The sequence below is a fragment of the Chelatococcus reniformis genome (assembly GCF_014640075.1).
GTDB classification, from domain to species: domain Bacteria; phylum Pseudomonadota; class Alphaproteobacteria; order Rhizobiales; family Beijerinckiaceae; genus Camelimonas; species Camelimonas reniformis.
On record NZ_BMGG01000002.1, the window covers coordinates 286,990 to 748,362 of the forward strand.

General features: G+C 67.9%; 387 protein-coding genes, 9 tRNA genes, 5 pseudogenes and 1 riboswitch (2 of these 402 cut by a window edge). Of the genes and pseudogenes, 207 read left to right on the top strand and 194 right to left on the bottom strand.

What is annotated here, in order from left to right; translation table 11 throughout:
* The 7 genes from IEW34_RS05845 to glgX all read right to left on the bottom strand — a co-directional run.
* A protein-coding gene (locus IEW34_RS05845; RefSeq protein WP_188608217.1) for an AAA family ATPase crosses the window boundary here: on the bottom strand, window positions 1-770 show its 5' end (the start). 3,145 nt of this gene lie to the left of the window's left edge; only the first 770 of its 3,915 coding nucleotides appear in the window; its start codon is at window positions 768-770; the stop codon falls past the left edge of the window.
* Window positions 771-1,580: 810 nt separating this feature from the next.
* Window positions 1,581-3,827: a 1,4-alpha-glucan branching protein GlgB gene (gene glgB / locus IEW34_RS05850; RefSeq protein WP_188608218.1), complete on the bottom strand. Its 2,247-nt coding sequence runs from the start codon at window positions 3,825-3,827 to the stop codon at window positions 1,581-1,583.
* Window positions 3,824-7,123 (bottom strand): maltose alpha-D-glucosyltransferase, encoded by a 3,300-nt coding sequence (treS, locus tag IEW34_RS05855; RefSeq protein ID WP_188608219.1) that lies wholly within the window; start codon window positions 7,121-7,123, stop codon window positions 3,824-3,826. The genes glgB and treS overlap by 4 nt, the downstream gene beginning before the upstream one ends.
* A gap of 182 nt (window positions 7,124-7,305) precedes the next feature.
* Window positions 7,306-10,713, bottom strand: a complete 3,408-nt coding sequence (locus IEW34_RS05860; protein ID WP_188608220.1) for a maltotransferase domain-containing protein — start codon at window positions 10,711-10,713, stop codon at window positions 7,306-7,308.
* Between the two features lie 7 nt (window positions 10,714-10,720).
* Window positions 10,721-15,640, bottom strand: coding sequence for a malto-oligosyltrehalose synthase (locus IEW34_RS05865; RefSeq protein WP_188608221.1), 4,920 nt, complete (start codon window positions 15,638-15,640; stop codon window positions 10,721-10,723).
* A complete protein-coding gene (treZ, locus tag IEW34_RS05870) occupies window positions 15,637-17,469 on the bottom strand; it encodes a malto-oligosyltrehalose trehalohydrolase (protein ID WP_188608222.1) in 1,833 nt (610 codons plus the stop codon). The genes IEW34_RS05865 and treZ overlap by 4 nt, the downstream gene beginning before the upstream one ends.
* A complete protein-coding gene (gene glgX, locus IEW34_RS05875) occupies window positions 17,469-19,574 on the bottom strand; it encodes a glycogen debranching protein GlgX (RefSeq protein ID WP_188608223.1) in 2,106 nt (701 codons plus the stop codon). Before glgX ends, treZ begins: the two co-directional genes overlap by 1 nt.
* A 334-nt stretch (window positions 19,575-19,908) precedes the next feature.
* Here glgX and IEW34_RS05880 point away from each other — a divergent pair, with 334 nt between their 5' ends.
* Complete coding sequence (locus IEW34_RS05880; protein WP_244641817.1) at window positions 19,909-22,101, top strand: glycoside hydrolase family 3 N-terminal domain-containing protein; 2,193 nt, start codon at window positions 19,909-19,911, stop codon at window positions 22,099-22,101.
* 34 nt (window positions 22,102-22,135) lie between these two features.
* Complete coding sequence (locus IEW34_RS05885; protein WP_188608225.1) at window positions 22,136-22,600, top strand: nucleotidyltransferase family protein; 465 nt, start codon at window positions 22,136-22,138, stop codon at window positions 22,598-22,600.
* A 119-nt stretch (window positions 22,601-22,719) separates the two neighbouring features.
* On the opposite strand, the gene IEW34_RS05890 is transcribed toward IEW34_RS05885, so the two are convergent.
* Window positions 22,720-23,019, bottom strand: a complete 300-nt coding sequence (locus tag IEW34_RS05890) for a hypothetical protein (protein WP_188608226.1) — start codon at window positions 23,017-23,019, stop codon at window positions 22,720-22,722.
* Window positions 23,020-23,562: 543 nt separating this feature from the next.
* Here IEW34_RS05890 and IEW34_RS05895 point away from each other — a divergent pair.
* Window positions 23,563-23,832, top strand: coding sequence for a hypothetical protein (locus IEW34_RS05895; RefSeq protein ID WP_210324458.1), 270 nt, complete (start codon window positions 23,563-23,565; stop codon window positions 23,830-23,832).
* A 93-nt stretch (window positions 23,833-23,925) separates the two neighbouring features.
* Here IEW34_RS05895 and IEW34_RS05900 read toward each other — a convergent pair whose 3' ends face one another.
* Both IEW34_RS05900 and IEW34_RS05905 read right to left on the bottom strand, forming a co-directional pair.
* A complete protein-coding gene (locus IEW34_RS05900; protein ID WP_188608228.1) occupies window positions 23,926-24,156 on the bottom strand; it encodes a hypothetical protein in 231 nt (76 codons plus the stop codon).
* A gap of 11 nt (window positions 24,157-24,167) precedes the next feature.
* Entirely contained in the window at window positions 24,168-24,326 is a 159-nt protein-coding gene (locus tag IEW34_RS05905) for a DUF3309 family protein (RefSeq protein WP_188608229.1), read from the bottom strand.
* A gap of 348 nt (window positions 24,327-24,674) precedes the next feature.
* Between IEW34_RS05905 and IEW34_RS05910 the strand changes: the two genes are divergently transcribed.
* The 4 genes from IEW34_RS05910 (at window position 24,675) to otsA (ending at window position 28,522) form a co-directional block, all read left to right on the top strand.
* Window positions 24,675-24,875, top strand: a complete 201-nt coding sequence (locus IEW34_RS05910; protein ID WP_188608230.1) for a hypothetical protein — start codon at window positions 24,675-24,677, stop codon at window positions 24,873-24,875.
* 638 nt (window positions 24,876-25,513) lie between these two features.
* Entirely contained in the window at window positions 25,514-25,996 is a 483-nt protein-coding gene (locus IEW34_RS05915) for a YciE/YciF ferroxidase family protein (RefSeq protein ID WP_188608231.1), read from the top strand.
* Between the two features lie 133 nt (window positions 25,997-26,129).
* Window positions 26,130-26,873 (top strand): trehalose-phosphatase, encoded by a 744-nt coding sequence (otsB, locus tag IEW34_RS05920; RefSeq protein ID WP_188608232.1) that lies wholly within the window; start codon window positions 26,130-26,132, stop codon window positions 26,871-26,873.
* Window positions 26,874-27,100: 227 nt separating this feature from the next.
* Window positions 27,101-28,522: an alpha,alpha-trehalose-phosphate synthase (UDP-forming) gene (gene otsA / locus IEW34_RS05925; RefSeq protein ID WP_188608233.1), complete on the top strand. Its 1,422-nt coding sequence runs from the start codon at window positions 27,101-27,103 to the stop codon at window positions 28,520-28,522.
* Between the two features lie 24 nt (window positions 28,523-28,546).
* On the opposite strand, the pseudogene IEW34_RS05930 reads toward otsA, so the two are convergent.
* The 9 genes and pseudogenes from IEW34_RS05930 to IEW34_RS05970 all read right to left on the bottom strand — a co-directional run bounded on the left by IEW34_RS05930 (window position 28,547) and on the right by IEW34_RS05970 (window position 39,614).
* A pseudogene (locus tag IEW34_RS05930) lies at window positions 28,547-29,807 on the bottom strand (SfnB family sulfur acquisition oxidoreductase).
* Between the two features lie 5 nt (window positions 29,808-29,812).
* Window positions 29,813-31,072 (bottom strand): SfnB family sulfur acquisition oxidoreductase, encoded by a 1,260-nt coding sequence (locus IEW34_RS05935; RefSeq protein ID WP_188608234.1) that lies wholly within the window; start codon window positions 31,070-31,072, stop codon window positions 29,813-29,815.
* Window positions 31,073-31,484: 412 nt separating this feature from the next.
* Window positions 31,485-32,270 (bottom strand): ABC transporter ATP-binding protein, encoded by a 786-nt coding sequence (locus tag IEW34_RS05940; RefSeq protein ID WP_188608235.1) that lies wholly within the window; start codon window positions 32,268-32,270, stop codon window positions 31,485-31,487.
* Between the two features lie 19 nt (window positions 32,271-32,289).
* Entirely contained in the window at window positions 32,290-33,639 is a 1,350-nt protein-coding gene (locus tag IEW34_RS05945; RefSeq protein ID WP_188608236.1) for an ABC transporter substrate-binding protein, read from the bottom strand.
* A 92-nt stretch (window positions 33,640-33,731) separates the two neighbouring features.
* Window positions 33,732-34,844 carry a branched-chain amino acid ABC transporter permease gene (locus IEW34_RS05950; RefSeq protein WP_188608237.1) on the bottom strand — a complete coding sequence of 371 codons (1,113 nt, stop codon included), beginning with the start codon at window positions 34,842-34,844 and terminating at the stop codon, window positions 33,732-33,734.
* Window positions 34,845-34,847: 3 nt separating this feature from the next.
* Window positions 34,848-35,729 carry a branched-chain amino acid ABC transporter permease gene (locus IEW34_RS05955; protein ID WP_188608238.1) on the bottom strand — a complete coding sequence of 294 codons (882 nt, stop codon included), beginning with the start codon at window positions 35,727-35,729 and terminating at the stop codon, window positions 34,848-34,850.
* Between the two features lie 7 nt (window positions 35,730-35,736).
* Entirely contained in the window at window positions 35,737-36,519 is a 783-nt protein-coding gene (locus IEW34_RS05960; protein WP_188608239.1) for an ABC transporter ATP-binding protein, read from the bottom strand.
* Window positions 36,516-37,943: an LLM class flavin-dependent oxidoreductase gene (locus IEW34_RS05965; protein WP_188608240.1), complete on the bottom strand. Its 1,428-nt coding sequence runs from the start codon at window positions 37,941-37,943 to the stop codon at window positions 36,516-36,518. The genes IEW34_RS05960 and IEW34_RS05965 overlap by 4 nt, the downstream gene beginning before the upstream one ends.
* 432 nt (window positions 37,944-38,375) lie before the next feature.
* A complete protein-coding gene (locus IEW34_RS05970; protein ID WP_188608241.1) occupies window positions 38,376-39,614 on the bottom strand; it encodes a DUF6386 family protein in 1,239 nt (412 codons plus the stop codon).
* Between the two features lie 206 nt (window positions 39,615-39,820).
* Between IEW34_RS05970 and IEW34_RS05975 the strand changes: the two genes are divergently transcribed.
* Window positions 39,821-40,192 carry a VOC family protein gene (locus IEW34_RS05975; RefSeq protein WP_188608242.1) on the top strand — a complete coding sequence of 124 codons (372 nt, stop codon included), beginning with the start codon at window positions 39,821-39,823 and terminating at the stop codon, window positions 40,190-40,192.
* Between the two features lie 206 nt (window positions 40,193-40,398).
* On the opposite strand, the gene IEW34_RS05980 is transcribed toward IEW34_RS05975, so the two are convergent.
* The gene (locus IEW34_RS05980) at window positions 40,399-41,745 is read right to left on the bottom strand and encodes a DEAD/DEAH box helicase (RefSeq protein ID WP_373288186.1); all 1,347 of its coding nucleotides are present in this window, start codon (window positions 41,743-41,745) and stop codon (window positions 40,399-40,401) included.
* A 425-nt stretch (window positions 41,746-42,170) separates the two neighbouring features.
* Window positions 42,171-43,640, bottom strand: coding sequence for a peptidoglycan-binding domain-containing protein (locus tag IEW34_RS05985; protein WP_210324459.1), 1,470 nt, complete (start codon window positions 43,638-43,640; stop codon window positions 42,171-42,173).
* A 135-nt stretch (window positions 43,641-43,775) separates the two neighbouring features.
* Here IEW34_RS05985 and paaX point away from each other — a divergent pair, with 135 nt between their 5' ends.
* The 15 genes from paaX to IEW34_RS06060 all read left to right on the top strand — a co-directional run bounded on the left by paaX (window position 43,776) and on the right by IEW34_RS06060 (window position 62,474).
* Window positions 43,776-44,675, top strand: a complete 900-nt coding sequence (gene paaX / locus IEW34_RS05990; protein WP_188608245.1) for a phenylacetic acid degradation operon negative regulatory protein PaaX — start codon at window positions 43,776-43,778, stop codon at window positions 44,673-44,675.
* A gap of 112 nt (window positions 44,676-44,787) precedes the next feature.
* Complete coding sequence (gene paaA, locus IEW34_RS05995; RefSeq protein ID WP_188608246.1) at window positions 44,788-45,777, top strand: 1,2-phenylacetyl-CoA epoxidase subunit PaaA; 990 nt, start codon at window positions 44,788-44,790, stop codon at window positions 45,775-45,777.
* A 14-nt stretch (window positions 45,778-45,791) separates the two neighbouring features.
* Window positions 45,792-46,079: a 1,2-phenylacetyl-CoA epoxidase subunit PaaB gene (gene paaB / locus IEW34_RS06000; RefSeq protein WP_188608247.1), complete on the top strand. Its 288-nt coding sequence runs from the start codon at window positions 45,792-45,794 to the stop codon at window positions 46,077-46,079.
* A gap of 30 nt (window positions 46,080-46,109) precedes the next feature.
* Window positions 46,110-46,886: a 1,2-phenylacetyl-CoA epoxidase subunit PaaC gene (gene paaC, locus IEW34_RS06005; RefSeq protein ID WP_188608248.1), complete on the top strand. Its 777-nt coding sequence runs from the start codon at window positions 46,110-46,112 to the stop codon at window positions 46,884-46,886.
* A gap of 50 nt (window positions 46,887-46,936) precedes the next feature.
* Complete coding sequence (gene paaD / locus IEW34_RS06010) at window positions 46,937-47,407, top strand: 1,2-phenylacetyl-CoA epoxidase subunit PaaD (protein ID WP_188608650.1); 471 nt, start codon at window positions 46,937-46,939, stop codon at window positions 47,405-47,407.
* A 23-nt stretch (window positions 47,408-47,430) separates the two neighbouring features.
* Window positions 47,431-48,570 (top strand): 1,2-phenylacetyl-CoA epoxidase subunit PaaE, encoded by a 1,140-nt coding sequence (gene paaE, locus IEW34_RS06015; RefSeq protein WP_188608249.1) that lies wholly within the window; start codon window positions 47,431-47,433, stop codon window positions 48,568-48,570.
* Window positions 48,571-48,662: 92 nt separating this feature from the next.
* Window positions 48,663-49,130 carry a hydroxyphenylacetyl-CoA thioesterase PaaI gene (paaI, locus tag IEW34_RS06020; RefSeq protein WP_373288187.1) on the top strand — a complete coding sequence of 156 codons (468 nt, stop codon included), beginning with the start codon at window positions 48,663-48,665 and terminating at the stop codon, window positions 49,128-49,130.
* A 45-nt stretch (window positions 49,131-49,175) separates the two neighbouring features.
* The gene (paaK, locus tag IEW34_RS06025) at window positions 49,176-50,510 is read left to right on the top strand and encodes a phenylacetate--CoA ligase PaaK (RefSeq protein WP_188608250.1); all 1,335 of its coding nucleotides are present in this window, start codon (window positions 49,176-49,178) and stop codon (window positions 50,508-50,510) included.
* A gap of 54 nt (window positions 50,511-50,564) precedes the next feature.
* The gene (locus IEW34_RS06030) at window positions 50,565-50,876 is read left to right on the top strand and encodes an EthD family reductase (RefSeq protein ID WP_188608251.1); all 312 of its coding nucleotides are present in this window, start codon (window positions 50,565-50,567) and stop codon (window positions 50,874-50,876) included.
* 94 nt (window positions 50,877-50,970) lie between these two features.
* Entirely contained in the window at window positions 50,971-52,236 is a 1,266-nt protein-coding gene (locus IEW34_RS06035) for a cytochrome P450 (RefSeq protein ID WP_188608252.1), read from the top strand.
* Between the two features lie 35 nt (window positions 52,237-52,271).
* Window positions 52,272-52,700 (top strand): PaaI family thioesterase, encoded by a 429-nt coding sequence (locus tag IEW34_RS06040; protein ID WP_188608652.1) that lies wholly within the window; start codon window positions 52,272-52,274, stop codon window positions 52,698-52,700.
* 263 nt (window positions 52,701-52,963) lie between these two features.
* A complete protein-coding gene (locus IEW34_RS06045) occupies window positions 52,964-54,163 on the top strand; it encodes an ABC transporter substrate-binding protein (RefSeq protein WP_188608253.1) in 1,200 nt (399 codons plus the stop codon).
* Window positions 54,164-54,314: 151 nt separating this feature from the next.
* Window positions 54,315-59,582, top strand: a complete 5,268-nt coding sequence (locus tag IEW34_RS06050; RefSeq protein WP_188608254.1) for an alpha-2-macroglobulin family protein — start codon at window positions 54,315-54,317, stop codon at window positions 59,580-59,582.
* A complete protein-coding gene (pbpC, locus tag IEW34_RS06055; protein WP_188608255.1) occupies window positions 59,579-61,711 on the top strand; it encodes a penicillin-binding protein 1C in 2,133 nt (710 codons plus the stop codon). The genes IEW34_RS06050 and pbpC overlap by 4 nt, the downstream gene beginning before the upstream one ends.
* Window positions 61,712-61,943: 232 nt before the next feature.
* Complete coding sequence (locus IEW34_RS06060; RefSeq protein ID WP_188608256.1) at window positions 61,944-62,474, top strand: PRC-barrel domain-containing protein; 531 nt, start codon at window positions 61,944-61,946, stop codon at window positions 62,472-62,474.
* 97 nt (window positions 62,475-62,571) lie between these two features.
* Here the strand turns inward: IEW34_RS06060 and IEW34_RS06065 are convergent, their stop codons facing one another.
* On the bottom strand, window positions 62,572-63,714 hold the full coding sequence (locus tag IEW34_RS06065; RefSeq protein WP_188608257.1) for a DNA topoisomerase IB: 1,143 nt from the start codon (window positions 63,712-63,714) through the stop codon (window positions 62,572-62,574).
* Between the two features lie 202 nt (window positions 63,715-63,916).
* Window positions 63,917-64,369, bottom strand: a complete 453-nt coding sequence (locus IEW34_RS06070) for an acyl-CoA thioesterase (RefSeq protein WP_188608258.1) — start codon at window positions 64,367-64,369, stop codon at window positions 63,917-63,919.
* A gap of 192 nt (window positions 64,370-64,561) precedes the next feature.
* Here IEW34_RS06070 and IEW34_RS06075 point away from each other — a divergent pair, with 192 nt between their 5' ends.
* Window positions 64,562-66,352: a DUF4153 domain-containing protein gene (locus tag IEW34_RS06075; protein ID WP_210324460.1), complete on the top strand. Its 1,791-nt coding sequence runs from the start codon at window positions 64,562-64,564 to the stop codon at window positions 66,350-66,352.
* Window positions 66,353-66,370: 18 nt separating this feature from the next.
* On the opposite strand, the gene IEW34_RS06080 is transcribed toward IEW34_RS06075, so the two are convergent.
* Together IEW34_RS06080 and IEW34_RS06085 are read right to left on the bottom strand one after the other, a co-directional pair.
* Entirely contained in the window at window positions 66,371-67,225 is an 855-nt protein-coding gene (locus IEW34_RS06080; protein ID WP_188608260.1) for a LysR family transcriptional regulator, read from the bottom strand.
* A gap of 305 nt (window positions 67,226-67,530) precedes the next feature.
* Entirely contained in the window at window positions 67,531-68,223 is a 693-nt protein-coding gene (locus IEW34_RS06085; RefSeq protein ID WP_188608261.1) for a TetR/AcrR family transcriptional regulator, read from the bottom strand.
* 56 nt (window positions 68,224-68,279) lie between these two features.
* On the opposite strand from IEW34_RS06085, the gene IEW34_RS06090 reads away from it, so the two are divergent.
* A complete protein-coding gene (locus tag IEW34_RS06090; RefSeq protein WP_188608262.1) occupies window positions 68,280-70,436 on the top strand; it encodes an alpha/beta hydrolase fold domain-containing protein in 2,157 nt (718 codons plus the stop codon).
* A gap of 46 nt (window positions 70,437-70,482) precedes the next feature.
* On the opposite strand, the gene IEW34_RS06095 is transcribed toward IEW34_RS06090, so the two are convergent.
* From IEW34_RS06095 to IEW34_RS06130, 8 genes are all read right to left on the bottom strand, one after another.
* Window positions 70,483-71,670 (bottom strand): ABC transporter permease, encoded by a 1,188-nt coding sequence (locus IEW34_RS06095; RefSeq protein WP_188608263.1) that lies wholly within the window; start codon window positions 71,668-71,670, stop codon window positions 70,483-70,485.
* A gap of 6 nt (window positions 71,671-71,676) precedes the next feature.
* On the bottom strand, window positions 71,677-72,693 hold the full coding sequence (locus tag IEW34_RS06100) for an ABC transporter permease (protein WP_188608264.1): 1,017 nt from the start codon (window positions 72,691-72,693) through the stop codon (window positions 71,677-71,679).
* Entirely contained in the window at window positions 72,690-74,636 is a 1,947-nt protein-coding gene (locus IEW34_RS06105; RefSeq protein WP_188608265.1) for an ABC transporter substrate-binding protein, read from the bottom strand. Before IEW34_RS06105 ends, IEW34_RS06100 begins: the two co-directional genes overlap by 4 nt.
* Window positions 74,633-76,507, bottom strand: coding sequence for an ABC transporter ATP-binding protein (locus tag IEW34_RS06110; protein WP_188608266.1), 1,875 nt, complete (start codon window positions 76,505-76,507; stop codon window positions 74,633-74,635). The genes IEW34_RS06105 and IEW34_RS06110 overlap by 4 nt, the downstream gene beginning before the upstream one ends.
* Before the next feature lie 190 nt (window positions 76,508-76,697).
* Window positions 76,698-78,662 carry a glycosyltransferase gene (locus IEW34_RS06115; protein WP_188608267.1) on the bottom strand — a complete coding sequence of 655 codons (1,965 nt, stop codon included), beginning with the start codon at window positions 78,660-78,662 and terminating at the stop codon, window positions 76,698-76,700.
* A complete protein-coding gene (locus IEW34_RS06120) occupies window positions 78,659-79,765 on the bottom strand; it encodes a glycosyltransferase family 4 protein (protein WP_188608653.1) in 1,107 nt (368 codons plus the stop codon). The genes IEW34_RS06115 and IEW34_RS06120 overlap by 4 nt, the downstream gene beginning before the upstream one ends.
* Before the next feature lie 14 nt (window positions 79,766-79,779).
* On the bottom strand, window positions 79,780-81,075 hold the full coding sequence (locus IEW34_RS06125; protein WP_188608268.1) for a glycosyltransferase: 1,296 nt from the start codon (window positions 81,073-81,075) through the stop codon (window positions 79,780-79,782).
* 54 nt (window positions 81,076-81,129) lie between these two features.
* Window positions 81,130-82,350, bottom strand: a complete 1,221-nt coding sequence (locus IEW34_RS06130; protein ID WP_244641822.1) for a glycosyltransferase family protein — start codon at window positions 82,348-82,350, stop codon at window positions 81,130-81,132.
* Between the two features lie 379 nt (window positions 82,351-82,729).
* Between IEW34_RS06130 and IEW34_RS06135 the strand changes: the two genes are divergently transcribed.
* Window positions 82,730-85,489 (top strand): ABC transporter ATP-binding protein/permease, encoded by a 2,760-nt coding sequence (locus tag IEW34_RS06135; RefSeq protein ID WP_188608270.1) that lies wholly within the window; start codon window positions 82,730-82,732, stop codon window positions 85,487-85,489.
* Entirely contained in the window at window positions 85,486-85,923 is a 438-nt protein-coding gene (locus IEW34_RS06140) for a Crp/Fnr family transcriptional regulator (protein ID WP_188608271.1), read from the top strand. The genes IEW34_RS06135 and IEW34_RS06140 overlap by 4 nt, the downstream gene beginning before the upstream one ends.
* Window positions 85,924-86,022: 99 nt before the next feature.
* Here IEW34_RS06140 and IEW34_RS06145 read toward each other — a convergent pair whose 3' ends face one another.
* Entirely contained in the window at window positions 86,023-86,796 is a 774-nt protein-coding gene (locus tag IEW34_RS06145; protein ID WP_188608272.1) for a hypothetical protein, read from the bottom strand.
* 172 nt (window positions 86,797-86,968) lie between these two features.
* A complete protein-coding gene (locus IEW34_RS06150; RefSeq protein WP_188608273.1) occupies window positions 86,969-87,181 on the bottom strand; it encodes a DUF2842 domain-containing protein in 213 nt (70 codons plus the stop codon).
* Window positions 87,182-87,294: 113 nt separating this feature from the next.
* Here IEW34_RS06150 and IEW34_RS06155 point away from each other — a divergent pair, with 113 nt between their 5' ends.
* Window positions 87,295-88,407, top strand: a complete 1,113-nt coding sequence (locus tag IEW34_RS06155) for a COX15/CtaA family protein (protein ID WP_188608274.1) — start codon at window positions 87,295-87,297, stop codon at window positions 88,405-88,407.
* Between the two features lie 72 nt (window positions 88,408-88,479).
* Here the strand turns inward: IEW34_RS06155 and IEW34_RS06160 are convergent, their stop codons facing one another.
* Window positions 88,480-88,776 (bottom strand): hypothetical protein, encoded by a 297-nt coding sequence (locus IEW34_RS06160; protein ID WP_188608275.1) that lies wholly within the window; start codon window positions 88,774-88,776, stop codon window positions 88,480-88,482.
* A 258-nt stretch (window positions 88,777-89,034) separates the two neighbouring features.
* Between IEW34_RS06160 and IEW34_RS06165 the strand changes: the two genes are divergently transcribed.
* Window positions 89,035-89,202: a hypothetical protein gene (locus IEW34_RS06165; protein ID WP_188608276.1), complete on the top strand. Its 168-nt coding sequence runs from the start codon at window positions 89,035-89,037 to the stop codon at window positions 89,200-89,202.
* A gap of 140 nt (window positions 89,203-89,342) precedes the next feature.
* Here the strand turns inward: IEW34_RS06165 and IEW34_RS06170 are convergent, their stop codons facing one another.
* Window positions 89,343-90,626: an O-acetylhomoserine aminocarboxypropyltransferase gene (locus tag IEW34_RS06170; protein ID WP_188608277.1), complete on the bottom strand. Its 1,284-nt coding sequence runs from the start codon at window positions 90,624-90,626 to the stop codon at window positions 89,343-89,345.
* 178 nt (window positions 90,627-90,804) lie between these two features.
* The gene (locus IEW34_RS06175; RefSeq protein WP_188608278.1) at window positions 90,805-91,071 is read right to left on the bottom strand and encodes a DUF2277 domain-containing protein; all 267 of its coding nucleotides are present in this window, start codon (window positions 91,069-91,071) and stop codon (window positions 90,805-90,807) included.
* 608 nt (window positions 91,072-91,679) lie between these two features.
* Between IEW34_RS06175 and IEW34_RS06180 the strand changes: the two genes are divergently transcribed.
* Together IEW34_RS06180 and IEW34_RS06185 are read left to right on the top strand one after the other, a co-directional pair.
* Window positions 91,680-92,243, top strand: a complete 564-nt coding sequence (locus IEW34_RS06180) for an NADPH-dependent FMN reductase (protein WP_188608279.1) — start codon at window positions 91,680-91,682, stop codon at window positions 92,241-92,243.
* 189 nt (window positions 92,244-92,432) lie between these two features.
* Complete coding sequence (locus IEW34_RS06185; RefSeq protein WP_188608280.1) at window positions 92,433-93,284, top strand: TylF/MycF/NovP-related O-methyltransferase; 852 nt, start codon at window positions 92,433-92,435, stop codon at window positions 93,282-93,284.
* On the opposite strand, the gene IEW34_RS06190 is transcribed toward IEW34_RS06185, so the two are convergent.
* Window positions 93,256-93,897, bottom strand: coding sequence for an HD domain-containing protein (locus IEW34_RS06190; RefSeq protein ID WP_188608281.1), 642 nt, complete (start codon window positions 93,895-93,897; stop codon window positions 93,256-93,258). The genes IEW34_RS06185 and IEW34_RS06190 overlap by 29 nt on opposite strands.
* Before the next feature lie 217 nt (window positions 93,898-94,114).
* On the opposite strand from IEW34_RS06190, the gene IEW34_RS06195 reads away from it, so the two are divergent.
* Window positions 94,115-95,080: a GlxA family transcriptional regulator gene (locus IEW34_RS06195; protein WP_188608282.1), complete on the top strand. Its 966-nt coding sequence runs from the start codon at window positions 94,115-94,117 to the stop codon at window positions 95,078-95,080.
* A gap of 82 nt (window positions 95,081-95,162) precedes the next feature.
* On the opposite strand, the gene katG is transcribed toward IEW34_RS06195, so the two are convergent.
* From katG to IEW34_RS06210, 3 genes and pseudogenes are all read right to left on the bottom strand, one after another.
* A complete protein-coding gene (gene katG, locus IEW34_RS06200) occupies window positions 95,163-97,325 on the bottom strand; it encodes a catalase/peroxidase HPI (RefSeq protein ID WP_188608283.1) in 2,163 nt (720 codons plus the stop codon).
* Complete coding sequence (locus IEW34_RS06205) at window positions 97,322-97,792, bottom strand: Fur family transcriptional regulator (protein ID WP_188608284.1); 471 nt, start codon at window positions 97,790-97,792, stop codon at window positions 97,322-97,324. The genes katG and IEW34_RS06205 overlap by 4 nt, the downstream gene beginning before the upstream one ends.
* 185 nt (window positions 97,793-97,977) lie before the next feature.
* Window positions 97,978-98,103 (bottom strand): annotated as a pseudogene (locus IEW34_RS06210) (LysR family transcriptional regulator); the annotation flags it as partial.
* Between the two features lie 412 nt (window positions 98,104-98,515).
* On the opposite strand from IEW34_RS06210, the gene IEW34_RS06215 reads away from it, so the two are divergent.
* Together IEW34_RS06215 and IEW34_RS06220 are read left to right on the top strand one after the other, a co-directional pair.
* Window positions 98,516-99,568: an AI-2E family transporter gene (locus IEW34_RS06215; protein WP_188608285.1), complete on the top strand. Its 1,053-nt coding sequence runs from the start codon at window positions 98,516-98,518 to the stop codon at window positions 99,566-99,568.
* 435 nt (window positions 99,569-100,003) lie between these two features.
* On the top strand, window positions 100,004-100,966 hold the full coding sequence (locus IEW34_RS06220; protein ID WP_188608286.1) for a pirin family protein: 963 nt from the start codon (window positions 100,004-100,006) through the stop codon (window positions 100,964-100,966).
* 321 nt (window positions 100,967-101,287) lie between these two features.
* On the opposite strand, the gene IEW34_RS06225 is transcribed toward IEW34_RS06220, so the two are convergent.
* Window positions 101,288-102,235 carry a ring-cleaving dioxygenase gene (locus IEW34_RS06225; protein WP_188608287.1) on the bottom strand — a complete coding sequence of 316 codons (948 nt, stop codon included), beginning with the start codon at window positions 102,233-102,235 and terminating at the stop codon, window positions 101,288-101,290.
* A gap of 138 nt (window positions 102,236-102,373) precedes the next feature.
* On the opposite strand from IEW34_RS06225, the gene IEW34_RS06230 reads away from it, so the two are divergent.
* From IEW34_RS06230 to IEW34_RS06240, 3 genes are all read left to right on the top strand, one after another.
* The gene (locus tag IEW34_RS06230; RefSeq protein ID WP_188608288.1) at window positions 102,374-103,288 is read left to right on the top strand and encodes a LysR family transcriptional regulator; all 915 of its coding nucleotides are present in this window, start codon (window positions 102,374-102,376) and stop codon (window positions 103,286-103,288) included.
* Between the two features lie 341 nt (window positions 103,289-103,629).
* Window positions 103,630-103,887 (top strand): type II toxin-antitoxin system Phd/YefM family antitoxin, encoded by a 258-nt coding sequence (locus IEW34_RS06235; RefSeq protein WP_188608289.1) that lies wholly within the window; start codon window positions 103,630-103,632, stop codon window positions 103,885-103,887.
* Window positions 103,884-104,270: a type II toxin-antitoxin system VapC family toxin gene (locus tag IEW34_RS06240; protein ID WP_188608290.1), complete on the top strand. Its 387-nt coding sequence runs from the start codon at window positions 103,884-103,886 to the stop codon at window positions 104,268-104,270. The genes IEW34_RS06235 and IEW34_RS06240 overlap by 4 nt, the downstream gene beginning before the upstream one ends.
* A 434-nt stretch (window positions 104,271-104,704) precedes the next feature.
* On the opposite strand, the gene IEW34_RS06245 is transcribed toward IEW34_RS06240, so the two are convergent.
* The 4 genes from IEW34_RS06245 to IEW34_RS06260 form a co-directional block, all read right to left on the bottom strand.
* On the bottom strand, window positions 104,705-105,379 hold the full coding sequence (locus IEW34_RS06245; RefSeq protein WP_188608291.1) for a response regulator transcription factor: 675 nt from the start codon (window positions 105,377-105,379) through the stop codon (window positions 104,705-104,707).
* A 226-nt stretch (window positions 105,380-105,605) separates the two neighbouring features.
* Entirely contained in the window at window positions 105,606-106,709 is a 1,104-nt protein-coding gene (locus IEW34_RS06250) for a helix-turn-helix transcriptional regulator (protein ID WP_188608292.1), read from the bottom strand.
* Between the two features lie 139 nt (window positions 106,710-106,848).
* Entirely contained in the window at window positions 106,849-107,271 is a 423-nt protein-coding gene (locus tag IEW34_RS06255) for a DNA ligase-like domain-containing protein (RefSeq protein WP_188608293.1), read from the bottom strand.
* A gap of 381 nt (window positions 107,272-107,652) precedes the next feature.
* Window positions 107,653-107,727: transfer RNA gene (locus IEW34_RS06260), tRNA-Asn, on the bottom strand.
* Between the two features lie 229 nt (window positions 107,728-107,956).
* Here IEW34_RS06260 and IEW34_RS06265 point away from each other — a divergent pair.
* The 6 genes from IEW34_RS06265 (at window position 107,957) to IEW34_RS06290 (ending at window position 115,339) form a co-directional block, all read left to right on the top strand.
* A tRNA-Cys gene (locus IEW34_RS06265) sits at window positions 107,957-108,030 on the top strand.
* Between the two features lie 52 nt (window positions 108,031-108,082).
* Window positions 108,083-108,751 (top strand): protein-L-isoaspartate O-methyltransferase family protein, encoded by a 669-nt coding sequence (locus IEW34_RS06270; RefSeq protein WP_188608294.1) that lies wholly within the window; start codon window positions 108,083-108,085, stop codon window positions 108,749-108,751.
* A gap of 418 nt (window positions 108,752-109,169) precedes the next feature.
* Window positions 109,170-110,459: a TolC family outer membrane protein gene (locus tag IEW34_RS06275; RefSeq protein WP_188608295.1), complete on the top strand. Its 1,290-nt coding sequence runs from the start codon at window positions 109,170-109,172 to the stop codon at window positions 110,457-110,459.
* Window positions 110,460-110,864: 405 nt separating this feature from the next.
* The gene (locus IEW34_RS06280; protein ID WP_188608296.1) at window positions 110,865-111,518 is read left to right on the top strand and encodes a PopZ family protein; all 654 of its coding nucleotides are present in this window, start codon (window positions 110,865-110,867) and stop codon (window positions 111,516-111,518) included.
* A 309-nt stretch (window positions 111,519-111,827) separates the two neighbouring features.
* Window positions 111,828-114,590: a valine--tRNA ligase gene (locus tag IEW34_RS06285; protein ID WP_188608297.1), complete on the top strand. Its 2,763-nt coding sequence runs from the start codon at window positions 111,828-111,830 to the stop codon at window positions 114,588-114,590.
* Window positions 114,587-115,339 carry a DUF2459 domain-containing protein gene (locus tag IEW34_RS06290; protein ID WP_188608298.1) on the top strand — a complete coding sequence of 251 codons (753 nt, stop codon included), beginning with the start codon at window positions 114,587-114,589 and terminating at the stop codon, window positions 115,337-115,339. The genes IEW34_RS06285 and IEW34_RS06290 overlap by 4 nt, the downstream gene beginning before the upstream one ends.
* A 63-nt stretch (window positions 115,340-115,402) precedes the next feature.
* Here IEW34_RS06290 and IEW34_RS06295 read toward each other — a convergent pair whose 3' ends face one another.
* Window positions 115,403-116,752 (bottom strand): Nramp family divalent metal transporter, encoded by a 1,350-nt coding sequence (locus IEW34_RS06295; RefSeq protein ID WP_188608654.1) that lies wholly within the window; start codon window positions 116,750-116,752, stop codon window positions 115,403-115,405.
* Between the two features lie 590 nt (window positions 116,753-117,342).
* On the opposite strand from IEW34_RS06295, the gene IEW34_RS06300 reads away from it, so the two are divergent.
* Window positions 117,343-118,170, top strand: a complete 828-nt coding sequence (locus IEW34_RS06300) for a tetratricopeptide repeat protein (protein WP_188608299.1) — start codon at window positions 117,343-117,345, stop codon at window positions 118,168-118,170.
* Between the two features lie 116 nt (window positions 118,171-118,286).
* On the opposite strand, the gene IEW34_RS06305 is transcribed toward IEW34_RS06300, so the two are convergent.
* Window positions 118,287-120,425, bottom strand: coding sequence for a CHASE2 domain-containing protein (locus IEW34_RS06305; protein ID WP_188608300.1), 2,139 nt, complete (start codon window positions 120,423-120,425; stop codon window positions 118,287-118,289).
* Between the two features lie 183 nt (window positions 120,426-120,608).
* Complete coding sequence (gene xth / locus IEW34_RS06310; protein WP_188608301.1) at window positions 120,609-121,391, bottom strand: exodeoxyribonuclease III; 783 nt, start codon at window positions 121,389-121,391, stop codon at window positions 120,609-120,611.
* Window positions 121,392-121,497: 106 nt separating this feature from the next.
* Here xth and IEW34_RS06315 point away from each other — a divergent pair, with 106 nt between their 5' ends.
* Window positions 121,498-122,262, top strand: a complete 765-nt coding sequence (locus IEW34_RS06315; protein WP_188608302.1) for a ceramidase domain-containing protein — start codon at window positions 121,498-121,500, stop codon at window positions 122,260-122,262.
* Between the two features lie 394 nt (window positions 122,263-122,656).
* The gene (locus IEW34_RS06320) at window positions 122,657-123,706 is read left to right on the top strand and encodes a transglycosylase SLT domain-containing protein (RefSeq protein ID WP_188608303.1); all 1,050 of its coding nucleotides are present in this window, start codon (window positions 122,657-122,659) and stop codon (window positions 123,704-123,706) included.
* Between the two features lie 540 nt (window positions 123,707-124,246).
* Here the strand turns inward: IEW34_RS06320 and IEW34_RS06325 are convergent.
* From IEW34_RS06325 to IEW34_RS06335, 3 genes are all read right to left on the bottom strand, one after another.
* Entirely contained in the window at window positions 124,247-124,645 is a 399-nt protein-coding gene (locus tag IEW34_RS06325) for a hypothetical protein (protein WP_244641824.1), read from the bottom strand.
* Between the two features lie 184 nt (window positions 124,646-124,829).
* Window positions 124,830-125,393, bottom strand: coding sequence for an NUDIX domain-containing protein (locus IEW34_RS06330; RefSeq protein ID WP_188608304.1), 564 nt, complete (start codon window positions 125,391-125,393; stop codon window positions 124,830-124,832).
* Between the two features lie 108 nt (window positions 125,394-125,501).
* Window positions 125,502-125,720, bottom strand: a complete 219-nt coding sequence (locus IEW34_RS06335) for a hypothetical protein (protein ID WP_188608305.1) — start codon at window positions 125,718-125,720, stop codon at window positions 125,502-125,504.
* 199 nt (window positions 125,721-125,919) lie between these two features.
* Here IEW34_RS06335 and IEW34_RS06340 point away from each other — a divergent pair, with 199 nt between their 5' ends.
* Window positions 125,920-126,318 carry a hypothetical protein gene (locus tag IEW34_RS06340; RefSeq protein ID WP_188608306.1) on the top strand — a complete coding sequence of 133 codons (399 nt, stop codon included), beginning with the start codon at window positions 125,920-125,922 and terminating at the stop codon, window positions 126,316-126,318.
* A gap of 130 nt (window positions 126,319-126,448) precedes the next feature.
* Here the strand turns inward: IEW34_RS06340 and IEW34_RS06345 are convergent, their stop codons facing one another.
* Genes IEW34_RS06345 through IEW34_RS06365 form a run of 5 tightly spaced genes read right to left on the bottom strand, consistent with a single transcriptional unit; the run spans window position 126,449 to window position 132,454 of the window.
* On the bottom strand, window positions 126,449-127,906 hold the full coding sequence (locus IEW34_RS06345) for an NAD-dependent succinate-semialdehyde dehydrogenase (protein WP_188608307.1): 1,458 nt from the start codon (window positions 127,904-127,906) through the stop codon (window positions 126,449-126,451).
* A gap of 16 nt (window positions 127,907-127,922) precedes the next feature.
* On the bottom strand, window positions 127,923-128,801 hold the full coding sequence (locus tag IEW34_RS06350; protein WP_244641826.1) for an alpha/beta fold hydrolase: 879 nt from the start codon (window positions 128,799-128,801) through the stop codon (window positions 127,923-127,925).
* On the bottom strand, window positions 128,798-129,166 hold the full coding sequence (locus IEW34_RS06355; RefSeq protein ID WP_188608308.1) for a hypothetical protein: 369 nt from the start codon (window positions 129,164-129,166) through the stop codon (window positions 128,798-128,800). The genes IEW34_RS06350 and IEW34_RS06355 overlap by 4 nt, the downstream gene beginning before the upstream one ends.
* Window positions 129,163-131,307 carry an acetate--CoA ligase family protein gene (locus tag IEW34_RS06360; protein ID WP_188608309.1) on the bottom strand — a complete coding sequence of 715 codons (2,145 nt, stop codon included), beginning with the start codon at window positions 131,305-131,307 and terminating at the stop codon, window positions 129,163-129,165. The genes IEW34_RS06355 and IEW34_RS06360 overlap by 4 nt, the downstream gene beginning before the upstream one ends.
* Window positions 131,288-132,454, bottom strand: coding sequence for an acyl-CoA dehydrogenase family protein (locus tag IEW34_RS06365; protein ID WP_188608310.1), 1,167 nt, complete (start codon window positions 132,452-132,454; stop codon window positions 131,288-131,290). Before IEW34_RS06365 ends, IEW34_RS06360 begins: the two co-directional genes overlap by 20 nt.
* 183 nt (window positions 132,455-132,637) lie before the next feature.
* Here IEW34_RS06365 and IEW34_RS06370 point away from each other — a divergent pair, with 183 nt between their 5' ends.
* Entirely contained in the window at window positions 132,638-133,546 is a 909-nt protein-coding gene (locus tag IEW34_RS06370) for a LysR substrate-binding domain-containing protein (RefSeq protein ID WP_188608311.1), read from the top strand.
* A gap of 30 nt (window positions 133,547-133,576) precedes the next feature.
* On the opposite strand, the gene IEW34_RS06375 is transcribed toward IEW34_RS06370, so the two are convergent.
* The gene (locus tag IEW34_RS06375; protein WP_188608312.1) at window positions 133,577-134,815 is read right to left on the bottom strand and encodes an ABC transporter substrate-binding protein; all 1,239 of its coding nucleotides are present in this window, start codon (window positions 134,813-134,815) and stop codon (window positions 133,577-133,579) included.
* Between the two features lie 301 nt (window positions 134,816-135,116).
* Here IEW34_RS06375 and IEW34_RS06380 point away from each other — a divergent pair, with 301 nt between their 5' ends.
* Window positions 135,117-135,593, top strand: a complete 477-nt coding sequence (locus IEW34_RS06380) for a hypothetical protein (RefSeq protein WP_188608313.1) — start codon at window positions 135,117-135,119, stop codon at window positions 135,591-135,593.
* 138 nt (window positions 135,594-135,731) lie between these two features.
* On the opposite strand, the gene IEW34_RS06385 is transcribed toward IEW34_RS06380, so the two are convergent.
* From IEW34_RS06385 to IEW34_RS06395, 3 genes are all read right to left on the bottom strand, one after another.
* On the bottom strand, window positions 135,732-135,920 hold the full coding sequence (locus IEW34_RS06385) for a hypothetical protein (protein WP_188608314.1): 189 nt from the start codon (window positions 135,918-135,920) through the stop codon (window positions 135,732-135,734).
* A 283-nt stretch (window positions 135,921-136,203) separates the two neighbouring features.
* Window positions 136,204-136,605 (bottom strand): hypothetical protein, encoded by a 402-nt coding sequence (locus IEW34_RS06390; RefSeq protein ID WP_188608315.1) that lies wholly within the window; start codon window positions 136,603-136,605, stop codon window positions 136,204-136,206.
* A gap of 342 nt (window positions 136,606-136,947) precedes the next feature.
* On the bottom strand, window positions 136,948-137,688 hold the full coding sequence (locus IEW34_RS06395; protein ID WP_188608316.1) for a response regulator transcription factor: 741 nt from the start codon (window positions 137,686-137,688) through the stop codon (window positions 136,948-136,950).
* A gap of 829 nt (window positions 137,689-138,517) precedes the next feature.
* Between IEW34_RS06395 and IEW34_RS06400 the strand changes: the two genes are divergently transcribed.
* Window positions 138,518-139,411: a Hint domain-containing protein gene (locus tag IEW34_RS06400; protein WP_188608317.1), complete on the top strand. Its 894-nt coding sequence runs from the start codon at window positions 138,518-138,520 to the stop codon at window positions 139,409-139,411.
* Between the two features lie 146 nt (window positions 139,412-139,557).
* Here IEW34_RS06400 and IEW34_RS06405 read toward each other — a convergent pair whose 3' ends face one another.
* The 3 genes from IEW34_RS06405 to IEW34_RS06415 form a co-directional block, all read right to left on the bottom strand.
* A complete protein-coding gene (locus IEW34_RS06405; RefSeq protein ID WP_188608318.1) occupies window positions 139,558-139,863 on the bottom strand; it encodes a hypothetical protein in 306 nt (101 codons plus the stop codon).
* Window positions 139,864-140,084: 221 nt separating this feature from the next.
* Entirely contained in the window at window positions 140,085-140,297 is a 213-nt protein-coding gene (locus IEW34_RS06410) for a hypothetical protein (RefSeq protein WP_188608319.1), read from the bottom strand.
* 960 nt (window positions 140,298-141,257) lie between these two features.
* Window positions 141,258-141,333 (bottom strand) — tRNA-Lys (locus tag IEW34_RS06415).
* A 321-nt stretch (window positions 141,334-141,654) separates the two neighbouring features.
* On the opposite strand from IEW34_RS06415, the gene IEW34_RS06420 reads away from it, so the two are divergent.
* From IEW34_RS06420 to IEW34_RS06430, 3 genes are all read left to right on the top strand, one after another.
* Entirely contained in the window at window positions 141,655-142,833 is a 1,179-nt protein-coding gene (locus tag IEW34_RS06420) for an ABC transporter substrate-binding protein (RefSeq protein WP_188608320.1), read from the top strand.
* Window positions 142,834-142,897: 64 nt separating this feature from the next.
* Window positions 142,898-143,767: a beta-keto acid cleavage family enzyme gene (locus IEW34_RS06425; protein WP_188608321.1), complete on the top strand. Its 870-nt coding sequence runs from the start codon at window positions 142,898-142,900 to the stop codon at window positions 143,765-143,767.
* Window positions 143,764-144,489 (top strand): haloacid dehalogenase type II, encoded by a 726-nt coding sequence (locus IEW34_RS06430; protein ID WP_188608322.1) that lies wholly within the window; start codon window positions 143,764-143,766, stop codon window positions 144,487-144,489. The genes IEW34_RS06425 and IEW34_RS06430 overlap by 4 nt, the downstream gene beginning before the upstream one ends.
* 76 nt (window positions 144,490-144,565) lie before the next feature.
* On the opposite strand, the gene IEW34_RS06435 is transcribed toward IEW34_RS06430, so the two are convergent.
* From IEW34_RS06435 to IEW34_RS06445, 3 genes are all read right to left on the bottom strand, one after another.
* Complete coding sequence (locus IEW34_RS06435; protein ID WP_188608323.1) at window positions 144,566-144,733, bottom strand: hypothetical protein; 168 nt, start codon at window positions 144,731-144,733, stop codon at window positions 144,566-144,568.
* 200 nt (window positions 144,734-144,933) lie between these two features.
* Window positions 144,934-147,117: a glucans biosynthesis glucosyltransferase MdoH gene (mdoH, locus tag IEW34_RS06440; RefSeq protein WP_188608324.1), complete on the bottom strand. Its 2,184-nt coding sequence runs from the start codon at window positions 147,115-147,117 to the stop codon at window positions 144,934-144,936.
* Entirely contained in the window at window positions 147,093-148,649 is a 1,557-nt protein-coding gene (locus IEW34_RS06445; RefSeq protein ID WP_188608325.1) for an OpgD/OpgG family glucan biosynthesis protein, read from the bottom strand. Before IEW34_RS06445 ends, mdoH begins: the two co-directional genes overlap by 25 nt.
* A 279-nt stretch (window positions 148,650-148,928) precedes the next feature.
* Here IEW34_RS06445 and glmU point away from each other — a divergent pair, with 279 nt between their 5' ends.
* The 3 genes from glmU (at window position 148,929) to IEW34_RS06460 (ending at window position 153,376) form a co-directional block, all read left to right on the top strand.
* Entirely contained in the window at window positions 148,929-150,302 is a 1,374-nt protein-coding gene (gene glmU / locus IEW34_RS06450; protein WP_188608326.1) for a bifunctional UDP-N-acetylglucosamine diphosphorylase/glucosamine-1-phosphate N-acetyltransferase GlmU, read from the top strand.
* Window positions 150,303-150,713: 411 nt separating this feature from the next.
* Entirely contained in the window at window positions 150,714-152,540 is a 1,827-nt protein-coding gene (glmS, locus tag IEW34_RS06455; protein ID WP_188608327.1) for a glutamine--fructose-6-phosphate transaminase (isomerizing), read from the top strand.
* Window positions 152,541-152,626: 86 nt separating this feature from the next.
* Window positions 152,627-153,376 carry a DUF502 domain-containing protein gene (locus tag IEW34_RS06460; RefSeq protein WP_188608328.1) on the top strand — a complete coding sequence of 250 codons (750 nt, stop codon included), beginning with the start codon at window positions 152,627-152,629 and terminating at the stop codon, window positions 153,374-153,376.
* Between the two features lie 21 nt (window positions 153,377-153,397).
* Here the strand turns inward: IEW34_RS06460 and recG are convergent, their stop codons facing one another.
* Window positions 153,398-155,494 (bottom strand): ATP-dependent DNA helicase RecG, encoded by a 2,097-nt coding sequence (recG, locus tag IEW34_RS06465; protein ID WP_188608329.1) that lies wholly within the window; start codon window positions 155,492-155,494, stop codon window positions 153,398-153,400.
* A 127-nt stretch (window positions 155,495-155,621) separates the two neighbouring features.
* On the opposite strand from recG, the gene IEW34_RS06470 reads away from it, so the two are divergent.
* Both IEW34_RS06470 and mfd read left to right on the top strand, forming a co-directional pair.
* The gene (locus IEW34_RS06470) at window positions 155,622-155,918 is read left to right on the top strand and encodes an FAD assembly factor SdhE (protein ID WP_188608330.1); all 297 of its coding nucleotides are present in this window, start codon (window positions 155,622-155,624) and stop codon (window positions 155,916-155,918) included.
* Between the two features lie 161 nt (window positions 155,919-156,079).
* Entirely contained in the window at window positions 156,080-159,604 is a 3,525-nt protein-coding gene (mfd, locus tag IEW34_RS06475) for a transcription-repair coupling factor (protein WP_188608331.1), read from the top strand.
* Window positions 159,605-159,765: 161 nt separating this feature from the next.
* Here the strand turns inward: mfd and IEW34_RS06480 are convergent, their stop codons facing one another.
* On the bottom strand, window positions 159,766-160,455 hold the full coding sequence (locus IEW34_RS06480) for a DsbA family oxidoreductase (RefSeq protein WP_188608332.1): 690 nt from the start codon (window positions 160,453-160,455) through the stop codon (window positions 159,766-159,768).
* A 303-nt stretch (window positions 160,456-160,758) separates the two neighbouring features.
* Window positions 160,759-162,579, bottom strand: coding sequence for an extracellular solute-binding protein (locus IEW34_RS06485; protein WP_188608333.1), 1,821 nt, complete (start codon window positions 162,577-162,579; stop codon window positions 160,759-160,761).
* 511 nt (window positions 162,580-163,090) lie between these two features.
* Here IEW34_RS06485 and IEW34_RS06490 point away from each other — a divergent pair.
* Window positions 163,091-163,867, top strand: a complete 777-nt coding sequence (locus tag IEW34_RS06490) for an invasion associated locus B family protein (RefSeq protein ID WP_188608334.1) — start codon at window positions 163,091-163,093, stop codon at window positions 163,865-163,867.
* A gap of 189 nt (window positions 163,868-164,056) precedes the next feature.
* On the opposite strand, the gene IEW34_RS06495 is transcribed toward IEW34_RS06490, so the two are convergent.
* The 7 genes and pseudogenes from IEW34_RS06495 to IEW34_RS06525 form a co-directional block, all read right to left on the bottom strand.
* Window positions 164,057-165,307 (bottom strand): adenylate/guanylate cyclase domain-containing protein, encoded by a 1,251-nt coding sequence (locus IEW34_RS06495; RefSeq protein WP_188608335.1) that lies wholly within the window; start codon window positions 165,305-165,307, stop codon window positions 164,057-164,059.
* Window positions 165,304-165,702 carry a response regulator gene (locus IEW34_RS06500; protein WP_188608336.1) on the bottom strand — a complete coding sequence of 133 codons (399 nt, stop codon included), beginning with the start codon at window positions 165,700-165,702 and terminating at the stop codon, window positions 165,304-165,306. Before IEW34_RS06500 ends, IEW34_RS06495 begins: the two co-directional genes overlap by 4 nt.
* Window positions 165,699-166,610: pseudogene (locus IEW34_RS06505) on the bottom strand (sensor histidine kinase); the annotation flags it as partial. The gene IEW34_RS06500 and the pseudogene IEW34_RS06505, both read right to left, overlap by 4 nt.
* Window positions 166,611-166,700: 90 nt before the next feature.
* A pseudogene (locus IEW34_RS30465) lies at window positions 166,701-167,330 on the bottom strand (Tll0287-like domain-containing protein); the annotation flags it as partial.
* A 106-nt stretch (window positions 167,331-167,436) separates the two neighbouring features.
* Window positions 167,437-167,766 carry a heat shock protein HspQ gene (gene hspQ / locus IEW34_RS06515; RefSeq protein ID WP_188608337.1) on the bottom strand — a complete coding sequence of 110 codons (330 nt, stop codon included), beginning with the start codon at window positions 167,764-167,766 and terminating at the stop codon, window positions 167,437-167,439.
* Between the two features lie 180 nt (window positions 167,767-167,946).
* Window positions 167,947-168,987, bottom strand: coding sequence for an HpcH/HpaI aldolase/citrate lyase family protein (locus tag IEW34_RS06520; protein ID WP_188608338.1), 1,041 nt, complete (start codon window positions 168,985-168,987; stop codon window positions 167,947-167,949).
* A gap of 163 nt (window positions 168,988-169,150) precedes the next feature.
* Window positions 169,151-170,368 carry a UbiH/UbiF family hydroxylase gene (locus tag IEW34_RS06525; protein ID WP_188608339.1) on the bottom strand — a complete coding sequence of 406 codons (1,218 nt, stop codon included), beginning with the start codon at window positions 170,366-170,368 and terminating at the stop codon, window positions 169,151-169,153.
* Between the two features lie 112 nt (window positions 170,369-170,480).
* Here IEW34_RS06525 and IEW34_RS06530 point away from each other — a divergent pair, with 112 nt between their 5' ends.
* Together IEW34_RS06530 and IEW34_RS06535 are read left to right on the top strand one after the other, a co-directional pair.
* Window positions 170,481-171,245: a TerC family protein gene (locus tag IEW34_RS06530; RefSeq protein ID WP_188608658.1), complete on the top strand. Its 765-nt coding sequence runs from the start codon at window positions 170,481-170,483 to the stop codon at window positions 171,243-171,245.
* A gap of 18 nt (window positions 171,246-171,263) precedes the next feature.
* Window positions 171,264-172,238, top strand: coding sequence for a quinone oxidoreductase family protein (locus IEW34_RS06535; RefSeq protein WP_188608340.1), 975 nt, complete (start codon window positions 171,264-171,266; stop codon window positions 172,236-172,238).
* A gap of 79 nt (window positions 172,239-172,317) precedes the next feature.
* Here IEW34_RS06535 and rimO read toward each other — a convergent pair whose 3' ends face one another.
* Both rimO and IEW34_RS06545 read right to left on the bottom strand, forming a co-directional pair.
* Window positions 172,318-173,631, bottom strand: a complete 1,314-nt coding sequence (rimO, locus tag IEW34_RS06540; protein WP_188608341.1) for a 30S ribosomal protein S12 methylthiotransferase RimO — start codon at window positions 173,629-173,631, stop codon at window positions 172,318-172,320.
* A 189-nt stretch (window positions 173,632-173,820) separates the two neighbouring features.
* The gene (locus tag IEW34_RS06545) at window positions 173,821-174,597 is read right to left on the bottom strand and encodes an outer membrane protein (protein WP_308424367.1); all 777 of its coding nucleotides are present in this window, start codon (window positions 174,595-174,597) and stop codon (window positions 173,821-173,823) included.
* Between the two features lie 586 nt (window positions 174,598-175,183).
* On the opposite strand from IEW34_RS06545, the gene IEW34_RS06550 reads away from it, so the two are divergent.
* The 12 genes from IEW34_RS06550 (at window position 175,184) to IEW34_RS06605 (ending at window position 187,188) form a co-directional block, all read left to right on the top strand.
* Entirely contained in the window at window positions 175,184-176,131 is a 948-nt protein-coding gene (locus IEW34_RS06550; protein ID WP_244641831.1) for a diacylglycerol/lipid kinase family protein, read from the top strand.
* Window positions 176,128-176,952, top strand: coding sequence for a metallophosphoesterase family protein (locus IEW34_RS06555; RefSeq protein ID WP_188608342.1), 825 nt, complete (start codon window positions 176,128-176,130; stop codon window positions 176,950-176,952). Before IEW34_RS06550 ends, IEW34_RS06555 begins: the two co-directional genes overlap by 4 nt.
* A gap of 91 nt (window positions 176,953-177,043) precedes the next feature.
* Window positions 177,044-178,468: an amidase gene (locus IEW34_RS06560; RefSeq protein WP_210324461.1), complete on the top strand. Its 1,425-nt coding sequence runs from the start codon at window positions 177,044-177,046 to the stop codon at window positions 178,466-178,468.
* Between the two features lie 105 nt (window positions 178,469-178,573).
* Window positions 178,574-178,882, top strand: coding sequence for an FtsB family cell division protein (locus IEW34_RS06565; RefSeq protein ID WP_244641833.1), 309 nt, complete (start codon window positions 178,574-178,576; stop codon window positions 178,880-178,882).
* 149 nt (window positions 178,883-179,031) lie between these two features.
* Complete coding sequence (gene pdhA, locus IEW34_RS06570; RefSeq protein WP_188608344.1) at window positions 179,032-180,183, top strand: pyruvate dehydrogenase (acetyl-transferring) E1 component subunit alpha; 1,152 nt, start codon at window positions 179,032-179,034, stop codon at window positions 180,181-180,183.
* A gap of 45 nt (window positions 180,184-180,228) precedes the next feature.
* Entirely contained in the window at window positions 180,229-181,632 is a 1,404-nt protein-coding gene (locus tag IEW34_RS06575) for a pyruvate dehydrogenase complex E1 component subunit beta (protein WP_188608345.1), read from the top strand.
* A gap of 54 nt (window positions 181,633-181,686) precedes the next feature.
* Window positions 181,687-183,009, top strand: coding sequence for a pyruvate dehydrogenase complex dihydrolipoamide acetyltransferase (locus IEW34_RS06580; protein ID WP_188608346.1), 1,323 nt, complete (start codon window positions 181,687-181,689; stop codon window positions 183,007-183,009).
* Between the two features lie 91 nt (window positions 183,010-183,100).
* Complete coding sequence (locus IEW34_RS06585) at window positions 183,101-183,676, top strand: nucleoside 2-deoxyribosyltransferase (protein WP_188608347.1); 576 nt, start codon at window positions 183,101-183,103, stop codon at window positions 183,674-183,676.
* A gap of 75 nt (window positions 183,677-183,751) precedes the next feature.
* Window positions 183,752-185,209, top strand: a complete 1,458-nt coding sequence (gene lpdA / locus IEW34_RS06590; protein ID WP_188608348.1) for a dihydrolipoyl dehydrogenase — start codon at window positions 183,752-183,754, stop codon at window positions 185,207-185,209.
* A 96-nt stretch (window positions 185,210-185,305) separates the two neighbouring features.
* The gene (locus IEW34_RS06595; RefSeq protein ID WP_188608349.1) at window positions 185,306-185,590 is read left to right on the top strand and encodes a GlsB/YeaQ/YmgE family stress response membrane protein; all 285 of its coding nucleotides are present in this window, start codon (window positions 185,306-185,308) and stop codon (window positions 185,588-185,590) included.
* Between the two features lie 126 nt (window positions 185,591-185,716).
* A complete protein-coding gene (gene lipA, locus IEW34_RS06600; protein WP_188608350.1) occupies window positions 185,717-186,700 on the top strand; it encodes a lipoyl synthase in 984 nt (327 codons plus the stop codon).
* Window positions 186,701-186,729: 29 nt separating this feature from the next.
* A complete protein-coding gene (locus IEW34_RS06605) occupies window positions 186,730-187,188 on the top strand; it encodes a type II toxin-antitoxin system RatA family toxin (protein ID WP_188608351.1) in 459 nt (152 codons plus the stop codon).
* Window positions 187,189-187,321: 133 nt separating this feature from the next.
* Here IEW34_RS06605 and IEW34_RS06610 read toward each other — a convergent pair whose 3' ends face one another.
* The gene (locus tag IEW34_RS06610) at window positions 187,322-187,834 is read right to left on the bottom strand and encodes a CinA family protein (RefSeq protein ID WP_188608352.1); all 513 of its coding nucleotides are present in this window, start codon (window positions 187,832-187,834) and stop codon (window positions 187,322-187,324) included.
* Window positions 187,835-189,043, bottom strand: a complete 1,209-nt coding sequence (locus IEW34_RS06615; RefSeq protein WP_188608353.1) for a bifunctional 2-C-methyl-D-erythritol 4-phosphate cytidylyltransferase/2-C-methyl-D-erythritol 2,4-cyclodiphosphate synthase — start codon at window positions 189,041-189,043, stop codon at window positions 187,835-187,837.
* 321 nt (window positions 189,044-189,364) lie between these two features.
* Between IEW34_RS06615 and dusB the strand changes: the two genes are divergently transcribed.
* The 8 genes from dusB (at window position 189,365) to hflX (ending at window position 199,935) form a co-directional block, all read left to right on the top strand.
* Window positions 189,365-190,363 carry a tRNA dihydrouridine synthase DusB gene (gene dusB, locus IEW34_RS06620; RefSeq protein ID WP_188608354.1) on the top strand — a complete coding sequence of 333 codons (999 nt, stop codon included), beginning with the start codon at window positions 189,365-189,367 and terminating at the stop codon, window positions 190,361-190,363.
* Window positions 190,360-191,508, top strand: coding sequence for a two-component system sensor histidine kinase NtrB (locus IEW34_RS06625; protein WP_188608355.1), 1,149 nt, complete (start codon window positions 190,360-190,362; stop codon window positions 191,506-191,508). The genes dusB and IEW34_RS06625 overlap by 4 nt, the downstream gene beginning before the upstream one ends.
* A 4-nt stretch (window positions 191,509-191,512) precedes the next feature.
* A complete protein-coding gene (gene ntrC, locus IEW34_RS06630; RefSeq protein ID WP_188608662.1) occupies window positions 191,513-192,955 on the top strand; it encodes a nitrogen regulation protein NR(I) in 1,443 nt (480 codons plus the stop codon).
* Between the two features lie 456 nt (window positions 192,956-193,411).
* A complete protein-coding gene (locus tag IEW34_RS06635; protein ID WP_244641834.1) occupies window positions 193,412-195,601 on the top strand; it encodes a sensor histidine kinase NtrY-like in 2,190 nt (729 codons plus the stop codon).
* Window positions 195,598-196,968: a nitrogen assimilation response regulator NtrX gene (gene ntrX / locus IEW34_RS06640; protein ID WP_188608356.1), complete on the top strand. Its 1,371-nt coding sequence runs from the start codon at window positions 195,598-195,600 to the stop codon at window positions 196,966-196,968. Before IEW34_RS06635 ends, ntrX begins: the two co-directional genes overlap by 4 nt.
* Entirely contained in the window at window positions 196,965-197,846 is an 882-nt protein-coding gene (locus IEW34_RS06645; RefSeq protein ID WP_188608357.1) for a D-amino-acid transaminase, read from the top strand. The genes ntrX and IEW34_RS06645 overlap by 4 nt, the downstream gene beginning before the upstream one ends.
* A gap of 155 nt (window positions 197,847-198,001) precedes the next feature.
* Window positions 198,002-198,253, top strand: coding sequence for an RNA chaperone Hfq (gene hfq / locus IEW34_RS06650; RefSeq protein ID WP_188608358.1), 252 nt, complete (start codon window positions 198,002-198,004; stop codon window positions 198,251-198,253).
* A 326-nt stretch (window positions 198,254-198,579) separates the two neighbouring features.
* Complete coding sequence (gene hflX, locus IEW34_RS06655) at window positions 198,580-199,935, top strand: GTPase HflX (protein ID WP_505625268.1); 1,356 nt, start codon at window positions 198,580-198,582, stop codon at window positions 199,933-199,935.
* A gap of 183 nt (window positions 199,936-200,118) precedes the next feature.
* Here hflX and mazG read toward each other — a convergent pair whose 3' ends face one another.
* Together mazG and uvrA are read right to left on the bottom strand one after the other, a co-directional pair.
* On the bottom strand, window positions 200,119-200,952 hold the full coding sequence (gene mazG / locus IEW34_RS06660) for a nucleoside triphosphate pyrophosphohydrolase (RefSeq protein ID WP_188608360.1): 834 nt from the start codon (window positions 200,950-200,952) through the stop codon (window positions 200,119-200,121).
* Entirely contained in the window at window positions 200,949-203,921 is a 2,973-nt protein-coding gene (gene uvrA / locus IEW34_RS06665) for an excinuclease ABC subunit UvrA (RefSeq protein ID WP_188608361.1), read from the bottom strand. The genes mazG and uvrA overlap by 4 nt, the downstream gene beginning before the upstream one ends.
* A 374-nt stretch (window positions 203,922-204,295) precedes the next feature.
* Here uvrA and ssb point away from each other — a divergent pair, with 374 nt between their 5' ends.
* The 8 genes from ssb to IEW34_RS06705 all read left to right on the top strand — a co-directional run bounded on the left by ssb (window position 204,296) and on the right by IEW34_RS06705 (window position 213,569).
* Complete coding sequence (gene ssb, locus IEW34_RS06670) at window positions 204,296-204,790, top strand: single-stranded DNA-binding protein (protein ID WP_188608362.1); 495 nt, start codon at window positions 204,296-204,298, stop codon at window positions 204,788-204,790.
* Between the two features lie 68 nt (window positions 204,791-204,858).
* Window positions 204,859-205,995 (top strand): E22 family MetX-like putative esterase, encoded by a 1,137-nt coding sequence (locus tag IEW34_RS06675; RefSeq protein WP_188608363.1) that lies wholly within the window; start codon window positions 204,859-204,861, stop codon window positions 205,993-205,995.
* A gap of 271 nt (window positions 205,996-206,266) precedes the next feature.
* Complete coding sequence (gene gyrA / locus IEW34_RS06680) at window positions 206,267-209,032, top strand: DNA gyrase subunit A (RefSeq protein WP_188608364.1); 2,766 nt, start codon at window positions 206,267-206,269, stop codon at window positions 209,030-209,032.
* 166 nt (window positions 209,033-209,198) lie between these two features.
* Complete coding sequence (gene yajC / locus IEW34_RS06685) at window positions 209,199-209,534, top strand: preprotein translocase subunit YajC (RefSeq protein ID WP_188608365.1); 336 nt, start codon at window positions 209,199-209,201, stop codon at window positions 209,532-209,534.
* A gap of 122 nt (window positions 209,535-209,656) precedes the next feature.
* A complete protein-coding gene (gene secD, locus IEW34_RS06690) occupies window positions 209,657-211,270 on the top strand; it encodes a protein translocase subunit SecD (protein WP_188608366.1) in 1,614 nt (537 codons plus the stop codon).
* 68 nt (window positions 211,271-211,338) lie between these two features.
* Entirely contained in the window at window positions 211,339-212,313 is a 975-nt protein-coding gene (secF, locus tag IEW34_RS06695) for a protein translocase subunit SecF (RefSeq protein WP_188608367.1), read from the top strand.
* Window positions 212,310-212,699, top strand: a complete 390-nt coding sequence (locus IEW34_RS06700) for an Mth938-like domain-containing protein (protein WP_244641837.1) — start codon at window positions 212,310-212,312, stop codon at window positions 212,697-212,699. The genes secF and IEW34_RS06700 overlap by 4 nt, the downstream gene beginning before the upstream one ends.
* Before the next feature lie 9 nt (window positions 212,700-212,708).
* The gene (locus tag IEW34_RS06705) at window positions 212,709-213,569 is read left to right on the top strand and encodes a phytoene/squalene synthase family protein (RefSeq protein WP_188608368.1); all 861 of its coding nucleotides are present in this window, start codon (window positions 212,709-212,711) and stop codon (window positions 213,567-213,569) included.
* A gap of 139 nt (window positions 213,570-213,708) precedes the next feature.
* Here IEW34_RS06705 and trmFO read toward each other — a convergent pair whose 3' ends face one another.
* Together trmFO and IEW34_RS06715 are read right to left on the bottom strand one after the other, a co-directional pair.
* A complete protein-coding gene (trmFO, locus tag IEW34_RS06710) occupies window positions 213,709-215,166 on the bottom strand; it encodes a methylenetetrahydrofolate--tRNA-(uracil(54)-C(5))-methyltransferase (FADH(2)-oxidizing) TrmFO (RefSeq protein ID WP_188608369.1) in 1,458 nt (485 codons plus the stop codon).
* A 356-nt stretch (window positions 215,167-215,522) separates the two neighbouring features.
* Window positions 215,523-215,678, bottom strand: a complete 156-nt coding sequence (locus IEW34_RS06715; protein WP_188608370.1) for a DUF1127 domain-containing protein — start codon at window positions 215,676-215,678, stop codon at window positions 215,523-215,525.
* Between the two features lie 317 nt (window positions 215,679-215,995).
* On the opposite strand from IEW34_RS06715, the gene IEW34_RS06720 reads away from it, so the two are divergent.
* From IEW34_RS06720 to IEW34_RS06730, 3 genes are all read left to right on the top strand, one after another.
* A complete protein-coding gene (locus IEW34_RS06720) occupies window positions 215,996-216,379 on the top strand; it encodes a HesB/IscA family protein (RefSeq protein WP_188608371.1) in 384 nt (127 codons plus the stop codon).
* Between the two features lie 2 nt (window positions 216,380-216,381).
* The gene (locus tag IEW34_RS06725; RefSeq protein ID WP_188608372.1) at window positions 216,382-216,762 is read left to right on the top strand and encodes a TfoX/Sxy family protein; all 381 of its coding nucleotides are present in this window, start codon (window positions 216,382-216,384) and stop codon (window positions 216,760-216,762) included.
* A 221-nt stretch (window positions 216,763-216,983) separates the two neighbouring features.
* On the top strand, window positions 216,984-217,769 hold the full coding sequence (locus IEW34_RS06730) for an NUDIX hydrolase (RefSeq protein ID WP_188608665.1): 786 nt from the start codon (window positions 216,984-216,986) through the stop codon (window positions 217,767-217,769).
* Between the two features lie 30 nt (window positions 217,770-217,799).
* Here IEW34_RS06730 and IEW34_RS06735 read toward each other — a convergent pair whose 3' ends face one another.
* The 6 genes from IEW34_RS06735 to IEW34_RS06760 form a co-directional block, all read right to left on the bottom strand.
* A complete protein-coding gene (locus tag IEW34_RS06735) occupies window positions 217,800-219,320 on the bottom strand; it encodes a DEAD/DEAH box helicase (protein ID WP_188608373.1) in 1,521 nt (506 codons plus the stop codon).
* Window positions 219,321-219,510: 190 nt separating this feature from the next.
* Complete coding sequence (locus tag IEW34_RS06740; protein ID WP_188608374.1) at window positions 219,511-219,771, bottom strand: hypothetical protein; 261 nt, start codon at window positions 219,769-219,771, stop codon at window positions 219,511-219,513.
* Window positions 219,772-219,841: 70 nt separating this feature from the next.
* Entirely contained in the window at window positions 219,842-221,893 is a 2,052-nt protein-coding gene (parE, locus tag IEW34_RS06745; protein ID WP_188608375.1) for a DNA topoisomerase IV subunit B, read from the bottom strand.
* Window positions 221,894-222,032: 139 nt separating this feature from the next.
* Window positions 222,033-222,506 carry an MgtC/SapB family protein gene (locus IEW34_RS06750; protein WP_188608376.1) on the bottom strand — a complete coding sequence of 158 codons (474 nt, stop codon included), beginning with the start codon at window positions 222,504-222,506 and terminating at the stop codon, window positions 222,033-222,035.
* Between the two features lie 240 nt (window positions 222,507-222,746).
* Window positions 222,747-224,159, bottom strand: coding sequence for a type I glutamate--ammonia ligase (gene glnA, locus IEW34_RS06755; RefSeq protein ID WP_188608377.1), 1,413 nt, complete (start codon window positions 224,157-224,159; stop codon window positions 222,747-222,749).
* Between the two features lie 59 nt (window positions 224,160-224,218).
* Window positions 224,219-224,557 carry a P-II family nitrogen regulator gene (locus IEW34_RS06760; protein ID WP_188608378.1) on the bottom strand — a complete coding sequence of 113 codons (339 nt, stop codon included), beginning with the start codon at window positions 224,555-224,557 and terminating at the stop codon, window positions 224,219-224,221.
* Between the two features lie 232 nt (window positions 224,558-224,789).
* Between IEW34_RS06760 and IEW34_RS06765 the strand changes: the two genes are divergently transcribed.
* Together IEW34_RS06765 and IEW34_RS06770 are read left to right on the top strand one after the other, a co-directional pair.
* Window positions 224,790-226,289 (top strand): NAD(P)H-hydrate dehydratase, encoded by a 1,500-nt coding sequence (locus IEW34_RS06765; RefSeq protein ID WP_188608379.1) that lies wholly within the window; start codon window positions 224,790-224,792, stop codon window positions 226,287-226,289.
* A gap of 111 nt (window positions 226,290-226,400) precedes the next feature.
* Window positions 226,401-226,748: a hypothetical protein gene (locus IEW34_RS06770; RefSeq protein WP_188608380.1), complete on the top strand. Its 348-nt coding sequence runs from the start codon at window positions 226,401-226,403 to the stop codon at window positions 226,746-226,748.
* A gap of 193 nt (window positions 226,749-226,941) precedes the next feature.
* On the opposite strand, the gene IEW34_RS06775 is transcribed toward IEW34_RS06770, so the two are convergent.
* Entirely contained in the window at window positions 226,942-228,441 is a 1,500-nt protein-coding gene (locus tag IEW34_RS06775; RefSeq protein ID WP_188608381.1) for a multicopper oxidase family protein, read from the bottom strand.
* 241 nt (window positions 228,442-228,682) lie between these two features.
* Here IEW34_RS06775 and IEW34_RS06780 point away from each other — a divergent pair.
* From IEW34_RS06780 to IEW34_RS06810, 7 genes are all read left to right on the top strand, one after another.
* A tRNA-Leu gene (locus tag IEW34_RS06780) sits at window positions 228,683-228,767 on the top strand.
* A gap of 69 nt (window positions 228,768-228,836) precedes the next feature.
* Complete coding sequence (gene tig, locus IEW34_RS06785) at window positions 228,837-230,201, top strand: trigger factor (RefSeq protein ID WP_188608382.1); 1,365 nt, start codon at window positions 228,837-228,839, stop codon at window positions 230,199-230,201.
* A gap of 337 nt (window positions 230,202-230,538) precedes the next feature.
* Window positions 230,539-231,162 carry an ATP-dependent Clp protease proteolytic subunit gene (locus IEW34_RS06790; RefSeq protein ID WP_188608666.1) on the top strand — a complete coding sequence of 208 codons (624 nt, stop codon included), beginning with the start codon at window positions 230,539-230,541 and terminating at the stop codon, window positions 231,160-231,162.
* A gap of 298 nt (window positions 231,163-231,460) precedes the next feature.
* A complete protein-coding gene (gene clpX / locus IEW34_RS06795; RefSeq protein WP_188608383.1) occupies window positions 231,461-232,723 on the top strand; it encodes an ATP-dependent Clp protease ATP-binding subunit ClpX in 1,263 nt (420 codons plus the stop codon).
* A 293-nt stretch (window positions 232,724-233,016) separates the two neighbouring features.
* On the top strand, window positions 233,017-235,443 hold the full coding sequence (gene lon, locus IEW34_RS06800) for an endopeptidase La (RefSeq protein ID WP_188608384.1): 2,427 nt from the start codon (window positions 233,017-233,019) through the stop codon (window positions 235,441-235,443).
* 290 nt (window positions 235,444-235,733) lie between these two features.
* Complete coding sequence (locus IEW34_RS06805) at window positions 235,734-236,009, top strand: HU family DNA-binding protein (RefSeq protein ID WP_188608385.1); 276 nt, start codon at window positions 235,734-235,736, stop codon at window positions 236,007-236,009.
* Window positions 236,010-236,427: 418 nt separating this feature from the next.
* Window positions 236,428-236,503: transfer RNA gene (locus tag IEW34_RS06810), tRNA-Val, on the top strand.
* Window positions 236,504-236,650: 147 nt separating this feature from the next.
* Here IEW34_RS06810 and IEW34_RS06815 read toward each other — a convergent pair.
* Both IEW34_RS06815 and IEW34_RS06820 read right to left on the bottom strand, forming a co-directional pair.
* Window positions 236,651-237,844, bottom strand: a complete 1,194-nt coding sequence (locus IEW34_RS06815) for a GGDEF domain-containing protein (protein ID WP_188608386.1) — start codon at window positions 237,842-237,844, stop codon at window positions 236,651-236,653.
* A gap of 214 nt (window positions 237,845-238,058) precedes the next feature.
* A tRNA-Asp gene (locus tag IEW34_RS06820) sits at window positions 238,059-238,135 on the bottom strand.
* Between the two features lie 530 nt (window positions 238,136-238,665).
* Here IEW34_RS06820 and IEW34_RS06825 point away from each other — a divergent pair.
* The 29 genes and pseudogenes from IEW34_RS06825 (at window position 238,666) to tgt (ending at window position 269,757) form a co-directional block, all read left to right on the top strand.
* Window positions 238,666-239,031 (top strand): NADH-quinone oxidoreductase subunit A, encoded by a 366-nt coding sequence (locus IEW34_RS06825; RefSeq protein WP_188608387.1) that lies wholly within the window; start codon window positions 238,666-238,668, stop codon window positions 239,029-239,031.
* Entirely contained in the window at window positions 239,022-239,603 is a 582-nt protein-coding gene (locus tag IEW34_RS06830; protein WP_188608388.1) for a NuoB/complex I 20 kDa subunit family protein, read from the top strand. The genes IEW34_RS06825 and IEW34_RS06830 overlap by 10 nt, the downstream gene beginning before the upstream one ends.
* Before the next feature lie 156 nt (window positions 239,604-239,759).
* On the top strand, window positions 239,760-240,389 hold the full coding sequence (locus IEW34_RS06835; RefSeq protein WP_188608389.1) for an NADH-quinone oxidoreductase subunit C: 630 nt from the start codon (window positions 239,760-239,762) through the stop codon (window positions 240,387-240,389).
* Between the two features lie 17 nt (window positions 240,390-240,406).
* Complete coding sequence (locus tag IEW34_RS06840; RefSeq protein ID WP_444542157.1) at window positions 240,407-240,820, top strand: GFA family protein; 414 nt, start codon at window positions 240,407-240,409, stop codon at window positions 240,818-240,820.
* 2 nt (window positions 240,821-240,822) lie between these two features.
* Window positions 240,823-242,013 (top strand): NADH-quinone oxidoreductase subunit D, encoded by a 1,191-nt coding sequence (locus tag IEW34_RS06845; protein ID WP_188608391.1) that lies wholly within the window; start codon window positions 240,823-240,825, stop codon window positions 242,011-242,013.
* Between the two features lie 38 nt (window positions 242,014-242,051).
* Window positions 242,052-242,972, top strand: a pseudogene (gene nuoE / locus IEW34_RS06850) (NADH-quinone oxidoreductase subunit NuoE); the annotation flags it as partial.
* 18 nt (window positions 242,973-242,990) lie between these two features.
* Window positions 242,991-244,292 carry an NADH-quinone oxidoreductase subunit NuoF gene (gene nuoF / locus IEW34_RS06855; protein WP_188608393.1) on the top strand — a complete coding sequence of 434 codons (1,302 nt, stop codon included), beginning with the start codon at window positions 242,991-242,993 and terminating at the stop codon, window positions 244,290-244,292.
* 101 nt (window positions 244,293-244,393) lie between these two features.
* The gene (gene nuoG, locus IEW34_RS06860) at window positions 244,394-246,481 is read left to right on the top strand and encodes an NADH-quinone oxidoreductase subunit NuoG (RefSeq protein ID WP_188608394.1); all 2,088 of its coding nucleotides are present in this window, start codon (window positions 244,394-244,396) and stop codon (window positions 246,479-246,481) included.
* 11 nt (window positions 246,482-246,492) lie between these two features.
* Complete coding sequence (gene nuoH / locus IEW34_RS06865; protein ID WP_188608395.1) at window positions 246,493-247,545, top strand: NADH-quinone oxidoreductase subunit NuoH; 1,053 nt, start codon at window positions 246,493-246,495, stop codon at window positions 247,543-247,545.
* Window positions 247,546-247,586: 41 nt separating this feature from the next.
* On the top strand, window positions 247,587-247,895 hold the full coding sequence (locus tag IEW34_RS06870; RefSeq protein WP_188608396.1) for a hypothetical protein: 309 nt from the start codon (window positions 247,587-247,589) through the stop codon (window positions 247,893-247,895).
* Between the two features lie 13 nt (window positions 247,896-247,908).
* On the top strand, window positions 247,909-248,397 hold the full coding sequence (nuoI, locus tag IEW34_RS06875) for an NADH-quinone oxidoreductase subunit NuoI (RefSeq protein ID WP_188608397.1): 489 nt from the start codon (window positions 247,909-247,911) through the stop codon (window positions 248,395-248,397).
* Window positions 248,398-248,582: 185 nt separating this feature from the next.
* Window positions 248,583-249,197: an NADH-quinone oxidoreductase subunit J gene (locus IEW34_RS06880; RefSeq protein WP_188608398.1), complete on the top strand. Its 615-nt coding sequence runs from the start codon at window positions 248,583-248,585 to the stop codon at window positions 249,195-249,197.
* 11 nt (window positions 249,198-249,208) lie between these two features.
* Complete coding sequence (gene nuoK / locus IEW34_RS06885; protein ID WP_188608399.1) at window positions 249,209-249,517, top strand: NADH-quinone oxidoreductase subunit NuoK; 309 nt, start codon at window positions 249,209-249,211, stop codon at window positions 249,515-249,517.
* 162 nt (window positions 249,518-249,679) lie between these two features.
* On the top strand, window positions 249,680-251,758 hold the full coding sequence (gene nuoL, locus IEW34_RS06890; protein WP_188608400.1) for an NADH-quinone oxidoreductase subunit L: 2,079 nt from the start codon (window positions 249,680-249,682) through the stop codon (window positions 251,756-251,758).
* Window positions 251,758-253,269 carry an NADH-quinone oxidoreductase subunit M gene (locus IEW34_RS06895; RefSeq protein ID WP_188608401.1) on the top strand — a complete coding sequence of 504 codons (1,512 nt, stop codon included), beginning with the start codon at window positions 251,758-251,760 and terminating at the stop codon, window positions 253,267-253,269. The genes nuoL and IEW34_RS06895 overlap by 1 nt, the downstream gene beginning before the upstream one ends.
* Before the next feature lie 7 nt (window positions 253,270-253,276).
* On the top strand, window positions 253,277-254,722 hold the full coding sequence (gene nuoN / locus IEW34_RS06900; RefSeq protein ID WP_188608402.1) for an NADH-quinone oxidoreductase subunit NuoN: 1,446 nt from the start codon (window positions 253,277-253,279) through the stop codon (window positions 254,720-254,722).
* A gap of 56 nt (window positions 254,723-254,778) precedes the next feature.
* Window positions 254,779-255,609, top strand: a complete 831-nt coding sequence (locus tag IEW34_RS06905) for a biotin--[acetyl-CoA-carboxylase] ligase (RefSeq protein WP_308424368.1) — start codon at window positions 254,779-254,781, stop codon at window positions 255,607-255,609.
* A gap of 1 nt (window position 255,610) precedes the next feature.
* Window positions 255,611-257,284, top strand: a complete 1,674-nt coding sequence (locus IEW34_RS06910; protein ID WP_188608403.1) for a ribonuclease J — start codon at window positions 255,611-255,613, stop codon at window positions 257,282-257,284.
* 148 nt (window positions 257,285-257,432) lie between these two features.
* The gene (gene mce, locus IEW34_RS06915) at window positions 257,433-257,837 is read left to right on the top strand and encodes a methylmalonyl-CoA epimerase (RefSeq protein WP_188608404.1); all 405 of its coding nucleotides are present in this window, start codon (window positions 257,433-257,435) and stop codon (window positions 257,835-257,837) included.
* Between the two features lie 16 nt (window positions 257,838-257,853).
* A complete protein-coding gene (locus IEW34_RS06920) occupies window positions 257,854-258,084 on the top strand; it encodes a DUF1467 family protein (protein ID WP_188608405.1) in 231 nt (76 codons plus the stop codon).
* Window positions 258,085-258,161: 77 nt separating this feature from the next.
* Complete coding sequence (gene proS / locus IEW34_RS06925; protein ID WP_188608406.1) at window positions 258,162-259,484, top strand: proline--tRNA ligase; 1,323 nt, start codon at window positions 258,162-258,164, stop codon at window positions 259,482-259,484.
* 353 nt (window positions 259,485-259,837) lie between these two features.
* The gene (locus tag IEW34_RS06930; RefSeq protein WP_188608407.1) at window positions 259,838-261,118 is read left to right on the top strand and encodes a lipoprotein-releasing ABC transporter permease subunit; all 1,281 of its coding nucleotides are present in this window, start codon (window positions 259,838-259,840) and stop codon (window positions 261,116-261,118) included.
* A gap of 5 nt (window positions 261,119-261,123) precedes the next feature.
* Window positions 261,124-261,816: an ABC transporter ATP-binding protein gene (locus IEW34_RS06935; RefSeq protein ID WP_244641840.1), complete on the top strand. Its 693-nt coding sequence runs from the start codon at window positions 261,124-261,126 to the stop codon at window positions 261,814-261,816.
* A gap of 351 nt (window positions 261,817-262,167) precedes the next feature.
* Window positions 262,168-265,626, top strand: coding sequence for a DNA polymerase III subunit alpha (gene dnaE / locus IEW34_RS06940; protein WP_188608409.1), 3,459 nt, complete (start codon window positions 262,168-262,170; stop codon window positions 265,624-265,626).
* 115 nt (window positions 265,627-265,741) lie between these two features.
* Window positions 265,742-266,239, top strand: coding sequence for a pantetheine-phosphate adenylyltransferase (gene coaD / locus IEW34_RS06945; protein ID WP_188608410.1), 498 nt, complete (start codon window positions 265,742-265,744; stop codon window positions 266,237-266,239).
* 184 nt (window positions 266,240-266,423) lie between these two features.
* Window positions 266,424-266,975, top strand: a complete 552-nt coding sequence (locus tag IEW34_RS06950; RefSeq protein WP_188608411.1) for a peptidylprolyl isomerase — start codon at window positions 266,424-266,426, stop codon at window positions 266,973-266,975.
* 82 nt (window positions 266,976-267,057) lie between these two features.
* A complete protein-coding gene (locus tag IEW34_RS06955) occupies window positions 267,058-267,525 on the top strand; it encodes a peptidylprolyl isomerase (protein WP_188608412.1) in 468 nt (155 codons plus the stop codon).
* 13 nt (window positions 267,526-267,538) lie between these two features.
* Window positions 267,539-268,636, top strand: a complete 1,098-nt coding sequence (gene queA, locus IEW34_RS30470; RefSeq protein ID WP_244641841.1) for a tRNA preQ1(34) S-adenosylmethionine ribosyltransferase-isomerase QueA — start codon at window positions 267,539-267,541, stop codon at window positions 268,634-268,636.
* Entirely contained in the window at window positions 268,633-269,757 is a 1,125-nt protein-coding gene (gene tgt, locus IEW34_RS06960) for a tRNA guanosine(34) transglycosylase Tgt (RefSeq protein ID WP_244641842.1), read from the top strand. The genes queA and tgt overlap by 4 nt, the downstream gene beginning before the upstream one ends.
* 106 nt (window positions 269,758-269,863) lie before the next feature.
* On the opposite strand, the gene IEW34_RS06965 is transcribed toward tgt, so the two are convergent.
* From IEW34_RS06965 to IEW34_RS07010, 10 genes are all read right to left on the bottom strand, one after another.
* A complete protein-coding gene (locus tag IEW34_RS06965) occupies window positions 269,864-270,373 on the bottom strand; it encodes a DUF4864 domain-containing protein (RefSeq protein ID WP_244641867.1) in 510 nt (169 codons plus the stop codon).
* Between the two features lie 185 nt (window positions 270,374-270,558).
* Entirely contained in the window at window positions 270,559-271,644 is a 1,086-nt protein-coding gene (locus tag IEW34_RS06970; protein ID WP_188608415.1) for a hypothetical protein, read from the bottom strand.
* Window positions 271,645-271,714: 70 nt separating this feature from the next.
* The gene (locus IEW34_RS06975) at window positions 271,715-272,053 is read right to left on the bottom strand and encodes a hypothetical protein (RefSeq protein WP_188608416.1); all 339 of its coding nucleotides are present in this window, start codon (window positions 272,051-272,053) and stop codon (window positions 271,715-271,717) included.
* 158 nt (window positions 272,054-272,211) lie between these two features.
* Window positions 272,212-273,411 carry an MFS transporter gene (locus IEW34_RS06980; protein ID WP_188608417.1) on the bottom strand — a complete coding sequence of 400 codons (1,200 nt, stop codon included), beginning with the start codon at window positions 273,409-273,411 and terminating at the stop codon, window positions 272,212-272,214.
* A gap of 359 nt (window positions 273,412-273,770) precedes the next feature.
* A complete protein-coding gene (locus IEW34_RS06985; protein ID WP_188608418.1) occupies window positions 273,771-274,553 on the bottom strand; it encodes a thioesterase family protein in 783 nt (260 codons plus the stop codon).
* Window positions 274,554-274,689: 136 nt separating this feature from the next.
* Window positions 274,690-275,430, bottom strand: coding sequence for an SDR family NAD(P)-dependent oxidoreductase (locus IEW34_RS06990; RefSeq protein WP_188608419.1), 741 nt, complete (start codon window positions 275,428-275,430; stop codon window positions 274,690-274,692).
* A 164-nt stretch (window positions 275,431-275,594) separates the two neighbouring features.
* Window positions 275,595-277,247: an ankyrin repeat domain-containing protein gene (locus tag IEW34_RS06995; protein ID WP_188608420.1), complete on the bottom strand. Its 1,653-nt coding sequence runs from the start codon at window positions 277,245-277,247 to the stop codon at window positions 275,595-275,597.
* A 225-nt stretch (window positions 277,248-277,472) separates the two neighbouring features.
* Window positions 277,473-278,519 carry a sensor histidine kinase gene (locus IEW34_RS07000; RefSeq protein WP_188608421.1) on the bottom strand — a complete coding sequence of 349 codons (1,047 nt, stop codon included), beginning with the start codon at window positions 278,517-278,519 and terminating at the stop codon, window positions 277,473-277,475.
* A complete protein-coding gene (locus tag IEW34_RS07005) occupies window positions 278,516-279,955 on the bottom strand; it encodes a DUF7125 family protein (protein ID WP_188608422.1) in 1,440 nt (479 codons plus the stop codon). Before IEW34_RS07005 ends, IEW34_RS07000 begins: the two co-directional genes overlap by 4 nt.
* A gap of 308 nt (window positions 279,956-280,263) precedes the next feature.
* Window positions 280,264-280,338, bottom strand: a tRNA-Glu gene (locus IEW34_RS07010).
* A gap of 230 nt (window positions 280,339-280,568) precedes the next feature.
* Here IEW34_RS07010 and IEW34_RS07015 point away from each other — a divergent pair.
* The 3 genes from IEW34_RS07015 (at window position 280,569) to IEW34_RS07025 (ending at window position 282,534) form a co-directional block, all read left to right on the top strand.
* Window positions 280,569-281,288: an SIR2 family NAD-dependent protein deacylase gene (locus IEW34_RS07015; protein ID WP_188608423.1), complete on the top strand. Its 720-nt coding sequence runs from the start codon at window positions 280,569-280,571 to the stop codon at window positions 281,286-281,288.
* Window positions 281,289-281,423: 135 nt separating this feature from the next.
* Window positions 281,424-282,038 carry a cold-shock protein gene (locus tag IEW34_RS07020; protein ID WP_188608424.1) on the top strand — a complete coding sequence of 205 codons (615 nt, stop codon included), beginning with the start codon at window positions 281,424-281,426 and terminating at the stop codon, window positions 282,036-282,038.
* Between the two features lie 25 nt (window positions 282,039-282,063).
* Window positions 282,064-282,534 (top strand): DUF192 domain-containing protein, encoded by a 471-nt coding sequence (locus IEW34_RS07025; protein WP_188608425.1) that lies wholly within the window; start codon window positions 282,064-282,066, stop codon window positions 282,532-282,534.
* Here IEW34_RS07025 and IEW34_RS07030 read toward each other — a convergent pair.
* Window positions 282,513-283,493 (bottom strand): sensor histidine kinase, encoded by a 981-nt coding sequence (locus tag IEW34_RS07030; RefSeq protein WP_188608426.1) that lies wholly within the window; start codon window positions 283,491-283,493, stop codon window positions 282,513-282,515. The two genes, IEW34_RS07025 and IEW34_RS07030, sit on opposite strands and share 22 nt — an antisense overlap.
* Before the next feature lie 283 nt (window positions 283,494-283,776).
* On the opposite strand from IEW34_RS07030, the gene IEW34_RS07035 reads away from it, so the two are divergent.
* On the top strand, window positions 283,777-285,321 hold the full coding sequence (locus IEW34_RS07035) for an acetolactate synthase large subunit (RefSeq protein WP_188608427.1): 1,545 nt from the start codon (window positions 283,777-283,779) through the stop codon (window positions 285,319-285,321).
* Between the two features lie 50 nt (window positions 285,322-285,371).
* On the opposite strand, the gene IEW34_RS07040 is transcribed toward IEW34_RS07035, so the two are convergent.
* The 3 genes from IEW34_RS07040 to IEW34_RS07050 all read right to left on the bottom strand — a co-directional run bounded on the left by IEW34_RS07040 (window position 285,372) and on the right by IEW34_RS07050 (window position 288,226).
* Window positions 285,372-287,390, bottom strand: coding sequence for a M3 family metallopeptidase (locus IEW34_RS07040; RefSeq protein WP_308424369.1), 2,019 nt, complete (start codon window positions 287,388-287,390; stop codon window positions 285,372-285,374).
* A gap of 82 nt (window positions 287,391-287,472) precedes the next feature.
* Window positions 287,473-287,790 (bottom strand): hypothetical protein, encoded by a 318-nt coding sequence (locus IEW34_RS07045; protein WP_188608429.1) that lies wholly within the window; start codon window positions 287,788-287,790, stop codon window positions 287,473-287,475.
* Between the two features lie 109 nt (window positions 287,791-287,899).
* Window positions 287,900-288,226, bottom strand: a complete 327-nt coding sequence (locus IEW34_RS07050; protein WP_188608430.1) for a hypothetical protein — start codon at window positions 288,224-288,226, stop codon at window positions 287,900-287,902.
* Window positions 288,227-288,495: 269 nt separating this feature from the next.
* Between IEW34_RS07050 and IEW34_RS07055 the strand changes: the two genes are divergently transcribed.
* Together IEW34_RS07055 and IEW34_RS07060 are read left to right on the top strand one after the other, a co-directional pair.
* A complete protein-coding gene (locus IEW34_RS07055) occupies window positions 288,496-288,804 on the top strand; it encodes a hypothetical protein (protein WP_188608431.1) in 309 nt (102 codons plus the stop codon).
* 265 nt (window positions 288,805-289,069) lie between these two features.
* Entirely contained in the window at window positions 289,070-289,345 is a 276-nt protein-coding gene (locus tag IEW34_RS07060) for a hypothetical protein (RefSeq protein WP_188608432.1), read from the top strand.
* A gap of 248 nt (window positions 289,346-289,593) precedes the next feature.
* On the opposite strand, the gene IEW34_RS07065 is transcribed toward IEW34_RS07060, so the two are convergent.
* Window positions 289,594-290,946, bottom strand: a complete 1,353-nt coding sequence (locus IEW34_RS07065; RefSeq protein WP_188608433.1) for an MFS transporter — start codon at window positions 290,944-290,946, stop codon at window positions 289,594-289,596.
* Between the two features lie 471 nt (window positions 290,947-291,417).
* Between IEW34_RS07065 and ppk2 the strand changes: the two genes are divergently transcribed.
* Together ppk2 and IEW34_RS07075 are read left to right on the top strand one after the other, a co-directional pair.
* Window positions 291,418-292,338: a polyphosphate kinase 2 gene (gene ppk2, locus IEW34_RS07070; protein WP_210324462.1), complete on the top strand. Its 921-nt coding sequence runs from the start codon at window positions 291,418-291,420 to the stop codon at window positions 292,336-292,338.
* Window positions 292,339-292,553: 215 nt separating this feature from the next.
* Window positions 292,554-292,844, top strand: a complete 291-nt coding sequence (locus IEW34_RS07075) for an antibiotic biosynthesis monooxygenase family protein (protein ID WP_188608435.1) — start codon at window positions 292,554-292,556, stop codon at window positions 292,842-292,844.
* A gap of 50 nt (window positions 292,845-292,894) precedes the next feature.
* On the opposite strand, the gene IEW34_RS07080 is transcribed toward IEW34_RS07075, so the two are convergent.
* Entirely contained in the window at window positions 292,895-293,740 is an 846-nt protein-coding gene (locus IEW34_RS07080) for a helix-turn-helix transcriptional regulator (RefSeq protein ID WP_188608436.1), read from the bottom strand.
* A 95-nt stretch (window positions 293,741-293,835) separates the two neighbouring features.
* Here IEW34_RS07080 and IEW34_RS07085 point away from each other — a divergent pair, with 95 nt between their 5' ends.
* On the top strand, window positions 293,836-294,726 hold the full coding sequence (locus IEW34_RS07085) for an SDR family oxidoreductase (RefSeq protein WP_188608437.1): 891 nt from the start codon (window positions 293,836-293,838) through the stop codon (window positions 294,724-294,726).
* Window positions 294,727-294,985: 259 nt separating this feature from the next.
* On the opposite strand, the gene IEW34_RS07090 is transcribed toward IEW34_RS07085, so the two are convergent.
* From IEW34_RS07090 to IEW34_RS07100, 3 genes are all read right to left on the bottom strand, one after another.
* The gene (locus tag IEW34_RS07090) at window positions 294,986-296,218 is read right to left on the bottom strand and encodes an MFS transporter (protein WP_188608438.1); all 1,233 of its coding nucleotides are present in this window, start codon (window positions 296,216-296,218) and stop codon (window positions 294,986-294,988) included.
* Window positions 296,219-296,273: 55 nt separating this feature from the next.
* Window positions 296,274-297,308, bottom strand: coding sequence for an amidohydrolase family protein (locus IEW34_RS07095; protein ID WP_188608439.1), 1,035 nt, complete (start codon window positions 297,306-297,308; stop codon window positions 296,274-296,276).
* A gap of 202 nt (window positions 297,309-297,510) precedes the next feature.
* Window positions 297,511-298,641 (bottom strand): extracellular catalytic domain type 1 short-chain-length polyhydroxyalkanoate depolymerase, encoded by a 1,131-nt coding sequence (locus IEW34_RS07100; RefSeq protein ID WP_188608440.1) that lies wholly within the window; start codon window positions 298,639-298,641, stop codon window positions 297,511-297,513.
* A 274-nt stretch (window positions 298,642-298,915) separates the two neighbouring features.
* Here IEW34_RS07100 and IEW34_RS31040 point away from each other — a divergent pair, with 274 nt between their 5' ends.
* Window positions 298,916-299,311, top strand: a complete 396-nt coding sequence (locus IEW34_RS31040) for a helix-turn-helix domain-containing protein (RefSeq protein ID WP_188608441.1) — start codon at window positions 298,916-298,918, stop codon at window positions 299,309-299,311.
* 229 nt (window positions 299,312-299,540) lie between these two features.
* Here the strand turns inward: IEW34_RS31040 and IEW34_RS07110 are convergent, their stop codons facing one another.
* The 3 genes from IEW34_RS07110 to IEW34_RS07120 form a co-directional block, all read right to left on the bottom strand.
* Entirely contained in the window at window positions 299,541-300,794 is a 1,254-nt protein-coding gene (locus IEW34_RS07110; RefSeq protein ID WP_188608668.1) for a DUF5996 family protein, read from the bottom strand.
* A gap of 94 nt (window positions 300,795-300,888) precedes the next feature.
* Complete coding sequence (locus IEW34_RS07115) at window positions 300,889-301,824, bottom strand: pirin family protein (RefSeq protein ID WP_188608442.1); 936 nt, start codon at window positions 301,822-301,824, stop codon at window positions 300,889-300,891.
* A gap of 511 nt (window positions 301,825-302,335) precedes the next feature.
* Window positions 302,336-303,589, bottom strand: a complete 1,254-nt coding sequence (locus IEW34_RS07120; RefSeq protein WP_188608443.1) for an MFS transporter — start codon at window positions 303,587-303,589, stop codon at window positions 302,336-302,338.
* Window positions 303,590-304,622: 1,033 nt separating this feature from the next.
* Between IEW34_RS07120 and IEW34_RS07125 the strand changes: the two genes are divergently transcribed.
* Complete coding sequence (locus IEW34_RS07125) at window positions 304,623-305,849, top strand: ABC transporter substrate-binding protein (RefSeq protein WP_188608669.1); 1,227 nt, start codon at window positions 304,623-304,625, stop codon at window positions 305,847-305,849.
* A 488-nt stretch (window positions 305,850-306,337) separates the two neighbouring features.
* On the opposite strand, the gene IEW34_RS07130 is transcribed toward IEW34_RS07125, so the two are convergent.
* The 7 genes from IEW34_RS07130 to IEW34_RS07160 form a co-directional block, all read right to left on the bottom strand.
* The gene (locus IEW34_RS07130) at window positions 306,338-306,793 is read right to left on the bottom strand and encodes a hypothetical protein (protein WP_188608444.1); all 456 of its coding nucleotides are present in this window, start codon (window positions 306,791-306,793) and stop codon (window positions 306,338-306,340) included.
* A gap of 76 nt (window positions 306,794-306,869) precedes the next feature.
* Window positions 306,870-306,959 (bottom strand) — tRNA-Ser (locus tag IEW34_RS07135).
* Window positions 306,960-307,083: 124 nt separating this feature from the next.
* The gene (gene recQ / locus IEW34_RS07140; RefSeq protein ID WP_373288191.1) at window positions 307,084-308,922 is read right to left on the bottom strand and encodes a DNA helicase RecQ; all 1,839 of its coding nucleotides are present in this window, start codon (window positions 308,920-308,922) and stop codon (window positions 307,084-307,086) included.
* A gap of 2 nt (window positions 308,923-308,924) precedes the next feature.
* The gene (locus tag IEW34_RS07145; RefSeq protein WP_188608446.1) at window positions 308,925-309,929 is read right to left on the bottom strand and encodes a GDP-mannose 4,6-dehydratase; all 1,005 of its coding nucleotides are present in this window, start codon (window positions 309,927-309,929) and stop codon (window positions 308,925-308,927) included.
* A 3-nt stretch (window positions 309,930-309,932) separates the two neighbouring features.
* Window positions 309,933-310,913, bottom strand: coding sequence for a GDP-mannose 4,6-dehydratase (locus IEW34_RS07150; protein WP_188608447.1), 981 nt, complete (start codon window positions 310,911-310,913; stop codon window positions 309,933-309,935).
* A gap of 146 nt (window positions 310,914-311,059) precedes the next feature.
* A complete protein-coding gene (locus IEW34_RS07155; RefSeq protein ID WP_188608448.1) occupies window positions 311,060-312,262 on the bottom strand; it encodes a glycosyltransferase family 2 protein in 1,203 nt (400 codons plus the stop codon).
* The gene (locus IEW34_RS07160) at window positions 312,259-312,579 is read right to left on the bottom strand and encodes a hypothetical protein (protein WP_188608449.1); all 321 of its coding nucleotides are present in this window, start codon (window positions 312,577-312,579) and stop codon (window positions 312,259-312,261) included. Before IEW34_RS07160 ends, IEW34_RS07155 begins: the two co-directional genes overlap by 4 nt.
* A 332-nt stretch (window positions 312,580-312,911) precedes the next feature.
* Here IEW34_RS07160 and IEW34_RS07165 point away from each other — a divergent pair, with 332 nt between their 5' ends.
* The 12 genes from IEW34_RS07165 (at window position 312,912) to IEW34_RS07220 (ending at window position 326,138) form a co-directional block, all read left to right on the top strand.
* Window positions 312,912-313,853, top strand: coding sequence for a septal ring lytic transglycosylase RlpA family protein (locus tag IEW34_RS07165; RefSeq protein ID WP_244641844.1), 942 nt, complete (start codon window positions 312,912-312,914; stop codon window positions 313,851-313,853).
* Window positions 313,854-313,896: 43 nt separating this feature from the next.
* Window positions 313,897-315,129 (top strand): D-alanyl-D-alanine carboxypeptidase family protein, encoded by a 1,233-nt coding sequence (locus IEW34_RS07170; protein WP_188608451.1) that lies wholly within the window; start codon window positions 313,897-313,899, stop codon window positions 315,127-315,129.
* Window positions 315,126-315,818 (top strand): dTMP kinase, encoded by a 693-nt coding sequence (gene tmk, locus IEW34_RS07175; RefSeq protein WP_188608452.1) that lies wholly within the window; start codon window positions 315,126-315,128, stop codon window positions 315,816-315,818. Before IEW34_RS07170 ends, tmk begins: the two co-directional genes overlap by 4 nt.
* The gene (locus IEW34_RS07180) at window positions 315,811-316,875 is read left to right on the top strand and encodes a DNA polymerase III subunit delta' (RefSeq protein ID WP_188608453.1); all 1,065 of its coding nucleotides are present in this window, start codon (window positions 315,811-315,813) and stop codon (window positions 316,873-316,875) included. The genes tmk and IEW34_RS07180 overlap by 8 nt, the downstream gene beginning before the upstream one ends.
* A gap of 174 nt (window positions 316,876-317,049) precedes the next feature.
* A complete protein-coding gene (gene metG, locus IEW34_RS07185; protein ID WP_188608454.1) occupies window positions 317,050-318,609 on the top strand; it encodes a methionine--tRNA ligase in 1,560 nt (519 codons plus the stop codon).
* Window positions 318,609-319,415 carry a TatD family hydrolase gene (locus tag IEW34_RS07190; protein WP_188608670.1) on the top strand — a complete coding sequence of 269 codons (807 nt, stop codon included), beginning with the start codon at window positions 318,609-318,611 and terminating at the stop codon, window positions 319,413-319,415. Before metG ends, IEW34_RS07190 begins: the two co-directional genes overlap by 1 nt.
* Complete coding sequence (locus IEW34_RS07195; RefSeq protein WP_188608455.1) at window positions 319,412-320,215, top strand: MBL fold metallo-hydrolase; 804 nt, start codon at window positions 319,412-319,414, stop codon at window positions 320,213-320,215. The genes IEW34_RS07190 and IEW34_RS07195 overlap by 4 nt, the downstream gene beginning before the upstream one ends.
* 54 nt (window positions 320,216-320,269) lie before the next feature.
* Window positions 320,270-321,223: a hypothetical protein gene (locus IEW34_RS07200; RefSeq protein WP_188608456.1), complete on the top strand. Its 954-nt coding sequence runs from the start codon at window positions 320,270-320,272 to the stop codon at window positions 321,221-321,223.
* Between the two features lie 185 nt (window positions 321,224-321,408).
* A complete protein-coding gene (locus IEW34_RS07205) occupies window positions 321,409-322,632 on the top strand; it encodes an ABC transporter substrate-binding protein (RefSeq protein ID WP_188608457.1) in 1,224 nt (407 codons plus the stop codon).
* Window positions 322,633-322,744: 112 nt separating this feature from the next.
* A complete protein-coding gene (locus IEW34_RS07210; RefSeq protein WP_188608458.1) occupies window positions 322,745-324,631 on the top strand; it encodes an ABC transporter permease in 1,887 nt (628 codons plus the stop codon).
* Window positions 324,598-325,443, top strand: coding sequence for an ABC transporter ATP-binding protein (locus IEW34_RS07215; protein ID WP_210324464.1), 846 nt, complete (start codon window positions 324,598-324,600; stop codon window positions 325,441-325,443). The genes IEW34_RS07210 and IEW34_RS07215 overlap by 34 nt, the downstream gene beginning before the upstream one ends.
* Window positions 325,410-326,138 (top strand): ABC transporter ATP-binding protein, encoded by a 729-nt coding sequence (locus IEW34_RS07220; RefSeq protein WP_188608460.1) that lies wholly within the window; start codon window positions 325,410-325,412, stop codon window positions 326,136-326,138. The genes IEW34_RS07215 and IEW34_RS07220 overlap by 34 nt, the downstream gene beginning before the upstream one ends.
* Window positions 326,139-326,173: 35 nt before the next feature.
* Here IEW34_RS07220 and IEW34_RS07225 read toward each other — a convergent pair whose 3' ends face one another.
* From IEW34_RS07225 to IEW34_RS07235, 3 genes are all read right to left on the bottom strand, one after another.
* Window positions 326,174-327,265, bottom strand: a complete 1,092-nt coding sequence (locus IEW34_RS07225) for a Zn-dependent alcohol dehydrogenase (RefSeq protein WP_188608461.1) — start codon at window positions 327,263-327,265, stop codon at window positions 326,174-326,176.
* Window positions 327,266-327,394: 129 nt separating this feature from the next.
* Window positions 327,395-328,003, bottom strand: a complete 609-nt coding sequence (locus tag IEW34_RS07230; RefSeq protein WP_188608462.1) for a leucine-rich repeat domain-containing protein — start codon at window positions 328,001-328,003, stop codon at window positions 327,395-327,397.
* Between the two features lie 190 nt (window positions 328,004-328,193).
* Window positions 328,194-328,952 carry a potassium channel family protein gene (locus IEW34_RS07235; RefSeq protein WP_188608463.1) on the bottom strand — a complete coding sequence of 253 codons (759 nt, stop codon included), beginning with the start codon at window positions 328,950-328,952 and terminating at the stop codon, window positions 328,194-328,196.
* A gap of 211 nt (window positions 328,953-329,163) precedes the next feature.
* On the opposite strand from IEW34_RS07235, the gene IEW34_RS07240 reads away from it, so the two are divergent.
* Genes IEW34_RS07240 through IEW34_RS07250 form a run of 3 tightly spaced genes read left to right on the top strand, consistent with a single transcriptional unit; the run spans window position 329,164 to window position 331,165 of the window.
* Window positions 329,164-330,000 carry a hypothetical protein gene (locus tag IEW34_RS07240; protein WP_188608464.1) on the top strand — a complete coding sequence of 279 codons (837 nt, stop codon included), beginning with the start codon at window positions 329,164-329,166 and terminating at the stop codon, window positions 329,998-330,000.
* A 7-nt stretch (window positions 330,001-330,007) separates the two neighbouring features.
* Window positions 330,008-330,637, top strand: coding sequence for a chromate transporter (locus IEW34_RS07245; RefSeq protein WP_188608465.1), 630 nt, complete (start codon window positions 330,008-330,010; stop codon window positions 330,635-330,637).
* Between the two features lie 3 nt (window positions 330,638-330,640).
* Window positions 330,641-331,165, top strand: a complete 525-nt coding sequence (locus IEW34_RS07250) for a chromate transporter (protein WP_188608466.1) — start codon at window positions 330,641-330,643, stop codon at window positions 331,163-331,165.
* 218 nt (window positions 331,166-331,383) lie between these two features.
* Here IEW34_RS07250 and IEW34_RS07255 read toward each other — a convergent pair whose 3' ends face one another.
* The 8 genes from IEW34_RS07255 to IEW34_RS07290 all read right to left on the bottom strand — a co-directional run bounded on the left by IEW34_RS07255 (window position 331,384) and on the right by IEW34_RS07290 (window position 338,927).
* Window positions 331,384-331,680: a hypothetical protein gene (locus tag IEW34_RS07255; protein WP_188608467.1), complete on the bottom strand. Its 297-nt coding sequence runs from the start codon at window positions 331,678-331,680 to the stop codon at window positions 331,384-331,386.
* Window positions 331,681-331,770: 90 nt separating this feature from the next.
* Window positions 331,771-332,199, bottom strand: coding sequence for a VOC family protein (locus tag IEW34_RS07260; RefSeq protein ID WP_188608468.1), 429 nt, complete (start codon window positions 332,197-332,199; stop codon window positions 331,771-331,773).
* Between the two features lie 7 nt (window positions 332,200-332,206).
* Window positions 332,207-332,545, bottom strand: a complete 339-nt coding sequence (locus IEW34_RS07265; protein ID WP_188608671.1) for an SUF system Fe-S cluster assembly protein — start codon at window positions 332,543-332,545, stop codon at window positions 332,207-332,209.
* An 85-nt stretch (window positions 332,546-332,630) separates the two neighbouring features.
* Window positions 332,631-333,881 carry a cysteine desulfurase gene (locus IEW34_RS07270; RefSeq protein WP_188608469.1) on the bottom strand — a complete coding sequence of 417 codons (1,251 nt, stop codon included), beginning with the start codon at window positions 333,879-333,881 and terminating at the stop codon, window positions 332,631-332,633.
* A 141-nt stretch (window positions 333,882-334,022) separates the two neighbouring features.
* Window positions 334,023-335,339 carry a Fe-S cluster assembly protein SufD gene (gene sufD, locus IEW34_RS07275; RefSeq protein ID WP_188608470.1) on the bottom strand — a complete coding sequence of 439 codons (1,317 nt, stop codon included), beginning with the start codon at window positions 335,337-335,339 and terminating at the stop codon, window positions 334,023-334,025.
* On the bottom strand, window positions 335,339-336,088 hold the full coding sequence (gene sufC / locus IEW34_RS07280) for a Fe-S cluster assembly ATPase SufC (protein WP_188608471.1): 750 nt from the start codon (window positions 336,086-336,088) through the stop codon (window positions 335,339-335,341). Before sufC ends, sufD begins: the two co-directional genes overlap by 1 nt.
* Before the next feature lie 109 nt (window positions 336,089-336,197).
* Window positions 336,198-337,667 (bottom strand): Fe-S cluster assembly protein SufB, encoded by a 1,470-nt coding sequence (gene sufB / locus IEW34_RS07285; RefSeq protein ID WP_188608472.1) that lies wholly within the window; start codon window positions 337,665-337,667, stop codon window positions 336,198-336,200.
* A gap of 84 nt (window positions 337,668-337,751) precedes the next feature.
* The gene (locus IEW34_RS07290) at window positions 337,752-338,927 is read right to left on the bottom strand and encodes a cysteine desulfurase family protein (RefSeq protein ID WP_188608473.1); all 1,176 of its coding nucleotides are present in this window, start codon (window positions 338,925-338,927) and stop codon (window positions 337,752-337,754) included.
* A 213-nt stretch (window positions 338,928-339,140) separates the two neighbouring features.
* Between IEW34_RS07290 and IEW34_RS07295 the strand changes: the two genes are divergently transcribed.
* A complete protein-coding gene (locus tag IEW34_RS07295; RefSeq protein WP_188608474.1) occupies window positions 339,141-339,803 on the top strand; it encodes an alpha/beta hydrolase in 663 nt (220 codons plus the stop codon).
* 18 nt (window positions 339,804-339,821) lie between these two features.
* On the opposite strand, the gene IEW34_RS07300 is transcribed toward IEW34_RS07295, so the two are convergent.
* Complete coding sequence (locus IEW34_RS07300) at window positions 339,822-340,925, bottom strand: anhydro-N-acetylmuramic acid kinase (protein WP_188608475.1); 1,104 nt, start codon at window positions 340,923-340,925, stop codon at window positions 339,822-339,824.
* 74 nt (window positions 340,926-340,999) lie between these two features.
* On the opposite strand from IEW34_RS07300, the gene tyrS reads away from it, so the two are divergent.
* Window positions 341,000-342,253, top strand: a complete 1,254-nt coding sequence (tyrS, locus tag IEW34_RS07305) for a tyrosine--tRNA ligase (RefSeq protein WP_188608476.1) — start codon at window positions 341,000-341,002, stop codon at window positions 342,251-342,253.
* A gap of 51 nt (window positions 342,254-342,304) precedes the next feature.
* On the opposite strand, the gene IEW34_RS07310 is transcribed toward tyrS, so the two are convergent.
* Window positions 342,305-345,682 (bottom strand): AsmA-like C-terminal region-containing protein, encoded by a 3,378-nt coding sequence (locus tag IEW34_RS07310; protein ID WP_188608477.1) that lies wholly within the window; start codon window positions 345,680-345,682, stop codon window positions 342,305-342,307.
* Between the two features lie 360 nt (window positions 345,683-346,042).
* Here IEW34_RS07310 and IEW34_RS07315 point away from each other — a divergent pair, with 360 nt between their 5' ends.
* Window positions 346,043-346,507 carry a peroxiredoxin gene (locus IEW34_RS07315; RefSeq protein ID WP_188608672.1) on the top strand — a complete coding sequence of 155 codons (465 nt, stop codon included), beginning with the start codon at window positions 346,043-346,045 and terminating at the stop codon, window positions 346,505-346,507.
* A 60-nt stretch (window positions 346,508-346,567) separates the two neighbouring features.
* Here the strand turns inward: IEW34_RS07315 and prfB are convergent.
* The 3 genes from prfB to IEW34_RS07330 form a co-directional block, all read right to left on the bottom strand.
* A protein-coding gene (prfB, locus tag IEW34_RS07320) for a peptide chain release factor 2 (protein WP_188608478.1) occupies window positions 346,568-347,696 on the bottom strand; the annotation gives its coding sequence in 2 pieces (ribosomal slippage) (window positions 346,568-347,626 and window positions 347,628-347,696; 1,128 coding nt in all).
* A gap of 134 nt (window positions 347,697-347,830) precedes the next feature.
* Complete coding sequence (locus IEW34_RS07325; RefSeq protein ID WP_188608479.1) at window positions 347,831-350,260, bottom strand: penicillin-binding protein 1A; 2,430 nt, start codon at window positions 350,258-350,260, stop codon at window positions 347,831-347,833.
* 157 nt (window positions 350,261-350,417) lie between these two features.
* Window positions 350,418-351,635 (bottom strand): N-acetylmuramoyl-L-alanine amidase, encoded by a 1,218-nt coding sequence (locus IEW34_RS07330; protein WP_244641845.1) that lies wholly within the window; start codon window positions 351,633-351,635, stop codon window positions 350,418-350,420.
* Window positions 351,636-352,289: 654 nt separating this feature from the next.
* Between IEW34_RS07330 and IEW34_RS07335 the strand changes: the two genes are divergently transcribed.
* Entirely contained in the window at window positions 352,290-355,268 is a 2,979-nt protein-coding gene (locus IEW34_RS07335; protein ID WP_188608480.1) for an Rne/Rng family ribonuclease, read from the top strand.
* Window positions 355,269-355,475: 207 nt separating this feature from the next.
* Here the strand turns inward: IEW34_RS07335 and IEW34_RS07340 are convergent, their stop codons facing one another.
* Together IEW34_RS07340 and IEW34_RS07345 are read right to left on the bottom strand one after the other, a co-directional pair.
* The gene (locus IEW34_RS07340) at window positions 355,476-356,978 is read right to left on the bottom strand and encodes an MDR family MFS transporter (RefSeq protein ID WP_505625269.1); all 1,503 of its coding nucleotides are present in this window, start codon (window positions 356,976-356,978) and stop codon (window positions 355,476-355,478) included.
* 174 nt (window positions 356,979-357,152) lie between these two features.
* Window positions 357,153-358,262 carry a pyridoxal phosphate-dependent aminotransferase gene (locus IEW34_RS07345; protein ID WP_188608674.1) on the bottom strand — a complete coding sequence of 370 codons (1,110 nt, stop codon included), beginning with the start codon at window positions 358,260-358,262 and terminating at the stop codon, window positions 357,153-357,155.
* Window positions 358,263-358,540: 278 nt separating this feature from the next.
* On the opposite strand from IEW34_RS07345, the gene IEW34_RS07350 reads away from it, so the two are divergent.
* The 5 genes from IEW34_RS07350 (at window position 358,541) to aat (ending at window position 362,809) form a co-directional block, all read left to right on the top strand.
* Window positions 358,541-359,338: a DsbA family protein gene (locus tag IEW34_RS07350; RefSeq protein WP_188608482.1), complete on the top strand. Its 798-nt coding sequence runs from the start codon at window positions 358,541-358,543 to the stop codon at window positions 359,336-359,338.
* Between the two features lie 354 nt (window positions 359,339-359,692).
* The gene (gene aroQ, locus IEW34_RS07355; RefSeq protein WP_188608483.1) at window positions 359,693-360,157 is read left to right on the top strand and encodes a type II 3-dehydroquinate dehydratase; all 465 of its coding nucleotides are present in this window, start codon (window positions 359,693-359,695) and stop codon (window positions 360,155-360,157) included.
* Window positions 360,154-360,633: an acetyl-CoA carboxylase biotin carboxyl carrier protein gene (accB, locus tag IEW34_RS07360; RefSeq protein ID WP_188608484.1), complete on the top strand. Its 480-nt coding sequence runs from the start codon at window positions 360,154-360,156 to the stop codon at window positions 360,631-360,633. Before aroQ ends, accB begins: the two co-directional genes overlap by 4 nt.
* A gap of 3 nt (window positions 360,634-360,636) precedes the next feature.
* Window positions 360,637-361,998 (top strand): acetyl-CoA carboxylase biotin carboxylase subunit, encoded by a 1,362-nt coding sequence (accC, locus tag IEW34_RS07365; protein ID WP_188608485.1) that lies wholly within the window; start codon window positions 360,637-360,639, stop codon window positions 361,996-361,998.
* 115 nt (window positions 361,999-362,113) lie between these two features.
* Window positions 362,114-362,809: a leucyl/phenylalanyl-tRNA--protein transferase gene (aat, locus tag IEW34_RS07370; RefSeq protein WP_188608486.1), complete on the top strand. Its 696-nt coding sequence runs from the start codon at window positions 362,114-362,116 to the stop codon at window positions 362,807-362,809.
* 132 nt (window positions 362,810-362,941) lie between these two features.
* On the opposite strand, the gene IEW34_RS07375 is transcribed toward aat, so the two are convergent.
* The gene (locus tag IEW34_RS07375) at window positions 362,942-363,523 is read right to left on the bottom strand and encodes a DUF2155 domain-containing protein (protein ID WP_373288192.1); all 582 of its coding nucleotides are present in this window, start codon (window positions 363,521-363,523) and stop codon (window positions 362,942-362,944) included.
* Between the two features lie 275 nt (window positions 363,524-363,798).
* Between IEW34_RS07375 and IEW34_RS07380 the strand changes: the two genes are divergently transcribed.
* Window positions 363,799-364,194: a PaaI family thioesterase gene (locus tag IEW34_RS07380; RefSeq protein ID WP_188608488.1), complete on the top strand. Its 396-nt coding sequence runs from the start codon at window positions 363,799-363,801 to the stop codon at window positions 364,192-364,194.
* Window positions 364,195-364,393: 199 nt separating this feature from the next.
* Here IEW34_RS07380 and IEW34_RS07385 read toward each other — a convergent pair whose 3' ends face one another.
* From IEW34_RS07385 to IEW34_RS07395, 3 genes are all read right to left on the bottom strand, one after another.
* A complete protein-coding gene (locus tag IEW34_RS07385; RefSeq protein ID WP_188608489.1) occupies window positions 364,394-364,795 on the bottom strand; it encodes an NADH:ubiquinone oxidoreductase subunit NDUFA12 in 402 nt (133 codons plus the stop codon).
* 122 nt (window positions 364,796-364,917) lie between these two features.
* Entirely contained in the window at window positions 364,918-366,501 is a 1,584-nt protein-coding gene (locus IEW34_RS07390) for a CYTH and CHAD domain-containing protein (protein WP_188608490.1), read from the bottom strand.
* 103 nt (window positions 366,502-366,604) lie between these two features.
* A complete protein-coding gene (locus tag IEW34_RS07395) occupies window positions 366,605-366,946 on the bottom strand; it encodes a GNAT family N-acetyltransferase (RefSeq protein WP_188608491.1) in 342 nt (113 codons plus the stop codon).
* A 560-nt stretch (window positions 366,947-367,506) separates the two neighbouring features.
* Between IEW34_RS07395 and IEW34_RS07400 the strand changes: the two genes are divergently transcribed.
* From IEW34_RS07400 to IEW34_RS07410, 3 genes are all read left to right on the top strand, one after another.
* Window positions 367,507-367,674 carry a hypothetical protein gene (locus tag IEW34_RS07400; RefSeq protein ID WP_188608492.1) on the top strand — a complete coding sequence of 56 codons (168 nt, stop codon included), beginning with the start codon at window positions 367,507-367,509 and terminating at the stop codon, window positions 367,672-367,674.
* 174 nt (window positions 367,675-367,848) lie between these two features.
* Entirely contained in the window at window positions 367,849-368,547 is a 699-nt protein-coding gene (locus tag IEW34_RS07405; RefSeq protein WP_188608493.1) for a fumarylacetoacetate hydrolase family protein, read from the top strand.
* A 52-nt stretch (window positions 368,548-368,599) separates the two neighbouring features.
* On the top strand, window positions 368,600-370,147 hold the full coding sequence (locus IEW34_RS07410; RefSeq protein WP_244641846.1) for an acyl-CoA synthetase: 1,548 nt from the start codon (window positions 368,600-368,602) through the stop codon (window positions 370,145-370,147).
* Window positions 370,148-370,319: 172 nt separating this feature from the next.
* On the opposite strand, the gene IEW34_RS07415 is transcribed toward IEW34_RS07410, so the two are convergent.
* From IEW34_RS07415 to IEW34_RS07430, 4 genes are read right to left on the bottom strand one after another with little or no spacing between them, the layout of a single operon-like run.
* The gene (locus IEW34_RS07415) at window positions 370,320-371,432 is read right to left on the bottom strand and encodes a CaiB/BaiF CoA transferase family protein (RefSeq protein WP_188608494.1); all 1,113 of its coding nucleotides are present in this window, start codon (window positions 371,430-371,432) and stop codon (window positions 370,320-370,322) included.
* A 38-nt stretch (window positions 371,433-371,470) separates the two neighbouring features.
* A complete protein-coding gene (locus IEW34_RS07420) occupies window positions 371,471-371,821 on the bottom strand; it encodes a DUF6285 domain-containing protein (protein WP_188608495.1) in 351 nt (116 codons plus the stop codon).
* Window positions 371,822-371,823: 2 nt separating this feature from the next.
* Entirely contained in the window at window positions 371,824-372,855 is a 1,032-nt protein-coding gene (locus IEW34_RS07425; RefSeq protein ID WP_188608496.1) for a phosphotransferase family protein, read from the bottom strand.
* Window positions 372,856-374,184 (bottom strand): acyl-CoA dehydrogenase family protein, encoded by a 1,329-nt coding sequence (locus tag IEW34_RS07430; protein WP_188608497.1) that lies wholly within the window; start codon window positions 374,182-374,184, stop codon window positions 372,856-372,858.
* Between the two features lie 512 nt (window positions 374,185-374,696).
* Here IEW34_RS07430 and IEW34_RS07435 point away from each other — a divergent pair.
* The 5 genes from IEW34_RS07435 to IEW34_RS07455 all read left to right on the top strand — a co-directional run bounded on the left by IEW34_RS07435 (window position 374,697) and on the right by IEW34_RS07455 (window position 379,139).
* Complete coding sequence (locus IEW34_RS07435; RefSeq protein ID WP_188608498.1) at window positions 374,697-375,869, top strand: acetyl-CoA C-acetyltransferase; 1,173 nt, start codon at window positions 374,697-374,699, stop codon at window positions 375,867-375,869.
* 125 nt (window positions 375,870-375,994) lie between these two features.
* Complete coding sequence (locus tag IEW34_RS07440; protein ID WP_188608499.1) at window positions 375,995-376,990, top strand: NADP-dependent oxidoreductase; 996 nt, start codon at window positions 375,995-375,997, stop codon at window positions 376,988-376,990.
* Window positions 376,991-377,747: 757 nt separating this feature from the next.
* Window positions 377,748-378,107, top strand: coding sequence for an SPW repeat protein (locus IEW34_RS07445; protein WP_188608500.1), 360 nt, complete (start codon window positions 377,748-377,750; stop codon window positions 378,105-378,107).
* 68 nt (window positions 378,108-378,175) lie between these two features.
* Complete coding sequence (locus tag IEW34_RS07450; RefSeq protein ID WP_188608501.1) at window positions 378,176-378,628, top strand: hypothetical protein; 453 nt, start codon at window positions 378,176-378,178, stop codon at window positions 378,626-378,628.
* Between the two features lie 352 nt (window positions 378,629-378,980).
* Entirely contained in the window at window positions 378,981-379,139 is a 159-nt protein-coding gene (locus IEW34_RS07455; protein ID WP_188608502.1) for a hypothetical protein, read from the top strand.
* Window positions 379,140-379,394: 255 nt separating this feature from the next.
* Here IEW34_RS07455 and IEW34_RS07460 read toward each other — a convergent pair whose 3' ends face one another.
* Both IEW34_RS07460 and IEW34_RS07465 read right to left on the bottom strand, forming a co-directional pair.
* Complete coding sequence (locus tag IEW34_RS07460) at window positions 379,395-380,051, bottom strand: CoA transferase subunit B (RefSeq protein WP_188608503.1); 657 nt, start codon at window positions 380,049-380,051, stop codon at window positions 379,395-379,397.
* Between the two features lie 14 nt (window positions 380,052-380,065).
* Window positions 380,066-380,767, bottom strand: a complete 702-nt coding sequence (locus IEW34_RS07465; RefSeq protein ID WP_188608504.1) for a CoA transferase subunit A — start codon at window positions 380,765-380,767, stop codon at window positions 380,066-380,068.
* Between the two features lie 238 nt (window positions 380,768-381,005).
* On the opposite strand from IEW34_RS07465, the gene IEW34_RS07470 reads away from it, so the two are divergent.
* Together IEW34_RS07470 and IEW34_RS07475 are read left to right on the top strand one after the other, a co-directional pair.
* Entirely contained in the window at window positions 381,006-382,826 is a 1,821-nt protein-coding gene (locus tag IEW34_RS07470; protein WP_188608505.1) for an AsmA family protein, read from the top strand.
* Window positions 382,827-382,993: 167 nt separating this feature from the next.
* Entirely contained in the window at window positions 382,994-383,308 is a 315-nt protein-coding gene (locus IEW34_RS07475; protein WP_188608506.1) for a hypothetical protein, read from the top strand.
* 242 nt (window positions 383,309-383,550) lie between these two features.
* Here IEW34_RS07475 and IEW34_RS07480 read toward each other — a convergent pair whose 3' ends face one another.
* The 6 genes from IEW34_RS07480 to IEW34_RS07505 all read right to left on the bottom strand — a co-directional run bounded on the left by IEW34_RS07480 (window position 383,551) and on the right by IEW34_RS07505 (window position 391,576).
* Window positions 383,551-385,113: a hypothetical protein gene (locus IEW34_RS07480; protein ID WP_188608507.1), complete on the bottom strand. Its 1,563-nt coding sequence runs from the start codon at window positions 385,111-385,113 to the stop codon at window positions 383,551-383,553.
* A 339-nt stretch (window positions 385,114-385,452) separates the two neighbouring features.
* On the bottom strand, window positions 385,453-386,301 hold the full coding sequence (locus IEW34_RS07485; RefSeq protein WP_188608508.1) for an ABC transporter permease: 849 nt from the start codon (window positions 386,299-386,301) through the stop codon (window positions 385,453-385,455).
* The gene (locus IEW34_RS07490; RefSeq protein WP_188608509.1) at window positions 386,301-387,239 is read right to left on the bottom strand and encodes an ABC transporter permease; all 939 of its coding nucleotides are present in this window, start codon (window positions 387,237-387,239) and stop codon (window positions 386,301-386,303) included. Before IEW34_RS07490 ends, IEW34_RS07485 begins: the two co-directional genes overlap by 1 nt.
* A gap of 5 nt (window positions 387,240-387,244) precedes the next feature.
* Window positions 387,245-388,408: an ABC transporter ATP-binding protein gene (locus tag IEW34_RS07495; protein ID WP_188608510.1), complete on the bottom strand. Its 1,164-nt coding sequence runs from the start codon at window positions 388,406-388,408 to the stop codon at window positions 387,245-387,247.
* Between the two features lie 107 nt (window positions 388,409-388,515).
* On the bottom strand, window positions 388,516-390,123 hold the full coding sequence (locus IEW34_RS07500) for a DHA2 family efflux MFS transporter permease subunit (RefSeq protein WP_188608511.1): 1,608 nt from the start codon (window positions 390,121-390,123) through the stop codon (window positions 388,516-388,518).
* Between the two features lie 46 nt (window positions 390,124-390,169).
* On the bottom strand, window positions 390,170-391,576 hold the full coding sequence (locus tag IEW34_RS07505) for an HlyD family secretion protein (RefSeq protein WP_244641847.1): 1,407 nt from the start codon (window positions 391,574-391,576) through the stop codon (window positions 390,170-390,172).
* A gap of 258 nt (window positions 391,577-391,834) precedes the next feature.
* On the opposite strand from IEW34_RS07505, the gene IEW34_RS07510 reads away from it, so the two are divergent.
* Window positions 391,835-392,494 carry a TetR/AcrR family transcriptional regulator gene (locus IEW34_RS07510; RefSeq protein ID WP_373288193.1) on the top strand — a complete coding sequence of 220 codons (660 nt, stop codon included), beginning with the start codon at window positions 391,835-391,837 and terminating at the stop codon, window positions 392,492-392,494.
* Between the two features lie 34 nt (window positions 392,495-392,528).
* On the opposite strand, the gene IEW34_RS07515 is transcribed toward IEW34_RS07510, so the two are convergent.
* The 7 genes from IEW34_RS07515 to IEW34_RS07545 all read right to left on the bottom strand — a co-directional run bounded on the left by IEW34_RS07515 (window position 392,529) and on the right by IEW34_RS07545 (window position 398,937).
* Entirely contained in the window at window positions 392,529-393,236 is a 708-nt protein-coding gene (locus IEW34_RS07515; RefSeq protein WP_188608512.1) for a glutathione S-transferase N-terminal domain-containing protein, read from the bottom strand.
* Between the two features lie 479 nt (window positions 393,237-393,715).
* On the bottom strand, window positions 393,716-395,203 hold the full coding sequence (gatB, locus tag IEW34_RS07520; RefSeq protein WP_188608513.1) for an Asp-tRNA(Asn)/Glu-tRNA(Gln) amidotransferase subunit GatB: 1,488 nt from the start codon (window positions 395,201-395,203) through the stop codon (window positions 393,716-393,718).
* A gap of 56 nt (window positions 395,204-395,259) precedes the next feature.
* Window positions 395,260-395,628 (bottom strand): 6-pyruvoyl trahydropterin synthase family protein, encoded by a 369-nt coding sequence (locus tag IEW34_RS07525; RefSeq protein ID WP_188608514.1) that lies wholly within the window; start codon window positions 395,626-395,628, stop codon window positions 395,260-395,262.
* Window positions 395,628-396,260 (bottom strand): 7-carboxy-7-deazaguanine synthase, encoded by a 633-nt coding sequence (gene queE, locus IEW34_RS07530; protein ID WP_188608515.1) that lies wholly within the window; start codon window positions 396,258-396,260, stop codon window positions 395,628-395,630. Before queE ends, IEW34_RS07525 begins: the two co-directional genes overlap by 1 nt.
* A 19-nt stretch (window positions 396,261-396,279) precedes the next feature.
* A complete protein-coding gene (gatA, locus tag IEW34_RS07535) occupies window positions 396,280-397,761 on the bottom strand; it encodes an Asp-tRNA(Asn)/Glu-tRNA(Gln) amidotransferase subunit GatA (protein ID WP_188608516.1) in 1,482 nt (493 codons plus the stop codon).
* Window positions 397,762-397,828: 67 nt separating this feature from the next.
* A complete protein-coding gene (gene gatC, locus IEW34_RS07540) occupies window positions 397,829-398,116 on the bottom strand; it encodes an Asp-tRNA(Asn)/Glu-tRNA(Gln) amidotransferase subunit GatC (protein ID WP_188608517.1) in 288 nt (95 codons plus the stop codon).
* A gap of 122 nt (window positions 398,117-398,238) precedes the next feature.
* Entirely contained in the window at window positions 398,239-398,937 is a 699-nt protein-coding gene (locus tag IEW34_RS07545) for a metal-dependent hydrolase (protein WP_188608518.1), read from the bottom strand.
* A 296-nt stretch (window positions 398,938-399,233) separates the two neighbouring features.
* Between IEW34_RS07545 and ruvX the strand changes: the two genes are divergently transcribed.
* Both ruvX and IEW34_RS07555 read left to right on the top strand, forming a co-directional pair.
* Complete coding sequence (gene ruvX / locus IEW34_RS07550) at window positions 399,234-399,746, top strand: Holliday junction resolvase RuvX (RefSeq protein ID WP_188608519.1); 513 nt, start codon at window positions 399,234-399,236, stop codon at window positions 399,744-399,746.
* A 100-nt stretch (window positions 399,747-399,846) separates the two neighbouring features.
* Window positions 399,847-400,038 (top strand): hypothetical protein, encoded by a 192-nt coding sequence (locus tag IEW34_RS07555; RefSeq protein ID WP_188608520.1) that lies wholly within the window; start codon window positions 399,847-399,849, stop codon window positions 400,036-400,038.
* A 50-nt stretch (window positions 400,039-400,088) separates the two neighbouring features.
* Here IEW34_RS07555 and dprA read toward each other — a convergent pair whose 3' ends face one another.
* The 5 genes from dprA to IEW34_RS07580 all read right to left on the bottom strand — a co-directional run bounded on the left by dprA (window position 400,089) and on the right by IEW34_RS07580 (window position 405,272).
* A complete protein-coding gene (gene dprA, locus IEW34_RS07560) occupies window positions 400,089-401,270 on the bottom strand; it encodes a DNA-processing protein DprA (protein WP_188608677.1) in 1,182 nt (393 codons plus the stop codon).
* 42 nt (window positions 401,271-401,312) lie between these two features.
* A complete protein-coding gene (gene plsY, locus IEW34_RS07565; protein ID WP_188608521.1) occupies window positions 401,313-401,912 on the bottom strand; it encodes a glycerol-3-phosphate 1-O-acyltransferase PlsY in 600 nt (199 codons plus the stop codon).
* A 109-nt stretch (window positions 401,913-402,021) separates the two neighbouring features.
* Window positions 402,022-403,317 carry a dihydroorotase gene (locus IEW34_RS07570; RefSeq protein ID WP_188608522.1) on the bottom strand — a complete coding sequence of 432 codons (1,296 nt, stop codon included), beginning with the start codon at window positions 403,315-403,317 and terminating at the stop codon, window positions 402,022-402,024.
* Between the two features lie 8 nt (window positions 403,318-403,325).
* Window positions 403,326-404,276: an aspartate carbamoyltransferase catalytic subunit gene (locus IEW34_RS07575; protein WP_188608523.1), complete on the bottom strand. Its 951-nt coding sequence runs from the start codon at window positions 404,274-404,276 to the stop codon at window positions 403,326-403,328.
* A 105-nt stretch (window positions 404,277-404,381) separates the two neighbouring features.
* Complete coding sequence (locus IEW34_RS07580; protein ID WP_188608524.1) at window positions 404,382-405,272, bottom strand: SDR family NAD(P)-dependent oxidoreductase; 891 nt, start codon at window positions 405,270-405,272, stop codon at window positions 404,382-404,384.
* A 193-nt stretch (window positions 405,273-405,465) separates the two neighbouring features.
* On the opposite strand from IEW34_RS07580, the gene IEW34_RS07585 reads away from it, so the two are divergent.
* From IEW34_RS07585 to IEW34_RS07625, 9 genes are all read left to right on the top strand, one after another.
* The gene (locus IEW34_RS07585) at window positions 405,466-407,139 is read left to right on the top strand and encodes an acyl-CoA dehydrogenase family protein (RefSeq protein WP_244641849.1); all 1,674 of its coding nucleotides are present in this window, start codon (window positions 405,466-405,468) and stop codon (window positions 407,137-407,139) included.
* A 222-nt stretch (window positions 407,140-407,361) separates the two neighbouring features.
* Window positions 407,362-410,100 carry a type I DNA topoisomerase gene (gene topA / locus IEW34_RS07590; RefSeq protein ID WP_188608525.1) on the top strand — a complete coding sequence of 913 codons (2,739 nt, stop codon included), beginning with the start codon at window positions 407,362-407,364 and terminating at the stop codon, window positions 410,098-410,100.
* A gap of 405 nt (window positions 410,101-410,505) precedes the next feature.
* On the top strand, window positions 410,506-411,474 hold the full coding sequence (locus IEW34_RS07595; protein ID WP_188608526.1) for an ABC transporter substrate-binding protein: 969 nt from the start codon (window positions 410,506-410,508) through the stop codon (window positions 411,472-411,474).
* Window positions 411,475-411,570: 96 nt separating this feature from the next.
* Entirely contained in the window at window positions 411,571-414,051 is a 2,481-nt protein-coding gene (rnr, locus tag IEW34_RS07600) for a ribonuclease R (protein WP_188608527.1), read from the top strand.
* Window positions 414,052-414,059: 8 nt separating this feature from the next.
* Window positions 414,060-414,482 (top strand): DUF983 domain-containing protein, encoded by a 423-nt coding sequence (locus IEW34_RS07605; protein ID WP_188608679.1) that lies wholly within the window; start codon window positions 414,060-414,062, stop codon window positions 414,480-414,482.
* A gap of 83 nt (window positions 414,483-414,565) precedes the next feature.
* Window positions 414,566-415,306: an NUDIX hydrolase gene (locus tag IEW34_RS07610; RefSeq protein ID WP_244641851.1), complete on the top strand. Its 741-nt coding sequence runs from the start codon at window positions 414,566-414,568 to the stop codon at window positions 415,304-415,306.
* Window positions 415,303-416,526, top strand: coding sequence for an MFS transporter (locus tag IEW34_RS07615; RefSeq protein ID WP_244641852.1), 1,224 nt, complete (start codon window positions 415,303-415,305; stop codon window positions 416,524-416,526). The genes IEW34_RS07610 and IEW34_RS07615 overlap by 4 nt, the downstream gene beginning before the upstream one ends.
* 149 nt (window positions 416,527-416,675) lie before the next feature.
* A complete protein-coding gene (gene rpmG / locus IEW34_RS07620; protein ID WP_188608529.1) occupies window positions 416,676-416,843 on the top strand; it encodes a 50S ribosomal protein L33 in 168 nt (55 codons plus the stop codon).
* Window positions 416,844-416,916: 73 nt separating this feature from the next.
* Window positions 416,917-417,201 carry a YARHG domain-containing protein gene (locus tag IEW34_RS07625; protein ID WP_244641853.1) on the top strand — a complete coding sequence of 95 codons (285 nt, stop codon included), beginning with the start codon at window positions 416,917-416,919 and terminating at the stop codon, window positions 417,199-417,201.
* Between the two features lie 226 nt (window positions 417,202-417,427).
* Here the strand turns inward: IEW34_RS07625 and IEW34_RS07630 are convergent, their stop codons facing one another.
* Window positions 417,428-417,634, bottom strand: coding sequence for a hypothetical protein (locus tag IEW34_RS07630; RefSeq protein ID WP_188608530.1), 207 nt, complete (start codon window positions 417,632-417,634; stop codon window positions 417,428-417,430).
* 433 nt (window positions 417,635-418,067) lie between these two features.
* On the bottom strand, window positions 418,068-418,439 hold the full coding sequence (locus IEW34_RS07635; protein WP_188608531.1) for a response regulator: 372 nt from the start codon (window positions 418,437-418,439) through the stop codon (window positions 418,068-418,070).
* Window positions 418,440-418,642: 203 nt separating this feature from the next.
* Between IEW34_RS07635 and IEW34_RS07640 the strand changes: the two genes are divergently transcribed.
* Complete coding sequence (locus IEW34_RS07640; RefSeq protein WP_188608532.1) at window positions 418,643-418,948, top strand: DUF3572 domain-containing protein; 306 nt, start codon at window positions 418,643-418,645, stop codon at window positions 418,946-418,948.
* Window positions 418,945-420,243, top strand: a complete 1,299-nt coding sequence (locus IEW34_RS07645; RefSeq protein WP_188608533.1) for a DNA polymerase IV — start codon at window positions 418,945-418,947, stop codon at window positions 420,241-420,243. Before IEW34_RS07640 ends, IEW34_RS07645 begins: the two co-directional genes overlap by 4 nt.
* A 10-nt stretch (window positions 420,244-420,253) precedes the next feature.
* Here IEW34_RS07645 and IEW34_RS07650 read toward each other — a convergent pair whose 3' ends face one another.
* Window positions 420,254-421,162, bottom strand: coding sequence for a cell envelope integrity EipB family protein (locus IEW34_RS07650; RefSeq protein WP_188608534.1), 909 nt, complete (start codon window positions 421,160-421,162; stop codon window positions 420,254-420,256).
* Between the two features lie 96 nt (window positions 421,163-421,258).
* On the opposite strand from IEW34_RS07650, the gene IEW34_RS07655 reads away from it, so the two are divergent.
* The 4 genes from IEW34_RS07655 to IEW34_RS07670 all read left to right on the top strand — a co-directional run bounded on the left by IEW34_RS07655 (window position 421,259) and on the right by IEW34_RS07670 (window position 424,420).
* The gene (locus IEW34_RS07655; RefSeq protein WP_188608535.1) at window positions 421,259-421,729 is read left to right on the top strand and encodes a RidA family protein; all 471 of its coding nucleotides are present in this window, start codon (window positions 421,259-421,261) and stop codon (window positions 421,727-421,729) included.
* Window positions 421,730-421,732: 3 nt separating this feature from the next.
* Window positions 421,733-422,482 (top strand): glycerophosphodiester phosphodiesterase family protein, encoded by a 750-nt coding sequence (locus IEW34_RS07660; RefSeq protein ID WP_188608536.1) that lies wholly within the window; start codon window positions 421,733-421,735, stop codon window positions 422,480-422,482.
* Window positions 422,483-422,591: 109 nt separating this feature from the next.
* Entirely contained in the window at window positions 422,592-423,833 is a 1,242-nt protein-coding gene (locus tag IEW34_RS07665) for a GNAT family N-acetyltransferase (protein ID WP_188608537.1), read from the top strand.
* A 161-nt stretch (window positions 423,834-423,994) separates the two neighbouring features.
* Window positions 423,995-424,420, top strand: a complete 426-nt coding sequence (locus IEW34_RS07670; RefSeq protein ID WP_188608538.1) for an HIT family protein — start codon at window positions 423,995-423,997, stop codon at window positions 424,418-424,420.
* 90 nt (window positions 424,421-424,510) lie between these two features.
* Here IEW34_RS07670 and IEW34_RS07675 read toward each other — a convergent pair whose 3' ends face one another.
* The 5 genes from IEW34_RS07675 to IEW34_RS07695 form a co-directional block, all read right to left on the bottom strand.
* Window positions 424,511-425,494 carry an NAD-dependent epimerase/dehydratase family protein gene (locus tag IEW34_RS07675; protein ID WP_188608539.1) on the bottom strand — a complete coding sequence of 328 codons (984 nt, stop codon included), beginning with the start codon at window positions 425,492-425,494 and terminating at the stop codon, window positions 424,511-424,513.
* A gap of 59 nt (window positions 425,495-425,553) precedes the next feature.
* Window positions 425,554-425,763, bottom strand: coding sequence for a hypothetical protein (locus IEW34_RS07680; protein ID WP_188608540.1), 210 nt, complete (start codon window positions 425,761-425,763; stop codon window positions 425,554-425,556).
* 14 nt (window positions 425,764-425,777) lie between these two features.
* Window positions 425,778-428,261: an ATP-dependent Clp protease ATP-binding subunit ClpA gene (gene clpA, locus IEW34_RS07685; protein WP_188608541.1), complete on the bottom strand. Its 2,484-nt coding sequence runs from the start codon at window positions 428,259-428,261 to the stop codon at window positions 425,778-425,780.
* A 20-nt stretch (window positions 428,262-428,281) separates the two neighbouring features.
* Complete coding sequence (gene clpS / locus IEW34_RS07690) at window positions 428,282-428,611, bottom strand: ATP-dependent Clp protease adapter ClpS (RefSeq protein WP_244641870.1); 330 nt, start codon at window positions 428,609-428,611, stop codon at window positions 428,282-428,284.
* 346 nt (window positions 428,612-428,957) lie between these two features.
* A complete protein-coding gene (locus tag IEW34_RS07695; protein WP_188608543.1) occupies window positions 428,958-429,344 on the bottom strand; it encodes a phasin family protein in 387 nt (128 codons plus the stop codon).
* Window positions 429,345-429,637: 293 nt separating this feature from the next.
* Between IEW34_RS07695 and IEW34_RS07700 the strand changes: the two genes are divergently transcribed.
* Entirely contained in the window at window positions 429,638-431,191 is a 1,554-nt protein-coding gene (locus tag IEW34_RS07700) for a serine hydrolase (protein ID WP_188608544.1), read from the top strand.
* A gap of 67 nt (window positions 431,192-431,258) precedes the next feature.
* Here IEW34_RS07700 and IEW34_RS07705 read toward each other — a convergent pair whose 3' ends face one another.
* The gene (locus tag IEW34_RS07705) at window positions 431,259-431,957 is read right to left on the bottom strand and encodes a DnaJ domain-containing protein (protein WP_188608682.1); all 699 of its coding nucleotides are present in this window, start codon (window positions 431,955-431,957) and stop codon (window positions 431,259-431,261) included.
* A 261-nt stretch (window positions 431,958-432,218) separates the two neighbouring features.
* On the opposite strand from IEW34_RS07705, the gene panC reads away from it, so the two are divergent.
* Window positions 432,219-433,067 (top strand): pantoate--beta-alanine ligase, encoded by an 849-nt coding sequence (gene panC, locus IEW34_RS07710; protein ID WP_188608545.1) that lies wholly within the window; start codon window positions 432,219-432,221, stop codon window positions 433,065-433,067.
* On the opposite strand, the gene IEW34_RS07715 is transcribed toward panC, so the two are convergent.
* The 4 genes from IEW34_RS07715 to IEW34_RS07730 form a co-directional block, all read right to left on the bottom strand.
* Complete coding sequence (locus IEW34_RS07715) at window positions 433,068-433,343, bottom strand: hypothetical protein (RefSeq protein WP_188608546.1); 276 nt, start codon at window positions 433,341-433,343, stop codon at window positions 433,068-433,070.
* A gap of 183 nt (window positions 433,344-433,526) precedes the next feature.
* Window positions 433,527-433,961 carry a DUF1489 family protein gene (locus tag IEW34_RS07720; RefSeq protein WP_188608547.1) on the bottom strand — a complete coding sequence of 145 codons (435 nt, stop codon included), beginning with the start codon at window positions 433,959-433,961 and terminating at the stop codon, window positions 433,527-433,529.
* 92 nt (window positions 433,962-434,053) lie between these two features.
* Entirely contained in the window at window positions 434,054-436,057 is a 2,004-nt protein-coding gene (locus tag IEW34_RS07725; RefSeq protein ID WP_188608548.1) for an ATP-binding protein, read from the bottom strand.
* 168 nt (window positions 436,058-436,225) lie between these two features.
* A complete protein-coding gene (locus tag IEW34_RS07730) occupies window positions 436,226-436,981 on the bottom strand; it encodes an SDR family oxidoreductase (RefSeq protein WP_188608549.1) in 756 nt (251 codons plus the stop codon).
* Between the two features lie 217 nt (window positions 436,982-437,198).
* Between IEW34_RS07730 and IEW34_RS07735 the strand changes: the two genes are divergently transcribed.
* From IEW34_RS07735 to IEW34_RS07755, 5 genes are all read left to right on the top strand, one after another.
* Window positions 437,199-437,465, top strand: a complete 267-nt coding sequence (locus IEW34_RS07735; RefSeq protein ID WP_188608550.1) for an usg protein — start codon at window positions 437,199-437,201, stop codon at window positions 437,463-437,465.
* Between the two features lie 97 nt (window positions 437,466-437,562).
* Window positions 437,563-438,165 carry an exopolysaccharide biosynthesis protein gene (locus IEW34_RS07740; protein ID WP_188608551.1) on the top strand — a complete coding sequence of 201 codons (603 nt, stop codon included), beginning with the start codon at window positions 437,563-437,565 and terminating at the stop codon, window positions 438,163-438,165.
* A gap of 115 nt (window positions 438,166-438,280) precedes the next feature.
* A complete protein-coding gene (locus tag IEW34_RS07745; protein WP_188608552.1) occupies window positions 438,281-439,546 on the top strand; it encodes a CoA transferase in 1,266 nt (421 codons plus the stop codon).
* Window positions 439,543-440,754, top strand: a complete 1,212-nt coding sequence (locus tag IEW34_RS07750) for a CaiB/BaiF CoA transferase family protein (RefSeq protein WP_188608553.1) — start codon at window positions 439,543-439,545, stop codon at window positions 440,752-440,754. Before IEW34_RS07745 ends, IEW34_RS07750 begins: the two co-directional genes overlap by 4 nt.
* 176 nt (window positions 440,755-440,930) lie before the next feature.
* Window positions 440,931-441,251 carry a polyhydroxyalkanoic acid system family protein gene (locus IEW34_RS07755; protein WP_210324465.1) on the top strand — a complete coding sequence of 107 codons (321 nt, stop codon included), beginning with the start codon at window positions 440,931-440,933 and terminating at the stop codon, window positions 441,249-441,251.
* Window positions 441,252-441,302: 51 nt separating this feature from the next.
* Here the strand turns inward: IEW34_RS07755 and radC are convergent, their stop codons facing one another.
* Both radC and map read right to left on the bottom strand, forming a co-directional pair.
* Complete coding sequence (gene radC, locus IEW34_RS07760) at window positions 441,303-442,007, bottom strand: RadC family protein (protein WP_188608555.1); 705 nt, start codon at window positions 442,005-442,007, stop codon at window positions 441,303-441,305.
* Entirely contained in the window at window positions 442,004-442,834 is an 831-nt protein-coding gene (map, locus tag IEW34_RS07765) for a type I methionyl aminopeptidase (RefSeq protein WP_188608556.1), read from the bottom strand. The genes radC and map overlap by 4 nt, the downstream gene beginning before the upstream one ends.
* A 212-nt stretch (window positions 442,835-443,046) precedes the next feature.
* Here map and IEW34_RS07770 point away from each other — a divergent pair, with 212 nt between their 5' ends.
* A complete protein-coding gene (locus IEW34_RS07770; RefSeq protein WP_188608557.1) occupies window positions 443,047-443,907 on the top strand; it encodes an FkbM family methyltransferase in 861 nt (286 codons plus the stop codon).
* Here IEW34_RS07770 and IEW34_RS07775 read toward each other — a convergent pair.
* The 3 genes from IEW34_RS07775 to IEW34_RS07785 all read right to left on the bottom strand — a co-directional run bounded on the left by IEW34_RS07775 (window position 443,897) and on the right by IEW34_RS07785 (window position 447,955).
* Window positions 443,897-445,504, bottom strand: coding sequence for a carboxyl transferase domain-containing protein (locus IEW34_RS07775; protein ID WP_188608558.1), 1,608 nt, complete (start codon window positions 445,502-445,504; stop codon window positions 443,897-443,899). The genes IEW34_RS07770 and IEW34_RS07775 overlap by 11 nt on opposite strands.
* A 154-nt stretch (window positions 445,505-445,658) precedes the next feature.
* Window positions 445,659-446,846: a serine hydrolase domain-containing protein gene (locus IEW34_RS07780; RefSeq protein WP_188608559.1), complete on the bottom strand. Its 1,188-nt coding sequence runs from the start codon at window positions 446,844-446,846 to the stop codon at window positions 445,659-445,661.
* Window positions 446,847-446,998: 152 nt separating this feature from the next.
* On the bottom strand, window positions 446,999-447,955 hold the full coding sequence (locus IEW34_RS07785) for an arsenic resistance protein (RefSeq protein WP_188608560.1): 957 nt from the start codon (window positions 447,953-447,955) through the stop codon (window positions 446,999-447,001).
* Between the two features lie 32 nt (window positions 447,956-447,987).
* Window positions 447,988-448,048, top strand: a riboswitch (Fluoride riboswitch).
* Between the two features lie 258 nt (window positions 448,049-448,306).
* Between IEW34_RS07785 and crcB (IEW34_RS07790) the strand changes: the two genes are divergently transcribed.
* Entirely contained in the window at window positions 448,307-448,699 is a 393-nt protein-coding gene (gene crcB / locus IEW34_RS07790; protein WP_188608561.1) for a fluoride efflux transporter CrcB, read from the top strand.
* Between the two features lie 6 nt (window positions 448,700-448,705).
* A complete protein-coding gene (gene crcB / locus IEW34_RS07795) occupies window positions 448,706-449,122 on the top strand; it encodes a fluoride efflux transporter CrcB (protein ID WP_188608562.1) in 417 nt (138 codons plus the stop codon).
* Window positions 449,123-449,148: 26 nt separating this feature from the next.
* On the opposite strand, the gene lipB is transcribed toward crcB (IEW34_RS07795), so the two are convergent.
* Window positions 449,149-449,901 carry a lipoyl(octanoyl) transferase LipB gene (lipB, locus tag IEW34_RS07800; protein ID WP_244641872.1) on the bottom strand — a complete coding sequence of 251 codons (753 nt, stop codon included), beginning with the start codon at window positions 449,899-449,901 and terminating at the stop codon, window positions 449,149-449,151.
* A 221-nt stretch (window positions 449,902-450,122) separates the two neighbouring features.
* On the opposite strand from lipB, the gene IEW34_RS07805 reads away from it, so the two are divergent.
* Window positions 450,123-450,208: transfer RNA gene (locus IEW34_RS07805), tRNA-Leu, on the top strand.
* 208 nt (window positions 450,209-450,416) lie between these two features.
* Complete coding sequence (locus tag IEW34_RS07810) at window positions 450,417-450,725, top strand: putative quinol monooxygenase (RefSeq protein ID WP_188608563.1); 309 nt, start codon at window positions 450,417-450,419, stop codon at window positions 450,723-450,725.
* Between the two features lie 32 nt (window positions 450,726-450,757).
* Here IEW34_RS07810 and IEW34_RS07815 read toward each other — a convergent pair whose 3' ends face one another.
* Window positions 450,758-451,708, bottom strand: a complete 951-nt coding sequence (locus tag IEW34_RS07815; protein WP_244641854.1) for a dihydrodipicolinate synthase family protein — start codon at window positions 451,706-451,708, stop codon at window positions 450,758-450,760.
* A gap of 325 nt (window positions 451,709-452,033) precedes the next feature.
* On the opposite strand from IEW34_RS07815, the gene IEW34_RS07820 reads away from it, so the two are divergent.
* The gene (locus IEW34_RS07820; protein ID WP_188608564.1) at window positions 452,034-453,959 is read left to right on the top strand and encodes an SDR family NAD(P)-dependent oxidoreductase; all 1,926 of its coding nucleotides are present in this window, start codon (window positions 452,034-452,036) and stop codon (window positions 453,957-453,959) included.
* 170 nt (window positions 453,960-454,129) lie between these two features.
* On the opposite strand, the gene IEW34_RS07825 is transcribed toward IEW34_RS07820, so the two are convergent.
* From IEW34_RS07825 to IEW34_RS07840, 4 genes are all read right to left on the bottom strand, one after another.
* On the bottom strand, window positions 454,130-456,529 hold the full coding sequence (locus tag IEW34_RS07825; protein WP_188608565.1) for a xanthine dehydrogenase family protein molybdopterin-binding subunit: 2,400 nt from the start codon (window positions 456,527-456,529) through the stop codon (window positions 454,130-454,132).
* Between the two features lie 201 nt (window positions 456,530-456,730).
* The gene (locus IEW34_RS07830; RefSeq protein ID WP_188608566.1) at window positions 456,731-457,177 is read right to left on the bottom strand and encodes a (2Fe-2S)-binding protein; all 447 of its coding nucleotides are present in this window, start codon (window positions 457,175-457,177) and stop codon (window positions 456,731-456,733) included.
* 19 nt (window positions 457,178-457,196) lie between these two features.
* On the bottom strand, window positions 457,197-458,057 hold the full coding sequence (locus IEW34_RS07835) for an FAD binding domain-containing protein (RefSeq protein WP_188608567.1): 861 nt from the start codon (window positions 458,055-458,057) through the stop codon (window positions 457,197-457,199).
* Window positions 458,058-458,188: 131 nt separating this feature from the next.
* Window positions 458,189-461,373, bottom strand: the 3' portion of a protein-coding gene (locus IEW34_RS07840; RefSeq protein WP_188608568.1) for a translocation/assembly module TamB domain-containing protein. 1,129 nt of this gene lie beyond the right edge of the window; only the last 3,185 of its 4,314 coding nucleotides appear in the window; its start codon lies off the right edge, out of view; the stop codon is at window positions 458,189-458,191.

The following is a 461,373-nucleotide window of genomic DNA, read 5'->3' on the forward strand; positions in this document are numbered from 1 at the left end:
ACTTTGTGGACCACGCCATCAAATCTATGGGCGACGCGCTGGATCTCTAGAACTGCAGCCTGAAGTATTTTCGCAAAGGTTTCGTCAAAGGAGAGATCGACCAATTGAATGTACACGATCGTTACATTACGAAACTCGGCCAGCCACGTTCGCTCGCCGAGGCGCAGATGATCGACGACAAAGCTGGGAATTAGCTCTTCAATATTGAGATCGGCTGGCATCTGGCCAGCAGGCATTTGGGACGGCAGTATATCTTTCCGCATCCTGTCGAGGATGAATAGTCCGTTGGAAAATATACCTTCGCAATGATGTCGGACGACATTGTGCAATGCGCTGCACAGCACCACGTCGCCGACTTTTGCCTTCCGGTATGCATCGCCCAACCGCTCAAACGGCGATCCGACAACAACGAAGCACCACTGACCGTAAAGGCCGCCCAGTTTGCAGCGATGAATTTCACCGATATCAGTCGAGATGCGCAAGTGAAGTTTCTGCGCCGACCCCGCCCGCTCGTTCATCTCGCGTTTCAGCGCCAGAGCGCACTGGGCCGCAAGTCGGGCCGCCTCATCCATCTCGAATGCATCGTCCCAGACTGCCAGTATTGCGTCCCCGGCAAATGCGATTATATCTCCCCCGTATCTGTCGATAATGTCGGTAAGCGGTCCAAAACATTGATTAAGAAGAATTGATACTTCCTCGGCGCCGCCCGGGCCGTGTCGCGCCATGCGGTTCGTCATCTCGACGAATCCGGCGATGTCCAACAGCAGCACTGCGGCAACCGCAGATTCGACAACGGGTTCGTTGAAAGGGAAGCGGCGGCCTCCGCGTGCGGTCCTAACCCATCTTGGAACGTATGCGCTGACGTCCCCCGTGAGTCTGTCCATCGACGAGACCTCGCATTTTACGCTGGCGTGATCCGCAGCGAGGTGTTCACGGGTGCGCGCAGAGCCGACTACGTTGCCATTCCGCAACGTTCGCGCCCCAGAACTTTCCTGCGTCCATCTAATAGGACTCCCTGGAAAGCTTCAACCATCAATTCGATGTGCGCCGGCGATCGAACGCTTCATTAGAGCGTTTTCGAGCGAAGTGGACGCCGGTTCGCGTGAAGAAAACGCGATGAATCAAACAGATAGAGCACTTCGGCGTTTCGAAGAAACGCGGAAATGCTCTAGGCCGATGGGCAGCGCGGACCGCGCGACGGGCTCGTTCGGTTGCGTCCGGCCGATCAGCGGCGGATAGGATCTTTGCTACTTGTAGAGACGGACGTTGGTGAGCCCCGTCCGCAGGCCGTAGGGTCGAGGGCTGCCCGGGCCCGCGGTGGCGGAGTGCCGAGATCTCGCTGCAAGGGCCTTTTGGCGCAATCTTTCCGGGTCGCGGCCGCCCGACCTGGTGTCCCACGTGTCGCGCAGTGGGGGACACCAGGGGCGCTGCTTCAGACCAGGGGCTTCGGCTCACGGCCGGGTGAAGCCGTCAGCGGGCGTGTGGCGCGGGGCTCGCCGCATGGGCTGCAAGGGATCAACGCGCCAAGTGCCCCTATGGGGAGCCGCGGGGCGGCAGCGAGGCGCCCGGCTCCAATCCGCTCACGGCTCGCGGGCGAGGATCACTGTCGCCAGCGGCGGCAACGTCAGCGCCAGCGATTGGTGCTGGCCGTGGCTGGCAATGGTGTCGGTGGTGACGCCGCCCTGATTGCCGACGTTGCTGCCGCCGTAGACGGCGGCATCGGTGTTCAGGATCTCCCGGTAGAAGCCTGGCAGCGGCACCCCGAAGCGGTAGCCCTCGCGCGGCACCGGCGTGAAGTTCGACACCACGAGGACGATCTTGTCCGGGTCCATGCCTTTGCGCGCCCAGATGATCACCGAATTGTCGCGGTCGTCGGACACCAGCCATTGGAAGCCGGCCGGCTCGGTGTCGCGCTCGTGCAGGGCAGGGTAGTCGCGGTAGACGCGGTTGAGATCCCGCACCAGCGTTTGAACCCCCCGGTGCTCGGGCTGATCGAGCAGATGCCAGTCGAGGCTGGCGTCGTGGTTCCATTCGCGCTCCTGCCCGAACTCGCAGCCCATGAACAGGAGCTTCTTGCCGGGATGGCCCCACATGAAGCCGAGGTAAGCGCGCAGATTGGCGAAGCGCTGCCAGGCGTCGCCGGGCATGCGGCCGATGAGCGATCCTTTGCCGTGCACGACCTCGTCGTGGGAGATCGGCAGAACGAAGTTCTCGGAGAAGGCGTAGAGCAAGCCGAAGGTCAGGTCGTCGTGGTGATAGCGACGATGCACGGGGTCGTAGCCGATGTAGCGGAGAGTGTCGTGCATCCACCCCATGTTCCACTTGAAGCCGAAACCCAGGCCGCCCGTATAGGTCGGGTGCGAGACACCCGGCCAGGCTGTCGATTCCTCGGCGACGGTGATGACGCCTGGATTGTGGCCGTAGGTTACCTCGTTCATGCGACGCATGAAGTCGATGGCGTCGAGATTCTCGTTGCCGCCATAGCGGTTCGGCACCCATTCGCCGGGCCGGCGCGAATAGTCGAGGTAGAGCATGGAGGCGACTGCGTCGACACGCAGCCCGTCGAGATGGTAGCGCTCGAGCCAGAAGCGGGCGTTGGCGATGAGGAAGCTCGCGACCTCCTGGCGGCCGAAGTTGTAGATGTAGGTGCCCCAGTCCTGGTGGAAGCCTTGGCGCGGATCAGCGTGCTCGTAGAGATGGGTGCCGTCGAACAATGCAAGGCCGTGGGGATCGTTCGGGAAATGCCCCGGCACCCAGTCGAGCAGGATGCCGATGCCCTCCCGGTGCGCCACCTCGACGAAATGCGCGAAATCCTCGGGCGTGCCGAAACGGCTGGTCGGCGCGTAGAGCGACACCGGCTGATAGCCCCACGAGCCGTCGAACGGGTATTCGGTGATCGGCAGCAATTCGATATGGGTGAAGCCCATGTCCTTGACGTAGGGGATCAGCCGGTCGGCGAGCTCCCGGTACGTCAGGTACCGGTGGCCTTCGTCGGGGACTCGGGCCCACGAGCCCAGGTGGCATTCATAAATGGTCATGGGCGCGCGACGCGGCTCGGCGCGCGCGCGCGCCGCCATCCATTCGCTGTCGCGCCAGGCGGGCAGCGACGTGCCGCTCAGCACGGAGGCGGTGGCCGGCGGCCGCTCGGCGGCGAGGGCGACCGGGTCCGCCTTCAGGCGCAGGCCCCCGTCGGCCCCCTTGATCTCGAACTTGTAGCGCTGCCCGTTGCCGAGCTCCGGCACGAACAGCTCCCAGGCGCCGGCGCTGTGGCGCAGCCGCATGGGATGGACCCGCCCGTCCCAGCCGTTGAAGTCCCCCACGACGCTGACACGGCGCGCGTTGGGAGCCCAGACCGTGAAGACGATGCCGGCGACGTCCTCGGCGGTGCGCGCATGGCCGCCGAAGACGGCCGCGACCGCGTCGCCGCCGACGTCCCGCGTGCCGGCGAGATCCGCGTCGCTCCAGACGGGGCCGAAGCGATACGGATCATGGCGGATGACGCTGCCTTGGTCGGTCTCGACGCGCAGGCGGTAGGCGGGCGTTTCCCGCGCCGACAGCCGCGCAACGAAGAAGCCGGCGTCGTGGCGGCGTTCCATGGCCTTAATGTCGGCATCGCGGTCCCGCTCGATCAGCGTGACAGTGCGGGCGCCGGGAAGCAGCACGCGGATCTCCCAAAGCCCCGGGGCGATGCGGTGCGGGCCGAGGACCGAGAACGGGTCGCCGTGCTCGGCTCGCACCATGGCGTCCACGACCGCCTGGGCCAGCGCCGCTCTCGCGGGGGGCGGCGGCGCAGTTTCGTTGCGAGGCGGTGCCTGGTCCGTCTTCATTGGGCGTTCGTCTCCTGGTCGAGAATGGAGAGAACGCCTCGGATCGGGATTTCGATCCAGTCGGGCCGGTTGTTGGCTTCGTAGTTGATCTCGTAGAGCGCCTTGCCGATGAGCGCGAGGGCGAGAAGGCGCTGCTGCGTCGCCGCGTCTTCCGTCCACACCGGGCTGCCGCGACAGGCGGCCTCATAGGCATCGAGGAACGAGCGGCTGCCGAGCTGTTCCCATTCCGCAGCGATGGCGCGGGCGCGGGCGCCGGTCTCGGGGAGGGTGGTGGCCAACTGACGCACCGCCGTTTCGGCCATGTAGGAGAACGAGCGCAGCATGCCGGCAACGTCGCGCAGCGGCGTCGTCTTGCGCCGCCGCTCATCCGCTGGGCGCGACGGCTCCCCCTCGAAGTCGACGATCGTCACGTCGTCGGCGACGATGAGCACCTGACCCAGATGATAGTCGCCATGAACCCGCGTCTTGAGGGCGCCGACCGGCGCCACGTCGAGCCGGCTGATCAGCGCGAAGCAATCGGCCTCGCGCTGCAGCAGCGCCTCGATCAGCGCAATCGCCGTGTCGCTCAGGGGGCGGTCGGCGTTGGGGTCGGCCGCCTCGGCCAAAGCGTGTTTGAGGGCGGAAAAGGCGCGGGCGGCCTGGCCGCGGGCGTCGGCGGCCATCGCGCTCACATCGTCCCCGGCGAGCGGCTCAGCGGCGAAGGCGGCATCCGTCGTCGGTGTGGCGAACGCAAGATGCATCTCAGCCGTGCGCTGGCCGATGATGACCGCATAGTGGCCGATGATGCCGAAAGCCTGGGTGATCGACGGCATCTCGTCGGGAGGCAGGATGACGAGCTGGTCGATCTCGCGCTTGGTGGCTTCGACCGCCAGGCGCCAGGCGTCGCCCTGGTTGCGCACGAAGCGCTGTAGCACGGCCAGCGCGGTCGTCGTGCCCTCGCTGTCGATATGCTCCATCCAGCCGAGCAGGGCCGGGGTGTTGGCGAACCCCGCTACGTCGGTCAGGAAGTGGCCGACCTCGATCTCCGGATGGGGCCCATCCTGCAGCCGCCGGTACAGCTTGAGCACCATGCGCGAGCCGAGCGCAATGGACGTGTTGCTCTGCTCGGCGCCGAGCCGGGCCACATCGAGCGGATCGATCGAGCCGTATGCCTCGAGCCGCCGGGTGCCAACGAAGCGGATCTCACCGCCCTGCTGTGTCGCGACGGTTTGGCCGCGCTTCATGGCCGCCACGACCGTCAGTGCGAATTCCGCCGAGGAGGCAGCGCCGAAGAGCAGGCCCATGCGCGGGCCGCGCCGCAGTCGCGCCACCGCGTAGGGCAGCAGCGCCTCGTCCTCGTCGTCCTCGTCGATCGCCAGCGGGGTGAAATAGTCCTGGGTCTGGCCATCGCGCAGCTTCACGTCGAGGCGCGGAAGCAGGAACTTGTCCTTCCCGTCGCGGCTGTCGATCACGGCGGTATCGGCGATGGTGGCAGAGACGATCCGTGTGGTCTTGCCGCCGAACCAGCGCCGGCTGGCAACGTAAGGCGGCATGACGTTGCGCTCGAAGGCGACCCGCTCCCGTCCCGTGAGCACGTCCTCCGGCGGCCCTGCCAGCACCAGCGTGAACAGCTCCGGCGCCGCCCGCGGGCCGAAGCGATCCTCGTCCGTGCTCGGCGAATCCAGCTTGAACCAATAGAAGCCGTAGCCAGGCAGGGTGAGCAGGTAGGACAGATCGCCGATGCGGGGGAACACGGAGCCCGCGGTCATCTCGACGGGGCGGATGCCCTTGTAGTCCGACAGGTCGAGCTCGACCGCCTGGGGGCCGCGCGACAGATTGGCGACGCACAGCACGCGGTCGTTGCTATCCAGCTCGCGAACGTAGGCGAGGATCTTGCGGTTCTCCGGATAGAGAAAACGCAAAGTGCCGCGCCCGAAGGCACGGCTGTTGTGCCGCACGGCAATCAGGCGCTTCAGCCAGTTGAGCAGGCTCGACGGGCTGCGCCGCTGGCTCTCGACGTTGACGGCGTTGAAGCCATAGATCGGATCCTGGATCGCCGGCAGGAACAGGCGGGCCGGATCGGAGCGGCTGAACCCGCCATTGCGGTCGGGGGACCATTGCATGGGCGTGCGCACGCCATCGCGGTCGCCCAGGTAGATGTTGTCGCCCATGCCGATCTCGTCGCCGTAATAGAGCACGGGCGTTCCCGGCATGGAGAGCAGCAGGCTCACCAGCAACTCGGTCTTGCGACGGTCGTTCTCCAGCAGCGGCGCCAGGCGGCGGCGGATGCCCAGGTTGATGCGGGCGCGGCTGTCGGCGGCGTAGAACTTCCAGAGGTAGTCGCGCTCCTTTTCGGTCACCATCTCGAGCGTTAGCTCGTCGTGGTTGCGCAGGAAGATGGCCCACTGGCAGTTGGCCGGAATGTCCGGCGTCTGCCGCATGATGTCGGTGATCGGGTTCCGCTCCTCCTGAGCCACGGCCATGTACATGCGCGGCATCAATGGGAAGTGGAACGCCATGTGGCACTCGTCGCCGTCGCCGAAGTAGGGAGCGGTGTCCTCGGGCCACTGGTTGGCTTCGGCGAGCAGCATGCGGTCGGGATAGCGCTCGTCCAGCGCGGCGCGGATCTTCTTGATCACGTCGTGCGTCTCGGGAAGGTTCTCGCAATTGGTACCTTCCCGCTCGATGATGTAGGGAATGGCGTCCAGGCGCATGCCGTCGACGCCCATGTCGAGCCAGAAGTGCATGGTGTCGACCACCGCCTCCAGCACGCGCGGATTGTCGAAGTTGAGGTCGGGCTGGTGCGCGTAGAAGCGGTGCCAGTAGTAGGCCTGGGCCACCGGGTCCCACGACCAGTTCGACTTCTCGGTGTCGAGGAAGATGATGCGCGTGCCGGCATACTGCTGGTCGGTGTCCGCCCAGACGTAGAAATTGCGGGCGGCCGAGCCCGGCTTGGCGCGCCGGGCGCGCTGGAACCAGGGATGCTGGTCGGACGTGTGGTTGATGACCAGCTCGATGATGACGCGGATGCCGCGCTCATGCGCCTCGCGCACGAACTTGCGAAAGTCGCGCATACTCCCGTAGCTCGGGTTCACGCTGCGGTAGTCGGCGATGTCGTAGCCGTCGTCCCGTAGGGGCGAGGGATAGAACGGCATCAGCCAGATCGCGGTGGCGCCGAGCTCCTTGATGTAGTCGAGCTTCTCGGTGAGGCCGATGAAATCACCCATGCCGTCGTCGTCGGAATCGAAAAACGACTTGACGTGGACCTGATAGATGATGGCGTCGCGGTACCACTGGGTGTCGCTGCGGTCGATCATGGAGACCTCGTCGAATGAGGGGCGGCGGCTCCGGTGCGGGTCTGCGCGCTGCCGGCGAATCCGGCTAGGCGAACCCGCTCAGTGACGCATAAGGGGAACAAGCTTCCGGGCACAAGAGCGGCGGAAAGGTGCGGAAAACCGGCGCCTTGTCCGCTGCGCCGGCCGCGGCGCAGGGCGGCGCCTCAAGCCGCCGCCGGCGGCTTGAGGCGCCAGACCACGACGGGCCGGCTGTCCGGTTCCAGCGCGATGCGGTGGGTCTTGCCGTAGAGCGTGAAGCTGCCACCCGCCAACAGATCTTCGGCATCGATCGAGGCGTCGTCGGGCAGGCCGAACTGCCACAGCGGCACCTCGTAGGTGCACTCCTGTCGGTTGTGCGGGTCGAGGTTGATCAGCACCAGCACGCAGTCGTCCCGCTCCGGCGTGATGCGGGCGAAGGCCAGGATGTTGTCGTTCCAGGCGTTCAGGAACAGCACGTTGCGGAAATCCTGCAGCGCCCGGTTGTCGCGCCGGATGGCGTTGAGGCGGGTGATGAAGTCGCGGATGTGGCCGGGCCGGGCCAGGTCCCACGCCTTGATCTCGTACTTCTCGCTGTTGAGATACTCCTCCCGGCCCGGCAGCGGCTCGGCCTCGCACATCTCGAAGCTCGAATACACGCCCCACACCGATGACAGGAGGGCGCCGAGCGCCGCCCGCACCCTAAAGCCGGCCGGTCCGCTGGTCTGCAGGTAGAATGGATTGATGTCGGGCGTGTTGACGAAAAAGTTCGGCCGGTAATACTCGGCCATCTCGCTGGTCGACAACTCGACGATATAGTCGATGATCTCCTGCTTGCCGGTGCGCCAGGTAAAGTAGGTGTAGGATTGCTGGAAGCCGGCCTTGGCGAGGGCGCGCATCATCTTGGGCCGGGTGAACGCTTCGGCCAGGAAAATCGCGTCCGGGTGCCGGTCGTTGACGCTGCGGATCAACCAGCGCCAGAACGGCAGGGGCTTGGTGTGGGGGTTGTCGACGCGGAAGATGCGCACCCCCTGGTCGCACCAGAACAGCACGACGTCGCGCAGCGCGACCCACAGCGACGGCAGGCCGGCGCGGTAGAAGTCGACGTTGACGATGTCCTCGTATTTCTTCGGTGGGTTTTCGGCGTATTTCAGTGTCCCGTCCGGCCGCCAGTCGAACCATTCGGGATGCTGCTTGATCCACGGATGGTCGGGCGAGCACTGGATGGCGAAATCGAGGGCGATCTCCAGCCCGTGGTCGAAGGCCGCGGCAACGAGGGCGCGGAAGTCCTCGATCGAGCCCAGCTGCGGGTGTACCGCGTCGTGGCCGCCGTCGGGCGAGCCGATGGCATAGACACTGCCGACGTCGCCCTCGACGGCCGTCAGCGAATTGTTCCTGCCCTTGCGATGGCTCGTGCCGATCGGGTGGATGGGCGGGAAATACAGCACGTCGAAGCCCATGTCGCGCACGTAGGGCAGGCGGCCGATGACGTCGCGGAAGGTGCCGTGGCGCCCGGGGTCGCCGGATTGCGAGCGCGGAAACAGCTCGTACCAGGAGCTGAAACGCGCGGCGAGGCGGTCGCCAATGAGCTCGAGGGTGGGGTGAGTGGAGAGCTGGGCGCGCTCGGCGTTGCGGGCGACCAGGGCCGCGTTGCGCTCATCCGTCAGGGCGGCGAGCTGCGCCGGCGCGCCGTCCGCATGCCGCTTCAGCTCGGCGAGCAGGGCGGTCAGAGCTGGCGCGTCCGCGCTGCCGCCGGCAGCCGCCGCGGCGGCTGCGTGCTCGGCCATGTGCACGCCCTCGATGGTCTCCAGCCGCACGTCCTGCCCGGCGCCGTGCTTGCGCTCCACCTCCCACAGCCAGGAAGCGAAGGGGTCGCGCCAGGCTTCGATCGTGTAGAGGTAGCGGGTGTTCTCCTCGACCGGGAAGTGGCCGGCCCAGCGGTCGTTGTCGACGAAGGCCATGGGCGCGCGCCGCCACTCCGCCTCAGCGGCCGTCCGAAAGAGCACCTCGGCGGCGATCTTGTCGTGGCCGTCGCTGAAGATGTCGGCGCTGACCTCGACGACCTCGCCGACGACGCGCTTGACCGGGGTCGCGCCGCCGTCCACCTGCGGCGCCACGCGCTCGATGATCACGCGGCCGCCGCCGTCGGGCGCTTCGCCTGCGTCCGCCGACCGCGCCGGCTTGGCGGCGCTGAGCACCACCACCTCACCGGGCGCGAGCACGAGCTGCTGCGCCGCGTCGACGGCCTCGGCTGCGGCCGCCGGTTCGGCGAAGCGCAGGGCCGTGAAGCGCGAGAAGACGCCGCCGACGCGGCTCATCAGCGGCCCCACGCCGGCATGAGCCTCCTGCCCGCCCGGGTTGGCGACGATGATGGCGACGCTTTCGGCCACCAGCGGATGGGCGCCCTCGTAGCGGGCCAGCACCAGCAGCGGCTCGTCCGGCGCCGAGAGGCGCACGAGCGCACCCTCCGTATTGAGCGCCGGCACCGTCGGGCGCAGGCGGTTGAAGGCGCGAATGAAGGCGGAAATGTCGATGCCCGTAGTCTCCGCATCGCCAGGGCGGGTCTCGACCACGTGCAGGGGCCGGCGATAGCCCCATTCATAGCCGATGGGCATCAGCACGCCGGTCGAGAAGCAGCCGGCCAGCGCATAGCGGAGCTTGAGGTAGCGTGCGATGCCGGCGATGTCGCCGGGATCGTGCTCGCTCGCCAGCCGCGCCATGTCGTGGTTCTCGGGAAAGGCGATGGATGGCGCGAGCGTGCGCAGCGCCTGGTACTGCTCGATCGCCCAAGGCTCGCGCAGGTCCCACCAGGCGAACGAGTTGAAGAGGTAGTCGAAGCCGGCGGCGGCGATCCGCCTGGTCTCGTCGAACGTGCAGCCGAGCGTCTCGGCGGCGAAGACGGCGGCTCCATCGCGGGTCTTGGCGTCGGCGATCAGCTCGGCCCAGACTTCGGCGGGGACCTTGTAGGCCGCGTCGCAGCGGAAGCCTGTGACGCCGAGGCCCTGCATATGGGCCACATAGCGCTTCCAATAGGTCAGCAGGTCGGTGCGGGCGGCCTCGTTCTCGTAGTCCAGCTCGGCCAGATCCGTCCACTCGGTGCGCACGCTCGGATCGACCGGATCGACGGCGAACGGGCTCACCAGCTCGCCGTCCGCGGTCCGCCGGAAGGCATGCGGCAGCTCCTGGGTGAGCAGCGCGTCCCTGGCCGTATGGTTGATAACCAGGTCGATCATCACCTTGAGCGACTGGCCGGCCGCATCGGCAACGAAGCGCGCGATCTGGGCGTCGTCGTCGGCGCCGTCCGCGTCGCGGAAGCGGGCGTCGAGGCGCCGGGGGTCCTTGATGGCGTAGAGGCTGCCGGAGGATCCGGACTGATGGAAGGGGTTGAGATAGACCCAGTCGAAGCCCATGGCGGCGATGCGCGGCAGCTCGCCGCGCCAGGCCTGGACCGTGCCGACGAGCAGCGGAAACAGGTTGTAGATGCGCGGCCCGGCGGGCGTGCATGCGGCTACGGCTGTTGCCCTCCGGTCTCCGGGGGATGGGGAGGCGGCCGCCCGGTCGCGGCCGACGGGACGGATGTCGCTGCTGATGTTCATGGCAGGCTCAGCCTTCATCGATCGTCCTCAGCACAGCAATCGGCAGGGTTTGGACAAGTTCCCCGACGGCGATGCCGCCGTCCGGGCCCGGCAAGGCCTCACGCCCGGTGAGCACGTCGCCCCAGCGACCCGGCGGCAGGATGAGCCGCGTGTCGCTCCAGACGTCGGTGCCAAGGGGCAGCGTGCCCTCCGCCGTCAGTGTGGCGACCAGCCGTGGCACGACGACGACACGATGGTGGCCGCCCGACGAGCGGCGGAAGGCGAGGCAGTGGCGCGCCTTGGCGCCGGTCGCCGGCAACGGGTGATAGTCGCCGTCGGCGTAGAGCTGCGGGGCGGCGGCCCGATCGGCGAGCAGGCGGGCGAGCAGCCACTGCTTGATGCGCCCGTCCCGCCAATCGGCGAGGAGCGCACCCGCATCGGCGCCCTCCTCGAGCGCGTCGAGCGCCCGCAGGCGGGCCGTGTAGTCGATCGGCCGCCGGTTGTCCGGGTCGACCAGAGCGAGGTCCCAGAACTCCGTGCCCTGGTAGATGTCGGGCACTCCCGGCACGGCGCACTTGAGGACCGTCCGCGTCAGTCCGTTGACCATGCCGATGGCGGCGAGCCGCGTCAGCAGCGGGGTGAAGGCGCGGACGAACGGGCCGTCGGGGACGACGACGCGGCGCATCAGCTCCAGGGCGGCGCGCTCGTAGTCTTCGTCCGGGTTGACCCAGCTGGTGTAACGCTTGGCCTCGCGCAGCGCCTTGACGATGAAGCCGCTGAGGCGTTCCCGAAGGGCTTCCCAGGCCTCGGAGCCGCTTCCGCGTGCGGGCGCCAGCAGCTCCAGCGGCCAGGCGCCCAGCAGCGCCTGGAGCAGCAGCACCTGATCATTGTCGTCGGGCTGCGAGCCCTCGTCGGTCTCGGCGACGAACGGCCGGGCGATGGCCCGCCAGTCGGCGAGCGCCTGCTCCCAGGCTTCGGGCAGCTCCGACAGGGCGAGCAGCCGGGAGCGTGCGTCCTCGCCGCGCTTGGTGTCGTGGGTCGCCGTGGCCACCAGCGCATCCGGCCAGGCGCGGGCCCGGTCTCGGTTCTGCTCGTGGAAGCTCGCCACGCTGATGCCGAAATGGCCGGGATCGCCGCCCACCTCGTTGAGGGCGAGCAGCCGCCCGTACCGGTAGAACAGCGTGTCCTCCAGGCTCTTGGCCATCACCGGGCCGGTGAGCTGCTGGAAGCGCAGGCAAAAGCGGCGGATCAGATCAGGATCGGGCCGACCCGGTCCTTCGACGTCGATCTCGCCGAGCAGGGCCGAGCGCACGAAGTCGTGCACCGAGCGGTCGGGGAGCGCGCTACGGCGCTTGGCGGCATCGACGCTGTCGTCGATCAAGGCCCGGTCGTCGGGCGTCGGCTCCTCGTCGGTGAGATAGGTGCGATAGACGGGAAAGCGGGTGATGATCTCGGTCAGCGCCAGGCGCAGGGCCGTCGCCGGATAATCGCGCGTACGCCGATCCGCGTCGGCGGTGCGCTTCAGGTCGGAGACCAGGCCTTCCAATTCGCTCGCGAACGAGTTCTGGATGACCTCGCGCTTGGCACGGCGCAGCAGCCGGTCGTAGGGCCCCTCCAGGTCCGAATGGGCACGGTAGATCCGGCTGAAGCGCTCGCCGTTGGCCTCCGCGACGAGCACGCCGTCGAGCGCGTTGAGCGCGTCGTAGCCGGTCGTGCCGGCGATCGGCCAAGGGCGCAGGCTTTCACCAGGCTCGAGAATCTTCTCGACGACGATGTAAAAGCCCGGTCCGACCGCCCGCTGCAGCGCGCGGGCATAGCCTTCCGGGTCCGCGAGCCCGTCGATGTGGTCGATGCGCAGACCCTGGATGCGGCCTTCGTGGATGTAGCGGAAGACGGTGGCGTGTGTTGCCTCGAAGATGTCCGGCTTCTCGATCCTGAGCCCTGCCAGGCCGTTGATGTCGAAGAAACGGCGGTAGTTGATGTCGCTGGCGGCTACCCGCCAGTGGGCGAGGCGGTAGGACTGCGTCTCCAGCAGCCGGTGCAGGGTGCCGAAGCTCTCCGGCACGCCGGGGACGCCGTTGATCAGGGTCACGGCGCGACCGATCGCCCGGGTGAGCGCGGGCGAGGCGGCAGCAGCGGCCGCGAGCCGCTGTTTCAGCTCCTCCGCTTCCGCCGGAAAGGCACGGCGGCGCTCCGTACCGCTCTCCTCGCCCATGGCGCGCAGGCGCTCGCTGATGGCGAGCATGTCCGGCGGCACCTCGCCGGCCGCGGCCGCCAACGCACGGTCGAGGATCACCGGAAAGTCGAGGGGCCGGATGGGAAAGCGGTGCTCGAAGTGCCAGACGCTGAAGCTGCCTTCGCCAGCATCGAAGGCGAGCTTCAGATCGCCCTTTTCCAACGCCTCGCCATAGCGGTCGCCGAGGAAGGGCACGACGAGACGGCCGCCAGCCCCGAGCCGCTGCCAGTCGATGTCGAAGCTGTCCGCGTGCGGCGAGAGTTCGCCCCACTCCAGCACCGAGAGCCACCAGCCGTTGTCGGCGCCGCCGACGCCCATGTGGTTGGGCACGATGTCGAGCACGAGCCCCAGGCCGTGCGCGGCCAGCGCGTCGGTGAGCCGCACGAAGCCCGCCTCGCCGCCAAGCTCCGGGTTGATCGTGGCGTGGTCGACGATGTCGTAGCCGTGTGTCGAGCCGGGCCGGGCCGTGTGGATCGGCGAGGCGTAGACGTGGCTGATGCCGAGGCGCGCAAGGTAGGGGACGATGTCGGCGGCATCGTCGAAGGTGAAGCCCTTGTGGAACTGGAGGCGGTAGGTGGCGCGCGGCGGCGGCGCGGCGAGCACGCCCGGGCGGGGCTTGGGCCCGCGACCCTCGGCGGCGATGGCCGAGGCGAGCTTGGCGAGTTCGCCGCCCGGGCCGGCCAACGCCTCGACGGCGATGGCCAGCCTGCGCCGCCAGTTGGGATGCCCCTGATCGAGGCCGGGCAGGTTGGCCTGATTGAGCTCGAGCGCCACATCCTCCAGCTGCACGCCCATCAGGGACGACTGGGTGCGCGCCAGGTAGCGCACCGCCGCCTCGATCGGCGGTTCGCTGGGCGGCTCGGCGTCAGGCAGCAGTCTTGCTTCGGCCAGCGCCTGGGCGAAGGCCCTGATCTCGCTGTCGCGGCTGGCCCGCGCCTGTTCCGCGGTGTCGCGGTCGAAGAGCGCCAGGGTCTGGCGCAGGTCGATGTCGAGCCCCCGCCACCAGCCGGCGAAGGTGGGCAGGTCGTGAGTGGTGAGCACCGAGAGGGCGCGCGGCGGGTAGTCCTGCGGCGGGCAGAAGCGCCCCTCGCCCTCGCGCTCGAACCACAGCACGCGGTAGCTGAAGATACCGGCGTCCATGATGGCGTCGGAAAAGCCGGGCGGGCCGTTGCCCAGGTCCTCGGCGATCACCAGGCAGCGATGGCGATGGCTCTCCAGGCGCAGCACCGCCATCATCGCGTCGAACGGGAAGTCGACGTAGGTGCCCGCCGAGGACGGAGCCCCCTGCGGGATGAGGAACAGGCGCCGGAGCTGGAAGGCGTGGTCGATGCGGATGGCACCGGCGTGGCGCATGTTGGCGGCGACCAGGGCGCGGAAGGCGGCAAGGCCTTGCGATGCGAGCGCCATCGGATCGAAGGGCGGCAGGCCCCAGTTCTGACCGCCGACGGCGATCGGATCGGGCGGTGCGCCGATCGACAGCGTCGGGCCGAAGCGCTCCGGCGCGCTCCACACCTCCGAGCCGCCGCGATCGGCACCGACGGCCAGGTCCCGGTAGAGGCCGATGCCCATGCCGGCGGCCTGCGCTCGCTCGGCCGCATCGGCGAGCTGGAGGTCCGCCTGCCATTGCAGCCAGGCCCGGTAGGCGATCTCGTCCGCGTGCTCGCGGCGAAAGGCCGCGACCTCTTCGGAGGCGGCGGTGCGAAGGCCCTGCGGCCACTCGCCCGACCACATCTCGCCCGCCGCGAGACGGGCGGCGAAAATGGCCTCGAAGGTGGCGTGAGCCTCCAGCAGCTCGCCCTGGGCGCGCCGGAAGGTCGCGAAGGCGCGGGCACCGGGGCCCGCGCGCGGGCCGGCCTCGCGCCACAGGGCCTCGAGGAGCGGCGCCTTGATCGCCCACACCGCCGCGTGGTCGATCAGCGGCGCGGCCCGCTGGGCGGCGATCGCGGCGGCCATGTCCGGCTCGGCGGCCAGCCGTGCGGCGTCCGAGCCGACGAAGCCTTCGATGGCCGTCGGGTCGATGTAGAGCGGGTCGATGAACAGCCGCGACGACGGCGCGTAGGGGGAGATCTTGCTGCGGTCGTCGGCGAATAGGGCATGCAGCGGGCTGAGGCCAAGGAACGAGGCGCCGAGCTTGCCCGCGGCGGAGCCCGCATCGCCCACATCGGTGAACGCGCCGATGCCCAGGTCATGCTCCGAGCGCAGGCTGTAGATCTGGGCCGTGATGCCCCACAGCTTGGCGCCGTCGGCCAGGTCCGGCGCCTCGAAGCACCGGCGCGGCGCGGAGATCACCGTGGCTTCGTGGCGTGTGTCCGCGACGTCGACGGCCAGATGCCAGTAGCCGCTGGCGAGCGCGGGCAGGGTGAGCGTCCCGCCTCCGGCACCGCCGCCGACAAGGGTGCGGACCTCGTGCACGGCACCGCGCTCGTCAGTCAGCCGGCAGATCACGGTGGTGCCGGCCGCATAGCGCACCCGCACCATCGTGGGCCGGGCCGCCACCGTGGGGATCAGCGCCGGCAGCGGGCCGCGCAGGAGCTGTTCGGCGCGCGCCAGGCTGTCGCGCGCCTGCGCCTCGGTTGCCGTCGGCAGGCCGAAATCCGCCAGGATGTCGCGCTGCGTCTCGACCGGTGCGGCATTGGATCGGCCGAAGGCGTCGTCGTATTGCGGCCAGATGCCGACGAGCTGCGCCAGCTGCGCGACGATGGCGTCACTCATGCCGCCGGTTCCACCAGCACGAGTCCGCCCCAGGGCGCCATCGTGCTGCTCGTCAGATTGTGTCCGTGCCCGGGCGTCGTCGTCGCGTGCCGCGACCAGATGGGCCTCGCGGTGCCCACGGCGACCGTGATCGGAAACGAGCCCACATTGGCCAGGAGGCGGAGCATCCCGGCGTCGAAACGCCAGGTGACGTCGAGCATGTCGGGCACGGTGAGGTCTTGTTGCGAACCGCGGAAGCCCGAGGCGATGAGCGGCTCGACATGCCGCTGCCGCAGGCCGAGCAACTCCCGCACGTCCTCTCGCACTGCCCGATGGGCGGGCTGGTCCGCCTCGCTCCAGTTGAGTACGGAGCGGTGGAAGGTGTCCTCGCTCGTCGGGTCAGGCACACGCTCGCGCGCATCGGGATCGCTGAACGCCTTGAACTTCGCAAACTCGGCCCGCCGGCCTTCGCGCACCGCGTCCGACAGGGTGGGATCGTCCGCAAAATCGACGAAGAACTGGAACGGCGTGGATGCCGACCAGTCCTCGCCCATGAACAGCAGCGGCACCTGCGGGCCGAGCAGCAGCGCAGCCCGCGCCAGCGCCAGCTTCTCCTCGGGGACGAGGCGGGACAGGCGCTCGCCGAAGGCCCGGTTGCCAACCTGGTCGTGGTTTTGCAGGAAGGCCACGAACGCCGTCGGCGGCAGGTGGGCGGACGGTTCGCCGCGCGCTGCGCCACCCTTGTGCGCCGAGGGATCGCCCTGATAGGCGAAGCCTTCGGCCAGCGCCCGCGACAGCCGCTCGAGCGGCCGGTCGGCGTAGTCCTCGTAGTAGCCCTCGGCTTCGCCGGTCAGCAGCGCGTGCCAGGCGTTGTGGATGTCGTCCGCCCATTGCGCCGTGTGCAGCACCGGCCGGGCGCGGTCATCCCGTTCGAGCCAGCGGGCCTGGTTGGCATCGTTCTCCAGCACCAGATGCACATGACGGCCGCGGATCGCGTCGCGGATGCGGTTCGCCAGCTCGTCGATGAAGTGCGGCCGGCCGTCGTCCAGGATGGCGTGCACCGCATCGAAGCGAAGCCCGTCGAAATGGTACTCCTCCAGCCAGTACAGGGCGTTGTGGACGAAGTAGTCGCGCACGATGCCGCTGGTGGCACCATCGAAGTTGATGCCGGCGCCCCAGGGCGTGCGGTGCCGGTCCGTGAAGAAGGATTCGGCGTAGGCGTGCAGGTAGTTCCCGCTCGGCCCGAAGTGGTTGTAGACGACGTCGAGGATCATCATCAGGCCGAGCCCGTGCGCGTGGTCGACGAGGCGCTTGAGGTCCTCGGGGCCGCCGTAGGCACTATCCGGGGCGAACGGCAGCACGCCGTCGTAGCCCCAGTTGCGGCGACCCGCGAAATCGCCGATGGGAAGCAGCTCGATTGCGGTGATGCCGAGCTCCTTGAGCTCGGCGAGCTTGGGCATGAGCGCCGCGTAGGTGCCCTCCGGCGTCGCCGTGCCGACGTGCACCTCATAGAGCACCGTCTCGCTCCAGGGCCGGCCGGTCCAGCGTGCGTCGGTCCAGGTGTAGGCGCGGGGGTCCACCACGAGGCTCGCCGCGTGCACGTCGTCCGGCTGGAAGCGCGAGGCGGGGTCCGGCACCTCGAGGCGGTCGTCGATGCGAAAGGCGTAGCGGCTGCCGGCTGCGGCGCGGGCGGACGCCAGACGATGCCAGCCCTGCTCGGCTGCCGTCATCTCCTGGGCCTCACCGTCGACGACGAGCTCGACCTTGGCGGCGTTCGGCGCCCACAGGGCAAAGCGGACGCCCTCGTCGGACAGCTCGGCCCCGAAGGGCATGGCGTGGGTGCGGTACATCAGTGCGTCTCGCCGGCCGCGTGCTGCATCAGGAGAAACGAGCGTGGCGGTAGTTTGATGGTCTCGCCGGCAGCGAGGATCTTTGGTTCCTTGACGAGGCCGGTGGCGACCATGGTGTCGAAGATGCCCACCCAGCGTTCACCCGGCAACGTCTCGTCCAGCGTGAAGGGGATCTCGCGCTCGTCGGCGTTGAGCAGCAGCAGGAAGCGCTTACCGTCGCGGGCATCGTTGCCGAGCTGGATGCCGATCGTGCGACGCAGGCCGTCGTTCCAATCGTCGAGCGTCATCTCGCGGCCGTCCGGCGCCAGCCAGTAGACGTCGCGCAAGCCGTGGTTGCGGGCGACCGGCTCGCCGGTGAGGAACTTGCGACGGCGAAAGGCGTCGTTCTGCCGGCGCAGGCGAACGAGTGCCTGAGTGAACGCCAGCAGGTCCGGATCGACCTTGGCGTCGCGACGCCAGTCGAGCCAGCTGATGTCGTTGTCCTGGCAATAGGCGTTGTTGTTGCCGTCCTGGGTGCGCGAGAGCTCGTCGCCCATCAGCAGCATCGGCACGCCTTGCGACAGCATCACCGTGGTGAGCATGTTGCGCTTCTGGCGGGCGCGCAGGGCGTTGATCTCAGGGTCATCGGTCGGCCCTTCGACCCCGCAGTTCCACGACAGGTTGTGCGAATGGCCATCCTTGTTGTCCTCGCCGTTCGCCTCGTTGTGGCGCTCGTTGTAGCTTACCAGGTCGTGCAGCGTGTAGCCGTCATGGGCGCTGATGAAGTTGACCGACGCCCAGGGATGCCGCCCGGTATGCTCGAACAGCTCGCGCGAGCCGGCCATGACCCGGGCGAGGGCGGGCAACTGCCCCGTATCGCTCTTCCAGAAGCTGCGCAGCACGTCGCGGAACTGATCGTTCCACTCGCTCCAGCCGGGCGGGAAGCCGCCGAGGCGGTAGCCGTCGGCGCCCACGTCCCATGGCTCGGCGATGAGCTTGACCCGGGACAGCACCGGATCCTGTCCGATGGCGCGCAGGAAGCCGGCGCGCTCGGAGAAATCGTGCGGATCGCGGCCCAGCACCGGCGCCAGATCGAAGCGAAAGCCGTCGACGTGGTAGGTCTCGACCCAGTGGCGCAGCGAATCCATCACCATTTGCAGCACGCGAGGATGGCTGACGTCGACCGTGTTGCCCGTCCCCGTCGTGTCCCAGTAGAAGCGCGGGTTGTCCGGCGAGAGCTTGTAGTAGCTGGCATTGTCGATGCCCCGGAACGACAGCGTCGGTCCCAAGTGGTTGCCCTCGGCCGTATGGTTGTAGACCACGTCGAGGATCACCTCGATGCCGGCGTCGTGCAGGGTGCGGATCGCCGCCTTGAGGCCGACGGTCCCGTCGACGCCGAGATAGCGGGCATCCGGGGCGAAATAGCCGTAGGTGGAATAGCCCCAGTAGTTCTTGAGCCCCTTCTCCACCAGGAAACGGTCGTCGGCGAAAGCGTGGATGGGCAGCAACTCCAGCGAGGTGACGCCGAGCTTCACCAGATGCTCGACGACCGCGGGATGACCCAGGGCCGCGTAGGTGCCCCGCTGCATCTCCGGCACGCGCGGATGACCTTGGGTGAGCCCCTTGACGTGGGCCTCGTAGATCAGCGTGTCCCGCCACAGGTGGCGCGGTGGGTGGTCATCACCCCAGTCGTGGGAGGCATCCACTACGACGCATTTTGGCATCATCGGCGCGCTGTCGCGGCGATCGGCCGTCAGATCGCCGCGCTGGGCGCCCGTACGATAGCCGAACACGGCGTCGTGCCAGCGGATGCTCCCCTGGAATTGGCGCGCGTAGGGGTCGAGCAGGAGCTTGTTGGGGTTGAAGCGGTGCCCCTGGGCCGGGTCGTAGGGGCCATGCACGCGGTAGCCGTAGAGCTGTCCGGGCCTGAGGCCATCGACGTAGCCGTGCCAGACCTGGTCGGTGCAGCAGGGGAGCCTGACGCGCCGGATCTCGCGCCGCCCCTGGGAGTCGAACAGGCACAGCTCCACGCCCGTCGCATGGGCCGAGAACAACGCGAAGTTGACGCCTCGACCATCCCAGGTCGCGCCGAGCGGCTGCGGCGAGCCGTCCTCAAGGTCGTGCATGGCTATTGATCTCGACGTGAGAAACGGACCGCCGCAGGGTGTCCGGCGCGGTCAGCCGTCGTGGGGGGAGGGGGCGCGGCGGGCGCCGTCACGGCGCTGCCTGCGTAAGACGCGTCCGCCCCATAGCACTTGGCCCGGGCTCCCGCCACGGCACAGCGCCACGCCCGCGCCGCGGCTGCCCGCCGGCGCGCGTGTTCCTCCATCGCCATGAGCAGCCCCCACATGCCCGCATGCGGACAAAAGCCATTGCACTTCTGAAATGTTCCCGAGAAGCTCGCTTCGAGTTGAGCGGTGATTAACACGAGAGGGTACGATGCGGCGCGGGGGTAGACCGGTGCGGGGGCAGACTGCCGGCGCGGTCGCGCTGCTGGCGCTCGGGCTGGGGCCGCCCTCGGCAGCGGCGGTCGAACTCGGCCCCCGTGCCCGGGCGCTGTTCGAGCGCATGACGGTGGCCGAGAAGGTCGGCCAGCTGACCCTGGTGTCGGCCGGCCCCGGCTATGACGCCGCCATGCTCCCGGCCGGCCGCGTCGGCGCAGTCATCAACTTCGACGGGGCCGATGCCATTGCCGCGGTGCAACGGGCGGCCCGGCGCGCGCGGCTCGCCGTCCCCGTGCTGGCCGGCCTCGATATCCTGCACGGCTTTCGGACCATGTTTCCGGTGCCGCTGGGCGAGGCCGCGGCCTTCGATCCGGATCTGGCCGAGCGCGTGTCCGCGTTCGCCGGCGCCGAGGCACGGGCCGTCGGCATCCGCTGGACCTTCGCACCGATGGCCGACCTGGCGCGCGATGCACGCTGGGGCCGCGCCGTCGAAGGCTTCGGCGAGGACCCGCTTTTAGGCGCGGCGCTGACGGCGGCGCGCGTGCGCGGGCTGCGGGCTGCGGGCATCGCCACCTCGGTCAAGCATTTCGCCGGCTATGGTGCGCCCGTCGGCGGCCGCGACTACGACAATGCCGAGATCCCGACGGCCCTGCTGTGGGACGTCTATCTGCCGCCGTTCGCGGCAGCGGTCGCGGCGGGCAGCGAGACCGTGATGGCCAGCCTCAACGCGCTGAACGGCGTACCCGCCACCGCCAACCCGCTGTTGCTCGATACCATCCTGCGCCGGCGCTGGGGCTTCGATGGTTTCGTCGTGTCCGACTGGAACTCGATCGGGGAACTGATTGCCCATGGCGTCGCCGTCGACGGGGCCGAGGCGGCGCGCAAGGCGATCCTCGCCGGCGTCGACATGGACCTGGCGAGCGGGCTCTACGACCGGCATCTGGCGGATGAAGTCGCGGCCGGCCGCGTGCCGCAGGCAGCGCTGGACGAGAGCGTGCGGCGCGTGCTCCGCGTCAAGGAACGACTGGGGCTTCTCGACGAGCATCCGGTCGCGGCCCAGAACCCGCCGGGCCAGCCGGCTCAGCTCACGGCGGCCGGCCGGGCGTTGGCGCGGGAGGCGGCGCGCGATGCGATCGTTCTGCTGGCCAACCGGGGCGCCACGCTGCCGCTCGGCGGGGACGGCGGCCTCGCCGGGCGACGGATCGCGCTCATCGGTGGACTGGCGGCCAGTGCTGTCGACCAGATCGGCCCGCATGGGGCCGACGGGCGTGCTGAGGACGTGGTAACGCCGCTCGCGGGCCTGCGGCGGCGGGCCGAGACGGCGGGCGCCGCGCTCGCCTACGCGCCGGGTTGCGATCCGCAGTGCGGCTCGACGGACGGCTTCGACGCAGCCGTCGCCGCGGCCGCGGCTGCCGACGTGGTCGTCGCCATGCTCGGTGAGCCGCAGGAGATGACCGGGGAGGCGGCGTCGCGCACGACGCTCGCCCTGCCGGGACGGCAAGCCGAGCTGCTCGATCGCCTGATCGCCACCGGCCGGCCGGTGGTGCTGCTCCTGGCAGGCGGCCGGCCGCTGGAGCTGGGTCGCGCCGCCGACCGGATCCAGGCCCTGCTGATGACGTGGTTCCTCGGCTCCGAGGCGGGCAACGCCATCGCCGATATCCTGTTCGGCGACGTGGCGCCCAGTGCCAAGCTGCCGCTTACCTGGCCGCGGCACGTGGGGCAGTCGCCGATCTATTACAACGCGTTGCCGAGCGGCCGGCCCTACCAGCCAGGCAATCGCTTCACCATGCAGTACCTGGACGGCGAGCATACACCGCTGTTCCCCTTCGGCTGGGGTCTGAGTTACGGCGCCGTCCGCTATGGCGAGCTGCACCTGGACCAGAGCGAGCTCTCGGGTGCGGACACCCTGCGCGCCACCGTGACCGTCACCAACACGGGGCGTAGGACCATTCGGGAGGTGGTCCAGCTCTACGTGCACGATGCCGTGGCGAGCCGCAGCCGTCCGGTGCGCGAACTCAAGGCCTTCGCCAAGGTCGCTCTCGCCCCGGGCGAGAGCCGGGACGTGGTGCTCTCGGTGCCGGTCGTAGCGCTCGGCTTTCACGACGACGCCGGAATCTATCGGGTCGAGCCCGGCGCCTTCGATGCCTTCGTCGGCGGCAGCTCACTCGCCGAGCTGACGGCCCGCTTTTCCGTGACATCGATGCCCTGAGCCGGGCGAGCGCCGCCCCACGGGATTGCGCCCCTTGGTCGAGGAAGATTTCGACGAGCCGCGGCGTGGCGTGAACGCTCGCCGCAGCCGGCACGTCTTGCGTTCGGGCTCACGGGCGTCGAACGTGAGCGGGATCATGAGTCGCGCCCCTCGCCCTCTTGGCTTCGCCGTGACCGAACGGCAGATCGGGATCATCCGCGCGTGGGCGCGCTCCAAGCGGCGGGTGGAACAGGTCAGGCTGTTCGGAAGCCGCTGCAAGGGCGTCCACCGTCCTGACAGCGACCTCGACATCGCCCTCACCGTTTCGGACGATCTACGGCATACGCGGGCCGCGATCTGGTTCCTCGACGTGCCGCAATGGCGGGCTGAACTGACGGCGCTGCTTGGCATCCCGGCCGACCTGCGCATCACCGATCTCGGCGATCCGTGCCGGGTCCGGCAGTTCTGCGCCGAGGCGGGGGACACGCTGATCTACGACGTGGCCGGTCACCCCACCTGAGGCAACGCCCGCGCGGAGATTCACACCTGTGCGGGACGAGCCGGAGCCGTGCGATGGGGCGGAATCGCCCGATCGCACGCGCGCCCTGACTCGGGGCGTCAGGAGCGAGCGCCTGGCTATCACCTGTTCGGGTAGGCCCGCGGAGCCCCGGGCCGGCCGGCCGCGTTCGAGTCGATGCCCTGACCGTCCGGCTGCATGCGCCGCCCGGCGTCGTCCTCGATGATGACGACCGAGCCCGTGCGATCGTCGGGCGCGATGACCGGCGAACCTTGGAGCGGGCCTCCCTGATTGGTCCCGTCGGACGTCGGGCTGTTGGCGCTTCCGCCCCACGTGCCCTGTCCGCCCGGCGCCTGCGCCGATGCGAGTGTAGTGGTGGCAGCCAGGAGAGCCGCGGCGAATGGCAGCGCATACTTGGTCATAACGATCTCCTTGTGATGGCGGGAGAACGGCTCCTCGATCCCATTGTTCCGAGCACCGCCTAAAAGGATCACACGAAGATCGTATTCTTAACTGTATCTCCGTCATGTTCGAACGGATGGCCGCGCTTGATGAATAACAGGAAGAATAAGATTTGCAAAAAGGGGCAAAGGGGCCAGATCTAGACGATATAAATAGAACCTAAACCTCAGCGGAATCGGCGGCGACGGGCCGCTGGCGGCGTGTTGTTCATCCTGGCGCCTTAAAGCCCCGCGCGGACGGGATGCGCGTGGCCGCCGGGGAAAGGCGGGTCTGGTCGTCTGCGACGACGACCCACTGGTCGGCCGGGCAGTGTTGTGGCTGACGCTGAGCACATCTGCGAGGCCGGCAGTGCTCCGGCAGGCCGCTTGGGTGTATCGGCAGCCCCTTCCGCTCAGGCCGGCCGATCTGCGCACAGGTGGCGGGACGCGAGGCAAAGGGCGTTGCGGCGAGACATACAACAGCAGAGCTTGCAACAGCAGAGCTTGGCAGAAACGATCGGAACCATGGTCAACGCAGGGCTGCTCCACGCCTACAGCGACCTGGCCGCCGCCGCATTGCGGGGGCCCCTGACCAACGCGGAAATTGGCCATATCGAAGCCCGCGTTATCGCGCAGATCGGTGAAAGCGGCTCACTGTCCGGTCTTCCGGGCGAGCTGATGCAGCTCGCGATGGAGGCAGCCGAGGACGGTCTGCGGCGGTTCTTCGTCGCGTGTTGCGCGGTCAGGCAAGCGACGCCTTCCAACGCGCCGGCCAGCGTCCACTTCAAGAATTGAGGCGGGAGGGGCGATCAGCCGCCCAACCACGCCCGATCTGTTTTGGTCCACCCTGCTCGCCGGGTGGACCCGCCCTTCGCCGTAGTTGGGCCGTCACCCGTTTCGCGCGCCAGGCATGGGGCCATGAACGCGGGCGTCGTCTTGCGTCTTCCTCGGTGCGGGCGCGATCGTCTGTCGATCGAGCAGCGCAGCAATAGCCGTGAGCTGCTCGCGCAACGCGGCCAGTTCGGCCATGACGTCGACGAGCGCCGGCTCGGGCCTGGGCGCGGGCGCGGCTTCAGCGGCAGCTTCGGCCGCACGGATGTGCTCGGTCAGGTCCTGCATGGTCGCCGCTCCTATAGCCTGCCCATCAGGAGCAAGATGAGCACGACGACCAGCAGAACGCCGATGATGCCCGACGGATAGTATCCCCATCCTGCCGAGTACGGCCACGACGGGAGGCCGCCGACCAGCAGAAGAATGAGGATGATAAGGAGGATGGTGCCGAGACCCATGGGGCGTGTCCTTGTCGTTGAGGGCTCGCTCATAACGCGCGAGAAACGATCCAGGTCCGCCCAGCGCGTGGGTGTCATGGCATGGGGCGCCCACCTGACCGTCGATGCGGCGACGTATTGAGAGCCAGATTGGAAATGTCGGGCGGGTCGGTCCGATGGGTCTTTCACGCTCTGGTGCGTCGGCGATCTTTGCCGATACCGGCTGAGATCGCTTGCCGCCGGACCGCGAAAATCCCTCGCCGGCCGTCCGCCGCCGAATTCCCAAACAGGCTCATAGGAACAAGCCGGTGTTGGCAGCCGTTGGATACCTGCGCCGGGCTGCGCAACGCGCCGGGTGAGGAGTTCGATATGGCCGACCTTGAACCCAGCGTGCCCCTGGCCGAAAATGTGAATAACGTGCCACCGGGATTGGATGCGTCCGAGCAGATGCTGCTCTACAGCGCCGCGCTTCAGAGGATCGCCGGTGGTGTCTACGATCCTGCCCTGGTCGCCAAGCAAGCCCTGGCGGCGGCCGAGAGGCACGTGCGGGGGCTGCCGCACGGTGCATAGGTCCTGGCGCAGCACAGAGACGGCGCCCGTGTGGGCCCTCGCGACGCGCTCGGGCTTTCAGTTGGATGAGGTCAAAGGTCAACCCACGAGGCTGAGCTAGCTCCAGGCAGCTCTGCCCGTCGAGAGCCGACCTGGAACCGCGCTCTCCGCCCATCGTTGGTCCAAACAATGGAGACCGCGATGAGCCCTCAGCCTAATTCCCCGTACGACCCGCAGCCGGTGCCGCCTCAGCCGACGCCGCCACCGTCTCCGCCCGGCCACACGCCGCAGGAGGTGCCAGCGCCACAGCCGGTCGAGGTGCCGGCGACTGAGCCGGACCGACCCCCGGCCGTGCCGGGTCCGGGACCTGCGCCCGGGCCCGGGCCGGGGACGCCGTCGGCCGGGCAAGGCGGCGAGGACCCTGGTGCCTCGTTGACGCGTCCCGCCGCGTTCGCGCGCGGCCCGGGCGCCATGCCCATCCTACGCGGAACATAAGCCATCCCAGTCGCTTTAGCCCGGGCAGGATAGGGCGGGCCGACAGGTCGCGCCGCTGCCGCCGTCCTTGATCGTCGTTTCACACGCGGCACCGCGCAGTGTCGCGTTGCAGGCGGTTGCGCCCGTGGTCCTGCTTGTCAAACCGGTCAAACGAGGAGGCTGACTTGAAAGATCTCAACGAACTGTTTCTGCATACGCTCAAGGACATCTATTACGCGGAGAAGCAGATCCTGCGGGCGTTGCCCCGCATGGCGCGTTCCGCCGCGTCGCCGGAGCTGAAGAAGGCGCTGGAACATCACAAGGAGGAGACCCAGGGCCAAGTCGAACGCCTGGAGCAGGTTTTCGAGAGCCTAGACAAGCGCGCCCGCGGCGTGCCCTGCGAGGCGATCCAGGGCATCATCGAGGAGGCCAAGAGCGTCATGGACGAGGCCGACGATCCCGCTGTGCGCGACGCGGGCATTGTCGCCGCGGCCCAGGCGGTCGAGCACTACGAGATCGCCCGCTACGGCACCTTGTGCGAGTGGGCGGCCCAACTCGGCCACACCGACATCAAGGCGCTACTCGGCCAGACGCTCCAGGAGGAGAAGAATGCCGATGCGACGCTGACGAAGCTGGCGACCACCAAGGTCAACAAGAAGGCAGCCTGACCGGCGGCGGCGCGCAAGGCGGGGCGTTGTGCGATCGTCGACGATCGGCGATGCTCCGCCCGTCGCCGCAAGGGGCGCCCGGACCTGTCCGGGCACCCTGGCGGCGAGTCTGTGAGACGCTGGAAGAGGCTGCATGACGCAGATTGCCTACGACATGGATGCCGTCGGTTTGTTTCTCGATATCGACGGCACCCTCCTGGATATTGCTGCCAAGCCGCACGAAGTGGTCGTTCCCGACGAGCTGGTCGCCGACCTGGCGGCCCTGTCCAAGCAGCTGGACGGGGCACTGGCACTGGTCAGCGGCCGCACCATCGCCGACATCGATTCGCTGTTCGGCTCACTGAGGCCGCGCGCATCGGGCGGCCACGGAGCTGAATTGCGCGCCAATCCGGGCGGACACGTCGAGCTCGCGACCGAGCCGGTGCCGGACACCGTGCGGGAGGAGCTGGAGGAACTGGCTTCGCGAAACAAGGGCGTGATGGTCGAGGACAAGGGGGTGTGCATCGCCGTGCATTATCGGGAGGAGCCAACGATCGGTACGGCGCTCCATCTGGAGCTGGCGGCCATCCTCGACGGCCTCGGCGATCGCACCCTCGGCATCCTGCCCGGCCGCTTGGTCTACGAGATCAAGCACGTCAGCCACGACAAGGGCACAGCCGTCCGGGCCTTCATGGCGACACCCCCGTTCCACGGTCGGCGTCCGATGTTCATCGGCGACGATGTCACCGACCAGGCAGGATTCGCCGCAGCCCAGGCCGCGGGGGGCTTCGCATACTCGGTGGGCCGCGACTATCCGGGCGTGAAGCGCGGCTTCGATACCCCGGCCGATGTGCGCGCCTGGATCGGCGCCACCGTCGGAAAGGCCGAGGCCGCTTGACGAAAATCGTGCAGGATGGGGCCGCCGAAAGGAAGCCCGTGACAATGACGGCACAACGGGGGCATCATCGCGTCACTCCGATGTTGCATTGCGGTGGAACTTTGATCGCGAGACGACGTTGGTATCGTGGAGGGGTGGGCGGCGCACAGGCTCGGTGAGCCTCGGCGGCTGGTCCGATCCGAGGCAACGCAGGCTGGCCACCCCCGTCGCAGGACAGGAGAGTGGCATTGTCGCGCCTCATCGTGGTGTCTAATCGCGTCGCAATGCCCTCACGGGGCAAGCCTCAGGCCGGCGGTCTCGCCGTTGCCGTCAACGCAGCCCTCAAGCACAGATCGGGAATATGGTTTGGTTGGAGCGGCAACGTCGTCGATCCGCCGGACTCGCGGCCGAGGCTGCTGACGCGCGGCGAGATTACGTATGCCGTCACCGACCTCTCCACCGCCGATCTCCAGGAGTATTACAGCGGGTTCGCCAATCGGGTGCTGTGGCCCATCCTGCACTACCGGGTCGACCTCGCGGAGTTCACGCGCTCCGATCTGTCCGGCTACATCCGCGTCAACGAGACGTTCGCCAACCAGATCTCCACCATCCTGGAACCGGACGACGTCATCTGGGTGCACGACTACCACCTGATGCCGCTGGCCCGGTACCTGCGGGCGCGAGGCCACACCAACAAGATCGGCTTCTTCCTCCACATTCCGCTGCCGCCGCCCGACATTCTGCGCGCATTGCCCCACCACGCCGAGATCGTCGGTGCCATGGCGGACTATGACGTCGTCGGCTTCCAGACGGAGAACGATCGCGACAATTTCGCCCGTTACCTGATGGTCAACGGGGGCACGGTAAGTCCCGACGGCAACACCTATGACGTGCATGGCCGCAGCGTGTCGCTCGGCGCCTTCCCCGTTGCCATCGATACGGCGAGCTATGCCAAGACGGCCCGGCGAGCCAGCCGCTCGCAGTTCATCTCCACCATGAAGGGGAGCCTCGGCCAGTCGCAGCTGATCATGGGCGTCGACCGCCTGGACTACTCCAAGGGTATCGGCAATCGGCTCGACGCCTTCGAGACCTTCCTGGAGGACAATTCGGACTGGCTGGGGCGGGTCAGCTACCTCCAGATCACGCCCAAGAGCCGTTCGGACATACCCGAGTATATTGAGATGGACCGGATGGTCAGCACCCGCGTCGGGCAGATCAACGGCACCTACGGCAACGTGTCGTGGACGCCGATCCGCTACATCAATCAGACCTACTCGCGCACGGCGCTGGCCGGTCTCTACCGCCTCGCCCGCGTGGCGCTGGTGACGCCGCTGCGCGACGGCATGAACCTGGTGGCCAAGGAGTTCGTCGCCGCGCAGGATCCGGAGGATCCCGGCGCGCTGGTCCTGTCGCATTTCGCTGGCGCGGTGTCCGAGCTGAGGGATGGTGCGCTTGTGGTCAATCCGCACGAGACGGAGGGCATGGCCGCAGCCATTCGCCGAGCCTTGGAGATGCCGCTGGAAGAGCGCAAGGTGCGCCACGCCCGCATGATGCGGGCGCTGCTGGCCAACAACATCGACTGCTGGGCCAAGAGCTTCCTGAAGGCGCTCGAGGACGCTCGGCCCCGTGCCACGCCGGTGAACAACATCCGCACGTTGTTCGCGCTGTAGGCCGGCGCGGCCCGGTTGCCGAGCCTACAGCGCCCGGTGACGGGGCGGCCTGACGCCGTTCAGATAGAAATTGCCTACGTGGTGGTACTTCCAGCGCACCGGATCGTGCAGCGTGTGGGTGCGCGTTGCGCCAGTGGCGGTCGAGTCCGAGTTTTTGCGAGGTCGAGCGGGAGCCGGCGAGCTCGAAGAGTTTGCTCGCGACGTGCAGTGACGTGGCGGTCGCATAGGCCTTCGCTTCGGCCACCGCGATCGATGCTTCGGCCACGCTGTCCTCGGTTGGATCGGCGCCGGCGATATCGGTGAAGCGGCCGGCCCTGGCGAGCAGTGCATCTGCGGCGTTCACGCGGATGGCGAGTTCGCCCACCGCGTGGATGATATGCGGATCCTCATAGCCGTGTTGGTAGGTCGTTTCGAACCACGGCCGCGCGAAGCCGCGCACGTGGGCGACGGTGTCATCGAGTGCCGCTCGTGCGATGCCGACATCGACGGCCGCATGAATGAGCTGGGCCACGGGCCCCTGAGGCGTCGGTGCCTCGAAGACCTGCTCATGTGGCACCACCTGGAACGCGGACCCCTCGATGCGGTCGAAATAGGTGGAACCAGAGACTGTGGTCCGCTGGCCGAAGCCTGACCAGTCGTCGATCAGCGTCAGCCCTGGGGTATTGCGCTCCAGGAAGACGATGTGCTGGCGCCGCGCGTCGTCGATCGCCACGACGACGATCACGTGGGCAAAGAGTGCGCCGGTCGAATAGAATTTCTGGCCGTTCAGCACAAATCCGTCGCCAGCCCTGCCGAGCTTGGTCTGGTAGTCCACGGGCGTGCGCGTCCCGATTTCGGTGAAGGCGTTGCCGAGGCGGTCGCCATCGAGCACGCGCCGGAAGTAGCGCCGCTTCTGTTCCGGCGAACCGCCGAGCCGCAGCGCCTCCACCATGTAGAAATGGTTCTGGGGGATCTGGCCGAGGTTTGCGTCCGCCGCCGAGATGACGGCGACGACCTCTGCGAGCGTGACGTTGGAGACACCGGCGCCGCCGAACTCCTTCGGCACCGTGATGGCCCAGAGTCCGCTCTGAGAGAAGCGGTCGAGTTCGGCCAGCGGCAGGCGCCGCTCACGGTCTCGCTCGGCCGCGCCGACGCGAAATTCGGCGGCGAGCGTGCGGGCCGCGGCGATGGCGGCCTCGTCGGAGCCGATGCGCAGGGCGGGCTCGCGTCGCGGCGGAATATGCGGCGGCGGCCGGCCCCGCTCGGGGGCCGCGGCCTGGTGCCGCTCGCGGTCGAGGCTCGTCATCGCCGTCAGAGCCAGGGATGACGGGCCGGCTTGATCCCGTTCAGGTAGTAGTCGCCGACGTGAAAATACTTCCAGCGCACCGGATCGTGCAGCGTATGGGTCCGCGCATTGCGCCAGTGGCGATCCAGACCGTGCGCGGCCAGGGTCGAGCGGGCGCCGCCCAGCTCGAACAGCTTGTTGGCGGCCTGGATGGCGACTTCGGTGGAGAGCACCTTGGCTTCCGCCGTCGCCACGGCCGCCTCGGCCACCGTCTGCTCGTCGGGAGCGATGAGGGCGGCGTCGATCAGCCGTGCGGCCTTCTCGAGAATGGCCTCGGCTGCGTGCAGGCGGATTTCCAGATCACCGATGGCAGCAATGGTAAAATGATCCTCCCACGCTTTGCTCTGCCCAGAATCCACCCACGGCCGCGCGGTGGTGCGCACGAAGGCGATGGTGTCGACGATCGTGCCCTTGGCGATGCCCGTGTCGACGGCGCCTTGGATGATCTGCGAGATCGGCCCGGCCGCCGTCGGCCGGTCGAAGGCACGGTGGGCCGGCAGCACCCGCTCGGCCGGCACGCGGACATTGTCGACGATGACCGTTCCGGATGCGGTGGTGCGCTGGCCGAAGCTCGACCAGTCGTTGACGATGGTGAGGCCCGGCGCATCGCGATCGGCGAAGGCGAGGTGGGGTTGGCCCTGCGCGTCGACGGCCACGATCGGTACGATATGGGCGAGCAGAGCGCCCGTCGCGTAGAACTTTCGGCCGTTGACCACGTAGTCGTCGCCGCTCTTCGTCAGCTTGGTTTCGAACTCCGTGACCACGCGGCTGGCCGCCTCGGAAAAGGCGTTGCCGAAGCGCACGCCCCGCAGCACCTCGCCGAACAGGAAGCGCTTCTGCTCATCGGTGCCGTCAGCCACGATATGCTCGACAATGGCGAGGTGGTTCTGCGGGATCTGGCCAAGGGAGGGATCGGCGGCCGAGATGATCTTGATCACCTCGGTCAGGGTCACGTAGGACACGCCAGCGCCACCGTAGGCCTTCGGCACGGTGATGCCCCAGAGCCCGCTCTGCGAGAAGGCGTCCAGTTCGGCGAGCGGGAGCAGGCTCTCGCGGTCGCGCAGTGCGGCGTCCTTGGCGAACTCCTCCGCCAGTTGATGGGCGATGCGGATCGCCTCCGCATCGGTCTCGATCACATGGGCGGGAATGGCGGGGCGCGGCCGGGCCGGAAACGCTACATCGGGCGTGTTGACGCGCGGCGCCTTGTGCAGATCGTGGACGGTCATGGGAGCTCCCGCTGGATCGTTGATCGAATGCCGGCCGCTGACCGATGCCGCATGGTAAGGGCGACCGGATACTATACTTTTATAAAAGTTGATTATATTATAAAACGTTGTCAATTTCGTTTATGTAGAAAATTTAGCATAATATTATCTATTGGTTTTGCTGTGCAGATATTCTGAGTCTTTGAGTAGGATGGAGAGTCGGGTCATGACGCTGCTGGAACGGAAAAGCCCTTAACCTCCAACGTCATGGCCGGGCTTGACCCGGCCATCCATCCACTCAGGGAACGCAACGGCTAGAGCACTTCCGCGTTTCTTCGAAACGCCGAAGCTCTATCTGTTTGATTCATCGCGTTTTCTTCACGCGATCCGGCGTCCACTTCGCTCGAAAACGCACTAGCGACGAACCAACCTGTCAAAATTGCTGTGCAGAGCTACTGGTTGCGGCTGCCGCGCCGGGAGCGTCGCCGAGGTAGAGCGCCTCGACCCCCTGGGCGGCGAGGTCCGCCGCCGTGCCGGCGGCGGCAAGGCGGCCGGTCTCCAGCACGTAGGCATGGTCGGCATAGCGCAGCACCAGCGCCGCATTCTGCTCGGCCAGAAGGAAGCTCACCCCTTCGTCCTCGTTCAGGGTCCGGATGATCTCGAAGATCTCCTGCACGATGATCGGCGCCAGGCCCATGGACGGCTCGTCGAGAAGCACCAGCGTGGGGCGTGTCATGAGGGCCCGGCCGATGGCGATCATCTGCTGTTCGCCGCCCGAGGTAAGGCCCGCGCGGATCCGGCGCTTCTCCTTGAGGCGCGGAAACCACGTGTAGATCCGCGCCAGATCGTTGCCGACCTCGGCGCGGCTGGGGCGGCGCAGATAGCCGCCGGTCAGCAGGTTCTCCTCGACCGTCAACTGCGGAAACACCCGCCGTCCCTCGAGCACCTGCACGATGCCGCGGGCGACAAGCTCGGCCGGGTCGAGCCGTGCCGTCGACCTGCCCTTCCAGATGACGCTGCCGCGGGTGAGGGCGCCGCGCTCGGACGCCAGCAGGTTGGAGATCGCCTTGAGCGTCGTCGTCTTGCCGGCGCCGTTGGCGCCGAGCAGGGCGACGATCGCACCTTCCTCCACCCGGAGCGACACCCCGCGCAGGGCGAGGATGACGTCCTCGTAGGTGGCTTCGATGTCGTCGACCTCGAGGAAAGGCGCAGCGGCCATGGCGATCTCCCCTGCGCGCTCAGTTCGACGTCGGGTCGGGCCGGGGCGTGATGCGCTTCTCCTTGGCGTAGGCGGCCGCCCGTTCGTAGATCAGCGGCAGCAGCAACTCACGGTCCGACTTGACCCAGCCGTCGCTGACGATGGCCCACGCCTCGCCGTCCCATTGCAGCACCTTGCCGGCGCCCCCGCCCTCGTGGTCCCGGACCGAGAGCTTCAGCGGCTGCTGGAGGCCGTAGGCACCGATCTCCTTCAGCCGCGCGTCGTCGAGGTTGAGGTTCTCGAGGCCCCATTGGCCCTCTTCGCCGTTGATCGGACGGGCGCCGAACTTCTTCTGCGCGGTGCGGATGGCCTCCACCGCGATGATCGCCTCGTTGACGCCGGAGTTGTAGTAGACGGAACCGAAGCTCTTGAGGTCCTTCAGGTCGCTCTTGCCCTTGTCGACGATGTGCTCCTTGATCTTCTTGAGGATCTCGAAGTCGGCCCCGGCGGGAAATGGCGTGATCGCGAGATAGCCTTTGCCCACCTTGCCGGCGGGCCGCACGTCCTCCTCGGACCCGGACCAGACGCCGCCGATGATGCGGTCGACGGGGAAGCCCACCTTGGCCGCGGTCTTGATCGCCACCGGCGTCATCACGCCCCAGCCGCGCAGGAACACCCAGTCGGGCTTCAGCTGACGGATGCGCGCCCATTGCGCCGACTGGTCGTTGCCCGGGTGCGGCACGGGGATCTGGATGTCCTCGAAGCCGTAGGTCTTGGCGAGCAGCGCCAGCGGCGTCTGCGTCTCCTTGCCGTAGGGACTGTCGTGATAGACGGTGGCGATCTTGAGGCCCTTGAGCTTGTCCTTGCCGCCCGCCCGCTCGGCGATGAAGTTGATGGCCGAGGAGGCCTCGCTCCAGAAGGTGAACACGGCCGGAAAGCTGTAGGGGAAGACGCGGCCGTCGATCGCTTCGGTGCGGCCGTGAGCGATGGTGACGAGCGGGATCTTGTCGGCCACCGACTTCTCCGTCAGCGCCTTGGTGATCGGGTCACCGTGCGGCAGGAAGATCGGCACCGGCGAACCGTTCTTGCCGCCCTTGACGCGCTCGTAGCACTCGACGCCCTTCTCCACCGCCCATTCGGTCTCGCACTCGTCCCAGAACAGCTTGACGCCGTTGATGCCGCCTTCGACCTCGTTGATGTAGCGGAGGTAGTCGATGGTGCCGGCCCACACCGGAATGCCGCTCGACGCATAGGCACCGACGCGGAACGTGGCCAGCGGGAAGTATTGCTGCTTGGCATCGTCCGCTGCGGCTGGGAGGGCTGCGCCGACGCCGGCCGCGACGGCGAACAGCGCTGCCGCTCGCCTGATCCTCTGTCTCAGAATGTTCATGGATGTGTCCCCTCGAAAAAGCCCCGTGAAGATGTCGTGATCAGCAGGATGTCTCAGTCAATTTGATGCACGTTCTTGGAACAACGGAATATTCAGAAGATCTTTCCTGTATTTCCCGGACGAGAGCCGCGTTCCGGCCCGGCGGTTCCGCTCGGGCGCAGGCGCCGCCAGCCGCGCTCGGCCAGCGCTGCCAGGCCGGCCGGCTCCTTGATCAGGAACCAGATGATCAGCGCGCCGAAGGCGATGCGCTGGAGATTGGCGAGCTGGCCCGCGTCGACGGTGCCGCCGAACAGGCGGTCGGAGACCTGGGAGAGCAGGATCGGCAGCAGCACGATGAAGGCCGAGCCGATGAAATTGCCGGCGATGCTGCCCATGCCGCCGACGATGATGATGAACATCACCTGGAAGGAGCGATCGAGGCCGAAGCTGCGCGCATCGACGGTACCGAGGTAGGCGAAAGCCCAGAGCGCGCCGGCCACGCCGCAGACGGCGGCACCGACGAAGAAGGCGCTGAGCTTGCTGCGCGCCACGGGCACGCCGATGACGGCAGCCGCCGTATCCATGTCGCGGACCGCGCTCCAGGCGCGGCCCGTCTGGCTCTTCACCAGCCGTGCCGCCACGGCGGCGATCGCCACCACGGCGGTCAGCGTCATGAGGTAGCGGCCGACCGGCGAGGACAGGTCCTGGCCGAGGATCGCCAGCTTCGGTGCCGAGATGGAGCTCGACGTGGAATAGTTGGAGAACCAGCCGTACTGGTTGAAGATCCACTCCAGCAGGAACTGAGCCGCCAGAGTCGACGCCAGCAGGTAGAAGCCTTTGATGCGCAGGCTCGGCAGCCCGACGACGACGCCGACGGCGCCGGCGATCAGGCCGCCGAGCACGAGGCTGATCGGCAGTGGGATATCCGGCAGCCGCAGCAGCAGGTTGTAGGTGGCGTAGGCCCCCGTCGCCATGAAGGCGCCGGTGCCGAGCGACGCCTGCCCGGCATAGCCCATGAGCAGATTCAGCCCCAGCCCGGCCAGCGCCATGATCAGGAAGGGGATCAGGATGGCGTTGAACCAGTAATCGGTGCCGGCCAGCGGCACGATGACGAAGGCGACAGCCAGCAGCAAGCCAAGCGGCAGCGCCCGTCTGAGGCCGCGCCAGTCGCGTGCGGCACCTGGCGCGACGAAATCCGCGGCGGCTTCCGTTTCGGCCGACGACATGGGTCACACCCTCTCGATGGCGCGTTCGCCGAACAGTCCGGCAGGGCGGATGAGCAGGAAGGCAACGGCGAGCACGTAGACGAACCAGGTGGAGACGCTGCCACCGAGCAGTGGGCCGACATAAATTTCGGCGAGGGCGTCCGCCGCACCGACGATCAGCCCGCCGACGATCGCGCCGGCGATGGAGGTGAAGCCGCCGATGATCAGCACCGGCAAGGCCTTCAGCACCACGAAGGTCAGCGAGAACTGGACACCTTGCCTGGAGCCCCAAAGCAGGCCGGCGACGAGAGCGACGAAGCCGGCGACGCCCCAGACGATGCGCCACAGCCGTTGGAGCCGGATGCCGATGGACAGAGCCGCCTGCGGATCGTCGGCGATCGCTCGCAGCGAGATGCCGATGCGTGTCACGTTGAAGAACACCGACAGGGCGAGGACCAGGATCCCAGCCGCCGCGGCGGCGACCAGGTCGAACTGACTGACCAGGATCGGTCCGACCTCGACGGGCGTGTCGACGATGCCGAGATCCAGCTCGTGAACGCTCGCGCCCATCACAAGCTGCGACATGCCTTCTATGACGAAGCTCAAGCCCAGCGTCGCCATGAACAGCGTGATCTGCGACTGGTTCATGAGCGGGCGCAGCACCACGCGCTCCACCGCGATGGCCAAAACCACCATGATGGCGAGGGTGACGAGGGCAGCAAACCAGAAGGCGAGGCCCTGGTCGCGCAATGTGACGAAGGTCAGCGCGGCGCACAGGACCATGGCGCCCTGGGCGAAGTTGAAGACGCCGGACGCCTTGTAGATCAGCACGAAACCGATGGCGACGAGGGCGTACATCACGCCTGACAGCAGGCCGCCGATCAGAGTTTCGATCAGGAAGGCCATGGCCGGCTCAATGGACCGTGCCGAGGTAGGCGGCGATGACGTCCGGATCGTTGCGCACCTGCCGGGGCGTCCCGTCGCCGACCTTTCGGCCGTAGTCGAGCACGACGACGTGGTGCGAGAGATCCATGACCACGCCGATGTCGTGCTCGATGAGGACCACCGTCGCGCCGAGCACCGCATTGGCCTCGGTGACGAACCGGCTCATCTGGCGCTTCTCGTCCTGGTTCATGCCGGCCATCGGCTCGTCGAGCAGGAGCAGGGAGGGGCGGCCGACGAGCGCACGGGCGAGATCGACGCGCTTCTGCACGCCGTAGGGCAGCGTCGACACCACCGTGCCGCGGTGGGGCGTCAGCTCGAGATGCTCGATGATGTCTTCGGCTCGCGCCCGGAGCGCGCGCGACTCGGCCAGGTCCCGCGGCAGGCCGAAGGCGTGCTCGACGAGGGTGGTGCGGCTGTGGCGGGTCAGTCCGGCGAGCACGTTGTCGATGACGCTCAGCCGCTTGAATAGCGCATTGTGCTGAAAGGTGCGGCCGATGCCGCGCCGGGCCGCCTCGAGCGGGCGAATGCGCCGAAACGGGGCACCGTCGAACACCACTTCGCCCTCGTCGGCGCGATAGACCCCGTTGATGATGTTGAGCAGCGAGCTCTTGCCGGCCCCGTTGGGGCCGATCAGCGCGCAGATCTCGCCGCGCGCAACGGCGAAGCTCAGGGCGTTGAGCGCCTTGACCCCTTTGAACGACAGCGAGACGTCGCGCAGCTCGAGGATCGGCCCGGCCGATGAAGCGCTCACTCGCCGACGGCCTCGAGCCGACGGGGCTCCACCTGGCGCGCCACCGCCTCGGCACGCTTGACCGCCTCGATGTCGCGAAAGAGGGCGGCCGGGTGGTTCGCCGGCAGATGGGCGCCCGCGCCGAACAGCTTCTCCCGCAGGGTGCCGGGGCGATAGGCCGTCGGGTAGACGCCGCGCCTCTGGAGCTCCGGGACCACAAGGCCGACGATACTTTCGAAGGTCTCCGGCGTGACCGCGTAGGCCAAGTTGAAGCCGTCCACGTCGGTCTCGTCGACCCATTCCTCGAGGATGTCGGCGACGGTCGAGGGCGAGCCGACGAACACGGGTCCCAATCCGCCGATGCCGCCGAATTGCGCCAGCTCCTCGATGGACCACGCCTTGCCGCCGCCGGCCAGATGCTCGACAGCCGAGACGATGGCGTTGGTCTCCACCCGCCGCACCAGGTCGGTCGGCGCATACTGGCCGAAATCGATGCCGGTCCAACCGGACATGAAGACCAGTGCGCCGTCATAGGACGCGTAGGATTTGTACTCCTCGAACCGCGCCTGAGCCTTGGCGTCGGTCTCGTCGACGATGATGGTGACGAGGTTGTAGGTGAGAATCTTGCGCGGATCGCGCCCGGCGGCCTCCGCCAGCCGCCTGATGTCGGTGACATAGGACTTCAATACCGGCTTGATCGGCGCCGCAACGAACACGCATTCGGCGTGCCCCGCCGCGAATGCCTTGCCCGGTCCCGACGCGCCGGCTTGGTAGAGCACGGGGGTTCGCTGCGGTGAGGGCTCGCACAGGTGGTAGCCGGGCACCTCGAAGTAGCGGCCCTTGTGGCCGATCTCGTGCACCTTGGCAGGGTCGGTGAAGATGCGCCGGGCGCGATCGCGCACGACCGCCCCGTCCTCCCAACTGCCCTCGAACAGCTTGTACAGGACCTCCACGTATTCGGCGGCAACGTCGTAGCGGTTGTCGTGCTGCTTGAGGCCGCCCTGGCCGATGTTCTTCGCGCCGCTCTCCAGGTAGGACGTGACGATGTTCCAGCCGACCCGGCCCTTGGTGTGGTGGTCGGCGGTCGAGAGGCGCCGGGCGAAAGTGTAGGGGTGCTCGAACGAGGTCGAAGCGGTGATGCCGATGCCCAGATGCTCGGTGGCGAGCGCGATCGGAGCGGCGAGCTGGAGCGGATCGTTGACCGGAATCTGCGCGGCCTGATGAATGGCGTGGTGGTTCGAGCCCTTGTAGACGTCGTAGTAGCCGATCACGTCGGCGATGAAGATCCCATCGAAGACGCCGCGTTCGAGCGTGCGCGCCAGATCCTGCCAATAATCCAGGTCCTTGTAGGTCCAGGATCGGTCGCGCGGATGGGCCCACAGGCCGGGGGACTGGTGGCCCACGCAATTCATGTCGAAGGCGTTGAAGTGGATCTGCCGGGCCATTCGCGTCTCACCTCGGTTTCTTCGATATGCGTATGCTGACCAAATAACAATTTAATCTATCGGACCAAATAGTATTGAAGACGCCTATCCGCGTCAAAAATAGCTATTTTCCGGCAGAATTATCTGATATTGAAAGTAAAATAGATCGGAAATTTCGCCATTGGCCGCCGTTATATTTATTTGCGGCCACGATCGTCACGCATTAACGTAACGATGAATACGATGGAGCTCTTGTGCTTGTCAACGCGTCAGCATTCGAAAGAAATAAATAACCACAATAGATGGAGCTCGGGTTATCTATCACCCGTTTTCGTTAGCAACAGAGAAAAACGTCCTGTATTCTCTAAGCTTCCGCGGATATCCTTACTCGCGGCGGGTCGGCCACACGCCCCGGCGCAGGCAAGCGGGCACGCACGGGCCGAGAAAGGCGTGTCAGCGACGCCAGAGGCGATCGAGCAGCGAGGGGCGCCGCGGCGCGGTGGGTTCAGCGCCCAGAAGCCGCTCGATCCGGCCCATGCGCACGGCCGCCGGGCTCGCATAGGTCTCGAGCCGCTCGGCGAAGGGCCAGTCGAGGTTCATCAGCGCCCACGCGGTGATCGCCTCCGGCGAACGAAGCCAAGCCAGTTGCTCCAGATCGAAGGCCGCGTATCGCAGCCGCTCGCGCGCGGCAGCGTTGTCTTCGAAATAGCGGGCGAGCTTCTCCTTCAGCGCGTCTGCCGCTCCGGGCGCGCACGCCATGTCGGGCTTGGCGATGGGGACGACCGCGACCGGCTCGAGTGTCTGCCGCTGGCCGCCTTTGACGATGCGGACGACGTGCTTGGCCTGCAGACCGAGCCGCGCCTGGTCGCGCATGCGAGAGAGGCCGTTCGCCCTGCCGAGGGCGGCGAACCCGTTGCTGCGGAATGATGGTGCCGCCACGAACATTTCGCTGCGCTGCTGCCGGGCGCTCCGGTCCGACGGGAACGCCACCTCCGCCACCGCCTCGGCGACCGGCAGCCGCACCTGCTGGCCGGGCAGAAGGGCGACCGTTTCTTCGACGACGAGGACCGGCAGCGAGGCCGCCGCTTCCGGCGCCGTGGCCGGCCAGGTGAAGGCCCGGTCGCCATCGCTCGCCGGCAGCATTCGCGCGGTCCAATCCCGTCGGCCGCGCAGATCCGGGGGGGCGTGGGCAACGGCGATGCTAGCGATGTCGGTGACCGGCGCGAAGGTGACCACATAGCTGGGCAGCGCCGCGGGCGAGCTCTTGCCGTTGTCGACTGCGTCGGGCTCGGCGGCCCACTCGAGGGGGTGCACCGTGACACGGTAGGGGCCGTTGGCGACCTCGTACCAGTCGTCGGACGACGCCGGATCGGTCATCTGCTCCTGGCCCGGCAGTGCGTCGGTGTTGTCGAGCAGGACGCGGCCGTGGCGCACGATCAGCGGAAAGTCCCACGGCGGGCAGGCATACGCCGCCTCTCGCGGCGTCAGCGCCCCGGTGGTGAGCCGCACCGTGTAGCCGCCATCGGCGCCGGTGCCGAAGGCGACGAGGCGGCCAGAGGCCGATTCCTTGCGGTAGATGAAATCGTAGCTGTACCAGGCGATGGGATCGGAGTCGCGGTGGGCGAGATCCTCGGGGTGGAAGAGGACGAGCGTGGCAACGTCGGTGCCCAGTCTGATCGTCTTGCTGCTCATGCCGCTCCTGCCGGGTGCCGAATTGAACATTGGGCCATGATCGTGCCGCCGCGTGCATCGGCGATGACAGCGTCATCGGTGCGGTGCAGGCGGCCCGTCAAGCGGCGGCCGGCTCCGGCAGACGCGCCGCTGCTTCACGAGGTTGCGTGGATCGTCAGAACGCCTTTTGATCAACGCCACGTGTTTCCCGAACTTGGAGCGCGGGAATGTTGGATCACGTCACCGTCGGCGTCGACAACCTGGAGCGCGCCAAGGCGTTCTACGACACGGCATTGCGCCCGCTCGGGATCGAGCGCTTGGCCGGCGACGACGAGTCGGCAGGCTATGGGATCGGGCCGCGGGCGTTCTTCTGGATCGGGCTGCGGCGGCGGGGAGGGCGATCGGGCGTGCATGTGGCCTTCGCGGCCCGTGATCGCGCAGCCGTCGACCAGTTCCATGCAGCCGCGCTACGGGCCGGAGGCGTCGACAATGGTGCCCCCGGGCTGCGGCCCCGATATCACCCGGATTACTACGGCGCCTTCGTGCTCGACCCGGACGGACACAACATCGAGGCCGTCTGCCGCACATCTGCGGGGTGAGGGGCCCGCGCCGGCGACCGTGGAATTGCGTCCCCAGGGCGACAACGGCCCAGGGAGACATCGGGAGCGCTCGCCGATCGGGTGCCACGACCCGATCGGCGAGACGGCTCCCGAGGCGGATGGATGAGCCTGTTCATGCGATCGGACGGGCTACCCGATCGAGTTGGGCTCAAGGCCGCACGGCCGACACGCCGTGCGGCGCGCGCCTACCGCGACCGCGGCGGACGGCCTCGGCCGGCCCGCATGAACGACACCTGCGACAGGTCCGCGCTGCCGGCCTCGGCCGGAGCGCTACCGTGCGGGCGCTGCGCCGGACGCCGGCCTGGCGGGCGGGCGCGGCCCCTGGCCTGCTCGCCGTCGTGCTGCCGGGCCGGATGGGCACCGCGCGGCGCCGGGCGACGCTGCTGCTGCTGGGGCTGCCGGGGCGGCTCGGCCGGCGCGTCCGGACCGGACGATTGGCGCGGCACGACGTCGATCTTCTGGCGAATCAGCCGCTCGATGGCGGTGAGCAGCGACCGCTCCTCGCTGGCGCAGAACGAGATGGCGGCGCCGCTGGCGCCAGCCCGTGCCGTGCGGCCGATGCGGTGGACGTAGGTCTCGGGCACGTTCGGCAGGTCGAAGTTGACGACGTGGGTGACGCCGTCCACGTCGATGCCGCGTGCCGCGATGTCGGTCGCCACCAGGATGCGGGTCGAGCCGTCGCGGAAGCCGTCGAGGGCGCGCTGACGCTGGGACTGGCTCTTGTTGCCGTGGATGGCGGCGGCCGTCAGGCCCACCTGCTCCAGGTGCTTCACCACCCGGTCGGCGCCATGCTTGGTGCGGGTGAACACGAGCGTGCGGCCGTCGGTGTCGTGGGCCAGTACGTGGGCGAGCTCGTTGCGCTTCTGTGCCGTCTCGACGTGGACCACGCGCTGCGCGACCTTCTCGGCCGTCGTCGCCACCGGCGTCACGGCGACACGCTCGGGCTTGTCGAGCATCTCGCCGGCCAGCGCCGCGATCTCCTTGGGCATGGTGGCCGAGAAGAACAGCGTCTGCCGCGCGCGGGGCAGGGCCCGCACGACGCGGCGGATCGCGTGGATGAAGCCGAGGTCAAGCATTTGATCGGCTTCGTCGAGCACCAGGATGCGGACGCCGTCGAGGCGCAGAGCACCGGTCGACATGTGGTCGAGGAGGCGGCCCGGGGTCGCCACGAGCACGTCGACGCCGCGGTTGAGCTGCTGCGCCTGAGGCCCGGTGGAGACGCCGCCGAAGACGACGCACACCGAGAGCTTCACATGCCGCGCATAGGTGCGGAAGGAATCGGCGATCTGGCCGGCGAGCTCGCGGGTGGGCGACAGGATCAGCGTGCGGCAGGTGCGCGGCTGGGCCTTGACGTTCTCCTCCGCCAGCCGATGGATGATCGGCAGCGCGAATGCCGCCGTCTTGCCGGTGCCGGTCTGCGCGATGCCCATGAGGTCCCGGCCGGCCAGAACGAACGGGATCGCCTGGGCCTGGATCGGGGTGGGCGTGGTATAGCCCTCGTCGGCCAGCGCCGTGAGGATGGGCGCGGACAAGCCGAGTTCGGTAAACTGTGTCAAAATGGATACTTTCGCCGCCGGCTCGGGACGATGACGCCGGCCTTTGCGGAGCGCCCTGCGTGTCGGGGCCCCCAGGTTCTCTTGGGCGTCGGCGGGGTGGAGCTGGTCGCTCCGCACGCGCGGCACGCACGCCATCGGCGCGCCTGTCCGTCCGGGTCGGAGTGACCGATTCCCGAACGATCTTCTCGACCGCCGTGGCGGCATGTGCGCGTTCAAAGCGGCGAAGTCAAGGCTGATGTTGCATCGCACCGCTCGTCCTGCGCCGGTACCTTAGAGCGTTTTCGAGCGAAGTGGACGCCGGTTCGCGTGAAGAAAACGCGTAAATCAAACAGATAGAGCATTTCGGCGATTCGAAGAAGCGCGGAAATGCACTAGGAAAACGCAACCGCGAGCGGCGCCGCTCACGGCGATCCTGTCGGCCCGCACTCTACGGCGACGAGCGCCGGCGCCCATGCGGCCGCGATCGTGCCGGCGGTGAGCCCGTCCGCGGTGGCCTCCGCAGCCGCGGGCGCTACGCCTGCGGCGGTGAGAAAGGCTGCGATGGTGGCCGCCGGCACCACCGCATAACTCGTCTGCGGCACCACGCCGGCGATGCGCCGCGGCGCAGCCGCGGCCGCGACGATACCGACGAGTTGCCCCCTGCGGTCGACGACCGGGCTGCCGCCGGCCTGGGCCTGCAGGGGGGCGATGATGCGGAGCGCCGGCTGCTCGGTGGCGACGGTCGCGCTGGCGACGCCGAGCGTCGGCACCGAAGGGCCCCCGCTCGCCGCCGCCGGCGCTTCGGCGAAGCCTGCAACGGCGAGACTGTCGCCGGCCGCCGGCTCGCGGCTGGCCGGTGCCACCGGCGCGGCCTTGGCCGCGCCCGCCTCCAGGAGGGCGAGGCCGCTCTCCGCGGAACTTCTGAGGATCTGCGCCCTGGCGCGCCCGATCAGCGGGGCAGGGCATTCGGCCGCAGCCGCGGCGGTGGTGAGCACGCGCCCGGGCGCGACGATGAGACCGGTGCCGACGAGGCGCGGGCCGGCAGGCGTCTGCGCCACCGGCGCCGGGGGCGCGGCGGGCGTGGGCGCCGTGCCCCCGCTCGGGCGGGCCGGGAAGGGGTCGAAGCTGTTGGTGATGGCAATGGTCAGCTTATCGAAGGCGGCACCCGCGTCGTCCGGATAAGTGAAGGTGAAGCCACGCAGACCGGCCTCTCCCTTGGCGATGCGGGTGAAGAAGCGGCGACCGGAGTCGGTCCCGGTGACGACGAGGAAATCCGGCCGCAGCACCTTGTAGCTGACGCGGCGCGTCGGCGGCCCGTCTACGCCCAGCTTGTCGAATAGCTCCGGCAGGGTCGCCGCGGGGTCTGCGACGAAGAGGGCGAGCGCCGTGCGATCGCGGCTGCTGGCATAGACGGTGCCGGATCTGGCCTGGGATGACTTGTCCAGGACCCGCGTCGGCAGGCCGATGCGGATGCCGCTCACCGGGTCGGTCACCAGCCTGAAGACGACGGCTTCGCGCGCCCGCGTTGCGGCGTGGGCCAAGTGGGCGCGCTCTTGGGGGGCGAGGATGCCGTCGGCGGTCAACTTCGCGCGGGTCTCGAAGGTCGTGATGGCGTCGTAGGTGCGCTTTCCGAACGAGCCGTCGGTGACGCCGTTGTAGGTGCCGGCCCACACCAGCGCATCCTGGATCGATTTGCGCTCGGTCTCGGGCAGCGCCTCGAAGGCCTTGCGAGACGCCTCCAGCTTCGGGTTCGGCCCCGTCGGGGCTGCCGCCGGGATCTGGGCCCCCGCCACGCCGCCGGCGAGAACCAGCATGGCGCAGGCCAGGGCGCCCCTGGCGACGGTGCGCCTGGGCCGGCCGGCACCGGCCTGTGCGGCGAGGGCGGTCATCATGCGATCACCGTCATGTGCGGGGCCCCCTCTACACGCCCATTCGGGGGCAATGGTAGGCGGGTTGCCGACGAACTTCCAGAAATCGTCGCGGCGAGGCGGGTTTGCGCGCGGCACGGCTGGCCTTAAACAGTCGCTATGCCGCCTCTTCTCACCGACGATGCAGCGGGTCCGGACGCGCTGGGCCCGATTCTGGCGCAGCTTCGGGCTGCGCCCTCGCGCACCTGGTCGATCATCATCACCGTCTATGGCGATGCCATCGTGCCGCGCGGCGGCAGCGTCTGGCTCGGCACGCTGCTCGCTTTCTTCAAGGCTCTCGGCGTGGGCGAGGGGGTGGTGCGGACGGCCATGTCGCGCCTGGCCTCCGACGGCTGGCTGGAGCGGCGGAAGGTTGGGCGCAACAGCTTCTATCGACTGGCCGACAAGGGACGGGCGACCTTCGCCGAGGCGACCCGCCATATCTATGGCGCGCGCCCGCGCCCGTTCGCCGGCCATTTCGATCTCGCTCTGCTCGGCAACGGCGCCGAACGGGCGGTCAGGGCGGCGCTCGAGGAGGCCGGCTTCGGAACGCCGGCGCCCGGCGTCTGGGTGGCCCTGGCCGGGCAGCCGCTGCCCGCGCCGGCAGACGCTGCGCTGCGGCTCGAGGTCCATGGGGAACTGGACACGTTGCGCCGGCTCGCCGCCCGCAGTTGGCCGCTGGCCGCGACGGCCGACGCCTACCGGCGGTTCGTCGCCACGTTCGCGCCCATGCGCGCAGCCCTCGGCCGCGACGCCGCGCTGACCGATGCCGATGCCCTGGTAGCGCGCGTGCTGCTCATCCACGAGTACCGCCGTGTGGTGCTGCGCGATCCCCTGCTGCCGGCCGACGTGTTGCCGGCCGATTGGCCCGGCGAGACGGCCCGCACATTGTGCGCCAGCCTCTATCGGGACCTCGTCGCTCCCTCCGAGCGCTGGCTCGACGCCCACGCCGTGGACGAGACGGGTGCGCCGCTGCCGGCCGCCGCCGCGGTGTTCCGGCGCTTCCAGGACGGCGCGTAGAAGGGGAAGGTCAGCGCCGCTCGTCGCTCTCTGTGCAGCGCAACATGTTACAGAATTTTGTTGTCATCCAGTTTTGTGTTACATATAATCATTCAAAATGTGGGAGGAGCCGATGTACACGCAGGCTCTCAATGCCGGTGCAGTCGGAGCGGGCCAACCGCCTGGCGAGGATGCGGCCTTGCTGGCGCGCTTCCAGGAGCGCGTCGACGCGGACCAACGCATCGAGCCCAACGATGCGATGCCGGAGGCTTACCGCCGCACGCTGATCCGGCAGATCTCGCAGCACGCTCATTCCGAGATCATCGGCATGCAGCCGGAGGGCAACTGGCTCACCCGTGCCCCGTCCTTGCGGCGCAAGGCGGCCCTCCTTGCCAAGGTGCAGGACGAGTGCGGGCACGGCCTCTACCTCTACGCTGCGGCAGAGACGCTCGGCATCGCGCGCGAGGAACTGGTCGACCAGCTGCTCACCGGAAAGGCCAAGTATTCGTCCATCTTCAATTACCCGACGCTGAGCTGGGCCGACATCGGTGCCATCGGCTGGCTGGTAGACGGGGCGGCGATCATGAACCAGATTCCGCTCTGCCGCTGCTCCTACGGGCCTTACGCGCGCGCCATGATCCGCGTGTGCAAGGAGGAATCGTTCCACCAGCGCCAGGGCTTCGAGATCATGCTGACGCTGGCGCGCGGCACGTCGGCGCAGAAGGCGATGGCCCAGGACGCGCTCGACCGCTGGTGGTGGCCATGCCTGATGATGTTCGGTCCGCCCGATGCCGCCAGCCAGCATTCCGACACCTCCACCCGCTGGAAGATCAAGCGCTTCTCCAATGACGAGCTGCGTCGGAAGTTCGTCGACGCGACGGTGCCGCAGGCCCATTTCCTCGGTCTGACGCTGCCGGATCCGGATCTGCGCTTCGATGCCGACAGCGGGCACTGGGAGTTCGGCGCCATCGACTGGGATGAGCTGCGCCGCGTCATCGCCGGCGACGGGCCGTGCAACGCCGACCGCATCGCGGCCCGCCGCTGCGCGCACGAGGACGGCGCCTGGGTGCGTGAGGCAGCCCTGGCCTTTGCCGCGAAGCGCCAGGCCAAGCAGGCGGCCTGAGGGGGAGGGTGCTGATGACCGAACCGAAGATTCCGCTGTGGGAGGTGTTCATCCGGTCGCGCAACGGCCTCGCCCACAAGCACGTCGGGTCGTTGCACGCGAGTGATGCCACGTTGGCCTTGCAGGCGGCGCGCGATCTCTACACCCGCCGCGGCGAGGGGCTGTCGATCTGGGTGGTGCCGTCGCACGCGATCACCGCCTCGGATCCGGCGGACAAGGGCATGATGTTCGAGCCTGCCGCCTCGAAGATCTACCGCCATCCGACCTTCTACGACGTGCCCGACGAGGTCGGACACATGTGAGCGGGCCGCGCGCCCCGGGAGGAGAACGCCATGGCTCCGGGCCCTATCCGTGTCGCCGAGACGCCGCTGGTGTCCTACCTGCTGCGACGGGCCGACGACGCGCTGGTCCTCGGCCACCGCCTGTCGGAATGGGCGGGGCGGGCGCCGACCATGGAAGAAGACATGGCGCTCGCCAACATGGGCCTCGATCTCCTGGGCCAGGCGCGGATGCTCTATGCCCACGCCGGCGAGGTGGAGGGCCGCGGCCGCGACGAGGACGCCTTCGCCTATTGGCGCGACGAGCGCGGCTATCGCAACCTGCTGCTGGTCGAGCAGCCGAACGGCGATTTCGCCGTCACCATCGTGCGCCAGTTCCTCTACGCTGCGTATGCCGAGCCCTATTGGCGCGCCATGATGGCCTCGGGCGACGCGACCCTGGCCGCGGTCGGCGCCAAGGCCGAGAAGGAGATGGCCTACCACGTGCGCCATTGCGCCGAGTGGGTGGTGCGCCTCGGCGACGGCACTGCCGAGAGCCGGGCGCGGGCGGCAGCGGCGCTCACCGAACTCTGGCCCTTCACCGGCGAGCTGTTCGAGGTGGATGGGACCGACCGGACGCTCATCGCCGCCGGCATCGCCGTCGATCCGCAGACGCTCCGCGAGCCGTGGCAACGCACGGTCATCCAGGTCCTCGCCGAGGCGACCCTCGAGGCGCCGCCGGCGGGCTTCATGCGCCGCGGCGGGCGTAGCGGGCGGCACAGCGAGCATCTCGGCCATCTGCTGGCCGAGATGCAGCACCTGCAGCGCTCCAACCCGGGAGCGGCCTGGTGACGGTCCGTCGATCCCCGCCGCCGACCCCGGCCGCCGCCTCGTCCGCTCGGCTGACGGCGGCCCGGCGCGCGGCGGCGACCGTCGTCGATCCGGAGATCCCGGTATTGACCATTGCCGACCTCGGCGTGCTGCGCGACGTGCGGCTCGGCGACGAGCGGGTCGAGGTCGACATCACGCCGACCTATTCGGGGTGTCCGGCCATGAACATGATTGCGCTGGAGCTCGAGGTTGCGCTGGCGCGTGCGGGCTTTGCCGCCGTCAAGGTCAACACCATCCTGGCGCCGGCCTGGACGACGGATTGGATGAGCGAGGAGGGGCGGCGCAAGCTGCGGGACTACGGTATTGCGCCGCCGCGCCGGGGTGCCGGCCGCCGCGCCCTGTTCGGCGTGGAGGAGGTTGCCTGCCCGCGCTGCGGGTCCGAGGACACGGCCGAGATTGCCGCTTTCGGCTCGACCTCGTGCAAGTCGCTCTGGCGCTGCCGGGCCTGCCGCGAGCCGTTCGACGCCTTCAAATGCCACTGACCGGCGCATCGACAGGTGAGGCCATGACCCCCCAGTTCGTCACCGCAGCGCCGGACCAGCCCCCGCCTCCCCCGCACCTGCCGGCCAGCGCCGCCCCGCGCTTCCACCGCCTCCTCGTCGCCGACGTGCGGCGGGAGACGGCCGACGCCGTCTCCATCGCCTTCGACGTGCCGCCGCCTCTCGCGGATGCCTTCCGCTTTGTTCCCGGCCAGTATCTCACGCTGCGCACCACCCTCGACGGCGAGGAGGTGAGGCGGTCCTATTCCATCTGCTCGGGCCCGGGGGACGGCGAATTGCGCATCGCCGTGAAGCGCGTCGACAGTGGCCTGTTCTCGGCGTGGGCGAACGGGGAGCTCACCACGGGCGACGCGATCGAAGTGATGAGCCCGGCCGGCCGCTTCGGGCTCGCCGCCCTTCCGGGCGACGGCCGCATCCACATCGCCTTCGCGGCAGGCTCCGGCATCACGCCGGTGCTGTCGATCCTGCGTGGCGTTCTCGCCTGCGAGCCGACGAGCCGCTTCTTCCTGTTCTACGGCAACCGCTCCACCGCCGACGTGCTGTTTCGCCGTGAGCTGGAGGAGCTCAAGGATCGCTTTCTCGGCCGCCTGTCGGTGTTCCACGTCCTGAGCCAGGAGGAGCAGGACCTGCCGATCCTCAGCGGCCGGCTCGATGCGGACAAGGCGCGTCGCCTGCTGACGGCGCTGGTGCCTGCCGCGGCCGTCGACCACGCCTTCCTCTGCGGCCCCGAGACGATGATCGACGATCTGACCACGGCGCTGACCGATCTCGGCATGTCGCCCGAGGCCATTCACGTGGAGCGCTTCGTCTCTGCCTACGGGGGGCAGGCGCGGGCGCACGCGCCGCTGCGGCCGGACGCGCCGGCGAAGTGGCACGCCGACCTGATCATCGACGGCAAGCGCCGCAGCGTGCCGGTCGCGGACGGCGAGACGATCCTCGACGCGGCCCTGCGCGCCGGCCTCGATATGCCTTTCGCCTGCAAGGGAGGCATGTGCTCGACCTGCCGCGCCAGGCTCGCCGAGGGGGAGATCGAGATGGACGTCAATTATTCGCTGGAACCGTGGGAGCTGGCGGCCAATTTCGTGCTGACCTGCCAGTCGCGGCCGCGCAGCGCACGGGTGCTCGTCGACTTCGACCAGATGTGAGCGCCGGCCGGCCCTTTTTGCCCCGAGGAGATGCCCGATGCGATCGCGCTGCTTGCGCCCGGAATTGAACGGTCGGCCGCGAGGACTGCGGCATGGCGCGTGACGCCATGACTGATGCGCCCGAGCCGCAAGCGACTCTCGCGCATACGGCCCAGCGCAGCGCCCGCGAGATGTGGGCGAGCGACCGGGCGAGCCACGCCCTCGGCATGACGCTGGAGCGCATCGGGCCTGGCGAGGCGGTGATGGCGATGCCCGTGCGCGAGGACATGACCAACGGCCACGGCATCTGCCACGGCGGCTTCATCTTCACGCTGGCGGATTCGGCGTTCGCTTTCGCCTGCAACTCCCATGGCCAGCGCACCGTCGCGCAGCATTGCGCGGTCACCTTCATCCGGCCGGTCATGGGCGGCGAATTGCTGCGCGCACACGCGGTCGAGCGGTCGCGCCAAGGGCGCGGCGGCATCTACGACGTCACGGTGCGCGATGGCGGCGGCGAGACCGTCGCCGAGTTCCGCGGCCATTCTCGCACCATTGCCGGCCGCTTGGCCGGGGAGGGCTGACGCCAAGCCAAAGCAGAAGAACAACAAGACAAACGGGAGGATGAGATGTTGGACATTCCTCTGCGCAAGCTCGAGGAGCTGGCGCCGCGCCCCGTGGACCTCGATCCGTTCGAGATCTCGTCCGTGGACCGCCTCAGGGCCCACCAGCTCGAGCGGCTGCTGTGGACGTTGCGGCACGCCTACGACAACGTCCCGCACTACCGCGCCGCCTTCGATGCCGCCGGGGTCCACCCCGACGACCTCAGGTCGCTGGATGATCTCAAGCGGTTTCCGTTCACCAGCAAGGCGGACCTGCGCGACAACTATCCCTTCGGCATGTTCGCCGTGCCGCGCTCGCAGGTGCTGCGCATCCACGCCTCGTCCGGCACCACCGGCAAGCCCACCGTCGTCGGCTACACCCGCGCCGATATCGATGCCTGGAGCGACGTCGTGGCGCGCTCCATCCGGGCGGCCGGCGGCCGGCCGGGCATGATCGTGCACGTGGCCTACGGCTACGGGCTGTTCACGGGCGGGCTCGGCGCCCACTACGGGGCCGAACGGCTCGGTTGCACGGTCGTGCCGGTCTCCGGCGGCATGACAGAACGGCAGGTGCAGCTGATCAACGACTTCAAGCCGGACATCATCATGGTGACGCCGTCCTACATGCTCGCGATCCTCGACGAATTCCGCCGACAGGGGCTCGATCCGCGCCGGTCCTCGCTCCGCGTCGGCATCTTCGGGGCCGAGCCGTGGACCAACGCCATGCGCGAGGAAATCGAGGAGGCGTTCGATCTTCATGCCGTCGACATCTATGGGCTGTCGGAGGTCATGGGCCCGGGCGTCGCCAGCGAGTGCGTGGAGACGAAGGACGGCTTGCACGTGTGGGAGGATCACTTCTACCCCGAGGTGATCGATCCGATCAGCGGCGACGTGTTGCCCGACGGCGAGCTGGGCGAGCTGGTATTCACGTCGCTGGCCAAGGAAGCGATGCCGGTGGTGCGCTATCGCACGCGGGACCTGACGCGGCTGCTGCCGGGCACGGCGCGCCGGCTGCGCCGCCTGGAGAAGGTCACCGGCCGCTCCGACGACATGATCATCGTCCGCGGCGTCAACGTCTTCCCGACCCAGATCGAGGAAAAGCTCCTGGGCATACCGGAGCTGTCGATGCACTATCAGATCGTGCTGACGCGCACCGGGCGGTTGGACGAGATGGAGGTGCACGTCGAAGCCAGGCCCGAGGCCATCGAGCTCGCGGCGCGCGAGGCGGCGGCCCGTCGGCTGGAACGCATGGTGAAGGACACGATCGGCGTCTCGGCGAGCGTGCGCGTGCTCGATCCCGAGAGCATCGAGCGCTCGTTGGGCAAAGCCAAGCGGATCGTCGACCGCCGGCCGAAAGAATGATGCGGCGGCGGTCGATAGTGGTGCATAGAACACATAATTTACAAGGAGGAAGCAATGATCCAGGTAACGGTGATGTACCCGGCCGACGATAAGACCAAGTTCGATCTCGATTATTACATGAAGACACATATTCCGTTGCTCAAGGAGCGTTGGACCGAATTCGGGCTCAGCAACGTGCAGGTGCTGCGCGGCGCCGGCAAGCCCGACGGCAGCCCGCTGGACTATCGGGTGATTGCGCTGCTGACCTTCGGCTCACTTGACGATTTCAAGAATGCCGGCAAGGCTCACGGCCGCGAGATCTTTGCGGATATTCCAAAGTTCACCGACGGCCAGGCCGTTGTCCAGATCAACGACGTCGTCGGCTAGTGGCGCATGGCGAATCTGGCGGCGGCGAGACCGCCTCAGCCGTCGTGGCCGGGCTTGACCCGGCCATGACGTCGCTCATGTGAAGGCAACGCTCATGATCCCGCAGCAACATTCCGCCTCGGCCGCAGTTCGGGCGGGTTCGGGCGATGGTGCCGCGTCGGCGGCCTTTTCCCTGCAGGACCTGCCTGCGTCGTTCTACGATGATCCCTATCCGACCTATCGCGCCTTGCAGGAGAACGACCCGGTCCACCGCATGCCGGACGGAACGCTGTTCCTCACCCGCTACCGGGACCTGGAGGCGATCTACAAGGATACGGTCCGGTTCAGCTCCGACAAGAAGGTCGAGTTCGCCCCGAAATACGGGGTGGGCTCGCGGCTGTTCGAACACCATACCACCTCGCTGGTCTTCAACGACCCGCCGCTGCACACCCGCGTGCGCCATCTGATCGCCGGCGCGCTGAGCCCGCGGGCCATCGCCGAGATGGAGCCGGGCCTGACCGAGCTGGTCGACCGGCTGCTCGATCGCATCCAGTCGCGCGGCGAGGTCGACCTTATCGAGGATTTCGCGGCGGCCATCCCCGTGGAGGTGATCGGCAATCTTCTGAACATCCCTCATGAGGAGCGAGGCCCCCTGCGCGGCTGGTCGCTGGCCATCCTGGGCGCGCTGGAGCCGGTGCTGAGCGACGAGGTGCAGCAGGGCGGGGAGCGCGCCGTGGCAGATTTTCTGGATTATCTGCGCCGCCTGGTGGCCGACCGCCGCCGCCGTCCCGGCGATCCGGAGCACGACGTGCTGACACGCCTCATCGCCGGCGAGAGCGATGGCGGCCACCGCTTGAGCGAGGTCGAGCTGCTGCAGAACTGCATTTTCATCCTGAACGCGGGCCACGAGACGACGACCAACCTGATCGGCAACGGGCTGGAGCTGCTGCTGCGCTATCCGGGCGAACGGCAGCGCCTGATCGACGACCCAGCCCTGATCCGCACCGCCATCGAGGAATTCCTGCGTTTCGAGAGCTCCAACCAGCTCGGCAACCGGCGCGTGGTCGAGGCAGCCGAGATCGGCGGCACCGCCGTCGCGGAAGGCACGCTGGTGACGCTCTGCATCGGCGCCGCCAATCGCGACCCGGAGCAGTTCGCCGCGGCAGATCGGCTGGATGTCGGGCGCACGCCGAACCGCCACCTCGCCTTCGCCTCGGGGCCACACGTCTGCGCCGGGCTGAACCTGGCCCGGCTCGAGGGGCGGGTGGCGATCGGACGGTTTCTGGCGCGCTTCCCCGCCTTCACCGCCGCGGCGCCGGGGCGGCGGGCGCGGAGGGCACGGTTTCGCGGCTTCGTCGCGCTGCCCGCGCGGCTGGCGTGATCGACATCAATGGGGCGAAGGGCGAGGGGATGTTGATGGGGGCTTTCGACAAGGCGGCCGGCGACGAGTTGCTGGCGACGGTGTTTGCCGGCTGGGTGCAGGATCTGGCATTGACGGTCGAAGAGCTTCGATCGGATGGTGCCGTGCTGCGCCTGCCGTTTTCCGACAAGCTGTGCCGCGACAACGGCGTCGTCTGTGGCCAGGCGCTGATGAGCTTCGCCGACACGGCCATGGTCCTGGCGATCTCGGCCGCCGCGGGCGGCTACCTGCCGATGACCACGGTCGACCAGACCATCCACTTCCTGCGGCCGGCTGCCCGGGTCGACCTCCTCGCCGCTGCGCAGGTCGTCCGCCTGGGCCGCACCATGGCGTTCGGCAGCGTGTCCATCACGGCTGCCGACGGGGACCGGAAACCGGTGGCACTGGCACAGACGGCTTACGCGCTGATGCGGGACGGTAAGTAGCGTGCAGCGCAGATCTGCGCCAGCTCGCGGTGGCGAAAGAATAAACCGTTGAGGTTCAAATAGTTGGGGGATCTATCTCGGCGATGGATGAGGCCCCCGTTGCACAGAGAGCAGCTCCTTATTGACGCCCGGTTCGGTACCGGGTGCGGCGCCGCGACGCTGCCATGATCGCGCTCGATCCATGACAATCGCTATAACGTGTTATAGGTTGCCCCCAACCGTCCGCCACGAAACAGGGCGGAGCAGCCGGGAGGAACACGAATATGCGCGCACACGCTCTTGCCGTTGCCGTCGCCCTGACGATCGGCGCGGCCGGCCCTGCCGCGGCCGCCGAAAAGAAATACGACCAGGGCGCCAGCGATACGGAGATCAAGCTGGGCCAGACCATGCCCTACAGCGGCCCGGCCTCCTATGTCGGCATGGTCGGCCGCACGCAACTGGCCTATTTCCGCATGATCAACGAGAAGGGCGGCATCAACGGGCGCAAGGTGGAGTTGATCTCCCTCGACGACGCCTACAATCCGGCCAAGACCGTGGAGGCGACGCGCCGGTTGGTCGAGGGTGACGGCATTCTCGCCACCATGTCCTCCAACGGCACCGTGACCCAGGCGGCAGTCCAGAAATACCTCAACAGCAAGGGCATCCCGCAACTGCTGATCGGCTCGGGCTCATCGCGCTGGAACGAACCCAAGACCTTCCCGTGGTCGACCGGCGCGCTTTCGCTTTATTTGACCGAGGGGCGGATTTTCGGCCGTTGGCTCTTGGCCAACAAGCCCGACGCCAAGCTCGGCATCCTGTCCCAGAACGACGACCTCGGCCGCGACTTTCTGCGCGGTATCAAAGAAGGTCTCGGCGACAAGGCTGCCACGATGATCGTCGCCGAGCAGACCTACGATCTGACCGAGCCGACCGTCGACTCCCAGATCGTCACGCTGTCGAAGTCGGGGGCAAACGTCTTCTTCAACATCACCACGGGCAAGTTCGTCACCCAGTCCGTCCGCAAGGTGAAGGAGCTCAACTGGCCGGTGCTGCACTACCTGATGAGCGCCTCGGCGACCTATTCGCTGCTGGCGGCGGCCGGGCTCGAAAACGCCAAGGGCCTGATGACCGTCCAGACGGTGAAGCGCCTCGCCAGCCCGGAATGGAACAACGACCCGGAGGTCAAGACCTACGAGGCATTCCGCGCCAAGTATGCCGCCGACATCCCGGCGCAAGAGGAAGTGGGCTTTTATGCCTATTCCAGCGCGGTGATCATGCATCGCATCCTCGAGGCCTGCGGCGATGACCTGACGCGCGCCAACATTCTCAAGCACGCCACCAACCTCAAAGGCCAGACGAGCCCGATTTTGCTGCCGGGCATCACCCTCAATACGTCCCCGAGCGACTACGAGCCCGTCACGGTGTTCTACATGGGTGTGTTCAACGGCACCGGTTGGGAGATCTCGAAGGATCCCATTCGCTAGGAAGTAGGTGGGCGGAGGACGCCCGCCCGTCACGGGCGGGCGTCCTCATCCGCCTCACACGCGCGCGTGTGGCCGGTCCAGGTCGCTTCGCGTATGATCCGCCGAAGGTCCCGGACGCTTCGCGTCGTCCGATTGCCGGCGGGAGGATTCGATGCGCGGCCTGCGTCTCACATGTCTCAACGGCCCGGCTGTTCGAGCCGTTGCGGCCGCCGCGGCCCTGGCCTTTGCCTGCCTCCTCGGCCAGCAGGCGCGCGCGGAGAAGAGCTTCGTCCGCGAAGAGCTGGCCAGCGGCGCCGTGCGCCTCGAGACGACTCTCAGGAGCGAGAGCGGACGCACCGCGCAAGCCGCGCTCGCCGCCGGCCGCGATGCGGATCTGCTAAAGCGCGAGTCCGCCGCGCAGCTCGGACGCGATCCCCGCGTCGCCCTAACGCGGGCGTCTGAAGCCATCGCGCTGGCCGGCAAGGATCCCGGCGCCTGGATTGCCTACAGCAAGGCCGCGCTCCAGGTGCAGCGCGAGGGCGTCCGCGACCGCTATCTGCTGCGCGAACGGGCCACCATCGCCGCCTATGCCGCCTATCAGGCCGCGACGACCAAGGCGGACGAGGCCGCGGCGCTCGCCCAACTGGGCGCCGCCTTCGAGACCCGCGAGATCTGGCGCCCGTCGCTCGATGCCTACGCGGCGTCGCTGGCTCTGGCCGACAACGGCCGGTTGCGCACCACCTACGAGGAGCTGCGCTCCAAATACGGTTTCCGCATCACCGACTATAAAGTCGATTCCGACTCGGCGAGCCCCCGCGTCTGCTTCGAGTTCTCCGACCCCCTGGCGCGCAAGACCGATTTTGCGCCTTACGTGGCTCTCTCGGGCGCTGCCAACGCCGCCGTCTCCGGCGAGGACCGGCAGTTGTGCGTCGACGGGCTCAAGCACGGCGAGCGCTACGCCATCGTGCTGCGCCAGGGCTTGCCGTCGTCCGTCGGCGAGAGCCTGCTCAAGAGCGCCGACTACGAGATCTACGTCCGAGACCGCTCGCCCCAGGTGCGCTTCACAGGCCGCAACTACGTGCTGCCGCGAGCCGGGCAGGAGGGCATCCCGGTCATCACCGTCAACACCCCGAAGGTGAAACTGGACATCGCCCGCATCGGCGACCGCAGCCTGCTGCCGACCGTGCGCTCCGAGGATTTCCTCGCCCAGCTCAGCCAGCAGGGCATCGACGCCATCCTGACCGAGAAGGGCTTCAAGGTCTGGAGCGGCACCCTCGATGCGAAGTCCGAGCTGAACAAGGACGTCGTCACCGCCTTCCCGATCGTGGAGGCGGTCAACGGCAAGCTCGATCCGGGCGTCTACGTGATGACGGCGCTGCCGGCGAACGCCGACGGCACGGCCGACGGCGGCGACGACTACAGCCAGCGCGCCACCCAGTGGTTCGTCGTTTCCGACATCGGTCTCACGGCCATGAGCGGCAAGGAGGGCGTCGACGTCCTCGCGCGGTCGCTGGCGAGCGCCGAACCGCTGGCGGGCATCGAGATCAAGCTGGTGGCTCGTAACAACGAGGTGCTGGCCACCAGGGCGACCGACACGGCCGGCCGGGTGCGCTTCGATCCCGGGCTGGCGCGCGGCGAGGGAGGTCTGGCGCCCGGCCTCGTCGTCGCCAGCGGGCCCGAAAGCGACTACGGCTTCCTCGACCTGCAGCAGAACGCCTTCGACCTCACCGATCGGGGCGTCAGCGGCCGGGCGGCGCCGGCGGCGCTGGATGCCTTCCTGTTCGCCGAGCGGGGCGTCTACCGGTCGGGAGAGACCGTCCATCTCACCAGCCTGCTGCGCGACGGCAAGGGCATAGCGGTGCCCCGGGTGCCGCTGACGCTCGTGGTCAGGCGTCCGGACGGGGTCGAGTACCGGCGCTCCCAGGTCGAAGACCAGGGGCTCGGCGGCCGGGCACTCTCCATACCGTTGCTGTCGGGCTCACAGTCGGGCACCTGGCGCGTGCTGGCCTACACCGATCCCAAGGGCAAGCCGGTCGGCGAGACCAGTTTCCTGGTCGACGACTACGTGCCGGAGCGCCTGGAGGTGAAGCTGACGCCCAAAACGGCGGTGCTGCGCCCGGGCGAGCCCGCGACCATCGCGGTGGAGGCGCGCTACCTGTTCGGCGCCGCCGGGTCGGACCTGGCGGTGAGCGGCGAGGTGGCGGTCTCCGAGGCGGACGGGACGGCGGTGCCCGGCCTCGACGGCTACGAGGTCGGCGTTGCCGACGAGGACTACGAGGACGGCAGTTCCGAGATCGAGGCCGGCGTCAAGACCGATGCCAAGGGGCACGCCTCCATCGACGTGCCGATGGAGGAACTGCCGCAGGACAGGCCCTTCCAGGCGACCCTCACGCTGCGCGTCGGCGAGGAGGGAGGCCGTGCCGTGGCGCGCTCGGTGACGCTGCCGATCCTGCCGCGCGATCCGGTCATCGGCGTCAAGAAACTGTTCTCGCAACTGGCCGAGGGCAGCGCCGCAAGCTTCGACGTCGTGGTGGCGGATCCGGACGGCCGGCGCCTGGCCAAGCCCCTGCAATGGAGCCTCTACCGAATAGACCGCCGCTACCAATGGTACAGCAGCGACGGCCGCTGGACCTCCGAACCGACCGAGCAGCGCCGGCGCGTCGCCGACGGCACCGTCGACGCGCCAGCCGATGCGCCGGCCCGCATCAGCAGCCCGGTGGAGTGGGGCTCCTACCGCCTCGATGTGGCCATGGCGGGTCAGCAACCGGCGCTGACCAGCGTCTCGTTCACGGTCGGCTACTCCGGCGAGGTGGCGGCCGATGCCCCCGACGTGCTCGACGTGAAGCTCGACAAGGCCGCTTACCGGGCGGGGGACGACCTCACCCTGCACATCAACTCGCGCTTTTCAGGCAGCGCCACTGTCGCCATCGTGGGTGATCGTGTCTACCAGGAGCGTACCGTAGCGCTTGCGGCCGGAGGCACGACGGTGAGCCTGCCGGTCGAAGCCGGCTGGGGCGCGGGCGCTTATGCCATGGCCTTTGCCTACCGACCGCTCGACAGGGCCGCCAACCGCATGCCGGGCCGGGCCATGGGGCTGTCGTGGTTCTCGATCGACCGGGAAGCGCACGAGCTCAAGGTGGCGCTCGATGCGCCGGCCACCATGCGCCCGCGCGGCAAGCTCGCCATCCCCGTCAGCGTCACGGGCCTGGCTCCGGGGGAGGTGGCCTTCATCACCGTCGCCGCCGTTGACGTGGGCATCCTCAACCTGACCCGCTACGAGGCGCCGCAACCGCAGCAGTTCTATTTCGGGCAGCGCCAGCTCGCGACCGACGTGCGAGACCTCTACGGCTTCCTCATCGATGGCATGCAGGGCGCCCGCGGCGCCATCCGCTCCGGCGGCGATTCCGGCATGAGCCTGTCGGGCGATGCGCCGACCCAGCCGCCGCTGGCCCGCTACTCCGGCGTCGTCAAGGTCGGGCCTGACGGCAAGGCCACCGTCTCGTTCGACATCCCCGACTTCAACGGCAGCGTCCGCATCATGGCCACGGCCTGGGCCGGTGGGAAAGTGGGCAGCGGCACGCAGGACGTGACGGTGCGCGATCCGGTGGTGCTGACGCCGACGGCGCCGCGCTTCATGGCTATCGGCGATCGCTCACGCCTTTTCGTGCAGGTCGACAATGTGGAGGGCCCGGCGGGCGACTACACATTCGACCTGGACATGCGCGGTCCGATCGTCGTGCCGGCGGACGCCGCGCACAAGCAGATCAGGCTCGCCGCCGGCGGCCGGGCCGCGATCGCCATTCCGCTGACGGCGGCCGGCACCGGTACGGCGAGCTTCGAGGCGCGTCTTAGCGGCAACGGAGTCGACTCCCGTCAGACGGTTCAGTTCAGGGTACATCCCGGCACGCCCGCGCTGGTGCGCCGTACCGTGCGGCCGCTGCCGGCCGGCGCCAGCGTTGCCCTGTCGAGCGACCTATTCGCCGATATGATCCCCGGTTCCGGCCGCCTGTCGGTGACGGTCGCCTCAAACGCGGCCTTCGACGTCCCGGCGCTGCTTCAGGCGCTCGACCGCTATCCCTACGGCTGCACCGAGCAGACGGTCAGCCGCGCTCTGCCGTTGCTCTATGTCAATCAGTTGGCCCAGGCCCAGCAACTCGCCATCGATCCGGACGTCACCCCCCGCATCACGGATGCGATTGCCCGCGTGCTGTCGCGGCAGGACGGCAACGGCTCGTTCGGCCTGTGGTCGGTGGGCGGTGACGACATCTGGCTCGATGCCTTCGTGGGCGATTTCCTGACGCGGGCGCGCGAGCGGGGGTTCGCCGTGCCGCAGCGGTCGCTCGACCTGGCGCTGGAGCGGCTGCGCAACACCGTGGCCAACGCGGGCGACTTCACGGCCAGCCAGTCCGAAGGGCTGGCCTATGCGGTCTACGTGCTGGCGCGAAACCGCCGTCCGGTGATGGGGGACCTGCGTTATTTCGCCGACACCAAGCTCGGCGATTTCGCGACGCCCCTGGCGCGCGCCCAGATCGGCGCAGCGCTGGCGCTGCTCGGCGATCGCGGCCGGGCGCAGACGGCGTTCGGGGCGGCGGCCGACGCCCTGGCTGCGGCGCGCGACGGGGGCGTCTCACGGCCCGACTACGGCTCGCGCCTGCGGGACGGCGCCGCCCTGATTGCTCTGGGCGCCGAGGCCGGCGTCGCGCGTGATACCATCCAGAAGGCAAGTTTCGTCGTCGAGCAGGCGCGCGCGGCCGTGCAACACACGAGCACCCAGGAGAATGCCTGGATGGTGCTCGCGGCCGAGGCCGCGGGCCGCGATGCCAACGCCCTGTCGGTCGCCGTCGACGGGCAGGCGAACTCCGGGCCGCTGTTCCGCAGCTTCGGTGAGAGCGACCTCGCCAAGCCGGTGACGATCGCCAACGCGGGCCAGGAGCCGGCGCAACTGGTGATGTCGGTCGGCGGCAACCCGGCGACGCCGGAGGGCCCGGCCGCCCAGGGCTATACGGTGGAGCGCAGCTACTATCGGCTCGACGGCAGCAAGGTCGATCCGACCAAGGTGCAGCAGAACGACCGGCTTGTGGTGGCGCTGAAGATCACCGAGGCGACGGCCGCCTATGCCCGCTTGCTCGTCGTCGATCACCTGCCGGCGGGCTTCGAGATCGACAATCCGAACCTGGTCGACGGCAGCTCGATGGAGGCCTTCGCCTGGCTCAAGCAGGACGGGGTTGCGCCGGTCGCCACCGAATACCGGGACGATCGCTTCGTCGCGGCCTACAACCGCGACAAGGGGCAGCCGGCGTTCATCAACGTGGCCTACATCGTGCGCGTGGTCTCGCCCGGACGGTTCATGCATCCGCCGGCGACTGCCGAGGACATGTACCGGCCCGACCGCTATGGGCGGACCGGCTTCGGCGTCGTCGAGGTGGCGAAGGCGCCATGACCGGGGTCGAGCCGCGCGCACCGACGCCCGGCGCGCGGCCGCGACGGCCTTGGCGGTGGCTTGTCCTTGGCGGCGCCGGCCTCCTCGTGGTCGGCGCGATCGCCGCGGCGCTGACGTTCGCCCGCTTCGTCGAGGCGATGGGGCCGCTCGACCTCGTCGCGCTGGAACAGCGCTCCACGGTGGTGCTCGACCGCGATGGGCGCCTGCTGCGGCCGTTCACCACCGCCGCTGGGCGCTGGCGCCTGCCGGTCACGGCGGCGGAGGTCGACCCGCGTTATCTCGCCATGCTCGAGGCCTTCGAGGACGGCCGATTCCGCGCTCATCCCGGCGTCGATCCCTTGGCGCTGCTCCGCGCCGCGGGTCAATGGCTGAGCCATGGCCACGTCGTGTCCGGAGCGTCGACGCTGACGATGCAGGTGGCGCGCCTGCTCGAGCCGCGTGAGGACCGCACGCTGGGGGCCAAGCTGCGCCAGATGGTGCGCGCCGTCGAGCTCGAGCGGCGGCTTTCGAAGACCGAAATCCTCTCCGCCTATCTCACGCTGGCGCCCTACGGCGGCAACATCGAGGGGGTGCGAGCGGCGAGCTTCGTCTATTTCGGCAAGGAGCCGCGGCGGCTCTCGGTGGCCGAGGCGGCGCTGCTGGTGGCGCTGCCGCAGTCGCCCGAGACGCGCCGGCCCGACCGCGGTCCCCGTCTGGCCCGCGCTGCGCGCGACCGGGTGCTGGCGCGGGCGGTCCGTGCCGGCGTACTCGGCGAGGCGGAAGCTGCGGCGGCGCGGCTCGAGCCGGTGCCGCGGGCGCGCCGGCCGCTGCCCATGCTGGCGCCGCACCTGAGCGAGCAGGCCCTTGCCGCCGACCCCACGAGCCGGGTGATCCGCCTGACGCTCGACGGCCGGCTGCAGGCGAGCCTTGAGGCGCTGCTCTCTGAGCGGGTCGCCGCCGCCGGCCCGCTGCTGTCGGGCGCGATCGTCGTCATCGACAACGCGACCGGCGAGGTTCGGGCTCACGTCGGATCGCCCGATTACTTCGCCGCAGAGCGAGCTGGCGCGGTCGACGCTGCGCGCGCCCTGCGCTCGCCGGGGTCGGCCTTGAAGCCGTTCATCTATGCGCTCGCCTTCGAGAACGGCATCGCCCATCCGGAAACCATGATGGACGATCGGCCTTCGCGCTACGGCGGCTACGTGCCCGAGAACTTCGACATGGCGTTCCAAGGCACGGTGACGGCGCGCAAGGCATTGCAGCAGTCGCTCAACCTGCCGGCGGTGGAATTGCTGTCGGAACTCGGGCCGCCCCGGCTGCTGGCGCGCCTGCGGGGCAGCGGCGCGGCCGTCGCCGTGCCCAAGGACAGCGCGCCGGGACTGGCCATCGGGCTGGGCGGGGTTGGCATTCGCTTGGTCGACCTGGCCCGCCTCTACGTGGCGTTTACCCGTGGCGGGTCGGTGCCGCCTCTGCGCTGGCGCGCCGACCGGGTGGCCGAGCCGGGGACCGAGAGGCGCCTATGCGATCCGGTGTCCGCCTGGTACGTCGCCGACATCCTGCGCGGTGCGCCGCCGCCGCTCAACGCCGCACCCGGACGCATCGCCTACAAGACCGGCACGTCCTACGGCTACCGCGACGCCTGGGCGGCCGGCTTCGACCGTCGCCATACCATCGCCGTCTGGGTTGGCCGGCCGGACAATGGCGCCGTTCCCGGCCTGGTGGGCCGTCTGGTCGCCGCGCCGGTCCTGTTCGACGCGTTCTCCCGCATCGGCAGCGATCCGGAGCCGATCCCCGCGCCGAAGGGCGCGCTCATTGCCACCAACGCCAATCTGCCGCCGCCGCTGCGCAGCCTGCGCAAGGACGAGTCGAAGTCCGCCGGCGCGTCGCTGGTGGGGCCGCTGCGCATCGCCTTCCCGCCCGACGGGGCGCGCGTGGATCTCGGGGCATCGCGTCCGGGGCGTGACGTGGCGGCGCTGGCGCTCAAGGCGACGGGTGGTCTTCCGCCGCTGATCTGGCTCGTCAACGGCGTTCCGGTGGGTGGGCCGCAGCCGCGGCGTCGATCGGAATGGATGCCGGACGGCGCTGGGTTCGCACGCGTCTCGGTCATGGATGCCCGCGGGCTCACCGACAGCGTCTCGGTGCGGATCGATTGAGCCGGCCGCAACGGTCGGCCGCAGCCGCCTGTCAGCAGTCTCGGTAAGCGCAATCGTCCGCATCAAGCGGAGGCTGAAGCATAATGTCACTCGCCTAAAATAATGGTTCGCCGTATCTCCCATAAACGGCCGATGGCCACCACAAGCTATGCGGAACAATTGCGCGAACTCGTGGATTATTTCTGCAAGCGTGACCCTGCGCTTACGATTTTGCATTCGACGGAGCATGAACATGCGTAAACATCTGATTCTGGCAACGGCGATGCTGACGCTAGCGGGCGCTCCTGCGTTCGCTCAGACGACGATGACGCCGGCTCCCTCCGAGCCCAAGCCGGCTGAGCCGAGCACGGCCCCTGCGGCGCCGGGCCCGAAGGCCGGCGTCGGTCATATGTCGGAGCAGGGGGCCAGCCAATGGATGGCATCCAAGGTCATCGGCGCGTCGGTGGTCGGCCCGGACGGCAAGACCGTCGGCGACATCAACGATATCGTGCTCGAGCAGAGCGGCTCCGCGCAAGCGGCGGTGATCGGGGTCGGCGGCTTCCTGGGCGTCGGCGAGAAGCGGGTCGCCGTGCCGTTTTCGCAGCTCCAGGTGGCGCGCGACGGCAATGGTGAGATCGACAAGATCACCCTCGGCATGACGAAGGACGAGCTGAACAACGCGCCGACCTTCCAGACCATGGCGGAGAAGAACGCCGCGACCCGGTCGGCAGCCAAGCCCGACTCCTCCGGCATGACGACGGGCTCGACGCGCCCGGCGCAATAAGTCGGCCGCTTCGATTGGTGTCCGATCGAAGGAATATCCGATCGGCGTGAAGGGGCCCGCTCCGGCGGGCCTCTTTTATTGTGGGCTTGCGTGATTGCTAGCTCTGGGCGGCGGCGCGCACCACGCAGAGCAGCAGCCGTTCGCGCCGCGGCGAAAATGGCTTGGCCTTCATGCGCTTTCGCAGCCGCATCAGGCGGCCGGCTTCGAACGCGTCGATGACGCTGGCGTGGATATAGCTCTTGCGCGCCACTGCCGGCGTGTTGGACAGCCCATCGGCCACCTGTCGCACCGCCTCAAGGATCTGCGATTTCCGGCGCCGCTCGCTTGGTGCCGGAGCCATCTCGGACAGCGCCTCGACCGCCTCGGAGGACGCGATCAGGGTGCGGAAATCCTTGAGCGAGATGACGCGGCCCGCGGCCTGGCGCAGATAGGTGTTCACGTCGCCGGGGTCTAGCGGGCGCACTTGCTCCCTATCGTCGAGATATTGGAATATGCGCTCGCCTGGCAGCTGCATCAGGCCGCGCAGTGAGGCCGCCAGCACATCGTCCTCGAAGCTGCGCTCCGTCGCCTTGCCGCCCTTGCCGCTGAAGCTGAGGCTGATGCGCTGCCCGCGCAGCCGGATGTTCGACTTGCATAGGGTCGTGGCGCCTCGGCTACCGCTGAGGCGTTCATAGCTCTGGTTGCCGGCACGTATGGCGGTTCGCTCGACCAGTCGCACGATGCTCGCCAAGGCTCGCTCGCGGCTTGGCCTGATGTCAGCGATATCACGCAGTATTTGCCGGCGGATCGCCGGCAAGGCCTCGACCAAATGCACGAGGCGGCGGGCCTTCAGGGCTTCGCGAACGTCGGTCCAATCCGCATGGTAACGGTATTGTAGGCGTCCCGCCGCATCGGTGCCGATGGCCTGGATATGGGCGCGCGGATCTGCGGCATAGAATACGTTGGTGTAGGCCGGCGGCACGGCGAGCTTGTCGAGGCGCCGGCGGGCCGAGCGGTCCTTAAGTGACGCATCGCCCAGATGGCGCCCGGACTTCAGCACGTAGACGAAGCGATCGCCGTCGCGGAGCCGCTCGATGGTCAGATCTCCGGGCGTGACGAGTTTTAGGCCGGCCGCGGCAGCGAGCCGGGCAATGAGATTCTTGCGCGCTCGGGCGGAGGCGCTGTCGCGGCTCGGGGCTGGGGGAACGCCGCGACGCCGAGACGTCGCCTCTGTGGTGCCAGCAAATGCACTGTCGGACATGCCGTGACCTCGATGCTGCGCCGGGGAACGTAACGATGCCGGGGCAGAGGACAACGCGGCGACCCGCCTTCGGTTCGGTCATCCTCGGAGGCTGGTTTTCGGGCTTCGGAACGGGCAGTGTGCCCGTGGTGACGAACCAAAGCGAAAGCCGTGATCCCCGCTCGCCACCGAATGCCAGGATGTCACACGCGCCCGGCCGGCGTCAGGCGCCCGCCAACGCCTCCGACAGGTGAGGCTCCCGTTCGATCAGCACCTGGCGCAGGGCTTCGCCGACCGGCACTGTCTTGTGGGTGCGCTGGTCGGTATAGACCCAGACGATCTCTCCCGTCGTGTAGAGGTCGTCGGTGCCCTTGCCGAAGATGGCGAGATCGAAGCTAAGGCTGGAGCGGCCGATGCGGCCCGTGCGCACGGCGACGTCGATCTCCTGGTCGAACACGACGGGCGCCTTGTACTCCACGAGCGACTTGACGGTATGAAAGTCGATGCCAGTCTCCCGCGCTTCACCGGTGATGTCGTGGTCGAGTTCACGAAAGTATTCAGTGATGGCGGTGTCGAAGAATGTCAGATAGTGGGCGTTGAAGACGACCATCTGGCCGTCGATTTCCGAATAGCGGATTCGGAATGGATGCCAGAACGTGAAATCGGAACGCTTCATAAGTCCTCCCGCCGCCGGCCTGACGCCGCGCCGTCTGCTTGAACCACAATTGTGCGTCGATTCACGTCGGAATCAAGTCGGTAGGTTGAGACGCCAGATGCGTCTCGGACAGCCGCGCGGCCAGGTTGCGCAAAGCCGAAAGGGCTGCGAAGAGGCAGCTGAGCCGCGTCACGTCGATCTGCGGCGCAGAGGGTGCCGGTGCTCAGCTTCTCCTCCTTCGGTCGTGGTGCGCGCGACGCAGCCATCCGTTTTCCGGTTCCCATCCTCATCGCCGCCGCCTTTGCCGCCGCCGCCGTTGCGCGCGAGGCGGGCTGGTCGGGCGGCGTCGGGGCGCCATGGAGTAAGCTGTTCGCCGCCCGATTTCCGAGCGACTACCAGGCGGCGTTCTTGGCCACTGTTGCATCGACCCTTTGGGCAGAGGGGCGCGGCTGGCCTGCGGCGGGCCGCATCGCCGTCTCGGTGGTGGCGGCCGCCGCCACTTTCGCTCTGCTCTGGTTTTCCGAGGCGACGCAGCCTTCGCGCGTCCTGGTCTTCGTGGGCTTCGGCCTTGCGGTCGTGGTCGCCCCGTTCGGTGTCCGGCGCGCCGACGGGTCCGCGGTGTGGGCCTTCGGTGCGGGCGCCGCGAGCGGCGCCGTTGTCGCGCTGCTCGGCTTTCTGGTCCTCGTCTCCGGCGCTTTCGCCATCGAGCAGGCGATCCGCGTCCTGCTGCTGGACGGCGTGTTGCGCTTCGGCTCGACGACCACGCGCTTCGGCATACCGGTCTTCCTCGCGCTGGCGCAGATGGGCTGGCTGCGGACGCTGCCGCGCCACGATGCGCAGCCCGCTCCGTCGCTGCCCCTCACCGCACCGGTGGTCATCGCCAAATGGGTGCTGGTGCCCGTGCTTGCAGTGTATGCGCTGGTGCTGCTCGCCTACGCCGGCCGGCTGGCCGTGGCAGGCTCACTTCCCAAAGGGCAGATCGGAACCATCGTGCCCTGGTTTGGTGCCATCGGCACCGTCGTTTTCCTGGGCTTGCAGCGGGAGCGCGATCGTGGCCAACGGGTAGCCGATTGGTTTTGCCGGCTCTGGTTTCCATCACTGGTGATCCCGGTCGGCTTGCTGGTGATCGCGCTGGGGCACCGCATCGAGCCGCTCGGACTCACCGAGCGGCGTGGTATCCTGTTGGTTTTCACCGTTTGGCTCGTCGTGCTGGTCGCGCTGTTCGCACCGCGCCTCGGCCGCGGCGATATCCGTCTGATCCCCGGCGTGCTGCTCGTCTTGTCCGTGGTGTTCGCGGCGGGCCCCTTCGGCCTCGTTGCGCTGGGCAACAGGGATCAGGCGGCGCGGCTGACGGCCGTGCTGGAGCGCGAGGGGATGATCGAGGGCGGCCGTATTCGGCAGGCTGGCGACGGCATGCTCGGGGCCAAGGTCAGGGTCGAGGCGATGTCCATCATCCGCTACCTGGGCCGCCATCATGGCCTGACCTATCTGGCACCCTTGTTTGCGGGGCGCGGCGACGATCCGTTCAGGCAGGGCAAGGAGGTTGCCGCCGCCGACGTGGAGCGCCGCATAACCGGCTTTCCCAACGATGCGGGACGGGCCGACGCGGCGGCCGATCCCACCCTGGTGTTCTCGATCAAGCAGGAGCCGGCGGTGCTGCATGCGGGCGCGGTGCGCGTTCTCGGGCCGTTCCGCATCGGTTTCGGCAGCCAGGACGTCGCCCGAAGCATCGGTGGGATCACGGCCAGCACCGACGGCAAGACGGTGACGGTCACGGCAGGTGACGGCCGCAGCGCTCGTTTCGAGCTCATCCCCGCGATCCAGAAGCGTGCGGGCGAGTCCGCCGGCCGGCAAACCGTCATCGAGCAGCCGGTCGAACTCGACGCGCCGTTCGGCTCCGAGCGTCTGAGGATCCTGCTGCAGGGCGGCGTGCTGACCGTGCGGCGGAGCGAAAGCACCTACAGCGGTGGCAGCTTCTACGTCGTGATCGAGCCCGCGGTGTAGGCGCCCGAAGGCATGGGGTCACGGCGATGCGGTCGCGCGGATGGCGGCGGTCAGCGTCCTGAGCGAACTGCGGGCCTGCCGATCGGCGAGGTTGGTGTAGAGCATCACGTCCCGTTCGGGCAGCGGCGGCAGACCCAGCCGCGGCCCCACGTCGACCGTTCCCCGCGGCGCTACGCGCCGGCCCAGTGCCGCCACCGCGAGACCGGCCGAAACGGCAGCGCCGATCGTCGCGACGCCGCCGCCGACGAACACCTCCGTCCACGCGATGGCGGCGCCGTCGAGCGCGGCGACGGCCATGGCGCGGACGCTGCAGGGCTCGGCCTGCGTCGCCAGGCGCAGGGGCTCTCCCGGCCGGCGCTCGAAATCGGGGGCGGCCATCCACCCAAACGCCTCCTGGAGCACGATCTCGCCGTCGCGGCGGTCATGATCGTGGCGCAGCACGATCGCCGCGTCGAGGCCGCCGCGCTCGAAATCCGCCACTACCTCGCGCGAGGTGGCGACGTGGAGCTCCACCACCAGGCCGGGTTCGGCCTGGCTCATGCGCTTCAGCAGGAGGGGCAGCTCGGCGCCGACGATGTGGTGGCTGATGCCGATGATCAGGCGCCGCTGCTCGATGTCGAACGCCGCCACGGCGCTCTGGTGCGCCGCAACCAGCGCCCGGGCCGGTCCGAGGAACACGGCACCATCGGCAGACAGCCGCACCAGGCGCGGGGTCCGCTCGAACAGGCGGCGGCCGAGAGCATCCTCCAGGCGCTTGATCTTCAGACTGATGGACGACTGCGTCGTGGCCATCGCCTCGGCGGCCCGCGTGAAGCTCTTCAGGTCGGCGACCAGCACGAATGCCTGCACCGAGTCCGTATCGACGGCCTTCATCGATCTACCATTTACGTTTGCGATCGCTGAAATATCCTCGCATCTGATTTTTTCATGATCAATGGCGGCCTACCTTCCCCTTGAGTGAAGGAGGTGAAGCCATGACTTTTGCTGGCCACAGTTGTCGATCGACGCATGGGGCCGCGTTGCGGAGTGCCACTCGGGAGGCGTGCATCAATGAGGGGGACGCCTTGCGTGCCCATCTGTTCGGCCTCGCCTTCGCCGCCGTCCTCATCATCGGCCTTACGGGGGTGGTCGCCCTGGCACTGCGGGCGTTCGTTTGAGGGTGCAGGGGCACACCGTTCTCAGGGTTCGCTCGCGTTCAGCATCGCGAGAGTCTCGGTCGAGGGTGCACACGTGATGGTGCCTTCCAAGGTATCGAGGATGTTCTCGACCGTGAAGCGCTGGTCCCACAGCCGGTTGCGCCGGCGGGGGCGCGCCTCCAGGGCCGCGTCCTGGGCCGAGAGGATGGCGTTGGCGTAGATCGACACGATCGACAGCCGCTGCTCGACCAAGGGCGCCGGCAGGGGCAGCAGGCGCTTTAGGTGATCGAAGCAGGCGACGTAGCCCGCATTCCAACGGCCGCCCAGGGCTTCGCGCAGCGCCTCCCGGTGGGACGCCTGGAGGCTCGCGATGAAGCGGATGTAGCCACGCCAGCGCTCGTCGTTGCTGAGCTCGACGACGGGCATCACCAACACGAGCAGCACCTCGCGCACGGTCGCCGGGCCGCCCCGCGCATCGAGCACGCGCAGCATCTCCTGCCGGCGCTCGTCGAGCACGGCCGCACCGTCGACGACGAGCTGGCGGATCAGCTCCTCCTTCGAGCCGAAGTGGTAGTGCAGCGCGGCGTTGTTGCGCTGGCCGGCCGCGGCGACGATCTGCTGGATCGTCACCGCGTCGACGCCGTGCCGCGCGAACAGCAGCCGGGCCGCCGTCTTGATCTGACTCTTGGTGTCCGCCGGCGCAGCACGCGCGGCCGATCGGCCCCTGCTTGACATGGTTTCGGCGCCCGTCCAGTTTAAGCGAAATCACTTAATCGGGGAGGAGATACGACATGCGTGTTCTGGTCGTCGGCGGTGGCATTGGTGGGTTGACCGCTGCGATTGCACTGCGCCGCCACGGTATCGACGTGCTGGTGCTGGAACAAGCCGAGGTCATGGCCGAAGTCGGTGCCGGCATCCAGATCGCCGCGAATGCGGCGATCGTGCTGCGGGAGATCGGCGTCGAGGACGCGATCCGTGCCGTCGGCGTCAAGCCGCTGTCGTACGACTACCGCGACCTGCATAGCGGTCGCCTGCTCTACCAGGCTCCGCTCGGCGACGAGGCGGCCGCGCGCTATGGCGCGCCGATGTACAATGTTCATCGCGCGGATCTCCTCGATATCCTGTCCGCCGCGCTTCCGGCGCGAGCGGTGCGATTTGGCGCACGATGCGTCGGCGTCTCACAGTCCGACGACGGCGTCGAGGTCCGCCTCGATACCGGCGAGACGCTGCGGGCGGATGCGCTCGTCGGCTGCGATGGCATCCATTCCCTCGTGCGCGAGCATCTGCGTGGGCCGGAGGAGAAGCATTTCGCCAACATCCTGATGTGGCGCTCGCTGATTCCGGCCGCGCGCCTGGATGGCCTGGGGCTCGAGGAGCGGGGCAACTATTGGTTCGGTCCGGGGCGGACACTGATCACGTATTGGGTACGGCCGGCGAATCTCTACAGCATCCTCGCGTCCGTCCCGGCCGACGAGGTCCACCGCGAATCATGGAGCGAGAGCGGAGATATCGAGGAGATGCTCCGCTCGTTCGAGGACGCCGAGCCCCGCGCCCGCGCCATGCTCGAGCAGGCGCAGACCGCGTTCGTCACCGGCATGTACTACCGGGACCCGATCGACAGCTGGACCGCGGGGCGGATCACGTTGCTCGGCGATGCGGCGCATCCGATGGTGCCTTTTCTGGCCGCAGGAGCCGGCCAGAGCATTGAGGACGCCTGGACGCTGGCGCGCGTGCTGTCGCGGCGACAGAATGACGTCCCCGGCGCGCTGCTGGAGTACGAGCGTCGACGCCTGCCGCGCACCACCCGCATCCAGGCCGGCGCGCGCGCGGTCGTCAAGCTCGTGCATGAGAGCGAGCCGCGGCGCCTGCGCGACCGCAACGCCCGCTGGAAGGGCATGGCGCGCATCGACCCGATGGCCGAGACCAGTTGGGGGCTCGCCTGGGACTACGATGTCGTCAGGGCGACGGAAGGGCCTCCGGGCGAAGTACTCAACGTGACCGGCCTGCGCGAGGGCAAGCGATTGCGCCGCCCTGAGGCGCAGCGCGCTTTCGATCTCTGGAAGTACGCGTTCCGACCGGAGGATGTCGCGCGCGGGCACGACGGCCTGCGTGAGGCTTACGACCGGTTCCTGGCCACCAACTTCCCGCTGCCGGACGCCGTCAGGGCGACGGAGCTTGAACTCGGCGACGTGAGGGCCTGGCGGGTTGCAAGCCCCGGCGCCGACAGCGCGCGCGTGGTGCTTCATTTCCACGGGGGCGGCTATCTGATCGGTTCGGCCAAGGGCTCGCTCGAATATGCCAGCCGTCTGGCGGCAGCGATCGATGGTACCTGCTACACGGTCGACTACCGGCTGGCTCCGGAGCATCCCTACCCGGCGGCGATCGACGATGCAGTCGCTGCCTATCGGGCGCTGTTGCGGCAGGGGATCGGGGGCGCGTCGATCCTGCTGTCGGGGGAATCGGCCGGCGGTGGCCTCGCACTGGCCTTGGCGCTTGCGCTCCGCACCGCCGGCGATCCGCTCCCGGCGGGGATCGTCGCCGCAGCCCCCTTCACCGACCTCACACTGTCGGGTGCAAGCGTGCGCGCGTTCAGCGGGGAGGACCCCGCCGCCAACCGCGACCTGCTCACCTTCATGGCCGCATCCTACTTCCAGGGCCACGAGCCGACCGATCCCCTGGTCTCGCCGCTGTTCGGGGACTTGAGCGGGCTGCCGCCCCTGTTCCTGACGGCGGCGCAGGGCGAGGTGCTGCTGGACGACACGACGCGGCTGGCGGAGAAGGCGAGCCGAGCGGGCGTCGACGTGACCCTCAGACTCGTCGAGGATTCCGTCCACGTCTACACGATCTTCCCGTTCCTGCCGGAGACGGTGAGCACCATGGAAGCGGTGGCCGCATGGGCACGGCATCGGCTGGGACGCCCCGGTGCAGGCGCCCGGGCCGCTGGTTAGATGTCGCTGGGATGATGGCCGGGCCTCGCCAGCCCATCCTCCCGCTCTAATGATAGGGGTCGGCCGCATCTCGCAGGCCGTCGCCCATGAAGTTGAACGCCAGGACGACGATGACCACCGGCGCGATCGGCGCCAGCAGCCAAGGATAGAGGTTCACCGACGCCAGATTCTGCGCCTCGTTGAGCAGCACGCCCCAACTGGTGATCGGTGGCCGCAGCCCGAGGCCGAGGAACGACAGCGCCGTCTCGCCGAGGATCATCGACGGGATCGACAGGGTCGCCGAGGCGATGAGGTGGCTCATGAAATTCGGGATCAGGTGCTTGCCGATGATGCGGGCGCGTGAGGCGCCCATGAGCTCCGCCGCTTTGACGAAATCCTCCTCGCGCAGCGCCAGCAGCTTGGAGCGCACGGCCCGGGCCAGCCCCGGCCAGTCGAGCAGGCCCAGGATGATGGTGATGCCGAAGAAGACCAGCAACGGGCTCCAGTTCGCCGGCAGTGCCGCCGACAGCGCCAGCCACAGCGGCAGCTCGGGCAGCGAGCGCAGGATCTCGATGACGCGCTGGATGACGTTGTCGACCCAGCCGCCGAGGTAGCCGGCAAGGCCGCCGAACAGCAGGCCGAGCGCGAACGACACCGCGATGCCCAGCAGGCCGACGGTGAGCGAGATGCGCGCACCGTAGATGATGCGCGACAGCACGTCCCGGCCCAGGCGGTCGGTGCCGGCGAGGAACATGGTGCCGCCCTCCGGCGCGCAGACCAGGTGGAAGCTGGCGTCGAACAGGCCCCAGAAGCTGTAGGTGTCGCCCTTGCAGAAGAAGCGGATCGGCTGCGGCGTGCTGCGGTCGACCTCGTAGTCGCGCGTGAAGGTGTCGAGGTTGAACTTGAAGCTGTAGGGGTAGACGAAAGGCCCCACGAAGCGGCCTTCGTGCATCAGGTGCACAGGCTGCGGCGGCGCATAGAGAAAGTCGCCATGGCGCTTGGTGAGCGGGTAGGGTGCCACGACCTCGACGAACGGCAGCATCGCATAGAAAACCAGCAGCACGATGGCCGAGGCGAGGGCGACGCGGTGGCGCTTGAATTTCCACCAGATGAGCGTGAGGGCCGAGGCGCGCCAATAGCGCTCGTCCTCATTGGCCATCGGCTCGCTGGCGCCGGGATCGAATGGCCGCGGGTCGACGAAGTGCGGCGTGCTGCCGGCGTCCGCCGGGGCTTTGGTGTGGGTGATGACGTTCATCGCGACCTACCGTGCCCCGAGCCGGATGCGTGGATCGAGCCAGGCCAGCAGCAGATCGGAGATCAGCATGCCGATCACGGTGAGGATCGCCACGAACATGAGGATGAAGGCGGCCAGGAACTGGTCCTGGCTGCGCAGCGCGCCGAGCAGGATCGGTCCCACCGTGGGCAGGCTCAGCACCAGCGACACCAGGATCGAGCCCGAGACGAGATGGGGCAGGATGTTGCCGATGTCGGCGACGAACGGATTCAGCGCCATCCGGAAGGGGTATTTGAGCAGCGCCTTGGTCGGCGGCACGCCCTTGGCCTTGGCCGTCACGTAATATTGCTTGCTGAGCTCGTCCAACAGGTTGGCGCGCATGCGTCGGATCATGGCGGCCGTGCCGGAGAGCCCGATGACGAGGGTCGGCACGATCAGGTGCTGGCCGAGCGACACCACCTTGTTCCACGACCACGGCGCGTTGGCGTATTGCGGGTCATAAAGACCGCCGATGGAAATGCCGAACCAGCGGTTGGTATAATAGAGCAGGATCAAGGCCAGCAGGAAATTCGGCATTGCAAGGCCGATATAGCCGATGAAGGTGGCCAGGTAGTCGCCCCACGAGTATTGACGTACGGCCGAGAAGATGGCGATCGGGATCGACACGACGTGGACGAAGATGAGCACGGCGATGTTGACCAGCAGCGTCAGCCAGAGTGTGTCGCCGACGACCTCGTTGACCGGCCTGTCGAATTCGAACGACCAGCCCCAATCCCCTTGCAGCAGGCCAGAGAAGCCGTTGGGGCCGGGCCACACGCCGATCCACACCAGGTATTGCTTCCAGACCGGCAGATCGAGGCCGTACTGCTTGATGAGGAACGCCGCCTTGGTGGCGGCGGCTTCGCCGCCCTGGGAGCGCAACTCGGCGATCTGGTTGGTCAGGAAGTCGCCCGGCGGCAACTTGATGATGACGAAGACCAGCGCGCTGATGATCAGCAGCGTGCCGGCCATGGTGAGCAGGCGGCGAGCGATGTAAGCGATCATGGGGCTTTGGCGATCCGGCGGTCCTGGCGATCCCAGAAGATTTCGTCGATGCGGTAGATGCCGAGGAGGGACGTGGGGGCCCAGCTGTAGAGCGCCTCGGCCGGCAGGTTGGCGAGGCCGTCGCGCAGCACGATCGGCTGGAGGGCGCCGGCGACGGTGCCGATGATCCACTGGTTGTCGGCGTGCAGCGCCAGCATGGCATGCCAGGCCGCCGCCTGCTGGGCGGAATCGGTGGAGCGAAGCCAGGCGGTGTACGCCTCGAGGAGCTTTTTTGCCTCCGGCATGTCCACCGGCTCGCCGCTGGTGCCTTTCGTCTCGACGTACTGGCCCCACCGCGGCCAGGCGAGATTGTCCTGATGCACCGGCGCGAGCTCGCCCGGCACCATCCCGGCGGTCGGGATGGCGTTGTCGAGCCCTTGGCTGGCCACCATCACCGTCTGCCCCTCGTAGGCCCGATTGCGCAGGATGGTGCGGTCCTGAGGCTTGATGAACAGCTTGAGGCCGACCTCACGCCAGAACTCGGTGATCAGCTCGAGCGTGTCCACGGCAAGCCCGGTGTCGCCGTCGACCTCGACGACGATTTCAGCCGGGCGCCCGTCGGGCAGGTTGCGGATGCCGCCGCTCCCCTTGGCGAGCCCGACATCATCGAGCAGCTTGGCGGCCGCGGCACTGTCGTGTTGCGCCCACTTGCTGCGGTACGACGGCTCGAACAGGGCCGAGCCCTCGCGCACGGTGTTGTTGCCCTCCTGGCCGAGACCGAAGAGCAGCGCATTGTTGATGGTGTGGCGATCGATGGCGAGCGAGAGGGCGCGCCGAAAGCGCACGTCGCGGTTCAGCTGGCGCCAGACCGGATCGACCGTCGTGAGATTGGGATAAAGCGCCACCTCGGAGCCCCGGGCCAGCCGCCACAGCAGCGTCTTGTAGCCCTGCGCCCCCTCGCCCTGCTTCAGCACCGGGATGTCGTTCATGACGAGCCCGCGGGCGAGGAAGTCCACTTCGCCGGCGTTCGATTTGGCCGCGAACAGGCTGGCGGAGGCGACGTCGGCGAGCACCTGGTCCACATAAGGCAGCTGCTGGCCGGCGGTGTCGATGCGATGGAAATAAGGGTTGCGCTCGAACACGATACGGGCGCCCGAGCTTGCCGGCACGGCGCGCCAGGGAAACAGCGTCGGCAGCTCTGGATTGGAGTTTTCCAGCATGCTGTCCATGCGGTTGTGAAGCGGGGCCCACGAGCGCACCTTGGCCTTCGCCACCAACTGGTCGAGCTTGTCCTTGTCGGCGTATTTTCCGTGGTAGTTCCTGAGAAAGTGGGCCGGCCGGTAGATGAAGGGGTCCTGCGGGGCGGCCATCGTCGGCAGGAACAGCGGGTTCGGCGTCGCCCAGGTGTAGCGCACCGTATGCTCGTCCAGCACCTCGAAGGTCGGCGGCTTGCCGTCGGCGAGCATGTAGGTCGGCACGCCCGCCGGACTGAGCTGCTTGTTGTTGACGATGTCTTCCCAATAGTAGCGAAAGTCCTCCGCCGTGAAGGGATACCCGTCCGACCAGCGATGGCCTTCACGCAGACGCAGCGTGAAGACCCGGTTGCCCTCGTTGTCGAGGGCCGAGAGAATATCCGGCCGCAGCACGAGCTTGTCGGTGTAGCCCACCAGGCGGGTGTAGGCGTTGGCCGAGAGGTAGCGCACGTCGCGCAGCTTGGCGATCAGGGTGGTCATCGAGCCCCCCGGCTTGCCGATGACGCGGCCGTTGGCGGCCAGATCGGAGACGAAGGGCTGCTTGGGCAGCCGCTGGGCGATCGGCGGCAGCTTGCCGGCCGCGACCTGCTCGGCGAACAGGGGCGCCTCCTGCAAGGCGATGTCGGCCAGCGCCCGGGTCGCCAGCGGCAGCACCGCGAGCGTGGCACCCGCCTGAAGCAAAAGCTCGCGCCGGTTGAGCACACGGGTCATGCGGCGGCCCTTTCGCTGGTGGTGGTGCGGACCCAGTGGTCGGGCTCGATTTCCTCCATCTGGCTCGGCCTGTCATTGCCGAGGCCGAACGGGTGCGGCCAGGCGGTCGGATCGGAGAAGCGGCCGGTGCGCAGGGTGTCGAAGTCGAGCGGATGGTCGAGGTCGGGGTCCGGAACCGCCGCCAGCAGCGCCTGCGTGTACGGGTGCACCGGGTTGCGGAACAGCAGCGCCTTCGGCGCCTGCTCCACGATGTGGCCGCGGCACATGACGGCGATGGTGTCGGCGATATAGTCGACGACTGCGAGGTTGTGCGACACGAACAGGTAGGAAAGCCCCAACGCCGCCTGCAGGTCCTTGAGCAGGTTGAGGATCTGTGCCTGGACCGAAACGTCGAGCGCCGACACCGGTTCGTCGCAGAGCAGCACCTTGGGCGACAGCGCCAGGGCGCGGGCGATGCCGAGGCGCTGGCGCTGGCCGCCGGAGAAGGAGTGCGGGTAGCGGCGCAGGTGGCGCTTGTCGAGACCCACCATCTCGATCAGCATCTTGGCCTTGGCGAATTTCTCCGCCTCGCTGATCTGCTCGTGGATGCGCAGCGGCTCGGTCAGCAGCTGATAGACCGTCATGCGCGGATTGAGTGACGAGAACGGGTCCTGGAAAATGAACTGGACGGCACGCCGGTAGCGCAGCAGATCCTCGCCCTCGAGCGATTGGACGTCGCGCAGGCCGGTGCCGTCGTCGAAGCGGATGCGACCCTCGTCCGGCTTCAGCGCCCGCATGATCATCTTCGAGACGGTGGTCTTGCCACAGCCCGACTCGCCCACCAGTCCCAGCGTCGTGCCCGGCATCAGTGTCAGGTTCACGTCGGAGACGGCGCGCACCTGGCGCAGGTTGCCCGAGAACCAGCCGGCGCGGAGCGTGAACACCTTGGAGATGCCGGTGACGTCGAGCACCGGGCCCTTCGGGGTGGGGCCGACGGTGATCGGGGCCGCGGCGATCAGGTCGGCGGTAGCGATCTCGCGCAGCGGCGTCAGCCGTTCCCCCGGCTCCATGTCGAAGCGCGGCACGGCCCGCATCAGCGCCTTGAGATAAGCATGCTGCGGGTCGCGGAAGATGGCCTCCCGCTCCCCCGATTCGACGATGCGGCCGCGGTACATCACCACGACCTCGTCGGCCATGTTGGCGACGACGCCCAGGTCGTGGGTGATGAGCAGCACCGACATGCCGGTTTCGGCCTGCAGGTCCTTGATCAATTCGAGGATCTGGGCCTGCGTGGTCACGTCGAGCGCCGTCGTCGGCTCGTCGGCAATGAGCAGGGCCGGCTGGCAGATCAGCGCCATGGCGATCATGGCGCGCTGGCGCATGCCGCCGGACAGCTCGAACGGATAGGTCACGAAGACGCGTGCCGGATCGGGCAGCCCGACGCGGGCGAACACCGCCTCGGCCGCCCGGCGCGCCTCGGCTCGCGAGCCGCCCTTGTGCAGCAGGTAGGCCTCCGTGACCTGGTCGCCCACGGTGTGGAGCGGCGACAGCGAGCTCATCGGCTCCTGGAAGATCATGGCGATGCTGCCGCCGCGCAGGCCCAGCATCTGACGCCCGGAGGGGTCGAGCCGCGTGATGTCCACCGCCTCGCCATCCTGCGTCTCCTGGAAGACGATCGAGCCGCCGGCGATGGTCGCGGCCTTCGGCAGGATACGCAGGATGGCCTGGGCGGTCACCGATTTGCCCGAGCCGGACTCGCCCACCAGCGCCACGGTCCTGCCGCGCGGAATGGTGAAGGACACGCCGTCGAGGGCCCGTGTCGTCGTGCCGTGACTCGCGAAATTGACCGCAAGATCGCTGACGGCAAGCAGCGCGGGGCCGCTCACACCCATGGGCCTCTCCCTGACCGACCATGCCGCCGGCCGTCGCAGCCCGCAGCGTCGTTTCTCTTGTCCTGCGCGCGCGGCCACCACCGCGTGCTCGCGTTTGTCGTTGCCGCCCGCCGCTCCGAGCGGCCGAGCACCGTCACGCCGGTCGACCGGACGCGCGCCATACTACATCGGCTATCCGCAAGATGGATCATCAAAAAAGCCTACTCCGGCCGTCATCGACAGGGCCCGGTCCGGGCAGGGGCGCCGCGAACATGGACGGGGCGCTAGCAATCCGCGCGCCAGCGTGACCGGCGAGGGTGGCGAGCAACTCCTCGACGAAGGACCAGATCATATCGTCGTGCACCAGATGGTGGGTGAGCAGGCCGATCGGCTCAGGCTCGGCGGCGCCGGCGCGGTGCGCGACGGCCCGCGCCAGATCGGCGACGATCCGCTCGGGGTCAGCCAGGCTGCGCGTGCCGTGCCAGTCGATGGGGTCGATGTGGGTGTTGACCTGGCGCAGCCCCGGCACCGGCTCGGGCGCGGTGCGATCGTTGGCCGTGGACAGCCCGCCGTAGCCGAGGCCCGGCAGCCGCTCGACCAGTGCGGGCGCCACCCGGTTCCACGGTGGCACGAACACCGGCAGCAGGGCGGCGCCGAAGCGCCGGCGGGCCAGGTTCAGGGCGCCGGCGGCCTCGGTGGCGAGCTCGTCGATGCCGCGGTGGGCGCCGAACTCCGCCTTCTTCTGATCGGGGGGCGCGTGATTGGCGTGGGTCAGCCCGTGCACGAGCACGGTCACCATGGGCTTCCCGGCGAGCGCCTCGGCTAGCTCCGCCTGCGCACGGCCCGGGATCGAGGCGACGGCGAGCGGCGCGGCGTAGCGCCGGGCGACCGCAATGAGCCGCGTCAGCGCCCGGGTGGTCACGATGGCGTCGTCGTCGCGCCACCAGAACGGCAGCGGGCCGGTGCCGGGATGGCGCTCGATCGCCGCCACGAGGGGGGTAAAGTCGAAGCGGCGCAGGCGCGCCGGCGCCCGGGCCGGGCGGGCGGCGACCCATTTCTCCACGATCTCGGCCGTACGCGTGGCGCCGTCGATAGCGATGCCGGAGGCGTCGGGGGCAGGACGGCGCAGCGCCGCATCGACGCCAGCAAGCAGCGTCCCCGGGTCGAGGCTGGCGCCATCGAGCGCCGTCACCAGGCCCCGCGCGGCGAACAAAGCGGCGCGCTCGCTCTGTTCCGTCTCGCCACCGTCGGCGAAGGGCACGACAACGGCCCGGGCGCGGGTGGCGATCAGGTCCAGTGCCGTGTTGTAGCCGAACTGGCTTACCGAGACGGCGCAACGTGCCAGCAGGGCGCGGAAATCCGGCCGGGCGCGCTCGACGGCGACGTTGGCCGCTTGCGCCTGCCAGGCGGCGAAGAGATCCGCGCCGACCCCCTGGCCGACGAGCAGGCGCCAGCGGCGGGCGGGGTCGCGCGCCGCCGCCGCGAGCGCCGTCGCAAAGAGCGTCTGCCCCGCCGCGCTGCCGCCCCCCGAGACGACGATTTCGCCGCTGGGCACCGGCTCTGCGGCCATGCCCGGCGGCGGGTCGTCGACATAGCCGGTGTAGCGCAGGCGTTCGGCAAGATCGGCGGCGACGGGCCAGGACGCGGTGAGCGGCACCACCGCCGGATCGGCGTGAACGAGGACACCGTCGTAGAAGCTGCGCAGAATGTCGTGGGCCTGGACCAGCCGGGCGGCCTTGCTCGGAGCCGCCAGGATGTCGCGCACAGAGGCCAGCACCAGCGGGCGCACGGCGGATGCCCGCGCCGCCTCCAGCAGAACCGTGAACTCGTCGGCAAGCACGCGCCGGCCCAATGGGTATAGCTCGGTGATGACGACGTCGGGCTGCACGGCGTCGTAGGTGGCCCGCAGCACCGCACGCCGGCGCGCGGCCGCGGCGGCCGTGAGCGGGGTACCCGCCGCGTCGAGGAGAGTGGCGAAAGCGGTGCCGCGGACCTGCACCGGCTCGAGCTGCACCAGCCGCAGCCCGTCCGTGCGCACGAGGGGCGCCGGGCGTCCGCCCGATACCAGCGTCACCGCATGGCCGCGACCGGCGAGTCCCCGGCCGATGGCCGCCGCACGGGTCAGATGACCGACGCCGAGGAGGTGCGTGACGGCGATCAGGATCCGGAGGCTCATGACGGGCTCCCGCCGAGGAGGCCGAGCAGGCTCTCGCGCAATATGCCGGCCGTGGCCTGGAGGCTGCGCTCCTGGACGACGAAGCGGCGCGCGGCGACGCCCATGGCTCGCCGCTGGGCCGGCGCGGCGATGAGGGCCGCCGTGGCGGCGGCGAAGGCCGGCGCGTCCCCGGGGGGCGTCAGCCGTCCGGTTATGCCGTCGCGGACGACGCCGGCGACGCCGCCGAAGTGCCCGGCGACAACCGGGCATCCGGCCGCCTGGGCCTCCAGCAGCACCATGCCGAAGGCCTCGTTGACCGCCGGCCAAAGCAGCAGGTCGTGGCTTGCATAGGCGGCATCGAGCGCAGCACCGCTCATCGCCCCGCACAGCGCGACGCGCGCGCCGAAGGCGGCAAAGAGGCGTTCCACCTCGGGCTTGGCTGGTCCATCGCCGACGATGTCGAGGGTCCAGCTCGCGGGCTCGAGGTGACCGAGGGCATCGGCGAGCAGCCGGTAGGAAGCGAGCTTGTCGCCCTCGCGCATCATCGCCACCGCGAGCAGCCGCGCCGGCCCCGCCGCCGCGGTTCGGGCCACCGGCTCGGCGGGGAGGGTAGTGACGAACGGCGGCAGCGCGACCAGCCGCTGGCCCGGCGGCCGGGCCCGCGCCAGGCCGTCGCGGTCGGCTTCGTTGAGCACGAACACCAGCGCCGCCTGATCGAGCGCCGCTTCGGCGCCAGCGTGGCCCAGTCGCCAGGGGCTGGCTGCGCGCTTGCCGGCCCGAGACCCCTCGGCGACCACGTAGGGCAGCGCCATGGCACGCGCCACGGCGGGGCCGATCCAGTCAGGCGCCTTGTAGTAGACGTGATAGGTGAACCACAGCCGCGGCCGGGCATGCTCCGGCGCCGCTCGGCAGCGGGCGACGATGGCTCGCGCCTCGGCTTCCGCCTCGACCTGGATGGCGTGCTGCCGGTCCCCGTCGCCGGCCGGATCGTGCGAGCGCAGGCGCGAGAAGACCTCCGGAGCGAAGCCGGCCGCCGAGAGCCCACGCAGGAGATTGCGCGCCACCGTCCTGTCCCCGGAGGGCACCGGATGGTCCGGCGCCTTGAGCGGCGCATAGAAGGCCATGGGGATCGGCCCGGTCACGGCGCGGCGCCATGGGCGCGGCGCGCCGCCGGTGCCGCCGCGGCCGGCGATCCCAGCGCTGTCCTGAGCCTGGATTCGATCAGGTCGATCCCCTCGGCCATGCCGAACCGGCCTTCCAGCCGGGCGAAGGCCGAGCGCCCGAGCGCTTCGCGGCGCTCGGGCTCGCGCGCCAGGAGATTGACGGCGTTGGCGAGCGCCTCCCAGTCTTCGGGCGGCACCAGCACGCCGTCTTCGCCGTCGCGCACGAACTCGGGAATGCCGGCAAAGGCGGTGGCGACGATGGCCAGCGCCTGGCTCGCCGCCTCCATGACGACGTTGGGCAGGCCGTCTTGGTCGCCGGAGCGCGCGCGCTTGGCCGGCAGCACGAAGATGTCGGCCTCGCGCAGCAGGGCGACCACGTCCGGCTGCGGGCGCGCCCCGAGGAACGCCGTTCGGCCCGCGATGGCGAGCTCCGCGGCCTGTGCCTTGAGCTCGCCGAGCATCTCGCCACCGCCCACATGGGCGAACTGCCAGTGCAGGTCGGGCGGCAGGGCCGCGAGCGCCCTCAGCAGGTCGCCGAACCCCTTCTTGGCGACCGCTCGCCCCACCGACACGATCCGCACCGGATCGGCCGGCTCCGCGCCCGTGCGCGGCGGCCGTGCCTCCGGCGGTGCGGGGAAACGCGTGAGGTCGAGGCCGTGATAGGCGAGCGCAACCCGCTCCGGCTGCGGCGCCAGCGCGGCCAGCACGCGGTGGCCGGCCGCCGTGCAGGTCACGCCGAAGGTCGAGGCGGCAATCTTCTCCCGCTTTTCCCAGTCCGGCGTGGTCCAGATGTCTTTGGCATGGGCCGAGAAGCTCCAGCCGAAGCCGCGCAGCAGGGCTGCGTAGCGAACCACCGAGGCGGGCGTGTGCAGATAGTGCACGTGCACGTGCTGCGCTGTCGCCGGCAACTCGCGGGCGAAGACGAAGGCTTGTCCGAGCCGCCGCACCCGATTGACGGTGAAATCGCGCCGCAGGTCGGCGAGGAAGGTGCGCAGCAGCGTGCCGAAGCCGGGCCGGCGGACCGACCAGGCCGTCCCGCGCAGCACGCGCAGGGGCGCCCGATGCAGGTACTCCGGCAGGTAGGTCACGGGCGCTGTGATCTGGCGGTGCATGGGATGCACGGCCTTGTCCGTCGGCCGTCGCAGCGACCAGATCGCCAGCGCCAGCCCGCGCCGCTCCAGCTCGAGCAACTCCTGGGCGATGAAGGTCTCGGACAGGCGCGGATAGCCCTTGACGACGACGGCGACGTGCGCCCCGGCTGGTGTGCGCATCTCAGTGTGCGGCCCGCGCGCCAAGCGAATGTCGGCTCCGCCCCATCGGCTGGGTCACTCCGCCGCGTGGCTGCGCGCGATCGGCGGCTGGCGATGGTCGAGCCATCGGGCGAAGTCCCGCCGCACCGCGTCGGTGCCGTCGAGCAGCCCCGGCACGATGGCATCGCCGGGGCGGCGCTGGTTCGGCAGCCGCAGCAGGGCCTCGGCCATGCGCAGGGGGTCGCGGCGCCCGCCCTGCTCGACGATCATGCTGACGAGGCCGAGCCGCTCGGCCGCCACGGCGCGGATGTACTGTTCGAGCCGCGGCTTGCATCGTGGCACGATCAGGGCCGGCTTGTTGAACGAAAGCACCTCGCAGAAGGTGTTGTAGCCGCCCATGGCGACCACGGCGGTGGCCTTGTTCATGAGGGTTTCGAGCTTGCTGTCGAACGACAACGCCTCCAGGCAGGGGTGCCTGGCGATGCGCTCCATGAACGCCTTGCAGCGCTCCCGCGCCATGAACGGGCCGAACACGATGAGGGCGGGCACGGAGAGCCGGGGATCGGCTTCGTAAGCGCTGATCACCCAGTCCAGCATGTCCTCGCCGTCGCCGCCGCCGCCGCTGGTGACGAGGATGAACGGGCGCTTCGTGATCTTCGGGTGCGGGTTGAGCTCGGGGTCGCGCGGCAGTCCGCGGCGCAAATAGCCGGTGTAGGTGATGCGGTCGAGGATATGCCGGGGCAGGTCGAAGGCGGCGAGCGGCTCGTAGATGTCCTTGAGGCCATAGACCCAGATGTCGTCGTAATAGGCCTTCAGCGCCTCGACCGCCCCCTTGCGCTCCCATTCGGGCACCAGGCGCGACGGCTCGTCCATGATGTCGCGGATGCCGAGCACGATACGGGCGCCGCGCGCCTTGGCCCGGTCCAGCGCGCCCATGACCTCGCCGCGGAAGCCGGTCGGCTCCTTGTCGATGATCACCATGTCGGGCCGGAAGCTCTCCACCGTCTGGCGAATGATGTCGCCTCGCAGCGCGGCCGCTTCGTCGATGCCCATGCCGAGGTTGAGCGTGCGGTAGTCGCCGTTGGCGAGCTTCACGACGCCCGGGATGCGGACATAGTCGACACCCGAGCGGAACTCGAAATTGCCGATGACCGGCGAGCCGGAAATGATGATGACCGAGACGTCGGGTTGGCCCGCGACGAGCGCATTGGCGATGGCACGGGAGCGTCGCAGGTGGCCCAGCCCGAAGGTGTCGTGGCTGTAGATCAGAACGCGGGCAAGACTCGTTGCATCCACGGGAAACTCTTCGGGCAAGACGAACGGAGCTCTTTGGTTACGGCGTGCGGACCGGACGCAAGCGTGCATGTCGACGCATGATCGCCGCCGCATGAAAGACCGGGCCGGGCCCTGCGGGTCCGAGCGCACCGGCTTCGGCATGGCAGGGCATATGCCATGTCCGATGGCTCGGACACGTCCACCCGAGCGCAAGCGCTCCTTGTCGGCCGTCCGTCATCGCGCCCCCCGCGTGTGTTCGGATCGTGGAAGCATCGGCTTCCCTCACGCTCCACGTTAGCACGTCTCCCGACCGGCGCATCCCCCCGACAGGGCCCCCTTTGCATTCGCCCATTTTGCCTTTAACTCAGCCAGTCGGCTGTCGAAACCCGCGGAGAGGGCTTTGGAGCGAAGCCTGTTCCGGTACATCTGGCGCCACTCCCGCCGCGATCAGCTCGTCATTTTCGCGGTCGTGCTCGCGTCGTTGCCGTTCTACTACTGGTCGCTGGATCTGCCCAAGCGCATCGTCAACGAGGCGATTCAGGGCGGCGCCTTCAAGAGCGGCAAGACCTCCACCACGTTCTTCGAGATCAGCTTCGATCTCCCGGGGTTTCTCGGCGGCCGTCACGTCGAGCTCTTTCACGGCCTCGACGTGGGCCAGCTCGGGTTGCTGTTCGGCCTGTCGAGCCTGTTCCTGTTCTTCGTGCTGATCAACGGCGCGTTCAAGTATTGGATCAACGTCGCCAAGGGCGCGCTGGGTGAGCGCATGTTGCGCCGGCTGCGCTTCGACCTGTTCGCCATCACGCTCCGGTTTCAGCCGGAGACGCTGCGTACGGTCAAGTCGTCGGAAACGGCGACGATGATCAAGGACGAGGTGGAGCCAGTCGGCGGCTTCATCGGCGATGCCCTGGTGGCGCCCATGCTGCTGGGCTCGCAGGCGCTCACTGCGATGGCCTTCATCCTGATGCAGAACCTCTGGCTCGGCATCATCGCGGGCAGCATCGTAGCGGTGCAGTTCACGGTCATTCCGCGGATGCGCCGCATCCAGCTGCGCCTCGGCAAGCAGCGGCAGCTGCTCTCGCGGCGCCTTGCCGGCAAGGTCGGCGAAGTGGTGGACGGGCTGGAGGCCGTCCACGTGCATGATGCCACCGCCTGGGAAAAGGCGGACATGGGGCAGCGCCTCTATGAGCTTTTCGACCTGCGCTTCCGCATCTATAAATGGAAGTTTCTGGTCAAGTTCCTGAACAACCTGCTGGCGCAGATCACGCCGTTCTTCTTCTACGCGGTCGGCGGTTACTTCGCGCTCAAGGGCACGCTCGACATCGGCCAGCTCGTCGCCGTCATCGCCGCCTATCGCGATCTGCCGCCGCCGCTCAAGGAGCTGATCGACTGGGATCAGCAGCGTCTCGACGTCCAGATCAAATACGACCAGGTGGTCCAGCAGTTCTCGCCGGACCGGCTGTTCCCGACGGAGATGTTCGAGCCCGCCGAGGAGGCGCCACACCTCACCGGCCCGGTCAAGGCCGAAGACCTCCAGATCACCGATGCGCACGGGACTCCCATCCTCGAGCATCTGAGCTTCGAGCAGCAACTGCCCGTGCATCTGGCCCTCGTCGGTGACGGGACGCTGGCAGCCAGTGCCGTGGCGAGGGTGCTGGCGCGGCGCATCACCGACTACCGCGGCCGCATCCTCTATGGCGGTCAGGATCTCTCCCGCATCCCCGAATCGGTCATCGGCCGGCGCCTGGCCTATGCCGGTCCCGACCCGGTGCTGTTTCCCGGATCGCTCCGCGACAACCTGATCTACGGCCTGCGCCGCCAGCCCAAGTCCGGCGGCGACGCTGACAGCGCGGCGGAGCGCATCCGCCGCAGCGAGGCCCTGCGAACCGGCAACCCTCTGCCTACGCCCGGCGCGGAATGGGTCGACTTCGCCGCGGTCGGCGTCTCCGACGAGGAGGAGCTCGACCAATATCTGATCAACATCCTCAGCATGGTCGGGCTGCACGACACGCTGTTCCGGTTCGGTCTGCTCGGCCGGGTCGATCCGCACCGCTATCCCGAGCTTGCCGAGCGCCTGATCGAGGCGCGCCATCAACTGCGCGACCAGATGGCCGACGCCGGCGTCGCCCATCTCGTCGAGACGTTCGATATCGACCGCTACAACACGCAGGCGACGATCGGCGAGAACCTGCTCTTCGGCGTGCCGCTCGGGCAGCCGTTCAAGGGACGGGGCCTCGCCGCCAATCCGGTCGTTCGCAAGGTCCTCGATGCCGGTCGGCTGACCCCGGACCTGCTGCGCATCGGCGCTCGCATCGCCACCACCATGTCGGAGATCTTCCGCGACCTGCCGCCCGGCCATCCGCTGTTCGAGCAGTTCTCGTTCATCGCCGCCGACGAGCTCGACGAGTATGACGAGATTGTGCGCCGCTGGACGGTTCGGGGCGAAGCTGGCCTCGTCGGCGACGACCGCAGCCGGCTGATCGCGCTGCCGCTCGACTATATCGAGCCGCGCCACCGTCTCGGCATGCTCGACGACGGCCTGCGCGAGCGCATGCTCCAGGCCCGCCATGCCTTCCACGAGGCGCTCGAGGACAGCATCTGGAAGGGCATGGTCGAATTCTACGACGACCAGGCCGTCTGCGGCGCCGCGCCCTTGCGCGACAATCTGCTGTTCGGCCGCGCCGCTTACAACGTCGCCGACGCCCAGCCGCGCGTGACGGCCATGATGACCACCCTGATCGACGAGCTCGGGCTCAGGCTCGACGTGGAGCGCGTCGGCCTCGACTATCAGATCGGGCCGGCCGGCCGGCTGCTGTCGCAGCCACAGCGCGCTGCGGTTTATCTCGGCCGCTGCCTTGCCAAGCAGCCCGACGTGCTCATCCTGGACGGCGTGTTCTCGGCTTTCGGTGATACACAGATCAAGCCGATGCTCGAGGCGATCGTGGAGCGTTTCCGCGACAGGTCGATCGTCGCCGTGCTGCGTCGCGAGGATCAGGCCGATCCACGTCACTTCGAGATGCTCGTGCGCTTCGAAGGGACACAGCCGCATATCGTCCGCGGAGGCCGTGCCGGCGCGAACGGGCAGAGCGAGCCCGATGATCAGGACGGGCAGGAGCGGGGGGGCGCCGAGCGCGAGCCCGCCATTGTGGGGAATCGGATATGACCCTCGAAACGGAAGTGCAGACGTTGCGTCTGGTGCCGATGTTCAAGGACATCGATGCCGCGCGCCTCAAGCTGCTCGCCTTCACCAGTGAGCGGGTGAACTTCGCCCCGGACCAGCGCTTCTTCTCGCAGGGGGATGCGGGCGATGCCGCCTACGTGATCCTCGACGGTGTCGCGCACGTGCTGCTGGAAACGCCGAACGGTCAGCTCAAGGTGGCCGAGTTCGGCCGCAACGACCTGGTCGGCGAAATGGCGGTGCTGGCCGAAACTCCTCGCTCGGCGACGGTGACGGCCCAGGGCGAGGTCATCGCTTTGCGCATCGACAAGCACGTCTTCATCGAGCTGCTCAGCCAGTTCCCGCAAATGGCCATCGCCGTGATGCGCGAGCTCGCCAAGCGCCTGGAGCGCACCAACGCCCGCCTGGCGCGGCAGTAGACGGCGCCGTCCCCGGTCTGTCCGACTGACGGTGTCGTGCCCGCCCGGTGCGTCCCTCAAATCGAGGGGCTTGATCCGATCGCGACGCGCACAAGCCGATCAGTCGAGCAGCCCGGCGATCAGCCGATCCGAGGTCTTGCCGACCTCGCGCAGCGTAGCCAGCCCGGAATCGACGAGCGCGCGGGGTGACACCGCATCGAAGTTCACCCGGAAGCCGCCGTCGCGGGGGCGCTCCCGCTCGGCGACGGCGAGCGGGCTGGGGATCGGCCGCGGCGGCCTGAGCGCGGCATTCGTTCTCCCGAGCGTGATCCGGGTCGGCTCGACTGCCCGCTGCGGCGCCGGCTTACCGGAGCCGATCTGGTCGTCGATCATCGCCAGCATGCGATCGCTGAAGCTGGTCAGGCTGTCGGGCTCGGGCGCCGGCGGCGATATCGGCGTCCGCTGTGGGGGAAGCGGCGCCAGCGCCGGCGATGAGGCGACGACCGGGGCCGCAGCAGGCGCCCGCGCCGGCGCGGGCTTGGGGCCCAGTGACACGGCCGCGGCCTCCACAGACCTTCTCGCCACCGCCACCCGCACGGCCTGGGCGGGAAAATCTCGGCCCCCGAGATCGCCGGCGAAGCTGAACGTGGTCGGTGGCTGGGGCAGGAGGTTCAGGCCCCGCCCCACGTCGAAGGCGAAGGTGCCGTTGGAGCGGGCCTCGAACTTGCCGTCGGCCGCAACCGAGGTGAACGACGGCAGCGTCCGCGGCGGCTTTCCCGCGCGGGCGAGGTTGTGCTGCACCATGGCGGCCGCGAACAGCGCCGAGGCGCCGATGAACAGGTGCACGGCAAACCGCGGCGTCTCAACCTGAATTCGGCGTGCCAGTTCGAGCACGGGGCCTCGCAAGCGGATACCACGTTGGGTTGTCCGCTACTCTGCCGAGCTTTCAGGCAGAAATCGGGCCTGTCCGAGGCGGCAAGGGGCCATGTGGCGGGCCGTTTCGGGCCTCTGTCCCGAGCGGCTGCGGCAGGCATCCGCGGCCGCCGTGCCACTGCGGCTCGGCGCGTCATCCGTCGCGGTCGGCGCGCTCCATCCAGCGGATGAGCGGCAGCAGCGGGACGATCCAGATGAGCCCGGCGACGAGGAAGAACGCCGTCTGTGCCAGCTTGGGCGCCTCCTGGATGCGGCCCTGGGCGACCACCATCACGACCAGGGCGTAGACCACGACGAAGATGATCATTCCGATCGAGCCGATGAGTTTGCGCTGGCTGCGGGGCATGGCTTCTCCTGCTGATGCTGCTGGCGCGCCGGGCCGCTGCCTCGAACCGCTCCGATCCGGCTGCGGCGGTAGCACGCGTTGCCCTGGGTGCGCCACAGACCTAAGTCGGGCGCATGACCATCTCCGCCCTGTCCCAGCCGCCCGCGGCGCCCGCTGCCGCAGCTCCCGCCGCGGATCGGATGGCGGCGGTGCGCGCCTGGCTTGCCGTGGTGGCGCTGCTCGTGGTCGCCATGGTGATCCTCGGTGGGGCGACGCGGCTCACCGGATCAGGCCTGTCGATCACCGAGTGGAAGCCAGTAACCGGCGCCATCCCGCCCTTGTCGGACGCCGCCTGGGCCGAGGAGTACGCCAAATACCGGGCGACGCCGCAATACAAGCTGCTCAACGCCGGCATGGCCCTGTCCGAGTTCAAGTTCATCTTCCTGTGGGAGTGGACGCATCGCCTCCTCGGGCGCCTGATCGGGCTGGTCTACATCCTGCCGCTGGTCGTCTTCGCCGTGCGCGGCACGGTTCGCGGCCGACTGCTCTGGATTCTGGCTGGTATCGGCATGCTCGGCGGGCTGCAGGGGGCGATCGGCTGGATCATGGTCCATTCGGGCTTGCAGCCCGGCATGACGGCCGTCGCTCCGGTGAAGCTGATGCTGCACCTCCTCGCCGCCTGCCTGGTGCTCGCCGCGGTGCTGGCGGTGTGGGTCGGACTGCGGCCGCGCGCCGAGCCGGCGGCACCCACCCGCCTGCGGGTAACCGCCTGGCTGCTCGTCGGGCTCAGCTTTATCCAGATCGGGCTCGGCGCGCTCGTCGCCGGTCTGCACGCCGGCCTGATCTACAACACCTGGCCGCTGATGGACGGCCAGCTGGTGCCGGGGCCGCAGGTGCTGTGGCCGCTCACCCCTTGGTGGCTGAACCTCTTCGGCACCGTGGCTACGGTACAGTTCGACCATCGGGTTGGCGCCTACGCACTGCTGGCCCTGGCGCTTTCCCATGCGGTCGATGCCGCGCGCCACGCCGGCGGCCGGCCGGCGGCTCGCCGGGCGGCAATGCTCGCCGTGATCGTCGGCCTCCAGGCGGTGCTCGGCATCTTGACGTTGCTGCTCCAAGTGCCGCTCTGGGCCGGGCTCTTGCATCAGCTCGGCGCCGTGGCGGTGCTGGCGGTGGCGGTGATCCACGCACGCCGCATCGGTCTCGCCGCCGCTCCGCTGCGCGCGTCGGCCGCGCTGGCGCGTTGAAAGGCGCGCCATTCAGCGTGCGCGGAGCAGCTTGATCCGCGGTTGTGCGCCGGTGGCAGCCTTGACCGTGGCTCAGCGGTTGTCCGGGCCGGGCTGACTGAGATTGCCGTTGGCATAGCTGTCGGGGCAGACCGTCGTCGGCTCGCCGTAGCCCGCGTAGACGACGCGGACCGGCCTCGTCGGGCAGGGCGCGGAAGCTGCTGTGCGTTGCACCGTCGCCGGGCCGACGTAGAGCTCGTGCACGGTGGCGACGCGATCGGACGGTCGAATCGGCTGTCCCAGCGCTGATGTCGCGGCGAATGTCAGCACTGCGGCCGCAGCCAGCCCTCGCCGCGCACCGCGCCGGCTCCATCCATCATGCATGGTCACGTGTCGATCCCCGCCCATCTGCTCGGCGGTGGCCCGCTGAGCTTTTCGACCTAGTTCTAACAGTACGGGGAACCTAGAGGAACGCTCCGGCCCTTCGCGTGTGCTCGGACACCGCAACGGGGCCGGCGCGGTGCCATCGTTCGGGTGCGTCGGCGGCGGCGCCGGCAAGGGGAGGCCAGGCTTCGAGGAGCCGGCTACACCGAGCTGCAACTGCGCGAGGGCTAGGGTTCGCCTGAACGCATGTGCTTGGAGCACGTCATGGTAACGATCATCCAGCCGGCTGGCGTTCCGATCGGGGTTGTCGCCACGGCAATCGTGTCGGCGACCGTCGCCCAGAAATCCTCGCCAGCGGCGGTGCTTCGCCACCTGTTCAAGGCCCCGGCGCAGGAACAGCGTCTGGTGGCGCAAAATCGCCGCCGCGTGTGATCTGCCTGGAGCTTTGCGCCATTGGATAAGACCATCCAATGGCACAGAGATGCTCTAGCTCACTGAATCTCGAGCGCTTCCGAGCGCAAGGGGGTTCCATCCAATCGCGGGCGACTGAAGGGGAGTTCCCCCGTCGGAGATCAGCCGTCGCTCAGCGCCCGGTCAAGGTCGGCGATGAGGTCGGCGGGCTCTTCCAGGCCGATCGACAACCGGACCACGTCGGGGCCGGCGCCTGCGGCGATCTTCTGGGCGTCGGCCAGCTGCCGATGCGTCGTGGACGCGGGATGGATGACCAGCGAGCGGGTGTCGCCGATGTTGGCGAGGTGGGAGAACAGCTCCAGCGCCCCGACCAGCTTGACCCCGGCGTCGTAGCCACCCTTCAGGCCGAATGTGAACACGGCGCCGGCGCCCTTGGGCACGTACTTGCGCGCGAGCTCGTGGTAGGCGTCACTGGCGAGGCCGGGATAGCTGACCCAGGACACCGCCGGGTGACGGGCGAGATGCTCGGCGACGACGAGGGTGGAGTCCGACTGGCGCTGCATACGCAGCGGCAGGGTCTCGATGCCCGTGAGGATCTGGAAGGCGTTGAACGGCGACAGCGCCGGGCCGAGATCGCGCAACGACAGCACGCGCGTCGCGATCGCGAAGGCGAAGTTGCCGAAGGTCTCGCCCAGGACCATGCCGCCGTACTCCGGACGCGGCTTCGAGAGCATGGGATAACGGTCGTCGCCGGCCCAATCGAAGGTGCCGCCGTCGACGATCAGGCCGCCGATCGAATTGCCGTGGCCACCGAGGAACTTGGTGGCCGAATGGACGACGATGTCGGCGCCGTGCTCGAACGGCCGCCACAGGTAGGGCGTCGCCATGGTATTGTCGACGATGAGCGGCACCTTGGCCTTCTTGGCGATGACGGCGATCGCCTCGATGTCGACGATGACGCCGCCCGGGTTGGCGATCGACTCGACGAAGATCGCCTTGGTGCGGGGGCTGAGCGCGCGTTCGAAGGCGGCCGGATCGTCGGGATCGGCCCACACGACGTTCCAGCCGAAATTCTTGTAGGAGTGGTTGAACTGGTTGATCGAGCCGCCGTAGAGCTTGGTGGCGGCGATGAACTCGTCGCCGGGCTGCATCAGCGCGTGCATGGTGAGAAATTCGGCGGCGTGGCCGGAGGCGACGGCGAGCGCCGCGGTGCCGCCCTCCAGCGCCGCCACGCGCTCCTCGAGCACGGCATTGGTCGGGTTGCCGATGCGCGTGTAGATGTTGCCGAACGCCTGCAGGCCGAAGAGCGAGGCCGCATGGTCCACATCGTCGAACACGAACGAGGTGGTCTGGTAGATCGGCGTGGCCCGCGCCCCGGTCGTCGGATCCGGCTGGGCGCCGGCGTGGACTGCGAGCGTGGCGAAGCCCGGGCCTTGTTGCGACATCTGTGGTCCTCCCATTGCCAGCCGCGGCAGCCGCGTGCCGGAGGCGCCGTCTTAGAGCATCCGGCGCGACGCGGAAACCGGGTTGTGCCTTGAGCCGGCCGATGCCGGCGAGGGCCTCGCTGTTGATAACGCGGCGCTCCCGCCAGCCCAGGGTGAGGGCGCGAGCGCGTCGGGCACGTCAGGCGTAGCGCGCCCTGGCTTTGGCCCGCGCCTTGGCGGCCTCGGTGGCGCGGTCGCGGGCCGGCTGGGAGGTCTCCAGCGATGCCAGCAGGCGGCGGGCCGCCTCCGCGACCTCGTCGACGGCGCGGTCGAAGGCCTCTTCGTTGACCCTCGAGGGCCGTGCGAAGCCGCTCAACTTGCGTACGAATTGCAGCGCGGAGGCGCGGATCTCGTCCTCCGTCGCGCCGGGCTCGAAGTTAAAGAGCGTGCGGATGCTGCGGCACATGGTGAGCTCCAGAGACGGCGGCCTCGTTCCACCGACGGCCGCGTCGGCTACCTCATGCGGGGGCCTCGCCGCGCACGACGAGGTCGCCCTCGAGGGTCAGACGCCCAACTCCGCTTGGTGATCCATCCGGTCGGAACGGACCGTGCGGAGCCGGGTGCGGATGGCCGAGAAGCCGAACAGGCGCGAGACGGCGCCGCCGAGCTGCTGTCGCCGGGACGCCGCCGTTCGTCGACGGCGCGGGTAATGGCGGCGTCGATCTCGGTGGTCGGCAGCATGTCCGGTTTGCGGAGCCTTGGCGAGCCCCGAGCCCTGGGCACGACGACCTTCCCGCCCAAGCGTTCGGTAAAAGGTCGGCTTGCCGTGAGCACGGGGCGCGCTCGCGAAGGCCGCCCGGCATCATCCAACACGGCGGCGCGGCCGGCACTGTCTGGCCGATCTCCAGCGGGGCCGGCTCAGCAGGCCGTCCGCCTGCGCCGCCCAATCGAGACGCTGGCCTCGCCACCGCCGCCGCAGTACCAGAAGCAGTCAGGACGCCTGGAAGCGAGGCGGCGGATAACGGCGGACGCCGCCAGCGTGGCCTGGCGGCCCGCATCGCAAGGAGGACGACGATGGTCCACATACTCGGCCTCTCCGGCAGCCTCCGGCGCCAGTCGTTCAACACCGGCCTGCTGCGGGCGGCCGTACCTCTCGTGCCGGAGGGCTCAAGCCTGTCGGTGCTCACACCCGAGGGCATCCCGCTCTACAACGCCGATGTCGAGGCAGCCGAAGGCCTGCCGCCGGCGGTCGTGGCGCTGAAGGACGCCGTCGTCGCGGCCGACGGCGTGCTGCTGGCGACGCCGGAATACAACAATGGCCTGCCCGGCGTGTTCAAGAACATGATCGACTGGGCCTCGCGCCCCGCCGACGACATCGGCCGGGTCTTCGGCGGCAAGCCGGTGGCAGTGATCGGCGCTTCGCCTGGCGGCTTCGGCACCATACTGGCGCAGGACGCCTGGCTCGGCGTGCTCAGGACCCTCGGCACCCGCCCGTGGTTCGAGGGCCGGCTGCTCGCCTCGCGGGCCGGCAGCCTGTTCGACCATGACGGGCAACTGACCGACGAGCCGACTCGGGAGCGGCTGCGGGCTTTCCTCGCCGGCTTCCTGAGCTTCGTCGAAGGCGCGCGGGCAACCTGACCCGACCATCCCGGCGGTTCTGGCCGCGGGCGGAAGGGCGGCAGCGGCGGTCTGGCCGCCGGCCTCTGTCTCTTTGGCGATGATGCGTACGTCTTATGACGGAACGGGGTGCGACCTTTGCGCCCTAGGATGCGGGCCGACCTCATCGAACCATGATGGGATCCAACATCGATCGGTAGAGGCGCCGGCATGATCGAAGGGGTCTTGTTCTTCGACGAAGCTTCGATCCTTGTGGACGGCTTCGAGGCGTGGGGAGCAGTCCTCGGCGGCAGCGTACGGCGCTCCCGCGAGGCATTGAACGTCCAGGTGCGGCGGCTGAAACGTGCCGTGAAGGCGCGGGTGTTGTGGCGTTGGGCGCCGCTCGTCCCGGAGGACGATTTCACCGCGTGCTGCCGGCAAGCCATCAACGAGCTCAAGCTGCGCGGCTCGGGTCGGATCATCGGCGACTATCTCGAGTTCGGCGTCAGCCGGGGGACGTCGCTCGCCTGCATGCATCACGCATTGGCGGCGGAACAGCTGGGGGATGTCCGCCTCATCGGCTTCGACTCGTTCGAGGGGCTGCCGCCGGAGGCAGCCGAGGAGGGCGGCAGCATGTGGGAGCCGGGCGCCTATGGCTCCGCGCTCGGCACCACGCGCACCTATCTCAAGCGCAAGGGTGTCGATCTGCGCCGGGTCAATTTGGTGAAAGGCTGGTTCAAGGATACGCTCACCGCGCAGACGCGGCGTGCCCTGAAGCTCGAGCAAGCCAGCCTCATCATGGTCGACTGCGACATCTATTCGGCATCGCGCGACGCCCTGTTCTTCTGCGAACCGCTGATTGGCGATGTCGCCGTCATCTTCTTCGATGACTGGGGATGGCGATCGGACATCGGCGAGATCGGCCAGAAAGAGGCGTTCGACGAGTTTCTCGCCGCCTTCCCTGAGCTGTCGGCCACGCCGCTGCCGGCCTACCTGCCGCAGGCGCGGGTGTTTCTGGTGACGCGCGGCGGGGCGAAGCACGGCGAGAAGCGCGTCACGTCGGCCATGGCGACCCCAGGATGATGTTGCAAAAGTTCATCCGTCTGTAGCTCGGGTCCTTGAGCGCCAGCACGTCGGCCTTGACGTTGCCGAACGTCGTGAGCGGCTTCTTGATGATGCCGTTCGCGAAGTGATCGATGACGTTCTCCTTGAAATTGTGCTCGCGCGGGTGGTGGGCGCAGACGTGGTCACGCTGCATCGGCGTGAAGTCGTCATAGGCCATGCCGAGCACGTCCATCTCCACGCCCGCCGTCAGCAGCGCGACGGTGGGGCGCATGTGCTCGGGTATGCCGGGCGTGGTGTGAAGCGCGATCGCCGCCCACACGTCCTCGATGTCGCGCTCCACCACGCCATAGCCCGTTAGGAATTGACGGGCCGCGTTGGCGCCGTCGACTTCGAAGCGCAGGTCAGGGCTCGCGTAAGCTTCCGTCAGCCCCATGTCGTGGAACATCGCTCCGACATAGAGAAGCTCCGGGTCATAGCTGAGGCCGCGTCGCTCGCCGGCCAGCGCGCCCCACAGGAACACGCGGCGGCTATGGTTGTAGAGCAGATCGTCCTCGCTATCGCGGACGAGTTGAGTCGCGGCCCGGGTCAGGGCGCTGTCGGGGACACGTATGCCGGCGATGATCTCGGTCAATTGACGACACTCCTTCATTTGGCAAGACGGGGCCGCGGCGTGAATCCACGCGCACGGGGCTGCCGTCGTCCGGGGTTCATCGGCGTCGCGCTCAGGGGACGAAGCTCGATCTGCCGGTCCTTTTGTGGTTGTTCGCAGCCGCCGTCGCAACGCGGTCTGTCCGCCGGATCGCGCCAACCGCACGGCAATTCGCGCCAGCGGCGGATTGGGGGGTGGCATGGCGGTTCAGAGAGTGGCGGTCGCGATCCACGAGGGCGTCCAGGCGCTCGACGTGGCTGGTCCGCTCGACGCGTTCGCCGAAGCCAACGCGTTCATTGCGCCCGATGACAGGTACGAGACCGTGTTGGTCGGGCCCGGCCGGGAGCCTTTGCGCGCCTCCAACGGCATGCGCATCGCCGCCGATACCAGCTTCGCGGAGGCGCAGGGCGAATTCGCGATTGTACTGGTCGCCGGAGGCCCCGCCCTTCCGCAGTCGGCGCCGGAGCCGGGGTTGACGCAATGGCTGCGCGGCGCCCCAACGCGTGCCGGCCTCTACGGCTCCGTCTGCACGGGGGCCTTCGCGCTCGGCGACGCCGGACTGCTGGACGGCCACAGGGTAACCACCCACTGGCAGAATGCGCAGCTGCTTGCATCACGGTTTCCTGCCGCCCTGGTGGAGCACGACCGTATCCATATCCGTGACGGCCGGCTGGTGACCTCGGCCGGCATCACCGCGGGGATCGATCTGGCGCTGGCGCTCATTGGCGAGCGGCATGGGCCGCAGGTCGCCGTCGCCGTGGCCAAGCGGCTGGTCGTCGTCGCCCAGCGGCAGGGCGGCCAGTCGCAGTTCAGCCCCTACCTGACGGCGCCCGTCCACGGCGAATCCCCGATCGCCCGCGCGCAGGCCTACGTGATGGCCCACGTGGGTGACCGGCACACGCTCCGGTCTCTGGCTCGCGAGGTCGGCATGAGCACGCGCAACTTCGCGCGTCACTTCGCGCAGGCCACCGGGGTCACGCCGCACGAGTTCGTGGACCGCGCCAGGGTCGACGCGGCGCGGTATCTGCTGGAAGCCAGCGATCAACCGCTCAAGGCCGTGGCCCATGCGTGTGGCTTCGGGTCGGCGGACCGCATGCGCATCGTATTCGGGGAACGGCTCGGCGTGTCGCCGGCGCAGTACCGCGCCAGCTTCAGGTCAGCCTGAGGTTGGTGCGAGACCTTCAGCAGATCGAGCCGCCTCCGAGCCGTTCCCGGCCCGGAGGCGGCTGCTTGACCCCCCGAGCTGGTCAGGCCGCCAGATCGAAGCGATCGAGGTTGGTCACCTTGGTCCAGGCCGCGACGAAGTCGTTGACGAACTTCTCCTTCGCATCCGAGCTGGCGTAAACCTCCGCCAGGGCTCGTAGCACCGAGTTCGAGCCGAACACGAGGTCGACTCGGGTGCCGGTCCATTTGGTCTCGCCGGTCTTGCGATCGCGCCCCTCGAACACGTCATTGGCGTCGGAGACGGGCTTCCACTGCGTCGCCATGTCCAAGAGGTTGACGAAGAAGTCGTTGGTCAGCGCGCCGGGGCGGTCGGTGAGCACGCCATGGGCTGACCCGTCGGCGTTGATGTTGATCGCGCGCAGGCCCCCGATCAGCACGGTCAGTTCGGGCGCCGTCAGGGTGAGCAACTGCGCCTTGTCGATCAGGAACACCTCGGCGGGCGCGGCGAGCCCCGCCTTCTGGTAGTTGCGGAAGCCGTCCGCGACCGGCTCCATCCCGGCAAAGGAAGCGGCGTCCGTCTGATCCTGCGAGGCATCGGTGCGGCCGGGCGTGAACGGCACGGTCACATCGTAGCTGGCCGACTTCGCCGCCTGCTCGACACCGGCATTGCCGGCCAGCACGATCAGGTCGGCCAGGGAGACCTTCTTGCCATCGCTCGCCTTGTAGTTGAAGTCGCGCTGGATGCGCTCCAGCTCCACCAGCACCTTGCCCAGTTGTTCGGGCTGGTTGGCCTCCCAGTCCTTCTGGGGCGCCAGGCGGATGCGCGCACCGTTGGCGCCGCCGCGCTTGTCGCCGCCGCGGAAGGTGGAGGCCGAGGCCCAGGCGGTGGCGACCAGCTCGGACACGGTGAGACCCGTGGCCAGGATCGTGGCCTTGAGCGCGGCGGCGTCCGCCTCGTCGATCACTGGATGATCGACAGCGGGCACCGGATCCTGCCAGACGAGGACTTCCCTGGGCACTTCCGGGCCCAGATAGCGCTCGCGCGGGCCGAGATCCCGGTGGGTCAGCTTGAACCAGGCGCGCGCGAACGCCTCGGCAAAGGCCTGCGGGTTTTCCAGGAAGCGGCGGGAGATCTTCTCGTAGATCGGGTCGACGCGCAGCGACAGGTCGGTCGTCAGCATGGTCGGCTTGCGCTTCTTCGACGGATCGTGCGCGTCGGGAATGACGGCCTCGGCGTCCTTGGCCTCCCACTGGATGGCACCGGCCGGGCTGCGCGTTTGCACCCATTCGTACTTGAACAGGTTCTCGAAGAAGAAGTTGCTCCACTGGGCCGGCGTCTGTGTCCAGGTGACGTCCAGGCCGCTGCCGATAGCGTCGGCGCCGCTACCGGAGCCATAGGCACTGATCCAGCCCAGGCCCTGCGCTTCGAGGCCGGCGCCTTCCGGATCGGGTCCTTTGTGGGACTCGGCCGAGGCGCCGTGGGTCTTGCCGAAGGTGTGGCCCCCGCCGATCAGCGCGACCGTCTCCTCGTCGTTCATCGCCATGCGCGCGAAGGTCTCGCGGATGAACTTGGCGGCGGACAGCGGGTCGCCGTTGGCGCCGGGGCCCTCCGGATTGACGTAGATCAGGCCCATCTCGGTGGCGCTCAACGGCGCATCGAAGCTCTCGAGCGTGCGGTGGGTCAGCCAGGCCGTCTCGGAGCCCCAGTTGACGTCCAGGTCCGGCTCCCACGTGTCCTCGCGGCCGGCGCCGAAGCCGAAGGTGCGAAAGCCCATGGTCTCCAGCGCCACGTTGCCGGTAAGGATCAGCAGGTCCGCCCAGGAGATCTTCTGGCCGTACTTCTGCTTGATCGGCCAGAGCAGGCGGCGTGACTTGTCGATGTTGACATTGTCAGGCCAGCTGTTGAGCGGAGCGAAGCGCTGCTGGCCACGGCCGCCGCCGCCCCGGCCATCGGCCAGGCGGTAGGTGCCCGCGGCGTGCCACGACATACGGATGAACTGGGGTCCGTAGTGGCCGAAGTCGGCAGGCCACCAGTCCTGCGAGTCGGTCATCAGCTTGCGCAGGTCGTTCTTCAGCGCCTCGTAGTCGAGCTTCTTGAACTCCTCGCGGTAATTGAAGGTCGTGTCCAGCGGGTCGGACTTGGTCGAATGCTGGTTCAGCAACTCGACGTGCAGCCGCTTGGGCCACCAGGCGCTGCTCTGAGTGCCGCCGGCGATAGAAAACGGGCATTTGGCTTCAGTCGTCACAGATGTTCATCCTTTTCTTCGAATTCAGCGTCACAGCTTTGGCAAACGCCGCGAAAGACGATGCTGGCTTCGATAATCCGCATGCCGTGATTGTCATGTGGCTCGAGACACGGAGCGTGCCCAACAATACAGTCAACGTCTTCAATACGCCCGCATCGGATGCATTGAATGTGGTGGTGGTTATCTTCAATGCGTGTCTCATAACGGGCGCTGGCCGAATCCGGCAGGCTGATCCGACGGATCAGGCCCTTGCCTGAAAGGTCCAGCACGATGAGATGGACGGCCTGAAGGGAAATTGTCGGCAGCGAGCACCGGACGGCCTGAAAGATGGCCTCGGCGTCCGTGTGCGGATGATGGTGCAGAAATTCGAGCACCGCCATGCGCTGAGCCGTGGCGCGCAGCCCTTTGGCTCTCAGGGTTTGCGCCCAGTCATCGTCGTGGGAGGGATGGCCCGGTGACTGCTGCATAGCTACAGCATAGCTTCTAATTTTACTAATTCAAGATAGCTAGTGACTAAAATTTAGGGCATCCACGGCGCGGACGAAAAGCTTGGCTGGGGTCGGGGAGATGCGGGCGACAGCTTGGCAGGGGCGAACGACGCCTTCATGAACCTGCGCGCGGCGGGCAGGGCGAGAAACGGCGCGAGCGCGGCTCACGGCCGGTAGAACAGGGCCTCGACGAGGAGCCTGAAGGCAGGGGACGTGTGCCGGCGGCTCGGATAATAGAGATAGTGGCCCGGAAAGGGCGGACACCAGTCCTCGAGGACGCGGACGAGGCGGTGCGGCTGCTGACGGCCCGATGGTGCATTTCGCGGTTGCTGAAGCGCGCGACGGGAGCGTGGTGACTTGGATGAACAAGGTCTCCGACGACGAGTATCGCGGCGGCGGGCCGCAACCAGAGTAGGTCGCCAGGGCCGGGGCCGGTCATGGGGTGGGGCGGGGAGGGCCGTCCGGCGACCGCCGCTCGGGCTTCTCCCACGATCGACGATCGTCCGATACGCGACCTCGCGGCATGCTCTCCTTGGCGCCGCGCCGGCCTTGGGCGCTCGCAAGCCCCTCTGGACAACGAATGCCGATGGGATGATGGGTGTGGCATAACCGACGAACGCCGGTGGGGGCCCTGCCACCGTCCGTCGGCGTCTGCTTTCGGCGAGGGGAGCGTGAGACCGTGACAGCGCGGACGGCGGCCTGATGCAGGCACCCACCATCCAGAAAGCAAGCTTCGTCGCGCTGATCGTCCTGGTGACGGCGGCCTTCGTCTGGCTGCTCCTGCCGTTCTACGGCGCGATCTTGTGGGCGGTCATCCTGGCGATCCTGTTCCATCCCCTCCAGCGCAGGCTTGAGAGGGCTTTCGGCGGCCGAGCCAACCTGGCCGCCGCGGTGAGCGTGCTGGCCTGCATCTGCATCGTGGTCATTCCGGGCTCGCTGGTGCTCGGTTCCCTCGCCACGGAGGCCACCAGCCTGTACGGCCGCGTCAGCTCGCGGGAATTCGATGCGGCCGCGATGGTGGATCAGATCCGCGGTGCACTGCCGTCCTTCGTAATCGATGCCTTGTCTGCACTCGACCTGGGCAGCATCGAGGAGATCCAGAGCCGGCTTACATCCTTCCTCGGCCAGGCCGCTCAGGCGATCGCCACGCGGGCGGTGGCCATCGGCCAGAACACGGCGCAGTTCGTCATCAGCCTCGGCGTGATGCTCTACGTCCTGTTCTTTCTGTTCCGCGACGGCACACGGCTGGCGGTCACGATCCGTAACGCAAGTCCGCTGAGCCGGCACCACACCGACCACATACTGGCCAAGTTCGCGGAGGTCGTGAAGGCGACGGTCAAGGGCAACGTCATCATCGCGATGATCCAGGGCGCGGTCGGCGGCGTGACGTTCTGGCTGCTCGGCGTCGATGCGCCGTTGCTGTGGGGCGTCCTCATGGCGGTGCTGTCGCTGTTGCCTGCGGTCGGTGCCTTTCTCATCTGGGGTCCGGTGGCCCTCTATCTGCTGCTGTCGGGCGCCTACCTCAAGGGCGCAATCCTCTTCGCGGTTGGCATCTTCATCATCAGCACCATCGACAACTTGCTGAGGCCGCCGCTCGTCGGCAGGGGCACCCGGCTGCCGGACTATGTGGTGCTCGTCTCCACGCTCGGCGGGATCGCGGCCATCGGCATGAACGGCTTCGTCCTCGGCCCGCTCATCGCCGCCTTGTTCATCGCCGTCTGGTCGCTGTTCGCCGCCGACCGGATGCGCCCTTGACCCCAAGGGCAGGGCCGCGGCGACGGGACGGTCCGCGACGGCGAGCGAGGTCATCGGGGCGGGTGCCGGTGATGTCGGTTGGGCGAGGCATGCGCGGCGCGCCCAGGCTTCGTCTCGACCTCGGTGCGGCGGGGGACGACCGGCTTTCGCGCGGCGCGTGGTGGAACGTCACCAGGCGCGTCCGCTGCGCAAGCCATGTTCCGTTCGCAGATTCAGAACGCCGGATTTCCTGGCACCGGGTTGGGGGCGCGGCGCAAAGCATGCGAGCATCTGGGTGCGCTTTCGCGTGATCGCGCGGCGCTGGACTGAACCGCACGGGATGCCGGCCTCCACATATTCTGCATCGCCTCCGCCACCGCGACGGAGGGTTCCGCAAACTGATCAGCGAGGGCCACGCATGGCCCGCCGCGACGTTCATCGAGGAGAAGACAGACCGTGAGCTGGAGCCCATGCCCCGACCCCACACTCGGCGATCGCGCGACAGCCGAGGCGGTCGAAATCCTGATCGTGCCGCGCGCCGTCGATCTCGGCGAGATGGAGGTCCGCCGTGCCCTGCCGTCGATCAAGCGCCAGATGGTCGGACCCTTCATCTTCTTCGATCAGATGGGACCGGCCGAGTTCCTCACCGACCAGGGCATCGATGTGCGTCCGCATCCGCATATCAATCTGGCGACGCTGACCTACCTCTTCGAGGGCGAGATCTTGCATCGCGACAGCCTTGGCACCGAACAGACGATCCGGCCCGGCGCGGTCAATTGGATGCGGGCCGGCCGCGGCATCGTCCATTCTGAACGCACGAGCGTTGAGCGCCGGCGAAATGGTCAGCGCCTGTTCGGCATCCAAACCTGGATGGCGCTGCCCGAGGATCGCGAGGAAGATGATCCCGCGTTCCTGCATCACGGCGCCGAGTCCCTGCCGCTGATCGAGGCCGACGGGGTGACGGCGCGTCTGATCGCGGGCAGTGCGCTAGGGGAGACTTCACCGCTGCAGACGGCGTCCGAGACGCTCTATGCCGACGTTCAGTTGGCGCAAGGCCGGTCAATGCCGATCGATGCCGTCTACGAAGAACGCGCGCTCTATACCATCTCGGGCGAGATCGATGTGGCGGGCGACAGCTTCGGGGCCGCGCAACTCCTCGTGCTGCGAGCGGGGGACGCGATCACCGTCAAGGCCCGGTCGGACGCGCGCTTCATGCTGTTCGGCGGCGCGCCGCTGGGCGGCCCGCGCTACATCTGGTGGAACTTCGTCTCCTCGCGGCGCGAGCGGATCGAGGCCGCCAAGGAGGAATGGGCGCGCGGACGCTTCGATACCGTCCCCGGCGACGAGGCCGAGTTCATACCGCTGCCCGACAAGAAGGATCCCCCGCAGCGCGCTACGGGAGGTGTGTTCTACCCCTGACGCAGGCACGATCAGGGAACTGGCGCCATGCCGGGCGGCCGGGAGGACCGGCCCTCCTGCGAATATCGCGCCCGCACTGCGCGGGCGCCGCGCCGGGCGAGCGACTGAACGAGCGGCACCGTTCATGCCAGCGAGCCCCAACGCTGCCAGGGAGAAGCGGAGCTGGAGCGTAACCGCCGCGCCGAATTCAGTCTCTTTAGCAAGTCATCAAGATAAAAGAATTTGACCTGAGCCTAATCCTGTTCCGATCCGGGTCTACTTCTGGCGGTCGTGCGCTCGGCTGGGAGCCCTCCGGAGCCTTCGTCTCCGGAGGGCTTTCGTTCAACTGAGCGGTCGCAGACCTGCCTCGATGGATGCGCGCCGGTCCTCGAGGAAGGGCGGCAGGGAGAGGCGCTCGCCAAGGGTTTCCAGCGGCTCGTCCACGGCGAAGCCCGGCCCGTCGGTCGCGATCTCGAACAGGATCCCATTCGGCTCGCGGAAGTAGAGCGAGCGGAAATAATAGCGCTCGACCTCCCCGGAGCTCGGAACGCGGAGCTCCGAAAGCCGCGCGGCCCAGTTGTGGATCGCCGGCACGTCGGGCGTGCGGAACGCCACATGATGCACGGCGCCTGCGCCTTGGCGCGCCGCCGGCAAGCCCGGCTGGACCGCGACATGCAGCTCTGCTGCCGGGCCGCCTTGGCCCATGCTGAAGACGTGCACCTGCCCCTTGCCGTCCGGCGCGGGATAGTCGCGGATCCGTTCCATGTTGAGGACGGGGGTCAGGATCGCCTCGGTCGGCTTGAGATCCGGCACCGAGATGGTGATGGGGCCGAGACCTCGGATCTGCCGGGCGGAGGGGACGGGACTGCGTGCCCAAGGGCGAGCCGCGCCGAACCCGCCGTCGTCCACAAGCCGGAAGCGCTGGCCTTCCGGATCCTCGAAGTCGAGCCCGGCGCGCCCGTCGACCACGGCGATCTCGCTCGCCGTCGTTCCGGCTTCCTTGAGACGCGCGGCCCAGTATTCCAGGCTCTCCTCGCCCGAGACCCGCAACCCGGTGCGGCTGATCGAATGGGTGCCACGCCGCTCCCGCGCCGCCGGCCAATCGAAGAAGGTGAGATCCGTGCCCGGCGTCGCTTCGCCGTCGGCATAGAACAGGTGATAGGCGCTCGTGTCGTCCTGGTTGACGGTCTTCTTGACGAGCCGAAGGCCCAACGTTTCAGTGTAGAACCGCTTGTTGTCCGGGGCGTTCGCGGTGATTGCCGTCAGATGATGGATGCCGGTCAGTTGCATGGGGACCACTCCTTGTCTCTTCGGGCGAATGTCGTCGACCTCGACGCATGGGGTTAGAGCGGTGCGGCTGGACCTGGCGTTCGCGATTCTCGAACAGGCGCGTGGTCTTAATTTCGAGCGAACACCATCGGATTTTCCATGAAGTGGACCGTCGAAGAGCTAAGAACCTTCCTCGACGTGATGGAGGTTGGCACGGTATCCGCGGCGGCCGCGCGAGCGAATCTGTCGAAATCCGTCGTCAGCAAGCGCATCGCCGATCTCGAGGCGGCCCTCGGGGCGGCTTTGTTCCAACGCCATGCCGGGCGGATCACGCCGACCGAGACCGCCGCGGAGCTCGCCTCGCGGCTGCGTCCCGCACTGGCCGAGATCACGCACACGCTCGAGAGCGCGGCGTGGGGCATGGCGGGCCTGCGTGGCGGCCTTTCAATTTCCGCGCCGATGAGCTTCGGCATCCGCCATTTGAGCCCGGCGATCGCGGATTTCGCGCGCCGCCATCCGGACCTGGAGATCTTGATCGACTACGATGATCGCTTCATCGACTTGGCCCGCGGCCGTTTCGACCTGGCGGTGCGCATCGGCCAGATGCCCGATTCCGGCCTCATTGCGCGCAAGCTCTGCGAGGACCCCCGCGTCGTCTGCGCAAGCCCCGAATATGTCGCCCGCCGCGGTGCCCCGACCGGCCTCGCCGATCTGACCGAGCATCCCTCGATCGGCTATTTCAACATCCAGTCGGCGCAGCTCTGGCAATTTCTGGACGACAGGGGCGGCGTGGTCGGTGTGCCCATGCAGGGGCGGATATCCGCCAACAACGGCGAAGCGATGCGCGATATGGCGATCGCCGGTCTGGGCGTGACGATCGTGCCTCTGTTCATCGCCCATGACGCGCTCGCCGACGGCCGCCTGGTTCGCCTGGTCGACCATCTGACGCCCGTGCCCTTGCCGATCTCGGCCGTCTGGCCCCCGGTGAAGCCGATGCCGATGAAGCTTCGCGCCATCGTCGACCACCTGGCCGAGACGTTCGGGACCGCGCCGCCATGGCGGGCCGAGCGTTAGAGCATTTCCGCGTTTCTTCGAATCGCCGAAATACTCTATCTGTTTGTTTTATCGCGTTTTCTTCACGCGAACCGGCGTCCACTTCGCTCGAAAGCGCCCTAGGACGGTTCGGTCCGGCATTCCACCCGGCCGTCTGCGGTCGCCGGACGGCGCGTGATGCCGCGGTTCGGCGGGCTCGTCGCCCGACACGCCGGGAACGACGACACCCTCCTGAGCTGGCGCAGCCGCGCGGGGCAACATCACGCGGCGCAGGGGCATCGGCGTGAGCGATCCGACCATTGAAATGGACCACTAAATGGTCTAAATGTGTGGACGGCGAAAGTTCAGGCCAAGGCGGTGCGATGCAGATTTCGGTGACCGAAGCGAAGGGCCAACTCACTGAGCTGGTACGACGCGCCGAGGCGGGAGACGAGGTCATCCTCACGCGTCACGGTCATCCCGCCGTGAGGCTTGTTCCAGTTAAGCCCGTGGTCGACGCGAAATCCCGCAAGGCGTTGCTCGATGCGGTCCGTGCGTCTGCTGCGGCGAAGGCGACTGCCGGACCGAGCGCGGCGCGCAGCCAGGATTTCCTCTATGGTGACGACGGCCTTCCCGGATGATTGCCGTCGACACGTCCGCGCTCATGGCGATTGCGCTGAATGACACGGAGGCGGAAGCCTGCGCCGCCGTGCTCGAAGCCGAAGAACGTCTGCTGATCTCCGCCGGCACGGTTGCTGAAGCTCTGATCGTCGCCCGACGACGTAATGTCGGCGAAGAGGTGGGGCGCCTGGTCGATGGGCTCGGGTTCGAGATCGTCAGTGTGACGCCGGCTTCGGCACGACGCATCGCCGATGCCTACGAGAAATGGGGGAAGGGCGTTCACCCGGCGACGCTTAATTTCGGGGACTGCTTCGCCTATGAGGTGGCGAAGGAGCACGGATGTCCCCTGCTCTATGTGGGAGAGGATTTTAGGCGGACCGACATCGAAAATGCTCTTCGATGAGAGCGAAGCAACGCAGCTGGCAGCAGCTAAGCATGGCGCTGTCCCTCTCACCTCGTCGTGACATGCCGCGAGTGGGCAGATGCCAAGCGCGAGAGCTTTCCCAATCGCTCGGAGCTGACGTGCGTGCGAGCGCCTTGCGGAGTTTGATGGCCCTATTCACCGCACGACGGGCGGTGAATAGGCTGCCTGAGGAGAATACGCTCGCACGCGTGAGGCGGCATGTCTCCCCTTCGACCTCTGGAAAAAAGGGGTGCAGCGTCAGCCCCTTATCCAGAAGGGACAATTCGTTTGGCGAGCATCTCGGCCGGTGTCTCGAGCCTTCCACGTCAAGCCCTAAAGTGGCCTCCTATCGACGTTGCCCGCGAAGCGCCTTCGGTTTGAATTGGTCTCCGTCGGTGACGGAGATGAAGAAGAGCCGGTTCACTCGTTCCTCGTCAGGGACGGTCCTCCATCTTCCGTAGGCGGATAGCGACCTGCGTGCGGTTCTTGGCGTTGAGCTTCCGCAGAATGTGCTTCACATGCACCTTGACCGTGCCCTCTGACATATCGAGCTCGTGGGCGATCAGCTTGTTCGGCAATCCCCGGCTGATGGCGTGCGCCACCTCTAGCTGACGCGGCGAGAGCGACGGGCCCTGTTCAGTGGCGGTCAGTGCATGGACCTCGTCAGCCGCCGGCGCCGCGGCGAGCGTGCTCGCGGGAATGAAGGTCCCGCCGGCGCGAACGAGTTCCAGGACCTTGGCGACGATCTCGATTCCCATGCTGGCTGCTGGCAGGAATGCCCGTGCGCCGCCATTCATCACGTGTGCGATCAGTTCCGCATCCTCGCAGTCGGACATGACCGCGACCGGAGGCGACCCGGGTCGTTCCACCACCTGCCGCAACCGCTCGCTGAAGACCTCGTCTTGCGGCGCCTTTCCCGAAGCCCACTGCACGAGCAGAGACGTCCGCGTGGCGACGTGGCTCTGTGCCCATTCGGGGACGCTCTCGAAGGCCACGAACTCGCGCGTGGGATCGATCGCCTGCAGCGAGGCGAGCACGCATTCGCGAAAGAAGGTCCGACTTTCGATCAGAACTGTGCACTCTCCCGACGAACTGGTGCGCTTAGTCACGCCGGGCATCGGCGAGAGGCGTACTTAGAGATGTCACCATTCAAACCCGAAAACGGCGGCGGAGCCTGGCGAATTGCGCGGCGCGGCGGCAAGCGCGTTTGCACGCGCGACGGCCCGCTCCCGAGGGAGCATTGGGCACCAAGCTAATGCGAGGCCGGGGATTGCACCTCCCCCAAACGGGGGATGGGCCGAACGAGTGATACGTTGGGCGCCGGATATCTCCCAGTCACAGATCCGACGTCTGGGGGCGAGTTGCGCCGATGCCGGCGAGCAGGCCGACGAGCTCGGCTTGTCGCCGCGTGCCGGTCTTGGCCAGTACAGCCTCGAGGTGGGTCTTCAACGTCTCGCGCGAGACGCCTTGCGCCTGCGCGGCGGAGGTCAGGTTGTGGCCACCGACCAGAGCCCGCGCCAGCTTCGCCTCAGCCGGCGTCAGGTCGAACAGGCCCGACAGCAAGTTGGAGCCGGGTGCGGCTGGCACTGTGACCGGCGTCGCCACCAGTACGGCCGCACCAAACGTGAAAAGGTCCTGCCCGGCCCCGCGGATCGGCACCAGGTGCACCACCAGCGCCGGGCTCTCGTCGATTGCCGGAATGCCGATGGAGCGGACGGCGCGGTGGCCGGTCCCTGCTCGAATCTCGGCCAAGGCGCTTTGCAGCAGTTCATCGCCTTTCGCGTGGCCGAGCGACAATCGATCGAAGGAGCCGATCCTGATCTGCCGAGGGATCTGCTCGAGCAGTCCGTTCGCAGCCAGCGCCTTGCCTGACGCGTCGAGCACCACGGCCGGCAGTCCAAGCTGTGCGAGGATCTCTATCCCGGCGAGAACACGCTCCCGATTGAGGCGCGCCGTCAGCAGTGCGGCCCGAGCCAGATGCGGACGTAGACCGTCCAGGGCGGCGATGTAACGCGATTCCACGGGGCCGCGCTCAAGGCGACGTTCCAGGCTGAAGGCCAGTATGTCACCGTTCGGGATGTCGATGACCGTGCCGGCAACCCAGCCCCAGCCCCGGGGCCGTAAGAGGTCGCGATAGAAGGGGGAACGGCTCATCTCCTCCCGCGTCAGCAGATCGGCATCGGAGACGAAGCCGGGGTGGCGCAGGGCGAGCGCGGACCGCAAACGGGCGTTGTCCGTGTGCGACCGGCTGATGATCTCCATCACCTCCCGAAAGGACTCTGACACTGTCCACGCCATGCCGGCGCTTCCGATCGTGAACATCGCCCCGCCGGCCCCTCCCATGAACACGGCGAGGTCGTGCAAGAGCTGTGGCCATCGATCCGGGACGATGCTGGCCTCGTACGCTCGGTCGATAAGCTGCTCGGCAGCATCGTCCATCACCGCTCCTATTTTTACCGCTCAGGCCCGCTGAAATTTAAACCGGCGCCACTCTTTGGGGGATGCGGCGCGAAGCGCTGGGCGTCAACGGTCTGCCCCATTGACACGGCGCCGGAGCCCGACGGCTCTCATCGGGCTGTCACCCTGTCCTGCGGACGCTGCGCAGCCCCGATTTTATCGGGTTCGTTCGCGCCGGCCATGGCCGGCCGCGCATGATCGCTGCTCCATCGCCCTCGATGGCCTCGTTCAGCCGGATCCAATCGTGCGTCGCCGGCAGGATCGTGACGAGCGCGTCGCGGCGCTTGTCGCGCGCCCGGCCCCGCAGGTCGTGCCCGTCCGGGAACAGCAGGTCGAACGCGGCCAGAGGCGCGCTGACGGCGGCCTTGTCGCAAGACCCGCGGCCGAGAACTTCTTGCAACAGACCCAAATGCGAGATGCCGCTCTCGTCGAGGATCGCCGCCTCGCCGTCGATGATCGCCGTTGCTGATCGGCAGCGCGGCAGCCGCAGCCGCGATCGACGGGAACCGGTGCGTCCAGTCGTTGCCGTTGCGCGTGCAGACAATGGCGCGACTCTCCTCGACGTCGCCGCCGACCCGATACCCGTCCCATTTGATCTCGCGCGTCCAACCGACGGCGGACGGCGGGCGGGCGACGAGCGTCGCCAGGCACGGCGGTATCCAGGCGGGGAGGGGCGCCTCAAACAGTTCGGGCTGGCGCTTGCCCCGCTTGCAGGGCGCGGCTGCGCGCCGTCACTGCGGCCGGCGCCCTGTTGCGTACGTGGCCGGCGAGGCGGAGCGGCCTTGGCTGAAGCATGGCACGGCGATGCCAACGGATCGAAGCGTCCGCCGCTCGCCGGCTGGAATGGCAAGAAACGTGCAACATGAGCCGCTCTTCGACGCGCAATCGTTGCGCTGGGGGCTCTAATGGAACGTTTTGGGGAAGGTGGCTCCTCGGGCCGGATTCGAACCAGCGACCAACCGGTTAACAGCCGGTTGCTCTACCACTGAGCTACCGAGGAACAGCGGAGGCCGCGTGTTAGCCCAACCCGATCCGGTGCGCAAGGCCTTTGATGGGGCAGCGCGACAGGGCGTCGGCGGCGGTCGCGCGGAAGGGGGCATCGCAAGCTTGTTCGCGGCGGGAAACGGCGGCGCCAAGGCGGCTCGCCGCCAAGGCTGTGGGCAGCGTGCGAGAATATCGCGGTGCATGAGTTGCCCCTGGGCCCCCGCCTGGGCTAAGAACCGCGCCGAGGCCTCGTGGCGGAGTGGTTACGCAGAGGACTGCAAATCCTTGTACGGGGGTTCGATTCCCTCCGAGGCCTCCAGTTCGCCGGGCTGGTTCCGGCGCCACGCGTCGTCCGAATCGCCGAGGGGTTCATGCTCGATTTCGCCGCGGCTCGCCGCACCATGGTCGATCGCCAGGTGCGCACCTTCGACGTGACCAACCTCGCCATCATTGCCGCCTTCGACGAGGCGCCGCGCGAAAAATTCGTGCCCCCGGGCCGCGAGGCCCTGGCCTACAGCGACGTGGCCGTGCCGCTCGATAGCACGGCGCCCTTCGCCAGGCGCTGCCTGCTGGCGCCGATGATCGTGGCACGGATGCTCCAGGCGCTCGACCTGAGCGAAGGCGAGGCCGTTCTCGACGCGGGCTGCGCCACCGGCTACACCACCTTGCTGCTGCACCGCCTCGGTGCTCGCGTCACGGGGCTCGAACCCGATGAGGCGCTGGCCGCGGCGGCGCGCGAGGCGCTCGCCGAATCGGGCGCCGGCGGTGTCGAGATCGCCGTCGGCCCGATCGCCGCTGGCTATGCCAAGGGGGCGCCTTACGACGCCATTCTGCTCAACAGTGCCTTCGAGGTGCAGCCGCAGGCGCTGCTCGACCAGTTGGTCGACGGCGGTCGCCTCGTCGGCATCGATGCGACCGAGGCGGTTGCCACCGCTTCGCTCTATGTGAAGCGCGGCACGGCGCTCAGCCGGCAGCCGCTGTTCGGTGCCTCCGCACCCATTGTCGACGGGCTCGAGGCGCCGGCCAAGTTCGTGTTCTGACGCCGTTCCCGAGCGCGCCCCGCGTGCGCTGCCCGGGACAGCGATTTCCCTCTTTCCAGACCCGCTCGCCAGGAGCGCCGGCGGCTTGCCGCCGTCTCCGAGGGCTCTTCCCCGGGTTCACTCCCGGAATCAATCGCTTGGGAGGTGCCTAGGGCGATCGGCCTGTCGCATTTTTACGGCACCTGCGCCGAGAAACGGGTTCAGAGGTGCCGTAGACGTTTTCGCATCCGCCCTCGGTCGCTATCGTGACCGCAGCGGGGGCCGCTTAACAAAAAGCGATCGGGTCGGCCGTGGGCCCGATCCGGCAGATAGGTGGATGGTGACTCGATTGTGCAGTTCGCGCCGCGCCAAGCTGCTCGGTACGGCTGGAGCCCTGGGTTTGGCACTTCTGTGCCCGACCGGGCTTGCGGCCGAGACAATGAATGGAGCCCTCGCAAAAGCTTATCTTGGCAACCCCACTCTCAATGCACAGCGCGCCGGCGTGCGTGCCACCGACGAAACCGTGCCGATCGCCAAGGCGGGGATGCGGCCTCAAGTCAATGCCACGTCCTCGATCGGCTACAGCTACCTCAACAACCAGGGAAACGGCGGCGGTTCGTCCGACCTGTGGCCCGGCAGCATCGGCGTTAGCGTCACGCAGCAGATCTACGATGGCCAGCGCACCAAGAACTCCGTGCGGCAGGCCGAATCGAACGTGTTCGGCGCGCGCGAGAACCTGCGCAACCAGGAGCAGAACACCCTGCTCAGCGGCGCCACCGCTTATATGAACGTGTTGCGCGACACGGCGACGGTCAACCTGCAGCGCAACAACGTCGAGGTGCTCCAGGAGCAGCTGCGCCAGACCCAGGATCGCTTCAACGTCGGCGAGGTGACGCGCACCGACGTCGCCCAGGCCGAGGCCGCCCTGGCGAGCGGGCGCTCGCAGCTCAGCGTTGCCGAGGCCAACCTGAAGACCAGCATCGCCCAATACCGTCAGGTGATCGGCATCGAGCCGAGGCAGCTGGCGCCGGGCCGGTCGATCGAGAACCTGCTGCCCAAGACGCTCGACCGCAGCATCGTGCTCGCGCTGTCCGAGCACCCCGCCATCAACGCGGCGATGCACGGCGTCGACGCGGCGGAGCTGCAGGTGAAGGTGGCGCAGAGCGCCCTGCTTCCTCAGCTCGGTCTCACCTCCAGCCTCGCGCGGGCCTGGAACTCCTTGACGCCCGGCGATGCGCGCACCAGCGCCAGTGTCGTGGCGCAGCTGACCGTGCCGATCTACGAGGGCGGGCAGGTCTATGCCCAGACCCGGCAGGCGAAGGAGACCGCCGGGCAGGCACGCATCAACGTCGACGTCGCGCGCGATCAGGTGCGTCAGGCCCTGGTCTCGTCCTGGAGCGCGCTCGAGGCGGCGAAGGCCCAGATCGACGCGGCCACGGCCCAGGTGCAGGCCAACGAGATCGCGCTTGCCGGCGTGCGCGAGGAGGCGAAGGTCGGCCAGCGCACGACCCTCGACGTGTTGAACGCCCAACAGCTGCTGCTCAACTCGCGCGTGCAGCTCGTGTCGGCGCAGCGTGACCGGGTGGTCAACTCCTACTCGGTGCTGTCGTCGATCGGCAAACTGTCGTCGCGCACGCTGGCGCTCAGCGTCACCCAGTACGACTCGAAGACGCACTACAAGCAGGTGAAGGACAAGTGGATCGGCCTGGACACGCCGGGCGGCCGGTAAGGCTCGTCCCGAGCAGGTCAATCCTCTGACCGCAGGCGCTCCAACCGTGCGCATGTGCGAGCGCGTCGTTCGCGATCGCGAATTCCACCCGATGGCAGGACGGCCCAGTGCGGCCGTCCGGCTGTTTGCGATCGCTGGATCGGCTAGCGGCGGTCGGGCGGGGGCGCCACGCTCCAGGGGGCGGTAGCGTTAACCATGATTGCCGATCGGCCGTATCGGCTTGGGACAACGCCGTAGAGCGATTGCTCGTGCGCGCTCACATGAAATACTAACGCGCGAGCGCGTTCTTGATTCGGGTGGCCCGGAATCGGACGGGCCGCATCGGGGGATGTGATGAGCGCTGGCGGCTCCAGGGCCTATCAGACGAACGGCGCGACAGAGGCCCAGCCGGTCCGCGACCCGGCCATGGACGACATCCTCGCCTCGATCCGGCGCATCATCTCGGATGATCAGCGCGCCCTCGGCCTGGGGGACCTTCATCCCGCGCGCCCCGCGCCTCGCCGAACGAACGAGGAGTTGCCCCGCCTGCGTCCGTCCATCGATCGCGATCTGCAGCGCCTCACCTCGATCCGGCCGCGCGTCCCGGACGACGACGAGTTGGCGGAGTCGCAGGCGCCGGTAAGAGCCGTGATGGCGCAAGACGAGCATGAGCGGGGTGCCCGTGAGCTCGAGCTGGACGACGACCGCGCTGGGCGAGGCGCGGACCATGGCGGGCGTGAGAGCCATCTCGATCAGCGGGACGCCGCCCAACTGCCGCATGACGTCACGCGCCCGGCTCCGGATCCCCGTCTGCGCTACGCGGAGCCGGCTCCGCTGGCGGCCGGCCGGCCGCCGGACGCGGACCGCTTGACCTCGCGCAGCGTCGACGCATCGGTCGGCAGCGCCTTCGACGCCTTGACCGCGAGCATCACCCATCGTGCACGCACGATGGAGGAGGTGGTCGCGGAAATGCTGCGGCCGATGCTGCGTGAGTGGCTCGAGGATAACCTGCCCGACCTCGTCGAGCAGCTCGTGCGCAAAGAGATCGAGCGCGTGGTCCGCGGCGGTCGGCGCGACTAGACGGGGCGCGCGGCCGGTACCTGTCTTCGTCCTGCAGCTTGCAGCCGCCTTCCCCACCCGTCGCGCTGCGCTCGCGGCCGGCATGTTCCGGCGAGCCGCCGCGAGGCCCATGCGAGCCTGACGAGACCTTTGCAGGCGTGACGCCTCTGCCCGCCGAGATGGCCGCCAGGCGCTGGCGTGGCCGTCCGGGTTTCGGGAATCCGATCAGATGATTACATCCGGGCGGGAAATGCTCTAAGCGAACGCAGCGCTCCCTGCATCTCGCGCAGGCCGATGCAACGATCTCCCAGCCGACGGTAAGCAAAGCACATGGACAAGACCTTCGAGCCCTCCGCGGTGGAGGGACGCATCTCCGACCTCTGGGAGAGCGCGGGCGCGTTCCGCGCCGGCCGGCCCGAGCGGGCGGGAGCCGAGCCCTATTGCATCGTCATTCCGCCACCCAACGTGACCGGCTCCCTGCACATGGGCCACGCGCTCAACAACACGCTGCAGGATATCCTCGTCCGCTTCGAACGCATGCGCGGGCGGGACGTGCTGTGGCAGCCGGGCATGGACCATGCCGGCATCGCCACCCAGATGGTGGTGGAGCGACAGCTGGCCGAGCGGCAGCAGCCGGGCCGGCGCGAGATGGGGCGGGCCGCCTTCCTGGAACAGGTGTGGGCGTGGAAGGCCGAGTCCGGCTCCACCATCGGCACCCAGCTTCGGCGTCTTGGCGCCTCGTGCGACTGGTCGCGCGAGCGCTTCACCATGGACGAGGGGCTGTCGCGCGCCGTGCTCAAGGTGTTCGTCCAGCTCCATCGCGACGGTCTCATCTACCGGGACAAGCGGCTGGTGAACTGGGATCCGCGGTTCCAGACCGCGATCTCCGACCTCGAGGTCCAGCAGATCGAGACCAAGGGTAACCTCTGGCACATCCGCTACCCGCTGGCCGCCGAGCCGGATCGTTTCGTCGTCGTCGCCACCACGCGCCCCGAGACCATGCTCGGCGACGTGGCCGTCGCCGTGAATCCTGACGACGAGCGCTACCGCGACCTCGTGGGCCGCATGGTGCAGCTCCCGCTGGTGGGCCGCCTCGTGCCGATCGTCGCGGACGCCTATTCCGATCCCGAGAAGGGTACGGGCGCGGTCAAGATCACGCCGGCGCACGATTTCAACGACTTCGAGGTGGGCAAGCGCCACGGGCTCGGGCTCATCAATATCTTCGACGCGGAGGCTCGGCTCGACCTGGCGACCAACGCCGCTTTCCTCGCGGATGCGGAGGGGCCGGATCTCGCCGCGGTGCTGGCACTCCAGGGCGCGGACCGCTTCGCCGCCCGCAAGGCCATCGTCGGCATGCTGGAGGATCGCGGTGCACTCGTCGCCGTGGAGCCGCATACGCATATGGTGCCTCACGGCGACCGCTCCGGCGTGGTGATCGAGCCGTGGCTGACCGACCAATGGTACGTCAACGTCAAGCCGCTCGCCGAACGGGCGCTCGAGGCGGTGCGTGACGGGCGGACCCGGTTCATCCCGGAGAATTGGGAGAAGACCTACTTCCAGTGGCTGGAGAACATCGAGCCCTGGTGCATCTCGCGGCAGCTGTGGTGGGGCCACCAGATTCCCGCCTGGTACACGCCGGACGGCGCCGTGTTCGTGGGCGAGAGCCTCGACGAGGTGCTGCCCCAGGCGCTCGCCCATGCGGTCGAGAACGACGTGCTGAGCGAGGCCGAGGCGGAGGCGTTGGCCTCCGCGCCGGAGAAGGCCGAGGGTTTCCTGGTGCGGGACGAGGATGTCCTCGACACCTGGTTCTCGTCGGGACTATGGCCGTTCTCGACGCTCGGCTGGCCGGACGAGACGCCGGAATTGAAGCGCTTCTATCCCACCAGCACGCTCGTCACCGGTTTCGACATCATCTTCTTCTGGGTGGCCCGCATGATGATGCTGGGCCTGCACACGACCGGCGAGGTGCCGTTCCGCGACGTCTACATCCACGCGCTCGTCCGTGACGAGAAGGGCGCCAAGATGTCGAAGTCGAAGGGCAACGTCATCGATCCGCTCGAGCTGATGGACCGCTACGGCACCGATGCGTTGCGCTTCACGCTAGCCGCCATGGCTGCCCAGGGGCGCGACATCAAGCTGTCGACCCAGCGCGTCGAAGGCTATCGCAACTTCGCCAGCAAGCTGTGGAATGCGGCCCGCTTCGCCGAGTTGAACGAGTGTGCGCTGCCGCCGGGATTCGCACCGGGCGGCGTGCGCGAAACGTTGAACCTGTGGGTGCTCGGCGAGACCGAACGGACCGTCGCCGACGTCACCCGCGCCATCGAGACCTTCCGCTTCAACGACGCGGCCAATGCGGCCTACCGTTTCGTCTGGAACGTCTTCTGCGACTGGTATGTCGAGCTGACCAAGCCGGTGCTGCAGGGGGCCGACGGTGCCGCGAAGGACGAGACGCGCGCCACGGTCGCCTTCGTGCTCGACGAGATCTGCAAGATCCTGCATCCGTTCATGCCGTTCCTGACCGAGGAGCTGTGGCGGACCACCGGGCCCATGCGCGGCGGGCGCTCGACCCTGCTGGCGCTGGCGCCCTGGCCGGCGCCGCTCGGCGTCGCGTCGGCCCAAGCAGAGACGGAGCTCGGCTGGGTCGTCGACCTCATCTCGGAGATCCGCTCTGCCCGCTCGGAAACCAACGTGCCGGCGGGTGCTCAAGTGCCGCTGGTGCTGGTCAAGCCCTCCGCCACGGTGCGGGCTCACGCGGCGCGCTGGGGCGACACGATCAAGCGTCTGGCACGGGTGGCGGAGATCTCCGAGGCCGAGGCGCTCGATCGCGGCTCGATCCAGCTCGTGGTGCGCGGCGAACTCGCAGCCCTGCCGCTGGTGGGTGTGATCGATTTCGAGGCCGAGCGCGCCCGGCTGCGCAAGGAGATGGACAAGCTCGGCACCGATATCGCCAAGGTCGAGACCAAGCTCGGCAACCCCGACTTCCTGGCCCGCGCGCCCGAAGAGGTCGTCGAGGAGCAGAAGGAGCGGCTCGCGGAGGCCCGCACGCGCATTGCCAAGATCGAGGAGGCTCTGGAGCGTCTGGGCGCGCCTTGACGCTCGTCCGCCGGCTTGCGGCGGCGGCGGCCCTGGTCGGCGCCGGCCTGGTGTTTCTCGGCTGGCTCACGAGCACCCCGGCAAATCCGGCGCTCTATCCGGCGGCCGACGAGCGCGCCGTCACCATCTACGTCGTCGGGCGCGCCTACCACTCCGGCCTGCTGCTGCCGCGGGCCGCGCTGCTGGAGGCCGCCCGTCACGGCGCCTTTCCGGCCGTGACTGCGGTGGCAACACGCTTCGCCGCCTATTCCTGGATCGAGGTCGGCTGGGGCGAGGAGCGCTTCTACAGGCAGGTGCCGAGCATCGACCGGCTCGACTGGAGGCTCGCGCTCAGCGCGCTGCTGCGGCCGGGAAATGCCGCCGTGCTGCATGTGGTCGGCGTGGGTGACGATCCCCGTGCCGCCTTTCCCGACGACGATCTCGGCGCGCTCACCCTCTCGGCCGAGGGCTTTCTCGGCCTCATCACCGAGCTGGAGCGCTCGTTCGGGCGCGACGCCCAGGGGCAGCCGCTGGCGCTGGGCGCCGGTGTCTACGGCCCTAGCCTGTTCTTCCGCGCTACGGGCACGTTCAACCTGTTCAACGTGTGCAATCACTGGACCGCCCGCCTCGTCGGAGCCGCGGGGGTGCCCACCGCACCGCTGCTGGCCATCCTGCCGGCGGGGCTCGCCCTTTATCTGGAGCAGCGCGCCGGCATGCGGCGTCTGCCCGCGATCGCGCTTCGCGACCGGGTAGAACCGACCAATCGCTGAGAGGCGGCTCCAAGGGCTCCAAGCCGCGGCGCATGTCTACGCCACGGCACGATCGCGATCCGCTCAGGTGCCGAGAACGACATCCACCAGCAGCTTCACGTTCAGCGCGACGATGACGAGGGCGATGGCCCAGGCGACCACCTTGAGCCACGCGGGGATGGCGAGCGCTCCCATGAGGCGGCGATCGGACACGAAGGTGACCAGCGGGATAATGGCGAACGGCAACTGCATCGACAGCACGACCTGGCTCAGGATCAGCAGCTTGGCGGTCCCGCTCTCGCCGTAGAGCGCCGTGACGATGACGACCGGGACGATGGCGATGCCGCGCGTGATCAGGCGGCGCATCCAGTCCGGCAGGCGCAGGTGGAGGAAGCCCTCCATGACGATCTGGCCGGCGAGGGTGGCGGTGACCGTCGAGTTGAGCCCGGAGGCCAGCAGAGCCACCGCGAACAGGGTCGAGGCGATGCCGACGCCCAACATCGGTGACAGCAGGGCATGCGCCTGCTCGATCTCCTCCACGTCGGTCCGTCCGTTGTCGTGGAACACGGCGGCGGCGGTGATGAGGATGGCGGCATTGACGAACAGCGCCAGCATCAGCGCGATGGTGCTGTCGGTCACCGCCCACTTGAGCGCGCCGCGGCGGCCTTGCTCGGTGCGTGGATAGGCGCGCGTCTGCACGATCGAGGAGTGGAGGTAGAGGTTGTGGGGCATCACCGTCGCGCCGATGATGCCGATCGCGATGTAGAGCGCCAGCGGGTCGGTGACGATCGTCGAGGACGGAATGAAGCCCTGCAGCACGGCGGCCACCGGCGGCGACGACATGGCGATCTGCGCGGCGAAGCAGACGAAGATGATGACCAGCAGCGCCACCACGAACGCCTCCAGGTAGCGGAAGCCGCGCTGCATCAGCAGAAGGATCAGGAAGGCGTCGAGGGCGGTGAGCAGCGCCCCCCACAGCAGCGGAATGCCGAACAGCAGCTTGAGGGCGATCGCCGTGCCGATCACCTCGGCCAGATCGCAGGCGATGATCGCCGCTTCACACGCGAGCCAGAGGGCCAAGCTGACTGGGCGCGAGTAGTAGTCACGGCATGCCTGCGCCAGATCCTTGTCGGTGGCGATGCCCAGGCGCGCCGCCAGCGCCTGCAGCACGATCGCCATCACGTTGGAGATCAGGATGACGGCGAGCAGGGTGTAGCCGAACTTCGAGCCGCCGCTGATGTCGGTCGCCCAGTTGCCCGGGTCCATGTAGCCGACCGAGACCATGTAGCCCGGGCCGGCGAAGGCCAGGAAGCGGCGCAGCCAAAGCCCGGCGGGCGGCACGTGGATGCTGGCGTTCAGTGGGCCCAGGCTGCGACGATCATCGATGAGACGGGACGGCTTGACGGCACCGTCGGTCGCGTCCGCGTGAACCATATCCATGATCGAGGACCCGTGGGGCTTGAGGGCGCCGGCGCGGCGCGTTACCGCAAATGAGAACGATTTGCATTTAACTCTGCCCTCGCTGCACTGCAAGGTCAAGCGACAAAGGCCGCCACGGCACATGCGGCTCTGCCGAGTCTAGCGGGCCGCAAAGACTGTGGCCCGAAGGTCACAGGAAATTAAGAACAAGTATAAGCCTCACCCCGGGCCACGATGTGCCGCGAAGCCGCCATAAACCGGGATCAGTCAATGAACTTGAAGGCAAGCCTTTGAGACCGCTGGCTTTTGCGCATCCCTCATGCAGCGGCGAGGAGGGGCAATGCGCAGCCCGGCGCGCCTGAGGGGCAGTTGCTTCTTAACCCGTGCGTGGCATGTCCGAGGAGCAGTCAGACATGCCGCTGGGAGCTGGTGGATGAACGTATGCGCGATCAACGGGGCCGAGCTGCCGAGCCGTCATGGGACGGACCGGTCCCGTCGCGCACCGCGCCGCTCCAGCTGCCCTAGGAGGGGTCTGCCGCGGGCGGTTACCCGGGAGAAGCCCGGGGCTGCGGCCCGTCCGGTCGGTCCAGGTGAAAAACGACGCGATGCGGACATTTAGTCTCCTCGCATACGGACTGTGCGCTGGGCTGGCGGGGGGTGGACCCGGCTTCGCGCTCGATGCATCGCGGCCGCAAAGCGGTGCCGCGGCCGTCACCATCCCCGTGCCCGGGCCCAGCTTCAAGTCGGAACGGGACGCCTTCCGCAGCGGCATCCGCAACTACAATTCGGGCGACAAGGCCGGCGCGGTACGCGCCCTCGAGTACGCGGCGACGAAGGGCCATTCGCCGGCACTGTGGAAGCTTGGTCGCATGTATGCGGACGGTGACGGGGTTGCCCACGACGACCTCAAGGCGTTCGAGTACTTCTCGCGCATCGCCGATGCCCACGCCGACGACGGTCCCGACTCGCCCAACGCCCGCTTCGTTTCCAATGCCTTCGTCGTCCTCGGCGGCTACTTCGTGGACGGCATCCCCAACACCTACGTGAAGCCCAACGTCGCTCGGGCGCGCGAGATGTTCCAGTATGCGGCGTCGTTCTACGGCGATGCCGACGCGCAGTACAATCTGGCGCGGCTCTACCTCGACGGGCAGGGCGGCGCCAAGGATTCCCGGACAGCGGCCCGTTGGCTCAACCTCGCCGCCGAGAAGGGGCATGCGCCCTCGCAGGCGTTGTTGGGGCACCTGCTGGTGAACGGGCAGGGGGTGCCGCGCCAGGCTGCCCGCGGCCTGATGTGGCTGACGCTGGCGCGTGACGCCGCCGATCCCCAGAAAGAGGGCTGGATCGTCGAGATGCACGACAAGGCGTTCGCGCAAGTGAGCGACAACGATCGCCAGGTCGCCTTGATCTATCTCGAACAGCATATGCAGCGCTGACGCGCCGGCGATCGGTTTCGTAACGCCTTAGAGCGGGATGATTTTCCTCGAGTCATCGCCCCGCTCTAAGTCTTTGCTTTTTTCCTAAAGCTGTAGCCACTTTTGGGGATCAGGCTTTAAACCGCATCCAGGATCGTATCGACCACGAGCCGCTTGGCCGCCAGCCTGTCCCGCAGCAGCCGGTAGATCACGGCGAACTGCGCCCCCATGGCGTGGCGCTCGCACACGGCGAGCCGGAGCTCGGCGTCGGCCGAGCCGTCCCGGCACGCCGCCAGCGCCATCTGGTGCAGCGCACGGAAGGCGGTGAACTCAGCCGTGACCGCTGTTTCGTCGCCGAGCAGGGCGTAGAGGTGCGACGCCCTCTGCTGCCCGCGCAACTGCACCTCGTCGACGGGAAGATAGGCGAAGCCGGGCGCAGCCTCGGTCACCTCCTCCGAGACGAGGATCGGGATGCCGTAGGTCTTGCACATCGGCTCGATGCGTGCGGCAGTGTTCACCGTGTCTCCGATGGCGGAATAGTCGAAGCGTCTTATCGATCCCACGTTGCCGACGCACGCGGGTCCCGTATGCAGACCGATGCCGATGGCTATGGGGTGATGATCTCGCCCGGCTGCGGCGCTCTCCTTGCGGTACTCCTCCTCGATGATCAGGAGCGCCCTTTGCATGGCGAGGGCGCATCGCAAGCCGGCGCGGACGTGGTCGGGCACGTCGATGGGGGCGTTCCAGAAGGCCATGAGACCGTCACCGATGAACTTGTCGAGGGTGCCGCCGGACCGCAGCACCTCCTCGGTCATCGGCGCGTGCACCGAGTTCAGGAACCGCAGCACATCCTCGGCGCTGAGCCGCTCCGAGCGCGCCGTGAAGCCGCGGATGTCGGAGAACAGCACCGTCAGCGGCCTGATCTCACCACCGAGCTTCAGCTTGCTCGGGTCGTCGGCCAGGGCCTCGACGATGCTCGGCGATAGATAGCGCCCGAAGGCTTCGCGGATCTGCCGTTTGTCGAGATCGGAGCGCCTGAGCGCGCCGACCGCGGCGGCGGCGAAGGTCCCGACCATGGCGAGCGTCGGCAGCGCCGGATCGATCAGCAGCTCGCGATGGGAGAAGGCGAACCAGCTTCCCCCGACGGTGGCCGAGAGCAGCAGGATCGTTGCGGCCGCGGCGGGAAAAGGGCCGAGCAGCACGGCCGCGATGCCGACCGCCAGGCACCCCGCGAGGGTCAGCAGCGATTCCAGTCCCGGCCCATAGTCCGGGCGGCTGAGCCGGGCTCCAGTCAGCACGTGCTCGACCAATTCGGCATGGACGTCGACGCCCGCCACCACTGCGTCGATTGGCGTGGCGCGGATGTCGGCAAGCGCCGCCGCCGCCGCGCCGACGAAGACGATCGTGCCCTCGAGCGCGCTGAGGTCGGTCGTCTCGTCGAGCACGCGCCACGCCGGAAGGTACCGTTCGGCGTGGGTGCCGGCGTAGCGCACGCGCACCGAGCCATCGCTCTCGGTGGGGATCTCGAAGGCACCGACCTTGACGGCGATAATACCGGTGTGCTGCCCGAGGCTGGTCTCGCCGCTGGCGTTCGACGCCTTGATGACCACGCCCGACGCCCGCTGCGCCACCCGTAGCGCTTCGATGGCGAACGAGGGCGCCAGGTGGCCGCCGACGTTGAAGAACGTCGCTACACGGCGCACGATCAGGTCGCGGTCGGGCACCCAGTTCAAGGCGCCGACGCCCTGCGCGGCCTCCGCCAGCGCCGGCAGCGGTACGATCGCGCCGGCGAACGGGGGCACGAAGCGAAGCGGATCGTCGCCCGCGAACGCGAGCCCCGCCTTGACCACCGGTGCCGTGCCGGAATTCGCCAGCGCCTGGCCGATGACCACGGGATAGCGGCCGATGGCCTGCGCCAGCGCCTTGTCGCCCTCGGTGTCGTCGCCGCGCTCCGCCTCCGAAAAGATCATGTCGAGCGCAACCGTCGCCGCGCCCGCCTCACCCAGGCGGTTCACCAGTTTGGCCACGGTCTCGCGCGGCCATGGCCACTGCCCCACCTTGGCGAGCGACTCCTCGTCGATCGCGATGACGCGCACCGGCGTCGCCGGCTCGTAGGCGCGCGGAGCGAGCCGCTGGTAATTGTCGAACACCAGGTTGCGCAGGGCGCGCACCTGCGGCGAGTCGGTCAGGATCAGGGTGATCGCCAGCGCGGCCGCGACGAGCCCCGTCGCGGTGCCGGTGATCAGCTTCTGTCCGAGCCTCCAGGTTCTCGCCATCGGCGGCCTCGCCTGCCCAAGAGTATGTCCGTGCCATTGGACGAGGGTCATCCCATGGCACGGAAACGCTCATAGCCTTTCGCATCTGGAGCGCTACGCGAACGGGTGATTCCAGCCGATCGTGTAGCGCTCCAGTGCCCGCATGCTAGCATGCACCACGCATCGCTGGCGCTCGCGGCTCGGTCAAAGGTCGAGATCGGCGGCGACCGGCACGTGGTCGGAGGGCTTGGCCAGAGCCCTGAGGGACTTGTGGACCTCCACGGCACGCAGGCGGTCGGCGGCGCGCGGCGTGAGCAGCAAGTGGTCGATGCGGATGCCGAAATCGCGCTGCCAGGCACCCGCCTGGTAATCCCAGAAGGTGTAGAGCCCGCCCTCGTCGCGGCAGGCGCGCAGCGCGTCGGTAAGGCCAAGGTTGAGAAAAGCGCGGTAGAAGGCGCGGCTCTCGGGCTGGAACAGGGCGTCGCCGATCCAGGCCGCCGGGTCCTTGGCGTCCCGCTCATCGGGGATCACATTGTAGTCGCCGCCGAAGATGGCCGCCTCCTCCAGCGCCAGCAGCGCGCGCATATGCTCGCCGAGCCGCTCCATCCAGGCCAGCTTATAGGCGAATTTCTCCGTCCCCAGCGGATTGCCGTTAGGCAGGTAGATGGAAGCGACCCTCACCGCGCCCGACGGCACCGAGACCACCGCCTCGATATATCGCGACTGGTTGTCGCTCTCGTCCCCCGGCAGCCCGCGCCGGACATCCTCAAGGGGGAGGCGGGACAGAAGGGCGACGCCGTTGAAGCCCTTCTGGCCGTGCACCGCGGCGTTGTAGCCGAGATCGGCCACCTCGGCCGTCGGGAATGCCTCGTCGACGCACTTGATCTCCTGGAGGCAGAGCACATCGGGCTGAACCTCTTTCAGGAAGCCGGTCAGGTGATCAAGGCGCTGCTTGACCGAATTGACGTTCCAGGTGGCGATGCGCATCAAGTCTCGGGGCTCCGGGCGGCGAGAGCGGGCCAGTCGGTCTCGCTGCGTCGGGCCGCATAGCACCCCAGGGCACGAAACCGAAGCACCGTGGCGGGGAGGGGGCATGGATCCGGGCTGGTGGACGCCGACCGACGCCTACTGCGAGCGCTGTAGCCCGGATTTCTGGGCCGAGCCATTCAACGCGGCCTCAAACGCGGCCTTTCTGGTCGCCGCAGCCCTTGTCGCGCGCCGCGCGATCGCCGCGGGAGCGGCCGGCCCCCGGGCTGCGGTCCTCGTCGGGCTGCTGGTGGTCATCGGCATTGGCAGCTTCCTCTTCCACACCTTCGCCAATCGCTGGTCGCTGCTAGCCGACGTCATTCCGATCGCCCTGTTCATTCTCGTCTACTTCGCCCTCGCCATGCGCACCTTCTTCGGCCTCGGCTGGGGCGCCGCGGTGGCGGCAACCCTGCTCTACGAGGCCGTCGCTGCGGGGGTGGGGATGCTGTGGGGCGGCTGGGCGCGGGGGCGAGGTGGCGATCCGCTCAACGGCTCGTTCGACTATCTGCCGGCCGCCCTCGCCATGCTGGTCATCGGCTGTCTGCTGATCGCGAGGCCGGCCGCGGCCGCCAGCGGCTACCGCCTGCTCACGGCCGCTGCCGTCTTTGGCGTATCGCTGGCGTTCCGCACCATCGACCAGGCGGTGTGCGCCACCCTTCCCGTCGGCACCCATTTCCTGTGGCACGCTCTCAACGCGTTGCTGCTCTACTTGTTGTGCGACGCGCTGTTCCGCCATGCGGCATCCGCGCGGGCCACACACCCGGCGCCCATCCAACCGGCGGGGGGCACCCGGTCCGAGGGACGCTCCGGGGCGCATCGCGGCCGACACTGACCGTTCTGCCCACGCGGCCGGTCCCCCAGGCGGTACGGCCGAAGATTTGGATGCGCACCGTGTCTCGAGCGGGCCGCCATGGCATCGCTGCGTCGGTCGGTCGCGCGTGCAGGAACCGGTCGGGCCGATGGCTACGTGGCAACCCGGCTGCGGGGATTGCCGTGTCCTTTAGGGAGAAGCGGGACAATCCCGCGCACGAGTCGATCTTGCGCCGGAGCCGGTGCCTAGGGGGCCCCCTCAACACCACGGGCGCGGGGAGTGCGCCAACGCACCGCACAGTTCAAATGACGGAATGGTTAACGCGGCGCATTCTTGCCACATCCCTCCTCCATGGGCCCTGCAACTCAGCACGTCGTGAAGTAGCGCGACGCCGCAAGCAGTGGGGTTTCAAGGATTGACGTGGAAGAAGAGTGATGCGGCACTTGCCGCGATCGCCCGCGATGACGATGACATCATCTGGCTCGAGGCCAACAAGGGTAAACCTACCAACTCACGACATAAGCGCGAGCGGCGACGCGGCAGGCGACATCCATCGCTGAAGCTGCTGACGCTCACCATGGTCTCCATCGGCCTCGCCGCCGGCGTCGGCTCCAGCGCGCCCTCCACGTCGGCCGCCGCCCATGACTCCTACGACGATGCGGCGCCGGGCCACCATAAGGTCGAGCTCGCGTCCATCATCCGATTGTCGCTTCCGCCATCGGTGCAGGCGATGCTGCCGCTGCCCACAACCGTTGTCGATCAGCCTCTGCTGGCGCTGCGGTCGCCGCCCGATCCCAGCGAGACATTGCGCTTCGGCTCGGTCGCAGTGCGCCGCGACGTGGTCGAGACCGTCTGGCGCGCCGGGTCGCGGACCGAGGTCGACCCGGTCTATCTAATGGCGCTTGCCGACAAGGAATCGAGCTTTTCCGCCCATGCCAAGGCGCCGACGTCCAGCGCCGAGGGCATGTTTCAGTTCATCGACAAGACCTGGTTGAGGGCGGTGAAGGAGTTCGGGCCGATTCACGGACTGGGCGAGGAGGCCGCCAAGATCGAGGTGCTGGACGACAAGATCAAGGTCGAACCGGCGGAGCGGGAACGTATCCTGGCCATTCGACGCGATCCGTATCTGTCGGCCGTCATGGCGGCCGAGTTGCTCAAGCGGGACCGGGCGGACGTGTCGACCAGGATCGGCCGCGACCTGAGCAAGCCCGAGTATTACCTGTGTCATTTTCTCGGTTTCGAGCAAGCGGCACGCTTCATGCAGTTGCTGAACGACAGCCCCGAAGACAATGCCGCGAAGGCGTTTCCGAGTGCCGCGCGGGCCAACACGAACCTGTTCTATACACGCGAGAAGAAGCGCAAGCTTCGCGGCAAGACGATTGCCGAAGTGTATCAGAAGCTGATCGATATGATGGATCGTCGCATCGACCGCTACGCCAGCATGACGGACCTCGTAACGCGGTAATTTCCGCCGATCGGCGCGTCCGGCTCCACCGTTCGGTGGACGTCAGCCCTGGTTGCGCCAGGCAGGCTCAGCTCGCTCCAGTGTGACTACCGGGGGAGCCGGCTCATGGCGGCCGCGGTCGTGCCCGCGGAACGGGCAGCAGCGGCTCGGTCGGACCGGGCGATGCCGGCGACGACCTCCCAGCCGTCATGCAGGGACGCATGAATTCGACCGAGAGCGAGGAAGGCGCATCTATACTGCATCTTCCCTGTTGGATCCGGTGAGTGCGGCCGCCTATTCTCGGCTGTGCCGGCGGAAAGATCGGAGATCAGATCTATGACGAGGGCCGAGCGCCTCGGCCAAAATGGAATGGCCGGGCAGCGAGCCCGGCCTTCTCGTCCGACACATCGCGCATTTGGCCATTGGACGGAGGCATCCCATGGCGCTGAAATACGCGTAGCCTTTTAAATCGGGCGCGCGTCTCGGCGCTTGGATGGTTCCACCCGAGCGCCGAGCCTCAAGCCCGTCAGGGCAACGTCGCCGGCGGCGTTGACCTGACGCTCAATACCACCAGCCGGGGCCCCACACGCCGTAGTCCCACGTCGCGTCCGCGTTCATCTGAGCGGCGAGCAGGTCCTGCGAGCTGATACGCTGCTCGAAGTTGAGGCCCTGGAAGGTCTGAAAGGCCTGCTGGCTGCCGTAGTAGAGGCACTTGCAGACGAGCGGGTCGGCGTAGACGAAGACCGTCTGGCCATTCACGGTGCGCGGAACGAAGGTGTTCGGCGGCAGCTTCTGCAGGTTGGCGAGCTTCTCGGGCGTATCGGCCAGGCGGATCTTGAAGCCGGCCGCCGCCATCATGTCCTCCTTACGCGTCGTGGTGGACTGGCAGGCGCCCACGGCGAGCGCCGCGACCAGAGCGGCCGCGAGGGGAAGGGAACTCAAGGAGAACGCAGTTCGCATGACAATTGCCTCGTTGTTGCCTTATGCCCGCGAACCGCGACGACGCCCCAGCTGCGCAGTCCTGTTGGGCACCGACGCGTAACGTCTTTTCGGAGGCGTCACAAGCCAAGCGCGTGCCGCGGTGCGAGCGAAGATGGCGAGGCTCACTGCGGCCAGGGATCGGCTGGCGGGGCTGTCACGATTGTCAGGCGAAGAGCTCAGGCTCGCGGCGCAGCAGTGCTTGCACCAGGAAGGCCGTCTTCATGTCATCGAGAGCGCCGGAATCGAGCTGCTGCAGCAGGAGCTTGAGCGGCATCTCGACCACGGTGATATTCTCGTGTTCGTCGGCCAGCCCTCCGCCGGACGCCACCCGGTCGGCCGCGGTCACCGGCGCCAGGAAGAGGTGCAGCCGTTCCGTCGAGATGCCGGGCATCGTCCACAGCGTCGACACGGGGACGAGCTCGCCGATGCGCAGCCCCGCCTCCTCCATGCCCTCACGGCGTGCGCATTCCTCCGGCGACGTGCTCTCGATGCGTCCCGCCGGGGCCTCCAGCAACTCTGCCGGGCCGCCACTGTGCAGGACGGGCGTCCTGAGCTGCCGCACCAGGATGGCGACGCGCCGCTGCCGGTCATAGGGCAGCACCACCGCCGCGACGCCGTGATCCTCGATTTCGCGGCTGATCAGCGTGCCATCGGCCAGGCGCACTTGGGCGAGCAGCAGCCGGCCCCAGCCCTGATAGACGGTCTTGATGTCTTCGATTTGGCTCAACGTCCGCTCCGCTCGGATGCCGACGGAGCTATGACATCGAAACCGACGAGCGGCCAGCGTGCCCTGGCGTGGCCGGACGTCTGCGGCTCCCGCAGCCGTGAGCCAGGGTCATCCGACCTGAAGGCGGATGAGATCGCGCTTGGCGAAGGGAGCGCACGAGCTGTACGAGGACTGGTTGTCCCAGGCGGCGAAGACCACGTCTCCGACCACCTTGAGCACCACCATTTCCTGGCTGCCGCTGCGCAGCATCACCACGTCGCCGGCGCGCAGGTCCACCTCGGGTGCGGCCAGGCGTCCATCCTCGGCGGCGCCGGCGCTGGCTGCCATCACAAGTTCGGGAGTTGAAGTGACCATCATCGTCGAGCCCTCAGCGTGTTAAAACATCGTTAAGGATTTATTGTTCCGTCTGAGGTGCTCGGGCGCACATGGATGATTCGCTGCACTGCGGCGGTCGGGTCTCGGCGCATCTTGCGGCGGAGTGCAAAGGGCACTACCCGTTCCGGATCGCCTTGCTCAGGAGCCCTGCATGAAGCTCAACCGGTGCCTCGCCCTTGTCACGACGCTGGTTTGTGCAATGGGGGCGACCGCGGCCTCGGCCGATCCGCAATACCGGATCGCCATCGGCAAGAGTGGCCACAGTGCGATCTACGTCCGCAATCCGGATCCGGTCGGCTATCGCAACTGCACCTTGAAGGTGCAGTTCATCACCGACTTCTTGACACCGCAGATGACCACCTACCGCTTCGGGCTGCCGCCCGCCTCCGGCGAGCGGCGCATCACCGATTTCAACTTGCGGCACTACAACACGCGGGTCGAGCCGGACGTCGACCTGGCGTGCAGCAACTGCGACAGCCAGCTGGAGGCTGCGGTTCGCAGGGACTGTCCGGTCGTCGCCTACCAGCCGCGCCATCGCGTCTACAAGTAGCGCCGGTCGGCGCCGGGACGGGCGTGCCTCCGATGTCGGCCTGCCGCCGACGCGTTCTCCGTCGGAAGGGGAACATCGATGGCTGGGCGGATCCGTGATCGCGCGGTGCGGCTGCGGCCGCACCGCGACGTCAGCCCAGGCTGCTGACGTATTTGACCTGCTGGAAGGCCTCGAGCCCTTCGATGCCGCCTTCCCGGCCCATGCCGCTGTCGCGCACGCCGCCGAAGGGGGTCTCGGGCAAGGAGGCCTGCCAGTGGTTGAGGACGACGTTGCCGGCGTCGATCCCCGCCGCCGCGCGCTCGGCCAGGCGGCTGTCGTGGGTCATGGCATAGGCGGCAAGGCCCACCGGAAGGCGGTTGGCCAAGGCGAGCGCCTCGTCGACATCGTCGAATGGCTTGAGCAGGGCGAGCGGGCCGAAGGGCTCCTCGTTGGCGGCCAGGCAATCGTCGGGTGCGTCGCGCAGCACGGTCGGTGCATAGAAGAAGCCGTGGTTGCCGCGCCGCTTGCCGCCGGCTGCGATGGTAACGCCGCGCGCCCGCGCGTCGGCGACCAGCCGGTCCATGGCGTCGATCCGGCGGCTCGTGGCGAGCGGCCCCATGCGCGTCGCCGGGTCGAAGCCGTCGCCGACGGTGATTGACGCCGCGGCGGCCGCGAACGCATCGGCAAAGCGATCGTAGATCGAGCGGTGCACGTAAAAGCGCGTCGGCGACGTGCAGATTTGGCCGGCATTGCGGAACTTGGCCGCCGCCGCCGCCCGGGCCGTCGCCTCGGCGTCCACGTCGCCGAAGACGAGCACCGGCGCATGGCCGCCGAGCTCCATGGTCATCGGCTTGAGGCCGAGCGCAGCCTGGGCGGCGAGCTGCCGGCCGACCGCGGTCGAGCCGGTGAAGGTGACGCCGCGGATGATGGGAGAGGCGAGCAGCGTCTCGGAAATGAAGGCGGGATTGCCGAAGACGACGCTCAGGACGCCGGGTGGCAGGCCCGCCTCGTGGAGGATGCGGGCCATGGCGAGCGCCGTTGCCGGCGTCTCCTCGGCCGGCTTGATGATCACCGAGCAGCCGGCCGCCAAGGCGCTGGAGATCTTGCGCGCCGGTGTGATCGCCGGGGCGTTCCAGGGCGCGAAGGCGGCGATGGGCCCGAGGGGCTCGCGCAGCGCCAGCTGCCGGATGCCGCTCTGCCGCGCCGGGATGACGCGGCCGTAGGCGCGCCGGCCCTCCTCGGCGTTCCACTCGAACAGGCCGGCGGCGGTCTCGACCTCCACGCGCGCCTCCCCGAGCGGCTTGCCGAGCTCCAGCGTGATCAGGGTGGCGATGGCCTCCGCCTGCTCCCGCATCAGGTCCGCGGCCCGACGCAACACGCGCCCGCGCTCCAGCGGGGAGGTTCCCCGCCAGAGGCGGAAGCCGTCGGCACCCGCCGCCATCGCGGCGGCGAGGTCGTCCGCTGTGGCGTGCGGCAGCGCGCCGAGGACGGCCTCGGTCGCCGGGTTCAGCACCGGCGTCGTCGCTCGACCGCCGGCGGCGACGAAACGGCCGGCGATGAACAGCGCCAGGGCGGGATAGGCGGCGGCGGGCAATGGCGTGGCTCTCATGGGAGGTCCTGCCGCGTCACGCGGCGCGCGTGCCGGCCTCGATGCGCTCGAGGACGGGCTTGAGATAGCCGAGGAAGGCGGCCGGGTCCTCGCTCATGGGAAAGTGGCCGAGGCCCTTCATGATGGTGGCGTCGGCACCCTTGATGCGGGTCACGAGATCGAGCGTGTCGGCCGGCGTGCAGGAATAGTCGTATTCGCCGGTCAAGAGGTAGAGCGGGCAGCGGCTGGTATCGATGGCGCCGACCCGGCCGCGGATGTCGCCGTCGATCTTGTAGAAGTGCAGATCGCCTTTGAAGATGCCGGGGCCGCCCTGCATGTAGTGCCACAGGGTCTCCCAGCGCTCCGCCTCGGGCGACGCCGGTCCCATGAGCCCGGAGACGATGGAGGCGCAGACCTCGCCGCCGTGCACGTCCGGCCGGTGCGCCCAGGTAATATCGTAATAGGGGTCGACGTGGGCGCCGGATTGGAGGCCGATGATGGCGCGGAAGCGCTCGGGGTGGTCGAGAGCGAGGTTGAGCACCACGCGACCGCCGATCGAGCAGCCCATGACCACCGGCCGGTCCAGCGCGAGCGCGTCGGCCACGGTGAGGATCATCTCGACGTAGGCCTTGGTGGTCAGCTGGTACTCCTCCTCGTGCCAGCCGGCCGGCGGCGACGACTTGCCGTGCCAGGGCATGTCGAAGGAGATCACCCGGAAGCGCTGGAGGATGTCGTCGCTGGTCATCAGGCCGCGGTATTGGCGCCCGTCCGAGCCTGCCGTGTGCAGGCAGAGGAGGGGGATGCCCTGGCCGGCCTCCTCCACATAGATGCGGTGCGGCCGGCCGAAGAGGTCGAGGTTGAGATAGCGGCCGACGATCGGATCGAAGTGCGGGATCATGGCTTGTTGCAAAGTCATGGCTTGGCCTCCAGCGGCCGGAGGGAGGCGAAGGCCTCCTTGATGTAGCGCAGGTTGGCCATCAGCGGCTGGAGATCGCCCTCGATGCGCAGCAGCCGCTGCTTCAGCAGCCCGAACAGGTCCTGGTAGCCGGGCGGCGGCACCGGCTGGAAGAATTGCTCCCAGGCCTCCTTCGGCGCGCGGAGCGCGAAGCTCCAGCTCGGCATGACGAAAGGCCCGCTCGTCACCGCCGCGATGCGCCCCTGCACGACGTCGACCAGGTAGGCCTCGGGCCCCAACTCGACCAGGAAGCGGGTGGTCAGGTAGCGCCCCCGATGCACCAGGCTCGCCTTGCCGTTCACCGTCTCGACCAATCTGTCGATCATCGGTCTCCCTCCTCGTCGCCCCGGGTGGTGGTGTTGTCCTTGAGCCGAACGACCGCGTCGACGGCCTCCACGCCTTGTCCGACCGGGCCGATCAGCAGCGGATTGACCTCGGCCTCATAGATGCCGGGATCGGCCAGGCCGGCCAGGTGCGACATGGCGACCAGCACCTGCGCCAGCGCCTCCATGTCGCCGGCCGGCCGGCCGCGATACCCCTCCAGCGCCCGCAGGCCCTTCACCTCGGCAATCATCGCCCACGCCGTCTCGGTGTCGATGGGAGCGGCGCGCAGCGACCGGTCGCGGTAGAGCTCCGTCAGCACGCCGCCGGCCGCCAGCATGATGAGCGGGCCGACCTGCGGATCGACCCGGTAGCCGACCAGCGCTTCGCCGAGGGCCGCGCGCATGGGCTGCACCAACACCCGCTCGGCGCTCACGCCGTGGCGCGCCGCCGCGGCGGCGATATCGCGGATGGCGCGATCCAGCTCCTCCCGTCCGGTGATGGCGAGGACGACACCGCCGACGTCCGACTTGTGGGTCACGGCGTGCGACAGCAGCTTGGCGGCGACAGGGTAGGCGAACGGCAGCTCGGCCGGGACGGGCTCGCCGATGGTCAGCGCGACGGCGGGCGCATGGGGAACGCCCAGGCGGCCGAGCACGCCGTAGGCCTCGAGCTCGTCGAGGCTCGAGCCGGGGAGGGCCGGCGCCACGGCCGGCCGCGCGATCGCCGTGGGCGGGCGGCGCAGCAGCGCGGCACCGACCGCATCGGCGCAGCTCTCGGGGGTGCGGAAGGCCGGCACGCCGGCCTCCTCGAGCCGGCGAAGCGCTTCCGGCGCCTCCGGCACGATGAAGGCGGCGAGCGGCTTGGTGGCGCCGAGGCTGGCGGCGATCGGGGCGACAGCCAGGTCCGGCCGCGAACGCGCCGACGAGCCGACGACGGCAAGCACCAGGTCGAACTCCGGGGCGGCCAGCAGGGTGTCGAGCGCCGCCTTCATCACCGGCGGCCGGGTGCCGGCCAGCGTCAGGTCGACGATGCGGCCGTGCGCCGCCTCCACTCCTGCTGCGGCCAGGCGCCGAAACGTCTCCTCGCTCGGGGCCGCAACATCGATGCCGCGCAGGGCCAGCTGGTCGACGGCCATGGCGGCGCCGCCGCCCGTGGTGGTGACCACGCCCACGGTGGGCACGCGGCTTGCCGCGCGGCGCGGCTGCGTCCGCCGCAGCAGCGCCGGCGCCTCCAGCAGGCCCTCGAAGGTGTCGACGCGGGCGATGCCGAGGTCCGAGAGGAAGGCGTCGACGGCCGCGTCCTCGCCGGCGAGCGCGCCGGTATGGGACACGGCGAGCTCCGCCGCCGCGGCCGAGCGCCCGAGCTTGTAGGCCACGATCGGTTTGCCGCGCCGCGCCGCCTCCAGCGCGAAGGCGCGCAGGTCGTCGGCGCGGCGGATGCCCTCGAGGAACAGCAGGTAGGCGTCGATGCCGGGGTCGTCGAGTGTCGCCGTGCAGATCTCGCCGATGCCGAGGTCGACCTCGCCGCCCACCGACACCAGGCCGGCAAAGCCGATGCCGCGGGCCTTGCCGCGCGACACCAGGGCGCCGATGAGGCTGCCGCTCTGGGAGGCGACGAAGGTGCCGCCTGCCGGCAGGCCCGGCTCGGCGAAAGCCGCATTGGCGGTTAGCACCAGGCGGGCGCGCCCGTTGACGACGCCGAGGCTCGACGGCCCCAGGATGCGCAGGCCGGTCTCGGCGGCGATCCGCGCCAGGCTGGCCTGCCGGGCCTGCCCCTCCGCACCGGCGTCGGAAAAGCCGGCGGCGAGCACGGTGGCGACCTTGACGCCGGCCGCCGCGCACTCGGCTACGGCGGCGACCGCCGCATCGGTCGGCGTCAGGATGAAGGCATGCTCGGGCGCCTCCGGCAGATCGGCCAGCGATCGCCAGGCGCGCTCGCCCTGCACGCTGTCACGCCGGGCGTTCACGGGAAAGATCGTTCCCTCGTAGCCGGCCGCGCGGAGGAATTGCAGCGGCCGGCCGGCCGTCTTGGCCGCTTCGTCCGAGGCGCCGACGAGGGCGATGCTGCGCGGTGCCAGCAGCGCATCGATGAAGCGACGGCCGCCGGCCTCTGTTCCGACGATGTTAGCCGACCTTTGCGGCATGGGGCGCTCTCTGCTCGAATCGACGATCGAAGATATGCTCCGCGACGCGGTTCTTGAGGATCTCGGTCGAGCCGCCGGCGATCATCCAGCCGCGCGTGCGCCGCATGCAGTATTCGGCCAGGGCCTCGGTGCTGTAGCCCATGCCGCCCATCACCTGCACCGCCTCGTTGGCGGCGTCGAAGCCGGCCTGGTTGCAGGCGAGCTTGGCCATGGTGGTGTCGATCGCCGTGGGCAACTCCCCGGGCGGTGCCGACGCCGCGCGGTAGAGCAGCATCTGCGCTGCCTCCAGCTTCAGATACGCGTCTGCGAATTTCCATTGCAGCCCCTGGAACTCGCACAGCGGCCGGCCGAACTGCTGCCGCTCGAGAGCGTGCCGGCGGGCCAGCTCGAAGGCGTAGCGGCCGACGGCCAGGGCGCGAGAGGCATTGCCGATGCGCTCGACGTTGAAGCCGGCGATCTGCTTCTTGAAGCCGCCGGGCCCGAGCAGGACGTTTTCGGCGGGGATGCGACAATCCTCGAAATAGAGCTGCGACCATTCCTCGCCGCTCATGAACGCCGATGGCCGGCCCACCGTGAAGCCGGGCGTGTCGCGCTCCACCAGCACCGAGCCGATGCCGCCGACCCCCGGGCCGAAGCGCACATAGATCAGGAACAGCGTGGCGTCCGGGCTATGCGTCGAGAACACCTTGGTGCCGTTGATGACGTAGCCGGCGCCGTCCTGGCGCGCGCTCGTCTTGAGGTCGGTCGCGGCCGATCCGGCCTCGGGCTCGCTCATGCCGAGGCTGATGACCTTTCGGCCGGCGAGGAGATCGGGCAGGAAGCGCTGCTTCTGCTCGGGGCTCGCGTATTCGGCGAAGGTGCGGATCGGGCCGAAGTTGCCCGCCTGCACCACGTCGGCGCTGCGGGGACAGACCGACGCCACCTGCTCGATGGCGATGACGGCATCCATCAGCGTGCCGCCCTGGCCACCGTCCGCCGCCGGCATGGTGATGCCGAGCAGGCCCTGGGCCCCGAACAGCGCGGCCACGTCGAAGGGGAAGCGGGGATTATGGGCCCGTTCGCGGGCGGCCGCGGCCAGATTGTCGTCCGCCAGCCGCCGCACGGAGGAGGCGAACAGCCGCTGCTCCTCGTTGAGTGTGAAATCCATCGGCAGACCTGCTCCCGGGCTAAGCCCCTTGATGTCGTTGCATGATTTGCCTGGACGGTTTGCTGCGCAACCGACCAGATGTTAGCTTTGCATGAGTATTTGTGGGGTCGCACTGCTCATGGCTATGAGCATATGTCGGCCCAAGCGGCCGGCCGGGCCGCGCAGTCGGAAATGGCCAGGCCCATGTCCAGGCGGATGCCGCCGCTCAACCCCCTGCACGTGTTCGAAGTCGCCGCGCGGCTGGGCGGCTTTACGCGCGCGGCCGAGGAGCTGAACGTCACCCAGTCTGCCGTGAGCCGGCAGGTGGCGGTGCTGGAGAGCTATTTTGGCCAGCGCCTGTTCCAGCGCGACCGCAGCGGTGCCAGCCTCACCGAGGCGGGGCGTGCCCTGGCGGTGGAGATCGCCGAACCCTTCGCCAGGCTCGCTGCCGCGGGCGGCCGCTTCGCCGAGCGCGAGAAGACCGATCCGGTGCGCCTGCGCGCCTACACCACCTTCGCCACCCGCTGGCTCATTCCGCGCCTGCCGGCTTTCCGCCTGCTCAACCCCGGCGTCTCCATTTTCGTCAGCAACACGGTGAAGCCCGTCGACTTCGAGCGGGAGAACGTGGATCTGGCGATCCAGCTCGGCAGCGGCGATTGGCCGGGCCTTGCGGCGCACCTTCTCTTCGCCGACGAGATCGAGCCGATCTGCAGCCCGGCGCTGCTGCGCAAAGGGCCGCCGCTCGAGAGCATCGAGGACCTTTCGGGGCATACGCTGCTGCACTCCTACTACCGGCGGCGCGACTGGTCCGACTGGCTCACCGAGGCCGGTCATCCAGAGGTGGAGCATGGCCGCTCGCTCGTCTTCGAGAGCTCGACCCTGACCTATCAGGCCGCCGTCGAGGGGCTCGGCGTGGCGATCGGCCAGAACCGCCTGCTGGCCGACGAGTTCGCAGACCGGCGTCTCGTCCGTCCCTTTGCCCATCCGGTGACCCGCAACCTGGCCTACTACGTCGTCTGGCCAGCCGACCGGGAGCCGTCGCGCAAGATGCGGCTCCTGGTGTCGTGGCTGAAGCAGGAGGCGGACGGCGCCGGCGCGCCGCCGTCTGCGTAGGCATGCGCCTCCGCGCCGCGACCCGCCGCGTCACTGATCCTTGAGCGCGAGCGCGCAGCCGCCTTCGGCCAGAGGACGGAAGGCCTTGTCGCCGGGCACCGTCTCCAGGAGCTTGTAGAAGTCCCACGGATACTTCGACTCGTCCGGGCTCTTCACCTGCAGCAGGTACATGTCGCGAATGACCCGGCCGTCGGCCCGAATCCTGGCGTCGTGGGTGTAGAAGTCGTTGATGGGCAGCTTGCGCATTTCGGCGGTGACGGCGGCGGCATCGTCGCTCTTGGCCGCTTCGATCGCCTTGAGATAGTGGCTGACGGCGCCATAGACCGCGGCCTGCAGGCTGCCGGGGGCACGGCCGTCGAAGCGCGCCATGAAGCGCTTGCTCCAGGCGCGGGTCGCGTCGTTCATATCCCAGTAGAAGCTGTCCGCCAGGAGCAGGCCCTGGGCGCTGGCGAGGCCGAGCGCATTGATGTCGGGCAGGTTGACGAGAAGCGCCGCGATGCTCTGTCCGCCGCCGACGATGCCGAACTCGGCGGCCTGCTTTTGCGCGTTGATCATGTCCGCGCCGGCGTTGGCGAGACCGATCACCTGGGCGCCCGAGGCCTGTGCCTGCAGCAGGAAGGAGGAGAAGTCGGCGGTGCCGAGCGGCGCGCGGACGGAGCCGAGCACGGTGCCGCCGTTGGCCTTGACGACGCGGGCCGCCTGCTCTTCCAGGGCGTGGCCGAAGCTGTAGTCGGCGGTCAGGAAGAACCATTTGCCCAGCCCGCGACGCACGACGGCGCCGGCGACCACATTGCCGAGCGCATAGTTGTCGTAGGCCCAGTGCACGCCGTTGGGCGAGCAGGCCTTGCCGGTGAGGTCGGGCGTGCCGGGCCCGGTCGCCAGGAACACCTTGTTCTTCTCACGGGTGATCTGCTGCACCGACAATGCCACGGCGGACGACACCACCTCGGTGATCATGTCGACCTTGTCGACGTCGTACCATTTGCGGGCGATGGCGGAGCCGACGTCGGCCTTGTTCTGGTGGTCGGCGGAGACGACCTCGACCGGCACGCCGGCGACCTTGCCGCCGAAATCCTCGACGGCCATCTGCGCGGCCAGGATGGCGCCCTTGCCCACGTTGTCGGCATAGGGGCCCGACAGGTCCGTCAACACGCCGATGCGGACGGTGCCGTCGCCAATCTCGGCCCGCGCCGCCTGGGGGGCGGCCAACGCCCCGAACGCCAGCGCGATGCCAGCCGCAATCGTGGTGATGGTGTTGAACACGCGCATGTCTCCTCCCGCGATCGCGCCGGAGGCGTAGGTGCCCCGCGTCGGCGCGCTTGTGGACGGGAAGCTGGCGCGCGGCTCCCGGGCCGGCAAGTTCCGAATCCTCGGTGCGCCCCGACCTTTTCTCATGGCGGGCTAGCGACGGCTTTGGGCTTTCAAATCGATGGATGGTTGGTCAAGCCCTACCATGACGTTGAGAATAAAAGGCCTTCCGTCTTCGCCCCGTCATGGTCGGCCTTGACCCGACCATCCATCCGCTCTGAGGGTCAGCTTCACTGGGTCGACCACTCGTATGGAGAATGTCATGAGACGGCTGTCTGCCGCGGCCCTTGGCCTAGGTGCGGCGCTGGTTGCGTCCACGGCCTCGGGGCAATCCCCCTTGGACAAACACGTCTCCGACGGAGCGGTCAAAGCGGCGCTGAACCTCGCCCTGACGAACATCTCCAGGGCGAAGTGCGAGGATCTCAAGCCATGCGCCGCCCCAACGGCCGATGAGAAGGCGCACCCGCCCATTTCCATCGCCGAGGCGCGGGCCGCCATGAAGGCGGGAATCGTATCCGGCATCGCCGAGCATTGTGGACTGGACTGGCACCGGCGCACGTTCGTTCCGATGATGGTCTATCACCGCAAGGCGGTTCAGATGAATGAGCGGCAAATGGCCCTGATGGGGTTGCTGCACGGCATGCAGCAGGCGAGGGTCTCACGCGCGCTCGGAGCCTCCGGGACTTGCTCGGCCGATATGAAGGCCAAGGTCAACGCTGGTTTGCCCGCACCCGAGTAAGCCGCGCTGATCGTCGGCGCGGCCCGCGCGGGCAGGCGTCGGGGGAAAGCCGCTCCCGAGGCCTGCTTCGCTGCTGGATCGCTCCCTTGGCGTGGAGCGTTTCACTTGCTTGGGCCATTCCCTCAAACGCAGAGCGCTCTAACCCATCCGAGGGCGTTCGTGATCGCCTTCGCCGATGGCGCGCCAGATTTGGCCTGCGTTGTGGATCAGCCAGTCGCGGACCATCAGCTCGACGGCTTCGGCCCGAGAGACCGCCACGGACTGTTGGTCGATGAACCGGTCCAGTGCTTCGATGAGCGCGGGCGAAAAATCGATCTCGATACGCATGCCATACCCCCAGGGCTGGGACGTATACCGCTACCGGGCCAGCCCTACGAGCGGCGCCGCTCGTCACGCGCGCGATCGTGAGCGATACGGGGAGGATCATCGCGCAGCTCAGGCCGCGGCGCCGGGGTGTCAGCTGCGCCGCCTCCGGGCTCGATCACGTGGACGCGCCGGACCTGAAATCGGCTCGGTAGCAAAGGCTTGGAGCTGGGCCATCAGCCTGGGACAAGGAACAGGGCCGTCGTGCCGATGCGATCGACCGGGACATGCCCCGGCGCGCGGCGTCTCACGCGGTTCTGCGCCGTGCCCGGGCGGTCAGGAGTTGGGACGCGTAGGCACGCGTAGTGAGGCCGAGCTTGGAGGCCCTGTCGTCGTCGTCCGTCGTCCACCACAGCATCTCGATCGCCGAGCGCAGGGGTCTGCCCTCCCAGGCAGCCGCACCATCACCTTCGTAGCTGCGCCGGACCTGCGCGAACCTGATATCGCGGAGATCGACCCCGCCGGCGAGCATCTCAAGGGTGCGCTGGCGGCCATCCTGCCACGCACAAGGGGCGATGACCGTCACGGGGCTCTCGCCGTGCGGCGGCGCGTCGGAATGTTGGATCAGCACCATCGCGCAGCGCTGCCTGGTGCTCGTCGTGAAGGGCCGCACATCGATCGGCCCGATCTGCTCGGTTGTATACGGCATCAGAACCCGTCGGCGTCCAATCCAGCGAACAATGGAGCGATCGCCAGTCGAAGAGCCCGGCCCTTCGCCTAGGCGGATCGTCGTCTCCACCCCGGGAGTATGCCGAAAATTTGGCCAAAGTTGTCCGCCTTCTTTGCCGCATCCCGTTCGGCCCCGCGGAGGGACCCGCGGCCTCACGCGGCATTGGCATCGCCGCGGGCTCCGCGATGTACGTTGCGGCGACTGCGGCAGGCGTGGGGGCCCTTCGCGCACGCTGTAGAGGCGCCAAGCGTTAGCCGTGCAGCCGTCGCATCATGCGCGGTGTGACGGGTGATCCATCAAGCGCGAAGTGCCCTGAAACTGTTACGTGCACGCGACAGGATCGATCGAGCTCGGTTCCGGGCGAGGTTCGCCATAGCCTCCGTCGGAAGCTCTCGTTACTGACGCGCCGATGATCTCGTTCGCCAGTATCGCTACTTCCGTCCGATTTTTTGTGCCTAGTTTTTTCATAATATTGCGAATATGAACTTTGACTGTGGCTGGGGAAATGTTCAATTCGATTGCAATTCCATTGTTGCTTTTTCCAGAAGCAAGTTTTGATATTATCAATAGCTCCTGGGGTGTGAGCGCTTTCTGCTCCGGCGCGTGAGCGGCGCGGGAAGATCTTGACTCGGCCGCCAGCGATATGTCCGGGCTCACGAAGGTCCCGCCAGCTGCGACGAACTCCAGCTCGATGGCGACATTGCTGACATCCGTGTGGTCGGAGATGTATCCGGACACGCCGATGGCAAGCGCTGCGGAGGCTGCTTCCCTGCTTTTCTCTCGCGTAATAGCTGCGATGCGTGGTGGGCCCTCGACCGATCGGATCAGCTTGATGCTGCGCGCCAGGTCATATGTATTGTAAGGTTGATCCAACAGAACGATCAGGGACGTCTGCTTCGACAATGCGCTTTTCAGCCAGGCCGAAAGGTTCGGGAAGCCAACGACTTCGCGCCCTTTCGCATCCAAGCATTTTACGATGCATTCACGTTGAAATGGGCGCTCCTCGAGGACGGCCCAAAAGGTCTTGGCCGAGGATCTTGCCGGGCCTCCACTCGACGCCATAGCACCGCCTTCCCTGCACGCCAGCTTCTATTTGCCCTGGCTATCCACCCGGAGTAACCGAGCCGCTGGCCGAGCCTAGCGAACTGAGCCTTGAGCGGATTAGATCGTCAACGACAAACAGTTTGCATACTGCGCGTCGCATGGTCGCTGCCGACGCTGTTCTTATTGCCAAGCACGACTTTCTCGCCGAAGCTACACATTTCGTTTGACTGGCGTATACCTAAAACGGATGTGGCGGACGGTTGAATTATCCAAAAGTGGTAGAACGGAGCCGTTCTGAGTGTCGGCTGGTAAGGCAAGGGGCTGCGGGAATTTCGATCGTGGAGACCAGTCTTCGCGAATCCATCCGGTCTCGGGTCAGTCCCCTTTGCGGGTCGGATTGATACCACTCTAGGTGATTAGAACGTCCTGCACGTAGTATCATACCGCCAACGGCTTATTGATAATAAACATATAGTCGTATCGAATTCTAATCCGCGCGACCTAAGTCGTATAATAATTTAGGTTGATGCACTGCACTATTTTTGATTAGTCTCCGCTTGCGCGCCGCGTAGATTTGCGGAGGGCGCAGTTTCACGTGGGGATCTGCAAAATTGGCGAGCTCTGATGCCACCGGTCGGCGCTTCCCGACGAGCCTCGCCCCTGACGAGTTTCGAAAGAAAAACGTTGGGGTGCAAAGGCCACCTTGGGCGCCGGTGAGAGCTCTGTTCCCAGGTGGTTTGCACTTCGCAGCTACAATCACCAGACCGCGATAGTGCCGCCGGCTAACTAGCAGGCGGTGGGCGGTCATTCGTCCTGAAATCATCTTTCTGGCAATATGGAGCGTATTATGGCGGATGTGTCCTACGCGCGTTTTTACACGTACAATGACGGAACGGGCTTGATCACCTCTGAACAAGGCACCGCGGCCGACCCGGCTGTGCTCGATGCGCCGGAGCCCCCGACCGCGCTGGGCGTCGGCGACTCGGCCGACATCACGTTCCAAGGCACGACGGCTTCCTGGGTCTATCAGGGTATCAGCGCGACAGGTCAGCCGTTCTTCGAGAGCCAGGACGGCACCACGCATATCTTTCTGTCGCCCGACGGTGCCCTCGATCCGGGCGACCCGGTGCCGCCGTTTGCCCCCGACGCCTACTGCTTCCTCGCCGGGACGATGATCGCGACGCCGGAAGGTGAGCGCGCGGTCGAGACGCTGGCGGCGGGCGATCTGGTGCTGACCGCCAGCGGCCAGACCCGGCCGGTGCTGTGGGTCGGCCGACAGACTGTCGCCGCCGTGTTTGCCGACCCGATGCGCAGCTATCCCGTCCGCGTGGCTGCCGGGGCGCTCGCTGAAGGCGTTCCGACCCGCGACCTCTATGTGTCGCCCGACCACGGGGTCCTCGTGGACGATGTGCTCGTGCAGGCCAGCGCGCTGGTCAACGGCACGACCATCACCCGCGTCACCCAGCCGGAGGCGACGTTCACCTACTATCACATCGAACTGGAAGACCACGCTCTGGTGCTCGCCAACGGCACCGCCGCGGAGACCTTCGTCGACAACGTCAGCCGGCGCCAGTTCGACAACCACGCGGAGTACGATGCGCTGTTCGGCGACAGCCGCGCCCGTATTCCGGAGCTCGACCTGCCGCGGGTGAAGTCGGCGCGTCAGCTGTCGCGGGTCCTTCGCGATCAACTGGCGGCCCGGGCCGCGGCGTTGGGCTTCCTGGTCGAGGCAGCCGCCTAAAGCCTGTATTGCGTTGGCCCCGCCGGCTTGTGCCGGCGGGGCCTTGATGCACACGATTCGGACCGGGCGGGTCCGCGACATGCCCAAAGCGCCACTGCAAGCCTTCCGCCTGGGGGCGCGCCCAGGCCTTTTTGGACATCGGCGAGCTACAGCGTCGAAACCTGACGGGCTCCCGCTCGTGACAGAGCATGCTCGATGGCGTCGCGCCCGGGGCCATGACAGTCGACGGACACTTCGATAGCTCCGTTCAACTCCGGCGTCCCGGTCCTTCCAACTCCCGGGTGTCCGCTTTCGGCGTCCGCGCCTGAGATTTCCGAACCAGCGGAGTTCGCTTCGCCCTTGGCGTGGACGAATATGTCCGTCCGTTCGACGTGGAGCTCCTGGACGAGATGCTCGATCGCAAGCTCCGCGCTGCGGCGGGTGGAAAACTCACCGGTGATTGTCGATTCCATGTCAGTGTCTCCCGTGGCTAGCACCTTGCAGCCCGCGCCGAGACGGCGGGCTTCGTGTCCGAAGCGGCGGCGTAGCCCGCATCTCCTCGCGCCTGTCGGCCCCTTTCAGGCTCAGCGTCTCATCGGTGGCGCTTTTCGGTCTGGGTTCACGCCGCATGTCCGCGCTGACGGCGCGTAGCCCCGCCCAATCTCGCGGTACCGCAATAGACGAGCGCCCCGAGCTAGGTGGTCTCCGGGCCCGCGAGACCGTCGTCCACCAGCGTGCCGAGCAGGCGCATGAACTCACGCCGGGGTGGGCTCTCGTCGTTCAAAAACGCGCCGAGTTCCACACGATGGCGAGCGTCGGCGGTCCGATGCTCGACGCAAACCTGTCCCGACCGATCCTTCACCAACAGCCATTGGTCACCATCCTGGCTACGGTGGAGCAGGCGCATGAGGGAACTCCGATCTCTGCGAACTCCTGCTAAACGGAAGGGCGCGGCCGATGTTCCAGCGTTCTCCAAAGCGAATTTCGGACCGAGAAGCTAGCCTGCTTGCCCGCTCGCGCGCAGCTTTCGGCAGTGCGCAGCTCCTGGCTCGACGATGCGCGACGCGCCACCTCCGCAACGCGCCGCGCAGGACGGATCGGCTCGGCCTGGATCGCCCTGATCGCCTTCAGGATCTCCTGGGCGAAAGCGGAGCTCGAGGACCGGTCGTGTCCCGTTGGTGTAGCTCCGCGGTAGCGGAGGCGGTCGCCCGCGCTCTCGTTGAGAAGGGCTGCAGCGGGTGGCTGGAGGCTCGGACCGGGGCGCCGGGGCTTGAAGCGGTCGCGGCGGCTTAGATAAAGTGGCGAGCCGGGCAGAGGTAATGGCAGGCTCTGCCCGGCCCTGACCGACGGGGAAATCGGAAAACCACGTCAGCTTGCGGGCAGGTATTCGCCCGCTACATGATCCGCAAGTGGGGGACCGTTCCTTCGATCATCGTCCGGGCCACGCACTCCGATAGCGAGCGCCTAAAAGCTTCGCGGCCTTGTCCGCTTCTACGAGGCGATGCTGATCATCAAGTAGGCAGCCTCCCCGACGTCCGTCGTTTTCGCGTCGGGAAACTGGGATTGATCGGCTCGCCGAGATCGGAACGCATACCGTCCCCCGAGACGAGCCAGAACGCTCAGCCTTCGTCTCCTTTCTCCGCCTCCAGCCGGGAATACTGCGGCGGCGCGGCCCGCTGTTGGGCTGCGAGTCTGGGAGGAGCTGTCATGGCGGGAGCATGGCACGGCGCTGTCAACGAGCCTTCGCTCCGACCTCAGGCGGAACGGCCCAGGAACGGGGTTTGGCGATCGCGGCGTCGACCTTGGGGACCGCCAAGCCGGCCGGGCGGCGGACATTTCCACTCAAGCATTGGCTTTCTGGAAATCTTGGTGAGCGCGCAGGGACTCGAACCCTGGACCTACTGATTAAAAGTCAGTTGCTCTACCGGCTGAGCTACGCGCTCGCTCCGCGGCTTGATAGGCGCTGGGGGCTGCCGGGTCAACTGGTGCGTCCATGGCGCGGTCAGCCGGCTGGCGCGGTCAGCCGGCTGGGCGGCATCGACGCTTGGCGCGGCGGCCGCGCCGCACGGGCCGAGAGTGTCGCCAACTTGACAGTTTACGCCGTCGCCGCGTGCACAATGATCGCAACGGAGGTGCACGGCGGCGGCCGGCGCAAGCGCGCCGGTGCTGCCGCAGCGCCTGCACAACGATAGCGGGGGGCACTCATGGGGCGAGGATACTTGGGGCGAGGACACTTGGGGCGAGGGCCCTTGGGGCGAAGGCCCTTGGGCATCGGCTTGGCGCTGGTGGCCGGCATCGGCCTGGCAGCAGGTCCGGCGTTTCCTGCCTCGGCGGCGCAAGAAGCCATCAAGATCGGCCAGTCGTCGGTCTACAGCGGGCCCGCTTCGGCCTTCTCGACCATTCCCCGATTGCAGGCGGCATACGTGCGGATGCTCAACCAGCAGGGTGGAATCGGCGGCAAGGCGATCGAGTTCATTTCGCTCGACGACGCATTCACGCCCGCCAAGGCGGTCGAGAACACGCGCAAGCTCGTTGAGGGCGACGGCGTGCTGTTCATGTTCTCCTATTTCGGCTCGTCGCAGGGCCTCGCCACCCGCAAGTACCTCAACAGCAAGGGCATTCCGCAGCTGTTCGTGTCCAGCGGCGCCGCGGCCTTCGGCGATTACAAGGAATTTCCGTGGACCATCGGCTGGCCGCCGACGATCGTCTCGGAGGGACGCGCCGTCGGGACCTACATCGCCGAGAACCTCAAGGGCCAGAAGATCGGCATCCTGTCGGAGAACGCCGAATACGGCCGCGACTACATCAGGGGCTTGAAACAGTCGCTCGGTCCGGCTGCGGCCGACATCGTGAGGGAAATGACCTACGAGGTCGGAGACCCGACGATCGATTCCCAGATCATATCGTTGAAGGCCGCCGACGTGTCGGTCCTGGTCGACATCAGCACGCCGAAATACGCCGCCCAGGCGATCAGGAAGCTCGATTCCCTGGGGTGGAAGCCCGCCCATTTCATCTATTCCGCGTCGGCCTCGATCGGCGCGACGATCACGCCGGTCGGGGCGGACAAGGCCGTCGGTGTGATGTCGGCCACCTTCTTCAAGGATCCGAACGACCCTCAGTGGGCCGGCGACCCGGCGCTGAAGGCGTGGACGCATTTCATGGAGACCTATTTCCCGGAAGGGGATCGGCGGGAGATCTACAACGTCATCTCTTACCTGCAGGGCGAGACGTTGAAGAAGGTGCTCGAGCAGTGTGACGGGGATTTCTCTCGCGCCAATATCATGAAGCAGGCCACCAACCTGGATTTTCAGCCGGGGATGCTGCTGCCGGGTATCCGCATCAAGACGGCGCCCGATGACTATTATCCCATCGAGCAGCTTCAGATGACCCGGTTCGATGGAACGCGGTTCGTGCCGTTCGGTGGTCTGATCAGCGGCAAGTGACTATGATCGAGCGCAAATAGGCGTGCTGCCGCGGACGTGGCGCAACCGGCGGGGAGGGACGGCGTTGTCGCAGCCGGTATGGTTGGAAGTGGCGCTCAACGGTCCGTGGGGGCGGGGGCTTCAGCCGCTGGCCCCCGTGTCCGTCGACGCCATCGTCGGGGAGGCGGTGGCCTGCGTGCAGGCTGGCGCGGCCATCGTGCACCTTCACGCCTACGACGCGGAAGGTCGCCAGCAGGTCGATTGCGCCGACACCTATGCCCGAATCATCGAGGCAATCCGCGAGCGGGCCGGAGCCATCGTCTACCCGACGATCGCGTCCGGCGACGACCGCTATGCGATCATCGAGCAACTGGCCGCCAGAGGCCTGCTGGAGTGGGCGGTCGTCGACCCCGGCAGCGTCAACATCGAGCCGCTTCATCCGGGCGAGGCCGGCCTGCCCAGCTTCACCTACGTCAACACGCCGGCCAATTTGGAGCGCGGGTTCGATCTCGCCGCGCGGCACGGCTTTCATCCGGCCTTCGCCTGCTACGAGCCCGGCTTCGTGCGCGCCGGCGCCGCTTACTGCCGGCGCCAGCCCGCTGTGCCGCGGCCGGTCTATCGCCTGATGTTCTCCTCCACCTTCAGCTTCGGCTTTCCGCCCGGGCCCCAGGGGCTGCGCGCCTACAAGGCGCTGCTCGACGAGGTCGCGCCGGGCGAGCCGTTCATGGTGAGCGGCCTCGGCGTCGACGTGCGGCCCCTGGCCCGCGACGCGGTCGCCCTGGGCGGCCATGTGCGGGTCGGGCTGGAGGATGCGCCGCTGGGAAGCCCGCACACGAACCTCGAGCTCGTCGAGGAGATGGCGGGCCTCATCCGCGACGCCGGGCGGCAGCTCGCGACCGCGGACGAGGTCCGCCGGCAATTGGCGGCGCGCTTGCCGCGGGAGGTCGTGCGTTGACGGCAAAACTGGAAGCATTCGTGTTCGACGTGTTCGGCACAGTGGTGGATTGGCGCTCCGGCATCGCCCAGGAGGTGACGGCCAGCGGCCTCATCGGGCCCGACGCGGAACGCGCCTTCGAGTTCGCCGATGCCTGGCGGCGCCGGTACGTGCCGTCGTTCATCGAGGTCAACAGCGGCCGGCGCCCGTTCGCAAAGCTGGACGCGCTGCACTTCGAGAATCTCCTGGAGACCCTGCTCGAATTCGGCGTCGACCCGCTCGCACTGCCCGAGGCTGCGCTCACGGAACTGAACCACGCCTGGCACCGGTTGCCGCCATGGCCCGACTCGGTCCGGGGCTTGGCGCTCCTCAAATCGAGATTTGTCATCGCACCGCATTCCAACGGCAATCTCCGCTTGCTCCTCGATATGGCCAAGCACGGCGGCCTGCCATGGGACGCGATCCTGGGCGCGGAGGTGGTCGGCGCCTACAAGCCCGTGCCGCAATCCTACCTTCGCACCGCGGAGCTGCTGTCGCTGCGGCCCGACCAGGTGTGCATGGTGGCCGCCCACAACGACGATCTCGCTGCCGCCAGGGCCTGCGGCTTGCGCACGGCGTTCGTGCTCCGCCCGCACGAACATGGCCCCCGGCAGACCACCGATCTGGCGCCCACTCAGGATTGGGACTTCGTGGTGAACTCGATCGCCGAGCTCGGCGAGATCGCTTGCGCATCACCGGGCTGATGACGAGCGCGGGATCGTCGCACCGACAGACGGGCGCCGGAGCCGCACGCCCGGCACGCCGGCGCTCCGCGGCCAGCTATTCCGTCACATAGCCGTCGAGGGCGCAGACAACTGCCGTACCGGCGAAGGCGGCCAGCAGCATCACCGCGCCGTCGCCCATCGCGATGAATGGCACCACGCCCGTCAGCGCGGCAGCCGTCAACAGCGCCAGAACGGCGCAGGACCAGAGCAAGGGGGCCAACATCTGACGCTCCTCCGCGGCTCCGCGCCTGCGGAACCTCGGCCGGCCATCTTCGAACCGACCTCTCTATAGCTTCAGCCGTGTTGTGCTCGAGTGCGGGCGTGCCGCTTCATCCCCCAAGGGACCCACCACTCCCGCGCTAAACGCGATCCCCATCGCTTTGTTCCGATCGGAACGGCGTTCGGCGACGCCGGTTCTCGCCGTCAGCTCGCCGGCTGATGCGGCAGCGGCAGGCGCGACAGTCGGCCGATCAGCGACCGATCCTGCAGCACGATCATGCGCTCGCGCGGCTGCAGCCACGTCAGCGCATCGTCGATCGTCTCCGCGTCGGCCAGCTTTGCTTCGGCCACCGCCCGGTCGGGATCGATCTGGCCACGCCGCCGCTCCGCAGCGGCGGGCAACAAGCCTTCGTGCAGCTCGCGCACGCCGGGCTCGCGGTGGATCACGCGCAACGCGTCGGCGTCGTCGAAGCCCGCGAGTGCGAACTCGCCCTGAAGGGCGTTGGCCCGCGGCAGGATCGACGGCGGTTGCCTCTCCTCGGGCGTCAGCAGCAGACCGAGCTTGCGCAACGCCAGGCCGACCGCCCGCTGCCCGCTCATCCATGAGATCGGGATGGCCAGCATCAGGCCGACGATGGTGGGCGACATCCACAGGAACAGCGAGGTGGCGATCAGGAAGGCGGTGAGGCCGGCGACGAAACCGAGTGCCATGTGCGGCCAGTGCCGCCGCACGATGTCGCCAAAGGAGATCGAACCGTCGTCGCGGCGCTGCGGGTTCCAGCCGGTGTCGCGGCCGAGCAGGATCTGAAACACCGCGCCGGACTGGATCACCATCAGGATGGGAGCGAGCAGCGCCGACAGGATCACTTCGAAAATGGTCGACGCGATCAGGCGCAGGGCGCCGCCGCACTGCCTGCGGAGCGGGCCGCGCACCAGCGCGAGAATGAGCCCGAATGCCTTGGGTGCCAGCAGGATGCCCATGGTGAGGATAAACAGCGCGAGCGCGCGCTCGGGATCGAAGCGCGGCCACACCGGGAACAGAGAGAATTCCTTGCTGAAGTACTCGGGCCTCACGTAGCTCGTCTGCAGCACCAGCATGATGCCGATGATCAACTGGCAGAGCCACAGGGGCGAGGCGATGTAGGAGAAGATGCCGGTGGCAAAATGCTGGCGCGTCGGCCACTTGAATCCGGACGAGCCAATGACGCGGATGTGCTGGAGGTTGCCCTGGCACCAGCGCCGGTCGCGCGTCGCCAGATCGATCAGTGACGGCGGGCTCTCCTCGTAGCTGCCGGGCAGGTCGGGCAGCATGTAGACCGACCAGCCGGCCCGGCGCATCAGCGCCGCCTCGACGAAGTCGTGAGATAGGATGTGACCGCCGAACGGCGGCTTACCGGCGAGGTCGGGCATGCCGCAATGGGCGGCGAAGGCCGCGGTGCGAATGACGGCGTTGTGGCCCCAGTAGTTGCCGTCATGGCCCATCCAGACTGCGAGGCCCTTGGCGATGATCGGGCCATAGATGCGAGCGGCGAACTGCTGCACGCGCGCAAACAACGTGTTGCGGTTCACGATCAGGGGCAGGCTCTGGACGATGCCTGCGTCCGGATCGGCCTCCATGGCCGCAGTGAGCCTGACCACGCAGTCGCCAGTCATCAGGCTATCGGCGTCGAGCACCAGCATGTGCTCGTAGGCGCCTCCCCAGCGGGTCACGAAATCGGCGATGTTGCCGGCCTTGCGGTGCGTATTCTTGGCGCGATGCCGGTAGTAGAGCCGTGCGTTGGGACCGATGCGGCTGCGCATGGCGTCGAAGGCGCGCTCCTCCGCCACCCAGGCGTCCGGCCTCGTGCTGTCGGAGAGGACGAAATAGTCGAAGGCGGCGCCCTGGCCGGTTGCCTCGATGCTCTCGCGGATGGCGTAGAGGGCGGCGAAGACGCGGGCCGTCTCCTCGTTGTAGACCGGCATCACCACGGCGGTGCGCGAGGTCAGCGGCCCCGGCATGGGGGAGGGCCGTCGCGACGCGAACAGCAGCGCGAAGAAGCCGACCAGCGCACTGGTGAAGGCGATCGCGATCCAGGAAAAGTTGATCGTGAACAGGACAAGGAGGGCCCACTGGAGCACGGTGGTGCGGCTCACCGACACGACCGCATACATCTCGCGCGCGCCATAGGCGGTGAGCGCGATGCCGCCGCCGAACACGATGGCGCGGGCCAGGTACATGCCGAGCGACCGCCGGGACCCCGCCGGGCTGCGCTCATGGCGCGTTTCCCAGTGCCGCAGGGACTGCACCGGCATGTCGAGGCGCGATTCCGGCGGCGTCGCCGGTTCGGCCCCGGCGGGGGCGCCGCGGTCGGGCTTGGGCAGGTCTAGGGCGTCCATCGATAGAGCCATGTCTCGCTCAAGGGTTTGCCGCCCGCCTCCAAGACGAGACGCAACTCGCTGTTCTGTTCATTGCCCGGGTCGAGCTCGAAACCGACGCGGAGGGCCTTTCGTTCCGGATAGGGCCAGACGCGCACATTGGAGAGCGTGCCGGTGGCGGCGGAGAGAGCGGGCTTGATCTCCACCAGCGTGCGCGCGTCGCCAAGGACATCTCCCACGAACTCGACGAGAAACTTGCGGCGCCGTCCGCCGCCTCCGCGTCCGCTGCGCGTCTGCACCACCATGGCGAGCGGCGGCTGGTCCGGCACCTTCCAGCACCAGAACTGGCGGTAGACGTACGAGGTCTCGCTGCCCGCGGGCAGGGCCTGCCGCGGCCGCCAATAAGCGATGACGTTGTCGTTGACCTCCGAATCGGTCGGAATCTCGATGAGTTGCACCGAGCCGTCGCCCCAGTCCCCCAGCGGCTCGACCCACAGGCTCGGCCGGCGCTCGTAGTTCTGGTCGTCGTCCTGAAAGATGGCAGCGTCGCGGTCGCGCTGGAGCAGGCCGAAGCCACGCGGGTTGGTGTCGACGAAGGCGGAGATCTGCAGTGCCTGGGGATTGCTGATCGGCCGCCAGAGCCACTCCTGCTTGCCGTTGTACATCTGCAAGCCGTTGGTGTCGTAGACGGCGGCGCGCACGTCGTCGGTGTTGCGCCGGCTGCTGGCACCGAAGACGTAGGTCGCGGCCATGCCGCCCCAGCCGACGTGGTCGAGGTTGACGCGCGCGAACAGCGTCACCTCGACGTCGATGATGGTGACGTCGCCGGGCCGCACAGTGAACCGCACCGCGCCCGACGCGCTCTCCGAATCCATCAGCGCATGGATCGTCAGCGTATCGGCCGCCGGGGCGGGCTGCTCGATCCAGAAGGCGCGGAAGGCCGGAATCTCCTCGCCTCGCGTCTCTCCGGGCCGCAATGTCAGCGTCCGTGCCACGACGCCCATGGTCTGGCCTCGCGCGATGGCGCGGAAAAACGTCGCGCCCTGAAAGATGGCGACCTCATAGGGGCGCTCGCTGCCACTGAAGACGCGAAAGCCCGAGAAGCCGATGTCCTGGGTGGGCGGCTGGACCGACAGCCGGCCGAAGTCGAAGGCGGCCGCATCGTAGCCGAGCCGTCGCACGATGCCCTCTTCGACGATGTAGAGCACCACCTGGTCGCGGAACAGCGAGCCGCGGTGCAGCGGCTCGATGACGAAGCCGCGGTTCGCGTTGGACCAGAGCAGGCCGTTGGGCCGCGCCCGGATGCCGACATACTGCTCGTAGCTCAGGGACGAGAACGCATCCGGAAGGTCGTTGGCCGGCTGGGCGAAGGGCCGCTTGGCGAGCTGACGGGCGAGCTCGGTCACCTGAGAGGCCTCGAAGCGCGGCTTCTCGGCCCGCGCGTCCGCCGGCGCGGCACCGGGGGCGGGGGCGGGGGCCGGCGTGTCCTGGGCCGCCGCCCGGGTGGTCGTCCCCAGCACCGCCGTCGCCGCACCGGTGCGCAGCAGCTGTCTGCGGTCCATCATGGCCGCACCGGCCCCACGGGGCATGCGAGGGGCGAGACGGCGAGGCGGACGGCAGACGATGAGTGAACGCGGGGCAAGGCCATCGAAGCAGGTTGTCTGGTGAGAGGAATGAGCATGACTAGCACGGCCCGGTGCCGTGATGGGAGGCCATCGGGGTCTGGAAGCGCGAACGACGGATAAAAGCCGCACCGACTTTGACAGGCGCATGGTTTTGAGGTGGTTAGCCCGTGGCCGCGGGTCGGCCGGCCATCGTGGGCACGGGCAGCAATGGGCAGCGCCATGACAGAGCAGTCATCCGAGGATCGGCAAGCGTTCAAGGCCGTCGTCCTGGCGGCAGGCGAGGGCACGCGGATGCGCTCCGCCAGGCCGAAGGTGCTGCATCACGTCGCTGGCCGGAGCATGGTCGGGCATGTGCTGACAGCCCTGGCGGCGGCCGGCGCTGCCGACGTGTCGGTGGTCGTCGGGCCGGACCGCGACGATGTCGCCGCGGAGGTGCTGGCCTACGCGCCGCACGCGCATATCCACGTGCAGCGCGAGCGCCGCGGCACCGCGCATGCGGTCCTGGCCGCCCGCGAGGACATCGGGGCGGGCGCAGCCGACCTCGTCGTCGCCTTCGGTGACACCCCCCTGATTTATCCGGAAACCCTGGCGCGGCTCAGGGCTCAGCTCCACGGCGACGTGGCGGTTGCCGTGCTCGGCTTCGAGGCGGCCGATCCGCACGGCTACGGACGCCTGGTGCGCGACGGCGAGACGCTCGTGGCCATTCGCGAGGAACGCGACGCCAGCCCCGCCGAGCGCGCCATTCGCCTTTGCAATGCCGGGCTGATGGCGCTCTCCGGCGCGCACGCGATGTCGCTGCTGGAGAGCATTGGCAACGCCAACGCCAAGGGCGAGTTCTACCTGACCGACGTCGTCGAGATCGCCCGCGCGCGCGGCCTGGGTTGTGCGGTGGTCGTGGCGCCGGAGGACGAGGTCCTGGGCATCAACGACCGGCTGCAGCTCGCTGCAGCGGAGGCGGCGTTGCAAGCCCGGCTGCGCCGCGAGGCGATGCTGGCGGGCGCGACATTGCAGGCGCCCGAGACCGTGTTCCTCAGCGCCGACACACGCTTGGGCCGGGATGTCGTCGTCGAGCCCCACGTGGTGTTCGGCCCCGGCGTCGTCGTCGAGGACGGCGCCGTCATTCACGCCTTCTCGCACCTGGAGGGCGCACGCCTGCACCGGGGCGCGGCGATCGGCCCCTACGCGCGGCTGCGACCCGGCGCAGACGTGGGCGAGGGGGCCCGTGTCGGCAACTTCGTCGAGCTGAAGAACGTCAGCATGGGCCCGGGCGCCAAGGCCAACCATCTGGCCTATCTCGGCGACGGCTCGGTCGGCGCCGGTGCCAACATCGGTGCGGGCACGATCTTCTGCAACTATGACGGGTTTCGCAAGAACCGTACGACCGTCGGCGCCGGCGCCTTCGTCGGCTCCAATTCCGCTCTGGTGGCGCCCGTCAGCATCGGCGACGGGGCCTATGTCGGCACCGGCTCGGTGGTCACGGACGACGTTCCCGCCGATGCGCTCGCGGTGGCGCGCGCACGCCAGACCGTGAAGGCCGACTGGGCCGCTGCCTTCCGCGCCCGGCAGCCGGCGCTGAAGGGGAAGAGCGGCTGAACCTGCCCGCGGCGTCACAATCGGTCACCCAAAGTGATTGGAGTGGGCTGCGCCTGTCGTACTAGTACCGCTCCGGTCAAGACTGTGCGCCTCGGCCCTCGTGGCTGCGCTCGACCCGGCCTCGCAGCGGCGGCGCAACGTTGCTCCGGGCCTGCGGCACTTTCGCGACCGGCTCCGCCCGCAGCTGACGGCGAAGCCGATCTTCGGAGTTGGCGCACGGATGGCCAGGCCGTGGCCACGACGTCGGCGGTCGCGCACCCCGGGTTGGCCCGCCGGCGGTCTACGGCGGCTTGAGCGGGATGATATCACCATCTCGCTCCAAGCCTTTGTTTTGAGCATGATCTTGTCCAAAGGCCGGGGTCCGCCTTTTGGGATTTTGCTCTAGAGAAGCCCCTCAGGAGACGCGATCGGATGTGCGGAATCATCGGCATTCTCGGGAAGCAGGATGTAGCGGCGCAACTGGTGGACGCGCTCAAGCGGCTCGAGTACCGGGGCTACGATTCGGCTGGGGTGGCCACGGTCCAGAACGGCGCGCTCGGCCGGCGGCGCGCCGAGGGAAAGCTCCGCAACCTGGAAGCCAGGCTGGGCGAGCGGCCACTCCCCGGCGCGACCGGCATCGGCCACACGCGCTGGGCGACGCACGGCCGGCCCAACGAGTCCAATGCCCACCCCCACGCCACGGCGCGGCTGGCGGTGGTCCACAACGGCATCATCGAGAATTTTCGCGAGTTGCGCGCCGAGCTCGAGGCGGACGGCGCCGCGTTCGAATCCGACACCGACACGGAGGTGGTGGTGCGGCTGGTCGACCGCGAGCTCACCCGCGGCAAGCTGCCCGGTGAGGCGGTGGCCGCCGTGCTGCCGCGGTTGCGGGGGGCATTCGCGCTCGCCTTCCTCTTCGCCGGCTACGACGACCTGCTCATCGGTGCGCGCCACGGCGCGCCGCTGGCCGTCGGGCATGGCGACGGCGAGATGTTCCTCGGCTCGGACGCCCTGGCGCTCGCGCCGTTCACCGACGACATCCTGTATCTCGACGAGGGCGATTGGGTGGAGCTCGATCGGCAGGGTGCGATCATTCACGATGCCGGCGGCTTCCCCGTCACTCGCGCCCGGCAGAAGATCCAGCCTGGCGCCTTCCTCGCCGACAAGGGCAACCACCGCCATTTCATGGCAAAGGAGATCCACGAGCAGCCCGAGGTCGTCGGCCGCACCATCGCCCACTACGTCGACATGGCGGCCTTGCGCGTCGCCTTCGCCGATCCGTTCCCCTTCGACTTCAAGTCGCTGTCGCGTCTCACCATCTGCGCCTGCGGCACTGCCTATCTCGCCGGCTATGTCGCGCGCTACTGGTTCGAGAAGCTGGCGCGACTGCCGGTGGACATCGACGTCGCCTCCGAGTTCCGCTACCGGGAGGTGCCGATGACGCCGGGGGGGCTCGCCCTGTTCATCTCGCAGTCAGGCGAAACCGCCGATACGCTGGCCTCGCTCCGCTACGCCAAGCGCGAGGGCCAGCACGTGCTCTCGGTGGTCAATGTGGCGACGTCGACGATCGCGCGCGAGAGCGACACGACCGCGGCAACGCTGGCCGGGCCGGAGATCGGCGTCGCCTCGACCAAGGCGTTCACGTGTCAGCTGGCCGTGCTGCTGGCGCTCGCGGTGGCGGCCGGGCGGGCCAGGGGCGTGCTCTCGGCGGACGAGGAGCGGCGCATCGTCGAGGCCATGATCGGCGTGCCGAGCCTGATGACGGAGGCGCTGAAGCGTGAGGTCGATATCGAGCATCTCTCTCGCGAACTCGCCAAGGCGAGCGACGTGCTTTACCTCGGCCGCGGCACGTCCTTCCCCCTGGCGCTCGAAGGAGCGCTCAAGCTCAAGGAGACGTCCTACATCCATGCCGAGGGCTATGCGGCCGGCGAGCTCAAGCACGGCCCGATCGCGCTCGTCGACGAGCACATGCCGGTGGTGGTCCTCGCGCCCCCGGGCGAACTGATGGAGAAGACCGTTTCGAACATCCAGGAGGTGGCGGCGCGCGGCGGGCGAATCATCCTGGTGGGGGACGCGCGTGCCGCCCACGAGGCGGCGCTCGATACCTTCGCCACCATCGAGATGCCGGATGTGGATCCGATCGTCGCCCCTCTGGTGTACGCCCTGCCGGTCCAACTGCTCGCCTACCACGCCGCGGTTTTCATGGGGAAGGACGTCGATCAGCCGCGCAATCTGGCAAAGTCGGTCACGGTCGAGTAAGCTCGGGCTGCGGCGCAACCGATGGTCCGTGCGGCCCGTGGAATCGGCGGAGCATGCAGTTATCGTCGTTGGGCTGATTGCGCGGCATGAGCAGCAAGACCGATCCTCCGAATCCCGAGCCTGCGGGCCTGCCGCCGCCGGATGCCGTTGCGACGCACGGCCAGCGGGGCATCTCGGCCCGCGCGCGGATTCGCAACTATTTCCTCACGGGCCTCATCGTGGCCGGCCCGCTGGCGCTCACCATCTACATCACCTGGTGGATCGTCGGCCTGGTTGACGCCTGGGTGAAGCCGCTGGTGCCGGCCGCCTATTGGCCGGATACCTACCTGCCGGTGTCGATCCCGGGCTTCGGGCTGATCGTCGCCTTCGTCGGTCTCACCCTGCTCGGCTTCCTCACGGCCAATCTGGTCGGCCGCTCCCTGGTGGAGGCCGGCGAGACCCTGCTCGAGCGCATGCCGGTGGTCAGCGGCCTCTACCGTGGCATCAAGCAGATCTTCGAGACGGCGTTCTCGCCGTCCGGCACCACCTTCCGCAGGGTCGGGCTGGTCCAGTTCCCGACGCCCGGCACGTGGTCGATCGTCTTCATCGCCGCTGCCCCGCCGCGCGACATGGCCGAAGCCCTGCCCCCGGTCGGAGAGTATGTCGGCGTCTTTCTGCCGTGCACGCCCAACCCGACGACGGGCTTCTTCTTCTACCTGCCGCGTCGCGACGTGCTGGACGTGCCGGTTTCGGTGGACGATGCGGCCAAGCTCGTCATGTCGGCCGGCCTGATCCAGCCCGAGGACCAGCAGAAGCGGCTCCAGGCGCTCGCCGCCCAGGCGCGCGAGCCGGCCTGATCGCGCGGCGACAGAGAGACCTCAACCCGCGCGCAACAGGCGGATCGCCTCGTCGCGCCCGAACAGATAGAGCAGCAGCCGGAGCGCTTCGCCGCGTGCGCTGGTGAGTTCCGGGTCACGCTCGAGCACCAGCCGCGCCTCGTCGCGCGCCGCGGCGATCAGGTCGGCATCGATGTCGGGCCGCAGGAAGCGGAAGTCGGGCACGCCGGATTGGCGCGTGCCGAGGATCTCGCCCTGGCCGCGCAGCTTCAAGTCCTCCTCGGCGATGCGGAAGCCGTCTTCGGTTTCGCGCATGATCCTGAGGCGCGCCTCGGCGACCGGGCCGAGAGGCGCCCGGTAGAGCAGTAGGCAGCTCGACGCCTCTCCGCCGCGCCCCACGCGGCCGCGCAGCTGATGCAGCTGGGCGAGGCCGAAGCGCTCGGCGTGCTCCACCACCATGACCGTCGCCTCGGGCACGTCGACGCCCACCTCGACGACGGTCGTTGCCACCAGCACCTGGGTGTCCCCCGCGGCAAAGCTCGCCATGGCGGCATCCTTGTCGCGCGCGTTCATCTTGCCGTGCAGGAGCCCGACGCCCGCGCCGAGCGCCTGGTTCAGGCTGCCGTAGCGCTCTTGCGCCGCTGCCACGTCGAGCTCCTCCGACTCCGCCACCAGCGGGCAGATCCAGTAGACGCGCGCGCCGCCGGCCGCGGCGCGCGCCACGGCGCCTACGACTTCGTCGAGCCGCTCCAGCGGCACCGCGCGGGTCTGGATCGGCTGGCGCCCCGCCGGCTTCTCGGTCAGCAGGGAGACGTCCATGTCGCCGAACAGCGTCAGCACCAGGGTGCGCGGGATCGGCGTCGCCGTCATCACCAGGAGGTCGACGCTGTCGCCCTTGGCGCCGAGCGCCAGCCGCTGGTGCACGCCGAATCGGTGCTGCTCGTCGACGACGGCGAGACCGAGGTCCCGGAACGCCACGCTCTCCTGGAACAGCGCGTGGGTGCCGACCACCGCGTGGACGCGGCCGGAGGCCAGCCCGTCGAGCACGGCGGCGCGCTCGGCCGCCTTGTCGCGGCCGGTGAGCACGGCCACCTCCAGGCCGCCCGCCCGGGCGAGCGGGGCGATGCGGGCATGGTGCTGCCGCGCCAGGATCTCGGTCGGCGCCATCAGCGCCGCCTGGCGCCCGGCCTCCACCACCCGCGCCATGGCCAGCAGGGCGCAGACCGTCTTGCCGGACCCGACGTCGCCCTGCAGCAGGCGCAGCATGCGGTCGGGCGCGGCGAGATCGGCGTCGATCTCCGCCAGCGCGGTGCTCTGCGCAGCCGTCAGCTTGAAGGGCAGGGCGGCGCGGATGGCCGCAACGCGTGTGCCGTCGCCCTGGTGAACGCGGCCGCGCGTGCGCCGCCGCCGGCTGCGCACCAGGCCCAGCGCCAGCTGCGTCGCCAGGATCTCATCGAGCGCCAGGCGCGCCCGGCCGGGACTTGTCGGGTCGGCCGCCTCCGCGTCCGGAGGCTGATGCAGCGAGCGCAGCGCGGCGGCGAACGGTGGCAGGGCGCCTTGCCGCTCCATGTCCTGCCATTCCGGCAGCTGCGGAACGCGCCGCAGCGCCTCGGCCGTGGCCTTGGCGACGATGCGGCCGCTCAGCCCCTCGGTCAGCGGATAGACCGGCTCGACCAAGCTGGCGCCCGCGAGTTCGTCCGGCCGCAGCACGAGATCGGGGTGCACGATCTGCCGATGGCCGTCCCGGAGCTCCAGGCGACCGGAGACGATGCGCCGCTCGCCGACCGGCAGCAGCTTCTCCAGGCGCTGACGGCCGCCGCCGAAATAGATGAGCGTCACGTCCCCGGTGTCGTCCTCGACCAGGATGCGGTAGGGGCTGCGCGCGCGCTGCGGCGGCGCAGGCTGATGGCGCGCGACGCGCACATCGAGCGTGACCACCTCGCCGGGCACCGCATCGGCAACGAGAGGCCGAGACCTGCGATCAATCACGCCGGTCGGCAGGTGGAACAGGAGATCGATCAGGCGCGCGGGCTGGGTCGACGAGCCGAGCAAGCGGTCGAACAATTGCGCCAGCCGCGGTCCGATCCCGGGGATCACGGCGACGGTGGCGAAGAGCGGATCGAGGACGGACGGCCGCATTGATCCCTTTGTGACGGCTGACATGGGCGGGACCCAACGCTATATACCAGCCCACGACCGCGACACGAGATGCGCCCCCGTCGACGCTCCGTCCGGATCACCTCGCCGTGACGCTACGGAGGCACCCATGAGCGGCTCAACTCGCACCAGCGCAAACCTCGACATCCGGCGCCGGCGCATTCTCTTCCGCGCCTGGCATCGCGGCACACGGGAGATGGATCTCCTGATGGGTCAGTTCGTCGATGCCGAGATCGAGAGCCTGTCGGACGGCGACCTCGACGAGCTGGAGCGCCTGATCGAGGTGCCGGATCGCGATGTCTTCGGCTGGGTCACGGGCGAGAACGAGACGCCGGGCAACTACCGCTCGGCCGTGCTCGAGCGCCTGCGCGCCTTTCACAGCCATTCCGCCCCTGTCCACCTTTGAGTATATCCCTCCGCGCGGGCGGAGCCTCCTGCGCGCGGAGAACCGCTCCGGATGCAGGTCGTCGGAGCACGTCCGCTCTTGGCCGCGACGTCACGGCCCTCAATCGCCCCTGGGCGGCTTGCGCGTCTCCGCGCCGGCGTCCGCATGATCATGTTTGACCGATGACAGCGTCCCTCAAGAAAGCGCTCGACGCCCTCGTGCGCGGCGACCGGCCGACCTTTTCCAGCGTTCCCGACAGCTTCGTTCCGCTGGTGCTCGCCGACCTCGCCCGCGGTCTGGCGCAGGCCGGCGAGGCGCCAGCCGCGCTCGCCTATGTGGCCCGCCAGGGGCAGCGCCTGGCGTTGGTGGAAAGCGGCCTGAGCTTCGTCGCGCCCGATGTGGAGGTGCTGACCTTCCCCTCGTGGGACTGCCAGCCCTACGATCGCGTGTCGCCGATCAGCGCCATCACCGCGCGGCGCATGACGGTGCTGTCGCGCCTGGCGCGCACCCGATCGTCGGCCGAGCGGCCGCGCATCCTGCTGACCACCGTCAACGCGCTCGTGCAGCGGGTGCCGCCGCGGGCGCGCATCGCCGCCGAAACCTTCTCGGCCGCTCCGGGCAACGCCATCGCCATGGACGGGCTCATCCAGTGGCTGGAGATCAACGGCTTCAGCCGCACCGGCACGGTGCGCGACACCGGCGAGTACGCCCTGCGCGGCGGCATCCTCGATCTCTACGCGCCCGGCATGCCGCAGCCGATTCGCCTCGACTTCTTCGGCGACACGCTGGAGTCGATCCGCCCGTTCGATCCGGAGACGCAGCGCTCGACGGGCCAGCTGCGTTCGCTCGACCTGGTGCCGATGAGCGAGGTGCAACTCACCACCGAGACCATCCGCCGCTTCCGCCAGGCGTATGTCGCCGCGTTCGGTGCGGCGACGCGGGACGACACGCTCTATGAAGCGGTGAGCGAGGGCCGGCGCCATCCCGGTCTCGAACACTGGCTGCCGCTCTTCCACCAGAAGCTCGATACGCTGCTCGACTTTCTGCCGGGTGTGCCGCTGGTGCTCGACGAGCGCGTCGACGATGTGGCCGGCGAGCGTCTGGCCCAGGTGAACGACTACTACGAGGCGCGCGTCGCCGGCATGGGCGTGAGCGGCGCCGGCGCTCCCTACAAGCCGGTCCGGCCCGAAACGCTCTACCTCGCAGCGGACGAGTGGTCGCAATACCTGCAGAAGGCGGACTTCGCGCGGGTCACCCCGTTCGCCCAGCCCGAGGGCGGCGGCCGCTCCGTCATCGACCTCGGTGCGCGCCAGGGCCGCAGCTTCGCGCCGGAGCGGGCCGACGAGACGGTCAACGTGTTCGAAGCGGCGGTTGGCCATATGGCGGCTCGCAAGGCCGAGGGTCGCCGCGTCGTCGTGGCCGCCTGGTCGGACGGCTCACGCGAGCGCCTGTCGCATGTCCTGGCCGATCACGGCGTCAAGGGGCTGCGCCCGGTGCCGAACTTCGCCCGGGCCGTGGCCCTGCCCCAAGCCGAGATCGGCATGGCGGTCTGGGGCATGGAGGAGGGCTTCGAGACCGGCGATCTCACCGTCGTCTGCGAGCAGGACGTCCTCGGCGACCGGCTGATCCGCCAGACCCGCCGATCCAAGCGGGCGCAGGATTTCATCGCCGAGGTCGGCAGCCTCAGCACCGGCGACGTCGTCGTCCACGTCGACCATGGCATCGGCCGCTTCGTCGGCCTGCAGACCATCACCGTCGGCGGCGCACCGCACGACTGCCTGGAGCTCCACTATGCCGGCGGCGACAAGCTGTTCCTGCCGGTCGAGAATATCGAGCTTCTGTCCCGCTACGGCTCGGAAGACACCGAGGTCGTTCTCGACAAGCTGGGCGGCGTCGGCTGGCAGGCCCGCAAGGCCAAGCTCAAGAAGCGCATTCGCGAGATGGCGAGCGAGCTCATCAAGGTCGCCGCCGCCCGTGCGCTGCAGGACGCGCCCAAGGTGGTGCCGCCACCGGGCCTCTACGACGAGTTCGCCGCTCGCTTCCCCTACGACGAGACCGAGGACCAGCAGACCGCCATCGACGCGGTGATGGACGATCTCGCCCGCGGCCGGCCCATGGACCGGCTGATCTGCGGCGACGTCGGCTTCGGCAAGACCGAGGTGGCGCTGCGGGCGGCATTCGCCGTCGCCCTGGCCGGCCAGCAGGTGGCGCTCATCGCCCCCACCACGCTCCTGGTGCGCCAGCACTACCAGGGCTTCGTCCAGCGCTTCCAGGGCTTGCCGGTCAAGTTGGCGCAGGCGTCGCGGCTGATTGCGGCCGCGGAGCTCAAGCAGGTCAAGACGGGGCTGGCCGACGGCCAGGTCGACATCGTCGTGGGCACCCACGCGCTGCTGGGCAAGACCATCAAGTTCCGCGATCTCGGCCTCATCATCGTCGACGAGGAGCAGCACTTCGGCGTGGCGCACAAGGAGCGGCTGAAGGCCCTCAGGTCGGAGGTGCACGTGCTGACGCTGTCGGCAACGCCGATCCCGCGCACGCTTCAGCTGGCGCTGACCGGGGTCCGCGAGCTGTCGATCATCGCCACCCCGCCGGTCGACCGCCTGGCGGTGCGGACTTTCGTCACGCCATTCGATCCGCTGACCATCCGCGAGGCGCTGCTGCGCGAGCGCTACCGCGGCGGTCAATCCTTCTATGTGGTGCCGCGCATCGAGGATCTGGCCGAGGTCAGGACCTTCCTCGACGAGCACGTGCCCGAGGCGAAGGTGACCGTGGCGCACGGCCAGATGCCCGCCGGGCAGCTCGAGGATGTCATGACCGCCTTCTACGAGGGCAAGTTCGACATCCTGCTGTCCACCACGATCATCGAGTCGGGTCTCGACATCCCGCGCGCCAACACGCTGATCGTGCACCGGGCCGACATGTTCGGCCTGGCCCAGCTCTATCAGCTGCGCGGCCGGGTCGGCCGGTCGAAGACGCGCGCCTACGCCCTGTTCACGGTGCCGGCCAACCGCACCATCACGGTGACCGCCGACAAGCGGCTCAAGGTCCTCCAGAGCCTCGACACCCTGGGCGCCGGCTTCCAGCTCGCCAGCCACGACCTCGACATCCGCGGCGCCGGCAATCTCTTGGGCGACGAGCAGTCCGGCCACATCCGCGAGGTCGGCTACGAACTCTATCAGCAGATGCTCGAGGAGGCCGTCGCGCAGCTCAAGGCCGGCGTGGAGGACACGGTCGGCGACGAGCAATGGTCGCCGACGATCACCATCGGCACGGCCGTGATGATCCCGGAGCCCTACGTCCCCGATATCCAGCTCCGGCTCGGCCTTTACAAGCGCCTGTCGACGCTGGAGAGCGACCAGGAGATCGAGGCGTTCGGCGCCGAGATGATCGATCGCTTCGGGCCGCTGCCGCAGGAGGTGGAGCAACTGCTGAAGCTGGTCGCCATCAAGGCATTGTGTCTGCGCGCCAACGTCGCCAAGGTGGAGGCGGGACCCAAGGGCATCGTCGTCTCCTTCCGCGACAACAGCTTCGCCAATCCCGAAGGGCTGGTCGGCTACGTGGCCGAGCAGGGCTCGCTGGCCAAGGTGCGGCCGGACATGACCATCGTCTTCATCGACGACTTCGATACGCCCGAGGCCAGGCTCAAGGGCACGGCCCGGTTGCTGCGCGATCTCGTGCGCATCGCCGAGCGCAAGAAGGCAGCGTGAGGGCCAGAACGTTTTCGAGCGAAGTGGACGCCGGTTCGCGTGAAGAAAACGCGACAAAACAAACAGATAGAGCATTTCGGCGATTCGAAGAAACGCGGAAATGCTCTAGGCGCCCGTCCCGATCGGATGCGATCGTCCGATCGGCCGGACTTGCCGCCGGCTCAGGCCGGGGCGTTTGCGGTGGCGACGTTCTCGCCCGCGATCTTGGCCGCGATGCGCTGCATGTAACGGGCGAGCGTCGCCGGCTCCTGCGCGCCCGGAATGGCCAGCCGCTCGGCGAAAATAAAGCAGGGCACGCCCGTCACCCCGCCCTCCGCCGCGTAGCCGATCTCCTCCTGGACGCGACCGACATCGGCGTCGCCGGCCAGCAACTCGCCGACGACGTCGGCATCCATGCCGGCCTCGGCCGCGATCGCCTTGAGCACGGTCGCGTCGCCGATGTCGTCGCCTTCGATGAAGAAGCGGGTGAACAGCGCCTCCACCACCGCGCCCTGGACGTCGGCAGCCCCGGCCCAGCGGATCAGCCGGTGCGCATCGAGCGTGTTGGGCGAGCGCTTGATGCGGTCGAAGCGGAATCCGATGCCCTCCTTCTCGCCTTCCGCCGTCAGCCGTTCGGAGATGGAGCGCACCTTCTCGAGGCTGCCGAACTTGCGCTGCATATACTCCTGGCGGTCGAGCCCCTGGCGGGGAATAGTCGCGTCGAGCTGGAACGGCCGCCAGGTCAGCGCGACGGCGACATCAGGCGCCAGAGCAATGGCATGCTCGATGCGGCGCTTGCCGATGAAGCACCACGGGCAGACGACATCCGAGACCACATCGACATGGATGGGCAGGGCTTGGGCTGAGGACACGGGGGCATCTCCACGTGGCGGTCGGGCGCCGGCATTATGCGCCGCCCGACCGAGGGGTAAAGCGCGAAGCAGTCCGGACCGCCCGATGGTTCTCACGCCTGCGGCAAGCCCGCGTGGGGCAACGGCCGGATAGACCGTCGGATCCACCACATTGGAGCGTGTTCCGCGCCTTCGATGATCCTCTCCACTGGCGAAATGTTCTAGAGCGTTTTCGAGCGAAGTGGACGCCGGTTCGCGTGAAGAAAACGCGACAAAACAATCAGATAGAGCCTTTCGCGATTCGAAGAAACGCGGAAAGGCTCTCTAGCGGCTGACCGGCGCGGTGTCGCGCGCCTGCCACCACTGCTCCGGGTAGGGGCCGTAGAGGGGCAATTGCGCCGGCCGGCCGATGCGGTTCGTGCGGGCGATCCAGAAGTCCGAGAGGTGGAAGAGGGGAATGACGTAGAAGCCGGAGAGCAGCGTGCGGTCGAGCGCGCGGGCCGCCGCGTCGAACGCCTCCGCGCTGTCTGCGGCCAGCAGCGCGGCGATCATGGCGTCGACCGCCGGCGAGCGGGCGCCCGCGAAGTTGAAGGACGCCTCCCGATCCGCCGATTGCGAGCCCCAGCGGAAGTACTGTTCGTTGCCCGGCGACGGCGACACCGGCCAGGACGCGATGATCATGTCGTAGTCGAAACGCTGGCGGCGACGCTCGTACTGAACCGTGTCGACGAGCCGCACGCGCGTCGCGATGCCGATCCAACGCAGACTGTCGGCCAGGTTGAGAGCCAGCCGCTCCTGCTCGCGGGTGACCACCATGATCTCGATCGTCAGCGGCTCGCCGCTCGGCTGCTTCAGGGCGCTGCCGTCGAGGCGCAGGCCGGCGGCCTCCAGCTGCGTCAGCGCGCGCTGGAAGGCCTCTCGGTCCCGCCCCGTGCCGTCGGCCGAGGCGGGACGCCAGCTGCCGTCCATGATGTCCGCCCGCACGGCGTTTGGAAACGGCGCGAGGAGCTTGCGCTCCAACGGACCGGCCGGCCGTCCCGTGGAGGCCATCGGTGATTCCGCGAAGTAGCTGCTCGTGCGCTCGTAGAGCCCGTAGTAGAGATTACGGTTCACCCAATCGAAGTCGAACAGGTACGATAGAGCTTCGCGGACGCGGATGTCGGTAAACTTGGCACGGCGCGTGTTGAAGACGAATCCCGACATGCCCTTGGGCAACAACGAGCGCGGATGTTCCTTGACAATGCGCCCGTCATTGACAGCCGGGATGTCATAGGCCTGCGTCCAGCGGGCAGGATCGTGCTCAACCCTGACGTCGTAGAGCCCCGCCTTGAACGCTTCGAACAGGCTGTTGGCGTCGCGGTAATAGTCGTAGCGGATCTCGTTGAAGTTGATGGTGCCCCGGTTGACGGGAAGCTCGGCGCCCCAGTACGCAGGGTCGCGCCGGTAGGTGATGCTCTCGCCGGGCTTGACCGTGTCGACCATGTAGGGCCCGGAGCCGACCAGCGGTTTGAACCCGGCAGCGTCGAAGTGCGCCGCGTCCGTCGCGTGCTTGGGCAGCACCGGCATCAGGCCGAGGATGAGCGGCAGCTCCCGGTCGTCGGCCTGGCTGAGGTCGAACCGGATGGTATGCGGATCGATGATCTCGATGCGCGAGACCTTGGCGTAGGAGTTGCGGTAGTTCGGCCGGCCGCTTTTCCTGAGCAGCTCCAGGCTGAACTTCACGTCGTCGGCGGTGATCGGGACACCATCGGAGAATTTTGCGCGGGGGTCGAGCCGGAATGTGACGTAGGAGCGGTCGTCCGGCGTCTCGATCGACCGGGCGATGAGCCCGTACAGCGTGAAGGGCTCGTCGAGCGAGCGCTTCATCAGCGAGTCGATGCTGAGCGTTGCCACCCCGAGCGCGGCTGTGAGCCCCTTCACCGGGAAGGGGTTGAGGCTGTCGAAGGTGCCCGGGACGCCGAGCGTCAGCCGGCCCCCGCCGGCGCCGTCGGGGGCCGCGTAGGACAATCGGTCGAAGCCGGCTTGCAGCCGGGGTTCGCCGTGCATGGCGATGCCGTTGCTCTCGCGCGCGCCGGCTCCAGCCGAGATCGCCAGGGCGAGTGCGACGAGGCCGGCGCGGTACGAAAAGCGGCCAAGTATCAGCATGGACGGATGGAAGGAGGGTTCCGCAAGGACGGCACCGGGCTGGGCGAATCAGGGACGGCCCTCTGTGGCCGCGAACCTGAGCGTTTTCTTGTCGCCCGAATCCGATCAAGTCCTTTCGTGTCGCGCGTTGGCAACGCGCCCGGGCGGGGCGGGGCGAGCACGCCGGCAGTCAAGCGGTCGAGCGCGCGGGCGGCCACCGCCTTGGCGCGCGAGGCCGCGGGCAGGGTCGAGCGCCGAAGGGACTGGAAACGGGGCGGGTTAGGGGGTAAAGGGACCCCAACTTTGTCGGTCATTCATCCGCCTTATTCGCAACCGAAGCACGTCGTGCCGATCGAGGGCGAGCAGGGCGCAGAGGCGCTCTTCGGGTCAATACCGCGGCATACCGCAAAACGGGCTCTTCCTCTGGCAATGATCGACATCAACGACATGTGTAAAGGCGCTCGACGGCGCATGCCTGCGCATTAAACAAGAGCGCACCGGGGTCCGTGCTGTGATCGAAGGGATATCTTGCATGACATTCATCAACAGGTCTGCGCGCCTCGGCGCGGCCCGCGCGGCTGTGGGACTGCTCGCCGCCAGCATGGCCGCGCTGGCTCCGGCCGCAGCATTCGCGCAGCAGAAGAAGCCGGCGGCGCAGCCGGCCCCCGCCCAGCAGCCGGCCCCGGCGCAGCAGCAGGGCGCCCCCTCCGGCCCGACCGTGGTTGCCGTGAAGTCCGAGCCGTCGCAGCCGGACTGGACCAAGGTGTGCGGCAAGGATCCGTCGAACCAGAAGGAAATCTGCTACACCACACGCGACTTCGTCTCCGACCAGGGGCAGCCCGTCCTCGCCGTCGCCGTCTATGACGTGAAGGGCGAGCCGGCGAAGATGATGCGCTTCCTGCTCCCGCTCGGCCTGCTGATCCAGCCGGGCATCCGCGTCACCGTCGATCAGGGCCAGGCCACCGAAGGCCGCTTCGCGCTCTGCTTCCCCAACGGCTGCTTCGCCGAGGTGCCGATCAAGGAAGCCGACATCACCGCCCTGAAGAAGGCGACGACCGTCAACGTCAGCGTCCAGAACCAGGTCGCCAACGTGGTCACCTTCCAGGTGCCGCTGGCCGGATTCCAGAAGGGCTTCGACGGGGCGGCGATCGACCCGAAGGTGCTCGAGGAGCAGCAGAAGAAGCTGCAGGAAGAGCTGCAGAAGCGCAGCGAAGAGATGCGCAAGAAGATGGAGGCCTCGGGCCAGGCAGCACCGGCGGCCGGCGCCGCTCCGGCTCCGACCGTCCCGGCTCCCGCGCCCAAGCAGTAAGGCGACCGCGCTCCGAGGCCGATAGGGCGTCGGGGCGCCACTGCCGGCCGCGCCCGCACGATCGTGCGGCTCGGGTCTTGGCGACGGGTTTTTGCTTTCAAGTCGATGGATGGTCGGGTCAGGCCCGACCATTTCTATTCTCAACGTCACGGTCGGGCTTGACCCGGCCATCCATCCCATGGCGAAGCTTTAGCCCGCGAGGTCGATCCGGGGACCGGTGGCGCCATTGAGCAGCCGCTTGAGGTGATAGCTCGCGAGGCCGTCGAGCGGCCGCTGGCCGACCAGCGCGGCGAAGGCGGCGATCGTGCCTGAATCGTTGCGCTCGAGCTTGGCGAAGGCCTCATGATAGCTGCGGGTCGCGGGATCGGCGAGCGCCGCCTCGGACAGCGGCTCCCACGCTCGCAATGCCTCCGCCTTGCCGCGCAGCAACAGATCGCCGATCGGACGCCCGCCGAAGCCGTCGACCCGATCCGCCAGGTTGGCGCTGACACAGATGCGCGTGCCGAGCGGTTTGTTGGCCGATTCGAGCCGCGCCGCGGTGTTGATGGTGTCGCCGTAGGCCGTGTAGTCGAAAAACCGGCCGCCGCCGAAGTTGCCGACGATGGCAGGTCCCGCATGCGCACCGATCCGTGTGGCGCCCACATCGATCCCCTTGTCGCACGACCAGCGCCTGCGGAACTCTTCGGCGAAGGCATCCAGCTCGAGAGCGCAGGCGACGGCACGGCTGGCGTGATCGGGCTGATCGCCGGGCGCTCCGAACAGCACGTGCAACGCATCGCCGACGATCTTCGCCACGGTGCCCTCGTGCGCGAAGACGATGTCTGTCATGCCGATGAGGTAGTCGTTGAGCAGCGCCGCCAGCACCGTGGGATCGATCGCTTCGACCAGCTTGGTGAAGCCGGTCACGTCGGTGAACAGCGAGGTGACGTCGCGGCGCTCGCCGCCGTTCAACCGCTGGGCGTCGATGGCGAGGCGTTCCGCAAGGTTGGGCGAGAAGTAGCGCGACAGCGCGGCATGGGCGCGCTCGGCGTCGAGCTGCCGCTGGCGCGCCTCGCGGATGCGGGTGATATGGCGCAGCGTCTTGTCGATCGTCGTCTCGAGGTCGGTAAAGTCGATCGGCTTGGTGACGAAGTCGAACGCACCGCGATTCATGGCGGAGCGGATGTTGGCCATGTCGCCGTAGGCGGAGACGATGACGGTCGAGACATCCTCGTCGGTCTGCTGCAGGCGCTCCAGCAGGGCGAGTCCATCCATGCGCGGCATGTTGATGTCGCTCACCACCACATCGATGCCGACGTGGCTCTCGATCAGGGACAGCGCTTCGACGCCATCGTGCGCGAACAGGAAGGCAAGCTGGCCGGCGCGGATCTGGCGCCTGAACCGCTGCAGCAACAGGGGCTCCAGGTCCGGCTCGTCGTCGACGACGAGGATCGTGATCACGGCAGCTGTCCGCTTCCACCTACCCGTGCGTCGATCTCGCTGCGCAACGCCAGAAAGTCGATCGGCTTGGTCAAAAGCTCGTCGGCACCGCGCGCCAGCGCGACCTCCCGCGTGCGCGCGTCGCCGTAGGCGGTGATCATTACGATCGGCAGATCGGGCCGGACCTCCTTCGCGCGGGGGACCAGATCCAGGCCGCTCATGCCGGGCATGTTGATGTCGGAGACGAGCAGGACGGGGCGTTCGCCGTCGGCGTCGATGAGCTTGCGCAGCGCCTCTTCGCCCGACAGCGCGAAATCCATGACGAACCGCCCGGCGCGCAGCTCGCGGCGAAACTGCTGCCGGAACAGCATCTCCACGTCCTTTTCGTCATCGACGATCAAGATACACGCGCTCACTTGCGTCTCCTCGCCTGCGGCTGCGCTGCGGCGCCGCGCGGCAGCCTGACGACGAATTCCGTGAACGAGCCGGGCTCGGTTTCGACCTCCAGAGTGCCGCCGTGTTGCTTCACGACGATATCATAGCTGAGCGAAAGCCCGAGGCCCGTTCCTTCACCGGCCGGCTTCGTCGTGAAGAACGGGTTGAAGATCTTAGCCTTAACCTCCGCAGGTATGCCTACGCCGTTGTCTCGCACGCGGATCTCTACCCGGTCACCTAAATTTTTCGTGGCGACCCGCAACGCCGGCTCGAAGCCGGGCTCGGCCGCCTTCTTGCGCTGCTGCGACGCATAAAAGCCGTTGCCGATCAGATTGATCAGAACGCGGATGAATTCCTGCGGATAGAGCTCCACGGCGCCGATCGTCGCGTCGAAGGAGCGCTCCAGCGTGACGTTGAAACCCTGCTTCTCCGCTCTGGCACCGTGATAGGCCAGGTTGAGGCTCTCCTCGACGAGAGCATTGAGGTCCACCGCGCGGCGCTCGCCGACGCCCTCGCGCGAATGCAGCAGCATGTTCTTGACGATGGAATCGGCGCGTTTGCCATGCTCGACCACCTTGGCGAGGTTGCCCTCCAGCATGTCGCCGATGTCGTCGACCTCCGTCTTGGTTTCCTTGTCGAGCTTTACGCCGGTCAGCAGGCTGCGCAGCTCGCGCACCAGATCGGCCGACAGGTCGGCGAAGTTGTTGACGAAATTGAGCGGGTTCTTGATCTCGTGCGCAATGCCGGCGGTGAGCTGGCCGAGCGAGGCAAGCTTCTCGCGGGTGACCAGCTGGGCCTGTGCCGCCTGCAGACCGGTCAGCGCCACCTCGGCCTTGTCCTTGGCGAGCTTGAGCTCGCGCTGGTCGCGCTGTTGCATGAGCAGCAGCACGATGCCGCCCGCCGCCGCGGCCACGAGGTAGACCAGCAGGTATTTGAAGGCGAAGATGTTGGCCTCGATCGGCTGGACGACCGTGATCTCCTGAATGCCGCGGACGTCGCCGACCTTCCAGTCGGTCTTGGGGCTTTGCGGGTGCGCGTTGTGGCAGTTGACGCAGGCCTGCCCCATGATGATCGGGGTGGCGATCCGCACCTGGCGGTCGAACACCGAGCCGCTGACCTCGGAAACGGTCTCCTTGGGATGGCGCCGCAGCTCGGCGAGGGCATCTGTTTCGAATGCGTCGAGGCTGTAGGGCTTGCGGCCCTGGAACGGCAGGTCGGAAATGAAGGCGTAACGGACGTTGCCATCGCGGCTGCTGATCATGCGGCCGAGCTCGATCGACAGGGTCGCCGGGATGGGGATAGCGTGATCGATGTCCTTGTAGTTTTCAGTGATCCGCACGGTGCCGGGGGCGGATTGGATGCGGGCCACCACATCGCTGGCGTAGAACGCGCGCATATCGTCGATGACCCGCCCGACCTCGCCGGCCTGGCGGCGCAGCATGTTCTCCGACAGGGAGCGCAGATCGAGCCAGACCGCAACGGGCAGCCCGGCCAGGGCGAGCAGTATCAGGATGATCGCGAAGCGACCGGTTCTGATGTGGCTGAGAGCATGTGTCACTGCCGCACCCCTGGCGCTTCCCCGGCGCATCGCCCGCTCAGACGTCGTCATCTAACCGAACTTTTGCCCGCCCCTTCCGATCGAGTAGTCCCTCCCCAACCGGGAGCGCGCGCTAGATCATGATCGTCAATTATGGACGCCCCGGGGCGTCGCGCCGTCAATGGGCGTGGTTGGAGCGTGCCCGATAGGAGCCGTCGTTGTCGCGTTCGAACATCTCATCGATGCGCGGATGGCGCACCGGATTCCCGGTGGTGTCGGGCAGCAGGTTCTGTTCGGAGACGTAGGCGACGTACTGGGTTTCGGCGTTCTCGGCGAGCAGATGGTAGAAGGGCTGGTCTTTGCGCGGCCGCACCTCTTCGGGGATCGACTGCCACCATTCCTCGGTGTTGTTGAATTCCGGGTCGACGTCGAATATCACGCCCCGGAACGGGTAGACGCGGTGGCGGACCACCTGCCCGATGGCAAACTTGGCGGCGCCGAATTTCATCGCCTAATCTCCGCTCTTGTCCGAACCAGCGCGGCGGGTCTGAAGGTCCGGGCCCTCGCACGGCCTCGGCGCGCAGGACCTTCAGATCGAACAAGCCACACTCGAATCATATCTTACGCGCAGGTCCCGGGCGACGCCGAAGGCGTTCCCGGCGATTGGCGCCGTTGCGACGCGCCCAAATCAAAGCCCGTAGAGGGCAGCGTAGTCGCTATCCTTGGAGGCAACCAGACGCGCCAAGTCGACGATGACCTTGGCCTGCTTCCAGGTGGCGTCGTCCTGCATCTTGCCGTCAATCATCACCGCGCCCGTTCCATCCGGCATGGCCGCGAGGATGCGCTTGGCGAAGTCGACCTCGCCCGGGTCAGGGCTAAACACGCGCTTGGCGATTGAAATCTGAGTCGGGTGCAGACTCCAAGCCCCGGCGCAGCCGAGCAGGAACGCGTTGCGGAACTGCGCCTCGCAGGCGTCCAGGTCGGCAAAGTCGCCGAACGGGCCGTAGAAGGCCTTGATGCCGTTGGCCTGGCAGGCGTCGACCATGCGAGCGATGGTGTAGTGCCACGGATCCTGTTGAGCCGACTGGCGCGGCGCGTCGCCGCCGGGATCGGACAACACCTTGTAGTCTGGGTGGCCGCCGCCAACGCGTGTCGTCTTCATGCCGCGCGAGGCGGCGAGGTCGGCCGGGCCGAGGCTGATGCCGTGCATGCGCGGCGACGCCTGCGCGATCGCCTCTACGTTCTTCACGCCCTCGGCGGTCTCGAGGATGGCGTGGATGAGGATCGGCTTGGTGACGCCGCGCCTGGCTTCCAGCTGTGCCAGCAACTGGTCGAGATAGTGGACGTCCCAGGGCCCCTCTACCTTGGGCAGCATCATGACGTCGAGCTTGTTACCGGCGGCCGCGACAATCTCGGTGATATCGTCGAGCACCCACGGGCTGTTCAGGCAGTTGATGCGCGTCCACAGACCGGTCGTGCCGAAATCGGTCTCCTCCGCCATCTTGATGAAGCCGGCCCGCGCGGCCTCCTTGGCGTCGGCGGGAATGGCATCCTCCAGGTTGCCGAGCACGACGTCGACCTGGCGGACGAGCTCCGGCACCTTGGCGCGCATCTTGTCGTTGTGGGGCGGGACGAAATGGATCATCCGCTCCAGCCGCACGGGAAGTTCGCGGAACGGCTCGGGCGCTCCGATCGCCAACGGACGGTAGAACTGGCGCGGCAGTTTCATGGAGCGCTCCCTTGTCGCCGCGGGCGGACGGCCCGCGGTGTGATCGATCGAGGTGTGCGATAGGCGAGGTCGAGGCCGCAGTCCAGCCCGCTCGCCGGCGTGGCGCCGTCCGCAGCCGGCAGCGCTGCCTGTAGCGGGCGTGCCGCTGCCCGCAACCAAGCGGCTACGAGGCAAAACCCGCGCCAGCGCGCCGCATCAGGCTGGGCAGGCCGAGCCGCGGCGCCAGCCCCTCGCGCATCACCAGCCGGCGCAGCGGCCCGGCGGCATCGAGCGTCAGCATGGCCGCGCCGCGCACCAGATCGAGCGGCAGCATGTCCAACAGCAGCGAGCGATTCAGCGCGTCGATGACGCCTGTGCGCGTGCGCGCATCGACGAGCCTGCCGCGCGAGAACCTGGACATGGCGGTGGCGTCGGCGATCGCTTGCCCCCGCGACCGGGCGTCGACGATCACATCGCGCAGCGCGGCAACGTCTCGGAGGCCCAGGTTGAGACCCTGGGCCCCGATCGGCGGGAACACGTGGGCGGCTTCGCCGACGAGCGCGGCGCCGTGGCCGGCAAAGCGGGCCACGGACAGCCCCTGCATGGGCACGACGCCGCAGTGCCCCTCCAGCGTCATGGCGCCTAGCATGGATTGCGCCTGGCGCTCGACTGCGGATGCAAGCTCATCGGCGGTCATCCGGCGCAGGCGCCTGGCTTGGTAGGGCGGGCAGACCCAGACCAGGCTGGAACGCCGGCCCGGCAGCGGCACGAGCGTGAAGGGGCCGCCGCGCGTGTGCAGCTCCGTCGAGGTGTCGCGGTGCGGCCGCGCGTGCGCAAAGATGGCCGTCAGCGCCGTCTGCCGGTAGGTCCAGGTCCGCACGGCGACGTCGAGCGCGTGGCGCACCAGCGACTGACGCCCGTCCGCTCCCACCACGAGGGGCGGCTCGAGCGTGTCGCCGTCCGCCAGCGTAAGCCTGAGGCCGGCTGCGTGTGAATCGGCAGCGGCCAACGGCGCATCCCGGATCGTCAGCCGCGGCGTGGCTCGCGCGACCTGGGCCAGCCCGTCGACGAGCGCCGCATTCTCGATGTTGTAGCCAAATGCGTCGAGCCCGATCTCGCTGGCATGGAAGGTGAGGGGGGGGGGCGCAAACAGGCTGCCGGTCGCATCGACGATGCGCATGCATGTCATCGGCGCTGCTGCCGGCGCCAACTGGCGCCAGGCGCCGATGGCGGCGAGGAAGGTGACGGAGCCGTCCAGCAGCGCCACGGTGCGGCCATCCGCCTGCCCGCTCGGCCGGCCGATCAGCACCGTATCGAAGCCGTCGCGGGCGAAGGTGATGGCGGCGGCGAGGCCGGTGGCGCCGGCGCCGACGACAGCGATATGCGCAGGTCGCTCGTTCATGGGCTCAGCCATAGTGATTTTCCCGTCACGGCGGAAGCCGACCGTGGCGGACGCCCTTTTCAAGAGCAATCCGCTCGCCCATGTTCAGGCGGATTTTCTGACGGGAGGACTTATGTTCGGATGGATGGCCGAGCCGGCAGGCTGGGCGGCGCTGCTGACCTTGAGCGCGATGGAGATCGTGCTCGGCATCGACAACGTCGTCTTCATCTCCGTGCTGGTTGCACGGCTGCCGCCGGCCCAGGCCGAGCGAGCCCGGCGCATCGGCCTGGCTTTGGCGCTCGTCTTCCGTGTGGCGCTGCTGTTCACGCTGACGGCGATCATGAAGCTCACCGAGCCGGTCTTCACTGTCCTGGGCGAGGGCGTCTCCTGGCGTGACATCATCCTCCTCGCCGGCGGCCTGTTTCTCATCGTCAAGGCGACCCATGAGATCCATGTCTCGATGGAGGGTGATCATGGTGTCGAGGCGCATCGGCAGGCGCCTAACATGTTCCTGGCCGCCATCGCCCAGATCGCCGTCATCGATCTGGTGTTCTCCATCGATTCGATCGTGACCGCGATCGGCATGGCCGACGATGTGTCGATCATGGTCACCGCCGTCGTCATCGCCATGATCGTCATGTACGCCGCCTCCGGCGTCGTGGGCCGCTTCATTGCCGCGCATCCCACCACCAAGATGCTGGCCTTGTCCTTCCTGATCCTGATCGGCGTCTCGCTAGTTGCCGAGGGGAGCGGATTTCACCTGCCGCGCGCCTATATTTATTGCTCGATGGCGTTCGCAGCCGCGGTGGAGGCGATCAACATCCTGGCCGGACGCAAGCGCAAGAGCCCCGGAACGGGGGCGCCGCATGCGGTGGGCGAAGACACCCGTGCCAACTGACAACCGAAGGCAACTCCCATGACCAAGGCCATTCGCGTTCACCGCACCGGCGGTCCCGACGTCCTCTCCTATGAGGACGTAACCGTCGGCGAGCCGGGGCCGGGCGAGGTCCGCGTCAGGCACATGGCGATCGGGCTGAACTTCCTCGACATCTATTATCGTACCGGGCTCTACCCGATGGCGTTGCCGTTCACACCCGGCAACGAAGGGGCAGGCGAGATCGTCTCCGTCGGGGAGGGCGTCTCCGAGTTCGCGCCGGGCGATCGCGTCGCTTATGTCGGGCCGCTTGGTTCTTACGCGGAGGAGCGCATCCTTCCCGCGCAGGTCGTGGTGAAACTTCCCGGTGCCATCGACTTCGAGGTGGCGGCGGCGATGATGCTTAAGGGCATGACTGCCGAGTTCCTGCTGCACCGCACCTTCAAGGTCGGCCCCGGGCACACGATCCTGTTCCATGCGGCTGCGGGCGGAGTCGGCCTTATCGCCTGCCAGTGGGCCAAGCACTTGGGCGCCCGCGTCATCGGAACCGTCGGCTCGCCCGACAAGGCCGAACTCGCCCGTCAACACGGCTGCGACCACGTCATCCTTTACCGGGAGGAGGATTTTGCGTCCCGAGTCCGAGAGATCACCGAAGGTGCGGGCTGCGACGTCGTCTACGACAGTGTCGGGAAGGCGACTTTCCCGGCGTCCCTCGACTGCCTGAAACCCTTCGGCACTTTCGTCAGCTTCGGCAACGCGTCGGGACCGATCGAGGGCTTCAACGTCGCCCTCCTCGGCCAGAAAGGCTCTCTCTACGCCACGCGGCCGACCCTGTTCACCCATACGGCCGATCGCGCCAGCCTGGTCGACATGGCGACGAAGCTCTTCGAGGCCGTCGAGAGCGGGATCATCAAGATCATGATCAGCGCGCGCTATCCGCTGGCCGCCGCGGCCGAGGCCCAGCACTCGCTCGAAGCGCGCGCGACCACTGGAGCCACGGTGCTGCTGCCGGCGTGAGCCCATCAAGGAGAAGCACGGGTTAGGCCTCCCCGCGCCCGTATCACCCGCGTGGCATCCGCCGCGCGGTCGATGGGAATCAGACCAGGCTGCCAAACAGGTCGTACTCGTCGGCGCGGTCGATGCGGACGGTGACGACGTCGCCGGTCCGCATCGGCCGCCGGCCGGTGACATGGACGACGCCGTCAATCTCCGGCGCGTCCCACGGCGAGCGTCCGCGTGCCTGCTGGGCGCCGCCGGCATCGATAATGACCGGGATGCGGCGGCCGACCCTGGATTTCTGACGCGCGGCGCTGACGGCCCGCTGGGCGGCCATGAAGCGATGCCAGCGCTGCTCCTTGATCTCCTCTGGCACCGAATCGGGCAGATCGTTGGCGGGGGCGCCGGCTACCGGCTCGTATTTGAAGCAGCCGACTCGATCGAGCCGCGCCTCCTTCAGCCACGCCAGCAGCAGCTGGAAATCCTCTTCGGTCTCGCCGGGGAAGCCGACGATGAACGTCGAGCGGATGGCGAGGTCCGGGCAGATCTCCCGCCAGGCACGGATCCGATCGAGGCTCCTGTCCTGGTGGGCCGGGCGCTTCATCGCCTTGAGCACCCGCGGTGACGCGTGCTGGAAAGGGATGTCGAGATAGGGCAGCACCTTGCCGTCGGCCATCAGCGGCAGCACCGCGTCGACGTGCGGATAGGGATAGACGTAGTGGAGACGCACCCATACGCCGAGCTCACCCAAGGCGGCGGCGAGATCCGCGAACTGGGCACGCAGTTCGCGTCCCTTCCAGGTGCTCGTCGCATAACGCAGGTCGACGCCATAGGCGCTGGTATCCTGCGAGATCACCAGCAGCTCCTTGACCCCCGCGCCCACCAGCCGTTCGGCCTCGCGCATTACGTCGGCGGCGGGCCTGCTCACCAGGTCTCCGCGCAAGTGGGGGATAATGCAGAAGCTGCAGCGATGGTTGCAACCTTCTGAAATCTTTAGATAAGCGTAGTGCCGTGGCGTCAGCTTGACACCCTGCGGCGGCACCAGATCGACGAACGGGTCATGCCGCGGTGGGGCCGCCGCGTGGACTGCGCCGATCACGCTTTCGTACTGCTGCGGGCCCGTGATGGCGAGCACGTCCGGGAAGCGCGCGCGAATCGGCTCAGGCTGCGCGCCCATGCATCCGGTGACGATCACGCGGCCATTCTCACCCATGGCCTTGCCGATCGCCTCGAGCGATTCGGCTTTGGCGGAGTCGAGAAAGCCGCAGGTGTTGACGATGACGAGATCCGCGCCTTCGTGAGTCTTGCTGAGCTCGTAGCCCTCCGAGCGCAGGTGCGTGACAATCCGCTCGGAATCGACCAGCGCCTTGGGGCAGCCGAGGGACACGAAGGAGATGCGGGCGGGAGCGTTCATGCGATCGTCTGGAGCTAGGTGCGGCGAAGGTGCGCCGTGTGAACGGCAATTGCAGCATTTTCGTAGCGCAGTCGCGGGAGCGGCGGGTCATGGAGCCCGAACGCCAACGCCAAAGCAGATGGGCCCGGCGACATCGTCGCCGGGCCCATCCGTAGGCTAGAGCGGTGTGCTCTGAAGCTCGTTCGTGCCTTAGAACTTGTAGTTCAGGCCGACGCGGACGACCGCGAACTCGTTGTTCTTGCTGCCGCTGCTGTAGTAGCCGGTGGCCAGCGGCAGACCCGGCAGGTAAACGTCGCTGTTGCCGCGGTCGAGGCTGACATACAGGCCTTCGATCTTGGCAGTGATGTTGTCGGTGAAGGCGTACTCAAGACCGCCGCCGACCGTCCAGCCGGTCGCGGTGTTGTCGCCGTTGCCGCCGTAGTAGGCGCCACCGTAGCCGTAGTTGTTGCCGAAGTAGGCGCTGTTGTTGTTGCCGCCGCCGCCGTAAGCGAAACCGCCGGTGGCGTAGATCAGGGCGCGGTCGAAGGCGAAACCGGCGCGGGCACGCACGGTGCCGAACCAATCCATGCCCTGGTTGCCGTAGCCGTAGTTGTTCTTGCCGCCGAGGTCAGCGTACTGGATGTCCGCTTCGGCGCCGATCACGAACTGGCCGATCTGGTAGTTGTAGCCGATCTGACCACCACCAGCGAAGCCGCCGTCGCTGCCGCCGTCACCGTAGTAGCCGTAGCCCGGGTAGCCGCCGTAGCCATAGTAGCCGGGATAACCGTACAGGCCGGCATTGTCGTCGTTGTTGGTGTTCCAGGCGTAGCCGGCGTTCACGCCGACGTAGAAGCCGGTCCAGGTGAACACAGGAACGATCACGACCGGTGCGGCCGGCTCGTACTTGCGCGAGGGCAGATCGGCAGCGAGGGCGGTGCCGCCCAGAGCGACCAGGCTAACGGTGGTCAGAAGAACTTTGCGCAGCATCTTGGCTCCCCATTCAATCGGAATTCACAACCCCGCCGAAGCGGCTTGATGGTTGAGTAGCATAGGTCGCGGCACCTGTCCGTGGCCAATGTGCAACGCTTGTGCCCAATCAGCGTAGTTTGGCAGCATCGCGGCTACAAAAGAGCCTTGGAGCGGGCGCTGGTGCGAGCCGGTGCGACCTTGGCGGGAGCGCCTGCTTCCCGTGCCAACGCATGAGCGGCGCCGTTGCGGCTGCGGTCGTGCTTGGGCGAGGGGCCGCTTGCGCGGGTCTGTCCGGCGTCAGGGCTGACGTAGCGTCCGTTCGGCGTGCGTTGTCTGCAGCGACGGCTATAGTAAAGAAAATCTTACCGTCGGCGCGGCCGCCCCCAGTTTCGCTTTGGGATACTGGTGGGGCGCTTCTCGAACCTGCGCCGATGTAAATGCAACACGTCGGGAGGGCCTCAAGAGGGCCGAATGGTGCCGATCTCGGTACTTATGGGCAACTAGAGTGCTTCGCGACGGGTGGAATCACCCGATCGCTGAGAAGCGCTCCAGATTCAAATGCTCGAGCGTGTGCTGCAACGCGAGGGACACGGTGAGTAGATCAGTGCGCAGACATGTGGCGGTGGTGATCAACAAGTCGTCGGGAAGCCTGATCGGCACGCCGCTGGCTGACCGAATCGCTCAGCATCTGGCCGAGGCAGGCGTGGATGCGACACTCGTTCCCGACGATCGGCCATTGCCGGCGCGCGTCGAGGCGGCGCTGGCCGTCGGTGCCGATGCGGTGGTCGTCGGTGGCGGCGACGGCACCATCGCCTGTGCCGCTCAGCTGCTGTACGGGCGCGACGTGGCGCTGGGCATCATCCCGCTCGGCACGATGAACCTATTGGCAAAGGATCTGGGCATCCCGCTGGATCCCGCAACTGCCTGCCGCGCGCTGGCGGACGGCGGCGTCCGCCAGATCGACGTCGGCACCGTCAACGGCCACGTCTTCCTCTGCAATTCCGTGCTTGGCATACCGTCCCGGCTGGCGCGGCTGCGCGAACGCGAGCGCGGCCGCATGGGGCCGGCCGCCTATTGGCGGCTGGCGGTGGCGGGCGCCCGTGCCTTCGGTCGTTATCCGTCGCTGCGCATCGCCATCGACATGGGCGACGGGCCGCGGCGTGTGCGCACCTGGGCGCTCGCCGTGGCCAGCAACGACTATGACGAGGGGGTGGGTCAGATCATGAGCCGCAGCAAGCTGGATGACGGAGAACTGGCCGTCTATGTGACAGGGCCGTTCGGCATCTGGCGCATCATGCGGCTGGCGCTGGGCATGGCCATCGGCAACTGGAGGAAGACGCCGGGGCTGGAGCGGTACCGGACGGCCGGCCTGTCCGTCCATTCGCGCCGCTCCTCGCTGCGCTTGATGAACGACGGGGAGATCCTGCGGCTGCCGCCGCCGCTCGAGTATCGCATCAGGCAGAGGGCCCTGAGCGTCATCGTGCCCCGGGCGGCGCCAGGCCCGGCGCTCAGGTCGGGCGCCGGCGCCGCGGCGGCGCCGGCGGCGCGATGAGACGGCTCGCCCATATCTCCGATCTGCATTTCGGCCGCGCCGACATGGCCGTCGCCGAGGCGCTCGTGGACGAGCTCAACAGCATGGCGCCCGATCTCATCGTCGCCAGCGGCGACTTCACGCAGGGCGCTCGCAGCCGCGAGTTCCGGCAGGCCGCCGCGTTTCTCAAGCGGCTGGCGGCGCCGGTGCTGGCGGTGGTGGGCAACCACGACATCACTCCCTACCATCTGCTGGAGCGCTTTCTCGACCCCTACGCCCGGTTTCGGCGCTACATCCAGCCGGGAATCGAGCCGGTCTGGCAGGACGACGAGCTGATCGTCATTGGCATCAACACGGCCCGGCGCATGGCGCCCGAGCTCAACTGGTCCTACGGCCGGATCAGCCAGGGCCAGATGAACGGCGTCGAACGCATCCTGGCCGCCGCCCCCGCCTCGCTGTACCGCATCGTCGTCGGCCATCATCCGTTCCTGCCCCCCGCCTGGGACGAAGACGCGCGGGTGGTGATGCGGGCCAAGCGCGCCATCGCCGTGTTCGAGCGCGCGGGCGTCGGCCTCATCCTGTCCGGCCACCTGCACCGCGGCTATTCGCGCTTCGTCAAGCCCGAGGTGGTCGGCGAGGAGGTGGCAGGGGTGAAGGAGAGCAGCGGTGCGACGGCGAGCCGGCGGCTGATGGTGGTGCAGGCCGGCTCCGCGATTTCCACGCGGCTGCGCGGTGAACCCAATGCGTTCAATGTGATCACCATCGCGCGCGGCCGCGCCACGGTCGAGCCCCGCCTCTGGAACGGGGCCGCGTGGGGCCCTTCCGCCGCCGGCGCGCAATAGCGGCTTGATCGCCATCGCGAAGTGGACTGCAATCGGCGTCGGTCGGGGCCGCCTGCACGGTGGCGCGCGGCGTGTGGCGAGGAGGGGTCCGGTGAGCGGTCTGACATTCGACGAGTATGTGAGCCACGACGCGGTTGGCCTGGCGTCGCTGGTTGCCAAGGGCGAGGTGAAGCCGACCGAGCTGATCGAGGCGGCCATCGCCCGGGCAGAGGCGGTCAATCCGACGATCAATGCCGTCGTCGAGCGGCTCTACGAGCCGGCACGCGCGGCCGCGCAGGACAAGGCAACCGGCCCGTTGGCGGGCGTGCCCTACGCCATCAAGGACCTGGGACACCCGATCGCGGGCGTGCGCGTGACCGGCGGCAGCCGCGCTTTCCGCGACTATGTCGCGCCAGTCGACTCCGAGACCTGCACGCGCGCCCGCGCGGCCGGACTGATCCCCTTCTGCACGTCAACGACGCCGGAATTTGGCATCACGGTCACCACCGAATCGGCGCTCTTCGGCCCGACGCGCAACCCGTGGAATCCGACCTACAGCGCTGGCGGCTCGTCGGGCGGCGCCGCGGCCCTGGTCGCCGCCGGCGTCCTGCCTGCGGCCCACGCCACCGACGGCGGCGGCTCGATCCGCATCCCGGCGTCGTGCTGCGGGCTGTTCGGCCTCAAGGTGTCGCGCGGCCGCACCCCGGTGGGCGTCGGCCGCACCGAGGGCTGGAACGGCCTGGGCGTCAGCCATGCGGTGACCCGCTCGGTCCGCGATTCCGCCGCCATCCTCGATGCGACGCACGGAGCCCCGTTCGGCGCCCGCTCCGTGGCGCCGCCGCCGAAGGGCACGTATGTCGCCGCCGCCGCCCGCGACCCGCGTCCGCTGCGCATCGCCCTCCAGCTCGAGCCGTTCGGCGGCACCGAGGTCCATCCGGAGTGCCTGGCGGCCGTGAGGGACGCGGCGAAGCTCTGCCAGGACCTGGGCCATCGGGTCGAGGAGGCCCGCCCCGACCTGCCCGACGCCCTGGGCGACCATCTGCTCAACGTCATTGCCACGCACACGGCGATGAGCCTGGACCTGCGCGCCAAGGAGCTCGGGCGGCCGCTGGCCGACGACGAGGTCGAGCCGATCACTGCGCTGACGGCTGCGAAAGGCCGGACGCTGACCGGCCTCGACATCGTGGCCGCGGACAACGCCTTCATGCGCACGGCCATCGCCATGGCGGAGTTTCTGTCGACCTACGACGTCATTCTGTCCACGACCCTGGGTGCGCCGCCGGTGAGGCTGGGCATGCTGTCCCTCGACCGGCCGCCGGCCGAATACGGCACGCTGATCCGCCAATACTCGCCATTCACCGCCACCTACAACATCACAGGGCAGCCGGCGATGAGCGTGCCGCTCGCCATGTCCAGCGAGGGGACGCCGATCGGCATCCATTTCGCCGGGCGCCTGGGCGAGGAAGAGCTCCTGCTGTCGCTTGCGGGCCAGTTGGAGCGGGCGCGGCCATGGTTTGCCAGGCGCGCGCCGATCTGATCGCGCCACGCAGTGGGGCGCGCGGGCTTTTCGCACGTCCCTAACCACATCTTAACTGGCGGACGGCCATCGTGCCTCATGGTCGTCCGCAAGCGTCTTCGCTCCGTGCTGGTTCCGCTCGCACTCTATGCGGTGTCGGGAGCGGTGGCCGCATATTTCCTGTTCCATGCTCAGACGGGACAGCGTGGCCTGGAGGCCAAGCGCGAGATCAAGGCGCAGATCCTCAACCTCAATGCCGAGCTGGCCACCCTGAAGGCCGACCACCACGACTGGGACCGGCGCGTCAGCCTGTTGCAGGATTCGAGCATCGACCGCGATCTGCTGGAGGAGCGGGTGCGCGGCCAGCTCGGGTGGGTCAATCCGGCGGACCTCGTGGTCATGACAGGGGCGGACGGCCGCGGCGAGCCGCGCTAGGCCCGTCCCGGCGCTTGTATTGAGCCGAAAAGTACCCTTATATCAATACGTTGTAGCTGATAGCGGTTGCAATCGTAACCGTGTCCGGGGGGCTCGATTCCGGCCTGCCTATCGGCTAGTAGTGGCTGCCTAAGCGAGGGAGGGCGACCATGGCTCGTGAGCCGCGCAGGTCTGGACAGGCCGGTTCGGAGCGGACCGCTGCATCCGGTTCGGATTCCAAAGTCGCCGCGGGCCCGGCCCGCCGCAAGGCAGCAGCCGCATCCGGCCGGACAGCGGCGGCCAAGGCCGAGGCAGCGCTGAACGCGGCCCTGCCTCAATCCGCCCCGCCCCCGGGTCTGAGCCGCGAGGCGGAGCTGGAGGCCTATCGCGCCATGCTGCTCATCCGCCGCTTCGAGGAGAAGGCCGGCCAGATGTACGGCATGGGCCTGATCGGCGGCTTCTGCCACCTCTACATCGGGCAGGAGGCCGTCGTCGTCGGCATGCAGGCCGCGATGAAGCCGGGCGACCAGGTCATCACCGGCTACCGCGACCACGGCCACATGCTGGCCACCGGCATGGACGCCAAGGGCGTCATGGCCGAGCTGACGGGGCGCCGCGGCGGCTATTCCAAGGGCAAAGGCGGCTCGATGCACATGTTCTCCGTCGAGAAGCGATTCTACGGCGGGCACGGCATCGTCGGCGCGCAGGTACCCCTCGGCACCGGCATCGCCTTCGCCAATCGCTACCGCGGCGAGGAGGCGGTCTGCCTCACCTATTTCGGCGACGGCGCCGCCAACCAGGGCCAGGTCTACGAGAGCTTCAACATGGCCGAGCTCTGGCGCCTGCCGGTGGTCTACATCATCGAGAACAACAAATACGCCATGGGCACCTCTGTCGCCCGCTCCTCCGCCCAGCAGGACTTCTCCAAGCGCGGCGCCTCCTTCAACATCCCCGGCGAACAGGTCGACGGCATGGACGTGCGGGCGGTCAAGGCCGCGGGCGAGCGGGCCATCGCCTGGGCCCGCGGCGGCAAAGGCCCGTACATCCTCGAGATGCAGACCTACCGTTACCGCGGCCACTCCATGTCCGATCCGGCCAAGTACCGCACGCGCGACGAGGTCGAACGCATGCGCACCGAGCACGACGCGATCGAGCAGGTGCGCAAGCGGCTGCTGGAGGAGCACAAGGTCGCCGAAGACGAATTGAAGCGGCTCGATGCCGAGGTTCGTCAGATCGTCAACGAAGCCGCCGACTTTGCCACTCACGATCCGGAGCCGGATCCGGCCGAGCTGTGGACCGACGTCATCTACGAAACTGCCTGATTGCGCCGGCACCGTGCCGTCCCGTCCGACCTTCAGAGCTGAGCCATGCCGACAGACGTCCTGATGCCCGCCCTGTCTCCGACCATGGAGGAAGGCAAACTCGCCAAGTGGCTCAAGAAGGAGGGTGACAGCGTCAAGTCCGGCGACGTCATCGCCGAGATCGAGACGGACAAGGCGACGATGGAAGTGGAAGCCGTCGACGAGGGCGTGCTCGCCAAGATTCTGGTGCCCGATGGCACCGAGAACGTCGCGGTCAACACGCCGATCGCCATCATCGCCGCCAACGGCGAAGACGTGGCTGAGGCGTCGGCTCCCCGGCAGAAGGTCGAGAAAGCGGAGCAGCCAGAAACGCCCGCCAAGGGCGAGACGGAGCAAGCCGCGAAGGCGCCGGCCAAGGCCGCGTCCGCGGTGGCGACGCCGCCGGCCCCCGCGGTGCAGCCCGAGCCGGATGTGCCGGCCGGCACCGAAATGGTGACCATGACCGTGCGCGAGGCCTTGCGCGATGCCATGGCCGAAGAGATGCGCCGTGACGGCGACGTCTTCGTGATGGGCGAGGAAGTGGCCGAGTACCAGGGCGCCTACAAGGTCACCCAGGGGCTGCTGCAGGAGTTCAGCGACCGGCGGGTGGTCGACACCCCGATCACCGAGCACGGCTTTGCCGGCCTCGGCGTCGGCGCCGCCTTCGCAGGCCTCAAGCCCATCGTCGAGTTCATGACCTTCAACTTCGCGATGCAGGCGATCGACCAGATCGTCAATTCGGCCGCCAAGACCCACTACATGTCCGGCGGCCAGATCATCTGCCCCATCGTGTTCCGCGGGCCGAACGGCGCGGCGGCGCGCGTGGGCGCGCAGCACAGCCAGGACTACAGCTCCTGGTACAGCCACGTGCCCGGCCTGACGGTGATCGCCCCCTATTCGGCGGCGGACGCCAAGGGCCTGCTCAAGGCGGCCATCCGCTATCCCAACCCGGTGGTTTTTCTGGAGAACGAGATCCTCTACGGCCACTCGTTCCCGGTGCCGAAGCTCGACGACTACGTGCTTCCGATCGGCAAGGCCAAGGTCGTGCGCCAGGGCAGCGACGTCACCATCGTCGCTTGGTCGATCGGCATGACCTACGCGCTCAAGGCGGCCGAGGAACTGGCCAAGGACGGCGTCGAGGCGGAGGTGATCGACCTGCGTACGCTGCGCCCCATGGACACGGACACGGTCGTCGAATCGGTGAAGAAGACCGGGCGCTGCGTGACCGTCGAGGAGGGCTGGCCGCAGGCCGGCCTCGGAGCCGAGATCTCGGCTCGCCTGATGGCGGAAGCCTTCGACTATCTCGATGCGCCGGTCACCCGCGTCTCGGGCCGTGACGTGCCGATGCCCTACGCCGCGAACCTGGAGAAGCTGGCGCTGCCTTCGGTCGCCGACGTCGTCGAGGCGGCGAAGGCCGTCTGCTACCGCTAGGCGGACGCGGAACGCTCCCTTGTCTGCGATCCTGGTTTGAGCCGCGAGGACGCCATGCCCACCAACATCCTGATGCCGGCCCTGTCGCCCACGATGGAAAAGGGCACCCTCGCCAAGTGGCTCAAGAAGGAGGGGGACGCCGTCAAGTCCGGCGACGTGCTCGCCGAGATCGAGACGGACAAGGCGACCATGGAGGTGGAGGCGGTCGACGAAGGCGTGCTCGCCAAGATTCTGGTACCCGACGGCACCCAGGACGTCGCCGTCAACCAGCCGATCGCAATCATCGCGGGCGAGGGGGAGGACATCCAGGCGGCCGCTGCCGGCGCCCCCGCCCCGCAAGCAAAGGCCGCTGCTGCGCCGCCGACATCGGCCGCGAAACAGGAGCCCGCGGCGGCGGCGCCACCGGCACGCGCCGGCAACGGTCACGACCGGAACGGGGGCCGCGTCTTCGCCTCGCCGCTGGCGCGCCGACTGGCGAAGGCCGCGGGTATCGATCTGTCGGCCATCGCCGGCTCCGGCCCGCATGGCCGGGTTGTCGAGCGCGACGTCACGGCGGCCCAGGAGGGCGGCGCCAAGGCCGCGCCGAAGTCCGCGGCGGCCGCTGCCGCGCCGGCCGCTCCGGCGCTGGCCCGCGGGCCGAGCGACGATGCCGTTCGCGCCATGTTCGCGCCGGGCAGTTTCGAGGAGGTGCCGCATGACGCGATGCGACGGACCATCGCGCGCCGGCTCACCGAAGCCAAGCAGACGATCCCGCACTTCTATCTGACCATGGATTGCGAGATCGATGCGCTGCTGGCGCTGCGCGAGGAGGTCAACAAAACGGCCCCGACCGACAAGGACGGCGACAAGCTCTACAAGGTGTCGGTGAACGACTTCATCATCAAAGCGATGGCCATGGCGCTGATGCGGGTGCCGGATGCCAACGTTAGCTGGACCGAGACGGCGATCCTCAAGCACAAGCACGCGGACGTGGGCGTGGCCGTCTCCATCCCGGGCGGGTTGATCACCCCCATCGTGCGCCGGGCGGATGAGAAGACGCTATCGGCCATCTCCAATGAAATGAAGGAGATGGCCGGACGGGCCCGCAACCGTCGACTGAAGCCCGAAGAGTACACGGGCGGTTCGACCGCGGTCTCGAACCTCGGCATGTTCGGCGTGCGTGACTTCGCCGCGATCATCAACCCGCCCCATGCCACCATTCTGGCGGTCGGTGAGGGTGAGAAGCGCGTGATCGTCAGGGGCGGCGAGCCGGCGGTTGCCACGCTGATGACGGTGACGCTGTCCACCGACCACCGGGCCGTCGACGGCGCGCTCGGCGCCCGTCTGCTCGGTGCCTTCAGGCAGCTCATCGAGCACCCGATGGCCATGCTGGTGTGAGCGGCCGGCGCTCCGCTCCGGCGCGAGGCGCCATTTACGAGAGGATTGGCGCGCACGAAGGAAACGCTTCGCGCGTAGGAATGAAGGGCCCATGCCGCGCATCTATCTTGCGGGACCGGACGTGTTTGTGGAGCACGCGCGCGAGCTCACTCGCCGCAAGCAGCAACTCTGCGAGGCCTACGGCCTCGATGGTCTGGTGCCCCTCGATACCGAGGAGCCGAGCGCAGCGATCGACGTTCCGTCCCCGCGCATCTTTGCCGCCAACGTCGCCCTGATGCGTTCCGCCGACGCCATCGTCGCCAACCTGACCCCTTATCGCGGTCTCAGCGCCGACGTCGGCACGGCTTTCGAACTGGGCTTCATGGCGGCGCTGGGCAAGCGGCTCTACGGCTATTCCAACATTGCGATACCGTTTCGTGAGCGGGTGGCGGCGGTGTTCGGGCCGGTGCGGGCCGGTGCCGACGGGCGCCTCTTTGGTGCCGACGATCTCATGGTTGAAGATTTCGGACACGCCGACAATCTGATGATCGACGAGGCCCTGGCCGGCTTCGGTCATTGCCTGATCACCGCAGAGGTGGAGCCCGGCCAGGAGTTCGATGACCTCACTGCCTTCGAGGCCTGCCTCGTCCGGGTCCGGCGCGATCTCGCCGGGCACGAGCCGTCCTGATATGGCGCACGCTTCCGGACCCGTGCGAGAGCAGCGCCCATCCGCCCCGTCCGGGGACATCCTGCGGAGATTGCCTTGACTGACACCTATGACGTCGTGGTCATCGGCTCCGGGCCGGGGGGCTACGTCACGGCCATTCGCGCGGCCCAGCTCGGCTTCAAGACGGCAATCGTCGAGCGCGAGCACCTGGGCGGGATCTGCCTCAACTGGGGTTGCATCCCCACCAAGGCCCTGCTGCGTTCCGCGGAGATCTACCACTATCTGCAGCACCCTGGCGACTATGGCCTCACGGCCGAGAACGTTTCGTTCGATGCCAAGGCGGTCGTGGAGCGCTCGCGCGCCGTGTCGCGGCAGCTCAACGCCGGCGTCGGCTTCCTCATGAAGAAGAACAAGGTCGACGTGATCTGGGGCGAGGCGCGAATCGCCAAGGCCCCGAGGGGCGAGGCCGCCGGCACCGTCGCGGTCGCCGCGCCGAGCAAAGTGCCGATGCAGCCGCAGCCGCCCCTGCCCAAGGGCGCCCTCGGGCCGGGCGACTACGCCGCCCGCCACATCGTCGTCGCCACCGGGGCGCGGCCGCGGGTCCTGCCCGGGCTGGAGCCCGACGGCAAACTGGTGTGGACCTATTTCGAGGCCATGGTGCCGCAGGCCATGCCCAAGTCGCTGCTCGTCGTCGGATCCGGCGCCATCGGCATCGAGTTCGCGTCGTTCTATCGTACCTTCGGTGCGGAGGTGACGGTGGTCGAGGTGCTGCCGCAGATCCTGCCGGTAGAGGACGCCGAGATTGCGGCCTTTGCGCGCAAGCGGTTGGAAAAGCAGGGCATCCGCATCCTCACGGGCGCCAAGGTGAACCAGCTCGACAAGGCCGGCGACCACGTCGTCGCCACCGTCGACGACGGCAAGGGCGGCTCCCGGACGATCGAGGCCGAGCGCGTCATCTCGGCCGTGGGCGTCGTCGGCAATATCGAGAACCTCGGCCTCGAGGAGCTCGGCGTGCGGACGGACCGCGGTATCGTCGTCACCGACGGGCTGGGGCGGACAAATGTCGAGGGCGTCTATGCCATCGGCGACGTCGCCGGGCCGCCGATGCTGGCGCACAAGGCAGAGCACGAAGGCGTGCTGTGCGTCGAGGCGATCAAGGGCCTGCCTACCCATCCGATGGACAAGGCCATGATCCCCGGCTGCACCTACTGCAATCCGCAGGTCGCCTCGGTCGGCCTGACGGAAGCCAAGGCCAAGGAGGGCGGCTACGACATCAAGGTCGGGCGCTTTCCCTTCATCGGCAACGGCAAGGCCATCGCACTCGGCGAGCCGGAGGGGCTGGTGAAGACGATCTTCGACGGCAGGACGGGTCAGCTCCTCGGTGCCCACCTGGTGGGCGCCGAGGTGACGGAGCTCATTCAGGGCTTCGTCGTCGCGATGAACCTCGAGACCACCGAGGAAGAGCTGATCCACTCGGTCTTCCCGCATCCCACGCTGTCGGAGACGATGCACGAAAGCGTGCTCGACGCCTTCGGCCGTGTCATCCATACGTAGCAGCGATAGCACAGGCTGCTGTACGAGGGTCGCGCCACGCGCCGCCAGCGACGCGGCGGGGCTTGATCAAGCGTTGCAGAGGATGGGGAGACCGGAATGAACGATCAGGTATACGGCGCGCTGGGACAGCCCGGGGTGAGCTTCATCGTCGCGATCATCGTCGGCGCCATCGCCGGCTGGATCGCCGAGAGGATCACCAGCTCCAACATGGGCCTCTTCACCAACATCCTGATGGGCATCATTGGCGGTATCGTCGGCCGCATCCTCGCCAACCTGCTCAGCATCTCCTACTACGGCTTCTGGGCCAACCTCGTCGCGGCCACGATCGGCGCCGTCATCATCATCTATGCCTACCGGGCCATCCGCGGCCGAACGGCGTAGAGGCGCGGCCGCGCGCCCGTTTGCGCCCTCGCACCAAAGCACATAGATAGCGTCGGACGCGGTTTTCGGTTTCCACCGCGCCCGGTGAACGAGGCGCGGTGGCGACGCCGCGCCGGAGCCCTGTCCATGGCTGTCGTGCTCGACCTCCTCAATCGTGATCCGCGCCCGTCCGCGGCGACATCGGCTGGCGCGCGTCACCCGGAAAAGGCGCATAGGCCGGACCAGCCGGTGCAGCGCAAACCGGATTGGATCCGCGTGAAGGCGCCGGGCTCGCCGGCGTGGTCGGCGACCCAGAAGATCGTTCGCGACAACAAGCTCGTCACCGTCTGCGAAGAGGCCGGTTGTCCGAATATCGGCGAGTGCTGGGAGAAGAAGCACGCGACGTTCATGATCATGGGCGACACGTGCACGCGCGCCTGCGCCTTCTGCAACGTCAAGACCGGCTTGCCGGACCCGCTTGCTCCGGACGAGCCGGAGAAGGTGGCGGACGCCGTCGCCAAGCTCGGGCTGAGCCACGTGGTGATCACGTCGGTGGACCGCGACGACCTGCCCGACGGCGGGGCGGCGCACTTTGCGGCTGTCATCGCCGCCATTCGCCGGCGCGCTCCGGGCACGACCGTCGAGATCCTGACGCCGGACTTCCTGCGGAAGGACGGCGCGCTGGAGGTGGTCGTTGCGGCCAAGCCCGACGTGTTCAACCACAATCTCGAAACGGTGCCGTCGAAGTACCTGACCGTGCGCCCCGGTGCGCGCTACTTCCACTCGATCCGGCTGCTGCAGCGCGTGAAGGAACTCGACCCGGCCATCTTCACCAAGTCGGGCATCATGGTGGGGCTGGGCGAGGAGCGCAACGAGGTCCTGCAGCTGATGGACGATCTGCGCTCGGCCTCCATCGACTTCCTGACCATCGGCCAATACTTGCAGCCCACGCGCAAGCATCATCCGGTGATCCGCTTCATCACGCCCGACGAGTTCAAGGCTTACGAGACCACGGCCTATGCCAAGGGCTTCCTGATGGTCTCGGCGACGCCGCTGACACGCTCGTCCCACCACGCCGGCGAGGACTTCGCCCGGCTGAAGGCCGCGCGCGAGGCGCTGCGGAGCCGCTGACCACGCTTACAGCCAATCGGACCCAATCGATGCCGTCGTTCCAGACCACGCGCGATGTGGCGCATACACCTGACCAGATGTTCGACCTCGTGGCTGACGTCGAGCGCTATCCGGAGTTTCTGCCGCTGTGCACGGGACTGACCGTGTTGCGCCGGCAGACGGACGAGAACGGCGTCGAAACGCTCGTCGCGCGCATGGGCGTCGGCTACAAGTCGATCAGCGAGAGCTTCACCAGCCGGGTAACGCTCGATCGGACACACATGAAGATCGTCGTCGAGTACGTCGACGGGCCCTTCCGCCAGCTCACCAACCGCTGGACCTTCAAGGAATCTCCGAAGGGGTGCCTGGTAGCGTTCTTCATCACCTACGAATTCAGGAGCCGCATGCTGAGCATGCTGATGGGCTCGGTGTTCGACAAGGCGTTCCGCCGCTTCGCCGAGGCCTTCGAGAGGCGCGCCGGCGAGGTCTTCGGCCCCGCGGCGGCGTAGAGCATTTCCGCGTTTCTTCCAATCGCCGAAATACTCTATCTGTTTGATTTGTCGCGTTTTCTTCACGCAAATCGGCATCCACTTCGCTCGAAAACGGTCTAAGCGGGTGCGGTCGGAGCGCGCCGTCTCCGGTTCAATCCCGCTCGGCCGCCTGCCGCAGCAGCTCGAGCGCCTGAGCGACGGCGGCGAGCCGTATCGGGCCGCGGCCGAGGTCGCCGAAGCGCCGTTCGACGTGCAGCGGCGCGAACCCGGTCCGCGCCGCGGCGAAGTGAACGAGGCCGACTGGCTTCGCCGCGCTGCCGCCGCCGGGTCCGGCGACGCCGGTGATGGCAACGGTCACGGCGGCGCGCGAGCGCGCGAGCGCCCCCTCGGCCATGGCACGGGCCACCGGCTCGCTCACGGCGCCGTACCGCTCGATGAGGTCCATCGGCACCCCGAGCATCTCGTGCTTGGCCTCGTTGGAGTAGGTGACGAAGCCGCGGTCGACCACGTCCGACGAGCCGGCGACTTCGGTCAGGGCGCCGGCGACGAGCCCGCCGGTGCATGATTCCGCCGTTGCGAGCATGAACTTGCGCGAGCGGCAGAGGGCCAGCAGCGCGGCCGCTCGGTCGGCGATGTCGATCGGAACCTCTCGCGTCGTCACCATTCAGCCCTCCTCGTCGAGATCGGTCGTGGCCGGCAGCCGCACGCTGGCCGCGGCCTGCGCGGCGATGCCCTCGCGCCGGCCGGTAAAGCCCAGGCCTTCCGAGGTCGTCGCCTTGATCGATACGGCGCCCGGCCGCACGCCCGCGATGGCGGCGATGCGCTCGCGCATGGCGTCGCGATGCGGGCCGATCCGCGGGCGTTCACATACGACGGTGACGTCCAGGTGGTCGATGATGCCGCCGCGGGCCCGGATCCGCTCGGCCGCGTAGGCCAGGAAGCGGTCCGACGAGGCGCCACGCCACTGTGGATCGCTCGGCGGAAAGTGCGTGCCGATATCGCCGTCGGCAATCGTGCCGAGGAGGGCATCGGTGAGCGCATGCAGCACCACGTCGCCGTCGGAATGGGCAAGGACGCCCCGGTCGTGGGCGATGCGCACGCCGCCGACGATGAGGTGGTCGCCATCGCCGAAGGCGTGCACGTCGTAGCCGAAGCCGGTCCGGCCGATCAGCCCGGGCGCCGGCCGCCCGTCGTGCGCGAAGTCTGCCGGCGTCGTCAGCTTCACGTTGCGGAGGTCGCCGGCGAAAGTGAACACGGGTATCCCTGCCCATTCGGCGATGGCGGCGTCGTCGGTGAATGTGCCGGCAACGCCGGCGGCGCGGCGGTGCGCCTCGGCGATGGCGCCAAAGCGGAAGGCCTGCGGCGTTTGCGCGGCATGCAGTTGCGCGCGGTCGTAGGTCTCCAGCACGCGGCCGTCGCCGTCGACGCGCTTGATGGTGTCGGCGACCGCGACGGTCGGCAGCGCGGCGCCGTGCGTCACGGCGGCGTCGATGGCCCGGTCGATCAGCTCGACCGAGGCGAAGGGCCTCGCGGCGTCATGGATGAGGACCACGTCGATATCAGGCGCCGGCAGGGCGGCCAACGCTTCGAGCCCGGCCCTTACCGATGCCTGGCGGGTTTCGCCACCGTCGACGGGGGGCTCCAGCTTGGCCGCGTGCGCGACGTCGAGCAGCGCGATCGCATCGTCGTAGGCAGACCGGTCGTCGGGGTGGATCACGACGACCACGTGTGCCACGCGCGGCGCGGCGAGCAGGGCGCTCAGGCCGTGCCACAGCACCGGACGGCCGTGCAGATCGCGATACTGCTTGGGCCGGCCGGGGCCGGCACGGTTGCCGCGCCCGGCCGCGACGAGAATGGCTGCGACGACGGTCATGGCGCCTCCCGGTAGGTCGCACGAGATCTGAGAGCCTGTTTGGAATGTCGGGCGGGTCGGTCCGACGGTCTTGTCACGCTCTGGGTCGGCGATCTTGCCGATATCGACTGATATCGGCTGCGATCGCCTCCCGCCGGAGCGCAACAATTCCGCGACGGGCCTCCGCCGCCCAATTCCCAAACAGGCTCTAACCGGACGGGCACGCAAAGGCCAACTTTACGTGCGAGCGAGATTCTCAAGCGAAGATTCCTGGGGACCTTCGTGTTGCAGTGCAAAGCGGCGCTGGCTAACTGCGTCCAGATTGGCTAAATGATAAGCATTATGTCTGCTGACCAGCATCTAGGCAGGCGTGCCTTGGACGGCCTCCGGTCGGGCGCCGCCGTCCTGGCACCCATGTCGGGCGTGACCGACGTCTGTTTTCGGCGCCTGGCGGAGCGCTTCGGCGCCTCCCTCGTCGTGTCGGAGATGGTCGCCTCGCGCGCCTTCGCTCACGGCGCGGCGGAGGCGTCCCTGCGGGCGCAGGGTGCCGACATCGCCGTTCATGCGGTGCAATTGGCCGGATGCGAGGCCTACTGGCTGGGGGAGGCGGCACGGGTCGCCGCGGCGCACGGCGCGGCCCTCATCGACATCAACATGGGGTGCCCGGCCAAGAGCGTGACCGGCGGCCTCGCCGGCTCGGCGTTGATGCGCGATCTAGACCATGCCCTGCGCCTGATCGACGCCGTCGTCGCAGCCGTCACCGTACCGGTGACGCTCAAGATGAGGTTGGGCTGGGACGACCAGAGCCGCAACGCGCCCGAATTGGCCCGCCGCGCCGAGGCGGCCGGCGTCGGGTTGGTGACCGTTCACGGGCGCACCCGCCAGCAATTCTACAAAGGCGCGGCGGACTGGGACGCCGTGGCAGCCGTTCGGGCGGCGACGGCGTTGCCGTTGGTGGTGAACGGCGACATCGTCGACGGGGCCTCGGCGGCTGCCGCCAGGGCAGCCTCCGGCGCCGATGCCGTGATGGTCGGCCGCGCCGCCCTCGGGCGCCCTTGGCTCGTGGGTGAAATCGCCGCGGCGCAGGCCGGGCGTGCCTGGCAGCCGCCGACGCCGGCGCAGAAGACCCAGGCCGTGTGCGAGCACTACGAGGCCATCCTCGATCTTTACGGCAGAGACACGGGCGTGCGCCACGCGCGCAAGCACCTGTCGGCCTACGCCGCCCATGCAAGGGCTCCTGAGCGGTTGCGGCAGGCCCTCGTTGCGTCGGCCGATCCGGCCGAGGTCTTGCGGCTGGTGCAGCAACTGTTCGACCGCACCCAACTGGAGTTGGCCGCATGAACTCAGGCCGTGTCTCGGCGCGATCGCCCATCAGCCGCGCTGCGGATGGCGCGGTGGACAGCGCGCAGATTCTCAACGTCCTTCCCGTGCCGGTCCTGACCATTGGACCGGGCAACGTGATCGTCGATGCCAACGTCAGCGCCGAGGACTTCTTCGAGCAGAGCCTGGCCATGCTGCGGCGACTGCGCCTGTCGGACCTCTTGTCGTTCGGCTCGCCGGTGCTCGGCATGATCGACGATGTCCGCGAGCGCGGCTCCAGCGTCAGTGGCTACCGGGTGGCCGTCGGGCGACCACGCCCGGGTGGTGACTGCATCGCCGACGTCTTCGCTGCCCCTTTGCGTGACGATGCCGAGAATGTAGTCTTGATGCTGCAAGAACGTACAATTGCCGAAAAAATGGACAGGCAGCTCACCACCCGCGGCGCCGCGCGGTCGGTTACCGCCCTCGGCTCCATGCTCGCCCACGAGATCAAGAATCCGCTCTCGGGCATCCGCGGCGCGGCGCAACTGCTGGAGCAGTCGGCCAACGACGACGACCGACTGCTGACGCAGCTCATCTGCGACGAGGCGGATCGGATCGTGAAACTGGTCGAGCGGATGGAGTTCTTCGGCGACGAGCGCCCGGTGGAGCGCGAGGCCGTCAACATCCACGGCGTGCTCGACCACGTGAAGCGCCTCGCCCAGTCCGGGTTCGCTCGCCATATCCGCCTCGAGGAGATCTACGATCCGTCGTTGCCGCCGGTGCTCGGCAATCGCGACCAGCTGATCCAGGTGTTTCTGAACCTGGTGAAGAACGCGGCCGAGGCGATTGGCCAGGACGCCATGGACGGCCAGATCACCTTGGCTACTGCGTTCCGCCCGGGCATGCGCATGCAGGTGCCGGGCTCGCGCGCCAAGGTGAGCCTGCCACTCGAGTTCCGTGTCACCGACAACGGTCCTGGCGTGCCCTCCGATATCCTTCCCGATCTGTTCGATCCGTTCGTCACCACCAAGGCGCAGGGAAGTGGTCTTGGTCTTGCTTTGGTCGCCAAGGTGATCGGCGACCACGGCGGTGTGGTCGAGTGCGAATCAGGAGCGCATCGAACGACGTTTCGCGTTTTGATGCCAATGTTTACGGCCCGAGACGGGCGTGGAGCAGGGACTTGACCACATGGCGCACGGACACATCTTGGTCGCAGACGACGATGCCGCGATCAGAACCGTCCTGAACCAAGCCTTGTCGCGTGCGGGTTACGATGTACGGTCGACGGGGCAGGCGGCGACCCTCTGGCGGTGGGTCTCTCAGGGCGACGGGGACCTCGTCATCACCGACGTGGTGATGCCCGACGAGAACGCTTTCGATCTCCTGCCTCGCATCAAGAAGCTCAGGCCGGACCTGCCGATCATCGTCATGAGCGCGCAGAACACGTTCATGACCGCGATCCGGGCTTCGGAACGGGGCGCCTACGAGTACCTGCCTAAGCCGTTCGACCTGAAGGAGCTGGTGTCGATCGTCGGTCGCGCGCTGTCGCGCCCGCGCGGTCAGACAACAGCGGCGGGCGGCGGCGAGCCCGAGGACATTCCGCTGGTCGGCCGCTCGCCCGCCATGCAGGAGATCTACCGCGCCCTGGCGCGGCTGATGGCGACCGACCTAACGGTGATGATCAGCGGCGAATCGGGCACCGGCAAGGAGCTGGTTGCGCGCGCGCTGCACGATTACGGCAAGCGCAAGAGCGGGCCGTTCGTCGCGGTCAACATGGCGGCGATCCCACGCGACCTGATCGAGTCCGAGTTGTTCGGCCACGAGAAGGGCGCGTTCACCGGCGCGACCGCCCGCAACGCGGGCCGTTTCGAGCAGGCGGAAGGCGGCACCCTGTTCCTGGACGAGATCGGTGACATGCCGATGGAGGCGCAGACGCGGCTCCTGCGCGTCCTCCAGCAGGGCGAGTACACCACCGTCGGCGGGCGCACGCCGATCAAGACCAACGTCCGCATCATCGCCGCGACGAACAAGGACCTGCGCATCTCGATCCAGCAGGGGCTCTTCCGCGAGGATCTGTTCTTTCGCCTGAACGTGGTGCCGCTGCGGCTGCCGCCGCTGCGGGAGCGCGCCGAGGACGTCCCCGACCTCGTCCGCCATTTCTTCGGCATCGTCGAGAAGGAGGGCTTGCCGCGCAAGCAGGTCGACACGGAGGCGATGGACCGCCTCAAGCGCTATCGGTGGCCCGGCAACGTGCGCGAGTTGGAGAATCTGGTCAGGCGCCTGGCGGCGCTTTATCCGCAGGACACCATCACCGGCCCGATCATCGACGCCGAGCTCGACCCCACTCCGCCGACTTCGCTGACGGCCTCTGCGGCGCCCGGCCCCGACACGCTGTCGACGGCGGTGGAGCGCCATCTCGCCACCTACTTCGGCGGTTTCAAGGACAATCTGCCCCCGCCCGGTCTCTACCATCGGATCCTGCGCGAGCTGGAGGGGCCGCTGCTCGGTGCGGCGTTGGCGGCCACCCGTGGCAATCAGATCAAGGCCGCCGAGCTGCTTGGCCTCAATCGCAACACGCTGCGCAAGAAGATCCGCGATCTCGACCTGCAGGTGATCCGCACCAGCCGCTGACCGGCCGCTGCTTCGACAGCGACACCGCGCTCGGCCGGCCCCGCCTCCGGCGACGTGCGTCGTGGCCGCCTCCGACGCGCCCTCGGCATTCCGGCGCCGCCGCCGAGCGGCCCGGGCATGCCTTTCCGTTTTGATCTGGCAAGGGCGCCTTGCGCTCAGATGTGCCAGCCAGCGCAAGAATCCCTCCGGATTCAAAGCGTTGAGATCATCAATGCGCCATTGATGAACCCGTCTGCCGGCGAAATGCCCTGACCGGTTCCTGTCGACGGGGTGGATTTCCCCCGGGACGGGCGGTTGCATCGTGCGCTCTGCCGCGGGATTGTCTTATTTGGACAACACTGTTGTCTTCTCGCATCACCGCGATCGAGTCGCGCTGCCCGCGCCGTCACGAGGTTCTGTTTGGCCGTCGCCGCCCACGTAGCTCCGGATACACGCGCCGATTCGACGTCCCATCGGGTGTCGGGCGTCGTCGGGGTCGTTCTCGTCATCGCCGCGCTGACGTCGGCGTTGCTCACCTTCATGGTGCTGGCGGGCATGACGCCGATCCTGCCGACGCATTTCGTCGTCGTCTGGATGCTCTTCGTCAACGCGCTGCTGGTGCTCGCGCTGCTCTCGGTGGTGCTGTGGGAAGCTGTGAGCCTCTACCGTGCCCGCCGGCGCGGGGCGGCAGGCGCCGGCCTTCATGTCCGCATCGTCGGCCTGTTCTGCCTGGTCGCCGCCTTCCCGGCCATTCTCGTCGCCTTCGTCGCCTCGGTGTCGCTGGAGCGCGGCCTCGACCCCTGGTTCATCACGTCGATCAAGGCGCTGATGGGCAATACCGTCGAGATCGCCAAGGCCTATCGCGAGACCCAATGTCGGACGGTGGTACGCGAGGCCGGCCTCATGGCCGCCGATCTCAATCGGGCCAAGGTGCTTTACGACGCCGACCGCAAGCTGTTCCGCGACTTCCTCGTGTCGCGCTCGGATTTCCTGGGCTTTCCCATCACCATTCTGATGCGCGCCGACGGCGACGTGGTGGAGCGGGTCGACAGCGGCAAGATCGAGAATGTGCCGCTGCCCAGCGAGCAGGATCTCAAGGACGCGGGCGAGAGCAGCGCCGTCTGCCTCATCCCGGAGCATCGCAACATCTTCGGCGCGGTGCAGCGCCTGCCGGCGCTCGACGGCATGGTCCTGTTCGTGGCCCGCCCGGTCGATCCCAAGGCCATCGAGTTCCTGCCCGTGGCCGAGGCGGGGGTCGCCTACTACCAGGCGTTGGAGGAGAAGAAGGTCGGCATTCAGATCGCCTTCGCCTCCATGTTCGCACTGGTGGCGCTGATCGTGCTGCTGTCGGCGGTCTGGTTCGGCCTTGGCTTCGCCAACCGGATCGTGTCGCCCGTGCGTCGCCTGATTCACGCCACGGATCAGGTTGCGACCGGCAATTTCTATGTCCAGGTGCCGATCAACCGCTCCGAGGGCGACTTCGGCCACCTGAGCGAGACCTTCAACAAGATGACGGGCCAGCTCAGGCGCCAGCATGACGGCCTGGTCTCGGCGACGGACGTCATGGACCGGCGGCGCCGCTTCACCGAGGCGGTGCTGTCGGGGGTCTCCGCTGGCGTCGTCGGCGTCGACGCACGCGGCCGCGTCACCATCGTCAACCCGTCCGCCGAGGTCCTGCTGCAGACGCGCCGGGACCAGCTCGTCGGACGCCCCATCGACGACGTGCTGCCGGAGATCGCCGAGCTCAAGCAGGAAGCTCACGAGACGCGCCGCCTGGTGCAGCGGCAGATCGCCATCGAGCGCGACGGCCGGGAGCGGACGCTCGACGTACGCGTCACCAGCGAACATTCCGATCTGGCGGACGAAGGGGTCGTGGTGACCCTCGACGACATCACCGACCTGGTGCATGCCCAGCGCACCTCGGCCTGGGCCGACGTGGCGCGCCGCATCGCCCACGAGATCAAGAACCCGCTCACCCCGATTCAGCTGTCGGCCGAGCGCATCCGGCGCAAGTACGGCAAGGTCATCACGACTGACCGCGATGTCTTCGACCAATGCACGGCGACCATCATCCGCCAGGTCGACGACATCAAGCGCATGGTCGACGAGTTCTCCTCCTTCGCCCGCATGCCGGCTCCGGTGCTGGACACGGACGATATCGGCGACACCGTGCGCCAGGTGATCTTCCTGCTGCAGGTGGCTCACCCCGACATCGACTTCATCGAGCACCTGCCGCGGCAACCGCTGCGCGTCCGTTTCGACCGCCGCCTCGTCTCGCAGGCGGTGCAGAACATCATCAAGAATGCAACCGAAGGGATCCAGGCCGTCCCGGCGGCGGACCGCGGCAAGGGGGTCGTGGCCGTCTCCGTCGTCGAGGAGCCGGGCGGCATCGTCGCCATCGAGGTGACCGACAACGGCAAGGGCTTTCCCAAGGAGCACCGGCTGCGGCTGCTCGAGCCCTACATGACGTCGCGTGAGGGCGGCACGGGCCTGGGCCTTCCGATCGTCCTCAAGATTTTCGAGGAGCACGGCGGCAGCATCGAACTGCTCGACGCGCCGGCCGTGGCCGAGGGCGGGCAGGGGGCAAGGGTCAGGATGTGGTTTCCGAAGAGCGGGGGTGCGGAAGCCAGCCCGCCGGACGAGAAGACAGGGGGCTTCACCGGATGAGTGCCGACATTCTTATCGTCGACGACGAAAGTGACATTCGCGATCTGGTCGCCGGGCTGCTCGAGGACGAGGGCTACCGTCCGCGCACCGCCGGCAATTCAGACGAAGCCCTGGCCTCACTGGAGGCCAGGCGTCCCGGCCTGGTGTTCCTCGACATCTGGCTGCAAGGCAGCCGGCTCGACGGGCTCCAGCTGCTCGACATCATCAAGGAGCAGCACCCGGACCTGCCGGTGGTGATGATCTCGGGCCACGGCAACATCGAGACCGCCGTCTCGGCGATCAGGCGCGGGGCCTACGACTTCATCGAGAAGCCGTTCAAGGCCGACCGCCTGATCCTGGTGGCCGACCGGGCCCTGGAGGCCTCGCGCCTGAAGCGCGAGGTCAAGGACCTGCGCTCGCGCTCGGTCCAGGCAAGCCGCATCGTCGGCCGTTCGCCGGCCACCAACCAACTGCGCCAGGTCATCGATCGGGTGGCGCCCACCAATGCCCGCGTGCTCGTCACGGGCTTTCCAGGTGTGGGCAAGGAGCTGACGGCGCGCACCATCCACGCGATGTCGTCGCGCTCCTCCGGCCCGTTCGTGGTGATCAACGCGGCGACGATCACGCCGGACACCATGGAGAGCGAGCTGTTCGGCGTGGAGGGCAGCGACGGCAAGGGCCGCCGCGTCGGCGCCTTGGAGGAGGCGCACGGCGGCACGCTCTACATCGACGAGGTCGCGGACATGCCGCAGGAGACGCAGAACCGCATTCTGAGGGTCCTGGTCGATCAGAACTTCCAGCGTGTGGGCGGCGCGACCCGCGTCCATGTGGACGTGCGCATCGTGTCGTCCTCCAGCCGTGACCTGCCCAGCGCCATCGCCGCCGGCAAGTTCCGCGAGGACCTGTTCCACCGGCTGGGCGTCGTCCCGATCCGCGTCCCGGCGCTGGCGGAGCGGCGCGAGGACGTGCCCGAGCTGATCGAGTTCTTCATGGACCAGATCTGCGGTACCACGGGCCTGCCCAAGCGAACCATTGCCGACGATGCGCTGGCGGTGCTGCAGTCGCACGATTGGCCCGGCAACGTGCGGCAGCTCCGCAACAACGTCGAACGGCTGATGATCCTCGCCGGCGGCGACTCCGACATGGAGATCACCGCCTCCATGCTGCCGTCCGAGATCGGCACGCTGGTGCCCACCACGCCGACCGGGGCGGGGGGCGAGAAGCTGATGGGGCTTGCCTTGCGCGAGGCCCGCGAGATCTTCGAGCGTGAGTACCTGACGGCCCAGATCAACCGCTTCTCGGGCAACATCTCGCGCACGGCTGAGTTCATCGGCATGGAGCGGTCCGCCCTTCACCGGAAGCTCAAGTCCCTCGGGATCGGGTCGTGAGCCGGATCGCCTATGTCAACGGCCGCTACCTGCCCCATGCGGCCGCCGGCCTGTCGATCGACGACCGCGCCGTCCTCTTCGCCGACAGTGTCTACGAAGTCTGCGAGGTCAAGGCCGGCCGCATCGTCGACGTGCGCCTCCACCTCGACCGGCTGGCGCGATCCCTCGCCGCGATCGGTATGCCGTGGCCGCTCGGGCGCCCGGCGCTGGCGCGCATCCTCGTCGAGGTGGCGGCGAGGAACCGTGTGCGCGACGGGCTGGTCTACCTCCAGGTCAGCCGCGGCGCCGCCCGCCGTGATTTCTACTTTCCGGCGCCGGACGTGGCGCCGAGCCTCGTCGTCACCGCCCGCTCCGTCGACCGTGCGGCGGCCGAGGCCGTGGCGGCCGAGGGCATCAATGTCGTCACCATGCCCGACAACCGCTGGGAGCGGGTCGACATCAAGACGACGGGGCTCCTGCCCAACGTTCTGGCCAAGGAGGCGGCCCGATCCCGCGGCGGCCGCGAGGCCTGGTTCGTCGACGCCGACGGATTGATCACCGAAGGCGGCTCGAGCAACGCCTGGATCGTGACCCAGGCCGGCGTCGTGCGGACCCGTCCGGCGGAACAGGGCATCCTGCGCGGCGTCACCCGCACGACGCTGTTGAAGCTGATCGAAGAGGAAGGCCTCGCTCTCGAAGAACGGCCATTCAATGTCGACGAGGCGTATGCAGCAAAGGAGGCCTTCAACACGGCCGCGACCGCGCTGGTGATGCCGGTTGTACGAATCAACGGCCGGCCGATCGGAGCTGGCAGGCCCGGTCCACTGGCCACCAGGCTGAGGCGTGACATTCACGACGTGGCAGAATTCACGGACATTCACGCCAGAGTGACGAATTAGATCAGCCTTTGCTTGCAGGCACCCTTGCATAATACGAAGAGTGGCAGTGTAATGGCCGATGACCGGTCATTCGTTCCTCGCACTCTGAACAGCGAGGCAAAAATAGAACCGAAGTCCGCCGGCGGCCGGTTCCGGCGCACTCGTGAGGCAAAAAAATGGCGGGCGAACGCGCGCAAAACCTTCAGGACACGTTTTTAAATCATGTCCGCAAGAATAAAATTCCCCTGACGATATTTTTGGTCAATGGGGTCAAGCTTCAGGGCGTTGTTACCTGGTTCGATAACTTCTGTGTGTTGTTGCGCCGCGACGGCCATTCTCAACTCGTCTACAAACACGCAATTTCGACCATCATGCCGGGGCATCCGATCCAGTTGTTCGAGCCTGCAGAAGAGGCCGAGAAGGCATAGCCAACGACGCTCCGGTCGCTCCACCGGGCGCATTGCATCCCCGGATTCTGAACCCCGGCGCGGGCCCGCCCGCGCCGGGGCAGAGCTGTTTTTGCCCGATTTGCTATTGATGCGGTGCGGTATGCCGTCGCATACGTGGCTGGATCCGCCCCGGCGCGGCATCGAACCTCGCTCCCTCGATCGTGGTTATGCGTTTGGGCCGATCGGGTCCACGATGGTTCGGCGGGATCATCGGTGATTGCCGACACGTCACCAGCAGAGGTCCAGTGAGCGAAGCGAAGGGACGCAGGGAGACCGGTGGCGCGGCTGCTGGCCGGCCGCCATCGATCGAACCAGAGAAGACGATCGCGGCGCGGACGCGAACGATGGTGGTTGGGCCCTATCTTACCGAGCGGGCCCGCCGCTCCGCGCCAGCGGCAGCACCGCTGCGTGATGCGGCGGCGCGCCTGGATGAGGCCGCCGGTCTTGCCGGCGCGATCGACCTCGACGTGGTCAGGAGCGTTGCCGTTCCGCTAGGGGAGATCCGTCCGGCAACTTATCTGGGCAAGGGTAAGGTCGAAGAGCTGGCCGTGGCGGCGCGTGCCGACGAGATCGGGCTGGTGGTCATGGACTGCGCCCTCTCGCCGGTGCAGCAGCGCAACCTGGAAAAGGAGCTCGGGGCCAAGGTCATCGACCGCACCGGGTTGATCCTGGAGATTTTCGGACGACGGGCACGCACCAAGGAAGGAGCGCTGCAGGTCGAACTCGCCCACCTCGACTATCAGAAGAGCCGGCTGGTGCGGTCCTGGACCCATCTGGAGCGGCAGCGCGGCGGCTTCGGCTTTCTCGGGGGCCCGGGCGAGACCCAGATCGAGGCGGACCGGCGTCTGATCCAGGAGCGCATGGCGCGGATCGAGCGCGAGCTCGAGCAGGTCAAGCGCACCCGGGGCCTGCACCGCGAGAGCCGGCGGCGGGTGCCTTATCCGACCGTGGCGCTGGTCGGCTACACCAATGCCGGTAAGTCGACGCTGTTCAACCGGCTGACCGAAGCGCGGGTGATGGCCGAGGACATGCTGTTCGCCACCCTCGATCCGACCGCGCGGGTGATCACGCTGCCGCACGGAGCCAAGGCGATCCTCTCGGATACGGTGGGCTTCATCTCCGAGCTGCCGACCATGCTCGTCGCGGCCTTCCGCGCGACCTTGGAGGACGTGATGGAGGCCGACGTGCTGCTGCACGTGCGCGACGTCTCTCACGGCGACACCGAAGCACAGGCAGCCGACGTCGTTTCGATCCTGCACGATCTCGGCGTCGATCCGGCCGATGGCGGCCGCATCATCGAGGTGTGGAACAAAGCCGACCAGCTCGACGCGGCCGAGACAGTGCGGCTCGGCAACCTCGCGGCCGGCCGGACCGCCACGGCGCAGCCGGTGCTGGTGTCGGCGCTGACCGGTCAGGGCGTCGACAGGCTGCTGGGGGCTGTCGAGGAACGCCTCGCCAAGGGCCGGCCCGTCTATCGGGTGATCCTGGACGCGGCCAACGGCGCCGACATCAACTGGCTCTACGAGGAGGCCGAGGTGCTGGACCGCCGTACCGGCGAGGATGGGCAGGTCGTGTTCGCCGTTCGCATCGCGCCGCAAAAGGAGCCCCGGCTGCTGCGCCGGGCGCCAGGCGCCAAGCTGATCCGGCCCGCCTCGGTGTGATGAGCCGCGGATGATCGCGCTCCGATAAGTTGGAGCGCTTGTGTTCGATCAGATGATTCCACCTGATCGAACAATGGTGCTTTAGAGCGTTTTCGAGCAAAGCGGAGGTCGGTTCGCGTGAAGAAAACGCGATATTGCAATTAGATAGAGCATCTCGGCGATTCGAAGAAACGCTGAAATCCTTTAGTCGCGCGTGCGCTCGCCTCGCTTGGCCGCCACCCAGTGCGCCTCCATTTCATCGAGATCGGCATCCGACATGGATTTGCCGCTTGATTCAATGGCCTGTTCGACGTGACGGAACCGTCGCGTGAACTTGTCGTTGGTGCCGCGTAAGGCCACCTCCGGGTCGATGCCCGCGTGCCGCGCCAGGTTCACCACGGCGAACAGCAGATCGCCGATCTCGTCGCCGACCGCCGCCGGGTCGCCATCGGCGAGCGCACCGCGCACCTCGTCCAGCTCCTCGGCGATCTTGTCGATCACCTGGGCGGTGTGCGGCCAGTCGAAGCCCACAGTCGCGGCCTTGGCCTGAAGCTTGTGGGCGCGGGTGAGGGCGGGCACGTTGGCCGGCACGGCGGCCAGCAGGCCGCCATCCTCCTCGGGCAGGCCCGCGGCGATGCGGGCCACCCGGCGCTCGGCCTTCTCCTGCGCCTTGATGGCCGCCCACAGCCCCGAGACTTCGTCGGCCGAGAGGCCGCTCACGTCGCCGAACACGTGCGGGTGTCGGCGGATCATCTTGGCGGAGATGGCCTCCACGACGTCGCCGAAGGCGAAGGCGCCGCCTTCCTCCGCCATGCGGGCGTGGAACACCACCTGCAGCAACAGGTCGCCGAGCTCATCGCGAAGGTCGGTGAGGTCGCCGCGCGCGATGGCATCGGCCACCTCGTAGGCCTCCTCGACGGTATAGGGCGCAATGGTCGCGAAGGTCTGCGCCAGATCCCAGGCGCAGCCGCCCTCGGGCGCGCGCAGGCGCGCCATGATCGCGAGCAGGTCGGCCATGTCCTGGCTCGCCGCGGTCATTCCGCGGCCTGCGCCTTGGCGGCCGCCGCCTTTGCGGCCACCGTCCTGGCGGCGACAGTCTTGGCCGTGCGCTTCAGCGGGCGGCGGGCCAGTACCTCGGCCAGGAAGCGCCCGGTGTGGCTGCCCTTGGCGCGGGCCACCTCCTCGGGCGTTCCCTCGGCGACGATGGTGCCGCCGCCGTCGCCACCCTCGGGCCCGAGGTCGATCACCCAGTCGGCGGTCTTGATGACCTCCAGATTGTGCTCGATGACCACCACGGTGTTGCCCTGCTCGACCAGTTCGTGCAGCACCTCGAGCAGCTTGGCCACGTCGTGGAAGTGCAGCCCCGTGGTCGGCTCGTCCAGGATGTAGAGGGTGCGGCCGGTCGCTCGCCGGGCCAGCTCCTTGGAGAGCTTGACGCGCTGCGCCTCGCCACCGGACAGCGTGGTGGCCTGCTGACCGACCTTGACATAACCCAGGCCGACGCGCGCCAAGGTCTCCATCTTGTCCCGGATCGCCGGCACGGCCTTGAACAGCTCCCGCGCCTCGTCGACGGTCATGTCGAGCACGTCGGCGATCGACTTCTCCCGATACTTCACCTCGAGCGTTTCGCGGTCGTAGCGCTTGCCCTTGCAGACGTCGCAGGTGACGTAGACGTCGGGCAGGAAATGCATCTCGATCTTGATGACGCCGTCGCCCTGGCAGGCCTCGCAGCGGCCGCCCTTCACGTTGAACGAGAAACGGCCGGGCTGGTAGCCGCGCGCCTTCGCCTCCGGCAGGCCGGCGAACCACTCCCGGATCGGCGTGAACGCTCCCGTATAAGTCGCCGGGTTCGATCGCGGCGTGCGCCCGATCGGCGACTGGTCGATGTCGATGACCTTGTCCAGGTATTCGAGCCCCTCGATCCGCTCGAACGGCGCGGGGTGCTCGATGGCGCCGTTCAGCCGCCGTGCCACGGCCTTGTAGAGCGTATCGATGATCAGCGTCGACTTGCCGCCGCCCGAGACGCCGGTGATGGCCGTGAAGGTCGCCAGCGGGATCGCGGCCGTCACGCCCTTCAGGTTGTTGCCGGTGGCGCCGACCAGCTTGAGCTGACGGCCCTTGCCGGGCTTGCGCCGCTTGGCCGGCACAGGCACGCTCTTCGTGCCGACCAGATAGGCGCCGGTCAGCGACTCCGGCGACTTCATGATGTCGTCCGGCGCCCCCTGGGCGACGATGCGGCCGCCATGAATCCCGGCGCCGGGGCCCACATCCACCACGTAGTCGGCCTGCAGGATGGCGTCCTCGTCGTGCTCGACGACGATGACGCTGTTGCCGAGGTCACGCAGGCGCTTCAGCGTCGCCAGCAGCCGCTCGTTGTCGCGCTGGTGCAGCCCGATGGACGGCTCGTCCAGCACATAGAGCACGCCGGTGAGGCCCGAGCCGATCTGGGAGGCGAGACGGATGCGCTGGCTCTCGCCGCCCGAGAGCGTGCCCGACGCGCGCGCCAGCGTGAGGTAGTCCAGCCCGACGTCGAGCAGGAAGGTCAGCCGGTCGCGGATCTCCTTGAGGATGCGCCCGGCGATCTCGTTCTGCTTGTCGCTTAGCTCTTGCGGCAGGCATTCGTACCAGCCGCGCGCCTCGCGCACCGAGAGGTCCGCCACCTCGCCGATGTGGCGGCCGCCGATCTTGACCGCAAGCGCTTCCGGCTTGAGCCGGTAACCGCCGCAGCCGGCGCAGGGCGTCGCGGACATGAAGCGGGAGATCTCCTCGCGCGCCCAGTCGCTCTCGGTCTCCTTGTAGCGGCGCTCCAGGTTGGTGATGACGCCCTCGAAGGGCTTCTGCACCTCGTAGGAGCGCGCACCGTCGTCGTAGGCGAAGCGTACTGCCTCCCCGCCGGTGCCGAACAGGATGATGTTGCGCACCTCCTCAGGGAGATCGATCCAGCGCGCCGTGACCTTGAAGCGGAAGTGCCGGGCCAGCGCGTCGAGGGTCTGGCCGTAGTAGGGCGAGGTCGACTTGGCCCATGGGGCGATGGCACCGCCGCGCAGGGTCAGCGTTTCGTCCGGCACGATGAGGGCCGGATCGATCCGCATCTCCGAGCCCAGCCCGTCGCAGACCGGGCAAGCACCGTACGGGTTGTTGAACGAGAACAGCCGCGGCTCGATCTCGGGAATGGTGAAGCCGGAGACCGGGCAGGCGAACCTCTGCGAGAAGACGACACGCTTGGCCTCGCCCTTGGCGTCGGTCTCGTCGGCGTATTCGATGACCGCGATGCCGTCGGCCAGTTCCAGCGCCATCTCGAAGCTGTCGGCGAGACGAGCGGCGATGTCGCCGCGCACGACGATGCGGTCGACGACGACGTCAATGTCGTGCTTGAGCTTCTTGTCGAGGGCCGGGGCTTCGGCGATCTCGTAGAAGGTACCGTCGATCTTGACCCGCTGGAAGCCGCGCTTGAGAAAATCGGCAAGCTCCTTGCGATACTCGCCCTTGCGTCCGCGCACCACGGGGGCGAGCAGGTAGAGCCGCGTCCGCTCCGTCAGCGCGAGCACGCGATCGACCATCTGGCTCACCGTCTGGCTTTCGATCGGCAGTCCCGTCGCCGGCGAATAGGGGACGCCGACGCGCGCCCACAGCAGGCGCATGTAGTCGTAGATCTCGGTGACGGTGCCGACGGTCGAGCGCGGATTGCGCGACGTCGTCTTCTGCTCGATCGAGATTGCCGGCGACAGCCCGTCGATCTGGTCGACGTCCGGCTTCTGCATCATCTCCAGGAACTGGCGCGCGTAGGCCGACAGCGACTCCACATAGCGCCGCTGCCCCTCGGCGTAGATCGTGTCGAAGGCAAGCGACGACTTGCCCGAGCCGGACAGGCCGGTGAACACCACCAGCCGGTCGCGCGGGACGACCAGATCGACGTTCTTGAGGTTATGCTCGCGCGCGCCGCGAATGGCGATCACGCGCTGGTCACGGGCGGCGGAACGGTCGAAGAAATCGTCGAGTGGAGCCATGAAACGCCTCAGCGGCTGATGGGTCGTCTGGACTGGGCCGCCTCGGGGCCGAGGAGCGCTGTAGCAGAGGAGCGTTGTCGAAAATGGCGGGCCTGCGTCGGCGCACCGCCTCGCGCTCCCTATCTAGGATGTGGGGCACTGGGACGCCAGCCTGCGCAGCGGCACTTGATTCTGCCGGCAGGCTAGAACAAATCGGGTACGTCGAATAGTGGTCAGTTGACCGGCCTCGGTCGTCGGGCCATGCTGGAACAAATTGGGAACGCTGGCCCGGTGGTGGCGGCCGCTTTCCTGGGGACAATCCTGCGGGTCGGCCGTGATGCCTTGTGGTCGCCACGGGCAGCCTGCACAAACAGCGCTGGAATATGGAGGGTCGCATGGCCGGCAGCGTCAACAAGGTCATCATCGTCGGCAATCTGGGCCGCGATCCCGAGACACGGCGCCTGCCGTCCGGGGAGCCTGTGGTCAATCTGCGCATCGCCACGTCCGAGACCTGGCGCGACAAGGCGACCGGCGAGCGCAAGGAGCGCACCGAGTGGCACTCCGTCGTCATCTTCAACGAGAACCTGGCGAAGATTGCCGAGCAGTATCTCAAGAAGGGCACCAAGGTTTACATAGAAGGCCAATTGCAGACCCGCAAATGGACTGATCAAAGCGGTGCCGAGCGTTACTCGACGGAAGTGGTGCTGCAGCGCTTCCGCGGCGAGCTCACCATCCTCGACAGCCGAGGTGGCGGCGCCGGCGAGTATGCCGACGAGGGCGGCGGAGGACGCGCTCAGCCGAGCCGCGGTGGGGATTTCGGCCGGTCGTCGCCGATGGAGCGCGGCGGCGGGTCGACGGCCCAGATGCTGGACGACGACATTCCGTTCTGATCCTGCCGGTCGATCCCCGCGAGCGCGATGCGCCGGCGCGGCCGGTCGCGACGAGAGGAGACTGGGCGATGGCAGGATTGCTCGACGGCGTGCGCAAGCAGCTCTTCGAGCTGCCACGCTACGAGACTCTCGGCGGCCGGGTGCTGTCCGGCGTGCGCGTCGGCTGGGAGAGCTACGGCGAGCTGAACGCCGAGCGCTCGAACGCCATCCTCATCTGCCACTACTTCTCCGGCACCAGCCACGCCGCCGGCCGCTATGCGCCGGGCGATCCGCTGCCGGGCTATTGGGATGCCATCATCGGTCCGGGCAAGCCGATCGACACCGACCGGTTCTTCGTCCTCTCCTCCGACACGCTGATCAACCTCAACGTCCACGATCCCAAGGTCGCGACGACGGGGCCGGCGTCGATCGATCCGGCGTCCGGCAAGCCCTACGGGCTGGACTTCCCCATCGTCGAGATCGGCGATTTCGTCCGCGTCCAGCGCGAGCTGGTCCGCAGCCTCGGCATCGAGAAGCTGCACGCGGTGGCCGGCCCGTCCATGGGCGGCCTCCAGGCCTTCGACTGGGCGGTGCGGTTTCCCGAGATGGTCGGGCGCATCTTGCCGGTCATCTGCGCCGGCGCCGCCGATCCCTGGCTGGTCGCCTGGCTCGACGCCTGGGCGGCGCCGATTGCCCTCGATGCCCAGTGGAACGGCGGCGATTATTACGGCAAGGCCGCGCCGACGGCCGGTCTGCTCCAGGCATTGAAGATGGTCGCGCTGCACGCCAACGATCGGCCCTGGGCCCTCGCCACCTTCGGCACCTCGCCGGCGGCGGGCGGGAACCCGCGCGCCGGCCTTGCCCAGCCCTTCGCCATCGTCGACGGCCTGGCGCAACTCGCCGCGCTGCGGGTGGCGCTCTGCGACGCCAACCACCTGCTCTACCTGGCGCGCGCCAACCAGCTCTACGTGGCGGGCGGCGCGGACGACCTGGGCGCGGCCATGGCCCGCGTGCGCGCGCCGGTGCTCTACATCACGACGCCGACCGATCACGTGTTTCCACCCGCGGCGACCGGCGCGACGGCGGCGGCCCTGCGCGACAGCGGCGCCCGCGTTCGCCACCTCGAGATTGGCGGCAGCTTCGGGCATCTGAACGGGCTGCTGACCATCGGCGAGGCGGCCGAGGCGATCGCAGCCTTCATGAATGATCAGCCGGTTGCCTCCTGAGACGTTCGGCGTGGCGCCTGGGCGCTGTCCGATGGAAGGGGCCCCCGATCCACCGGCGCCCGCCACGTTCGGGCGCGCCTGGTACGGGGCACCGGACGGCCGGCCGCGGCCAACGGTCCGTCTCGCTATCCGTGCCGAAACGCCCTATATGAGGGCGCTTACCCGCCTCCTGAACCGTAGCTTTCATGGCCGGCGCGGATCGCGCCGCGGCCGTGAATCGGCTAGAGCTGATCAGTCAGCACTTACTTAATCAACAAGACCGGACAAGACTTTGGCAGACGATGACGAGCAGGGCCGCGGCGGGCCCGCAGACCTTCCGCCCGGCGGTGACATCTCGCCGGTCTCCCTGACCGACGAGATGCGGCAATCGTACCTGGCGTACGCCATGAGCGTGATCGTCAGCCGTGCGCTGCCCGACGTCAGGGACGGCCTCAAGCCGGTGCACCGGCGGATCCTGTTCTCGATGCACGAGAGCAACTACACGCCTGAGCGGCCATACAACAAGTCGGCGCGCGTCACCGGCGATACGATGGGCAAGTATCATCCGCACTCGGGCCCGGCGATCTATGACGCGCTGGTGCGCCTGGCGCAGGACTTCTCGCTCCGGTTGCCGTTGGTCGATGGCCAAGGCAACTTCGGCTCGATCGACGGCGACCCGGCGGCGGCCGAACGTTATACCGAGGTGCGGCTGGCGCGTCCGACCATGCTGCTGCTCGACGATCTCGACAAGAACACGGTCGAGTTCCAGCCGAACTACGACGGCCGCGAGCAGGAGCCGACGGTCCTGCCGGCCAAGTTCCCGAACCTCCTGGTGAACGGCGCCGGCGGCATCGCCGTCGGCATGGCGACCAACATCCCGCCGCACAACCTGGGCGAGGTGATCGACGCCTGCGTCGCCTACATCAAGGACCCGGCGATCTCCATCGACGAGCTGATCGAGATCATCCCGGGCCCGGACTTTCCGACCGGCGGCGCCATCCTGGGCCGCGCCGGCATCCGGGCCGCGTACCACACGGGGCGTGGCTCCATCATCATGCGCGGTGTTTCGAAGGTCGAGGAGATCCGCAAGGAGCGTGAGGCGATCATCTTCACCGAGATCCCGTATCAGGTGAACAAGGCGACGCTGATCGAGCGGATTGCCGAGCTGGTGCGGGAGAAGCGCATCGAGGGCATCGGCGACCTGCGCGACGAATCCGACCGCGACGGCATGCGCATCGTCATCGAGCTGAAGCGCGAGGCGATGGCCGACGTGGTGCTGAACCAGCTCTACCGCTTTACGCCGCTGCAATCGAGCTTCGGCGCCAACATGGTGGCGCTGAACGGCGGCCGGCCCGAGACGCTGAACCTGCTCGACATGATCCGCGCCTTCGTCGACTTCCGCGAGGATGTCGTCTCGCGGCGCACCAAGCACCTGCTCAACAAGGCGCGCGACAGCGCTCACGTGCTGGTGGGCCTCGGCATCGCGGTCGCCAACATCGACGAGGTCATCCATCTGATCCGCACCGCGCCGGACCCGGCCTCTGCGCGCGAGGCGCTGATGGAGCGGAGTTGGCCGGCCAAGGACATGGCGCCGCTGATCGCGCTGATCGACGATCCACGCCATGGGCTTGAAGACGATGGCACCTACCGGCTGTCCGAGGTGCAGGCGCGCGCGATCCTTGACCTGCGCCTGCAGCGCCTGACAGGACTGGGCCGCGACGAGATCGCCGGCCAGCTGACGACGATTGCCGACGAGATCACGGAGTATCTGGCGATCCTGGCATCGCGCGAGCGCATTCAGGCCATCGTTACCGACGAGCTGATCGCTGCGAAGACGAACTTCGCCACGCCGCGGCGCACGCGCATCGACGACTGGTCGTCCGACGTGGACGACGAGGACCTGATCCAGCGCGAGGACATGGTCGTCACCGTCTCCCACGCCGGCTACATCAAGCGGGTGCCGCTCTCCACCTACCGGGCCCAGCGGCGTGGCGGCAAGGGCCGCTCCGGCATGAACACGCGCGACCAGGACTTCGTCACGCGGCTGTTCGTGGCGTCGACCCACACGCCGATCCTGTTCTTCTCGTCGCGCGGCCAGGTGTACAAGGAGAAGGTGTGGCGCCTGCCGCTTGCGGCGCCCCAGGCGCGCGGCAAGGCTCTGGTCAACATGCTTCCCCTCCAGGCGGGCGAGCGCATCACCACCATCATGCCGCTGCCCGAGGACGAGGACAGCTGGGGCAACCTCGACGTGATGTTCGCCACCGTCAGCGGTGGCGTGCGGCGCAACAAGCTGTCCGACTTCACCAACGTGAACCGGGCCGGCAAGATCGCCATGAAGCTCGACGACGGCGACGCGCTCGCCGGAGTGCAGACCTGCACCGAGGACGACGATGTGCTGCTCACCACCGCCGAGGGGCAGTGCATCCGGTTCCGGACCACCGACGTGCGCGTGTTCAAGGGCCGTGATTCGACCGGCGTGCGCGGCATCTCCCTGGCCAAGGGCGACGAGATCATCTCGATGACGATCCTTCGTCACGTCGAGGCCACGCCGGACGAGCGCAGCACCTATCTCAAGCGCTCCGGCGCGGCGCGCCGCGCGCTCAACGGCGAAGGTCTCGAGGTGGCCGAGGACGGCACCACGGACGAGGAGGCGACGCAGGAGGTGGAACTCGGGGCCCGCTACACCGATCTGGGCGCTGCAGAACAGTTCATCCTTACGCTCTCGCAGAACGGCTACGGCAAGCGCACCTCAGCCTACGAATACCGGGTCACCGGGCGCGGCGGCAAAGGCATCGTCGCCATGGCGGTGAACGAGCGCAACGGGCGCCTGGTCGCCTCCTTCCCGATCGGAGACAACGATCAGATCATGCTGGTCACCGACGGCGGCCAGTTGATCCGCGTGCCGGTCGATGGCATCCGCATCGTCAGCCGCGGCAGCCAAGGGGTGATCGTCTTCAACACCGCAGAGGGCGAACGTGTCGTCTCGGTGGAGCGGGTCAGCGACGATGGCGAGGGAGAGGAGGGCGCGAGCCCGGCCCTCGATGCCGCCGACGAGTAGCCGGCCGCCGTCACGGCGTCCGCCGGGGAGCCGTGACGCAATGCGCTTTCGTTGTGTCGACCGGGCTGGGCCGGCGTTGCTTTCGCGGGCTCGGGCGCTATAGTCCGCGCCAATTCTCATTCATCACGCGGGCAAATGTCCGCCAGACGTTCCGGGGAGCGCCTTCGTGTTTACGCCCGCCTACGCTCAATCCACGCCATCTGCTGGCGGCAGCACCGATCTTCTTATCCAGCTCGTCCCGTTTCTGCTGATTTTCGTCATCATGTATTTCCTGATCCTGCGGCCGCAGCAGCGGCGTGCCAAAGAGCATCAGCAGATGATGAAGAGCATCCGCCGGAACGACACGGTCGTCACATCGGGCGGCATCATCGGCAAGGTCACCAAGGTGGTCGATGAGAGCAGCGAAGTGGAGGTCGAGATCGCCGACAACGTACGCGTGCGCGTCCTGCGCTCGACCATCAGCGAGGTGCGGGCCAAGGCCGAGCCGGTCAAGGCGGCGTGATCGCAACCTGGAACGGATCGGCGCGAGCTCGCCGATCCGATATGGAGTGTGCCGGCATGGTGCCGGGCAGGCGCTGCCTCGCCCGCCAAGCTCCAGTACGGTAGGTCGAAAGACACAGAGACATGCTTCGTTATTCGACCGGCAAGATCGTCGCCATTCTCGCCTTGACGTTCCTCGGCTTCCTCTATGCCGCGCCGAACCTGTTCTCCAAGGAGACGCGGACCGCGATTGCCGCCGCGACGCCGTCGTGGTTGCCGGAGTGGATCCTGCCGCACAAGGCCGTGGTCCTCGGCCTCGACCTGCAGGGCGGCTCGCACGTGCTGCTCGAGGTCGACAGCAACGACCTGATCCGCACCCAGGTCGCCACCATGCGCGACGACGTGCGCCGCATTTTGCGCGAGCAGAGGGTGACGCCCCAGGGCGGCATCACCACCACGCCGCGCGGCGTCCAGTTCCGGGTCGCCAGCGATGCCGACCGTGAGAAGGTGCTGCCGCGCCTGCGCGAGCTGGCGCAGCCCATCGGCAACGCGCTCCTCGGTCAGACCGGCACCCAGACCATGGAGGTGACGACCGGCGACGGCGGCTTGGTGCAGCTAACCTTGACCGAGGCCGGTGTGCGCGACCGCATCAGCCGCGCCCTGGGTCAAGCGATTGAGGTGTTGCGCAAACGCGTCGATCAACTCGGCACCACCGAGCCCAATATTCAGCGCCAGGGCGCCGACCGCATCCTGGTGCAGGTGCCGGGCCTCCAGGATCCGCAGCGGCTCAAGGACCTGCTCGGCAAGACGGCCAAGCTGCAGTTCCGCTTCGTCGCGGAAGGCGGCGGCTCGCCCGGCGAGGTCGACATGCTGCCCTCCAAGGACAACAACGGCCAGCCGGTGCCGGTGGAGAAGCGGGTCATCGTCGAGGGCGAGGACCTGGTCGACGCGCAGCCGGGCTTCGACCAGCGCACGTCCGAGCCGATCGTCAACTTCCGCTTCAATGTAAGAGGTGCGCAGAAGTTCGGTCAGGCCACCTCGGAGAACGTCGGCCGGCCGCTGGCCATCGTGCTCGACAACGAGGTCGTCTCGGCGCCGCGCATCATCAACCCGATCACCGGCGGCTCGGGGCAGATCTCCGGGCGATTCACCGTGGAGCAGGCCAATGATCTGGCGCTGCTGCTGCGGGCCGGCGCGCTGCCGGCCAAGCTCACGGTGGTCGAGGAGCGCACCGTCGGGCCCGGGCTCGGCAGGGACTCGATCGAGGCCGGCAAGACCGCGACCTATGTGGCCACGGTGTTCGTCGTGCTGTTCATGTTCATCACCTACGGGCTGTTCGGCCTCTTCGCCAACATCGCGCTGATCGTGCACGTGGTGTTCATCTTCGCCCTGATGTCGCTGCTGAGCGCCACGCTGACGTTGCCCGGCATCGCCGGCATCGTCCTCACCATCGGCACCGCGGTCGATTCCAACGTGCTGATCTACGAGCGCATCCGCGAGGAGGCGAAGGCCGGGCGATCGATCATCTCGGCGATCGATGCCGGCTTCAACCGCGCCTTCGCCACCATCTTCGATTCGAACAGTACCATGGCGATCGCCGCCCTGATCCTGTTCCTGCTCGGGTCGGGGCCGGTGCGCGGCTTCGCCGTGGTCTTCCTGCTCGGCATTCTGACGACCGTGATCACCGCGGTGACGATGACCCGCATGATGATCGCCCTGTGGTACCGGATCGCGCGGCCCAAACAGCTGCCCTTCTGACCTGACATTGACGCGTTCTCGCCGGGCGGCTCAGGCCGCCGGCGAGGGTTCTGAGAGGCCCTAAGATCGTGCGCCTGCTACGTATCGTCCCGGACAACACGCGCTTTCGTTTCGTCCGTTTTCGGCGGTTCAGCTTCCCGTTTTCGGCCCTGGTGTCGCTCGCCACGGCCATCCTGCTGCTGACGGCCGGCCTTCACTTCGGCATCGACTTCACCGGCGGCACGCTGATCGAGCTGCAGGCCCGCAACGGCCAGGGCAACGCCGCCCAGGTGCGCGAGATCGCGCACGGCTTCGGCGTCGGCGAGGTCGAGGTGCAGGAGTTCGGCAGCGAGGGCGGCGTCTCCCTGCGCGTGCCGGTGCAGCCGGGCGGCGAGCAGGCGCAGGGCGCGGTCGTGCAGAAGGCGCGTGCGGCGTTCGACAAGGATTACGAGTTCCGCCGGGTCGAGACCGTCGGCCCGCGCGTGTCCGGCGAGCTGGTGCAGTCGGGGACGCTCGGCGTGGTGCTGTCGATCCTCGCCGTCATGGCCTATCTGTGGTTCCGCTTCGAGCTGCAGTTCGCCATCGGCGCCATCATCGGCACGATGCACGACATCGTGCTCACCATCGGCTTCTTCCTGATCACGCGCATCGAGTTCAACATGACCTCGATCGCGGCGATCCTCACCATCGTCGGCTATTCGCTGAACGAAACCGTCGTCGTCTTCGACCGCACGCGCGAGCTGTTGCGCCGCTACAAGTCGATGCCGGTGGAAGAGTTGCTCGACCTGTCGGTCAACTCGACCCTGTCGCGTACCGCCATGACCGCGACGACAACGGCGCTGTCGCTGCTGGCGCTGGTGCTGTTCGGCGGCGACGCCATCCGTGATTTTGCCGTCGTGATGCTGTTCGGCGTGATCGTGTGCACGTACTCCGCGGTGTTCATCTCGTCACCGTCGCTGATCTATCTGGGGGTGAAGGCCTCCAATCGGGTGGCGGCGGAGGCCGACCAGGGCGCGGTGAAGAAGCCCGCGGCGCGCACGGGGCCCGCCGGTGCCGCGCCTTGAGCAGCGCAGGGGCGGACGAGGGCCGCTTCCTGCCGGGCCGCCATCTGCTTGATGCCTATGGCAATCACGGCTTCCGCTTCGGTGGCATGTCGCACCGCGGCTCGATCCTGGCACTTCCCTCGGGCGTCCGCGCCTGGCACGTCACAGCTATCGCCGAGCTTGACGCCCACAGCCTAGCGGACGTGCTGGCCGAGGCGTCCGCGATCGAGTTGATGCTGTTCGGCACGGGCACCGAGCTCGTGCCCTTGCCGGCATCGCTGCGGGCACTGCTCCGCGAGCACGGCATGGCCGTCGACGTAATGCCGACATCGGCTGCTGCCAGAACATACAACGTGTTGGTGGCCGAGGAGCGCAAGATCGGCGCCGGCCTGATCGCGGTGGAGTGACGAGGGCGCATGGCGGCGGCATCTGAGCCCGAGCGGCTGGAGGCGGCATTCGGCCACTGTCAGGCGCTGCTGCGCGAGGGTGACCGGGACCGCTATCTGGCCATCCTGCTGGCACCGCCCCACAAGCGCGCTCATCTCTCCGCGCTGTATGCCTTCTCGCTCGATGTCGCACGGATTCGCGAGGTCGCCGCGCAGGCGCTGGCCGGCGAGATCCGCCTGCAATGGTGGCGCGACGCGGTGATGGGCGATGCAAGGGGGGAGGTGTCGGCTCACCCGATCGCCGCCGCGCTGCTCGCCACCATCGCCGCCTTCAGGCTGCCGCCACAGGCGTTCCTCGACCTGCTGGATGCGCGGACCTTCGACCTCTACGACGACCCGATGCCGACGGTCGCCAGCCTCGAAGGCTATTGCGGCGAGACCTCCTCGGCGCTGCTGCGGCTCGCCAGCTTCGTGCTGGCCGACGGACGCGACCCGGGCGGCGCCGATGCCGCCGGGCATGCCGGCGTAGCTTATGCCATCGCCGGCTTGTTGCGCGCCTTTCCCTGGCACGCCCGCCGTGGGCAGGTCTATCTGCCGGCGGACGTGCTCGATCGCCACGCCGTCAGCCGCAGCGAGGTGGTGAGCGGTACGGACAGTGATCGCCTGCGCGCGGCGCTCGCCGACATGCGCACGCTGGCGCGACGACACTTCGCCCAGTACGTCAAGACGCTGCCGACCCTCCCGCCGGTGGTGCGCATGGCGCTGGTGCCGGCCGCCGTGGCGCCGCTCTACCTCGACCGCATGGAGGCGCCGCGCTACGATCCCTTCGGGACGGTGGTCGAGGTGCCGCAATGGCGTCGCCAGTGGCGGCTATGGCGAGCCGCCCGATAACCGGGGCTGCGTCCCGCCGAATGGCCGTCGCTGCGGGCGACGCAACCTCCGCAATCGCCTAACGTGAGGCGCTCCAGACTCAAAAGGTGATGAGCATTCGGCCCATCGGATGGTTGCCATCCATCCACGGGCAAGTGCTCTACGGCGCGACCGGGCGCCCCGCCAGCCACGCTTCCAGGTCGTTACGAGCCCGGTCGGTCAGAGCCTGCTTCTTGGCCCGCGCCTTGTCCTTGCCGCGCAAGCGTTTGCCGCCGTCCGCACGCGGGGCCCGCTCCAGGGGTGGGAACAGGCCAAAATTGACGTTCATCGGCTGGAACGACGGCGGGCCCTGGTCGAGCGTCTCGACGTGGCCGCCGGTGATGTGGTTGAGCAGCGCGCCGAGCGCGGTCGTGGCCGGTGGTGGGGTGAAGGGCTGCGCCAAGCGGGCGGCAGCGGCTGCACTCCCAGCCAGCAAGCCCATGGCGGCGCTTTCCACATAGCCTTCACAGCCGGTGATCTGGCCGGCGAACCTGAGCCGTGGCTCGGCCTTGAGGCGGAGCGCGCCGTCGAGCAGGCGAGGGGAATTGAGGTAGGTGTTGCGGTGCAAGCCTCCAAGCCTCGCAAATTCGGCGCCCGCAAGGCCTGGAATCGAGCGCAGCAGGCGCACCTGATCGGCGTGTTTCAGCTTGGTCTGAAAGCCCACGAGATTGTAGAGCGTGCCCAGCGCGTTGTCCTGGCGCAGTTGTACGACGGCGAAGGGCTTTTCGTGCGGCGCATGGGCGTTGGTGAGCCCGACGGGCTTCATCGGCCCATGGCGGAGAGTTTCGCGCCCGCGCTCGGCCATGACCTCGATCGGCAGGCAACCGTCGAAATAGGGAGTCGAGGCCTCCCATTCCTTGAAGCTGGTCTTCTCGCCCGCGATCAACCCGTCGATAAAGGCATTGTACTGCTCCTGCGACAGCGGACAGTTGATGTAGTCGGCGCCGGTGCCGCCAGGCCCCGGCTTGTCGTAGCGCGACTGAAACCAGGCGACCGACATGTCGATACTGTCGCGGTAGACGATCGGCGCGATGGCGTCGAAAAAGGCCAGCTGGTCGGTGCCCGTGAGCCCCCGGACCGCTTCGGCCAGAGCCGCCGAGGTGAGCGGGCCAGTCGCGATAATCACCTCGTCCCAATCCGCCGGAGGCAGCGCCTCGATCTCGCCGCGCGCGATGGTCACGCCCGGGTGCCGGGCCAGGGCCGCGGTGACCGCGGCCGAGAACCCGTCGCGGTCGACGGCGAGGGCACCGCCAGCCGGCACCTGATTGGCATCGGCGGCGCGCATGATCAGTGAGCCGAGCCGCCGCAGTTCCTGATGCAGCAGGCCGACGGCGTTGAACTCCGCGTCGTCCGAGCGGAAGGAATTGGAACAGACGAGTTCGGCCAGGCCCTCGGTCTGGTGCGCCTCCGTCGTCCGCGCGGGCCGCATCTCGTGCACGACGACGGGGACGCCCGCTTGTGCAAGCTGCCAGGCGGCCTCGCTTCCGGCCAGCCCGCCACCGATGACGTGTACCGTGCGCAAATGTTCAGCAGGGGAAGTGGACGACGGAGGTCTAGGGAGGGCGCCGGGTTCGGTCATCAAACTCTATCGGAAGGGAAATTGAGCGCGCCAGCTGGGCCGACGGGACGAGCGCAGGAAAGCATCACGCGAACCGCGTCGCAAGCTTCGGCAGCGGGGCAGCCACACTTGGCAGAACGCTGTAGTGCGTGGCGCAATAGCGCGCGGCGAGCGGCTTGGCGGCGCATCGTGACGGATCCAGTTGCCCGCTCGCAGTCGAGTTCAGAAAATCAGCCCGCGAGCCGCGCTATGGATGCTGTCCAAGCAAGGTTCACTCAGTCAGAGCGATCACTCACCTCTCGCTAAACGGAAACTTTAAACGGCAAACGCCCGCCAATGGGCGGGCGTTACTGCGGCATCGGTGCGCTGACCGACGATCAGGCGACGCTTTGTCGCTTGGCCACGAACGGGATGTCCCACCGGGCGATGCCCAGGTCCTCGAGTTCGCGGTCGGTCAACCGGGACAGCTCGTTCACCGTCTCCCGGTATCTACGCCAATTTCTGATCTTTGCGACGATAAAGCCCAAAAGCATGACCTGCTCCTTTTTGCGGCGCTGGAGCGAGCCAGAGCCGGAAATATACGCACACACACAAGGTTGAGGCCCGTATATAAGTGATACCGTGCGGAAAAAGATGTGCGCTGCAGCACATTGCGTGGGCTATTGGTGCAGGATCAGGCTTGCGATGAACGCATGGCTGCGGAGAAGACGGCGTTTTGATATGTCTCGTACGCGGCCCTGATCATCGGCGGCTCGACCGCATTCCTGCACGGCACTCGACCTTCCGCCGTCGTGCCCCTATCTTCTATCCATCGCGCAAGGCCTTGAACCTTGCAGCGTGGAGGTACGTGATGGCCAATGCCACCAAGTTCAAGCTGATGACCCTGACAGACGCAGCGGCAACCCGCGTGCGCGAGATCATGGGGAACTCCGACCGTCCCTTCGTCGGCCTCCGGGTCGGCGTGCGCAACGGCGGGTGCGCCGGCATGGCATATACGATGGAGTATGCCGAGGCGATCGAGCCGCGTGACGAGGTGGTCGAGGACAAGGGCGTTAAGCTCATCATCGACCCAAAGGCGGTGCTGTTCCTGCTGGGCACCGAGATGGACTTCAAGGTCGACAAGCTCGCGTCGACCTTCGTCTTCAACAACCCCAATCAGACCTCGGCCTGCGGCTGCGGTGAGTCGGTGGCCATCGCGCCAGCCAAGGCGGACGCCCTCGCCGCCACCGCCTGACCATGGACGACGCGGCGATCCAGGATCTGTTCGAGGGGATCGGGCAGGTTCGCACGCGGCGTATGTTCAGCGGCTGCGGCGTTTTCGTGGGCGACGCCTGTTTCGCCCTGGCGCTGCGCGGCGAGCTCTACCTGAAGGTCGACGCGGCGAGCGAGGCGTTGTTCCGGGCCGCGGGGTCCACGCCGTTCACCTATTCGCGCCAAGGTCGCGAGGTTTCTCTCGCCTTCTGGCGTCTGCCGGATGAGGCGCTGGACGAGCCCGATGCCGCGGCCCGCTGGGGACGGATCGCGCTGGACGCGGCGCGGCGCGCCAAGGCGGCCAAACACAAACCTGCGCGCCGGCCCGCCGGCAGGGTGTCAGCCGGGCGAGCCTCGCGCCGCTAGCGCTTCGCAATTGGGTGGAACCACCCGATCGCAAGGAAGCGCTCCAGATTCAAGAGACGATGAGCATTTCTCTGCCATTGGATGGCCTCGTCCAATGGCAAAATGCTCGAGCGCTCAGGCCCTCTCGACAGTTTGCGCACGATGCGGGACGTCCCAGTCGACGCATCTGCCCCCCGCGCAGTCCGCTTGCGCCTCCGCTCGCTGCGGGGCATGACTGTTCCATGAGCACATCTCCCGAAACCTTTCGACAGGCCGCCACGGTGATTCTCCTTCGCGACGCGGAGGAGGGGCCGGAAATCTTCATGGTGGTCCGCCACCATCAGATCGACTTCGCGTCGGGAGCCCTGGTCTTTCCGGGTGGCAGCCTGGACCCGGATGACCGGCGCATCGCCGAGCGGGCCGAGTGGCGCGTGGACGTACCCGGCGCCGACGCGGCAGCGATGACATTCCGAGTCGCTGCGATCCGCGAGGCATTCGAGGAGTGTGGGGTGCTGCTTGCCCGTCGCGCCGGCGCCGGCAGCCTGCTGCCGGCCGGAGAACTCGCGGCTATCGACAAGGCCCACCGTCAGGCGCTCTGCGCGGGCACCATCAGCTTTGCCGCGATCATCGACGAGGAACGGCTGGTGCTGGCGACGGACCTGCTGGAGCCGTTCGCGCATTGGATCACGCCCGTCGGCATGCCGAAGCGGTTCGATACGCATTTCTTCCTGGCCGTCGCGCCGGAAGACCAGGCGGCTCTGCACGATGGCGGCGAAGCAGTGGATTCCACCTGGATCACGGCATCCCAGGCGTTGAGCGAAGCCAAGGCTGGCCGCTACACGCTGGTCTTTGCGACCGAGCGCAATCTGTACAAGCTCGCGCCGCACGGTTCGGCGGGGGAGCTTCTGGCCGCAGCGCGGAGCTCCGACATCGTCACCGTGCAGCCGGAGATCGTGAAGACGCCGACGGGACGCCAGCTCCACATTCCGGCCGCCGCCGGCTATGGCGGTGACGTCTTCGAGTTCTGACGCCGCGACGTCAGACGCCAGGCCCGCCCCTCAGGTGAGCGTATCCTCGCTCTGCGGGGCCTCGGCCATGGTCTCGTCGGCGACGGGCTCGCCCTTGTCCGCCGGCGCCTTGGGCAGACGCACGGGCCTCAGCAGAAACGCCGGCACGTGGTCGCCGAGGCCGACCGGTGTCCATTCGTCGTCGTGCCGGCGGCGATCGCGGTCGCGATCCCGTCCAGGCGAACGCTCGCTGCGGTCGCTGCGGCTGCTGCGCGGCGGTTCGTCGAACGGCGCTGCCGCGGCCGTCGGTGCGGCGGGAGCATCGAGGCCGTCGTCGGCACCGTCGCGTCCCTTGCGATCGCGCCGGCCGGTCTTGCGCGCGGGCTTGCGCTCATCCCGATCGCGGCCGCGGCCACGACGGGGGGCTACCGGAAACTCCGCCTCGGCGAGGGACGGGCCCTCCCACGGCGTCTCCTGGCCCTTCAGCTTGGTGATCGCCTCCAGCGCGCGCTCGTCGCCCGGCGCGACGATCGTGTAAGCCCAGCCGGTCCGGCCGGCACGCCCCGTGCGGCCGATACGATGGACGTAGTCCTCCGGGTGGTGAGGCACGTCGAAGTTGAAGACGTGGCTCACGTCGGGGATGTCGAGGCCCCGCGCCGCGACGTCGCTGGCCACCAGGAGCTGCACGTCGTTGTTGCGGAAGCGGTCCAGGGCCTGCGTGCGAGAGCGCTGGTCCATGTCGCCGTGCAGGCCGACGACGCTGAACCCGTGGCGCTCCAGCGAGCGCTGCACCAGCGCCACGTCTCGCTTACGATTGCAGAAGATGATGCCGTTCTTGAGATCGGCTGCCTCGCGGATGAGCCGGCGCAGGGTCTCGCGTTTCTCGTGCGCCTCGCCACCCGAGGCCACCAGGTGCTGAGTGATCGTGGCAGCAGCGCTGGCTGGCCTCGCCACCTCGATTCGCGCCGGGTTGCTCAGGAAATTGTCGACCAGCTGCTGAATCTCCGGCGGCATGGTGGCCGAGAAGAACAGCGTCTGGCGCGTGAACGGCACCATACGACAGATGCGCTCGATGTCGGGGATGAAGCCCATGTCGAGCATGCGGTCGGCTTCGTCGATGACCAGCACCTCGATGCCGCTGAGCAGCAGCTTGCCGCGCTCGAAATGGTCGAGCAGCCGCCCGGGCGTCGCGATGAGGACGTCGACGCCGCGCATCAGCTTGGCGTCCTGGTCACCAAACGAGACGCCGCCGATGATCAGGGCGACGTTGAGCCGATGGTTGGCGCCATAGCGGATGAAGCTCTCCTCCACCTGCGCGGCAAGCTCGCGCGTCGGCTCGAGGATCAGGGTGCGCGGCATGCGCGCCCGGGCCCGTCCTGTTTCCAGCAGCGTCAGCATGGGCAGCGTGAATGCCGCGGTCTTGCCGGTGCCGGTCTGCGCGATGCCCAGCACGTCCCGCCGCGCGAGCACATGCGGAATCGCTTGCGACTGGATGGGGGTCGGTTCGGTGTAGCCAGAAGATTCGACGGCCTGAAGGACTTTGTCGCTGAGGCCGAGTTCGGTAAATGCCATGGGCTCTGTCGGGTACGTCTGCGGGCCGTCGTTGTGATCAGCACGAAATGGGCCACCGCTGAGGGAGGCCGGCAGGGCGCAGCGCCGCGCCGGAATATGGGGAAAAGTCGCGGATTGTCAATTATCTGGTTCTGCGGGCGCGCGACGAGGGCGCGGCCCATGCTGGCTGGCGACGCCGCGGCTGGCGAGCCTACCTGACCTGAACCAATCCGCACGGATTGAGTTCCAGCGAGGCGGCCCGCTGGGCCAGTCCGCCTGCCGCGGCCACGGCTGCACGGCCGGCCCCTTGAGCGGCGTTTGGGGGTTCGCTCGTGAGCCAGTGTTGCGCATCACCGGGCGACAACGTGGAGAACAGCCAGCCGACGGCGAGCAGCGACACGAAGGTGACGGCCATGGCGGCCTTCGCCAGGGTGCCTGCGACACCGTGATCCGCCCGACCCAACAGCCGCAAGGTCATGCTCCAAGGGGAGCGTCTGTCCCCGCACGCATCCTGGCACGCTCAGGTTAATGAGCTGTTCCTCTTAGATGTCGAGCTCCTCATCGGAGGCAAAAGCCGCCCGCTCCTGGATGAAAGCAAAGCGTGCTTCGGGCTTGTTGCCCATCAAGCGCTCGATGGTGTCGGCGGTCGACGGACGCTCTTCGTCGATCACATGGACGCGGAGCAGCGTGCGGCGGGCCGGATCCATGGTGGTTTCCTTGAGCTGATTGGCCATCATCTCGCCGAGCCCCTTAAACCGTCCGACCTCCACCTTTCGCCCCTTGAACTCGACGGCGATCAGCCGATCGCGATCGGCCTCGTCGCGGGCGTAGAGCGTCTTGCTGCCGCTGCTGACGCGGAACAGAGGCGGAACGGCGAGATACAGGTGTCCGTTGTCGATCAGCCGCGGCATCTGGCGGTAAAAGAAGGTGATCAGCAGCGAGGCGATGTGGGCGCCGTCGACATCGGCGTCCGTCATGATGATCACCTTTTCGTAGCGCAGGTCCTCGTCGCGGTATTGAGTGCCGGTGCTGCAGCCCAGCGCCTGGATCAGATCGGCGAGCTGCTGGTTCTGCGCGAGTTTGTCGCGGCCGGCCGAGGCGACGTTGAGGATCTTGCCGCGCAACGGCAGTATCGCCTGGGTCTGGCGGTTGCGTGCCTGCTTGGCGCTGCCGCCGGCGGAATCGCCTTCGACGATGAAGATCTCAGAGCCGGCGGCGCCCGCCGCCGTGCAGTCCGCGAGCTTGCCGGGCAGGCGCAGGCGCCGCGTGGCGGTCTTGCGGGCGACCTCCTTCTCGGCCCTTCGGCGCAGCCGCTCCTCGGCCCGCTCGATCGTCCAGTCGAGCAGGCGGAGCGCCTGTTGCGGCGCCGCGGCGAGCCAATGGTCGAAGGCATCGCGAAGCGCCGCCTCGACGATGCGTGTCGCCTCGGCGCTGGCCAGCTTGTCCTTGGTCTGCCCCTGGAACTCGGGTTCGCGGATGAACACCGATAGCATCGCGGCGCACGACACCATCACATCCTCGGCGGCGATCTGGGCGGCACGCTTGGCTTGGCCGATGCGTTCGGCGTGGTCGCGCAGGCCGCGCAGCAGCGCCAGGCGCAGGCCCTGCTCGTGGGTGCCGCCCTCCGCCGTCGGGATCGTGTTGCAATAGGAGTGGATGAAACCGTCGGCATTGGCGAGCCAGGCGATGGCCCATTCCAGTGAGCCGTGGCCCCCGGGCTTCTGAATCTTGCCGGCAAAGACCTGGTCGGCGACCAGCACGGTGCCCTCGATCTCGCGTGACAGATAGTCCTTGAGGCCGCCTGGAAACCGAAAGCTCGCCTCCGCCGGCACGTTGTCGATGCCGGCGAGCAGGGCAGGCGCGCAGCGCCAGCGAATTTCGACACCGCCGAACAGGTAGGCTTTCGAGCGGGCCATCTTGAACAGGCGGCGTGGGCTCAGATGCGCCGAGGCGCCGAAGATCTGCGGGTCGGGATGAAACCTCACCGTCGTGCCGCGGCGATTCGGAGCCCGTCCCACGGTCTCGATCGGCCCGAGCGGCAGACCGCGCGAGTAGGCTTGCCGATAGACGGTCTGGCTGCGGACGATCTCCACCTCCAGCCGGTCCGAAAGCGCATTGACCACGGAGATGCCGACGCCGTGCAGGCCGCCGGACGTGTCGTAGACCTTGGAATCGAACTTGCCGCCCGAATGCAGGGTGGTGAGAATGACCTCGAGCGCCGACTTCTTGGGAAACTTGGGGTGCGGATCGACGGGAATGCCGCGCCCGTTGTCCGTCACGCGCACGAAGCCGCCAGCCTCCAGTTCGACCTCGATGAAGGTGGCGTGGCCGGCCACGGCCTCGTCCATCGCATTGTCGATCACCTCGGCGAACAGGTGATGCAAGGCCTTCTCGTCGGTGCCGCCGATATACATTCCGGGCCGGCGCCGCACCGGCTCCAGCCCCTCGAGCACCTCGATGGAGGCCGCCGTGTAGTTGCCTTCACCGGCTGTCTGCGGCACCGCGGGTGGCTTGGCCTGCGGCGGCGTCGCCGCCTTCGCCAGCGGCTTGCGGACGGCCGCCGCGCCCCCAAAAAGATCGTCTCTGCTCGCCATCGATATGTGTTGATCCTGATTCGTTCCAACCGACTATGCCACGACGGACCGCCCGCCGCGATGCGTCGCCTGCGCATGCGAACGGGCGACGAAGATAGGCGGGCGGGGCGCTCCAACAGTGGCACCCTGCCGAACGGCCTCAGCCGTTCCCGTCGTCCCCGGCCACGCCGAGCCACCGCTCGACCGCGCGTTCGAACGGGCCACCGAAGATGAGCAGCGCGAACGTGATTGCCAAGCCCACGAGCACGATGTTCCATGCCGCCAGGCCACAGGCGATGCCCAGCGCCGCGCAGATCCATACGGTTGCAGCTGTGGTGAGGTTGTGGACCGCGAGGCGATCCGGTCGGCGCAGGACCACACCGGCTCCGATGAAGCCGACGCCGGTGAGCACTCCCTGGATGATGCCTTGCACGACGCGGCTCAGCGCATCGCTGTTGTCCTGGATGCCCGGCAGGTGGACGACGGACACGCAGACGACCGCCGCTCCGAGCGAGACCAGCGACAACGTGCGCATGCCGGTCGGCTTGCCCTTGAGATCGCGGTTGAGCCCGATCGCCATACCGACCAGGGTGGCGGCCAGCAGGCGCAGCACGACGTCTTCGACCTCGGCCATGCGTCCTCCCCCCGCGGCGTAAGTCTCGGATGTGCGATCTAGCACGTAGCGCCCCCGCGAGGGGAGCGATCGCTCGATGCTGGGCTCAGTGCGCGGAGCACTGACGATGGCACATGCGCTCCTGCTCGCAGCGGTGCCGGCCATACGATTTCACGGCAATGTTCGGCGGCTGCGGCGCAAGGAAAGGGCCGGGCGCTTGCGCGTCCCGGCCCATGACAAACGTACCGAAAGCCCGGCCGATCAGACCGAGTAGTACATCTCGAACTCGACCGGATGCGGCGTCATCTCGAAACGCATGACCTCGGCCATCTTCAGCTCGATGTAGCTCTCGATGAAATCATCGGTGAACACGCCGCCGGCCTTGAGGAAGGCGTTGTCCTTGCGCAGGCTGTCGAGCGCCTCGCGCAGCGAGCCGCAGACGGTCGGGATCTTCTTCAGCTCCCGCGGTGGCAGATCGTAGAGATCCTTGTCCATCGCCTGGCCCGGATCGATCTTGTTGAGGATGCCATCGAGGCCGGCCATCAGCATCGCCGCATAGGCGAGGTAGGGGTTCGCGGTGGGGTCCGGGAAGCGGACCTCGACGCGCTTGGCCTTGGGGTTGGCCGTCCACGGAATGCGGCACGAGGCCGAGCGGTTGCGGGCCGAATAGGCGAGCAGCACCGGGGCCTCATAGCCCGGCACCAGGCGCTTGTAGGAGTTCGTCGAGGGGTTGGTGAAGGCGTTCAGCGCCTTGGCGTGCTTGATGATGCCGCCGATGTACCACAGGCACTCCTGGCTGAGGTCAGCGTATTTGTTGCCGGCAAACAGCGGCTTGCCACCCTTCCAGATCGACATGTGCACGTGCATGCCCGAGCCGTTGTCGCCGAACACGGGTTTGGGCATGAACGTTGCCGACTTGCCGTAGCTGTGGGCAACCTGGTGGATGCAGTACTTATAGATCTGCATGCCGTCGCCCATGTGGGTCAGCGTGTCGAACTTCATGCCGAGTTCGTGCTGGGCGGAGGCGACCTCGTGGTGGTGCTTCTCCACCTTGACGCCCATCGACGCCATGGCAGCCAGCATCTCGCCGCGCATGTCCTGGGCGCTGTCGAGCGGCGGCACCGGGAAATAGCCGCCCTTGGTGCCGATGCGATGGCCGAGGTTGCCGCCCTCGTAGTCCGTGTCGCCGTTGCTCGGCAATTCGGACGCATCGAGCTTGAAGCCGGTGTTGTAGGGATCGGCCTTGAAGCGCACGTCGTCGAATACGAAGAACTCGGCCTCGGGGCCGACATAGATCGTATCGCCGATGCCGGTCGACTTCAGGAAGGCCTCCGCCTTCTTGGCGCAGCCGCGGGGGTCACGACCATAGGCCTCGCCGGTCGAGGGCTCGAGAATGTCGCAGACGATCGAGAGCGTGGGAGCGGAGAAGAAGGGGTCGAGCGCCGCCGTGGTCGGGTCCGGCATCAGCACCATGTCCGACTCGTTGATGGCCTTCCAGCCAGCGATCGAGGAGCCATCGAACATCGTGCCTTCAGCGAAGATGTCCTCGTCCACCAGCGAGACGTCGAAGGTGACGTGCTGCCACTTGCCGCGCGGGTCGGTGAACCGGAAGTCGACATACTTGATGTCGTCGTCCTTGATCATTTTGAGCACATCATGAGCGCTCTTCGTCATCAGAATCCCCTGTTGCTGCTCGCTGATGGATAAAGGCCTGCGGACGCAATCTGCGACCTTCAGATCGCATCCATGCCCGTTTCGCCGGTGCGGATGCGAATTGCTTCCTCGACCGTCGATACGAAGATCTTTCCGTCGCCGATGCGGCCTGTTTGGGCTGCCCGGCGAATGGCGTCAACGGCACGCTCCACCAGTTCGTCGGCGAGAACGATCTCAAGCTTCACCTTGGGCAGGAAATCCACCACATATTCGGCGCCCCGATAGAGTTCGGTGTGGCCTTTCTGGCGGCCGAAGCCCTTGGCTTCGATGACCGTGATGCCCTGCAGACCGATGTCCTGAAGTGCCTCTTTGACCTCATCCAGCTTGAAGGGTTTGATGATCGCTTCGATTTTCTTCATGCGTAGGGCTCCTCCACGCTCAAGCTGACGGGCAATCACTTGACGCTTTATGCATCGGCGCGGGACGTGTGAAAACGGGCAACTCGATCTGCCACCGCATGAAATGCATAGTTGGCAGGCTCACAATTGCACAAATTGGCGCCATGCGTTCGATATTTGAGCAGATGCACGCGGTTAGGACCGCCGAGAATACCAGAAGCGCCTGCTCCGGCGCCGCATGAAAGGGCTGACGATGGGCCTTGAGCTCCTCCTGAACGCGGAGATGCGACGTGCGGACGCAATGACAATCGCCGACGGCACGCCAGGCCGCACGCTGATGGAGCGGGCCGGGGCGGCGGTGACCGCAGCGGTCGCGCGGCGTTGTGCTGCCGGCGAGAGGGTTCTGGTCCTGTGCGGGCCCGGCAACAACGGCGGCGACGGATTTGTGGCCGCCCGCTTGCTGGCGGCGCGGGGCCATCAGGTCAGCTTGGCCTTGCTCGGCGACGGCGCGGCGCTGCGCGGCGACGCGGCCCTCGCCGCGGCGGAGTGGACCGGGCCGGTCGCGGCGCCGGGATCCGTGGCCGTCGAGGCGGCCGGCCTCATCGTCGATGCCCTGTTCGGGACGGGCCTCGGCCGCGACCTCGACGGCGAGGCCCTGGCCCTCGTCGAGCGGATCAACGCCAGCGGCCGGCGGGTCGTCGCCGTCGACATCCCGTCCGGCATCAACGGCGACAGCGGCGCCGTCTGCGGCGCGGCCGTCAGGGCCACCCACACCGTGACCTTTGCGCGCCGCAAGCCGGCGCACCTGCTGCTGCCGGGCCGGGTGTACTGCGGGACCGTCGAGGTGGCCGACATCGGCATCACCGATGCCACGGTGGCTGCGTGCGCCAGCGACGCCTTCGCCAATGCCCCGCCGCTTTGGCGGGGCCACATCCCCGTGCCGTCGATCGAGGGGCACAAGTACAAGCGCGGCCACGCGCTCGTCGTGTCCGGCGGGCCCACCGCCACGGGCGCTGCCCGCCTCGCGGCGCGCGCGGCGCTCCGTGCCGGCGCCGGTCTGGTGACGGTCGCCTCGCCGCCGGACGCCGTGATGGTCAACGCGGCGCATCTCACGGCGATCATGTTGCGCCCGATGGAGGGAGCGGCGGGCCTTGCGCGCCTCCTGGACGACAGGCGCTTCAACGTCCTGCTGATCGGTCCCGGCGCCGGCGTCGGCCAGGCGACAGCAGACCTCGTCGCGATCGCCGGCGGCCGCCAGCGGTCCCTGGTGCTCGACGCCGACGCACTGACGAGCTTCGCCGGCAATGCCGCGGGGCTGCGGCAGGTGGTGGCGTCGTGCCACCCCGCGGCGGTCATCCTCACCCCGCACGGCGGCGAATTCGCCGCTCTGTTCAAGGCTGAGGACGAGGTCGTCAGGGCGCCCACCAAGCTCGACCAGGCACGCCGCGCGGCCGCAGTGACGGGCGCGGTGGTGGTGTTGAAGGGGGCCGATACGGTGATCGCCGCCCCCGACGGTCGCGCCGCCATCAACGAGAACGCGCCGGCCTGGCTCGGAACGGCGGGCTCGGGCGATGTTCTGGCGGGCATTGCCGCGGGGTTGCTGGCGCAGGGAATGAATGGCTTCGAGGCCGCCGCCGCCGCGGTCTGGATGCACGGCGAGGCGGCTACTATGTTCGGACCGGGGCTGATCTCCGAAGATCTGGCGGAGGTCCTGCCCAAGGTCCTGTCGCGCCTGATGGGCGCGACAGCGTGACGGTGCAGCCCTCGCGGGCTGTGTGATGTACATGGCGTCGCCGCAATCGCGATCCATGTCCTTAACCGCCGAGCGCCGTCCCGGCCGCGCGGCAGCGTGTGTGGAGCTATGATGACCCGCGTTCCTTCGTTTCCTGCCTGGCTGGCGCTCGGCGTCTTCGCCGTCGCTACCCCGGCGGCCGCTCAGACGACGCTCTCGACCCCGAGCTGGGATGCGCCTGCCGGCATCGCCCCCGGGGACGGTGCGGCTAAGCCGAGCCCAGGCAGGGCCGCGCGAGGCCAGGCCACCAAGCAGCGCAACGCTCAGCGGGAGCCGCTACCTTCGCCGAGCGGTGGATCGATGCGAAAGATCGACCGCAGCGAGATCGACATGTCCGGCACCGGCACCGAGCGGAAAGGGCCGTCCTCCTTCCAGCCGATGCTGCGCAACGGCGGTGTCGGCTTGGGCACCGCCTTCTAAGAGCCCGTCTGGAAATGTCGGGCGATCGGTCCGACGGGTCTCTTCACGCTCTGGTGTGACGGCGATCTTGCCGATATCGGCTGCGATCGCCTCCTGCCAGAGCGCAAATCCCGCGACGGCCCTCCGCCGCCCAATTCCCAAACAGGCTCTTAGCTGGGATCGGCACGGCCGCGCGCGAGCCTTGCGGCTCCGCTCAGGTGACCTCGAACCAGCACGCGAGGCCGCCGCTCAACCGTTCCAAGATCGTCGAGCCGATCATCCAGTGTCCGGGCGTCTCGGCGACGAAGGCGATGCGCGCCGTGGCCCGAGGTGGAATCGGGATGGTGTCGAGCCAATAGGGCTCCCAGCCATCGTCGAAATTGTGCAGCAGCCGCACATGGTGGCCGTGCACGTGCATCGCCTGCACGAAGGGGGTCCGGTTGACCAGGGCAAGGGCGACCGGGCGGCCGGCCTTCACCGAGAGCACCGGCTTCTTCGGCGCGTCAGGCCACGCGACCTTGTTGACGGTCCAGGCGCGCGCGGCGTCGGGCAGCGACGGGCCGGCCCCGGATTGCAGCGCCGCCGGATCGAGACCGCCCTCGATTATCAGTTCGGCGCGCGCCGCCGCCTGCAGGGCGATGGCTTCCGGCAGCCGACTGCGCGGCAACGGTGACAGCGGCGCGCCGGCGAGCGGCGAGGGGGCGCCGGTCGTGGTCAGCACAAGCGCCGGGACGCCAGGCCCCAGCGCCACGAGCACGGCGCCGCTCCGGCCGGGCTCGCCGGGCGCCTCCACGGCCAGGTCCAGCCGTGTGCCCGGCATCAGGGAGATCGCGCCGCGCGCCGGCTGGAACACCTCCGACGGCCGGCCATCGACGGCGATGACATGGACCCGCAGGTCCTCGAAGCGAAGCGTCAGGGGGCGGGCATTGGCCGCATTGAGCGCCCGCAGGCGCAGCCGCGCCCCGGGGGCCACCTCGAGCCGCTGCGGCGGCTCCTTGGAGTTCACCGTCAGCCAATTGCCCAGGCGGCCGCCGAGACCGACCTCCGCCGCATCGCCGAAGCTCGTGCGGACCTGATCTGCGGGATCGAGCGCCCAATCGTCCAGCACCAGCCCGACATCGTGATCGAACGGCGGGGGCGTAGCCTCGTCGACGATGAAGAGCCCGTAGAGCCCGCGCTCGGTCTGTTCGGCGGCCAGGGCGGGTACCAGGGGCCGGTACCAGAACGTGCCCGCGTCCGGGGTCGGGAAGGCGATGTCGAAGACGGCTCCCGGCGCCACCGCCGTCTGGGTCAGCCCGCCGACCCCGTCCATGGCGTTGGGCAGATGGACGCCGTGCCAGTGCAGCGTCGTCGGCTGGGCGAGCTTGTTGGCGAAGGCGAGGCGCAGGCTACCGCCCTGCTTGGCTCGGAGCGTGGGCCCCGGCACGGCGCCGCCGTAGCACCAGACCTCGGTCTCGGGCGCCGGCGGTGGCTTGAGCCGCAGCGTACCGGGAGCCGCCGCGAGCGCCCCAGGGCCGGTCGCGGGCGCAATCGCCGGGGGCGGCGCCGACGCGGGTCGGCCTTCGTGCGGCAGCACCTCCCAGTCCGGCTCGCTCACCTCCTCAGCCCGCACCTTGCCCCGCGGCGCCAGGATCACCGTCGCGGCGAGCCCGAAGGCGAGCTGGCGGCGGCTGAAGCCAACGGGTTGCACCCTCTGCTGCCGCTGTTCGTCCATGGCTGTCTCCGCGGGCGCCACCGGTCCGGTGGACCTGGCTCGATCGGCGCTGCCTTAACGTGCTTTGCAGGCGCCGGGGAGAGGTCCGCCACCTTTTCGCCTCGTGGCTTGCAGATTGTGAACGGTGTGTGTCGCATGCCGTCGCGGCTGGCGCGATTGCCTTATTTTTTTGATGCGGCCACGCGCGGCATGATATAGAGCCGCGTCTTCGGTCATGGGGACGGCTGGGTGCTGTCCGCCGGCGGGCGTGGCGGAACTGGTAGACGCGCTGGATTTAGGTTCCAGTGATTAACCTCGTGGGGGTTCGAGTCCCTCCGCCCGCACCACACGCCGAGACGTGCCACACGAGACATTACATATCCGAATCACGAGCGGCAGGACGTTAGAGTTTCATCATGCAGGCGACCCAAACCATTTCCGAAGGGCTGAAGCGCGAATTCAAGGTGGTCGTGCCGGCGGCGGAACTCGAGGACAAGCTGTCCAGCCAGCTGTCCGGACTGAAGGACAAGGTCCGGATCAACGGCTTCCGCCCGGGCAAGGTGCCGCTGTCGCATCTGCGCCGCCTCTACGGCCGTTCGGTCATGGTGGACGTGGTCCAGAACACCGTCAACGAGGCCAACCAGCAGATCGTCTCGGATAATCAGTTCCGCCTCGCGATGGAGCCCAAGGTCAGCCTGCCGGAGGCGCGTGAGGACATCGAGGCCGTGATGGAGGCCAAGGCGGACCTCGCCTACACCGTGGCGCTCGAGGTGCTGCCGTCGTTCGAGCTGGCGGACCTGTCGTCGGTGGAGGTGACGCGGGAGGTGGCGGAGGTTTCCGACGCCGAGCTCGACGAGGCGCTGACGCGCATGGCCAAGCAGAACCGCTCGTTCACCGCGCGGGACGAGGGCGCGGCCGCCGAAGCGGGTGACCGGGTCACGATCGATTTCGTCGGCAAGATCGACGGCGAGCCCTTCGAGGGCGGCACGGGCCAGGATATTCCGGTGGAGATCGGGTCGGGCTCGTTCATCCCCGGCTTCGAGGAGCAGCTCATCGGGGCCAAGGCAGGCGACGAGCGGGTGGTCAAGGCCACGTTCCCCGACGACTACAACGCCGCGCAGCTCGCCGGCAAGGCCGCTGAGTTCGACGTCACCGTCAAGGCCATCGAGGTTCCGGGCGAGCTCAAGATCGACGACGATCTCGGCAAGGCGTTCGGCATGGAGAACCTGGAGGCGCTGCGCAACGCTGTGCGCGACCGTGTCGGCGTTGATTTCACCGCCCAGTCACGGCGCAAGCTGAAGCGGCAGCTGCTCGACCAGCTCGACAAGCTCTACACGTTCGATCTGCCGCCCACTCTGGTCCAGCAGGAGTTCGACGGGGTCTGGCAGGGCGTCGTCGGCGAGATGACGCGCGCCAAGCGCAGCTTTGCCGACGAGGGGACCACCGAGGAAGAGGCCACGGCCGAATATCGCAGGATCTCCGAGCGCCGGGTCCGCCTCGGCCTGGTCCTTGCGGAAATCGGCGACAAGGCCGATATCAAGGTCAATGACGACGAGATCACCCGCGCCCTGGTGGAGCGGGCCCGCCAGTTCCCCGGCCAGGAGAAGATGGTCTGGGAGTTCTACCAGAAGAACCCTGAAGCCCTCGCCGAAGTCCGCGCTCCGATCTTCGAGGAGAAGGTTGTCGATCATCTGCTGACCCAGGCCAAGGTCACCGACAAGCCCGTCTCGAAGGAGGAGCTGTTTACCGACGAGGAGGAGAAGGAGGGCGCGAAGGCCTGACGGCGATCACCCGTCGAGCTTTAGCATCAATTTCACCTATGCTCGTTTTTTAAGCTGTCTCTGCCCGGAGATGTGCTTATCTGATGGGCGATATGCCTAGAGCGTGCGCCGACGGCCTCGAGCCCAAGCACGTGCGCTCGCCCCTCCGTCCGGAGTGGGTCGTACGGCTTCGAAGGGTCTCTCAACCTGTCGGGCATGTCTTGCAGCGTCGGCGGCCTCGTTGCGGCCGGCGCAGCCGGGTCACGATCTTGGTTTCGGTATCACCGGAGCCACATCATCGTGATCCGGGACACCTGATCCGGGGTAATCCCCGCGGCCGACTGGAGAGCACGTGATGATGAGAGACCCGCTGGACGTCTACGCCAACACGCTGGTGCCGATGGTCATCGAGACCTCGAACCGCGGTGAGCGGGCGTTCGATATCTACTCCCGGCTGCTGCGGGAGCGCATTATCTTCCTGACCGGGCCGGTGGAGGACTATACCGCCTCCCTGGTGGTGGCGCAGTTGTTGTTCCTCGAGGCCGAGAACCCAAAGAAGGAGATCTCCTTCTATATCAACTCGCCGGGCGGCGTCGTGACCTCCGGCCTGTCGATCTACGACACCATGCAGTTCATCCGTTGCCCGGTGTCGACCCTGTGCGTGGGCCAGGCCGCCTCCATGGGCTCGCTGCTGCTGGCGGCCGGGGAGTCCGGCCAGCGCTTTGCCCTGCCCAACGCCCGCATCATGGTGCACCAGCCTTCCGGCGGCTATCAGGGCCAGGCGACCGACATCCTCATCCATGCGCGCGAGATCGAAGCGCTCAAGCGCCGCCTCAACGAGATCTACGTCCGCCACACCGGCAAGACCATGGACAACATCGAGCAGGCCCTGGAGCGAGACAACTTCATGACCGCCGATGCGGCCAAGGAGTTCGGCCTGATCGACCAGGTGCTCGAAAAGCGTCCCGAGGCGGCGGCCTGAGGACGACGGTTGAGCGGACACCTCGATCGGCCGGCCTCGGCCGGCCGGTCCCTCCCGACCCCGGAGGCGCCTCGCCACGCATACGGCCATCCGAGCCCGGGACTGCGGCAAGCCGTCCCGCTCGCTTTGATCATGATATGGCCGCATGTTTGCATGAGGACTCCCATTCGCATCCGTGCGGATGGGGAAGGGGTAAACCCTTTTCAGGATTGGCGCCCACTAGGCCAAGTCCTTACGATGACCATATGATGACGACGGGATCCATCGGATTCGGTCCCTGTCGGATTGGAGACGGACCATGAGCAAGGCGACCAGCGGCGAAAGCAAGAGCACCCTGTACTGCTCTTTCTGCGGCAAGAGCCAGCACGAGGTTCGCAAGCTTATTGCCGGTCCGACGGTGTTCATTTGCGACGAATGCGTCGAGCTCTGCATGGACATCATCCGCGAGGAGTCCAAGTCGTCGCTCGTCAAATCGCGTGACGGCGTGCCGACCCCGCGCGAGATCCGCAAGGTGCTCGACGACTACGTCATCGGCCAGGACCACGCCAAGAAGGTGCTCGCCGTCGCCGTGCACAACCACTACAAGCGGTTGAACCACGCGACCAAGCACAACGACGTCGAGCTGGCCAAGTCCAACATCCTGCTGGTCGGGCCGACGGGCTCGGGCAAGACGCTGCTCGCGCAGACACTTGCTCGCATCCTCGACGTGCCGTTCACCATGGCGGACGCGACGACGCTGACCGAGGCCGGCTATGTCGGCGAGGACGTGGAGAATATCATTCTCAAGCTGCTCCAGGCCTCCGACTACAATGTCGAGCGGGCGCAGCGCGGCATCGTCTACATCGATGAGATCGACAAGATCTCGCGCAAGTCGGACAACCCGTCGATTACCCGCGACGTGTCCGGCGAGGGCGTGCAGCAGGCGCTCCTCAAGATCATGGAGGGCACGGTTGCGAGCGTTCCGCCGCAGGGCGGCCGCAAGCATCCGCAGCAGGAATTCCTGCAGGTGGACACCACCAACATACTGTTCATCTGCGGCGGCGCCTTCGCCGGCCTCGAGCGCATCATCACCGCGCGCGGCAAAGGCACGTCCATCGGCTTTGCCGCGACGGTGCACGCGCCGGAGGATCGGCGCACCGGCGAGATCTTTCGCGAGGTCGAGCCCGAGGACCTGCTGAAATTCGGCTTGATTCCGGAGTTCGTCGGCCGCCTGCCCGTGATCGCCACGTTGGAGGATCTCGACGAGTCGGCGCTGCGCCGCATCCTGCAGGAGCCCAAGAACGCCCTGGTCAAGCAGTACCAGCGGCTGTTCGAGATGGAGGATGTGGAGCTGACCTTCCACGAGGACGCGCTGACGCTGATCGCCCGCAAGGCGATCGAGCGCAAGACCGGCGCGCGCGGCCTGCGCTCGATCATGGAGGGCATCTTGCTGGAGACCATGTACGAGCTGCCCGGCCTGGATGGGGTCGAGCAGATCGTCATCGGCCCGGAGGTGGTCGAAGGCAAGGCGCGGCCGCTCTTCATCTATGCCGATCGCGCCGAGACCAGCGCGTCGGCCTGATCGTCTGCGGCGCTGCGGCCCGCAGCTGAGCCGGCCGCGCCGTGCGGCCGGTGGTCCCTCGAAATGCGCCGTTCCGGCGCGTTTCAAGTCCGATGCCGTGTCGCCGCAGGTGTGCTTGAAACGGCCACCGTGTAGGGCCACTTCAGGTCGACGCGACGACATCGGCACGCTCATTGCGAGGTGCCGGACAGCGTGCCGGCCGCAACCGTCGGACGACGGGACGTGTGCTTGGCAATCCGTCCATCGGCCCGCCTTAAGGGGGGCGTTGGATGCCAATGAAAGGACGTGGGTCCATGACCACCATGAAACCTCGCCAACCGGCTGCCCCGGGGACGGTTTCCGACTATCCGATCCTGCCGCTCCGCGACATCGTCGTGTTTCCGCATATGATCGTGCCCCTGTTCGTCGGGCGCGAGAAGTCGATCCGTGCGCTCGAGGAGGTCGTCAAGACCGACCGGCACATCCTGCTGGCGACTCAGATCAACGCCGCGGACGACGATCCGGAAACGAGCGCGATCTACGAGATCGGAACGATTGCGAGTGTGCTCCAGCTGCTGAAGCTGCCCGACGGCACCGTCAAGGTGCTGGTTGAGGGCGCCGGCCGCGCCAAGATCAAGAGCTACCTGCGCTCCGACGATTTCTACGAGGCCACCGCCGAGGTGCTGGCCGACGAGATCGGCGATCGCGTGGAGGTCGAGGCGCTCGGCCGTTCGGTGGTGACCGAGTTCGAGAGCTACGTGAAGCTCAACAAGAAGGTCTCGCCGGAGGTCGTCGCAGCCGTCGGTCAGATCGAGGAGCCGTCCAAGCTCGCCGACACGGTCGCCTCCCACCTCGCGGTCAAGATTGCAGACAAGCAGGGCCTGCTGGAAACACAGGCCGTGTCCGAGCGGCTGGAGAAGATTCTGTCCCTGATGGAGAGCGAGATCTCCGTCCTGCAGGTGGAGAAGCGCATCCGCACCCGCGTCAAGCGGCAGATGGAGAAGACCCAGCGCGAGTACTACCTGAACGAGCAGATGAAGGCCATCCAGAAGGAACTGGGTGACGAGGACGGGCGCGACGAACTGGCGGAGCTCGAGGAGAAGATCGGCGCCACCAAGCTGTCCAAGGAGGCGCGCGAGAAGGCTCTCGGCGAGGTCAAGAAGCTGCGGCAGATGTCGCCGATGTCGGCGGAAGCCACGGTGGTGCGCAACTACCTGGACTGGCTGCTCGGCATCCCGTGGGGCAAGCGCTCGAAGATCAAGAAGGACCTCGGCGCGGCCCAGCATATCCTCGACGACGACCACTTTGGCCTGGACAAGGTCAAGGATCGGATCGTCGAGTATCTGGCGGTGCAGCAGCGGGCCAACAAGCTGACGGGCCCGATCCTGTGCCTGGTCGGCCCTCCGGGCGTCGGCAAGACCTCGCTCGGCAAGTCGATCGCCAAGGCGACGGGACGCGAGTTCGTGCGCATGTCGCTCGGCGGCGTGCGGGACGAGGCCGAGATCCGTGGCCACCGGCGCACCTATATCGGCTCGATGCCCGGCAAGATCATCCAGTCGATGCGCAAGGCGAAGACGGCGAACCCGCTCATCCTGCTCGACGAGATCGACAAGATGGGCATGGATTTCCGAGGTGACCCGTCGTCGGCGCTGCTCGAGGTGCTCGACCCCGAGCAGAACCACACCTTCAACGACCACTACCTGGAGGTCGACTACGACCTGTCGAACGTCATGTTCGTGACGACGGCGAACACGCTGAACATCCCGCCGGCCCTGCTGGACCGTATGGAGGTGATCCGTATCGCCGGCTACACGGAGGACGAGAAGCTCGAGATCGCCCGCCGCCACCTGATTCCGGAGGTGCTCACCAAGCATGGCCTGAAGGATGGCGAATGGTCGATCGATGATGACGCCCTGCTCACGCTGATCCGCCGCTATACGCGGGAGGCGGGCGTGCGCAACCTGGAGCGCGAGATCTCGAACCTGATCCGCAAGGCGGTGAAGGAGATCGTGCTTACCAAGGCGAAGGGCGTCGAGGTCACGGCCGACAACCTGGGCGACTTCCTCGGCGTGCCGAAGTACCGCTACGGCGAGATCGAGGAGGAGGATCAGGTCGGCGGCGTGACGGGCTTGGCCTGGACCGAGGTCGGCGGCGAGCTTCTGACGATCGAAGGCGTCATGATGCCCGGCAAGGGCAAGATGACGGTGACGGGCAACCTGAAGGACGTGATGAAGGAATCGATCTCGGCGGCCGCCTCCTACGTGCGGTCCCGGGCCCTCGATTTCGGCCTCGAGCCGCCGCTGTTCGACAAGCGCGACATTCACGTGCACGTGCCGGAGGGGGCGACCCCGAAGGACGGCCCGTCCGCCGGCATCGCCATGGCGACCGCCATCGTCTCGGTGATGACCGGTGTGCCCGTGCGGCGGGACATCGCCATGACCGGCGAGGTGACGCTCCGGGGCCGGGTGCTGCCCATCGGTGGTCTCAAGGAGAAGCTGCTGGCGGCGCTGCGCGGCGGGATGAAGACCGTGCTGATCCCGGAGGAGAATGCCAAGGATCTGGCGGACCTGCCGGCGAGTGTGAAGAACGGCATGGAAATCGTCCCGGTCTCGCGCATGGACCAGGTGCTGGAGCGCGCGCTGACCAAGCCGTTGAGCCGCATTGAATGGGACCCCGAGTCCCAGGTGGCGGCGGCGCCCGTCGCCGGCGACGATGACAGCTCGGGCCTGCTGGCGCACTGATTTCAGCGCCCTGAGGAAACCAGGAGGGCTCCGGCTTCGTGCCGGAGCCCTTTTTGTCGTTTTAAGGGCTGAGAACCGTTGTATTTCTTGGGATTCAGAGCACTTCGGGGGTTGCGCTCCCTTCGGCTTCAGGTCAAACGGGCATGTCGACCCGGCTGCGCGTATTCCCTGCGTGCACCGGGACGCTGGCTCGATCGGCCGGCCGCAGCTCTGCACCGGCGCGTCGAGTCGTGATGAGACGATCGGACGAATGCTGCCCACCTGCAGCCTTCGCAGTTGGAGGACGAGGAATGAACAAAGGCGATCTTGTTGCGGCCGTGGCCGACAAGGCCGATCTCAGCCGTGCTCAGGCCGGCGAGGCTGTCGAGGCGACGTTCGCAGCGATCACCAGCGCCCTCAAGAAGGGTGAGGAAGTGAAGCTGGTCGGCTTCGGCACCTTCTCCGTCGCCGACCGCGCGGCTGGCACGGCCCGCAACCCGCGGACCGGCGAGACCATCAACGTCCCGGCGTCGAAGGCGCCGAAGTTCAAGGCCGGCCAGGGCTTGAAGGACGCGGTCAACGGCTGATCGAGGTTGGCGGAGCGGGCTTCCCGCTCCGCACCCTCGCTCATGACGCGGGGAGGGCCCGGCCGGACGTCGCGGTCCGGATGGCCGCGCGTCACCGGGCCGCCAGGCCGACCGACGGCGAGAGCGTGCGTTCGCCAGCTAGAGCGTTTTCGAGCGAAGTGGACGCCGGTTCGCGTGAAGAAAACGCGACAATTCAAACAGATAGATCATTTCGGCGATTCGAAGAAACGCGGAAATGCTCTAGCGTCTGGTTGCGTTGCGCCGGTTGGGGGTCTGAACGCGGCGTATGCCTGCAGCGGCTCGGCCGGCGCCTTGCGCCGGTCCGCCGGGCTGCTAAACAAAGACGCCGACGCGCGGCTTGCCCGCCGACGATGGGCAGGCTCGGCCAGACCGTCCCCGGTCCTCGGGGGCGCGCAGCGGGCGGTTAGCTCAGTTGGTAGAGCATCTCGTTTACACCGAGAGGGTCGGCGGTTCGAGCCCGTCACCGCCCACCACCACGCTAGAGCGCTTCGCATTTGGATGGGATTATCGCAAATGGGGCAGAAGGCTCGTAATCCTTACCTTAGATCCGAGCGCCTCTTGTTCGCTTGGGGAAATCCCGCGACGGCTCTGGCGTCCCCGTCGCGCCAGGACATCCCTCATCAGAAGAACATCTCGGGTCGGTCATCGTTGCCGCCGCCGTCCGGCAGCAAGGACGCGATCAAGGCTCGGTTGCGGCCGGCTCGCTTGGCCGCATACAGACTTTTGTCGGCGCGACCGATCAGGTCCCACAGCGGCTCCCGCCGGTGGCGTTCCGCCACGCCGAAGCTTGCCGAGAGGGCTTGTCCGTCCGGACCACGCAAATGCGCGGAGGCGAGGGTCTGCCTGATGCGTTCGGCGAGGGCATGGGCCTGATCGCCACGGGCGCCGGGGACCACGATGGCGAACTCTTCGCCGCCCAGGCGGCCGAGCACGTCGGCCTTGCGGACGCTCGACCGTAGCAGCCCTGCGAACGCCTGCAGCACCTCGTCCCCGGCGGCGTGGCCGAGTTGATCGTTGACGTTCTTGAAGTTGTCGATATCCGCGAGGATGACGCTGATCGGCCCCTCGTCGCCGTCGAAGATGGCGAGCGCGCCACGGTCGAATCCGCGGCGATTAGGCAGTTTGGTCAACGGATCGGTCTCGCCCTCCTTCTCGAGGGAATCGATCAGGTCGAACGCCGTGGCACCGAGCACGGCGAGCGCCAGAGCGACACCGAAGAAGCTCAGCGACAGATGCAGGGCAAACCAGAAGGGCGTCCTGGCGAATGCCGCCGCGGTGCGGGGTAAATCGACGCCCGCGGTCAACAGCGTCCGGGGGATGAAATGCGCCGCGAAGATGAAGAAGGTCCAGAACAGGATTTTGTCGGCGATGCTGCCGCGCAGCAGCACCGTCAGCCGCAGCGCCGCGAGCAGCAGAATTAGGCCGAAGCCCAGGTTCTGAACGTAGACGCGGGCCAACAGTGCGGGCTCGACATAGGTGAAGTACCATATGAGGCCGAGCATGCCGGCGAAGGCGGCAGCGTGGAACCACCACCCCGCGCGCAGGCCGCTGCGGCGGAGCAGCGCCTCTCCCACCATCTGCACCGCGAGCGCATAGGGAATCGTCGAGACGACCGCATTCGCCCGACCGCGCGGCAGGGCGAAGACCTGCGAGCAGACGCCGATCGCAAATAGCAGGCATGCGCCTGCAAACAGCAGAAGGTGCGAGCGCCGCCTGTCGAACGTCCAGGCACCGACAAAGCCGATGGCCATGATGACAATGACGCCTGGCCCGATCAGAATCGCCGGATTGGCCGGAAGGATGGGCTGCCACACGGCCGCGATTCTCTACGGTGCCCGGCGCGGAACAGCCTCCGGCCGCTCCGGCGCGCGCAAGAGGGTGCTCCACCGGTACCGATAGCCGCACGGCACTTGCCAGCGCGGGGCCGCGATCATAGCTGCGCAACTGATGGGACAGGCCCTGACATCGGCGAGGAACAAGCGCATCCCGGCCGTGAAGCTGGATGCATATCGCGGATTGTCGGGAATATGGCGGGAGTGACGGGGCTCGAACCCGCGACCTCCGGCGTGACAGGCCGGCGCTCTAACCAACTGAGCTACACCCCCGAGCGGGCCGAGGCCCCGTGGGAGACCGTGCGTTTAAGGGCGCCCCCCTTCCGTGTCAAGAAGGGTTTCGCGCGAAGGTGGATGGCGACGACGGCTCCTGTGGATGATGCGAGACACGAGGGATCGGCCTTGCGCCAGGGGCGGGGGCCGCACCCATACAAGATGCGGCGGCGCCACTGGAGGCGACTCGGCATCTCCCATTTTCCGCAATTGCGGGCCTGCGGCGCTCGGTCGCTTGCCAGCCGCCGGGAAGGGCCGCTAGGCACAGGGTACGTAGACACCGCCGGCTGCCGCCGCGAAGCGGTGCCGGGGCCGTTCGCGGCAGGACTGCGCCGATGCCGCCGGACGGGAAGCCGCTCCCGGAGGAGCCACTTGCGCCCTTGGGAACCGTGGGATAAGCGTGCCTTCGCAGGTGCGAACTGTTCCAAGGTGATGACGCGCTGGCGCCGCTCGAGGCTGCCATGGCGCCTTCAATTCGGACCGGTTATCACCGGTGGCCTGATGTTCGGGCAAGTTGGATGGGGTGACGGATGCACAATTTGCTCGCCGACTACCTACCCCTCCTGATCTTCATCGGCGTCTCCCTGGTCATCGGACTGGCTCTGCTCATCGCGCCGTTCGTGGTGGCCTATTCGCAGCCGGACGCGGAGAAGCTGTCGGCTTACGAGTGCGGGTTCAACGCCTTCGATGATGCACGCATGAAGTTCGATATTCGGTTCTACCTCGTTGCCATCCTGTTCATCATCTTCGACCTCGAGGTCGCCTTCCTCTTCCCCTGGGCCACGGCCTTCAAGGAAGTGGGCGTGTTCGGGTTCTGGTCGATGATGGCCTTCCTGGCTGTGCTGACCGTGGGCTTCGTCTATGAGTGGCGGAAGGGAGCGCTCGAATGGGATTGATCGAGAACCGCACGCCGGTTGTCGCCCCGGCGCCTAAAGGGATCATCGATCCGAACACCGGCAAGCCGCTCGGTGCCAACGATCCGTTTTTCACCGGCCTCAACGACGAACTGGCTGACAAGGGCTTCCTGGTCACGGCGACCGACGACCTCATCCAGTGGGCGCGCACCGGCTCGCTCATGTGGATGACGTTCGGGCTGGCCTGCTGCGCCGTGGAGATGATGCAGGTCTCGATGCCTCGCTACGATGTGGAGCGCTTCGGCTTCGCGCCCCGCGCCAGCCCGCGGCAGTCGGACGTGATGATCGTCGCCGGCACGCTCTGCAACAAGATGGCCCCCGCTCTGCGCAAGGTCTACGACCAGATGCCCGAGCCCAGGTACGTCATCTCGATGGGCTCGTGCGCCAACGGCGGCGGCTACTATCACTACTCCTATTCGGTCGTTCGCGGCTGTGATCGGGTGGTTCCCGTCGACATTTACGTCCCGGGCTGCCCACCCACCGCCGAGGCACTGCTTTACGGCGTGCTCCTTCTCCAGAAGAAGATTCGCCGCACCGGCACCATCGAGCGCTGAGCGCGACAACGTCGGGCGAGACAACAGCCCGAGGGGCGGCATCCCGCCCGACCGACGACGGGGCCGCGACGCGCGCGGTCCCGCCCGCATGGTAAGATCCGAATGACGTGCCGGGACGGCCGCGAGCGGCGCGGCCGCGGCGCAAGAGGACGAGAGATGGCAGAGGCAAGTGTCGACCTGGCCGCATACGGCGAACAGATCGTCGCCAAATGCCCCAATCTGGCCGTCGGGAGCGAGGTCGCGTTCGACCAGCTCACGCTTCATGCCACCCCCGCGCAGATCGTCCCGCTCGTCGCGCATCTGCGCGACGATCCCGCGCACGCCTTCATCTGCCTGATCGACATCTGCGGCGTGGACTATCTCGAGCGCGAGCGGCGCTTCGATGTCGTCTATCACCTGCTGTCGCCGAAGCACAACCGGCGCGTGCGGATCAAGGTCCAGACCGACGAGACGACGCCCGTGCCGTCCCTCGCCGCCCTGCACCCGGCGGCCGATTGGTTCGAGCGGGAAGCCTACGACCTCTACGGCATCGTCTTCTCGGGTCACCCGGACCTGCGCCGCATCCTGACCGATTACGGCTTCGAGGGCCATCCACTGCGCAAGGACTTCCCGCTCACCGGCTTCGTCGAGGTGCGCTACGACGACGAGCAGAAGCGTGTGGTCTACGAGCCGGTCGTGCTGCGCCAGGAATTCCGCAGCTTCGACTTCCTGTCGCCTTGGGAGGGCACCGACTACGTGCTGCCCGGCGACGAGAAGGCCAAGAGCGGCGCGGCGGGGGGCGGATGATGGCAGCTCAATCGCCCATGTCCGGTCGGTGCCTCTGCGGCGCCATCCGCTTCACGGCGACCCCTATCAAGATGGAGATCGACGCTTGCCATTGTGGCGCCTGCCGACGCTGGTCGGCGGGGCCGTTCATGAGCGTGAGCTGCGGGGACACGCTGAGCATCCAGGATGAGAGCCAGCTCCGGGTGTTCCGCTCATCGGATTGGGCGGAGCGAATCTCCTGCACCAACTGCGGCGGCGCGCTGTTCTGGCGGCTCACCGGCGGGGGGTTCGTTGCGGTTGCCGCTTTCGCTTTCGATGATCCGAGCCGCTTCGCGTTCACCGAGGAGATCTTCGTGGACGAGCAGCCGGTGAGCTACGCCTTCGCCAACGAAACCCATCGGATGACCGGGGCGGAGGTCGTCGCAGCCATGCAGGCCAAGGAAGGGAACTGACCGTGGCCGAACATCAGCTCCGCAACTTCTCGATCAACTTCGGGCCTCAGCACCCGGCTGCGCACGGCGTGCTGCGCCTGGTGCTGGAACTCGACGGCGAGGTGGTCGAACGGGTCGACCCGCACATCGGCCTGCTCCACCGCGGCACGGAGAAGCTGATCGAGTACAAGACCTATGCCCAGGCTGTCCCGTATTTCGACCGGCTCGACTACGTCGCGCCGATGAACCAGGAACACGCCTTCTCGCTCGCGGTCGAGAAACTGCTCGGCATCGAGGTGCCGCGGCGTGGTCAGTTGATCCGCGTGCTCTATTCCGAGATCGGCCGGCTGCTGTCGCACCTGCTCAACGTCACCACCTTCGCCATGGACGTGGGCGCGCTCACCCCGCCGCTTTGGGGCTTCGAGGAGCGCGAGAAGCTGATGGTGTTCTATGAGCGAGCCTCCGGCGCGCGCATGCATGCCAACTACTTCCGGCCCGGCGGCGTGCATCAGGACCTGCCGCCTAAGCTCATCGACGACATCTGGGATTTCTGCGATCCGTTCCTCAAGGTGTGCGACGACCTAGATCGCCTGGTGACCGGCAACCGCATCTTCAAACAGCGTACCGTCGACATCTCGACCATGACGCTCGACGAGTGCTGGGCGTGGGGCTTCTCGGGGGTCATGGTGCGGGCCTCGGGCGCGCCGTGGGACCTGCGCAAGGCGCAGCCCTACGAGTGCTACGAGGAGCTGGAGTTCGACATTCCTGTCGGCAAGAACGGGGACTGCTACGACCGTTACTGCGTGCGCATGGAGGAAATGCGCCAGTCGGTGCGGCTCATGAAACAATGCCTGGAGAAGCTGCGTGCGGCGGACGGGCAGGGGCCGGTGTCCACTCCGGACAACAAGATCGTGCCGCCGCACCGGGGCCAGATGAAGCGTTCGATGGAAGCGCTGATCCATCACTTCAAGCTCTATACCGAGGGCTACCACGTGCCCGCCGGCGAGGTATACGCGGCGGTCGAGGCGCCGAAGGGCGAGTTCGGCGTCTACCTGGTGTCGGACGGGACCAACTCGCCCTACCGGTGCAAGATCCGCGCGCCTGGCTTCGCGCACCTGCAGGCCATGGACTACATGTGCAAGGGTCACATGCTCGCCGACGTGTCGGCGGTGCTGGGCTCCCTCGACATCGTGTTCGGAGAGGTGGACCGGTGAACGGCCGTGTCCGCATGCGTAAGGGACGAGCATAGGTCATGTCGGTTCGTCGACTAGCTCCTGCCGAAATTCAGCCGCCGAGCTTCGCCTTCTCGGCCGAGAACGCCGTGTGGGCCGGCCACCAGATCGCCAAGTATCCGGACGGCCGCCAGGCGTCGGCGGTGATCCCGCTATTGTGGCGCGCCCAGAAGCAGGCCGGCGGCTGGGTGCCGCAGAAGGCCATCGAGCATGTCGCCGAGGTGCTCGGCATGGGCTATATCCGCGTGCTCGAGATCGCGACCTTTTACACCATGTTCAACCTGGTGCCGGTCGGGCGCCACTTCGTCCAGCTCTGCGGCACCACGCCCTGCATGCTGCGCGGCGCGCAGGAGCTGCGCAAGCAGCTGGTCGGGCGCATTGGCCCTGAGAAGACCGTCTCCGCCGACGGTGAGTTCTCCTGGGCCGAGGTCGAGTGCCTGGGTGCCTGCTGCAACGCGCCGATGGTGCAGATCAACGACGACTTCTACGAGGACCTGACGCCCGAGTCGCTGGACAAGCTTCTCGACGACCTGGCCGCTGGCCGGCCGGTTAAGATCGGGCCGCAGAATGGCCGCGTGTCGTCGGAGCCCGAGGGTGCCGTCACTACGCTGACCGATAGCACGCTCTACGACGGTTCCGTCGTCGGCGCCTGGCGCACCCGCTTCGAGCAGGAAGAAAAGGCCAAGGCCGAGGCCGCCGCGGCGGCGGCTGCTGCCCAGGCCGAGGCGGAGGCTGCCAAGGCCCAGCCGGCAACGCCGGCGACCACCCGTCCGGAACAGAAGGCGTCCGACTCGCCGGCCAAGCGCGTGGCCGAAGGGCTGCCGCCGGTACCCGCAGCGGCCGATCATGCGGCGTCGGCAGCAACCGCGCCCGAGCAGCAGGAGCGGGTGCGCGGCGGCTCCGAGGCGCCCGCAACGGACGCCGGCAACACCGGCGACAAGCCGAAAGGGTGAACGGTCATGCTTGCCGATAAGGACCGCATCTTCACCAATCTCTACGGCCTGCATTCGCCGGGCCTGGCGGAGGCGCGCAAGCGCGGGGCGTGGGATGGCACCAAGTTTCTGCTCGACATGGGGCGGGACTGGATCACCGACGAGATGAAGAAATCGGGGCTGCGGGGCCGCGGCGGCGCAGGCTTCCCGACCGGCCTCAAATGGTCGTTCATGCCGAAGAAGTCGGACGGGCGGCCGAGCTATCTCGTCATCAACGCCGACGAGTCGGAGCCCGGGACCTGTAAGGACCGCGAGATCCTGCGGCACGATCCGCATCTCTTGATCGAGGGGGCGATGCTCGCCTGCTGCGGCATGGGTGCCCACGCCGCCTATCTCTACGTCCGCGGCGAGTTCATCGCCGAGCGGGAGGCCTTGCAGGCCGCCGTCGACGAGGCGTATGCCGCCAACCTCATCGGGCCTAACAACATCCACGGCTATCCGTTTGATTTCTATGTTCATCACGGTGCTGGCGCCTACATCTGCGGCGAGGAGACGGCGCTGCTCGAGAGCCTGGAGGGAAAGAAGGGAATGCCGCGGCTGAAGCCGCCGTTCCCCGCCAATATGGGCCTCTACGGCTGCCCGACGACGGTCAACAACGTCGAATCGATCGCCGTCGCCGGCACCATCCTGCGCCGCGGCGGCGCCTGGTTCGCCGGCATCGGCACACCCAACAATACCGGCACCAAGCTGTTCTGCGTTTCGGGCCATGTGAACAAGCCCTGCAACGTGGAAGAGGCGATGGGCCTCACCTTCCGCGAACTGATCGACCGCCATTGCGGCGGCATCCGCGGCGGCTGGGACAACCTTCTTGCCGTCATTCCCGGCGGCTCGTCGGTGCCGCTGGTGCCCGCCGCCGACATCATCGATTGCGTGATGGACTTCGACACGCTGCGCAACATGAAGAGCGGCCTGGGCACCGCGGCCGTCATCGTCATGGACAAGTCGACCGATGTCGTGCGCGCCATCGCGCGGTTGTCGTACTTCTACAAGCACGAGAGCTGCGGTCAGTGCACGCCGTGCCGGGAGGGCACCGGCTGGATGTGGCGCGTCATCACCCGCATGGCCGAGGGGCGTGCCCAGAAGCGCGAGATCGACATGCTGCTCGACGTGACCAAGCAGATCGAGGGTCACACCATCTGCGCCCTCGGCGATGCGGCGGCTTGGCCTATCCAGGGTCTGATCCGCCATTTCCGCGGCGAGATCGAGCGCCGCATCGACAACTATGCGGCGAACCCGCACAGCGACCCCGTGCTGATGGCGGCGGAATAGGCCATGGCACGGAAAGCCCACCCGTTGTTCGCGTCGACCGATACGGTCGTTCATCCGTGCGGTCCCCGTTTACTGCCGAACGGCGCCTGAGGTTCAGCGAGATGCCCAAGCTCATCGTCGACGGCAAGGAGATCGAGGTTCCAGCGGAACACACGCTGCTGCAGGCGTGTGAGGCCGCTGGCGCGGAGATTCCCCGCTTCTGCTTCCACGAGCGGCTGTCGATCGCCGGCAACTGCCGCATGTGCCTGGTCGAGGTGAAGGGCGGGCCGCCCAAGCCGGTGGCCTCGTGCGCCATGGGGGTGCGCGATCTGCGCCCGGGACCGAACGGCGAGCCGCCGGAGGTGTTCACCCGGACTCCCATGGTAAAGAAGGCCCGCGAGGGCGTGATGGAGTTCCTGCTCATCAACCACCCGCTGGATTGCCCGATCTGCGATCAGGGCGGCGAGTGCGATCTGCAGGACCAGGCCATGGCCTATGGTGTCGACACCTCGCGTTTCCACGAGAACAAGCGGGCAGTCGAAGACAAGTACATCGGCCCGCTGGTGAAGACGTCGATGAACCGGTGCATTCACTGCACCCGCTGTGTCCGCTTCACCTCGGAGGTCGCCGGCGTCGGCGATCTCGGCGCCATCGGTCGCGGCGAGGACATGGAGATCACCACCTACCTCGAGCACGCCATGGCGTCCGAGCTGCAGGCGAACGTGATCGACCTCTGCCCCGTGGGCGCGCTGACCTCCAAGCCCTACGCGTTCAAGGCCAGGCCGTGGGAGCTCACGAAAACCGAATCCGTCGATGTCATGGACGCGGTCGGCTCTGCGATCCGCATCGACGCCCGCGGCCGAGAGGTGATGCGCATCCTGCCGGTCATCAACGACGACGTGAACGAGGAGTGGATCTCCGACAAGACCCGCTTCGTCTGGGACGGCCTCAAGACCCAGCGCCTGGACCGGCCTTACGTGCGCGAGGGCGGCCAGCTCAGGCCGGCCTCGTGGGGCGAGGCGTTCCAGCGGATCGCGGCCAAGGTCAAGGAGGCCGCACCGGACCGCGTCGGCGCCATCGCCGGTGACCTCGCCGCGGCCGAAGAGATGTTCGCGCTCAAGCTGCTGATCGATGCGCTGGGGTCGCCCAATCTGGATTGCCGCCAGGACGGGACGGTGCTGCATCCCGAACTGGGGCGCGCCAGCTATCTCTTCAACGCCACCATCGTCGGCATCGAGGAGGCCGACGCCATCCTGATGGTCGGCAGCAACCCGCGCCGGGAGGCGCCGGTTCTCAACGCCCGCATCCGCAAGCGCTGGCGCATGGCTGGCGGCCTGCCGATCGCCTATGTCGGCGAGCAGATGGACCTCACCTACCGGGCCGAGCGGCTCGGGGCCGGCACGCAGACGCTGGGCGACCTGGTGAACGGCGCGCACGGCTTCGCCGACGTGCTAAGGAAGGCCGAACGGCCGCTGATCATCGTCGGCCAGGGCGCGCTCAGCCGTCCGGACGGTGCGGCGATCCTGGGTCTGGTCGCCAAGCTGGCGCAGGCGACGGGCGCGGTGAATGACGGCTGGAACGGACTGTCGATCCTGCATACGGCGGCGGCCCGCGTGGGCGGCCTCGATCTCGGTCTGGTGCCCGGTGAGGGTGGGTTGGATGCCCGCGCCATGGCCGAGGCCGGTGCACTCGACATGCTGTTCCTGCTGGGCGCCGACGAGATTGACGTCGCGCCCGGCGCGTTCGTCGTCTACCAGGGCACGCACGGTGACCGTGGCGCGCACCGGGCCGACGTGATCCTGCCGGGAGCCGCCTATCCCGAGAAGTCGGGCCTGTTCGTCAATACAGAGGGCCGGGTGCAGCGGGCCGACCGTGCCACCTTCCCGCCGGGCGATGCGCGCGAGGACTGGGCCATTCTGCGCGCGCTGTCGGAGCATCTCGGGCATCGCCTGCCGTTCGACGACCTGGGCGCGCTCAGGCGGCAACTGGTGGAGGCCAAGCCGCTGTTCGGGGCGATCGACGAGATCGCGCCGGGCGAGCCGCTCGATCTTCCGGCAGTGGCGGCGCGGGCCGGCGACACCCTGGACGTCGCCCAACTGGCGAGCCCTGTCGACGATTTCTACCTGACCAACCCGATCGCACGCGCCTCGGCCATCATGGCGGAATGCTCGGCGCTGGCGCGCGGCAACCTCCCGCTGGCCGCGGAGTAGGAGGCATCCCCATGGATTTCTGGAACGGCCTCCTCAACGTCCTGCTGATCGCGCTGCAAAGCGTGGTGCTGCTCGTCGTGCTGCTGCTGCTGACGGCCTATTACCTGCTGGCGGACCGCAAGATCTGGGCGGCCGTTCAGCTGCGGCGCGGCCCCAACGTGGTCGGCGCCTTCGGCCTGCTCCAGTCGTTCGCTGACCTGCTCAAGTTCGTGCTGAAGGAGCCGATCATTCCGGCCGGCGCCAACAAGACGCTGTTCCTGTTGGCGCCGCTGATCACCGGCGTGCTGGCGCTGTCGGCCTGGGCCGTCATCCCGTCGGCCAACGGCTGGGCGGTGGCCGACATCAATGTCAGCACGCTGTACATCTTCGCCGTCTCCTCGCTCATGGTCTACGGCACCATTATGGCGGGGTGGGCGTCCAACTCGAAGTATCCGTTCCTGGCGGCGCTCAGGTCGACGGCGCAGATGGTGAGCTACGAGGTCTCGATCGGCTTCGTCATCATCACCGTGCTCTTGTGCGCCGGCACCCTGAACCTGACCCAGGTGGTGCACGCCCAGGAGACGCGCGGGCTGGCATCCCTGATCGGCCTGCCGTGGCTCACCTTCCTCAACTGGTACATCTGGCCGCTGCTGCCGATGTTCGTGGTCTTCGTCATTTCGGCGCTTGCCGAGACCAACCGCCCCCCGTTCGATCTGGCAGAGGCCGAATCCGAGCTCGTTGCCGGCTTCATGGTCGAGTATTCGTCGACGCCCTACCTGCTGTTCATGCTGGGCGAGTACATCGCCATCCTGACCATGTGCGCGCTCGGCACCATCTTGTTCCTCGGCGGATGGTCGGCCCCCATCGCGGTGCCGCCGTTCACCTGGATCCCTGGTATCGTCTGGTTCCTGCTGAAGCTGACGCTGATGTTCTTCATCATCGCCATGGCCAAGGCGATGGTGCCCCGCTACCGCTACGACCAGCTGATGCGCCTGGGCTGGAAGGTGTTCCTGCCCCTGTCGCTCGCCATGGTGGTGCTGGTCGCCGCGTTTCTGCAGCTGACCGGCTTCGCCCCGGGGCACTAGCGTCCGGGGGCAGGACGGGAGGCGGCTTTGGGACGGGTAGGGTGCAGACCGGGGCGGGGAGCGGCCGTGCTGGCGCCGTCAGAGCTGCCGTTCTGATGGACGTATTCTCGCCGGCGTCGCTCACGGGCGCCGCGATCGGGCTGGCGATGGGCGCGATCCAGTATGCGATTGCGCGCATCGTCATCGACAGGATCATCGAAGCGGCGCGCTCCGAGGAGGGGCCGGCCGATGATGAAGCTGATTTCGAGCGGCGGCTTGGCCTGGTGCGCAAGCGGCTGTTGGTAGGATCGATCGTCGTGCTGCCGGTTTCGGGTTTCGTGCTCGGCCACCTCGTCGGCACGCATCAATGAACGGAGAGTGAGCATGTCACTCCGACAGAGCGTATCGTCGCTGTTCCTGATGGAATTCGCGTCGGCCTTCATGCTGTCGATGCGATACTTCTTCCGCCCCAAGGCGACGCTCAACTATCCCTTCGAGAAGGGGCCGGTGTCGCCCCGCTTCCGCGGCGAGCACGCCTTGCGCCGTTATCCCAACGGCGAGGAGCGCTGCATCGCCTGCAAGCTGTGCGAGGCCATCTGCCCCGCCCAGGCGATCACCATCGAGGCGGGTCCGCGCCGTAACGACGGCACGCGGCGGACCACCCGTTACGACATCGACATGGTGAAATGCATCTATTGCGGCATGTGCCAGGAGGCGTGCCCGGTGGATGCCATCGTCGAGGGGCCGAACTACGAGTTCGCGGTCGAGACCCGCGAGGAGCTCTACTACGACAAGGAGAAGCTCCTGCGTAACGGCGACCGTTGGGAACGCGAGATCGCGCGCAACATCGCGATGGACGCGCCCTACCGCTGATCAGGCGCGCCGCATCGGTGCGGCGCAAACGCAACACGGCCGGGACTTCCGATTCGACGGGCGTTCGCGGCTGCTATAGAGGGCGCGCTTGGACGCGGGCCTGCTTCGGCGCCGATCCGGCCCGAGGGGGCGCCCGCTTCAGGGGCACAGCACGCCGTCCGCTGGGCGGCCGAGGGTGAAGTCGGATGACCGGCGCAGCAGTGTTCTTCTACCTCTTTTCCGCTGTCGCGATCGCCTCCGCGTTCATGGTGATCGCGTCGCGCAATCCCGTCCATTCGGTCCTGTTCCTGATCCTCACCTTCGTCAATGCGGCCGCCTTGTTCATCCTGCTCGGCGCCGAATTCCTCGCCTTCATCCTGGTGGTGGTCTACGTCGGCGCGGTGGCGGTGCTGTTCCTCTTCGTGGTGATGATGCTCGACGTGGACTTCACGGAGCTTCGCCAGGGCTTCCTGCAATATCTGCCCGTGGGCGCGCTGATCGGCGTCGTCTTCCTGGCTGAGCTGGTGCTGGTGATTTCCACCTATCTGATCGATCCGCAGCTCACACGGACCGTGACGGCGCCGATCCCGCCGGCCGACCAGGTGACCAACACCGCGGCCCTCGGGCGGGTGCTCTACACCGACTACCTCTTCTATTTCCAAGGCGCCGGCATGGTGCTGCTGGTGGCGATGATCGGCGCCATCGTGCTGACGCTACGCCACAAGCCGAATGTGCGCCGCCAAGACATCAGCCGGCAGGTGGCCCGCACGCCGGCCACCGCCATCGAGGTGCGGAAGGTTCCCTTCCGCCACGGCATCTAAGGAGGCGCGCCATGACCATCGGCCTCGGTCACTACCTCAGCGTCGCCGCCGTGCTGTTCACCTTCGGGGTGTTCGGCATCTTCCTCAATCGGAAGAACGTCATCGTCATCCTGATGTCGATCGAGCTCATCCTGCTTTCGGTCAACATCAACCTGGTGTCGTTCTCGACCTTCATGGGCGACATCGTTGGCCAGGTGTTTGCGCTGCTGGTGCTCACGGTGGCGGCCGCCGAGGCGGCCATCGGGCTCGCCATCCTGGTCGTGTTCTATCGCAACCGCGGCTCCATCGCGGTCGAGGACATCAACATGATGAAGGGCTGAGCGCGACCGCGCGAGCAGCCTCTCGCTAACCGGCCCGCACCTCGGGCCCAGGCCAACCGCGCGCCTGCGTGCGGATGGTGCCCACCTCCTCAGCCGCTTCGATCGCCGCCCGCGCTGGGCGCGCGGTCGCCGCCCACCCGTCAACGCGCACGAACGGCCGCCATGTATCACGCGATCGTCTTCCTTCCGCTCGTCGGTTTCCTGATCGCAGGCTTCTTCGGCCGGCTCATCGGAGCGCGCGCCAGCGAGGTGGTGACGACCTCGCTGCTCGCGGTTTGCGCCGTGCTGTCCTGGATCGCCTTCGTCAACGTCGGCTTCGGGTCGGGCACCACGCACGTGCAGGTAGCCCCGTGGATCACCTCGGGCGACCTCGTGGTGAACTGGGCGTTCCGCATCGACACGCTGACGGCGGTGATGCTGGTGGTGGTCAACACCGTCTCGTTCCTCGTGCACCTCTATTCCATCGGCTACATGCACGAGGATCCGGCGCGGCCGCGCTTCTTCGCCTACCTGTCGCTGTTCACCTTCGCCATGCTGATGCTGGTGACGGCCGACAACCTCGTGCAGATGTTCTTCGGCTGGGAAGGCGTCGGCCTGGCGAGCTATCTGCTCATCGGCTTCTGGTACGAGAAGCCGTCGGCCAACGCCGCTGCCATCAAGGCCTTCGTCGTCAACCGCGTCGGCGATTTCGGCTTCGCGCTGGGCATCTTCATGGTGTTCGCCCTGTTCGGGACCGTGGCCTTCGATCAGATTTTCCCGCATGCGGCGACCGTCGCCAAGCAGACGGTGCACTTCATCGGCTTCGACTGGAACGCCATGAACATCACCTGTCTGCTGTTGTTCATGGGGGCCATGGGCAAGTCGGCGCAGTTCCTGCTGCACACCTGGTTGCCGGACGCCATGGAGGGTCCGACGCCGGTGTCGGCGCTCATTCACGCCGCGACCATGGTCACCGCCGGCGTGTTCATGGTGGCGCGCCTGTCGCCGCTGTTCGAGTACGCGCCGGTGGCTCTCATCGTCGTCACCGTGATCGGCGGCACGACGGCGTTCTTCGCCGCCACGATCGGCCTGGTGCAGAACGACATCAAGAAGGTCATCGCCTATTCGACCTGCTCGCAGCTCGGCTACATGTTCGTGGGGCTGGGCGTCGGCGCCTACTCCGCCGGCATCTTCCACCTGTTCACCCACGCCTTCTTCAAGGCACTGCTGTTCCTGAGCGCGGGCTCGGTGATCCACGCCATGCACCATGAGCAGGACATGCGGCACATGGGGGGCCTGCGAAAATACATCCCGTTCACCGCCGCCATGATGGCGATCGGCAACCTGGCGCTGACCGGCTTTCCCTTCACGGCCGGTTATTTCTCCAAGGACGCCATCATCGAAGCCGCCTACGCCTCGCACACGCCCGGGGCGGCCTATGCCTTCATCATGACGGTGGTCGCCGCGGCGCTGACCTCGTTCTACTCCTGGCGCCTGTTCTTCATGACCTTCGAGGGCAAGGCGCTGTGGAGCGGCGCCGGTCACGGCGATCCGGCGCACGCCCGCGCCGATGAGGCGCACGCGGCCCCTGCCTCTGCCGCAGCGCACGGGGATGGGGCACACGGCGCGGCCGCGAGCCATGGTGCCGCGCACGGTGCCGACGACGACCATGGCCACGGCCATGGTGCCCACACGCCGCACGAGAGCCCGCTAGTGATGCTGATTCCGCTCGCCGTGCTGGCCGTCGGTGCGCTCTTCGCCGGCTACATCTTCAGGTCCGCCTTCATCGGCGAAGGCCACGACGCCTTCTGGAAAGAGGCGCTGTTCACGGGGCCTGACAACCACATCCTGCATGCGATGCACGAGGTGCCGGGCTGGGTCGCGCTGTCGCCGTCGGTGGCCATGCTGATCGGTCTGGCCATCGCGGTGTGGTTCTACCTCGCCGACCCCCGCAAACCGCGCGAACTCGCCGCCAGCCAGCCGCTCGCTTACAACTTCCTGCTCAACAAGTGGTATTTCGACGAGCTGTACGACTTCCTGTTCGTGCGGCCGGCGAAGCGGCTCGGCCGCTTCCTCTGGAAACGCGGCGACGGCTGGCTGATCGACGGCTTCGGGCCCGACGGTATCTCGGCGCGGGTCGTCGACGTCACCGACCGGACGGTGCGCCTGCAGAGCGGATACCTCTACCACTATGCCTTCGCCATGCTGATCGGGGTCGCCGTGCTGGTGACCTGGTACCTCGTCGGGGGGGGAGCACGCTGATGTTCGGGTTCGGCATCCTCTCCGGCCTCATCCTGGTGCCGCTGGTCGGCGCGGCGTTCATCCTGACGCTGCGCGGCGATGACGCGGCGGTGCAGTCCAACGCCCGCTGGGCGGCGCTTGCCACCACCGTCGTCACCCTGCTGCTTGCGCTGGTCGCCTGGTCGCGCTTCGATGCCGGCAGCGCCGCGTTCCAGCTGATCGAGACGCACCCCTGGCTGGCCGACAAGATCCAGTTCAAGCTCGGCGTCGACGGTTTCTCGATGCCCTTCGTGGTGCTGACGGCCTTCCTGATGCCGTTCTGCATCCTCGCCTCGTGGGTCTCGATCGGCTACCGCGTCAAGGAATACTTCGTCGCCTTCCTGGTGCTTGAAGCCACGATGATCGGCGTCTTCGTCTCGCTCGACCTGGTGCTGTTCTATCTGTTCTTCGAGGCCGGCCTGATCCCGATGTTCCTGATCATCGGCATCTGGGGGCATGACAGGCGCATCTACGCCAGCTTCAAGTTCTTCCTCTACACGCTGCTCGGCTCGGTGCTGATGCTGCTGGCCATCATGGCGATGTACTGGGAAGCGGGCACCACCGACATCCCGACGCTGCTGGCCCACAAGTTCCCGGCCAACATGCAGTACTACCTGTGGGTCGCCTTCTTCGCGTCCTTCGCGGTGAAGATGCCGATGTGGCCGGTGCATACCTGGCTCCCCGACGCGCACGTGGAGGCGCCGACCGCGGGCTCGGTGATCCTGGCCGGGATCCTGCTCAAGATGGGCGGCTACGGCTTCATCCGCTTCTCGCTGCCGATGTTCCCGGAGGCGTCGGTCTATTTCGCCCCGCTCGTCTTCGCCCTCTCCGTGGTCGCGATCATCTACACCTCTCTGGTTGCGCTCATGCAGGAGAACATCAAGAAGTTGATCGCCTATTCATCGGTGGCGCACATGGGCTTCGTCACCATGGGCATCTTCTCGATGACCGAGCAGGGCATCCAGGGCGCCATGTTCCAGATGGTGTCGCACGGCCTGGTGTCGGGGGCGCTGTTCCTCGCCGTCGGTGTGATCTACGACCGCATGCACACCCTGCGCATCGACGCCTACGGCGGCCTGGTGCAGCGCATGCCGCTCTACGCCACGGTGATGATGGTGCTCACCATGGCAAATGTCGGCCTGCCGGGCACCTCCGGCTTCGTCGGCGAGATCCTCACCCTCATCGGCACCTTCCGCGCCAACACCTGGGTGGCGTTCTTCGCGACGAGCGGCGTGATCCTGTCGGCGGCCTACGGGCTCTGGCTGTACCGGCGCGTCATCTTCGGCGTCATCGAGAAGGACAACCTGCGCAACATCAAGGATCTCAACGCCCGTGAGCTGGTCGTCTTCGTGCCGCTGGTGGCCCTGATCATCTGGTACGGCGTCCAGCCCAACTACATCCTCGATGTCTTCGCGGCGCCGACCGCCGAACTCCTCAAGAGCACCCAAGCTGCGCTGTCCGCCGTCAAGACGGCGGCGGTCGCCATCCATTGAGGTCCGTATGACCGCCGCGATGCTTCCGAACCTTCACGTCATCCTGCCCGAGTTGATCCTCGCGGTGGGCGTGCTCGGGCTGATCCTGCTCGGCGCGTTTCAGGGCGAGCGGTCCGCGCCGCTTGTCGGCGGGGCGACGCTGGTGCTGCTGGTGGCGGCCGGCATCGCCGTGGCGATGCAGCCCGGCGAGCGAACGGTCGCCTTCAACGGCGCCTTCGTCGTCGACAATTTCTCGCGCTTCATGAAGATCCTGGCGCTGGTCGGCGCCGTCGGCGCCCTGATCCTGGCCTCGGACGACTTCAAGCGGCGCAGGCTCACGGCCTTCGAGTACCCGGTGCTCGTCACCCTGTCGACGCTCGGCATGCTGGTGATGATCTCGGCGAACGACCTAATTTCGCTCTACATCGGGCTGGAGCTCCAGTCGCTCGCCATCTACGTCATCTGCGCCTTCGACCGCGACAACACCCGGTCGACGGAGGCGGGCCTGAAGTATTTCGTCCTCGGCGCGCTCTCCTCGGGCATGCTGCTCTACGGCGCCTCGCTGATCTACGGCTTTTCCGGCACCGTGTCGTTCAGCGGCATCGCTACCGCGATCCAGGGGCAGCAATCCACCGGCATCATCTTCGGCCTCGTCTTCCTGTCGGCTGGCCTTGCCTTCAAGATCTCCGCGGTGCCGTTCCACATGTGGACACCCGACGTCTACGAGGGCGCGCCCACGCCGGTGACCGCCTTCCTCGCCACCGCCCCCAAGGCGGCGGCGATGGCGATGACCATCCGCGTCTTCGTCGGCGCCTTTCCGGGCATCACGCCGCAGTGGCAACAGATCGTGGTCTTCATCGCCATCGCCTCGATGGTGCTGGGCTCGTTCGCGGCCATCGGCCAGCGCAACATCAAGCGCCTGATGGCCTATTCCTCGATCGGTCACATGGGCTATGCGCTCGTCGGCCTGGCGGCCGGCACGGCGCAGGGCGTCAATGGCGTGCTGATCTACATGGCGATCTACGTCGCCATGACGCTCGGCACCTTCGCCTGCCTGCTGTCCATGCGGCGATCCGGGGTGCTGATCGAGGAGGTCGGCGACCTTGCCGGCCTGTCGCGGCACCATCCGGTGCTGGCTTTCCTGTTTTCGATGCTGATGTTTTCGCTGGCCGGCATCCCGCCGCTGGCCGGCTTCTTCGCCAAGTTCTACGTGTTTGCCGCCGCCATCCAGGCGGGGCTCGCGACGCTGGCCGTCATCGGCGTCGTCGCCAGCGTCATCGGCGCGTTCTACTACCTGCGCATCGTCAAGCTGATCTACTTCGACGAGCCGACCGAGGCCTACGAGCCGATGCCCGGGACGGTGAAGTTCATCCTGGCGCTGTCCAGCATCGTGACGCTGCTGTTCTTCGTCGTGCCGGCGCCGCTCGTCGGTGCGGCCGGGGCGGCGGCGAGATCGCTGTTTCCGGCGGGATAGGCGGGATTTGTGTCATCGCGGGTTTGAAGTTCCCGAACGCGGATGCGATGAGAGGGTTGGAACCTTTCATCCTTCACACTCGGGTCCTGATGCAGTTTTCTCTGGCGCCGCAAGCTGAAGCGGCGGGGTACTCCCTTCTCGCGTTCGACTCGATCGGATCGACCAACAGCGAAGCACTCGACCGGGCCCGGCAGGGAACGCCGGGGCCACTGTGGGTGGTCTCTCCCCACCAGCGCAGCGGGCGGGGGCGCCGCGGCCGCGCGTGGGAAGGGCCGGCGGGTAATCTCGCCGCGAGCCTGCTGCTCGACGTCACCTGCGATCCGTCGGTCGCGGCGACGCTGGGCTTCGTCGCCGGGCTTGCGGTCGAGCAGGCCCTGCGCATCAGTCTGCCAGCGCTGGAGCACGGCAGCCGACTGAGGCTCAAATGGCCCAACGACGTGTTGCTCGACGGGGCCAAGCTGGTCGGCATCCTGCTCGAGAGCGAGATGATGATGGGCGGCCGCCGCATCGTCGTCGTGGGCATTGGCATCAATGTGGTGGCCTATCCGGAGAACGCGCCGTACCGGGCGACGTCGCTGGCAGCGAGCGGCGCCCACCTGAGCGCGCCGAGCCTGTTCGAGACGCTGTCGGCGACCTGGCTCGCCTGCCACGCGCAGTGGCGCAATGGCGATGGGCTGCCGGAGATTCGCCGGCAATGGCTGACGCGCGCCGCCGGTGTCGGCGAGGCGGTGGCCATCAATACCGGAAGCGAAATCATTCGTGGCACGTTCGAGACGATCGACGATGCCGGCCAGCTGATCGTCAGGCAGGCGGACGGATCGCTGAAGACCATCACCGCGGGCGACGTGCATTTCGGTGCCGCCGCGACCGCCAAGGATCCATCGTAGAATGACCGCACCCCACGACAGCCTGGTCTTCGTTCCGCTCGGCGGCCTCGGCGAGATCGGCCTGAACGCGGCTCTCTATGGCTTCGGGCCGCGGGCCAATCGCCAATGGATCCTGGTCGACTGCGGCGTCAGCTTCGCCCAGCAGGAGCACATGCCGGGGATCGACCTGATCTACCCCGATCTCGGCTTCCTGGAGGCGAAGCGCTCGAACCTGCTCGGCATCATCATCACCCACGCGCACGAGGACCACATCGGCGCTCTCGTCGAGCTGTGGCCCCGCCTCAAGGCGCCCGTTTATGCCACTCCCTTCGCGCTCGGCCTGCTCGAGGCCCGGCGGCTGTCGGAGCCGAATGCCCCCAAGATTCCGCTCAAGGAAGTCCGGCAGGGCGGCAACCTCACGCTCGGGCCGTTCGACATCGAGTTCGTCGCCATGTCGCACTCGATTCCGGAATCGAACGCCCTTGCCATCCGCACGCCGCTCGGCCTGGTCGTCCATTCCGGCGACTGGAAGCTCGACCCGACGCCGGTGGTGGGACAACCGACCGACGAGGAGCGGCTGCGCGCGCTCGGCGACGAAGGCGTGCTGGCGCTGATCAGCGACTCCACCAACGTGGTGCGCGAGGGCGTGAGCCCGAGCGAGCAGGAGGTGGGCAAGGCGCTGGCCGATGTCATCCGCGAATCGCCGCAGCGGGTCTGCGTGACCGCGTTCGCCTCGAACGTGGCACGCATCCGCTCGGTCGCCGAGGCGGCGGCGGCGTGCGGCCGCGAGGTGGTCGTCGTCGGCCGCGGCATGGAGCGGGTCATCGAGGTGGCGGAGGAATGCGGCTACCTGTCCGGTCTGCCGCCGTTCCGCTCGCCCGAGTCCTTCGGCTACCTGCCGCGCGATAAGGTGGTGGCGCTGCTGACCGGCAGCCAGGGCGAGCCCCGCGCGGCCTTGTCGCGGATCGCCACCGACGACCATCCGGCCATCGGCCTGTCCCCGGGCGACCGCGTCGTGTTCTCGTCCCGCACCATTCCCGGCAACGAACGGGCCGTGGGCGAGATCATCAACAGCCTGGTCAAGCAGGGGATCGAGGTCGTCACCGACCGCGATCACCTGGTGCACGCCTCCGGCCATCCGCGCCGCGGGGAGATGGAAGCGCTCTACGGGTGGCTGCGGCCGCGCATCGCCGTGCCCGCCCATGGCGAAGCGCTGCATCTGACCGAGCATGCGCATTTCGCCAGCAAGTGGGGGACACCGCGCGTGGTGCGCGCCTTCAATGGCGACATGGTGCAGCTCGCGCCCGAGACGGCCACGGTGGTCGAGAAGGTCCCGGCCGGGCGCCTGTTCCGGGACGGCGACATCGTCATCGCCGCAGGTGAGCCGGCCATTGCCGAGCGGCGGCGGCTGGCCTTCGCCGGCATCATCTCCATCGCCATCGCCGTCGACGACCGCGGGGCGCTGATCGGCGAGCCGGAGATCGCCATCAGCGGGCTGCCATCAAAGACCCGGGAGGGCGAGGCCATGGCCGACATCGTCGCCGACGCGGTGGACGACGCGATCGACAACCTGCCGCGCCCCAAGCGCCGCGACCCGTCCGCCTTCGCCACCGCCGTCGAGCGCGCCGTGCGGGCGGAGGTGCGCCAAGTGTGGGGCAAGAGGCCCTTCTGCCACGTGCTGGTCGTGAAGGACTGATCGCCCGGCGGTCGCGCGCAGCCGGGTTCAGGGCGTCGGAGCATTGGCTGCGATCGGACGGCTTCGTCCGATTGCGAATTGTTCGCGTGCGCGGCAAGAAGGGGAATACCTCCGGCCCACGCCGGGACTGCTTCACGGGAGAGGATCAATGATCGGCCGGCTCAACCACGTCGCCATCGCGGTGAAGGACATCGCATCTGCGACGAAGGTCTACCAGAACACCTTGGGCGCCAAGGTCACCGATGCGGTGCCGCAGCCCGATCACGGGGTCACCACGGTGTTCGTCGAACTGCCCAACACCAAGATCGAGCTGCTCGAGCCGCTGGGCGCCGATTCGCCGATCGCCAAGTTCCTGGAGCGCAATGCCGACGGCGGCATCCATCACATCTGCTACGAGGTCGACGACATCATCGCCGCGCGCGATCAGCTGAAGGGGCAGGGCGCGCGCGTGCTCGGCACCGGCGAGCCGCGTATCGGTGCCCATGGCAAGCCGGTGCTGTTCCTGCACCCGAAGGACTTCTGCGGCACGCTGGTCGAGCTCGAGCAGGCATGACCCCCCCGGCCGTTCCATGAGCGTCACGCTTGCGATCGGGCTCTATATCGTCATCTGGTGGACGGTGCTGTTCGCCGTCCTGCCGTTCGGCGTGAAGAGCCAGACGGAGGTCGATGCGGTGGTCGGCGGCACCGAGCCGGGGGCGCCGACGGCGCCGCGGCTCTGGCTCAAGGCCCTGGTCACCACGGTGGTCGCCGCCGCGGTGTTTGCGGTCGCCTATTGGGCCATCGTCACCATCGAGCTCTGACCGCCCGGCTTGTCTTTTTGCCGCAGCCGTTGTTGGTGTGCGGTCGCGTTTCCAGAGTTCTGCCGCGCCGAGGTCTCATGCGTCTCTCCCGCTATTTTCTGCCGATCCTGCGCGAGACCCCGAAGGAAGCGGAGATCGTCTCGCACCGGCTGATGCTGCGCGCCGGCATGATCCGTCAGGAGGCGGCCGGCATCTATGCCTGGCTGCCGCTGGGCCTCAAGGTGCTCAACAAGATCACGGACATCATCCGCGAGGAGCAGAACCGGGCAGGGGCTGTCGAGCTCCTGATGCCGACCATCCAGCCGGCGGAGCTGTGGCGCGAGTCGGGCCGCTACGACGCTTACGGCAAGGAGATGCTTCGGATCTCGGATCGGCACGAGCGCGAGATGCTGTTCGGGCCGACCAACGAGGAGATGGTCACCGAGATCTTCCGCGCCTATGTGAAGTCCTACAAGGACCTGCCGCTCAACCTCTACCATCTGCAATGGAAGTTCCGCGACGAGATCCGGCCCCGGTTCGGCACCATGCGCTCGCGCGAGTTCCTGATGAAGGACGCCTATTCCTTCGACCTCGACCAGGCCGGCGCCCGCCACGCCTACAACCGCATGTTCGTCGCCTATCTGCGCACCTTCGCGCGCATGGGTCTCAAGGCGATCCCGATGAGGGCCGATACGGGGCCGATCGGCGGCGATTTGAGCCACGAGTTCATCATCCTCGCCGACACGGGCGAGAGCGAGGTGTTCTGCCATCAGGACTACCTCGGCTTCGCCGTGCCGCCGGCCGACACGGATTTCGAGGACGCGGCGGGCCTGCAAGGGCTCGTCGATCATTGGACGTCCCGCTACGCGGCCACGTCCGAGATGCACGACGCCGCAGCGTTCGAGGCGGTCGATGCGGCAAGCCGCGTGTCGGCCCGCGGCATCGAAGTCGGCCACATCTTCTATTTCGGCACCAAATATTCTGCTCCCATGGGCGCCACGGTGACCGGGCCGGACGGTCAGGAGCGGGCTGTGCACATGGGTTCCTACGGCATCGGCCCGTCGCGCCTCGCCGCGGCGCTGATCGAGGCCGGCCACGATGACGACGGCATCATCTGGCCGGACGAGATCGCGCCGTTCCATGTCATGCTGCTCGATCTCAAGACCGGAGACGGTGCCACCGGGGCCGCGTGCGATACGCTCTACAAGGCGCTGACGCTGCGCGGCCTCGACGTGCTCCACGACGACCGCGACGAGCGCGCCGGCGCCAAGTTCGCCACCGCGGACCTGATCGGTATTCCCTGGCAGGTCCTGGTCGGACCCAAGGGGCTGGCCAGTGGCAAGGTGGAGCTGAAGCGCCGCGCCACCGGCGAGCGCGAGCTGCTGTCGATCGAGGAGGCGGTGGCGCGTATCGCCGGCTAGTGCATTCTGCCATTGGACGAGGTCGGCCAAGGGCGCAGAAATGCGCATCGTCTTTCGAAGCCGGGGCGCTTCCACCCAAGCCTCAAGCGCTCTCGATCGTTTTTGAGCGAAGTGGACGCCGGTTCGCGTGAAGAAAACGCGACAAAACAAACAGATAGGGCAATTCAGCGATTCGCAGAAACGCGGAAATGCTCTAGGGGAGGGCTCGGCCCGGCGGCTTCGTATTTTCGCCGTCATGTCCTAGCTTTCTCTGTCGGTCCGTGGGCCGGCCGGAATCACCGCTGGCGTCGCGGCCCGAGCCGGGCGGCCCCTGGTCCCGGTCCGCCGCTGCGCAGAGCTGAACCGAGGAGTGCATGGCGAGTCCATCCGGAGAACCTGCTGCGACTCGTCCCTTCGCGCCATTCGAGTGGATGATCGCCTGGCGCTATCTGCGCGCGCGCCGCAAGGAAGGCTTCATCTCCGTCATCGCCGGCTTTTCGTTTCTCGGCATCATGCTCGGGGTCGCGACGCTGATCATCGTCCTGTCGGTGATGAACGGCTTCCGCCATGAGCTGCTCGCCAAGATCATCGGCATCAATGGCCATATCTTCGTGCAGGCGCTCGACCGCCCGCTGACCGATTTTGTCCAGCTCTCCGAGGCGTTGGCCAAGGTACCCGGCGTCAAGCTCGTGGTGCCGATGGTGGAAGGGCAGGCGCTGGCGTCGTCGCCGTCCGGCGCCAACGGCGTGCTGGTGCGCGGCGTGCGCGAGGCCGACCTGCACAATATCGACTATGTCTCGGCCAATCTGCGGGAAGGGACGATCGAGGGCTTTGATACCAAGGGCGGCGTGATCATCGGCAAGCGACTCGCCGACAGCCTCGGATTGCACGCCGGCGACACCATCACGCTGGTGGCGCCACGCGGCGCCGCGACGCCCTTCGGCACCGCCCCGCGCATCAAGTCGTATCCGGTCAACGGCGTCTTCGAGATCGGCATGTCGGAGTTCGACGGCACCTTCGTCTACATGCCGTTGGCCGAGGCACAGGCCTATTTCAACCGCGCCGACGACGTCAGCGTCATCGAGGTCTACATCGCCGACGCCGATCAGGTGGACGGCGTGCGCCAGGCGATCGAACGGGGCATCGACCGCCAGCTCATGCTGACGGACTGGCGCACGCGCAACCGCACCTTCTTCGGCGTGCTCAAGGTCGAGCGCAACGTCATGTTCCTGATCCTGCTGCTGATCGTGCTGGTGGCTGCGCTTAACATCGTCTCGGGCATCATCATGCTGGTCAAGGACAAGAGCGCCGACATCGCCATCCTGCGCACGATGGGCGCGACGCGCGGCGCCATCATGCGGATCTTCCTGATCACCGGGGCGGCCATCGGCGTCGTCGGCACGTTGGCCGGGCTGGTGCTTGGGCTGCTGCTCTCCTGGAACGTCGAGGCGATGCGGCAATTCCTGTCGAACATGCTGGAGACCAATCTGTTTCCCGCCGAGTTCTACTTCCTCAGCCGGCTCCCGGCGGTGGTCGATCCGGGTGAGGTGATCACCGTGGTGATGACCGCCTTCGTGCTGTCGCTGCTCGCCACGCTCTATCCGAGCTGGCGGGCCGCCAAGCTCGACCCGGTCGAAGCCCTGCGCTACGGCTGATGGCCTTGAGCGAGTCCGATCCCCCCGCCCTGTTCCTGTCGAAAATCGAGCGGTCCTACGCCGAAGGCGAAGGTGCGCTCCAGATCCTGCGTGGAGCCGACCTCGCCATCTGGCCGGGCGAGATCGTCGGCCTGGTCGCCCCCTCGGGCACCGGCAAGTCGACGCTCCTGCATGTCGCCGGCCTCCTGGAAAAGCCCAACGGGGGCGAGGTCTACATCGGCGAGCAGCCGACCGTAGGGCTCGACGACGACGGCCGCACGCGGCTGCGGCGGACCGAAATCGGCTTCGTCTACCAGTCGCATCATCTGCTCCCGGAGTTCTCGGCTCTGGAGAACGTCGTCATCCCGCAGATGATCACCGGCCTGAACAGGCAGGAGGCCGCGGCGCGCGGCAGCGAGCTGCTGGGCTTCCTCGGCCTCGGGCAGCGGCTCACCCACCGCCCGGCGGAGCTGTCGGGCGGCGAGCAGCAGCGGGTCGCCATCGCCCGCGCCGTGGCCAACGCCCCACGCCTGCTCCTGGCGGACGAGCCGACCGGCAATCTCGACCCCGGCACCGCCGAGCACGTCTTCACGACACTGCTGCAGCTGGTGCGGGCCACCGGGCTCGCAGCCCTGGTGGCCACCCACAACCTGACCCTGGCGGCACAGATGGATCGCCGGGTCACCATTCGCGACGGGTTGATCGTCTCGGCCGACTGAGCGCGACGCAAGAGCAGCAGAAACGATTCGTTAACGGTCCTGAAGCGGCAGCGCGTCTTGCGCTTGTCGAAAGAACAAAACAAGAACATATTGCATTTGTTCGCTTTCGGGAGTCCTCACATGACCCATCTCATCCTTCGTGGCGCGGCCGAGCTCGCCGCCTTGTCGCTGTTCGTTGCCATGATCGGCTTGTGGGCGGGGATCGCTGCCGGTGCCTGAGCGCTGGGCGCGCGGCGCGACGCCGTGGCCCGGTTCCATCCACAGGAGAGGCGCTGGCGAAGCTTCAGCGCCGCGCCCGGACGGCCGATACTCGGCCAGGGGCCCCGCCTGTGACCGGCTCCGGGAGCGACCATGGCCAAGATCTTGCGCGACGTCGGTTTCGTGCACCTGCACGTGCACTCGTCGTACTCGCTGCTCGAGGGGGCGATGACCATCGCCACGCTCCAGAAGCTCGCGGCAGCGGATCGACAGCCGGCGCTGGCGCTGACCGACACCAACAACCTGTTCGGCGCGCTGGAATTCTCCGAGAAGCTGTCGGGGGCCGGGATCCAGCCCATCGCGGGCCTGCAGGTCTCGGTGGCCTTCGAGATGCCGGAGCCGGGCGCCCGGCAGATGGTCGGGCATCGCCATCCCAGCATCGTCCTGCTCGCGGCGACGCAGGAGGGCTATCGCAACCTCCTGCGCATCACCAGCCGCGCCTACCTCGACAGCCAGGCGGGGGAGGCGACCCATATCGGTGCCGCGGTGCTCGCGGCCCACAGCGAAGGCCTGATAGCGCTCACCGGCGGCCCGGCCGGCCCGCTCGACCAGGCGATTGCCGCGGGACGCACCGATCTTGCCGCGGCCCGGCTCGGCCGGCTGCGGCCGCTGTTCGGCGACCGGCTCTATGTCGAGCTGCAGCGCCACGGTCTTGCCGACGAGCGGAGGGTCGAGCCGGAGTTGCTGCGCCTGGCCTACGACCACGGGCTGCCGCTGGTCGCCGCCAGCGAGCCCTATTTCGCCAAGTCCGACGATCACGAGGCTCATGACGCGTTGCTCGCCATCGCCGAGGGACGCGTGGTCTCCGACGAGAACCGGCGTCGCCTCAGCCCACGCCATGCCTTCGCCACCCGCGCCGAGATGGCGGAGAGCTTCAAGGACCTGCCGGAGGCTTTGGCCTCCAGCGTCGAGATCGCCATGCGCTGCTCCGTGCGGGCGCGCAAGGCGAACCCGATCCTGCCGCGCTTCACGGAGGACATGGACGAGGCGGTCGATCTCAGACGGCGGGCGGAGGCGGGGCTAGTGGCGCGGCTGGCGGCGCACGGTCCGGCCGCGGGGCTCGCCGACACGGACTATACCGAGCGGCTGAACTACGAGCTGTCCGTCATCGAGCGGATGAAATACCCGGGCTACTTCCTCATCGTCTCGGACTTCATTCAGTGGGCCAAGGCCGCGGGCATCCCGGTGGGACCGGGGCGTGGCTCGGGCGCAGGCTCGCTCGTCGCCTACGCCCTCACCATCACCGATATCGACCCACTGCGCTTCGGCCTGCTGTTCGAGCGCTTCCTCAACCCCGAGCGCGTGTCGATGCCCGACTTCGACATCGACTTCTGCCAGAACCGCCGCGACGAGGTGATCTCCTACGTGCAGGCGCGCTACGGCGAGACGCGCGTCGCCCAGATCATCACCTTCGGCACGCTGCTGGCGCGCGGCGTCATGCGTGACGTGGGCCGCGTGCTCGAGATGCCGTACGGCCAGGTCGATCGACTGACCAAGCTCGTGCCCCAGAATCCGGCCAACCCGGTCTCTCTGAAGAAGGCGATCGAGGACGAGCCCAAGCTGCAATCGGCGGCCACGGAGGAGCCGGTGGTCGGCCGCATGCTCGCCATCGCTCAGAAGCTCGAGGGCCTGCACCGGCACGCCTCGACGCATGCAGCCGGCATCGTCATCGGCGACCGGCCCCTGGAGGAACTGGTACCACTCTACCGCGATCCCAAATCCGGCATGCGGGTCACCCAGTTCAACATGAAGTGGGTGGAGCAGGCGGGCCTGGTGAAGTTCGACTTCCTCGGCCTCAAGACCCTCACGGTGCTGCGCACCGCGGTCGACCTGCTGGAGCGGCGGGGCATCGCCATCGATCTCGCCGCGATCCCGCTCGACGACCGCACGACGTTCGAGGTGCTCGGGCGCGGCGAGACGGTCGGCGTGTTCCAGGTGGAAAGTCCCGGCATGCGCAAGGCGCTGGTGGAGATGCGCGCCGACCGGTTCGAGGACCTCATCGCCCTCGTCGCGCTCTACCGGCCGGGCCCCATGGCGAACATCCCCGTCTATTGCGAGCGCAAGCACGGTGAGGGCGAGCCCGAAGAGCGCTGGTACCTGCACCCCAAGCTCGCCGGCATCCTGCGCGAGACCTTCGGCATCATCATCTACCAGGAGCAGGTGATGCAGGTGGCGCAGGAGCTGTCCGGCTATTCGCTCGGGGAAGCCGACCTGCTGCGCCGCGCCATGGGCAAGAAGATCAAGGCCGAGATGGACGCCCAGCGCGACCGCTTCGTGCGCGGCGCCATGGAGAGGGGGCTGGAGAAGGCCCTCGCGGATGAGATCTTCGACCTGCTGGCCCGCTTTGCCGACTATGGCTTCAACAAGAGCCATGCTGCCGCCTACGCCCTGGTCGCGTATCAGACGGCCTATCTCAAGGCCAACTATCCGGTCGAGTTCATGGCGGCGCTGATGACGCTCGACATGGATAACACCGACAAGCTTGCCGAATTCCGGCGCGAGGCGGAGCGCCTCGGCATCCGCGTCGAGCCGCCGTCCATCAACCGTTCGGACGTCGCCTTCGAGGTCGACCACGGCCCGAGCGGCTCGGCCATCCGCTACGCGCTCGCCGCCGTCAAGGGCGTCGGCGGCCAAGCGGTGGAGGCGATCGTGGCCGCGCGGGGCGACCGGCCCTTCGCCGACCTCGGTGATTTCGGCCGACGCATCCACCCCCGCCTGGTCAACAAGCGCACGCTGGAGGCGCTGATCGCCGCCGGCGCCCTCGACGATGTGGAAGGCGACCGGGCGCGCGCCACCGCATCCGCCGAGGCGGTGATGGCGCTCGCCCATCGCACCCAGGCCGCAGCCGCGGAGGGGCAGCACGGCTTCTTCGACGATCCTCGCGGCGTCGCGCCGGAGGTGTTGCGCACGCCCCCTTACGAGCCGTGGCTGCCGGCGGAGCGGCTGCAGAAGGAGTACGACGCCATCGGCTTCTTCCTGACGGGCCATCCGCTCGACGAGTACGGCGAGTTGCTCGACCGCATCCGGGTGCAGCGCTGGAGCGACTTCGTGCGCTCCGTCAAGGCGGGCTCCGCCATGGGGCGTGTGGCGGCGACCGTGCTCGATCGCAGCGAGCGGCGCACCAAGAGCGGCAACAAGATGGGCATCGTCACGCTGTCCGATCAGTCCGGCCACTTCGAGGCGATCATCTTCTCGGAAGGCCTGCAGCGCTACCGCGACCTGCTCGAGCCGGGCCGGCCCTTGGTCCTGATCGTCCAGGCGTCCTTGGAGGGCGACGAGGTGAGGGCGCGCATCCAGACCGTGGAGCCGCTGGACGAGGCCGTTGCCAAGCACCAGAAGGGCCTGCGCATCTTCCTGCGCGACGCGCGACCGGTCGCCAGTGTCGAGCAGCGCCTGCGCGATCGCGGCGAAAGCGAGGTGTCGCTGATCCTGCTGCTGGAGGAGGCCGGCCGCGAGGTCGAGGTGAAGCTGCCCGGTCGCTATCGGACCTCGCCCCAGGTCGCCAGCGCGCTGCGTGCCGTGCCGGGCGTGGTGCATGTCGAGATGAGTTGAGCGCCCGAGCGCCGGCGACTTTGCGCCTGCGCCCGTTGCTGCTACACCGCCACAACCTGTGCGCCCACCGTGCCCACGGCGCGGAGCGCTACAACCGCAGATAGCCCGAGCCTGCATGACCCGAACCGCCCTCTACACCGGCTCCTTCGATCCGGTCACCAACGGCCATATCGACGTGGTGCGCGCCGCCTGCCGCCTGTTCGACAAGATCGTCATCGCCATCGGCGTTCATCCCGGCAAGTCGCCGCTGTTTACGGTGGAAGAGCGCGCGGCGATGCTCCGTGAGGAATGCGGCTCGCTGGCGGCGCAGACCGGGACGATCCTCGACGTCGTGACCTTCGCCGGACTGGCGGTTGACGCCGCCCGCGCGGCGGACGCGGGCAGCATCGTGCGCGGCCTGCGCGACGGGACCGACCTCGACTACGAGATGCAGATGGCGGGCATGAACGGGGCGATGGCGCCGGACGTGCTGACGGTCTTCCTGCCCGCTTCGCCCGCCGTCCGCCCCATCACGGCCACCTTGGTGCGCCAGATCGCAGCCATGGGCGGCGACGTGTCCTCGTTCGTGCCGCCGAGCGTGGCGGCCAAGCTCGCAGAGCGAGCCCGGCGCTAGGGCCTGGCTGTGCACCCGATCGGGAAGCGCGCCGCGCGTCGGGAGGCCCGAACCGGGCGGCCGCGCAACGGTGCTCATGTCGCGCATTCGCGGACCGACACAAGTCGCTCGCACGAATAGCTAAAGTCCGCCATGGCTCGCGCGGGGCCTTCCGGTCAAATCATGCACTCAAGGGAGTTCGAAGATGAAGCGCCTGTTGGTTCTGTTTGCGATCCTCGCCGCAAGCGTGGTGCCGCTCGGTTCCGCCTCGGCCCAGAAGGCCGATCTCAAGGACACGCTCTATCTCGAAACCAAGGACGGCCGCATCGTCATCAAGCTGCGGCCGGATCTGGCGCCCAAGCACGTGGCTCAGATCGAGGCGCTGGCCAAGCGCAAGTTCTATGATGGAATCGTCTTTCACCGGGTGATCGGCGGCTTCATGGCGCAGACCGGCGATCCGACCGGGACCGGTGCGGGTGGCTCGGATCTTCCGAACATTCCTGCGGAGTTCACCGCGACGCCGTTCCAGCGCGGCACCGTGGGCATGGCCCGCTCCAGCGAGAAGGACTCGGCCAACTCGCAGTTCTTCATCATGTTCGACCGCACGCCATCGCTCGACAACAACTACACCGTCGTCGGCGAAGTCGTCTCGGGCATGGACGTGGTGGACAAGATCAAGAAGGGCGACTCCAGCCAGAACGGGCTCGTCAAGAGCCCCGACAAGATCGTCAAGCTGCGCCTCGCCACCGACAAGTGAATGGGCGGCGCGCCCAGCTCACATCCGCGTTCACCTACGACAACCGGTCGCGCTCCACTGCGCGACCTTGAAGGACCTGATCATGAGCGATCCCGAAAACACCCTCATTCTGGAAACCACCAAGGGACGTGTCGTCATCGGGCTGCGGCCAGACGTCGCCCCGCAGCACGTCGAACGGCTCAAGGTGCTGGCGCGGCAGGGCTTTTACGACAACATCGCCTTCCACCGCGTGATCGACGGCTTCATGGCGCAGACCGGTTGCCCCAAGGGCACCGGCACCGGTGGCTCCGACCTGCCGGACCTCAAGGCCGAGTTCAGCGACGAGACGCACCAGCGGGGCACCTGCTCGATGGCCCGCACCAGCAACCCGAACTCCGCCAACTCGCAGTTCTTCATCTGCTTCAACGACACGCCGTGGCTCGACCGCCAGTATTCGGTGTGGGGCAAGGTCGAGGAAGGGATGGACAACGTCGACCGCATCAAGCGCGGCGAGCCGGTCAGCGATCCCGACCGGATCATCACCATGCGGGTCGCCGCCGACGTCGCCTGAGCGGGCGATCTTCGTGAAGGTCGACCTGTTCGATTTCGACCTGCCGGAGGCGTCTATCGCGCTCCGGCCGGTCGAGCCGCGGGAGGCGGCCCGGCTGCTGGTCGTAGCAGGCAGCACTGCCTTCGACGACCGGGTGGTGAGCGACCTGCCGCACCTTCTCAGCCCCGGCGACCTTCTCATTCTGAACGATACCAAGGTCATTCCGGCGCGCCTGGCGGGCACCCGCGAGCGCGCCGGACAGGTTGCTCGGTTCGAGGCGACGCTGCACCTGCGCAAGGCACCCGATGCGTGGCTCGCCTTCGCCCGCCCGGCCAAGCGGCTCGAGCCCGGGGACCGGGTGCACTTCGGCGCCGCCACCGCAAGCCCCGCCTGCCACCTCGGCACGCTCGACGCGACTGTCGAAGGCAAGGGGGAGGGCGGTGAGGTGCGGCTGCGCTTCGATCTCGCCGGCGCCTATCTGGACGAGGCCCTGCATCAGGTCGGCGCCATGCCGCTGCCCCCCTACATCGCCTCCCGCCGCGCCGTCGACGAGCGCGACCAGACCGACTACCAGACCGTGTTCGCCAGGCAGGAGGGAGCGGTCGCCGCGCCGACCGCCGGCCTGCACATGACGGCGCCCCTGCTGGCCCGGCTCGCCGATCAGGGCATCGCCCTCCGCTTCGTCACCCTGCACGTGGGCGCCGGGACATTCCTGCCGGTCAAGGCTGAGGACACCAATGAGCACCGCATGCACGCGGAATGGGGCATATTGCCCGCCGACACCGCAGCGGCGATCAATCGGACGCGCGCCGCCGGCGGCCGCATCGTCGCGGTCGGCACCACGTCCCTGCGCCTGCTCGAAAGCGCCGCCGCGAGCTTGCCCGACGGGGCGGAGCTCCAGCCCTGGTCCGGCGAGACGGCGCTGTTCATCACGCCGGGCTATCGTTTCCGCGCCGTGGACAGGCTGATGACCAACTTCCACCTGCCGCGCTCCACCCTATTCATGCTGGTCAGCGCATTCAGCGGGCTGACGACGATGCACGCGGCCTACCGCCATGCTGTCGCGACCGGCTATCGCTTCTATTCCTATGGCGATGCCTGCCTGCTCAGCCGCACGGACGGTGCGACGTGAAGGGACCGTTCTCCTTTCAGTTGTCGGCGACCGACGGCGCGGCGCGGACCGGGCGCATCGCCACCGGCCGCGGCGAGATCCGCACGCCCGCATTCATGCCCGTCGGCACGGCGGCGACGGTCAAGGCCATGTATCCGGGGCAGGTGCGGGAGTTGGGTGCCGATGTCGTGCTCGGCAACGTCTACCACCTGATGCTGCGGCCCGGGGCGGAGCGGATTGCGGCGCTCGGCGGCCTGCATCGGTTCATGAACTGGCCGCATCCGATTCTGACGGATTCGGGCGGCTTCCAGGTGATGTCCCTCGCCAAGCTCCGCCGCATCGACGAGCACGGCGTGACCTTCCAGTCCCATCTGGACGGCTCGCGCCACGAGCTGACGCCCGAGCGATCGGTCGAAATCCAGGCCTTGCTCGGATCCGATATCCAGATGCAGCTCGACGAATGCGTGCGCATGCCCTGCACGCCGGAGGAGGCCGAGCGGGCCATGCGGCTCAGCCTGCGCTGGGCCGAGCGGTCAAAGGCGGCCTTCTCCCCGGTGCCGGGACGGGCGCTGTTCGGCATCGTGCAAGGCGCCGACGTCCCCGATCTGCGCAGGGCGAGCGCCAGGGGCCTCGTCGATATGGGGTTCGACGGCTACGCGGTCGGCGGCCTTGCGGTGGGCGAGCCGCAGGAGGTGATGATGGCGATGCTCGATGTCGTCGTCCCGCTGCTGCCGGCAGACAGGCCGCGCTACCTGATGGGCGTCGGCACGCCGGACGACATCATCGGCGCGGTGAGCCGAGGCATCGACATGTTCGATTGCGTGATGCCGACCCGGGCCGGCCGGCACGGCCTCGCCTACACGCGCCATGGCAAGGTCAATTTGAAGAACGCCCGCCATGCGGACGATGCACGGCCCCTGGACGAGACCTCGAGCTGCGAGGCGGCGCGCATCTACAGCCGCGCCTACCTTCACCACCTGGTGAAGGCCGGCGAGATCCTCGGCATGATGCTGCTGACCTGGGTCAACCTAGCCTATTATCAGGAGCTCATGGCGGGCCTGCGCGGTGCCGTCGCCGAGGGCAGGCTCGACGCATTCATGGCGCAGACGCGCTTGGGGTGGTCAAAGGCCGACGAGAGCTAGAGTATTTCCGCGTTTCTTTGAATCGCCGAAATGCTCTATCTGTTTGATTTGCCGCGTTTTCTTCACGCGAACCGGCGTCCACTTCGCTCAAAAAACGCTCTAGGAGCTATGCCTCCTGGGCGGGCATCTTGATCATCACGACGTTGGCAATGCGCCACTGGCCCGCCTTGCCTGCGTCGACGAGGAAGAAGGCCATCCATGGCTGCCCCGAGCTGTCGGAGATCTCGACCAATTGGGTGAGGCCGAACGATGTCTTCTTGAGCTCGCCGAAGGCCACGATGCGCGCATCGGCAATGGCGGGAAACTGCCTGTTAACGACCTTCAGGTAAGCTGTATCGGTGGTGAATTGCTTGCGAAGTTTCGGTGATACGACCGAAAACGCTGTCTTGGCGTCGGCCTGGCGCACGGCGTCGATCTGCCGGGCGATGACCTTCTGCACGGCGAGCGTCGAAGCCGGCTGGGCCCCGAGCGCTGACTGAGCCGGATGGCGAGGTGCGCTTGCGGCATCCGCACCCTGAAAGGCGAGGGAAACGCGGTCGGCGGCGAACACCGGAGTGACCATCAGCGCAGCAGCAGCGAACACCAGAGCGAACGGACGCATCGGACCGAACTCCATCAATCAAGGCGCACACGTACAGCTCGAGTGAGAATCACGCTGACCTTCGCCTCCGTTCCATCGCTCCGCCGCATTGGTCGCGGCACTTGAGGGGAGCCATTGCCGGGAAGCTCGAACGCGCAATGCGCTTCGCCGCCTTTGGCCTGCTTTAACCGCCTGGAACGCCGATGAGGTCTTTTTCTGAATTACCGCTCGCGCTGTGACATATACGTCAACATGTCGAATAAACTGTCAACACCGCCAGAAGTTCCGCTTGCAATCGATGAAAGATTGTGCGTGAGCCGACCTGCGATCGGCAGGCGGTAGTGCAGGGGGTCCCAAAAGTTCGAGTCGTCCATGGTGATCGGCGAGCGCAGCCGAAAATCCGCAGCTGCCGCTCCGTGCCTCGCCGCGAGCGCCGCGACGGCTGCCTTGCACGCCTGTTCGTGCGCTTGCGCCCCTGAGCCGGGGCGCGGCTGTACGGCAATATGGGCCGGCGGGAAGGCGAGCACGACGCGGGTGGTGGGCGGCAGCTGCGTCAGGAGCGCATCGAGCCAGGCGAGGGCCGGGAAACGCCACGCGGCGCGCTCGGCGGCCGACGGCGTGATTGCCGGAACCACGGGAGTCACGTCGGGGGCGCCGGCCCAGATGTGCGCTTTGGCGCGGGCGAGATCGTAGGTCGCCTCCGGCGGCGTGAAGACCTCGTAGCCGTCGGCGCGGATGCGCTCACGCGCCAGGCCGAGCCGTCGTGCGGCGACCCGGGTGGCGATTTCCAGGCTCTTCAGGTCGAATTCGTGCCCGAGGTCGGCAAGGCTCACCTCGTCGTAGAGCCACGGGGGAAAGCTGCGGAAGGTCAGCCGGTTGTCGGCGGCGTCCGCCGCGCACCAACTGGGGTCCAGCCCGAATATCAGGACTTTCGGCTCCTTGACGGTGCGCACGAAGAGCGATGCCAGTTGCATCTGCTCCCAGGGTGTCGCCGCGTTCATGCCCAGGTTGGCGAAGCGGGCGCCGAGCAGCGATCCAAGCGCCGCAGGGTCCACGAGCCGCATGCTCGATGTGCCGAAGATGGCGGCATCGTAGCGCCCGCTGCGAACGATCTGCGGATACATGAAGCGCTGATTGAGATCCATGATCGGGGCCGGCGCCCGGCGGGGCGAGGCGAAGATCCCGTAGGGGTCGAGCGCCACGACGAAGCCGAACAGCGCGACGAGCGCGCAAATCCAGGCGGCGCCGAACCAGCGTAGAAAGCCGAGCCAGGATGGGGCGGCAGCCGGACTTGCGATGGACGTCATGATGCAGGGTTCGCGGCCAGCCCGACGGGCGCCGGGTCTGGAGCGTGCAGAACGGTCGGCCGCAGGATGATCAGTACTTGATGATCTTGTTGTGGCGCGCCGGGCCTCTGCCGCAGCGGTACGCCACCCCGGTCACCGATGACCAATCGTGGCCGTTCTTGCGCAGGTAGAGATCCGTGCCGCCGAGCGCCACGGTCCGGCCGATCATCGCGTCGAGCGCCTGGTCGAAGGCGGCATCGGTGTAGACGGGCTCGCTCACCACGCGGACCTTCCGGCAGTGCATGATGTCGTAGGAGTTGTCCCAAACCGGGATCGCCGGCCCCGGGTGGCCCGGCAGCAACGGCGTCCACGCCGAGAGGCCGACGAGCAGGCCGAGGGCGCCCAACGCCTTGATCGCTTTCAACGCCATCGCCACCGGCTCCACTGCTGCTCCGATCCGAACTCCGGACTCGTCATGCTTCTGCCTATCGCCCGGCCGCAGGCAAGTCGAGTGTCGGGATGTGACACTTGCGCAGTTTTGCAGGAGCCAGGTGCAGCCCACGTGTCGCTCCGCCCTGCCGGGTGACCTCATGGGGCCGGGGCATGCTCCTGTCGCCGGGGGCCGGGCAGCAAGGCGAAGGCGGCGGCCCCGGCGACCGCGATGGCCGCCAGCGAGAGATAGGCCGCGGTGACCGGGTCCGCCCCGTGGTTCGAGGCCAGCGCCGCGGCGAGGCCCGACAGCCATTGGACGATGGCCACGCCGGCGAACATCGACATGGTCAATGCCGACAGGGCGCGCCCTTGCGACTGGGGTGGATAGGCGGTGCGCGTATCCGCGTATTGCAGGATGGTGAAACCGCCCTGAAGCGCCATCGTCACCGCGATGGCGATGGCGGCGACAGGGCTGGCCGCCGGGCAGAGCCCCAACGCGGCGATCAGCGCAGCCAGCAGCAGCGTGCAGGCGAAGATGACCCGGCGGCGCAGCCGGGGGCCCGGATCGAGCCGGCCGAACAGGGCCGGGCCGAGCATCATGGCGACCGACATGATCAGCACGACGTTGCCGGCGCTGACCAGGCTGAAGTCGTACCGCTCGGTGAACAGCGGCACCAGCCAGAGGCTCCGGATTGCCATGACGACCGCGTAGGTAATGCCGCCGAGGATCAGAATGGCCGGCGCCTGCCGCATGGTGATCACGGCAAACAACATGCGGAAGGAGGCACCCAGGCTTTCGGTGGCGTCAGCGCCCCGCTCGGGATCGCGCTCGACCAGCAGCCCACACGCGAGGACCGCCAACGCCGACAGCGCCGCGAGGACGAGGAAGCCCGCCCGCCACGACCACAGTTCGACCAGCCAGGCGAGAGGCGTCGCGGTCATCAGCGTGCCGATACCGCCGACGGACATGACCAGCCCCGACACGGCCGACAGGCGATTGGCGCCGACGTGGCGGCCGATGAAGACCAGGCAGGCCAGCAGCGCGGGGGCACAGCCGAAGCCGATCAGCGCCTGGCCGAGGACGAGGACGGCATAGGTCGGTGCCAGCGCAGAGAGCAGGGCGCCCAGAACGGTGAGCGAGAACAGCCAGCAGGCGGTCCGCTTGGCCCCATAGCGGTCGAGCGATATGCCAACGCCGATCTGCATCACCGCGAAGGCCAGGTGGAAGGCGGCGGCGAACTGGGTAACCTGCTGCTGGCTGAGGCTGAACTCGGCGGCGATGGCGCCGGCGGTCACGCCGGGCACCGTGCGATAGGCCTGGCTCAGCGCAAAGCACGAGACGAGGGCCGCGAGCATGACCGGAAAGCCGCGGCCGTGCGCCGGGACGCGCTGTAGACCTGAACCTGCGTTCGCCTGGAGCATTCGCCCGACGCCAACCTTTTGCCCGTTGCCAGCCCGGACTTATGTCGCGGCCGGCGATACCCGCCAACCGCCGTCCGTGCACGCCCAGCATGCGCACGGAAGGAGCGCTCCCGATTCGACAGGTTGGAGCATTACCCGGTCGGATGATGTCAGCCCGATCGCACAACCGCGGCCAGCGGCGCACCGATGCGAGAGCGTTTTCGAGCTAAGTGGACGCCGGTTCTCTTGAAGAAAACGCGACAAATCAAATAGATAGAACATTTCGGCGATCCGAAGAAACGCGGAAATGCTCTCTAGCCGCGCGGCTCGACGACGAGGCTCTGGACGGCGCGGCCGAAATAGCCTGTCACATCCCCTAGGCGGGCGGCGGCGATGCCGGCACCGTCCGGTCCGAGCCAGGTCTGCGCGTTGAGCAGGATCCAATCACCAACGGGCTCCCGGGCGAGGCTGACTGTGAGGTCGCCGTTGATGAACGTCCAGTGGCGGAAGTCGAGCACGGACGACACGCCGTTGGAGAAATCGCTCGCGATCGCCGCGCGCATGGCCTGCGAGACCGGGCTGCCCTCGACAATGGTGCGATCGACACGGAACCACACCGCGCCAGGCCCCGGCTGGCGGAAACCGCCCCGTGCGGTGCGCGCCGAGAGGCCGGTGATGAAGGGGTTGCCGATGCCGCCCTCCGGATCCATGGGCTCGCAGGCGTCCGGCAGCTGCAGATCGAGCGGCGGCACCGCGCCGGCATCACCGGGCAGAGGCGTCTCGGTCCGGCGGATCTTCAGCACAGAGGCGCGCACCACCTCGACGCCCTTGGCCAGCAGCCGCACGCCGCAGAGCTGAATCTTGCGGCCGGCTCTCAGCACCTCGGTCTTGAGCTCGAGCTCGCCGATCGGCACCGGACGCATGAGATCCACGGTCAGCCGCGCCACCTGCATCGGCACCGCCGTTTCCATGCGCTCAGCCGCCCAGATCGCCAGCGAGGAGGGCGCCGAGCCGTGCTGCATGGACAGGTCCCACGGACCAGCCGCCAGCGGGCTGGCCAGAACGGACTCGCCGTTGACGCGGAACACCGTATCCATGGCCTGCTGCCTCCTCGGGGGAATCGATGCGCCGCAATACGGCGCATCGATCCGATCGGCAACCGGCGCGGGCCGCGGGGCGGAGGCTGGCGGCCGCCCGCACCAGGCATGGCAGCGGCGATGGTGCCCCGCCGACTCAGCCCATGCCGCCGTCGCAGCGCAGGATCGCCCCCGTGGTGAAGCTCGACGCGTCGCTCGCCAGGTAGAGCGCCGAGGTGACGATTTCCTCCGGCCGCCCCGGCCGTCCCAGCGAGTTGTCGGACGTGGTGCGCTTCTCCTCGGTCCAGGCCTTGGAGATGTCCGTGAGGAAGGGTCCCGCGGAGATGGCGTTGACCCGCACCTTCGGCCCGTATTCACGCGCCAGCGACACCGTCATGGCGTTGAGCGCGGCCTTGGCGCCGGAATACGGCACCACCGTCGGCAGCGGCACCAGCGCGCCGCTCGACGAGATGTTGATGATGGAGCCGCCTTCGCCGTCGGCCATCCGCTTGGCCACCAGCGATGCGAGCCGGAACGGCCCTTTGAAGTTCAGCGAGACGATCTTGTCGAACATCGCTTCGTTCATCTCGTGCGAGGGGATGGCGGGCGACATGCCGGCATTGTTGACGAGGATGTCGATGCGGCCGAAGTGGGCGTAGCAGGCGTCGGCAAGCCGATCCATCTCGTCCCAACGGCTGGCGTTGACGGAAATCGCCAGGGCCCGCCGGCCGAGTTGCTCAACCTCCTTCGCGGCCGCCTCGCAAGCATCGAGCTTGCGGCTGGCGATGACCACGTCCGCCCCCCGCTGGGCAAAGGCGCGAACCATCTGCAGGCCCAAGCCCCGCGAGCCCCCCGTGACGACGGCGACCTTCCCCTTCAGGCTGAACAAATCGTCCATGTGACGTTCCTCCGCGTTTGCGTTGTCGTAGCACTTGTTCCTTATCCCAAGGCGACGCGGGTCGGCCACTGTTCGCCGCCGACGGCGGCGCAGTGCGAGCCCGGTCCGCGTGCATGGCGGCAGCCAAGGAAGCCCACCCGCGTCGCCGAAGGCCCGGGCTCGGTTCACACTCGACCGGAGGCGGGCCCGCGGAGCAGGAAATCCGTGACCTCGTCGGAGAAGCGCTTGCGGTACCCCTCAATGACGACGTCGGCCCCGCCGGCCGGATCGGGCTGCGCCATGGGCATGCCGTGGGCGACGAGCGCTTCGGCGCAGCCGAGCCAGTCCCCGCCGTCGACGGGCTCGTTGCACGAGGCCCAGGAGAGCGTGCCGCAGGCGTTGTCGCCGAAACCATGCCGTTCCCGCCAGCTTGCCCCGTGCTCGAGCAAGAACCGCGTGAGCGCCGCATCGCCGCGGAACACCGCGTGGTTCAGTGCCGAGGCGTTCCAGTCACCGCCCGTCGTCGCGATCGGCCAGCCGAGCTCGACCATGAGCCGCACGGGCTCGCCGCAGCCCAGCGCGGCCAGCTCCGGCAGCACGCGCAGCTGACTGGCGGTGAACTCGGCCATGAGGCCGCCGCGCCGTGCCAGCAGCCGGCGGGCGCGGGCCCTGTCGCCACGTGCGCAGGCGGTGATGAACTGCTCGGTGTCGGAGATCGGTCCTCCGGCATCGGAAGGCAGGAGCTCCGCCACATCCGGCAACCCGAGCCGGAGTGCCAGCGTATGGGCGCTGGTGCCGTCCCGCGTGCGAGCTGCCGGGTCGGCGCCGGCCGCCAGCAGCGCGGCGATGTGTGCCGGTGACCGGCGTCGCCGGATCGCCCACAGCAGCGGCGAGCCGCTATGGGCGGTCGGCGCACCCGGGGCCGGCTCGTTGGGATTGGCGCCGTACGACAGCAGCAGCCGCAACCCGTCGATGCTGTCGAGATCGAGAATGCGATAGACGGCATTCGAGCCGGCGATACGCGCGCCCGCGGCCAGCAGGCGCCGCGTGCAGTCCAGGCTCTCCAGCGCGTGATAGAGCGACTCGCCGTCGTTCGGATTGGCCCCTGCCGTCAGCAGCAGGTCCGTCAGCTCGCCATCGTGGTTCTGCCCGGCCGCACCGTAGAGCGCCGACAGCCGGACCTCCTCCGCGGGCTGGCTCAGCGAGGCCGGCGGCGAGCGGCTGCCAGCCGACTGGTTTGGGTGCGCCCCCGCGTCCAGCAGCAGCCGGGCGCAGGCGTGCAGGCGTTCGCGGAAGGCGGGCAACCGCGCGAGGCTGGAATGCGTGACGGCGACCAGTGGCGGCAGGTCGAGCGCGCCGCCGGAGCGATTGACCCATTGCGGATCGTCTTCCGTTGCACGGCGCAGGACGGCTATGTCGCCGGCGGCGCATGCGAGATACGGGTCGTCACCGACGAAGCCGGGGGCCTCGTCCAAAACCATGGCCGCCACCCGCGGCCTGGCACGGCTCGTTCCGCCGGCGAGATCGCCCGCATAGACGAGCCGCAGCCAGTCGAGAGGAGAGGGGACGCGGCCGGATGCCCGCGCGACGCGTGCCTCCACATAGATCTTCAGATCCGTCCACGAGGGAAAGCCGTACTCACGCGCCACGCATGATTGCGCATCGTGGAGGCGTAGGCCGAGCTTCCTGACTGCGGCATCGTCCTTCCCCACCGCCGCGGGCAAGCCGTCGCGTATACGGGCAAGCGCGGCCGCGTCGCCGCTCCTGTAGCGCGCCAGCAGGTCCTTCGCCTGCTTCCTCAAATGGTCGAGATTGGGCCTGTCGGTGAGCCGCTTCATGGCAACCTCCGTGCATGATCCGCCGACGACCCGCAAATCCGGCTGCACAAAGGCTTGATGGCCAGCTCAGTAAGGCAAGTGGGTTCAACCCTTCCCGCGGGTCCGGGTGCGGCTTGCTCCGCTGCGGTGCAGGCTACGGCACGGGGGATGGCACGGTCAATTCGGTGGGGGCAACCGGCGGGGCGGTGGCTCCGGCCGGCCGTCCAGCCGCAACGCTCTAGCCGATCAATGGTTCGGTAAGAGACGCGACAGTGGCCCGCTCACGATGCACTGAAGGCCAGCGGCATCAAACACAAGCTCGGGGGGGCGCCCGAAGAGGCCTGTCAAGGCAGCGCGTATATAGCGGGTTCCATATCCAGTTCGCGACGGTGCCACGACGGCGGGGCCTCCGGTTTCGATCCATCTGATCGTCAGATCCGGATCCGCGCCGGCGGACAGCTCCCAATTCAATAGAACATGTCCTTCCGGACTGGACAGGGCACCATATTTAATCGCGTTGGTAGCGAATTCGTGCAGACAAAGGGCCAGGGTTGTTGCTGGCTCGCGCGAAACCGAGAGGTGAGGGCCATCGATCAAGATTCGGGTCAGTTCTTCGGAGCGGTACGGCGCGAGAGTGGAATTCACGATATCCGCCAATGGCACCTCCTCCCCTCCAGCAAGAAAGACCGCCGAGTGGACGTTGGACAGGGCCGTCAACCGGGCCCTAAAATCCTCCGACAATTCCTCAGTTGTCCCGCCCCTGCGCCGGGTCAACTCAAAAAGCGCCATTACGCTGGCGAGTATGTTTTTCACGCGGTGATTGAGTTCAAGCCGGAGTTCCGTCTCCCGCTCGAGATGGTCGCGAACCTCGCGCTGCCTGTACCGAGCCAGGAGGACCGACTGGATGCCGCTGACGAGTTCCAGGGCGGCGACGGGCCGCTGATAGAATAGCTGGCGCGAGCGCGGCCAAGCTGCGCCGAGCGTTGCCTGGATCCGAGCCTGCGAGGCGGCCCGGTCCACCAACACCACGATCGGGATCTCCGACCAGTTCGGCTGATCACCGAGGAACCGCGCGATCGTGGCGATTGCGTCCTGATTGAGAGCCTCATGCGTGACGACCAACACGCCCGGAGATTCGGCCAGCAAATCGGCCAAGTCCTGTGCGCTTGTCGCTCGCGCCTTTATCTTGTGTTCAAGAAGAAGTGTCTCCGTATAGGAAGCATCTTTTCGATATGGAGCCAGTATAAGAACCCAATCGAGGGTCCCTAAATCGTCCTGCTCGGCGTCGCTCACGTGTCGGGCAAGGGATTGTAGGCAATGACCGAGACTCCGGAACTCGCTATCGAAAGCTCTCGGACGTCCAGGTCGTGCGGACCATGACGCTTTTTGACGACCGTGATGCTGCGCCGGAGCCGGCCCTCGTGCTCCATCATCCGAAGGAGGAGAACGGTATCGCCCAAGAAGCTGACATCGACATCGATCCCGACATTCTGTCCGAGCAATCCGTGCTGCGCGACGATGAGCATCGTCAACACATCCGCGCGCGCGAGATGCTTCAGAAGCGACTGGATATCGAGCACCGCCTTTTCGCGATGGGGAAGTGAGTTCAGATAGCCGGTGAAGCTGTCGATGACCACGACTCGCGTCTTGTTGCGCTCGACGACCTGCTGGACGATCTGACCGAACTCTCCTGGTGAGACTTGATTTGGGCTGAAATCATGGATGACGAGTTGACCATCCTCGTGAAACTTACGAAGGTTCATGCCCAAACCTTCGGACCGCCGAAAGAAGGTCTCGAGCCGTTCCTCAAAGAGGAATAGCGCGACGCCTTCGCCACGCTGCAGCGCGGCGGTCGCATAGAGCGATGACATCGTCGACTTGCCGGTGCCGGACTGACCGATGACAAGCGTTATGGTTCCGGATTCCTGCCCTCCCCCGAACATCTCGTCGAGGGCCTCAACCCCTGATTTGATCAGTTGCGGCTTGACGATCTCTCCGCTGGAGCCGGGCACGATCCTCGGGAACACGACGATGCCATCTCCTTCCCGAATGGCCATATCGTGGTAGCCGTCGACGACGGCGACGCCCCGCATTTTACTCACCTCGATGCGACGACGTACGGCGCCGTACTCTTCGAGCGCCTTGTCGAGGCGAATCACGCCATGGGCAATACCCTCAATTTCTTCGCCGTTGTGATCACCGCCGCTGGTTTGCGTGTCGAGCAGGAGCGCCACGATCCCGCGCCGGGCCAGGAAAGCCTTGAAGCCAATGAGCTCACGTCGGAAACGAGGGGCATCGCCGGTGATCAATCGGATCTCCAGTAACGAATCGTAGACCAATCGATGCGGCCTATGTTCCTCGATCGCGCTCTCGATCGCCTTCCGGGTTTCGTCCAAGCGAAGTTCCGACGTCTGAAATATTGTTTGATCGGCGGCGCCATTCACCGGTTCCGACGCCGACAGTTCCTCAATGCGGATGCCCTCGAGCGTCCACCCGTGCGACGAAGCTATGGCTTGAAGTTCGGCCGCACTTTGCGAGAGGCTGACATAGATGCAACGCTCGCCTGCTTCTACGCCTGCGCGCAAGAACTGAAGCGCGGCTGTTGTCTTACCGGCCCCCGGATCGCCCTGCACAATGTAGAGATTTGCCGCCGGCAATCCGCCACGTAGTATGTCATCAAGTCCCGCGATGCCCGAACTCACCGTGGGTTGCTTCTTTCCTTCTGTCATGCTGCCTTCGCTCTCACAACGGGAAGCTGTAGGTCGGCTATGCGACTCACATCCGTGGATATACCCGGGGCTCACTTTGCGGTGAGGCGGCAGGAAAGGTACACGACCACTTGTCTAGGGGAAGCCCCAGTGTGAGGCAAGAGACAGACGAGGAGCCGAGGTGCCGGGCCATTCGTCCCGCTTCACCTCCGTGCCGGCGCGTCGAGGTCGTCGATCCGTGACCCGCGTCGTGGCTCGAAAACGAGCTGCAACGTACATTTGCGCTGCGGCGAAGGTAGAGTTCGGCAGCGGCCGGCATCGCAGCCTTTTGGCGCGCCCAAGGGGAGTCGAACCCCTCTCTCCAGCGTGAAAGGCTGGCGTCCTAACCGATAGACGATGGGCGCGGTCAAGGAGGAAGCGGACGTATAGGGGTGTCGCGCGTCATTCGCAATATGCGTGCGCAATATGCGTGGTTCAAATTGCAGGTCGGCGACAGCCGGACGGCCGCGGCGCTCCGCCGTTGCGCGTGGCGGATCGGGGCCTATCTTAGGACAGCCACTGGGACGTCGCCGTGACCGCTGACCATCGCTCCACCGAGTTCGCCACCGAGACGGATATCCTTGCGCTGCAGCGGATGCTGGCAGCGGCCGACGCCATTGTTGCCTTCACCGGCGCCGGCATTTCCACGGAGTGCGGCGTCCCGGATTTCCGCTCGCCCGGAAGCCCCTGGCTCAAGAACCAGCCGATCGAGTTCGGCGAGTTCCTGGCCAGTCCGACTGCGCGGATGGAAGCCTGGCGGCGCAAGTTCGCCATGGACGACATCTACAGCGGCGCGCAGCCGGGGCGCGGCCATCAGGCGCTTGCCCGGCTGGTGGCCCAGGGCCGCATGCCCGGCGTCATCACGCAGAACATTGATGGCCTGCACCAGGCATCGGGCGTGCCAAGCGGACAGATCGTCGAGCTGCACGGCAATGGCACCTACGCCACGTGTCTCGACTGCGGTCTTCGACACGAATTGGTGGAGGTGCGCAGACGTTTTGAAGGCAGCAATCAGCCGCCGAGCTGTGTCAGCTGCGACGGTGTCGTGAAATCGGCGACGATCTCGTTCGGCCAGGCCATGCCGGAGCGCGCGATGCTCAAGGCCCAGGCATTGACGCTCGCCTGCGACCTGTTCCTGGTCATCGGCTCGTCGCTGGTGGTGCAGCCGGCCGCCTCGTTTCCGGTGCTTGCGCGTCGGAACGGAGCCAAGCTGGTGATCATCAATCGTGACGAGACGCCGCTCGACACCATGGCCGATCTTGTCGTCAACGATGATATCGGCGACGTTCTGACGCGCGCTTCGCTGCCCGGATGATGAAAAAGGAGCCGCTCGTCAAACCGGCGTTGTGATCAATCCCTATATGTCATGCCGACCTTTCGGGCTTTCTGTGCAGCGCCCTGATGATATCCTGAGCGCGTGAATCGCGCCGCGATTCGACGGTGGTCGTGAATGTCGGACGATTTCGGGGCGGACGGCGCAAGGCGGCGGGCCCCCACTGTGCTTGACGGGGATGCGGATGTCGGCCGCGCTGTCGATGCCGAAGGGCGACCGCTTGACCTGATCGAAGTCTCCGGCCGCATCAAATGGTTCGACGTCGCCAAGGGCTTCGGGTTCATCGCTGCCGACGACGGCCCCGATGTGCTGCTTCATGTCACCTGTCTACGCCGGGACGGGTATCAGACCGCCAAAGAGGGGGCGCGGGTCGTTTGCGAAGCCGTCAGGCGTACCCGCGGGCTGCAGGCCTTCCGCATCATCTCCATGGACGAGGACGATGCGGTTCATCCCTATGAGCTGCCGGAGCCGCGCACCCACGTCACCATCGTGCCGACGAGCGGGCTGGAGCGTGCCGTCGTCAAGTGGTTCAATCGGCTGCGTGGCTTCGGCTTCGTGTCGCGCGGGGATGAGACGCCGGACATTTTCGTACATATGGAAACGCTGCGCCGCTATGGCCTGATGGAGCTGAAGCCCGGCCAGGTCGTCTTCGTGCGCTTTGGCGACGGACCCAAAGGGCTCATGGCCTCGGAGATCCATCCCATCGATCGTGTGGCGCCGACCTCCCATTGATTTCGCCCTGCTTGCCTGCTCCCTGATGGTGGCCATGAAGACGATCTCCCTGCGACGGGCCCTCGCACTCGTCCTCGCATTGGGCGTCGTCGCCCTCGTCGGGGTTGCACGTGCCGCGGCGCTCGAGCCTTTGACGGTGATCACGGCGACGGGCCGCCACAGCTTCACCGTCGAGGTCATGCGCAGCGAGGACGAGCGCGAGCGCGGCCTGATGTTCCGCGGCTATCTGCCTGCGGACCGCGGCATGCTCTTCGACTTCAAGGCCACCGAGCCGGTGTCCATGTGGATGAAGGACACCTTCATTTCGCTCGACATGCTGTTCATCCGCAGGGACGGCACCATTGCCCGCATCGTCGAGAACACCGAACCGCAGTCGACACGGATCATTTCCTCGGGCGAGAACGTACTCAGCGTCCTCGAGGTGAATGCGGGCACGGCGGCGCGGATCGGCGCCAAGCCGGGAGACCGCGTCGTTCACGGGCTGTTCGAAAGATGAGAGGCGACGATCGCGTCGGGCTTGAGACGGATCGTGGCACGCACACCATCAGCCTCGAAGGCGAGACTGGCTTCGCCCAGGCGCCGCGGCAGCGCGTTCTGCAGCAGCCGTGAGCCAAAGCCGACGGCGACGGGGACGGCAACGGCCGGGCCTCCGCTCTCCTTCCATTCGATCGTGACCCCGCGCCCGGCCCGCTCCCACTGGAGGCTGATCCGTCCGCAATGGGACCCCAGGGCGCCGTGCTTGATCGCGTTGGTGGCGAGTTCATGCAGGATCAGGGCGAGCGGCGTCGCCGCTTGATGATCGACGTTCAGCGCGGGGCCGGCGAGCCTGAACCGTCCGTCCGTCTCGAACGAAGCGACGACGCGCGCCAGCAACTGCGGCAGGGGCACATTGCCGGCAGCCCGCTCACTGATGATCGCCTGCGCCTCGAGCAGGGCGCCGAGGCGAGGCGCGAAGGCGGCTTCGAAGGCTGCGACGGTCTCGGTCCGGCGCGCCGTCTGTGCCACCAGGGCCTGCACTACGGCGAGAAGATTCTTGCTCCGGTGCTGCATTTCGGCGGCCAGGAGTTGCGCCTGCGCGTGGGCGGCCGCCAGATCGATGAGCGTGCGCCGGAACACGGCGCCGAGCCCCAGGAGCAAGCCGCCGAAGATCCAGTAGAGGCCGAGCAGGCCCCATCCGATGAAGCTCCAGTCCGGTGCCACCAACTGGCGATAGAGGACGACCGCCGCCACCGTGCTGGCAAGAACCACCGTCACCCCGGCCGGCACGCCCCCCCAGATCGCCGCGATGATGACGGCGGGAAAGAAGGTCACGAACGGTCCGCTATTGGCCAGCGCGGAATGGAAGAGCAGGCGGAAGAGGATACCTGCGACGACGCAGCCGACGGCCACGAGCCCGATCTCCCACCACCGCGGGCGGTCCCTCGCTATGAGGTCGATCCAGCCGCTGTATTTCAAGTCCGGCTCCGAGCGGTCGGCGGCGAACTTGAAAGCCGCGGGAACGAGCCACCGCAGATAACCTCCCGATCGGCGGCAAATCTACGCATCTCGACGTGCGATGATCCCCACCCCGGCCCGTTCATCGCCTGCAAGTTGTCAGCGGTGGTAATTCCGCGGCGGACCGCGTGAGTGGCGGGCGCACGCAACCGCGAATTCTGCATGGGACAGCGGCGGCTGCGGCCGCTATGTACGCCCGCAGTCAGCAAAGGCGGCAACAGCTCGAATGCCTTGGGAGAGAGCGATGAACGGAGCGGAAAGCCTCGCAAGGACCCTCGTGGCAGGCGGTGTCGAGGTGTGCTTCACCAACCCCGGCACCTCCGAGATGCATTTCGTCGCCGCCCTCGACCGCGTCGACGGCATCCGCTGCGTTCTGTGCCTGTTCGAAGGCGTGGCGACGGGGGCAGCGGACGGCTACGCGCGCATGGCCGACAAGCCCGCGTCGACGCTGCTGCACCTGGGACCGGGGCTGTCGAACGGCCTCGCCAACCTGCACAACGCCCGCCGTGCCCGCAGCCCGGTCGTCAACATCGTCGGCGAGCACGCCACATATCATCGGCGCTTCGACGCGCCGCTGACCTCCGACATCGAGAGCTTGGCCCGCCCGGTGTCGGGCTGGGTCCGAACTTCGGTCGATTCCCGCGCCGTGGCCGCCGACGGGGCCGCGGCCATCGCCGCGGCGCGAAGCGCGCCGGGGCAGGTCGCCACGCTGATTCTGCCGGCCGACACCGCCTGGAATGAGGGAGCGGGCATCGCCCCGACTGGGGCCGCCGCGCCGGCACGGCCGGTCTCCGCTGCGACGGTCGAGGCCGTGGCAGCGCTGCTCCGCGGCGGCGGCCGCCGCATGCTGCTGCTGGGCGACAAGGCGTTGCGCGAGGCACCGCTGGCGCTGGCCCGGCGCATCGCCGACGCGACCGGCGCCGCGCTTTTGGCAGAGACCTCGAACGCCCGCATGGCGCGCGGCGCGGGGAGGGTGCCCGTCGATCGCCTGCCCTACGTCGTGGACGCGGCCGTGAAGACTCTGGAAGCGGTCGACACGCTGGTGCTCGTGGGCGCCCGCGCGCCGGTCGGCTTTTTCGCCTACCCGAACAAGCCCAGCGAGCTGGCGCCCCCGGGGTGCCGGATCATCACCCTGGCGGGCGTCGATGAAGACCAGGGCGATGCGCTCGAGCAACTCGCGGATGGGCTCGGCGTGCGCACCGCGGCGCTGGATTTGCCGTCAATGGCGCAGGCGGCGCTGCCGACTGGCGCACTCGATGCCCGCGCGCTGGCGCAGGTCATCGGTGCGCTCCTGCCGGAGCAGGCCATCGTCTGCGACGAGTCCGTCACCACCGGCCGCGGCTTCTTCCCGGCGACGGCGGCCGCGCCGCCGCACGATTGGCTGCAGCTCACCGGCGGCTCGATCGGGCTGGGCATCCCCATGGCGGTGGGCGCGGCCGTCGCTTGCCCCGACCGCAAGGTGGTGTCTTTGCAGGCTGACGGCAGCGGCATGTACACGGTCCAGGGCCTGTGGACCCAGGCACGCGAGAACCTCGACGTGCTGACCGTGATCTGGTCCAACCGCTCCTATGCCATCCTACGTGGCGAGCTCGCGGGCGTCGGTGCCGACAATCCGGGTCCAAAGGCCCTGGACATGCTGAGCCTCGCCAATCCGGACCTCGACTGGGTCAGCTTGGCCAAGGGCCTCGGCGTCGAGGGGCAGCGCGTCGACACCGCCGACGGGTTCGCGCGCGCCTTCCAGGCCGGCATCGCTCGCCGCGGCCCCTATCTCATCGAAGTCGAGCTGTAGCGGCCTTTGGTGCCATCGGCCCGGCCCCGGGGCCGCGTCGGCCCTGATCGTCAGGCGGCGCCGGCGAGGCTGGCGCCTCCGTCCAGGCCGCGCTTCACAAGCAGGTGAGCGGGGTCGGCGCCGCGGCCGCGGAAAGCCCGATAGGCTTCGTCGGCCGCCCTGCGGTTGCCCGCGCCATAGACCTCACGGCGCAGCCGCGCAGCCACGTCCGGGTCGAAGATGTCACCGCTTTCCGCGAAGGCGGCGAAGCCGTCCGCATCGAGCACCTCGGACCAGAGGTAGCTGTAATAGGCCGCCGAATAGCCGTCGCCGGAAAATACATGCAGGAAGTGCGGCAGGCGGTGGCGCATGACCATGGCATCCGGCATGCCGATCTCGGCCAGCAGCTCGCGCTCGAAGGCATCGGCATCGAAGGGCTCTTGCAGGGGCCGCCGGTGCAGCTCCAGGTCCGCCAGGGCAGAGGCCACATACTCGACGGTGGCAAAGCCCTGTCCGTAGGTGCGCGTGGCCAGCAGACGGGCGAGGAGGGCCTGCGGCATCGCCTCGCCGCTCAGGTAGTGGGTGGCGAAGCGGGCCAAGATCTCGGGCTGCTCCAGCCAGTGCTCGTAGAGCTGGGACGGGAACTCCACGAAATCACGCGCCACGTTGGTGCCGGCGATCATCGGATAGGTCACGTCGGACAGCAGTCCGTGCAGCGCGTGTCCGAATTCGTGGAAGAGCGTGTGCGCCTCATCGAACGACAGCAGCGCCGGCTCGCCGGATGCCGCCTTCGCGAAATTCATCACGTTGACGACGATCGGACGCACGTCGCCGCGCAGGCGCTCCTGCGTGCGGAAGGCGTTCATCCAGGCGCCGCTGCGCTTGGAGGTCCGCGCGAAGTAGTCGCCGAGGAACACGCCGATGTGGCGGCCGTCGCTGTCGCACACCTCGAACGCCCGCACGTCCGGGTGGTAGACGGGCAGGTCGAACCGCTCGGTGAAGGTCAGGCCGAACAGGCGCGTGGCGGTGTAGAACGCCGCGGCAATGACCTTGTCGAGCTGCAGGTACGGCTTCAGCTCGCCCTCGTCCAGGTCGAACGCGGCCTTGCGCCGCCGCTCCGCGTAATAGCGCCAGTCCCACGGCGCGATGGTGAAGTTGTCGCCGTCGGCGGTGATCAGCTCCTGCAGCGCCGCCTCTTCACGCAGCGCCTGGGCGCGGGCCGGCGTCCAGACGGACGTCAGCAGGTCCATCGCCGCGGTGGGTGTCTTCGCCATGGAGTCGGAGAGCCGGAAATCGGCGAAGCTGGCATAGCCAAGCAAGGCGGCCTTCTCGGCCCGCAGGGCCACAAGTTCGGCCAGAATGGCCCTGTTGTCCGTCTCTCCTCCGGTCTGGCCGCGCGCCATCCAGGCCTTGAACGCTCGCTCGCGCAGATCCCGCCGGCTGGCGAACTGCAGAAACGGCTCGATCGACGAGCGCGCCAGGGTGACGACATAGCTGCCATCGAGCCCACGGTCGGTCGCGGTCTGGGCTGCGGCAGCCCGGACGACCGAGGGCAGGCCGGCCAGTTCGTGCTCGTCGAGAACGAGAGTCCACGAGACCTCGTCGGCGAGCACGTTCTGACCGAACTGCGTACCGAGCGCTGCGCTACGCTCGGCGATCGCCGCCATGCGAGCCCTGGCGTCGGCGCCCAGGCCGGCACCAGCGCGCTCGAACGCCAGCACATAGCGCTCCAGGACGCGCGCCTGCTCGTCCGCCAGCTTGGGTGCATCCGTCCGGCGCGCGAGTTCGGTCACGCGGCCGTAAAGCGCCTCGTTCAGGAAGATCGCGCTGCGGTGGCGAGCAAGCAGGGGCGCGACCTCCCGCTCGATCGCCTGCAGCGCCGGGCTGGTGTGAGCGCCCGTTAGATTGAAAAAGACGTTTGCCACACGCAGGAGCGTCGCGCCGGAGCGCTCGAGGGCGGCGACGGTGTTATCGAAGTCCGGAGCCTGGGGGCCAGCAGTGATCGCTGCTACCTCGGCCAGATGCTCTTCCATGCCGCGCTGAAAGGCGGGGCCGAAATGCTCCGCGCCAATGTCGGCGAACGGCGGCATGCCGAGTGGGCTCGTCCAGGGACGCAGCAAGGGATTTGACATGGCTGGACAGAGCTCTGGACGCGGTGCCGACGAAGCGATCTCAGGGACGGGCGCGGCTCGCCGCGCGCGGCCAGGGGTCGACGCCGTACCGGCGCGCAATAACGCGCCGGCCGATCAGCGCACCGATCCAGATCATGCCCACGGTCAGCAGTGCGAGCGGGATCGTCACGGCCAGGACCGCCAGGGCGACCGCCGCGAACAGCAGCCGCTTGCCCCAACGGCCCACGCTCGGCCCCCAGAACGGCTCCTGCGGCTGGCCGTCCCGAATCATCACCTGCTCGCCGACGACGTCGGCCTCGAGAATGACCGGCTGGTCAGCGCGCTCCGCCTTGTAACGCTCCCGCCGAAAGTTCGTCATCGTCCGTGATCCTTGCCGGTACCGCAATTTGCGCGCGTACGCGCCGCAGGCCGCCGAGCCGACACGACCGCGCGCCAGTGTTCCACGACCACAGCGGCAAATATAAGGTCTAATCGGCTGGTTGCCATGGCCACTGGCTGCGCCGGTCACAAAGGCGGGGGAGCGCGGGCCGGCCGCTAGAACGCGAACAGGAAAGCGCCAAAGGCGATGGTCGCGCGCCCGCGGCCGCCAGGCCGAAGAGGATGCGATCATAGAGCGCAACCCGCTCCTTCAACTCGGGATCCTCGCGCCCGCCGAAGCCGAGGGGATCCATAGCCGCGCCTCCCTCCCGAGCCCCCGACGCATGCAGGCTCGCCACCACGACGGTGGCGATGGCCAGCGCGGCCCAGCCGATCGGCGCTGCAAACAGAATGGAACGTGCCGGAACGACCTGCAATCGTGACGGGCTCCTTGCCGTGGCCGCCGGCCCCGCTCGGTAGGTGTGAAGGCGCGCCAATCACTGGGCTCGTTCTGCGACGGAGAAATCAACAAACTCAAGGGTGTACCGCCAGGGCGTGGAGGCGGGCTTTGCAATTTGCAATGCGCGAACCGAGAATGCCGTTGCGTTCTGCAAAAGCCGCCGGGCATTCCGGCGGGCCTCGAAACCGCCCACAAGAGCTGGTCCAGGGAACGGCCAGCCACCCCAACCTTGCCGGAGAGAGTCCAATGGGATCCCACGCCATCCGCGCCGCGTTCATGGCCACCGCTCTCGCCGGCGTGACGTCGCCGCTGGCCGCCATGCCGGCCGCATTCATGCAGCGGGCAGAGACGCACCTTCCGCTGGAGCGTGCCGGAGTGGTCTGTGATGCCAACGGTTGCCGCGCCGGGTCGGCCAGTACGGACGGGCGCAGCCCCTATTACGGACGCTCATACCTGGGCGGAGACGGGGAGGTGAAGCGCGCCCTCGCCGACCGCGACCGTTTGCGCCGCGAGCGCCAGCAGAGGGACAGCGCCGCCCCCGCGCAAACGAGGTAGGGCGAGCGCGCGGGCGCCGGTACGCTGTCTTGGGATTTCGCAATTGGATGAGTTCATCCAATCGCACAGAAATGCTCATAATCTTAAATCCGAAGCTTTTCTTTTGCGATTGGGCATCCAATCGCGCCGCGCTTAGGACCGCGCAGCCGCGGCTTCGCCGTATTGCTATGCAAGGCACGTCCAGACGCCCGGCCATCACTCGCCGCCATTGTGCACACGGGATTTCGGCGCCGGCGCGCGGCCGGGCACTTGCGGAGTGAGTGTGATGTTTGAATTCGGGCAGAAGGTCGTCTGCGTCGACGATCGGCCGGCCGCCGACGGCTTTCCGCTGCCGATCGTCCGGGGCTCGATCTACACGGTCGCGCATTTCGAGACGTCCTTGTGCCTCGACGGGCACCAGAGCGTCGAGCTGGTCGAAACGACGCCTCCCATTCGCCCGTTCTTCACCCGGGCCTTCCGCGCGACCCGCTTCCGGCCCCTGAGAGAAGACAGGACCGACATCTCGGCGCTGCGTGCGCTGCTGGAGCCCCTCGACGCGTGACCCGGCTGGCCCGTGGTCAGGACGGGGTAATCGGACCCTGCTTGTACCGGCCGCGCCGCGACCGCGCGCTCCCGGTAGGTGACCAGGGCCCGGGCGGCATCGCCGTGCGTGAGCGCATTGCCGCTCAGCCCGAGAGGTGACGTGACGTCCCGGCCAAATTCCAGGCGTCCACGCCGAGCTTCGACGGAGGCCGCGCCGCCGACGAGGGGCAGCAGCGCATCTGTGACGAGCTGCCCGCAACGATCGGGTCAGCTGTGGATGTCCATGTCCTTGGTTTCCGAGCCCGCAAGCAGCGCGATCAGGGTCAGCACACCCATCGCCGACAGATACACCCCGACCCAGAAGGGGCTGCCCTGGCCGGCGCTCCACAGCGCCACCGCGACGAAGGGCGCGACGGCAGCTCCCAGGATCGAGGAGACATTGTAGGAGATACCGGAGCCGGTATAGCGGACGTTGGCGGGAAACAACTCGGGCAGCAGCGCGCCCATGGGGCCGAAGGTCATGCCCATGAGGGCAAAGCCGATGATCAGCCACGCCATGACGCCGGCCGGCCCGGCGGCGAGCAGCGGCACCCAGGTGAGGCCGAAAGCGATGATGGCGAGGGTGACGCAGATGAGCGTCCTGCGCCGGCCCCAGCGGTCAGCCCACGGCCCGGACAGGAGCGTGAAGATGCCGAAGAAGACGACGCCGACGATCATCATGAGCACGAACGTCCGGTAGTCATAGCCCAGGCCCGGCGTTGCGGCGCCGGTGGCGGCCCGCCCGTAGCTCAGCGAGAACGTGGTCATCAGATAGAAGAGCACGTAGGTCGCCAGCATGTAGAACGTGCCGAGCACCAGCGCCTTCCAATGGGTCCGGAACACCGACACCAGCGGCAGCTTCTGCACGGCGCCTGCCTTGACCGTGTTCTCGAAGGCTCTGCTCTCGACCAGATTGAGGCGGACCCAGAGGCCGATGACGACCATCACGGCCGAGAACAGAAACGGGATGCGCCAGCCCCATTGCAGGAACGCCGTCGACGGCCGTGACGGATCGTCGGAGGGCAGGACAGCGGCGATGATCAGAAACAGGCCGTTGGCGATGATGAAGCCGATGGGCGCGCCGAGCTGCGGAAAGGTGCCGAAGACGGCTCGCTTGCCCGCGGGCGCGTTCTCGGTGGCCACGAGGGCCGCACCGCTCCACTCGCCGCCGAGGGCGAAGCCCTGGGCCAGGCGCAGCAGGACGAGCAGCGCAGGAGCCAGCCAGCCGACGCTGGGGTAAGTGGGCAGCAGACCGATCAGAAAGGTCGCGATGCCCATGGTCAGCAACGCGCCGACGAGGGTGATCTTGCGGCCGCGGCGGTCGCCCAGGTGGCCGAAGAAGATGGCTCCCAGGGGCCGCGCCACCATGGCAGCGCCAAATACCGCGAAGGAGGCGAGCAAGGCCGTCGTCTCGTTGCCCGCAGGGAAGAACAGGTGCGGAAAGACCAGCACCGCCGCCGTGGCGTAGACGTAGAAATCGTAAAACTCGATCGTCGTCCCGACGAGGCTCGCCAGGATGACCCTGGCTCGGGAGTTGGCCGGCGCGGCGTCGAGCGTCGCGGTCGGAGCTGCATAGGACATAGGGGGAACTCCAGCGAGGCATACGGCTCGGCGCACCGGCGCGCGAGAGGCGAGGCCGCCCCGTCCGGGTGCGGCCCGGGGCCGATCCTCCTTCGGGAACGGGCGTCCATTTCCGGGAATCATGCTGCCGGCGCCTGGCCGGGGAAGGCTCGTCGCACAGGGCCGGTCGCTTGGACCTATCGACCGGACATTTCAAGGGCAATATGCGGGCAGGGCCTGCGGCATCGAGCCTTCGGCCAAGTTCTTTGGCCAAGTTCTTTGGCCATGTTTTCTTCTTTGGCCATCTTTTGTCCGGCTGGCGTCGGCCCCGCGCTGTCCGATGCCCTGCCGGACGGTGCCCCCGCCGTTGCCGGGACCGGTGGAACCGGCGAGGATATGTTCGGGGCCCCCACGCTGAGGTGGCCGACCGATGTCAGCAAATCGCATCAGTTTGCGCGTACCCGTCCGAAGGGCGACAGAAGGATTTGTCAGATGCGCAACGTCAGGAGCGACGGCGAGGCACGGCCCTGGCTGAAGCAGGAGCTTCAGGACGACATGGACGAAGAGCTCGAGCAGGAGATCGATGACGCGCGCGTCCCGCCCGAGCTCAGGGCACTGCTCGACAAGCATGAGAAGAGCACGATCGACCGTCAGTTCTACTTCAGCGAGCTGCTGCGCCTTCAGGGCGAATTGGTGAAGCTGCAGGACTGGGTAGAATACCAGAAGCTCAAGGTCGTCGTGCTGTTCGAAGGCCGCGACAGCGCCGGCAAGGGCGGGGTGATCAAGCGCATCATGCAGCGCGTCAACCCGCGCACCTGCCGGGTGGTGGCGCTGCCCGCGCCGTCCGACCGCGAAAAAACCCAGTGGTACTTCCAGCGCTACGTCTCACACCTGCCTGCGGCCGGCGAGATCGTGCTGTTCGACCGCAGCTGGTACAACCGCGCCGGCGTCGAGCGCGTGATGGGCTTCGCCTCGGAAACGCAGGTCGAGGACTTCCTGCGCGACGTGCCGGAGTTCGAGCGGGCGCTGGCGCGCTCCGGCATCATCCTGGTGAAATACTGGTTCTCGATCACCGACGAGGAGCAGCAGCTGCGCTTTCTTATGCGCATCCACGATCCGCTCAAGCAGTGGAAGCTCTCGCCGATGGACCTCCAATCCCGCGTTCGCTGGGAGCAGTACACCAAGGCGAAGGAGGCGATGTTCGAGCGCACGAGCATTCCCGAGGCGCCGTGGTACATCGTGGAAGGCAACGACAAGAAGCGCGCGCGCCTCAACTGCATTTCGCACCTGCTCTCGCTGGTCCCCTACGAGGAAGTGCCCCACGAGACGATCACGTTGCCGGATCGCGTCTTCGATCCGAACTATGAGCGCCGCACGCTTGCGCCGGAGCTCTACGTCCCCGAGTGCTATTGACAGGCGTCCGCGAGCTTCGGCTCTGAGGGGCACGTTTCGATCGGGTGGAAGCACCCGATCGTTGCGCGCAATGACGGCGGGCGCGCCGCATCACCAATGTCTGTCGGACACCGACCAGAATCGTGTCATGAGCGGATAGATCGCGGCCGGATGCATCGCCACGATCGACGATAGTCGCGAGGCCGCAGCCGCGCGGCGGAGCGGGAGACAGCGCCATGGTCTGGGAAATCGCCGAGCTCACGATCAAGCCGGGGCAAGAAGCCGGCTTCGAGGCTGCCGTCGCGCGGGCCAAGCCGTTGTTCGAGCGGGCGCGGGGCTGTACCGCCATGCAGATCCAGCGGTCGATCGAGAGGCCGAATGTCTATCGCCTCATCGTCGAATGGGCGACCGTCGAGGACCATATGGTCCATTTCCGCGGCTCGCCGGACTTTCAGGAGTGGCGAAGCCTGGTCGGCGCCTATTTCGAGAGCCCACCCGCTGTCGAGCATACCGAAAGGGTTCTCTGAGACAGGGGCGGCCGACAAGCCAGCGTGTGCCTCGTCTTGGCCGCGCCAGATCAGGCCGGCGCGGCCCTATCCTGCTTCATGAGTGCGCCGATCCTGTCGGCGTCGGCCTGGTTCACTGGGTTGTAGACCACCATGCAGAGGTCGGGACGACCATCGACCGCGAAGGCCGAGTATTCAAAGGCGATCGGGCCGAGAACCGGGTGCTTGACGTGCTTGGTGCCCTCGCCGTGGCTGCGGACGTCGTTGTCGCGCCACATCGCCTGGAATTCAGGGCTCAGGCGGCTGAGTTCATCGACAAGCGGCTCCGTTGCTGCCGCGGCCCCCGCACGCATCGCGTCGATCCTGAAGGCGCCCACGACGAAGCGCGCGACGCTGTCCCAGTCGTACTGCGCCGTGCGGGCGCGTGGATCGAGGAAGATGGAGCGCAGGATATTGCGCTGCTCCGGCGGCAGCGATCCGTAGTCGGTCAACATCACGGCCACGGCGCGGTTCCAGGCGACAACGTCCCACGCAGCGGTCCTGATGAGGGCAGGGCTCGGCTCCAACGCGTCGAGCACGCGCTGCAATCGCGGCGATACGGCTTCGTCGGTCCTGTAGCGCACCTCGGGCGGCCGCCCGAGTCCGAGCAGGAAGAGGTGCTCGCGCTCGACATCCGTCAGCATGAGGGCGCGGGCGATCCGGTCGAGCACATCGGCCGAGGGCGCGCCACCGCGCCCCTGCTCGAGCCATGTGTACCAGGTCGGACTGATGTTGGCGCGTTGCGCGACCTCCTCGCGGCGCAGGCCCGGCGTGCGGCGCCGTTCCGGCGAGAAGCCGAAAGCGGCCGGATCGAGCTTTGCGCGCCGGTCCTTCAGATAGGCCCCAAGCGGGCTCTCGTTGGCGAAGCGCTCGGTCATCCTGTTATGCATTATCCCATGATAACGTCACTACTTTACCAGGATAGCCCGGCGGCTCACATCCGTCTCCCTTGCAACAGCGGAGACGTTTGCTCATGCGTGTGTTTGTCACCGGCGCGACCGGATTCATCGGTTCCGCCGTCGTTCAGGACCTGATCGCGGCCGGCCATCACGTGCTCGGCCTCGCCCGCTCGGACGAGAAGGCCGCGGCTCTGGCCGCCACCGGCGCGCAGGTCCATCGAGGATCGCTTGATGATCTGGAAAGCCTGAAAGCCGGCGCCGCCGGATCGGATGGCGTCATCCATCTGGCCTTCAACCACGACTTCTCGAAATATGCGGCGAATTGCGAGGATGATCGCCACGTCGTCGAGACGCTCGGCACCGTGCTTGCCGGATCCGACAGACCGTTGATCGTCACCTCCGGAACCGGCATGACGAATGCCGTGCCGGGTCAGCCTGCGACGGAGGACGATGCGGCGGGTGGTTCCGCCGTGGTGCCTCGCGCGGCCTCCGAGGAGGCGGCGGCATCCGTCGCCGCCAAGGGAGTCAACGTGTCGGTGGTGCGCCTGCCGCAGGTTCACGATACGACCAGGCAGGGCCTCATCACCTACGCGGTTGCGGTGGCACGCGAAAAGGGCTTGTCGGCCTATGTCGGCGACGGGCTCAATCGCTGGCCGGCGGCCCACGTGCGCGACACCGCCCGTCTCTACAGGCTGGCGCTCGAGGCGGCGGAACGCAGCGCAACCTACCACGCCGTCGCGGAAGAAGGCGTGCCGCTCCGCGACATCGCCGAGGTCATCGGCAGGGCCCTGCGCGTTCCCGTCGCGTCCATCGCGGCCGACGCGGCTGAAGCCCACTTCGGCTGGCTCGCGGCATTTGCCGGCCGCGATGTGCCGGCGTCCAGCACGCTGACGCGGAAGCGCCTGGGATGGCGGCCGACGGGGCCCGGGTTGATTGCCGATCTCCAACTGTTGCACGGCGCCTGACGCTCGCACGGGCTTCGCCAGGGAGCGGCCGATTCGACCGGCAAACCGACAAGGCCCTGTCCGCCGTGCCGGCGGCCCAGGACCTTGTCGATCCGATCGGATCGGCGGGAGACGACACCAACGCGGTCACGCGCGCAACGCCAAGTCTATGGTTACACATAATCGTGCCATTGGAGGCAAGGATTGCAGCCCTTCCGAAAGCCTCCTTCCAGCCGCCCATCGGATAACCTGTGTCCGAGCCCGGCGATCAGATGGATTGCTACGCGGCCCGTGGCCGGCCGTCCGGCCGGCGGGGATCGTGACGGGCGGCAATGGTGCGGCTGCGCCCCGCCAGCACGCCGGCGACAACCATGACGCCCGACAGCGCGACGCACAGGCCGAGCGGCACGTGCCAGCCGCCGGAGGCATCGTGCAGCAAGCCCGCCAAGGGTGGCCCGACGGCAGCCAGCCCGTAGCCGACGCTCTGCGCCATGCCCGACAGCGCGGCCGCCTGATGCGGGCTGGTGGCGCGCAAGCTCATGAACATGAGACTGAGGATGAGCGTGCTGCCGTTGCCGATGCCAAAGCAGACGGACCACAGCACGGCCCAACCCGGCAGCAGCAGCAGTCCCAACAGAGCGGCCACGGTGGCAAGCGAGACGATGCAGGCGACGAGCCGCTGGTCCCTCATGCGTGCCACGATCGGACCGAGCAGAAGGCCCGGCGCAGCGCCAGAGATCTGCATCAGCCCATGGAGGGCGCCGGCATCGGTCGCCGAAAACCCCGCGTCGGCGAGGATCGACGGGAACCAGCCGACGAGAACGTAGAACAGGAACGAGTTCAGCCCCATGAAGGCCGTCACCTGCCACGCCAGAGCCGAGCGCCAGACGCGGCCGTCCCGCGGCGGCGGCGAGCCATCCACTGTTGTGGTGTGGCCGCCGAGCTGTGGCAGCCAGACGGCGAGCGCCGCCGCCGGAAACAAGATGGCCGTCGCAAGCGGCAGCCGCCAGCCCGATCCTGTGGCATGGGCGAGGGGGATCATGAGGGCCGACATGCCGGCCGCCGCGATGCCCATGGTGACCGCGTAGGCCGCGGTCATGGTGGCGATGCGGTCCGGGAAGTCGCGCTTCAGCAGGCCGGGCAGCAACACGTTGGCGATGGCGATGCCTGTCCCGAGGATCATGGTGCCGGCGAAGAGACACCAGGCCGGGCCGAACGAGCGCACGGCGATGCCCCCACCGACGAGGGCGATGGCCGCAAAGAGCGTTCGCTCCAGGCCGCATCCGCGCGCCAGCAGCGTCGAGATCGGCGACAACAGTGCGAACGTGAGCAGCGGCAGCGTCGTCAGCAAGCCGGCCTGCGCCGTGCCCAGGGCGAAATCAGCACGGATCGCCGGTAGCACCGGCGCGATCGCGGTGATCGGGGCGCGCAAGGCCGCAGCGACCAACAGAATGCCGAGGACGAGCAGGGTGCGCCCCGCCGGCGGCGCGTGGGGCGGAGACGGGCCTGTCATCGCGGCGGGTTCCTTCTCCGTCCCTGCCGCGGCCGCTGCGGACCGGCGGGAATTGCTACGTCAGTCCACCGGGCAGACGATAGACGCGGGCCGCCGTGCCTGTGAACAGAGCGGCCTTCTCGTCGACTGAAGCGCCGGCGGCCAGCCGCTTGCAGGCGTTCCACAACGCCGCGTAGCTGCACCAGCGCTTCTGGACCGGGAAATTGCTCTCGAACATGCAGCGTCCGGGCCCGAACCACTCGAGGCACACGTCGACGAACGGCCGCCAAGCGACAGCGATATCGGTGGAGCTCAGCGGCGGGCCGCCGGCCTCGCGGCCCGGGCCTTTTCGGCGCACGGGCAGGGCGCCGAGCTTGACGTTTACGTTGTCGTGGCGGGCGAGAGCGACCATCGCCTCGCGCCACTCCTCAAACACCTCAGGCTGGCGCTGCGCGTTCGGGCCGCCAAGAATCGGACTGCCGAAGTGGCACAGCACGATCGGCATGGACGGGAAGGCAGCCGCCAGCGCGCCGACCTCGCCGATCTGATGGTGGTAGACCCAGGCGTCGAAAGTCAGACCGCGCCGTGCCAGGCAGGCCATGCCCGCACGCACCCGCGTGTCGGCGAGGAGGTGCGGCCCGGGCGCCGGCTTGGGCACGAGGTCGCTCGGGTGCCACGCCGTGGAATAGCGGACGGCGGAGAAGCGGCCGCCGCTCGCCGCCAGGTGCAGGTCGAGCAAGCCGTCCACCGCCTCGCCGAGCTGGAGATCGATGTTGCCAACCATGGCCGCGCAGGTCCGCGCCGCCCCGAATTCGCCGCTGGCGCTCATCGCGGCGACCCCGGTGACGAACTCCGTTTCGCCAAGCGAACGCAGCTCCGACGGACCGTCGGCCCGGTACATCGAGCCGCACTCCTCGTACACCGTCGCCCGCACATTGTGACCTGAGGCCAAGTCGGCGAGCAGCTCCGGGAACATGTAGTTGCTGCCGGGCCGCCGCCAGAGGTGATGATGCGGATCGATGATCGGCAGGGCCGGCTCGAGGATCTCCTCGGTGTAGCCGGCGAGCCAGGCCTCATCGACGGTTCCGGAGAAGTGATCGCGGTCGGCCATGAGCGTTTCGCATCCCTGTCGTTGCGATCAGCATATGCTGAGGCGGGGTGGCGAAGCCACGGGCCGGTGGCTTGGCAGCCATGACATGGCGGCGGTGCGGCGGCTCGGACCGCCTGCCCCGGCAGCTGATCCCAGGCAGCCGCCTGAGCATTCTGGCGTTCAATTCAGCCGCTTATCGACCTCGGTTGTGCAGGCCCGTTCGTCATTTCATCAACCCCGCCGACCTCAGGGCGTTCTCGATAATTTCGCCGATGCGCCCGCCCGCAAGCGCTGCCGGCGCGGTGGGGTGCAGCAAAGGCCGGTCCGACACATGAGCCGTCAACATGGATGGCGACGCTGCGGCAGGCATCCGCCGGCGCCCATCGGCCACGGTCTCAGGGGCAATCCCCCAGAATCCGGCCGTGTGTCGCGTGGATGAAACCCCCACGTCAATCATGTAGGGCCCGCTTGCGCCGCACGATCCCGGTCCGACCGTGTTCAGCGCCAGGCCGTGCGCCATGCCCGGCACGATCATCGCTTCGATGACCTCCCTGCCGTTGACGTCGACCCACGAGCGACGCACGCAACCATCGATCATGCCCGGATTGGGCGAAGGAGACGCCGCATGCAGCCCACGCCATTGCTCGATAATCGCTTCGGCGTTTGACGGGGAGACCGTCTGGTCACCGCTACCCTGCCAGATCGAGAGCTTCGGCCAAGGTCCCCGGTGACTGGACGCCTTGCGGACGTATTGCGTTAGGGCCGCGGCGTCCGGCAACCCGTGCCCACGCATTCGGTCGAAGGCCTCTGGCATTGTTGAAGCGGCTCCGTACGGAAGGCCGGCGCAGGTGGCGCCGCCTGCGAACCGTTCGGGGTAGGTGGCTAGCATGACCATGGCCATGGCGCCGCCGGCCGACAGCCCCGTGACGAAGGTTCGGTTCGGATCCAAGCCGTAGCGGGCGGTGAACGCGTCGATCATCTTCAAGATCGACTCGGCCTCTCCACCCTGGCGGCGAATGTGGGTCGGTGAGAACCAGTTGAAGCACAGGTTCGGGTTGTTGGAGCGCTGCTGCTCGGGATAGAGCAGCGCGAACTGGCCCTCATCGGCAACCTGCGACCATCCCGAGCAGTTGTCGAATGTGGCCGGATCCTGAGTGCAACCATGGAGCACGACAACGAGAGGCGCGCCCGGCGGGAGCCCCGGAGGCACATAGAACTTCGCCCCAAGACAACCCGGATTTGGACCGAACTGACCAAGGTCCCCCAGACGGCTGGCGCGTTGCTGGATTGGCGCTCCGATCGCGGGCCGATTGAACGCCGACAGGCGAGCGACGGTATCTGACAGGTATCTCACTACTTTTCCTCTGGCCCACGCGAGCGGTGGGCAGACGTCAAGTCGCCGAGCAACGGAATTGTTGCACCGCAGCGCAAGACTTCATCGGCAGGCGATCGGACGACGGGGGGCGACAGCCGCATGTCCCCCCGAATGGCGCTGGTGATTGGCTGGCGCATCGCCTTACTCCGAACCGCCACTAAATCGTTGACGTCGCTACATCTGGATGGATCGAGGAAACGTAAACATTTTTAGTTGACGTTGCTATTCTTAGCTGACCTCCCATATGGGAGGGATGCTGACCCCCGCTCAATCTCGCGCTGCGCGCGGCCTTCTCGACTGGTCCCAAGCCGATCTCGCCGTCGCCGCTCGCGTGAGCCTGTCGACCGTGCGGGATTTCGAAAAGGGCCGTCGAACACCGATCGGCAACAACATGTCCGCCATCCGCACCGCACTCGAGGCGGCAGGCGTCCAGTTCATCCCCGAAAATGGTGCGGGGGCCGGCGTGAGGATGGAGCGGCGCGACGCGCAAGCTAAAGGCTCAGCAGCGGAACGGATGCAGAAGCAGGCGGCGAGCCGAGATGCCGCTTATTCGGCTATGGACAAGGAGCTCGCAGGCTCGCCGGCTTCGGCTGACGATAAGGCCGCACGTAAGCGGAAGCTCACCGAGCCGCCGAAGGGCGCCAAATAGGATCAGCGCTCCTCGACCGGAACGATCGTCGCAGCGATACCCAGGCAACGCGTGCCGACGCCCGAGGGAAGATCCCTCTACCCCGTAAGCAGATGAGAGCGTGGCGAGAAGCGCCCCGATGGCGCTTCCCCCAAGCTGCTGAGCCTCGTGAAGGCGAAAGGGCTTGCCGCAATCAGGCGGGAGCCGGTTAGAGCCGATACGTTGGCGGATGGAGCGAGGCACCCGCAGCCTATGACCGACGCAGCACGTCCTGCCATTCCGGATGACGGTCGATCTGCGCTTTTGCGAACGGACAAAGCGGAATGATAGCGACCCCTTCGCGTCGGGCATCCTCGACCGCCTGGCGCACCAGTCGCTCGCCGACCTTGCGGCCACGCAATGCTCCTGGAACGTCTGTATGGTCGATGATGATCAACCCTTCGCCGGCCCGGCTATAGGTCATCTCGGCTTCGACGCCGTCGAGGACGATCCGGTAGCGCCCCTTCGATGCGCCATCCTCCCGCTCAACCGCTTCGTCGGTCGATGAATGGGCATTCTTCGGTAGCTCGGCGTCCGGCGGCCGCACCTGCGCCGGCCGTCCCTGCGCACCCTCCAACAAATCGCGGTCCCATCCTCCTAGCTCGGCCGTGGCCTCGTAGGTCGAGACGAGAAACGCCAAAAGGGCCTCGTCGCCGTCGGCTGCCGCCCGCACGGCATCGTAGGGCAGAATGAACTCCGACAGGCCGTCATGCCAGAATGCGGCATCAGGCCGGACCGACGCGCCTCGAAAGCCGTTCGGCGCCGGATAGGCGTAGGCGTAGAAGGCGGGATAGTCGATGCCACCGCCGCCCGGCCAGAAGCCTGCCGACGAGACCTCGCGGTCGTAGGCTTCCTGCGCCACATCGTCCGGCAATGCCGGAATGCCGCCGCCATGGAGAGGCGCTCGCCGCCCCGAAAAGCGGGTGACGGCCAGATCGAAACTGCCCCAGAACAGGTGAACGGGGCTGGATTTGCCGAGAAAGGAGGTCCGGAACGTCTTGAACACCCTGTCGACCGCCATCAAGGCGTGATGGAAGCGTTGAACGGCATCGCGGTCGTAGGGCCGTTCGCGATGATCCTCGCTGAACGGCACGGGGTGGGGCACTTCGTTCGGCTGGCCGTTGAAGGTCGGCGTGCCGCCGAGTTCGGAAACCAAGCGGACGAAATTGGCGTGGAACGCTGCGACCGTGGACGGCCCGAGCGCAAACGACGCTTTGCGGCCGTCGCCGCTCGTGCCCACGACCAGGTGGTCTTGAAAGTCGAACAGGATTTCGATGCCAGGGCCGTCGGGGATTGGTGAGGATGTCAGGCCGCTAGGCGTGACATAGAAGGTCGCATTCCAGGAATGATTGAGCCACGGGGTATGAGCTAGCCGATACTTGCCGGCGATCTGCAAGTAGAGGTGCAGGGCCGAACACGTCTCGCGCCAGCTGAGGTAGTCCAATTGGGGCCACTTGTTGCTCATTGCGCTTGCTCCATACTGCATCACAGGCAGGCAACGCTGATCATGTCGTCCGGACGCCCAAGTCGCGTCAAGGCGGTCTCCCGATGCGTGCCGCTCAACCCGGGAGGGGGATGTGCTCATCCCGGTCGTTAGCCGGGAGATCGAAGCGTCCCTTGCCCCAGTTCTGCGCGCGCCAATCGGCCTTGGCTGCTTCGATGCGCTCCTTGGATGAGGCGACGAAGTTCCACCAGATATAGCGTGGTCCAGCGAGCGTCGCGCCGCCGAGGATCATCAGCCGCGCGCCTCTGCCGCCGGCCGCGACGGTGATCCTGTCGCCAGGGCGGAAGACCATCATCTGAGGCGCCTCGTAGTCCTGGCCGGCGATCGAGATCGAGCCTTCCACGATGTAGATGCCTCTGTCCTCGTGATCGTCCGGCATGGGCAGCCGGCTTCCTGGCTCGAGCTTCACATCGGCGTAGAATGTGTCGGAGAACATCGACGCGGGAGCGACTTTGCCGTAGGCGTTCCCGAGGATCAGCCGAAGCGAGACGCCGCGGTCCTCGATCATCGGCAGCGCCTCCTTGCCGTGATGTTCGAACATGGGCGCGATGTCCTCATGGCTTTCGGGCAGAGCGAGCCAAGTCTGAATCCCCAGCACGCTGTGCGGACCGCTTCGGCCCGCTGCGGACGTGCGCTCCGAATGAGAAACACCGCGACCGGCGACCATCCAGTTCAGCGCGCCGGGACGGATGATCTGGTCGGAGCCGATGCTGTCCCGGTGGTGGAAGTCGCCTCGATACAGGTAGGTGACGGTGCCGAGACCGATATGCGGGTGCGGCCTCACGTCGATGCCCTGGCCGGTGAGGAACTCGGCCGGCCCGGCTTGGTCGAAGAAGATGAACGGCCCGACCATCTGCCGTTTCGGCGCCGGCAAGGCGCGCCGAACCTCGAAGCCGCCGATGTCTCGGGCACGCGGAACGATGAGGGTTTCGATCGCGTCGATGCCCACCTCGTCGGGACAGCCCGGTTCAACCGCTGGGTTCCAGCTCATGCGTGTCATTCTCTTCTGAGTTGTCGGACTGCCTCGCCCTCGCCAGGGCAAATAGCGAGCGACGGCTTCCGCAACTAGTCGCGAAACGTGCCACGCCGTGTCGCGGAAAGCGGAACGCGCAATCTGCAGCGCGGCGTCGCTCCCGCGAACAACTCGATCAGTCGTTCGGTGAGGACCCGTATCGTCCGCGCGGGATGCTGATCTGCCGGGCGGATGACATATGCACCGGCGGCATAGGAACCAACCGTTGCCTATGTCTCCGGACTGGACAGGCGGCCAATGGCGGACGGAGAACGGTGAAGGAGGGCAACGTCACCCTTGAGGGGGCCGAGGGTTCGGCTTCGGAGATCCGCGACGTCAAGGACGGCCCGCAACTCAAGTCGCGAGCCGTTTATTGCGGGCCACGTCATCGGCTTGATATTGGTCGTACGGCGCCGTGGTCAATCGTCACGATGACCGGCCTTTAAAATTTGCAGCGCTTAGAGGGCGAAGCGGACGGCAGAAATGCCCGTCAGCGTGCGCCTGCAACGCCGGAGGGGTTCGGAAGCGTCATCAGAAGCCCTGACGCTGTGAGCGCACAAAGCGCAGCTACGACGATTGGCAGGGTGTAGCTCCCGGTGGTGTCGAACGCGTATCCCGCCAGAGGCGGGCCTAGCAGACTTCCGATCCCGGCGCCAGTATAACTCAAGCCTATAATTGCGCTCGAGTTACGAGGGCCGAAATAGTCGACTAGCAGCGACGCTGATAGTGCAATATAGCCACCGAAGAACGCTCCAAACATCAGAGCAAAGAAGCTCAATTCGTAGAAACTATTGGCGAAAATCCACCAAATCAGCATTACGCCGATGCCAGAAAACATAATTGCTTGTCCACGTTTACGACCCATGCGATCAGCGATACTGCCGATAAAAAAGCGACCGACTATCGACCCGACGCCTATCAGCGACACTAAAGTCAGCGCGGCGGAGCGATCGAAGCCGATGTCTTGCGCCGAATTTGCCAGATGCACAAAGGGGACAAAGAGGCCGAGGCAGATCAAGACAGTGGCGACATACAAGACAAAAAACGGTCGAGAGAGCAACGCGTTGCGGATCGTCCATCCTGGAAGTTCCGCGTGTGAAGCTCTGGAGAGACCTGCGTCTCCACCGTCCGGAAGGAAGCCCCTCTTCTCGGGCGAGTTGTCGACGAAGCACGCGGCCACTAGTCCGATTGCCCCCGTTGCAAGAGCGAGAGTTAGATACGCGCCGCGCCATCCGAGGTCCTCGATAAGCGCTTCCGCGATCTTCGGGTGCACGAGCGAGCCTAGCGCTGGACCCGTTGCGGCAATGCCTGATGCGAGACCGCGCTTCAAGACGAACCAACGCTGAACAGCTCCTATCGCGGGGACATATGAGAATCCAACCCCAGCGCCAAAGACAATCCCGAAGCCAAGATAAACGGCAGAGAGGCTCTCTGCCCGCGCGACCACCAGGAGCCCAGCGACCAACAGCGCAACGCCTGCCATAATGACGGGTCGAGCACCATGCTTATCGGCCAGCATTCCGCTCAAAGCACCCAGAGAAAAGTAAATCGCCCCGCATATTCCAAAAGCCCATGACACCGCTGCGCGTGGAGCCCCGAACTCTCGCTGGAATTCCTGAAAGAAGGAGGGAAAGCTGTATGTTTGACCTAGGCCGACAAACATCATGGTGAATGCGGCGGCTACAACCACCCAGCCGCTCCGGGTCGAAATCCGCTGGCGCTCCGAACGAATCAAATCGGTCAATCGTCGTCCCCCCCTTTACACTTCGGCCCTTTGGGTAAGCGCATGAAACGCTAACACTCGATGTCATCCCGTGACCATCAATCGTTCCGGCAGCAGCTTCGGCGAGCGCCGGCGCTCTCGACCGGCAGCCGGGCTAACTCAGCGCCGATTCCAGGGAAGCGCGTGTCCAGGCCAGGCCGGACTTGGTGCAAATAAAGACGTGACCATCGCGGATTGTGCAGGACAAGCTGTACCCGTCCCATTTGGTCTTGCTCCCATTAGTTGCGATCCGGCGCCTTGAGCATAGGGCTCAGTTCGCTGCCGGAGCCAAGTCAGGGAGGGGGCCTCGACGAGCTCGCCTCGGCCAACCTGCCGACGGCGGCCGGCTAGAGCATCTCCGCGTTTCTTCGAATCGCCGAAATGCTCTATCTGATTGTTTTGTCGCGTTTTCTTCACGCGAATCGGCGTCCACTTCGCTCGAAAACGCTCTAGAGGCCAGCTGCTCGATATGGCAGGCGGCGGCCGTGGGCTCGATGCTGATGCCGTTGCCATCCGGACGGTGATGCGCGGCAACGAAGACGTCCTCCACCAGTTCCCCGCCGTGCGCGAACGGCTCCAGGCCGTCGCCGCGGCGCGTGAAGGGCTACGGCAGGTATCCGCGACGCCGGCGGGGACGCGACAGGGTGGGTGCTCGACGTCAACGACGACCAGCAGATCAAAGAGGTCATGGTCCCATCAGTGGGTGCCACCCGCGCTCCCCTTCCTGCGGGGAATAGCTCGACCCTCGAATGAATTTGATGGCGGGGACGTCCGGAGCCCAACATCAATGCGGTCTGTCCGGAGCAGACGTGCAAGTCGGGGCGCTGAAGCTGGCGGGGCGGGCGCGGCAGCGGTCCGGCCGGGCTGGCGGAGGCGGCGAGGGAAGAGCCGGCTTCGCGTCTCCGGATGTCGATGGATGGCGCGCCGGCCGCGTGATCCTCTCGAAGCCGACGGCGTTGTTTGCGCTGCAATCAAAGACGGTAGACCGTCGACAGACAAAACAGGGGAGGAACACATGTTCAATCGATTGCGGGTCACATCGGTCGCCATCGCGCTCGCGGGCCTCGGTTGTGCCGCCGGCCCGGGCCTCGCTCAGCAAAAGTACGATCCGGGGGTCAGCGACACCGAGATCAAGATCGGCAACATCATGCCTTATAGCGGGCCGGCGTCCGCCTTCGGCGCGATCGGAGCGACCTACGAGGCCTATCTCAGGATGATCAACGATCAGGGCGGCATCAACGGCCGCAAGATCAACTTCCTCTCCTACGATGACAGCTATAGCCCGCCCAAGGCCGTGGAGCAGACGCGCAAGCTCGTGGAGGGCGACAATGTCCTCCTGATGTTCGGCGCCGCGGGAACGCCGTCGAACACGGCCATCCAGAAGTACCTGAACGCCAAGCGCGTGCCGCAGCTGTTCGTCACCAGCGGCGCGACGAAGTGGGGCGATCCGAAGAACTACCCGTGGACCATCGGCTGGCAGCCGACCTACCAGGTGGAAAGCGAGGTCTATGCGAAGTACATCCAGGAAAACCATCCCGCGGCCAAGATCGGCATCCTCTTTCAGAACGACGACTTCGGAAAGGACTATCTTCAGGCTTTCAAGACTGCACTGGGCGACAAAGCCAAGGGCCTGATCGTCACGGAAATACCTTATGAAATCACGTCACCGACCATCGATGCAGAAATTCTCAAGTTGAAGGCGAGCGGCGCCGACGTCTTCTTCAATGTGTCGACGCCGAAATTCGCAGCCCAGGCCATCCGCAAGATGGCTGAGATCCAGTGGAAGCCCGTGCACATGCTCTCTATCGTGTCCGTGTCGGTGAGCTCGGTGCTGAAGCCGGCGGGGCTCGAGAACGCCCAGGGCATTCTGAGCGTGAACTACAGCAAGGATCCGACCGACCCAAGATGGAAGGATGATGCCGGCGTCAAGGAATGGAACGCGTTCATGGACAAGTACATGCCGCGCGCCGACAAGGATAACTGGCTTCACGTCCCCAGTTACAGCATCGTGCAGACGCTCGTCCAGGTGCTGAGGCAGGCGGGCGACGACCTGACGCGCGAGAACGTCATGCGACAGGCGGCAAACCTGAAAGATTTCACGACCGGCATGCTGCTGCCCGGCATAACGATCAATACCAGCCCGACCAACTTCTATCCGATCAGGCAGATGCAGATGATGCGGTTCAAGGATGACCGCTGGGAGATGTTCGGGCCGGTCGTCAGCAGCGACGCCAAGGGCTGACGAACGCGACAGGCTCAGGCGACCTTCGGCAGCGGGCGGCGAATCGGCTCCGCGATGTGCGGCAGCCTCCTCGCCAATGACGGCGTCCCGGACCTTCTGAAGCCCGCTCCAGCTCAGGCTGGGCGGTCCGGGCCAGCTGGCGTACGAGCTGGGCCTCGGATGCGCGTGCCGTGGATCTCGATCGTGTCGCCGTCGATGACCGATGCCAGGCCGATGATGGGGCCATCTGTCCCTGGCGTTCCCGAGGCGGCCCCGTGCGCCGGCAGGACGAGCAAAGCCGTAAGGGCCGCGAGAACGGCGTATCGCGCGGCTAATCGCATTGCCGCAGATCGTCTAGGAAGGAGCGTATCAGTCCAATTGTGAGGCGGTCGAGGTGCGGCCCGGTGGCGACACGGCCAAAGGTGACACTTGGATGGTCTTGCTCCAGCTGCCACCATTTTCGGCCCCGCTTCAAGATGATCATTCGTTTGCCCGCCTGGGCGCTGGAATCAGTTCCTCCCGCAACCAGCGGCGATGCGCTCGACGGAGAGGAGTGTTTCGAGGAGCCGCTGATTGGACGGCTCCCTGCTCAAGCTTGCTGACCTATAGGCGACAGCGTTGACGATAGAGCCCTCTTCCGATTGCAGAAGCCTCCCGATGCTGGTTCGCGAGTAGTAGGGAGCTGCAACGGCAGGGTCGGCGGCGACCGGTCGAAACAGGCGCTCTCGATGCGCCTCGGCCGCGCCCGGGTCTTCAAACTCCCGCGGCGTGACCAGCCGGTTGAAGCCGCCATTCGACATGAGAACGATGACGGGGGCAGTGTCGACCGCGCCGATGTAGGCCGGCGGCGGGAATCTCAGATCGAAGGTATGGTCGCTGGTTTCCGCAAAGACCGGCGCATCCGCGGGATGGACCGAGCCCCTGAGGCCGCGCCAGAAATTCACGAGGGTGGATGGGCTGGCCATTCGTGGCCCGGGATTAGGGTAGGTGCCGGATCGAATTCGAAAAGATTATCGTTCGTCGCTACTTAGACGGAAAGAATGGCGGATGGGGTGGGATTCGAACCCACGGTGGGCTTGCACCCACGGCGGTTTTCAAGACCGCTGCCTTCAACCACTCGGCCACCCATCCGACGGGCACTGCGGCCGCGTCCCGAGCACTCTGCCGCGCTCGGTTCGGCGCTTGTAGCAGACCAGAACGCGCCGGAGAATGGCCTGCAGGCTGGAGCCGATCGGCCCCTGCGGTGCGCGGCCCGTCAGCCCGAGGCGGCGGCCCCGTGCGCCGCCACCGCTTGCAGGAACACCTCGCCGAACTCCTTGAGCTTGGCGGCGCCGACGCCGTTGACGGTGGCGAAGGCGTCGAGGTCTCGCGGGCGACGCAGCGCCATGTCGATGAGCGTGCGGTCGGAGAAGATCACATAGGCCGGCACCTGGCGTTCGCGGGCGAGCTGGAGCCGCAGCGCCTTGAGCGCGGCCAGCAGCCCGGAATCGACGTCGTCCGCGCCGGCGCTCGCGCCGGGCGCGGGACGTGCCTTGCCCCGTTCGCCGCGGCGCGGCGCGTCGATGCGATACTGGAACGCGCCCTCGCCGCGACCGAGCCGTTGCCCCTTCTCGGTGATCGCAAGCCCGCCGTAGCCCTCCAGGTCGAGCCGCAGGAAGCCGGCGGCGACGAGCTGGCGGATCAGCGACTGCCACACGTCCTTCTTGTGCGCCGTGCCGGAGCCGAAGGCGGCGAGCCGTTCATGCCCCCTGTCCCGCACCTTCTGCGTGTCGTGGCCGAGCAGCACGTCGACCACGTGGGCGCTGCCGAAGCGCTGACCGGTCTGCGCGACCGCGGCCAGGATGAGGCGCGCCTCCGCCGCGCCGTCGGCGTGGGCGGCCTGGTCGAGGCAGTTGTCGCAATTGCCGCAGGGCGAGGCCTGTTCGCCGAAATAGCTCAGCAGGGCCTGGCGGCGGCACTGCGCCGTCTCACAGAAGCCGATCAGGGTATCGAGGCGCCCGTGCGCGCGCCGCTTGTGCTCGGGGGAGGTGTCCTCGCCCTCGATGAACTGGCGGCGCATGCGGATGTCGTCGAGCCCGTACAGCATGTGCGCTTCGACCGGCCGCCCGTCCCGCCCGGCGCGCCCGATCTCCTGATAGTAGGCTTCCAGGCTGCCCGGCAGATCGGTGTGGAAGACGTAGGCGACGTCGGGCTTGTCTATGCCCATGCCGAAGGCGATGGTCGCCACCATCACCACGCCCGCCTCACTCATGAAGCGGTTCTGGTTGGCGTCCCGATCCTCCTTGGCCATGCCGGCATGGTAGGGCAGGGCGCGGACCCCGTGCTCGACGAGGAAGGCCGCCGTCTCTTCGGTCTTCTTGCGCGACAGGCAGTAGACGATGCCGCTGCGGCCGGCCTGGCCTTCGACGAAGCGCAGCAACTGGCGCCGGCCCTCCCGCCGAGGTTCGACGATGAGCTTGATGTTGGGTCGATCGAAACCCAGCACCAGGGTCTCGACGCGGTCGGCGAACAGCCGTGCCGCGATGTCGGCGCGCGTGGCTTCGTCCGCCGTGGCCGTCAGCGCGATGATCGGCACAACTGGAAAGAGTTCACGCAGCCGGGCGAGGTCCTCGTATTCCGGCCGGAAGGCCGGGCCCCATTGCGAGATGCAGTGGGCCTCGTCGATGGCGATCAGGCGGACGTCGAGCCTGGCGAGCGCCGCCAGCATCCGCCCGGTCATGAGCCGCTCGGGCGCCAGGTAGAGCAGGCGCGTCTGGCCGGCCGCGACGCGCCGCCAGGCGGCGACGTTGGCCTCGCGGTCGAGCGAGGAGTTGATGGTGTCGGCGGCAACGCCGGCGAGCCGCAACGCTGCGACCTGATCCTGCATCAGGGCCACGAGCGGCGACACGACGACGGTGAGCCCGCCCAGAACCAGGGCGGGCACCTGGTAGCAGAGCGACTTGCCGGCGCCGGTCGGCATCACCGTGAGCACGTGGCGCCCGCCCAGCAGCGCGTCCATGGCGCCGGCCTGGCCGGGACGGAAATCGTCGAAGCCGAACACGTCCTTGAGAACGCGTCGCTTGGGGTCCTCCAGGCCTGAAGGGACGTCGGCCACGGTCAAGCCCCCCTCGCCGGAGCGGCGGGCGGTCCGGTCCCGTCGGCCGCCCGCTCATGTGCGAGTCGACGGGTCCAATCGTCCAGGATCGCCCCGACCGTATCGCGCCAGTCGATCTGCGGCCGCCAGCCCAGGGCCCGGCTCAGGGCAGCGCCGTCGCCCGCCATGCGGGGGATCTCGCTCGGCCGCTGCCGCTCCGGGTCATGTCGCACCTCGAACGCGCATCCCGCCGCGTCGCGCAGGTCATCGAGGATCGAGCCGATCCGGCGCAACTGGCCGGAGGCCACGTTGAAGGTGGCGACGGCAGGCAGGGCGTCACTGCCCAGGATGATCTCGCCGTAGGCGCGCACGACGTCGCGCACGTCCAGGAAATCGCGCTCCGCCGACAGGTTGCCGACATTCAGCACCGGCGTGGCGAGGCCCAGGCGGATGCGCGCCACCTGGGCGGCGAAGGCGGGAACGACAAAGCGCTCGTCTTGGCCGGGGCCGGTGTGGTTGAACGGCCGCACGATCACCAGCCGGCCGTGTTCGGCGAGAATGTCGCGCGCCGCGGCCTCGGCCGCGGCTTTGCTGCGGGCATAGACCGTGGCCGGATCGAGCAGCGCCGCCTCGTCGAGGGGGCGGCCGGCAAGAAACGATCGGCCATAGACTTCGGCCGTGGAGACGCACAGCAGCATGCCGCCGGGCGCCTCCGCGGCGACGCTCTCGGCCACGTTGATGGTGCCGGCCACGTTGACCTGCCAGGCGGCGCCCGGCCGGCGCGCCGCTTCGGGGGGCGAGGCAAGGCCGGCCAGATGCACGGTGTGCGTCGGCCTGAGCTCGCGCAGCGCGGCGCGCACTGCCGCCGCATCGCCGACATCGAGCTGACGGCACGGCAGGTCCGGGGGCAGGGGCGCAAGCGCGGTGGCGATCACCTCGTCGCCCGGCGGCAGCATGGCACTGAGCGCGCGCAGCAGATGCCGGCCGACGAAGCCCACGCTTCCGGTGATGAGGATCCGCCGCGCCATGACCTACGCTGCGGCCTTGAGGCGGGCGAGGTCGGCATCGACCATCTCGGTGATCATCTCTTCCAGCGATGTCGTCGCTGCCCAGCCGAGCTTGCGCTTCGCCTTTGCCGGGTCGCCGATGAGGACGTCGACCTCGGCCGGGCGAAACAGCGCGGGATCGATCACCACATGCGCATCCGGGTCGAGGCCCACGTGCTCGAAGGCGACGCGGCACATGTCGCGCACGGTCACGCTGCGCCCGGTGGCGATGACGTAGTTGTCGGGCTCGTCCTCCTGCAGCATCCGCCACATGGCGTCCACGTAGTCACGGGCATGGCCCCAGTCGCGCTTGGCGTCGATGTTGCCGAGGCGAAGCTCGCCGGCAAGGCCCAGCTTGATGCGGGCGACGCCGTCGGTGACCTTGCGGGTGACGAATTCCGAGCCGCGCAGGGGCGACTCGTGATTGAAGAGGATGCCGCAGGAGGCGTGCAGCCCGAAGCTCTCGCGGTAGTTGACCGTCATCCAATGGGCATAGAGCTTGGCCACCGCGTAGGGCGAGCGGGGATAGAAGGGCGTCGCCTCGCTCTGCACCGCCTCCTGGATGCGTCCGAACATTTCCGATGACGATGCCTGGTAGACGCGCGCGTCGGGCTTCATCAGCCGAACCGCCTCGAGCACGTTGACGGCGCCGAGCCCGGTAATCTCGCCGGTCAGCAGCGGCTGCTGCCAGGACGTGGCGACGAACGACTGGGCGGCGAGGTTGTAGACCTCGTCCGGCGCGCTGTTCTGGATCGCCCGAGCGATGCTCGACAGGTCGAGCAGGTTGCCGTCGATGATGCGCACCGCCCCGCCGATGCCGAGCCAGCGCAGCCGGTGGTCGTCGACGCCCGCGTGGCTCGAGCGCCGCACCAGCCCGTGCACCTCGTAGCCCTTGTTCAGCAGCAGTTGGGCGAGATAGGCGCCGTCCTGCCCCGTGACGCCGGTAATGAGGGCGCGTTTGGCCATTCACGAATGTCCTTCTGGTCTGCACGGCCACGAACGAGGCAGCGGCGGCATGGCGCGTGCCGCGCCCGAGTGCGTCCTCGGCTGTTTGTCGCCCAGGTGACGTCGCGGAATTGATGCGGCCTCGCGGCCGGCGCATGGGTGGTCCATCACAAGGCCTTCCCCGTGCCCGGCCCCGGGCGGAACCGGCCCCCGATCTCCGCTGCCCGCGGGCCGGAGGCGGCGAACACGGCAAGGCCGCCGTCCGGCGTGCCCCCCAACCGCAACTCGGTATCGCCCGGGCGGCGAACCCCGGCGCCCGCCCGCTCCACCGAGAACGCGTCCAGGGCGGCTCCGGCCCGCTGCGCCAGGGTGAGAATACGGCACCGGCTGCAGGCTTCGTCGGCGACCACGATCACGTGGTCCTCTCGACTGATCTCCCCCGCGAGGCGAAGGATCGCCCGCCACTCCGGGGTGTCGGCGACGAGGCCGGGACCGTGCAACGCGACGCGCGGACGGTCGCGGCGCGGGGGCGCCTCCGCCGTCCAGCGCACCGGCTCGATCGCCGGGATGGCGACGTCGTCGAAGAGCCGACGCGCGACATAGGAGCCCCATCGGTCGACGAACCTGGCGTGGTTGCGGGCGATCAGCGCCGTCAGCCGCTCCTCGTCCCAGAGCGAGCGCGAGGTGGAGTTCTCGTCATGTATCACGGTCACGTCGGCGCACAGGTAGGTGTAGTAGCCCAGCGCCCGTATGCGCAACATGAGGTCGACGTCCTCATAATAGGCCGGATCGAACAGCGGATCGAAGCCGCCGGCCGCCAGGAACAGCTCACGTCGCAGCAGCAGGCACGCGGCCGAGCAATAGTCGACGATATGAGCGCCGCGTGCCGAAATCCGCTCCACCGCGACGCCGGCCTTGCCGTGCTGGATCGTCCAGCCGTCCGGGTCGACATAGCCCCCCGCCTCCTGCAGGCGGCCGTCGGGATAGACGAACTTGGGGCCGACGGCGCCAGCCGCATGCGCCTCGTCGAGCAGGCGGACCAGCGGTCCGAGATAGCCCGCCGTCAGCTCGATGTCGTTGTTGATCAGGACGATGCGGTCGCCATGCGCCGCCTCGACGCCGATGTTGTTGGCTTCGCCGAAGAACAGGTTGGCATTGAGCTCGATGAGCCGCACGCCCTCGCGGGCGCCGAGCGCCCGCAGGGAGGGGAGGTGTTCCGGCGCGCTGCCGTTGTCGACGACGATGATCTCGAACGGAATGTCGCGCGTGTGCGCGACGATGGAATCGAGGCACTGCCGCGTGAGCTCCGGCTTGTTCCAGTTCACGACGATGAAGGAGAGCTGCACCGCGGCCGGATCGACGCCGTTCATGACGGCTCTCCGCGCGCGGCCGGGCGCTGCATCCCCGCCTTCGATTCGGCGCCCCCGGTGCGCGCCGGGGGCCGGTGAAGGCGTGCCGGGAGCGTGCGCAGCCGATCGACGACGCGGCGAGCCCAGGCAGTCGCCTGTTCGCAGCGCGACAGCCTCGTGGGCGCGGCCGCCTGCCGTTGCGCCACGAGCGCAATGGCCAGATTGGCCAGCGCCTCGGCCCGCGCCAGACGCTCCCGGGGGTCGTCGGCCGTCGCAGCCGAGCGGAGCGGCACCGGCTTGGCGGCCGATGCAGCCTGCTTGCCGCTGCCTACATGCACCGCAAACTCCTCATGGTCGAAGGCTCCCGCCTCTACCTGCGAGGCTAGAATGGGTCAAACCGAATCGGCCGGCCCGCGGCCGGCGCGCGCCGGCCGCGCCTGGGATGGTCGCAATTCTGCCACAAAAGAGCCTTGCCTTGCAGGCCCAGCGCGAGCGGTACGGGCCCTGTTCGGACGGTCCGGCCATTGCACGGCGCAACTGCGCCAACGATGTGCCGAAACAGGGATTGAACGAACCTATGCGATCGAAACGGCTTGCGTTCCAACCGAAGCGATCGATTCCAGCCGTCTCTCTCCATCCTTCGTCGACCACTGCAAAGCTGCTCGGGGCCGTGGCCCTCGGGCTGCTAACGGCCAATTGCGCGAACCAGCTGGAGCGGCAGGTCAAGCTTCAGGCGGAGCGCGGCCAGGCCAAATATGGCGTGGCACCGGGCTATCGGGGCGCGGGCATACCCAAGGGCGGCGGCCGCTCCATGGTCGGCAACAGCTACCGGGTCGGCGGCAGGACCTATACGCCGACGGTCGACCCGGACTACACCGCCGTGGGCCTCGCGTCGTGGTACGGCCCCGGCTTCCACGGCCGACGGACCGCCAACGGCGAAATCTTCGATCGCCACTCCTTCGCCGCTGCCCATCCGACCCTGCCGTTGCCCAGTTACGTGCGGGTCACCAATCTGGCCAACAACCACTCGATGGTCGTCCGCGTCAACGATCGCGGCCCGTTTCATGGCAGGCGCATCATCGACGTCTCGCAGCGTACGGCGGAGGTGCTCGCGTTTCGCCACGTCGGCACCGCGCGGGTCAAGGTCGAATACCTCAGCCCGGCGGACGTCGACGGCAGCGACGACGCCAAGCTGTTGGCCACCCTCGATGACGGTTCCGGTTCGGGCACAGATGCGGCGCCGGCCCCCGTGCTGGTGGCGGCTGCGCCGGCCAGTCCCGAGCTGGCGGGCGGCCAGGCGTCGCCCGCCGCCGTGCCGCCCGTCGAGGCGACCGGCACGGCGCTCGTGCCCCTGACGGCTGCGGCGGATGTCGATGCGGCCGGTGAGGACGAAGAGGGACAGGCCGCCCTGCCACAGGCCAACGCCCCCTTGCCGCCGCGACGGCCGACAGATGTGGACTCGGCAGCCGCGGACGAGGACAGCGGGCAAAGCTCGGTGGCGAAGGCTGGTCCGACTGCCGTCGAGGCGCCCGGTCGCAGTGATCGCAACGCATTCGCCGCGCTGCTCAAGCGGGCCGCCGCCGGACCCACCGCCCCCACGCACGGGCGTTGACGCGGCTGTTGCCATCGCCGAGCGTCAGCCACACATTGGCGCTATGACGGGACCTCGCATATCCGGCCCGAGCGCCGGGCAGCGGCGGCGCGGCGCGGTGGCGGCGGCGCTCGCGGGGCTTTGTCTGCTCGGGCTAACGGCGATAGCGACGGCCGCCGCGCAGCCGAAGGAGACCAACTTTCAGTCTGCCGCCCAAAACGCCCTGTTGGTCGACGACGCGACCGGGGTCGTCCTCTACGAGAAGGCGGCCGACGAGCCCTTCGCACCCGCCAGCATGACCAAGATCATGACCGCGGCGGTGGTGTTCGAGGAGTTGCGCGCGGGCCGCCTCAACCCCGACACCGAGTTCCGCGTTTCCGAGAATGCCTGGCGCAAAGGCGGCGCGCCGTCAGGCGGCTCGGCCATGTTCGCGGCGCTCGGCAGCCGTGTCCGGGTCGATGACCTGCTGCGCGGATTGCTGGTGCAGGCCGGCAACGACGCCGCCATCGTGCTCGCCGAAGGGATTGCCGGCAGCGAGGCGAACTTCGCCGGATTGATGAACAAGCGGGCACAGGAGATCGGGCTCACAAAGTCGTTCTTCGTCAACGCGACGGGGCTGCCGGATCCCGCCCAGCGCATGTCGGCGCGCGATCTGGCGCGGCTGGCCAAGCACGTGATCCACGATTACCCGCGGGAGTATGCCTATTTCGGCGAGCGGGAGTTCACCTGGAACAAGATCCGCCAGCTCAATCGCAACCCGCTCATCACCCTCGAAATCGGTGCCGACGGCCTATCGACGGGCTATACGGAGGAGGGGGGGTACGCCCTCGCCGGCTCGGCCGTGCAGAACGACCAGCGGTTGATCGCGATACTCGGAGGCCTCAAGTCGGCGAAGGATCGGGCCACCGAAAGCCGCAAGCTGCTCGACTGGGGCTTCCGCTTCTTCGAGTCGCGGGATCTGTTCGCGGCCACCGCGCCGGTCGGCGAGGCGGAGGTGTTCGGCGGGGCCAGTGGCGCCGTCCCCCTGATCGCCAAGCAGCCCGTCAAGCTGCTGGCTCCGCGAGGCAGCACCGAGAAGGTCGTTGTGCGAATCATCTATAAGGGCCCGCTCGCGGCGCCCGTTGCCGCAGACAAGGAGGTCGCGCGCTTGATCGTCATGCGGGGCGATATCCAGGCCCTGGAGCTGCCGCTGTACACGCAGACGGCGGTGCCGAAGGGCAGCCTGCCGGCCCGTGCCGTCGACGCCGCGGTCGAGCTGAGCACCGGTTTCATCCGGCGCGCGTTCAAGAAGATATGAACAGATCGGGCCGAGGCCGATTCATTACGTTCGAGGGCGGTGAGGGCGCCGGCAAGTCGACGCAGCTGCGCCAGCTGGCGGCGGCCCTGCGCGCACGCGGCATCGACGTCGTGATCACGCGGGAGCCGGGGGGATCGCCGCGCGCCGAGGAGATTCGCACCTACCTGCTGGCCGGCCACGCCCGCGATCTCGGTGCCACAGCCGAAGCTGTGCTGTTTTCCGCCGCGCGCCTCGACCATATCGACCGCCTGATTCGGCCGGCGCTCGAACGTGGTGCCTGGGTTCTGTGCGATCGATTCGCCGATTCCACCCGCGCCTACCAGGGGGCCCTCGGTGATGTCGACACGGGCCTGATCGACGCCCTCGAACGGGTCGTGGTCGGCGACATGCGGCCCGATCTCACCATCGTCCTCGACATCGCCGCCCCGGTCGGTCTGGCACGCGCCGCCGCGCGCCGCGGCGCAGACGCCGCGCCCGATCGCTTCGAGGCCGAGGACGTCGGCTTCCACACCCGGTTGCGAAGCGCATTCCAGGCGATCGCCGAGCAGCATGCGGATCGCTGCGTCGTCGTCGATGCCGACCAGGAGGAGACGGCCGTGGCGGCGGCCATCGCCGCCATCGTCGAGCAGCGTTTCGAGGAGCTCGTTCACCCCCACGAACCCGTCATAGGGCTCCGCCGCAATGGCTGAAACCGACGATGCGCCCGGGCCCGATCAGGTCCTGGGGGCGCCCCATCCGCGCGAGCAGACGTCGTTGTTCGGCCATGCCGAGGCCGAGGCCGACTTTCTGCGCGCCTACCGCGCCGGTCAGCTGCATCATGCCTGGCTGGTCGGCGGCCCTGCCGGTATCGGCAAGGCCACTTTCGCGTATCGGGCCGCCCGCTTCCTGCTGACGCATCCGGACCCCGGCACGACCGCGGCGGCCGTCGGTCTCGGTGTGCCGCGGGACCATGCGATCGCTCGCCAAGTGGCGGCACTGTCGCATCCGGACCTCGCGGTGGTGCGCCGCGGTCCCCGCAAGGACGGCAAGGGCTTCTCCGCCGAGATCGCCGTCGCCGACGTGCGGCGTGCACTCGATCTGTTCGGCAGCACGGCCGGTGGCTACCGCATCTGCATCGTCGATGCCGCGGACGATCTCAATGCCTCCAGCGCCAACGCGCTGCTCAAGGCCGTCGAGGAGCCGCCGCCGCGCTCGGTGATCTTCATCATCGCCCATGCCCCCGCGCGCGTGCTGCCGACCCTGCGTTCGCGCTGCCGCCGGCTCCTGCTGCGGCCGCTCGGGACCAACGACGTCGCGCTGGCGGTCCGCAGCCTGGGCGAGCCGTGGGCGGGCGCGGCGGACGCGGTGGTGAGCGAGGCGGCCACGCTGTCGGGCGGCTCCGTCGGACGCGCGCTGTCGCTGCTCGATGCCGACCGCATCGCGCTGATCCACCGCGTGCAGGGGCTGCTGGAGCGCTTGCCGGAACTGGAGCTCGATACGCTCTACCGTCTGGCGGAGGACGTTTCGCGGCGCGACAGCACGCCGGAGTTCGAGGCCATGCGCGAGACCCTGGCGGACTGGCTGGCCGATCGCATCCGCGCCCAGGCGGGCGAAGGGGCTCGCCGGCTCGCCCCTCTAGTGGAGGCATGGGAGAAAAACGCCGGCGCGGCGCGCGAGGCCGAGGCCCTCAACCTCGATCGCCGGCCGGTGGTGATCTCGCTGTTCTGCGATCTCGCGGACGCCATGCGGCAGCCGCGAGCCGTCTGACGCAGGGCCGGCGGCGCCCGCAAATCGCGGATGCGCGCCGGGCCCGGAGGACACGTCGCCCGATCAAGCCGCTATACGGGGCGATCAAGGAGCGATATCGGTAGGTCCGTCGACGCCCAAGCCGCGCCGTTCCGGCCCGTCTGTCCCGAAATCGTCCCCAACACCGCATCATCCATGGCCGCCCGTCCGACCTTCTACATCACCACCGCGATCTCTTACCCGAATGGCGCTCCGCACATCGGCCACGCTTACGAGGCGGTCGCCACGGACGCGATCGCCCGGTTCAAGCGGCTCGACGGCTACGACGTCTTCTTCATGACCGGCGTCGACGAGCACGGGCTCAAGATGACGCAGACAGCGGCGAAGCTCGGCCTGACGCCCAAGGAGCTGTCCGACCGCAATACCGAACTGTTCGTCGCGATGTGCGACAGCCTCGGCGTATCCTACGACCGCTTCATCCGCACCACCGAGCCAGCGCATTTTGCGTCGAGCCAGGAGCTCTGGCGGCGGATGGAAGAGGCAGGCGACATCTACCTCGACACCTATGCCGGCTGGTATTCGGTTCGCGACGAGGCGTTCTACGACGAGAGCGAGACGACGCTCGCCGATGGGGGCCAGCGGCTCGGGCCTCAGGGCACGCCGGTCGAATGGACCGAGGAGAACACCTATTTCTTCCGCCTGGCCAAGTATCAGGATCGGCTGCTCGAACTCTACGAGCGCGTGCCCGACTTCGTCGGCCCGGAATCGCGCCGCAACGAGGTGATCAGCTTCGTCCGCGGCGGCCTGCAGGATCTGTCGATCTCGCGCACCACCCTCACCTGGGGCATCCCCGTGCCGCAGGCACCCGGCCATGTCATGTACGTGTGGGTTGACGCGCTGACCAACTACATCACGGGGCTGGGCTTTCCCGATGAGGCCGCGCCGCGCTGGCGCTACTGGCCGGCGGATGTGCACATCATCGGGAAGGACATCACGCGCTTTCACACCGTGTACTGGCCGGCCTTCCTCATGTCGGCGGGCATCGAGGTGCCGCGGCGGGTCTACGGCCATGGCTTCCTGCTGTCGCGCGGCGAGAAGATGTCGAAGTCGGCAGGCAACGTCGTCGGGCCGCAGGATCTGGTCGCCGCATACGGGACCGACCAACTGCGCTACTTTTTCCTGCGCGAGGTGCCGTTTGGCCAGGATGGCAACTACAGCCACGAGACGATCGTCGGCCGCATCAACGCAGATCTGGCCAACGACCTCGGCAATCTGGCGCAGCGCTCGCTGTCGATGGTCGCCCGCAATTGCGCTGGCCGCGTGCCGGCGCGGGGCGCCGATGGCGCGGCCGAGCGGGCCCTGCTGGAGGCGGCCGACGGCCTGCTGTCGAAGGCAAGGGCGGCGCTCCAGAATTTTGCGATTCACACGATCCTGGCGGACATCTGGGCCGTGGTGGCCGACGCCAATCGCTATTTCGCCGCGCAGGAGCCGTGGACCCTGCGCAAGACCGATCCGTCCCGCATGGAGACGGTGCTGTATGTGACGGCCGAGGTGTTGCGCAACGTGGCCATCCTGGCCCAGCCGGTGACGCCCGAGGCGGCCGGCAAGCTGCTCGACCTGCTGGCCGTGCCGGCCGAGGCGCGCGATTTCGCGCACCTGGGCGAGGCCGGCCGCCTCGTGCCCGGGACCGAGTTGCCACCGCCGCAGCCCATCTTCCCGCGCTATGTGGAACCGGAAGCGGAAACGGCGCCGTGATGCTCGTCGACAGCCATTGTCACCTCGACTATTTTACTAACGAACTCGCGCAAATTATTGCTCGCGCTGAGCAATCCGGCATTGGACGGATGGTGTCGATCTCGACGCACGTGCGCAAGGCCGCGACCTACCGCGCCCTGGCCGAAAGTGATCCGCGGATCTTCTTCACGGTCGGCACCCATCCCCACCACGCCGGGGAGGAGGCCGACGTCACCACGGCCGAGATCGTGGCGCTGGCGGAGCATCCGCGTTGCGTCGGCATCGGCGAGGCTGGTCTGGACTATTTCTATGATCGCAGCCCCCGCGACGTGCAGGCCAAGGTGTTCCGCACAAACATCGCCGCCGCCCGCCAGAGCGGGCTGCCGCTGGTTATCCACGCGCGCGACGCCGATGCCGACATGATCGCCATCCTGGAGGATGAGATGGGGAAGGGCGCCTTCAAGGCGCTCTTGCATTGCTTCTCGTCCGGAGCGGCGCTCGCGGAGGCGGGCGTCGCCCTCGGGTTGTACGTCTCGTTCTCCGGCATCCTGACGTTCCGGCGGTCCGAGGAGATCCGCCGCATCGCCGCAGAGGTCCCGCTCGACCGCCTGCTGGTGGAGACCGACGCGCCTTACCTTGCGCCGGAGCCGTACCGCGGCAAGCGCAACGAGCCGGCCTATACGGCACTGACAGCGAAGGTCCTCGCCGACGTTCGCGCCGTCGACGAGGAGGAGATCGCGCGTGTGACGACGGCGAACTTCTACCGATTGTTCGCCAAGGCCGCCGAGGCGGACCGGGCCGCGGGCATGGGGCGGCCGGCGGCATGAGCCTGGTCGCCACCATACTGGGCTGCGGCTCGTCGGCCGGCGTGCCACGGGTGGGGCAGGGCTGGGGCGCCTGCAACCCCGACAACCCCAAGAACCGGCGGCGGCGCTGCTCGATCCTGCTCGAGCGCACGGGTGCCGCGGGACGCACCACGGTGCTCGTCGACATGTCGCCGGACCTGCGCGAGCAGCTGCTGGGGGAACGCGTCACCCGCATCGACGGCGTGCTCGTGACCCATGAGCACGCCGACCACATCCACGGGATCGACGACCTTCGGCCGCTCGCCCTGGTGATGCGCCGCAAGCTCGATGTGTGGGCCGACGACAAGACGGCGGGCTACCTGAACGATCGCTTCGGCTATTGCTTCGAGACGCCGCCCGGCAGCTCCTACCCGCCGATCCTGATCCGGCGCCCCATGCAGATCGGCGTTCCCGTCAGCATCGACGGTGCCGGCGGATCCATCGAGGCGCTCCCCTTCGATATGCTGCACGGCGACACCACCGCGCTCGGCTTCCGCATCGGCGACCTGGCCTACGCCAGCGACGTGCACGCCATGCCGCAGGAGAGCGTCGCCGTGCTCCATGATCTCGACGTGCTGATCATCGACGCGCTGCGCTACACGCGCCATCCGACGCATTTCAATCTGGACCAGGCGCTGGCGCTGATCGCCGAGGTCAAGCCTCGGCGCGCCGTGCTGACCAATCTGCATACGGACCTGGACTACGACGTCCTCGCCGCCGAGACGCCGGCCCACGTCGTTCCGGCCTACGATGGCCTGCGCATCGAGGTGGCCTATCCCTGAGGCCGGACGATCTCTCTTCGCGCCTTGAAGACAATGGACATACGGGAGGAGAGCATGGACCGCGCATTCAGCACGGAGATCAGTGAGGTCGGTGACGCGATTGCGGGTCCGCTGCGGGGGCCCCGCCAGATGCTGGCGACCCAGGAATACGATGACCACGCGTCGATCCACGATGATGCGACGGCACAGAAGCTCGGCTTCAAGGGCGGCACGATCGAGGGCCCCACGCATTTCAGCCAGTTCGCGCCCCTGGGCGAGGCAATCTGGGGCCGCCGCTGGCTCGAGGAGGGCTGCCTGTCGGCCCACTACCGCAACCCGTGCTTCGAAGGCGAGCAGGTGCGGGCCTTCATGCGCAGGCCGGCGGCCGGGGCCACCCACACCACCGTCTGGATGGAGAAGGAGGACGGCACCGAGGTGCTTCGCGGCTCGGCCTCGGTCGGCGCCGGCAACCCTCCGACCGCCCTGGAGGAGCGCCTGAAAACCCTGGCGGCGCCCGAGCTGCTGGTTATCCTGCGGGACGTGAAGGTGGGTTGGACGAGCGGCCGCGTGCCGGTGACGATGGGCCCGACCCAGAACATGGGCGCGCTCTATCCCTTCTCCTTGGCCGACAAGCTCAAGGTCATCACCGAGCCGTCATCGTGGTACCAGTCGGAGTCGGATTCGCCGTGGCAGCAGCCGATCATCCCCATGGAGATGATCAGCGTGCTGCTGTCGGCACCGCTCGAGGGGCGCATCCCCGCCCGCGGGCCGGCGGTCGGCCTCTTCGCCGACCAGGAGATTCGTCTGGTCAAGGGGCCGTTGTTCGTCGGCGCGCCTTACGAGATGGAGCGAGAAGTCGTGGCGCTCAGCGGCAGCCGCCGCACCGAGAGTGCGTGGCTGATCACCCGCGTCTACCAGCCGGGCGGCCGCGACGTGATCGCGACGATGCTGCTCAATACCGCCACGCTCAAGGATTCCTACGAATCCTATGAGGTCGAGCGGCAGGCGCTCGAAGGCGCGAAGGCCTGATTCTGCACCTGACGCGCAGATGGTCACCGATTCGTTCCAATTGACCTGGCTCGGATCGGCTGGCCGGTGAGGCGCAGCCGGTCCGAGATCGATGTCGCTTCGTACACGTGGCCCCGCCAGCGCGAGGCGGCTTTCGTTCGCCGTCGAGGCATGGTTTAGGTGATGCCGTCCGCCAGAGGTCTCCGATGTCATCATTCCGAACGGCTTTCGCTCTCGCCCTGCTTTGCTGCGTGCCGGTGCTTTGCATCGCCGGTGGGGCGCGGGCTCAAGGTGCAGCGACGATCAAGATCGGCGAGCTGAACAGTTACAAGGCCCAGCCGGCCTTCCTGGAGCCCTACAGGAAGGGCATGGAGCTCGCCGTCGAGGAGATCAACGGCGCCGGCGGCGTCGCCGGCCGCAAGCTGGAACTGGTCGTGCGCGACGACGGGGGCAACCCGGGGGACGCGGTGCGTGTCGCGGAGGAGCTCGTCACGCGCGAGAAGGTGGATCTCCTCGCCGGCACCTTCCTGTCCCACATCGGTTTGGCCGTCACCGAATTCGCCGGCAGGCGCAAGGTTTTCTTCCTCGCCGCCGAACCGCTGACCGACAAGATCACCTGGCAGAACGGCAACGCGTATACCTATCGCCTGCGCACCTCCACCTACATGCAGGTCGCCATGCTGCTGCCCGCGGCCATCGCCGCAAAGAAGAAGCGCTGGGCCCTGGTCTACCCGAACTTCGAGTACGGCCAGGCCGCGGCGGCGATCTTCAAGGAGCAACTGCGGGCGGCACAGCCGGACGTGGAGTTCGTGACCGAGCAGGCGCCGCCGCTCGGGCGAATCGATGCGGGCGCGGTGGCGCAGGCCGTCGACGATGCCAAGCCGGACGCCATCTTCAACGCCCTGTTCAGCGCCGATCTGGCGAAGTTCGCCCGGGAGGGCAACACGCGCGGCACCTTCAACGGCCGCTTCGCCGTCAGCCTTCTGTCGGGCGAGCCTGAGTATCTGGATCCACTGCGCGACGAGGTGCCGGTGGGTTGGATCGTGACCGGATATCCCTGGTACGCGATCGAAACGCCCGAGCATAAGGCATTCATCGAAGCCTATCGCCGCAAGTTCAACGACTATCCGCGGTTCGGTTCGGTCATCGGCTACTCCACCATCAAGTCGATCGCGGCGGGCATCGCCAAGGCCGGATCGTCGGATACGGACAAGCTGCTCAAGGCGTTCGAGAACCTCAAGGTCGTTGGCCCATTCGGACCGTTCGAATATAGGGCCTGCGATCACCAGGCGACGATGGGCGCCTATGTCGGCGAGTTGGCCCTGCGGGACGGCAAGGGCGTGATGGTCGATGCCAAGTTCGTCGACGGCAACACCGTGCTGCCATCCTGCGCGGAAGTGGCGAGCCGCCGACTCCGGCCGCAGAACTGAGCCCGTGCCGGTGCGGCGTCGTTAGCCGGGCGCGCACGCCGTCAAGGCATGTCCCGATCAAATGGGAATGACCTGGTCGGACAGGCGCGCTCCAACGGATGACAGCCCAGCGATGGACGCCTTTCTGTTCCAAGCGCTCAACGGCTTCGCCTCGGCGTCCGGCCTGTTCTTCGTCGGGGCGGGGCTGTCGCTGATCTTCGGCGTGTCGCGCATCGTCAACAGCGCCCACGGCTCGCTCTACATGCTGGGGCTGTATTTCGCGTGGACCATTTCCCAGTACATGGGCGGCGCCCTCGGCTTCTGGGGCGGCATCGTGCTGGCCGCCATGGCCGTGGCCGGGCTGGGCGCCCTGATAGAGGTCAGCCTGCTGCGGCGCATCTATCATGTTCCCCAGCTGTTCCAGCTGCTGGCGACGTTTGGGCTCATGCTGGTCATCAACGACGTCGCCCTCGGGCTGTGGGGCGCGGAGGACCTGCTCGGGCCGCGGGCGCCCGGCCTCTCCGGCTTTGTCACCATCTTCGGTCGCCGTCTGCCTCAATACGACCTCTTCCTCATCGTCGTCGGCCCGCTCGTGCTCGTCGCCCTGCATCTGCTGTTGGCCCGCTCGCGCTTCGGCCGGCTGATCCGTGCGGCGACCCAGGACCGCGAGATGCTCGGCGCCCTCGGCGTCAATCAGGCGCTGTTGTTCACCGCGGTATTCGCGCTCGGCAGCTTCCTGGCCGGGCTCGGCGGCGCCCTCCAGCTGGCCAGGGAGCCGGCGAGCCTCTCCCTCGACCTGGCGGTCATCAGCGAGGCCTTCGTGGTGGTGGTCATCGGCGGCATGGGCTCGATCACCGGCGCCTTCGTCGCGGCGGTCCTCATCGCCCAGATCAAGGCCCTGTGCATCGCCATCGGCGTCGTGTCCATCGGCGAGCTGACCATCAACTTCTCCCAGCTGACGCTCGTTGCGGAGTTCGTGGTTATGGCCGCGGTGTTGGTCGTGCGTCCCTACGGCCTGTTCGGCCGGCCGCAGGGCGCGGTCCGCAGCGCCGGCGACGCAGCCGACATGCCGCTGCGGCCTGCGGGGCGGCCGCTTCTCGTCGCTGCGACGGCGCTGGCGCTCGCCCTGTTGTCCCTGCCACTCCTCGAGGCCCGCTTTCCCTACGCCCTGATCGTCGGCACGGACGTGCTGATCGCGGTCGTGTTCGCTACGTCGCTGCATTTCATCATGGGGCCTGGCGGCATGCACTCGTTCGGCCATGCCGCATACTTCGGGCTGGGCGCCTATGGCGCGGCGCTGGCCGTCAAGTGGCTGGCGCTGCCTCTAGGCGCGGCGCTCCTCTGCGCCCCGCTCGCTGCGCTGGCCGGGGCCCTGCTGTTCGGTTGGTTCGCCGTCCGCCTGTCCGGGATCTACCTCGCCATGCTGACGCTGGCCTTCGCGCAAATAGTCTGGTCGATCGCCTTCCAATGGGAGGAGGTGACCGGCGGCTCCAACGGGCTGCTCGGAATCTGGCCACCGTCGCCGTTCGACAACCGTGCGGCCTACTATCTGCTGACCCTGGCTGTCGCGGTCGTCGCAGTGATCGTCCTGCGCCGGCTGCTGTTCGCCCCGTTCGGCTATGCCCTGCGGGCCGGGCGCGACTCGCCGCTGCGCGCCGGCGCCATCGGCATCGACGTCAGACGCATGCAGTGGCTCGGCTTTGCATTGAGCGGCCTTGTCTGCGGGCTCGCCGGCGGCCTGTTCGTCTTTGCCAAGGGCTCGATCTCGCCGGAAGCCATCGGCGTCGGGCGCTCCATCGACGGCATCGTGATGGTCCTGCTCGGCGGTATTCAATCGCTGATCGGGCCGATCGTCGGGGCAGGGGTGTACAGCCTGCTGCAGGACATGGTCATGCGCCAGACCGACTATTGGCGCGCGCTGCTCGGCGGCGTGATCCTGCTCATCGTCCTGCTGTTCCCGGGCGGCATCGCCGGGGCGCTGGCGCGATGGACCCAGACACCAGCGGGAGCGAGCCGGTGACCACCCTCAAGATCCGCCACCTGACGAAGCTGTTCGGCGGCGTGCGCGCGGTCGACGACGTGAGCTTCTCGGTTCGCTCGGGCGAGTTTCTCGCCCTGATCGGGCCGAACGGGGCAGGGAAGTCGACCTGCTTCAACATGATCAACGGTCAGCTCGCGCCAAACGCTGGTGACATCCGCTTCTCCGGGCGATCGATCGTCGGCCTTCCTCCGCGGGCCATCTTCCGGATGGGCGTCGGGCGGACATTCCAGATCGCGGCGACCTTCGCGTCGATGACCGTCCTGGAGAACGTGCAGATGGGCTTGATCTCGCACGCCGCGCAATTGTTCGGCCTGTGGCGCCCGGCCCGCGTGCTGCACCGGGAGCCGGCGATCGAGCTGCTGCGCCAGGTCGGCATGGCCGATGCGGCAGACCGGGCCTGCCGCGAGCTCGCCTATGGTGACGTCAAGCGCGTCGAGCTCGCCATCGCGCTCGCCAACGCGCCGCGGCTGCTGCTGATGGACGAGCCGACGGCAGGCATGGCACCGCGCGAGCGCAACGACCTCATCGCTTTGGTCAAGCAGCTGGTGGTGGAGCGGAACATGGCGGTGTTGTTCACCGAGCATTCGATGGACGTCGTCTTTGCCCACGCCGACCGTGTCATCGTGCTGGCGCGGGGCAAATTGATCGCCGATGGAGCCGTCGCCGCCATTCGCGACGACCCGCAGGTCCAGGAGGTCTACTTCGGAACCGGGAAGACGTTCAGCCGCCGAACCGCTGGCCATCAGGCACCACGCCCATGCACAGACCAATCCTCGCCGTCTCCGCCTTGAATGCCTGGTATGGGGGGGCGCGCATCCTGTACGACCTCGACTTCCACATCGGGCACGGCGAGGTGGTCGCCCTCATGGGCCGCAACGGCGCCGGCAAATCGACCACGATGGAGGCGGTCATGGGCATGGTGTCGCGGCGATCCGGCTCGGTCGTGTTCCGCGACCGCGACGTGTCGAAGCTCGCCCCGTTCCAGATCGCGCGCCTGGGGCTCGGCTTCGTTCCCGGGGATCGCCGTATCTTCACGGAACTGACGGTGCTGGAGAACCTCGACGCCGGTCGTCAGCCGGTTCGCCGGGTGGCGGACGGGCCAGCACTACGGGAATGGACGCCGGAGCGCCTGTTCCGCCTGTTTCCCAATCTCGGCGCCATGCCGGACCGCCGGGGGGACCTCATGTCCGGCGGCGAGCAGCAGATGCTGACCGTGGCAAGGACGCTGATGGGCAACCCGCTGGCGCTGCTGCTGGACGAGCCGTCCGAGGGGCTCGCCCCGGTGATCGTGGAGCAGATGGCGGACACCATCCTCGAGCTGAAGGGGCAGGGCCTCTCGATCCTGCTGTCGGAACAGAACCTCCATTTCGCCGAATTGGTGTCGGACCGGGTCTACGTGCTCGAAAAAGGCCAGATCCGCTGGACCGGCAGCATTGCCGAGCTCGCGGCCGACCGCGACGTGCAGCGGACCTACCTGACGCTATAGCCGCAGCCGCGCGGAGCGCCGCCGCCCGCCGGCTCTCACGCGTCGAACATGATCACCGAACGCAGCACCTTGCCGGACTTCATGTTGGCAAAGCCCTCGTTGATCTCGGCGAGCTTGATCCGGGCCGAGATCCACTGGTCGAGGTGCAGCCGGCCCTTGAGATAGTGGTCGATCAGGCGCGGCATGTCGGTGCGGAAGCGGTTGGAGCCCATGGTCGAGCCCTGAATCCGCTTCTCGCCACGCAGGAACTCGAAGCCGTGGAGCTCGATGTTGGTGCCGAACGGGATCATGCCGATGATCGTCGCGGTGCCGGCCGGGCCAAGCATCTGGAACGACTGCTCGGCCGTCCGTTTCGAGCCGACCGCCTCGAAGGCGTGATGGACCTGGCCCTTGGTCAGCTCCTTCACCTGGGCGACCGGATCGCCGTCGGCGGCGTTGACCATGTCCGTCGCCCCCAGCTCCTGCGCCAGCGCGAGCTTCTGCGCATTGGTGTCGACGGCGATGATGCGACCGGCCCCCGCGATGGCCGCTCCGTTGATGGCGGCCATGCCGATGCCGCCGCAGCCGATCACGACGACCGTTTCGCCCGGCGCCACGCGGGCCGTGTTGAAGACCGCGCCCGTGCCGGTGATGACCCCGCAGCCGATCAGCGCCGCGCGATCGAGCGGCATGTCCTCGCGGATTTTCACCAGCGCGTTCTCGTGCACGAGCATCTGCTCGGCAAAGGAGGACATGTTGAGGAATTGGTGCAGCGGGCCTCCGCGATCCCACGTCAGGCGCTTGGATACGCCCGGCGGCAGCCTCACGTCGGTGCCGGTGCAGATGGCGGGGCGGCCGGAGGTGCATTGCTCGCAGGTGCCGCAAAAGACGGACAGACAGGTAATGACGTGGTCGCCCTTGCGCGCGTAGGTCACGTCGGAGCCGACCTCCTCCACGATGCCCGCCGACTCGTGGCCGAGCACTGCCGGCAGCGGGTGCGGATAGAGACCCTCCATGAAGTGCAGGTCGGAATGGCACAGGCCCGCGCAGGACGTCCGGATCAGCACCTCGCGGGGACCGGGCTTCTGCACCTTGACGTCCTCGATCACCAGCGGCTGATTGGCCTCGTGCAGCACGGCTGCCTTCATGTCCGCATCCTCCCGTCTTCTCTTGCTGGCGCTGCCGACGCAGTTGCCTTGGGACGAGCCTAGGCCGCGCTCCGGCACGGCACAAGCCGCCGGCTCGGCTCGATGCACGGGGGTGATCCGGCCGCCGCCTCAGCGATAGACGGCGCAGCCTTTCGCCTCGAGCTCAGCGAACCAGGCCGGGGCCGTCAGCGTCGTCACCCAGCGCAGATCGACCTTCTCCAGGCGCGGGAGGTCCAGCAGCGTTGCGGGCAGGCTGGAAATCGGGTTGCCCCGCAGGTCGACCTGGCGGAGCTCACCCAGGGCGCCGATCGCTACGGGCAAGGTGGTGAGGCCGTTGTTGCGCAGATGCAGCTCGCGTAGCCGCGTCAGCTTCGAGATGGCGTCCGGTAGCGCGGCCAGGCGGTTGTCCGTGACGCGCAATTCGATGAGGCCGGACATGTTGGTGACGGCATCGGGCAGGGTCTGGAACGCGTTGTTGCTGATGTTCAGGTAGCGCAATTTGACAAGCCGCCCGAGGGAGTGCGGAAGTTCGGTCAGCGCGTTGTCGTGCAGGTAGAGGAAATCGCTCAGGTCGATCAGGTCGCCCAGGCCGTCCGGAACGCGCCTCAGCCTGTTGTGACCCAGGTCGAGCATCCGAAGTGCCCGCAGCTCGCGCACGCGTTCCGAGAGCTCCGTCAGGCCGTTGTCTGCGAGCACGAGCGTCCGGATTTCGGTCCTGTCCCACACCTCGTCGGGCACGGCGCCGAGCCCTTGCTTCCAGAGCGACAGATCAAAATCCGAGCCATATCCCACACGCCAAGCCTACCGTTTGGCTTGGCTGGAGCCAAGGTCGGCCGATGGGTGCGCCTCCCATGCGACGGCCAGGTGATAGTTCCATAATATATCTTATGCGAATTAGTGGCCGGAAGCTCCCCTCCTGTCCGGCCCGTCAGATCGGGTCGTCGTCAGCCGCCGCATGAATTGGCCGGGCCGGTCTGGGCGGAACCGGCCGGCTATCGCGGGCCGAACCCATCGACGCCTCCGGGTCGCTGATCGCCTCGCGGCCATAGAGCGACACCAGCCGCGCGATGACGACGGCGTTGTAGAACAGCCCGGTGACGGCCTCGAAGACGGCCATCATCCGCGCCAGCGGATGCAGCGGAAGCACGTCGCCGTAGCCGATGGTGGCGAGCGTCGAGAAGCTGAAATAGACGAGCACGCCCACATCGTCGTGGCTTATGTCCGGATGCAGCGCTTTGGGGCCCAGGAGCGTCACGCAGAGGCCGTAGAGCTGGGACCAGAAGATTCCGAGCATGAGAAAGCCGCTGAGCGCACTCGCCAGCGTGGTGAGGTCGGCGGCGCGGGCCCGCAACAGGTCGTTCGCCAGGCGAATGAAGATGCCACCGGTCAGGATCGCGAACACCAGCTGAGGCGCGGCGGCGCCGATGAGGGAGCTCAGCTCGAGGAACCGCAGCAGCAGCCAGAGCGTCGCGACCGCCACGATCGTCAGGAACCGCCACCCCGACAGCGACAAGCTCATCGACGCGGTGATGATGGCGACGGCCAGCAGAGCGACCTCCGCCATCGCCACACTCTCGCGGCGGACGGCGAAAGGCGACAGCAGGATCAGAACGACGCTCGCGCCGAGAAAGGCGAATGCGTGGTTGCGGCGCAACCAGTGGGCAAAGGGATTTGCAAGCGGCGACAACGGGCTCTCCGCAAAGACGTGGCTTGACGCGTATCGAAAGGTCCGGCTCGGAGGGCATCGGCCGCGTATCTCTACCCATCATGAGGGCCGCGCGATACCGCCGGCCACGCTCGCGGCGGGCAGGCGTTGCGCGCCGGCCTTGCCGTGCGCCCGTTTCCGGGGCACGACAGGTTGCCATCGACCGTCCGCCCGCACTTGCCGAGTCCCGCGCATGGATGACGTTCATTATCGCGAATACAAGATCCTGCTGCGACCGGAGCAGTTCTACGCCGCGTCGCGTTTCGAGGACTATTGGAACGTTCTGACCGGCATCGCCGACGCGCTCGGCGTCGGCGTCACCACGAACAAGAACGCGTTCCACCGGGCGATCCGGGAGGTGCTGTTCTACGATACGCTGCGCCACGACCTGTATGCGAATTCGTTCATCCTGCGGAAGCGGACGTTCTACACCAACGGGTGGCCCGACACGGAGCACGAGCTGACCGTCAAGTTCCGTAGCCCCGACTATGATGTCGCCCGCGCCGTCGACATCACACCGCACCTCACCGGCGAAGCCGACATCAAGTTCAAGGAGGAGCTGCTGCCGCTGAAGAACGAGCTGGGCGGCATGCGCAGCCTATACTCCCACAATTGCGTGCTGCGGTCGCCCAGCATCGTCCTCGACAAGGGGCTGGAGCACATCACCGAGGTGTTTCCCGTGATGAAGCGGATCGACATCAAGCCCAAGACGCGGATCGAGCTCGTCAACGACGTCGCCGTCGAGGAACTGCTCGTGGACGCCGGGAATTTCGACTTCGGCCATGGCTATCAAGCCAAGGCGACGATCTCCTTGTGGCGCAACCGCGCCTCGGAACGCTCGCTGATCGGCGAGTTCGCCTTTCAGGCGAAGTTCGCCTCGGCCGACGAGATCCACCGCAAGGCCAAGCGCCTCTCCGAGGACTTCTTTCTTGCGGTGCAGAGGAAGGCCCCCGACTGGGTCGCGCTGGGCACCACGAAGACGGCGCTGGTCTACGGGATCGCCGGCAAGCCCGCGGCCCGGGAGGAGTAGGGCTCCCATGGGCACGGACCCCGGCGAGCAGGCTGGCAGCCCGTCTGTGCAGGGCGACCGGGTCCCCCTCGCCCGCCTGTTCGGCGTCTTCCTGATGATCGGTGCGACCAGCTTCGGCGGAGGCGTGGTGGCCTATCTGCGGTCGAGCCTGGTGACGCGGCAGCGATGGCTCGACGACGAGGAGTTCCTGACGGCGCTCGAGATTTCGCAGGCGCTGCCGGGCCTCAACGCGACCAACATGAGCATCATCGTGGGCGACCGGCTGCGCGGCGTGATCGGCGCCGCGGTCGCCTTCGCCGGGATGACGCTGCCCGGCGCCTCGCTCGTGTTCGCCCTCGGGGTTCTCTACGCCGCCAACCGCCACGATCCGACGGTCAACGCGGCCCTGATCGGTGTCGGCGCCGCGGCAGTCGGCCTGCTCGTCTCGGTGACGCTGCAATTGGGGCGCAAGCAGCTCGGCCATGCGCTCGACATCGCCATCGTCGTGGTGGTGGTGGCGTTGATCAGCGTCTTCCACGTGTCTCTGGTGGTCGTGCTCGTGACCGTGACGCCGGTTGCGATCTACCTCTATCGGCCGCGCGCCCTGGTCCCTGCCCCGGCGGTGCCCTCCGGTCTCGACAAGAAGCCGGCGGACTAGCGCATGCACGACAGTATCCGCATCTTCTCGGTCTTCGCGCTGCTCTCGGTCCTGGCCATCGGCGGCGGAACGGCGGTGCTTCCCGAAATGAAGCATCTGACCATCGACACCTACCATTGGCTCGACGACGATCAGTTCCGTGACATCTACGGCCTCGGCCAATTGGCGCCGGGGCCCAACCTGCTGATGGTCGTCGTCATCGGCTACCACGTGGCCGGCAGCGCAGGTGCGCTGCTCGCATTCGTCGGTTTCTTTCTGCCTGCTTCGGTCATTGCGCTGACGGCATCACGCGTTTGGAATCGCTTTGCCGGTTCGCCCTGGCGTCTGTCCGTGCAACGTGCCCTCGGGCCGATCTCGATCGGGCTGATGATCGCCGGGATCGTGTCGGTGGCCCGCACCGCGATCAGCGGTGTCCCAACGGCGCTCCTCGCCGTGGCGGTGTTCGCGGTGCTCAGCCTGTTCCGTCGGCTCAACCCGGCCTGGATGATCCTCGCGGCCGGGCTCGTCGGCGCGGCGGCATTCCGGTAGAGCATTTCCGCGTTTCTCTGAATCGCGGAAATGCTCTACTTATCTGTTTTGTCGCATTTTTCACGCGAACCGGCGTCCACTTCGCTCAAAAATCCTCTAGAGCCCCTTGCGCCTGGGCAAAATCGAGTTGTTGAACCGGGAGCGCTTGTCACCGATCGGGTGATTTTGGATTTCACCCGATCGATGGGGCATTGCGCCGCTCGCCGCGGTCGCTCGCCTCAGCCGCGCGAGCCGCTGAACGGCCAACTGCCGACGAACCCGGCCGAGACGGTGCCGTTGATCGTATCGCCCTCGACGTTGCCCTTGAACTCGAGTGTCAGCGGCATCGGATTGTCGATCTTGATCTTCCAGCTGGCTTCGTCGCCGGCAACCGCGCCGTCGAAGATCTCGGTCGAATTGCCCTCGGCCGCCTGCGTGCCGGTCAGCGCGCCGCCGTCGCTCGCCAGCGTGATCGACGAGCTGCGCTCGCCCATCGGCGTCTGCATGGTGATGTTCCAGGTTCCGTCCACAGCCATCGAAAGCTCCCTTTGGATCCGGCCGGATGCGGCCCGGCGCTCCTTAGGTAGAGCTTTCCGGCGCGAATGGGAACGCCGCGCCTGCGCCCGTCAGCCGCCAGGGATGTTCCACAGCCCGGGCGTCGCCAGCTCGAGCAGATGGCCGTCCGGATCGCGGAAATAAATGCTCTTGCCGCCCCGCGGCCAGTCGGTCCGGCCTTCGATCTCGACGCCATGACCGGTGAGCGCCCTCTCCCACTGCGCCAGATCGTCGGCCGCGATGGCAAACGCCACATGCAGCGGCCCGTGGCCGTCGTGGGGAGGAATGGTGCCGCCCGGCAGATGCACGGTCTCGAGCGTCGCGCCGCGCTGGAAGAGCAGCAGCACGGTGGTGTCGCCGACCCCATAGGCGCGGAAGCGCTGGTCGGCCACGAGCGGCTTCAGGCCGAGGACGTCCTCGTAGAAGCGCTCCGCGCGTTCGAGGTCGTCCACGTAGAGGGCGGTTTCCAGAACACGGCGCAGCGGTGGCGGCGGGGGCATGTTGGCCTCACCACATATCGAGGGCGACGCGGGCTTCCTCCGACATGCGGCTCTGGTCCCACGGTGGATCGAAGACCATGTTGACCTTCACCCCCGACGTGCCCGGTACGGACGCCACGGCGTTTTCCACCCAGCCGGGCATTTCGCCGGCCACGGGGCAGGCCGGCGCGGTGAGCGTCATGTCGATCGTCACGTGCCGGTCGTCGCCGATCTCGACGCGGTAGATCAGGCCGAGCTCGTAGATGTCGGCCGGGATCTCCGGGTCGTAGACGGTCTTGAGCGCGGCGACGATGTCGTCGGTCAGCCGGTCGATCTCCTCGGGCGCGAGCGTCGAGGGGGGCGCCACGTCGGGCGCGTTCGGCGGCGGACTGTCGACCGGGGCATGGTTGTTCACGGATTCTCTCCTCGGGGCGCCGGACCGATGCGAAGCGTCAGGCAAACATCTGCTCCGCCTTGATCAGCGCCTCCGCCAATTTATCCACTTCCTCGATGGTATTGTAGAGGCCGAACGAGGCGCGGCATGTCGACGTGGTGCCGAACCGCTCCAGGAGCGGCATGGCGCAATGGGTTCCGGCGCGGACCGCGACGCCGGCGCGGTCGATGATGGTGGCCACATCATGGGCGTGGGCACCCTTCATCTCGAACGAGAGGATGGCGCCCTTGCCCCTGGCCCGGCCGATGATGCGGATCGAGTTCATGGCGCCGAGCCGGTCGTGGGCGTAGGCCGACAGCCGCTCCTCGTGCGCACGGATCGCCTCGCGCCCGAGGCCGTGCATGTAGCGCAGCGCGGCCCCCAGCCCAACCGCCTCGACGATCGGCGGCGTGCCTGCCTCGAAGCGGTGCGGCGGAGCATTGTAGGTCACCCGGTCTCGGGTCACCGTCTCGATCATCTCGCCGCCGCCATTGAAGGGCGGCATGACCTCGAGCCACTGCTTCTTGCCATACAGCACGCCGATGCCCGTGGGACCGTACACCTTGTGGCCGGTGAAGACGTAGAAGTCGGCGTCGATGTCCCGCACGTCGGGCGCCAGGTGGACAGCGCCCTGGCTGCCGTCGACGAGCACCGGGATGCCGCGCGCGTGCGCGATGCGCACGATGTCCTTCACCGGCGAGACCGTGCCCAGAACGTTCGACATGTGGGTGAGCGCCACGATCTTGGTGCGCTCCGTGAGCAGCGCCTCGAAGGCGTCGATTAGCAGGTTGCCTTCATCGTCCACCGGAATCCACTTGATCACCGCGCCCTTGCGCTCGCGGTGGAAGTGCCACGGCACGATGTTGGAGTGATGCTCCATGATCGAGACGACGATCTCGTCCCCCTCGCCGATCGCCATGCGGCCGAACGAGTCGGCCACCAGGTTGATGGCCTCGGTGGCCGAGCGGGTGAAGATGATCTCGTCGGTCGAGGCAGCATTGAGGAACGCACGGACCGCTTCGCGGCCGTCCTCGTAGGCCTCGGTCGCGGCATTGGCCATGTAATGCAGGCCGCGATGGACGTTGGAGTAGCCGGTCTCCATCGTCCGCACCATGGCGTCGATGACGGCGCGCGGCTTTTGCGCCGACGCGGCGTTGTCGAGATAGACCAGTGGTTTGCCATAGACCGTCTGCGACAGGATGGGAAAATCCCGGCGCACGGCGTCCAGGTCATAGGCGCCGGCGGGCGGCACACGGCTCAGTTCGTTCATGGCTCGATGGAGCGGCTTGCCGCCGCCCTCCCTGGAGCATACCCGGTCCAACCGGATCGCCATGCTCCGCTTCGCGTTGATCGGGCGCCGTCTCGCCAATCGGCCTGGTCCGCCCGATGAAGGGAACGCACTCTCGCCGGCTCAGCGGCGCTCGCTCAGCCAGGTTGCGGCAAGGCCCGCCAGCGCGTCGCGCACATCGTCGCGCACCACGAACTCCAGCGGCTCGCCCAGGAACGCCTCGACCATCAGCGCCTCCGCTTCCGGACGCGGCAGGCCGCGCGCCATGAGGTAGAACAGCAGGTCATCGTCGAGCGCACCGCAGGTGGCGCCGTGCGCGCACTGGACGTCGTCGGCAAAGATCTCCAGCTCGGGCTTGTTGTTCATGGTGCCGCCCTCGGAGAGCAGCAGCGCGGCCGACATCATGCGCCCATCCGATTTCTGGGCATGCGGGCGCACGATGATCTTGCCCTGAAAAACCCCGACCGCCTCGTCGTCAACGACGGTCTTGAACAGCTCGCGGCTGGTACAATGGGGCACTGCGTGATCGAGCAGCAGCGTGGTATCGGCGTGCTGGCGGCCGCGGAGCATGGTGGCACCGCCGAGCGCAATGGTCGCGTTCTCGCCGGCGCAGCCCAGGAAGATCTGGTGGCGGGCCACGCTCGCGCCTTTGGTCAGCGCGAACGACTTGAAGTCGGTGCCGGCGCCCAGCGCCACGGTCAGAGTCGAGACGGCGAGCGCCCCAAGCCCTTCGTCGTTGACGCGCACGTGCGAAACGCGGGCCGCGGCGCCGGCAACGATCTCGACCGCGCTATTGACCTGGTAGGCGAGCCCGTCCGGCCCCTGGTGCGTCTCGACGAGGTCGAGCTCCGCCCCGTCGTCCACCACGATGAACAGGCGCGGCGACGTCGCGAACGACTGGGCGGCGCCGTTGACGAAGCGCAGCTCCAGGCGCGCGGCACCGGCCTCACGCCGCACGTGAACGATAGCGCCGTCGGCCATGAACGCCGTGTTGAGCGCCAGCGCCGTGTTGCCGCGGGCGATCTCCAGGCCGGCCATTCTGGCGGTCAGCGGATGGCCGCTCGCCAGCGCATCGGCCAGCGGCACGATCTCGATGCCGGCGAGGTCGGAGGGCGCCGCAACGAGATGGCCGTTGGCGAAGGTCAGCTGCGGGGTGGCGAGATCGCCCAGGGGCGGCGCCTGCCCGAGCAGGCGTGCCGCAGCCTCGCCTTCCGGCTTCAGCGCCAAGGGTGGGGCGTCGCGCATGAAGGCGCGCAGGTCGGTATATTTCCACTCTTCGATGCGCCGATGCGGCAGCCCGCTGGCCGTGAAGAGGGCGAAGGCCTCGTCGCGCAGCCGCTTAACGACGCCGTCGCCCGGCAGCACCGGCCGCACGTGCGAGAAACGCTCGATCAGTTCCGTTTCGGCCGCGGTCCGGATGATGCTGAGTTCGGCGGTCATCACGCGGCCTGCTGGCGGTAGTCGGCGTAGCCGTTTGCCTCGAGCTCGATCGCGAGTTCCTTGCCGCCGGAGCGGACCACGCGGCCGTTCGCCATCACGTGCACGGTGTCGGGAACGATGTAGTCGAGCAGGCGCTGGTAGTGCGTGATCACCAGCGACGAGCGGTCCGGCGCGCGCAGCGCATTGACGCCGTCGGCGACGATCTTGAGCGCGTCGATGTCGAGGCCCGAATCAGTCTCGTCCAGGATGCACAGGCTGGGCTCCAGCAGCGCCATCTGCAGGATCTCCATGCGCTTCTTCTCGCCGCCGGAGAAGCCGACGTTGAGCGGCCGCTTCAACATCTCCGGGTCGATGGCGAGCTTCGTCGCCGCCGCCTTGACCCGGCGCATCAGGTCAGGCGTCGTCAGCTCGGCCTCGCCCCTCGCCTTGCGCTGCGCGTTGAGGGCGGCCTTGAGGAAGGTCATGGTACCGACGCCGGGGATCTCCAGCGGATACTGGAAGGCGAGAAAGACGCCCTTGGCGGCCCGCTCGAACGGCTCCAGCTCCAGGATGCTCTCGCCGTCGAGCAGGATCTCGCCGTCGACGACGGTGTAATCCTCCTTGCCGGCAATGACGTAGGAGAGGGTGGACTTGCCCGAGCCATTGGGGCCCATGATGGCCGCCACTTCGCCGGTGTTCACCGTGAGGTCCAGGCCGTTGAGGATGCGCTTGTCCTCGATGTCGACGACGAGGTTTCTGATTTCCAGCATGGTCAGATCCGGTTGTTCGCCATCCCGCGCTCGGCGCAGCGCAGGGCTGCCGCGGGACGATGTATCGTTGTGGTGACGCGATGGCAGGCGGCCTCAGGCCGCCGACGGCTCAGCCGACGCTGCCTTCGAGCGAGATCGAGATCAGCTTCTGCGCCTCGACCGCGAATTCCATGGGCAGCTGCTGCAACACGTCCTTGACGAAGCCGTTGACGATCAGCGCCACCGCCTCCTCGGAGGAAAGCCCCCGCTGCAGGCAGTAGAACATCTGGTCGTCGGAGATTTTCGACGTCGTCGCCTCGTGCTCGAAGACCGCCGAGGCGTTCTTCGATTCGATGTAGGGCACCGTATGGGCCCCGCAGCCGTCGCCGATGAGCAGGCTGTCGCAATTGGTGAAGTTGCGCGCTCCCGAGGCCTTGCGGTGAGCCGAGACCAAGCCCCGGTAAGTGTTGTCCGAGCGGCCGGCTGCAATGCCCTTGGAGATGATGCGGCTCGCCGTGTTCTTGCCGAGGTGGATCATCTTGGTGCCGCTGTCGACCTGCTGGCGGCCGTTGGAGATGGCGATCGAGTAGAACTCGCCGCTGCTGCCGTCGCCGCGCAGGATGCAGGATGGATATTTCCAGGTGATGGCCGAGCCGGTCTCCACCTGCGTCCAGGAGATCTTCGAGCGCGCCCCGCGACAATCGCCGCGCTTGGTGACGAAGTTGAAGATGCCGCCCCTGCCCTGGGCGTCGCCCGGATACCAGTTCTGGACCGTCGAGTATTTGATCTCGGCGTCATCGAGCGCGATCAGCTCGACCACGGCGGCGTGCAGCTGGTTCTCGTCGCGCTGGGGCGCCGTACAGCCTTCCAGGTAGCTGACGTAGGACCCCTTGTCGGCAATGATCAGCGTGCGCTCGAACTGGCCCGTGTTGCGCTCATTGATGCGGAAGTAGGTCGACAGCTCCATCGGGCAGCGCACGCCAGGCGGCACGTAGACGAACGAGCCGTCGGTGAACACCGCCGAGTTCAATGTGGCGAAGAAATTGTCGGTGACCGGAACGACGGAGCCCAGGTATTTCTTGACGAGCTCCGGATGCTCGCGGATCGCCTCCGAGATCGGGCAGAAGATGACGCCGGCCTTGGCCAGCTCCGCCTTGAAGGTGGTCGCCACCGAGACCGAATCGAAGACCGCGTCGACGGCGACGCGCGACGTCTTGACGCCGGCCAGGATCTCCTGCTCGCGCAGCGGGATGCCGAGCTTCTCGTACGTCTTGAGGATCTCCGGGTCGACGTCGTCGAGGGTCTCGGGCCCGGCAAGCCGCTTGGGCGCCGCATAGTAGTAGGCGTCCTGGTAGTCGATCGGGGGATAGTCGACCCGCGCCCATTTGGGCTCGCGCATGGTCAGCCAGCGCTGATAAGCGTCGAGGCGCCACTCGGTCATCCAGGCGGGCTCGCCTTTCTTGGCGGAAATGAAGCGGACGATCTCCTCCGACAGGCCCTTGGGAGCCTTGTCCGTCTCGATGATCGTCTCGAAACCGTACTTGTACTGATCGACGTCGATCGCTTTGACGCGCTCGACCGTTTCCTGCACAGCAGGCATTCATCCCTCCTCTCACGGCTTCAAGGGCCGTGGATCGGTATACGCAGGCGGCGGTCCGCTGAGCCCGCAGCCCGACGCCCGGGCTCAGGCGGCGCGGCGCGCCCCTGCCCGTCTATGTAAGGTTTCCAGCGCCTTTTCGAAGACCTGGCCGAAACGGACGACGTCCGCCATGCTCGACCGCCAGCCCAGGCTGGCCCTGAGCGCCCCTCCCGCGAGCTCCTTGTCGATGCCCATTGCGTCGAGCACGTGGGAGCGCTTGATCTTGCCGGACGAGCACGCCGATCCGGAGGACAGAGCGATACCCGCTCTGTCGAAGTGCATCAACAGTGTTTCCGCCGTCAGGCCACGCACCGCGAAGGCGCTGGTGTTGGCGACGCGTTCCGCCTGCCCGCCGAAGATGACCGCGTCCGGCGCCAGGCGCCTGACCACGTCCTCCAGCTGGCCACGCAGTGCTGCGAGCCGGGGCTGCTCGGCCGCAAGGTCGGCCGCCGCTGCGGCGGCCGCCGCGCCGAAGCCTGCAATGCCGGGCCCGTTATGGGTGCCGGCACGGTGGCCGCGCTCCTGCCCTCCGCCCCGCAGCAGCGCCTGCGCCAGCCGCACGCGGTCGCCGGCCAGCACGATGGCGCCGACGCCCTGCGGTCCGCCGAGCTTGTGGGCCGACAGAAAGAGCGCGTCGATGCCCAGGTCGGCCATGGCGAGCGGCAGCTTGCCCGCCGCCTGCACGGCGTCGGCGACCACGAGCCCGCCGCGAGCGTGCACGAGCTCGGCAGCGGCGCGAATGGGCTGCACCACGCCGGTCTCGTTGTTGACCACCTGCAGCGCGACGAGCGCCGGCCCCTCGTCTGTCAGCGCCGTGTCGAGCCAAGCCAGATCGGCAACGCCATGCGCATCGACCGGGATCAGCCGGGCGCCGGTCGGCCCGAAGCCGTGGCCTTCGCGCACGCATGCGTGCTCGGTGGACAGCACGAAGAGGCGGTCGAAGGCTGGGCCCGGCGCCGTCGCGACCAGCGTGCCCGGGCTGAGCAGCGTATTGGCCGCCTCGGTGCCGCCACTGGTGAAGACCACGTCCTGCGGCCGCGCGCCGGCCAGCTCCGCGACCTGCTCTCGCGCCGCCTCGACCGACGCCCGCGCCGCGCGCCCTTCGCCGTGAACGGACGAGGGGTTGCCGCCACGGGCCAATGCCTGGGCGATTGCCGTGATGACCACGGGGCGCACGACGGACGTCGCGTTGTAGTCCAGGTATGTGCGCTCGTCGGCCATCGACCCTGTCAACCTGCTCGCACGCAAACCTTGCAATCGCCCCCTGCGACCGTGCTAAACAGCATGCGACTTGCGGGCCAAGCGCCCGGCAACCCGATAATTTAATGCGCTTAGAACGGTTCTAAGCCCTATTTGACGTCCGAACAGGACCCGAGTCAAGGCACCCTCGATGCCGGCCCGGGCTCGCAGGCGTCGCACCAGCAAGGCTCCAGGATGCCCGAAGTCATTTTCGCCGGTCCCGCAGGACGTATCGAGGGGCGCTACCACCCGTCGAAGCGCAAGGGTGCGCCCATCGCGGTCATCCTTCATCCACACCCGCAGTTCGGCGGGACGATGAACAACCAGATCGTCTATAACCTCTACTACGCCTACGTAAATCGCGGCTTCTCTGTGCTGCGCTTCAACTTCCGCGGTGTCGGCCGCAGCCAGGGCGCCTTCGACCACGGCGTCGGCGAACTGTCCGATGCGGCTGCGGCCCTCGACTGGGTGCAGTCGGTCAACCCCGAAGCGCGCACCTGCTGGATCGCCGGCATTTCGTTCGGCGCCTGGATCGGCATGCAGCTACTCATGCGGCGGCCTGAGATCGAGGGCTTCGTCTCGATCGCCGCCATGGCGAATCGCTATGACTTCTCTTTCCTCGCCCCCTGCCCCTCGTCCGGCCTGTTCGTGCACGGCTCGGAGGACCGTGTCGCACCGGTGAAGGACGTCGTCGCCGTCATCGAGAAGGTCAAGACCCAGAAGGGGATCCAGATCGAGCACGCAGTCGTCGAGGGCGCCAACCACTTCTTCGACGGCAAGGTCGACGACCTGATGGCCACGGTGAACGTGTATCTCGACCGGCGTCTGGGCCCGGCCGCGGCGGAGACCGCCGCCTGAGGCGAGCCGCAACGCGCCTTACGGGCTCGCCAACACGCCACCCGTCGTGGGCTCCTTGACCCCGGTCGTAGTCGGGAACGTCAGTGCCAGCCCCTCCAGGCTCCGCACGGCCAGGAACCCGAAGGCCTGTGCCTCCAGGAACGCCGCCGACCAGCCAAGGCCGTCGGCGGTGATCATGTCGGCCCGCAGGTGATAGCTGAGCAGGCGCAGCAGCTCGCCGTTCTTGGTGCCGCCGCCCGCCACAACCCAGCGCTGCGGCGTGTCATGCGCGAAGTCCAGCGCCCGGGCGACCGAGCGGGCCGTGAACGCCGTCAGCGTCGCCGCCCCGTTCTCAACCGACAGGTGTCCCACCATGCGATGCGAGAACCAGTTGCGATCGAGCGACTTGGGGGGCAGGCGCTGAAAGAACGGATGCACGAGCAGCCAGGCGAGCAGTGGCTCGTCCGGCCGCCCGCGGGCCGCCGTGCGGCCGCCGTCGTCGAGCGGATGGCCGGTCCGGTCGCGCATCCAATCGTCGATCAGCGCGTTGCCCGGGCCGGTGTCGAAGGCCAGCAGCGATCCATCGGCGCCGATGAAGGTGACATTGGCGACGCCGCCCAGGTTGAGGATGGCCACGGGCAGCTCGAGCCCGGCATACTGGGCGAGCGCACCGTGAAAGGGCGGCACCATCGGGGCGCCCTGGCCGCCCGCGTCCATATCCGCGCCGCGCATATCGTAAACCACGGGAATCTTGAGCCGCCGGGCGAGCGCCCTGCCGTCTCCGAGTTGGACCGTGATGCGCGCCTCGGGCCGGTGCAGCACCGTCTGGCCATGGAAGCCGACGACGTCGATGCTGTCCCGCGACAGGCCATGATCGGCGAGAAACGCTTCCACGGCTTCCGCATGGGTTTCCGTGATCAGGGCTTCGGCCTCGATCAGATTTCCCGGCCGCTCGGTGCGGCTGGAAAGTTGCGCCGCGTCGACGATCGCCTGGCGCAGCACATCGCGTTCGTCGTCGCCGTAGGCGCGATAGCCGGTCGGCCCGAGCGACGTGATCGTGCGGCCGTCGGTTTCGATCAGGGCGACGTCGATACCGTCGAGCGACGTGCCGCTCATGAGGCCGATGGCCCGCTTCACGCCCATTGTGAATCCTCCGTGATCTGACCGGCCAAAGCTGTTACACGGCGCCGGTTAAGAGCAAAGACAAAGAGCAAGCCATGCGTGCCCCCCAGTCCGACTTCCTTCGCGTTCTGACCGAGCGCGGCTACATCCACCAGTGCTCCGATCTGGAGGGGCTCGACGCTCAGGCGCGCGCTGGCCAGTTGACGGCCTACGTGGGGTACGACTGCACCGGACCGTCGCTGCACGTCGGCCATCTCATGTCGATCATGATGCTGTACTGGTTCCAGCAGACCGGCCATCGCCCGATCACGTTGATGGGCGGCGGCACCACGCGCGTGGGCGACCCGTCGGGCAAGGACGAGAGCCGCAGGATGCTCTCGCTGGCTCAGATCGAGGACAACAAGCTGAGCCTGCGCACGGTGTTCTCGCGCTTCATCGACTACGGCTCGCCGAGGGGCGCAGCCGTCATGGCCGATAACGCGGAGTGGCTGGCGCCCCTCAACTACATCGAGTTCCTGCGCGACGTGGGCCGGCACTTCTCGGTCAACCGCATGCTCAGCTTCGACAGCGTCAAGATGCGCCTCGACCGCGAGCACGAGCTGTCGTTCCTCGAGTTCAACTACATGATCCTGCAGGCCTACGACTTCGTCGAACTGAACAAGCGCCACGGCTGCGTCTTGCAGATGGGCGGCTCGGACCAGTGGGGCAACATCGTCAACGGCATCGACCTGGGCCGCCGCATGGGCACGCCACAGCTCTACGCGCTCACCTGCCCGCTGATCACCACCGCGTCCGGGGCGAAGATGGGCAAGACGGCGGCGGGGGCCGTCTGGCTCAAGGACGAGATGCTGACCCCTTACGAATACTGGCAGTTCTGGCGCAATACCGAGGACGACGACGTGGAACGCTTCCTCAAGCTGTTCACGACGCTGCCCCTGCCGGAGATCGCCCGTCTGGCCGCCCTCGCCGGCAGCGAGCTCAACGAGGCCAAGAAGGTGCTCGCCACGGAGGCTACCGCCCTGTTGCACGGGCGGGAGACGGCCGCGGAAGCGGCCGAGACGGCGCGGCGCACGTTTGAGGAAGGGGCGCTGGCCGAGAACTTGCCGACCGTGTCGCTGCCGGTCGGCGACCTCGAAAGCGGCCTGGGTGTGCTCATCGCGGCTCGCGCGGTGGGGCTCGTCGCCTCCAACAGCGAGGCGCGCCGGCTGATCAAGGGTGGCGGGCTCAAGGTCAACGACGTCACCGTGACCGACGAGCGGGCCGTCCTCGGCACCAAGGACAGGACCGTGGAGGGTGTGATCAAGCTGTCGCTCGGCCGCAAGAAGCACGTGCTGCTCAGGTTCAAATAGTGCCGCTCTGCGCCAACGACGGGGAGCGATCGCCGGATCCGCAGATCCACCTCAGCGGTCGCCCAACGACTGCGTCGGCGCCAGCTGCTGCCGGATCGAACCGTCCGGCGTGAACACCTCGAGGAACTTTCTGAAGATGCCGGGCGCGACGGCCGTGAGCGGATTGACGGTCAGCGTCGGCCCACTGGCGGGGCCGGTGATGCGGAAGCTCACCGCGAAGACGCCCTCGTTACTGCCGCCGCCGAGGATCGGCCCGACCAGCGGTATGCGGGAGAAGACATTGTTGAGGGCGTAGGCCGGGATGAACGTGCCGGTCAGGTCGGCCCTGTCGCGGCCGAAATCGACCGTGCCGTCGAGCTTGATGCCGACCTGCGGCCCCCAGATGATGCCGTCCCGCAGATCGATCAGCGCCGCCGTTCGCGTAAAGCTCGCCCGCAGGCCCGTGAACGCCACGTCGTCGGCATCGATGCGTGCCGCATCGCCCGGCTGCGCCGATACGATGCGGCGGATCGCCGGTTCGTTGCGCAGCGCGAAGTCGCCGATGGCCACCGTGCCGCTCTGGCGCCCGTCGCCCATGGCCACCTCCAGGCTTAGGGCCCCCCCCGTCATGCGCTTGTACAGGTCGGCATAGCGCAGCAAGGCGCCGGCATCTCGTGTTTGGACGGTGAGCGTGCCGCTGCCCTTGTCGCGCGGCACCAGTTGCACCGAGACCGGTGACTTGCCAAATCGCCCGGCCAGGTTGAGCTGGCGCACCTCGGGCCCGCGCTTGGTCAGCCGCAAGGTTGCGTTGGTGAGCGATTCGCCGTTGAAACCCGCCAGGATGGGCGAGCTCAAGTCCAGCTCGATGTCCTCACCGCCCTTGCTCCGTCCCGCCTTGCGGGCGCCGGCCTCGGGGCCGAAGAGCTGCTTGAGGAAGGGCCTCGCATCGATCACCGCCCCGCGCACGGTTATCTTGAAGGTCTGCCCCGTCCGGTCTAGATCGACCCGCATCTCGTCGGCCGGCGACAGCTTGAACGAAGACAGCTTGGCCCGCTCCAAGCCGTTGTCGCGGTTGATCTCGATCGAGCCCCTGGCGCTGACGCCGCCGGCATCGAAGGCAAAGTCGTCCAGGAGGTGGGAATCACCCGGTCCGTCAGCGAGCTGGAACGTCACCCGGCCGGGCCGGCCCGCAGGCTTCGACCAGCCGGGCAGCATGTCGTCGAGCTTCGTCTTGGTGAGGTCGAGATCGACGCGCGCTCCGCGCCCTTCCGTTCGCGATAGCGGCGCCACAACCTTCGCGGCGATCGGGCCACTGATCTGCCGCCCCAGGGACAGGCCGAGCTTCGTCCGAGCCGCTTCGTCCAGGGTGGCCGTGATCGTCGCTTCGCCCACGGCGCCTTGCTGGAGCGGCTGGCGGACATCGATGTCGGTCGCCAGCCCGGCGAGTTGGCCACTGCCCTCCATGGAGAACGCCGTCCGGTCGAGCGTCACGGTGAAGTTGCCGCCCTCGAGCCTATCCTTGCCGATGACCCGCTCGACCGTGAGGCCGCTGACCGTGCCGGTGGCGGTGGCATGGACCTGCTGGAGCTGGAGCGTCTTGGCCATCGGCAATGTCAGGGCGAGCTTGAGGTCGGCGCTGCCGCGGATGGTGCTGGGATCGATCTGCACCTGGGCCATGCCCGCCTCGGTGCCCAGGCCGAGGATCGCGTCGATGCTCCCGGTCAGCCGAGCGGTGGCGTTGGCGAGCGGCATCGGGCTGGCAGTGTCGGCGATGGCGATCGAGGCCGAGGGCATCGCCACCGGCCGTCCGCGGCCGGGCACAAGCTCGGCATTGTGGATATCGACTTTGGCGGTGCGGGCGGTCACCACGACGGTGGCCGATCCTCGGATGATCGGCAGCTTGTCGCCGAGGCGGTAGTCGGACGCCGACAGCACGACCTCGCTCCGCACGGCCCGCTCCGGAAGTGGCCGCCGCGCCCGGGCCTCGGCGATGTCGGTATCGGTCATGTCGACGGCGACGCTGAAGCGGTCCACCATCCCGGCACGCAGGTTGTCGGTCATGAAGTCGCGGACGTGCCGTGCCGCAAACGCTGGCCAGATGGCGAACGCCGCCCGGATGTCCGTGTGCTCGCCGGAGATATTCACGCGAACGCCCCGGCCGGCCGCTTCGGTGCCGAATTCGCCGGAGACCAACGCGCTGCCCCGCTCCGCCGTCAACTCACCCTTCTCCAGTATGACCCCGCCGCCGGAGACGCCCGACGCCAGCAGCGCCACCTTCTGCAGCTTCACCGGATTGTCACCGGGCGTGGGCGCCGCCGCGAAAGCATCACTCGATCTCAGCGAGAGGCGCCAGGGGACAGGCGCTTCGGCCGGCTCCAGCCGGCCCGAGGCCTCCACATGAGAGCCGTCCCAGGCGGCGTAGAGGCGATTGATGAGAATCGCCGACGTTGCCGGATCGTAGGAGGTGGCCAGCCTGACCTCGTCCATGACGAACTGCGGCATGTCGGGATCATCGGTGTGGATGACGGCGCGGCTGCCGCTCATCGTGACGTCGAGAGCAGCGAGCTGCCCCGTCGTACTAACGGCGGCCCGCACGGTGCCGGACAGAGGCATGTCGGTGGTCACCGCCTGCTTCTCCGCCCCCAGCACGAGCAAATCCGACACCGGCACGTCGCTGAAGGTCAGCGAGGCGACACGGGCGGCTCCGGCGCGGCCGGCGACGGTGCCCTGCAGCTGCCATCGGCCCGAGCCACCGGTCAGGCCGAACTTGAAGTTGCGCAGGCTGTCCTTGGGCTTGTCGAAACGGAGCGAGGCCTCGCCGAACTGGTAGCGCACCCGCCCGTCAGGACCGAGCAGAGTGAGCCTGGCATCCTCGATGCTCGCCCGATCGAGGCCGCCGAAGGCCCCTTCACTGGCGGTCAGCAGATCGACCGCCGACGCCGCCGCCCGGGCGATGGCCCGGGTGAGCGCGACGGGGGCCGCCGTCGGCACCTCTCCGGTCTGCGCCGCGGTGGCGCGGTCGGGCGGCGGCGCCTGCACCATGTCGCCATCGGCGCCGACGCGGAAGGCCAAGGTGCCGTCGGCGGTCACTGCCAGGCGCAGATCCAGCCCGGTGAAGGAGATCGAACGGGGCACGAAGCGTCCGAGCACCAGCGCCCAGGGGTCGACCGACACCGTCGCGCTCGGCGCCTTGAGGGCGCGCACGCCCTCGGGATTGCGAATCTCGACGTTCTCGACCCGCAGCGCCGGATTGAGGCCGGCATGCTCGATCGCCGCCGTACCCACCGTGACCTTCCACGATGGTCCGAGACGCTGTGCCAGCGCCTCGGAGACGCGGCCCGATAGCCCTTCCAGGACCACGGGCCCCATCAGCATGCGGATCGCCAGGCCACTCACCAGCAACAGGGCGATGCCGACGACGGCGCCCGCAAAGTAGGTCGCCGCCCGCAACCGTCGCCGGCGACGGGGGCGGCCTCCGGGAGCCGGGGGCGTCGCGCTCCCTGCCGCCTCGCAGCCGCCGACGGGCTTCGTGGCCGCCCGGTCGGGCCACGGCAAGTCGCCGCCATGGGCCGAGGCCACAGCGCCGTGGACGGGCGCATGAACGCCCTTGAAGACCTTGCGGCGCAGCCGAAGCCGAGCCCGAGGCAGGCGGGTGGCGACCATCTACTCAGTTATGCGGCGGGCGGGATGCGCGCCAACCAAAACATGCCATTTCCCGCTGAACATCTTGCTGCTTGCTGGCGTAGGATTGCGGCAAGCTGTGAGATGACGGCGTTTCAGCACGGACAATCCGACGAAAGGAAGGCGACCATGTCGCTGACGGCTGGCCAGCAGGCTCCCGATTTCGACCTTCCAACCGATGGCGGCGACCGCATCAGGCTGTCAGGCCTGAGGGGCCACGCGGTCGTAGTCTACTTCTATCCGAAGGACGACACCAGCGGCTGCACCCAAGAAGCATTGGCTTTCAACCGCTTGCGCCCAGAATTCGAGCAGGCGGGGGCGGTTGTGGTGGGCGTGTCGCCCGACAGCACGCGCAGTCACGACAAGTTCAAGGCCAAGTACGAGCTCGGCTTCGCGCTGGGCGCCGACGAGACCAAGGACGTGGTCACCGCCTATGGCGTGTGGGGCGAGAAGAGCATGTACGGCCGCAAGTTCATGGGCGTGGAGCGATCGACGTTCCTCATCGACCGCGACGGCGCCATCGCCCGCATCTGGCGCAAGGTGAAGGTGCCGGGCCACGCCGAGGAGGTGCTCGCCGCGGCCAGAAGCTTGTGACCGCGGCCGCGCACGGCGCAGGCCCGATCGGTTGCGATATCGCGGGCGTTTGCGCGCCCGTCAGTCGATGTCCTCCACCTCGACGTCGCCGCCGTAGACGCGGTGGGCCAGTGCCGCCTCGAGGAACGGATCGAGATCGCCGTCAAGCACGTCCTGCGGGCTCGTCGACTGCACGCCGGTGCGCAGGTCCTTCACCAGCTGGTAGGGCTGCAGCACGTAGGAGCGCAGTTGATGCCCCCAGCCGATGTCTGTCTTCGACGCCGCTTCCGCGCTGGCCTTTTCCTCCCGCTTCTGCAATTCCAGCTCGTACAGACGGGCACGCAGCATGTTCCAGGCGGTGGCCCGGTTCTTGTGCTGCGAGCGTTCTTGCTGGCAGGCGACGACGATCCCGGTCGGCAGGTGCGTAATGCGCACCGCCGAGTCGGTGGTGTTGACGTGCTGGCCGCCCGCCCCGGACGAACGGAAGGTGTCGATCCGGCAATCGGATTCCTTCACGTCGATCTGGATGCGGTCGTCGACCACTGGATACACCCAGGCCGACGCGAAGCTGGTGTGGCGGCGCGCATTGGAATCGAACGGCGAGATCCGCACCAGGCGGTGCACGCCTGACTCGGTCTTGAGCCAGCCGTAGGCGTTATGGCCCTTGATCAGCAGCGTCGCGCCCTTGATGCCGGCTTCTTCGCCCGCCGTGTACTCCATCACCTCGACCTTGAGACCCTTGCGTTCGGCCCAGCGCGTGTACATGCGCAGGAGCATCTGCGCCCAGTCCTGGCTCTCGGTGCCGCCGGCGCCGGAATGCACCTCCAGGTAGGAGTCGTTCTGATCGGCCTCCCCCGAAAGCAGTGTCTCGACCTGCCTCCGGGAGGCTTCGGTGTTGATCGAGCGGATCGCCTCTTCGCCCTCGGCGACGACGCCGGCGTCGCCTTCGGCCTCGCCGAGCTCGATCAGGTCGACCGAGTCGGCAAGATCCTGCTCCATGCGTCGGATTGAACCGATGCGCTCCTCCAGGTCCGTGCGCTCGCGCATGACCTTCTGCGCCTCGTCGGCATTGTTCCAGAGGTCGGGATCTTCGGATCGGGCATTGAGTTCGGCGAGACGTTTCGTGGAAACGTCCCAGTCAAAGATGCCTCCTCAGCAGTCCAATGGACTGCTTGGCGGATTCGGTCAGCGTTTCGATCTCGGCGCGCATGATCGGTTACGTTCGGATGTCCCTGGTTGATGGAGCGGATGAAGGAGCGTTTGAGCACGATGTCCGCGCGTGTACGGCTCCAGCGGAGCCGTACACGGACCGTGGCTGACGGAAACCGAAGCGGTCGTCCCGCCCTAATAGAGGCCGCCGGGACCCGCGGCCTCGCGACCGCGCGAGCCGCCGGACGAACGGCTCGACTCACTGCTGGCAACGTTCTCCGGCGGCGCCGTCCCGGGTTTGAAAGCCTCAAGGATGACCCCGCCGCCCGGCCCGCCGCTGCCGCCGGCCCGCAGGCCGGTCGACGCAGCGACGCGGACCAGCTTGATCCCCGGCGGCACGCGGAAGGGCGTCGCCGGCTTGTCTTTGAGGGCCATCTTGAGGAGGTCGCGGACCACGGGCGCGGCCAGGTGGCCAGCAGTCACCTGGCTACCGAGAGACTTGGGCTGGTCGTAACCGATGTAGATGCCCACTGCCAGATCGGGAGTGAAGCCGACGAACCACACGTCCTTGGCGTCGTTCGTCGTGCCAGTCTTGCCGGCGACGGGCTTGCCCACTTCCTTCAGCACGGTCGCGGTGCCCCGCTGCACCACACCTTCCAGGATCGACACGACCTGGTAGGCGGTCAGCGGATCAAGCACCTGCTCGCGGTTGTCGATCAGCTTGGGCTCCTTCTGGTCGGCCCAGCGCGCGCCATCGCACCCCTCGCAAACGCGCTCGTCGTGCTTGTAGATGGTCTTGCCCCAGCGATCCTGGATCCTGTCGATCAGCGTCGGCTTGATGCGCTTGCCGCCGTTGACGAACATCGAATAGGCGGCGGTCATGCGCATGACCGTCGTCTCGCCGGCGCCGAGGGCCATCGGCAGGTACATCTGCAAATCGTCGTAGACGCCGAAGCGCTTGGCGTATTCCACGATGAGCGGCATGCCGATGTCGCGTGCCAGCCGCACCGTCATGACGTTCTTGGAACGCTCGACGCCGTAGCGCAGCGTATGCGCCCCGGTGAACTTGCCGTCGTAGTTTTCCGGCCGCCACGGCGGCAGACCAGGCCCCTGCTCAATCTCGATCGGCGAGTCGAACACGGTGCTGGACGGCGTATAGCCGTTGTCGAGCGCCGTCGCGTAGACGATCGGCTTGAACGACGAGCCCGGCTGGCGTTGGGCCTGGGTGGCCCGGTTGAATTCGCTCTGGTCGAAGGAGAAGCCGCCGATCATCGCGAAGACACGGCCGGTATTGGGATCCATCACCACCATGGCGCCGGAGATCTCCGGGATCTGGCGCAGGCGGTAGTTGCCCGGCTTGCTGTCGATCGGCTCGGCATAGACCACGTCGCCGGGCGACAGCAGCGCGGAGACACGCCCCTTGCGGGTCCAGCGCATGCCGTCCCCATCGATGATGCCGGTCTCGCGTTCGCGCGGCACCTGACCGTAGCCGTCGCGGCGAGGTTGGAGGCCGATACGGGCAGAGCTGGCGTTGGATTCCAGCACGACGGCAAGCCGCCACGGCTGCACGTCCGTATAGGACGGCAGGTCGGCCAACGCCTTGCCCCAATCGCGGTTGGTGCCGAGATCCAGCTTCTGCACGGTGCCGTGCCAGCCCCGCGCCTCGTCATAGCGCACGAGCCCGTCGACCAGCGCCTTGCGCGCCATGGCCTGCATCTTCGGGTCGAGGGTCGTGCGCACCGACAGGCCGCCGTCGTAGAGCTTCTTCTCGCCGTATCGCTCGGCGATCTCGCGCCGCACGTCCTCCGCGAAGTAGCCGGCGGCGAAGGTGTTCGGCGACAGCGACCGCGGCGACACGCCAAGCGCCTGCTTCTTCGCCGTGTCACCATCGGCGCGCGTGATGTAGCCGTTCTCGATCATCCGGTCGATGACCCAGTTGCGGCGCTCGGTGGCCGCCTCACGGTGCCGGAAGGCGTTGTAGTTGTTCGGCGCCTTGGGCAGCGCGGCGAGATAGGCCACCTCGGGGATAGTCAGCTCGTGCACCGATTTGCCGAAGTAGTTCAGGGCGGCGGCGGCGATGCCGTAGTTGCCCGAGCCGAGGTAGATCTCGTTGAGGTAGAGCTCGAGGATCTTGTCCTTGCTGAACGCCTTCTCGATGCGGAAGGCGGTCAGCGCCTCGCGGATCTTGCGCTCGTAGCTGCGCTCGTTGCCGACGAGGAAGTTCTTCGCCACCTGCTGGGTGATCGTGGAAGCGCCCTGCTCCCGCTGGCCGGAGCTCTTGCGGTTGAAGTTCTGGATGATCGCGCGCAGCGTGCCGAACGGGTCGACGCCGACGTGCGAATAAAAATTCTTGTCCTCGGCCGCCAGGAAGGCGGCGATGGCCAGCTTGGGCACGGCCTGAATCGGCAGGAACAGGCGCCGCTCGCGCGCGTACTCCGCGATCAGCGTGCCGTCGGCGGCGTGCACGCGCGTCATCACCGGCGGCTCGTAATTCTGCAGCTGCGTGTAGTCTGGCAAGTCCTTGGAGGCATGCCAGACGAAATAGCCGAGCGCGAGCGAGGCAACGACCACCAGGCCGACTCCCGTCGCGAACACGAAGCCGAAAAACCGGAGAATCAAGCGCATGCGACCAGAGCCCGCCCTATCACGATGAAACCACAGCGCATGGCAAGCCGCACGCGCGACGCCCGGGCCTCAACGCATTGATCGGGCCCCAATAACATGGAACGGGGGGGCTCGGCCAGTCGCGGGCATGCTGGGCAGGCCAGCTTATGCCTGCGCTCTATGGAGAAACTGCGGCGCGCACCGGTGTATGGCCGCGAGCCGCGAAATACTGGTCGACGGCGGCTGTCAGGGCCTTGGTGGTGTGGTCGCGCCAGGTGTCGGAGTTCATCAGGTCGGCATCCTTGCTGCTCGACAAGTAGCCGATCTCGATCAGCACCGAGGGGATGTCGGGCGCCTTCAGGACCCGGAACCCGGCGGACCGGTGCGGATTGCGGTTGAGCTCGACCGCCGTCCCCAGCTCGGTGACGAGCCGCTTGGCGAACTGGCCCGAGAACGAGCGGGTCTCACGCATGGTGAGGTCCTGGAGAATATCGGCCACCGCCTCCGGCTCGTCGGGCGCATCCACCCCGGCGATCTTGTCGGCTTCGTTCTCCTTATCGGCGAGTTGCGCCGACTCCGCGTCCGTGGCGAACTTCGAGCCGGTGTAGACCGTCGCACCCCGAACGTTGGGCCGCCGATTCAGGATGTCGGCGTGGATCGAGATGAACAACGAGGCCTTCTGGTCCTGCGCGACGCGGACCCGGTCCGGCAGCGTGATGAAGACGTCCTTGTCCCGCGTCAGGCCGACGCGATAGTGGCCCGTTGCTTCCAGATGCTCCTTCAGTTTCAGCGCGAACGCAAAGACGATGTTCTTCTCCACGATCCCGGCTGCGTTGACGGCTCCGGTATCGACCCCGCCGTGTCCCGGGTCGATGACGATGAGCGGCTTCTGCGCGTCGGCCGGCGCAACCGGCTTGGGCGCCGCGGCGGCCCGCGGCAGGCCGTCGCCGACGTCGATCATCGGCTTCAGCGCCGCCTGGCGGTAGCGGGCCCGGTCGGTGCGAGTGAGATCGACCTCGAGCTTGGTGAGCTCGCCCGGCCGGGAGACGCTCTGCGCCGAGACGACGAGGGCCGGTTCGTCCAGGTCGATGACGATACGGGAGCGGCCGGGAGCGAACAGGCCGTAGCGGAACGACCCCACGATCCCCGCCCCCCGTCGGCCCGCTCCTTCCGGCAGCTGGAAGTTCACCTCCGGCAGATCGATGATCACCCGATCCGGCCGCTCCAGCAGGAACGCCTTGGCCTTGACCTCCTGCGAGAGCGTGAAGCTCAACTTGGCGCTGCGGGAGTCGGCCACAAGGTCGACCGCGCCGGCCACCGCCGGAGCCGGGCGCGCCGCGTCGGCGGCCGGCTCGCTCGGTTGCGCGTGCGGTGCCGACGCCCAAGCTGCCGCCAAGCAAAGCCCGATGCACGGGCCGATCAGCCGCCGCAGGGACGATCCGGGTCTGCGCGAATGCACCATGGCCATCGTATAGGACATAGAACCGGCCCGGTTAATGTCACATTAGGATTGCGCCGTCGCGGCGGCCGTGGCGTTGCGCTGACGCAACATTCGGCTTGCCAACCACGGCGCTGGCTATGTAATGAACACAGACCCGTTTCGACGTGGCGTGCGCCTGCCAGATCGGCGGACGGCGCCACCTTCCGGAACGACGAGCGGGCAAGCACAGCCAGTGCTTCTTTACGCTCGCCCGGTTGTTCGACGGCAGCGACGACGGATGTCGGCACGTCGGTACGGGGCTGCGAGCTGCCGCTTTGCAGCACCTTTCGTCCGCGCACGCCCCTGGCGGTGTCTCGGAATTCACGAGGACTCATTGGATGGGCGTCTACGCTGATCCGGCCCAGTTCGCCCCGTCCGCCGCAGACCGCGGCGCGGCAGGCGCGGGCTGCGCCAGTGGCCAGCCCGTCTGGATATCCTGCTTCCCTCATCCCCTGATCATTGGCCCCGGAACCAACGGGAGCCGTCGTGGTGCAGCCAGGCGAAATCCGCCGTCCGCCTCAGGCCGACGGCGCGTACGCTGGCCGTGCGCCACGGACATGGAAGTTCAATATGCCCAACAAGATGCTTATCGACGCGTCCCACCCGGAGGAGACCCGGGTCGTCGTGGTGCGCGGACAGAAGGTCGAGGAATTCGACTTCGAATCGGCTAGTCGCCGCCAACTTCGCGGCAACATCTACCTGGCGAAGGTCACGCGGGTCGAACCTTCGCTGCAGGCAGCGTTCGTCGAATACGGTGGCAACCGCCACGGCTTTCTGGCCTTCAGCGAAATTCATCCCGACTACTACCAAATCCCGATCGCGGACCGGCAGGCGCTGCTCGCCGAGCACGCCGAAGCCGCCGAGCGCGAGGAGCGCGACGACGACCGCCCCTCCCGTCGCAAGCCACGGCGCGAGCGCGGCATGCGGGCGCGGACGAGCGAATCGATCAGCGCCGACGCTCCGCTTGCCATCGACGAGGCTGCGCCTCACGGCTCCCCGGACGCTACGCTCACCGCGGGCGACGCCGACCATGGCGAGCCTCTCGAGGGCGAGCCCGCGGCCGTTCATGGCCCGGAGATCGATCCAGGCGATCCGGATTCGCCCGCAGCAAGCGAGGCGCAGGTCGCGGCCGAGCCGCGCGACCGCGACGACGACGGGATTGCGGCAGTTGCAGCCGCCGAAGGCCCTTCCGACGAAAGCCCCGCCGCCGAAGGCACTGCTCCAGAGGCCGCCGGGGCGGACGCCGTGGCCGAGCCGGTGGTCACGGAAGAGGCGCCTGCTGCGAACGAAGCCGGTCCGGCCGCGGCGCTGAGCGAGCCCGACGCCGCGCAGGTCGCGGAGGTACCGGAGGACGGGGCCGTCGCAGCGCGAGCCGACACCGACAAGGATGGTGACGGCGAGGAGGATGACGAGGACGAAGAAGAGGAGGAGGAGGAGACCGTCGAGCACGTCGGCGGCACCGACGCCCTCGAGGAGTTGCCGGAGCGCCGCTTCCGTCCGAGCCGCCGCCAGTACAAGATCCAGGAGGTCATCAAGCGCCGGCAGATCCTGCTCGTGCAGGTGGTCAAGGAAGAGCGCGGCAACAAAGGGGCGGCGCTCACGACCTATCTGTCGCTCGCGGGCCGGTATTCGGTGCTGATGCCGAACACCGCGCGCGGCGGCGGCATTTCCCGCAAGATCACCAATTCCGGCGACCGCAAGCGGCTCAAGGAGATCGCTCAGGAGCTCGAGGTGCCCGAGGGCATGGGCATCATCCTGCGCACGGCGGGCGCGGCGCGCACCAAGCCCGAGGTCAAGCGCGACTTCGAGTATCTACTGCGGCTTTGGGAGAGCGTGCGGGAGCTCACGCTCCGATCCACCGCGCCGGCCCTGGTCTACGAGGAGGGCTCGCTGATCAAGCGGGCCATCCGCGACCTCTACAACAAGGACATCGACGAGGTTCAGGTGTCCGGCGAGGAGGCGTATCGCGAGGCCAAGAACTTCATGCGCATGCTCATGCCGAGCCATGCCAAGGCGGTGCAGCCCTATCGCGGCACGCAGCCGCTGTTTGCCCAGTATGGGGTCGAGCCCCAGCTCGATGCCATGTTCTCCAACCAGGTGACGCTGCGGTCGGGCGGATACATCGTCATCAATCCGACGGAGGCGCTCGTCTCCATCGATGTGAACTCCGGCCGCTCGACCCGCGAACACTCCATCGAAGACACGGCGCTACGCACCAACCTCGAAGCGGCCGACGAAATCGCCCGCCAGCTTCGGCTGCGTGACCTGGCCGGCCTCATCGTGATCGATTTCATCGATATGGAGGAGAGCCGCAACAATCGCGCCGTCGAAAAGCGGATGAAGGAATGCCTGAAGAACGATCGGGCGCGCATCCAGGTCGGCCGCATCTCGCCGTTCGGGCTCATGGAGATGTCGCGCCAGCGCATCCGCACCGGCGTCCTGGAGAGCTCTTCCGTTCCCTGCCCGCACTGCGGCGGCATCGGCACCGTGCGGGCCGTTCCCTCGATCGCGCTGCACGTGCTGCGGCTGCTCGAGGATACGCTGATCCGCAGCAGCACGCATAACCTCGTCATCCGGACGCGGACCGAAGTCGCGCTGTACATCCTCAACCAGAAGAGAACGCACCTGCGCGACCTGGAGACCCGTTTCGGTGTCGAGGTCATGATCCAGGCCGACGATCAGCTGACAGGGTCAAGCCATTGCCAGTTGGAGCGCGGCGAGCCGGCGACGGGCGTCGTGCGGGCGCCGACGACCGGCATCCGGATCGACGCGCTGATGCCTCCCGAGGATTTCGTCGAGGACGCCGACATCGACGCCGAGGTGGAGGAGGAAGCCGAAGCCGAGGCCGAGGGCGCCGACGAAGGCCGTCGCGAGGGCGATGAGGGCGACGCCGAATCGCCGCGCCGCCGCCGCCGCCGCCGCCGCCGGTCGGGTCGTAGCGGCGACGAGGCCGCCGCCGATGACGCGGGCGTCGAAGACGCAGCGGCACCGGGCGGCGACGACGGGGAGCCAGGCGATGCCGAGTCGGCCGAGGCCGAGGCCGAGGCCGAGGAGGTGGCTGAAGGCGGCGAGAAGCCGGTGCGCGACGACGAGGACGCCGACGAGCCGCGCGCCGGACGGCGCCGGCGGCGCGGCCGGCGCGGCGGCCGCCGCGAGCGGGACGGCGAAACCGAGGGCGAGACGCTCGTCGCCGAGGGTGAGCCCGACGTCGTGACCGCCGCTGAGGCCGCGCAGGGGCTTGAAGAGGCGTTGGTTCAGGACGTCGCGGTTGCGGTCGAGCCAGACGAGTTGTCCCTCCCCGGCATCACCGAGGCAACGCCGTCCGAGCCGGAGCCCCCTGCGCCCGTCGCCGAAGCGGTTCCCGCCGCAGAGGCTCTCGGGACACAGGCTGCTGCCGATGTGCAGGTTGCCGACGAGGTTGCTGCAACGCCGGCGACGCCGCGCGCGTCTGAACCGGAAACGATCGTTATCGAGCAGCAGATCGATCCCAACCGTCCGCGGCGCAGTGGATGGTGGTCCCGGGCCAAGACGGCGATTACCGGCGGCTGAGCGAGCCGGCGTTCCTCACGGGGGGGCGCCGCCATCGCCTAGAGCGTTTTCGAGCGAAGTGGACGCCGGTTCGCGTGAAGAAAACGCGGTAAAACAAATAGATAGCGCATTTCCGCGGTTCGAAGAAACGCGGAAATGCTCTAAAAGCCGCGCAGCCGGAGACCATCCGGCTGCGCGGGCAAGCCACCGCTTGGTCGACCCGCCGTGTCACGTCGCTTTGGGCGTCACTGGGTCGGCCACGGTGGTGCGCAGCGGCCGCTCCTCCATGAACGCCAGAAACGTCAGGGCGATGGCGAGCCCGAGGGCCGCCGCCGCGAAGATCCAACGAAACACCGGAGCGAGATCGCCGCCGGCGGCCGGGCTTGAGAACGTCTCGAGCGAGGACACCGGCACGCCGACGAGCGCGCTGCCGCCCAGCAGGATAGCGCCGAACACGGCCACGATGACGGCGGCCCCGAGTTGCCGGAAGAAGTTCATGGTCGCCGTCGCGGTGCCGAGCTGGTGGACCTTGACGGCGTTCTGAATCGAGATCGTCGAGACGGGCAGCAGTGTGCCGAGGCCCATGCTGCTGGCCGCGAGCAGCACCTCGACCTGCCAGAACGGCAGCCCGCTCGGCCACACCGCCAGAGCGAGTTGGGCGAGGATGCCGAGAGAGAGGCCGACAAGCGCCACACGCTTGTAGCGGCGCACATACATCATGAATCGTCCGGAAATCGTCGCTCCGGCGACGGTGCCGATCATCAGCGGGATCAGCGCGACGCCGGAATCGCTCGCCGAAAGATGCATCACGAGCTCGAAATAGAGCGGCGCGTAGATGCTGAGTCCGACGAAGGTGCCCATGCCGAAACAGGCCGCCAGCGTGCCGAACATGACCACGCGGTTGGCCAGGACCTCGGTCGGGATCAGCGGCTCCGCGGCCCGGCGCTGGCGTAGCGCGAACAGCCCCCAGAGGGCGGCCGAGACGGCAAAGGTCCCGAACACCTCGGGCGAGATCCAGGCGTAGCGCGTCCCGCCCCACGACAGCGCCAGCAGCAGCGATACGGTCGCCGCGACCAGGAGGCCCGCGCCGGCGAAGTCGAGCTTGTGGGGCCGCTCGTGCCGCGGCAGCCGGCGCAGCAGGGAGTTCGCCATCCAGAACGCCAGCCCGCCCAGCGGCAGGTTGATCCAGAAGATCACCGACCAGTGCAGGTGCTGAGAGATCAGGCCACCGAGCACGGGCCCGACGAGGCTCGACAGCGCGAAGACGCTCGCCACGTGCGCCTGATAGCGTGACCGCTCGCGCGGCGGCAGGATATCGCCAAGGATCGTCTGCGCCAGCGAGATCAGCCCGCCGCCGCCGAGCCCCTGCAAGGCGCGGGCGACGATCAGCGCGTAGATCGACGGCGCCAGCGCGCAGGCCACGGAGCCGGCGACGAAGGTGGCGATAGCCACCAGCATGGCGAGGCGCCGCCCCCAGATGTCGCTCGCCTTGCCGTAGAGGGGAGTCACCACCGTGGACGACAGCAGATAGATCGTCACCACCCACGGCAGGTGCTCGACATCGCCCAGATCCTTGCCGATGGTTGCGAGCGCGGTCGCCACGATGGTCTGATCGAGCGCCGCCAGCAGCATCGCCAGGACCACGCCGAACAGAATTGCATGGATCTCGCGCTGGGTGAGTTGCACGGGCGGCGGCAGCTGGGCGGCGGAACTCGGCAGGGGAACGTTCATCATGGGCCTCGGCAAGCGTCCGCCGCGCCCCGCACGGGCTCCGCTCCACGGCTTCGGGCCGATCGGAAATGCCTCGGGGCTCGCCGGCGAAGACCGGCGTTCAAAGACGCAGCACGGCGCCGGCGGACACCCTCTATGGATTGCTGGAGATTTGGTCCATCCAGGCCCGCCGCGCTAGCGGCGCTGCAGCCAGCCGCGAAGCCGACGCATGCATTCGCGGCATGTCTCGTGCGAACCGGCGAAGGACAAGCGCAGGAATTGCGGGCCTCGCTCCGGGTCGAAATCGAGCCCCGGCGTCGCGGCGACCCCGATTTCCTCCAGCATTTGCTGGCACAAGGCGTGCGAGTCATCTGTCCAACGCGAAACGTCGACGTATGCGTAGAAGGCACCGTCGATCGGCGCGACCGTGAGTCCCATCCGCGGCAGCTCGTGGAGCAGCAGCGCCCGGTTGGCGGCATAGACGGCACGGACCGCCTCCAGCTCCGCGGTGGCGTCGAACGCCGCCTCGGCCGCCACCTGACTGAGATATGGAGGCGAGATGTAGAGGTTCTGCGCCAGCCGCTCGATCGGCCGCACCAGCCGCTCCGGAACCACCAGCCAACCGACCCGCCAGCCGGTCATGCAATAGTATTTGGAGAACGAGTTCACGACCACGGCGTCCGCGTCGAAGGCCAGGGCCGTCTGCGCGGGCGCCTCGTAGGTCAGGCCGTGATAGATCTCGTCGGAGATGAACCAGAGCCCGCGCCGGCGGCTGACCGCGGCGAGCTCTGCGAGTTCGGCGCCGGGTATCATGGTGCCCGTGGGATTGGCCGGGCTCATGGCCAGCAGGCCGGACAGGCGGTGTGCCGGATCAGCGCGCCCGAGCGCATGCGCACCGAGCACCCAGTTGTCCGTGGCCGAGACGTCGACCGCTACCGTCTCGATGTCGAGTGCCGCGAAGATGTTGCGATAGGCCGGATAGCCAGGCTGTGCGACGGCGACGCGGGCGCCGGGCTCGAACAGGGCCAGGAACGCCAGGACAAAGCCGCCCGACGAGCCGGTGGTCACCACGACGCGCTCGGGACTGACGTCCACGCCATAGGCGTCCCGATAGTGCCGGGCGATTCGCTGCCGCAGCGACGGCAGCCCCAGAGCCTCGGTGTAGCCGACATGGCCGCCGGCGAGCGCCGCCTGTGCCGCCTCCAGGACACGCGCCGGGGACGGCGCCGATGGCTGCCCGACTTCCATGTGGACGATGTCGCCGCCCTGCCTTTCTTTCGCCTTCGCGGCGGACAAGACATCCATGGCGAGGAACGGGGCGACGCGCGCGATGCGCGAGGCGACCTGGGCCCCGCGAGGCGTTGCCGCTACGGCGGCATGGTCGACGGCGGCAGCCCCTCGGGGGGTGTCGTGGCGGGCGACTGTCGTAGGCAAACGGCGCTCCAAGGCGTTGTTAAGGCGCGCACGATACGTCACACGTAAGCGGCCCGCCATTGTCGCTGCCGACCGGCAGCGGGGCGGGCGGACCCCAATCCGCGCCATCGCGGCCCAGCCTGCGGCGCGCTCATGACGATGGGAATCCCATGATTCGAAGCGCTCGGCTCTTTTCCCCCCGGCTCACCCGCGCACTCGCCGGGATCGGGCTGACGCTCGCGCTTACGGCCGGGATGTTGCATCCGGTACGGGCCGCCGACATCACGCCCGAACAGAAGACCGCCATCGAGGCCATCGTTCGCGGCTACATCATCAACCACCCAGAGGTGCTGCAGGAGGCGATGGTCGAGCTGGAGAAGCGCCAGCAACAGGCGCAGCAGTCGGCTCAGCGCGAGGCCTTGGCGACCGAGAAGGCGACGCTGTTCGATAGCCCCCACGCGACGGTGATCGGCAACCCGAAGGGCGACGTCACCCTGGTGGAGTTCTTCGATTACAACTGCCCCTACTGCAAGCGCGCGCTCGGCGACGTGACGGAACTCGCCAAGGCCGACCCCAACCTGCGCATCATCGTCCGCGACTTCCCGATGCTCGGACAGGAATCGGTCGAGGCCTCGAAGGTCGCGCTCGCCGTCAAGCAGCAGCTCGCCAGTGACAAGTTCTTTGAATTCCATACCAAGCTCATGGGCACCAAGGGCCGCGTCGGCAAGGAGCGGGCGGTCGCCGTCGCCAAGGAGCTGGGCGTCGACATGACCAGGCTCGCCAAGGACGAGGCCTCGCCCGAGATCCAGTCTGCGATCGACGAGAGCGTGCGCCTGGGCGACAAGCTCGGCCTGACCGGCACGCCGTCCTTCGTCATCGGCGACGAGGTGGTCTCGGGCGCTGTGGGCGTGGAGCCGTTGAAGCAGGCTGTTGCCGCCGTCCGCAAGTGCGGCAAGGCAACGTGCTAGCGCACCTCGCGATCGAGTGGATCACTCGATCGCTCAGAAGCGCTCCAGGCCCGAAGGGCTATGAGCAGTCGTCATTTGGATGCTTCCGATGCCGGCCGCGCGCACCGATGATGCGGCGGCTCCGGGACCTTGTGCAGCCGCGTGCCGGGTGGGCGCGCGCAGGCCGTGCTTGGCAGGTTGCCGGAGTTCGCGCTAAGACGCACCGCCGCCTCAGCCGAACTTTGCGAACCGCGGCACGATTCCGGTCCGCAGATTTCGGCTAAGATTGTTTTAAGTGCTGCTGGGATGTCCGAGCCCCCTCGTTGAGCGGGCTCGGACATCCCTGCCTGGAGCCAGGGGTCCGAGCTCGAAGTGATGGTTGCATCACACGTTCACGTCATCAACGGCCCAAACCTCAATCTGCTCGGCCGCCGCGAGCCGGAGACTTATGGCTCCGCCACGCTCGCCGACCTGGAGGCACAGCTTCGCACCCGGGCCGACGGGCTGGGTATCGGCCTTACCTTCCGCCAGAGCAATCGCGAGGGCGAGCTGATCGATTTCGTTCAGGAGGCGGGCCTCGCCGGCGCCGGCATCATCTTCAACCCGGGCGGTTACACGCACACCTCGATCGCCCTGCGCGACGCCATCACCGGCGCCAACGCGCTGGTGATCGAAGTGCACCTCTCCAACATCCACGCCCGTGAAAGCTTCCGTCACCGGTCCTACATCTCCCCGGTCGCCGCAGGGGTGATCTGCGGCCTGGGCGGACTGGGCTACGAACTCGCACTCGAGGCACTCGTGCCGCTCCTGGCAGCACGCACCGGACATCAGCCAACATGAACGACACTTCCCCCAAAGCCGCCGTCGAACAGGATCTCGTGCGCGAGCTCGCCCGCCTCATGTCGGAGACGGACCTGACCGAGATCGAGGTCGAGAAGGGCGATCTGCGCGTCCGCGTGGCGCGGACTCCGCCGGCTCAATTGGCCATGCCGGCCACGCCAACCTACCTGCCGGCGCCTGCCGCCCCCATTCCCGCAGCGATCGCGGCAGCGGCCCCGGCCTCGGCACGTCCGGCGGACCACCCGGGGGCCATCACCTCGCCCATGGTCGGCACCGCCTATCGGCGCCCCTCGCCGGAATCGAAGCCGTTCATCGAGGTGGGCTCCAGGGTCGACGTCGGCGACAAGCTGCTCCTCGTGGAGGCGATGAAGACCTTCAACGACATCGTCGCCCCGCGCGCCGGCACGGTGGCCGCGATCTTCTTCGAAGATGGCCAGCCGGTCGAGTACGGCGAGCCGCTGCTCATCATCGAGTAGATCATGTTTGACAAGATCCTGATCGCCAACCGCGGCGAGATCGCACTGCGCATCCTGCGGGCAGCCAAGGAGCTCGGCATCGCCACCGTCGCCGTGCATTCGACGGCGGACGCGGATGCCATGCACGTGCGGCTCGCGGACGAGAGCGTCTGCATCGGTCCGCCGCCGGCACGGGACAGCTACCTCAACGTGCCCTCACTGATCGCCGCATGCGAGATCACCGGCGCCGATGCGGTCCACCCTGGCTACGGCTTCCTCTCGGAGAACCCGCATTTCGCCGACGTGCTGGGCGAGCACAACATCACCTTCATCGGGCCCAAGGCCGAGCACATCCGCACCATGGGCGACAAGATCGAGGCCAAGCGCACGGCAGCGCGCCTCGGCATCCCCTGCGTGCCCGGCTCGGAGGGCGGCATCACCGACGATACCGAGGCCCTGCGCGTGGCCGCCGATATCGGCTATCCCGTGCTGGTCAAGGCCGCCGCTGGCGGCGGCGGCCGCGGCATGAAGGTGGCGCGCAGCAAGGACGAGCTTTCGGAGGCGCTGACCGTCGCCCGCCGCGAGGCGAAGGCGGCCTTCGGCGACGATTCGGTCTACCTCGAGAAATATCTGGAGAAGCCCCGCCACATCGAGATCCAGGTCATGGGCGACGGCCGTGGCCAAGCGGTCCACCTCGGTGAGCGGGATTGCTCGCTCCAGCGCCGCCACCAGAAGGTGTGGGAAGAGGGCCCCTCGCCTGCCCTCAACGCCGACGCCCGGGACGGCATCGGCGAGACCGTCGCCAACGCGATGCGCCAGATCAAATATCTGGGCGCCGGCACGGTCGAGTTCCTCTACGAGGATGGGCAATTCTACTTCATCGAGATGAACACCCGCATCCAGGTGGAGCATCCGGTGACCGAGATGATCACCGGCATCGATCTGGTCAACGAGCAGATCCGCGTGGCGGCCGGCGCGCCGCTGTCGTTCACCCAGGCCGACGTGAAGCTCGAAGGCCATGCCATCGAGTGCCGTATCAATGCGGAGCACCCGGTCACCTTCCGGCCCTCGCCCGGCAGCATCTCTTATTTTCATCCCCCCGGCGGCCTCGGCGTCCGTATTGATTCGGCCATCTACCAGGGCTACCGCATCCCGCCCAACTACGACTCGCTGCTCGGCAAGCTGATCGTGCACGGGCGCACGCGGACCGAATGCCTGATGCGCCTGCGCCGGGCGCTCGACGAGGTCGTCGTCGACGGGGTCGAGACGACGTTGCCGCTGTTCCGCACCCTGGTGCGCAACCAGGATATCCAGAACGGCGACTATGACATCCATTGGCTCGAGCATTTCCTTGCCGACGGCGGGATGAGCGACGAGCAGCCCTGAGCCGGCCGCCCGTGGGGCGCGACCCCCGGGCTCGTCCAGCCACGGTATTTTGTCGGGTCTGACCTTGTTCAAAAGCCGGTATGTCCCCGGGCGCGCAATGGTCTAGATTCCATCCATGCGGTATCGCGATCCCATCGAGATCACGCCGGAGATCCTGCTGAAGGCTTACGCCTGCGGGGTCTTCCCCATGGCGGAGAGCGCCGACGATCCCAATCTGTTCTGGGTCGAGCCGAAGAAGCGGGGCGTGATGCCGCTCGACGGCTTCCACGTGCCGCGCCGTTTGCGCCGCACGGTGATGGCCGAGCCCTTCGAGATCCGGATCGACCACGCCTTCGATGCGGTGATCGCCAATTGCGCGGCCCCTCAACCGGACCGTGACAAGACGTGGATCAACCAGCGCATTCGCCGGCTTTACGGCGAACTATTTGACCTCGGCCACTGCCATACGGTCGAGGCCTGGCAGGACGGCCGGCTCGTCGGCGGCCTCTACGGTGTCCGGCTCGGCGCCGCGTTCTTCGGCGAGAGCATGTTCCATCTGGCCCGCGACGCGTCCAAGATCGCCTTGGTCCACCTTGCCGCACGCCTCATCGCCGGTGGCTTCACGCTGCTCGACGCACAATTCGTCACCGAGCACCTGGCCTCATTCGGCGCGGTCGAGGTCTCGCAGCGCGCCTACCAAGCGCAGCTGCGCGGAGCCGTCGCCAAGGATGCCGACTGGCACGCCTTCGGCCGAGACGGCCGCACCAGCGGCCGCGATGCGCTGGCCGTGATTCTCGGGCTGGACGCGGGGGCGGAGCCGTCGCGCTCCTGAGGCACCGGGCACGGCGGCGAGAGCCGGCCCCTAGAGCATTTCCGCGTTTCTTCGAATCGTCGAAATGCTCTATCTGTTTGATTTGTCGCGTTTTCTTCACGCGAACCGGCGTCCACTTCGCTCGAAAACGCTCTATTCGCGATTGGGATTGAGCTCCAGCGGCGGTGGCTGCGCGTCAGGTGCGCCTTCGCGCATCTCCGGCGGCACCTCCGGCTCGATCCGCCGCGGTCGCGGCTGATTGGCAGGCGGCGCGCGCCGCGTGTTGCGAGGCTGGGGCTGGGCGTTGGCCGGCGGCGGCGAATCACGGCGCAGCGCTTCCTCCGCCGGTGTCAGCTCGCGCGGCTCGGTGATCACCTCCTTGCCGCCCTTGCAGTCGATGAGCCAGACGTCATAGACCGGGTGCTCGATGCCATGCAGGCCCGGGCTCGACGCGAACATCCAGCCTTCGAAGATCCGCTTGTGCTCGTTCTGGAACGTCACCTCGTCCACCTCGACGAAGGCCGTCGTATTCGGCGTCTCGGTTTCCGGGCGGGTGTAGCAGACGCGCGGCGTAAGCTGCAGGGCACCGAACTGCACCGTTTCGCTGACGGCGACCTCGAACGAGATGATGCGCCCGGTGATCTTGTCCAGGCCGGAGAAGACCGCCGTCGGGTTCTTGATCCGGTCGGCCTTGGCCCCCCCGACCCCAGCGACCAGCGCCAGCAGCAGGGCCAGAACACAGGCGCCGGTCCGGTGACGCGCTCGGACCTCGACGAGGGGGGGATGACGTCTGAATGGCACTGTCGCTCGATCGCTCCCGTTCGCCGTGGTCCCCCCTAACATGCTCGGAGCGATGGCAAAAGGTCCCGAAACGCGCGACCTAACCCGCGACCGGCGCAGCGAACGCGCGATCGGCCTTGGATGCGGCCGCGAAGCCATTACGTCCAGGGTAATTGATTGAAGCCGGCACCGCCGTAAGCTCAGCCGGACCACAGCAGGGAGGACACCCAATGGATCTCATCGCCGCAATCCGCGAACGCATGCCGCCCTTCAGCAGCCATATCGGCGTCGAGATCGTGTCGGCCGAGCCGGACCGTGTCATCGCCGAGATCGAGGTCAAGCCCGAGCTGTGCACCACGCCGGCGATCATGCACGGCGGTGCCATCATGGCATTTGCCGACACGCTGGGCGCCGTCGCCACGATCATTAATCTGCGCGAAGGCCAGGGAACGACGACGCTGGAGAGCAAGACCAACTTCGTGTCGGGGGCCCAGGCGGGGACGCGCGTGCGCGGCGAGACCACGCCGATCCATCGCGGGCGTCGTACCCAGGTCTGGCAGACACGGATCACCGGTGCCGACGGCAAGCTGGTTGCCATCGTCACCCAGACCCAGATGGTGCTGTAGCGGGACTGCTTCGCCAGGAGCGCTTCTCGCTCCAGTTTCAAGAGGCTATGAGCATTTCGCTGCCATTGGATGGCCTCATCCAATGGCAAAGCTCTAGAGCCGAAACCTGTCTCGATCAGAGGCAGTCGTCGGAGCGGAACGGACGAGCTCCGACTCATCCGCATCGGCGCGCGCCGGCCGCCCGCGAACAGGCCCCATTCTATCGCGGGCTCCAGGCCTCGTAGTCGCCGGTTGCCGGCGGCCGTTCGCCGGACGCGAGCAGCGAGCCCTTGGGCCGGTAGGCGTGCGGAGTGCCGGTCATGTTGGGCTCGTGGGGCAATTGCCACTCGCGGGGCTTGTAGGTTTCCTCCGTCGGCGCCACGTCCACGGTGTGGTTGAGCCAGCCCTTCCAGCCCGGCGGCACCGCAGAGCCTTCGGCGAGCCCGGCGTAGATCACCCAGCGGCGCTCGAAGCCCAGCGTCGGGTCGACGCCGCGGCCCCGGTAGTAGCGGTTGCCGAATTCATCCTCGCCGACAAGGGTGCCGTAGCGGCGCGTGGTCCACAGCGTTCCCGCGGTCGCGCCGTTCCACCACGTGAAGATGAGCAGCAGTAGGTTCTTCAAGGCGTTACCCCTCGCGAAGCGGCGGGACTATGGCGTTACGCCGCCACTCTGTCCAGCAGGGCGAAACCACAATCGGCGCTGCCCTGCTGCGGCATAAGGGGTAGCGACGAGGCTCGTGCGCCTCACTTGTCCCAGAACGGCTCCGCCTTGCGGAACCGACCATAGTCCTTGACGGCGGTGCGCAGCAGCGGCTCGGCCTTGGTGAACTGGTGGCCGGCCAGCATCCCGGCCGCATAGGCGCGACGGCGCGCGACGGCGGCCCCGCCACGTCCCTCGACGCGGGTCAACTGCACCTCGGCCTGGTGATTGACCGCCATGTCGTTCAACTCGCCGAGGCTGTCCTGGAGCCCCGCAAGCAGTTGCTGGAGCCGCTTGCGCCGCTTGCCCGCCTTGCGGCCGCTGTAGAGCGTGGCAAAGAACTCCGCCGCGTAGCGAACCTTCTTGATGTCGATGCGGAGCTTATGGCGCTCGTCGGCAGGGAGCGATTTCAGGTGCTCGCCCTTGCGCGAGATCTTGCGCCACCGGCGCGACAGTTCCGCCGCGGCGAGCTTGCGCACCGGCCGCAGCAGCTTGAGCCGATGCGCCTCGTCCGTCTCGTTCGCCCAGTCGCCGACCTCGATCCAGGCGAGCGTGTCGATGAGCGCTGCGGCAAAGCGCTCGCCCCGGGTGATCGACAGCACCTTGTCATAGGCCGTCGCGCGTTGCGGCTGGAAATAATCGAGCAACTCCGCCATGCCCGGCTCGCCGGGATGACTTTCGAGCATCGGCTCGATCACGTCGGCGATGAAGACGTCGAGATTGCGCGCCTCACCGAATTGCCGGCCGATCCATCGGAGCTCGTTCTTGATGTGCTCGCTCTGGCCATCGCGCAACACGGCCCGGAACAGCGACATGGCTGCCCGCAAACGCCGTATGGCGACTCGCATCTGGTGGACGGCCTCGACCTCGCGGCGCTCCAGCAGGGCCGGCGCATTGGCCACGAGATGGCGTACGCACTCGCGCGCCAGGGCTTGGAATGCGTCGCGTACCGACATGTCCGGGTCGAGATCGACGCCCTCGGCCTTGGAGATCTGCGCCGGTTGTGCGTCGAGCAACATATAGCCTCGCCCGCACTTGGTCATCAGCCCCAGGCGCAGCGGCACGCTGCGGTTGAGCTCCCGCGCCACGTCGAACAGGGCTGCCGGCGCGCCGCGTTTGAGTTCCAGCTCGACCTCCACGAACGAAACCGGGGCGGCGCTCGCTCCTTGCGTCGGCGCACAAGCCTCGATGCGGCCGCTATCGATGGCGAACTCGATATGCGCGCCGGCCCGGCGGATCGCATGCACCGAGCGCTCGACGCGCGAGACGAACAAGGGGACGAGCTCGGCATCGGCCAGGCTTGCGAGTGCGGTGCCCTCGAACTGGGAGCGATCGGGCTCGCTGCTCGTCACCCGACTCTCCCACTCGGCGCGATCGAGGAGACTGCCGTTGCCGACTTCGGCCTTGATGGTCTGGATCAGACGCCGGCCCTGACGGCGGATGCGCAGCGACACGCCCTGCTTCTGCAAGTCCCGGTCCGGCGTATCGAAATAGGTCGACACCAGGAGCTGCTGCTTGCCTGCCGGCACGGACTGGATCAGGGGCGTGGCGCGGAGCCGGTCGGCCCCGTTGGCATCGAGCTCGAACTTCAGTTCGGTTTCGCGGGGTACCGGTAAAACAGCTTCCAAGCGACATTGCTCCTTGTCGACAACCACGACCGAACGTTCCAGATGCCGTGCAATCTGTAAAGCTCGCGCTCGCAACAACGTTCGATCGGCGTCCACATGATCTTTATGGCGCTCTGGCGACCAGGTCACTGTATTCTGGATGGCGATGAACATAGGCGGCTACGTATCCGCAGCGCGGAACCATGTGCAGGCTGCGTCGACGCACATCGTCCAGCACCGCTTTGACGAACGGCCCGGCGACGCCCGCCCCTCGCAACGCTGAGGGTACTTCCGCGTGGTCCAGGCTGATCACATCGCCGCGCAGGCGATAGTTGAGGAAGGCCAGGCCGGCCGCTGTCGCCATCTCGTAGCGTCCCGCCTCCGCATTGTCGCGAATGGCCGGGCCCTGCCCGGCCGACGCTCCGTCAGCCGCGGTCGCCGGGTCGTGATGCGGATCGAAGGTCATCGTTGCTCCCTTGCGGCCACCTGCGGCCGCGCCTCGCAGCACGAGATGGGCTGCGCCACCGCGCGAGCCCCTTAGGTCGGGCCGATCCTGCGCGTGGTCAAGGCTGGTCCCTTGAACAGGCGCCGTGCTGCACTTCAACACTCGACAAAGCGGCGCAGGCGGTGGCCGCCAGGCCGCCGACCTGGACCAGTCTTGCTGGCCGTCTTGGCTCCTTTTTCTCAGGAACGGCCTCGGTCCGTCGCATCTCGCCGGAAATCAGCCAGTGCCCAGCAACATCATGAAGTCGACCGGGCGACGAGCCGCGACCTCGAGTCGAGGCTCACGGCGCCGATCGATTTGTTGGCTAAATGACCGGTTGAGCCTTCGCGATGTGCAAATGCAGAGTACGCCAGGCACGCATTGCGCCGCGAGGGACGACTTGGAAAAGCTTAGTCGCCGGCCAGCGCGGCGAGGCGACCGGCGTCGGCAGGGCTTGTCTCGATCAGATGAGCCCTCTTGTCGAAGGACCATGCTCCAAAGCCGCCGAACCTTCGAAGCTAGCACCAAGCGCGGACGAAACGATGTCGGGACGGATCACCGAGTTGCTGGCGGTGGCGTTGGCACTCGCCACCCTGGCCACGGTCGTCTGCCAGGCGCCGCGATTGCGCAATTGCCCGCGCACGACGGTCGCTTGGCCGCGCCTGGTGGTCGCGCCGGGCGATGTGGAGGAGGTCCTGCGCCACGAGTGAGGTGCAAGCGCTGCTACTGCGGCGGGGCCGGATCGCTGCGGACCGCATCGGTCACCCGCCGCAAAGCGCCTTCGCCAGGGGCGCTATGAAAATAGCGTGCGACGGCGTAGAGCCAGGAAAGCGCGGCCGGCACGCCCGTGACCGCGCGGGTTGGCCAAGGCTCGTGGAGGCCCGATGCAGGCGTTCGTCATTCCCCCGCCCCCCATCGCCAGCGTCGCCGTTGACGGCGAACCGGCTCGCTTCCCGGTCCGCCGCATCTTCTGCGTCGGCCGCAACTACGCCGCCCATGCGCGCGAGATGGGCAGCAACCCTGACCGCGAGCCGCCGTTCTTTTTCACCAAGCCCGCCGACGCGGTCGTCGACGACGGCGCCCACATCCCCTACCCGCCCGAGACCAAAGACCTGCACCACGAGATCGAGCTCGTCGCGGCTATCGGTGCGCCCGGCCGCGATGTCGCGCCGGCGGACGCGCTGAGCCTGATCTACGGCTACGGCGTCGGCATCGATCTGACCCGCCGGGACCTGCAGGGGCAGGCGAAGGAAGCCGGCCGCCCATGGGACTGGGGCAAGGCCTTCGATCACTCAGCCCCCTGCTCCCCATTGCGGCCGGTCTGCGCCGTCGGCCACCCGGCTCGCGGCCGCATCTGGTTGACGGTCAATCAGAGCCTGCGGCAGGAAGGCGATTTGAGCGAGCTGATCTGGCCGGTCGCCGACGTGATCGCCACGATCTCCCGGTCCATGGCCCTCAAGCCGGGCGATCTGATTTTCACGGGGACGCCGTCGGGCGTCGGGCCACTTGTGCCGGGCGACCGCGTCCAGGGCGGCGTCGAGGGCGTCGGCACCATCGACGTCGTCATCACGGAACGCGGATGAGGCCGAAGTCGCCGGCATCCCAATAAACCACGAAGCCAGCAGGAGGATCACCGTGTCAGTCGACGCCAGCGTGGCGAACAGAGCCCGCCGCAACACGATCTCGGATGCATTTCGCCGATCGGCCGTCCGCAACGGCACCCAGCCGGCGCTGCGCTTTGCCGATCGGGCCTGGAGCTATGGCGAGCTCGATCGCGCCGTCGATCGCGTCGCGGGCAAGCTGTTAAGCCTCGGCCTGGCCCCCGGCGCCCGTGTCGGCGGCTATGGGCGCAACTCGGATGCGTATTTCATCCTCTGGCTCGCCTGCACTCGTGCCGGCCTCACTCACGTCCCGATCAACTACGCGCTGACGGAGAGCGAACTCGGCTACATCGTGACCCAATCGGGGGCCAGCGTCCTCGTCTACGACAAGGCGCTCGAAGCGGTCGCCGGTCAGATGCGCGGCCGCGCCGCGCTCAAGTTCCTCGGCACCTTTGCCGACGGCGGCGACATCGACGTCCTGGCGACGGCGACGGGCGGCGACGGCGATCCCGTCGAGGTGGAGCAGGGCGACGAAGACCTGGTGCAGATCACCTACACCTCCGGCACCACGGCCATGCCCAAGGGCGCGATGATGACGCACCGGGCGCAATTGGCGGAGTATGCCAGCTGCATCGTCGATCTGGAGCTGTCGCGAGAGGATCGCTGGCTCGCCGCGCTGCCCCTCTATCACACCGCCCAGACCCACTGCTTCACCATGCCGGCCATGCTGCTCGGCGCCTCGACCGTGCTCATCGAGCAACCCACGCCCGACGTCGTGCTCAAGCTGATCGAGGAGCACAAGGTCACCTCGTTCTTCGCGCCGCCGACAGTCTGGATCAGCCTGCTGCGCCATCCCGATTTCGACACGCGAGACCTCTCGAGCGTGCGCAATCTCTACTACGGCGCCTCGATCATGCCGGTTCCGGTGCTGCAGGAACTGCGCCAGCGGCTGCCCGGCGTGCGCGTGTTCAACTGCTACGGGCAGAGCGAAATCGGCCCGCTGGCGACCGTGCTGCGCCCCGAGGAGCACGATGCGCGACCGTCGTCGGCCGGACGCCCGGTGCTCAACGTCGAGACGCGCGTGGTCGACGAGGACATGAACGACGTGGAGCCGGGCGAGCAGGGCGAGATCGTCCACCGCTCGCCGCAGCTGCTGCTCGGCTACTGGGACAAGCCCGAGGAGACCGAGGAGGCCTTCGCCGGCGGCTGGTTCCATTCCGGCGACATCGGCGTGCGTGACGAGGAAGGCTATCTCTATGTCGTCGACCGGGTGAAGGACATCATCAAGACCGGCGGCACCATGGTCGCCAGCCGCGAGGTCGAGGAGGTGCTGTTCACCCACCCGAGCGTGTCCGAGGTAGCCGTCATCGCCCTGCCCGATCCCAAATGGATCGAGGCCGTCACCGCCGTGGTGGTGCTGCGCGCCGGTCACAGCGGCGACGAGGGTGCACTGATCCAGCACGCGCGCCAGAGCCTGGCGCCGTTCAAGGTGCCTAAGCGCGTCATCTTCGTGGACAATCTGCCACGCAACACCGCCGGCAAGCTGCTCAAGCGGGAGCTGCGGGCCACCTACGCGGGCTGACCAGCGTTGCCGGCAGGCGAGCGACGACACCCGCCTCCGGTTCGGTTGCTCCCGCGCCGCGCACCGCCGGTTTCGACGCGACCGCCTCGGTCGTGCCGTCGGCCCCCTCACTGCGCAAGCGGATCGGGGGGCGGCAAGCCGTCCTCCAAGAGAGGTCTTCTCGCAGCCGGCCCTACTCGGCCGCAGTCTTGGCGCGCGACCACTCGCTCACGACATCGCCGAGCGCCGCCGTCTCGACGGGGCGGATCGACGACGGGGTACGCGAGAAGCGCGGTGCCGGTGCCGGCTGGGTGACGCCGTTCACCTCCACGAAGGTGCCGCGTTCGGTGAGGTGCGGATACGTCATCGCCTCGCTCATGGTGAGCACCGGCCCGAAGCAGACGTCGGTGCCTTCCATCAGCTTGCACCACTCGGCGCGGGTCTTGGTCTTGAACACCTTGGCGATCTTCTCGCGCAGGGCCGGCCACTTCGATTGGTCGAGCTGAGCGTCGAAATCGGCGTCCTCGAGCCCAGCGATCTGGCGCAGCAGCGCGTAGAACTGCGGCTCGATGGAGCCGATCGACACGAACTGGCCGTCGGCGCATTCGAAAGCGCCGTAGAAATGCGCTCCACCGTCCAGGAGGTTGGCCTCGCGCCGCTCGTTCCAGCGGCCGGCGGCGGACATCTCGTAGAACATCTGCATCAGCGAGACGGCGCCGTCGCACATGGCGGCGTCGACCACCTGGCCCTTGCCCGTGCGCTGGGCCTCGACGATGCCGGCGAGGACGCCAACGACGAGGTAGAGCGCGCCGCCACCGAAATCGCCGACCAGGTTGAGCGGCGGCATAGGAGGCCCGGCCGCCGGGCCCATGGCGGCCAGGGCGCCGGTGATCGAGATGTAGTTGATGTCGTGGCCGGCAGCCAGCGCGAGTGGGCCCTCCTGGCCCCAGCCGGTCATGCGGCCATAGACCAGCCGCGGATTGCGGGCCAGCACCACGTCCGGCCCGAGGCCGAGGCGCTCCATCACGCCGGGGCGGAACCCTTCGATCAGCGCGTCGGCGCTGGCGAGCAGCTCGAGCACCGCGTCGATGCTGCCCTTGTCCTTCAGATCGACGTCGACGACCCGGCGGCCGCGGCCGGCGAACTTCTGGGCGGTGAACGTCGACCCTTTGCGATCGAGACGGATGACATCGGCGCCCATGTCGCCGAGCATGCCGGCGGCGAACGGCCCCGGCCCGATACCGGCGAATTCGATGACGCGAATGCCCTTCAGCGGACCCGTCGCCGCACCACTTGTTCCTGCCATTGTCGATCTCCCTTTATCTCTCGTCTCGGGCCGGGCGCTCAGCCGACCCATTTCGGATTGTTGACTGCCAGCGCCTCGGCGCAGGTCTGGCGCAGATGCTCGGCGAGCCCCTCGCTCTGCCAGTCGAGCCGACCCGTACGGATCGCCTCGGATAAGGCGGCGACGCGCTCTTCGCGGCTGCCGCCATCGACGAACTGTCGCAGGCGCACGTCCTCGGCGGCATCGAGCTGCGCGCCTTGGCGCAGCTCGCGCTCGACCGTCGCCAGCAGGTTGGTCGCTACTTTGACATTGAACCACATGGCATCCTTGGCACCGGGCAGGATGTCACGCTCCATGAACTCGCGCACAATGGCGACGAGATCCGCCGCGGGCGGCAGGCTGGACGGCATGCTCAGGCCCTCCCCGTGAGGATGTCATAGAAATCGTAGAGCGGCTCTTCCATGCGCCGGCCGATGGCGAACGCCTCGACCGTGCGCTCGGCGGCCTCGCGCCTGTGGGCCTGGCCCTTGAGCAGGCACATCACCCCCCACTTCACGGAGCCCCAGGCCTCCCAGAAGGCCAGGTGATCGCGGTGGACGGTGCGGCCGCTCGCCTGTTCATAGCCGGCGATCAGATCCTCCCGCGAGCCGACGCCGCCCACCGGATGGGGGCCGCCGAAGCGCCATGTCTTGGTGCACAGCCAGCCCAAATCGGCGACCGGATCGCCCAGGCAGGCAAGTTCCCAATCGAGCACGGCGCGGATGCCATCCGGCCCGCAGATGATGTTGCCCATGCGGAAGTCGCCGTGCACGACCGACGGCTCGCCACCACGCGGCAGATTGGCCTCCGCCCAGCTGAACGCCACGTCCAGGGCCGGAATGGGGGCGCCGTAGCCGCGATAGATCTCCTTGTACTTGGCGACCTGCGGCTCGGCATCGAAGCGCACCAGGAAAGGCAGGCCCTTGGGATCGATTGCGTGCAGGCGGCCCACGGCCTCGCCGCATTGATATGCGAAGCGCTGCCGCAGCGGCGCATAATCGGGCTCGCGCAGGATCTTGCGGGCGATGGTCTCGCCCTCGACGAAGTCGGTGATGTGGCCGGAGCCGAGGCCGTCATCGTCGCCGAGCACCACACGTACCGGCGGCGTCGGCACGCCGGCCGCCATGCCGGCCTGCATCATCGCGGTCTCGTCGCCCCCCGACACGCGCGGCATGCCGGAGCGCGGATCATCCGCCGCATGTGCCGGCGCCGCGCGGGTGAGTTGGAGGATGAAGGCGCGCTGGGCGCCTTCGATCTCACTGGTGAATGCCCAGGTTTCCTTGGTCGCGCCACCGGTGAGGCGGCGCAGACTGAGGATCTCGCCGCGCCCGCCGATATGGCGGGCGACGATGCGCTGGAGCTTGCCCGCCAGCGCCGGCTGCGGGCCCGGAGCCTGGTCCGTCATCTACTCGGCTGCCGCGCGGGTTGCAGCCGATGCCCGATCGAGAGCCTCGAACTCGGCCTTGCGCGGCCCCATGAAGCCGAACAGGTGGCCGGCGATCTTGCGCATCTGGATCTCTTCCGACCCCTCGGTGATGCGGTAGCGGCGGTGGTGGCGATAGATGTGCTCGAACGGCTTGTGGCGCGAATAGCCGATGCCGCCGTGCACCTGCATGGCCCGATCGGCCGCCTCGCAGCACAGCCGGTTGGCCCAATAGTTACACATCGACACCTTGTCGGAGAGCCGCTTGGCGACGTCCGGCTTGGACATCTGGTCCATTTCCCAGGCGGTCTTGCGGATCAGCTGGCGCAGCATTTCGGCCTGCGTGGCGAGCTCGACGAGCGGAAACTGGATCGCCTGGTTGACGGCCAGGGCCTCGCCAAAGGGCTTGCGTTGGCGGGCGTAGGCCACCGACTCGTTGATGCAGTAGACGGCAGCGCCCAGCGAGGAAGCCGCTTGGCGGATCCGGTTCTCGTGCACGAAGTGCTGCGCCAGCGCGAGGCCGCCGTTGAGCGGGCCGAGGATGGCGCTGTCGGGCACCCAGACGTTGGTGATGCTGAGCCGAGGATGGTCGGTCGGCATGTTGAACGTCCACATATACTCTTCGATGACGATGCCCGGGTCGCGCGCCGGCACCAGGAAGGCGGTGATGCCGTTGGCGTCGCCGTCGTTGCCGCTGCTGCGCGCGAAGCACATGCAGTGCGTCGCCACGTGCATGCCCGTGATCCACATCTTGCGGCCATCGATGCGCCAGCCCGAAACGCCGTCACGCGTCTCAGCCACGGCGCGGGTCTCCATGTGGGTGGCATCCGAGCCGTGATCGGGCTCGGTCAGACCAAAGGTGATGCGGGCGCGACCGTCGAGCAGCTTGGGGATGAGATCCTGCTTCTGCTCGGCCGTGCCGAAGTCGCGCAGAATCAGCACGATCGGCTGGTTGCCGACGATCGAGTGCTCGTTCTGCAGATCGTTGTGCAGGCCGAGCCCCTTGCTCGCGAAATGCTCGCGGATGATCGCCATGCCCAGGTTGGTGCCGTCCTGGCCGCCGAACTCCTTGGGCAGCGCATAGCGGAAGTGCCCGGCCTTGTCGGCCAGCCGCTTGGCCTGCTTCAGCAGATCCTCCCACTCGTGGCGCGGCAGGCCGCCGTTGTCGAAGTCGGTCCGTGCCCACTCGCGTCGATGATCGAAGAAGCGGTTGTTGTCGTCGGCGTTCTGCAGCGGCTTGATCTCGTCCTCGATGAATTTGTCGAGAACGCCGAGATAGGCCTGCAGCTCGGGCGGAATGTTGAAATCCATTGTCGTTTCCTCCTGCCAGCCAGGCCCTCGCGAACGGGGTTCGACGGGGCATCGGCCTGGCGCTTCCTAACCCGTCGGATCGCCCGTGGGAACCGTGCGGCCCCGGCCCCGCGGGGCCGGCATCCGCCGAGCCGTTTTGGCCCCCCAGGCGTCGCTTGACAACATTGACCAAACGATCGTTAGAATTTCAAGTGCATGCGGTGGACAGATCTCGATCGTGGAGCTACACGCGACGTCAGGGGCCGGCCGAAGCCCGTCGACACGCCGGAGCTTGTCTTGCTCAAATGGCATCATCTGAGCGGACATGAATGCTCTAAGTCTTTGAGGCTCGAGCGCTTCCCGATCGGGCGGTTCCATCCGGCCGAGGCGCGCTCCGGGGTTGTGGGGCGCCACGCCCGATCGCGACGAGTGGCGCGACCGGTTGATGCAGGCGCCGCAGACCCGACGGCTCAGTGCCGCATCGGATCCAGCACCATCTACTGAGGGCGACGACGCCCATTGGGAGTGAAGATATGGCTGAAGCTTACATCGTCGCCGCGGCCCGCACTGCGGGAGGCCGCAAGGGCGGGCGCCTCAAGGACTGGCATCCCGCCGATCTCGGCGCCGCCGCCATCGACGCGCTGCTCGACCGCACGGGGATCGATCCGGCCCGCATCGACGACGTGATCTTCGGCTGCGTCTCGCAGGCCGGCGAGCAGTCGGTGAACGTGGCCCGCAACGTCGTCTCGTCGTCGCGCCTGCCCGAGAGCGTGCCGGCGACGTCGGTGGACCGCCAGTGTGGCTCGGCCCAGCAGGCGCTGCACTTTGCCGCCCAGGCGGTGATGTCGGGCACCATGGACGTGGTCGTCGCCGGCGGCGTCGAGAGCATGTCGCGCGTGCCGATGGGCATGCCCTCGCTGCTGCCGGAGAAGAGCGGCTTCGGCAACTACAAGGGCCCCAGGATGGAGGCCCGTTATCCCGGCGTCCACTTCTCCCAGTTCGCCGGCGCCGAGATGATCGTCAAGAAGCACGGCCTGACCAAGGATCAGCTCGACGAGTTCGGCTACAATTCCCACCAGAAGGCGATCCGCGCCACCAAGGCGGGCGCTTTCAACGACGAGATCGTGCCGCTCGAATTCACCACGGCCGAGGGCGCCAAGGAGCAGCACACGGTCGACGAGGGCATCCGTTTCGACGCCAGCCTCGAGGCGATCAAGAGCGTCAAGCTGCTCCAGGAGGGTGGCGCCATCACCGCGGCGACCTCCAGCCAGATCTGCGACGGCTCCGCCGCCATCCTCGTTGTCAACGAGCAGGGCTTGAAGTCGCTCGGCCTGACGCCGATGGCGCGCATCCACCACCTCACCGTCATCGGCGGCGATCCGGTGATCATGCTGGAGACGCCGCTCCCGGCCACCAAGCTCGCCCTGCAGAAGGCGGGCATGAAGATCGACGACATCGATCTCTTCGAGGTCAACGAGGCGTTTGCCTCGGTGCCGGTGGCCTGGCTCAAGGAGACCGGCGCCGATCCCGAGCGGCTCAACGTCAATGGCGGCGCCATCGCGCTCGGCCATCCGCTCGGCTGCTCGGGCGCCAAGCTGATGACCACGTTGGTGCATGCGCTCAAGGCGCGCAACAAGCGCTATGGCCTGCAGACCATGTGTGAGGGCGGTGGCCTCGCCAATGTGACGATCATCGAGCGGCTGTGAGCCAGCTGTCGGGATTCGTCGACAAGCGTCCCTAGTCGCTTGAAGAAGAGGCGGCAGCGCATTGCGCTGCCGTTTTCATGTGGACCGCAGCCATCGAAGCTGGGCCATTGCAACCGGAGGTACCCATGGTCGCCAACCGCCAGATTCATCTCGTCGAGACTCCCAAGGGCAAGCTCGGCCCGGAGCACTTCCACCTCGCCGAGGCTACCGTCCCCGCGCCCAAGGCCGGTGAGGTGCTGCTCAAGGTGCTGTATGTCGGCCTCGACGCGGCCAACCGTGCCTGGATGCAGGGCGCGACCTATCGCAATGCAGTGGAAGCCGGCACCGTCATGGCCGGCGGTGCCCTGGCGGAGGTGATCGAAAGCAAGGCATCGGGCTTCGCGGTAGGCGACGTCGTCTTCGCCGATACGGGATGGCAGGAGTATGCCGCGCTGCCGGCCGAGGCGCTGACCAAGCTCGCGCGTGTCGAGCCGCTCACGCATCTGCTCAGCCTCTACGCCGTTTCCGGCCCGACGGCCTACTTCGGCCTCCTCAAGGTCGCGCGTGCCGTCGCCGGCGAGACCGTCGTCGTGTCCGCGGCCGCCGGCTCGGTCGGCTCGCTCGTCGGCCAGATCGCCAAGATCAAGGGCTGCCACGTGGTCGGGATCGCCGGTGGAGCCGAGAAATGCCGCTGGCTGGTGGACGAACTCGGCTTCGATGGCGCCGTCGACTACAAGGCCGGCGATTTCCACAAGCAGCTCAAGGCGGCCACGCCCAAGGGCATCGACGTCTATTTCGACAACGTCGGCGGCGACGTGCTGGAGGCCGTGCTGTTTCGCATGAACATGAAGGGCCGCATCGCCTGTTGCGGGGCAGTCTCCCAATACGACACGGCGACGCCGCGCGGCGTGCGCGGGGTTCCCGGGCTGCTCGTCGTCAAACGCCTGCGTATGGAAGGCTTCATCGTCATGGATTTCCAGGCCGACGCGGCGGTCGCGGCGGCGGACCTGAAGTCCTGGGTCGCCGCCGGCAAGCTGAAGGTCCAGGAGGACGTGCTCGTCGGCCTCGAGCATCTGCCGCAGGCCCTGATCGGCCTGCTCTCCGGTGAGAACCGCGGCAAGCGGATCGTCAAGGTGGCCTGAGGGCGCGGCGCCCGTCACGGCGTGCCGCACCGGCACGTCCGGCGGCTGCCGCCCCGGAGGCGCCCGCTGCCCGATCGGCCATCTCACTGATCGGGCGGTAAGCTCGACCGCACTCCGGACCGAGCCGCCGCAACTTGCCAACACCTGGGAAGCACACCCCGCCGCGGCAATCGGAGGGCGCGGTGACGCGCGCCGTACGGTGCGCGCCTCTGTTGGTCCACTGACGCCCAAGCAAAAAGAAATGACGGCGGGAACCCGCGCCTTGGCCTGTTCGTTGTTCCGTGGGGCGTCTTGAGCCACGCGTTTTAGTGGGCCGAGCGCCAGAAGCGGTGACCCTTTCCGCCGCATCGCGCGGCGTCAGGTGTGTGAGGAGCCCATCGGCCCCGGCCTGGCGCAGAGCGGTGCGCAGGACGTTCACCATGACAAGCGCCAGCGTTCGCAATATCGCTGCATTCCGACGGCGGGCCGGCATCGACGGCCGACCCGGTCGCGTCTCGCCGCGCCTGGCAGGCATGGCGTCGCCGCGCCCGGGACCGAGGCAGAGCGCCCCAGCGAGCCGCGGGGGCTCGTGCCCGCCCTGCCAAGTTACCGCGCCGATCGAGGCGCGTGTGGCGAGCGGGCGCTACAAGCTCTCATACCTGAAGCTCGACAGAATGCCTGACCGGCCCCGCCGCCATGATCATCATGGTCGGCCAGCGCGCGGCGGCATGACGACGGCCGGCCGGGTCGCGTTCCCGGCGGCCGAGAGGAGGACACCATGAGCGAATGGACAAATGCCAAGATGTGCGACGTCGCCAATCTGGTGCTTGGAGCGATCTTGTTCTTCTCACCCTGGCTGTTCGCCTTCCCGGAAGGGATCGCGTCGCAGAACGCCTACATCGCCGGCATCGTGATCGCCGCGCTGTCACTCGCCGCACTGGCCGCCTACGCCGTGTGGGAAGAGTGGCTGAACCTGATCGTGGGCCTGTGGGTGCTCGCCTCGCCCTGGCTGCTGGGCTTCGGGGAGCAGGCCATGACGGTTCACGTCGTGATCGGCGCGTTGGTCACGATCCTCGCCGCGGCGGAGATCTGGATGATGTACCAGCGCCACCCGCCGCATCAGACCGCGGCCCGATGACGGCCTAACGGTCGAGAGGCCCGTCCAGATGTCGCGCGGCGGGCCTCTGTGTCGCCGAGGAGAGAGAGATGAAGCACACATCACTGGACGAGATCAGGGACGAGGTGAATGTCGTTGCGTTCAAGCTGGAGACGCAGAAGTCTCCGTGGGCGATCCGCAGGGAACGTCTCGAGCGCTTCGCCGCCGTGCTCGAGAGCTATGAAGGCCCCATCCGGCTACTCGCGCGCGTGGAATTCGTCCCACACGGCGAGCGCATGCGCATGCGCACGGACGATTCACCCCTGACAGTGGCCTATGCCGACCCCGATCTGCGCCGCCGCGGATTAGCGGGTGATCGCTTCGGCGACGCAATCACCTTCTTCATGTTGAACCCCGGAGAGGCCCACCATCTACTGTGCGACTGCCACTATTTCGGCAGCGTGACGTCACAAATGATAGCGGCCCGGGCCCGTTCCCTTGCGCATCGGACGAGCGTTGGCGAGCTGTGGGCGAAGGCGCGCACCCTCCTGGGCTTCCGGTGACCATTCTGGTCGCCGTGTCGTCGCGGCCATCCAGCCCACGATAGGCGCTGGCCCGCTAGATATGCCTCGGACGTTTGAACTCGGAGCGCCTTGCTTTCGGCTGCGGAAGAGGCCCGCCTGATCGCAAAGCGCTCCACAAGCAGCGACGGGCGAACCGCCTCCAGGGCGATCTGCTTTCCCGAATGCGCCGAGAACACCGAGAGCGCCGAGAGCCGCGGTGGTCAAATCTCCTCACGCTGGTGCCGTCCCCAAAGGAACCATGCGCTTGCCCTTCGGCGGGCACGCGCGAAGCCGTCGCGCACGCCCCGGCCATGCCGTAACGTTCCGGCCTTTGCGCAGGGCGTGCTATCCCATGGGTGACGATGCGATGCAGGTGATGGATGATGCCATCGCCCCAAAGCGTAGACTGCGCGATGTCGAGCTCGCCGACGCGATCGTGTCTTTGTACGAGGCCGAGCCCGACCTGGTCGGCCCGCCCAGGGCCCTCTTCGCAGGCACTTCGGACCCATAAGGTTATGAGCATCTTTGCGCCATTGGATGATCCAATCCACTGGCGAAATGCGCTAGAGTATTTCAGCGTTTCTTCGAATCGCCGAAATGCTATATCTGCTTGATTTGTCGCGTTTTCTTCACGCGAACCGGCGTCCACTTCGCTCGAAAACGCTCCAGAGCGGGATGATTTTTCTTTGAATCAGCATCCCGCCCTAAGTCTTTGATTTGAGCGTGATCTTGCCCAAAGCCGGTGCCGGCTTTTTGGATCGTGCCCCTAGGCGTTCGACAGAGAGACCTGGTAGTCGGCTTCCGTGTTGGCCCTGACCTCGGCCTCGCTGACGCCTTCGGCGAGCTCGATGAGCTTCAGGCCCTCCGGCGCGACGTTGAACACGGCGAGGTCGGTGATGACCATGTCGACGACGCCGGCGCCCGTCAGCGGCAGGGTGCAGGTCTTGAGCAACTTCGCCTCGGTCGAGCCGTCCTTCGCCTTGGCCGTGTGTTCCATCACCACCACGACCTTCTTGACGCCGGCGACCAGATCCATGGCGCCGCCCATGCCCTTCACCATCTTGCCGGGGATCATCCAATTGGCGAGATCACCGTTCGCGGCAACTTGCATGGCGCCCAGGATCGACAGGTCGATGTGGCCGCCGCGGATCATCGCGAAACTGTCGGCGCTGGAGAAGTAGCTGGTGGTCGGCAGTTCGGTGATGGTCTGCTTGCCGGCGTTGATCAGATCCGGATCCTCTTCCCCCTCATAGGGAAATGGCCCCATGCCGAGCATCCCGTTCTCGCTCTGCAGCTGAACGTTCATGCCGTCCGGAATGTAGTTGGACACCAGGGTCGGTATGCCGATGCCCAGATTGACGTAGAAGCCGTCGCGCAGTTCCTTGGCGGCGCGGGCGGCCATTTGTTCTCGGGTCCAGGGCATGATGCCTCCTCAGGTCACGGACGAGGACGGGTGGTGCGCTGTTCGATGCGCTTGGCGGGGTCGGGCACGTGCACGATGCGCTGCACGTAGACGCCCGGCGTAACGACGTGGTCCGCTTCGATCTCGCCCGGCTCGACCAGATGCTCGACCTCGGCAACCGTGACGCGGCCGGCGGTGGCCATCATCGGGTTGAAGTTGCGCGCCGTCTTGCGGTAGACGAGATTGCCCTCGGCATCCGCCTTCCAGGCGTGGACGAGGGCGACGTCGGCCACCAGCCCGCGCTCCATCACATAGCTCTCGCCGTCGAATTCGCGGACGTCTTTGCCGTCCGCGATGATGGTGCCGACACCGGTCCTGGTGAAGAAAGCCGGGATGCCGGCGCCGCCGGCGCGGATGCGCTCCGCCAGCGTGCCTTGCGGATTGAACTCCAGCTCCAGCTCGCCGGCGAGGTACTGCTGCGCGAACAGCTTGTTTTCGCCCACGTAGGACGAGATCATCTTGCGGATCTGCCGCGTTTCCAGCAGCAGGCCGAGCCCGGCGCCGTCGACGCCTGCGTTGTTGGAGATCACCGTCAGCCCCTTGACGCCCGAGGCTCTGACGGCGTCGATCAACGTATCGGGTATGCCGCACAGGCCGAAGCCGCCGGACATGATCACCATGTCGTCCCTGAGCAGACCGGCGAGGGCTTCGACCGCGTCCCGATATACCTTCCGCATCAGTTTCTCCCAAGGATGGAGCGCTCGACACGATCGCTCATTTTTGCTGCGAGCGCCATGAGACAGCGCAGCCCCCGCCGCGATGTTGCGCTGCACAGGGATTGCCGTCTTAACGTGTGCTAAGCGTGGGATAAAGCGGGCGCCGACACAGTTCTGACGTTTTGCGCCGCTTGATGCCGCATAGTGGCGCCATCGATGCGAGTCGCACCCGCTCGCCGCCGCCAACCCGCAAGGTCAAATGCGAAGACGCAGCGTTCTATTGATTGCCTTCGCCTGCCTCGCGCTCCTGGGCATCGGGATGGCGCCGTGGACGCTTGCGAACGACTATGCCAGCCAACGCATCGGCAAGCACGTCAAGGCGCTCACCGGCCTCGACCTCGCGGTCGAGGGACGCACCACCCTCGCCTTCTTGCCGGCACCGCGCATCAAGATGGAAGAGGTGGCGCTGCGCTCCGAGGACGGCCGCGTCCGACTACGGACGTCCCAGTTCCGCGGTGAGGTCAGGCTGCTGCCGCTGCTACGTGGCGAGCTCGAGCTCTCTGACGTCACGCTGTTCGAGCCGACGCTGAACGTGATGAGCGAGGCACAACCGGTCGAGGCGTGGCAACAGTGGCTCGATCGCCTGACGCGGACCGCGGGGGCCAGCGTCGTCGGCCGCTATCCCCACGTGCCGCGGCTGGTGGTGGTCGGCGGGACCGTCTCGTTCGAGCGGTCGAATGGCGCCAGCGACCGCCTGAAGGATGTGAATGTCGTCTTCGCCTGGCCGGATTCGGCGAGCGCTATCGGCGCTGCGGGCCAATTCTCCTACGCTGGACGCGCGGTCGATGTGCTGTTCGCGGGCCTCAATCCCACTCGGCTGAGCACAGGCCGTGACAGTGAATTCACGCTGCGGGTGAAGGCGGAGGGGCTCTCTCTGGTCGGCCGTGGCACGCTCTCCCAGGGCGGCACGCGCTTCGACGGCCAGGTCACCTGCGGCACCGACTCCCTGGCGGATGTCGATCGCTGGATCGGCGCGGGACTCCCGTTCGCCCAGTTGGTCGATGCCTTCTCGGTCTCGGGAGCAACCACGCTGTCGCCGCGCGGGCTGGCGATCTCGGCGGCGACCGTGGTCGTGGGCAACGATCAGATGGAGGGCGCCGTGTCCGCCCGGGTCGACGGTGGGCGCATTGCTCTGTCCGGGACGCTTGCGGCGGACGCGCTCGACCTGTCGCGCTTTGCCCGCCCGTTGACGCCGCGCCTCGACAGTGACCGCGCCTGGACCCGCGATCAGATCGAGCGGAGCGCCATGCTCGGCAGCGAACTGGATCTGCGGATCTCGGCATCGCGCGCGACGCTCGGCCGCTTCGCCATGGAGGACCTGGCAAGCAGCATCATGCTGCGGAGCGGCCGGTTCGAGATCACGCTCAGCCGCGCCTCGGCCTATCGCGGCAACGTCAAGGGCCGCTTGATTCTGCAGCCGGCGGAGAGCGGCATCGACGCGCGGCTTCAGGGCGTGATGGAACGCGTCGACCTCGCCGGAGCGCTCAGCGACGCCTTCGACATGCGGCGGGTCGGTGGCATCGGCTCGATGCAGATCGTTGCCGAGGCGAGCGGCAGCTCCGTCATGGATCTGGCCCGCTCGCTGAGCGGGCGCGCCAACGTCGTCGTCAGGCAGGGCGAAATTGTCGGCATCGACTTCAGCGAATTGCTGCGGCGTGCCGAGCGACGACCGTTGTCGGCCGCGTCCGACTGGCGTGGCGGCCGGACCTCGTTCGAACAGGCGGGGCTGTCGCTCGCGATCGCCGGCGGCGTCATCGAGCTGAACGATGCCACCGTATCGACCGCCAGCATGAAGGCGACGCTCGCGGGACAGATGTCGGTCGCCGATCGGACGCTTGCCCTCAGCGGCACCGTCGCGCCGCAGCCGGGCAGCCTCAGGCCAGCCTCGGCCGAGCTGCCCTTCGAGCTGTTCGGCAGTTGGGATGATCCGCGCGTCGGCCCCGACGTGAAGGCACTGATCCGCAGGTCCGGGGCGGCAGCACCTCTACTCGCGCCTGCCAGTCAGCAGAAGACGCCTTAGGGCATGCCCCCCGGCCGGCTCCGGCACGGCGGGGACCTCGGCACAGCGCAAAACGAAGCGCTCGGGCCAAGCCGTCGGCCGCCTCCCGGCATAGCGGGCCCGTTTTCTTCGGCGCCCGGTCGCGTCGGGCAGCGGGCGCGGCGTTGCGGCCCCCCACCAGGCGATCGATGGGCCATCTCGCGTCGCAACGGTCAAATCAGCTCAGTGACGTACAGTTTTCCCGGCTTTTTATCCTGGACGACAGAGATGACCTGAGCGCCCTCTCCCCTGAAGAAATAGACCGTTCGCTCGGTCAGAAAAAACCGCTGACCGTCTCGTTCGATGAGTGGCGACGTCACGAAGCACGGCTCCGTCGCGAACAGCCGAAAGACTTCCGTCAACTTATGAAACGGCTGCTCGTTCCGGCTGCCTTCATGGCAGAACGAGATCGTGTGACCCCGAAGAACGCTCAGATACCGAATAAGCTTCTTGTCTCGCTCTGATGAGACCGGGATCATCTCGTCACCGGGACAGCATACGACGGCAATCGGACAATGATCCGCTGGCTCAGATCCCCTTATAGCCGGCTTTCCGCCCTGGTCTACACGCACGTGGCGGTAGAGCCGCCGATCTCACCGGCCCGGCGGCATCGCCGGCGCGCGTGCGGCCGGGGACGGGCCCGGCCGCCGCGGCACGCCGCGGAGGACGGCACGCACCGCCGGAGGGGGCGCGGAGCCGGCGCCTCTTATTCGGCCGCGGTATTGACCGGCCCGGCGACCGACTTGGGCGCTGTCGGCTCGTCCGTCTCGGCCGGCTCTTCATCCGGCATCGCGGTCGGCCCGACCACCGGCGCGGCGCCGTCGTCCATCGGCACGACCGACAGGGGCGACCCGCTCCGCAGGCTGCGGGCGTGGAACAGGTCCCGCCGCAAGTCCTCGATGTTCTGACGCGAGACCTCGAGCGATTTTTCGGCCAGACGCCGGGCGATGCGCTCCTGTTCGAGCTGGAAGGTCAGTTCGACGACACGCGCATCGAACCGCTGCTCGTTGTTGCGGATCTGCGCCCGCGCGCTGGTGAGCTCCTGCGTCATGTCGGTGAGACGCTGCTGGATCGTGTCGTACTGGCGCTCCTTGGAATTGAAGTTGGCGACCAGCATGTGGCTGCGTTCGGCGAGCTTGTTGTTGATCTCGTTGGTCTCCTGCCAGCGCGCCTCGGTCTTGTCGCGTTCCTTGCTCAAGTCGGCGACGCGCTTGTCCAGGGCATTGCGCTCAAGCGTGATCTTGAGGAGTTGCCGCTCGGCCGCAGCCAGCCCGTCTATCTTCTGCTTCAGCTCGTCGCGAACCTGGCCGAGCAACTGCTCCGCCACCTGCGCGCGCGACGCCGTGGCGGCCAGCTTGGCCTCGAGCGACGACGCCTGGGATTGGAAGAACTCGAGCTTCTCGCTCACATCCTTGATCTGGTTCTTGTGCGCCGTCTCCGTCTGGGCCGCCGTGCCCTCCAGATCCGCGATACGCGCCAGGGCGGACTTGTGGCCGTTGTTGAGTTCGGACAGCTCGCGCTCGCGCTTGGCCAGCTTGCGGCCGCCGTCGTCCAGCGCCACCTTCAGGTTCTCCAGCTCCTCGGTGAGCAGAGAGGTCTGCTGCGTCTCCTTACGCAGATCAGTCTCCATCTGAGCGAGCGCGTTCTGGCTTGCCTCAAAGCGCTCCCGGTAGGACGCCACCTCCTCGGTCAGTTGCTCCTTGGCCGAGTGCTCCTGGGCCAGTTGGAGCTCGACATCCGCGAGCTTCGCCTCCCGCAGTGTCGCCGCTTCGTTCGCGCTCGACAGGTCGGATTCCAGCGTCCGCGCATTCAGCTGGTGGCGCTCGACGGTGTCTTCCAGATGCAGGCGGTGTTGCAGAGCGGCCTGGAGTTCCTCCTGCGCCTTGGCGGCATCGCGCAGAAGGCCGGCGCGATGCGAGCGCTCGGCCTTGAGCTCCTTGCTGATGGCGGCGTGCTCGATGCGCGTGCGCTCGAAATCGTCGAGGATGGAGCCGATCGCCTGCTCGAGCTCCGACGCCGAGCCCTTCAGCTGCGTCAGAAAGCCCAAGCTCTGCGAGAAGTCTGCCAGCTGCGAGCGGACAGCCTCGTGCGTGGCGTCCGGCGGCGGAGGCGCAGGACGCACGGCTTCAACCTCGCTTGCAACCTGGGTCTCGACCAGCTCGCCGCCGGACTCACGCTGTTGCGGCAGCCGAAGGCGCTCCTTCGGCGGCGTCGAGACGGTCTGCTGCGGAAAGGTGCGCTTGTTCAGGAGCTGTCCAATACCGATCATCGCTCGCCTACCCTCAGCAGCAGAATGACAAATATGAAGGCTATTTGTCCTAGTTGCAGGAACCTTAATCGCACGCCGCGCGAACATTCAACCCCGGCCAGGACGTTCAGCCGGCTCGCTGCCGCGCCCCCCGATAGTTGCCGGCGCCTTTTTTCCTAAAGCGGCGCAGGTCGAATGCACTCCCCCAGTGCAGCGGCCGGGCGTTTCGCCCCGCCTGCGAGGCACTTCTGCAACGCTCCCGTTGCCGAAGTCGCCATTAACCTTACCGTAAGGTTTATATCATTGTCGCGTGCAAAGGGGAGGCCGGACGAATCGGCGCATCTGCGCCTCCGGCGCTCGTCATGACCGCACCTCGGCATGCCTCTCGGCGACGGCATCCGCCGACGCCTCGCCCGCGGCCTCGTCCCGGTGCCGGGCCCCGCTCCGCGTCAGGATGAAGGAGAGGCCAAGGCCGACGGCGACGAAGGCGATGAGCACGGTGCACGCGGCGTTGATCTCGGGCGTCACGCCGAGCCGCACCTGGCTGTAGATGCGCATCGGCAACGTCGTGGCGCCGGGCCCCGTGGTAAAGCTCGCGATCACCAGATCGTCGAGCGACAGGGTGAAGGCCAGCAGGAAGGCTGCTCCCACGGCCGGCGCGATCAGCGGCAGCGTGATGGTGAAAAACGTCTTTGCGGGCGGACAACCGAGGTCCATCGCCGCCTCTTCCAGCGCCCGGTCGAAGCTCGCCAGTCGCGCCTGGATGATCACGGTGGCGAAGCACAGGGTCAGCGTCGTATGGGCGACGACCACGGTCCACAATCCGCGATCGGCGCCGACGGACACGAACAGCAGCAGCAAGGCCAGCCCGACGATGACCTCCGGCATGACCAGGGGCGCGTAGATCAGGCCCGTGAAGAGCGAACGGCCGCCAAATCGCCCATGTCGGACCAGCGCCAGAGCGGCCAATGTGCCGAGCACCGTCGCCAGGCTTGCCGACAGCGTGGCGATCTTGAGGCTGGTCCAGGCCGCCTCCATCAACGGCGCGTTGGCAAACAGCGCCACATACCATTGGATAGAGAAGCCGCCCCAGACCGTCACCAGGCGCGAGGCGTTGAACGAATAGATCACCAGCACCACGATCGGCAGGTAGAGAAAGCCGAGGCCGAGGAGCAGCACCACCGTGCGGAATGCGTTCCCGCGGTGCATCAGCTCCCTCCCGTGCGCCCGCCCGCCCCCGGTGCGGAGCGGCGCGCCTCCAGCTCGCGGAAGACGACGATAGGGCCGACGAGCAGCACCAGCAGCACCACTGCCACCGCCGAGGCCAACGGCCAGTCCCGATTGCCGAAGAACTCGCTCCACAGCGTCCGCCCGATCATCAGCGTCTCGGAGCCGCCGAGCAGATCGGGAATGACGAACTCGCCGACCATGGGGATGAAGCACAACAGGGTCCCGGCGACGATGCCGGGCCACGACAGCGGCACGGTGACGGCCCAGAAGGCCTTGGTCGGCGTCGCTCCAAGATCCTGCGCCGCCTCGATCAACGTCCCATCGAGCTTCTCCAGGGTGGCGTAGAGCGGCAGCACCATGAACGGCAGGTACGAATAAACGAGCCCGATCAGGATGGCGGTCTCCGTATTGAGGATCTCGAGTGGAGCCGCGATGATGCCGACCTTCAGCAGGGCCGTGTTGAGCAGGCCCTCGGGCTTCAGAATGCCGATCCATGCGTAGACACGGATGAGAAAGCTCGTCCAGAACGGCAGCACGATGAGGATCACGACGATCTCGCGCCATCGCTTCGCCAGGCGTGCGGCCGCATGGGCCATGGGGTAGCCGACGACGAGCAGGAGCAGTGTGGCCGTCGCCGCCAGCCGCACCGACGACAGCGCCGACTGCCAGTAGAGGCCGTCGTCGAGCAGCAGGCGAAAGTTGTCGAGGCTGAGCTCCGCCGCCGCCGCCAGGACGCCGTCGAGCCCCGCCGACCAGTCGATCACCGGGCGGTAGGGCGGCTGCGCCGTCGCCACCTCCGAGAGGCTGATGCGCAGCACCAGGAGGCACGGCAGGGCGAAGAACACGACGAGCCAGGCAAACGGCCAGATGCGCACCAGCGCCCCGCCGGACGATCCTCTGCCTCGCCTCGACGCCATCGGGGCTAGCGGCTCAGGAGCACGGCCGCGTCGGGCGCGAAGACCGCGTGCACGGTCTCCTCCCAGGTCAGCGGCTGCTCGACGAAGCGCGCGACGTTGGCTTGCGAGGCGCGCAACAGATGGCCGTCGGCGAGCCTGATCACATAGGTCGTCCAATCGCCGAGGTAGCCGATGTCCCACACCTCGCCAACGATCGCATTGGCCGTACCGGGCGGCGGCAGGCCGCGGCCGAGGCGCATTTTCTCGGGCCGGATGGCGACCGCCACAGCCTGCCCGGGTGCCGACGGCTCGGTCGAGGCGACCAGCAGAGCTGACCCCACGGCAGGGCAAGATACCGTGCAGAGATCCCCGTCGCGACCCGTCACCTCCCCTTCCAACAAATTCACGTCGCCGATGAACTGCGCGACGTAGCGGCTGGCGGGCTGCTCGTAGATGACGTTGGGCGGATCGAGCTGCGCGATCCGGCCGTGCCCCATCACGGCGATGCGGTCGGCCATGGCCATGGCCTCCTCCTGATCGTGCGTCACCACCAGGAACGTGGTGCCGAGCGACATCTGGATGTCCATGAGCTCGAACTGCGTGGCCTCGCGCAGCTTTTTGTCGAGGGCGGCCAGCGGCTCGTCGAGCAGCAGCACCTTGGGCCGCTTGGCCAGTGCCCGCGCCAGGGCGACGCGCTGGCGTTGCCCGCCCGACAGCTGGTCGGGGCGCCGCTTGGCCAGCCCGGAGAGTTGCACCAGGCGCAGCATGTCGTCGACGCGCGCCCGGATCTCGTCCCGCGGCAGGCCCTCCTGGCGCAGCCCGAAGGCGATGTTGCCCTCCACGCTCATGTGCGGGAACAGCGCATAGGACTGAAACATCATGTTCACCGGCCGCAGATGCGGCGGTATCGCCGCCTGATCGACGCCGGCAAGCAGCACGCGGCCTTCGTCCGGGGTCTCGAACCCGGCCAGGAGGCGCATCAGGGTGGTCTTGCCGCAGCCGGACGGGCCGAGCAGACAGAAGAACTCACGCTCGTAGATCGACAGCGAAAGGGCATCGACGGCGGTGACGGCGCCGTAGCGCTTCGTGACGCCGTCGAAGCGGATCAGCGGCTCCGCGCCTGGCTCGGACCACGGTGCGAAGTTGCGGCGCACCGCTCCCACGGCCACGTGCTCGTTCCTCGTCGCCATCGCGCCCCCCGACGGGGCACACCTACCGCACGTCCCCGCCCTTGGAAAAGCGCTTTCGTGCGGAGTGCGACCGCGGCTTCGTCCCCGTCTCGTCCCGCCGGCCGCACTCAGTGGGCGTCGGCCGGAGCAAGGCCGGGCTGGGGCCTTCGCATGATCGGTGAGAACAGGACGAGCGACGCGAAGAGGAAGGTCAGTGCGTAGAACACGTCGGCAAACGCCATCACGGTCGCCTGCTGGCGCACCATCAGCGCCACCTGCTTGAGCGCGGCGTTGCTGGCATCGCTGCCAAGCGGCGCCAGTGCCAGCGCCAGAGTGTCGAGCGTTTCGTGCACGACGGTGCGATCCCAGCTGGCCCGCTCGATCAGGCGGGCGAGGTGCAGATCGATACGGGCGTTGAGCAGCGTGTTGATGAGCGCCAGGCCGACAGCACCGCCGAGGTTGCGGGTGAGGTTGAACAGGCCCGAGGCGTTCTTCACCTGATGCGGCGGCAAGGTCCCCAGCGCGATGTTGTTGATGGGGATCATGCAGACCATCAGCGACACCCCGCGCAGCACCTGCGGCATGAACAACTCCCAGAAGTCCCAATCCTTGGTGATCCAGGTCACTTGCCAGGTGCCGAGGGCGAATCCGGCGAAGCCAACAGCCAGCATGATGCGGGGATCGACCTTGGCCGACAGCCGCCCGGCGATCGGCGCGGTCAGGAACATGAAGGCGCCGGTGACGAACATGGTCTCGCCGATCTGCAGCGCCGAGTAGCCGCGAATGCGCGCCAGATAGACCGGGTAGAGGTAGGTCAGGCCATAGAGACCGATGCCCATGACGAAGCTGAAGGCGCAGCCGGCGGCGAAATTGCGGTTGGCGAAGGCCTTGAGGTCGACGACCGGCTCGGCCCGGGTGAGCGCGCGCCAGAAGAAGGCGACCGCCCCCACCACCGCGACGACGGCGAAGATCACGATGTGTTCGTCGTCGAACCAGTCCTTCGTCGGCCCCTCCTCGAGCACGAACTCGAGGCTCCCCAGGAAGCCGGCCATGGCGAGGAGGCCCAGCCAGTCGAAGCGGTCGAGCAGGCCGAAGTGCGGCTCGTCGAAGTCGACCAGCACGAAGGTGGCGACGGTGACGAAGATGCCCGGCACGATGTTGATCAGGAACAGCCAGTGCCAGGAGAACAGGTCGGTGAGGTAGCCGCCCACGGTCGGGCCGATGGTCGGGGCCAGCGTCGCCACCAGGCCGATGATGGGCGAGACGACCGGGCGTTTCTCCGGGGGGAAGACGAGATAGGCGGAGGCGAAGACGGTCGGGATCATGCCGCCGCCGAGGAAGCCCTGCAACGCGCGATAGACGATCATCTCCTCGATCGAGGAGGCCGTCGCGCACATCAGGCTCATGATCGTGAAGCCGGCCGCGGACATCGAGAAGATCAGCCGTGTCGACAGCGCTCGGGACAGGAAGCCCGAGAGCGGGATCATGATCACCTCGGCGATGAGATAGCTGGTCTGGACCCAGGAGATCTCGTCGGCACTGGCCGCGAGCCCGGCCTGGATCTCCGCCAGCGAGGCCGACACGATCTGGATGTCCAGGATGGCCATGAACATCCCGAACACCATGCAGATGAAGGCGAAGAACTTGCGCCCGTCGAGCTTGGCGCCGGCCCCGCCCTGCGCCGGCGCGGCAGCCGCCGATGGTGCCTGGCCGTTGGCCGTCGCTGCCGTGCTCATGGGCGGCCGCAGCAGGACACCGCCGATGAGCTGGCACCGCGGCCGATCATCGGGAGGCCACCGGTGCCTTCTTGGGTTCCGCCGCAGGCGGTGACGGTGCCGCCTTCGCCGCCGCCTGGTCGGCAGCCGCGGGCGGGGGCTCATCCCTGGGTTGAACCTGGGGCTCGTTGTGGGCCAGCCGGCCGGTCGGCGAGGTCTCCCCGTCCTTGACCGACACTGTCGCGACCACCGACATGCCCGGGCGCAGCACGTGCTCGGCCGTGGCCTCCGGCTTCAGCCGCAGGCGCACCGGCACACGCTGCACGATCTTGGTGAAATTACCCGTGGCGTTATCCGGCGGCAGCAGGCTGAACAGAGCGCCCGAGGCCGGCGACATGCTCTCGACCACAGCGGCGAAACTCCGGTCCGGGAAGGCATCGACGGTAATCTCCACGGCCTGACCGGGCCTGAGGCGCGCCAGCTGCGTCTCCTTGAAGTTGGCGTCCACGTAGACGGCGTCGAGCGGCACGAGGGCCGCCAGGCGCACGCCGGGCTGCACGAACTGCCCCACCTGCACGGCCTTGTTGCCGATGGTGCCGTCGATCGGCGCCCTGATCTCGGTGAAGGAGAGGTCCCGCTCGGCCTTGGCGACGGCTGTCTTCAGCTCGGCCAGGAGATGCTCGGCCTCCACGCGCTGCGCGTTGAGCACGGCGACATTGGCCTTCGCCGCCGCCAGGCCGGCCTGCGCGCCCTTTACGCCCGCATCCGCCCGCGCGCGGTCGGCCCGCGCCGTCTCGAGCTTCTGCTGGCTGGCATAGTCGCGCTGGGCCAGCTGGTTCTGCCGCTCGAGCTCGGCCGCGGTCCGCACCAGGTCGGCCTGATTGGCCGGAATCAGCGCCTGCGCCTGGTCGACGCTCGCCTGGGCGGCCTTGGTCTGCTCGGCAATCCGGGCCACCGTGGCCTGCTGGGTGGCCATCTTGCCGCGCGCCGACTGGGCGGCCAGCACGTAGTCGCCATCGTCGATCTTGGCGATCAGCTCGCCGGCCGTGACGCTCTGGTTGTTGACGACCTTGACCGACGTGACGTAGCCGGAAACCTTCGAGGCGAGGATCGTCATGTCGGCGCGCACATAGGCGTCGTCGGTCGCGACGTGGAAACGTCCGACGGTCCACCAGTTGTAGCCGAAGTATCCGCCGGCCCCCAGCGCCGCCATGACGAGGCCGATGGCGATGAAGCGCTTGCGGCCCCGCTTGCGCGCCGGCACCGGCGCGTCGGCGGCCCCGGCCGGTGCCGGGCGCGGCGCATCCGCCCGCCCCCCGGGCGAAGGCGCCGCCGGCCCGGGTCCGCGTGCGACGGCGTCCTGGGCGGACGCGAGAACGGCGGCGCGCGGCAAGCCCATCGTGGTGCCTGGCGCATCACCGGGCCCTGCCCCGGCGCCACCCGGCTCCGCTTCGACGTTCTCTCGCCTGTCCATGCACGCACACCCTAGCCCCGACCGCCGCTCGCTTCCCTCTAGATTGACCGAACCGTTCAGTCAATATATAGCCTATGCGCGCTTGACAGGGCTCGTGCACCAGCGCGAATACCTTGCCCTCAGAGCAGCCCGCCCCGCTCGGACCCGTCGCGCGGGACATGCTCCAACTCGTTGAATCCGCGGCGCTCAGCTTGCGAGGGATGGGTCCTCCCCGCAGGGCGCTCGGGGTCGGAATGGACGGTGGATCGCGGCGTGGACGTGGAAACGACCAACACCAGGCGGGCCGGAGCGGCGGCCGTCGAGCCGGACGAGCCGCCGCAGGCATCCAAGCGGCAGCAGATCCTCGCCGGTGCGCGGCGGATCTTCCGATCGCGCGGCTTCGACGGTGCCAGCATGGGCGACATCGCGAAGGCGGCCGGGGTCTCCAAGGGGACCCTCTATGTCTATTTCGCCAGCAAGGAGGACCTGTTCCGGGATCTCGTGCTGGAGGACCGGCGCCAGGCGGCCGAGCAGATCGTCTCGCTGGGGCTTGACGATCCGGACGTGCGCGGCGTGCTGCGCGGCTACGGGCGCAGCATCGTCAACATGCTGGTCGAGCCCGAGCACATTTCGATGGTTCGAATGGTCATGGCGGCCGCCGAGAAGTTTCCGCAGGTCGGCCGCGTCTTCTACGAAGCGGGCCCCGGCTACGGCATCAACCGCTTGGCGACGTATATCAAGGCCCAGGTCGAGGCGGGCCGCCTACGGACGGCGGATGCGGATCTTGCGGCCTGCCATTTCCTGGAGTTGTGCCAGGGCAGCATTCTCAAGCCACTGTTCTTCGGCGTGACAGCCCAGCCGACACCGCAGGCTATCGACTACACGGTCGATGCGGCCGTGGATGTGTTCCTGGCCGCTTACGCGGCGGATGGCATCTGAGCAGGGCCTCGGCGCGGACCGGCGGCTGCCCGTGTCAGCGGACTCCCTGCCCGAAGAGCAGCTTGCGGGCTTCCTGATCCTTGCCCAGGTCGAGCTTCTGGCGATCCTCGGCATTGACGGCCAAGCCGCGCTGCACGGCCGGGCGTGCCTTGATGGCCTCGAGCCACCGTCGCATGTGCGGGAAGTCGTTGATGTCCTGTCCCTGGCGTTCCCACAGTTTGGCCCAACCGAAGGTGGCCATGTCGGCGATGGAATAATCGTCGGCGAGGAACGCGTGATCGGCGAGGCGCCGGTCCAGCACGCCGTAGAGCCGGTGCACCTCGCTGGTGTAGCGCTCGACCGCGTAGGCAATCTGCTCGGGCGCGTAGATGCGGAAATGGTGGGCCTGACCAGCCATCGGGCCGAGACCGCCGACCTGCCAGAACAGCCATTCGTCGACCGCGACGCGGCGGCGCTCGTCGCTGGGATAGAACAGGCCCGCCTTGCGGCCGAGGTATTGCAGGATGGCGCCGGACTCGAACACCGAGATCGGCTGGCCGCCGGGCCCCTCGGGATCGACGATGGCCGGCATGCGGTTGTTGGGCGAGATGGCCAGGAACTCGGGCTTGAACTGGTCGCCTTTGCCGATGTTCACGGGGTGGACGACATAGGGCAGGCCACATTCCTCAAGCATGATCGATACCTTCCACCCATTGGGTGTCGGCCAGTAGTAGAGCTCGATCGGCTTGTCTTGTTTGACCATTGTTGTCTCCTGCCGGCGTTTCCGCGCGGATGGTAGGTAGCGCCTTTCTCCGGGCAAAGTGCGTTAGCGCACATGAGTGCCCGTCGGACGGAGCGCATGCTCCGCCGCCCCGGGCGCCGCTGTGCGTGCAATCGTCGGACGGTATGTCCCGGCCGCACATGCGCAACCCGTGCCAGCCCGAGCCCGATCCGCCTAAGCCGTTTCACCCAGCGGCCAGTTTCCGCCCCATGGGCGCCCGGCGGCAGGCATTTCGAACACCGCCTGCATATGGGAACGCGGCCCGCCGCTTGCATGTGTCCCCGCGCACGGCGGCGGGGAGCGTCATTTCCAGCATCGCGACAAATTAAAAAAATACTTCTGACTTCAGCAGCTTGTACGAATTTGATGAAGCAATTCGCGAGCCCGCTCGATCGACCTGCGGCAGGGTCGCGAACGAAGATGCCGCCGCCGGCGCCGACCATGGTTCGGCCGTCGCCGGCTCAGATCCCGAGCTTGGCCTTCAGGATCTCGTTGACGGCCTGCGGATTGGCCTTGCCGCCGCTCGCCTTCATCACCTGGCCCACGAACCAGCCGATCAGCGTCGGCTTCGCCTTGGCCTGCTCCACTTTGTCCGGATTGGCGGCGATGATCTCGTCGACCACCTTTTCGATGGCGCCCGTGTCGGTGACCTGCTTCAGGCCGCGTGCCTCGACGATGGCGCGTGGATCGCCCGACTTATCCTCCGCGACGATGATGGCGAGCACGTCCTTGGCGATCTTGCCGGAAATCACGCCTTCGCCGATCAAATCGACGATGCCGGCGATCTGCGCCGGCGTGACGTGGCTCTGCGCGACTGGCAGGCCGACCGAATTGGCGTAGGCGGAGACGTCGCCCATGATCCAGTTGGCGACGGCCTTGGCGTCGTGCGGCGTGCCACCATAGCCGGCGGTCGCCTCGAAGAAGTCGGCCGTGTCCTTGTCGGCGACCAGCAGGCCGGCATCGTAGGCGGCCAGGCCGTACTGCGCCATGAAGCGCGCCTTCTTCTCGTCCGGCAGTTCCGGCAGATGGCGGGCGAGATCGTCGACGAGCGCCTGTTCGAAGACGAGCGGCAGCAGGTCGGGGTCGGGGAAGTAGCGATAGTCGTGCGCCTCCTCCTTGGAGCGCATGGAGCGTGTCTCGCCCCTGCCCGGGTCGAACAGGCGCGTCTCCTGAGCGATGACGCCGCCGTCCTCCAGGATGCCGATCTGCCGGCGCGCCTCATACTCGATGGCCTGGCCGATGAAGCGGATGGAGTTGACGTTCTTGATCTCGCAGCGCGTACCGAGAGGCTCGCCGGGCCGGCGCACGGAGACGTTGACGTCGGCGCGCAGCGATCCCTTCTCCATGTCGCCGTCGCAGGTGCCGAGATAACGCAGGATCGTGCGCAGCTTGGTGACGTAGGCGCGCGCCTCGTCCGACGAGCGCAGGTCCGGCCTGGAGACGATCTCCATCAGCGCCACGCCCGAGCGGTTGAGATCGACGTAGCTCATGGTGGCGTGCTGGTCGTGCAGCGACTTGCCGGCATCCTGCTCCAGGTGGAGGCGCTCGATGCCGACGGTGACCTGCGCCCCCTCGGCCATATCGACGACGACCTCGCCCTCGCCCACGATGGGATGCTTGTACTGGCTGATCTGATAGCCCTGCGGCAGATCGGGATAGAAGTAGTTCTTGCGGTCGAACACGGAGGCGAGGTTGATCTGCGCCTTGAGGCCGAGGCCGGTGCGGATCGCCTGCTTGACACACTCGTCGTTGATCACCGGCAGCATGCCGGGCATCGCCGCATCGACCAGCGAGACGTGGTCGTTCGGCTCGCCTCCAAACTCGGTCGAGGCGCCGGAGAACAGCTTGGACTGCGAGGTGACCTGGGCGTGGATCTCCATGCCGATCACCACCTCCCAGTCGCCGGTGGCGCCCTTGATCAGCTTGGCGGAGCGCATGGGTGCATTCATCGTCGCGGTCCTCGCCGGCTCCCTCGCGAAGCCGTATGGTCATGGAATGGCGCAGCTCAGGCGGCCGCGCCGAAATAGGTACACTTCTCGCCGTTGGAATCCCGGAACACGGTGACGTGCGCCAGGCCGGGGCAGCTGGGCTCCACCTTGCGCCAGATCCACAGGGCCAAGTTTTCCATGGTGGCCGGCCCCAGGTCCGGCACCTCGTCGAGAAAATGGTGATCGAGCCCGTCGCGCGCCGCGGCCAGTGCCCGCTCGAACAGCCCGAGGTCGATCAGCATGCCGGTCGCCGGATCGGGAACGCCGCGGACGGTCACCTCGGCCCGATAGGAATGGCCATGGATGCGCCGGCTTCCCTCCGCCGCCACCTCGCGCTGGAGCGTGTGCGCCGCCTCGAAGCGGAATTGCTTTGAGAGCTCGAACATCAGGGAATGCCGATCACCTTGTGGGTCTGGACGCTCAGCCGCCAGCGGGGATTGGCCAGGCAGTAGTCGACGGCCGCCGCCGTGTTCGAGGCTCTGGCGTCACCGTCCATCGGTTGCAGGTAGAAGTGAGCGAAATCAAGTCCCGCCACGGCCTCGGGCGGCAGTTCGGGCTGCGGATAGACGAGCTTGAGCTCGTCGCCGCGGCGCAGCACCAAAGGAGCGCCCGCCTTGGGGCTGACGCAGATCCAGTCGAGCCCGGCCGGCGGCTCCATCGTGCCGTTGGTTTCCACAGCGCAGGTGAAGCCGCGCTCATGGGCGGCATCGAGCAATTCCTCGTCGAGCTGCAACAGCGGCTCGCCGCCGGTGAAGACAATGAAGCGCCGCTCCAGGCCCCCTTCCCAAACGGCCTCGATGGCGTCGGCGAGGTCGTCGGCCGAGGCGAAGCGTCCTCCCCCTTCCCCGTCCAGGCCAACGAAATCCGTGTCGCAGAAACGGCAGACCGCCGTGGCGCGATCCGCCTCGCGGCCGCTCCACAGGTTGCAGCCGGCGAAGCGGCAGAACACGGCGGCCCGCCCGGCCTGCGCCCCTTCCCCCTGCAGCGTCTTGAAGATCTCCTTCACCGCATAGGCCATGACAGCCTCCCGGAGCGCGTCAACGCCACCACTGGGATGGTGGCACGAAACTGCCGGCCGCCTCCTCGATCACCTGCCCGGCGGCGAACAGGGTCTCCTCGTCGAACGGCTTGCCGATCAGCTGCAGCCCGAGCGGCAATCCCTGGGCATCGCTGCCGGCCGGCACGGCAATGCCGGGCAGCCCCGCCATGTTCACGGTGACGGTGAAGATGTCGTTCAGGTACATCTCCACCGGGTCGGCCGCACCCTTCTCGCCCAGCGCGAAGGCCGCCGACGGGGTCGCCGGCGTCAGGATGGCATCGACGCCCTGTGCGTAGACCGCGTCGAAATCGCGCTTGATGAGTGAGCGCAGCTTCTGCGCCCTGAGATAATAAGCATCGTAGTAGCCGGCGGACAGCACGTAGGTGCCGATCATGATGCGGCGGCGCACCTCGCGGCCGAAGCCGGCAGCGCGTGTGTTCTCATACATCTCGACGATGTCGCGGCCGGGCACGCGCAGGCCGTAGCGCACACCATCGTAGCGGGCAAGGTTCGACGAGGCCTCTGCCGGAGCGACGATGTAGTAGGCCGGCAGCGCATATTTGGTGTGCGGCAGCGAGACCTCGACGACATTGGCGCCGGCGGCCTTGAGCCAGCCCGCGCCGCGCTGCCAGAGATCTTCGATTTCGCCCGACATGCCGGCGACCCGATATTCCTGCGGGATGCCGATGGTGAGGCCGGCCACGCCGCGGCCGACGGCAGCCTCGAAATGCGGCACCGGCAGGTCGACGGAGGTGGTGTCGCGGCGATCAAGCCCGGCCATGGACGACAGCAGGATGGCGCTGTCGCGCACCGTGCGCGCGATCGGGCCGGCCTGGTCGAGCGAGGAGGCGAAGGCGACGATGCCCCAGCGCGAGCAGCGCCCGTAGGTCGGCTTGATGCCGACCGTGCCGGTGAACGCCGCCGGCTGGCGTATCGAGCCGCCGGTATCGGTCGCCGTGGCGCCCAGGCACAGGCGGGCGGCCACGGCCGCGGCCGAGCCGCCCGACGATCCGCCGGGCACCAGCGGTGCATCGGAGCCGCTGCGCCGCCACGGCGAGACCACCGGGCCGAAGGCCGAGGTCTCGTTCGACGACCCCATGGCGAACTCGTCGTTGTTGAGCTTGCCGAGCATGACCGCGCCATCCGCCCACAGCTGGCTGGTGACGGTCGATTCGTAGGCCGGCACGAAGTCCGCCAGGATCCGGCTGCACGCCGTGGTGCGCACGCCTTCGGTGCAGAAGAGATCCTTGACGCCGAGCGGGATGCCCTCGAGCGGCCGCGCTTCGCCCCGCGCCAGCCGCGCGTCCGCCGCCTCGGCCATGGCGAGCGCCCGCTCCGGCGTCTCCAGGACGTAGGCGTTGAGCGCACGCGCCGCCTCCATCGCCTCCAGGTACGCGCCGGTCAGCTCGACGGAGGAAAAACGCCTGGCGCGGAGCCCTTCGCGCGCCTGCGCCAGGGTGAGATCGGTCAGCTCGGACATCGATGTCTTTCGTCGCACATCACGGTTGCGGGCCGGGGGATCCGCCACGCGGCGGACGGCCGGTGATCTATTCGACCACCTTGGGCACGAGGAAGAAGCCGTCCTCGCTCATCGGCGCATTGGCGACCACAGTGTCGCCATAGCCGCCATCGGTCACCGCGTCGGCGCGCCGGCGCATGACCGTCGGCGACACCGACGTCATCGGCACGACGGAACCCACGTCCACCTGGTTCAGCTGCTCGACGAAGGCGAGGATGGCGTTGAGCTCGCCCGCCAGGTGAGGAACCTCGTCCTCGCTCACGGCAATGCGCGCCAAGTGCGCAATGCGTCGAACAGTGGTCGCATCGACGGACATGCCGCCTCCGGTGCTAGGGCCGATCGCGAACGTCCGGGCCCGTCGGGATATGGGGTGGGCGCCTCATAGCACCCGCCCCTTCCGCACGGCAAGCAAGTGGCCCGCGGGGCGGGCCCTTGAACTCAGGGCGCGAACGCCTTGTTCTTCTGCGCCACGAAGACCTTGGAGCCGGCGCCCTGCATGGCGGCGGTGAACTTGCCCGCATCCGGATCGATGATCGGGAAGGTGCCGTAGTGGCACGGCACCACGGTCTTGACCGTCAGGAACTTCTTGACGGCGTAGGCAGCGCTCTCGGCGCCCATGGTGAAGCGGTCACCGATCGGCACGAAGGCGACATCCGGCTTGTAGAGATCGTTGATGAGCGCCATGTCGCTGAACAGGTCGGTGTCGCCCATGGCATAGATCGTCGGCTCGCCGTCGGCGCGCACGATGATGCCGTTAGCGCTGCCGAGCGGGAAGTTGACGCCCACCTCGACCAGGCCGGCCGAGTGGTCCGCCCGCACCAGCGTCACGCGGAAGCCGCCCGCATCGACGGTACCGCCGGTGTTCATCGGACTGAAGTTCTTGAGCCCCTGCGCCGCCAGATACATGCACAGATCATAATTGGTGAAGACGGTCGCCCCCGTCTTGCCGGCGATGTCGACGGCATCGCCGATATGATCGCCGTGGCCGTGGGTGATCAGGATGTGCGAGACCCCCTCGATGGCCTCGTCCTTGTTGCCGTCGAAGGCCGGATTGCCCGTGAAGAACGGGTCGACCAGCACCGAACGACCTGCAAAATCCAGCCGGAAAGCGGAATGACCGTACCACGTGATCTGCATCGAGCTCTCCCAGAGGCCCCCACTCTCGCCGCGGCGGCGGCGGAGGGGTTGATGAAACCCGGGCGAGCTTTACGGCATGGCGCCGCGACGGTCACCCCCCTGTCGTCGCGGCCCCGCAACGCGGCGATCGCAACAGGCAGCGGTTTGGTCGGACGGCCGCGATCATCAGGTCATTTGCGCGGCGCCGGCGGCCTTGGCCGTGCAGCTCTCCGGCCTTCGTACGCAAATCGATATGTGAGTTACTGAATTGCGAAAATAGAGCATATAGGGAAATTCGAATATAATCGGGTCGATCCATGACTTCGACGCAAAAGCAGGCCTTCCATGTACCTCTGGCCGATCTCCTTGATCTACCCGGCAAGGCTCGGCTGCTCGGGCTCGACCTGGGCACGAAGACCATCGGCTTGGCGCTGTCCGATGTGACGCGGCGCGTGGCGTCGCCGCTGGAAACCATCCGCCGGACAAAGTTCTCGGCCGATGCGGCGCGGCTGCTCGACCTCGCGGAGCAGCACGGGGTGGGCGGGCTGGTCATCGGCTGGCCGCTGAACATGGACGGCTCCGAGGGCCCGCGCACGCAAGCGACGGGCGCCTTCGTGCGCAATCTTGCGAAGCTGACCGCCGTGCCGATGGCCCTGTGGGACGAGCGCCTCAGCACCGTGGCGGTGACGCGGATGCTGATCGACGCCGATGCCTCCCGGGCGCGGCGCGGCGAACTCGTCGACAAGATCGCCGCGACCTACATTCTGCAGGGCGCTTTGGACCGCCTCGAAGGGTTACGGCGCGAGCGGCGGCCGGAGGAGGCCGACTGACGGGCTCCGACCGCCGGCCGCGCGTGCATCTAACCGGGACCTCGACTCGTATCGAAACCGGGGCCGTCCGGGCGCCCACGGACAAGGCGAGCTGATCACGATGACAACCGACGCACCACCGGCAGGACCGCCACGGCCGGCGCCGACCCAAGGTGAGATCGCACGCCACGTGGAGCAGATGACGTTGGAGCTCTACCAATTGGCCCGGGCCGGGGAGTTGAACCTGCTCGCCTACCTCCTCAGCCTGGCCCATATGGAGGCTGGCGACCGCGGCCGCTTGACGGATCGATAGCCGCACGCGGCACGTCCTCGGGCGAGCGCGCCGCTTCGCGACGGAGCCCATCACACCGGGCGGCCGGGCGCCAACGACACCGCTTGGGCGCCGTGGCGCTCGATACGGCCGCTCAGCTCCAGCTCAAGCAGCGCCACCTGCACGTCGCGCGCCGTCAGTTCCGAAGCCCGCACGAGGTCGTCCACCGACACCGGCGCGCTGCCGAGTAACGCCAGGACCGTCTCGTGCGGTTGCGACGCCCTAGGGGCTGTCGGCATTACCGCCTCCAGGGGCAGCAGCCGGTCGGGCCGAGGGGGTGGCGCGGAGAAGACCTCCGCCTCGTCCCACAGCGACGCGGTCTGCGGCGCGCGATCGTCCAGGTGAGGGCGTGGCCCCTCCCGCAGCGGCGCCAGCACGGACAGCACGTGCTCGGGGTCGGCGCACAGCGTCGCGCCTTGGCGGATGAGGTCGTTGGTGCCGGCCGCGCGCGGATCTAGCGGCGAGCCCGGCACGGCGAACACCTCGCGCCCCTGTTCCAGCGCGAAGCGCGCGGTGATCAGCGATCCCGAGCGCATCGCCGCTTCGACGACGACGACGCCGAGCGACAGGCCCGAGACCAGCCGGTTGCGGCCCGGGAAGTCCCGCCCGCGCGGCACCCACCCCATCGGCATCTCGCTGATCGCGGCCCCCCGTTCCAGCAACCCGGCCAGCAGCTTGCCGTGCTCGGGAGGATAGATGCGGTCGTGGCCGCCGGCCAGCACGGCAACGGTTCCGGTGTCGAGGCTCGACCGATGGGCCTGCGCGTCGATGCCCCGCGCCAGACCCGAGACCACCGCATAGCCGGCGGTCCCCAGCGCCCGGGCCAGCCGCTCGGCCAACGTCAGTCCCGCGGCGGAGGCGTTACGGGAACCGACGACCGCCGCCGCCGGCCCAGCGAGGGCGGCCACGTGCCCGCGCACGGCAATCAGCGGCGGAACCGAATCGATCACGCTCAGGGCCAGCGGGTAGTCGGCCTCCCCCAGGGCGACGTATCGCACTCCCAGCCGCGTCGCGGCATCGATCTCGCGGTCGACGGCAGCGGGATCCGCCGCCTTGATCGGCCGCCCTGTCCTGCGGGCGAGCTCCGGGAGCGCGGCGAGCGCGGCGGCGGCGCTGCCGTGCCGGGTGAGCATCACGCGGAAGTTGCGCGGGCCGATGCCCTCGGAGCGCGACAACCGCAGCCAGTCACGGCGTTGGTTGTCGTCGAGGCGCAGCGGCGGGGCGGTCATGCCCGAACGGCCGGTGGGCGGGGCTCTCTATTTGGCACCGATGCGGCTCTCCTCGCCCGCCAACAGCCGGCGGATGTTGTCGCGATGCTTCCACCACAGCAGCGCGGTCAACAGCGCGAACAGGGCGGCGGAGTGCGGACTGCCAAGGGCCAGCAGCGCTACGGGCGTGAGCGCGCTCGCGACCAGGGCCGCCAGCGACGAGAACCGGGTGATGAAGGCAAACAGCAGCCAGACGAGGGCAAAGCCCAGAGCCGCGACGAACTCCACGGCGATCAGGCAGCCGAGGAAGGTGGCGACGCCCTTGCCACCGCGAAACTTGAGCCAGACGGGAAAGAGATGGCCGAGGAAGGCGCCGAGCGCCGCGGCAAGGGCCGCACCTGTCCCCCAGCGCGCGCAGATGAGGACGGCGACCGTGCCCTTCAGGGCATCGCCCAGCAAGGTTGCCGCCGCGAGCCCCTTGTGGCCGGTGCGCAATACGTTGGTGGCCCCGATATTGCCCGAGCCGACGCGCCTGAGATCCCCGAGGCCGGCGAGGCGCGTCAGCACGACGCCGAACGGAATCGATCCGAGCGCGTAGCCGATGGCCAGCGCGGCGGCCAGATAGGGCCAACCATCTCCGCCTAGCATTCACTCCCCCCGACGCGTCGTCAGCGCCTCTGCTCGCCGATCGGATGACGCCATCGATCGCACGACTGCCCCAGAGCGGCCTCGATGTCCGCCCCGCTTTGCGCCCGGCTCAGGCGGAAGCGTATTGATAGACCAGCTGCCCGGCAACGTAGGTGGCGAGCACGCGGCCCTCCAGGCGGGCCGCTTCGAACGGCGTGTTCTTGCAGCGTGACCACAGCGACGCCCGATCCAGGATGTAGGCGACGTCCGGGTCGACGATGATGAGATCGGCGGGCGCTCCCGCCGTCAGGCGCCCGGCCGGCAGCCCGAGCAACTCGGCCGGCCGCACCGTCAACGCGTGCAGCAGCCGCTCGAGGCGCACGCTGCCGCCGTTGACCAGTCGCAAGCCGCCGGCCAGCAGCGTCTCCAGCCCGATGGCGCCGTCGGCGGCCTCCGCGAACGGCAGACGCTTGGTCTCCACGTCCTGAGGATTGTGATCGGACACCACGACATCGATGATGCCGGCATCGAGCGCCTCGGCCAGGGCCAGGCGGTCGTCCTCGTGCCGCAGCGGTGGCGACAGCTTGAAGAAGCTCCGGTAGTCGCCGATGTCGTTCTCGTTCAGCACCAGGTGGTTGATCGAGGCACCGCAGGTGACGGGCAGGCCCTCGGCCTTGGCCCGCTCGATCAGCTCGATCGACTGCGGCTGCGTGATCAGCGCCGCGTGATAGCGTCCACCGGTCATGCGCACGAGGCGCAGGTCGCGCTCGAGCACGATGGTCTCCGCCTCGCGCGGTATGCCCATCAGGCCCAGCCGGCTCGACAGCTCGCCCTCGTTCATCACGCCGTCGCCGACGAGATCGGCATCTTCCGTGTGATGCATGACCAGGGCGTCGAAGTCGCGGGCGTAGGTCAGCGCGCGGCGCATGACGCGGGCATTGCGGACCGATTTCACCCCGTCCGAGAACGCGAGCGCACCGGCCTCGCTGAGCAGGCCGATCTCGGTCATCTCTTCGCCGGCGATTCCCTTTGTCAGCGCCGCGGCCGGATGCACGTTGACGATCGCCGTGTCCCGCGCCCGCCGCTTGACGAAGTCGACGATCGCCGGGTCGTCGATCGGCGGATTGGTGTTGGGCATGCACAGCAGCGTGGTGACGCCGCCGGCGGCGGCGGCACGGCTGGCGGTGCGCAGGGTCTCGCGGTGCTCGGCGCCCGGCTCGCCGATGAAGGCACGCATGTCGATGAGCCCGGGCAGCAGCCAATGCCCGGCGCAATCGACGGTCTCGGCCCCCTCCGGCGCCGCGGGCGAGGCGGTGCCCCAGGCGATGTCGGCGATGGCGCCGTCCCGGATCAGCACGGCGCCGCGTTCCCGCCGGCCGCTGGCGGGGTCGATCAGCTCGGCGTTGGCAAGGAGCTGCGGACGCACGGGGGGCCTCACGAATTGGGCAGATGGCGCGCCAGCGCCTCGAGCACGGCCATGCGAACGGCGACGCCCATCTCCACCTGCTCGCGGATCAGCGACTGGGCGCCGTCGGCGACGTCCGAGGCGATCTCCACGCCCCGGTTCATCGGGCCCGGATGCATGACGAGGGCGTCGGGCTTGGCATAGGACAGCTTCTCCTCGTCGAGGCCGAAGAAGCGGAAATACTCCTTCACCGAGGGCACGAAGGAGCCGTTCATGCGCTCGCGCTGCAGGCGCAGCATCATGATGATGTCGGCACCGGCCAAGCCCTCGCGCATCGAGGTGAAGACCTCGACGCCGAGGCCGGCAATGCCGGCCGGCAGCAGCGTGGACGGGCCGATGCAGCGCACCCGCGCGCCGAGCGCTTGCAGCAGGATGATGTTCGACCGCGCCACGCGCGAATGCAGGATGTCGCCGCAGATGGCGACGACCAGCCCTTCGATGCGTCCCCGTCTGCGGCGGATCGTCAGCGCGTCGAGCAGCGCCTGGGTCGGATGCTCGTGGGCGCCGTCGCCGGCATTGACCACCGAGCATTCAACCTTCTGCGCCAGCAGCTTGACCGCCCCGGCCTGGTGATGGCGGACGATGATGATGTCCGGCCGCATGGCGTTGAGCGTGATCGCCGTGTCGATCAGCGTCTCGCCCTTCTTCACCGACGAGGACCCGACCGACATGTTCATGACGTCGGCGCCCAGGCGCTTGCCGGCGATCTCGAACGACGACTGCGTTCGCGTCGACGGCTCGAAGAACAGGTTCACCTGGGTGCGGCCGCGCAGCGTCGTCTTCTTCTTCTCGACCTGGCGGCTCACCTCGACGGCCTCGTCGGCCATGTCGAGCAAGAGCTGCATGTCGAGACGCGACAGCCCCTCGATCCCGAGCAAATGCCGATGCGGGAAGGCTGGGAGTGGTTGCGGAGCGCTCATGCTGAAGCGAGGGCTATAGGCGCAATGCCGGGGCTCGGCAAGCGTGGCCGGGCCCCGTCCACAGCTGCCGCGACCCCTCGCCGGCCGGTCGGCGTACCCAGGCGGTCATCGCCGCGGCTGCCCGATGAACGTCTCGAACGCCTCCTTGAACTGCGGGCGCCAGCGCGACAAGGCCGGCCGGTTCTCGATGATGTCGTCGGCTGTCCACTGCAGGCGGCGCTCGTCGAGCTCGCGCGGCACATCGTTGTCCGGGCACAGAACGTAGAAGTCGCCTCGGCCAAGGCTCGTCAGCATGAAGTCGACGACCTGCTGCGCCGTCCATGCCGACGGCGGCTTCTCCGCCACGGGCTTGCCGGAAGAGCTGGTCATGCCGGTGTAGGTATAGCCGGGAATCAGCAGATGCGCCGACAGCCGGCAATCGGGGGTGCGGCTGAACTCGTAGGACAACGCCTCGGTGAACGTCCGCACGCCGGCCTTGGCCATGTTGTAGGCGTAGGCCCCGGGTGGATTGGTCAATCCCTGCTTGGAACCGGTGTTGATGACGAGGCCGGGCGCTCCCGTCGCCAGCATCGCCGGCACGAAGGCCTGCACGCCGTTGACGACGCCCCAGAGATTGACGTCGACGAGCCGCCGCCAGCGGTCGAGGCCCGTCCACGGCTCGCCGCTGAACCCGCCGACCGCGGCGTTGTTCATCAGCACGGCGACGTCGGCGTCGGCGAAGGCAAGGTCGCGCAGCCGGTCCAGATCCGCCGCGACGCTGACGTCGCATTGCAATGCGCGGATGCCGGCGCCCCCGCGGGCCGCTGCCCTCACCTCCGCCGCCGCCCGCTCCAGCGCCGCGCCGTCCACGTCGGCCAAGACCACGCCGAGCCCCTTGCCGGCGAAGGTCCTGGCGGCGGCGAGCCCGATGCCGCTCGCGCCGCCGGTGATGACGGCGGTGCGTTCGGCGACGATGGCAGGGTGGTCGGCGGTCGAAGGTGAAGGCGTGTCGGTCATGGGGGAACCTCGCTTGGCAATAAGGGGCCCGCATCCAGGTCCCGGGCGAGCCGCCGGAGCGTGGGGCGGGCGCGGCGCCGCGGCCCTCACTCTTACACCGCGAGGCGCTCGCAGGCATGCCGCCGGTCGCCGCTTGCGTCGGCGTCCGGCCGACCTATGGTTTAGTGATGAACCATTGGCAGGAAGCGCCCCGATGACCGCCGTGACCCAGCCCGTCGCCCCGACCGCCTACGACACGCACCAGGTATTCAACCAGGCGCCGCCATTCGTCGACGTCAACCTCGTCACGCTCGACCAACCCCTGCTCGACAATCTCGCCGCCAACGGCGTCGACCCGGTCGAGGACGGCCTCCTATCGTTCGGTGAAGCGTGGGGTTCGGCCGAGCGCCTCGACCTGGGGCGACTCGCCAATGAAAACCCGCCCAAGCTGAAGACTCACACCGCCCGCGGCGAGCGCGCCGATCAGGTCGAGTTTCATCCCGCCTATCACGCATTGATGGCGGCGAGCATGGAAGCGGGCCTGCACTCGTCGACGTGGGACGCGCTCGAGGGCAGCAATAGGGGGCCGCGAGGCCACGTGGCCCGGGCCGCCAGGCTGATGGTGATCTCGGGCGTGGAGGCGGGGCACGTCTGCCCGCTCACCATGACGCATGCATCGCTGGCCAGCCTCGCGAACGCTCCCGAGCGCATGCGCGACTGGTTACCCCTGGTCCGCTCACGCACCTACGACCAGCGCTTCCTGCCGTTCTGGGAGAAGCGATCGGTCAATATCGGCATGGGCATGACCGAGAAGCAGGGCGGGACGGACGTCCGCGCCAACACCACGACCGCCGCTCCGCTGACCGGCGACGACTACGAGATTACCGGCCACAAGTGGTTCATGTCGGCGCCCATGTGCGATGCCTTCCTGGTGCTGGCCCAGGCGCCGGGAGGCCTGACATGCTTCCTCGTGCCGCGCTTCCGGCCCGACGGCTCGGTCAATGCCCTGCGCTTCCAGCGGCTCAAGGAGAAGCTCGGCAATCGGTCGAACGCATCCTCCGAGGTCGAGTTCACCGGTGCCTTCGGTTGGCGCGTCGGCGAAGAGGGTCGCGGGGTACGCACCATCATCGACATGGTGCAGTTCACCCGCCTCGACTGCGTCAGCGGCTCCAACGGGCTGATGCGCATGGCGCTGGCGCTCGCCGTCCATCACACCCGCCATCGTATGGTCTTCGGCCGCAAGCTGGCGGAGCAGCCGGCGATGGCGCTGGTGCTGGCCGATCTCGCGCTCGAGCTTGAAGCCGTCACCGCGCTGACGCTCAGGCTGGCGCGGAGCTTCGACGGCACGCTCGCCGACGAGCGCGAGGCCGCGTTCGCCCGCGTGGTGACCCCCGCGGCCAAGTTCATGACCTGCAAGGCGGCTCCCGGCTTCATCTACGAAGCCTTGGAGTGCCTCGGCGGCAACGGCTACGTCGACGAGGGCCCCATGGCGCGGCTCTACAAGGAGGCGCCGCTCAACGCGATCTGGGAGGGCTCCGGCAACGTCATGGCGCTCGACGTCCTGCGGGCGGCGGGCCGCGAGCCCCAGGCGGCCGCCGAGGTCGTAGCCGCCCTCGCGGCGGAGACGCGCGGCCTGCCCGGCGCGGCCGAAGCGGCGGCCGAGATCGGCGCGGCGGTGAGCGGTTCAGACGCGGAAGGGCGTGCCCGGCTCGCCACGGATCGGCTGGCGACGCTGGCCGCCGCCGCCGCCCTGCGCAAGGCGGCACCGCCCGAGATCGCCGACGCCTATGCGCGCACGCGGCTGGCGAGCCCCAGGCGCATCTGGGGCGCCAACGATCTGGGTGGACTGGCACCCCGCCTGATCGACCGGGCCCTGCCCCCGATCTAGGCCGCCGGACCCAACGGGCACCCCCGCGGCGAAAATTCCGCCGCTCGAGCAAAGACATAGGGCGACCGCCCGAATGCCGCCTCCCCCGCAGCGCGAAATGGCCCCTTGCGGATCGCCGACCGGGGCCCATTTGACAGCGCCCGGGCTTTGACCCATTCATCGCGCCCCGAATGACCCGGCGCGGCCGAGCCTTCGCCCCCCTTACCGAGCAGATCCCAGCCCATGAAAGTCGTTGTCGTCGAGTCTCCGGCGAAGGCGAAAACCATCAACAAATACCTGGGCAAGGACTACGAGGTCCTGGCCTCCTTCGGCCATGTCCGCGATTTGCCCGCCAAGGATGGCTCCGTCGATCCCGACGACGACTTCGCCATGATCTGGGAGTTGGAGGACCGCGGGGCCAAGCGGGTCGCCGAGATCGCCCGCGCGGTCAAGGGCGCCGACAAGCTGATCCTGGCCACCGACCCGGACCGCGAAGGCGAGGCGATCTCCTGGCACGTCGTCGAGGCGCTCAACCAGCGCCGCCTGCTCAAGGGCATGCCGATCGAGCGGGTCACCTTCAACGCCATCACCAAGGATGCGGTGGAGGCGGCGATGGCCGCTCCGCGCATCATCGACCAGGCGCTCGTCGACGCTTACCTCGCCCGGCGCGCCCTCGACTATCTGGTCGGCTTCACCCTGTCGCCGGTGCTCTGGCGCAAGCTGCCGGGCGCGCGTTCCGCCGGCCGCGTGCAGTCGGTCGCGCTGCGCCTCGTCTGCGACCGTGAGCGCGAGATCGAGACCTTCGTCCCGCGGGAATACTGGTCGATCCTGGCGAAGCTGGCGACCAAGGCGGGAGCCGAGTTCGAGGCCCGCCTCGTCGGCGCCGACGGCAAGAAGATCACGCGCCTGGATGTCGGCACGGCGGCGGAAGCCGAGGCCTTCCGGCACGACCTCGACAATGCGACCTTCACGGTCGCCACCGTCGAGGCGAAGCCCGCCAGGCGCCACCCCTACCCGCCCTTCACCACCTCGACCTTGCAACAGGAGGCATCGCGCAAGCTCGGCATGGCGCCGGCGGTGACCATGCGCAATGCCCAGCGGCTCTACGAGGGCGTGGAGATCGGCGGCGAGACCGTCGGCCTCATCACCTATATGCGCACCGACGGCGTCGACATGGCGCCCGAGGCGATCGCCGCGACGCGCAGCGTCATCGGCGAGATGTACGGCGCACCCTACGTGCCTGCGGCACCTCGCAAATACACGGCCAAGGCCAAGAATGCGCAGGAGGCTCACGAGGCGATCCGCCCGACCGACCTGTCGCGCAAGCCCGCCGACGTCGCCCGCGTGGTCGACCCCGAGCAGGCCAAGCTCTACCAGCTGATCTGGATGCGCACGGTGGCGAGCCAGATGGAATCGGCCTTGCTCGAGCGCACCACGGTCGATATCGCCGCCAAGGCCGGCGCCCGCGACCTCGACCTGCGCGCCACCGGCCAGGTGGTCAAATTCGACGGCTTCCTCAAGCTCTACCAGGAAAGCCGCGACGACGGAGATGACGACGAAGAGAATCGGCGCCTGCCGCCGATGGAGGCCGACGAGCGGCTGAGCAAGCGGTCCATCGCCGCGACCCAGCACTTCACCGAACCGCCGCCGCGCTACTCGGAGGCGAGCCTGGTCAAGCGCATGGAGGAGCTCGGCATCGGCAGGCCGTCGACCTACGCCTCCGTGCTGCAGGTGCTGAAGGATCGCGACTACGTCCGCATCGAGAAGACGCGGATGATGCCGGAGGACAAGGGCCGCATCGTCACCGCGTTCCTGGAGAATTTCTTCCGCCGCTACGTCGAGTACGACTTCACGGCCGGCCTCGAGGAGCAGCTCGACCGCGTCTCCAACAACGAGATCGACTGGAAGGCGGTGCTGCGCGATTTCTGGCGCGATTTCATCGCCGCGGTCGACGACACCAAGGGGCTGCGCACGACCCAGGTGCTCGATGCGCTCAATGCCTATCTCGGGCCGCACATCTTTCCGGCCAAAGCGGACGGAAGCGATCCCCGCGGCTGCCCCGTGTGCGGCACGGGCCAGCTGTCGCTCAAGCTCGGCAAATTCGGCGCCTTCATCGGCTGCTCGAACTATCCGGAATGCCGCTACACGCGCCAACTCGCCCAGAGCAACGACGCGGAGAATGGCGGTGACGGGGCACGGCCCGGCGTGCGCAGCCTCGGCACCGATCCGGACAGCGGCCTCGAGGTGACCATCCGTGACGGTCGTTTCGGCGCCTATGCCCAGCTCGGTGAGGGAGAGAAGCCCAAGCGCCAGTCGGTTCCTCGCGGCACCGACCCACAGAGTGTCGATCTCGCCACGGCCCTCGCGTTGCTGTCGCTGCCCCGCGAAGTGGCGAAGCACCCGACCTCGGGCGAGCCGATCCTGGCCGGCATCGGCCGCTTCGGCCCCTACGTGCAGCACGCGAAGACCTTCGCCAACCTCGGCAAGACCGAGGACGTGCTGACCATTGGCGCCAATCGCGCCATCGATCTGATCGTCGCCAAGGAGCAGGGCGGCGGCCGCCGGTTCGGCGCCGCGGCCGAGCCCGGCCGCGAGCTCGGCACCGACCCGACGTCCGGCCAGACGATCACGGTGAAGGCTGGGCGCTACGGCCCCTACGTCACGGACGGCACGACCAACGCGACCCTGCCCAAGGACATGGCGCAGGACACCGTGACGGTGGAGCAGGCGATCGCCCTCATTGCGGCCCGCCGCGCCGCAGGCCCGGCCACGAAGCCGGCGCGCCGCACCGCTGCCAAGGGCGGGGCAGCCAAGAGCAGCACGGCCAAGAGCGCCACCGCCAAAAGCGCCGCCGCCAAAGGCTCCACAGCCAAGACGGCGTCGACCGGCAAGGCCGGGCCGAAGAAGGCGCCTGCCAAACGCAAGGCGTCGGCCAAAACCGCCACGACCAAGACCAAGGCAAAGGTGTCGACGGACGGCTGAGGCACGGCGTCACTCGCGGCGACGATTCGCTTCACAGGCGGTGCGTGCGTCGCCCCAGGCGCCGGGCTGCAAGCCAGGGCTGCGTTCCACATCGCCTGCGAGTCCGAGCACGACGCCATCGCGCCCGCCTGCGCGGCGGAACGAACGTCTCCCGTCACGCCCCATCACGACCGTCGGCTGTCGTCTAGATTGACGTGGGGAGATGAAATTTCCTTATTCTTTCGAGCGTCTTGACGCCGCTCGGCGGAGCCTGGACGGTCGGCCTCGCGGCCCGATCCGCCAGCGCCGCCGGGAGGCTTTCATGGCAATCGACCGCACGTCGCTCGCGACCGATCGCGAGAACAATGGACAGCGGCGTCGGACCCATCACGCACCGGCCACGCTGTCGCGCCGGGAGGCTCGGCAGTGAACAGGTTCGTCTCCCGCCGCGGCATGCTCGATCTGGGCCTTGCCGTCCTTGGCGGCCTGGGGGCGGCGGCCCTGCCGCTGGCCGGCGCTCACGCGCTGGCCGACAAAGGGCTTCGCGTCGGCAATCAGAAGGGCGGGCTGCGTTCCCTCCTGGAGGTCTCCGGCCAGGCCGCCGATCTGCCCTTCGCGCTGCGCTGGAGCGAGTTCCAGAGCGCGGCGCCGATCCTGGAGGCCCTGAACGCCGGCGCCCTCGATGTCGGCTACACCGGTGACTTCTCGTTCCTCACGGTCGCCGCCGCGGGCGCGCCGATCCGCGCCATCGGCGGCACGCGCTCCGGGCCGGCGACCCAGGCGATCGTCGTGCCCAAGGATTCACCGATCCGGACGGTCGCAGACCTCAAGGGGAAGACGGTGGCGGGAACGCGCGGCGGCTGGGGCCACTTCCTGATCCTGGCAGCGCTCAAGCAGGCGGGGGTGGATGCCGATGCGGTGAAGATCCGCTATCTGGCGCCGCCCGAAGCGCTCCCGGCGTTCACCAGCGGCAACATCGACGCCTGGGCCATCTGGGAACCGTTCGTCTCCCAGGTGGTCCTGCGGGCCGGTGCCCGTGTCCTCGTCGAGGGCGGCGGCCTCACGCCCTCGGTGACGTTCCTCGTCGCCACGACCGAGGCGATCCGCGAGCGCCCGACCGAGCTCGCGCAGTTTCGGGCGCGCGTCGACAATGGCTTCGCCTGGGTCGACGACAACCGGGCCGCCTATGCGGCCTACAATTCAAAGCTGACGGGCATGCCCGAGGACATCGTGCAGCGCGCCTTCGACAACACGCGCGCCACGCCGATCGTCATCGACCAGGCACTGGCGACGGAGATCCAGGCAGCAGCCGACCTCGCGGCCTCCTTTGGCGTGCTGCCGCGGCAGATCGACGTCGCCGGGACGCTGGATACCTCCCTGCCGGCCGCCGGTTGAGGGCCGCGCCGCGGACAGGCCGCGGCCACGCCGCAGGAGGATGACTTTGGCGGCGATTGGGCCCATGTAGGGGCATTGGCCATCGAAGGCCCGGCGATGGTGCGCGGGACCCCGGCTATCCCTGGATCCGTTTTGACGAGCCGCCCGCGCAAGCACGCTCCCCCCGTACGCTCCCACAATGACCAGGCCGCCGAGGCGGCGCCGCGGCCGGAACGCGCGGGCGTGCCCACCCCTAGCCGCGATGACATCCTGGCCTTCATTGCGGCCGCCAAGGGCAAGGTCGGCAAGCGCGAGATCGCGCGCGCCTTCGGCATCGGCGGGGGCCAGCGCATCTGGCTGAAGCGGATGCTGCGGGAGCTGCAGGACGACGGCCACCTGGCCCGCCGCGGCCGCATCGTGCACCGGCCAGCCGAGCTGCCGCCGGTCGTGCTGGCAGACATCGGCGGGCGTGACGCCGACGGCGAGCTGCTGGCGAGGCCGGCGGAGTGGGACGCCGACGAACTGGGGGACGCCCCCGTCATCCTCATCGCCACCCCACGACGGCCGCGGCCCGGCCAGCCCACGCCGGGCGTGGGCGACCGCGCCCTGCTGCGGGTCGAGCGCGGCGATGGCGACGACGGCACGACCTACACGGGCCGCGTCATCAAGATCCTGGGCAAGGCGAAGTCTCAGGTGCTCGGCGTGTTTCGGTCCCTGCCCGATGGCGGTGGCCGCATCGAGCCGATCGACAAGAAGAGCCTCGGGCGCGAGATCGCCGTGCGGGCGGGCGACACCGGCGATGCCCGCGACGGCGACCTCGTGGCCGTCGCGGTGTCGCGGCCCGGGCGGCTGGGCCTCGCCTCGGCGCGGGTGCGCGAGCGCCTGGGCTCGCTGACCTCGGAGAAGGCCGTCAGCCTGCTCGCCATTCACGCTCATGCCATTCCACACGTCTTTCCGCCGGCGGTCCTGGCCGAGGCCGAGCGCGCCGAGCCCATCGGCCTCGCCGGGCGCGAGGACTGGCGGCAGCTGCCGCTGGTGACCATCGACCCGGTCGACGCCAAGGACCACGACGACGCCGTCCACGCGGAGCCGGACGATGACGCGGGCAACGCCGGCGGCTTCGTGCTCACCGTTGCCATCGCCGATGTGGCGGCCTATGTGCGGCCAGGCGTCGCGCTCGATCGCGAGGCGCTGGAGCGTGGCAATTCCGTCTACTTTCCCGACCGCGTCGTGCCGATGCTGCCGGAGCGCATCTCCAACGATCTCTGCTCTCTGCGTCCGCATGAGGACCGCCCGGCGCTGGCCGTGCGCATCGTCATCGATGCCCACGGCCGCAAGCTGCGCCACGCGTTCCACCGGGTGATGATGCGGTCGGCCGCCAAGCTGGCCTACCAGCAGGCTCAGGCGGCGATCGACGGCATGCCCGACGACGTCACCGGCCCCCTTGTCGAGCCGGTGCTGAAGCCCCTGTGGGCGGCCTATGCGGCGCTCGCCCGCGCCCGCGACCAGCGCGGCCCGTTGGCGCTCGACCTGCCGGAGCGCAAACTCGTGCTCGACCGGGAGGGCCGGCTCGAGCGCGTCCTCATCCCGCCCCGCCTCGACGCCCATCGCCTGATCGAGGAGTTCATGATCCTCGCCAACGTCTGCGCCGCCGAGACGCTGGAGCGGACGCAGCAGCCGTTGCTTTACCGGGTGCATGACGAGCCCTCCATCGAGAAGATGAGGGCGCTGGGCGAGGTGATGGCCTCGATCGCTATTCGCCTCCCCAAGGCGGGCGCGCTTAAGCCGGAGTTGTTCAACCGCATTCTCGCCCAGGTCTCCGGCAGCGAGCACCAGACCTTCGTCAACGAGGTCGTGCTGCGCTCGCAGGCGCAGGCCGAATACGCGGCGGAGAACTATGGGCACTTCGGCCTAAACCTGCGCCGCTACGCGCACTTCACCTCGCCGATCCGCCGCTATGCCGACCTGATCGTGCATCGGGCGCTCATTCGAGCGCTGAAGCTCGGGCGCGACGGCCTGCCCGAATCGACCACCACCGAAGTCCTGGCCGAGGTCGCGGCGCGCATCTCGACCGCGGAGCGGCGAGCCATGGTCGCCGAGCGCGAGACCGTCGACCGGTTGATCGCCCACCATCTGGCCGACCAGATCGGCGCCAGCTTCGAGGGCCAGATTTCCGGCGTGACCCGCGCCGGCCTCTTCGTGAAGCTCGCGGAGACCGGCGCTGACGGCTTCATTCCCGCCTCCACGGTCGGCGACGAGTTCTTTCGCTACGAGGAAGGGCTGCACGCTCTGGTCGGCAACCGCACCGGCGCCATGCACCGGCTCGGCGACGCGGTGCGCGTGCGCCTGGTGGAAGCGGCGCCCGTCGCCGGCGCCCTCCGCTTCGAACTGCTGACCGAGGGCCGGCGCGGTGCGCGCTCCGCGCGCCGCAGGCCCGGTGGCCCGGCCGGGCGCGCGGCCGAGCCGAAGCGCCGCCCGGCGAAGGGTGGTGGGCCGGGCCGGCGGGACGACAAGGCCAAGGAGGATCTCAAGGCGGCGGTGCGCGCGAAACGGACACCGCGGCCCACCACCCGGCCTGGACCGGCGGACAAATCGTGACCCTGCACATGACCTCTCATGGGCGCCGAAGCGTGTGGAGCGCCATCAAGCGCGGCTTCGCCGGCCGCTGCCCCGCGTGCGGCGACGGCCGCCTGTTCGGCCGCTTCCTCAAGGTCAACGACCACTGCCCGGCTTGCGGAGAGGCCTTCCACCACCATCGCGCCGACGATCTTCCCCCCTACCTGGTCATCGTCATCGTGGGCCACATCGTGGGCTCCGGTATTCTCGCAGCGGAAACCTATTCCGATTGGCCGGCATGGCTACACATGGCGCTCTGGCCTACGGTGACCGTGGTGCTGTCGCTCCTCCTCCTCCAGCCGGTGAAGGGTGCCGTCGTCGCCTTGCAATGGGCGAATGGCATGCATGGCTTCGGTGGTGTCGACGAGGAGGCGCTGATGGCCGATCACGACCGCGCAGGCAAGTCGGACTGACGGCGAGGCGCCGGCGCGACACAAGCAACGAGACCCGAACCGGCGGCGAACACGCCGGCGGCAGGGGTGGGAGGATCGAGGCATTGACGGAACACACGGTTGCGCTCACCACCAGCGAGAAGGATGAACCGCGCTGGCCGACGATCCGGCCGCGCCACGCCGCAACGCTGATCATCATCGATCGGTCGGGCCGCGAGCCCAAGGTGCTGATGGGTCGGCGCCACGCCGGGCACAGGTTCATGCCGGGCAAGTTCGTCTTTCCGGGCGGGCGCATCGAGACCAACGACCGCTTCATGGCGGCCAGCAACCCCCTGCACCCCACCGTGGGCGAGAAGCTGCTGGCCCGCACCGTCAAGCCGTCGCTCACGCGCGGCCGCGCCCTGGCGCTCGCTGCGATCCGCGAGACCTTCGAGGAGACCGGGCTGCTGCTCGGCCGGCGCATCGACGGCGAGCGACCGAGCCGCGTTCCCGAGGGCCCGTGGAGCGAGTTCATCTCGCACGGCATCGTGCCCGACCTGGAGCCGCTGCGCTTCGTCGCCAGGGCCATCACCCCGCCGGGTCGGCCCAAGCGCTTCGACACGCGCTTCTTCGCTGTCGACGCCAACCAGATCGCGCACCGGGTCGACGGCATCATCACGCCGGACAGCGAGCTGACCGAGCTCGTCTGGGTGGAGCTCGATCAGGCCCTCGAGCTGGAACTGCCCTCGATCACCACGGTGGTACTGAAGGAGCTCGACAAGCGCACCGAGGCAGGCTTCGGGCACGCTCTGCCGGTGCCGTTCTACTACGCCCGCGGCGGAGCCTTCCAGCGCGAGGAGCTGTGACCCCGGCCGAGCCACCGTCGAGCACCGCGCCTTTCCCTCCGAGCCTGTCGGGACGGTCCCCCGGGGCGGCGGGCGAGGCGCCGCTCAATATCCGCGCCATCTCCGCGGCGATCGTCATGGTGTCGATCGTCGGCGTGGGCCTGAGCCTGTCGATCCCGCTGCTGTCGCTCGAGATGGAGCGCATGGGCGTCTCGAGCGTCATGATCGGCGTGAACACAGCGACGGCCGGCCTCGCCGCCATCGTGACGCTGCCGTTCGTGCCGCGGCTCGCCGCCCGCCTGGGCGTCGGGCGGTTGATCGCCGCGTCGATTGCGTTGTCGGCGCTCTCCCTACTCGCCTTCAAGGCGGTGCCCTGGCTGCCGGCCTGGTTCCTGTTCCGCTTCGTCTATTCGGCCGCGCTCGGCGCACTGTTCGTGCTGTCGGAGTTCTGGATCAACACGGCAGCCCCCGCCTCGCGCCGCGGATTCTTCATGGGTCTCTATGCCACCGTGCTGTCGCTGGGCTTCGCCGCCGGGCCGGCCGTGCTCGTGATGGTGGGAACCACGGGCTGGGCCCCCTACGCCATCGGCGCCCTGCTGTTCGGCGTCGCCGCCATCCCGCTCGCCGGTGCGCGCGGCGAAACGCCGATGCTGGAGACCCATTCCCGACACGGCACGCTGTTCTTCGTGCTCGCGGCGCCCGCCGCCACGGTCGCCGTCCTGGTCTTCGGAGCGGTCGAGACCGGCGGTTTCAGCCTTCTGCCGATCTACGGTCTGCGGCTGGGCTTTGGCCCGGCGGACGCGGCCTTCCTCGTCAGCCTGGTCGCGTTGGGCAGCGTGCTGCTGCAAATTCCGATCGGGCTGCTGTCGGACCGCATGAACCGCCGCGTGCTGCTGCTCGCCGTCGGGCTTGTCGGCACGCTCGCCACCGGCCTGCTGCCCTGGGCGGCGGGTACGCCGCTCCTGTTCGAGGCCTTGCTGGTCATCTGGGGCGGCATCGGCACGGCGCTCTACACCGTGGGGCTGGCGCACCTGGGCGAGCGCTTTTCCGCACCGGAGGACCTCGCCGGGGCCAATGCAGCCTTCATCCTGCTCTACAACGTGGGACTGATGGTGGGTCCGCCCCTGGTTGGCTTCGGCATGCACCTGATGATGCCACACGGCTTTGCCGTGACCCTGGCCTTGCTGTTCGCGCTCTACGTTTTGGTGGCGGGCGTGCGCTTGGGCGTCGCCTCCAGGTGATCGGCCGCGCGACGCTTGACTTGCGCGGCTCAATACGGCATGTCCCTTGGCATCTTTCGGGCCGGTTCGCCGGCCCTTTTGCGTAGCGCGCGTGACACGGCCGTGACAGGCCCGGCTGCCGCGCACCGGGATCCTTCAGAGGTTCGATCATGGCCAAGGCCGTCACCATCAAGATCAAGCTCGTGTCGACCGCCGATACGGGCTACTTCTACGTCACCAAGAAGAACACGCGTACGATGACCGACAAGCTGAGCGTCAAGAAGTACGATCCAGTCGCTCGCAAGCACGTCGAGTTCAAGGAAACCAAGATCAAGTAAGGCGGTGCCAGCCGCCCGAATCGTCTCGAAAAGCCGCCCTGAGGGGCGGTTTTGTCGTTCAGGAGGGCGCCCTGTGAGCAAGCTCGTCCCGCGATCTGGCGTGTGCGCCGCGGCGCTCGCCGCGGTCGTCGTCGCCGCCACGACCACGGCTTCGGCGGATGTCTGCGACGACCTTTGGTATCAGCGCAACGCCATCTTCAAGGCGGCCGGCTATTGCTTCAAAACCAGCCGGGGCATCCGCGCCTTCGGCAACGCCGGCTGCGCCTATGACGACGAGGCCGACGTGCCACTCTCGGCGCGCCAGAGCACCCGCGTACGACAGATCAAGGCCGACGAGCGCGCCCTCGGCTGCCGCTGACGACCGGCAGATGCCTACAGCATTTCCGCGTTTCTTCGAATCACCGAAATACTCTATCTGTTTGATTTGCCGCGTTTTCTTCACGCGAACCGGCGTCCACTTCGCTCAAAAACGCTCTAGTCGACGCTGCCGATCGGTGCAGCCGCCCATCGTTCAGATTCTTGAGATTTGGAAGATGTCGGCCCGACCGGACGAATGGCATCCCGGTGGGGCAATCGTCCGTGCATCAGCGGCGGACGGCAGCCTCGTAGGCACGCTCCAGCATCAACCGACAGGAATTGGCCTGCTCGCGCGTGGCGCTCGCCAGGGACTGGCGCGCGATATCGCGCAGATCGCGAATGGCGACATCGACGGCGGTCACGAGATCGACCTCGGGGATCTCGTCGTCGTGATCCAGGGAAGGCCGCAGCCGAAATTGTACAACGTTGCCCATGCTACTCGTCCGGGTGCCGCGAATCGAAGCGATCGCAACGGCATTCGACACGGGCGAGGTTAACCGGGGCTTAGCGGTACGGCGCGGTCGCGCCGGCAACGTCCATACGGCGGGGAGCAGCAAGGTGGCCGGCCGGAGGCGGCGCCTGACGTACAGGCACACGCCTCCGGACCGGCCTAACCCCACGAAGCCAGGAGATGCGGCGGACCTAGCATCCGTAGGGCTGGGGCGTGGCATGCGGGTCGTGGACCCGCTGCGTCGCGACCAACCTAGCGGGCCTCGCAGCGAAAGCAATCGCCGGCCTGCGCCGCCCACAGGCAATGTGGCGTATGGTTAAGAGACGGTTGTCACCGCTCCGAGCGATTCCCGATCTCGCCAGCGGACCGCCATCCGAGCTCATCTAGCGGATGATCTCGCCCGATCACAGGATCGCCTAAGCCGGCCCGACGTAGTTCCGGACCGTCTCCAGGAACTTGCTGACCGAGATCGGCTTGGAGAGGTAGCCCTCGCAGCCGCCCTCGCGAATGCGCTCCTCGTCGCCCTTCATGGCGAAGGCGGTCACGGCGATGACGGGGATGGCCTTGAGGTCCGGATCCTGCTTGAGCCAGCGCGTCACCTCGAGGCCCGACACCTCGGGCAGCTGGATGTCCATGAGGATGAGGTCCGGGCGGTCCGCGCGCGCCAGTTCCATGGCATCGATGCCATGGGCCGTCTTGAGCGTCCGATAGCCATGCGCCTCCAGCAGATCGCTGAAAAGCTTCATGTTGAGCTCGTTGTCCTCGACGATGAGGATAGTCTTGGCCATGGGACGATCCTTGGCACCGGCACCGAGGGGACAGGGGCGTCCGATCGGCACAGGTTCCGAACTGGCGCTTGCCGCCGGGTAACGCCACCCGCCGGGGACGCGCTGCTGACGGCGATTGCAACGGGATCGCCGCGACTCGCCGCTTGCCTTGCGGCATCCTCAGTTGAACATCTAGAGTTCAGACGTCAACGAAACGCAAACCGATGCAGACCGGACGCACGCGGACTCCGCCAAACCAGGCCTGGGCCGAGAACCTGGCCGTCTCCGCCCTCACCTTCCTGGCGCAGGAGCCCGATCGAATCGGCCGCTTCCTGGCCCTGACGGGAATCGCCCCGCACGACATCCGGGCCGCCGCCGGCGAACCGGGCTTCCTGGCGGCCGTCCTGCAGCATCTGCTCGACGATGAAAGCCTGCTGCTTGCCTTCGCCGGTGCCGCCGAGGTCCGTCCCGAAGCCATAGCGCAGGCGCACGGCCTCCTGGCGGGCAGCAGGCAGGCTCACGAGCCGTGACCGGATGCGGGCATGCGCTTTGCCGCGATTGCCTGGCCGATGCCCCGCCCGCGCATCACGAGCGGTGCGCTGCCTGCGGCGGCCCTCGCCTGGTCATGCACGCCGAGCAGGCGGAGCTCGCCATCGCCCATATCGATTGCGACGCCTTCTATGCGGCCATCGAGAAGCGCGACGACCCTTCGCTCGCCGACAAGCCCGTCATCATCGGCGGCGGGCGCCGTGGCGTCGTCTCCACGGCGTGCTACGTGGCACGCACGTATGGCGTCCACTCGGCCATGCCCATGTTCAAGGCCTTGAAAGCGTGCCCCGACGCGGTGGTGGTCCGTCCGGACATGGCGAAATATGCCGACGTCGGACGCCAGGTGCGCGCCATGATGAGGGACCTGACGCCGCTGGTCGAACCGGTTTCGATCGACGAGGCGTTTCTCGATTTATCGGGCACGGAGCGCCTGCACCACGCGCCGCCCGCCACCACGCTGATGCGCTTTGCCCGCGATGTGGAGCGTGACATCGGCATCACCGTCTCCGTCGGGCTCTCCTACAACAAGTTCCTCGCCAAGGTCGCCTCCGATCTGGACAAGCCGCGCGGCTTCTCGGTGATCGGGCGGGCCGACGCCGTCGCGTTCCTCGGCCCACGCTCCGTCACCCTGATACCGGGAATCGGCAAGGCGGCGCAGCGGCGCCTGGCCGAGCGCGGGCTGCACACCATCGCCGACCTGCGGGCGCAGTCGCCCGCGGCGTTGATGGCGCTCCTCGGTAACGAGGGGGCACGGCTGTCGCGCCTGGCGCGCGGCATCGACGAGCGGCGCGTGGAGCCGGCGCGGGAGGCGAAATCGGTGTCGGCCGAGACGACCTTCGAGGACGACATCCGCTCGCGCGAGCAGCTCGAAGCCGTCCTGTGGCGGCTCTGCGAACGGGTTTCGGCGCGGCTCAAGGCCGCCGGCCATTCCGGATCCAGCATCACGCTCAAGCTCAAGACGGCGAGTTTCCAGCTGCGCACCCGCACGCGTTCGGGCCTGCCGCCGACGCAGTTGGCGCGCCGGCTGTTCGACGTCGGCCGCGAGTTGCTCGTCCAGGAGTGCGACGGGACGGCCTTCCGCCTGATCGGCGTCGGCGCGGGAGACCTTGGCCCGGGCGAACTCGCCGACCGGGGCGATCTCGCCGACACCACCTCGCAGCGCGACGCCCGGACCGAGCGGGCCATCGATGCGCTGCGCGGCCGCTTCGGCACCGAGGCGGTGATCCGCGGCATCGCGCTCAAGGACCACACGGCCTTGAAGGCAAAGCCCAAATAGGGCGGCCCGGTCAGCGCTGGCAGGTCTTCGAGGCTGACTTGAGATCGAGGGTCTTCATGTCGCCCTTCACGACAAAGTCGCCGTAGTCGAGCTTGAGCGCGCCGCTGATGCCATTCTCGAACATGTCGAACGAGATCGCATAGATCGGCGTGCGTTCGCCCTCGCCTGGCGTGAAATAGGTGATCGTCACCGGCCACCGGGCGATCTTGTCCAGCCCCGCCTTGAGCGCCGCCGGCTCCAGGCCGTCGGAGCGGCCGGGTGCGATGCGCTTGCCGATGATGGAGAGGGTGTCGAACACCTTGCGCCCGTCGTCCGACCCGTCGAACACCTTCACCGCGAACGTGCTCTGGCCGGCTCTCGCCGCCTCGATGAGGCGCTTCATATGCTGCGACGGGAACAGCACCTCGCCCTCGACGGTCTGACGCTCGCGCTTGGGCTTCGACAGCTCGATCACGGTGCGATCGCCGCCAGAGCGCTCGGCATGCCCATCGACGAGGTTGGCGGCTCTGGCTCCGGCCTGCGTCTCCTGCCGGAATTTGAAGCCGGAGCCGTCGCCCTCCTCGAAGGTCGTGCTGCGCAGATCGGAGAGGCGCGATTCGCCCTCGCTCGGCTCCACCACACTCACCTGGCGGAACGATAGGGGATAGCCCTCGCAGGCGTCGCCGCCGAAGTCGTAGGCGATGCGCCCGCGCACCGAGATCACCGAGCGCGCGCCTTTGCTCGATGCCAGCGACAGATCATAGACGGCCATGTGGCCGGCGAGCACGGCTGGCGGGGCCGGCACGGCGGCAGGCTGCGGCGTCCCGGCGTGTGCCGGGCCCACGGCCAGCGCGACCGCCGCGCACACCAGCACGGCCACGTGCGCCGGGGTCGTGCCCGGCCCTGCTTCACCCCGCACTCGACGCGATCCGGTCGTCATGCAATCTCCTCAGTTGCGGCGAAGGTAGAGGCCGTCTCGGCGGCTTGCAACGGCCGCGCGACAGCTTGTCCAGCCGATGCACTGCAGGGGGCGAAAATGAGTCAAATCGAGGCGAAACTGGCGGATGTCGGCATCCGGCTGCCGACACCGGCGGCGCCGCTTGCCAATTATCTCCCGTGCGTGCGCACCGGCTCGCTGCTCATCGTTTCGGGCCAGCTCTGCACCGGCGTCGACGGCAAGCTGTCCGATGCGCACCGCGGCAAGCTCGGCGCCGAGGTGTCCCTGGAGGATGGCCAGGCGGCGGCGCGGTTGTGCGCGATCAATGTGCTGGCGCAGGCCAGGGCGGCCATCGGCGATCTCGACCAGATCGCGCGCTGCGTCCGCCTCGGCGGCTTCATCAACGCGCTGCCCAACTTCAGCGCCCTTGCGGCGGTCATGAACGGCGCCTCGGACCTGATGGTGACAGCGCTCGGCGACCGAGGTCGGCACGCCCGCTCGACGATCGGGGTCGCGGAGCTGCCGCTCGACGCCGCGGTCGAAGTCGAAGCCATGTTCGAGATCGCCTGAGCGATGACCGGCTGGCCGCACTGGCTCACCATACGGCCCGTCGCCCACCGCGGGCTGCACGGCCGTCCGAGCGGCTGCCTCGAGAATACGACGGCCGCGGCCGCGGCCGCCATGGCCGCCGGCTACGGCATCGAATGCGATGTGCAGCTGACGCGGGACGGCGAGGCCATCGTCTTCCACGACGATACACTCGATCGCCTGTGCCGGGCCGAAGGCCCGGTCCGCGACCGCACAGCGGCGGAGCTGGGGTGCATCGCCTATCGGGACGCCCCTGATCAGGCCATGCCGACGCTAGCTTCGTTTCTCGATGCGATCGGCGCCCGCGTCCCGGTGCTCGTCGAGATCAAGAGCCGCTTCGACGGCGACCTGTCGCTCGCCCGCCGCGTCGCCGCCATCGTGGCAGATGCGCCTGCCAACGTCGCGCTGATGTCGTTCGACGATGACGTCGTGGCGGCCTTGGGCGATCTGGCACCGACACGGCCGCGCGGCATCGTCGCTCAGGCCGACTACGACGAGGAGGAGTGGGATGGGTTGCCCACCGCGCGCCGATCACGACTCTCCGGGCTGCTCCATCTGGATCGGTCGCGTCCCGACTTTCTCGCCTGGCGCGTCCGCGATCTGCCGTCGCCGCCCACCACCGTCGCCCGCCATCTCGGCATGCCGGTTCTCGCATGGACGGTCCGCACGACGGCCGAACGCGAGCGAGCCGCCGACGGGGCCGATCAGATGATATTCGAGGGGTTCCGCCCTTGAGCGTGCCCGCCGCCCGGCCCGTGCGCCAAGACCCCGCATTGACGTGGCTCGACCGGGGCGCTGCACTGGGGGCCATGCTGCCGCTCACCCCGCCGGGACGCTCCGCCTGATGGCTCGCGACGCGCCGCAGGCCTCGCCGTTTACGCCGACCGTCAAAGTGGCGACGGCGATCGAAGCTGTGTCCGCTGCGGTCTGGGATGCGTGCGCCATGCATCCGGCGACGACGCCCGCGCCCGCTCCATGCTCTGTCGATACATCAGAAGATCCGCGCAACCCGTTTGTATCGCACGCATTCCTGCATGCGCTGGAGTCCTCGGGCTCGGCCACGAAGCGAACCGGATGGGCGCCAATCCACCTGACGGTCGAAGACGGTGCCGGTACCATCGTGGCCGTCGCGCCCTGCTATCTCAAGTCCCACTCGCGCGGCGAGTACGTCTTTGACCAGGGCTGGGCCGATGCCTATGAGCGCGCCGGCGGGAGCTATTATCCCAAGCTCCAGGTCAGCGTGCCGTTCACACCGGCGACGGGGCCCCGCCTGCTGGTCAGGCCAGGCCCCCAGGCGGCGCTGGCGCGAAGCGCACTGATCAACGGGCTGCGAGCGCTGATGCAGCAAACCGGGGCGTCGTCCACACACGTCACCTTCCTGCCCAGGGACGAATGGGAGGAGCTTGGAGCGGCAGGCTTCCTGCTGCGGCAGGACCAGCAGTTCCACTGGCTCAACGAGGGCTATGAGAGCTTCGACGCCTTCCTGGAGGCGCTCGCCTCGCGCAAGCGCAAGGCGATCCGCCGGGAGCGGCGCGACGCGGTCGCCGCGGGTATCGACATCGAGCAGCTGACGGGCGCGGCCATCACCGAGGCGCATTGGGACGCATTCTTCGCCTTCTACCAGGACACCGGCTCGCGCAAATGGGGCCGACCCTACCTGACGCGCGCGTTCTTCTCGCAGATCAGCGAGAGCATGGCCGACCAGGTTCTCCTGGTCATGGCCAAGCGCGCCGGCCGCTATATCGCCGGCGCCATCAATTTCATCGGTGCCAACGTGCTCTACGGCCGGCACTGGGGCTGCGTCGAGCAACACCCATTCCTGCATTTCGAGGTCTGCTACTATCAGGCCATCGACTTCGCCATCAGCCGCGGCCTGGCCAGGGTGGAGGCTGGCGCGCAGGGCGAGCACAAGCTGGCGCGCGGCTATCGCCCGGTGATGACCTACTCTGCCCACGACATTGCCGATCCGTCGCTCAGGCGGGCTGTCGCCGACTACCTGAAGCGCGAGACCGCCTATGTGGGCGCCGTACAGGGCGAGCTGGAGGGCATGACTCCGTTCCGCCATGTGGAGGTGGAGAAGGAGTAGCTCGCTCGTGCCCCGGCGGCGGCGCAAGCCCGACCGGGATCGGCCGGCTCCGCCTCCACGCCCGCCATCCCTCGCCTCGTGAGTGATCAGGGTTGACCTGCTGCCCACGCCTTGCAAAACCGTGGGCAATCGTGCCCACTCGGGGGTGATGGGGATGCCGGATGCCAACCTACGATCCCAAGAACGTGTTTGCAGCCATCCTCAAGGGACAGCTGCCGTGCCACAAGGTCTATGAGGACGAGCTGACGCTCGCCTTCATGGACATCATGCCGCGCTCGGATGGGCATGTGCTCGTCATTCCCAAGGCGCCGTCCCGCAATCTGCTCGACATCGAGCCTGAAGACCTCGCCGCGGTGGCTCGCACGATCAAAAAGGTGGCGCTCGCCGCCAAGGACACCATGAACGCCGACGGGATTACCATCGTGCAGGCCAACGAGACCGCGGGCGGACAGGTGGTGTTCCACACCCATTTCCACGTTCTGCCGCGGTGGAACGGCGTCGAGCTGCGTCCGCCGGCCCAGGAGATGGCGAAGCCGGACGTGCTCGCGGCCCAGGCCGATCAGATGCGCCAGGCGCTGCAAGGCTGACCACGTCTACCCGATCCAAGCGGCGCCGGACTGCCGAGTCGCTCGCGCTCCGATCAACAATGGGCCAAATGCCTCGGCCTTCGAGCACGATCAGTCCACCGGATACGGGCCATCGGCGAAGCGTTGGGCATGGTAGCCCTTGGCGCCGACGCGGCGCGCCAGTGCGCTTGCCGGCGCGCCGCCGGCAGCCAACGCCTCGATGATGGCGCGGAAGTCGTACCGGGGCTGCCACCCCAGAAGGTCCCGCGCCCGCGCGTTGACGTAGACGCGGTCGATCGCGGGGAACATCTCCCAACCTCGGCTGGCATAGAGCTCCGCGTAGCCGGGCACGAGGCGGCGGACCACCGCGGGCGCATCGTGGCGCAGGGCGGCAAGATCAGCCGGAGCGAAGGGCGTCGTGGCGCTGATGATCAACCGGGCGAAGCCGATCGCGTGAGCCCGCCCGATGGCCAGAAGATGGGCGCTCACGACGTCCTCGAGATCGACGCGGCGGTAGAGATACTCGTTCACCTTGGCGTTGTCGGCGTCGTATCGTGCCCGCACCGCCCCGCTATCGTCGTCCTCGGGAAAGAACCGCGACGTCCGCAGCACCAGGCAGGCAAGCCCGTGGCGGTGCTGGAACAGCTGGCAGAGATCCTCCGCGGCCGCCTTGGTCACGCCATAGATGTTCCTGGGGACGGGTGCGACGTCCTCGGTGACCCAGGCCGCAGGCTGGTCGTCGGCCGGTGTCAGCGCCCGGCCGAACACGCTGGTCGTGCTGGTGAAGACGAAAGCCTTGACGCCCGCGGCGGCGGCTTCTTCGAGAAGGGTCAGCGTGCCCGTGATGTTGGTGTCGACGAAGTCCTGGGGGCTATGCGTCGCGACGTGCGGCTTGTGCAGGCCGGCGGCGTGCAGCACCGCCTCGCAGCCGGTCACCGCCTCACGCACCAGCCGACGATCCGAGATCGAGCCGACCGCGTCGGTGAACGGCGTCGCCAGGCGATCGAGGCCGACGGCGACATGGTTTGCGGCGCGCAGCGAGCGTACCAGCGCCTCGCCGAGATGGCCGGCGCTACCCGTGACGAGGACCTTCATGCACGTCAAAACCCGTGGCGACGCCGCGCCCGGCCGAACCGGTCAGATCGCCACCGGGGTCACGGCTCGCGGCCGGAGACGCCCTTCGCCTGGATGGCCTTGGCCGCCGTGATCACGGCCATGGCCGGCTCCTTGAAGGTATCGTAGACGTAGGTGCCCCCCCACCACAGGCCCACGAGCATCGGCGGCACGACGATCCAGCCGACGATCTCCTCCATCCGCCGCCGCCGCCGGCGACGGATGCGACGCTGCTCGGTCCACGTAGTCATGCCCGAACTCCAGTTTACCCTTTGTTAAGGGGAACTTTTGGCACAGTCCGGACCGGCAAGCCATCGTTTGAGCGGCCACTTTCGCTGCTTTTGGGCTTGGGCTTGCCAATCGGCTTGGGCGCCGCCGCGGTCGTGACGCGCGGACGCCGCTTGATCCGCTTCTTGGCGGCGTCGACGACCACCTTCTCGGGCTTGGGCTGCACCGGCCCCTCGGGGAATTCAAAGCCGAGCGACTCCTTACCCGCCTCGTCCTTGGTGACGACGACACGGACCGCCCCACCACCCTTCAGCTTGCCGAACAGCACCTCGTCGGCCAGCGGCGTCTTGATGGTGGACTGGATCAGCCGGGCCATCGGCCGGGCTCCCATCGTCTCGTCGTAGCCGTTTTCCACCAGCCACTCGCGCGCCTCGTCGGCCAGTTCGATGGTGACATTGCGATCGGCGAGCTGCGCCTCGAGCTGGAGGACGAACTTGTCGACGACCTTGGAGACCACCTCCTTCGGCAGGTGTCCGAACGAGATGATCGAGTCGAGCCGGTTGCGGAACTCGGGCGCGAACAGGCGGCTGATCGCCTCCTGATCGTCGCCCTCGCGCTTCGTGCGGGTGAAGCCGAACGCCGACTTGGCGAGGTCGGCGGCGCCCGCATTGGTGGTCATGATGATGATCACGTTGCGGAAATCGACCTGCTTGCCGTTGTGGTCGGTGAGCTTGCCGTGGTCCATGACCTGCAACAGGATGTTGAACAGGTCCGGATGGGCCTTTTCGATCTCATCGAGCAGCAGCACGCAGTGGGGGTGCTGGTCGACCCCGTCCGTCAGCAAGCCGCCCTGGTCAAAGCCGACATAGCCGGGCGGCGCGCCGATCAGGCGCGACACGGTGTGGCGCTCCATGTACTCGGACATGTCGAAGCGGATCAGCTCGACCCCGAGCGAGGCCGCGAGCTGCCGCGCCACTTCGGTCTTGCCGACGCCCGTCGGGCCGGCGAACAGGTAGGAGCCGATCGGCTTCTCGGCATCGCGCAGACCGGCGCGCGCCAGCTTGATCGACGACGACAGCGCCCGGATCGCCGTGTCCTGGCCGTAGACGACGCGCGCCAGCGTCGTCTCGATGTTCTGGAGCACCTCGGCATCGTTCTTGGAGACGGTCTTGGGCGGGATCCGGGCCATCTGGGCGATGGTCGTCTCGATCTCCTTGGTGCCGATCACCTTCTTGCGGCGTCCTTCCGGCACCAGCATCTGCGACGCGCCGGTCTCGTCGATCACATCGATCGCCTTATCCGGCAACTTGCGGTCGTGGATGTAGCGCGACGAGAGCTCCACCGCCGCCTTGATGGCGTCGTTGGTGTAACGCAGGCGATGAAACTCCTCGAAGTAGGGCTTGAGCCCCTTCAGGATCTCGATCGAGTCCGGGATCGACGGCTCGGCCACGTCGATCTTCTGGAACCGACGCACCAGGGCACGGTCCTTCTCGAAATACTGGCGGTACTCCTTATAGGTCGTCGAGCCGATGCAGCGCAGCGTGCCCGAGGCGAGGGCCGGTTTGAGCAGGTTGGACGCGTCCATGGCACCGCCTGAGGTCGCGCCGGCACCGATCACCGTGTGGATCTCGTCGATGAACATGATCGCTTTGGGATGGGCCTCGATCTCCTTCATCACCTGCTTGAGGCGCTCTTCGAAATCGCCTCGGTACCGCGTGCCGGCGAGCAGGGTGCCCATGTCGAGCGAGAACACCGTGGCGCCCCGCAGCACCTCCGGGACCTCGCCGGTGACGATCTTACGTGCCAACCCCTCGGCGATCGCCGTCTTGCCGACGCCGGGATCCCCAACGAGCAGCGGATTGTTCTTATGGCGGCGGCACAGCACCTGGATGGTCCGCTGGACCTCGCTCTCGCGGCCGATCAGCGGATCTATGCGGCCTTCCTTCGCCTTCTTGTTCAGGTTGACGCAGTAAGCATCGAGTGCGTCACCCTTTTTCTTGCGGGGCCCGTCGTTGTCCTCGCTTTGTCCCCTGATTTCGGCCTCCTCCTCGCCCCGCGGCGAGCGCTGCTCCGACAGGCCAGGACGCTTGGCGATGCCGTGGCTGATATAGTTGACCGCATCGTAGCGCGTCATGTCCTGCTCTTGCAGGAAATAGGCTGCATGGCTCTCGCGCTCCGCAAAGATGGCGACGAGCACGTTGGCTCCGGTCACCTCCTCGCGTCCCGACGACTGCACGTGGATCACGGCGCGCTGGATCACGCGCTGGAAGCCGGCCGTCGGCTTGGAATCCTCCCGGCCGTCGCTGACCAGGTTCATGAGTTCGGTGTCGACATACTCGGACAGGTTGCGACGCAGCGAGTCCATGTCGACGTTGCAGGCACGCATAACTGCCGAGGCATCCTGATCGTCGATGAGCGCGAGCAGAAGATGCTCCAGCGTCGCGTACTCGTGCCGCCGCTCGTTGGCGAAGCCGAGCGCTCGGTGCAAGGCTTGTTCGAGGCTCCGGGAGAATGTGGGCAAAGGTATCCCCTATCCGCGGTTTACTTCTTCTCCATCACGCACTGCAGCGGATGCTGATGCTTTCTGGCGAAGTCCATGACTTGCGTGACCTTGGTCTCGGCCACCTCATAAGTGAAAACGCCGCACTCCCCGACGCCGTTCTGATGAACGTGGTACATGATCCGTGTTGCGTCTTCGCGCGACTTGCTGAAAAACTGCTCGAGGACTTGAACGACGAACTCCATCGGCGTGTAGTCGTCGTTCAGAAGCAGCACCCGATACATGCTCGGTCGCTTCGTACGTGTGCGCGTGCGCGTCAGCAGCGCCGTACCCGAGCCGTCGCCGGCGCCACTCTTGCGGCGCTCCGCCATCAGTGTCGATGGAACGCCACCCACAAGGTCGTCCGGTGATGATGTCCACATCGGCGATCGTCGTCTCAAACCTTCCGGGGTCAGCGCGGGCGCGAAACCCGCGCACGAGGATCTTACACGCTAATTTAATGTCCGCGAGCAGCCTTCGCCAGTGTGGCGATATGGCCATTTGGGGGCCATGTGGGGCGTCGGCTGGCGCCGCGCCAACGGCTGAGCCTCCCCGCCGCCGACGTCCGGGCCGCCTCCCGTGCGTCAGCCGCGACCATTCGCCCACCGACGACGAAAAAAACCCGGCGCAAGGCCGGGTTTTCTTTGGGCGGAGAAGCCGCGCCAGCGCGGCGCCGGCTCAAGCCGCGGTCTTGGCGACCTGGGCGTTCAGCGCCGAAATATTGGCCTCGGTGGCGGCCTTGGCGTTCGCGAACACGCCCTCGTACGGCTTGAAGACTTCCTTGGCGAGGTCCGAGTACAGCGCGCCGAGCTTGGTCGACTCGGCAACCAGCGCCTCGTACGAGGTCTTGATGTACTCCGACTGGATCTCCATCGCCTTCTCCACCGAACGGGCACCCACGAGCTTCTCCAACGTGGCGGTGCCTTGCTCGAAGCTGCGCTTGGAATAGTCGGCCAGTTCGGTAGCGATGGCCTGCGCGCCCTTCGACACGGAGCCGAACGACCTCAGCGCCGCATCCATCTGATCTTTGCCCAGTTTTTGGGCGGACTCGAATTGCTGCATCATGATGATCTCCTCTCAGCGCACGAGAAGCTCATCCCCGGCGCACGACTGGGATTGCAGGCAACTGCGCCCAGCGCGGCCCGCCCCCACACCGCCAATTTGTGCACTGCAACATAAGCTGTCAAGTGCGGCGGCGCCAAAACAGTCAAGCAGCGCCTTAACCGCGGGCGGGGTATCGCGGATCGCACTTAACGCATCCGTAACTCCCGCTCCCGTAGCGTCTCACCCGCAGCTGGACAGGTCCGCACCGTCCGGCTGATCGACTGGGGCGATCGAGAAAGGCGGGGCTGAGGAACATGGCTTCAAGTGGCGTACCGATCCGTCGTCGTATATCGGGAGCGCTGTTCGTCACGCTCGGGCTGGTCGCGACGTTTGCGCTGTCCACCCCGGCCGAAGCCCGCAAGCACAAGCACGGCAGGTCCCACCACGCCCGCCAGGCCAAGAGCGAGCCCTACCGTCCTGCCTTCGCCGCCTACGTCATCGACGTCAAGACCGGCAAGACACTCTACGCCAAGAGCGAAGACGAGATCCGGTATCCGGCCTCGATCACCAAGGTGATGACGCTCTATTTGTTGTTCGAGCAGCTCGACCGCGGCCGCCTGTCGCTCGACAGCCCCTTGCGCGTCTCGGCGAATGCCGCGTCCCAGGCGCCGTCGAAGCTCGGCGTCAGGCCGGGCAGCACGATCGAGGTCGAGGACGCCATCAAGGCCGTTGTCACCCGCTCCGCCAACGACGTCGCCGTCGCCATCGGCGAGAACCTCGCGGGGTCCGAACCGGCCTTCGCCCGCATGATGACCGCAAAGGCTCGCGCGCTCGGTATGGCGAGCACGGTCTATGTCAACGCATCCGGCCTGCCGGACGAGCGCCAGGTCACGACGGCCCGCGACCTCAGCATCCTCGCCCGGGCCATCCAGGATCGCTTCCCGCGCTACTACGGCTATTTCTCCACCCGCTCCTTCCGCTACGGCGGCCGCGTCATCGGCAACCACAACCGCCTGATCGGGCGCGTGGAGGGCGTGGACGGCATCAAGACCGGCTATACGCGCATGTCCGGCTTCAACCTGATGACCTCGGCCAAGGCGAACGGCCGGCATGTCGTCGGCATCGTCCTCGGCGGACGCTCGGGCGCCATACGCGATCGCATCATGGCATCGCTCATCGAGGACAGCATGCCGCGGGCGTATGCAGGCGCCCGCCAGACGCCGATGGTCGGTGAGGGCGCCCCCGTGGCGATGGCGGCCGCAGCCCGCGATGCGGAGCCGGAGGTCGCGCCCAGGGAGGCGACCCGCGAAGTGCCAAAGCCGGCGCGGGCTCAACTCGCGCCGCGCCGCGCCGACATCCGCCCGGTGGTCGCCTCGGCGAATTCGCTGTCGACGACAACGCCATCGGCCTTCCGCTGGGTTGCCCCGCGCCAGGAGCGTGTCGCCGAATCCCAGGCGCTTGCCCGCCTCGCCTATGCGCCTGACACCAAGACCAGGTCCGATGTCCGGGCGCTGGGACAGCTGGTCAAGGCGACCGACGACAAGTCGGGCTCCGGTCAGTCGAGCGTAGCCAAGACGGCGTCCAAGGCGGCCGAACGGGCCGACGACGACAAGGGACGGCGATCGACAGGCGGCTGGGTGATCCAGCTCGGCGCGACCGAGGACGAGGCGGAGGCCGAAAAGCTCCTCGCCAGTGCAAAGGGCGCTTCGGCAGCCCTCAAGGGCGCATCCCCCTTCACCGAAAAAGTGGTGCGTGGGAGCGCGACGCTGTACCGGGCCCGGTTCTCCGGCTTCGACCCGGACGCCGCTCAGGCCGCGTGCAAGAGCCTGAAGCGAAGCGGCTTTGCCTGCTTCGCCATCAAAAGCTGAGCCGGCGATGGCCGCCGACGCAGCCGAATGTGAGCCTGCCCCCTTCCCGGAACCTGCGTGTGGAGTATTAGCGATGCCGGGCCAGCAGAACATCCTTGGCTTGATTGACGCGGGCAGCGAGGTAGGTCGTACCGCCGAGGTCTGGATGGAGCCGCTTTATCAACGCGCGGTGAGCGGCAGCGACCTCCTCGTCGGACGCCCCCGGAGCAAGGCCCAGGACCTCGTAGGCCTCCTGTTCCGTCATCGCGCCAGGGGGCGCCTGACCGGCCCGCGCGTCTGCGTCACCCTGAGCGTCTTTACGCCATCCGGGCGTCCGGCGGTCGAGATAAGCCTCTAGCAAGCGGGCGCCGTCGAAGTCGCTGGCCCGACACTGCCGCAGCAGCGCGAGCAGCCCGCCCCGATCCAGCGTGTCCAGCTCGGTTCCGGCCAGCGGCCCGGCAAGGACGCGCCCGCGCAACGCGCCCGTTGCGGCATCGAGGTCCATTTCGATCATCGCCGAACGCACCTTGGCGACACGGGCCGGACCGCGCTGAAACGGATTGGGCAGCCCGAACGGCATACCGCCGTAGAGCCAAGCGCCGCCGCCCGCCACCAGCACCGCCATGTCGAGGCGGCCGCGCAGCAGCAGCAAGCCCGCAAAGCCGAAGGCCGTCGCCCCCGCCACCTTGCGCAACGTGGCCGCCAGAGCTTTGGGATCGGACTTCGTATAGTTCGAGAGCAGCCACCAGAGCAGGGCGAGGGCAACGACGCCAGCGAGCAATGCCATTAGCGAACCATCCCTGCAAAGGACGGTCGGCACCCCGCGCTTTGCCCTTGATGCTCCGACGTCAATCCCGACACGGCCGTCTCCCCTGTCACCGGCTTCGTACATGGGCGTGCAGGGCGGCCGATGGCAAGGCGGGTTTTGTCGCCTCGCGCGCGGTCTGTTTGTCGCCTCTCGCGCGGTCTGCTAGAGCGCTGGCGCACGGCCGCGCGGGAGCTCGTGGGCGCGTCGCGCCCGGGCGGCAAGGTCGGCAGGAGGGAGCCAATGGTTGACATCGCGCAGGTCACGACGGTCGCAGCCCTGCGCCAAGCGGTCGCCGCCTGGCGCAACGCCGGCCAACGGGTCGCATTGGTGCCCACCATGGGGGCGTTGCACAAGGGCCATTTGTCGCTGGTCGAGCTGGCCCGCTCGCGCGCCGACCGCATTGTCGTCTCGATCTTCGTGAACCCGACGCAGTTCGCGCCGAATGAGGACTTCGCCCGCTATCCGCGCGTGCTGGAGCAGGACACCGCCCAGCTCGCGGGCGCCAGCGCCGACCTCGTCTATGCGCCGCCGGTCGAGGTCATGTACCCGGACGGCTTCGCCACCACCGTGTCGCTCGGCGGTCCGGCGACGGCGGGCCTCGATGACGTCGTGCGGCCGACCCATTTCGCCGGCGTCGCGACCGTCGTGTCCAAGCTCTTCATCCAGGCAATGCCCGACGTCGCCGTGTTCGGCGAGAAGGACTACCAGCAACTCAAGGTCATCACCCGTATGGTCCACGATCTAGACCTGCCCGTCGAGATCGTGCCCGCGCCGACCTTGCGCGAGAGCGACGGTCTCGCCCTCTCCTCGCGCAACCGCTACCTCAGCACCGAAGAGCGGGCGCTTGCGCCGGCGATCTCCCGCGTGCTGATCGAGAGTGCGCGGCGGCTGCGCGCCGGCGAGCCGGTTGCGACGGTTGCCGCCGAGGGCCGGCAGACCCTGGCCGCCGAAGGCTTCGAGGTCGATTATCTGGAAGCCCGCCATGCCGACACGCTGGCGTCGGTTTCCGGGACGGCTGAGGGCCCGCTCCGGTTGCTGGCGGCGGCCCGTCTCGGGCGCACGCGGCTGATCGACAACATGGCCGTCTGATCAGCGGGCGTAACCGGCGCTGAAGCTCGCCCGGCCGCCGATCCGCATCTCGGTATCGCCGAAGCGCATGGTGCCGACGTCCCGTCCGGCGCCGAGCCGCGTGTCCAGGCGCTCGCGCGGCAACACCGTTGGCGGACAATTCCTGAGGGCCTTGCCCCGCTCCTGCCTGGTGCCGGGCGCCTTGCACGGCGCAGACGCCGCGTCCGATGTCGCAGCGCCGGCCGACAGCAGGATTGCCGTCAGCACCAGACGTCCAGCCGAACCCAATCTCGCCATGGCGACCGCTCCCGTCGACGAGCCATGATCCTATAAGCTCAACCGAGTGAATCCGACCCTTTTGAGCGGATGGACGCTCGGGTCAAGTCCGATGGCGGCGATGCGCTCGGGGGGCCTCTGTTCCCGATACCCTGGTCGGGCTTACCCCCGGACCGTACCTCCGTCTTCAGGACCCACACCGGCTCAGAGCAGGCCGAGGGCCGCCAGGTCGCGCCGCATGTCCTCGGGCATCGCCTCGAGGCCGGCGCCGCGGGCAGCCAGATCCGGCGGCGCGTCCGCCCCCGCCAGATAGCGCCAGCCCTGGAACGGACGGCTCGGCCGCGGCTCCACCGGCACGACACCCTGATCGAGCACGAGGTGACACCGTCCGATGCCGTCCCCGTCGGTGAATGGCCGCACCGCGACCAGACGCTGGCGACAGGCGACCTGGCCGCGGATCACCCAGAACAGGGAGCCGCCGTCGAGCTCGCCGACGCGTTTTGGCACCATGCGCGTCGTGTGCAGTTGCTCGTAGACCCGACCGGTGCGGCGGGCGAGCGCCGCCCGCTCGGCGATCCATTGCTCGAGTTCGCCGATCGAATCGCAGCCCACGCAAAGTTTGACCAGATTGAGCGCCATGCCCGGTTGTAGCGTTGCGCACGCGGCCGGCCAAGCCGCACCGCCGGGGCCATCCCCAGCTTGCCGCGCCCGCCTCCGCCGGCGCCCAAGCCCTACTCGTCCTCGTGCAGCACCACGATCGGCGCGCCCTCCGCCACCTGCTGTCCGGCTGCGGCGCGCACGTCCGCGACGGTTCCCGCCCGCGGTGCGACGAGTGCGTGCTCCATCTTCATGGCCTCGACCACCGCCAGGCGCTGGCCCTTGGTGACGGCTTCGCCGGCGGCGACCAGGATGGCGACCACCTTGCCGTGCATCGGTGACTTGACGGTACCACCGGCTTCCCCGATGTGCTCCAGATCGACGGCGAAGGGATCAAAAGGGGCGACCGTAACCTGACGGCCGTCGCGGAGCGCGATCAAGGCCCGTCCTGCCGCGATGACGATGGTGCCGTCGCCGAATGCGGCCGGGATATCGTCGACCTCCGACAGGAGATCCGCCTCGGTCGCCTCGGCGCCCTTGTAGCTGACGGCCACGCGACCATCCGGAAACGACTGGGCGGCCGCGTCGCGCTCGCCGTCGACCAGCAGCGGGATCTCGACGTGGCGCTCGCCCAGGAGCTGGAAGCCGTGCTCGCTGGCCCACGGGTCGGTGAAGGCGGGGGCCGCGGGGGTCGCCGTCGCGCCGCGCTGCGCCTGGCGCTGCAGCATCAGGGCGGCCGCGGCCACCGACTGGCCGAAGGGCGGCTGCTCCACCGCGCCCAGTTCGTCCAGGCGTGCGTCGATGTAGCCCGTATCGAAGCGGCCGGCCCGGAAATCGTGGGACTCGGCGATGCGCTTGAGGAAGGCGAGATTGGTCTTGGGCCCGGCCACCAGCGTGTCGCCCAGGGCCTCCGCGAGCCGATCGAGCGCCTCGCCGCGGGTCGGCGCGTGGGCGATGATCTTGGCAAGCATGGGGTCGTAGAACGGACTGACGCGCCCGCCGCTCTCCACGCCGCTGTCGATACGGACCCCGTCGACCTCCGGGAAATCCAGCAGCCAGATCTGCCCCGTGGACGGCAGGAAGCCCTTCTCAGGATCCTCCGCATAGAGCCTAGCCTCGACGGCATGCCCGTGGAGGCGTAGGTCCTCCTGGCTGAACGGCAGCGCGTCGCCGGCGGCGACGCGGAATTGCAGCTCGACCAGATCGAGGCCGGTGATCGCCTCGGTCACCGGGTGCTCCACCTGCAACCGCGTGTTCATTTCCATGAAATAGAAGCGGTCGGGCTTGAGGCCCTCCCGCCCGTCGGCGATGAACTCGACGGTCCCGGCGCCGACGTAGCCGACCGCGCGCGCGGCCTCGACGGCGGCCTTGCCCATCGCCTCGCGCACCTCCGCGGTCATGCCCGGCGCCGGTGCCTCCTCGATCACCTTCTGATGCCGTCGCTGCAGCGAGCAGTCGCGCTCGAACAGATGCACCACGTTGCCGTGGGTGTCGGCGAAGACCTGGATCTCCACATGCCGGGGCGCCAGGATGTATTTTTCCACCAGCACGCGCGCGTCGCCGAAGGCGCTCTGCGCCTCCCGTTGAGCGCCCTCGAGCGCGGCGTCGAAGTCAGAGGCCTTGTCGACGCGGCGCATGCCCTTGCCGCCGCCGCCGGCAATCGCCTTGATCAGGACGGGATAGCCGACCTCGTAGGCCTTCTGGCGCAGGAATTCGGCCTCCTGCTTCTGCCCGTGATAACCCGGCACCACCGGCACGCCCGCCCGCTCGGCCAGGGCCTTCGCCGCATCCTTCAATCCCATCGCCCGCATGGCCGCAGCCGGCGGGCCGACGAGCGTTACGCCGGCCGCCGCGCAGGCGTCAGCGAATTCCGCGCGCTCGGACAGGAAGCCGTAGCCCGGATGGATGCACTGGGCGCCCGAGGCCTTGGCCGCCTCGATGATGCGGCCGATGACCAGGTAACTTTCCGCCGCCGGCGCCGGCCCGATCAACACCGCCTCGTCAGCCTGGCGAACGAACAGAGCGTCGCTATCGACGTCCGAATGGACGGCGATGGTGCGCATGCCGAGCTCGCGCGCCGTGCGGATGATGCGGCAGGCGATCTCGCCGCGGTTGGCGATCAAAACGCTCTCGAACACCCCTGGGCCCTCCCGCGGCACTTTCCATTCGGCTTGCAACGACACTCAAACCATAGCGCGGCAGAGGACGCTAGAGCGCTTCGCCCTGGGCTGGAAACACCGCCGTGCAAAGAAGCGCTCCAGATTCAAAGGATTATAAGCCTTTCGCGCAGCCCCTACGGTCGGCGATCAGCCGCGGCCCACGAACGGCATGGTGGTCGCCATCACAGTCATGAACAGCACATTGGCCTCGAGTGGCAGGCGTGCCATGGCGAGCACCGCCTCCGCCACGTGCGCCACGTCCATCAGCGGCTCGCTGCGCAGCGAGCCGTCGGCCTGCGGCACGCCGGCCGCCATGCGGCCGGTCATCTCCGTCGCGGCGTTGCCGATGTCGATCTGGCCGCAGGCGATGTCGAAGGCGCGCCCGTCGAGGGCCGTCGAGCGGGTCAGCCCCGTGATGGCGTGCTTGGTCGCCGTGTAGGGCGCCGAGTTGGGCCGCGGCGCATAGGCCGATATGGAGCCGTTGTTGATGATGCGCCCGCCGCGCGGCTGCTGTGCCTTCATCAGCCGGAAGGCCTCGCGCGTGCACAGGAACGGGCCGGTGAGGTTGGTGTCGACGACGGCCTGCCATTGCGCCACGCTGAGTTCATCGATGGGCACCGGCGGCGCCCCGATGCCGGCGTTGTTGAACAGCACGTCGAGCCGGCCGAAGCCGATGCGGGCCGCCTCGAACAAGGCGTGCACGGAGCCGGCATCGCCGACGTCGGTCGGCACGCACAGCACCCGGTCGCCGCCGACGGCGCCCTGCTGGGCGGTCTCCGCGAGGGCCGCCGCCCGCCGGCCGGCCAGCACCGTCCGGTAGCCTTCGGCCATGAAGGCCAGGGCCACGGCCCGGCCGATGCCGGATCCCGCGCCGGTCACCAGAGCAACCCTGTCGTCCGCCATCCGTCCCTCCCCGTGTTGCCGTCAGGGCGCTCACCATAGCCGATGCCGCCGGGCGGCCAACCCGAGGGCCGACGCCGGCCGCCCCGGCGGAAGGGCTGTCAGCAATCTCTCACATATGCTGCTAATGCCTTGAAATTACACGCGTTTGAACAATATGAGGCTTGCGGGACTCAACGCTGCATCGCCATCATCGACGATCCTTGATCGGAGGAGCACGATGACGCCGGACTTTCAGAAACAGCTTCAGGGCTATGGGCTCACCACGGCGACGATCCTGTATCGGATGCCCGACCACCCGCGCCTGCTGCAGACATTCGTCTGGCAGGAATACGATGTGGCACCGCGCTTTCCCATCCTGAACAAGTTCCTGGAATTCTGGCAGGCCTCGCTGGACGGCCCGGTGCATTCGGTCACCGTCGCGCATGCAAAGCTCATCAAGGCGACCGAGTACCGCGCGGTCGACGGAGTCTTCGCCATTCACTGACCCCCCGGAGCCGAGGTGGGTCGCCCGCCCCTTGGCCCTGAGGCCGCCGTAAGTTAAGGAGAGCGGATCGAGCGCCCCGCTCTCCTGGCCCCGGTCTTTGTCAGATATCCAGCGCACGTCCGACGTCCTGATCGCACTCGCCGCCGGCGACAATGATCGGGTCAGCGTCGGCGAGATTGTCAGCAGGCTGCATCACCAGGCCTTTGCCTTGCTGGTCGTCGTCCTCGCCCTGCCCAACTGCCTGCCGATGCCGCCGCCGATCCCGTTGATCAGCGGCCTCCTGCTGGGCTTCGTCGCCATCCAGATCATCCTGGGCCTGCACACGCCCTGGCTGCCGCCGCGGCTCCTGGCGAAGACCGTCGCACGGGCCGATGTCGCGAAGGCCGTGGATCGAGCGCTGCCGGCCGTGCGCCGCCTGGAGCATATCTCGCGCACGCGCCTCGCCGTCTTCAACACGCCGATCGGCATGCGCGCCACGGGCGTGATCCTCCTCGTGATCGCCCTCGGCCTGCTGGCGGCACCGCCGTTCGTCGGCCAGATCCCGCTCGGCTTCGCCGCCTGTCTGGTCGGGCTCGGGCTGGTGGAGCGCGACGGGGCGATCGCCGGGGTGGGTATCGCCTTCGGCGCGCTCGGTGTCGCGCTGAGCTTCAGCTTCGTGGTCGCGATCGTCTCCGGCATCGAGGCCCTGGCCGGGTCGTAATACGGCTGGACGCTCGAGACCTGGGGCTTCACATTGCGCGGAGCCGCCGCCCCGAACGTCCGACCTGCGTCGGCCCGAGGGCCGCCCGAAATCCGGCCCGTCACCAGGAGGAGACATGAGCGGTTGGCTCGCCCCCTATCGTGCCGTTGATTTGACCGACGAGCGCGGGCTGCTGGCCGGCCAGATGCTGGCCAAGCTCGGCATGGACGTGATCCAGGTCGAGCCGCCGCGGGGCTCCCACGCCCGGCAGGTCGCTCCATTCGACGAGGCAGGACGCTCGTTCTACTGGTCGGCCTTCGCCGCTGGCAAACGAGGGGTGACGCTGGATGTCGAGCAGCCCGACGGCCGCGAGCTGCTGCTGCGCCTCGTCGACCGCGCGGATTTTCTGTTCGAGACGGCCCGCCCCGGACGGCTCGCCGAGCTCGGCCTCTCCTACGACATTCTGCGCGTCCGCAATCCGCGGCTCGTCCACGTCTCGATCACGCCCTTCGGATCGGACGGGCCCAAGCGCGACTATGCCGATGCCGAGCTCATTCTATGGGCCGCCGGCGGCCCGCTGGTGCCGAACCGCGACGCCGAGGGACAGCCGCTGCGGATCAGCGTGCCCCAGGCCTATCTGCACGGCGCGGCAGACGCGGCGGCCGGCGCCATGATCGCTCACTTTGCCCGCCTGCAATCCGGACGCGGGCAGCACGTCGACATCTCCGTCCAGCAGAGCGTCACCCAGGCGACGCTCGCCAGTCACCTGGCCGCCGCCGTCGGTCACCCCGACTTCTCGTTCACGCCCGCCATCCGCCCGGCAAACGGGCCCAAGGCGCTCGACCTCTCGGGCAGCGGCGCGCGCACGCGGCGTTCGAAGTGGATCGTACGCGACGGCCTCGTCGAGATGCACCTGGGCCTCGGCCCGGCCGCCGGCGACAAAGCCAACAATTTCTTCGCCTGGATGAAAGAGGAAGGCGCCCTCCCGGCCGCGCTGCACGACTGGGACTGGGTCAAGGCGCCGCAGCGGATCATGGCGGGCGAGGCCAGCGAGGACGACCTCGATCTCGCCCGCGCCGCCGTGGCCGAGTTCCTCGCCCATCGCAGCAAGGCGGACCTGCTGGCCGAGGCGCTGAAGCGGAGGGTACTGCTCGCGCCGATCAACGACATCGGCGACCTCCTGGCGAGCGAGCAACTCGCGGCGCGCGGGTTCTTTGTCGCCGTCGAGGAAGACGGCCGGCCGCGCACCCTGCCCGGCGCCTTCGCCTTCGGTGCAGCGGACATGTTCGCGCCGCCCAGGGGCGCGCCGACGCTCGGGCAGGACAACGAGTCCGTCTTCGGCGAATTGCTCGGCGTCGAGGGCGCCACGCTCGCCGGGCTCCGGCAGAGAGGCGTGATATGACCGGGATGAAGCCCCTCGGCGATCTGAAGGTGCTCGACCTCGCCTGGGTCGTGGCGGGGCCGGCCATCGGCCGCGCGCTGGCCGACTACGGCGCGACGGTCGTGCGCGTGGAGTCGTCTGTGCGCATCGAGACGGCGCGGCTGATGGGCCCCTACCCCGGCGGCAAAAGCGACCCGCAGCGCTGCGCCCTCTACGACACCTACAATTCCGGCAAGCTGGGACTGGCCCTCGACCTCGGCCAGCCGGCCGGGCGCGAGGTGGTCCGCGACCTTGCGCGCTGGGCGGATGTGCTGGTCGAAAGCTTCGCCCCGGGCCGGATGGCCCTCTGGGGCCTGGGCCCCGAAACCCTCCGTGCCGACAACCCGCGCCTGATCGGCGTCAGCACATCGCTGATGGGCCAGACAGGCCCCCTTAGGTCTTTTGCCGGCTTCGGCAACATGGGGGCGGCCATGGCGGGGTATCAGCTGCTGGTCGGCCGTGAGGGCGCCCTCCCGGTCGGTCCCTTCGGGCCCTACACGGACTTCGTCGGCCCGCGGTTCGGCCTCGTTGCCCTGCTTGCGGCGCTGGAGCACCGCCGCCTCACCGGCGAAGGCTGCTGGCTTGATATTTCCCAGGCCGAGGCCGGCGTCCAGTTCCTGGCGCCGCAGGTCGCCCACGGCGCGGCCACCGGCCGCTTTCCGGCCGCCGCCGGCAATCGCGACCCGCAGTTCGCGCCGCACGGCGTGTTCCCCTGCCAGGGTGATGACGAGTGGGTGGCGATCGTGGCCCGCACCGACGCCGAATGGTCGCGTCTCGCCGCGCTCATGGGGGGGGACGCGCTGGATGCAGCCTTCGCGACCCTCGCGGGCCGCAAGGATCAGGAACAGCGGCTGGAGGCCATCGTGGCCGCGTGGACGCGCCGTCGCCATGCGCACGACGTCGAAGGGGCACTGCAGGCGCTGGGCGTGCCGGCGCACCAGGCGAGCACCTCCGCCGACATAGTCGCCGACCCCCAACTCGCGGCACGGGAGCACTTTGTGCATCTGCCGCACGAACTGGGTGGCGAGAGCATCGTCGATGCGAGCCGGTATCGGCTGTCCGAGACGCCGGCGACCTACGACCGGGCGGCCCCGCACTTCGGCCGCGACGCCGGCTATGTCCTTGGCGATCTCCTGGGCTATGACGCCGGTCGCATCGAGAAGCTCAATGAGGCCGGCGTCCTCAGGTAAGCGCTGAATGGCTTGGAGCGCGGCTCCAGGCGAACACCGGCCCTTCGTCGGCCAACGGCAGCATGTCGGGTGTGACTGTGTTGACGTCTTTCGGCAGCGGCCGCTTCGAGCAAGGGACAGCCATCATCGACGGCATGTCGCCGCGCGCAGGCCCCCTACCTATGAAGGAAGTCCGGATGGCCATTCTCCTCGACGTCCGCGTGCCGCATGCGCTGGGCGGCGCTGCCGCCAGGCGCCTGATCGACGCGCGCATGAGCGATATCGAGGCAGCCCTGCCGCCGTTCGTCCGCGACGCTCGCGGCGAGTGGCACGACGATGTCTTCGCCTTCGGCATGACCGCTTTCCGGGAGCAGATCTCCGGCACGATCTCGATCCTCGAGACGGGCATCCGGGTGGAGGCCACGCTGCCCGCCCTCGCCGCGCCGTTCGAGCGCACCATCGCCGATGCCATCCGCGTCCATCTGGAAACGCTTATCTCGCCCAGAAAGCCTGCATGAGATGTCGCGGCGATGCCGAGGCGCCAAACCCCGGCGCATCCATTGCCGCTCTCACGCCTCCAGCAGCCGCAGGCCGCGCAGGCTTGCATGGCCGTCGCGGCCGACGACGATGTGGTCGTGCAGCGCGATCCCCAGGGACTTGGCGATCGTCGCGATCTCCTTGGTCATGCGCACGTCCACCGACGATGGCGTCGGATCGCCGGAGGGATGGTTGTGCACCAGGATGATGGCGCTCGCCGACAGCTCGAGTGCGCGCTTGACGACCTCGCGTGGATAGACCGGCGTGTGATCGACGGTGCCGCGCTGCTGCTCCTCGTCGGCGATCAGGGCATTGCGCTTGTCGAGGAACAGCACACGAAAATGCTCGCGCTCGGCGAAGGCCATGGCGCTGCGGCAATATTCGATCACCTGGCCCCACGATGAGAGCACCGGGCGCTTGGCGATCGAGCCGCGTGTCAGCCGCCGGGCCGCGGCCTCGACGACCTTGAGATCGATCGTGATCGTCTCGCCGACGCCGTCGACCTCGCGCAGCCGCGCGACCGGGGCCGCGAGCACCTCGGCAAAGGAGCCGAAGCGCTTGATCAGGGCCTTCGCCAACGGCTTCACGTCACGCCGCGGCACGGAGCGGAACAGCAGCAGCTCGAGCAGCTCGTAGTCCGGCAGCGCCTCGCCGCCGGCGTCACGAAAGCGGGCGCGCAACCGATCCCGATGGCCGACGTGGTGCGGCGGTTCGGGATCTGGCCGCGTCTCGGTCATGCGCCGGAGGTGTGCGGCGGCTTGTCGAGCCCGTTCGGTGACTGGGTGAAGATCTCGACGCCGGTCTCGGTCACGCCGACCGTGTGCTCGAACTGCGCCGACAGCGAGCGGTCCCGCGTCACGGCAGTCCACCCGTCGGAGAGCACCTTCACCGGCGGCCGGCCGAGGTTGATCATCGGCTCGACCGTGAAGAACATGCCGGGCTTCAGCGCCGGGCCCTCGCCGCGGCGGCCGAAATGCAGGATGGCGGGCGCATCATGGAAGACGCGGCCGAGGCCGTGGCCGCAAAAGTCCCGGACCACGGCGCATCGCTCGCCCTCGGCGAATTCCTGGATGGCGGCGCCGATGTCGCCCGTGGTCGCGCCCGGCTTGATGACGGCGAGGCCGCGCAGCAGGCACTCATAGGTAACGTCGATCAGCCGGGCCGCGCGGCGTGGGATCTCGCCCACCCCATACATGCGGCTGGCGTCCCCGTGCCACTCGTCGACGATGAAGGTGACGTCGACGTTGACGATGTCACCTTCCCTGAGCGGCTTGTCGTTCGGCATGCCGTGGCAGACGACGTGATTGACCGACGTGCAGGACGAGAAGCCGTAGCCGCGGTAGTTGAGCTGCGCCGGATAGGCGCCGCGCGCCAGCCCGAAAGCGAGCACCCACTGGTCGATCTGCTCGGTGGTGGTACCCGGCTCGATGCGGCCCACCAGCATGTCGAGACACTCGGCCGCAACCCGACCGGCGCGCCGCATGCCTTCGAAATGCTGCGGCTCGTGCAGCTTGATGTGTTCGGTGCGCCGTCTCTCGGTAGCCGCCGTCCCGCCGTTCGTCATGCCGTTACCCTGTTTTCCGCGCTGCCCTCGATCGCTCGCGGCCGGGGACGACGCACGTAGGCGGCGAACCGATCCGATGCAATCGGCCTGTCGGTTCATCCTGCCAGAAAACGGCGCCGCCTTCCAATGGCGGCGGCCGCTGCGGACCGCGCGACTTTGCGTCCCGCGGCGCTCGGTGTATGGACGCGGCCTCCGCACACATTGCTTGGATCATGGCCCAGACGTCCGCCCCGGATCGAGATACCTTCGGCGCCTTCGCGCCCACGCCGCTGATACGCGCGGCCATCGCCGTCACCCGCACCCTGCCCGAGACCTGGCTCGGCCGCCGGGTGGCGCTGGCACTGCGGCAGCTCGCCATCCGCCGCCTCGACGGCGCGCCCGTCGACATCGAGGTGCTCGGCGCGCGCATGCGGCTGTTCCCCTACAAGAACATCTGCGAAAAGAAGGTGCTGTTCACGCCGCAGTTCTTCGACGCCGAGGAACTGGAGATTCTGGCCAGACGTGTCGAGGCCGCCCGCGACCGTGACGAGGGCTTCAACTTCCTCGATGTGGGCGCCAATGTCGGCGCCTATTCGGTGTTCGTGGCGGCCAAGGCCGGGCCGCGGGCCCGCATCCTGTCGATCGAGCCGCAGCCGGATGTCTTCGAGCGGCTGGTGTTCAACGTCCGCCAGAACCAGTGGCCGACCGTGAAGGCGATCGCCTGCGCTGTCGCCGACAAGTCGGGTGAGCTCACCCTGTTCCTCGATCCGGACAACAGCGGCGAGTCGAGCCTCAAGATTCTCGGCTCGAGCGACGCCACGCCGATCCGGGTGCCGGCGAAGACGCTGCATCAGCTGGCCTATGAAGAGCGCTTCGAGCATATCGACGCGGCCAAGCTCGACGTGGAGGGTGCGGAGGATCTGATCCTGGAGCCGTTCTTCCGCACCGCGCCGCGATCGCTCTACCCCAAGCTCATCATCCTGGAGGACGGCTCGGGCCGCTGGCAGATTGACCTGCCCAAGCTGATCGAGGACACCGGCTACAAGCTGCTGGTGCGCACGCGACTCAACTTCGTCTTCGAGCTCACATCCTGAAGACGCCGAAGGCGGTCTTCTCGACCGGCGCGTTGAGGCAGGCGGAGAAGGCGAGCCCCAGCACGTCGCGGGTCTCCGACGGCATGATGATGCCGTCGTCCCAAAGCCTGGCGCTGGCGAAGTAGGGATTGCCCTCCACCTCGTACTGCGCGCGGATGGGCGCCTTGAAGGCCGCCTCCTCCTCCGTCGGCCACGAGCGCCCCTCCGCCTCGATGTTGTCGCGGCGCACGGTCGCCAGGACGCTGGCTGCCTGCTCGCCGCCCATCACCGAGATGCGGCTGGACGGCCAGGTGAACAGGAAGCGCGGCGAGTAGGCGCGTCCGCACATGCCGTAGTTGCCGGCGCCGAACGAGCCGCCGACCAGAACGGTGATCTTGGGCACGCGCGCGGAGGCGACGGCGGTCACCAGCTTGGCGCCGTCCTTGGCGATGCCGCCCGCCTCGTACTGGCGGCCGACCATGAAGCCCGAGATGTTCTGAAGGAACAGCAGCGGAATGCGGCGTTGGCAGCAGAGCTCGATGAAGTGGGCGCCCTTGAGCGCGCTCTCCGAGAACAGGATGCCGTTGTTGCCCAGGATGCCGACCGGGATGCCGTGGATGCGGGCGAAGCCGGTGACCAGGGTGGTGCCGTAGAGGCGCTTGAACTCGTCGAACTCCGAGCCGTCGACCAGGCGCGCGATCACCTCGCGGATGTCGTACTGCTTCTTGAGGTCGGTGGGCACGAGGCCGTCGAGCTCGGAGGGATCGAGGAGCGGCGGCGCCGACGCGGCGAGGTCGATGTCGGCCGTTTTGACATTGTTCAGCGTGCCGACGATGCGCCGGGCGATGGCCAGCGCGTGCACGTCGTCGGTCGCGTAATGGTCGGCGACGCCCGACAGGCGGGCATGCACGTCGGCGCCGCCCAGATCCTCGGCCGAGACGACCTCGCCGGTCGCCGCCTTCACCAGAGGCGGCCCGCCCAGAAAGATCGTGCCCTGGCGACGCACGATGACAGTCTCGTCGGACATGGCGGGCACATACGCACCGCCCGCCGTGCAGGAGCCCATCACCACCGCGATCTGCGGGATGTCGCGCGCCGACAGGTTGGCCTGGTTGTAGAAGATGCGGCCGAAGTGCTCGCGGTCCGGGAAGACCTCCGTCTGGTGCGGCAGGTTGGCGCCACCCGAATCGACCAGATAGATGCAGGGCAGGCGGTTCTCGGCGGCGATCTCCTGGGCGCGCAGGTGCTTCTTCACCGTCATCGGGTAATAGGTGCCGCCCTTGATGGTCGAATCATTGCAGACGATCATCACATCGCGGCCGGCGACCCGGCCGATGCCGGTGATCAGGCCCGCGCCGTGGATGTCTTCGCCATACATGCCGAGGGCCGCGAGCGCGCCCACCTCCAGGAACGGCGCGCCGGGATCGAGCAGGCGCGTAACCCGGTCGCGCGGCAGCAGCTTGCCGCGGCCGACATGGCGCTGGCGGGCCTTGGCCGGGCCGCCCGCGAAGACCGCCTTGCGGCGCGTGGCAAGCTCCGCGCCCAGCTCGCTCCAGGCTTGCGCATTGGCGCGGAACTCATCCGAACGTGGATCGACGGCGGTCTCGATGATCGGCAAGCTGGCCCCTCCCCCCACGGCGCGGCGCGCCGGTCGACGCGCCGGACTATACAAGCCGACGTGCGCTGGTCGAGGGGGAAGCACGCTTGCCGCTGGCGCGGCTCGCGGATCGCGGGGGCGAATGCGCGGGCATCGTGCTCCCCCGCGGCAGTGCCTATGCCGCGTGCTTGACGTCACCCAGTCCTGCGTAGATCCCACTCTCGAAGGCGGTGAAGGCCTCCAGGCATGCCGGATCGGCGAAGGGCAGCACCTGCATGAAGATGACGCCGGTCACGTCACGGGCCGGATCGATCCAGTAGTAGGTGTTTGCCAGGCCTGCCCAGGCGAGACTGCCGGCGCTGCGCCCCTCCGGTGTTTCGGCCGTGTTGATCATGAAGCTCAGGCCCCACTTCTTCACGATGCCGGGGAAGAGGTCGACGTCGTTGCTGGCGAACGCCACGGCGGCCGTCATTTTGGTCACGGCGAGATCGCCGATGTGGTTCTGCGCCATGCTCGCCACGGTCTCCGGCTTCAGCACCTGCTGGCCATCGTGCCGTCCTTTGTTCAGGATCATCCTGGTGAAGGTGAGGTAGTCCCGGGCGGTGCCGTAAAGGCCACCGCCGCCCATGTGGAATTCTGGGTCCTGTTCGATCTCGAACGGAATGGGCGCCAGCGACCCGTCCGCGCCGCGCGTGTGCACGGCAACCAGGCGGGTCCGCTGCGCCTCGCTCAGCTTGAAGCTCGTATCGGACATGCCCAGCGGGGCGAGCAGGTGGTCGCGCAGGTAGGCGTCGAGCCGCTCACCGCTCGCCGCCTCCACCGCCTTGCCGACGAAGTCGATGCTGGTGCCGTATTCCCAGCGGCTGCCCGGATCGGACATGATCGGCGTCCTGAGCGCCGCATGCCGGCACGAGGTGATCCCCGGCGTGCCGGTTTTCGCCAGGTATTGGACCATGGCGTCGTTCCACATGTCGTAGCAGAAGCCGGCGGTATGGGTCAGCAGCTGGCGCAGGGTGATGTCCCCCTTGGCGGGCCGCAGGATCGGCTCGCCGGCGCTATCGAAGCCCTCGAGCACCTGGGGGGCCGCGAGGTCGGGCAGCAGCGTCCCGATCGGCCCGTCGAGCGACAGCTTGCCCTGCTCGACCAGTTGCATGGCCGCCGCAGCGGTGATCGCCTTGGTCATCGAGGCGATCCAGAACACGCTGTCGGGCGTCATCGGCGCCTCCTGGGACAGGTCGCGCCGGCCGAAGGCACCCTCGTAGATCACCTCGCTCCCGCTCGCCGCCATGGCTACGACACCAGGAATCTCCCTGGCCTCAGCCCTCTGACGCAACGCGCTATCGATTTGAGACTGGCTCAGCATGGTCGTCCTCCCGCTTGTTGTCGTGCCCGCGTCTTGAGCGCCGGCACGCGCAGCCTGACTCGCTTCGGGAAGGCCCGCAACGCATGCGTCGTCGACAATGACGCCTCTCGCTCCACGACCGAACGGGCTTTCGGCCCCGGGGGCGAGACCCTCTAGGGATCCTCACCCAGGCGCGGCAGGAGACGCATGTAGACGAGCTCGCTCAGCAGCTCCACCAGCGTCTGGGCGACGATGACGGCCGGCAGGAGCGGCCCGGCGCCGGGCACCGCGAGGCCGAGCGGCAGCACGACGAGCGAGTTGCGGGTCGCGGCGCTGAAGGCAACGGCGCGCGAGCCCGCCGACGGCAACCGGAACAGCCTGCCGACGGCAAAGCCGACGAACGGCGCGATGGCCGCGAAGGCTACGTAGACCGGCAGCGCCTGCATGGCGTGAGCGCGCGCGGCGTCGAGCTGGGGCATGACCGAGCCGACGACGACGAAGAGCACCAGCGCGGTGGCCGGCACAGGAAGCAGGCCGAGGTAGTCGCCCACGCGCGTCCCGGTCGCGCTGCGGCGCGCCCAGGCCTGAGTCAGACTCGCTAGCAGCAGGGGCACGGCGATCAGCCAGACGAACGCATGGATGAAGGGCGCGATACGGATCAGGGTCCGGCCGGTCTCGCCAAGGAAAAGCCCGAGATAGGCCGGCAGCAGCAGCATCTGCGCCCCGAGCAGCAGCGGCGTTGCCGCGAGCAGGGCGCGCGCGTCGGCCCGGCCGAGATGTGCGAAGGTCACGACATAATCGATGCAGGGCGCCAGCAGGACGATCAGCACGCCGAGGCGGAGCAGCGGATCGGGCGGCAAGAGCGGCATGAGCCCGCTCACCAGCGCGGGTATGGCAATGAAGTTGGCCACGAGGAGCGCTGCCATGAAGCGCACCTGCCGCAGCGCCTTGCGCAGGTCCATGAGCGGCACCTGGAGAAACGTCGCAAACAGCATCACCGCCAGCGCCGGGCTGATCATCGCCGCCAGGCCATCGAGGACGGGCACCGCCGCCGCGGTGGCCACGGCCGCGACGACCGCGCCGAGGTAGATCGAGACCTGATGGCGTTCGAGGACATGGCGCAGGCTCATTGACTATGCTCCCGCAAGCCTCGTACCTTCGGCCTGACGATGGGGATGGGGTCCCCCGAAACCGCCGCACAGGCTGATGACTCCTACCAGGCGTATCGAGCGCGGTAGGATTCCATTGTCTCCCAACTGCTCCACCTTTCGGATGTGCCCGGCGCCGTCGCCGCGATCCCTGCGCGAGGGTGACGCGCAGCCGCCGCGATGCAATCTCCGGCGCGGGCGCTTTGGTCGATATCCTTGTGGCCGACGTTCTGACGGAGCCGGCCCGTCAGCTTCAACTCTTTGTCTCAATAGTGGAATCTCACCAAGCTTGGGGTCCAACCCTGGCCTCCGAGCGATCGCGAAGGTGGGCCCATGAATATCGAAGCCTGCATCCTCGTGCTGCTCGGCGGCTTTCTCGGCGGCGTGGGCCGATTCTTCGTGTCGCGCGTCGTCGGCCGCCGCGTCGGCGAGACGTTCCCGTGGGGCACGCTGGTGGTGAACGTTTCCGGGGCGCTCGCCATCGGCGCCTTCGCCGGAGCGGCGCGGATCGCCGGCGGACCGGTCGCCAGCGACATGCTGCGCAGCTTCATCGTCGTCGGCGTCTTCGGCGGCTATACGACGGTGTCGTCGTTCTGCCTCCAGACCTTGAACCTGGCGTTCGGGGGGGAGATGTCACGGGCCGCGTTCAACATCGTCGCATCGGCGGGACTATGCGTTCTTGCGGTCGGCGCCGGCTTCTGGTCGGTCGTCCGGCTCGCCGGGTGAGCCGCGATGCAGACGGTCGACAAGCGGGATGCCGCCCTGCGGCTCTACCTGGCCGTCGGGTGCGGGGCGGCGATCGGCTCGCTACTCCGGTTTCTGGCGGGCGTGGTCATCGTCTCGACGCTGGGGCAGAGCGCGCTGCTGGCGACGGGGTTCGTCAACGTCGTCGGATCGTTCGTCATCATGCTCTTCGCAACGCTCACCGGACCGGATGGGCGGCTGTCCGTCGGTCCCGCCGGGCGGCAGTTCGTCATCGGCGGCCTCTGCGGCGGTTTCACCACCTTCTCGGCCATGAGCCTCGACGCATTCATCCTGCTCCTCGATGGCGACCTGCCGCTCGCCGCGATCTACCTCGCGACTGTCATCCTCGCTTCGCTGGCGGCTGCGTTGCTCGGTCACGGCCTGGCCGCGCGGCTCAACAACTAGCGGGAGCATCGTCCCTCAAGGGCGCTTCAGATGCGCACCGTCGGGCCGAAGACGGCCTCGAAGCTGTCGCGCAGCACCGAATCGACCTCAGGCATGGCCACCGGAATGCCGAGATCGACGAGGCTGGTCACTCCATATTCGCGGATGCCACAGGGAACGATGCCGGAGAAATGCGCCAGATCCGGCTCCACGTTGAGGCTGATGCCGTGGAAGGTCACCCAGCGCCGCACGCGGATGCCCAGCGCCGCGATCTTGTCCTCGGCCATAGCACCGGTCGCCAGCGGCGGCTTGTCCGGGCGGCGGACCCACACGCCGATCCGGTCGGCGCGCCGCTCGCCGGACACGTTGAACGCTGCGAGCGTGCCGATCAGCCAGTCCTCCAGCGCGACGACGAAGGCGCGCACGTCTTGCCGCCGCCGCTTCAGGTCGAGCATGACGTAGGCCACGCGCTGGCCCGGTCCGTGATAGGTGAACTGGCCGCCCCGGCCCGTGCGAAACACAGGCAAGCCCCCGGCGTCGACAAGGTCGCCATCCCTTGCAGAGGTGCCGGCGGTGTAGAGCGGCGGGTGCTCCAGCAGCCACACGCGCTCGCGAACATCGCCCTGGGCGAGTGCCGCGGCGTGGGCCTCCATAGCGGCCAAGGCGGTATCGTACGCGATGGGCTGATCGGCGACCGTCCATTCGACCGGCGGCGAGCCCGCGGCGGCCGGAAAGTGGTGCGCCGGCCAGCGGCCGCCCGGGGCGACAACGCGGCGGCCCGCCGCCATCTCTGCATCCATAGTCATGACCGTTCATGTCGTCCTGCGAGGCCTGCGACGCAAGCATCCGCCGCGAGAGGCGCGCCCGGTCCATCAGCAGCGGCGCACCGCCCTGTGGAACGACACGGCAGCGGCCTTGTGGAGCGGCGAACCATCTGCTACATCGCGCCGCTCCGATGGGCTCGTCCCTCGGACAATCCTTACCGACGAATACGGCAAGGCATCCCCTCGGGGGACCACGAGCGGTCGTGGCGGAATGGTAGACGCGCTAGCTTGAGGTGCTAGTTGGGTAACACCAGTGGAGGTTCGAATCCTCTCGACCGCACCACCCCCTCTGCGGGTGGTCAATGTCTCTGACGGGCGGAGCGTGCATGCGGCGCTGTCCTCGTCCGAGACAGGATGTTCATGTCGGCCCATCCCCCGACGCACCTCGCCGCCTGCGAGACGCGGACATCACCGCCCCAGCTTGACATCGAGAATTGGGGCCTAGGTGCTAGGGTGAGCTGCGGCCGTCGGCCGCGCGAGCGGAGCGCGCCATGTCCAAGTTTGCCCTCTACGTGCCGCTGAAGGCCAAGCCCGGCAAGGAACAGGAGATTGCGGAGTTCCTCCGCTCCGCCTTGCCGCTCGTGGACGCCGAGGGCGGCACCGTCTCCTGGTATGCGATCCAAGAGGGGCCCTCCTCGTTTGCGATCTTCGACACCTTCGATGACGAAGCCGGGCGCGAGGCCCATTTGAACGGCAAGGTCGCCGCGGCCTTGATGGCCAAGGTCAAGGACGGCGACCTGTTTGCCGAGCCACCGCAGATCTACAAGCTCGACATCATCGCCAACAAGCTGCCGGCCTGAGCTGCGCTCATGGCGTGCCCGCCGAGGTCTGCTCAAGCGGCCCCGGCCGCCGCCAGCTGCGCACGCGGGTCATGGCGTGCCAGCCGTGCAAGCAGCAGCTCGATCTCCGCCTTCGCCGCCGCCGACAGGCCGGCGGCCGGCTTGCGCTGGACGTCGGAGGCCAGGATGCCCCGGCGCATGAGCACGTATTTGCGTACGGCCAAGCCGACGCCCTGCTGCTGTTCATAGCGCAGCAGCGGCAGGTGGGCGTCGAACAGATCATGGGCCGCCTCGCGCTCGCCGCGCCGCGCGTGCGCCACCACGTCGACCAGCATGTCCGGAAAGGCGTAGCCGGTCATGGCGCCATCGGCGCCGCGCTCCATCTCGAAATCGAGGAACAGGCCGCCGTTGCCGCACAAGATCGAGATCGGCCGCAACTTGCCGTCCTTCTGGAAGGCGCGCAGCGCCGAGATCTTCTCCAGGCCCGGCCAATCCTCGTGCTTGAGCATCACGCAGGAAGGATTGTCGCCGATGATTCGGGCGATGACGGCGGGCGTCATGACGACGGTCAGGGTCAGCGGATAGTCCTGCAGCACCCAGGGCACATCGTCGCCGATCGCCTCGACGGCCTGCCGGAAATAGGTGACGATCTGATCGTCCGTCCTCAGCGTCGGCGGCGGCGCGATCATGACGCCGGCCGCCCCCGCCTCCATGACTGCCGTGGCCAGGCTGCGCATGGCGGCAAAGCCCGGCGCGGAAACGCCGACGACGATGGGCAGCGTCGACCGGCGGATGACCCGCCGCGCGACGTCCAGAGCCTCGGCCGCGTCGAGCTTGGGCGCTTCGCCCATGATCCCGAGCACGGTGATCCCCGTGCAGCCGACCTCGGCATAGAAATCGGTCAGCCGATCGAGAGACGCATCGTCGATCCCCCCGTCCTGCCGAAATGGGGTCGGCGCGATGGCATAGACGCCATTCGTCTGTTCAGTCAGCTTCCGTGGCACGCCCGCTCTCCGATGTGTCGCGGAGAAGCTTACAGGAGGACGGCGGACCCGTCGCCCAGGGGGCCCGCATACACCCCCCCGATGCCGCCGGCGAAGGCCTGCCCTCGCTTGTATGTGGTGGCATTTGGTCCTATTCCTCGCGCCGTCCCGTTCGAGCAGGTTCCGCCAGGATGGTCGCCGGCCCCAGCGGGGCGGTCGTGCTCGCGCGTCCAAGGCCGAGTTCGGGTGTTCGGACAGCGCACGGGATGAGGGCAGATGTGCGCGGGTTCGTGGCGTTGGATCGGGCCTTCCAGCATCACCATGACGAAGCGCCCCGAGGAGCATGATGGCATCGCGACGCGCGATCAGGACGATACTGGTCAACCTCATCGCCGATCTAGCGGCCACCTCCTGCGCCGTCGTCGCGTCGTTCTACCTCCGCTTCCAGGACGAACGCCTCGCCGCGTACCTGGATGAGCTGCCGCTCATCCTGGCCGTCCTGCTGCCGGTGGCGGCCGCCATTTTCCTTGCCGTGCGGCTGCCGGAGTCCAAATGGCGATTCGTCTCGCTGCCGGACGTCATCAAGATCGGGCGAACGACGCTCATGCTGGCGCTCGTCATCCTCGTCTTCGACACGGTCGTCTCGCACCCGGCGCTTCTCGGCCACAACTACTTCGGCCGTGCCTGGATCCTGCTGTTCCTGCTGCTGGAGATCCTGTTCCTGGCTGCGCCGCGCGTGGCCTACCGCGCCTTCAAGCAGCGGCAGGTGGCCGCCCAGGTGCCGCGCGAGGCACGGGAGGCGGCGCTGCTCGCCGGAACCGGCGTGGAGCTCGAGGCGCTGCTGCGGGCAATCGAGTCGGGGCCCCTCTCACGCCTGCGGCCGATCGGCCTGCTGACCCGCCGCACTGCCGACATCGGCCAGTCGATCCGAGGCGTCACGGTGCGCGGCGGCATCGCCGATCTGGCCACCGTGCTGCAGGATCTGGCGCGCGGAACGCCGCCCTCGGTCGTCGTCGTGGCGCCGTCGGCCATGGCGCCGGAGGCCAACCCCGGGATGGTCCTGAGCGTGGCCCGGCGCTTCGGCGTGCAGGTGATGCGTACCAATGCGCTCGACGCCGATGAGATCGAGAGCGGCGCGGCCCAGCTGGCGCCCCTGTCGATGGAGGATCTGCTGCTGCGCCCGACGGTCACCGTCGACGAGGCCACGCTGACAGCGCTCGCCAGACACCGCCGCATCGCCATCACCGGCGGCGGCGGCTCGATCGGCGGCGAGCTGGCGCGCCGCCTCGCCCGCTTCGGCGCGGGCGACATCCTGATCCTGGAGAATTCGGAGCCGGCGCTGCACGCCATCCTGGAGGATCTGTCGCGCGTCCCCACCTGCCGCGCCACCGGCCGCCTGTGCGACGTGCGTGACAGGGACCGGCTGTTTGCCATCCTCGCCGAGTTCGGGCCGCAGGTGGTCTACCATGCCGCGGCGCTGAAGCACGTGCACTACCTGGAGAAGGACTGGGGCGAAGGCATCCGCACCAACGTCTTCGGTGCCATGAACGCGGCGGATGCCGCGGTCGCGTGCGGTGCGGCGGCATTCGTCATGATCTCCACCGACAAGGCGGTGAAGCCCGTCTCCATTCTCGGCGCCACCAAGCGCCTGGCGGAGATGTACGTCCAGGCCAAGGATGCGGCGCTCACGCGCCGGACCAACGGCGCGGCGGCCACCCGTCTCGTCGTCGTCCGCTTCGGCAACGTGCTCGGCTCGAACGGCTCGGTCGTGCCCAAGTTCCGCGAGCAGATCGACAAGGGCGGTCCGGTCACCGTCACCCACCCGGACATGGTGCGCTTCTTCATGACCATCCCGGAGGCGTGCGATCTGGTCGCCGTCGCCTCCTTCCACGCCATCGACGATCCGGCCAAGGCGACGTCGATCTACGTGCTGAACATGGGCCGGCCCGTCAAGATCCTCGATCTCGCCACGCGCATGATCGAGCTCGCCGGCCTGAAGCCGGGCGAGGACATCCGCATCGAGTTCAGCGGCATGCGGCCGGGCGAACGCCTGGAGGAGATCGTGCTCGACGACAGCGAGGCGACGCACCAGGTCAACCTGCCGGGCATCATCGCCGCCGACCCGAGCTTCCCCGATGTCGCCGTGCTCGAGCGCTGGCTCGATGCGCTGGCGGCCGCCCTTGCCAGCGGCGACCAGATCAAGGTCTACGGGGTGATCAACGCCGCGCTGCCCACCTTCCCCACCACTCCCAAGGACATGCACGCGGCCTGAGGCGCGCCGGCACCCTCGCGCATGATTCCAAGAAAGGCGGCCGCCGGTCTTGGATAAATTCTGCTCGAACAAAGACTTAGAGCGTTTCCGCGTTTCTTCGAATCGCCGGAATGCTCTATCTGTTTGATTTGTCGCGTTTTCTTCACGCGAGCCGGCGTCGCTCGAAAACGCTAGGGGCCGGGAGCGTCCGGGCCGGCCATGCGACGGCCCTGCCACGACGCGGCGGCGAGCGGGCGCAGCAGGTTGTCGTCCCAGGCGGTGGCGATATGCGGAAAGTCGAGCGGCAGGCCACGCCCCAGCAGCAGTTCGAGCACGCGCGGCGGCGTCAGCGGGAGCTCCTGCACGCGCCGTCCCGTGGCATTGGCAACGGCACAGGCGATGGCCGCGGCGACGTTGAGAATCGGCACCTCGCCGGCGCCTTTGGTCCCGAGCGGCCCGATCGACGGGGCCCCCTCGAACAGGCTGATCTCCACCGGCACCACGTCCTGCGCCAGCGGCACGCGGTAGGTCTCAAAGCCGCTCTGGCGGATGCTTCCGTCGGCGCCGATCGAGATCTCCTCGTGCAGCGCATAGCCGAGCCCTTGGGTGACGCCGCCCTGGATCTGCCCGTAGATGGCACGTGGATTGAGCGCGCGTCCGACATCCTGCACGACGGCGTAGCTCAGCACCTCCACATGACCCGTGTCGGGGTCGACCGCGACCTCGCATTCGTGCACGGCAAAGACCGGGATATCCAGCGCATCGATGAAGTGCCCGGCGGCGCAGCCCGGCATGGCGGCGACGCCCGGCCCGGTGAACGAGCCGCTGCCGGCGATAGGGCCGACGAGTTTCTGTGCCTGGACGGCAACCTCGGCGATACTCGCTCCCGTTCCCGGCCGCCCGGCGATCTCGACGCGGCCGTTTGCCAGGGTGAGGCCTTCTGGCGGCGTCTGCAGCATGCCCGAGGCGACGTCCAGCAGCTTTCGGCGCACCTCGCTCGCCGCGGCCATGCTCGCGGCGCCGAGCGAAACCGTGGTGCGGCCGCCGCCGACGCCGACGTCATAGCCGCCGGCGTCCGTGTCCGCGGCGCGGACCACGACGTCCTGCGGCTTGAGGCCGAGCGTGTGAGCGACGATCTGCGGCAGGCCCTGCATCATCGAGCCCGAGCCGATCTCGACCCCCGACGTCACCAGCGTGGCGCTGCCGTCCGCATTGAGGTTGACCGTTGCGGCGGACGGCCCGACGAAGACGAACCAGGTGCCGACCGTGGTGGCGCGCCCATAGAGGCGGTCGCCGGCCTGCGCCTGCTTCGACGGCCGCGCGGCCCGCAACCCGGCCATGCGGTCCAACATCGGACCCAGCACGTCGCCTTCGAAGATCTGGCCGGTGGCGCCCAGATTGCCGTCGCCGAGGACATTGCGCCGGCGAAACTCCAGCGGATCCATGCCGATCGCCTCACAGATCTCGTCGGTGTGCCGCTCCAGCGCAAAGGTGTTGTAGGTGCCGTTGCAGGCCCGGAACGCGCCATTGGGGGCGGTGTTCGTGTAGACCGCGCGGCTCGCCAGGCGCACGGATCCGAGCTTGTAGTTGCCGCCGAGAGTGTGCGCGGTCATCGTCGTCAGGAAAATCTGCTCGCCGCCGTAGGCGCCGCAATCCATCAGCACGACGGCCTCACGGCCGGCGATCTCGCCGTCCTTGGTCACCGCCGAGCGGATGCGGATCTCCGCGTTTTCGCGGCTGAGGCAGGTCAGCATCTCCTCCTGACGGGAATTGACCAGACGGACCGGGGCCTCGGCATGGCGCGCCAGCAGGGCGGCATAGGGCTCGAGCGCGCAATCGAACTTGAGGCCAAAGCCTCCGCCGACCGCGGGCACAGTCACCCGCACCGCCGACGGCAGTACATCGAGCAGATGTGCGGTCACGTTGCGCACCGTCCAGGGCGCCTGGGTCGAGGTCTCGATGTGGCAGCGCCCGTCCTCGAAGGCGGCGATCGCCGCGCGCGGCTCGAAGGACAGGTGGTTCTGCCGCCCCACGCGGAACAGGCTCTCGACCACGGTCACGTCCGCACGCGCAAACGCCGCCTCCGGGTCGCCGCGGAGCACGGTCGCCTCCCAGGCGACGTTGCCGCCGTGCGCACCGCCTTCCACCAGCACCTCGTAGTCGCGCCAGTCCGGGTGGACCAGCGACGCGCTCGGCCCCAGCGCCTCGGCCATGGTGATGACGGCGGGCAGCGGCTCGAGCTCGACGACGATCGCCGCGGCGGCGGCCTGCGCCTGGGCAAGCGTATCGGCGGCCACAGCCGCCATGGGCTCGCCGTGGTAGCGGACGCGGCCTGCGGCGAACAGCGGATGATCCGCAATGCCGATGCCGTGCCGGCCCGGCGCATGCTCCGCGGTCACCACCGCGCGCACGCCCGGCATGGCGCGCGCCGCCGCCGTGTCGATGCGCAGAATGCGCGCCGACGGCACCGGGGCGCGCAGCAGGGCTGCGTGAAGCACGCCCGAGACGTCCCGGTCGATCGTATAGCGCGTGCGCCCGCGCAGCTTGTCGCGTGCATCGCGCCGCGGGAAGTTGAGGGTCACCTCGGCCATGGGCTGCTCCTGCGGGCTGAAGCATCGGACCCAAGACGTGAACGCGGGCTCTTGGAAGAATCCGGGCTCTTGGGATGAATCGATGCTGAGACGAAGGGGCTAGAGCATTTCCGCGTTTCTTCGAATCGCCGAAATGCTCTATCTGTTTGATCTGGCGCGTTTTCTTCACGCAAACCGGCGTCCACTTCGCTCGAAAACGCTCTAGAGAGAAAGCACCGCGTCGATGATCCGCTCGTAGCCGGTACAGCGGCACACGTTGCCGCTCAGCGCGGCCTTCACCTCGTCGCGCGTCGGACGAGGCGTGACCGCAAGGAAGCCGCTCAGGCTCATCAGCATGCCTGGAAAGCACATGCCGCATTGCACGACGTCGTGCTCCTCCATCACCTGCTGCAAAGGCGAGAGCGCCCCATCGGGCGCGAGCGACTCGACGGTGCGTATGCGGGCACCGACGGCGAGACCCGCCGGCAGCAGGCAGGCCATGACCGGGTGGTCGTCGAGCAACACCGTGCAGGCCCCACAGAATCCTTCCCGGCAGACCGGCTTGGCCCCTTTGAGGTGGAACTCGTCGCGCAGGACATCGACGAGCGGCGTCATGGCGCCGTGGCCGCTGGTGCGGTCCTCGCCGTTCACGGTGAGCAGCAGCGCCATGGCTGACCTCGTCCTCCGTTCAGCTGTGCGGTAGAAGGGCTTGCGCGGCGCGCCGCACAAGGCTGGGCAGCACCGCCAGGCGATACCAGCCGGCCGCCTCGACGCCGTCGCGGGCTACGAAATCGTCGAGACAACGGCCGGCGAGCGCGGCGGCCGCCTGCGGATCGAGCGGCCGGCCGACGAGGCCGGCCTCCAGCGTCTCCCAACGGCGCGCCACGACCTCGACCGAACCCACGGCGGCGCGCGCGGTCAGCACCGTGCTGTTCTGCCCGAGCTTCACGGCCAGGCTGACGATCGCGACGGGATAGTCGCCGGACCTGCGCAACGGGAGGCGGACGTGCGCGGAACCGCAAGCGGTGCGCGCCACGACGATGCGCGACAGCAGCGTGCCGGGGGCGAGTTCGGAACGCCGGGCGAGGAAGCGCTCCATCGAGATCCGTTCGACGCCGTCAGGCGACGTCAGCTCGACGTTGGCGGCAAGACAGATCAGCGCCGGAACCAGATCAGCGGAGGCGAAGTCCCAGGCGCAGAGATTGCCGCCGATCGTCGCGACTTGCCGGACCGCCGGATTGGCGGAACTGGCGGCCGCCTGCACCAGGGCGGCACAGCCGTCGATGTGCGCGAGGGCCGATGCGAGCGCCGCATGGGTGACGCAGGCCCCGATGGTGATGTCGCGCTCGCCGATCTCGACCCGACGCAGTTCGTCGATCCGCGAGAGCGCCACATAGGAGCGGTCCTGCTGGGGCCCGCCGCGCAACGGCGCACGCATGATCCACGTCGCCCCGGCGAGCGGGGCGCCGGCGTGGCCGCGATCCGCCAGCGCCGCCACCGCGCCGTGCAGCGTCGTTGCCACGTGGAAGGTGTCTGCTCCCGTCTTCATGCGCATGCATCATGCATGTTCCGGACCAGCCGGGCGTGTGGTGTGTCGCGCCGGAGCGACAGACCCGGGCGCCTCGGTATCCCGCCGCTGACGCCCTCGGGTTGGGCGACGGAGGCGATCCGCCAAAAGCGCTAATATTCCCACTCGGCGCCCACGCCGACCGAGGTATTGCCCGTCGCGCCGACCAGGCCCTGCACGCGGATGTGGCGCGTCACGTCCACGTCGACGGCGAGGCCTGTGGTTTCCGGGCTCGTGCCCGGCCGTACGTTGACGCGCACGCGGTTGCCGAGCGCGCGGCTCAGGTTGCCCAGCGGGCCACGGTCGCCGCTGCCCGACACGTCCGAGCCGCTGAGCCCCAACGACTGCCGCAACTGGTCGAACGCGCTGTCGCCCGCGCCTGAGAACTGTCCGGCGATCTGTGCCAGCTGGATTGCCTGGAAGGCCGAAAGCTGGCCGGCCGGCAGACCAAAGAGGATGCGGGAGATCACCTCTTCCTGCGGCAAGTCTGGGCTCGAGGAGAAGGTGAAGACCGGCTCGGCCGCCGGGCCGGAAACCGCGATGCGCGCGGTGACACCGGCAGACTGGTTCTCCGCAATGAAATCGAGCTCGGGGCTGAGCGTGCCGGAGAAGACCACACGTCCCCTGGTGAAGTTCAGCGTCTGCGAGCCGAGGTCGAAGCGCCCCCGCTGCAACTCGAATGCGCCCTGCGGCGTCGGTGCCGACAGCAGCCCCGTGACCATCAGCTGCCCGCCGAGATCGGCGCTGATGCCGCGGCCGTGCACGTAGATGCGGCCCGGGGAGGTCACGCTGATATTGAGGACCGCGTCGAACGGCGTCGCGCGCTTGCCGCGTGTCTTGGCCTTGGCGGCCACCGCCAGGCGCGCTCTGGCCTGCGGTGACGGATTGATCTGGCGGGTGCCAGGTATGGGCTTCAGGGTGTTCGGTAGCTGCTCGGGGACGCTGATGTCCAGGGTCTGGATCCCGACGATGCCGCCGATCGTCGGCCGCTGTGCCAGCGGGCCGGTGACTGCCAGATCCAGGTTCACCTCGCCGCGAACGGTCCCGTCGTTCATCAGCTGGGCATTGCGGCCGGTAATCTTGAGCGAACCGGGGAAGCCGGCAGCGGGATCGAGCCGCACGGTGCCGCCCAAGGCGAGCGTTCCGCCGTTAGGCGTCGCCGCCGTCAGCCGCTCGACCACCACCTCCTGGCCGCGAGCCGTGATACGCCCCTGGATCCGGTCGACGCGCATGCCCATGCTGGCATCTGAATAGGCGCCTGAAGCGATTGTGACGGCACCGTCAGCGGCGGGACGGGCCAATGTGCCGCCGAGGCGGACGTCGACGTTGGCGTTGCCGGTCAGGCGCCGGCCGGCGGGGGCAAGGATGACGTTGGCGACCGCAAGGTCGAGCCGCCCCTGCGCCCGCAGATCGATCGCCCCCGTCGTATCGAGCGGCACGCCGCCGTTGGCCGTAAGGCTCAGGACGCGGCCGGCGTTCGCCCTGGCATCGAGTGAACTGCGGCCGGCGCCCAACCGCCCGCTCGCGGTCGCATCGATGGGCGGCAGGCCGGTGCCTTTGAGCTGAGGCGCCATCAGGCGGGCGACGCGCACTCGCCAGTCACCGGCGAGTTGCGCCGCAGGCCCCTTGAGCCGCGCCTCGCCATCGACCGTCCCGGTGAGCCCCAGGCCCGGCACGGCGATGTCTGCCGCCGAGAGCGGCACGGCCCGCGCGTTGACGGACAGGTCGAGCTCGGAACCGACGAGACCCTCGGCGGAGATGCGGCCGCCATCGACGGCAACGGCTACGTTGCGGATGTCGGCACTGCCGCCCTTGAGGGTCACCGTCGCGGGGCCGGCCAGCGCCAGTTGGCGATTGCCGCGCCGGGCCGTGAACGAAGCGATCTCGATGCGCGTCGCATCGCCCGGCACCACCCGGCCGCGCGTGCTGAGCGTAAAGCCGACCGCCTGAGCCTGCAGCGTGATGTCGCTCGCCGCGGGCGTGCCTTTGGCGTCGAAGCGGATCTGCGACAGCTGCTGGCCCGCGACCTCCACGCGATCGATGCTGGCCGAGCCGTCGATCACCGGCCGCCGGTAGACATCGCTCGCCGCCACCTGCGCGGCGACGCGGTCGGCGCGGATATCGCCAAAGCGCAGGCGATTGCCGTTGGCCTCGAGCCGCACGCCCTGGCCCCCGCCGTCGGCGCTGAGCGCCAGGGCGGCGTTGAGGTCGCCGGAGAGGTGCGTCAGCAGGAGCGCCGAAATGTCGTCCAGGTTACCCGCGGCAATGCTGATGCGGCCGCTGGCGAGATTGGCGCCGTCGAGCGTGACGCCGCCATCGATCTTGACAGAGCCCACGGCCAGGTCGAGCCGGTCGAGCAGCCAGCCGCCCTCCTGGCGCTTGGCGAGATGGATCTGACCGCTGGCCGGCGCAGCGCCGACCCGGCCGGCCAGAGTCGCTTGCAGGGCAAGCGGGCCGAGCAGGTCCTTTGCCGTGACGTCGAGCGCGAGCTGGGGAATGGGACGGCCCAGGGCCGTCGCCTGGCTCAGGGCAACGCGCGCCGTGGCGGCCAGCCCGTGGAGCGGTCCGCTGAGGCGGGCCGTCGCCTCTCCCTTCCCCGTCAACCGGCTGTCGGCGCGGCTGAGATCGGCGACGGTGACCTTGGCATCGACCGCCGATCCCTCGGGCCGGACCTCGCCATTGACGGTGGCGGCAGCGTGAACGCCGGTGAGCGCGAGATTGTCGAAGCCGTAGCCGCCGCGCGGCATGGTGCGGATGGTGCCGGCGAGCGCGAGCTTGCCGCCGGCCAGATTGTCGACGGGGGCGATCCCGGTGCCGAAGGCGGCCGTGCGGCCATCGACGACCGCCCTCACCTGGCTGAAACGCGGCGCGCCGCTGAGCTCTGCACCCAGATTGGCGGTGCCCCGCAAAGCGAGCCCGGTCAGCGCTCTGAAGCGCGCCAGGTCCGGCACCTTGACGGAGGCGCGGCCGGCCAGCTCGCGGCTCCCGGCCCTGCCCGTGTAGTCGGCACTCAACGTCGGGCTCTGCAACCGCAGCACGGTAAAATCGGCCACGCCGCTGCGATCGAGCGTGCCGTGCAGGGATGCCTCGAGCCGATCGCCGACGGCCTCGGCGTAGCCTCGGTCGGCGAGCTTCATGCCGGCGACGGCCGCGTCGCCCGAGAGCGTGATCTTGGCGTTGCGGTCGCTCAGCGCGCCCGTCGAGACCGCGGTGAAGGTCGCCTTGGCGCTGTCGAAGCGGCCAGACGGCAGCTTGGCATCCCTTGCCTCGAGCGTGGCGTTGACCGTCGGGCTCGCCG

Excerpts from the sequence above, each read along its gene's own strand:
- IEW34_RS07440 (WP_188608499.1), top strand. The coding sequence starts at position 375,995 with ATGGTCGCCAACCGCCAGATTCATCTCGTCGAGACTCCCAAGGGCAAG.
- otsB (WP_188608232.1), top strand. The coding sequence starts at position 26,130 with ATGACGCAGATTGCCTACGACATGGATGCCGTCGGTTTGTTTCTCGAT.
- IEW34_RS06180 (WP_188608279.1), top strand. The coding sequence starts at position 91,680 with ATGGTCCACATACTCGGCCTCTCCGGCAGCCTCCGGCGCCAGTCGTTC.
- glgB (WP_188608218.1), bottom strand. The coding sequence starts at position 3,827 with ATGAAGACGGACCAGGCACCGCCTCGCAACGAAACTGCGCCGCCGCCC.
- IEW34_RS07350 (WP_188608482.1), top strand. The coding sequence starts at position 358,541 with ATGATTCGAAGCGCTCGGCTCTTTTCCCCCCGGCTCACCCGCGCACTC.
- IEW34_RS06335 (WP_188608305.1), bottom strand. The coding sequence starts at position 125,720 with ATGGCAGCCAGCGCCGGCGCCGCCGAGGATGGACGCCTGGCCGCACCC.
- IEW34_RS07255 (WP_188608467.1), bottom strand. The coding sequence starts at position 331,680 with ATGGCTGTGGACGGAACCTGGAACATCACCATGCAGACGCCGATGGGC.
- IEW34_RS06295 (WP_188608654.1), bottom strand. The coding sequence starts at position 116,752 with ATGGTTCACGCGGACGCGACCGACGGTGCCGTCAAGCCGTCCCGTCTC.
- IEW34_RS07515 (WP_188608512.1), bottom strand. The coding sequence starts at position 393,236 with ATGGTCAAACAAGACAAGCCGATCGAGCTCTACTACTGGCCGACACCC.
- ppk2 (WP_210324462.1), top strand. The coding sequence starts at position 291,418 with ATGCGCAACGTCAGGAGCGACGGCGAGGCACGGCCCTGGCTGAAGCAG.
- IEW34_RS06605 (WP_188608351.1), top strand. The coding sequence starts at position 186,730 with ATGCCGTCGTTCCAGACCACGCGCGATGTGGCGCATACACCTGACCAG.
- IEW34_RS06355 (WP_188608308.1), bottom strand. The coding sequence starts at position 129,166 with ATGATCGACAGATTGGTCGAGACGGTGAACGGCAAGGCGAGCCTGGTG.
- gatC (WP_188608517.1), bottom strand. The coding sequence starts at position 398,116 with ATGTCCGTCGATGCGACCACTGTTCGACGCATTGCGCACTTGGCGCGC.
- IEW34_RS07575 (WP_188608523.1), bottom strand. The coding sequence starts at position 404,276 with ATGAGCGCTCCGCAACCACTCCCAGCCTTCCCGCATCGGCATTTGCTC.
- tig (WP_188608382.1), top strand. The coding sequence starts at position 228,837 with ATGCAGGCGACCCAAACCATTTCCGAAGGGCTGAAGCGCGAATTCAAG.
- IEW34_RS07130 (WP_188608444.1), bottom strand. The coding sequence starts at position 306,793 with ATGGCCAGCCCATCCACCCTCGTGAATTTCTGGCGCGGCCTCAGGGGC.
- IEW34_RS06315 (WP_188608302.1), top strand. The coding sequence starts at position 121,498 with ATGGATCCGGGCTGGTGGACGCCGACCGACGCCTACTGCGAGCGCTGT.
- glmS (WP_188608327.1), top strand. The coding sequence starts at position 150,714 with ATGTGCGGAATCATCGGCATTCTCGGGAAGCAGGATGTAGCGGCGCAA.
- IEW34_RS06360 (WP_188608309.1), bottom strand. The coding sequence starts at position 131,307 with ATGCCGCAAAGGTCGGCTAACATCGTCGGAACAGAGGCCGGCGGCCGT.
- IEW34_RS07745 (WP_188608552.1), top strand. The coding sequence starts at position 438,281 with ATGAGCGGTTGGCTCGCCCCCTATCGTGCCGTTGATTTGACCGACGAG.
- IEW34_RS06790 (WP_188608666.1), top strand. The coding sequence starts at position 230,539 with ATGAGAGACCCGCTGGACGTCTACGCCAACACGCTGGTGCCGATGGTC.
- IEW34_RS06880 (WP_188608398.1), top strand. The coding sequence starts at position 248,583 with ATGACCGGCGCAGCAGTGTTCTTCTACCTCTTTTCCGCTGTCGCGATC.
- glgX (WP_188608223.1), bottom strand. The coding sequence starts at position 19,574 with ATGCACGACCTTGAGGACGGCTCGCCGCAGCCGCTCGGCGCGACCTGG.
- sufC (WP_188608471.1), bottom strand. The coding sequence starts at position 336,088 with ATGCTGGAAATCAGAAACCTCGTCGTCGACATCGAGGACAAGCGCATC.
- pdhA (WP_188608344.1), top strand. The coding sequence starts at position 179,032 with ATGGCTCGTGAGCCGCGCAGGTCTGGACAGGCCGGTTCGGAGCGGACC.
- IEW34_RS06105 (WP_188608265.1), bottom strand. The coding sequence starts at position 74,636 with ATGACCCGTGTGCTCAACCGGCGCGAGCTTTTGCTTCAGGCGGGTGCC.
- IEW34_RS06380 (WP_188608313.1), top strand. The coding sequence starts at position 135,117 with ATGAGACGGCTGTCTGCCGCGGCCCTTGGCCTAGGTGCGGCGCTGGTT.
- paaK (WP_188608250.1), top strand. The coding sequence starts at position 49,176 with ATGTTGGACATTCCTCTGCGCAAGCTCGAGGAGCTGGCGCCGCGCCCC.
- treS (WP_188608219.1), bottom strand. The coding sequence starts at position 7,123 with ATGATCGACCGCAGCGACACCCAGTGGTACCGCGACGCCATCATCTAT.
- mfd (WP_188608331.1), top strand. The coding sequence starts at position 156,080 with ATGACAGCGTCCCTCAAGAAAGCGCTCGACGCCCTCGTGCGCGGCGAC.
- IEW34_RS06150 (WP_188608273.1), bottom strand. The coding sequence starts at position 87,181 with ATGCCCCGCAGCCAGCGCAAACTCATCGGCTCGATCGGAATGATCATC.
- IEW34_RS06595 (WP_188608349.1), top strand. The coding sequence starts at position 185,306 with ATGAACGATCAGGTATACGGCGCGCTGGGACAGCCCGGGGTGAGCTTC.
- IEW34_RS05865 (WP_188608221.1), bottom strand. The coding sequence starts at position 15,640 with ATGAGTGACGCCATCGTCGCGCAGCTGGCGCAGCTCGTCGGCATCTGG.
- parE (WP_188608375.1), bottom strand. The coding sequence starts at position 221,893 with ATGGCGAGCAGAGACGATCTTTTTGGGGGCGCGGCGGCCGTCCGCAAG.
- IEW34_RS05965 (WP_188608240.1), bottom strand. The coding sequence starts at position 37,943 with ATGGCCCGGCAGATCCACTTCAACGCCTTCGACATGAATTGCGTGGGC.
- gatB (WP_188608513.1), bottom strand. The coding sequence starts at position 395,203 with ATGAATGCACCCATGCGCTCCGCCAAGCTGATCAAGGGCGCCACCGGC.
- IEW34_RS07505 (WP_244641847.1), bottom strand. The coding sequence starts at position 391,576 with ATGGACAGGCGAGAGAACGTCGAAGCGGAGCCGGGTGGCGCCGGGGCA.
- IEW34_RS06085 (WP_188608261.1), bottom strand. The coding sequence starts at position 68,223 with ATGTCAAGCAGGGGCCGATCGGCCGCGCGTGCTGCGCCGGCGGACACC.
- IEW34_RS06305 (WP_188608300.1), bottom strand. The coding sequence starts at position 120,425 with ATGGCGAGAACCTGGAGGCTCGGACAGAAGCTGATCACCGGCACCGCG.
- IEW34_RS06750 (WP_188608376.1), bottom strand. The coding sequence starts at position 222,506 with ATGGCCGAGGTCGAAGACGTCGTGCTGCGCCTGCTGGCCGCCACCCTG.
- IEW34_RS06735 (WP_188608373.1), bottom strand. The coding sequence starts at position 219,320 with ATGGCATTTACCGAACTCGGCCTCAGCGACAAAGTCCTTCAGGCCGTC.
- IEW34_RS07665 (WP_188608537.1), top strand. The coding sequence starts at position 422,592 with ATGGCTCGCGACGCGCCGCAGGCCTCGCCGTTTACGCCGACCGTCAAA.
- rnr (WP_188608527.1), top strand. The coding sequence starts at position 411,571 with ATGGTGCGCGGGACCCCGGCTATCCCTGGATCCGTTTTGACGAGCCGC.
- IEW34_RS07035 (WP_188608427.1), top strand. The coding sequence starts at position 283,777 with ATGAACGGAGCGGAAAGCCTCGCAAGGACCCTCGTGGCAGGCGGTGTC.
- IEW34_RS06535 (WP_188608340.1), top strand. The coding sequence starts at position 171,264 with ATGACCAAGGCCATTCGCGTTCACCGCACCGGCGGTCCCGACGTCCTC.
- nuoN (WP_188608402.1), top strand. The coding sequence starts at position 253,277 with ATGACCGCCGCGATGCTTCCGAACCTTCACGTCATCCTGCCCGAGTTG.
- IEW34_RS07065 (WP_188608433.1), bottom strand. The coding sequence starts at position 290,946 with ATGTCCTATGCAGCTCCGACCGCGACGCTCGACGCCGCGCCGGCCAAC.
- IEW34_RS07025 (WP_188608425.1), top strand. The coding sequence starts at position 282,064 with ATGGTGGCCATGAAGACGATCTCCCTGCGACGGGCCCTCGCACTCGTC.
- IEW34_RS07495 (WP_188608510.1), bottom strand. The coding sequence starts at position 388,408 with ATGGCGACGAGGAACGAGCACGTGGCCGTGGGAGCGGTGCGCCGCAAC.
- IEW34_RS07380 (WP_188608488.1), top strand. The coding sequence starts at position 363,799 with ATGGATCTCATCGCCGCAATCCGCGAACGCATGCCGCCCTTCAGCAGC.
- IEW34_RS06395 (WP_188608316.1), bottom strand. The coding sequence starts at position 137,688 with ATGGCGTCGAGTGGAGGCCCGGCAAGATCCTCGGCCAAGACCTTTTGG.
- IEW34_RS07195 (WP_188608455.1), top strand. The coding sequence starts at position 319,412 with ATGAGCCTGGTCGCCACCATACTGGGCTGCGGCTCGTCGGCCGGCGTG.
- IEW34_RS06215 (WP_188608285.1), top strand. The coding sequence starts at position 98,516 with ATGCAGGCACCCACCATCCAGAAAGCAAGCTTCGTCGCGCTGATCGTC.
- IEW34_RS06895 (WP_188608401.1), top strand. The coding sequence starts at position 251,758 with ATGTTCGGGTTCGGCATCCTCTCCGGCCTCATCCTGGTGCCGCTGGTC.
- IEW34_RS07220 (WP_188608460.1), top strand. The coding sequence starts at position 325,410 with ATGCACAGACCAATCCTCGCCGTCTCCGCCTTGAATGCCTGGTATGGG.
- IEW34_RS06060 (WP_188608256.1), top strand. The coding sequence starts at position 61,944 with ATGCGTAAACATCTGATTCTGGCAACGGCGATGCTGACGCTAGCGGGC.
- IEW34_RS07655 (WP_188608535.1), top strand. The coding sequence starts at position 421,259 with ATGAGTCAAATCGAGGCGAAACTGGCGGATGTCGGCATCCGGCTGCCG.
- IEW34_RS07470 (WP_188608505.1), top strand. The coding sequence starts at position 381,006 with ATGCGAAGACGCAGCGTTCTATTGATTGCCTTCGCCTGCCTCGCGCTC.
- radC (WP_188608555.1), bottom strand. The coding sequence starts at position 442,007 with ATGACCGAGACGCGGCCAGATCCCGAACCGCCGCACCACGTCGGCCAT.
- aat (WP_188608486.1), top strand. The coding sequence starts at position 362,114 with ATGCGGTATCGCGATCCCATCGAGATCACGCCGGAGATCCTGCTGAAG.
- hfq (WP_188608358.1), top strand. The coding sequence starts at position 198,002 with ATGGCGGGCGAACGCGCGCAAAACCTTCAGGACACGTTTTTAAATCAT.
- clpS (WP_244641870.1), bottom strand. The coding sequence starts at position 428,611 with ATGGCGGAGCGCCGCAAGAGTGGCGCCGGCGACGGCTCGGGTACGGCG.
- IEW34_RS07400 (WP_188608492.1), top strand. The coding sequence starts at position 367,507 with ATGTCGGGACGGATCACCGAGTTGCTGGCGGTGGCGTTGGCACTCGCC.
- IEW34_RS05975 (WP_188608242.1), top strand. The coding sequence starts at position 39,821 with ATGTTGGATCACGTCACCGTCGGCGTCGACAACCTGGAGCGCGCCAAG.
- IEW34_RS07245 (WP_188608465.1), top strand. The coding sequence starts at position 330,008 with ATGGGCACGGACCCCGGCGAGCAGGCTGGCAGCCCGTCTGTGCAGGGC.
- IEW34_RS06170 (WP_188608277.1), bottom strand. The coding sequence starts at position 90,626 with ATGTCGCAACAAGGCCCGGGCTTCGCCACGCTCGCAGTCCACGCCGGC.
- IEW34_RS07730 (WP_188608549.1), bottom strand. The coding sequence starts at position 436,981 with ATGGCGGACGACAGGGTTGCTCTGGTGACCGGCGCGGGATCCGGCATC.
- lipA (WP_188608350.1), top strand. The coding sequence starts at position 185,717 with ATGGCTGTCGTGCTCGACCTCCTCAATCGTGATCCGCGCCCGTCCGCG.
- IEW34_RS07420 (WP_188608495.1), bottom strand. The coding sequence starts at position 371,821 with ATGCCGTCCAGCCTGCCGCCCGCGGCGGATCTCGTCGCCATTGTGCGC.
- IEW34_RS06950 (WP_188608411.1), top strand. The coding sequence starts at position 266,424 with ATGAAGCGCCTGTTGGTTCTGTTTGCGATCCTCGCCGCAAGCGTGGTG.
- IEW34_RS06970 (WP_188608415.1), bottom strand. The coding sequence starts at position 271,644 with ATGACGTCCATCGCAAGTCCGGCTGCCGCCCCATCCTGGCTCGGCTTT.
- clpX (WP_188608383.1), top strand. The coding sequence starts at position 231,461 with ATGAGCAAGGCGACCAGCGGCGAAAGCAAGAGCACCCTGTACTGCTCT.
- ruvX (WP_188608519.1), top strand. The coding sequence starts at position 399,234 with ATGACTTCGACGCAAAAGCAGGCCTTCCATGTACCTCTGGCCGATCTC.
- IEW34_RS06385 (WP_188608314.1), bottom strand. The coding sequence starts at position 135,920 with ATGCGTATCGAGATCGATTTTTCGCCCGCGCTCATCGAAGCACTGGAC.
- IEW34_RS07250 (WP_188608466.1), top strand. The coding sequence starts at position 330,641 with ATGCACGACAGTATCCGCATCTTCTCGGTCTTCGCGCTGCTCTCGGTC.
- IEW34_RS06375 (WP_188608312.1), bottom strand. The coding sequence starts at position 134,815 with ATGCGCGTGTTCAACACCATCACCACGATTGCGGCTGGCATCGCGCTG.
- mazG (WP_188608360.1), bottom strand. The coding sequence starts at position 200,952 with ATGACCGCGGCGAGCCAGGACATGGCCGACCTGCTCGCGATCATGGCG.
- IEW34_RS05985 (WP_210324459.1), bottom strand. The coding sequence starts at position 43,640 with ATGATGACCGCCCTCGCCGCACAGGCCGGTGCCGGCCGGCCCAGGCGC.
- IEW34_RS07095 (WP_188608439.1), bottom strand. The coding sequence starts at position 297,308 with ATGGCCGACCGCGATCACTTCTCCGGAACCGTCGATGAGGCCTGGCTC.
- IEW34_RS05890 (WP_188608226.1), bottom strand. The coding sequence starts at position 23,019 with ATGACCAAGTATGCGCTGCCATTCGCCGCGGCTCTCCTGGCTGCCACC.
- IEW34_RS07770 (WP_188608557.1), top strand. The coding sequence starts at position 443,047 with ATGGCCCAGACGTCCGCCCCGGATCGAGATACCTTCGGCGCCTTCGCG.
- IEW34_RS06470 (WP_188608330.1), top strand. The coding sequence starts at position 155,622 with ATGAGCGGCTCAACTCGCACCAGCGCAAACCTCGACATCCGGCGCCGG.
- IEW34_RS06240 (WP_188608290.1), top strand. The coding sequence starts at position 103,884 with ATGATTGCCGTCGACACGTCCGCGCTCATGGCGATTGCGCTGAATGAC.
- IEW34_RS07465 (WP_188608504.1), bottom strand. The coding sequence starts at position 380,767 with ATGCGGAAGGTATATCGGGACGCGGTCGAAGCCCTCGCCGGTCTGCTC.
- IEW34_RS06230 (WP_188608288.1), top strand. The coding sequence starts at position 102,374 with ATGAAGTGGACCGTCGAAGAGCTAAGAACCTTCCTCGACGTGATGGAG.
- IEW34_RS07260 (WP_188608468.1), bottom strand. The coding sequence starts at position 332,199 with ATGCCCCCGCCGCCACCGCTGCGCCGTGTTCTGGAAACCGCCCTCTAC.
- IEW34_RS07825 (WP_188608565.1), bottom strand. The coding sequence starts at position 456,529 with ATGGCCGAGGTGACCCTCAACTTCCCGCGGCGCGATGCACGCGACAAG.
- paaI (WP_373288187.1), top strand. The coding sequence starts at position 48,663 with ATGGCGCGTGACGCCATGACTGATGCGCCCGAGCCGCAAGCGACTCTC.
- IEW34_RS07445 (WP_188608500.1), top strand. The coding sequence starts at position 377,748 with ATGAGCGAATGGACAAATGCCAAGATGTGCGACGTCGCCAATCTGGTG.
- IEW34_RS06675 (WP_188608363.1), top strand. The coding sequence starts at position 204,859 with ATGGCAGGATTGCTCGACGGCGTGCGCAAGCAGCTCTTCGAGCTGCCA.
- IEW34_RS05970 (WP_188608241.1), bottom strand. The coding sequence starts at position 39,614 with ATGAGCAGCAAGACGATCAGACTGGGCACCGACGTTGCCACGCTCGTC.
- IEW34_RS06340 (WP_188608306.1), top strand. The coding sequence starts at position 125,920 with ATGAAGCTCAACCGGTGCCTCGCCCTTGTCACGACGCTGGTTTGTGCA.
- IEW34_RS06065 (WP_188608257.1), bottom strand. The coding sequence starts at position 63,714 with ATGTCCGACAGTGCATTTGCTGGCACCACAGAGGCGACGTCTCGGCGT.
- IEW34_RS07045 (WP_188608429.1), bottom strand. The coding sequence starts at position 287,790 with ATGACGAACTTTCGGCGGGAGCGTTACAAGGCGGAGCGCGCTGACCAG.
- IEW34_RS05945 (WP_188608236.1), bottom strand. The coding sequence starts at position 33,639 with ATGAACATTCTGAGACAGAGGATCAGGCGAGCGGCAGCGCTGTTCGCC.
- ntrC (WP_188608662.1), top strand. The coding sequence starts at position 191,513 with ATGGCGCACGGACACATCTTGGTCGCAGACGACGATGCCGCGATCAGA.
- paaX (WP_188608245.1), top strand. The coding sequence starts at position 43,776 with ATGCCGCCTCTTCTCACCGACGATGCAGCGGGTCCGGACGCGCTGGGC.
- gatA (WP_188608516.1), bottom strand. The coding sequence starts at position 397,761 with ATGTCCGAGCTGACCGATCTCACCCTGGCGCAGGCGCGCGAAGGGCTC.
- IEW34_RS06460 (WP_188608328.1), top strand. The coding sequence starts at position 152,627 with ATGAGCAGCAAGACCGATCCTCCGAATCCCGAGCCTGCGGGCCTGCCG.
- IEW34_RS07785 (WP_188608560.1), bottom strand. The coding sequence starts at position 447,955 with ATGAGCCTGCGCCATGTCCTCGAACGCCATCAGGTCTCGATCTACCTC.
- IEW34_RS06835 (WP_188608389.1), top strand. The coding sequence starts at position 239,760 with ATGGCAGAGGCAAGTGTCGACCTGGCCGCATACGGCGAACAGATCGTC.
- IEW34_RS06325 (WP_244641824.1), bottom strand. The coding sequence starts at position 124,645 with ATGCGAACTGCGTTCTCCTTGAGTTCCCTTCCCCTCGCGGCCGCTCTG.
- IEW34_RS05940 (WP_188608235.1), bottom strand. The coding sequence starts at position 32,270 with ATGGCCGCTGCGCCTTTCCTCGAGGTCGACGACATCGAAGCCACCTAC.
- IEW34_RS07580 (WP_188608524.1), bottom strand. The coding sequence starts at position 405,272 with ATGACCGACACGCCTTCACCTTCGACCGCCGACCACCCTGCCATCGTC.
- IEW34_RS06370 (WP_188608311.1), top strand. The coding sequence starts at position 132,638 with ATGTCCAGGCGGATGCCGCCGCTCAACCCCCTGCACGTGTTCGAAGTC.
- IEW34_RS07075 (WP_188608435.1), top strand. The coding sequence starts at position 292,554 with ATGGTCTGGGAAATCGCCGAGCTCACGATCAAGCCGGGGCAAGAAGCC.
- IEW34_RS07660 (WP_188608536.1), top strand. The coding sequence starts at position 421,733 with ATGACCGGCTGGCCGCACTGGCTCACCATACGGCCCGTCGCCCACCGC.
- IEW34_RS06965 (WP_244641867.1), bottom strand. The coding sequence starts at position 270,373 with ATGGAGTTCGGTCCGATGCGTCCGTTCGCTCTGGTGTTCGCTGCTGCT.
- IEW34_RS07080 (WP_188608436.1), bottom strand. The coding sequence starts at position 293,740 with ATGACCGAGCGCTTCGCCAACGAGAGCCCGCTTGGGGCCTATCTGAAG.
- IEW34_RS06400 (WP_188608317.1), top strand. The coding sequence starts at position 138,518 with ATGGCGGATGTGTCCTACGCGCGTTTTTACACGTACAATGACGGAACG.
- IEW34_RS07500 (WP_188608511.1), bottom strand. The coding sequence starts at position 390,123 with ATGAGCACGGCAGCGACGGCCAACGGCCAGGCACCATCGGCGGCTGCC.
- mdoH (WP_188608324.1), bottom strand. The coding sequence starts at position 147,117 with ATGGCTCTATCGATGGACGCCCTAGACCTGCCCAAGCCCGACCGCGGC.
- IEW34_RS07695 (WP_188608543.1), bottom strand. The coding sequence starts at position 429,344 with ATGATGCAGCAATTCGAGTCCGCCCAAAAACTGGGCAAAGATCAGATG.
- IEW34_RS07675 (WP_188608539.1), bottom strand. The coding sequence starts at position 425,494 with ATGAAGGTCCTCGTCACGGGTAGCGCCGGCCATCTCGGCGAGGCGCTG.
- IEW34_RS07150 (WP_188608447.1), bottom strand. The coding sequence starts at position 310,913 with ATGGCCAAACGCGCCCTCATTACCGGCGTCACGGGGCAGGACGGCGCC.
- IEW34_RS06760 (WP_188608378.1), bottom strand. The coding sequence starts at position 224,557 with ATGAAGAAAATCGAAGCGATCATCAAACCCTTCAAGCTGGATGAGGTC.
- accB (WP_188608484.1), top strand. The coding sequence starts at position 360,154 with ATGAACGACACTTCCCCCAAAGCCGCCGTCGAACAGGATCTCGTGCGC.
- IEW34_RS06985 (WP_188608418.1), bottom strand. The coding sequence starts at position 274,553 with ATGGATACGGTGTTCCGCGTCAACGGCGAGTCCGTTCTGGCCAGCCCG.
- IEW34_RS06050 (WP_188608254.1), top strand. The coding sequence starts at position 54,315 with ATGCGCGGCCTGCGTCTCACATGTCTCAACGGCCCGGCTGTTCGAGCC.
- map (WP_188608556.1), bottom strand. The coding sequence starts at position 442,834 with ATGACGAACGGCGGGACGGCGGCTACCGAGAGACGGCGCACCGAACAC.
- IEW34_RS07705 (WP_188608682.1), bottom strand. The coding sequence starts at position 431,957 with ATGGCATTGCTCGCTGGCGTCGTTGCCCTCGCCCTGCTCTGGTGGCTG.
- IEW34_RS06100 (WP_188608264.1), bottom strand. The coding sequence starts at position 72,693 with ATGATCGCTTACATCGCTCGCCGCCTGCTCACCATGGCCGGCACGCTG.
- IEW34_RS07480 (WP_188608507.1), bottom strand. The coding sequence starts at position 385,113 with ATGATCGGTATTGGACAGCTCCTGAACAAGCGCACCTTTCCGCAGCAG.
- nuoK (WP_188608399.1), top strand. The coding sequence starts at position 249,209 with ATGACCATCGGCCTCGGTCACTACCTCAGCGTCGCCGCCGTGCTGTTC.
- nuoL (WP_188608400.1), top strand. The coding sequence starts at position 249,680 with ATGTATCACGCGATCGTCTTCCTTCCGCTCGTCGGTTTCCTGATCGCA.
- IEW34_RS07435 (WP_188608498.1), top strand. The coding sequence starts at position 374,697 with ATGGCTGAAGCTTACATCGTCGCCGCGGCCCGCACTGCGGGAGGCCGC.
- IEW34_RS06485 (WP_188608333.1), bottom strand. The coding sequence starts at position 162,579 with ATGCTGATACTTGGCCGCTTTTCGTACCGCGCCGGCCTCGTCGCACTC.
- IEW34_RS07635 (WP_188608531.1), bottom strand. The coding sequence starts at position 418,439 with ATGGCCAAGACTATCCTCATCGTCGAGGACAACGAGCTCAACATGAAG.
- IEW34_RS07315 (WP_188608672.1), top strand. The coding sequence starts at position 346,043 with ATGTCGCTGACGGCTGGCCAGCAGGCTCCCGATTTCGACCTTCCAACC.
- IEW34_RS06080 (WP_188608260.1), bottom strand. The coding sequence starts at position 67,225 with ATGAAGGCCGTCGATACGGACTCGGTGCAGGCATTCGTGCTGGTCGCC.
- IEW34_RS07545 (WP_188608518.1), bottom strand. The coding sequence starts at position 398,937 with ATGCAGATCACGTGGTACGGTCATTCCGCTTTCCGGCTGGATTTTGCA.
- topA (WP_188608525.1), top strand. The coding sequence starts at position 407,362 with ATGAAAGTCGTTGTCGTCGAGTCTCCGGCGAAGGCGAAAACCATCAAC.
- mce (WP_188608404.1), top strand. The coding sequence starts at position 257,433 with ATGATCGGCCGGCTCAACCACGTCGCCATCGCGGTGAAGGACATCGCA.
- IEW34_RS07205 (WP_188608457.1), top strand. The coding sequence starts at position 321,409 with ATGTCATCATTCCGAACGGCTTTCGCTCTCGCCCTGCTTTGCTGCGTG.
- IEW34_RS06805 (WP_188608385.1), top strand. The coding sequence starts at position 235,734 with ATGAACAAAGGCGATCTTGTTGCGGCCGTGGCCGACAAGGCCGATCTC.
- IEW34_RS06840 (WP_444542157.1), top strand. The coding sequence starts at position 240,407 with ATGTCCGGTCGGTGCCTCTGCGGCGCCATCCGCTTCACGGCGACCCCT.
- IEW34_RS06275 (WP_188608295.1), top strand. The coding sequence starts at position 109,170 with ATGAATGGAGCCCTCGCAAAAGCTTATCTTGGCAACCCCACTCTCAAT.
- IEW34_RS07335 (WP_188608480.1), top strand. The coding sequence starts at position 352,290 with ATGCCCAACAAGATGCTTATCGACGCGTCCCACCCGGAGGAGACCCGG.
- IEW34_RS06155 (WP_188608274.1), top strand. The coding sequence starts at position 87,295 with ATGACCATCTCCGCCCTGTCCCAGCCGCCCGCGGCGCCCGCTGCCGCA.
- IEW34_RS07200 (WP_188608456.1), top strand. The coding sequence starts at position 320,270 with ATGGACCGCGCATTCAGCACGGAGATCAGTGAGGTCGGTGACGCGATT.
- IEW34_RS06195 (WP_188608282.1), top strand. The coding sequence starts at position 94,115 with ATGGCGGTTCAGAGAGTGGCGGTCGCGATCCACGAGGGCGTCCAGGCG.
- IEW34_RS07325 (WP_188608479.1), bottom strand. The coding sequence starts at position 350,260 with ATGCGCTTGATTCTCCGGTTTTTCGGCTTCGTGTTCGCGACGGGAGTC.
- IEW34_RS06165 (WP_188608276.1), top strand. The coding sequence starts at position 89,035 with ATGGTAACGATCATCCAGCCGGCTGGCGTTCCGATCGGGGTTGTCGCC.
- IEW34_RS05950 (WP_188608237.1), bottom strand. The coding sequence starts at position 34,844 with ATGTCGTCGGCCGAAACGGAAGCCGCCGCGGATTTCGTCGCGCCAGGT.
- IEW34_RS07455 (WP_188608502.1), top strand. The coding sequence starts at position 378,981 with ATGGGTGACGATGCGATGCAGGTGATGGATGATGCCATCGCCCCAAAG.
- IEW34_RS06530 (WP_188608658.1), top strand. The coding sequence starts at position 170,481 with ATGTTCGGATGGATGGCCGAGCCGGCAGGCTGGGCGGCGCTGCTGACC.
- IEW34_RS06040 (WP_188608652.1), top strand. The coding sequence starts at position 52,272 with ATGGGGGCTTTCGACAAGGCGGCCGGCGACGAGTTGCTGGCGACGGTG.
- IEW34_RS05900 (WP_188608228.1), bottom strand. The coding sequence starts at position 24,156 with ATGCAGGACCTGACCGAGCACATCCGTGCGGCCGAAGCTGCCGCTGAA.
- IEW34_RS06980 (WP_188608417.1), bottom strand. The coding sequence starts at position 273,411 with ATGCTCGCGGCCCTCGTCTCGTGCTTTGCGCTGAGCCAGGCCTATCGC.
- sufD (WP_188608470.1), bottom strand. The coding sequence starts at position 335,339 with ATGACCGCCGAACTCAGCATCATCCGGACCGCGGCCGAAACGGAACTG.
- IEW34_RS06555 (WP_188608342.1), top strand. The coding sequence starts at position 176,128 with ATGAGACGGCTCGCCCATATCTCCGATCTGCATTTCGGCCGCGCCGAC.
- IEW34_RS07015 (WP_188608423.1), top strand. The coding sequence starts at position 280,569 with ATGCTGGCAGCGGCCGACGCCATTGTTGCCTTCACCGGCGCCGGCATT.
- IEW34_RS07485 (WP_188608508.1), bottom strand. The coding sequence starts at position 386,301 with ATGCACCGCGGGAACGCATTCCGCACGGTGGTGCTGCTCCTCGGCCTC.
- IEW34_RS06345 (WP_188608307.1), bottom strand. The coding sequence starts at position 127,906 with ATGAGAGCCACGCCATTGCCCGCCGCCGCCTATCCCGCCCTGGCGCTG.
- IEW34_RS06585 (WP_188608347.1), top strand. The coding sequence starts at position 183,101 with ATGCCGCGCATCTATCTTGCGGGACCGGACGTGTTTGTGGAGCACGCG.
- xth (WP_188608301.1), bottom strand. The coding sequence starts at position 121,391 with ATGCGCATCGCCACCTGGAACGTCAATTCGGTCAAGCAGCGCCTTGAT.
- IEW34_RS06625 (WP_188608355.1), top strand. The coding sequence starts at position 190,360 with ATGAACTCAGGCCGTGTCTCGGCGCGATCGCCCATCAGCCGCGCTGCG.
- IEW34_RS07425 (WP_188608496.1), bottom strand. The coding sequence starts at position 372,855 with ATGACGGACCAGGCTCCGGGCCCGCAGCCGGCGCTGGCGGGCAAGCTC.
- IEW34_RS07190 (WP_188608670.1), top strand. The coding sequence starts at position 318,609 with ATGCTCGTCGACAGCCATTGTCACCTCGACTATTTTACTAACGAACTC.
- IEW34_RS06825 (WP_188608387.1), top strand. The coding sequence starts at position 238,666 with ATGCACAATTTGCTCGCCGACTACCTACCCCTCCTGATCTTCATCGGC.
- IEW34_RS06110 (WP_188608266.1), bottom strand. The coding sequence starts at position 76,507 with ATGGGTGTGAGCGGCCCCGCGCTGCTTGCCGTCAGCGATCTTGCGGTC.
- IEW34_RS07585 (WP_244641849.1), top strand. The coding sequence starts at position 405,466 with ATGACCGCCGTGACCCAGCCCGTCGCCCCGACCGCCTACGACACGCAC.
- IEW34_RS05860 (WP_188608220.1), bottom strand. The coding sequence starts at position 10,713 with ATGAACATCAGCAGCGACATCCGTCCCGTCGGCCGCGACCGGGCGGCC.
- tyrS (WP_188608476.1), top strand. The coding sequence starts at position 341,000 with ATGCGTGCCCCCCAGTCCGACTTCCTTCGCGTTCTGACCGAGCGCGGC.
- metG (WP_188608454.1), top strand. The coding sequence starts at position 317,050 with ATGGCCGCCCGTCCGACCTTCTACATCACCACCGCGATCTCTTACCCG.
- panC (WP_188608545.1), top strand. The coding sequence starts at position 432,219 with ATGGTTGACATCGCGCAGGTCACGACGGTCGCAGCCCTGCGCCAAGCG.
- IEW34_RS07525 (WP_188608514.1), bottom strand. The coding sequence starts at position 395,628 with ATGTTCGAGCTCTCAAAGCAATTCCGCTTCGAGGCGGCGCACACGCTC.
- IEW34_RS07640 (WP_188608532.1), top strand. The coding sequence starts at position 418,643 with ATGCAGACCGGACGCACGCGGACTCCGCCAAACCAGGCCTGGGCCGAG.
- IEW34_RS07170 (WP_188608451.1), top strand. The coding sequence starts at position 313,897 with ATGACGGGACCTCGCATATCCGGCCCGAGCGCCGGGCAGCGGCGGCGC.
- IEW34_RS06405 (WP_188608318.1), bottom strand. The coding sequence starts at position 139,863 with ATGGAATCGACAATCACCGGTGAGTTTTCCACCCGCCGCAGCGCGGAG.
- sufB (WP_188608472.1), bottom strand. The coding sequence starts at position 337,667 with ATGCCTGCTGTGCAGGAAACGGTCGAGCGCGTCAAAGCGATCGACGTC.
- IEW34_RS07340 (WP_505625269.1), bottom strand. The coding sequence starts at position 356,978 with ATGAACGTTCCCCTGCCGAGTTCCGCCGCCCAGCTGCCGCCGCCCGTG.
- IEW34_RS06070 (WP_188608258.1), bottom strand. The coding sequence starts at position 64,369 with ATGAAGCGTTCCGATTTCACGTTCTGGCATCCATTCCGAATCCGCTAT.
- IEW34_RS07180 (WP_188608453.1), top strand. The coding sequence starts at position 315,811 with ATGGCTGAAACCGACGATGCGCCCGGGCCCGATCAGGTCCTGGGGGCG.
- proS (WP_188608406.1), top strand. The coding sequence starts at position 258,162 with ATGCGTCTCTCCCGCTATTTTCTGCCGATCCTGCGCGAGACCCCGAAG.
- IEW34_RS06705 (WP_188608368.1), top strand. The coding sequence starts at position 212,709 with ATGGCGGCGGCATCTGAGCCCGAGCGGCTGGAGGCGGCATTCGGCCAC.
- IEW34_RS07430 (WP_188608497.1), bottom strand. The coding sequence starts at position 374,184 with ATGGATTTCAACATTCCGCCCGAGCTGCAGGCCTATCTCGGCGTTCTC.
- paaB (WP_188608247.1), top strand. The coding sequence starts at position 45,792 with ATGACCGAACCGAAGATTCCGCTGTGGGAGGTGTTCATCCGGTCGCGC.
- treZ (WP_188608222.1), bottom strand. The coding sequence starts at position 17,469 with ATGTACCGCACCCACGCCATGCCCTTCGGGGCCGAGCTGTCCGACGAG.
- nuoG (WP_188608394.1), top strand. The coding sequence starts at position 244,394 with ATGCCCAAGCTCATCGTCGACGGCAAGGAGATCGAGGTTCCAGCGGAA.
- IEW34_RS06920 (WP_188608405.1), top strand. The coding sequence starts at position 257,854 with ATGAGCGTCACGCTTGCGATCGGGCTCTATATCGTCATCTGGTGGACG.
- IEW34_RS06390 (WP_188608315.1), bottom strand. The coding sequence starts at position 136,605 with ATGCCGTATACAACCGAGCAGATCGGGCCGATCGATGTGCGGCCCTTC.
- IEW34_RS07020 (WP_188608424.1), top strand. The coding sequence starts at position 281,424 with ATGTCGGACGATTTCGGGGCGGACGGCGCAAGGCGGCGGGCCCCCACT.
- uvrA (WP_188608361.1), bottom strand. The coding sequence starts at position 203,921 with ATGGCTCCACTCGACGATTTCTTCGACCGTTCCGCCGCCCGTGACCAG.
- hspQ (WP_188608337.1), bottom strand. The coding sequence starts at position 167,766 with ATGAAATTCGGCGCCGCCAAGTTTGCCATCGGGCAGGTGGTCCGCCAC.
- crcB (WP_188608562.1), top strand. The coding sequence starts at position 448,706 with ATGCAGACGGTCGACAAGCGGGATGCCGCCCTGCGGCTCTACCTGGCC.
- IEW34_RS05905 (WP_188608229.1), bottom strand. The coding sequence starts at position 24,326 with ATGGGTCTCGGCACCATCCTCCTTATCATCCTCATTCTTCTGCTGGTC.
- IEW34_RS07290 (WP_188608473.1), bottom strand. The coding sequence starts at position 338,927 with ATGGCCGACGAGCGCACATACCTGGACTACAACGCGACGTCCGTCGTG.
- lon (WP_188608384.1), top strand. The coding sequence starts at position 233,017 with ATGACCACCATGAAACCTCGCCAACCGGCTGCCCCGGGGACGGTTTCC.
- IEW34_RS07475 (WP_188608506.1), top strand. The coding sequence starts at position 382,994 with ATGGGCCATCTCGCGTCGCAACGGTCAAATCAGCTCAGTGACGTACAG.
- secD (WP_188608366.1), top strand. The coding sequence starts at position 209,657 with ATGCTTCGTTATTCGACCGGCAAGATCGTCGCCATTCTCGCCTTGACG.
- IEW34_RS06350 (WP_244641826.1), bottom strand. The coding sequence starts at position 128,801 with ATGACTTTGCAACAAGCCATGATCCCGCACTTCGATCCGATCGTCGGC.
- IEW34_RS06285 (WP_188608297.1), top strand. The coding sequence starts at position 111,828 with ATGGACAAGACCTTCGAGCCCTCCGCGGTGGAGGGACGCATCTCCGAC.
- IEW34_RS06410 (WP_188608319.1), bottom strand. The coding sequence starts at position 140,297 with ATGCGCCTGCTCCACCGTAGCCAGGATGGTGACCAATGGCTGTTGGTG.
- IEW34_RS07240 (WP_188608464.1), top strand. The coding sequence starts at position 329,164 with ATGGATGACGTTCATTATCGCGAATACAAGATCCTGCTGCGACCGGAG.
- IEW34_RS06490 (WP_188608334.1), top strand. The coding sequence starts at position 163,091 with ATGACATTCATCAACAGGTCTGCGCGCCTCGGCGCGGCCCGCGCGGCT.
- IEW34_RS07005 (WP_188608422.1), bottom strand. The coding sequence starts at position 279,955 with ATGACAGAAGGAAAGAAGCAACCCACGGTGAGTTCGGGCATCGCGGGA.
- queE (WP_188608515.1), bottom strand. The coding sequence starts at position 396,260 with ATGGCCTATGCGGTGAAGGAGATCTTCAAGACGCTGCAGGGGGAAGGG.
- IEW34_RS06730 (WP_188608665.1), top strand. The coding sequence starts at position 216,984 with ATGAGCACATCTCCCGAAACCTTTCGACAGGCCGCCACGGTGATTCTC.
- IEW34_RS06770 (WP_188608380.1), top strand. The coding sequence starts at position 226,401 with ATGACCCGCGTTCCTTCGTTTCCTGCCTGGCTGGCGCTCGGCGTCTTC.
- IEW34_RS06095 (WP_188608263.1), bottom strand. The coding sequence starts at position 71,670 with ATGAACGTCATCACCCACACCAAAGCCCCGGCGGACGCCGGCAGCACG.
- nuoF (WP_188608393.1), top strand. The coding sequence starts at position 242,991 with ATGCTTGCCGATAAGGACCGCATCTTCACCAATCTCTACGGCCTGCAT.
- IEW34_RS07650 (WP_188608534.1), bottom strand. The coding sequence starts at position 421,162 with ATGACGACCGGATCGCGTCGAGTGCGGGGTGAAGCAGGGCCGGGCACG.
- IEW34_RS07700 (WP_188608544.1), top strand. The coding sequence starts at position 429,638 with ATGGCTTCAAGTGGCGTACCGATCCGTCGTCGTATATCGGGAGCGCTG.
- IEW34_RS07345 (WP_188608674.1), bottom strand. The coding sequence starts at position 358,262 with ATGGATGTCTTGTCCGCCGCGAAGGCGAAAGAAAGGCAGGGCGGCGAC.
- paaE (WP_188608249.1), top strand. The coding sequence starts at position 47,431 with ATGACCCCCCAGTTCGTCACCGCAGCGCCGGACCAGCCCCCGCCTCCC.
- rimO (WP_188608341.1), bottom strand. The coding sequence starts at position 173,631 with ATGAACGCTCCCGCCCGCATCTCCTTCGTGTCCCTCGGCTGCCCCAAG.
- IEW34_RS06280 (WP_188608296.1), top strand. The coding sequence starts at position 110,865 with ATGGACGACATCCTCGCCTCGATCCGGCGCATCATCTCGGATGATCAG.
- IEW34_RS07460 (WP_188608503.1), bottom strand. The coding sequence starts at position 380,051 with ATGCCCTGGACCCGAGAACAAATGGCCGCCCGCGCCGCCAAGGAACTG.
- IEW34_RS06140 (WP_188608271.1), top strand. The coding sequence starts at position 85,486 with ATGACCCTCGAAACGGAAGTGCAGACGTTGCGTCTGGTGCCGATGTTC.
- IEW34_RS06930 (WP_188608407.1), top strand. The coding sequence starts at position 259,838 with ATGGCGAGTCCATCCGGAGAACCTGCTGCGACTCGTCCCTTCGCGCCA.
- plsY (WP_188608521.1), bottom strand. The coding sequence starts at position 401,912 with ATGCTAGGCGGAGATGGTTGGCCCTATCTGGCCGCCGCGCTGGCCATC.
- ssb (WP_188608362.1), top strand. The coding sequence starts at position 204,296 with ATGGCCGGCAGCGTCAACAAGGTCATCATCGTCGGCAATCTGGGCCGC.
- rpmG (WP_188608529.1), top strand. The coding sequence starts at position 416,676 with ATGGCCAAGGCCGTCACCATCAAGATCAAGCTCGTGTCGACCGCCGAT.
- IEW34_RS06910 (WP_188608403.1), top strand. The coding sequence starts at position 255,611 with ATGACCGCACCCCACGACAGCCTGGTCTTCGTTCCGCTCGGCGGCCTC.
- IEW34_RS06235 (WP_188608289.1), top strand. The coding sequence starts at position 103,630 with ATGCAGATTTCGGTGACCGAAGCGAAGGGCCAACTCACTGAGCTGGTA.
- IEW34_RS06575 (WP_188608345.1), top strand. The coding sequence starts at position 180,229 with ATGCCGACAGACGTCCTGATGCCCGCCCTGTCTCCGACCATGGAGGAA.
- pbpC (WP_188608255.1), top strand. The coding sequence starts at position 59,579 with ATGACCGGGGTCGAGCCGCGCGCACCGACGCCCGGCGCGCGGCCGCGA.
- IEW34_RS06830 (WP_188608388.1), top strand. The coding sequence starts at position 239,022 with ATGGGATTGATCGAGAACCGCACGCCGGTTGTCGCCCCGGCGCCTAAA.
- nuoI (WP_188608397.1), top strand. The coding sequence starts at position 247,909 with ATGTCACTCCGACAGAGCGTATCGTCGCTGTTCCTGATGGAATTCGCG.
- ntrX (WP_188608356.1), top strand. The coding sequence starts at position 195,598 with ATGAGTGCCGACATTCTTATCGTCGACGACGAAAGTGACATTCGCGAT.
- IEW34_RS07210 (WP_188608458.1), top strand. The coding sequence starts at position 322,745 with ATGGACGCCTTTCTGTTCCAAGCGCTCAACGGCTTCGCCTCGGCGTCC.
- IEW34_RS07125 (WP_188608669.1), top strand. The coding sequence starts at position 304,623 with ATGTTCAATCGATTGCGGGTCACATCGGTCGCCATCGCGCTCGCGGGC.
- IEW34_RS31040 (WP_188608441.1), top strand. The coding sequence starts at position 298,916 with ATGCTGACCCCCGCTCAATCTCGCGCTGCGCGCGGCCTTCTCGACTGG.
- IEW34_RS05955 (WP_188608238.1), bottom strand. The coding sequence starts at position 35,729 with ATGGCCTTCCTGATCGAAACTCTGATCGGCGGCCTGCTGTCAGGCGTG.
- IEW34_RS07605 (WP_188608679.1), top strand. The coding sequence starts at position 414,060 with ATGACCTCTCATGGGCGCCGAAGCGTGTGGAGCGCCATCAAGCGCGGC.
- IEW34_RS07810 (WP_188608563.1), top strand. The coding sequence starts at position 450,417 with ATGTCCAAGTTTGCCCTCTACGTGCCGCTGAAGGCCAAGCCCGGCAAG.
- IEW34_RS06615 (WP_188608353.1), bottom strand. The coding sequence starts at position 189,043 with ATGACCGTCGTCGCAGCCATTCTCGTCGCGGCCGGGCGCGGCAACCGT.
- IEW34_RS07735 (WP_188608550.1), top strand. The coding sequence starts at position 437,199 with ATGACGCCGGACTTTCAGAAACAGCTTCAGGGCTATGGGCTCACCACG.
- IEW34_RS07630 (WP_188608530.1), bottom strand. The coding sequence starts at position 417,634 with ATGGGCAACGTTGTACAATTTCGGCTGCGGCCTTCCCTGGATCACGAC.
- IEW34_RS07040 (WP_308424369.1), bottom strand. The coding sequence starts at position 287,390 with ATGCCGCCGTTCGCCGACATTGGCGCGGAGCATTTCGGCCCCGCCTTT.
- IEW34_RS06270 (WP_188608294.1), top strand. The coding sequence starts at position 108,083 with ATGCTCGATTTCGCCGCGGCTCGCCGCACCATGGTCGATCGCCAGGTG.
- IEW34_RS07225 (WP_188608461.1), bottom strand. The coding sequence starts at position 327,265 with ATGAAGGCAGCCGTGCTGCACGAGGCCAATCAGCCGCTGGTGATCGAG.
- IEW34_RS06435 (WP_188608323.1), bottom strand. The coding sequence starts at position 144,733 with ATGTTGGCCCCCTTGCTCTGGTCCTGCGCCGTTCTGGCGCTGTTGACG.
- IEW34_RS06175 (WP_188608278.1), bottom strand. The coding sequence starts at position 91,071 with ATGTGCCGCAGCATCCGCACGCTCTTTAACTTCGAGCCCGGCGCGACG.
- IEW34_RS06990 (WP_188608419.1), bottom strand. The coding sequence starts at position 275,430 with ATGGACGATTTGTTCAGCCTGAAGGGGAAGGTCGCCGTCGTCACGGGG.
- IEW34_RS06715 (WP_188608370.1), bottom strand. The coding sequence starts at position 215,678 with ATGCTTTTGGGCTTTATCGTCGCAAAGATCAGAAATTGGCGTAGATAC.
- IEW34_RS07295 (WP_188608474.1), top strand. The coding sequence starts at position 339,141 with ATGCCCGAAGTCATTTTCGCCGGTCCCGCAGGACGTATCGAGGGGCGC.
- IEW34_RS07090 (WP_188608438.1), bottom strand. The coding sequence starts at position 296,218 with ATGACAGGCCCGTCTCCGCCCCACGCGCCGCCGGCGGGGCGCACCCTG.
- IEW34_RS06765 (WP_188608379.1), top strand. The coding sequence starts at position 224,790 with ATGGGCCTTGAGCTCCTCCTGAACGCGGAGATGCGACGTGCGGACGCA.
- IEW34_RS07155 (WP_188608448.1), bottom strand. The coding sequence starts at position 312,262 with ATGAACGGCGTCGATCCGGCCGCGGTGCAGCTCTCCTTCATCGTCGTG.
- IEW34_RS07110 (WP_188608668.1), bottom strand. The coding sequence starts at position 300,794 with ATGAGCAACAAGTGGCCCCAATTGGACTACCTCAGCTGGCGCGAGACG.
- IEW34_RS06610 (WP_188608352.1), bottom strand. The coding sequence starts at position 187,834 with ATGGTGACGACGCGAGAGGTTCCGATCGACATCGCCGACCGAGCGGCC.
- IEW34_RS06120 (WP_188608653.1), bottom strand. The coding sequence starts at position 79,765 with ATGGCCTTCTATGCGCCGCTCAAGGCGCCGGACCATCCGGTGCCCTCC.
- IEW34_RS07450 (WP_188608501.1), top strand. The coding sequence starts at position 378,176 with ATGAAGCACACATCACTGGACGAGATCAGGGACGAGGTGAATGTCGTT.
- IEW34_RS07820 (WP_188608564.1), top strand. The coding sequence starts at position 452,034 with ATGGCATCGCGACGCGCGATCAGGACGATACTGGTCAACCTCATCGCC.
- IEW34_RS07490 (WP_188608509.1), bottom strand. The coding sequence starts at position 387,239 with ATGGCGTCGAGGCGAGGCAGAGGATCGTCCGGCGGGGCGCTGGTGCGC.
- IEW34_RS06250 (WP_188608292.1), bottom strand. The coding sequence starts at position 106,709 with ATGGACGATGCTGCCGAGCAGCTTATCGACCGAGCGTACGAGGCCAGC.
- IEW34_RS06115 (WP_188608267.1), bottom strand. The coding sequence starts at position 78,662 with ATGAGCCTCCGGATCCTGATCGCCGTCACGCACCTCCTCGGCGTCGGT.
- IEW34_RS07415 (WP_188608494.1), bottom strand. The coding sequence starts at position 371,432 with ATGGCAGGAACAAGTGGTGCGGCGACGGGTCCGCTGAAGGGCATTCGC.
- IEW34_RS06720 (WP_188608371.1), top strand. The coding sequence starts at position 215,996 with ATGGCCAATGCCACCAAGTTCAAGCTGATGACCCTGACAGACGCAGCG.
- IEW34_RS07715 (WP_188608546.1), bottom strand. The coding sequence starts at position 433,343 with ATGGCGAGATTGGGTTCGGCTGGACGTCTGGTGCTGACGGCAATCCTG.
- IEW34_RS06300 (WP_188608299.1), top strand. The coding sequence starts at position 117,343 with ATGCGGACATTTAGTCTCCTCGCATACGGACTGTGCGCTGGGCTGGCG.
- IEW34_RS06955 (WP_188608412.1), top strand. The coding sequence starts at position 267,058 with ATGAGCGATCCCGAAAACACCCTCATTCTGGAAACCACCAAGGGACGT.
- IEW34_RS07720 (WP_188608547.1), bottom strand. The coding sequence starts at position 433,961 with ATGGCGCTCAATCTGGTCAAACTTTGCGTGGGCTGCGATTCGATCGGC.
- IEW34_RS07085 (WP_188608437.1), top strand. The coding sequence starts at position 293,836 with ATGCGTGTGTTTGTCACCGGCGCGACCGGATTCATCGGTTCCGCCGTC.
- paaC (WP_188608248.1), top strand. The coding sequence starts at position 46,110 with ATGGCTCCGGGCCCTATCCGTGTCGCCGAGACGCCGCTGGTGTCCTAC.
- dusB (WP_188608354.1), top strand. The coding sequence starts at position 189,365 with ATGTCTGCTGACCAGCATCTAGGCAGGCGTGCCTTGGACGGCCTCCGG.
- paaA (WP_188608246.1), top strand. The coding sequence starts at position 44,788 with ATGTACACGCAGGCTCTCAATGCCGGTGCAGTCGGAGCGGGCCAACCG.
- IEW34_RS07680 (WP_188608540.1), bottom strand. The coding sequence starts at position 425,763 with ATGACTACGTGGACCGAGCAGCGTCGCATCCGTCGCCGGCGGCGGCGG.
- tmk (WP_188608452.1), top strand. The coding sequence starts at position 315,126 with ATGAACAGATCGGGCCGAGGCCGATTCATTACGTTCGAGGGCGGTGAG.
- IEW34_RS05935 (WP_188608234.1), bottom strand. The coding sequence starts at position 31,072 with ATGACCGTCCACGATCTGCACAAGGCGCCGCGCGTCAACACGCCCGAT.
- IEW34_RS06520 (WP_188608338.1), bottom strand. The coding sequence starts at position 168,987 with ATGAAACTGCCGCGCCAGTTCTACCGTCCGTTGGCGATCGGAGCGCCC.
- IEW34_RS07215 (WP_210324464.1), top strand. The coding sequence starts at position 324,598 with ATGGACCCAGACACCAGCGGGAGCGAGCCGGTGACCACCCTCAAGATC.
- accC (WP_188608485.1), top strand. The coding sequence starts at position 360,637 with ATGTTTGACAAGATCCTGATCGCCAACCGCGGCGAGATCGCACTGCGC.
- coaD (WP_188608410.1), top strand. The coding sequence starts at position 265,742 with ATGACCCGAACCGCCCTCTACACCGGCTCCTTCGATCCGGTCACCAAC.
- IEW34_RS06975 (WP_188608416.1), bottom strand. The coding sequence starts at position 272,053 with ATGGCGTTGAAAGCGATCAAGGCGTTGGGCGCCCTCGGCCTGCTCGTC.
- IEW34_RS07555 (WP_188608520.1), top strand. The coding sequence starts at position 399,847 with ATGACAACCGACGCACCACCGGCAGGACCGCCACGGCCGGCGCCGACC.
- IEW34_RS06205 (WP_188608284.1), bottom strand. The coding sequence starts at position 97,792 with ATGCAGCAGTCACCGGGCCATCCCTCCCACGACGATGACTGGGCGCAA.
- IEW34_RS07405 (WP_188608493.1), top strand. The coding sequence starts at position 367,849 with ATGCAGGCGTTCGTCATTCCCCCGCCCCCCATCGCCAGCGTCGCCGTT.
- recG (WP_188608329.1), bottom strand. The coding sequence starts at position 155,494 with ATGCGGCCGTCCGTCCTCGATCCGCTCTTCGCCACCGTCGCCGTGATC.
- IEW34_RS06125 (WP_188608268.1), bottom strand. The coding sequence starts at position 81,075 with ATGCGCACACCAGCCGGGGCGCACGTCGCCGTCGTCGTCAAGGGCTAT.
- IEW34_RS06225 (WP_188608287.1), bottom strand. The coding sequence starts at position 102,235 with ATGCAACTGACCGGCATCCATCATCTGACGGCAATCACCGCGAACGCC.
- lipB (WP_244641872.1), bottom strand. The coding sequence starts at position 449,901 with ATGGATGCAGAGATGGCGGCGGGCCGCCGCGTTGTCGCCCCGGGCGGC.
- IEW34_RS06725 (WP_188608372.1), top strand. The coding sequence starts at position 216,382 with ATGGACGACGCGGCGATCCAGGATCTGTTCGAGGGGATCGGGCAGGTT.
- IEW34_RS07755 (WP_210324465.1), top strand. The coding sequence starts at position 440,931 with ATGGCCATTCTCCTCGACGTCCGCGTGCCGCATGCGCTGGGCGGCGCT.
- IEW34_RS07395 (WP_188608491.1), bottom strand. The coding sequence starts at position 366,946 with ATGACCTTCGATCCGCATCACGACCCGGCGACCGCGGCTGACGGAGCG.
- IEW34_RS06445 (WP_188608325.1), bottom strand. The coding sequence starts at position 148,649 with ATGATGGACCGCAGACAGCTGCTGCGCACCGGTGCGGCGACGGCGGTG.
- IEW34_RS05910 (WP_188608230.1), top strand. The coding sequence starts at position 24,675 with ATGGCCGACCTTGAACCCAGCGTGCCCCTGGCCGAAAATGTGAATAAC.
- IEW34_RS06185 (WP_188608280.1), top strand. The coding sequence starts at position 92,433 with ATGATCGAAGGGGTCTTGTTCTTCGACGAAGCTTCGATCCTTGTGGAC.
- IEW34_RS07300 (WP_188608475.1), bottom strand. The coding sequence starts at position 340,925 with ATGGGCGTGAAGCGGGCCATCGGCCTCATGAGCGGCACGTCGCTCGAC.
- IEW34_RS06580 (WP_188608346.1), top strand. The coding sequence starts at position 181,687 with ATGCCCACCAACATCCTGATGCCGGCCCTGTCGCCCACGATGGAAAAG.
- glnA (WP_188608377.1), bottom strand. The coding sequence starts at position 224,159 with ATGACGAAGAGCGCTCATGATGTGCTCAAAATGATCAAGGACGACGAC.
- IEW34_RS07115 (WP_188608442.1), bottom strand. The coding sequence starts at position 301,824 with ATGAGCTGGAACCCAGCGGTTGAACCGGGCTGTCCCGACGAGGTGGGC.
- IEW34_RS07145 (WP_188608446.1), bottom strand. The coding sequence starts at position 309,929 with ATGGCGCGGCGGATCCTCATCACCGGAAGCGTGGGCTTCGTCGGCCGG.
- IEW34_RS05895 (WP_210324458.1), top strand. The coding sequence starts at position 23,563 with ATGGTCAACGCAGGGCTGCTCCACGCCTACAGCGACCTGGCCGCCGCC.
- IEW34_RS07270 (WP_188608469.1), bottom strand. The coding sequence starts at position 333,881 with ATGAACGAACTGAGCCGTGTGCCGCCCGCCGGCGCCTATGACCTGGAC.
- IEW34_RS07750 (WP_188608553.1), top strand. The coding sequence starts at position 439,543 with ATGACCGGGATGAAGCCCCTCGGCGATCTGAAGGTGCTCGACCTCGCC.
- IEW34_RS06365 (WP_188608310.1), bottom strand. The coding sequence starts at position 132,454 with ATGGATTTCACACTCAACGAGGAGCAGCGGCTGTTCGCCTCCTCCGTG.
- IEW34_RS07835 (WP_188608567.1), bottom strand. The coding sequence starts at position 458,057 with ATGAAGACGGGAGCAGACACCTTCCACGTGGCAACGACGCTGCACGGC.
- IEW34_RS07060 (WP_188608432.1), top strand. The coding sequence starts at position 289,070 with ATGTTTGAATTCGGGCAGAAGGTCGTCTGCGTCGACGATCGGCCGGCC.
- IEW34_RS07670 (WP_188608538.1), top strand. The coding sequence starts at position 423,995 with ATGCCAACCTACGATCCCAAGAACGTGTTTGCAGCCATCCTCAAGGGA.
- IEW34_RS06545 (WP_308424367.1), bottom strand. The coding sequence starts at position 174,597 with ATGCTGCGCAAAGTTCTTCTGACCACCGTTAGCCTGGTCGCTCTGGGC.
- IEW34_RS06045 (WP_188608253.1), top strand. The coding sequence starts at position 52,964 with ATGCGCGCACACGCTCTTGCCGTTGCCGTCGCCCTGACGATCGGCGCG.
- IEW34_RS06090 (WP_188608262.1), top strand. The coding sequence starts at position 68,280 with ATGCGTGTTCTGGTCGTCGGCGGTGGCATTGGTGGGTTGACCGCTGCG.
- IEW34_RS07055 (WP_188608431.1), top strand. The coding sequence starts at position 288,496 with ATGGGATCCCACGCCATCCGCGCCGCGTTCATGGCCACCGCTCTCGCC.
- dnaE (WP_188608409.1), top strand. The coding sequence starts at position 262,168 with ATGGCCAAGATCTTGCGCGACGTCGGTTTCGTGCACCTGCACGTGCAC.
- IEW34_RS06995 (WP_188608420.1), bottom strand. The coding sequence starts at position 277,247 with ATGAAGCGGCTCACCGACAGGCCCAATCTCGACCATTTGAGGAAGCAG.
- trmFO (WP_188608369.1), bottom strand. The coding sequence starts at position 215,166 with ATGACCGAACCCGGCGCCCTCCCTAGACCTCCGTCGTCCACTTCCCCT.
- aroQ (WP_188608483.1), top strand. The coding sequence starts at position 359,693 with ATGGTTGCATCACACGTTCACGTCATCAACGGCCCAAACCTCAATCTG.
- IEW34_RS06525 (WP_188608339.1), bottom strand. The coding sequence starts at position 170,368 with ATGAACGAGCGACCTGCGCATATCGCTGTCGTCGGCGCCGGCGCCACC.
- glmU (WP_188608326.1), top strand. The coding sequence starts at position 148,929 with ATGACAGAGCAGTCATCCGAGGATCGGCAAGCGTTCAAGGCCGTCGTC.
- IEW34_RS07780 (WP_188608559.1), bottom strand. The coding sequence starts at position 446,846 with ATGCTGAGCCAGTCTCAAATCGATAGCGCGTTGCGTCAGAGGGCTGAG.
- nuoH (WP_188608395.1), top strand. The coding sequence starts at position 246,493 with ATGGATTTCTGGAACGGCCTCCTCAACGTCCTGCTGATCGCGCTGCAA.
- IEW34_RS07830 (WP_188608566.1), bottom strand. The coding sequence starts at position 457,177 with ATGGCGCTGCTGCTCACCGTGAACGGCGAGGACCGCACCAGCGGCCAC.
- IEW34_RS06035 (WP_188608252.1), top strand. The coding sequence starts at position 50,971 with ATGATCCCGCAGCAACATTCCGCCTCGGCCGCAGTTCGGGCGGGTTCG.
- crcB (WP_188608561.1), top strand. The coding sequence starts at position 448,307 with ATGAATATCGAAGCCTGCATCCTCGTGCTGCTCGGCGGCTTTCTCGGC.
- IEW34_RS06030 (WP_188608251.1), top strand. The coding sequence starts at position 50,565 with ATGATCCAGGTAACGGTGATGTACCCGGCCGACGATAAGACCAAGTTC.
- IEW34_RS06775 (WP_188608381.1), bottom strand. The coding sequence starts at position 228,441 with ATGGACGAACAGCGGCAGCAGAGGGTGCAACCCGTTGGCTTCAGCCGC.